The sequence below is a fragment of the Donghicola mangrovi genome (genome assembly GCF_013377535.1).
Taxonomy (GTDB): Bacteria; Pseudomonadota; Alphaproteobacteria; order Rhodobacterales; family Rhodobacteraceae; genus Donghicola; species Donghicola mangrovi.
Window position 1 is genome coordinate 442,640 of the sequence record NZ_JABCJE010000001.1, and the last position, 451,653, is coordinate 894,292.

Annotated in this window: 439 protein-coding genes and 3 tRNA genes (1 of these 442 running past the window's edge); 217 read left to right on the plus strand and 225 right to left on the minus strand. The window is 61.0% G+C overall.

What is annotated here, in order from left to right:
* Positions 1-119, plus strand: partial view of a YybH family protein gene (locus HJ536_RS20815; protein ID WP_228028629.1) — the 3' portion only. It extends 229 nt beyond the left edge of the window; 119 of the gene's 348 nt are visible here — the last part of the coding sequence; its start codon lies beyond the left edge, outside the window; it ends in the stop codon at positions 117-119.
* Here the strand turns inward: HJ536_RS20815 and dxs are convergent.
* The 5 genes from dxs to HJ536_RS02370 all read right to left on the minus strand — a co-directional run bounded on the left by dxs (position 116) and on the right by HJ536_RS02370 (position 4,508).
* Positions 116-2,041, minus strand: a complete 1,926-nt coding sequence (gene dxs / locus HJ536_RS02350) for a 1-deoxy-D-xylulose-5-phosphate synthase (RefSeq protein WP_177156525.1) — start codon at positions 2,039-2,041, stop codon at positions 116-118. The two genes, HJ536_RS20815 and dxs, sit on opposite strands and share 4 nt — an antisense overlap.
* A gap of 25 nt (positions 2,042-2,066) precedes the next feature.
* On the minus strand, positions 2,067-2,942 hold the full coding sequence (locus tag HJ536_RS02355; protein WP_177156526.1) for a polyprenyl synthetase family protein: 876 nt from the start codon (positions 2,940-2,942) through the stop codon (positions 2,067-2,069).
* A 6-nt stretch (positions 2,943-2,948) separates the two neighbouring features.
* The gene (locus tag HJ536_RS02360) at positions 2,949-3,194 is read right to left on the minus strand and encodes an exodeoxyribonuclease VII small subunit (protein WP_176852619.1); all 246 of its coding nucleotides are present in this window, start codon (positions 3,192-3,194) and stop codon (positions 2,949-2,951) included.
* Positions 3,195-3,297: 103 nt separating this feature from the next.
* Positions 3,298-3,999 (minus strand): response regulator, encoded by a 702-nt coding sequence (locus HJ536_RS02365; protein ID WP_176852618.1) that lies wholly within the window; start codon positions 3,997-3,999, stop codon positions 3,298-3,300.
* Entirely contained in the window at positions 3,996-4,508 is a 513-nt protein-coding gene (locus tag HJ536_RS02370; RefSeq protein ID WP_176852617.1) for a MarR family winged helix-turn-helix transcriptional regulator, read from the minus strand. The genes HJ536_RS02365 and HJ536_RS02370 overlap by 4 nt, the downstream gene beginning before the upstream one ends.
* Before the next feature lie 165 nt (positions 4,509-4,673).
* Here HJ536_RS02370 and HJ536_RS02375 point away from each other — a divergent pair, with 165 nt between their 5' ends.
* From HJ536_RS02375 to mnmH, 3 genes are all read left to right on the plus strand, one after another.
* On the plus strand, positions 4,674-5,543 hold the full coding sequence (locus HJ536_RS02375; protein WP_177156527.1) for a branched-chain amino acid aminotransferase: 870 nt from the start codon (positions 4,674-4,676) through the stop codon (positions 5,541-5,543).
* A gap of 91 nt (positions 5,544-5,634) precedes the next feature.
* Entirely contained in the window at positions 5,635-6,039 is a 405-nt protein-coding gene (locus HJ536_RS02380; protein ID WP_177156528.1) for a VOC family protein, read from the plus strand.
* A 46-nt stretch (positions 6,040-6,085) separates the two neighbouring features.
* The gene (mnmH, locus tag HJ536_RS02385) at positions 6,086-7,138 is read left to right on the plus strand and encodes a tRNA 2-selenouridine(34) synthase MnmH (RefSeq protein ID WP_177156529.1); all 1,053 of its coding nucleotides are present in this window, start codon (positions 6,086-6,088) and stop codon (positions 7,136-7,138) included.
* Here the strand turns inward: mnmH and selD are convergent.
* The 11 genes from selD to HJ536_RS02440 all read right to left on the minus strand — a co-directional run bounded on the left by selD (position 7,125) and on the right by HJ536_RS02440 (position 23,560).
* A complete protein-coding gene (gene selD, locus HJ536_RS02390) occupies positions 7,125-9,275 on the minus strand; it encodes a selenide, water dikinase SelD (RefSeq protein ID WP_338082398.1) in 2,151 nt (716 codons plus the stop codon). The genes mnmH and selD overlap by 14 nt on opposite strands.
* 3 nt (positions 9,276-9,278) lie before the next feature.
* The gene (locus HJ536_RS02395) at positions 9,279-9,662 is read right to left on the minus strand and encodes a Na+/H+ antiporter subunit G (protein WP_265575590.1); all 384 of its coding nucleotides are present in this window, start codon (positions 9,660-9,662) and stop codon (positions 9,279-9,281) included.
* Positions 9,663-9,674: 12 nt separating this feature from the next.
* Positions 9,675-9,944: a K+/H+ antiporter subunit F gene (locus tag HJ536_RS02400; RefSeq protein ID WP_176853131.1), complete on the minus strand. Its 270-nt coding sequence runs from the start codon at positions 9,942-9,944 to the stop codon at positions 9,675-9,677.
* Positions 9,944-10,435: a Na+/H+ antiporter subunit E gene (locus HJ536_RS02405; RefSeq protein WP_176852613.1), complete on the minus strand. Its 492-nt coding sequence runs from the start codon at positions 10,433-10,435 to the stop codon at positions 9,944-9,946. Before HJ536_RS02405 ends, HJ536_RS02400 begins: the two co-directional genes overlap by 1 nt.
* Positions 10,435-12,084, minus strand: coding sequence for a monovalent cation/H+ antiporter subunit D (locus HJ536_RS02410; protein ID WP_177156530.1), 1,650 nt, complete (start codon positions 12,082-12,084; stop codon positions 10,435-10,437). The genes HJ536_RS02405 and HJ536_RS02410 overlap by 1 nt, the downstream gene beginning before the upstream one ends.
* A complete protein-coding gene (locus HJ536_RS02415; protein WP_176853130.1) occupies positions 12,081-12,431 on the minus strand; it encodes a Na+/H+ antiporter subunit C in 351 nt (116 codons plus the stop codon). The genes HJ536_RS02410 and HJ536_RS02415 overlap by 4 nt, the downstream gene beginning before the upstream one ends.
* 8 nt (positions 12,432-12,439) lie before the next feature.
* Positions 12,440-15,295, minus strand: coding sequence for a monovalent cation/H+ antiporter subunit A (locus HJ536_RS02420; protein ID WP_177156531.1), 2,856 nt, complete (start codon positions 15,293-15,295; stop codon positions 12,440-12,442).
* 128 nt (positions 15,296-15,423) lie between these two features.
* The gene (locus tag HJ536_RS02425) at positions 15,424-19,482 is read right to left on the minus strand and encodes a translocation/assembly module TamB domain-containing protein (RefSeq protein WP_177156532.1); all 4,059 of its coding nucleotides are present in this window, start codon (positions 19,480-19,482) and stop codon (positions 15,424-15,426) included.
* Complete coding sequence (locus tag HJ536_RS02430; protein ID WP_177156533.1) at positions 19,479-21,257, minus strand: autotransporter assembly complex protein TamA; 1,779 nt, start codon at positions 21,255-21,257, stop codon at positions 19,479-19,481. The genes HJ536_RS02425 and HJ536_RS02430 overlap by 4 nt, the downstream gene beginning before the upstream one ends.
* 252 nt (positions 21,258-21,509) lie before the next feature.
* Positions 21,510-22,130 carry a response regulator transcription factor gene (locus HJ536_RS02435; RefSeq protein ID WP_177156534.1) on the minus strand — a complete coding sequence of 207 codons (621 nt, stop codon included), beginning with the start codon at positions 22,128-22,130 and terminating at the stop codon, positions 21,510-21,512.
* Positions 22,131-22,630: 500 nt separating this feature from the next.
* Entirely contained in the window at positions 22,631-23,560 is a 930-nt protein-coding gene (locus HJ536_RS02440) for a DMT family transporter (RefSeq protein ID WP_177156535.1), read from the minus strand.
* A gap of 290 nt (positions 23,561-23,850) precedes the next feature.
* On the opposite strand from HJ536_RS02440, the gene HJ536_RS02445 reads away from it, so the two are divergent.
* The gene (locus HJ536_RS02445) at positions 23,851-24,447 is read left to right on the plus strand and encodes an outer membrane protein (protein WP_177156536.1); all 597 of its coding nucleotides are present in this window, start codon (positions 23,851-23,853) and stop codon (positions 24,445-24,447) included.
* 121 nt (positions 24,448-24,568) lie between these two features.
* Here the strand turns inward: HJ536_RS02445 and msrA are convergent, their stop codons facing one another.
* From msrA to HJ536_RS02480, 7 genes are all read right to left on the minus strand, one after another.
* Complete coding sequence (gene msrA, locus HJ536_RS02450; RefSeq protein ID WP_177156537.1) at positions 24,569-25,075, minus strand: peptide-methionine (S)-S-oxide reductase MsrA; 507 nt, start codon at positions 25,073-25,075, stop codon at positions 24,569-24,571.
* Positions 25,076-25,080: 5 nt separating this feature from the next.
* Complete coding sequence (msrB, locus tag HJ536_RS02455) at positions 25,081-25,527, minus strand: peptide-methionine (R)-S-oxide reductase MsrB (protein ID WP_177156538.1); 447 nt, start codon at positions 25,525-25,527, stop codon at positions 25,081-25,083.
* Positions 25,528-25,649: 122 nt separating this feature from the next.
* On the minus strand, positions 25,650-26,681 hold the full coding sequence (gene queG, locus HJ536_RS02460; protein ID WP_177156539.1) for a tRNA epoxyqueuosine(34) reductase QueG: 1,032 nt from the start codon (positions 26,679-26,681) through the stop codon (positions 25,650-25,652).
* Positions 26,682-26,737: 56 nt separating this feature from the next.
* Positions 26,738-27,403: an FtsZ-binding protein FzlA gene (gene fzlA / locus HJ536_RS02465; protein ID WP_176852602.1), complete on the minus strand. Its 666-nt coding sequence runs from the start codon at positions 27,401-27,403 to the stop codon at positions 26,738-26,740.
* A 56-nt stretch (positions 27,404-27,459) separates the two neighbouring features.
* Positions 27,460-28,191, minus strand: coding sequence for a monofunctional biosynthetic peptidoglycan transglycosylase (mtgA, locus tag HJ536_RS02470; RefSeq protein ID WP_176852601.1), 732 nt, complete (start codon positions 28,189-28,191; stop codon positions 27,460-27,462).
* A 124-nt stretch (positions 28,192-28,315) separates the two neighbouring features.
* On the minus strand, positions 28,316-32,851 hold the full coding sequence (gene gltB / locus HJ536_RS02475; RefSeq protein WP_177156540.1) for a glutamate synthase large subunit: 4,536 nt from the start codon (positions 32,849-32,851) through the stop codon (positions 28,316-28,318).
* Positions 32,852-32,972: 121 nt separating this feature from the next.
* Complete coding sequence (locus HJ536_RS02480; RefSeq protein ID WP_176852599.1) at positions 32,973-34,406, minus strand: NAD(P)-dependent oxidoreductase; 1,434 nt, start codon at positions 34,404-34,406, stop codon at positions 32,973-32,975.
* 229 nt (positions 34,407-34,635) lie between these two features.
* Here HJ536_RS02480 and HJ536_RS02485 point away from each other — a divergent pair, with 229 nt between their 5' ends.
* On the plus strand, positions 34,636-35,454 hold the full coding sequence (locus HJ536_RS02485; RefSeq protein ID WP_176852598.1) for an undecaprenyl-diphosphate phosphatase: 819 nt from the start codon (positions 34,636-34,638) through the stop codon (positions 35,452-35,454).
* Between the two features lie 56 nt (positions 35,455-35,510).
* Here the strand turns inward: HJ536_RS02485 and HJ536_RS02490 are convergent, their stop codons facing one another.
* Positions 35,511-36,488, minus strand: a complete 978-nt coding sequence (locus HJ536_RS02490; protein WP_177156541.1) for a complex I NDUFA9 subunit family protein — start codon at positions 36,486-36,488, stop codon at positions 35,511-35,513.
* A gap of 147 nt (positions 36,489-36,635) precedes the next feature.
* Here HJ536_RS02490 and HJ536_RS02495 point away from each other — a divergent pair.
* From HJ536_RS02495 to HJ536_RS02525, 7 genes are all read left to right on the plus strand, one after another.
* Positions 36,636-36,722, plus strand: a tRNA-Leu gene (locus HJ536_RS02495).
* A gap of 31 nt (positions 36,723-36,753) precedes the next feature.
* Entirely contained in the window at positions 36,754-37,365 is a 612-nt protein-coding gene (locus HJ536_RS02500; protein ID WP_176852596.1) for a ribonuclease D, read from the plus strand.
* Positions 37,366-37,389: 24 nt separating this feature from the next.
* Complete coding sequence (lptC, locus tag HJ536_RS02505; protein WP_176852595.1) at positions 37,390-38,016, plus strand: LPS export ABC transporter periplasmic protein LptC; 627 nt, start codon at positions 37,390-37,392, stop codon at positions 38,014-38,016.
* Positions 38,016-38,519: an LptA/OstA family protein gene (locus tag HJ536_RS02510; RefSeq protein ID WP_176852594.1), complete on the plus strand. Its 504-nt coding sequence runs from the start codon at positions 38,016-38,018 to the stop codon at positions 38,517-38,519. Before lptC ends, HJ536_RS02510 begins: the two co-directional genes overlap by 1 nt.
* Positions 38,516-39,277 carry an LPS export ABC transporter ATP-binding protein gene (lptB, locus tag HJ536_RS02515; RefSeq protein WP_176852593.1) on the plus strand — a complete coding sequence of 254 codons (762 nt, stop codon included), beginning with the start codon at positions 38,516-38,518 and terminating at the stop codon, positions 39,275-39,277. The genes HJ536_RS02510 and lptB overlap by 4 nt, the downstream gene beginning before the upstream one ends.
* A gap of 222 nt (positions 39,278-39,499) precedes the next feature.
* Positions 39,500-40,081 carry a ribosome hibernation-promoting factor, HPF/YfiA family gene (gene hpf / locus HJ536_RS02520; RefSeq protein ID WP_176852592.1) on the plus strand — a complete coding sequence of 194 codons (582 nt, stop codon included), beginning with the start codon at positions 39,500-39,502 and terminating at the stop codon, positions 40,079-40,081.
* 31 nt (positions 40,082-40,112) lie between these two features.
* Positions 40,113-40,577 (plus strand): PTS sugar transporter subunit IIA, encoded by a 465-nt coding sequence (locus tag HJ536_RS02525; protein WP_177156542.1) that lies wholly within the window; start codon positions 40,113-40,115, stop codon positions 40,575-40,577.
* Here the strand turns inward: HJ536_RS02525 and HJ536_RS02530 are convergent.
* From HJ536_RS02530 to cysQ, 8 genes are all read right to left on the minus strand, one after another.
* The gene (locus HJ536_RS02530) at positions 40,565-42,007 is read right to left on the minus strand and encodes a nodulation protein NodH (protein WP_177156543.1); all 1,443 of its coding nucleotides are present in this window, start codon (positions 42,005-42,007) and stop codon (positions 40,565-40,567) included. The two genes, HJ536_RS02525 and HJ536_RS02530, sit on opposite strands and share 13 nt — an antisense overlap.
* Before the next feature lie 6 nt (positions 42,008-42,013).
* The gene (locus tag HJ536_RS02535) at positions 42,014-43,714 is read right to left on the minus strand and encodes a DUF5927 domain-containing protein (RefSeq protein ID WP_177156544.1); all 1,701 of its coding nucleotides are present in this window, start codon (positions 43,712-43,714) and stop codon (positions 42,014-42,016) included.
* A complete protein-coding gene (locus HJ536_RS02540) occupies positions 43,711-44,721 on the minus strand; it encodes a glycosyltransferase family 2 protein (protein ID WP_228028329.1) in 1,011 nt (336 codons plus the stop codon). The genes HJ536_RS02535 and HJ536_RS02540 overlap by 4 nt, the downstream gene beginning before the upstream one ends.
* Positions 44,722-44,755: 34 nt before the next feature.
* Positions 44,756-45,961 carry a glycosyltransferase family 4 protein gene (locus tag HJ536_RS02545; protein ID WP_177156824.1) on the minus strand — a complete coding sequence of 402 codons (1,206 nt, stop codon included), beginning with the start codon at positions 45,959-45,961 and terminating at the stop codon, positions 44,756-44,758.
* A complete protein-coding gene (galE, locus tag HJ536_RS02550) occupies positions 45,921-46,904 on the minus strand; it encodes a UDP-glucose 4-epimerase GalE (protein WP_177156545.1) in 984 nt (327 codons plus the stop codon). The genes HJ536_RS02545 and galE overlap by 41 nt, the downstream gene beginning before the upstream one ends.
* 13 nt (positions 46,905-46,917) lie before the next feature.
* Complete coding sequence (gene galU / locus HJ536_RS02555; RefSeq protein ID WP_177156546.1) at positions 46,918-47,811, minus strand: UTP--glucose-1-phosphate uridylyltransferase GalU; 894 nt, start codon at positions 47,809-47,811, stop codon at positions 46,918-46,920.
* A 95-nt stretch (positions 47,812-47,906) separates the two neighbouring features.
* Complete coding sequence (locus tag HJ536_RS02560) at positions 47,907-49,154, minus strand: glycosyltransferase family 2 protein (protein ID WP_177156547.1); 1,248 nt, start codon at positions 49,152-49,154, stop codon at positions 47,907-47,909.
* A 3-nt stretch (positions 49,155-49,157) separates the two neighbouring features.
* Positions 49,158-49,952, minus strand: a complete 795-nt coding sequence (gene cysQ, locus HJ536_RS02565; protein WP_177156548.1) for a 3'(2'),5'-bisphosphate nucleotidase CysQ — start codon at positions 49,950-49,952, stop codon at positions 49,158-49,160.
* Between the two features lie 123 nt (positions 49,953-50,075).
* On the opposite strand from cysQ, the gene HJ536_RS02570 reads away from it, so the two are divergent.
* The gene (locus tag HJ536_RS02570) at positions 50,076-50,900 is read left to right on the plus strand and encodes an ABC transporter permease (RefSeq protein ID WP_176852584.1); all 825 of its coding nucleotides are present in this window, start codon (positions 50,076-50,078) and stop codon (positions 50,898-50,900) included.
* Here the strand turns inward: HJ536_RS02570 and HJ536_RS02575 are convergent.
* The gene (locus HJ536_RS02575) at positions 50,897-51,508 is read right to left on the minus strand and encodes an alpha-ketoglutarate-dependent dioxygenase AlkB family protein (RefSeq protein ID WP_177156549.1); all 612 of its coding nucleotides are present in this window, start codon (positions 51,506-51,508) and stop codon (positions 50,897-50,899) included. The two genes, HJ536_RS02570 and HJ536_RS02575, sit on opposite strands and share 4 nt — an antisense overlap.
* 188 nt (positions 51,509-51,696) lie before the next feature.
* Here HJ536_RS02575 and dnaK point away from each other — a divergent pair, with 188 nt between their 5' ends.
* From dnaK to radC, 3 genes are all read left to right on the plus strand, one after another.
* Complete coding sequence (gene dnaK, locus HJ536_RS02580) at positions 51,697-53,613, plus strand: molecular chaperone DnaK (RefSeq protein WP_177156550.1); 1,917 nt, start codon at positions 51,697-51,699, stop codon at positions 53,611-53,613.
* A gap of 76 nt (positions 53,614-53,689) precedes the next feature.
* The gene (gene dnaJ / locus HJ536_RS02585; protein WP_176852581.1) at positions 53,690-54,835 is read left to right on the plus strand and encodes a molecular chaperone DnaJ; all 1,146 of its coding nucleotides are present in this window, start codon (positions 53,690-53,692) and stop codon (positions 54,833-54,835) included.
* Between the two features lie 83 nt (positions 54,836-54,918).
* Positions 54,919-55,671 (plus strand): RadC family protein, encoded by a 753-nt coding sequence (gene radC, locus HJ536_RS02590; protein ID WP_177156551.1) that lies wholly within the window; start codon positions 54,919-54,921, stop codon positions 55,669-55,671.
* Here the strand turns inward: radC and HJ536_RS02595 are convergent.
* From HJ536_RS02595 to secA, 3 genes are all read right to left on the minus strand, one after another.
* A complete protein-coding gene (locus tag HJ536_RS02595; RefSeq protein ID WP_177156552.1) occupies positions 55,643-57,223 on the minus strand; it encodes a phosphate ABC transporter substrate-binding/OmpA family protein in 1,581 nt (526 codons plus the stop codon). The two genes, radC and HJ536_RS02595, sit on opposite strands and share 29 nt — an antisense overlap.
* Positions 57,224-57,243: 20 nt before the next feature.
* Positions 57,244-58,182: a translocase gene (locus HJ536_RS02600; RefSeq protein ID WP_177156553.1), complete on the minus strand. Its 939-nt coding sequence runs from the start codon at positions 58,180-58,182 to the stop codon at positions 57,244-57,246.
* A gap of 194 nt (positions 58,183-58,376) precedes the next feature.
* The gene (gene secA, locus HJ536_RS02605; protein ID WP_176852577.1) at positions 58,377-61,076 is read right to left on the minus strand and encodes a preprotein translocase subunit SecA; all 2,700 of its coding nucleotides are present in this window, start codon (positions 61,074-61,076) and stop codon (positions 58,377-58,379) included.
* Positions 61,077-61,248: 172 nt separating this feature from the next.
* Between secA and HJ536_RS02610 the strand changes: the two genes are divergently transcribed.
* From HJ536_RS02610 to HJ536_RS21075, 4 genes are all read left to right on the plus strand, one after another.
* Positions 61,249-62,094 carry a peptidylprolyl isomerase gene (locus HJ536_RS02610; RefSeq protein ID WP_176852576.1) on the plus strand — a complete coding sequence of 282 codons (846 nt, stop codon included), beginning with the start codon at positions 61,249-61,251 and terminating at the stop codon, positions 62,092-62,094.
* Positions 62,095-63,321, plus strand: coding sequence for a bifunctional glutamate N-acetyltransferase/amino-acid acetyltransferase ArgJ (gene argJ, locus HJ536_RS02615; protein WP_177156554.1), 1,227 nt, complete (start codon positions 62,095-62,097; stop codon positions 63,319-63,321).
* Complete coding sequence (locus HJ536_RS02620) at positions 63,318-63,722, plus strand: NUDIX domain-containing protein (protein WP_177156555.1); 405 nt, start codon at positions 63,318-63,320, stop codon at positions 63,720-63,722. The genes argJ and HJ536_RS02620 overlap by 4 nt, the downstream gene beginning before the upstream one ends.
* A gap of 194 nt (positions 63,723-63,916) precedes the next feature.
* Entirely contained in the window at positions 63,917-64,048 is a 132-nt protein-coding gene (locus tag HJ536_RS21075; RefSeq protein ID WP_265575591.1) for a hypothetical protein, read from the plus strand.
* A 128-nt stretch (positions 64,049-64,176) separates the two neighbouring features.
* On the opposite strand, the gene infB is transcribed toward HJ536_RS21075, so the two are convergent.
* The 6 genes from infB to pip all read right to left on the minus strand — a co-directional run bounded on the left by infB (position 64,177) and on the right by pip (position 71,792).
* A complete protein-coding gene (gene infB, locus HJ536_RS02625; protein WP_177156556.1) occupies positions 64,177-66,756 on the minus strand; it encodes a translation initiation factor IF-2 in 2,580 nt (859 codons plus the stop codon).
* Positions 66,757-66,759: 3 nt separating this feature from the next.
* Entirely contained in the window at positions 66,760-67,380 is a 621-nt protein-coding gene (locus HJ536_RS02630; protein WP_177156557.1) for an RNA-binding protein, read from the minus strand.
* 26 nt (positions 67,381-67,406) lie between these two features.
* On the minus strand, positions 67,407-69,023 hold the full coding sequence (nusA, locus tag HJ536_RS02635; protein WP_176852571.1) for a transcription termination factor NusA: 1,617 nt from the start codon (positions 69,021-69,023) through the stop codon (positions 67,407-67,409).
* A 1-nt stretch (position 69,024) separates the two neighbouring features.
* Positions 69,025-69,609, minus strand: a complete 585-nt coding sequence (gene rimP / locus HJ536_RS02640) for a ribosome maturation factor RimP (protein ID WP_176852570.1) — start codon at positions 69,607-69,609, stop codon at positions 69,025-69,027.
* A gap of 135 nt (positions 69,610-69,744) precedes the next feature.
* Positions 69,745-70,755 (minus strand): SDR family NAD(P)-dependent oxidoreductase, encoded by a 1,011-nt coding sequence (locus HJ536_RS02645; protein ID WP_177156558.1) that lies wholly within the window; start codon positions 70,753-70,755, stop codon positions 69,745-69,747.
* Between the two features lie 56 nt (positions 70,756-70,811).
* Complete coding sequence (gene pip / locus HJ536_RS02650; RefSeq protein WP_194245637.1) at positions 70,812-71,792, minus strand: prolyl aminopeptidase; 981 nt, start codon at positions 71,790-71,792, stop codon at positions 70,812-70,814.
* Positions 71,793-71,863: 71 nt separating this feature from the next.
* Here pip and ubiG point away from each other — a divergent pair, with 71 nt between their 5' ends.
* Positions 71,864-72,610 (plus strand): bifunctional 2-polyprenyl-6-hydroxyphenol methylase/3-demethylubiquinol 3-O-methyltransferase UbiG, encoded by a 747-nt coding sequence (gene ubiG / locus HJ536_RS02655; protein WP_177156559.1) that lies wholly within the window; start codon positions 71,864-71,866, stop codon positions 72,608-72,610.
* 44 nt (positions 72,611-72,654) lie between these two features.
* Here the strand turns inward: ubiG and HJ536_RS02660 are convergent, their stop codons facing one another.
* Genes HJ536_RS02660 through HJ536_RS02675 form a run of 4 tightly spaced genes read right to left on the minus strand, consistent with a single transcriptional unit; the run spans position 72,655 to position 74,987 of the window.
* Complete coding sequence (locus HJ536_RS02660) at positions 72,655-73,101, minus strand: MarR family winged helix-turn-helix transcriptional regulator (protein ID WP_176852567.1); 447 nt, start codon at positions 73,099-73,101, stop codon at positions 72,655-72,657.
* Positions 73,088-73,954, minus strand: a complete 867-nt coding sequence (locus tag HJ536_RS02665) for a carbon-nitrogen hydrolase family protein (protein WP_177156560.1) — start codon at positions 73,952-73,954, stop codon at positions 73,088-73,090. The genes HJ536_RS02660 and HJ536_RS02665 overlap by 14 nt, the downstream gene beginning before the upstream one ends.
* Positions 73,954-74,211, minus strand: a complete 258-nt coding sequence (grxC, locus tag HJ536_RS02670) for a glutaredoxin 3 (RefSeq protein WP_176852565.1) — start codon at positions 74,209-74,211, stop codon at positions 73,954-73,956. Before grxC ends, HJ536_RS02665 begins: the two co-directional genes overlap by 1 nt.
* A gap of 32 nt (positions 74,212-74,243) precedes the next feature.
* The gene (locus HJ536_RS02675; protein WP_177156561.1) at positions 74,244-74,987 is read right to left on the minus strand and encodes a ComF family protein; all 744 of its coding nucleotides are present in this window, start codon (positions 74,985-74,987) and stop codon (positions 74,244-74,246) included.
* Here HJ536_RS02675 and HJ536_RS02680 point away from each other — a divergent pair, their 5' ends adjacent.
* Positions 74,988-75,809 (plus strand): methyltransferase domain-containing protein, encoded by an 822-nt coding sequence (locus tag HJ536_RS02680; protein WP_177156562.1) that lies wholly within the window; start codon positions 74,988-74,990, stop codon positions 75,807-75,809.
* A 61-nt stretch (positions 75,810-75,870) separates the two neighbouring features.
* Entirely contained in the window at positions 75,871-76,920 is a 1,050-nt protein-coding gene (hemH, locus tag HJ536_RS02685; RefSeq protein ID WP_177156563.1) for a ferrochelatase, read from the plus strand.
* A 144-nt stretch (positions 76,921-77,064) separates the two neighbouring features.
* On the opposite strand, the gene HJ536_RS02690 is transcribed toward hemH, so the two are convergent.
* On the minus strand, positions 77,065-77,250 hold the full coding sequence (locus HJ536_RS02690) for a hypothetical protein (RefSeq protein ID WP_176852561.1): 186 nt from the start codon (positions 77,248-77,250) through the stop codon (positions 77,065-77,067).
* A 149-nt stretch (positions 77,251-77,399) separates the two neighbouring features.
* On the minus strand, positions 77,400-78,017 hold the full coding sequence (locus HJ536_RS02695; RefSeq protein ID WP_176852560.1) for a L,D-transpeptidase: 618 nt from the start codon (positions 78,015-78,017) through the stop codon (positions 77,400-77,402).
* Between the two features lie 164 nt (positions 78,018-78,181).
* Here HJ536_RS02695 and dalA point away from each other — a divergent pair, with 164 nt between their 5' ends.
* The gene (gene dalA, locus HJ536_RS02700; RefSeq protein ID WP_176852559.1) at positions 78,182-78,721 is read left to right on the plus strand and encodes a divisome-associated lipoprotein DalA; all 540 of its coding nucleotides are present in this window, start codon (positions 78,182-78,184) and stop codon (positions 78,719-78,721) included.
* A gap of 18 nt (positions 78,722-78,739) precedes the next feature.
* Here dalA and HJ536_RS02705 read toward each other — a convergent pair whose 3' ends face one another.
* The 7 genes from HJ536_RS02705 to HJ536_RS02735 all read right to left on the minus strand — a co-directional run bounded on the left by HJ536_RS02705 (position 78,740) and on the right by HJ536_RS02735 (position 85,019).
* Positions 78,740-79,237: a L,D-transpeptidase family protein gene (locus HJ536_RS02705; protein WP_177156564.1), complete on the minus strand. Its 498-nt coding sequence runs from the start codon at positions 79,235-79,237 to the stop codon at positions 78,740-78,742.
* Positions 79,238-79,315: 78 nt separating this feature from the next.
* Entirely contained in the window at positions 79,316-80,095 is a 780-nt protein-coding gene (locus tag HJ536_RS02710) for an ion transporter (protein WP_176852557.1), read from the minus strand.
* Positions 80,096-80,113: 18 nt separating this feature from the next.
* Complete coding sequence (locus HJ536_RS02715) at positions 80,114-81,340, minus strand: class I SAM-dependent RNA methyltransferase (protein ID WP_177156565.1); 1,227 nt, start codon at positions 81,338-81,340, stop codon at positions 80,114-80,116.
* 75 nt (positions 81,341-81,415) lie between these two features.
* Entirely contained in the window at positions 81,416-82,141 is a 726-nt protein-coding gene (locus HJ536_RS02720; protein ID WP_177156566.1) for a gamma-glutamyl-gamma-aminobutyrate hydrolase family protein, read from the minus strand.
* Positions 82,138-83,112: an amidoligase family protein gene (locus HJ536_RS02725; protein ID WP_177156567.1), complete on the minus strand. Its 975-nt coding sequence runs from the start codon at positions 83,110-83,112 to the stop codon at positions 82,138-82,140. The genes HJ536_RS02720 and HJ536_RS02725 overlap by 4 nt, the downstream gene beginning before the upstream one ends.
* Positions 83,113-83,184: 72 nt before the next feature.
* Positions 83,185-84,372: a dual-specificity RNA methyltransferase RlmN gene (rlmN, locus tag HJ536_RS02730; RefSeq protein ID WP_176852553.1), complete on the minus strand. Its 1,188-nt coding sequence runs from the start codon at positions 84,370-84,372 to the stop codon at positions 83,185-83,187.
* A gap of 116 nt (positions 84,373-84,488) precedes the next feature.
* A complete protein-coding gene (locus HJ536_RS02735) occupies positions 84,489-85,019 on the minus strand; it encodes an invasion associated locus B family protein (protein WP_176852552.1) in 531 nt (176 codons plus the stop codon).
* Positions 85,020-85,192: 173 nt separating this feature from the next.
* Here HJ536_RS02735 and HJ536_RS02740 point away from each other — a divergent pair, with 173 nt between their 5' ends.
* Entirely contained in the window at positions 85,193-86,188 is a 996-nt protein-coding gene (locus HJ536_RS02740; RefSeq protein ID WP_177156568.1) for an asparaginase, read from the plus strand.
* A 155-nt stretch (positions 86,189-86,343) separates the two neighbouring features.
* On the opposite strand, the gene hemC is transcribed toward HJ536_RS02740, so the two are convergent.
* Positions 86,344-87,303, minus strand: coding sequence for a hydroxymethylbilane synthase (hemC, locus tag HJ536_RS02745; protein ID WP_177156569.1), 960 nt, complete (start codon positions 87,301-87,303; stop codon positions 86,344-86,346).
* A 122-nt stretch (positions 87,304-87,425) separates the two neighbouring features.
* Here hemC and hemE point away from each other — a divergent pair, with 122 nt between their 5' ends.
* Genes hemE through nagA form a run of 3 tightly spaced genes read left to right on the plus strand, consistent with a single transcriptional unit; the run spans position 87,426 to position 90,407 of the window.
* Positions 87,426-88,460, plus strand: coding sequence for a uroporphyrinogen decarboxylase (gene hemE, locus HJ536_RS02750; protein ID WP_177156570.1), 1,035 nt, complete (start codon positions 87,426-87,428; stop codon positions 88,458-88,460).
* A 4-nt stretch (positions 88,461-88,464) separates the two neighbouring features.
* The gene (locus HJ536_RS02755; protein WP_177156571.1) at positions 88,465-89,301 is read left to right on the plus strand and encodes a glucosamine kinase nucleotide-binding domain-containing protein; all 837 of its coding nucleotides are present in this window, start codon (positions 88,465-88,467) and stop codon (positions 89,299-89,301) included.
* Complete coding sequence (gene nagA / locus HJ536_RS02760; protein ID WP_177156572.1) at positions 89,298-90,407, plus strand: N-acetylglucosamine-6-phosphate deacetylase; 1,110 nt, start codon at positions 89,298-89,300, stop codon at positions 90,405-90,407. Before HJ536_RS02755 ends, nagA begins: the two co-directional genes overlap by 4 nt.
* 64 nt (positions 90,408-90,471) lie before the next feature.
* On the opposite strand, the gene HJ536_RS02765 is transcribed toward nagA, so the two are convergent.
* Both HJ536_RS02765 and hemF read right to left on the minus strand, forming a co-directional pair.
* On the minus strand, positions 90,472-90,858 hold the full coding sequence (locus tag HJ536_RS02765) for a carboxymuconolactone decarboxylase family protein (protein ID WP_176852546.1): 387 nt from the start codon (positions 90,856-90,858) through the stop codon (positions 90,472-90,474).
* 98 nt (positions 90,859-90,956) lie between these two features.
* A complete protein-coding gene (gene hemF, locus HJ536_RS02770) occupies positions 90,957-91,847 on the minus strand; it encodes an oxygen-dependent coproporphyrinogen oxidase (RefSeq protein WP_177156573.1) in 891 nt (296 codons plus the stop codon).
* Between the two features lie 160 nt (positions 91,848-92,007).
* On the opposite strand from hemF, the gene HJ536_RS02775 reads away from it, so the two are divergent.
* The 3 genes from HJ536_RS02775 to HJ536_RS02785 all read left to right on the plus strand — a co-directional run bounded on the left by HJ536_RS02775 (position 92,008) and on the right by HJ536_RS02785 (position 93,528).
* Positions 92,008-92,658, plus strand: a complete 651-nt coding sequence (locus HJ536_RS02775; protein WP_177156574.1) for a DUF3047 domain-containing protein — start codon at positions 92,008-92,010, stop codon at positions 92,656-92,658.
* Positions 92,659-92,847: 189 nt separating this feature from the next.
* Positions 92,848-93,081 (plus strand): DUF2798 domain-containing protein, encoded by a 234-nt coding sequence (locus HJ536_RS02780; RefSeq protein WP_176852543.1) that lies wholly within the window; start codon positions 92,848-92,850, stop codon positions 93,079-93,081.
* A 78-nt stretch (positions 93,082-93,159) separates the two neighbouring features.
* Positions 93,160-93,528: a hypothetical protein gene (locus HJ536_RS02785; RefSeq protein WP_177156575.1), complete on the plus strand. Its 369-nt coding sequence runs from the start codon at positions 93,160-93,162 to the stop codon at positions 93,526-93,528.
* 15 nt (positions 93,529-93,543) lie between these two features.
* Here HJ536_RS02785 and HJ536_RS02790 read toward each other — a convergent pair whose 3' ends face one another.
* The 3 genes from HJ536_RS02790 to clpS are packed head-to-tail and all read right to left on the minus strand — an operon-like array spanning position 93,544 to position 95,702.
* Positions 93,544-94,353, minus strand: coding sequence for an SDR family NAD(P)-dependent oxidoreductase (locus HJ536_RS02790; RefSeq protein WP_177156576.1), 810 nt, complete (start codon positions 94,351-94,353; stop codon positions 93,544-93,546).
* Positions 94,354-94,383: 30 nt separating this feature from the next.
* The gene (locus HJ536_RS02795) at positions 94,384-95,364 is read right to left on the minus strand and encodes a class I SAM-dependent methyltransferase (RefSeq protein ID WP_177156577.1); all 981 of its coding nucleotides are present in this window, start codon (positions 95,362-95,364) and stop codon (positions 94,384-94,386) included.
* 20 nt (positions 95,365-95,384) lie between these two features.
* Complete coding sequence (clpS, locus tag HJ536_RS02800; RefSeq protein WP_420811078.1) at positions 95,385-95,702, minus strand: ATP-dependent Clp protease adapter ClpS; 318 nt, start codon at positions 95,700-95,702, stop codon at positions 95,385-95,387.
* Positions 95,703-95,810: 108 nt separating this feature from the next.
* Here clpS and HJ536_RS02805 point away from each other — a divergent pair, with 108 nt between their 5' ends.
* From HJ536_RS02805 to HJ536_RS21190, 3 genes are all read left to right on the plus strand, one after another.
* A complete protein-coding gene (locus tag HJ536_RS02805) occupies positions 95,811-96,512 on the plus strand; it encodes an HAD family hydrolase (RefSeq protein WP_177156578.1) in 702 nt (233 codons plus the stop codon).
* A gap of 207 nt (positions 96,513-96,719) precedes the next feature.
* Positions 96,720-98,198: a D-alanyl-D-alanine carboxypeptidase family protein gene (locus tag HJ536_RS02810; RefSeq protein WP_420811074.1), complete on the plus strand. Its 1,479-nt coding sequence runs from the start codon at positions 96,720-96,722 to the stop codon at positions 98,196-98,198.
* A gap of 119 nt (positions 98,199-98,317) precedes the next feature.
* Entirely contained in the window at positions 98,318-100,561 is a 2,244-nt protein-coding gene (locus tag HJ536_RS21190; RefSeq protein ID WP_338082399.1) for a glycosyltransferase family 2 protein, read from the plus strand.
* Here HJ536_RS21190 and HJ536_RS02820 read toward each other — a convergent pair.
* The 11 genes from HJ536_RS02820 to ccoN form a co-directional block, all read right to left on the minus strand.
* Entirely contained in the window at positions 100,558-101,454 is an 897-nt protein-coding gene (locus tag HJ536_RS02820) for a hypothetical protein (protein ID WP_176852537.1), read from the minus strand. The two genes, HJ536_RS21190 and HJ536_RS02820, sit on opposite strands and share 4 nt — an antisense overlap.
* A 10-nt stretch (positions 101,455-101,464) precedes the next feature.
* On the minus strand, positions 101,465-103,033 hold the full coding sequence (locus HJ536_RS20820; RefSeq protein ID WP_228028611.1) for a class I SAM-dependent methyltransferase: 1,569 nt from the start codon (positions 103,031-103,033) through the stop codon (positions 101,465-101,467).
* A gap of 166 nt (positions 103,034-103,199) precedes the next feature.
* Positions 103,200-103,358, minus strand: a complete 159-nt coding sequence (gene ccoS / locus HJ536_RS02830) for a cbb3-type cytochrome oxidase assembly protein CcoS (protein WP_176852536.1) — start codon at positions 103,356-103,358, stop codon at positions 103,200-103,202.
* A gap of 4 nt (positions 103,359-103,362) precedes the next feature.
* Entirely contained in the window at positions 103,363-105,555 is a 2,193-nt protein-coding gene (locus tag HJ536_RS02835; protein ID WP_177156579.1) for a heavy metal translocating P-type ATPase, read from the minus strand.
* A gap of 5 nt (positions 105,556-105,560) precedes the next feature.
* On the minus strand, positions 105,561-106,034 hold the full coding sequence (locus HJ536_RS02840; RefSeq protein ID WP_176852534.1) for a FixH family protein: 474 nt from the start codon (positions 106,032-106,034) through the stop codon (positions 105,561-105,563).
* On the minus strand, positions 106,034-107,467 hold the full coding sequence (gene ccoG / locus HJ536_RS02845; protein WP_338082400.1) for a cytochrome c oxidase accessory protein CcoG: 1,434 nt from the start codon (positions 107,465-107,467) through the stop codon (positions 106,034-106,036). Before ccoG ends, HJ536_RS02840 begins: the two co-directional genes overlap by 1 nt.
* Before the next feature lie 101 nt (positions 107,468-107,568).
* Entirely contained in the window at positions 107,569-108,444 is an 876-nt protein-coding gene (locus HJ536_RS02850; protein ID WP_338082401.1) for a LysR family transcriptional regulator, read from the minus strand.
* Positions 108,445-108,892: 448 nt separating this feature from the next.
* Positions 108,893-109,756 (minus strand): cytochrome-c oxidase, cbb3-type subunit III, encoded by an 864-nt coding sequence (ccoP, locus tag HJ536_RS02855; RefSeq protein ID WP_176852531.1) that lies wholly within the window; start codon positions 109,754-109,756, stop codon positions 108,893-108,895.
* Entirely contained in the window at positions 109,753-109,941 is a 189-nt protein-coding gene (locus HJ536_RS02860; RefSeq protein WP_176852530.1) for a cbb3-type cytochrome c oxidase subunit 3, read from the minus strand. The genes ccoP and HJ536_RS02860 overlap by 4 nt, the downstream gene beginning before the upstream one ends.
* A gap of 11 nt (positions 109,942-109,952) precedes the next feature.
* Entirely contained in the window at positions 109,953-110,678 is a 726-nt protein-coding gene (ccoO, locus tag HJ536_RS02865; RefSeq protein ID WP_176852529.1) for a cytochrome-c oxidase, cbb3-type subunit II, read from the minus strand.
* Between the two features lie 14 nt (positions 110,679-110,692).
* Complete coding sequence (gene ccoN / locus HJ536_RS02870; protein ID WP_177156582.1) at positions 110,693-112,297, minus strand: cytochrome-c oxidase, cbb3-type subunit I; 1,605 nt, start codon at positions 112,295-112,297, stop codon at positions 110,693-110,695.
* A gap of 210 nt (positions 112,298-112,507) precedes the next feature.
* Between ccoN and HJ536_RS02875 the strand changes: the two genes are divergently transcribed.
* On the plus strand, positions 112,508-113,347 hold the full coding sequence (locus HJ536_RS02875; protein WP_177156583.1) for a universal stress protein: 840 nt from the start codon (positions 112,508-112,510) through the stop codon (positions 113,345-113,347).
* A gap of 78 nt (positions 113,348-113,425) precedes the next feature.
* Here the strand turns inward: HJ536_RS02875 and fnrL are convergent, their stop codons facing one another.
* Positions 113,426-114,172 carry a transcriptional regulator FnrL gene (fnrL, locus tag HJ536_RS02880; RefSeq protein ID WP_177156584.1) on the minus strand — a complete coding sequence of 249 codons (747 nt, stop codon included), beginning with the start codon at positions 114,170-114,172 and terminating at the stop codon, positions 113,426-113,428.
* Between the two features lie 60 nt (positions 114,173-114,232).
* Here fnrL and hemN point away from each other — a divergent pair, with 60 nt between their 5' ends.
* A complete protein-coding gene (gene hemN / locus HJ536_RS02885) occupies positions 114,233-115,588 on the plus strand; it encodes an oxygen-independent coproporphyrinogen III oxidase (RefSeq protein ID WP_177156585.1) in 1,356 nt (451 codons plus the stop codon).
* Between the two features lie 62 nt (positions 115,589-115,650).
* Here hemN and HJ536_RS02890 read toward each other — a convergent pair whose 3' ends face one another.
* Together HJ536_RS02890 and HJ536_RS02895 are read right to left on the minus strand one after the other, a co-directional pair.
* On the minus strand, positions 115,651-116,262 hold the full coding sequence (locus tag HJ536_RS02890) for an enoyl-CoA hydratase/isomerase family protein (RefSeq protein ID WP_176852524.1): 612 nt from the start codon (positions 116,260-116,262) through the stop codon (positions 115,651-115,653).
* A complete protein-coding gene (locus HJ536_RS02895) occupies positions 116,259-117,011 on the minus strand; it encodes an SDR family oxidoreductase (protein ID WP_177156586.1) in 753 nt (250 codons plus the stop codon). The genes HJ536_RS02890 and HJ536_RS02895 overlap by 4 nt, the downstream gene beginning before the upstream one ends.
* A gap of 126 nt (positions 117,012-117,137) precedes the next feature.
* On the opposite strand from HJ536_RS02895, the gene HJ536_RS02900 reads away from it, so the two are divergent.
* The 8 genes from HJ536_RS02900 (at position 117,138) to HJ536_RS02935 (ending at position 128,038) form a co-directional block, all read left to right on the plus strand.
* Complete coding sequence (locus HJ536_RS02900; RefSeq protein WP_177156587.1) at positions 117,138-118,640, plus strand: hypothetical protein; 1,503 nt, start codon at positions 117,138-117,140, stop codon at positions 118,638-118,640.
* Between the two features lie 100 nt (positions 118,641-118,740).
* Positions 118,741-120,087 carry a TldD/PmbA family protein gene (locus HJ536_RS02905; protein WP_177156588.1) on the plus strand — a complete coding sequence of 449 codons (1,347 nt, stop codon included), beginning with the start codon at positions 118,741-118,743 and terminating at the stop codon, positions 120,085-120,087.
* Positions 120,074-120,850: a 3'(2'),5'-bisphosphate nucleotidase CysQ gene (locus tag HJ536_RS02910; protein WP_177156589.1), complete on the plus strand. Its 777-nt coding sequence runs from the start codon at positions 120,074-120,076 to the stop codon at positions 120,848-120,850. Before HJ536_RS02905 ends, HJ536_RS02910 begins: the two co-directional genes overlap by 14 nt.
* A 106-nt stretch (positions 120,851-120,956) precedes the next feature.
* On the plus strand, positions 120,957-122,171 hold the full coding sequence (locus tag HJ536_RS02915) for a 3-deoxy-D-manno-octulosonic acid transferase (protein ID WP_177156590.1): 1,215 nt from the start codon (positions 120,957-120,959) through the stop codon (positions 122,169-122,171).
* Positions 122,172-122,174: 3 nt separating this feature from the next.
* Complete coding sequence (gene lpxK, locus HJ536_RS02920) at positions 122,175-123,176, plus strand: tetraacyldisaccharide 4'-kinase (RefSeq protein WP_177156591.1); 1,002 nt, start codon at positions 122,175-122,177, stop codon at positions 123,174-123,176.
* A gap of 173 nt (positions 123,177-123,349) precedes the next feature.
* The gene (gene polA, locus HJ536_RS02925; protein WP_177156592.1) at positions 123,350-126,157 is read left to right on the plus strand and encodes a DNA polymerase I; all 2,808 of its coding nucleotides are present in this window, start codon (positions 123,350-123,352) and stop codon (positions 126,155-126,157) included.
* A 163-nt stretch (positions 126,158-126,320) separates the two neighbouring features.
* Complete coding sequence (locus HJ536_RS02930) at positions 126,321-127,019, plus strand: alpha/beta hydrolase (RefSeq protein WP_176852496.1); 699 nt, start codon at positions 126,321-126,323, stop codon at positions 127,017-127,019.
* 89 nt (positions 127,020-127,108) lie between these two features.
* Entirely contained in the window at positions 127,109-128,038 is a 930-nt protein-coding gene (locus tag HJ536_RS02935; RefSeq protein ID WP_177156593.1) for a cation diffusion facilitator family transporter, read from the plus strand.
* On the opposite strand, the gene HJ536_RS02940 is transcribed toward HJ536_RS02935, so the two are convergent.
* Positions 128,035-128,271, minus strand: coding sequence for a DUF2798 domain-containing protein (locus tag HJ536_RS02940; protein WP_176852498.1), 237 nt, complete (start codon positions 128,269-128,271; stop codon positions 128,035-128,037). The two genes, HJ536_RS02935 and HJ536_RS02940, sit on opposite strands and share 4 nt — an antisense overlap.
* A 91-nt stretch (positions 128,272-128,362) precedes the next feature.
* The gene (locus tag HJ536_RS02945; RefSeq protein ID WP_177156594.1) at positions 128,363-128,938 is read right to left on the minus strand and encodes a DUF1285 domain-containing protein; all 576 of its coding nucleotides are present in this window, start codon (positions 128,936-128,938) and stop codon (positions 128,363-128,365) included.
* A gap of 82 nt (positions 128,939-129,020) precedes the next feature.
* Between HJ536_RS02945 and HJ536_RS02950 the strand changes: the two genes are divergently transcribed.
* The 4 genes from HJ536_RS02950 to HJ536_RS02965 are packed head-to-tail and all read left to right on the plus strand — an operon-like array spanning position 129,021 to position 135,686.
* Positions 129,021-130,028 carry an AAA family ATPase gene (locus HJ536_RS02950; RefSeq protein ID WP_176852500.1) on the plus strand — a complete coding sequence of 336 codons (1,008 nt, stop codon included), beginning with the start codon at positions 129,021-129,023 and terminating at the stop codon, positions 130,026-130,028.
* A complete protein-coding gene (locus HJ536_RS02955; RefSeq protein ID WP_177156595.1) occupies positions 130,025-130,894 on the plus strand; it encodes a DUF58 domain-containing protein in 870 nt (289 codons plus the stop codon). The genes HJ536_RS02950 and HJ536_RS02955 overlap by 4 nt, the downstream gene beginning before the upstream one ends.
* On the plus strand, positions 130,894-133,638 hold the full coding sequence (locus HJ536_RS02960) for a DUF4159 domain-containing protein (RefSeq protein WP_177156596.1): 2,745 nt from the start codon (positions 130,894-130,896) through the stop codon (positions 133,636-133,638). Before HJ536_RS02955 ends, HJ536_RS02960 begins: the two co-directional genes overlap by 1 nt.
* Positions 133,635-135,686 carry a hypothetical protein gene (locus HJ536_RS02965; RefSeq protein WP_177156597.1) on the plus strand — a complete coding sequence of 684 codons (2,052 nt, stop codon included), beginning with the start codon at positions 133,635-133,637 and terminating at the stop codon, positions 135,684-135,686. Before HJ536_RS02960 ends, HJ536_RS02965 begins: the two co-directional genes overlap by 4 nt.
* A 6-nt stretch (positions 135,687-135,692) precedes the next feature.
* On the opposite strand, the gene HJ536_RS02970 is transcribed toward HJ536_RS02965, so the two are convergent.
* Positions 135,693-136,058, minus strand: a complete 366-nt coding sequence (locus HJ536_RS02970; protein ID WP_228028612.1) for a hypothetical protein — start codon at positions 136,056-136,058, stop codon at positions 135,693-135,695.
* Positions 136,059-136,093: 35 nt separating this feature from the next.
* On the minus strand, positions 136,094-136,813 hold the full coding sequence (locus HJ536_RS02975) for a DUF599 domain-containing protein (protein ID WP_176852504.1): 720 nt from the start codon (positions 136,811-136,813) through the stop codon (positions 136,094-136,096).
* Between the two features lie 93 nt (positions 136,814-136,906).
* Between HJ536_RS02975 and HJ536_RS02980 the strand changes: the two genes are divergently transcribed.
* The 5 genes from HJ536_RS02980 (at position 136,907) to HJ536_RS03000 (ending at position 142,343) form a co-directional block, all read left to right on the plus strand.
* Positions 136,907-138,355, plus strand: a complete 1,449-nt coding sequence (locus HJ536_RS02980) for an FAD-linked oxidase C-terminal domain-containing protein (RefSeq protein WP_177156598.1) — start codon at positions 136,907-136,909, stop codon at positions 138,353-138,355.
* 84 nt (positions 138,356-138,439) lie between these two features.
* Positions 138,440-139,552 carry an FAD-binding protein gene (locus HJ536_RS02985; RefSeq protein WP_177156599.1) on the plus strand — a complete coding sequence of 371 codons (1,113 nt, stop codon included), beginning with the start codon at positions 138,440-138,442 and terminating at the stop codon, positions 139,550-139,552.
* The gene (gene glcF / locus HJ536_RS02990) at positions 139,552-140,868 is read left to right on the plus strand and encodes a glycolate oxidase subunit GlcF (protein WP_177156600.1); all 1,317 of its coding nucleotides are present in this window, start codon (positions 139,552-139,554) and stop codon (positions 140,866-140,868) included. The genes HJ536_RS02985 and glcF overlap by 1 nt, the downstream gene beginning before the upstream one ends.
* A gap of 72 nt (positions 140,869-140,940) precedes the next feature.
* Complete coding sequence (locus tag HJ536_RS02995) at positions 140,941-141,750, plus strand: trypsin-like serine peptidase (protein ID WP_420811079.1); 810 nt, start codon at positions 140,941-140,943, stop codon at positions 141,748-141,750.
* 128 nt (positions 141,751-141,878) lie between these two features.
* Entirely contained in the window at positions 141,879-142,343 is a 465-nt protein-coding gene (locus HJ536_RS03000) for an Hsp20 family protein (protein WP_176852509.1), read from the plus strand.
* A 57-nt stretch (positions 142,344-142,400) separates the two neighbouring features.
* On the opposite strand, the gene HJ536_RS03005 is transcribed toward HJ536_RS03000, so the two are convergent.
* Positions 142,401-143,369, minus strand: a complete 969-nt coding sequence (locus HJ536_RS03005; RefSeq protein ID WP_177156601.1) for an NAD(P)-dependent alcohol dehydrogenase — start codon at positions 143,367-143,369, stop codon at positions 142,401-142,403.
* 97 nt (positions 143,370-143,466) lie between these two features.
* Here HJ536_RS03005 and HJ536_RS03010 point away from each other — a divergent pair, with 97 nt between their 5' ends.
* A complete protein-coding gene (locus HJ536_RS03010) occupies positions 143,467-144,363 on the plus strand; it encodes a LysR family transcriptional regulator (protein ID WP_177156602.1) in 897 nt (298 codons plus the stop codon).
* Here HJ536_RS03010 and HJ536_RS03015 read toward each other — a convergent pair.
* On the minus strand, positions 144,360-145,829 hold the full coding sequence (locus HJ536_RS03015; protein ID WP_177156603.1) for an NAD-dependent succinate-semialdehyde dehydrogenase: 1,470 nt from the start codon (positions 145,827-145,829) through the stop codon (positions 144,360-144,362). The two genes, HJ536_RS03010 and HJ536_RS03015, sit on opposite strands and share 4 nt — an antisense overlap.
* 92 nt (positions 145,830-145,921) lie before the next feature.
* Here HJ536_RS03015 and HJ536_RS03020 point away from each other — a divergent pair, with 92 nt between their 5' ends.
* Positions 145,922-146,698 (plus strand): alpha/beta hydrolase, encoded by a 777-nt coding sequence (locus HJ536_RS03020; RefSeq protein WP_177156604.1) that lies wholly within the window; start codon positions 145,922-145,924, stop codon positions 146,696-146,698.
* A gap of 3 nt (positions 146,699-146,701) precedes the next feature.
* Here the strand turns inward: HJ536_RS03020 and HJ536_RS03025 are convergent, their stop codons facing one another.
* From HJ536_RS03025 to HJ536_RS03040, 4 genes are all read right to left on the minus strand, one after another.
* Positions 146,702-147,460 (minus strand): HTD2 family dehydratase, encoded by a 759-nt coding sequence (locus HJ536_RS03025; protein WP_177156830.1) that lies wholly within the window; start codon positions 147,458-147,460, stop codon positions 146,702-146,704.
* Between the two features lie 22 nt (positions 147,461-147,482).
* Positions 147,483-148,028: an NADPH-dependent FMN reductase gene (locus tag HJ536_RS03030; protein WP_177156605.1), complete on the minus strand. Its 546-nt coding sequence runs from the start codon at positions 148,026-148,028 to the stop codon at positions 147,483-147,485.
* Between the two features lie 167 nt (positions 148,029-148,195).
* Complete coding sequence (locus HJ536_RS03035) at positions 148,196-148,876, minus strand: YiaD family glycine zipper/OmpA-like lipoprotein (protein ID WP_176852515.1); 681 nt, start codon at positions 148,874-148,876, stop codon at positions 148,196-148,198.
* A gap of 114 nt (positions 148,877-148,990) precedes the next feature.
* Positions 148,991-149,797, minus strand: coding sequence for a methylated-DNA--[protein]-cysteine S-methyltransferase (locus HJ536_RS03040; RefSeq protein WP_177156831.1), 807 nt, complete (start codon positions 149,795-149,797; stop codon positions 148,991-148,993).
* 128 nt (positions 149,798-149,925) lie between these two features.
* On the opposite strand from HJ536_RS03040, the gene nth reads away from it, so the two are divergent.
* Both nth and HJ536_RS03050 read left to right on the plus strand, forming a co-directional pair.
* Positions 149,926-150,570 (plus strand): endonuclease III, encoded by a 645-nt coding sequence (gene nth, locus HJ536_RS03045; protein WP_176852516.1) that lies wholly within the window; start codon positions 149,926-149,928, stop codon positions 150,568-150,570.
* Positions 150,571-150,587: 17 nt separating this feature from the next.
* Positions 150,588-151,577, plus strand: coding sequence for a PfkB family carbohydrate kinase (locus HJ536_RS03050; RefSeq protein WP_177156606.1), 990 nt, complete (start codon positions 150,588-150,590; stop codon positions 151,575-151,577).
* Positions 151,578-151,660: 83 nt separating this feature from the next.
* Here the strand turns inward: HJ536_RS03050 and HJ536_RS03055 are convergent, their stop codons facing one another.
* Complete coding sequence (locus tag HJ536_RS03055; protein WP_177156607.1) at positions 151,661-152,311, minus strand: DUF1523 family protein; 651 nt, start codon at positions 152,309-152,311, stop codon at positions 151,661-151,663.
* A 66-nt stretch (positions 152,312-152,377) separates the two neighbouring features.
* Positions 152,378-153,583: a M24 family metallopeptidase gene (locus HJ536_RS03060; protein WP_177156608.1), complete on the minus strand. Its 1,206-nt coding sequence runs from the start codon at positions 153,581-153,583 to the stop codon at positions 152,378-152,380.
* A 178-nt stretch (positions 153,584-153,761) separates the two neighbouring features.
* On the opposite strand from HJ536_RS03060, the gene HJ536_RS03065 reads away from it, so the two are divergent.
* Complete coding sequence (locus HJ536_RS03065; protein ID WP_177156609.1) at positions 153,762-154,748, plus strand: P1 family peptidase; 987 nt, start codon at positions 153,762-153,764, stop codon at positions 154,746-154,748.
* Between the two features lie 42 nt (positions 154,749-154,790).
* On the opposite strand, the gene HJ536_RS03070 is transcribed toward HJ536_RS03065, so the two are convergent.
* A complete protein-coding gene (locus tag HJ536_RS03070; RefSeq protein WP_177156610.1) occupies positions 154,791-155,831 on the minus strand; it encodes an NAD(P)/FAD-dependent oxidoreductase in 1,041 nt (346 codons plus the stop codon).
* A 54-nt stretch (positions 155,832-155,885) separates the two neighbouring features.
* Between HJ536_RS03070 and mnmC2 the strand changes: the two genes are divergently transcribed.
* Both mnmC2 and HJ536_RS03080 read left to right on the plus strand, forming a co-directional pair.
* On the plus strand, positions 155,886-156,563 hold the full coding sequence (mnmC2, locus tag HJ536_RS03075; RefSeq protein WP_177156611.1) for a tRNA (5-methylaminomethyl-2-thiouridine)(34)-methyltransferase MnmC2: 678 nt from the start codon (positions 155,886-155,888) through the stop codon (positions 156,561-156,563).
* The gene (locus HJ536_RS03080; RefSeq protein ID WP_177156612.1) at positions 156,560-157,435 is read left to right on the plus strand and encodes a DMT family transporter; all 876 of its coding nucleotides are present in this window, start codon (positions 156,560-156,562) and stop codon (positions 157,433-157,435) included. The genes mnmC2 and HJ536_RS03080 overlap by 4 nt, the downstream gene beginning before the upstream one ends.
* Positions 157,436-157,512: 77 nt before the next feature.
* Here the strand turns inward: HJ536_RS03080 and HJ536_RS03085 are convergent, their stop codons facing one another.
* A complete protein-coding gene (locus tag HJ536_RS03085; RefSeq protein ID WP_177156613.1) occupies positions 157,513-159,462 on the minus strand; it encodes a lytic transglycosylase domain-containing protein in 1,950 nt (649 codons plus the stop codon).
* Between the two features lie 148 nt (positions 159,463-159,610).
* Here HJ536_RS03085 and dapA point away from each other — a divergent pair, with 148 nt between their 5' ends.
* On the plus strand, positions 159,611-160,483 hold the full coding sequence (gene dapA / locus HJ536_RS03090; protein ID WP_176852487.1) for a 4-hydroxy-tetrahydrodipicolinate synthase: 873 nt from the start codon (positions 159,611-159,613) through the stop codon (positions 160,481-160,483).
* On the opposite strand, the gene HJ536_RS03095 is transcribed toward dapA, so the two are convergent.
* Positions 160,480-161,043 carry an rRNA large subunit pseudouridine synthase E gene (locus HJ536_RS03095; RefSeq protein WP_176852486.1) on the minus strand — a complete coding sequence of 188 codons (564 nt, stop codon included), beginning with the start codon at positions 161,041-161,043 and terminating at the stop codon, positions 160,480-160,482. The two genes, dapA and HJ536_RS03095, sit on opposite strands and share 4 nt — an antisense overlap.
* Positions 161,044-161,166: 123 nt before the next feature.
* Here HJ536_RS03095 and smpB point away from each other — a divergent pair, with 123 nt between their 5' ends.
* The 4 genes from smpB (at position 161,167) to HJ536_RS03115 (ending at position 164,390) form a co-directional block, all read left to right on the plus strand.
* Entirely contained in the window at positions 161,167-161,649 is a 483-nt protein-coding gene (smpB, locus tag HJ536_RS03100) for an SsrA-binding protein SmpB (protein WP_176852485.1), read from the plus strand.
* Positions 161,650-161,790: 141 nt separating this feature from the next.
* Positions 161,791-162,642 (plus strand): 3-mercaptopyruvate sulfurtransferase, encoded by an 852-nt coding sequence (gene sseA / locus HJ536_RS03105; RefSeq protein ID WP_177156614.1) that lies wholly within the window; start codon positions 161,791-161,793, stop codon positions 162,640-162,642.
* Positions 162,642-163,826 carry an amino acid aminotransferase gene (locus HJ536_RS03110; RefSeq protein ID WP_177156615.1) on the plus strand — a complete coding sequence of 395 codons (1,185 nt, stop codon included), beginning with the start codon at positions 162,642-162,644 and terminating at the stop codon, positions 163,824-163,826. Before sseA ends, HJ536_RS03110 begins: the two co-directional genes overlap by 1 nt.
* Before the next feature lie 189 nt (positions 163,827-164,015).
* Positions 164,016-164,390 (plus strand): rhodanese-like domain-containing protein, encoded by a 375-nt coding sequence (locus tag HJ536_RS03115; protein WP_176852483.1) that lies wholly within the window; start codon positions 164,016-164,018, stop codon positions 164,388-164,390.
* Positions 164,391-164,453: 63 nt separating this feature from the next.
* Here HJ536_RS03115 and HJ536_RS03120 read toward each other — a convergent pair whose 3' ends face one another.
* Positions 164,454-165,791 carry an ammonium transporter gene (locus HJ536_RS03120; RefSeq protein WP_177156616.1) on the minus strand — a complete coding sequence of 446 codons (1,338 nt, stop codon included), beginning with the start codon at positions 165,789-165,791 and terminating at the stop codon, positions 164,454-164,456.
* A 30-nt stretch (positions 165,792-165,821) separates the two neighbouring features.
* A complete protein-coding gene (locus tag HJ536_RS03125; protein ID WP_176852481.1) occupies positions 165,822-166,160 on the minus strand; it encodes a P-II family nitrogen regulator in 339 nt (112 codons plus the stop codon).
* A gap of 250 nt (positions 166,161-166,410) precedes the next feature.
* On the opposite strand from HJ536_RS03125, the gene HJ536_RS03130 reads away from it, so the two are divergent.
* A complete protein-coding gene (locus HJ536_RS03130) occupies positions 166,411-168,582 on the plus strand; it encodes a transglycosylase domain-containing protein (protein WP_177156617.1) in 2,172 nt (723 codons plus the stop codon).
* Here the strand turns inward: HJ536_RS03130 and HJ536_RS03135 are convergent.
* Genes HJ536_RS03135 through HJ536_RS03145 form a run of 3 tightly spaced genes read right to left on the minus strand, consistent with a single transcriptional unit; the run spans position 168,579 to position 170,501 of the window.
* Positions 168,579-169,130: a hypothetical protein gene (locus HJ536_RS03135; protein ID WP_177156618.1), complete on the minus strand. Its 552-nt coding sequence runs from the start codon at positions 169,128-169,130 to the stop codon at positions 168,579-168,581. The genes HJ536_RS03130 and HJ536_RS03135 overlap by 4 nt on opposite strands.
* Positions 169,130-169,732: an MlaC/ttg2D family ABC transporter substrate-binding protein gene (locus tag HJ536_RS03140; protein WP_177156619.1), complete on the minus strand. Its 603-nt coding sequence runs from the start codon at positions 169,730-169,732 to the stop codon at positions 169,130-169,132. The genes HJ536_RS03135 and HJ536_RS03140 overlap by 1 nt, the downstream gene beginning before the upstream one ends.
* A complete protein-coding gene (locus HJ536_RS03145; RefSeq protein ID WP_338082402.1) occupies positions 169,722-170,501 on the minus strand; it encodes an MlaA family lipoprotein in 780 nt (259 codons plus the stop codon). Before HJ536_RS03145 ends, HJ536_RS03140 begins: the two co-directional genes overlap by 11 nt.
* 159 nt (positions 170,502-170,660) lie before the next feature.
* Between HJ536_RS03145 and HJ536_RS03150 the strand changes: the two genes are divergently transcribed.
* The 6 genes from HJ536_RS03150 to HJ536_RS03175 all read left to right on the plus strand — a co-directional run bounded on the left by HJ536_RS03150 (position 170,661) and on the right by HJ536_RS03175 (position 176,483).
* Positions 170,661-172,394 carry a type I secretion system permease/ATPase gene (locus tag HJ536_RS03150; protein WP_176852476.1) on the plus strand — a complete coding sequence of 578 codons (1,734 nt, stop codon included), beginning with the start codon at positions 170,661-170,663 and terminating at the stop codon, positions 172,392-172,394.
* Complete coding sequence (locus HJ536_RS03155) at positions 172,391-173,689, plus strand: HlyD family type I secretion periplasmic adaptor subunit (RefSeq protein WP_177156621.1); 1,299 nt, start codon at positions 172,391-172,393, stop codon at positions 173,687-173,689. Before HJ536_RS03150 ends, HJ536_RS03155 begins: the two co-directional genes overlap by 4 nt.
* A gap of 66 nt (positions 173,690-173,755) precedes the next feature.
* Positions 173,756-174,220: a RidA family protein gene (locus HJ536_RS03160; protein WP_177156622.1), complete on the plus strand. Its 465-nt coding sequence runs from the start codon at positions 173,756-173,758 to the stop codon at positions 174,218-174,220.
* A complete protein-coding gene (locus HJ536_RS03165) occupies positions 174,217-174,969 on the plus strand; it encodes a glycerophosphodiester phosphodiesterase family protein (RefSeq protein ID WP_176852473.1) in 753 nt (250 codons plus the stop codon). Before HJ536_RS03160 ends, HJ536_RS03165 begins: the two co-directional genes overlap by 4 nt.
* A gap of 45 nt (positions 174,970-175,014) precedes the next feature.
* A complete protein-coding gene (locus HJ536_RS03170) occupies positions 175,015-176,199 on the plus strand; it encodes a GNAT family N-acetyltransferase (protein WP_177156623.1) in 1,185 nt (394 codons plus the stop codon).
* On the plus strand, positions 176,196-176,483 hold the full coding sequence (locus HJ536_RS03175) for a 4a-hydroxytetrahydrobiopterin dehydratase (RefSeq protein ID WP_177156624.1): 288 nt from the start codon (positions 176,196-176,198) through the stop codon (positions 176,481-176,483). The genes HJ536_RS03170 and HJ536_RS03175 overlap by 4 nt, the downstream gene beginning before the upstream one ends.
* Here HJ536_RS03175 and HJ536_RS03180 read toward each other — a convergent pair.
* The 6 genes from HJ536_RS03180 to HJ536_RS03205 form a co-directional block, all read right to left on the minus strand.
* Positions 176,480-177,289 (minus strand): alpha/beta fold hydrolase, encoded by an 810-nt coding sequence (locus HJ536_RS03180; RefSeq protein WP_177156625.1) that lies wholly within the window; start codon positions 177,287-177,289, stop codon positions 176,480-176,482. The two genes, HJ536_RS03175 and HJ536_RS03180, sit on opposite strands and share 4 nt — an antisense overlap.
* A 68-nt stretch (positions 177,290-177,357) precedes the next feature.
* Entirely contained in the window at positions 177,358-178,656 is a 1,299-nt protein-coding gene (locus HJ536_RS03185; RefSeq protein WP_177156626.1) for an NAD(P)/FAD-dependent oxidoreductase, read from the minus strand.
* Positions 178,656-179,471: an ABC transporter permease gene (locus HJ536_RS03190; protein WP_176852468.1), complete on the minus strand. Its 816-nt coding sequence runs from the start codon at positions 179,469-179,471 to the stop codon at positions 178,656-178,658. Before HJ536_RS03190 ends, HJ536_RS03185 begins: the two co-directional genes overlap by 1 nt.
* Positions 179,468-180,358 carry an ABC transporter permease subunit gene (locus tag HJ536_RS03195; protein WP_177156627.1) on the minus strand — a complete coding sequence of 297 codons (891 nt, stop codon included), beginning with the start codon at positions 180,356-180,358 and terminating at the stop codon, positions 179,468-179,470. The genes HJ536_RS03190 and HJ536_RS03195 overlap by 4 nt, the downstream gene beginning before the upstream one ends.
* A gap of 3 nt (positions 180,359-180,361) precedes the next feature.
* Positions 180,362-181,498 carry an ABC transporter ATP-binding protein gene (locus tag HJ536_RS03200; protein ID WP_176852466.1) on the minus strand — a complete coding sequence of 379 codons (1,137 nt, stop codon included), beginning with the start codon at positions 181,496-181,498 and terminating at the stop codon, positions 180,362-180,364.
* A 74-nt stretch (positions 181,499-181,572) separates the two neighbouring features.
* Positions 181,573-182,658: a polyamine ABC transporter substrate-binding protein gene (locus tag HJ536_RS03205; RefSeq protein ID WP_176852465.1), complete on the minus strand. Its 1,086-nt coding sequence runs from the start codon at positions 182,656-182,658 to the stop codon at positions 181,573-181,575.
* A 230-nt stretch (positions 182,659-182,888) separates the two neighbouring features.
* Between HJ536_RS03205 and HJ536_RS03210 the strand changes: the two genes are divergently transcribed.
* Positions 182,889-183,500: a GntR family transcriptional regulator gene (locus tag HJ536_RS03210; protein WP_338082406.1), complete on the plus strand. Its 612-nt coding sequence runs from the start codon at positions 182,889-182,891 to the stop codon at positions 183,498-183,500.
* 81 nt (positions 183,501-183,581) lie between these two features.
* Positions 183,582-184,973, plus strand: a complete 1,392-nt coding sequence (locus tag HJ536_RS03215; RefSeq protein WP_177156628.1) for an aspartate aminotransferase family protein — start codon at positions 183,582-183,584, stop codon at positions 184,971-184,973.
* Between the two features lie 51 nt (positions 184,974-185,024).
* Here HJ536_RS03215 and HJ536_RS03220 read toward each other — a convergent pair whose 3' ends face one another.
* From HJ536_RS03220 to hslO, 4 genes are read right to left on the minus strand one after another with little or no spacing between them, the layout of a single operon-like run.
* The gene (locus HJ536_RS03220) at positions 185,025-186,863 is read right to left on the minus strand and encodes an ABC transporter ATP-binding protein (protein WP_177156629.1); all 1,839 of its coding nucleotides are present in this window, start codon (positions 186,861-186,863) and stop codon (positions 185,025-185,027) included.
* Positions 186,864-186,923: 60 nt separating this feature from the next.
* Positions 186,924-188,075, minus strand: coding sequence for a CCA tRNA nucleotidyltransferase (locus HJ536_RS03225; protein WP_177156630.1), 1,152 nt, complete (start codon positions 188,073-188,075; stop codon positions 186,924-186,926).
* A complete protein-coding gene (locus HJ536_RS03230; protein WP_177156631.1) occupies positions 188,072-188,674 on the minus strand; it encodes a CoA pyrophosphatase in 603 nt (200 codons plus the stop codon). The genes HJ536_RS03225 and HJ536_RS03230 overlap by 4 nt, the downstream gene beginning before the upstream one ends.
* On the minus strand, positions 188,658-189,668 hold the full coding sequence (gene hslO / locus HJ536_RS03235; RefSeq protein WP_176852459.1) for an Hsp33 family molecular chaperone HslO: 1,011 nt from the start codon (positions 189,666-189,668) through the stop codon (positions 188,658-188,660). Before hslO ends, HJ536_RS03230 begins: the two co-directional genes overlap by 17 nt.
* 120 nt (positions 189,669-189,788) lie before the next feature.
* Here hslO and HJ536_RS03240 point away from each other — a divergent pair, with 120 nt between their 5' ends.
* A complete protein-coding gene (locus HJ536_RS03240) occupies positions 189,789-190,229 on the plus strand; it encodes an NUDIX hydrolase (protein ID WP_177156632.1) in 441 nt (146 codons plus the stop codon).
* Here HJ536_RS03240 and HJ536_RS03245 read toward each other — a convergent pair.
* A complete protein-coding gene (locus HJ536_RS03245; protein ID WP_338082403.1) occupies positions 190,155-191,489 on the minus strand; it encodes a PP2C family protein-serine/threonine phosphatase in 1,335 nt (444 codons plus the stop codon). The genes HJ536_RS03240 and HJ536_RS03245 overlap by 75 nt on opposite strands.
* A 147-nt stretch (positions 191,490-191,636) precedes the next feature.
* On the opposite strand from HJ536_RS03245, the gene HJ536_RS03250 reads away from it, so the two are divergent.
* On the plus strand, positions 191,637-191,969 hold the full coding sequence (locus HJ536_RS03250) for an Hpt domain-containing protein (RefSeq protein ID WP_176852457.1): 333 nt from the start codon (positions 191,637-191,639) through the stop codon (positions 191,967-191,969).
* On the opposite strand, the gene ilvA is transcribed toward HJ536_RS03250, so the two are convergent.
* Both ilvA and HJ536_RS03260 read right to left on the minus strand, forming a co-directional pair.
* Positions 191,970-193,208, minus strand: a complete 1,239-nt coding sequence (gene ilvA, locus HJ536_RS03255) for a threonine ammonia-lyase IlvA (RefSeq protein WP_176852456.1) — start codon at positions 193,206-193,208, stop codon at positions 191,970-191,972.
* 45 nt (positions 193,209-193,253) lie between these two features.
* Entirely contained in the window at positions 193,254-193,997 is a 744-nt protein-coding gene (locus HJ536_RS03260; RefSeq protein WP_177156633.1) for a hypothetical protein, read from the minus strand.
* Positions 193,998-194,180: 183 nt separating this feature from the next.
* On the opposite strand from HJ536_RS03260, the gene HJ536_RS03265 reads away from it, so the two are divergent.
* A complete protein-coding gene (locus tag HJ536_RS03265) occupies positions 194,181-195,407 on the plus strand; it encodes an argininosuccinate synthase (protein WP_176852454.1) in 1,227 nt (408 codons plus the stop codon).
* Positions 195,408-195,490: 83 nt separating this feature from the next.
* On the plus strand, positions 195,491-195,781 hold the full coding sequence (locus HJ536_RS03270; RefSeq protein ID WP_176852453.1) for an SCP2 sterol-binding domain-containing protein: 291 nt from the start codon (positions 195,491-195,493) through the stop codon (positions 195,779-195,781).
* 74 nt (positions 195,782-195,855) lie between these two features.
* Here the strand turns inward: HJ536_RS03270 and HJ536_RS03275 are convergent, their stop codons facing one another.
* The 5 genes from HJ536_RS03275 to HJ536_RS03295 form a co-directional block, all read right to left on the minus strand.
* A complete protein-coding gene (locus HJ536_RS03275) occupies positions 195,856-196,272 on the minus strand; it encodes a DUF7282 domain-containing protein (RefSeq protein WP_177156634.1) in 417 nt (138 codons plus the stop codon).
* 100 nt (positions 196,273-196,372) lie between these two features.
* Positions 196,373-197,089, minus strand: a complete 717-nt coding sequence (locus tag HJ536_RS03280) for a sulfotransferase-like domain-containing protein (RefSeq protein WP_177156635.1) — start codon at positions 197,087-197,089, stop codon at positions 196,373-196,375.
* Positions 197,086-198,003 (minus strand): D-amino acid aminotransferase, encoded by a 918-nt coding sequence (locus HJ536_RS03285; protein ID WP_177156636.1) that lies wholly within the window; start codon positions 198,001-198,003, stop codon positions 197,086-197,088. Before HJ536_RS03285 ends, HJ536_RS03280 begins: the two co-directional genes overlap by 4 nt.
* A gap of 134 nt (positions 198,004-198,137) precedes the next feature.
* On the minus strand, positions 198,138-199,013 hold the full coding sequence (locus tag HJ536_RS03290) for a ribokinase (protein ID WP_177156637.1): 876 nt from the start codon (positions 199,011-199,013) through the stop codon (positions 198,138-198,140).
* Positions 199,014-199,096: 83 nt separating this feature from the next.
* On the minus strand, positions 199,097-201,352 hold the full coding sequence (locus tag HJ536_RS03295) for an NADP-dependent malic enzyme (protein WP_176852448.1): 2,256 nt from the start codon (positions 201,350-201,352) through the stop codon (positions 199,097-199,099).
* Between the two features lie 287 nt (positions 201,353-201,639).
* On the opposite strand from HJ536_RS03295, the gene mutS reads away from it, so the two are divergent.
* Positions 201,640-204,282: a DNA mismatch repair protein MutS gene (gene mutS / locus HJ536_RS03300; protein ID WP_177156638.1), complete on the plus strand. Its 2,643-nt coding sequence runs from the start codon at positions 201,640-201,642 to the stop codon at positions 204,280-204,282.
* A 37-nt stretch (positions 204,283-204,319) separates the two neighbouring features.
* Here the strand turns inward: mutS and HJ536_RS03305 are convergent, their stop codons facing one another.
* Positions 204,320-204,901 carry a nucleotide exchange factor GrpE gene (locus HJ536_RS03305; protein ID WP_176852446.1) on the minus strand — a complete coding sequence of 194 codons (582 nt, stop codon included), beginning with the start codon at positions 204,899-204,901 and terminating at the stop codon, positions 204,320-204,322.
* Positions 204,902-204,904: 3 nt separating this feature from the next.
* Positions 204,905-205,975 carry a heat-inducible transcriptional repressor HrcA gene (gene hrcA / locus HJ536_RS03310; protein ID WP_176852445.1) on the minus strand — a complete coding sequence of 357 codons (1,071 nt, stop codon included), beginning with the start codon at positions 205,973-205,975 and terminating at the stop codon, positions 204,905-204,907.
* Positions 205,976-206,087: 112 nt separating this feature from the next.
* Between hrcA and rph the strand changes: the two genes are divergently transcribed.
* From rph to HJ536_RS03330, 4 genes are read left to right on the plus strand one after another with little or no spacing between them, the layout of a single operon-like run.
* Entirely contained in the window at positions 206,088-206,801 is a 714-nt protein-coding gene (gene rph / locus HJ536_RS03315) for a ribonuclease PH (RefSeq protein ID WP_177156639.1), read from the plus strand.
* Positions 206,798-207,409 carry an RdgB/HAM1 family non-canonical purine NTP pyrophosphatase gene (gene rdgB / locus HJ536_RS03320; protein ID WP_177156640.1) on the plus strand — a complete coding sequence of 204 codons (612 nt, stop codon included), beginning with the start codon at positions 206,798-206,800 and terminating at the stop codon, positions 207,407-207,409. The genes rph and rdgB overlap by 4 nt, the downstream gene beginning before the upstream one ends.
* On the plus strand, positions 207,402-208,559 hold the full coding sequence (gene hemW / locus HJ536_RS03325; protein WP_228028613.1) for a radical SAM family heme chaperone HemW: 1,158 nt from the start codon (positions 207,402-207,404) through the stop codon (positions 208,557-208,559). The genes rdgB and hemW overlap by 8 nt, the downstream gene beginning before the upstream one ends.
* 3 nt (positions 208,560-208,562) lie before the next feature.
* On the plus strand, positions 208,563-208,916 hold the full coding sequence (locus HJ536_RS03330; protein WP_177156642.1) for a YbaN family protein: 354 nt from the start codon (positions 208,563-208,565) through the stop codon (positions 208,914-208,916).
* A gap of 4 nt (positions 208,917-208,920) precedes the next feature.
* Here HJ536_RS03330 and HJ536_RS03335 read toward each other — a convergent pair whose 3' ends face one another.
* The 7 genes from HJ536_RS03335 to HJ536_RS03365 form a co-directional block, all read right to left on the minus strand.
* Complete coding sequence (locus HJ536_RS03335) at positions 208,921-209,829, minus strand: ParB/RepB/Spo0J family partition protein (protein WP_177156643.1); 909 nt, start codon at positions 209,827-209,829, stop codon at positions 208,921-208,923.
* 18 nt (positions 209,830-209,847) lie between these two features.
* Positions 209,848-210,651 carry a ParA family protein gene (locus HJ536_RS03340; protein WP_228028349.1) on the minus strand — a complete coding sequence of 268 codons (804 nt, stop codon included), beginning with the start codon at positions 210,649-210,651 and terminating at the stop codon, positions 209,848-209,850.
* 1 nt (position 210,652) lies between these two features.
* Positions 210,653-211,267 (minus strand): 16S rRNA (guanine(527)-N(7))-methyltransferase RsmG, encoded by a 615-nt coding sequence (gene rsmG, locus HJ536_RS03345; RefSeq protein WP_177156644.1) that lies wholly within the window; start codon positions 211,265-211,267, stop codon positions 210,653-210,655.
* Entirely contained in the window at positions 211,264-213,135 is a 1,872-nt protein-coding gene (gene mnmG / locus HJ536_RS03350; protein ID WP_177156645.1) for a tRNA uridine-5-carboxymethylaminomethyl(34) synthesis enzyme MnmG, read from the minus strand. Before mnmG ends, rsmG begins: the two co-directional genes overlap by 4 nt.
* A gap of 11 nt (positions 213,136-213,146) precedes the next feature.
* The gene (gene mnmE, locus HJ536_RS03355) at positions 213,147-214,433 is read right to left on the minus strand and encodes a tRNA uridine-5-carboxymethylaminomethyl(34) synthesis GTPase MnmE (protein ID WP_177156646.1); all 1,287 of its coding nucleotides are present in this window, start codon (positions 214,431-214,433) and stop codon (positions 213,147-213,149) included.
* 9 nt (positions 214,434-214,442) lie between these two features.
* On the minus strand, positions 214,443-215,714 hold the full coding sequence (gene rho, locus HJ536_RS03360; protein ID WP_177156647.1) for a transcription termination factor Rho: 1,272 nt from the start codon (positions 215,712-215,714) through the stop codon (positions 214,443-214,445).
* A 126-nt stretch (positions 215,715-215,840) separates the two neighbouring features.
* On the minus strand, positions 215,841-216,290 hold the full coding sequence (locus HJ536_RS03365) for a CopD family protein (protein WP_177156648.1): 450 nt from the start codon (positions 216,288-216,290) through the stop codon (positions 215,841-215,843).
* 397 nt (positions 216,291-216,687) lie between these two features.
* Between HJ536_RS03365 and HJ536_RS03370 the strand changes: the two genes are divergently transcribed.
* From HJ536_RS03370 to dnaQ, 4 genes are read left to right on the plus strand one after another with little or no spacing between them, the layout of a single operon-like run.
* Positions 216,688-217,287, plus strand: coding sequence for a Maf family protein (locus HJ536_RS03370; protein ID WP_177156649.1), 600 nt, complete (start codon positions 216,688-216,690; stop codon positions 217,285-217,287).
* Entirely contained in the window at positions 217,284-218,117 is an 834-nt protein-coding gene (locus HJ536_RS03375; protein WP_176852433.1) for a shikimate dehydrogenase, read from the plus strand. Before HJ536_RS03370 ends, HJ536_RS03375 begins: the two co-directional genes overlap by 4 nt.
* The gene (gene coaE, locus HJ536_RS03380; RefSeq protein WP_177156650.1) at positions 218,114-218,704 is read left to right on the plus strand and encodes a dephospho-CoA kinase; all 591 of its coding nucleotides are present in this window, start codon (positions 218,114-218,116) and stop codon (positions 218,702-218,704) included. The genes HJ536_RS03375 and coaE overlap by 4 nt, the downstream gene beginning before the upstream one ends.
* On the plus strand, positions 218,697-219,434 hold the full coding sequence (gene dnaQ / locus HJ536_RS03385) for a DNA polymerase III subunit epsilon (protein WP_177156651.1): 738 nt from the start codon (positions 218,697-218,699) through the stop codon (positions 219,432-219,434). Before coaE ends, dnaQ begins: the two co-directional genes overlap by 8 nt.
* Before the next feature lie 7 nt (positions 219,435-219,441).
* Here dnaQ and secB read toward each other — a convergent pair whose 3' ends face one another.
* Together secB and HJ536_RS03395 are read right to left on the minus strand one after the other, a co-directional pair.
* Entirely contained in the window at positions 219,442-219,936 is a 495-nt protein-coding gene (gene secB / locus HJ536_RS03390) for a protein-export chaperone SecB (protein ID WP_176852430.1), read from the minus strand.
* Between the two features lie 58 nt (positions 219,937-219,994).
* Complete coding sequence (locus tag HJ536_RS03395) at positions 219,995-220,483, minus strand: FxsA family protein (RefSeq protein ID WP_177156652.1); 489 nt, start codon at positions 220,481-220,483, stop codon at positions 219,995-219,997.
* Positions 220,484-220,599: 116 nt separating this feature from the next.
* Between HJ536_RS03395 and HJ536_RS03400 the strand changes: the two genes are divergently transcribed.
* Genes HJ536_RS03400 through HJ536_RS03410 form a run of 3 tightly spaced genes read left to right on the plus strand, consistent with a single transcriptional unit; the run spans position 220,600 to position 222,928 of the window.
* Positions 220,600-221,268 (plus strand): Tim44/TimA family putative adaptor protein, encoded by a 669-nt coding sequence (locus HJ536_RS03400; RefSeq protein WP_176852428.1) that lies wholly within the window; start codon positions 220,600-220,602, stop codon positions 221,266-221,268.
* A complete protein-coding gene (gene mltA / locus HJ536_RS03405; protein ID WP_176852427.1) occupies positions 221,265-222,305 on the plus strand; it encodes a murein transglycosylase A in 1,041 nt (346 codons plus the stop codon). Before HJ536_RS03400 ends, mltA begins: the two co-directional genes overlap by 4 nt.
* Complete coding sequence (locus tag HJ536_RS03410; RefSeq protein WP_177156653.1) at positions 222,302-222,928, plus strand: Smr/MutS family protein; 627 nt, start codon at positions 222,302-222,304, stop codon at positions 222,926-222,928. Before mltA ends, HJ536_RS03410 begins: the two co-directional genes overlap by 4 nt.
* Position 222,929: 1 nt before the next feature.
* On the opposite strand, the gene hslU is transcribed toward HJ536_RS03410, so the two are convergent.
* The 10 genes from hslU to regB all read right to left on the minus strand — a co-directional run bounded on the left by hslU (position 222,930) and on the right by regB (position 236,181).
* Entirely contained in the window at positions 222,930-224,237 is a 1,308-nt protein-coding gene (gene hslU, locus HJ536_RS03415) for an ATP-dependent protease ATPase subunit HslU (protein WP_177156654.1), read from the minus strand.
* Positions 224,238-224,309: 72 nt separating this feature from the next.
* Positions 224,310-224,870 carry an ATP-dependent protease subunit HslV gene (gene hslV / locus HJ536_RS03420; RefSeq protein ID WP_176852424.1) on the minus strand — a complete coding sequence of 187 codons (561 nt, stop codon included), beginning with the start codon at positions 224,868-224,870 and terminating at the stop codon, positions 224,310-224,312.
* A 75-nt stretch (positions 224,871-224,945) separates the two neighbouring features.
* Positions 224,946-225,266 carry a thioredoxin gene (gene trxA, locus HJ536_RS03425; RefSeq protein WP_176852423.1) on the minus strand — a complete coding sequence of 107 codons (321 nt, stop codon included), beginning with the start codon at positions 225,264-225,266 and terminating at the stop codon, positions 224,946-224,948.
* Between the two features lie 57 nt (positions 225,267-225,323).
* Positions 225,324-228,689 carry a double-strand break repair helicase AddA gene (gene addA / locus HJ536_RS03430; protein ID WP_177156655.1) on the minus strand — a complete coding sequence of 1,122 codons (3,366 nt, stop codon included), beginning with the start codon at positions 228,687-228,689 and terminating at the stop codon, positions 225,324-225,326.
* On the minus strand, positions 228,686-231,643 hold the full coding sequence (gene addB / locus HJ536_RS03435; RefSeq protein ID WP_228028614.1) for a double-strand break repair protein AddB: 2,958 nt from the start codon (positions 231,641-231,643) through the stop codon (positions 228,686-228,688). Before addB ends, addA begins: the two co-directional genes overlap by 4 nt.
* Entirely contained in the window at positions 231,630-232,319 is a 690-nt protein-coding gene (locus HJ536_RS03440; protein WP_177156656.1) for a nucleotidyltransferase family protein, read from the minus strand. The genes addB and HJ536_RS03440 overlap by 14 nt, the downstream gene beginning before the upstream one ends.
* Complete coding sequence (locus tag HJ536_RS03445; RefSeq protein WP_338082404.1) at positions 232,316-233,260, minus strand: aminoglycoside phosphotransferase family protein; 945 nt, start codon at positions 233,258-233,260, stop codon at positions 232,316-232,318. Before HJ536_RS03445 ends, HJ536_RS03440 begins: the two co-directional genes overlap by 4 nt.
* Positions 233,257-233,718 (minus strand): tRNA (adenosine(37)-N6)-threonylcarbamoyltransferase complex ATPase subunit type 1 TsaE, encoded by a 462-nt coding sequence (gene tsaE, locus HJ536_RS03450; protein WP_177156658.1) that lies wholly within the window; start codon positions 233,716-233,718, stop codon positions 233,257-233,259. The genes HJ536_RS03445 and tsaE overlap by 4 nt, the downstream gene beginning before the upstream one ends.
* Positions 233,702-234,721 carry a PAS-domain containing protein gene (locus HJ536_RS03455; protein ID WP_177156659.1) on the minus strand — a complete coding sequence of 340 codons (1,020 nt, stop codon included), beginning with the start codon at positions 234,719-234,721 and terminating at the stop codon, positions 233,702-233,704. The genes tsaE and HJ536_RS03455 overlap by 17 nt, the downstream gene beginning before the upstream one ends.
* A 71-nt stretch (positions 234,722-234,792) precedes the next feature.
* Complete coding sequence (regB, locus tag HJ536_RS03460; RefSeq protein WP_176852417.1) at positions 234,793-236,181, minus strand: sensor histidine kinase RegB; 1,389 nt, start codon at positions 236,179-236,181, stop codon at positions 234,793-234,795.
* Positions 236,182-236,272: 91 nt separating this feature from the next.
* Between regB and HJ536_RS03465 the strand changes: the two genes are divergently transcribed.
* Complete coding sequence (locus tag HJ536_RS03465; protein WP_177156660.1) at positions 236,273-236,899, plus strand: SCO family protein; 627 nt, start codon at positions 236,273-236,275, stop codon at positions 236,897-236,899.
* A 77-nt stretch (positions 236,900-236,976) separates the two neighbouring features.
* On the plus strand, positions 236,977-237,528 hold the full coding sequence (locus HJ536_RS03470) for an ActR/PrrA/RegA family redox response regulator transcription factor (protein ID WP_176852415.1): 552 nt from the start codon (positions 236,977-236,979) through the stop codon (positions 237,526-237,528).
* Here the strand turns inward: HJ536_RS03470 and HJ536_RS03475 are convergent.
* The gene (locus HJ536_RS03475; protein ID WP_177156661.1) at positions 237,521-238,114 is read right to left on the minus strand and encodes an HD domain-containing protein; all 594 of its coding nucleotides are present in this window, start codon (positions 238,112-238,114) and stop codon (positions 237,521-237,523) included. The genes HJ536_RS03470 and HJ536_RS03475 overlap by 8 nt on opposite strands.
* A gap of 575 nt (positions 238,115-238,689) precedes the next feature.
* Between HJ536_RS03475 and ahcY the strand changes: the two genes are divergently transcribed.
* The 4 genes from ahcY to HJ536_RS03495 all read left to right on the plus strand — a co-directional run bounded on the left by ahcY (position 238,690) and on the right by HJ536_RS03495 (position 242,020).
* Positions 238,690-240,078: an adenosylhomocysteinase gene (gene ahcY / locus HJ536_RS03480; RefSeq protein ID WP_177156662.1), complete on the plus strand. Its 1,389-nt coding sequence runs from the start codon at positions 238,690-238,692 to the stop codon at positions 240,076-240,078.
* A gap of 147 nt (positions 240,079-240,225) precedes the next feature.
* Complete coding sequence (locus HJ536_RS03485; RefSeq protein WP_177156663.1) at positions 240,226-240,789, plus strand: PRC-barrel domain-containing protein; 564 nt, start codon at positions 240,226-240,228, stop codon at positions 240,787-240,789.
* A gap of 165 nt (positions 240,790-240,954) precedes the next feature.
* Complete coding sequence (locus tag HJ536_RS03490; protein ID WP_177156664.1) at positions 240,955-241,296, plus strand: DUF2853 family protein; 342 nt, start codon at positions 240,955-240,957, stop codon at positions 241,294-241,296.
* A gap of 64 nt (positions 241,297-241,360) precedes the next feature.
* The gene (locus HJ536_RS03495) at positions 241,361-242,020 is read left to right on the plus strand and encodes a hypothetical protein (protein ID WP_177156665.1); all 660 of its coding nucleotides are present in this window, start codon (positions 241,361-241,363) and stop codon (positions 242,018-242,020) included.
* 156 nt (positions 242,021-242,176) lie between these two features.
* On the opposite strand, the gene HJ536_RS03500 is transcribed toward HJ536_RS03495, so the two are convergent.
* The 5 genes from HJ536_RS03500 to tsaD are packed head-to-tail and all read right to left on the minus strand — an operon-like array spanning position 242,177 to position 245,335.
* Positions 242,177-242,572: a DUF1761 domain-containing protein gene (locus HJ536_RS03500; RefSeq protein WP_177156666.1), complete on the minus strand. Its 396-nt coding sequence runs from the start codon at positions 242,570-242,572 to the stop codon at positions 242,177-242,179.
* 27 nt (positions 242,573-242,599) lie between these two features.
* Entirely contained in the window at positions 242,600-243,022 is a 423-nt protein-coding gene (locus HJ536_RS03505) for an EVE domain-containing protein (protein WP_177156667.1), read from the minus strand.
* On the minus strand, positions 243,022-243,294 hold the full coding sequence (locus HJ536_RS03510) for a YciI family protein (RefSeq protein ID WP_177156668.1): 273 nt from the start codon (positions 243,292-243,294) through the stop codon (positions 243,022-243,024). The genes HJ536_RS03505 and HJ536_RS03510 overlap by 1 nt, the downstream gene beginning before the upstream one ends.
* Positions 243,294-244,250: an NAD(P)H-dependent glycerol-3-phosphate dehydrogenase gene (locus HJ536_RS03515; RefSeq protein WP_177156669.1), complete on the minus strand. Its 957-nt coding sequence runs from the start codon at positions 244,248-244,250 to the stop codon at positions 243,294-243,296. Before HJ536_RS03515 ends, HJ536_RS03510 begins: the two co-directional genes overlap by 1 nt.
* Positions 244,247-245,335 (minus strand): tRNA (adenosine(37)-N6)-threonylcarbamoyltransferase complex transferase subunit TsaD, encoded by a 1,089-nt coding sequence (tsaD, locus tag HJ536_RS03520; RefSeq protein WP_177156670.1) that lies wholly within the window; start codon positions 245,333-245,335, stop codon positions 244,247-244,249. Before tsaD ends, HJ536_RS03515 begins: the two co-directional genes overlap by 4 nt.
* A 73-nt stretch (positions 245,336-245,408) precedes the next feature.
* Between tsaD and HJ536_RS03525 the strand changes: the two genes are divergently transcribed.
* The 9 genes from HJ536_RS03525 (at position 245,409) to HJ536_RS03565 (ending at position 255,129) form a co-directional block, all read left to right on the plus strand.
* Positions 245,409-246,149, plus strand: coding sequence for a uroporphyrinogen-III synthase (locus HJ536_RS03525; protein ID WP_177156671.1), 741 nt, complete (start codon positions 245,409-245,411; stop codon positions 246,147-246,149).
* A 57-nt stretch (positions 246,150-246,206) separates the two neighbouring features.
* Positions 246,207-247,601: a COG4223 family protein gene (locus HJ536_RS03530; RefSeq protein WP_177156672.1), complete on the plus strand. Its 1,395-nt coding sequence runs from the start codon at positions 246,207-246,209 to the stop codon at positions 247,599-247,601.
* A 10-nt stretch (positions 247,602-247,611) separates the two neighbouring features.
* A complete protein-coding gene (locus HJ536_RS03535) occupies positions 247,612-249,105 on the plus strand; it encodes a heme biosynthesis protein HemY (RefSeq protein ID WP_177156673.1) in 1,494 nt (497 codons plus the stop codon).
* Between the two features lie 66 nt (positions 249,106-249,171).
* Positions 249,172-249,247, plus strand: a tRNA-Thr gene (locus tag HJ536_RS03540).
* A 320-nt stretch (positions 249,248-249,567) separates the two neighbouring features.
* Entirely contained in the window at positions 249,568-250,383 is an 816-nt protein-coding gene (locus HJ536_RS03545) for an OmpA/MotB family protein (RefSeq protein ID WP_177156674.1), read from the plus strand.
* Positions 250,384-250,432: 49 nt separating this feature from the next.
* Positions 250,433-251,728, plus strand: coding sequence for a flagellar hook protein FlgE (locus tag HJ536_RS03550; protein WP_176852401.1), 1,296 nt, complete (start codon positions 250,433-250,435; stop codon positions 251,726-251,728).
* A 10-nt stretch (positions 251,729-251,738) separates the two neighbouring features.
* The gene (flgK, locus tag HJ536_RS03555; RefSeq protein WP_177156675.1) at positions 251,739-253,061 is read left to right on the plus strand and encodes a flagellar hook-associated protein FlgK; all 1,323 of its coding nucleotides are present in this window, start codon (positions 251,739-251,741) and stop codon (positions 253,059-253,061) included.
* Positions 253,061-254,029: a hypothetical protein gene (locus tag HJ536_RS03560; protein ID WP_177156676.1), complete on the plus strand. Its 969-nt coding sequence runs from the start codon at positions 253,061-253,063 to the stop codon at positions 254,027-254,029. Before flgK ends, HJ536_RS03560 begins: the two co-directional genes overlap by 1 nt.
* A complete protein-coding gene (locus tag HJ536_RS03565; RefSeq protein WP_194245639.1) occupies positions 254,029-255,129 on the plus strand; it encodes a flagellar basal body P-ring protein FlgI in 1,101 nt (366 codons plus the stop codon). Before HJ536_RS03560 ends, HJ536_RS03565 begins: the two co-directional genes overlap by 1 nt.
* 12 nt (positions 255,130-255,141) lie before the next feature.
* On the opposite strand, the gene HJ536_RS03570 is transcribed toward HJ536_RS03565, so the two are convergent.
* Genes HJ536_RS03570 through fliF form a run of 4 tightly spaced genes read right to left on the minus strand, consistent with a single transcriptional unit; the run spans position 255,142 to position 258,288 of the window.
* Positions 255,142-255,882: a flagellar type III secretion system pore protein FliP gene (locus tag HJ536_RS03570; RefSeq protein WP_177156678.1), complete on the minus strand. Its 741-nt coding sequence runs from the start codon at positions 255,880-255,882 to the stop codon at positions 255,142-255,144.
* A complete protein-coding gene (locus tag HJ536_RS03575; RefSeq protein ID WP_176852396.1) occupies positions 255,872-256,126 on the minus strand; it encodes a FliM/FliN family flagellar motor switch protein in 255 nt (84 codons plus the stop codon). Before HJ536_RS03575 ends, HJ536_RS03570 begins: the two co-directional genes overlap by 11 nt.
* A gap of 3 nt (positions 256,127-256,129) precedes the next feature.
* Positions 256,130-256,723: a FliH/SctL family protein gene (locus HJ536_RS03580; RefSeq protein WP_177156679.1), complete on the minus strand. Its 594-nt coding sequence runs from the start codon at positions 256,721-256,723 to the stop codon at positions 256,130-256,132.
* Positions 256,720-258,288 carry a flagellar basal-body MS-ring/collar protein FliF gene (gene fliF / locus HJ536_RS03585; protein ID WP_177156680.1) on the minus strand — a complete coding sequence of 523 codons (1,569 nt, stop codon included), beginning with the start codon at positions 258,286-258,288 and terminating at the stop codon, positions 256,720-256,722. The genes HJ536_RS03580 and fliF overlap by 4 nt, the downstream gene beginning before the upstream one ends.
* Before the next feature lie 112 nt (positions 258,289-258,400).
* Between fliF and HJ536_RS03590 the strand changes: the two genes are divergently transcribed.
* The 9 genes from HJ536_RS03590 to HJ536_RS03630 are packed head-to-tail and all read left to right on the plus strand — an operon-like array spanning position 258,401 to position 265,744.
* Positions 258,401-258,874, plus strand: a complete 474-nt coding sequence (locus tag HJ536_RS03590; RefSeq protein ID WP_177156681.1) for a flagellar basal body-associated FliL family protein — start codon at positions 258,401-258,403, stop codon at positions 258,872-258,874.
* Positions 258,875-258,884: 10 nt separating this feature from the next.
* Entirely contained in the window at positions 258,885-259,226 is a 342-nt protein-coding gene (locus HJ536_RS03595) for a methyl-accepting chemotaxis domain-containing protein (protein WP_176852392.1), read from the plus strand.
* A complete protein-coding gene (locus tag HJ536_RS03600) occupies positions 259,226-259,849 on the plus strand; it encodes a MotE family protein (protein ID WP_177156682.1) in 624 nt (207 codons plus the stop codon). The genes HJ536_RS03595 and HJ536_RS03600 overlap by 1 nt, the downstream gene beginning before the upstream one ends.
* A 2-nt stretch (positions 259,850-259,851) precedes the next feature.
* Complete coding sequence (gene motA, locus HJ536_RS03605; protein WP_176852390.1) at positions 259,852-260,706, plus strand: flagellar motor stator protein MotA; 855 nt, start codon at positions 259,852-259,854, stop codon at positions 260,704-260,706.
* A complete protein-coding gene (locus HJ536_RS03610; protein ID WP_177156683.1) occupies positions 260,696-261,625 on the plus strand; it encodes a hypothetical protein in 930 nt (309 codons plus the stop codon). The genes motA and HJ536_RS03610 overlap by 11 nt, the downstream gene beginning before the upstream one ends.
* Positions 261,622-263,676 (plus strand): FHIPEP family type III secretion protein, encoded by a 2,055-nt coding sequence (locus tag HJ536_RS03615; protein WP_177156684.1) that lies wholly within the window; start codon positions 261,622-261,624, stop codon positions 263,674-263,676. Before HJ536_RS03610 ends, HJ536_RS03615 begins: the two co-directional genes overlap by 4 nt.
* Positions 263,669-264,346: a flagellar biosynthetic protein FliR gene (locus HJ536_RS03620; protein WP_177156685.1), complete on the plus strand. Its 678-nt coding sequence runs from the start codon at positions 263,669-263,671 to the stop codon at positions 264,344-264,346. The genes HJ536_RS03615 and HJ536_RS03620 overlap by 8 nt, the downstream gene beginning before the upstream one ends.
* Positions 264,347-264,350: 4 nt before the next feature.
* The gene (locus tag HJ536_RS03625; RefSeq protein WP_177156686.1) at positions 264,351-265,418 is read left to right on the plus strand and encodes an EscU/YscU/HrcU family type III secretion system export apparatus switch protein; all 1,068 of its coding nucleotides are present in this window, start codon (positions 264,351-264,353) and stop codon (positions 265,416-265,418) included.
* Complete coding sequence (locus HJ536_RS03630) at positions 265,415-265,744, plus strand: hypothetical protein (protein WP_177156687.1); 330 nt, start codon at positions 265,415-265,417, stop codon at positions 265,742-265,744. Before HJ536_RS03625 ends, HJ536_RS03630 begins: the two co-directional genes overlap by 4 nt.
* Here the strand turns inward: HJ536_RS03630 and HJ536_RS03635 are convergent.
* The 9 genes from HJ536_RS03635 to HJ536_RS03675 are packed head-to-tail and all read right to left on the minus strand — an operon-like array spanning position 265,741 to position 270,251.
* Positions 265,741-266,217, minus strand: coding sequence for a flagellar basal body-associated FliL family protein (locus HJ536_RS03635; protein WP_177156688.1), 477 nt, complete (start codon positions 266,215-266,217; stop codon positions 265,741-265,743). The genes HJ536_RS03630 and HJ536_RS03635 overlap by 4 nt on opposite strands.
* 9 nt (positions 266,218-266,226) lie before the next feature.
* Complete coding sequence (gene flgH / locus HJ536_RS03640; RefSeq protein WP_177156689.1) at positions 266,227-266,970, minus strand: flagellar basal body L-ring protein FlgH; 744 nt, start codon at positions 266,968-266,970, stop codon at positions 266,227-266,229.
* Positions 266,970-267,395, minus strand: a complete 426-nt coding sequence (gene flgA / locus HJ536_RS03645) for a flagellar basal body P-ring formation chaperone FlgA (protein WP_177156690.1) — start codon at positions 267,393-267,395, stop codon at positions 266,970-266,972. Before flgA ends, flgH begins: the two co-directional genes overlap by 1 nt.
* On the minus strand, positions 267,395-268,180 hold the full coding sequence (flgG, locus tag HJ536_RS03650; protein ID WP_177156691.1) for a flagellar basal-body rod protein FlgG: 786 nt from the start codon (positions 268,178-268,180) through the stop codon (positions 267,395-267,397). Before flgG ends, flgA begins: the two co-directional genes overlap by 1 nt.
* Positions 268,181-268,192: 12 nt before the next feature.
* Positions 268,193-268,906 carry a flagellar hook-basal body complex protein gene (locus tag HJ536_RS03655; RefSeq protein ID WP_177156692.1) on the minus strand — a complete coding sequence of 238 codons (714 nt, stop codon included), beginning with the start codon at positions 268,904-268,906 and terminating at the stop codon, positions 268,193-268,195.
* Positions 268,906-269,178: a flagellar biosynthetic protein FliQ gene (locus HJ536_RS03660; RefSeq protein ID WP_176853116.1), complete on the minus strand. Its 273-nt coding sequence runs from the start codon at positions 269,176-269,178 to the stop codon at positions 268,906-268,908. The genes HJ536_RS03655 and HJ536_RS03660 overlap by 1 nt, the downstream gene beginning before the upstream one ends.
* Positions 269,175-269,462 (minus strand): flagellar hook-basal body complex protein FliE, encoded by a 288-nt coding sequence (fliE, locus tag HJ536_RS03665; RefSeq protein WP_176852379.1) that lies wholly within the window; start codon positions 269,460-269,462, stop codon positions 269,175-269,177. The genes HJ536_RS03660 and fliE overlap by 4 nt, the downstream gene beginning before the upstream one ends.
* 18 nt (positions 269,463-269,480) lie before the next feature.
* Positions 269,481-269,873, minus strand: a complete 393-nt coding sequence (flgC, locus tag HJ536_RS03670; protein ID WP_177156693.1) for a flagellar basal body rod protein FlgC — start codon at positions 269,871-269,873, stop codon at positions 269,481-269,483.
* A 9-nt stretch (positions 269,874-269,882) separates the two neighbouring features.
* Positions 269,883-270,251, minus strand: a complete 369-nt coding sequence (locus HJ536_RS03675; protein ID WP_177156694.1) for a flagellar basal body protein — start codon at positions 270,249-270,251, stop codon at positions 269,883-269,885.
* An 87-nt stretch (positions 270,252-270,338) separates the two neighbouring features.
* Between HJ536_RS03675 and HJ536_RS03680 the strand changes: the two genes are divergently transcribed.
* The gene (locus tag HJ536_RS03680) at positions 270,339-271,655 is read left to right on the plus strand and encodes a FliI/YscN family ATPase (protein ID WP_177156695.1); all 1,317 of its coding nucleotides are present in this window, start codon (positions 270,339-270,341) and stop codon (positions 271,653-271,655) included.
* On the opposite strand, the gene HJ536_RS03685 is transcribed toward HJ536_RS03680, so the two are convergent.
* From HJ536_RS03685 to HJ536_RS03705, 5 genes are all read right to left on the minus strand, one after another.
* Entirely contained in the window at positions 271,652-272,437 is a 786-nt protein-coding gene (locus tag HJ536_RS03685; RefSeq protein WP_177156696.1) for a DUF1217 domain-containing protein, read from the minus strand. The genes HJ536_RS03680 and HJ536_RS03685 overlap by 4 nt on opposite strands.
* Positions 272,434-272,838 (minus strand): flagellar biosynthesis repressor FlbT, encoded by a 405-nt coding sequence (gene flbT / locus HJ536_RS03690; protein WP_176852375.1) that lies wholly within the window; start codon positions 272,836-272,838, stop codon positions 272,434-272,436. The genes HJ536_RS03685 and flbT overlap by 4 nt, the downstream gene beginning before the upstream one ends.
* Entirely contained in the window at positions 272,835-273,197 is a 363-nt protein-coding gene (gene flaF, locus HJ536_RS03695; RefSeq protein ID WP_177156697.1) for a flagellar biosynthesis regulator FlaF, read from the minus strand. The genes flbT and flaF overlap by 4 nt, the downstream gene beginning before the upstream one ends.
* 70 nt (positions 273,198-273,267) lie before the next feature.
* Positions 273,268-274,617 (minus strand): flagellin, encoded by a 1,350-nt coding sequence (locus HJ536_RS03700; RefSeq protein WP_176852373.1) that lies wholly within the window; start codon positions 274,615-274,617, stop codon positions 273,268-273,270.
* Positions 274,618-274,801: 184 nt separating this feature from the next.
* Positions 274,802-275,122 carry a hypothetical protein gene (locus HJ536_RS03705; protein ID WP_177156698.1) on the minus strand — a complete coding sequence of 107 codons (321 nt, stop codon included), beginning with the start codon at positions 275,120-275,122 and terminating at the stop codon, positions 274,802-274,804.
* Positions 275,123-275,482: 360 nt separating this feature from the next.
* On the opposite strand from HJ536_RS03705, the gene HJ536_RS03710 reads away from it, so the two are divergent.
* Together HJ536_RS03710 and HJ536_RS03715 are read left to right on the plus strand one after the other, a co-directional pair.
* Positions 275,483-276,835, plus strand: a complete 1,353-nt coding sequence (locus tag HJ536_RS03710) for a hypothetical protein (RefSeq protein WP_177156699.1) — start codon at positions 275,483-275,485, stop codon at positions 276,833-276,835.
* Between the two features lie 3 nt (positions 276,836-276,838).
* Complete coding sequence (locus HJ536_RS03715; RefSeq protein WP_177156700.1) at positions 276,839-277,495, plus strand: flagellar hook capping FlgD N-terminal domain-containing protein; 657 nt, start codon at positions 276,839-276,841, stop codon at positions 277,493-277,495.
* Here HJ536_RS03715 and ubiB read toward each other — a convergent pair.
* On the minus strand, positions 277,492-279,024 hold the full coding sequence (gene ubiB, locus HJ536_RS03720; protein ID WP_177156701.1) for a 2-polyprenylphenol 6-hydroxylase: 1,533 nt from the start codon (positions 279,022-279,024) through the stop codon (positions 277,492-277,494). The two genes, HJ536_RS03715 and ubiB, sit on opposite strands and share 4 nt — an antisense overlap.
* 3 nt (positions 279,025-279,027) lie before the next feature.
* Positions 279,028-279,783, minus strand: a complete 756-nt coding sequence (gene ubiE, locus HJ536_RS03725; protein WP_176852367.1) for a bifunctional demethylmenaquinone methyltransferase/2-methoxy-6-polyprenyl-1,4-benzoquinol methylase UbiE — start codon at positions 279,781-279,783, stop codon at positions 279,028-279,030.
* Positions 279,784-279,870: 87 nt separating this feature from the next.
* Between ubiE and mutM the strand changes: the two genes are divergently transcribed.
* The 9 genes from mutM (at position 279,871) to gyrB (ending at position 289,732) form a co-directional block, all read left to right on the plus strand.
* A complete protein-coding gene (gene mutM, locus HJ536_RS03730) occupies positions 279,871-280,722 on the plus strand; it encodes a bifunctional DNA-formamidopyrimidine glycosylase/DNA-(apurinic or apyrimidinic site) lyase (protein ID WP_177156702.1) in 852 nt (283 codons plus the stop codon).
* A 63-nt stretch (positions 280,723-280,785) separates the two neighbouring features.
* A complete protein-coding gene (locus HJ536_RS03735) occupies positions 280,786-281,562 on the plus strand; it encodes an enoyl-CoA hydratase (RefSeq protein ID WP_177156703.1) in 777 nt (258 codons plus the stop codon).
* A 111-nt stretch (positions 281,563-281,673) separates the two neighbouring features.
* Positions 281,674-281,937 carry a 30S ribosomal protein S20 gene (rpsT, locus tag HJ536_RS03740; protein ID WP_176852364.1) on the plus strand — a complete coding sequence of 88 codons (264 nt, stop codon included), beginning with the start codon at positions 281,674-281,676 and terminating at the stop codon, positions 281,935-281,937.
* Between the two features lie 466 nt (positions 281,938-282,403).
* Complete coding sequence (dnaA, locus tag HJ536_RS03745) at positions 282,404-283,780, plus strand: chromosomal replication initiator protein DnaA (RefSeq protein ID WP_176852363.1); 1,377 nt, start codon at positions 282,404-282,406, stop codon at positions 283,778-283,780.
* Between the two features lie 113 nt (positions 283,781-283,893).
* Positions 283,894-285,012 (plus strand): DNA polymerase III subunit beta, encoded by a 1,119-nt coding sequence (gene dnaN, locus HJ536_RS03750; RefSeq protein ID WP_176852362.1) that lies wholly within the window; start codon positions 283,894-283,896, stop codon positions 285,010-285,012.
* Between the two features lie 90 nt (positions 285,013-285,102).
* Positions 285,103-286,206 (plus strand): DNA replication/repair protein RecF, encoded by a 1,104-nt coding sequence (recF, locus tag HJ536_RS03755; RefSeq protein ID WP_177156704.1) that lies wholly within the window; start codon positions 285,103-285,105, stop codon positions 286,204-286,206.
* Positions 286,203-286,619, plus strand: coding sequence for a VOC family protein (locus HJ536_RS03760; RefSeq protein WP_177156705.1), 417 nt, complete (start codon positions 286,203-286,205; stop codon positions 286,617-286,619). The genes recF and HJ536_RS03760 overlap by 4 nt, the downstream gene beginning before the upstream one ends.
* A complete protein-coding gene (locus tag HJ536_RS03765; RefSeq protein WP_176852359.1) occupies positions 286,616-287,236 on the plus strand; it encodes a LysE family translocator in 621 nt (206 codons plus the stop codon). Before HJ536_RS03760 ends, HJ536_RS03765 begins: the two co-directional genes overlap by 4 nt.
* 78 nt (positions 287,237-287,314) lie before the next feature.
* On the plus strand, positions 287,315-289,732 hold the full coding sequence (gene gyrB, locus HJ536_RS03770; protein ID WP_177156706.1) for a DNA topoisomerase (ATP-hydrolyzing) subunit B: 2,418 nt from the start codon (positions 287,315-287,317) through the stop codon (positions 289,730-289,732).
* 38 nt (positions 289,733-289,770) lie between these two features.
* Here the strand turns inward: gyrB and HJ536_RS03775 are convergent, their stop codons facing one another.
* Positions 289,771-290,514, minus strand: coding sequence for a hypothetical protein (locus HJ536_RS03775; protein WP_177156707.1), 744 nt, complete (start codon positions 290,512-290,514; stop codon positions 289,771-289,773).
* Between the two features lie 367 nt (positions 290,515-290,881).
* Here HJ536_RS03775 and ilvD point away from each other — a divergent pair, with 367 nt between their 5' ends.
* Entirely contained in the window at positions 290,882-292,720 is a 1,839-nt protein-coding gene (gene ilvD / locus HJ536_RS03780) for a dihydroxy-acid dehydratase (RefSeq protein WP_177156708.1), read from the plus strand.
* A 111-nt stretch (positions 292,721-292,831) separates the two neighbouring features.
* Here the strand turns inward: ilvD and HJ536_RS03785 are convergent, their stop codons facing one another.
* Positions 292,832-293,512 carry a hypothetical protein gene (locus tag HJ536_RS03785; RefSeq protein ID WP_177156709.1) on the minus strand — a complete coding sequence of 227 codons (681 nt, stop codon included), beginning with the start codon at positions 293,510-293,512 and terminating at the stop codon, positions 292,832-292,834.
* 492 nt (positions 293,513-294,004) lie between these two features.
* On the opposite strand from HJ536_RS03785, the gene HJ536_RS03790 reads away from it, so the two are divergent.
* Positions 294,005-294,853 carry an endonuclease/exonuclease/phosphatase family protein gene (locus tag HJ536_RS03790; RefSeq protein ID WP_177156710.1) on the plus strand — a complete coding sequence of 283 codons (849 nt, stop codon included), beginning with the start codon at positions 294,005-294,007 and terminating at the stop codon, positions 294,851-294,853.
* Here the strand turns inward: HJ536_RS03790 and HJ536_RS03795 are convergent.
* A complete protein-coding gene (locus HJ536_RS03795) occupies positions 294,850-295,626 on the minus strand; it encodes an IclR family transcriptional regulator (RefSeq protein ID WP_177156711.1) in 777 nt (258 codons plus the stop codon). The two genes, HJ536_RS03790 and HJ536_RS03795, sit on opposite strands and share 4 nt — an antisense overlap.
* 99 nt (positions 295,627-295,725) lie before the next feature.
* On the opposite strand from HJ536_RS03795, the gene HJ536_RS03800 reads away from it, so the two are divergent.
* From HJ536_RS03800 to HJ536_RS03815, 4 genes are all read left to right on the plus strand, one after another.
* A complete protein-coding gene (locus HJ536_RS03800; RefSeq protein WP_177156712.1) occupies positions 295,726-297,855 on the plus strand; it encodes a malate synthase G in 2,130 nt (709 codons plus the stop codon).
* Between the two features lie 12 nt (positions 297,856-297,867).
* On the plus strand, positions 297,868-298,284 hold the full coding sequence (locus tag HJ536_RS03805; protein ID WP_176852351.1) for a GlcG/HbpS family heme-binding protein: 417 nt from the start codon (positions 297,868-297,870) through the stop codon (positions 298,282-298,284).
* 415 nt (positions 298,285-298,699) lie between these two features.
* Positions 298,700-300,523, plus strand: coding sequence for a M10 family metallopeptidase C-terminal domain-containing protein (locus tag HJ536_RS03810; RefSeq protein ID WP_177156713.1), 1,824 nt, complete (start codon positions 298,700-298,702; stop codon positions 300,521-300,523).
* A gap of 102 nt (positions 300,524-300,625) precedes the next feature.
* On the plus strand, positions 300,626-301,726 hold the full coding sequence (locus tag HJ536_RS03815; RefSeq protein ID WP_177156714.1) for a hypothetical protein: 1,101 nt from the start codon (positions 300,626-300,628) through the stop codon (positions 301,724-301,726).
* On the opposite strand, the gene HJ536_RS03820 is transcribed toward HJ536_RS03815, so the two are convergent.
* Positions 301,723-302,544, minus strand: coding sequence for an NAD-dependent epimerase/dehydratase family protein (locus tag HJ536_RS03820; RefSeq protein WP_177156715.1), 822 nt, complete (start codon positions 302,542-302,544; stop codon positions 301,723-301,725). The genes HJ536_RS03815 and HJ536_RS03820 overlap by 4 nt on opposite strands.
* 163 nt (positions 302,545-302,707) lie before the next feature.
* Here HJ536_RS03820 and HJ536_RS03825 point away from each other — a divergent pair, with 163 nt between their 5' ends.
* Positions 302,708-303,817 carry a polysaccharide biosynthesis/export family protein gene (locus tag HJ536_RS03825; RefSeq protein WP_176852347.1) on the plus strand — a complete coding sequence of 370 codons (1,110 nt, stop codon included), beginning with the start codon at positions 302,708-302,710 and terminating at the stop codon, positions 303,815-303,817.
* A 158-nt stretch (positions 303,818-303,975) separates the two neighbouring features.
* Positions 303,976-305,049: a DUF2793 domain-containing protein gene (locus tag HJ536_RS03830; protein WP_177156716.1), complete on the plus strand. Its 1,074-nt coding sequence runs from the start codon at positions 303,976-303,978 to the stop codon at positions 305,047-305,049.
* Positions 305,050-305,081: 32 nt separating this feature from the next.
* Here the strand turns inward: HJ536_RS03830 and HJ536_RS03835 are convergent, their stop codons facing one another.
* Together HJ536_RS03835 and HJ536_RS03840 are read right to left on the minus strand one after the other, a co-directional pair.
* A complete protein-coding gene (locus HJ536_RS03835) occupies positions 305,082-306,965 on the minus strand; it encodes a polysaccharide biosynthesis protein (protein ID WP_228028617.1) in 1,884 nt (627 codons plus the stop codon).
* A gap of 154 nt (positions 306,966-307,119) precedes the next feature.
* Positions 307,120-307,719 carry a sugar transferase gene (locus tag HJ536_RS03840; RefSeq protein WP_177156717.1) on the minus strand — a complete coding sequence of 200 codons (600 nt, stop codon included), beginning with the start codon at positions 307,717-307,719 and terminating at the stop codon, positions 307,120-307,122.
* 218 nt (positions 307,720-307,937) lie between these two features.
* Between HJ536_RS03840 and HJ536_RS03845 the strand changes: the two genes are divergently transcribed.
* A complete protein-coding gene (locus tag HJ536_RS03845) occupies positions 307,938-308,207 on the plus strand; it encodes a hypothetical protein (protein ID WP_177156718.1) in 270 nt (89 codons plus the stop codon).
* Positions 308,208-308,284: 77 nt separating this feature from the next.
* On the opposite strand, the gene HJ536_RS03850 is transcribed toward HJ536_RS03845, so the two are convergent.
* A complete protein-coding gene (locus HJ536_RS03850; protein WP_177156719.1) occupies positions 308,285-308,953 on the minus strand; it encodes a YjbF family lipoprotein in 669 nt (222 codons plus the stop codon).
* Positions 308,950-311,103 carry a YjbH domain-containing protein gene (locus HJ536_RS03855; protein ID WP_177156720.1) on the minus strand — a complete coding sequence of 718 codons (2,154 nt, stop codon included), beginning with the start codon at positions 311,101-311,103 and terminating at the stop codon, positions 308,950-308,952. Before HJ536_RS03855 ends, HJ536_RS03850 begins: the two co-directional genes overlap by 4 nt.
* A 216-nt stretch (positions 311,104-311,319) precedes the next feature.
* Here HJ536_RS03855 and HJ536_RS03860 point away from each other — a divergent pair, with 216 nt between their 5' ends.
* The 4 genes from HJ536_RS03860 to HJ536_RS03875 are packed head-to-tail and all read left to right on the plus strand — an operon-like array spanning position 311,320 to position 314,457.
* Complete coding sequence (locus HJ536_RS03860; protein WP_177156721.1) at positions 311,320-312,276, plus strand: KpsF/GutQ family sugar-phosphate isomerase; 957 nt, start codon at positions 311,320-311,322, stop codon at positions 312,274-312,276.
* Positions 312,273-313,073: a 3-deoxy-manno-octulosonate cytidylyltransferase gene (locus tag HJ536_RS03865; protein ID WP_177156722.1), complete on the plus strand. Its 801-nt coding sequence runs from the start codon at positions 312,273-312,275 to the stop codon at positions 313,071-313,073. The genes HJ536_RS03860 and HJ536_RS03865 overlap by 4 nt, the downstream gene beginning before the upstream one ends.
* A complete protein-coding gene (gene kdsA / locus HJ536_RS03870; protein WP_177156723.1) occupies positions 313,070-313,888 on the plus strand; it encodes a 3-deoxy-8-phosphooctulonate synthase in 819 nt (272 codons plus the stop codon). Before HJ536_RS03865 ends, kdsA begins: the two co-directional genes overlap by 4 nt.
* Before the next feature lie 8 nt (positions 313,889-313,896).
* A complete protein-coding gene (locus HJ536_RS03875; RefSeq protein WP_177156724.1) occupies positions 313,897-314,457 on the plus strand; it encodes a sulfotransferase family 2 domain-containing protein in 561 nt (186 codons plus the stop codon).
* A gap of 65 nt (positions 314,458-314,522) precedes the next feature.
* Here HJ536_RS03875 and HJ536_RS03880 read toward each other — a convergent pair whose 3' ends face one another.
* From HJ536_RS03880 to HJ536_RS03905, 6 genes are read right to left on the minus strand one after another with little or no spacing between them, the layout of a single operon-like run.
* Entirely contained in the window at positions 314,523-315,452 is a 930-nt protein-coding gene (locus HJ536_RS03880; protein WP_177156725.1) for a 2-hydroxyacid dehydrogenase, read from the minus strand.
* Between the two features lie 6 nt (positions 315,453-315,458).
* Complete coding sequence (rodA, locus tag HJ536_RS03885) at positions 315,459-316,598, minus strand: rod shape-determining protein RodA (RefSeq protein WP_176852336.1); 1,140 nt, start codon at positions 316,596-316,598, stop codon at positions 315,459-315,461.
* Entirely contained in the window at positions 316,595-318,520 is a 1,926-nt protein-coding gene (gene mrdA, locus HJ536_RS03890; protein WP_177156726.1) for a penicillin-binding protein 2, read from the minus strand. Before mrdA ends, rodA begins: the two co-directional genes overlap by 4 nt.
* On the minus strand, positions 318,517-319,056 hold the full coding sequence (locus tag HJ536_RS03895) for a rod shape-determining protein MreD (protein WP_176852334.1): 540 nt from the start codon (positions 319,054-319,056) through the stop codon (positions 318,517-318,519). Before HJ536_RS03895 ends, mrdA begins: the two co-directional genes overlap by 4 nt.
* Positions 319,046-320,011 (minus strand): rod shape-determining protein MreC, encoded by a 966-nt coding sequence (mreC, locus tag HJ536_RS03900; protein ID WP_176852333.1) that lies wholly within the window; start codon positions 320,009-320,011, stop codon positions 319,046-319,048. The genes HJ536_RS03895 and mreC overlap by 11 nt, the downstream gene beginning before the upstream one ends.
* 37 nt (positions 320,012-320,048) lie before the next feature.
* Positions 320,049-321,095 carry a rod shape-determining protein gene (locus HJ536_RS03905; protein WP_176852332.1) on the minus strand — a complete coding sequence of 349 codons (1,047 nt, stop codon included), beginning with the start codon at positions 321,093-321,095 and terminating at the stop codon, positions 320,049-320,051.
* Positions 321,096-321,253: 158 nt separating this feature from the next.
* Between HJ536_RS03905 and HJ536_RS03910 the strand changes: the two genes are divergently transcribed.
* Positions 321,254-322,039 carry a 23S rRNA (adenine(2030)-N(6))-methyltransferase RlmJ gene (locus tag HJ536_RS03910; protein ID WP_177156727.1) on the plus strand — a complete coding sequence of 262 codons (786 nt, stop codon included), beginning with the start codon at positions 321,254-321,256 and terminating at the stop codon, positions 322,037-322,039.
* 257 nt (positions 322,040-322,296) lie between these two features.
* Here HJ536_RS03910 and HJ536_RS03915 read toward each other — a convergent pair whose 3' ends face one another.
* On the minus strand, positions 322,297-323,859 hold the full coding sequence (locus HJ536_RS03915) for a 2-isopropylmalate synthase (RefSeq protein WP_177156728.1): 1,563 nt from the start codon (positions 323,857-323,859) through the stop codon (positions 322,297-322,299).
* Between the two features lie 352 nt (positions 323,860-324,211).
* Between HJ536_RS03915 and HJ536_RS03920 the strand changes: the two genes are divergently transcribed.
* Together HJ536_RS03920 and HJ536_RS03925 are read left to right on the plus strand one after the other, a co-directional pair.
* The gene (locus HJ536_RS03920; protein WP_177156729.1) at positions 324,212-324,877 is read left to right on the plus strand and encodes an SDR family NAD(P)-dependent oxidoreductase; all 666 of its coding nucleotides are present in this window, start codon (positions 324,212-324,214) and stop codon (positions 324,875-324,877) included.
* Positions 324,874-326,406 carry a cryptochrome/photolyase family protein gene (locus HJ536_RS03925; protein WP_338082405.1) on the plus strand — a complete coding sequence of 511 codons (1,533 nt, stop codon included), beginning with the start codon at positions 324,874-324,876 and terminating at the stop codon, positions 326,404-326,406. The genes HJ536_RS03920 and HJ536_RS03925 overlap by 4 nt, the downstream gene beginning before the upstream one ends.
* Positions 326,407-326,415: 9 nt before the next feature.
* Here HJ536_RS03925 and HJ536_RS03930 read toward each other — a convergent pair whose 3' ends face one another.
* Positions 326,416-327,954 (minus strand): MORN repeat-containing protein, encoded by a 1,539-nt coding sequence (locus HJ536_RS03930; RefSeq protein WP_177156730.1) that lies wholly within the window; start codon positions 327,952-327,954, stop codon positions 326,416-326,418.
* A gap of 166 nt (positions 327,955-328,120) precedes the next feature.
* Between HJ536_RS03930 and HJ536_RS03935 the strand changes: the two genes are divergently transcribed.
* Entirely contained in the window at positions 328,121-329,779 is a 1,659-nt protein-coding gene (locus tag HJ536_RS03935) for an NAD+ synthase (RefSeq protein WP_177156731.1), read from the plus strand.
* A 157-nt stretch (positions 329,780-329,936) separates the two neighbouring features.
* A complete protein-coding gene (locus HJ536_RS03940) occupies positions 329,937-330,488 on the plus strand; it encodes a prolyl hydroxylase family protein (RefSeq protein ID WP_177156732.1) in 552 nt (183 codons plus the stop codon).
* An 85-nt stretch (positions 330,489-330,573) separates the two neighbouring features.
* Here HJ536_RS03940 and serB read toward each other — a convergent pair whose 3' ends face one another.
* Positions 330,574-331,449, minus strand: a complete 876-nt coding sequence (serB, locus tag HJ536_RS03945) for a phosphoserine phosphatase SerB (RefSeq protein ID WP_177156733.1) — start codon at positions 331,447-331,449, stop codon at positions 330,574-330,576.
* A 160-nt stretch (positions 331,450-331,609) separates the two neighbouring features.
* Between serB and HJ536_RS03950 the strand changes: the two genes are divergently transcribed.
* The 3 genes from HJ536_RS03950 to HJ536_RS03960 all read left to right on the plus strand — a co-directional run bounded on the left by HJ536_RS03950 (position 331,610) and on the right by HJ536_RS03960 (position 335,242).
* Positions 331,610-332,755: a phosphoserine transaminase gene (locus HJ536_RS03950; RefSeq protein ID WP_176852323.1), complete on the plus strand. Its 1,146-nt coding sequence runs from the start codon at positions 331,610-331,612 to the stop codon at positions 332,753-332,755.
* 72 nt (positions 332,756-332,827) lie between these two features.
* Positions 332,828-334,423, plus strand: a complete 1,596-nt coding sequence (serA, locus tag HJ536_RS03955; RefSeq protein ID WP_176852322.1) for a phosphoglycerate dehydrogenase — start codon at positions 332,828-332,830, stop codon at positions 334,421-334,423.
* A 75-nt stretch (positions 334,424-334,498) separates the two neighbouring features.
* Complete coding sequence (locus HJ536_RS03960) at positions 334,499-335,242, plus strand: metallophosphoesterase (protein WP_177156734.1); 744 nt, start codon at positions 334,499-334,501, stop codon at positions 335,240-335,242.
* Positions 335,243-335,487: 245 nt separating this feature from the next.
* Here the strand turns inward: HJ536_RS03960 and tdh are convergent, their stop codons facing one another.
* From tdh to HJ536_RS03975, 3 genes are all read right to left on the minus strand, one after another.
* On the minus strand, positions 335,488-336,531 hold the full coding sequence (gene tdh, locus HJ536_RS03965) for an L-threonine 3-dehydrogenase (RefSeq protein ID WP_177156735.1): 1,044 nt from the start codon (positions 336,529-336,531) through the stop codon (positions 335,488-335,490).
* Complete coding sequence (locus HJ536_RS03970; RefSeq protein ID WP_177156736.1) at positions 336,528-337,715, minus strand: glycine C-acetyltransferase; 1,188 nt, start codon at positions 337,713-337,715, stop codon at positions 336,528-336,530. Before HJ536_RS03970 ends, tdh begins: the two co-directional genes overlap by 4 nt.
* A 117-nt stretch (positions 337,716-337,832) precedes the next feature.
* Entirely contained in the window at positions 337,833-338,411 is a 579-nt protein-coding gene (locus HJ536_RS03975; RefSeq protein ID WP_177156737.1) for a helix-turn-helix domain-containing protein, read from the minus strand.
* A 150-nt stretch (positions 338,412-338,561) separates the two neighbouring features.
* Between HJ536_RS03975 and HJ536_RS03980 the strand changes: the two genes are divergently transcribed.
* On the plus strand, positions 338,562-339,734 hold the full coding sequence (locus HJ536_RS03980; RefSeq protein ID WP_177156738.1) for an acetyl-CoA C-acyltransferase family protein: 1,173 nt from the start codon (positions 338,562-338,564) through the stop codon (positions 339,732-339,734).
* Between the two features lie 72 nt (positions 339,735-339,806).
* Positions 339,807-342,356 (plus strand): response regulator, encoded by a 2,550-nt coding sequence (locus HJ536_RS03985; RefSeq protein WP_177156739.1) that lies wholly within the window; start codon positions 339,807-339,809, stop codon positions 342,354-342,356.
* On the opposite strand, the gene yaaA is transcribed toward HJ536_RS03985, so the two are convergent.
* The 3 genes from yaaA to HJ536_RS04000 form a co-directional block, all read right to left on the minus strand.
* Complete coding sequence (gene yaaA, locus HJ536_RS03990) at positions 342,302-343,057, minus strand: peroxide stress protein YaaA (protein ID WP_177156740.1); 756 nt, start codon at positions 343,055-343,057, stop codon at positions 342,302-342,304. The two genes, HJ536_RS03985 and yaaA, sit on opposite strands and share 55 nt — an antisense overlap.
* A 28-nt stretch (positions 343,058-343,085) precedes the next feature.
* Positions 343,086-345,125, minus strand: coding sequence for a DNA helicase RecQ (gene recQ / locus HJ536_RS03995; RefSeq protein WP_177156741.1), 2,040 nt, complete (start codon positions 345,123-345,125; stop codon positions 343,086-343,088).
* Between the two features lie 84 nt (positions 345,126-345,209).
* On the minus strand, positions 345,210-345,497 hold the full coding sequence (locus tag HJ536_RS04000; protein ID WP_177156742.1) for a YggT family protein: 288 nt from the start codon (positions 345,495-345,497) through the stop codon (positions 345,210-345,212).
* 138 nt (positions 345,498-345,635) lie between these two features.
* Here HJ536_RS04000 and HJ536_RS04005 point away from each other — a divergent pair, with 138 nt between their 5' ends.
* The 5 genes from HJ536_RS04005 (at position 345,636) to arfB (ending at position 349,957) form a co-directional block, all read left to right on the plus strand.
* The gene (locus HJ536_RS04005) at positions 345,636-346,172 is read left to right on the plus strand and encodes an acyl-CoA thioesterase (RefSeq protein WP_177156743.1); all 537 of its coding nucleotides are present in this window, start codon (positions 345,636-345,638) and stop codon (positions 346,170-346,172) included.
* 56 nt (positions 346,173-346,228) lie between these two features.
* Positions 346,229-347,581: an MFS transporter gene (locus HJ536_RS04010; protein ID WP_177156744.1), complete on the plus strand. Its 1,353-nt coding sequence runs from the start codon at positions 346,229-346,231 to the stop codon at positions 347,579-347,581.
* 62 nt (positions 347,582-347,643) lie between these two features.
* A complete protein-coding gene (gene mepA / locus HJ536_RS04015) occupies positions 347,644-348,498 on the plus strand; it encodes a penicillin-insensitive murein endopeptidase (protein WP_420811080.1) in 855 nt (284 codons plus the stop codon).
* A 117-nt stretch (positions 348,499-348,615) separates the two neighbouring features.
* The gene (locus HJ536_RS04020) at positions 348,616-349,242 is read left to right on the plus strand and encodes a queuosine precursor transporter (protein ID WP_177156746.1); all 627 of its coding nucleotides are present in this window, start codon (positions 348,616-348,618) and stop codon (positions 349,240-349,242) included.
* 301 nt (positions 349,243-349,543) lie between these two features.
* Positions 349,544-349,957: an alternative ribosome rescue aminoacyl-tRNA hydrolase ArfB gene (arfB, locus tag HJ536_RS04025; RefSeq protein ID WP_176852308.1), complete on the plus strand. Its 414-nt coding sequence runs from the start codon at positions 349,544-349,546 to the stop codon at positions 349,955-349,957.
* 6 nt (positions 349,958-349,963) lie between these two features.
* Here the strand turns inward: arfB and HJ536_RS04030 are convergent, their stop codons facing one another.
* The 4 genes from HJ536_RS04030 to pncA form a co-directional block, all read right to left on the minus strand.
* The gene (locus HJ536_RS04030; protein ID WP_177156747.1) at positions 349,964-350,896 is read right to left on the minus strand and encodes a hypothetical protein; all 933 of its coding nucleotides are present in this window, start codon (positions 350,894-350,896) and stop codon (positions 349,964-349,966) included.
* Positions 350,893-352,182, minus strand: coding sequence for a nicotinate phosphoribosyltransferase (pncB, locus tag HJ536_RS04035; protein ID WP_177156748.1), 1,290 nt, complete (start codon positions 352,180-352,182; stop codon positions 350,893-350,895). The genes HJ536_RS04030 and pncB overlap by 4 nt, the downstream gene beginning before the upstream one ends.
* 59 nt (positions 352,183-352,241) lie before the next feature.
* Positions 352,242-354,473 (minus strand): hybrid sensor histidine kinase/response regulator, encoded by a 2,232-nt coding sequence (locus HJ536_RS04040; protein WP_177156749.1) that lies wholly within the window; start codon positions 354,471-354,473, stop codon positions 352,242-352,244.
* A 70-nt stretch (positions 354,474-354,543) separates the two neighbouring features.
* Positions 354,544-355,152 carry a bifunctional nicotinamidase/pyrazinamidase gene (gene pncA / locus HJ536_RS04045; protein ID WP_177156750.1) on the minus strand — a complete coding sequence of 203 codons (609 nt, stop codon included), beginning with the start codon at positions 355,150-355,152 and terminating at the stop codon, positions 354,544-354,546.
* A gap of 102 nt (positions 355,153-355,254) precedes the next feature.
* Between pncA and trhO the strand changes: the two genes are divergently transcribed.
* The 3 genes from trhO to HJ536_RS04060 all read left to right on the plus strand — a co-directional run bounded on the left by trhO (position 355,255) and on the right by HJ536_RS04060 (position 357,888).
* A complete protein-coding gene (gene trhO, locus HJ536_RS04050; protein WP_177156751.1) occupies positions 355,255-356,172 on the plus strand; it encodes an oxygen-dependent tRNA uridine(34) hydroxylase TrhO in 918 nt (305 codons plus the stop codon).
* A 74-nt stretch (positions 356,173-356,246) separates the two neighbouring features.
* Entirely contained in the window at positions 356,247-356,588 is a 342-nt protein-coding gene (locus HJ536_RS04055) for a DMT family protein (protein ID WP_176852301.1), read from the plus strand.
* Positions 356,589-356,730: 142 nt separating this feature from the next.
* Positions 356,731-357,888 carry a TIGR03862 family flavoprotein gene (locus HJ536_RS04060; protein ID WP_194245640.1) on the plus strand — a complete coding sequence of 386 codons (1,158 nt, stop codon included), beginning with the start codon at positions 356,731-356,733 and terminating at the stop codon, positions 357,886-357,888.
* Here HJ536_RS04060 and holA read toward each other — a convergent pair whose 3' ends face one another.
* Genes holA through leuS form a run of 3 tightly spaced genes read right to left on the minus strand, consistent with a single transcriptional unit; the run spans position 357,889 to position 361,980 of the window.
* On the minus strand, positions 357,889-358,917 hold the full coding sequence (gene holA, locus HJ536_RS04065; RefSeq protein WP_177156752.1) for a DNA polymerase III subunit delta: 1,029 nt from the start codon (positions 358,915-358,917) through the stop codon (positions 357,889-357,891).
* Positions 358,914-359,414, minus strand: coding sequence for an LPS assembly lipoprotein LptE (lptE, locus tag HJ536_RS04070; RefSeq protein WP_177156753.1), 501 nt, complete (start codon positions 359,412-359,414; stop codon positions 358,914-358,916). Before lptE ends, holA begins: the two co-directional genes overlap by 4 nt.
* Positions 359,401-361,980, minus strand: a complete 2,580-nt coding sequence (gene leuS, locus HJ536_RS04075; RefSeq protein WP_177156754.1) for a leucine--tRNA ligase — start codon at positions 361,978-361,980, stop codon at positions 359,401-359,403. The genes lptE and leuS overlap by 14 nt, the downstream gene beginning before the upstream one ends.
* Positions 361,981-362,136: 156 nt before the next feature.
* Between leuS and HJ536_RS04080 the strand changes: the two genes are divergently transcribed.
* Positions 362,137-363,393: a glycosyltransferase gene (locus HJ536_RS04080; RefSeq protein ID WP_177156755.1), complete on the plus strand. Its 1,257-nt coding sequence runs from the start codon at positions 362,137-362,139 to the stop codon at positions 363,391-363,393.
* Positions 363,394-363,462: 69 nt separating this feature from the next.
* On the opposite strand, the gene HJ536_RS04085 is transcribed toward HJ536_RS04080, so the two are convergent.
* The gene (locus HJ536_RS04085; protein ID WP_228028618.1) at positions 363,463-363,945 is read right to left on the minus strand and encodes a DUF3576 domain-containing protein; all 483 of its coding nucleotides are present in this window, start codon (positions 363,943-363,945) and stop codon (positions 363,463-363,465) included.
* Positions 363,946-364,220: 275 nt separating this feature from the next.
* Between HJ536_RS04085 and HJ536_RS04090 the strand changes: the two genes are divergently transcribed.
* From HJ536_RS04090 to HJ536_RS04105, 4 genes are all read left to right on the plus strand, one after another.
* Positions 364,221-365,186 (plus strand): porin, encoded by a 966-nt coding sequence (locus tag HJ536_RS04090; RefSeq protein ID WP_177156757.1) that lies wholly within the window; start codon positions 364,221-364,223, stop codon positions 365,184-365,186.
* A 120-nt stretch (positions 365,187-365,306) separates the two neighbouring features.
* The gene (locus tag HJ536_RS04095) at positions 365,307-366,794 is read left to right on the plus strand and encodes a tetratricopeptide repeat-containing sulfotransferase family protein (protein ID WP_177156758.1); all 1,488 of its coding nucleotides are present in this window, start codon (positions 365,307-365,309) and stop codon (positions 366,792-366,794) included.
* Positions 366,775-367,428 carry a YggS family pyridoxal phosphate-dependent enzyme gene (locus HJ536_RS04100; protein WP_177156759.1) on the plus strand — a complete coding sequence of 218 codons (654 nt, stop codon included), beginning with the start codon at positions 366,775-366,777 and terminating at the stop codon, positions 367,426-367,428. Before HJ536_RS04095 ends, HJ536_RS04100 begins: the two co-directional genes overlap by 20 nt.
* A gap of 60 nt (positions 367,429-367,488) precedes the next feature.
* Positions 367,489-367,884, plus strand: coding sequence for a hypothetical protein (locus tag HJ536_RS04105; protein ID WP_177156760.1), 396 nt, complete (start codon positions 367,489-367,491; stop codon positions 367,882-367,884).
* On the opposite strand, the gene HJ536_RS04110 is transcribed toward HJ536_RS04105, so the two are convergent.
* Entirely contained in the window at positions 367,885-368,379 is a 495-nt protein-coding gene (locus HJ536_RS04110; RefSeq protein WP_177156761.1) for a L,D-transpeptidase family protein, read from the minus strand.
* The gene (gene ribA, locus HJ536_RS04115; protein WP_177156762.1) at positions 368,376-369,464 is read right to left on the minus strand and encodes a GTP cyclohydrolase II; all 1,089 of its coding nucleotides are present in this window, start codon (positions 369,462-369,464) and stop codon (positions 368,376-368,378) included. Before ribA ends, HJ536_RS04110 begins: the two co-directional genes overlap by 4 nt.
* A 167-nt stretch (positions 369,465-369,631) precedes the next feature.
* Between ribA and HJ536_RS04120 the strand changes: the two genes are divergently transcribed.
* The 5 genes from HJ536_RS04120 (at position 369,632) to HJ536_RS04140 (ending at position 373,139) form a co-directional block, all read left to right on the plus strand.
* Positions 369,632-370,318, plus strand: a complete 687-nt coding sequence (locus tag HJ536_RS04120; RefSeq protein WP_176852290.1) for a response regulator transcription factor — start codon at positions 369,632-369,634, stop codon at positions 370,316-370,318.
* 209 nt (positions 370,319-370,527) lie between these two features.
* Positions 370,528-371,316 carry an exodeoxyribonuclease III gene (locus tag HJ536_RS04125; protein ID WP_177156763.1) on the plus strand — a complete coding sequence of 263 codons (789 nt, stop codon included), beginning with the start codon at positions 370,528-370,530 and terminating at the stop codon, positions 371,314-371,316.
* A gap of 55 nt (positions 371,317-371,371) precedes the next feature.
* Positions 371,372-372,286 (plus strand): thioredoxin, encoded by a 915-nt coding sequence (trxA, locus tag HJ536_RS04130; RefSeq protein WP_177156764.1) that lies wholly within the window; start codon positions 371,372-371,374, stop codon positions 372,284-372,286.
* A gap of 26 nt (positions 372,287-372,312) precedes the next feature.
* The gene (locus tag HJ536_RS04135; protein ID WP_176852287.1) at positions 372,313-372,960 is read left to right on the plus strand and encodes an LON peptidase substrate-binding domain-containing protein; all 648 of its coding nucleotides are present in this window, start codon (positions 372,313-372,315) and stop codon (positions 372,958-372,960) included.
* Complete coding sequence (locus tag HJ536_RS04140; protein ID WP_177156765.1) at positions 372,957-373,139, plus strand: Trm112 family protein; 183 nt, start codon at positions 372,957-372,959, stop codon at positions 373,137-373,139. The genes HJ536_RS04135 and HJ536_RS04140 overlap by 4 nt, the downstream gene beginning before the upstream one ends.
* 18 nt (positions 373,140-373,157) lie before the next feature.
* Here HJ536_RS04140 and HJ536_RS04145 read toward each other — a convergent pair whose 3' ends face one another.
* A complete protein-coding gene (locus HJ536_RS04145) occupies positions 373,158-374,384 on the minus strand; it encodes an FAD-dependent monooxygenase (protein ID WP_177156766.1) in 1,227 nt (408 codons plus the stop codon).
* Positions 374,385-374,470: 86 nt separating this feature from the next.
* On the opposite strand from HJ536_RS04145, the gene HJ536_RS04150 reads away from it, so the two are divergent.
* The 4 genes from HJ536_RS04150 (at position 374,471) to HJ536_RS04165 (ending at position 380,910) form a co-directional block, all read left to right on the plus strand.
* On the plus strand, positions 374,471-375,802 hold the full coding sequence (locus HJ536_RS04150; protein WP_177156767.1) for an amidase: 1,332 nt from the start codon (positions 374,471-374,473) through the stop codon (positions 375,800-375,802).
* 116 nt (positions 375,803-375,918) lie between these two features.
* On the plus strand, positions 375,919-377,112 hold the full coding sequence (locus HJ536_RS04155; RefSeq protein ID WP_177156768.1) for an aminotransferase class I/II-fold pyridoxal phosphate-dependent enzyme: 1,194 nt from the start codon (positions 375,919-375,921) through the stop codon (positions 377,110-377,112).
* A 15-nt stretch (positions 377,113-377,127) separates the two neighbouring features.
* Complete coding sequence (locus tag HJ536_RS04160) at positions 377,128-380,220, plus strand: DNA translocase FtsK (RefSeq protein WP_177156769.1); 3,093 nt, start codon at positions 377,128-377,130, stop codon at positions 380,218-380,220.
* Positions 380,221-380,298: 78 nt separating this feature from the next.
* The gene (locus HJ536_RS04165; RefSeq protein WP_177156770.1) at positions 380,299-380,910 is read left to right on the plus strand and encodes a LolA family protein; all 612 of its coding nucleotides are present in this window, start codon (positions 380,299-380,301) and stop codon (positions 380,908-380,910) included.
* Between the two features lie 22 nt (positions 380,911-380,932).
* Here the strand turns inward: HJ536_RS04165 and HJ536_RS04170 are convergent, their stop codons facing one another.
* Complete coding sequence (locus HJ536_RS04170; RefSeq protein ID WP_176852280.1) at positions 380,933-381,520, minus strand: transglycosylase SLT domain-containing protein; 588 nt, start codon at positions 381,518-381,520, stop codon at positions 380,933-380,935.
* Between the two features lie 203 nt (positions 381,521-381,723).
* Between HJ536_RS04170 and hspQ the strand changes: the two genes are divergently transcribed.
* Positions 381,724-382,050 (plus strand): heat shock protein HspQ, encoded by a 327-nt coding sequence (hspQ, locus tag HJ536_RS04175; RefSeq protein WP_177156771.1) that lies wholly within the window; start codon positions 381,724-381,726, stop codon positions 382,048-382,050.
* 42 nt (positions 382,051-382,092) lie between these two features.
* Here hspQ and HJ536_RS04180 read toward each other — a convergent pair whose 3' ends face one another.
* From HJ536_RS04180 to HJ536_RS04190, 3 genes are all read right to left on the minus strand, one after another.
* The gene (locus tag HJ536_RS04180; protein WP_177156772.1) at positions 382,093-383,670 is read right to left on the minus strand and encodes a gamma-glutamyltransferase family protein; all 1,578 of its coding nucleotides are present in this window, start codon (positions 383,668-383,670) and stop codon (positions 382,093-382,095) included.
* A gap of 61 nt (positions 383,671-383,731) precedes the next feature.
* Positions 383,732-384,151, minus strand: coding sequence for an ATP-binding protein (locus HJ536_RS04185; protein WP_176852277.1), 420 nt, complete (start codon positions 384,149-384,151; stop codon positions 383,732-383,734).
* On the minus strand, positions 384,141-384,479 hold the full coding sequence (locus HJ536_RS04190) for an STAS domain-containing protein (RefSeq protein ID WP_176852276.1): 339 nt from the start codon (positions 384,477-384,479) through the stop codon (positions 384,141-384,143). The genes HJ536_RS04185 and HJ536_RS04190 overlap by 11 nt, the downstream gene beginning before the upstream one ends.
* A gap of 194 nt (positions 384,480-384,673) precedes the next feature.
* On the opposite strand from HJ536_RS04190, the gene HJ536_RS04195 reads away from it, so the two are divergent.
* Together HJ536_RS04195 and HJ536_RS04200 are read left to right on the plus strand one after the other, a co-directional pair.
* Entirely contained in the window at positions 384,674-385,129 is a 456-nt protein-coding gene (locus tag HJ536_RS04195; protein WP_176852275.1) for a GAF domain-containing protein, read from the plus strand.
* Positions 385,129-385,776: an RluA family pseudouridine synthase gene (locus HJ536_RS04200; RefSeq protein ID WP_177156773.1), complete on the plus strand. Its 648-nt coding sequence runs from the start codon at positions 385,129-385,131 to the stop codon at positions 385,774-385,776. Before HJ536_RS04195 ends, HJ536_RS04200 begins: the two co-directional genes overlap by 1 nt.
* On the opposite strand, the gene HJ536_RS04205 is transcribed toward HJ536_RS04200, so the two are convergent.
* Positions 385,777-386,820: a serine/threonine protein kinase gene (locus tag HJ536_RS04205; RefSeq protein ID WP_228028619.1), complete on the minus strand. Its 1,044-nt coding sequence runs from the start codon at positions 386,818-386,820 to the stop codon at positions 385,777-385,779. It abuts the gene before it with no gap.
* 42 nt (positions 386,821-386,862) lie between these two features.
* The gene (locus HJ536_RS04210; protein WP_177156775.1) at positions 386,863-388,290 is read right to left on the minus strand and encodes an aldehyde dehydrogenase family protein; all 1,428 of its coding nucleotides are present in this window, start codon (positions 388,288-388,290) and stop codon (positions 386,863-386,865) included.
* A 133-nt stretch (positions 388,291-388,423) separates the two neighbouring features.
* On the opposite strand from HJ536_RS04210, the gene HJ536_RS04215 reads away from it, so the two are divergent.
* Positions 388,424-389,071 (plus strand): peroxiredoxin, encoded by a 648-nt coding sequence (locus tag HJ536_RS04215; protein WP_176852271.1) that lies wholly within the window; start codon positions 388,424-388,426, stop codon positions 389,069-389,071.
* Between the two features lie 118 nt (positions 389,072-389,189).
* Here the strand turns inward: HJ536_RS04215 and pnp are convergent, their stop codons facing one another.
* Positions 389,190-391,322 (minus strand): polyribonucleotide nucleotidyltransferase, encoded by a 2,133-nt coding sequence (gene pnp / locus HJ536_RS04220; protein ID WP_177156776.1) that lies wholly within the window; start codon positions 391,320-391,322, stop codon positions 389,190-389,192.
* Positions 391,323-391,797: 475 nt separating this feature from the next.
* Between pnp and HJ536_RS04225 the strand changes: the two genes are divergently transcribed.
* Entirely contained in the window at positions 391,798-392,223 is a 426-nt protein-coding gene (locus HJ536_RS04225; protein WP_177156777.1) for a DUF6985 domain-containing protein, read from the plus strand.
* Positions 392,224-392,278: 55 nt separating this feature from the next.
* Here HJ536_RS04225 and urtE read toward each other — a convergent pair whose 3' ends face one another.
* The 5 genes from urtE to urtA form a co-directional block, all read right to left on the minus strand.
* Positions 392,279-392,974 carry an urea ABC transporter ATP-binding subunit UrtE gene (gene urtE / locus HJ536_RS04230; RefSeq protein ID WP_177156778.1) on the minus strand — a complete coding sequence of 232 codons (696 nt, stop codon included), beginning with the start codon at positions 392,972-392,974 and terminating at the stop codon, positions 392,279-392,281.
* Positions 392,975-392,977: 3 nt separating this feature from the next.
* The gene (urtD, locus tag HJ536_RS04235) at positions 392,978-393,715 is read right to left on the minus strand and encodes an urea ABC transporter ATP-binding protein UrtD (protein ID WP_176852267.1); all 738 of its coding nucleotides are present in this window, start codon (positions 393,713-393,715) and stop codon (positions 392,978-392,980) included.
* Positions 393,712-394,881: an ABC transporter permease subunit gene (locus HJ536_RS04240; protein WP_177156779.1), complete on the minus strand. Its 1,170-nt coding sequence runs from the start codon at positions 394,879-394,881 to the stop codon at positions 393,712-393,714. Before HJ536_RS04240 ends, urtD begins: the two co-directional genes overlap by 4 nt.
* 4 nt (positions 394,882-394,885) lie before the next feature.
* Entirely contained in the window at positions 394,886-396,829 is a 1,944-nt protein-coding gene (gene urtB / locus HJ536_RS04245) for an urea ABC transporter permease subunit UrtB (RefSeq protein ID WP_177156780.1), read from the minus strand.
* A gap of 70 nt (positions 396,830-396,899) precedes the next feature.
* Positions 396,900-398,192, minus strand: coding sequence for an urea ABC transporter substrate-binding protein (gene urtA, locus HJ536_RS04250; protein WP_176853110.1), 1,293 nt, complete (start codon positions 398,190-398,192; stop codon positions 396,900-396,902).
* A 431-nt stretch (positions 398,193-398,623) separates the two neighbouring features.
* Here urtA and HJ536_RS04255 point away from each other — a divergent pair, with 431 nt between their 5' ends.
* Genes HJ536_RS04255 through ureG form a run of 9 tightly spaced genes read left to right on the plus strand, consistent with a single transcriptional unit; the run spans position 398,624 to position 403,934 of the window.
* Complete coding sequence (locus HJ536_RS04255) at positions 398,624-399,397, plus strand: urease accessory protein UreD (RefSeq protein ID WP_228028620.1); 774 nt, start codon at positions 398,624-398,626, stop codon at positions 399,395-399,397.
* A 1-nt stretch (position 399,398) separates the two neighbouring features.
* Positions 399,399-399,701, plus strand: a complete 303-nt coding sequence (locus HJ536_RS04260) for an urease subunit gamma (protein ID WP_176852264.1) — start codon at positions 399,399-399,401, stop codon at positions 399,699-399,701.
* Positions 399,702-399,741: 40 nt separating this feature from the next.
* A complete protein-coding gene (locus HJ536_RS04265) occupies positions 399,742-399,906 on the plus strand; it encodes a hypothetical protein (protein WP_176852263.1) in 165 nt (54 codons plus the stop codon).
* Positions 399,903-400,208, plus strand: coding sequence for an urease subunit beta (locus tag HJ536_RS04270; protein WP_177156781.1), 306 nt, complete (start codon positions 399,903-399,905; stop codon positions 400,206-400,208). Before HJ536_RS04265 ends, HJ536_RS04270 begins: the two co-directional genes overlap by 4 nt.
* Positions 400,208-400,528, plus strand: coding sequence for an antifreeze protein (locus HJ536_RS04275; protein WP_228028315.1), 321 nt, complete (start codon positions 400,208-400,210; stop codon positions 400,526-400,528). The genes HJ536_RS04270 and HJ536_RS04275 overlap by 1 nt, the downstream gene beginning before the upstream one ends.
* A gap of 9 nt (positions 400,529-400,537) precedes the next feature.
* Positions 400,538-402,262, plus strand: a complete 1,725-nt coding sequence (gene ureC / locus HJ536_RS04280) for an urease subunit alpha (RefSeq protein ID WP_177156782.1) — start codon at positions 400,538-400,540, stop codon at positions 402,260-402,262.
* A 4-nt stretch (positions 402,263-402,266) separates the two neighbouring features.
* Positions 402,267-402,707, plus strand: a complete 441-nt coding sequence (locus tag HJ536_RS04285; protein ID WP_176852260.1) for an urease accessory protein UreE — start codon at positions 402,267-402,269, stop codon at positions 402,705-402,707.
* Complete coding sequence (locus HJ536_RS04290) at positions 402,673-403,326, plus strand: urease accessory protein UreF (protein WP_228028621.1); 654 nt, start codon at positions 402,673-402,675, stop codon at positions 403,324-403,326. Before HJ536_RS04285 ends, HJ536_RS04290 begins: the two co-directional genes overlap by 35 nt.
* Complete coding sequence (gene ureG / locus HJ536_RS04295) at positions 403,323-403,934, plus strand: urease accessory protein UreG (protein ID WP_176852259.1); 612 nt, start codon at positions 403,323-403,325, stop codon at positions 403,932-403,934. The genes HJ536_RS04290 and ureG overlap by 4 nt, the downstream gene beginning before the upstream one ends.
* Before the next feature lie 63 nt (positions 403,935-403,997).
* On the opposite strand, the gene rpsO is transcribed toward ureG, so the two are convergent.
* The 4 genes from rpsO to HJ536_RS04315 form a co-directional block, all read right to left on the minus strand.
* Entirely contained in the window at positions 403,998-404,267 is a 270-nt protein-coding gene (rpsO, locus tag HJ536_RS04300; RefSeq protein ID WP_176852258.1) for a 30S ribosomal protein S15, read from the minus strand.
* A gap of 126 nt (positions 404,268-404,393) precedes the next feature.
* Positions 404,394-405,335: a calcium-binding protein gene (locus HJ536_RS04305; protein ID WP_177156783.1), complete on the minus strand. Its 942-nt coding sequence runs from the start codon at positions 405,333-405,335 to the stop codon at positions 404,394-404,396.
* 83 nt (positions 405,336-405,418) lie between these two features.
* Entirely contained in the window at positions 405,419-405,691 is a 273-nt protein-coding gene (locus HJ536_RS04310) for a DUF5665 domain-containing protein (RefSeq protein WP_176852256.1), read from the minus strand.
* Entirely contained in the window at positions 405,684-406,199 is a 516-nt protein-coding gene (locus HJ536_RS04315; RefSeq protein ID WP_176852255.1) for a DUF1643 domain-containing protein, read from the minus strand. The genes HJ536_RS04310 and HJ536_RS04315 overlap by 8 nt, the downstream gene beginning before the upstream one ends.
* A 170-nt stretch (positions 406,200-406,369) precedes the next feature.
* Here HJ536_RS04315 and HJ536_RS04320 point away from each other — a divergent pair, with 170 nt between their 5' ends.
* Entirely contained in the window at positions 406,370-407,803 is a 1,434-nt protein-coding gene (locus HJ536_RS04320) for a calcium-binding protein (RefSeq protein WP_177156784.1), read from the plus strand.
* Positions 407,804-407,806: 3 nt separating this feature from the next.
* On the opposite strand, the gene truB is transcribed toward HJ536_RS04320, so the two are convergent.
* The 3 genes from truB to rbfA are packed head-to-tail and all read right to left on the minus strand — an operon-like array spanning position 407,807 to position 409,912.
* Positions 407,807-408,718 carry a tRNA pseudouridine(55) synthase TruB gene (gene truB / locus HJ536_RS04325; protein WP_176852253.1) on the minus strand — a complete coding sequence of 304 codons (912 nt, stop codon included), beginning with the start codon at positions 408,716-408,718 and terminating at the stop codon, positions 407,807-407,809.
* 55 nt (positions 408,719-408,773) lie between these two features.
* A complete protein-coding gene (locus HJ536_RS04330) occupies positions 408,774-409,517 on the minus strand; it encodes a phosphodiester glycosidase family protein (RefSeq protein WP_177156785.1) in 744 nt (247 codons plus the stop codon).
* The gene (gene rbfA, locus HJ536_RS04335) at positions 409,517-409,912 is read right to left on the minus strand and encodes a 30S ribosome-binding factor RbfA (protein ID WP_176852251.1); all 396 of its coding nucleotides are present in this window, start codon (positions 409,910-409,912) and stop codon (positions 409,517-409,519) included. Before rbfA ends, HJ536_RS04330 begins: the two co-directional genes overlap by 1 nt.
* 103 nt (positions 409,913-410,015) lie before the next feature.
* On the opposite strand from rbfA, the gene dapB reads away from it, so the two are divergent.
* Both dapB and HJ536_RS04345 read left to right on the plus strand, forming a co-directional pair.
* Entirely contained in the window at positions 410,016-410,825 is an 810-nt protein-coding gene (gene dapB / locus HJ536_RS04340) for a 4-hydroxy-tetrahydrodipicolinate reductase (protein ID WP_177156786.1), read from the plus strand.
* Positions 410,826-410,913: 88 nt separating this feature from the next.
* Positions 410,914-411,270, plus strand: coding sequence for a dihydrodipicolinate reductase (locus HJ536_RS04345; protein WP_176852249.1), 357 nt, complete (start codon positions 410,914-410,916; stop codon positions 411,268-411,270).
* A gap of 6 nt (positions 411,271-411,276) precedes the next feature.
* Here HJ536_RS04345 and HJ536_RS04350 read toward each other — a convergent pair whose 3' ends face one another.
* Positions 411,277-411,456 carry a DUF1674 domain-containing protein gene (locus tag HJ536_RS04350; RefSeq protein ID WP_176852248.1) on the minus strand — a complete coding sequence of 60 codons (180 nt, stop codon included), beginning with the start codon at positions 411,454-411,456 and terminating at the stop codon, positions 411,277-411,279.
* Positions 411,457-411,526: 70 nt separating this feature from the next.
* On the opposite strand from HJ536_RS04350, the gene HJ536_RS04355 reads away from it, so the two are divergent.
* The 10 genes from HJ536_RS04355 (at position 411,527) to HJ536_RS04400 (ending at position 423,749) form a co-directional block, all read left to right on the plus strand.
* On the plus strand, positions 411,527-412,801 hold the full coding sequence (locus tag HJ536_RS04355; protein ID WP_176852247.1) for an RsmB/NOP family class I SAM-dependent RNA methyltransferase: 1,275 nt from the start codon (positions 411,527-411,529) through the stop codon (positions 412,799-412,801).
* 81 nt (positions 412,802-412,882) lie between these two features.
* Entirely contained in the window at positions 412,883-414,628 is a 1,746-nt protein-coding gene (locus HJ536_RS04360; protein ID WP_177156787.1) for a heparinase II/III family protein, read from the plus strand.
* 27 nt (positions 414,629-414,655) lie between these two features.
* Entirely contained in the window at positions 414,656-416,245 is a 1,590-nt protein-coding gene (gene purH, locus HJ536_RS04365; protein ID WP_176852245.1) for a bifunctional phosphoribosylaminoimidazolecarboxamide formyltransferase/IMP cyclohydrolase, read from the plus strand.
* A 10-nt stretch (positions 416,246-416,255) separates the two neighbouring features.
* Positions 416,256-416,747 carry a signal peptidase II gene (gene lspA / locus HJ536_RS04370; RefSeq protein WP_176852244.1) on the plus strand — a complete coding sequence of 164 codons (492 nt, stop codon included), beginning with the start codon at positions 416,256-416,258 and terminating at the stop codon, positions 416,745-416,747.
* A 55-nt stretch (positions 416,748-416,802) separates the two neighbouring features.
* Positions 416,803-417,279, plus strand: a complete 477-nt coding sequence (locus HJ536_RS04375) for a DUF3035 domain-containing protein (RefSeq protein WP_177156788.1) — start codon at positions 416,803-416,805, stop codon at positions 417,277-417,279.
* A gap of 73 nt (positions 417,280-417,352) precedes the next feature.
* Entirely contained in the window at positions 417,353-418,708 is a 1,356-nt protein-coding gene (locus tag HJ536_RS04380) for a M16 family metallopeptidase (RefSeq protein WP_177156789.1), read from the plus strand.
* Between the two features lie 3 nt (positions 418,709-418,711).
* Positions 418,712-420,010 (plus strand): M16 family metallopeptidase, encoded by a 1,299-nt coding sequence (locus tag HJ536_RS04385; RefSeq protein ID WP_177156790.1) that lies wholly within the window; start codon positions 418,712-418,714, stop codon positions 420,008-420,010.
* Between the two features lie 43 nt (positions 420,011-420,053).
* Positions 420,054-421,964: a DNA mismatch repair endonuclease MutL gene (mutL, locus tag HJ536_RS04390; protein ID WP_177156791.1), complete on the plus strand. Its 1,911-nt coding sequence runs from the start codon at positions 420,054-420,056 to the stop codon at positions 421,962-421,964.
* Positions 421,961-423,124 carry a DNA recombination protein RmuC gene (locus HJ536_RS04395; protein ID WP_177156792.1) on the plus strand — a complete coding sequence of 388 codons (1,164 nt, stop codon included), beginning with the start codon at positions 421,961-421,963 and terminating at the stop codon, positions 423,122-423,124. The genes mutL and HJ536_RS04395 overlap by 4 nt, the downstream gene beginning before the upstream one ends.
* A 136-nt stretch (positions 423,125-423,260) precedes the next feature.
* Positions 423,261-423,749: a transglycosylase SLT domain-containing protein gene (locus tag HJ536_RS04400; protein ID WP_420811075.1), complete on the plus strand. Its 489-nt coding sequence runs from the start codon at positions 423,261-423,263 to the stop codon at positions 423,747-423,749.
* A gap of 66 nt (positions 423,750-423,815) precedes the next feature.
* On the opposite strand, the gene HJ536_RS04405 is transcribed toward HJ536_RS04400, so the two are convergent.
* Together HJ536_RS04405 and HJ536_RS04410 are read right to left on the minus strand one after the other, a co-directional pair.
* Complete coding sequence (locus tag HJ536_RS04405) at positions 423,816-424,460, minus strand: ChrR family anti-sigma-E factor (RefSeq protein WP_177156793.1); 645 nt, start codon at positions 424,458-424,460, stop codon at positions 423,816-423,818.
* Between the two features lie 8 nt (positions 424,461-424,468).
* The gene (locus tag HJ536_RS04410) at positions 424,469-425,017 is read right to left on the minus strand and encodes a sigma-70 family RNA polymerase sigma factor (RefSeq protein ID WP_276529460.1); all 549 of its coding nucleotides are present in this window, start codon (positions 425,015-425,017) and stop codon (positions 424,469-424,471) included.
* 210 nt (positions 425,018-425,227) lie between these two features.
* Between HJ536_RS04410 and HJ536_RS04415 the strand changes: the two genes are divergently transcribed.
* The 5 genes from HJ536_RS04415 to HJ536_RS04435 all read left to right on the plus strand — a co-directional run bounded on the left by HJ536_RS04415 (position 425,228) and on the right by HJ536_RS04435 (position 429,083).
* Positions 425,228-426,529 (plus strand): NAD(P)/FAD-dependent oxidoreductase, encoded by a 1,302-nt coding sequence (locus tag HJ536_RS04415; RefSeq protein WP_177156794.1) that lies wholly within the window; start codon positions 425,228-425,230, stop codon positions 426,527-426,529.
* Positions 426,526-427,281: a DUF1365 domain-containing protein gene (locus HJ536_RS04420; RefSeq protein ID WP_177156795.1), complete on the plus strand. Its 756-nt coding sequence runs from the start codon at positions 426,526-426,528 to the stop codon at positions 427,279-427,281. The genes HJ536_RS04415 and HJ536_RS04420 overlap by 4 nt, the downstream gene beginning before the upstream one ends.
* Positions 427,282-427,326: 45 nt before the next feature.
* Positions 427,327-427,887, plus strand: a complete 561-nt coding sequence (locus HJ536_RS04425) for a DUF3833 family protein (RefSeq protein WP_420811081.1) — start codon at positions 427,327-427,329, stop codon at positions 427,885-427,887.
* Positions 427,884-428,615 carry an SDR family NAD(P)-dependent oxidoreductase gene (locus HJ536_RS04430; protein ID WP_177156796.1) on the plus strand — a complete coding sequence of 244 codons (732 nt, stop codon included), beginning with the start codon at positions 427,884-427,886 and terminating at the stop codon, positions 428,613-428,615. The genes HJ536_RS04425 and HJ536_RS04430 overlap by 4 nt, the downstream gene beginning before the upstream one ends.
* Positions 428,616-428,756: 141 nt before the next feature.
* Positions 428,757-429,083, plus strand: a complete 327-nt coding sequence (locus HJ536_RS04435; protein WP_228028622.1) for a DUF3775 domain-containing protein — start codon at positions 428,757-428,759, stop codon at positions 429,081-429,083.
* Between the two features lie 24 nt (positions 429,084-429,107).
* Here HJ536_RS04435 and HJ536_RS04440 read toward each other — a convergent pair whose 3' ends face one another.
* The 4 genes from HJ536_RS04440 to HJ536_RS04455 all read right to left on the minus strand — a co-directional run bounded on the left by HJ536_RS04440 (position 429,108) and on the right by HJ536_RS04455 (position 433,523).
* Positions 429,108-430,163 carry a saccharopine dehydrogenase gene (locus HJ536_RS04440; RefSeq protein ID WP_177156798.1) on the minus strand — a complete coding sequence of 352 codons (1,056 nt, stop codon included), beginning with the start codon at positions 430,161-430,163 and terminating at the stop codon, positions 429,108-429,110.
* Positions 430,164-430,182: 19 nt separating this feature from the next.
* Complete coding sequence (locus HJ536_RS04445) at positions 430,183-430,836, minus strand: histidine phosphatase family protein (RefSeq protein ID WP_177156799.1); 654 nt, start codon at positions 430,834-430,836, stop codon at positions 430,183-430,185.
* A 69-nt stretch (positions 430,837-430,905) separates the two neighbouring features.
* Positions 430,906-431,607, minus strand: a complete 702-nt coding sequence (locus HJ536_RS04450) for a response regulator transcription factor (protein ID WP_176852230.1) — start codon at positions 431,605-431,607, stop codon at positions 430,906-430,908.
* On the minus strand, positions 431,604-433,523 hold the full coding sequence (locus tag HJ536_RS04455; protein WP_177156800.1) for a hybrid sensor histidine kinase/response regulator: 1,920 nt from the start codon (positions 433,521-433,523) through the stop codon (positions 431,604-431,606). Before HJ536_RS04455 ends, HJ536_RS04450 begins: the two co-directional genes overlap by 4 nt.
* A gap of 199 nt (positions 433,524-433,722) precedes the next feature.
* Here HJ536_RS04455 and HJ536_RS04460 point away from each other — a divergent pair, with 199 nt between their 5' ends.
* The 8 genes from HJ536_RS04460 to HJ536_RS04495 all read left to right on the plus strand — a co-directional run bounded on the left by HJ536_RS04460 (position 433,723) and on the right by HJ536_RS04495 (position 442,408).
* Positions 433,723-435,690, plus strand: coding sequence for an AMP-binding protein (locus HJ536_RS04460; RefSeq protein WP_177156801.1), 1,968 nt, complete (start codon positions 433,723-433,725; stop codon positions 435,688-435,690).
* 76 nt (positions 435,691-435,766) lie between these two features.
* Positions 435,767-436,579: an ABC transporter ATP-binding protein gene (locus HJ536_RS04465; RefSeq protein ID WP_194245642.1), complete on the plus strand. Its 813-nt coding sequence runs from the start codon at positions 435,767-435,769 to the stop codon at positions 436,577-436,579.
* Positions 436,580-436,591: 12 nt separating this feature from the next.
* Entirely contained in the window at positions 436,592-437,551 is a 960-nt protein-coding gene (locus tag HJ536_RS04470; RefSeq protein WP_176852226.1) for a branched-chain amino acid ABC transporter permease, read from the plus strand.
* Positions 437,552-437,554: 3 nt separating this feature from the next.
* Positions 437,555-437,800 carry a hypothetical protein gene (locus HJ536_RS04475; RefSeq protein WP_176852225.1) on the plus strand — a complete coding sequence of 82 codons (246 nt, stop codon included), beginning with the start codon at positions 437,555-437,557 and terminating at the stop codon, positions 437,798-437,800.
* A gap of 30 nt (positions 437,801-437,830) precedes the next feature.
* Positions 437,831-438,907 (plus strand): branched-chain amino acid ABC transporter permease, encoded by a 1,077-nt coding sequence (locus tag HJ536_RS04480; protein WP_176852224.1) that lies wholly within the window; start codon positions 437,831-437,833, stop codon positions 438,905-438,907.
* Between the two features lie 83 nt (positions 438,908-438,990).
* Positions 438,991-440,283, plus strand: a complete 1,293-nt coding sequence (locus tag HJ536_RS04485; protein ID WP_176852223.1) for an ABC transporter substrate-binding protein — start codon at positions 438,991-438,993, stop codon at positions 440,281-440,283.
* 71 nt (positions 440,284-440,354) lie between these two features.
* The gene (locus tag HJ536_RS04490) at positions 440,355-441,179 is read left to right on the plus strand and encodes an ABC transporter ATP-binding protein (RefSeq protein ID WP_177156803.1); all 825 of its coding nucleotides are present in this window, start codon (positions 440,355-440,357) and stop codon (positions 441,177-441,179) included.
* 14 nt (positions 441,180-441,193) lie between these two features.
* A complete protein-coding gene (locus tag HJ536_RS04495) occupies positions 441,194-442,408 on the plus strand; it encodes a phenylacetate--CoA ligase family protein (protein ID WP_177156804.1) in 1,215 nt (404 codons plus the stop codon).
* A gap of 142 nt (positions 442,409-442,550) precedes the next feature.
* Here the strand turns inward: HJ536_RS04495 and ykgO are convergent, their stop codons facing one another.
* Positions 442,551-442,676 carry a type B 50S ribosomal protein L36 gene (gene ykgO / locus HJ536_RS04500; RefSeq protein WP_176852220.1) on the minus strand — a complete coding sequence of 42 codons (126 nt, stop codon included), beginning with the start codon at positions 442,674-442,676 and terminating at the stop codon, positions 442,551-442,553.
* Positions 442,677-442,745: 69 nt separating this feature from the next.
* Positions 442,746-442,820: transfer RNA gene (locus HJ536_RS04505), tRNA-Val, on the minus strand.
* Between the two features lie 140 nt (positions 442,821-442,960).
* Here HJ536_RS04505 and HJ536_RS04510 point away from each other — a divergent pair.
* The gene (locus HJ536_RS04510; protein ID WP_177156805.1) at positions 442,961-443,824 is read left to right on the plus strand and encodes an N-formylglutamate amidohydrolase; all 864 of its coding nucleotides are present in this window, start codon (positions 442,961-442,963) and stop codon (positions 443,822-443,824) included.
* Here the strand turns inward: HJ536_RS04510 and HJ536_RS04515 are convergent, their stop codons facing one another.
* Together HJ536_RS04515 and pyrF are read right to left on the minus strand one after the other, a co-directional pair.
* Entirely contained in the window at positions 443,825-445,078 is a 1,254-nt protein-coding gene (locus HJ536_RS04515; protein WP_177156806.1) for a DNA polymerase IV, read from the minus strand. It abuts the gene before it with no gap.
* A gap of 115 nt (positions 445,079-445,193) precedes the next feature.
* Positions 445,194-445,907 carry an orotidine-5'-phosphate decarboxylase gene (gene pyrF, locus HJ536_RS04520; protein WP_176852217.1) on the minus strand — a complete coding sequence of 238 codons (714 nt, stop codon included), beginning with the start codon at positions 445,905-445,907 and terminating at the stop codon, positions 445,194-445,196.
* 180 nt (positions 445,908-446,087) lie between these two features.
* Between pyrF and clpB the strand changes: the two genes are divergently transcribed.
* Positions 446,088-448,706: an ATP-dependent chaperone ClpB gene (gene clpB / locus HJ536_RS04525; protein WP_177156807.1), complete on the plus strand. Its 2,619-nt coding sequence runs from the start codon at positions 446,088-446,090 to the stop codon at positions 448,704-448,706.
* A gap of 48 nt (positions 448,707-448,754) precedes the next feature.
* Here the strand turns inward: clpB and HJ536_RS04530 are convergent, their stop codons facing one another.
* Positions 448,755-449,195 (minus strand): DUF302 domain-containing protein, encoded by a 441-nt coding sequence (locus tag HJ536_RS04530; protein WP_177156808.1) that lies wholly within the window; start codon positions 449,193-449,195, stop codon positions 448,755-448,757.
* A gap of 177 nt (positions 449,196-449,372) precedes the next feature.
* On the opposite strand from HJ536_RS04530, the gene msrP reads away from it, so the two are divergent.
* The 3 genes from msrP to HJ536_RS04545 are packed head-to-tail and all read left to right on the plus strand — an operon-like array spanning position 449,373 to position 451,515.
* Positions 449,373-450,272, plus strand: coding sequence for a protein-methionine-sulfoxide reductase catalytic subunit MsrP (gene msrP / locus HJ536_RS04535; RefSeq protein WP_177156809.1), 900 nt, complete (start codon positions 449,373-449,375; stop codon positions 450,270-450,272).
* Positions 450,272-450,865 carry a protein-methionine-sulfoxide reductase heme-binding subunit MsrQ gene (msrQ, locus tag HJ536_RS04540; RefSeq protein ID WP_177156810.1) on the plus strand — a complete coding sequence of 198 codons (594 nt, stop codon included), beginning with the start codon at positions 450,272-450,274 and terminating at the stop codon, positions 450,863-450,865. Before msrP ends, msrQ begins: the two co-directional genes overlap by 1 nt.
* Before the next feature lie 59 nt (positions 450,866-450,924).
* Positions 450,925-451,515, plus strand: a complete 591-nt coding sequence (locus HJ536_RS04545; protein WP_177156811.1) for a VPLPA-CTERM sorting domain-containing protein — start codon at positions 450,925-450,927, stop codon at positions 451,513-451,515.
* The last annotated feature ends 138 nt before the right edge of the window (positions 451,516-451,653 follow it).

Genomic DNA, 451,653 nt, shown 5'->3' on the forward strand with positions numbered 1-451,653 from the left:
CCCTGCGCTATGCCTCTGCCCCGAAACCGGGCGTGCGTAGCACGTTCTGTCTGAAGATGGACAAAGGGTCGTGGCGGGCGTTTCACGTCCACCACTCGATTGATCCGAACGAAGCTTAGGCCCGCTTGCCCAGTGCTTCGATGCCCATAACGCCGAGCACTTTGGCCTCGATATCCTCGGCGTTCAGGCCGGCGACTGCGTACATATCGCGGGGGCTGGCCTGATCGATAAAGATGTCCGGCAGAACCATGCTGCGGAACTTGAAGCCGCGGTCGAACACGCCTTCCTCGGCCAACAGATGCGAGACGTGGCTGGCGAAGCCGCCGATGGACCCTTCTTCGACGGTGATCATCGCGTCATGGGTTTCCACCAGCTTCAGGATCAGGTCGCGGTCCAGCGGCTTGGCGAAACGGGCGTCGGCCACGGTGGGGGTGATCCCCCGCGCCTCGAGCGCCTCGCAGGCCTGCAGGACTTCTTGCAGACGGGTGCCAAAGGACAGGATCGCAACGCCCTTGCCCTCTTTGATCATGCGGCCTTTGCCGATTTCCAAGGGAATGCCGCGTTCGGGCATCTCGACGCCGGTGCCCTCGCCACGGGGATAGCGGAAGCTGATCGGGCCCTGATCATAGGCGGTCGCGGTGGCAACCATGTGGACCAGTTCCGCCTCGTCCGCCGCCGCCATGACGACGAAATCGGGCAGGTTGGCCAGAAACGCGGTATCGAATGCGCCCGCATGGGTAGAGCCATCGGCCCCCACCAAACCGGCGCGGTCGATGGCGAAACGCACGGGCAGGCGCTGGATCGCCACGTCATGCACCACTTGGTCGTAACCGCGCTGCAAGAACGTCGAATAAAGCGCGCAGAACGGACGCAGGCCGCCTGCCGCCAGACCGGCGGCAAAGGTCACCGCGTGCTGTTCGGCGATACCTACGTCGAAGCAGCGGCTGGGGTAACGGTCCTGAAACTGCTTCAGGCCGGTGCCATCGGGCATCGCGGCGGTCACGGCGCACACCTTGGTATCGCGGGCCGCCTCGTCCAGCAGCGCCTTCGAGAACACGCCAGTATAGCTGGGGGCGTTCGAGGGCGCCTTATGCTGTTTTCCGGTGATCACGTCGAACTTGTTCACACCGTGGCCCTTGTCGGCGGCCGCCTCGGCGGGGGCGTAGCCTTTGCCCTTCTGGGTCAGCACGTGGATCAGCACGGGGCCGGTCGCGCGCTCTTTGAGCGTGCGCAGGACAGGCAGCAGTTGGTCCATGTCGTGCCCGTCAATCGGGCCGATGTAGTTGAAACCCAACGCCTCGAACAAGGTGCCGCCGGTGGCCATGCCCTTCAGCATGTCCTTGGCGCGCTTGGCCCCCTCGCGGAAGGGTTCGGGCAAGAAACTGACCGCGCCCTTCGCCACCTCTTTGAGGTCATGCAGGGGGCGCTCGGCATAGAGCTTGGACAAATAGGACGACAGCGCGCCAACCGGCGGGGCGATCGACATCTCGTTGTCGTTCAGAATGACGAACAGGCGCTTTTTCAGGTGACCGGCGTTGTTCATCGCCTCATAGGCCATGCCCGCGCTCATCGAGCCGTCGCCAATCACGGCAACCGCGTCCCCCAGCCCTTCGTCACAAGAGCCCCCCAGATCACGGGCCACGCTGAACCCCAGCGCCGCGCTGATCGAGGTGCTGGAATGCGCCGCGCCGAACGGGTCATAGGGGCTTTCGCTGCGTTTGGTGAAGCCGGACAGGCCGTCCTTTTGGCGCAAGGTGCGGATGCGGTCGCGGCGGCCGGTCAGGATCTTGTGGGGATAGCACTGGTGGCTCACGTCCCAGATGATCTTGTCCTTGGGCGCGTCAAAGACCGCGTGCAAAGCGACAGTCAGTTCCACCACACCAAGGCCCGCGCCAAGGTGGCCACCGGTCTCGGACACGGCGCTGATGGTCTCGGCCCGCACTTCGCGCGCCAGCTGTTTGAGCTGCGCATCGGAAAGGCCCTGCATATCCGCAGGGGTGTGGACCTGATCCAGCAACGGGGTCTCGGGACGGTTCGACATGTGGCGGCGCCTCCTTGGGGGCGTTTCAGCTTTCGCGCGAGATAACGAAACGGGCGGCTTCCCGCAAGCTCTCGGCCCCATTTCCATAGGGAGATAGAGCGTCGCAGGCCTGTGTCACCAGATCAGCGGCACGGGTTCGCGCCCCGTCCAGACCCAGCAAAGATACGAATGTGGCTTTGCCAGCCTCGGCGTCCTTTTGCAGGCGCTTGCCGGCTTTGGCCTCGTCTCCGGTTTCATCCAGAATGTCATCGGCGATCTGGAAGGCAAGCCCCAGCGCCTTGGCATAGGTGGACAGCGGAGTCACATCGGCCTGCGCCAGACGTGCGCCAGCCTCGGCCGACCACTGGATCAGGGCACCGGTTTTGCCATCTTGCAGCTTGGTGATCTGCTCTAGCGTCAGCGGGGTTTCAGCGGTCTCGGCGGCGATATCAAGCGCCTGCCCATAGACCATCCCCTGCGCGCCAGAGGCCCGCGCCAAGGTCAGGCACAGATCGGCCCGCACATCGCCAGAGCCCACCGCAGGGTCAGCACACAACTCGAACGCCAGCGTTTGCAGGGCATCACCGGCCAGAACGGCGGTCGCCTCGTCCCACTTGATGTGAACTGTGGGCTGGCCACGGCGCAGGTCGTCGTCGTCCATGCAGGGCAGATCGTCATGGACCAGCGAATAGGCGTGCAGCGCCTCGATCGCGCAGGCGGGTAGGATCGCACGGGCGGGGTCCACATCGTGGAGACGCGCGCCCTCTAGCACCAGAAACCCGCGCAGACGCTTGCCGCCATTCAGGACAGCGTGCGCCATCGCGTGGTGCACAGGCTCGGTTCCCAGACCGGCAAAGATGCGGTCAAATTCGGACTGGATCGCGGATTTCGCCCGCGCCTGCCCTTCCAGAAAGTGCTGCATGGGGGATCAGAGGCCTTCGACAGGCTTCAGACCTGCGGGGTTGCCCTCGCCGTCCAGAGTGATTTGCGCGACCTTTTCCTCGGCGGCTTTCAGCTTGGCTTCGCAATGCTTTTTCAGCTCGGCGCCGCGCTGGTACAGGGCGATGGACTCTTCCAAAGGAACCTGACCGTTTTCCAGCTGGCCCACGACCTTTTCGAGTTCGGTCATGGCTGCTTCGAAGCTGAGTTCGCTTACCGGAGTGTCGTTCGTCATCGGGAGGCCCCTGCAAATATTCCGTTCAGACTGCCGCAATCTGCGACAGCCTATGTAAAATCATATTCCCTGAAATGGGTCGAGTCCCACGCCCTGTCCAGAGTTAATCCGGCGCAAGCATGTATCCGGCGCCCCGCACGGTCTGCAAATAGCGCGGCTGCTTGGGGTCTTCTTCCAGCTTGCGGCGCAGGCGGGTGATCTGGACGTCCACGGCGCGTTCCTGCGCTTGGCCTTTGTCGCGGCCCAATTCCTCGACCAGCTTGGTGCGGGTCAATGCCTCGCCGGGTTGGGCGGCAAAGATGCGCATCAGCTGCGCTTCGGTCGCGGTCAGGCGGATGGGGGCATCGCCCTGCCACATTTCGCCGCGGTCGATGTCATAGCGGATGGGCCCCAGTTGCAGCAGCTTGGGCGCGGCATCGGTTTCCACAGGCTCGGGCATCCGGCGCAGAATGGCGTTCATGCGCAAGAGCAGCTCTTTGGGCTCGAACGGTTTGGGCAAGTAGTCATCAGCGCCCGCCTCAAGGCCCGCGATCCGGTCCTCGGTCTCGCCCTTGGCGGTCAGCAGCAGGATCGGCGTCATGCGGGTGTCGCGCAGCGAACGGGTAAAGCTGACGCCGTCTTCGCCGGGCATCATCACGTCCATTACGATCAGGTCGAAATCCAGACCGGCCAGAATGCGACGCGCATGGGCGGCGTCGCGGGCGGTGGTCACCAGAAACCCGTTCCGGGCCAGAAACTTCTGTAGCAAACCACGAATACGCTCGTCATCATCGACAATCAGGATGTGGGGCGCTGGTTCGCTCATGTATTCTCCTCCCGCAGCGACAGGTATTGGCGTCGCATGTCGGGATCCATCATAGCCTCTAGTACGGTGCGAAAGCCAGCCACTGCTTCGGGACCCGCCGCACGGTACGCTGCGCGCATGCGCGCACGCTGCGCATCGGACAAACGTTGCTCCAGCGCCTCGCCCTCGGGGGTCAGGAACAGGTGGCGTTCGCGCTTGTCCTTCTCGCCGACACGCGACTCAACCAGACCGTCCGCGATCAATGTCCGCAGCACGCGGTTCAGCGATTGCTTGGTCACGCCGAGGGTGTTCAACAGATTGTTAACAGTGGTCCCGGGGCTACGGTTAATAAAGTGGATGGCACGGTGGTGTGCCCGTCCATACTCCATCCCGCCCAAAATCCGGTCGGGGTCTGCCGTAAACCCGCGATAAGCAAAGAACATTGCCTCGATGCCCTTGCGCAGTTGTTCATCGGTCAGGAACAGAAGGCTTTCGCCACTGTGTAAACCGGGATGTCCTCGCTCTTCCATCGGGGGCCCTCGCGTTAGCTTTCCATACTTCGTTTTTAAGTCAGCCTTGTTGACATTCCAAGAGCAGACTGTTAGCGAATCCTCGAATTTGCGCAACTTTATGTCCGCACCGGACCTGACTAGCGCAATTTTCGCAAATTTCGTGCTGAGAGAAGGATGCCGACGATGGCTGGCGCATATGACGATCGTGACGGAAAAATCTGGCTGGACGGCCAGCTTGTGGAATGGCGCGATGCCAAGGTCCACATTCTGACCCATGCTCTGCACTATGCCTCCTCGGTGTTCGAGGGCGAGCGTTGCTACAACGGCAAAATCTTCAAGTCGGTCGAGCATTCCGAGCGTCTGATCAAATCGGGCGAACTGCTGGACATGAAGATCCCCTACTCGGTTGAAGAAATCGAAGCAGCGAAAACCGCTGTTCTCGAGGCCAACGGCCTGACCGACGCCTACGTTCGCGTGATCGCATGGCGCGGCGCTGGCGAAGACATGGGTGTCGCCTCGGCGAAGAACCCCGTTCGCATGGCCGTTGCTGCGTGGACCTGGGGCGCCTACTACGGCGACGCCAAGATGAAGGGCGCCAAGCTCGACATCGCTAAGTGGAAACGTCCCTCGCCCGAGACTATCCCCACCGCTGCCAAGGCGGCCGGCCTCTACATGATCTGCACCATGTCCAAGCACGCTGCCGAAGCCAAAGGCTGCTCGGACGCGCTGTTCATGGACTACCGCGGTTATGTTGCCGAAGCGACCGGCGCGAACATCTTCTTCGTCAAGGACGGCGAAGTGCACACGCCCATCCCGGACGCGATCCTGAACGGCATCACCCGTCAGACCGTGATCGAGATGCTCAAAGCCAAAGGCATCACCGTCCACGAACGCCGCATTATGCCCGAAGAACTGGCCGATTTCGAACAGTGCTGGCTGACCGGCACCGCCGCCGAAGTGACCCCCGTTGGTCAGATCGGTGACTACACCTTTACCGTCGGCGACATCACCCGCGAGATCGCAGAAGAGTACGAAGCTCTGGTGCGTAGCTGATCGGTCATGGCCCCACGGCCATGACAGCGCCCGCCAAGCCTGCCCCTGCGGCAGAGCGCGGCGGGCGCTTTCCGTTTCAAGAGGTGCCACCATGTCCCAACGCCTAGCCCACATCGCCCTCGTGGTCCGCGACTATGACGAAGCCATCGCCTTCTACTGCGACACCCTCGGCTTTGATCTGATCGAAGACACCTACCAGCCCGAACAGGACAAACGCTGGGTGGTGGTGCGCCCGAAAGGGGATGGCAACGCCTCGATCGTGCTGGCGCGCGCCTCGAAACCCGAACAAGAGCCCTTTATCGGCAATCAGGCCGGTGGCCGCGTGTTCCTTTTCCTGCAAACCGATGATTTCTGGCGCGATTACAACGCCTACCGCGAAAAGGGCGTGACCTTTGTCCGCGATCCGCTGGAGGCCCCCTATGGTACAGTCGCGGTGTTCAAGGATCTTTACGGCACTCTTTGGGATCTGGTGCAGTTCACTGACGGACGCCCCTGACATTTGCCCCTAGCCCCTGCGGCGAAAACCGCTAGATTGCACCGCCATGAAGCTGACCCTGAACGCCCTCACCGACCTGCGCGACCTGCCGTTTGACACCATCATCGACGCCCGCGCCCCTGCCGAATTCGCCGAGGATCACCTGCCCGGCGCGATCAACCTGCCCGTCCTTGATGACGAGGAGCGGGCCAAGGTCGGCACGATTTACAAGCAGGTCAGCCCGTTTGACGCCCGCAAGATCGGTGGCGCGCTGGTCGCGAAAAACGTCGCCCGCCACCTCGAGGAAACGCTGCACGACCGCCAAGGCGGCTGGCGTCCTCTGGTTTACTGCTGGCGTGGCGGTCAGCGCTCTGGCTCTTTCGCGACCATTCTGGCGCAGGTCGGCTGGCGCGTTGGCCTGATCGACGGCGGGTACAAAAGCTATCGCCGCATCATCGTCAAAAGCATGCACGACGAGCCGATCCCCCACAAATTCATCCTGATCGACGGCCCCACCGGCACCGCCAAGACCGACCTTCTGGCCCACTTGAAGTCCGCCGGTGCGCAGGTCATCGACCTCGAGGGCATCTATGCCCACCGCGGCTCCTTGCTTGGCGCCGTCAGCCGCCCGCAACCCAGCCAGAAAATGGCCGAGGGCGATCTGGCCATGCAGCTGGCCCATCTCGACCCCGCAAAGCCCGTCTATGTCGAGGCCGAGTCCAGCAAGATCGGCAACCGCTTGGTGCCTCCGTCGGTCTGGAACGCCATGTGCGCCGCGCCCCGCATCCGCGTGAATGCCAGCATTCCGGCCCGCGCCGAATACCTGACCCGCGCCTATGCCGACCTGATCGACGACCCCGAAGCCTTGATCGAACGTATGGAGCCCCTGCGCAAACTCCAGAGCCGCGAGCTGGTGGATCACTGGATCGAGCTGGCCAAAGTTGGCGCCTTCAGCACGCTGGCCGCCGAGTTGATGGAACTGCACTACGACAGCCGCTACGAGAAATCTGCCAGCCGATATGACTACACCCTGCTTGGGGAAATCGACCTCGGGGATCGCATCGACGAGGCCGCGCTGACCCGCGCCGCCGAGCAATGTCTGGGGTTCAGCGCAGGGTAATCCGCGCCGGCCCCGCCACACATTCCCCGATCACCGCAGGCTGCGCGCCAGCCTGCTGCAACGCTGCCATCAGCGCCGGAACATCGGCCTGAGGCACCGCGGCAAGGAACCCGCCTGCCGTCTGCGGATCGTACAGAATTTCAGCCTCGGGCGGGATGAGCCCATCAATCGGTGCAGCGGTCCGGTTCAGATCATGCAGGCTGGACTTCTGCCCCCGCGCCAACAACTCCCGCGCGCCCGCATAGGCTGGCACGGCATCCAAGTCGATGACCGCGCCGCATCCGCTGGCCTCCAGCATTTCCCCCAGATGCCCGCCAAGGCCAAAGCCCGTCACATCGGTCAAAGCATTCACACCGCGCAGCGCCTCAGCCTCGGCCATGCGCGGCTCGACCTGTGCCGCAAGCAAGGCCGCCACATCGCGCCCATCCGCCGCCAATTGCATCTCGGCCGCCATGATCACCCCGGACCCAAGGGGCCGCGTCAGGATCAGCGCGTCACCTAACCGAGCCCCCGCCTTGGTCCGCGCAGGGCCGTCCAGAATGCCGGTCAGCGTCAGCCCCAGCGACAGCTCTGCCCCCAGCGTCGTATGCCCGCCCGCCAACGCCGCGCCGCATTCGGCCAGCGCACCGGTAATGCCCTCCATCACCTCGGCCAGTCGGCGTTCCTGCAGGCGCGGCGACATGCGCGGCAGCGTCAGGTTCACCAAGGCCGTCTGGGGCCGCGCGCCCATGGCAAAGATATCACCCAAGGCGTGGATCGTCGTGATGCGGGCGAACACCTTGGGGTCCTCCCAGAAGGCGCGCAGGTGGTCGGTGGTGATGACCTGTGTCACCTCGCCCATCCGCACGATCGCCGCGTCATCCCCCGGCCCCGTCACCAGATCGGGATGGCTGGTCGGAGTTACATTGGCCAAAGCCGCACGCAGCGGTCCGGCGGCCACCTTGGCGCCGCAGCCACCACACAGGGGCTTGCCGCCGCCCAATTCCTCTCGCACGCCATCCGCCACGTTAGCCGGCAAATCAGGGCCCGCCATCGGCTTCAGATCGCGGAACATGTTCATGAATTTCTGGTCGATGTGGTCTTTCCATTGCCACATCAGCGCGCCCTTGGGGTCGAGACCGCCCTTGTCCGCCAAGGCCCGCTTGTCCCCCAGCGACACCAGCTTCAGGAAGGTCTTTTGCGGACGGAAAGGTTTCACCTGCCCCGCCCCCAAAGCCGCCCGCAGGTTGTTCAGCAGCACAGGCGCGGCGCGGACCGCGTAGACGCCCGCCTTGGGACGGGGGCTCGGGTCCTGATGGCAGCAGTCGCCGCATGCAAAGACATTGGGATCGCTGGTCCGCAGCGCCTCGTCCACGCGGATGAACCCGTCCTTCAGCGCCAGCCCCGTCCCTGCCAACCAGTCATGAGGCCGCGCGCCCGCAGCGCCCACGGTCATCGCGGCGCTGACCTGCACACCGTTCGACAGCAGCACAGCATCGGAGCGAACCTCAGCAACTTCGGTTTGTTCGTGCACGGTAACGTTCCAACGGGCCAGTTCCGACCGCAGGATACGCTCGTGGCGGGGGGATTGTTCGGCCAGCAGGGCTTGGCGCTCGATGATCGACACTTGGCCACGCCCGCCCAAGGCATGGGCCATCGCCATGGCCAACTCGACGCCAGCCAAACCGCCGCCGATCACAGCCACATCACCGCCGCCAGCCGCCAGAAACTTCGCCCACTCAGCCGAATAACGGCCCAGAGGTTTCGCCGCCACGCCATGTTCCGCAAACCCCGCCAAAGCAGGCATGTCCGACGTGATCCCCACATCGACAGACGCCACGTCATAGGGCACAGCGCCATAGCCTTCGACGGTCACGACCTGCGCGGCCAAGTCCATCGCCGCAGCCCGCCCCATGATCAGCCGCGCGCCTGCGAACCGCGCCAGACGTACCAGATCAATGTCCAGATCGGCCCGCGCGTAATGACCCGCGATATGGCCGGGCAGCATGCCGGTATAGGGCGCCGCCGCCTGCGGGTCGATCACCGTCAGCCGGACGCCCGGCAGCGGGTTCATCCCCCACATCCGCAGCACCAAGGCATGGGCATGACCCCCGCCAACAAAAACCAGATCGCGGGTGTCAGGCAGCGATGTCAGCAAGGATCAGCCCTCTTGGGTTTTCTCCGGCTCGGGGCTCCATTCGGGACGCTCCAAGACGGCCCAGTTTGTATCGCCATTGGGTTCGGGCAGAGTTTCCTCGTGCGCGTGGCGGTGCAAATAGGCCTTGGAAATGAAGTTGGCGGTAATAGGCGCGGTAATGAACAGGAACAGCGTGATCAGCAGCTCGTGCAGGGACCCTTCGGCCTCGAATGCGAACGAGTAGATCATCGAGGCGATCAGCACACCGCCCACCCCCAGCGTGGTCGCTTTGGTCGGGGCGTGCAGGCGGGCCATCGGGTGATCCAGCTTGATCAGGCCATAGTTACCCACCAGACCGAACACCCCGCCGATAACCAGAAAGGCCGCGATGATGATTTCCATAACCATATCCAGTGCCCCTTATTCGATGATGTTGCCGCGCAGCATAAAGCGCGCATAAGCCACGGTGCCCACGAAACCCAGCATCGCCACGACCATCGCCGCCTCGAAGAAGATTTCGGTGCCCTGCTGCATCCCCTGAAGGGCCAGAATGGCGATGGTGTTGATCACCATCGTATCCAGCGCCAGCACGCGATCGCCCACTCCGGGGGCAAAGATCACGCGGTACAGCGTCAGCAGCAGACCAAGGCCGAAGCAGATAAAGGCAAAGTCCAGAGCGTACGAAATGATCATTCGAAAATCTCCTTCAGACGGGCCTCGTAGCGGGCTTTGATGTCGTCGCGAACGGCGTCCGGATCGGGCGCGTCCAGACAGTGGATCAGCAGCGCATGACCTTGGGCCGACACGTCAGCGGTCAGTGTACCGGGGGTCATGGTGATGGTGCCGGCCAGAACGGTGATCGCCTCGGGCGTTTTCAGATCCAGAGGAACAGTGATCCACGCGGGGCTGCGATCCTTGTTGGATTTGAACAGAACGATCAGGGCAACGTCGATGTTCGACTTGATGATGTCATAGATGACAATCATTACATAGGCCGCGATCTTGACCGGATGCTTCAACACCGGACGGTCCGGCCAATAAGGCGCGGTGACCGCCGGAATGATGATCCCCAAAATCAGGCCCAGAATGAACACACCCGGACCTGCGGTGTTATCGAGCAGCATCCAGACCAGCGTCAGCAAGGCGGTCAGATAGGGATGCGGGAACAGACGTTTCAGCATCAGTGAGCCTCCCCTTCAGTGGCCTTGGCAGGATGTTCAGTACCGTGGGCGCCGCCTTCGGTGTCCAGAAGACCCTCGTTGGTATCAGCGCCCTCGGTGCCTTCTTTTTCGTGGCTGGAGTCATGCGCCATGCTCTCGCTGGTCGCGTTGTTCAGCACGGCCGAGACATAGGCCTCGGAGTCGTAAAGCTGGGACGCGGTCACGATGGCAAAGCGGTGCATGGGGCCCGCCAGAACGGTCAGCGCCACAACACCGGCCATCAGCGCACCGATCGCCACAAAGGCCAGCGGCTGCTTGGGGTGATCGAACGCGGGCGCGTCAGTCTCGGGCAGGCCGTAACCCTTCCAGAAGACCAGCGAACCGGCGCGGCCAAAGCCCATGATCGCAATCAGCGACGTGATCAGAACAGCAGCCCAGATCCACCATTGGCCGGTCGCCGCATCAAGGATCAGCAGTTTACCAAGGAAACCCGACAGCGGCGGCATCCCCGCCATCGCAATCGCGGCGGCAAAGTAGAAGGCCGACACCAGACCGTTCTGCGGCATGGGACGATCTGCACGGATCGCGTCCTGCCACTGCGGACGGCGCGAAACCACGAGATCAACGATCAGGAACAGCGCAGCGGTCGCAAGGGTCGAGTGTACCACATAGTACACCGCCGCAGCCGATGCCTCGGGGGTAAAGAGCGCGATGGCGATCAGCAGGGTGCCAACCGAACCGATCGCGGCAAAGGCCACCATCTTGGACAGCGTCTTGGCCCCCAGAATGCCGATCATGCCCACCGCCAGCGACAAAACGATCACCGGCATCAGCCAGACATCATAGCTGCCTGCAATCGCGGGCGCGTCCTGCGGGAAAACCAGCGTGAACATGCGCAGGATGGCATAGGCACCAACCTTGGTCATGATCGCGAACAGCGCGGCCACGGGCGCGGGGCCTGCGGCATAGCTCTCGGGCAGCCAGAAATGCAGCGGCAGGATCGCCGCTTTGACCGCGAACACCATCAGCATCATCACCGCGCCGACGCGCAGAAGGGACGCATGTTCGGGGTCCATCGCAGCAACCCGCGCGCCCATATCTGCCATGTTCAGCGTGCCGGTGACGTTATAGAGCGTCCCCAGAGCGAACAGAAACAGGGTCGAGCCCAAGAGGTTGTAGATCACATACTGGGTGCCCGCCTGCAAACGGCGCGTGCCGCCGCCAAAGGTCATCAGACCATAGCTTGCGATCAGCAGGATCTCGAAGAACACGAACATGTTGAACGCGTCCCCCGTCAGGAAGGCGCCAAGCACACCCATCAGCTGGAACTGGAACAGCGCGTGGAAATGCTTGCCCCGTTTGTCCCAGTCGGACCCGATGGCGTACAGCATCACGCACATAGCCAGCACAGCAGTCAGCAGCACCATCAGCGCCGACAGACGGTCCAGCATCAGCACGATCCCGAACGGCGCGGGCCAGGCCCCCAGCTCGTAAACCCATATGTCGCCGGTGTTGGCGTGCACAAACAGACCGATCGCGTTGATCAGCAGGAGCGACAAACCAACCAGCGAGAACACCCGCTGCAGCGCCACCTGATGGCGGACGGCCAGAACAATGAATGCGCCGAGAAGGGTCGGCAGCAGGATCGGCGTAATGATCCAGTGGCTCATGCCCGGTCCTCCGATGCGTCTTCTTGCAAGTCGATTTTGTCATGCCCGCCGGACAGATACGCGGCCAAGGCCAGCATCAGAACCACAGCGGTCATACCGAAACCGATCACGATGGCGGTCAGAACCAGCGCCTGAGGCACCGGATCGGTATAGGTCACATGGGCCTCGTGGCCCTGCAGGATCGGGGGCGCGCCCACCACCAGTCGGCCCGTGGCGAACAGATAGGTGTTCACCGCATAGGACAGGAAAGAGGTCCCCAGAATGACCGGAAAGGTCCGCAGCCGCAGGATCAGATAGACCCCCGCTGCGGTCAGAACACCAATGGCGCTTGCGACAAGGAATTCGATGGTCATGGTTAGTGATCCTCGTTCTTGGGCTGGCGCGACGGGTTGATGTCCATCGGGTATTCATCCGGCACGTCACCGCGGCGATAGGCCAGACGCGACAGGCTTTCCAAGGTCAGCATGACCGCGCCCACAACCGCCAGGAACACCCCGAGGTCAAAGCCCATCGCCGTCGCCAGCTCGAACTTTTGCAGCGGAGGGAACTGGAAGTAGCCAAAGTCGCTGGTCAGGAATGGCATGTTGTTAAAGAACGCGCCGATACCGGTGATTCCTGCGGCCATCACACCGCAAGCAATGCTGGCGTGATAGGGGAAGCGCTGGCGTTTATCGGCCCAGTCATAGCCCGACGCCATGTACTGCATCAGCAGCGCAATCGCGACGATCAGACCCGCGACAAAGCCGCCGCCCGGATCGTTGTGTCCGCGCAGGTAGATGTAGACACCCACCATCAGCGCGATCGGCAGCAGCAGACGGGTCGCGACAACCATCATCATCGGGTGCTCGTCGCCCGCGATGGGATGATTGGGCTTACGCTCCAGCAGTTTCTGGCGGACTTTGGAGCCCAAGAGCCCTTCGGTGACGCCATAGATGATCAGGGCCGCGATCCCCAGCACGGTGATCTCGCCAAAAGTATCGAAGCCTCGGAAGTCTACGAGGATCACGTTCACCACGTTGTTGCCGCCCGCCAGATCGTGGCTCTGCGCCAGATGGTATTCGGCAATCGAGGGCATCGCGAAATCGGTCAGCATGATCACATAGGACAGCGCCGCCACGGCCCCACCCACAAACACCGCGATCAGGATGTCACGGACGTGACGGCCATTGCCGCTGTCCTTGGGGGTGAATTCGGGCAGGAAATTCAGCGCCAGCAGCAGCAGAACGATGGTCACAACCTCGACCGACAGCTGGGTCAGAGCAAGGTCGGGCGCGGACAGGTAGTTGAACGACAGCGACACCACTACGCCGATGATCCCCAGCACCACCAGCGCCAGCAGGCGATGACGGTGATAATAGACCGTGACGCCGGTCGCCGCGATCAGAGCAAACCACGCGATGATCGGGATGATATCCGCCTGCATGGGTTCACGCGGCAGGGTCACACCTGCGCCACCGCTAAAGGCATGCCACGACGCCAGCACGGTAAACAGAAAGAAGATCGCCGCATAGCGGGTCAGCTTGCCGTCGTGCAGGGTGTCGGTGATCCAGTTGGCCAGCTTGGTCGCCGCATCGATGATCGCGTCAAAGATGACCTTGGCATCGGGACGGGGCACCGCGTGCCACAGGCCATGCGCCGGACGGTACAGCGCCAGCAGCACAAGGCCACCCAGCACCGCCACACCCGACATATACAGGGCCGGCGTCACACCATGCCACAGCGCCAGATGGACGTGCGGATGCGCGTGGTTCCCCAGAACCGAAGCCGCGGTGGTCTGAACGATACCGCCGACCAGACCTTGGCTGAAGAGACCAATCAGCACGACCAGAACCGCCAGCAGCGCGGGCGACAGCCACATTCCGAACGGCGGATCGTGGGGGTGATGCGGGTAATCATGACGCTCGGCGCCGAACCAGGTGTGCAGCAGCAGACGGAACGAATACGCGACCGAGAACAGCGCGCCCAAAGTGGCCAGCGCCGGGATCAACCAAGCGTTATCCCCCAGCTGCGCGTGGGCCGCAGCCTCGAGCATCATTTCCTTGGACAAGAAGCCGTTGAAGGGCGGGATACCGGCCATCGACAACGACGCCACCGCCGTAATCACGAACGTGATCGGCATCAGATGACGCAAGCCGCCAAGGCGGGTGATGTCCCGCGTATGCGCCTCGTGATCCACAATGCCCGCAGTCATAAAGAGCGAGGCCTTGAACGAGGCGTGGTTGATGATGTGGAACACCGCGCCAATCGCCGCCGCCTCGGTGCTAAAGCCCAGAAGCATGGTGATCAGGCCCAGATGGCTGACGGTCGAGTAGGCCAGCAGCCCCTTCAGATCGTTCTGGAAGATACCGATCAGCGCCCCCAGAACCATCGTGATCAGACCCGCCAGAGTGACGATCCAGAACCATTCCGTGGTGCCCGACATCACCGGATACAGGCGCGCCATCAGGAACAGGCCCGCTTTCACCATCGTGGCCGAGTGCAGATAAGCCGACACAGGGGTCGGCGCAGCCATCGCGCGCGGCAGCCAGAAGTGGAACGGGAACTGCGCCGACTTGGTGAACGCACCCAAGAGGATCAGCAACAGCGCCGGAACATAGAGCGGGTCCGCTTGGATCAGGTCGCGCTTTTCCAGCAGTTCGGTCAGCTCGTAGGTGCCCGCGATGTGCCCCAGCAGCAGCATACCACCGATCAGGCCCAGACCGCCCATGCCGGTCACGGTCAGCGCCATACGCGCGCCCTGACGACCCTCGGGCAGGTGTTTCCAGTAGCCGATCAGCAGGAACGACGACAGCGAGGTCAGCTCCCAGAACACCAGCAACATCAGGATGTTATCCGACAGGACAATACCCACCATCGCGCCTTGGAACAGCAGAAGGTAGGTATAGAAGTTCCCCATCGGGTCCTTCGAAGACAGGTAGAACCGGGCGTACAGGATGATCAGACACCCGATACCCAGGATCAGCGTCCCGAAAAGCAGCCCCAGACCATCAAGGTAGAAACTGGCGTTAAGACCAAGCGCAGGCATCCACTCGACCGAGGCCGTGATCACTTCGCCGCGCAGTACGGCGGGGGCGTGAACCAGCAGACCAATCAGAGCGGAAAGCGAAATGATACCCGTCCAGGTGGAGCAGGTATTGCGCCCCGCCTGGATCATCAGGCCGGGCAGCAGTGCGCCAATGAAGGGTAGAGCAGCGATCAGAAAGAGTGACACCGGGGCTGGACCCTCAATTAGTTGCAGTTAGCGGTTTGGTTATCAGGCTACCCGCCTGTCTTCAATCATAACGGAAACTATTAGGACGCTCATGCACGTCAAATTTGCTAATGACACTACACCAAAGGTTAATAATCACGCTCGAAGAAGATACCCAGACTGCTCTGACCTTCGTCATTGACCCCGCCTCGCGCGGTGACCGACGGGCTGATGTCAATGTTCAGATTCAACTCGGTTTTTCCGGCCGCCCCTACGGTCACGTCCGTATAGACACTGTCCGAGATATACTTGCCCGCGCGCAGAGCGGCGTTGCCCTGATCGTCGGTCGTGACGTCCAGATCATCCAGATCGAACCCTTGGCGCAACTTGGACACGATGCCTTCGCCGCCTTTGCCGGCCAGCACCGCCACCGCATTCGCCAGTTGCAGCGCCTGAAAGGCCGACAGACGGCTCATATCGCGGCCGAACAGCAGTTGGGCCAGCACTTCGTCCTCGGGCAACTCGGGCGAGGAGCTGAACGTCACCTCGGGCGACATCGCGTCCCCTTCGACGATGATATAGGTCAGCACGTCGCCTTGCTGGGTTTCCACAACCAGCCGGATCACGGGGACCAGCGCCCCCTCCATGCTGATATACCCTTCGTCAAAATCGAACCGCTGCCCCAGCAGCAACAGGCGCCCGCGCACCAGATCGAAGCGCCCGATGGGAATAATGTCCGCCGTAGTGCCCCGCAGGCGGATCTGACCGCCCAATTCCGCGTCCAAGCCGCGACCGCGTACGAAAATCCGCGCAGGGGCCCGAATGGTCAGGTCCAGCGGGATCGCCACGCCAGAGCTTTCATTCGCCGCCTCGGGTTCCGCCGTCGCGGACAGGCCCGCCCGATCAAGGGTCTGCAACACCTTGGCCGCCGCGCCCTGATGGGTGATGTCGGGGATGGCCCCCGCCGAACCAGCGCCCGTTTCGGGGATGCGCAGTTCGGCTTCGGACAGGACAATCTCGCCCTTCAAACGCCCGCCATTCAGTGCAGGCCCGTTGAAATTCAAGCTCCCGCCAAGGGTCGCCTCATACAGCCCCGGATCGTTCAGCGTCAGGTCGGTGATCACCACATCGGCGTTCACATCGAACGCGCCCGTCAGGCCAACCGTCCCCGTCACGCTGATATCGCCCCCTTGGGAGCCACTGGCCCGCATATCCAGACGCACCTGATTGCCGCCAATCGTGGCCGTCCCGCCAATCGCGTTCAGACTGATCCCCGACGACGGCTCCGAGAACATGCCATCCGACAGCGTGACCGTCCCGCTCACCGCGTCCAGACCCGCAGGCCCGCGCACCGCCAGATCGAACCGCGCATCGCCGGACACCTGCCGCGGCGCAATCATCGGGTTCGCCAGCGTCAGCGGCACATCCCCCGTCGCCGTCAGGTTCAGCGTCCCATTCGCGGCAATCGAGCCGCCAACATTCGCCGTCATCCCCGCAGGGCCGGTCAGCGCCGCATCCACCGTCGTCATCTCGGCATCCCCGCCCACCTTGGCCGTGATCGTCACGGGCCCCGACAGCTCGGCCACGAGGCGACCCACCTCGGGCACCCGCGCCTCGGCCTGCAGGGACTTGCCGGTGTCCGAAACGGAGCCACTCGCGCTCAGGCTCAGGTTCCCGCCGTTCAGCGCCAGCCTTTCTAGCGTCAGCGTCGCGCCATCGCGCAGCACATGGGTGTCCAAACTGAACTGCCCGCCAAGCACCCCATTGATATGGGGGTCCCCCAGATCAATTCCGCTGCCATTGCCGGTGATCACCAGATCAGCCGTTGTGGCCGACACGGTGCCCGTAACATCCAGCTGCGCCTTGCCGCCCAAATCCCGTCCCGCAAGGGCCGAGAACCGCGCCGCATTCCCCACATTCGCCGTCAGGTCCACCGTGGCGACCTGAGTGTCCACGTCCACCGACACAGTGCCATTGGCCCCGTAATCCGCCCCTTGAACCCGCAGCGGATCCAGAACCAAGGGCGCGCCATCGGTGTACTCAAACGTGGTCTGAACCGTCACATCCTGACCCAAAGCTTGCGCCAGCGCCGCGCCGGCAGGCTTCGCCCCAGCCAAAGCCGCCTCGACAGACCCGCGCAGGGCCTCGATCACGCCGCCCTCCCCTTGGGAGTAGCTGCCCGCGCCCTTGATCAAGGCCTCGGCCACCGCGCCTTGGGGGTGCTTCACGCCGGTCAGGTCCGTATTCACCGACCAGCGGCCATTGCCTGCGCTCAGGTCAATCCGCCCGCCAGACATCGCCAACTGGTCCTGCCCCAGCGGGATCACCAGCCCTTCGGGGCCGCTCAGGACACCATTGACCGACAGCTGCCGCAAGGTTGCCCCCGCCAGCGCAATCTGCCCGTCCAAGGCCGCACGGCCCGCGCCGCCCTGACCCAACAGGCTGAAATCCTTGACAAAGGTGTTGAACTCGAAATTCGTCTCGGCGCTGCCGATGGTGCCGTTCGCCTGCACCCGCGCGCCGCCGGTATTCATCAGCAGCTCGTCCACGGTCACGCCGGTTTCATCCCGCCGCGCAACCACAGACACGGTGCCATCGCCGCCAATCAGCCCGTCGATCATCTGCTGACCGATCTGAAGCCCTTTGGTATCGCCGCTGACCCGCAGGTCAAACGCACCGGACAGGGGCACCACCTGCCCCGCCACCGCAAACTCGGCCGCCCCGTTCAGATCCATCCCCGACAGATCGCGCGCCTTGGCCAGATCGTCGGCCACAACCTTCAGGTCCAGCTTGGTGTCGTACCCGCTTTCCAGCCCGTCGATGGTGGCCGAGCCATTGGCCGTAAAGGCCAGCGCCTTGATCGCCAATTCGCTCAGGTCCAAGGGCTGGCCATCAACCGCGTGCAGCGTCACGCCGCCAGTCACCACGGGGCCCAGCAAACCTTGCAGCGCAGCGTCCGCCATCTGCATCCCAGCGGTGTCGAAATCGAACCGCGCCGTCACGTTCTGGGGATTATCGCCATCCGCCGGAACGATCTGTCCGCGTCCCTTCAGGGTCGCCTCGGGCAAGGTCACCGCCGCCTGCACCAGATCGCGCAGCACAATCTGCCCCTGCCAATCGGGGGCGGTCGCCGCATCATGCCCGATGTCGATGGTCACACTGCCCACGGTCACATCGGTCGCCAGCGTCAGCGGCTGCCCATCCGGCGCCCGCAGTTCCCCTTGCAGATCAATGCTTTGGGGCAGACCAGACGGCGAAATCACCGCACTGCCCTGCAGGTTCGCAGCCCGCGCATCCACCGTCAGATTCTCCAGCGTCAGGGTGCCGTCATCGGCCTTGGCCGCCGAGGCCACAAGCCGCGCGTCATCCCCCAGCAGCGCATGATAGGTCGGCTCGACCAAGGGCCGCAGATCGCCCCCCAGATCAACGTCCAGCGCCTGCCCGCGCAACGTCACCTGCCCGCCCAGACGCAAGGCATTGTCCGTCCGCAGCGCCACATCCACAGTCAGATCATCCGCAGGCCCCTGCCCTTCGATCTTCAGATCAACGCTGGGGCTGCGCGGAATGCCCGACAGTTTCGACACGATCCCGCCCGCATCCTCGGTCGCGGCGACCAGAATAGCGGCGGTGTTCGCGTTCGGGTCATAGGCCAGATCGACCTTGAAATCCCCCTTGGGCCCGTCAGTCCGCTGCGCCTCGAGCGCGACAGTCCCGGCCCCGTTCGCCAACTGGGCAGAGCCGCTCAGGCTCAGGACCGCGTCCTGACCGATCACATCCGCCCCAAGCGAAGCCTTGGCGACCTCCAGCTTTTCGACATTCACGGACACCGGCAGGTCCGGCAGCGTAAACGCCGTCGCCTCGGGCGCAGGCACGTCCACCGCGTTCGACACAGGCTTGCGCGGCATCGAGATGCTGTCGGCGGACAGCTCGTTCACCTCGATCCGGCCCCGCAGCAGGGCGGCGCGGCTCCAGTCCAGGGCCAGCCCTTGGGCGTCCAGCCAGACCCCCTGATCATCGGCAATCGTCAGGCGGTCGATCGTGGCGCGCGAACTCAGCGCGCCCGAGAACCCCTCGATCCGGACCTCGCGGCCCGCACCGGACAAGGTGTCCTGAAGCAAACGCTCCAGATACCCCTGACCGTCCTCATCCTGCGCCCATGCCGCCAGAGGCAGCATCAGCATGACCAAAGCCGCGAAGATCCGTTTCAAAACGCCTGTCCGATCCCGATATAGATTTCCAATGCGCCGCCGGGGTTATCCCCTGTGATCGGCGTGGCCAGATCCAGCCGCAAGGGGCCAATGGGCGTGTCATACCGCACCCCCAGACCCGCACCCGCGTGATCCGCGCCTTCGGTGTCCCAGCCAGCCTCGGCCCCGATGAACCCGTAGTCCACAAAACCCACGGCGCTGATCGCATCGGTGATGCCCTGCCGCAGTTCCAGACTGGCCCCCATAAAGGTGGCCCCGCCGCCGTTGCCATAACCCAGCGACTGGTATTTCTGGCCGCGCACGGTCCCGCCGCCACCGGAATAGAACTGGAAGTCCGCAGGCACTTCTTCGACCTTGGCCCCTTCGATCCAGCCCAGTTGGCCGCGCAGGGCGAACACAGTCTTATCCCCCGCGCTGACATAGGTGCGCGCGTCCAAAGTGCTGCGAATACCCTCGGGCGTGTCGTTCAGACCCCAGAACGGCATGACCTCGCCGCTCAGGTAATAGCCGCCCGTGGCCGAGGCCCCGCCCTTGCGCTTGTCATAGGTGGCCGAAACGGGGAACAACAGCTGGCTATAGCTGGTCTCGCCGTCCGCATCGTCGATCGTGGCACGGCGGAAGGCCAAGCCGTACTGCACCGTCAGATCATCACTGGCCTGACGGACGATACCGATGTCGGTGCGGAACTGGTCGCTCAGGTATTCGGGTTCGTCCAGACGCTCTAGCGTGGACTGGATGAACAGCGTGTTGCGCGGGTCAAAGGTGGCCGGACGTTCGAAACGGGCGGACAGGTTCAGGTCCTCGCCGCCGGTGGTGCCACCGATCCCCGCAACCTCGGCGTCAAAGCGCAGCTTCTCGGCCCCGCCCAGAATGTTCCGGTGCATCCAGAAGGTCGACAGCGTCAGCCCCTCGTCCGAGATCAGCTCGGCGCCGAAGCCGAAACGGCGCGGCTTGGCCTCGACCACGTTCACTGCGAAATCAAGGTATTCGCCGCCGCGGATCTCGTCGGATTCTCGCATGGTGACAGACCGGAACGCGCCGGTATTGCGCAGACGGTTCGCTGCCGCCGCCAGATCATCTGGGTTATACACCTGATCACGGGGCAGCCCTGCGATGGCGCGGATACGCTCTTCGCGGACGTTCTTGTTATTCTCGACCGTCAGACGGCCGAATTTCAGCTCCGGCCCCGGGGTCAGCCCCAAGGAAACATCCAGCTTGCGCGCCGGATGGTCCGCGGTGATCTGCTGTCCTGTCAGTTCGGCCTTGGCGTGACCCTGATTGCGCCACGCATCCACCGCGTCCTGACCGGCAGTGCGGATCACATCCAGCCGCGCATCCTGACCCACGGCATAGCCGTCTGGGGGAACGGTCCCCTCGGGCAGCGGGCCGATATCCGCGCGGCCGAACGTGAATTTCGGGCCGGTTTCGACCTTGATCCGCGCTTTGGAAAATTGATCCGGCAAACGGAAAGGGTTCAGCTGTGTGGCCTCTTGTCCGTCCAGTTGGACGCTGACCGTCGGCCCATAGTAGCCCTCTTCGTACAGGACACCCACAATGGTGTTATATTCCGCCAAAGCAGCAGCGGCATAATCCTGTGCGGTCGCGTCCTCGGTCTCATCAGCAGCATACAGCCGCGACGCCGTCTTCAGACGCTCTTTCAGTGCATCATCCCCGCCCTTGACGGAGAGATCGATATCAATCGCGGGCAACGCCGCCGAAGTCATGAGCCCCAGCAATGCCGCGGCCGAAAGTCCTGAACGAATAAGTCTTTGCATCGCCCCACACCTAGCGCCTGGGGGCAGACTAGGCCAACAAAAACCGGTTTGCACCAGATGTTCACGGCAATGGCGGTTTCCCGCTAACGCCCCGAACGGGCCAGATGTTCAGAAACTTGCCCCTCGGGCCCCGACATGACGCAGCACCGTTGCTGCCTCAGGGCCAGAGGGAATGTTAATGCGTCCCGCAGGGGCCTGTCACAGACCAGTGCGTCTGGGTGTATGATCCTCGATAACCCAACGCACCGGTCCTCAGAACAGACCGGACTCTTTGGCGACCAAGGCAGCCTGAGTACGGTTGTGAACGCCGATTTTGCGGTACAGGGTTTTGACGTGCAGCTTCACGGTGGGCTCGCGGACATCCAGATTGCGGGCAATCTCTTTGTTCGACAGACCGCCGCTCAGGCCTTCGAGAACCTGCATTTCACGGCGCGACAGTTGCGAGGCCAGCGGGTGATCGCTCAGATCGCTGCTGTCATCGTGCGACATGAATTCCAGCGGGGCGTACTGTTCACCCATCGCCATGAAGCGGACCGCGTTCACAACGCTGCGGGCCGACAGGGTCTTGGGCAGGAAGCCTGCTGCATTTGCGGCCAGGGCCTGCTCGGCCACATCGCGGCTCGCTACACCCGAGATCAGGGCAACGCGCTGGCCGCCGTTCATCTCTTTGACCTTTTTCAGGCCTTCCAGACCGTTCATGCCGGGCATGTTGAAATCCAGCAGGATCAGATCGAAGGGCGCTTCGTTTTCGATCTTCTCGACAGCGCCGTGCAGATCTTCGGCGGTGCGGGTTTCAATATTCCCTTCTTGCTTCAGGTACAGCTCCAGAGTGTCCCGCAGCAGTTCGTGATCGTCGGCAATCAGAATTCGCATTTGTGTGTTCCCTATGTGTGAGCCGGATTTGTCGCGCTTTGCATTTGTCATGCGATTTTAGTTACGAGCGAGACGCGGCCGGAGTTTCGAAAAAAACAGGAACCATGAACTATCAACCGATAGACCCACTATGACATAAAAAGTTGCCAGAAGGAACGTCCTCGGCCCATTTCGGGCAAGCTGGAATACCCTACCGTTAGCACCAGAACTTACCACTTTGGGGATAACCCACACCCTTGGAAACGTTCGTTCGGGTCTATCCAATCACCTGTTTTTGAAGGGATTTATAAATATGCAGAATTTATGCTGGTTTTTTCAGCCTTCAATAAATCACTTGGGATTACGTATTAAGCAAAGCTCATTTTGCATAGGCGCAAGGCCGATGCCTAGCCGAAATAATAATTCGAATAGCCAAATTGGAATCGTTCTCGAGTTAGAATGGATTTATCCTAAAGGTGATTTTTAATACCTAGGCATCTGATTCACCTAATACTTCCGTATCAACCCTGAGGCGTCATGCCCGATCGCGCCTTCCCGCGTTTCAGTCCCAGACTGTGTTCGCGCCAAATCAGCAGCCCACCGGCGAGAATCACTACAGCCGCGCCCGCCAGCATTTGCAGGGTCGGAACCTCGGCAAACAAGAAGTACCCCATCCCCAGCGCAATGATCATCGAGCTATAGTCGAACGGCGCCACCAGCGACGCCCCCGCGAACCGGTAGGCCGAGGTCATCAGGATCTGCCCCATCCCCCCGAACAGGCCCGCCCCGATCAGCAGCATCAGCGCGGTGGGGCCCGGCATCACCCAGCCAAAGGGCGCCGTCAGCAGCGACAGCACCGTCGTGGTCACCGTGAACCAAAAGACAATGGCACTGGGATTGTCGATCTCGACCAGACGGCGGATCTGCACTTGGGCCAAGGCCCGCGCCACCGCCGATCCCAGCACCAGCACCGCACCCAAGGTCGCGCCCGCCTCGGCCGTTTCCAGCGTCAGGCGGGGCCACAGCACGATCAGCACCCCGATCAGGCCCAACAGCACCATTGTTATACGGAACGGCCCCACCCGCTCGCCCAGCAGCAGCGCGGCGAACATCACCGTCAGCAGCGGCGCAACGAACCCGATGGCTGTCACCTCGGGCAAGGGCAGCAGCCCCAGCGCCAGAAAGTTCATTCCCATCGCCGACGCCCCGATGAATCCGCGCAGCACGTGGCCCAGCGGGCTCTTGACGCTCAGGCCGGTTTTCAGGGCCCCGCGCAGGAACAGCCAACCAAACAGCACCGGCATCGCAAAAGCCGAGCGGAAAAACACAGCCTCGCCAGTGGGGACATCGTCCGCTGTGGCCTTGACCATCGCGGCCATGGACATGAACACGACGACAGAACAGAGCTTCAGAGCGATCGCCTTGAACGGCTGGTATGTTTCGTAGGGCATAGTTCGGCAGTGCGCCTGTTCTGTTGATGCGTCAAGTATTTAGCCATGTCCTGCGGACAATCACGCTATTACTTTTGCGCTCAGGGGTTGTGCAGAAATGGAATGACGCCCCACCCCGCTGACATATCTCCGCCGCCCCAAACAGCAGGTTCCCGCCGAAGCCGGTCACTTAATCGCGTTCGATAAGTGAATTTCCTGTGATTGAACAATGCCTTAGCCTGCACCAACTATCCCCCAACGCCGACGAACGGCGTCTTTGTGATTTTGAAATAACAGGAAAGGTTGAGATCATGGCTATCAAAACCGTTGCACTGACATCGCTTATTGCCCTTGGGGCCGCCCCCGCATTTGCAGGCTCGCTGACCCCTCCGCCCGCAGAGCCGCCCGTGTTCGTGGCCACCCCCGAACCCGTCGCGATGAAAGGCGACTGGACCGGCTTTTACGGCGGTGTGCAGCTTGGCGGTGGCAAAGTCACCACCGATGACGGCTCCGACCTAGAGGGTCAGGGCGGCCTTGGCGGTGTGCACCTGGGCTATGACTATGACTTTGGCGATTATGTGCTGGGTGCCGGCGTGGAATATGACGCAGGCGAGGTCGAGCTGGATAACAGCAACGAGGCCCTGCACGATGTGACCCGCCTGAAACTGCGTGCCGGTTATGACATGGGCCAAGGTCTGCCCTACATCACCGCCGGTGCGGCCGCCGCGAACTTCAAGGACGCTGGCTATAACGAAGGCACCTTTGTCGGCCTCGGCTATGAACACAAGGTGACCGACAACGTGACCGTCGGCGGCGAGGTGTTGCGACACCAGTTCTCCGACATCAACGATACGAATGTTGACGCAGATGCAACCACCGCTCAGGTCCGCGCGTCCTACCGCTTTTAACGAGTACCCGGGTAGTAGTATCCCCAGTTGACCCAAGTAACGAGTAGGCCCCCCGCTTCACCGCGGGGGGCTTTCGTTTTGGCCCCAACAAAAAACCGGCCACCCGGGGCCGGTTTTCCGTTTATTCCGCCGCGCGCTTGGGCAGCACCCATCCGGGCCGGGCAAAGTGGCAGGTATATCCGTCGGGCTTGCGCTCCAGATAGTCCTGATGCTCGGGCTCGGCCTCCCAGAAATCGCCGACAGGCTCGACCTCGGTAACCACCTTGCCGGGCCACAGCCCGCTGGCGTCCACATCTGCGATCGTGTCCAAAGCCACCTCTTTCTGCGCGTCATCCACATAATAGATGGCGCTGCGATAGCTCATCCCCAGATCGTTGCCCTGCCGGTTCGGCGTGCTCGGGTCGTGGATCTGAAAGAAAAACTCCAGCAGCTGGCGATAGCTGATCACCGCCGGATCAAACAGGATCTCGATCCCTTCGGCGTGGGTGCCGTGGTTGCGGTATGTCGCATTGGGCACGTCCCCACCGGTATAACCAACGCGGGTCGCCGCCACCCCGGGCAGCTTGCGGATTAGATCCTGCATGCCCCAAAAGCATCCCCCCGCCAGAACAGCGCGTTCCTGACCCATCTCTTTTACTCCTTCTCGACCAAGGGCACGTAATCACCGTACCCCTCGGCCTCCATATCCTCGAGCGCCACGAACCGCAGCGCCGCCGAGTTGATGCAATAGCGTAGCCCACCCTGATCGCGCGGACCATCATCGAACACATGCCCCAAGTGGCTGTCCCCATAGGTCGAGCGCACCTCGGTCCGGATCATGCCATGGGTGGTGTCGCGCAGTTCCTGAATGAACTCGTCGCTGACGGGGCGGGTGAAACTGGGCCACCCACAGCCCGATTCATACTTGGCCGAGGACACGAACAGCGGCTCCCCGCTGACGATATCCACATAGAGGCCCTTTTTCTTGTTCCCCAGCAGGCTGCCTGTGCCGGGCCGCTCGGTGCCGCTCTCTTGCGTCACGTAATAGGCTTCGGGCTCCAGTGCGGCGATCACATCGGGGTCGCGGGAATACTTGGACACCAGACCTCTCCTCTTTGGTTGATGGACCATATGTGGGGCACAAAGGGTCGCAGGCAAACCCTCTGACATATTGATGACAGAGCAGTGAGGCCTCTGGCGTCCGCACAAAAAGCCGGATAGAATCAGTCTAGTTGTAAGGCAGCCCACCGCGCTGCATCGGCCACGCCCTCATCGGGGTCGGTTAACAGCGCGGTGGCCACTTCTTTCAGCGACGCATCCCCCGAATTCCCGACAGCATACAGCACATTCCGCACGAACCGGTCGCGCCCGATCCGTTTGATCGGACTACCGCTAAACCGCTCGCGGAACGCGGCATCGTCCAGCGCAGCCAGCTCCCGCAATTCCGGCGCCACAGTCCCCTCTCGGGCCGCATAGCGCATGTCACTTGCCGCCACAGCGAACTTGTTCCAAGGGCACGCGGCTAAACAGTCATCGCAGCCATAAATCCGGTTACCCATCCGCCCGCGCAAATCCTCGGCTACGGGCCCCTTATGCTCGATCGTCAGATAGGAAATGCACCGCCGCGCATCCATCTGATAGGGCGCAATAAACGCCTCTGTCGGGCAGGCCCGCAAACACCGGTCACAGCGCCCGCAATGATCGACCTCGGCCCCATCCACCGGCAAATCGAGTGTCGTAAACACCGACCCGATAAAGAACCAGTTCCCCATCTGCCGACTGACCAAGTTCGTGTGCTTGCCCTGCCAGCCCAAACCTGCCGCCTGCCCCAAAGGCTTCTCCGGCACTGGCGCGGTGTCCACAAACACCTTCACCTCGCCGCCGCCTTCGGCAATCAGCCAGCGGGCCAAGCGCTTCAGCCGCTTCTTCACCAGATCGTGGTAATCCTTGCCCCGCGCATACACGGAAATCGCCCCGCGATCAGGCATCCCCACTACGTCCATCGGGTTCTCGTCGGGGGTATAGCTCTCTCCCAGCACGATCACCGACCGCGCCTCGGGCCACAGCGCAGCAGGGTCCCCGCGCCACGACATCCGCTCTTCCATCCAGCCCATCTGGCCATGAAAGCCCGCCGCCACAAACGCCTCCAACCGCGCCGGAACCTCCGGCACGTCCCAAGGGCGACACACCCGAACCTCGGAAAACCCCTCGGCCCGCGCCTGCGCCACCAATCGGGCTTTCAACGCGTCAGTCATTCATCTTGGTCCAAATACCCCGGGGGTGCGGGGGCTGGCCCCCGCGGCACTACGGATCAGAAATCCAGATCGGTATAATGGGGCGGCGGCGGGAATCCCGGGATCTGATCCGCCAGAATACTGCGGAACGCGGGGCGCGACTTGATCTTGGCGTACCAGTCCTTGACCACATCGCTGCGGTTCCAGTCCACGTCGCTGATATAGTCCAGCGCGCTCAGATGCGCCGCCGCGGTGAAATCGGCCACCGTCATGCGGTCGCCAGCCAACCAGCGCCGGTGATCCAAGAGCCAAGCCATATAGTCCAGATGATACTTGATCTTCTGGGCCCCCAGCTTCACCGCCTTACTGTCGGGATAGCCGGTCTTCATCATCTTCTTGTTCACCCGCTCGTACAGCAGGTTCTGCGTGACTTCCGAATGGAACTTGTCGTCGAACCAGCTGACCAGACGGCGCACTTCATAGCGCCCTTCCGGCGAATAGGGCATGAGCGGCGGATCGGGGTACACCTCTTCGATGTACTCGCAGATCGCCATGCTCTCGGACAGGATCTTGCCGTTCAGGCGCAGCACCGGCACCTTGCCCGCGGGGTTACGGCGCAGGAAATCGGTGTCCATTTCCCAGTACCGCTCCTCGACCAGCTCGACCTCGATCCGTTTTTCGGCCAGCACCAGCCGGACCTTGCGGCAGAACGGCGACAGAGGAACGTGATAGAGGCGATTCATGGCGTCCTTCGCGATAGTTTGGATTTATCTTTCAATGCCCGTCCCTTGGAGTGTTTTCAATCCTCGAAACAGGCAGCCCTGCCATCTCTTGCGATAGTCGCGGCCCCATCCGCAATTTGCGTCGCCCTTCGGCTTACAAATTTGCTGGGGTTGGCGGCATCCCGCTCTTTGGGGTCGGGCAGCAGCGCCGCCAGCAAAGCCGCCTCGCGGGGCGTCAGTTCGGCAGGGGTCGTCCCGAAGTAGTTGCGCGCCGCCGCTTCGACACCGAAAATGCCTTCATCGAACTCGGCCACGTTCAGATAGACCTCGACGATGCGCCGCTTGCTCCACGCCGCCTCGACCAAGGGGGTCAGCAAAGCCTCCAGCGCCTTGCGGACCCAGCTGCGATCCTGCCACAGGTAGACGTTCTTGACCACCTGCTGGCTCAGGGTCGAGGCCCCCCGCGTCCCGCCATCCTCGATGGCCACACGGATCGCCGACATATCAAAGCCCCAGTGCGTGCAGAAATTCGCGTCCTCGGCTGCCACGACAGACCGCGCCATCACCGGCGCGATATCCTCCATCGGGGTCCAGACCCGCTGGATTTCCCCCAAACGCCGCGCTTCGGACCGCATATACAGCCCCTGAGGCACCGGCAGGAACGACGGCAGCAGAATCGCCAGCACAAACAGCCCGACCACGCCGAAAATCACACGGCGCACCCACGTACGCCGGTCCACGCGGAACCATCCTGCGGTGCTGCGCGTGCTCTTTTTCTTGCGGGTGGTCTTTTTGCTGCTCTTGGCCATGCATTTCAGTACGCCCCGAATTCCTCGGGGGTCAAGGCCACCTTTTGCCTCCTTCCGCGCGCAAAAGAAAAACCCCGCCAGATTGCTCCGGCGGGGTTTGAATTCAGGTCGTAACCCGTCAGGATTACTCGGCGGGGATCGCCTCGGCTTCGTCAGCGGCCAGCGGGAATGCCATCTTGTTCAGCATTTCCTTGGGGCAGACTTGCAGGAACTTGGGCAGGTTCTCTTCCCAGTTCTGCAGGATCTCGCCTGCTTTGCGGCTGCCCGTCTCAGCGTAGTGACGCTCGACCAGGTCCTTCAGCTGCGCAACCCAGTGCGGATGGCTCGGAGCGCAGGTCACCAGCGTCTCGAGGTTCATCCAGTCGTGGGCTTCGCCATCGGGGTTCCACAGATAGGCCATACCGCCGGTCATACCCGCGCCAAAGTTCGCGCCGATCGAGCCGAGGATAACCGCCACACCGCCGGTCATGTATTCACAACCGTTCGAGCCACAGCCCTCGATCACCACTTTCGCACCCGAGTTACGGACAGCGAAACGCTCGCCTGCGCGGCCAGCCGCGAACAGGTAGCCGTCGGTCGCACCGTACAGAACGGTGTTGCCGATGATGGTGTTGTCAGCCGCGACCAGCGGGCTTTCCATCGGGGGACGGACCACAACGGTGCCGCCCGACAGACCCTTACCGACATAGTCGTTCGCATCGCCCGACACTTCGATCTTCAGACCCGGCGCTGCAAAGGCACCCAGCGACTGGCCAGCCGAACCGCGCAGTTTCACGGTCAGGTGGTCGGCCTGCAGGCTGTTACGCATGCCAAAGCGACGTACGATGTGGCTCGAGGTGCGGGTGCCGACGGTACGGTGCGTGTTCTGCACCGCATAGCTCAGCTGCATCTTCTCGCCATCCTCAAGGAAGCGTGCCGCGTCCTTGACGATTTCCGCATCCAGAGTGTCCGGCACAACGTTGCGCGGACGGCTGCGGTCGTACTCGATCTTCTCGGAACCATCTACGGTGATCAGCAGCGGGTTCAGGTCCAGATCATCCAGGTGTGCAGCACCACGGCTGACCTGGCTCAGCAGGTCGGCGCGGCCGATCACGTCGTCCAGCGAACGGGCACCGATGGATGCCAGAATCTCGCGGACTTCCTGAGCGTAGAAGGTGATCAGGTTGACCACTTTGTCCGCGTTGCCGGTGAACTTCTTGCGCAGCGACTCGTCCTGAGTACAGACGCCGACCGGGCAGGTGTTCGACTGGCACTGACGCACCATGATACAGCCCATCGCGATCAGAGCAGCAGTACCGATGCCGAATTCCTCGGCACCCATCATCGCTGCCATGACGATGTCACGGCCGGTGCGCAGACCACCGTCGGTCCGCAGGGTGACGCGCGAACGCAGCTTGTTCATCGCCAGAACCTGATGCGCTTCGGTCAGACCCATTTCCCACGGCAGACCTGCATACTTGATCGAGGTCGCAGGCGACGCGCCGGTACCACCGTTGTGGCCCGAGATCAGGATGATGTCCGCCTTCGCCTTGGCAACGCCAGCGGCGATGGTGCCAACGCCCGACGACGCAACCAGCTTCACGGTGACCTTACAACGCGGGTTGATCTGCTTGAGGTCGTAGATCAGCTGCGCAAGGTCCTCGATCGAGTAGATGTCGTGGTGCGGCGGCGGCGAAATCAGGGTCACACCCTTGGTCGAGTGGCGCAGACGGGCGATCAGGTCGGTGACCTTCATGCCGGGCAGCTGACCACCTTCACCGGGCTTCGCGCCCTGTGCGACTTTGATCTCCAGCTCTTCGCACTGGTTCAGGTATTCGGCGGTTACACCGAAACGGCCCGAAGCCACCTGCTTGATCTTGGCCGACGGGTTGTCGCCGTTGGGCTCGGGGTGGAAGTGTGCGGGATCTTCGCCGCCTTCACCCGAATCCGACTTCGCGCCGATACGGTTCATTGCCACGTTCAGGGTCTTGTGCGCCTCGGGCGACAGAGCGCCCAGCGACATACCGGGGGTGACGAAACGCTTACGGATCGAGGTGATCGATTCCACCTCTTCCAGCGGGATCGCTTTGCCCAGCGCCTTGATGTCCAGCAGATCACGCAGGTGAATCGGCGGGTTCGCCTTCATCAGCGCCGAGTACTGCTTCCACAGCTCGTACGAGCCACGGTCACAAGCCGACTGCAGCAGGTGCATGTTGTTTGCACCCCAAGCGTGGGTCTCGCCCTGGCGACGTGCCTTGTAGAAACCACCGATCGGCAGCACATCGCGGTTCGACTTGAAGCCAGCTGCGTGCACTTCTTCGGTTTTCTTCTGGATGCCGACGATGCCGATACCCGAGATGCGGCTCATCAGACCGGGGAAGTACTCGGCGCACATGGCGCGCGACAGACCCACAGCCTCGAAGTTCAGACCACCGCGATAGGACGAGATCACCGAGATACCCATCTTTGCCATGATCTTCAGCAGACCCTGGTCGATGGCTTCGCGGTAGCGGGCGACGTTCTCGGTCAGGCTGCCTTCCAGCAGGCCACGCTCGATACGGTCGGCCAGCGAATCTTCGGCCAGATAGGGGTTAACGGTGGTCGCACCACAACCCACCAGCACAGCAAAGTAGTGCGGGTCCACACACTCGGCCGAACGCACGTTCAGCGAGCAGAAGGTCCGCAGGCCCTTGCGGGTCAGGTGGCTGTGAACAGCACTGGTTGCCAGAATCATCGGCATACCAACGCGGTCCGCGTCCAGTTTGTGGTCGGTCAGAACGATGTGGCCAGCGCCCGAACGCACAGCGTCTTCGGCCTCGGCGCGGATACGCTCCAGACCTTTGCGCAGAGCGTCTGCACCGGGTTCGAAGGTACAGTCGATCTCGGCCAGATCAGCGTTGAAGTGGTTCTTCAGCTCGTTGAACTGGGCATTGCCGATGAACGGGCTGTCCAGAACCAGAATTTCGGTCTGCGCGCTGGACTCGTCCAGAACGTTCTTCAGGTTACCGAAACGGGTCTTCAGCGACATCACGCGGAATTCGCGCAGAGAGTCGATCGGCGGGTTGGTCACCTGGCTGAAGTTCTGGCGGAAGTAGTGGCTCAGCGGACGGTACTTGGCCGACAGAACTGCCGACGGGGTATCGTCGCCCATCGAGGCCAGCGCCTCTTTGCCATCCTCGGCCATCGGAGCCAGGATTTGTTCCAGTTCTTCCAGGGTGAAGCCGGCAGCGATCTGACGCTTGCGCAGCTCTGCGCCTTCGAACAGCGGGGTTTCGGTGATCTGACCCAGAGCTTCGTCCAGATCGTTGATCTTGCCGACCCACTCGCCAAAGGGCTGGCTGGCCGCCAGAGCGTCCTTGATCTCTACGTCGTGATAGAGCTTGCCCTCTTTCATATCGACGCCGATCAGCTGACCCGGGCCCAGTGCGCCCTTCTCGACAACGGTCGCTTCTTCGGTGGGAACCATGCCTGCTTCGGAACCCGCGATCAGCAGGCCGTCGCCGGTCACGACATAGCGCATCGGGCGCAGACCGTTACGGTCCAGACCGCCGCAAACCCAACGACCGTCGGTCATTGCCAGCGCAGCGGGGCCATCCCAGGGCTCCATCACGGCGTTGCAGTACGCGTACATATCGCGCCACGATTCGGGCAGCTCGACCGCCTGCTTGGACCACGATTCGGGGACCAGCATGGTTTTCGCCATGGGGGCGTTGCGGCCCGCGCGCACCAGAACCTCGAACACCGCGTCCAGGGCTGCCGAGTCCGACGCACCGGTTGCGATGATCGGCTTGATGTCCTCGGCCATGTCACCAAAGGTCGACGAAGCCATACGGATCTCGTGGCTCTTCATCCAGTTGGTGTTGCCCTTGATGGTGTTGATCTCGCCGTTGTGCGCCAGCATGCGGAACGGCTGCGCCAGCCACCACTGCGGGAAGGTGTTGGTCGAGTAACGCTGGTGGTAGATCGCAAAGGACGATTCAAAACGCTCGTCCATCAGGTCGGGGTAGAACACTGCAACCTGCTCGGCCAGCATCATGCCTTTGTAGATGATCGAACGGCAGGACAGCGACGCGATGTACAGACCGTTCACGTGCGCGCCAGCGGCCGCTTTCTCGATACGGCGACGGATGACGTACAGCTCGCGCTCAAAGGTCTCTTCGTCGACGCCTTTGGAGTTCGAGATCAGGATCTGCTCGATCTCGGGGCGGGTCGCGTTGGCTTTCTCACCCAGGCACTCGACGTCCACGGGAACGTGGCGCCAGCCGTAGATGCCATAGCCCATGCGCAGAACTTCGGTTTCCACGATGGTCCGGCAGGTTTCCTGCGCGCCAAAGTCGGTGCGCGGCAGGAACACCTGACCAACGGCCAGCAGTTGATCTTTCTTGGGCTCGTGGCCGGTACGGCGGATCTGCTCGTAGAAGAACGGAACGGGGATCTGCACGTGAATGCCTGCGCCGTCGCCGGTCTTGCCGTCGGCGTCAACAGCACCACGGTGCCAGATCGCTTTCAGAGCGGTGATACCGGCCTCGACAACCTTGCGGCTGGGCTGACCGTCGATGCTGACGACCAGACCAACGCCACAGGACGAATGCTCGTCCTCTTCGCGGTAGAGGCTGTTCTGGTCCATCCACTTGCGCTTTTCTTCCTCGGCGCGGACCCAGTTTTCGTCAAACTTTTGCATTGTTTTAACCCTTCCTTCGCTGGTGGGTCAGGGCTGTTGCCCTAATCAAATTCACTGGCTTGGCGGGGGCGGCGAAACGTACTGACGTGTGCCATACCCCAACCATATGTGGGCCAGACCCTTATTCGGCGGCGACGGCTGCCTTGGCGTTGAACTTCTCGATGATGGCTTGCGCGGTGTCGCGGCCATCACGGATTGCCCAAACCACCAGCGACGCGCCACGGACGATATCGCCAACGGCGTACACATCATCGAGGCTGGTCTGACCGGTGCCGAACTTGGCCTTGACGGTGCCCCAACGGGTCACTTCCAGACCGTCGGTGCCCCACAGTTTCGGCAGGTCTTCGGGCTCGAAGCCCAGCGCCTTGATCACCAGTTCTGCGGGTTCGTCGAAGTCTGCGCCTTCGATCACTTCGGGGCTCTGACGGCCCGACGCATCGGGGGCACCCAGACGCATTTGCTGGACCTTCACCGACGAAACGGGCTCGCCTGCGAATGCTTTGGGGGCTGCCAGCCATACGAACTGTGCGCCTTCTTCCTCGGCGTTCTGCACTTCGCGCTGCGAGCCGGGCATGTTCGCACGGTCACGACGATAGAGACATTTGACCGACTTGGCGCCCTGACGGATCGCGGTACGCACGCAGTCCATCGCGGTGTCGCCACCACCGATAACAACCACGTTCTTGCCCTCGGCGTTCAGAGTGCCATCAAGCAGCTCTGCCACTTCGTCACCGAACGAGGCCTTGTTCGAGGCGGTCAGATAGTCGATCGCGCGGACGATACCGGCTGCACCGGCACCGGGGCCTTGCAGATCACGGGTTTTGTACACGCCGGTCGCGATGATGGTTGCATCATGCTGCGCGCGGATTTCTTCGAACGACAGGTCTACGCCCACGTTGCAGTTCATAACGAAACGCACACCGCTGTCTTCCAGCAGCTTGTTGCGGCGCATCACAACGTCTTTCTCCAGCTTGAAGCCGGGGATGCCGTAGGTCAGCAGGCCGCCTGCGCGGTCGTAACGGTCATAGATGGTGATCTGGAAACCGGCACGACGCAGCATGTCGGCCGCTGCCAGACCGCCGGGGCCTGCACCGATGATGCCGATGCTTTCAGCGCGCTCTTCTACGGGAACGATGGGCTGAACCCAGCCGTTTTCCCACGCGGTGTCGGTGATGTACTTTTCGACCGCGCCGATGGTGACGGTGCCGTGGCCCGACTGTTCGATCACGCAGTTGCCTTCGCACAGACGGTCCTGCGGGCAGATACGGCCGCAGATCTCGGGGAAGGTGTTGGTGGCCTGGCTGATTGCATACGCCTCTTCCAGACGGCCGGTTGCGGTCATGCGCAGCCAGTCGGGAATGTTGTTATGCAGCGGGCAGTGGTTCTGACAGTAGGGGACACCACACTGGCTGCAACGGCTGGCCTGCTCGTCCGCTTTGGCGGCAGCGAACTCGGCATAAATCTCGTTGAAGTCCTGTTTGCGGTCTTCTGCAGTACGCTTGGTCGGCATGTCGCGTTCGACTTGAACGAACTTGAGCATGGGTTGCTTCGCCATGGTGGTCAGCTCCCTAGAGGTTTCATGTGTTGACGGCGTCATAAATCAGTCTTGGAGAGATGAAAAGTCAGAAGCGTTGACCTAAATTTCGATTTTTCGGATTTAAGGCAGCAAAACAGACCTATCTGACGCATTTTTTAGGTCCGAACCGGACTTATGTAAGGATTAGCCAAAGGAATCGGCAATCTCTATGGTGCGCCACAGTAGAATCCTACAACACGGGCAGACCATGACCCTATTTCATTTATTCCTAGTAGCCGTTGTCCAAGGGATTACGGAGTTTTTGCCAATTTCTTCATCAGGTCACCTGATCCTGTTGCCTGCCCTGACCGGCATGGAAGATCAGGGCCAAATCATTGATGTTTCTGTACATTTCGGGACGCTATTTGCGGTGGTCCTGTATTTCTGGTCCGACGTGCGCGCGGGCCTTGCCGGCCTGCCGAACGTTCTGCGCGGCCGGATCGAAACCGACGGCGACCGCCTGTGCCTGTCGCTGATCATCGCAACGATCCCCGTTATTTTGCTGGGACTTGCCTTGAAAGTCACCGGTCTGGACGAGGCGATGCGCTCGGTCAAAGTGATCGCGTGGACCATGCTGATCTTCGGTATCGTCCTCTATTGGGCCGACCAGCACGGCGCCGAAGTCAAAAAGACCGAGGACTGGGGCGTAAAAGATGCCATCAAGCTGGGGCTTTGGCAGGCAATTGCCCTAATTCCGGGCACTTCGCGGTCGGGCATCACAATTACTGGCGCCCGCTTCATGGGCTACAACCGCTCTGACGCGGCCAAAGTATCGATGCTGATGTCGATCCCGACGATTCTGGCCTCTGCCATTCTGCTCGGGGCCGAGGTTATCTCGACCGGCAACGCCGAAGCGGCCCATGATGGCGCGATCGCGGCGGGTCTGGCCTTTGTATCGGCGCTCGCGGCACTCAGCCTGATGATGCGTTTGCTGCGCAGTGTCAGCTACACACCTTATGTCATCTACCGCTTTGTCTTTGGCATCGGCCTGTTGGTCTGGGCCTACTTTGGCAATCCGGTGATCTGACCAAATAAAAAAGGGGCCTTTCGGGGCCCCTTTCCATTTCTGCTATCCTGATCGGATCAGCCGCGCAGGTTCTTGGCCGAAGCCTTGATCGCGTCATACTGGCCCGAGGGACGGAACTTCCACAGATAGCTGGGCAGAACCGCGTGATAGTTGGTGGGGACGATGCCGAACGCTTCGAAACCGGCGGCCCCTTCGGACACCACGTTGTCGGACTTCAGGTTCTGCACCTGATCCTTGGTCAGTACGCCGTTGGTGAACAGGCCCAGAGTCAGACCCTGCACCATGTCTAGAACGCCGCCCATGATCGACGCCGCAAAGAAGGGCACGTTCAGGATCAGCTTGCGGCGGTGAATCACGGCCAGAGTGTCCTGCATCAGTTCGCGGAAGGTGCGGACATCGGGGCCACCCAGCTCGTAGATGCCAGCGGGGGCATCGCCATTCACGGCCTTCACCGCAGCGGCGGCCACGTCATCTACATAGACGGGCTGGAATTTGGTGTTTGCACCGACGACCGGCAGGATCGGGCCCATCATACCGGCAAAGCGGTTAAAGAAGCCGTCTTCGTTCCCGAAGATGATCGAAGGACGCAGGATCACAGCGCCGGGCACGTGGGCCAGAACAGCAGCTTCGCCAGCGGCTTTGGTACGGGCGTATTCGCTGGGGCTATTCGCATCGGCACCAAGCGCCGAGATCTGCACCATACGGGTGATGCCAGCAGCGGCGGCGGCGCGGGCAACGCGCTCTGCGCCAGCGGCCTGAACGGCCTCAAAGCGGTTCTTGCCGGTTTCGGCCAGAATGCCGACGCAGTTCACGACAGCATCCGCGCCTGCAACCGCAGCCTGTACGCTTGCGTCGTCACGGATGTTGCAAAGAACGGGCTCTACCTGACCGACGACACCATAGGTGCGCACAAAGCCAGCTTCGTTCGGGCGACGTACGGCCACGCGTACACGGTATCCCTGCTGAGCCAAACGACGGGCGACATAGCGCCCGACAAAACCTGATCCGCCAAAAATGGTGACGAGCTGCGCCATTATCATAGCCTCCGGCCAATATTCGTTGGGGTGATTACTAACGCCGCGCAGGGGGCCAAACAAGCGCATTCAAACAAAATGCATTTTTCCCGAAAAAAGCTGTTGACGCCCCCCTCGGTAAACCTTAGAAGCCCCCCTACGACACCTGCCCAGGTGGCGGAATTGGTAGACGCGCTAGCTTCAGGTGCTAGTGTCTGTAAGGACGTGGAGGTTCGAGTCCTCTCCTGGGCACCATTTCCTCCTAGTTTAACGACTGGAGGCCTCGGTGACAACCTTTCTGTACAAGAATGATTTGCCGGACGGTTTGGACCTAGGTCCAGCCGTGGCAATCGACTGCGAGACGATGGGCCTCATCGCTCATCGCGATCGCCTTTGCGTTGTGCAATTGTCTGCCGGAGACGGTCACGCCCACTTGGTCCAAATCGCCAAAGGCCAAACCGAAGCACCCAACCTGTGCCGCATCCTGACTGATCCGAATGTCCTGAAGCTGTTCCACTATGGACGGTTCGACATTGCGTCGATGTACAACGCCTTTGGCGCACTGGCCGCGCCTGTGTACTGCACCAAGATCGCCAGCAAACTGGTCCGCACCTATACGGACCGCCACGGGCTGAAGAACCTGATTCAGGAACTTCTGACCACCGATATCTCCAAGAACCAGCAGTCCAGCGATTGGGGCGCACCGGAATTAACCAAGGCACAACAAGACTATGCGGCCTCGGACGTTCTGTATCTGCACCGCCTGAAAAAGGAGCTGGACCGGATGCTCGTGCGCGAAGGCCGCATGGAGATCGCGCAAAAATGTTTTGATTTCCTGCCCACCCGCGCGCAACTAGACCTCGCGGGCTGGCCCGAGGTCGATATTTTCTCGCACTGATTACGAATTCTAAAGACGGTTACTATGATGGCAGGCGGGCAGCGCAACACCTACTCGGTCATCGTCGCTTGGGCCAAAATCATTTTGCCCGTGGTGGCGCTGGGACTTCTGTCGACCGTCTTTCTGTTCTCGCGCCAGATCGACCCCGAAGCCGCAATTCCCTTTGCCGAAGTGGACCTCGAGGCGCGCCTTCGCGAGCAGCGCCTGAGCAATCCGAACTACGCCTCGACCACCGAAGACGGCTCTGCCCTGACCATCGTGGCAGAATCAGCCAGCCCTATGGTGGGCGGCGATGGCGGTACGGCGACCAATATTGTGGCACGTCTGTCGCGCACGGACGGAACGGTCATCGACCTGACCTCTGATTCGGGAACGATTCGCGGATCAGAGAGCCTGACCCTGACCGGCAATGTGCAGATCGACACCTCGGACGGGTACAATATCCGCTCCGAAGAGATGACATCGGCAATGAACCGCACAGATATCACTAGCCCCGGTCCGGTAACGGGCACTGGGCCCTTCGGCGATTTGCAAGCCGGACGGATGCACCTTACGGTGCCCGAAAATCAGGATGGAATCCTTGCGGTTTTCGAAGGTGGGGTTCGCCTGATATATAATGGCACATCCCAAGGTTCAGAGGAGCAAAAATAATGTTTCGCAAGGTAATTGCCCTGTGTGTGATGCTGCCTCTGCCCGCATTCGCCCAAGGAATGCAGACCGCGTTCGGCGCATCCGACCAGAACACCGACGCCCCGATCGAGGTTGTCGCAGATTCGCTCGAGGTGAATGACACCGCGAACACAGCGGTTTTCGTCGGCAACGTCGAGATTGTGCAGGACAAAATGCGCATGACCGCACCCCGCGTCGAGGTCACCTACCGCGAGGATGACGCCAGCACCCCCGAGATCGAGGAAGGCATCGCCAAAGTCTATGCGACCGGCGGCGTGACCATGACCTCTGGCGGCGATGCGGCCGAGGGCGAAACTGCCGAATATAACGTGGACAGCGACTATGTGCTGCTCAGCGGGAATGTCCTGCTGACCCAAGGGCGCAACGTCCTGTCGGGCAACGAGGCCAAGATCAATCTGGCGGACAACACCGCGCAGATGACCGGCCGCGTTCGCACCATCATCAATCCGGGCTCCAAGAAATGACGCCCCAACCCGAACTGACCGTGGCCCAAGGCTCTGCCGGCCTGCAAATCCGCAACCTACGCAAAAGCTACAAAAAGCGCGTGGTGATCCGTGACGTGAGCATGGACCTGCACCGCGGCGAGGTTGTGGCCCTGCTGGGTCCGAACGGTTCGGGGAAAACCACCAGCTTCTATGCCATCGCGGGCCTTGTCTCCCCCGAGGGTGGCCGCGTGACCATCGACGGGAACGAAGTGACCCGCCTGCCCATGTATCGCCGCGCCAAACTGGGCATCGGCTACTTGCCGCAGGAAATGTCGATCTTTCGCGGCCTGAGTGTCGAGGACAACATCGCCGCGATTCTGGAAATCTCGGAGGCTGATCCCCACACCCGCCGAGAACGACTCGAAGAGCTGCTGAGCGACTTTTCCATCGAACATCTGCGCCGCGCCCCTGCACTGGCCCTGTCAGGCGGGGAACGCCGCCGTGTGGAAATCGCACGCTGTCTGGCGGCCAACCCCAAGTATCTGTTACTCGACGAACCGTTTGCGGGCGTTGACCCGATTTCGGTCGGGGATATCCGTCATCTGGTGCACGACCTGAAAAAACGCGGCATCGGCGTGCTGATTACGGACCACAACGTCCGTGAAACGCTGGAAATCGTTGATCGCGCGTACATTCTTCATGATGGGCGCGTTCTGATGTCCGGCACCCCCGACCAGGTCGTCAAAGACGAAAATGTTCGCCGCGTTTACCTGGGCCGCGATTTCCGCATCAGCTAGGCTTCGCCAATTCAAAAAATCTTTTGCTAGAAACGATTGACAGCCCCCCTCGGACTGTCACCAAATGGTCATATGAGCCAGACCTGTCGCCATATTAGGTCAATCCACAATAGCCTACCCGAGCACTCGGGACAGGGATGGGTCGCTCAATATCCCCACGCAACTGTACGGACCATGCACCCCGCCCGGGGGGTCCGTCCTTGCACATAGAAGGAAAAGACCATGCGGTATCAAATCACCGGAAAACAGATCGACGTCGGCGAAGCGCTGTCCACTCACGTCAAAGATCGACTGGGTGAGGTACTGGACAAGTACTCGCAACGCCCGACGGATGCGCAGGTCACTTTCTCCAAGTCGGGGCACGAATTCGTCTGCGAATGCACCGTGCACCTTTCGACTGGGTTGAATGCTGCCGCCCGAGCCCATGGCACTGAAATCTACGCAACTTTCGAGGAATGTGCAGAGAAGATGGACAAACAGCTGCGCCGCTACAAGCGCCGCCTGAAGGACCATCACAAGGATAGAACAAGCCCTGTTGAAACTTTCGAGGCTTCCTCGTATATCCTCGCCGCAGATACGCAGGACGATGAGGCCGCCGAGCCTGAATCCCTGCAGCCCATTATCGTCGCCGAGATGGAGACGAAAGTTCCCTCGCTCTCGGTCGGCGAGGCGGTAATGCAGATGGAACTGGCTGGCTCTCAGATGCTGGTCTTCCGTAACGAGAAACACGGTGGCGTAAACGTTGTACATCGCCGGGATGACGGGAATATCGGCTGGATCGATCCCCGCAGCACCGGTCAATAACGCACCGCAGCCTTAGGCAAAAGCGAACCCAATGCAGATTTCTGATATCCTCTCGCCGCAAGCGGTTAAGACCATTGTTGGCAGTTCGAGTAAGAAGCGTTTGTTCCAGGATATCGGCGATCTGGCCGAAGCCGCATTGGGCATCCCCAGCGCCCGCGCCGTCGAGGCGCTGGTGGAACGCGAAAGTCTGGGACCAACCGGTGTGGGACATGGCGTTGCCCTGCCCCACGCCCGCCTGTCAGAGATCGAGCGTGTTCAGGGCATTTTCCTGCGCCTCGATAGGCCGGTCGAATTCGGGTCGGTCGATCGCAAGCCCGTTGATCTGGTTTTCGCCCTGTTCGCCCCCGAGGACGCAGGCGTCGAACACCTGAAAGCGCTGGCAGTCGTGTCCCGCACCCTGAAGGATCAAGCGGTCCGCACCAAGCTGCGCGCCAACAGTGACGCGCTGACCCTGCATGCTGTTCTGACCGAAGATCAGACCACTCAGGCGGCCTGATACCGTTTCTTCCAGGGGCCATAGCCCAACATCATATAGTCGCGCGTGTAAGCTTCCTTGCACGCGTTTTCTATGTCCGCGTCATAGATGTCGGCCAGCGACACGGGGCATTCGGGTTCATAGATCGCTGGCACGGCGGGCGCCTTGCGCCCCAACTGGTCGCACAACTGCCCAAGGCCCATTTCCAACTGCTCTTCGCGAATGATTAGGTCGGGCAGATTGAACTCCGCAAACCCTTGGATCATCTGGCTCTGCGACGCCCAACCGGGATCGACACGAACGCTGGTCTGCCCCGCCAGATTGCCCTTGAGCCATTCCAGGAACGCCAGAAACGCCGCCCGGTGGGACGCCACGTCATAGGATTCTCCCGGTCCGTTTTTCGGCAGGGGCAGCTTATAGCGCTTGCGCAAAACCTCTCGGATTTCGCCGAATGAACCTGGGCCGCTGGACAGAATGCGTTCACAGAACACGCGGTGGGCTCGGGTCAGCGGGTGCGTCACCACGGTAAAGGCACGGTGCCCACGGTTCACACGCTTCCATTTGCGCAGGGGTTTCTGGGTAAAATCGCGCTGTAACGCATCGGCGCCCACGCCATCCAACGCACCCAGCCATCCGCAAATCGCATCCTCGACCCCCGCGCGCAGAGGTAGGTACATAACGGGCGCCTCAGCCGCCGCGATGTAGTTAGGGACCATCGCATTCCTGCGCGGCTCAAAATTCGGGGTGCGGGTCAGGTCAAAGCGATCCAGACGAGCCAGCGCCCCTTCCATCTCTTCGAAATTGGCGACCTTTTCGGACAGAGGCTCGGGGTTCTGCTTCTTCAGCTGTTTGTCCAACTCCGGCAGGCGCGCCTCTACCCCAAGGAACGCAGCCAAGCCGTTCATCACATCCAGATCCTGAAGATCCTCGTACGCGACATAAAACGCAGTCTGTCCCGTGGTCTGCAACGCCCGCAAAACCTGCTTTTGAAAGGCCTGCAGCGTCTCGATATGGTTGATGAATTCGTCCCCATTGAACACCGCCTGCCCGTCGCGGCGGTTTTTGGCATCGGTCAGCTTCCACTGGCCGGTGGCCTGCGCGATCTTCCACGAGACATAGCTTTCCACCGGATTGCGGGTCAGTACGATCTTGGCGCAGCGCGGATCGGCCAACAGGCCGTCGATCACGCGCGGGTCATGGTCGTGGAAATAACGGAACCCGTTCAGCCCCTCTGCTCCGCGCACGCGGTCGATCAGCACCGTCGGATCAGCCTCTCGCTGCTGCTGCGATACCCCCAGAACGTTATCCACGTTGGGATATCCGATGAAGAACGGGTTGAATGCCTCACCGTGGCAGGTCACGCCATCCAGCGCATTCAGGTTTGCCTCGAGAAAGTTGCTGCCTGTCCGCATTTCGGCAAGCACAACAAACAGATCGAATTTAGACGGCATCAGAAATTACTTCACCAAATAGGGTTTACGCGGTTTGCGCGGCTTCTCCCGCTCTTCGAGTGTGTTCGGAAAATCGCCGGTAAGATAGGGGTGCATCCCCTGATTTTTCAAATTCTGCAGGAATTGAGCAAAGCCCGTCAGGTTCACCATCTTGGGCGCCTCGGTCAGGCGGCGCTTATCGGTCTGGCCGATTTCTGTAATGATGGCTTGCAGGGGCTCCATCGGGGCTTCGACAAATTCGGCAAGGCTCCAGATATGGATGCGGGCCTTGGCATAGGGGGACCGCAGCACGTCCAAATGGCGGCTTTCACGGCGCTGCAATTCGGCCGCAGCCCGCCGGATTTCTGAGAAATCGAGGTTCGAGCGGAACAATGGCACCGCCCAAGCGCCCGTAATCACCGAAATCTGCGCGTTCGGATCTTTGGCGATGTCCCACTCGATATTCTGGATATGATCTGCGGGGCCCACCTGAAAACACTGGCGCTCGCCGCGCGTGTTCCAGATCAGGTTGGTCAGAAAGGCGCGCGGGTTCCGGTCGCGCAGCGCGGCGCTGTCGGTGAGCGCGCCATTAATCACCTCGACCTCACCCTCGTAATGCACGCGATCTGGGGCAAAAAGATGCCCGTGGACCCGCGCACCCGACAAACGGGCGAGCCAACTTTCGAAATCCTCGAACAGTTCAGCGAACCCTTCGAACACCGAATATTCCGAGGCCGTAAAGCCGTTTTCCCAGTCAGGGTTGGGATAGCGGCTCTGCATATAGAGGCCGCGACGACCTTGGGTCCGGCGCTCGACCGCCTTGGCAAAGATGCGGTCGATCTTGCCAGGGTTCGGCTCGGTCCGGTTCATCGCGTCTTGCTGCGGGGTCAGAAACGCGTTGTAGAGCCGGTCCGCAAAGGGCCAGATTTTCCGCGCGACAAAGCAGTCCGACCGCCGCAGCAACTGCAGGTGATCGTCGTAAAAGATGTGCGGTTTCCCTTGGAAGTCGAATTTCGACAGGGTCAGGGAGCGGCTCTGGATATCCCGCGAATACAGGCGCACCAGCGTTTGGAAGTAGGACTCGTCAGGAATCCACACTTGCCGGAAGAAGCGTTCGTAAATCCCGCGGCGCGGGTCCTGCAAAATGGCGGTCAGGGTCTGGCGCGTCAGGCACCACCACTGACTGCCCATATGCGGGATCAACCCGTCGGGCATTTCGCGCTGTAACCGCAGGCGGCGCTGCACATCGACGGCCAAGTCGAACAGGCGGCGATGTTTCTTCCACGCAAATGGGAAGCGCAGGGTAAACCGCTCATGATCGAGCCCGCCGATGGTCCAAGGCACATCCGCCAGCGTCGCCGATTCGATGAAATCTGTGTTCGGGCGATCGGCCAAGTACTGCACCAACTCCTCGACTGGACGCAGAGGCAGACAGGATCCCGACGCCAGATAGACATGACGCACACCAGCGAAATCGCGCAGCATCACTTCGGCGGCGGATTGAGAAGCAGCGACCAGACCCCATGTCCCCCACTCGCATTTATGGCGGGTGCTGAAGCGAATGTTGGACAGGTCGGACAGGCCCTTGATCAGCATGTCATAGCGGGACTTCGACATCCGCGCGTCCGCATGGATCACGACCGGCACACCATGAACGGCCCAGTGGCGGGCCACTTGTTCGACCCGATCCAAGGCGTTGTGCACCAGCAAAATCACCCCCAGCGTCATGCCCAGTTCCCCTTGGACATGAGGCCCAGAATCTCGAGCTGGCGCCAGTTGATGTATTTCTCGGACCAAGTGCACCACAGATCGGGGCTAACCTGCCCCTTTTCGGCGTACATCCTGTATTCACGGCTGGCCGCGTAATGCTGGCCGCGCTGCAGTTCCTCTTCGGCTTTGTGCGTGAAGGTGTCGAGGAATTTGGTATGCAGCAGAACGCCCGACGATTTCTCGCCGCCCCATTCATCATAAACCAGGTTCAGGCCGCGCGGCAGCAGCGAGTGGGTCGAACTGATATAGGCATACCGGTCCTCCCATTTCACCAATGGGATCTTGTTCAATGCTGGCGCATGGTCCGGCGCATCCGCAAAGAACACCCGCGCCCGCGGCCCGCCCTGAATCCAGAGGTTCCCGTATGCATGGTTGCGCTCGATCGTGTAGTTGCCGCTGTCGAACCACATCGCGATTTCCAGCGGGTCCTGACCGGTGCGATAGGGCTGCTCGCCAATCGGGCCCTTGGGGTACATGTCCAGCAGCATCGCGCCAAAGGACTTGATCGACGACGCATCCAGCCAGTCCGTCAGCGCACGCAGCGGGCGGGTGTCACAGAACGGGTAAACCAGAAATTCATCTGGATCGACGGTCAGGCACCAATGCCCGTTCCCGTATTTCATCAGCAGCCAGTTGATCCAGTCCATGCCAAAGCGCGACCGCTTGTAGCTGTCATTCGTGCGCCAGACCGAGCAATCCGGTTGCTCGGCCAGATAATCGGCGGATCCGTCGGTGCTGTCATTGTCCACGAAAAGGAAATGGTTGATCCCCATGTCCCTGTAGTAGCTGAGGAAGAATGGCAGGCGCTTCGCCTCGTTCCGCAGGGTGCAGAACACCAAGAGATCGGCCTCGCGGATGTAAGCGGTGCGATTGACCAAGGGCGACAGCTCACGGCTTTTGCGCATGGCACGGTAGCGCCAGCGCTTGCGTTCCAGCCGAAGCTTGTATGATTGGATGGCGCCCAATCGATCCCCTCAGTCAGCCGGCGAGCGCCGACCCCTAGATCACGCGCAGCACCAACTCAAAATGTGCCTCCCATGTTGGAGGCTTCCACAACTTTGCTTCAGAACTCGGGGCATTCCTAGTGGAATGCGCATTTCTGTAAGCATTCATAACAGTCTGATACCAAAGCTTAGCATCACCCGAAGGTGCGTAAACGGGTATATTTCCTAGAAATTCTCGATAAATCGGTAGGTCGTTACATACAATAGGCGTAATGTGACGCGCCGCTTCTGCGGGCGGCAGGCCGAACCCCTCTGCATGACTGGGGAAAAGCAGCGCAGTCGCCCCACGCAGCAGTTCCGAAATCGCGCCATCGCTAAGGCCGGAGAGTTCCCTGATCGGCGCATCCGGCCCCAATGCATCCAGGCGATCAAACACGGCCTGATTGTTCCATCCCCGCCCCCCGCAAATCAGCAGGGGCGGCGTATCGGGACCCAACTCGGCTGCCAGATTGCCCCACAAATCCAGTAACAGATCATGCCCCTTGCGCGGCTCGATGGTCCCGACCGTTACGAAGTATGGTCCCTTGGGCGACAAACCTCTGGGCAAGTCCTGAGGGGCCGGATCAGCAAAATCTATCCCCAAATGCGCAACAATACCTTCGGGCAGAGCACCCGAAAAGTTGCGCCTGACATCCTGTTCTGTCTGATAGGAATTGTAGATCAGCAGGTCGGCCTGACCACAAGCCCGCGCTAGAAATCCTGCGAAACGTTCAGGTGCGCCAGCCGCCTGATACTGGGGGAAATCCAGCGGAATGGTGTCGTGGATCAACACTGCAATGCGCGCATCAGGCACTGTGCGGACCGCCCGCACCACGCGCGCCGTCAGATTGCTGTGCCCTGTGTTCACGTAAACGGTTCCGTGTGGCAGATGCCGGCGCAGCGCAAAACCCAGAAAAACCTTCGGCACCCGAGAAATTGCCCGCGCCCTAAGATCACTCAGAATATTTTCACTAAGATTGCCGTTCGCTGACTCATCGCGCAAAAAGGTCATGCCTTCGCGCCCCACCAGGATATATCCCAGCCGCGTCCGAATCAGCCCAAAGCAGGGCACATCGCTGTTCAGGAAAGCGCATAGATAGGCACGTTCGACCCGATCGACTCCGGTCAGAGTGCGACCTGAGCGGCTGGTCAGCCGCGTCAGGTCCAGAAGGCGTGCTGCCTTATTTGTCGTAGTGGCCCGTTTGGTGCCAGCGCCATGCATCGCCAATCATCTGCTCCAGCGTCGAAAGCTTGGGCTCCCACCCTAGCTCATCCAACGCGCGTTTGGAGCCGGAAACAAGCTTCACACAGTCACCGGGGCGACGGGGCCCCTCTTCGTAGGGAACTTCGCGGTTGGTCACCGAGCGCGAGTGATCGATCACTTCGCGAACCGAGAAACCCGAACCGGTGCCAAGGTTGAACACACGGCTTCCCTTGCCATCCAGCAGCCACTTCACACCCAGAACGTGGGCGTTCACCAGATCAATGACGTGCACATAGTCGCGCACACAGGTGCCATCGGGGGTGTCGTAGTCGGTGCCGTGAATGGTGAGCGCAGGGCGTTTGCCCGCGATTGCATCCAGCATAACGGGGATCAGGTGAGTCTCGGGCTGGTGGAATTCACCAACCTCGGCCTCTGGGTCCGCACCAGCCACGTTGAAATAGCGGAAGATCACCGATTTCAGACCATAAGCTGCGTCAAAGTTCGCGAGGATATCCTCAATCGCGCGCTTGGACGCCCCGTACGAGTTGATCGGATACTGCGCGCAATCCTCATCCAGCATCACGCCGTCCTGCTCGCCATAGGTGGCGCAGGTCGAGCTGAAAACAAAGTTCAGGCAGCCCGCAGCGACGGCAGCTTCGATCAGGGTCAACGAGCCCTGAACGTTGTTGCGCCAGTACATGCCCGGATCCTTCATGCTTTCGCCGACCTGACTAAAGGCGGCAAAGTGCATAACGGCCACAGGTTTGTATTTCGCGAAGACCTCATCCACGCGGGCACGGTCCAACAGGTCACCCTTTTCCAAGGGGCCGAATTTTACCGCGTCTTCCCAACCGGTCGAGATATTATCAAATGTCACAGGCGTAAAACCGGCCTGTTTCAATACTTTGCAGGCGTGCGAGCCGATATAGCCCGCACCACCTGTTACAATAACATTGCTCACGTCAGCGATCCGCTTACTGGGCAGCCTTGCGGGCAGACATCACGTCCTCGAGGTAATGCTCGAGGTCATCACGCAGGTCGGCACGTGCCAGACCAAATGCAACGGTCGCCTGCAGGAAGCCCGATTTCGAGCCACAGTCGTAACGCTCACCCTTGAAGCGGTATCCGTAGACGTTGTCGCTATCGATGATTTCCTTGGCGATCGCGTCGGTCAGCTGCAGTTCACCACCAGCGCCGGCTTCCATGGTATCGATGTTTTCCAGAACCTTCGGGCTCAGAATGTAGCGGCCGATAACAGCAAGGTTCGAGGGCGCATCTTCGGTCTTGGGCTTTTCAACCATGCCTTTGACCGACACGAGGTTGCCCATGTCTTCCTTGATATCCAGAACACCGTACGACGAAATGCGGCTCTTGGGCACTTCCATCGCAGCAACCATGTTGCCGCCGGTTTCATTGTAGGCTTCGACCATCTGCTGAAGGCAGGGCTTATCCGCCTGGATCACGTCATCGGGCAGCAGAACGGCAAAGGGCTCGTTCCCCAGCAGACGACGGGCGCACCATACAGCGTGGCCCAGACCAAGCGCCTGGTTCTGACGGACGTATGCGATCGCGCCGCTGTCCATGTTGGTGCTGTCCAGAATTTCCAGAAGTTCGGTTTTGTTCTTCGACTTCAGGTTCATCTCCAGCTCGGGCGCGCGGTCGAAGTAATCTTCGAGGGCGCTCTTGCCGCGCGAAGTCACAAAGATGAATTCCTCGATGCCAGCGGCGCGTGCCTCGTCGATCGCGTATTGGATCAGCGGGCGGTCAACCAGTGTCATGATCTCTTTGGGAACCGACTTCGTGGCTGGCAGAAAGCGGGTTCCCAGACCTGCGACGGGGAAAACGGCTTTGGTAACTTTGTTGCTCATGTAATGTGGCCTTCCGTTTGTCGAAAGAAGCTCGACTTTCAATCTTTATAGCAGCGCTGCATTGCAGCTCAAATATCTAACACAATAAGTTGAGCCTAGGTTCCAGTGTTGTCGGGTTCAAGCCAGAATTCCCGCAATAGACGCCGCTTTTCAGCATCAATTCGCGCAGAAAATGTAGAAAGCCTGAAATTAGGCTGGGATCGCAGGCTTTTGCCCCAAATCCCCCCGTATTGCACCCAGAAACCTCGTTCATCATAGTAACATTGATGATACAGGGCCGATGGTGAAAGCTCTATGACAATCGGGATTTCACCTTCAGAAGCGGCCTGCTTTCCGCGCATCAGCAGCCCTTTGCGCTCAAAAATCCGCCCACAAATGACCTGAACCGGCGAATAGAGCGATTCGACCAGCGGCCAGAACGGACTCTTGGCCTTTTCGAGGATCGTGCGGGACGAACCAGACCTTTTACGGCCATCCGAAATTCCGTCAGATAGGGTTACGTTCAGAAACGAAACCTCCTCCGGACCAAGTAAACCATTTTGCAAAAGATGTAATAATCTATGCAATTGGCCGCCTCTGAAATGCTGCATTGCGGCATTTCGTCCTGACTGGTCCATGTAGGTTTCAACAAACAGCGCCTGACTTGCCCCGATCTCATAGAGCGTCTTCGGCACCCGCGCTTCTGTCCGTCGGCGACTCGGGGCAAAGGCATGGTGAACGCGGGCCATCGGCACGACCGCAACCTGCACCGCCTTTTGGGCCATGCGCATATTCAGATCGCCCTCGTCCAGATAAAACCGGTAGCGCGGATCAAATCCACCCAGCCGACGCAGCATGTCGCGCCGGAACGCCATATTCGTGCCGACGGTTTTGATCACCCTATCCGGCGTCGAGGTGAAAACCGAAATTGTATCCTCGGGCACCTCCAAGGGATGACTGACACCGGCGGCATCAATCGTCTCGGCTTTCCACTGATAGGATATGCCATTGCGGCCAAGGGTAAACCCTGTCGCCGCCTCAACCTCGGGCCGCTGAAAGGCCTGCAAAATCAGGAACAGCCATGCCGGTTCCGGCACCGCATCATCATCAATAAAGGCGACGACATCACCCGCCGCCTCGTTGATGCCCTTGTTGCGGGCGACCGAGATATTCTCGTCGTTCATGCGGACCAGCTTGACCCGATCCGCCCATCCCAAGCCGGTCAGATACTGGATGGCTGGATCGCTGGTGACGACCACAACCTCCATCCGGACCTTTTGCTGTTGGGACAGCGCCATCAGACAGCGCGCCAGCAAGGCCTCTCGGCCCTGACTGACGACAACGACGCTGGCTGATGGCTCCATATCTTAGGCCTTCAGTTCGACCGCAGGGGCGTAGGCGATGAAGAAGGGGTTGGCGAAACCTTCTTTGCCGTATTTCAGGGGCTCGTGGGTTTCGAACACCACAACCTTGCCACCTGCGCCATGCAGAACGGCCTGACCCGCGGCGGTGTCCCACTCCATAGTGCGGCCGAGTCGTGGGTAGAGGTCCGCCTCGCCAGTCGCAACCAGACAGAACTTCAGCGAGCTGCCCGCGCTCTTGGAATCAGCGACGCTGTATTTGTTGATGTAGTCGTCGGTTGCCTGATCGCGGTGAGATTTCGAGGCCACCACCATCAACGCGGTGTTGTCAGATTGCGCGACCGACAGAGGCTTGGTTTCGCCGACGGTGTCCTTGGCAAAGGGGCCCATTTCTTCGACGGTGGTGCCATCAGCAAGGGTAAAGAACATGCGGTCACGGGCAGGTGCATAGACCACACCGCGGGTCGGAATGCCGTTCTCGACCAGCGCGATGTTCACGGTGAAGTCCCCGCGACGGTTGATAAATTCCTTGGTGCCATCCAGCGGATCAACGATCAGGAAGGTGTCGACGTTCAGGTTGTGGCTGTCCGATTGTTCTTCGGTGACCAGGGCCACATCGGGGAATGCCGCGCGCAACCCGGCCGAGATCAGAGCATCCGCCGCTTCGTCAGCTGCAGTTACAGGGCTTTCGTCGCTTTTGGACTTCACTTCGAAATCGTCGGAATTGTAAATCTCCATGATCTTGTCCCCTGCCTCGAGGGCAAGTTTGCGCAGAACAGAGGTCAATTGTGCGTAATCCATAGAGATATTTCCTTTAATCAGATGGCAGAGTTGTTCAATGTCAGGCATTCTCTTATCCTGCTTGGAAAGGGAGCATCAAGAATTCCCTGCTAACCCATCGCGCATCATTTGAAAGACTGCGGCATGTACGAGCACACGCAAAGACAACCAAGCTTCCTGCGCAAGGCTCTGTCCATGGCAGATGTCATTTACCACACCGCGGTGCGGGATGTGCGCAAGACCCACAGCAATGCCCTGTTCGCCATTCTGGTGAACATGCTGCAGTTGGTGATCATGGTCGCGTCGTTCTACCTGTTCTTTGTGATCTTGGGCATTCGGCGCTCGGCCATTCGCGGGGATTTCCTGCTGTACATGATGTCAGGGATTTTCCTGTTCATGTGTCATATCAAGGCTGTCGGCGCCGTGTCTGGGTCCGAAGGGCCCGCGTCCCCGATGATGAAGCACGCGCCGATGTCGACGATGATCTCGATCCTCGCGTCGCTTCTGGCCGCCCTGTATGTGCAGGTGACGTCGCTGGTGACCGTGCTGTTCCTCTACCACGTGATCGTCAACCCGATCGAGATTTACGACCCCGTCGGCGCGATGGCGATGCTGCTGCTGGCGTTCTTTACCGGTGCGGCCGTGGGCATGTGTATTGTGGCACTCAAGCCGTGGGCCCCGCAGTTCGCTTCGGTGCTCACGCAGATCTACCAGCGGGCCAACATGATCGCCTCGGGCAAGATGTTCGTGGCCAACAGCCTGCCGACCTTTATGCTCAAGATGTTCGACTGGAATCCCCTGTTCCACTGCATCGATCAGGCGCGCGGGTTCATCTTTATCAACTATAATCCGCACAACAGCTCGATCACCTATCCGATCGCTGTGGGGATGGTTTTGCTGGTCATCGGCTTGATGGGCGAATTCTTTACCCGCAAACACGCCTCGGCCAGCTGGAGCGCGCGCCGCTAGGTCACGACCCTGAGCGTAAGGTTAATGCGGCCTCCGCTCGGCATGAGGCTGCTGGACCCTGCCCTGATCTTATCGACCCCGTGATAGGCCAGCCTGCCAGCCCCACCCAGCTCCGCGATATCGCCAGAGGACAGCCAGATAGATCGGGTCGGATCGGACCGCTCTGGCCCGCCGACCCTGAACCGCGCGTCATCCCCCAGAGAGATTGACAAAACGGGTTGGGTCAGGTCGGCCTCGTCGTTGTCTTGATGAAGGCCCATTTTGGCGTCCGGCGCGTACCAATTCACCAGACAACACTCGGGGGCGCGGTCGGATTTCGAGTATTTATTCCAAAGAAGAAGCAGCGAAGCTGGGATGGGCGGCCAAGGCGTGCCGCTCGGATGGTGGCGCTGGTATCTGTAGCCGCTGCGATCCGTGACCCAGCCGAAATCCCCCGCGGCGCTCATGCGGACAGACATCGGTTTACCGGACGGCGTGACATGGCGGACCAGCGGCGCGGCACGCAGGATGGCGCGAACATCCTCGAGCAAGGAAACCTGCGCAGAACGGTCCAACGCACCCTGATAGACACGCACGCCGTTCAGATCGATTTCCTGCGGAAGTGTCATTCTTTGGGCAGCCTTATTCCCTTGAGATAAATTTGTCACACAAAGCCCTTGCGCAATGCTTGCAGGGTGAGAACTGGCTACTTATATACGCCGAGAACCGGAGTGGGCGAGCCTGCTCCTGACATCGGACAAGGGTGCCAAAACGGGCCTGCGTCTGGAACATCGCCTAAGTTATGAGGGATACACACATGTCGAAAGTCATCGGGATCGACCTGGGGACCACCAACAGCTGCGTCGCAATCATGGACGGCCAGCAGCCCCGCGTTATCGAAAACTCCGAGGGTGCACGCACCACCCCGTCGATCGTCGCCTTCGCCGAAGAAGAGCGTCTGGTCGGCCAGCCTGCAAAGCGTCAGGCTGTTACCAACCCCGACAACACCATTTTCGCGGTAAAGCGTCTGATCGGCCGCCGGTTTGACGACGCCGATATCGCCAAGGACAAGAAGAACCTGCCCTACAACGTCGTGAACGGCGGTCAGGGCGACGCATGGGTCGAGGCCCGTGGCGAAAAGTTCAGCCCTGCGCAAATCTCGGCTCTGATCCTGAAGAAAATGAAGGAAACCGCCGAAGCCTATCTGGGTGACGAGGTTACCAAAGCCGTTATCACCGTTCCGGCATACTTCAACGACGCTCAGCGTCAGGCCACCAAGGACGCCGGCAAAATCGCCGGTCTCGAAGTCCTGCGCATCATCAACGAACCGACTGCGGCTGCTCTGGCCTATGGTCTGGACAAGAAAGACACCAAAACCATCGCGGTTTATGACCTTGGCGGCGGTACTTTCGACGTGACCATTCTGGAGATCGACGACGGCCTGTTCGAAGTCAAATCGACCAACGGCGACACCTTCCTGGGTGGCGAAGACTTCGACATGCGCATCGTGACCTACCTTGCGGACGAGTTCAAAAAAGAACACGGCGTCGATCTGACCAAAGACAAAATGGCTCTGCAGCGTCTGAAAGAAGCCGCTGAAAAAGCCAAGATCGAACTGTCCAGCGCCTCGCAGACCGACATCAACCAGCCCTTCATCTCGATGGGTTCGAACGGCCAGCCCCTGCACATGGTCATGAAACTGACCCGCGCCAAGCTGGAATCGCTGGTTGGCGATCTGGTCAAAGGCTCGCTGAAGCCCTGTGCCGCAGCTCTGAAAGACGCTGGCCTGACCGTGAACGACATCGACGAAGTTGTTCTGGTTGGTGGTCAGACCCGTATGCCCAAGGTGATCGAAGAGGTTACCAAGTTCTTTGGCAAAGAGCCGAACAAGGGTGTGAACCCTGACGAGGTTGTTGCCATGGGCGCGGCCATTCAGGCCGGTGTTCTGCAAGGCGACGTCAAAGACGTGGTTCTGCTGGACGTGACCCCGCTGTCGCTGGGTATCGAAACCCTTGGCGGCGTGTTCACCCGTCTGATCGACCGCAACACCACGATCCCGACCAAGAAGTCGCAGATCTTCTCGACCGCTGAGGACAACCAGTCGGCCGTGACCATCCGCGTCTTCCAGGGCGAGCGTGAAATGGCTCAGGACAACAAGATGCTGGGTCAGTTCAACCTCGAGGACATCCCGCCCGCACCGCGCGGTCTGCCCCAGATCGAAGTGACCTTCGACATCGACGCCAACGGTATCGTGTCGGTTGGCGCATCGGACAAAGGTACCGGCCGCGAGCAGAAGATCACCATCCAAGCTTCGGGCGGTCTGGACGACGCAGAGATCGAACGCATGGTCAAGGAAGCCGAGGAAAACGCCGAGGCTGACAAGAAGCGCCGTGAACTGGTCGATGCGAAGAACCAGGCAGAGAGCCTTGTGCACTCGACCGAGAAATCGCTCGAAGAGCATGGCGACAAGGTCGATCCCTCGACCGTCGAAGCGATCGAACTGGCTGTGGCTGCTCTGAAGGACGAGCTCGAGAAGGGCGATGTCAACAAGATCAAGTCTGGCATCCAGAACGTGACCGAAGCGTCCATGCGTCTGGGTGAGGCCATCTACAAGGCCAGCCAGAAGGGCGATGACGAGCCTGCCGATTTCGATCAGGACACCGGCAACGCCTCGGACGACGACGGTATCGTTGACGCCGACTTCGAAGACCTTGGCAGCGACAAGCGTTCGTAAGGTCTGAAGTTACGGAACCTCTGGGGCCGGTCCGCTGACGGGCCGGCCTTGCACGTTCCAGAAAGGGGAAATTCCCATGGCGAAACGAGATTACTACGAAGTTCTCGGGGTCTCGAAAGGCGCGACGGCGGAAGAGCTGAAGAAAGCCTACCGCACGAAGGCCAAAGAGCTGCACCCCGACCGCAACTCGGACAACCCGAACGCCGAAGCCCAGTTCAAAGAGGTCAACGAGGCCTATGACTGCCTGAAAGACGCCGACAAGAAAGCTGCCTATGACCGCTTTGGTCACGCGGCCTTCGATGGCGGCATGGGCGGTGGGCCGCGTGGCGGCGGATACCAGGGTCAAGGCGACTTTGCGTCAGCCTTCTCGGACGTGTTCGACGATCTGTTTGGCGATTTCATGGGCGGACGTGGCGGCGGTGGCCGCTCGCGGGCGGCTCGTGGGGCGGACCTGCGCTATAACCTGCGCGTCACGCTTGAAGAGGCGTACAAGGGGATCGCGAAAACCATCAACGTGCCCTCTTCGGTGCAGTGCGACGGGTGTAACGGATCGGGCGCCGAGGGCGGCGCGGAACCGACCGCCTGTCCGACCTGTTCGGGCATGGGCAAAGTGCGTGCGCAGCAGGGCTTCTTCACCGTTGAGCGGACCTGTCCGACCTGCGGCGGCCTTGGTCAGATCATCAAGAACCCCTGTAAGAAATGCGGTGGTTCGGGTCGGACCGAGCGGGAACGCTCATTGTCGGTCAACATTCCGTCTGGCGTCGAAACCGGCACCCGCATTCGCCTTGCTGGCGAAGGCGAGGCTGGTATGCGCGGTGGACCTGCGGGCGATCTGTACATCTTTATCGATGTCAAAGAGCACCCGATCTTCCAGCGCGACGGCGTGAACCTGCATTGCCGCGTGCCCGTATCGATGACCGCTGCCGCTTTGGGCGGTGACATCGAGGTTCCGACGATCGACGGCGGCCGCAGCCGCGTGAAGATCCCGTCGGGCAGCCAATCGGGCCGTCAGATGCGTCTGCGTGGCAAGGGCATGCCCCCGCTGCGCGGCTCGGGTCATGGCGATATGTTCATCGAACTAGCGGTCGAAACACCAGTCAACTTGACCTCCAAGCAGAAAGAGCTTCTGCGCGAATTCGAAAAGATGTCCGAGGATAACAACCCGGAATCCAAAAGCTTTTTCGGATCCGTCAAAGACTTCTGGGACAGCATGAAAGGCTGACCAGTCTGACGCCCGCCTATCTCAGGCGGGCGTTTTGATTTGGCGTAACGGTTTCTTAACCGTTCGCACCTCAGGCTGGCACCATGAGCCAGCAAAACGCTTTCCACGAATCCATGTCGTTGTTCGGTCGGGATGAGGTTGTCACGCCTCTGGACACCTGTCAGCCCTCGTATCTACGCGATCACCGCCAACGCCTGCGGCAGCGGTTTTTGACGGGTGGGGCTCAGGCAATGCCTGACTATGAACTGCTGGAATTGGTGCTGTTTCGCGCCATTCCCCGGCAGGACGTGAAGCCCTTGGCAAGGCAACTTCTGGACAAGTTCGGGGACTTCAACCACGTGATTTCTGCGCCTTTGGATCACCTCAAAGAGGTCAAAGGGGTGGGGGACGCCGTCGTGCTGGAACTGAAGATTGTTGAGGCCGCAGCCCATCGCTTGGCCCAATCTCGGGTCATCCAGCGGCCCGTTCTAAGCGGATGGCAGGCGTTGATCGCCTACTGCCACACGACCATGGCCCACCGCGAAACCGAGCAATTCCGCGTTCTATTCCTGGACCGGAAAAACGTGTTGATCGCGGACGAAGAGCAAGCCCGCGGCACAGTGGACCACGTTCCCGTCTATCCGCGAGAGGTGATGAAGCGCGCGCTCCAACTGAATGCAAGCGCGATCATTCTGGTGCACAACCACCCGTCGGGGGACCCCTCCCCCAGTGAGGCCGACCTGAGGATGACCGAACAAATTGATCGCAGCGCCCAGGTTCTGGGCCTAACGCTGCACGATCACATCATCATCGGTAAAAGTTGCGAACTTAGTTTCCGATCCGAGGGGTATCTGTGAGGCCGATCGCAGGCTTCACCCAAACCTCGACCCTCCGGTTCGCATCGCGCCCCCAATCACTGTCATCGCAGGCCATGGGCATGGCCTCTCCGTAGCCTACAGTCCCTAGTGTCGCCTGACCTGCGCCGCCCTCTGCAGCCGCTAGAACGGCCTCAAGAACCACAGCGGCCCTTTCCTGAGACAGGGCCTTGTTCGCGCCAGCCACCCCTTGGCCATCACTGAACCCCACGAACAGCAGATTTTTCCCGTCGTAATCACCACGCGACAGGGCGGCCGCCAACAGTTCCACGTTTGATCGCGACTGAGCATCCAACTGCGAAGACCCGGCCTCGAACCGGAAGGATGTGGTCAGCCTTTGTCTGGGCTGCAACTCGTCAACGACGGCCTTCAAGTCCGCCAGCGACACCTCGGTGCCCGCGTGGCGGATCGCATTCATCAACCGATCCCCTTGGGTATCAAGGCCATAGGCCTCGGGCGCCTGATCGATATAACCCGCCGCGCGAACCAATGATTGCGCCTCATCCGAGGCAAGGTAAGCCACCAGATCGCGGCCGATCTTCGGCAACCTACGCGCAGGACGGTACAAGATCAGCGGCGCGTTCAGAGGGTAATCCTCGGCCTTCACCGCCTTGGCATCGGGCCGCAGAGCAAAACCGCAGCTTCCCTGAATGGCCAAATGATTTGCCCCATTAGCCCCCGTCAACGCGGTCAGCCCCAACGCAAAGGGGTCATTGGCGACCGCAGCCGCCAATGCCTCTGCCGAGTCATGGAACACGGGCCGAGCCTTTGTCTTGGTTAAATCCACGCCAAACTGCGCCGCAATCGTCTGACCAAAACCGGTCTGTAGCGACGGCAGATGCAAGGTGATCGCGGCCTCTGGCCCATCGACTTGGGACCAATCGGTGATGGTCCCGCTCAGGATCGCCCGGATTTGGCCGAGGGACAGGCGCGACACCGGCAAAGACGGCGCGGCAATGGGGACAACCGCGTCCAGCCCAATCACCATGGCTTGGCGCCCATGCGCCAGATCACCGATGCCAGCAGACTTGGCCAGAGCGCGCTCTTGCCGGGTGACGGGACGCGACGCCAGCACCATATCCGCCGCCCCATCCAGCAGAGCCGCAAAGCCGGCATCCGTTGTGCTGGCGGCCATGTGGAACACGGCAACGGCGCGCTGGGTGTCAGATTCGGTCAGGGTAATGGCGTCGGGCTCTTGGGTCAGGGTCCAGCCATTGCGCTCGGCGAAGCCGGTGAGCAGCGCCAGCCACAGGCCCTGAGCGATCTGCTGCGATCCTGCGACAGTCAATTCCGCGACATAGTCCGTCAGGTTCGGGCAGGCAGGCCCTTCGCACAACACACCAGAGCCATCGACGGTCAGCTCGCCATATGCCGTATCGATTCGATAGTAGCGCCCATCAAATCCAAGGAAGGTGCCATCAAGCCGAATCGCTTTGTCGTGAGACAGCAGCGATATGTCTTGTGCCGTTACGGATGACGCGACCAATAAAAACAGATGTGCGGCGATGATCGCCGCACGTCTAAAAACCAGCATGGATGGGATCCGCCTGACAGTTACCTCGAGGCAATCTTCAGGTCATCTAACACATTTTGCAACACCAGAAGCTCTCCTACAGCGTCGCATTCCGGTACTGAAATCAGAACATCCTGAACGCGCACTCGATCAGACCCGTTGGTCTGCAAAATCTGGGCATTCACGTCTTTAGCGCAGTTGGCGGTGGTGACCGCGGCCTCAACGCTCAGCAGCACATCACCTGCCTTTTCCGAGGTAAGCGAGGGGTAGGTGTAGACCTCTGCCAGACGGGCGTGGGGCAGGTTCGGGTTCCCCAGCTGGACCAGCATACCGCCGGTGCCCGTGGCCGCAGTATTCGTGCTGCGAGCCGCGTTGCGCCATACGTGACCGGGGCCGGTATAGTCCGCCGAGAACTCGCGCGCGTGCAGTTCAAGGTCCGACTGGCCCTGCCACTGCACAACGGCGCGGTCATAAAAAATAAAGCTGCTGACGTCTGTTGCGGCCACAGCCACGTCATTTCCACCGAAATCGGCCATGAACAGCGCGTTCTCGGCCAGGGCAGGAATATCCAGCTTCAGCATACCGCGATCGTCGGTTGCCTCGGTGAACATCAGGCCGTTGTGGTGGATCGTGACGGGGGCGCTGACCTGACAGGGCGCGCTGATCGAAACCGACACCATCGCGGCGGCCGCAGGCTCGGCGGTCATTTTGATTTCGCATTCCGAAGTCGGCTGCGCCATCACCCTCGAGGATTTCACCATCGGTTCAGGCTGCGAAGACAGCTCGGTCACGTCGTGGATCACCTCGAGTGGGATCGCCGCCAGATGCACGTATTCTGGATCGATGGGCAGATTGGGCGTATCGTGGCCCGACGCAGCGGATGCCATTTTGATAGGGCCATACTGCATTGCCCCGCCGATACCCAGCGCAACAGCCCCAAGTGCGGCTGCAAACATGTAACGCGAAGTCGAACCCTTCATGTCATTTCCCCGATGCGTCTAACTGCTCTCACCACCATATAATGCGGGTCAAACTGGGCAGAGATATGGCTGAATAGCGGAGTCTCTTCGGCCCGTTTGTGTAAATCCAAGTTTGATATTGAACACAATAGCATAAAAAAGCCCGGCGCACCACATTAGGTACGCCGGGCAAACTCTTTTGCTGTCAGGGAAAATCAGAAGCTGCCGTGGCAGTGCTTGAATTTCTCGCCCGAGCCGCAGGGACAGGGGTCATTGCGCCCCGGATTGCCCCATGTGGTTTGATCGGTTTCGTCGAATCCCTGAACCAAGGGGGTCGGCGCCGCAGATTCGGGGGCCTCGGCGGCCTCGACAGAGGCATCAAGGGCCGCGCGCTGGGATTGCATCTGCGCCAGAAGCTGCTCCTGCTGTTCTTTGGTCAGGGGCTGGATGCGCGACAGGGTCTTGGTGACCTCGAGGCGCAGGGATTCCAGTAGGCCTTCGAACAGTTGGAACGCCTCGGTCTTGTATTCGTTCAGCGGATCACGCTGCGCATACCCGCGGAAGCCCACGACCGAGCGCAGATGCTCCAGCGTCAGCAGGTGCTCGCGCCATTTGGTGTCGATGGTCTGCAGCAGGATTTGCTTTTCGATCTGACGCATCGCCTCGGGACCGAAATGCGCGGCCTTGCTGGCCATGTATTCGTCACTGGCGTTCTGGATGCGCTCTTCGATGTCCTCGTTATCGACACCCTCTTCGTCAGCCCAAGCCACAACGGGCAGGTCCTGATTGAGGTTCTCGATCAGAGCGGCTTGCAGACCTTCGGTGTTCCACTGGTCGGCATAGCTGCGCGGGGGCATGTACTCTTCGACCAGATCTTCGATGACCTGATAGCGCATGTCCTGAACGATCTCGGACAGGTCCTGCGCCTCCATGATTTCACGGCGCTGCGAGAAGATCACCTTCCGCTGGTCGTTCATCACGTCGTCGAATTTCAGCAGCTGCTTACGGATGTCAAAGTTGCGACCTTCGACCTTGGCCTGAGCGCGCTCCAGCGACTTATTCACCCAAGGGTGCACGATCGCCTCGCCCTCTTTCATACCAAGGGTCGACAGAACTTTGTCCAGACGCTCGGAGCCGAAGATGCGCATCAGGTCGTCTTCCAGCGACAGGAAGAACGACGAACGGCCCGGGTCCCCCTGACGGCCCGAACGACCGCGTAGCTGGTTGTCGATGCGGCGGCTTTCGTGACGCTCGGTGGCCAGAACAAACAGACCACCAGCGGCCTTCACGGCCTCTTCGTCGGCCTTGTGGCTTTCTTCGATCTGGGTGCGAATCTGGTCGGGATCGGCATCAGGGTTGGCCTCGATGGCCTCCATGATCTTCATCTCGACGTTGCCACCCAGTTTGATGTCGGTACCACGGCCGGCCATGTTGGTCGCGATGGTCACGGCACCCAGTTTACCGGCGTCGGCCACGATCTGCGCTTCCTGCTCGTGCTGGCGCGCGTTCAGAACGTTGTGTTTGATGCCCGCTTGCTGGAGCATCATCGACAGCATTTCCGACTTCTCGATCGAGGTGGTGCCAACCAGAACCGGCTGTCCGGTCACGCTGGCCTTTTTGATCTCTTCGACGATGGCTTCGTACTTTTCGCGGGCGGTGCGGTAGACCGCGTCGTCCTCGTCAATACGGGCCACGGGGCGGTTGGTCGGAACCTCGACCACACCCAGCTTGTAGATCTCCATGAATTCTTCGGCCTCGGTCAGCGCGGTACCGGTCATGCCGCCGAGTTTGTCATAGAGACGGAAGTAGTTCTGGAAGGTCACGCTGGCCAAGGTGACGTTCTCGGGCTGGATTTTGCAGCCTTCCTTCGCCTCGATCGCCTGATGCAGACCGTCCGACAGACGGCGACCTGCCATCATACGGCCAGTAAATTCGTCGATCAGGACCACTTCGCCGTTGCGGACGATATAGTCCTTGTCCTTGGCGAACAGCTTGTGGGCGCGCAGGCCCTGGTTCACGTGGTGGACGATGGTGGTGCTTTCGGGATCGTACAGGGTCTGACCTTCGGGCAGGAGGCCCATCTGGTGCAGACGCTGCTCGAGGAATTCGTTGCCCTCGTCGGTGTAGGTGACGTTGCGGGTCTTTTCGTCGATGGTGTAGTGATCCTCGGTCAGTTCGGGGATCACGGCATCCAACGCCTGATACAGCTCGCTGCGGTCCTGAGCGGGGCCCGAGATGATCAGCGGGGTCCGCGCTTCGTCCACAAGAATCGAGTCAACTTCGTCGACGATCGCAAAGTAGTGGTCGCGCTGTGCCATCTGGCTCAGCTCGGACTTCATGTTGTCGCGCAGATAGTCGAACCCAAGCTCGTTGTTGGTCGCGTAAGTGATGTCGCAGGCATAGGCCTCGCGCTTTTCGGGCTCGGGCTGCTGCGGGTAGACGACGCCGGTGGTCATCCCCAGAGCCGCGAAAACCTTGCTCATCCAGCTGGCGTCGCGGCGGGCGAGATAGTCGTTGACCGTCACAACGTGGACGCCGCGGCCCGTCAGCGCGTTCAGATAGGCCGGGAAAGTCGCAACCAGCGTCTTACCTTCGCCTGTCTTCATCTCGGCAATGTTACCCTGATGCAGGAAAATCCCGCCCATGAGCTGCACATCGTGGGCCCACAGACCCAGAGCACGGCGCGCTGCCTCGCGGCAGGTCGCGAACGCTTCGGGCAGGATATCGTCAAGGCTTTCGCCGCCCGCGACGCGCTCTTTGAGGCTCGCGGTTTTCTCGATCAGCTGCGCATCGCTGAGCGCCTGATATTCGTCGGCCAGGGCGTTGATCTGGTTAATAACCGGACGCGTTGCCTTGATCTTTCGGTCGTTCGGGGTGCCAAAGACTTTTTTGGCCAGAGTTCCGATACCGAGCATACTTTCCCCGCTTCCTAACGTTTTCGTGCGAGGCATTCGCTTGCTGCGCAGGGACCTTGTCCCTAAAACAATGGCGCGGCAGCTAAAATAAAGCCCCAAGGCGATGTAAGTGGCTGCACCCACAGTGTCAACGTTGCGCACATGCGCAGGTAACCCGAAGGACCCTATTTTCATGCGTTCACTTAAAACTCTGTCCGCCGCCGTCTTGATGATGGGCATCGGCCTTTCTGCCGTTGCTCAGGATGCCCCGAGCGCGGACACCGTTGTGGCAACCGTCAACGGCAAAGAGATTACGCTGGGTCATTTGCTGGTCGCGCGCACCGCGCTGCCCCAGCAATATCAACAGCTGCCAAACGACGTGCTGTTCAACGGCCTGCTTGATCAGGTGATCCAGCAGCAGGTTCTGGCAGATTCGCTGGAAACCGCGCCCAAGCGTCTGGCCATCGCGATCGAGAACGAAACCCGCGGCCTGAAGGCTGCCGAGGTGATTGATGGCGTGGCCACCAGCGCGGTTGACGATGCCAAGCTGCAAGCTGCCTATGACGCCCGCTACGCCAACGCCGAAGGCGAAACCGAGTACAACGCGAACCACATTCTGGTCGAAACCGAAGAAGCGGCCAAAGCCATCGTCGACGAGATCAACGGCGGCGCGGACTTCGAAACCGTGGCCAAAGAAAAATCGACCGGTCCCTCGGGCCCCAACGGCGGCGCTTTGGGTTGGTTCAGCAAGGGCATGATGGTCCCCGAGTTTGAAACCGCCGTCATGGACATGAAAGCGGGCGACATTTCGGCCCCCGTCCAGACCCAGTTCGGCTGGCACGTGATCAAGCTGAACGAAACCCGCGAGAAGGCCGCGCCGACCCTCGACGAAGTTCGTGAAGAGCTGACCAACGAAATTCAGACCGCTGCCATCGAAGAGCATATTGAAGCTCTGACCGATAAAGCGGATGTTGACCGCAAAGCCAGCGAGGGCATCGACCCCGCAGTGATCAACCAACTGGACCTTCTGGAGCAATAAATGGCCAAATACGCCCGTTCGCCTCTGGCCCCCGAGGCATTTCCCGAGCTGCCCGTTATCAAGGGCGCACGCTTTGCGAGCCACGCAGCGGGCGTAAAATACCAGGGCCGGACCGATGTGATGATGGTCCAACTGGACCCCGGTACCAGCATTGCGGGTGTGTTCACCCGCTCGCTGACCCGCTCTGCTCCGGTTCTGGATTGCCAGGCAAAAATCGGCGGCGCCACAGATGCTGGCGCTGTCATTCTGGTCAACGCGGGCAACTCGAACGCGTTCACCGGCAAAGCTGGCGTCGCCTCGGTCGAGGCTGTGACCTCGGCCGTTGCCGACATCATGGAAACACCCGCGGCACGTGTCTTCACCTCCTCGACCGGTGTGATCGGCGAGCCGATGAAGCACGAGCGCATTATCGCCGCTCTGGAAACCCTGAAGGGCAAGCTGGACGAGAACGGTATCTCTGACGCGGCTCACGCGATCATGACCACCGATACCTTCCCCAAGGGCGCCTGCGCGACCATCGACGTGGACGGTCAGACGGTGAACATTGCAGGTATCGCCAAGGGCTCGGGTATGATCGCCCCGGATATGGCGACCATGCTGGTCTACATCTTTACCGATGCCAAGATCGAGCAATCGGACCTGCAGGACCTGGTCAGCGCCTTCACCGACTCGACCTTCAACTGCATCACCGTGGACAGCGACACCTCGACCTCTGACACGCTGCTGATGGCTGCTACAGGCGCCTCTGGCGTGACCGTCAGCCACGACACCAAGGCGTTCCGTGACGCCCTCCACGACGTCATGCTCGACCTGTCCCATCAGGTCGTCCGCGACGGTGAAGGGGCCCACAAGTTCGTCACCATCAACGTGACCGGCGCCCGCAACAACGCCCAAGCCAAGACCCATGCGATGGCCATCGCGAACTCTCCGCTGGTGAAAACCGCCATCGCGGGCGAGGATCCGAACTGGGGCCGCGTTGTCATGGCGATCGGCAAATCCGGCGCCGAGGCGGATCGCGACCTGCTCTCCATCAGCTTTGGCGACATTGTTGTGGCCAAGGACGGCTGGGTCAGCCCCGACTACCGCGAGGAACAGGGCGCAGCGATCATGAAAGAGCCGGAGATCACCATTAACGTTGATCTGGGCCTGTCGGACGGCAAAGCCACCGTCTGGACCTGTGACCTGACCCACACCTACATCGAAATCAACGCGGACTACCGCTCGTGACCAAGAAGATCGTTCTGGTCTCTGCAGTCGCGCTCATCGATCCCGATGGGCGCGTTCTGCTTGCGCAGCGCCCCGAAGGCAAATCGCAGGCCGGTCTGTGGGAATTCCCCGGTGGCAAGGTCGAGCCGGGCGAATCGCCCGAGGATGCATTGGTGCGTGAACTGCACGAAGAGCTGGGGATTCAGACCTGGAACAGCTGTCTGGCCCCCCTCACTTTTGCGTCACACGCCTATGAGGACTTCCATTTGCTGATGCCGCTTTTTGCCTGTCGTAAGTGGGAGGGCATCCCGAGCCCCCGCGAAGGGCAGACACTTGCGTGGGCACTTGCAAAAGATTTGCGCGATTACCCGATGCCACCGGCCGATATCCCGCTGATTCCGATCCTGCGCGACTGGCTTTGAGCCGTATTTAAGCAGACGCCTATCAAACTGGCCCTCTGTTCGGGGCCAGATTTTCCGGAAAAGTAGTCAAAAGTATAGTCAAGGTTTATCCTTATTTTTTCACCTAATAGGCGTAATCATGAAGATTTTATGATGCTTTTTGGTGCAGAGCCGCTTATATTGTTTCTAGGCAATGTCTGGCGGAGGATGATGACATGCTGCGCACTATCACTCTGGGAACGTCTGTTTCCATCCAAGGACTCTATGTACGCGATCTGGCCGATGGCCGTATTCTCGTACGCGTGGACAACCGCGAAATCGCTGGCCGTCCCGCAACCTCGAACTAAAAAGACTTACCACCACTCACTACTGTAAAGAGACCCTTCGGGGTCTCTTTTCTTTTGTCTGATCCGCATCGGCACAAAAGAAAAGCGGCCCCGAAGGGCCGCCCTGAATTCTGCAATCCGGATAAGGATTAGAGGCTGCGCTCGACTTCTTCGCGCTCGAAGATTTCGATGACGTCGCCTGCGCGGATATCGTCGTAGTTTTCGAACGCCATACCGCATTCCTGACCCGAGATAACCTCTTTGACTTCGTCCTTGAATCGCTTGAGGGTCTTGAGCGTACCTTCGTGGATAACCACGTTGTCACGCAGCAGACGCACGCCAGCCGAACGACGGGCAACGCCCTCGGTGACCAGACAGCCTGCAACTTTGCCAACGCCGGTAACCTTGAAGACTTCGCGGATCTCGGCGTAACCGATGAACTTTTCGCGGATTTCTGCGGACAGCAGGCCTGAGGCCGCTGCTTTCACGTCGTCCACGAGGTCGTAGATCACGCTGTAGTAGCGGATTTCCACGCCCTTCTGGTTCGCAGTGTTACGAGCCGATGCGTTCGCACGAACGTTGAAGCCGATGACCGGTGCGCCGCTGGCTTCTGCCAGCGAAATATCGGTCTCGGTGATCGCGCCAACGCCCGAGTGCAGCACGCGTACGCGCACTTCGTCGTTGCCGATTTTTTCCATCGCCTGAACGATCGCTTCGGCCGAACCTTGCACGTCCGCTTTGACCAGGATCGGCAGTTCGGACACGTTCTGGTCCGCCTTGGCCTTGGCCATCAGCTGCTCCAGAGTGGTCGCGGCGCCTGCGGCAGCGCGCTTCTCTTTGGCGGCGTTAGCACGGTATTCCGCGATCTCGCGCGCCTGAGCTTCGGTTTCCACCACGTTAAGAACGTCGCCAGCCTCGGGAGTGCCGTTCAAACCCAGCACCTCGACGGGAACCGACGGAGCAGCTTCGTCAACACGGTCGCCTTTGTCGTTGATCAGCGCGCGGACTTTACCCCACTGCTCACCTACAACGAAGATGTCGCCACGCTTCAGAGTACCCTTCTGGATCAGAACGGTCGCAACGGGGCCGCGGCCAACGTCCAACTGAGCTTCGATCACGGCACCTTCGGCGGCGCGGTCGGGGTTCGCTTTCAGTTCCAGAATTTCCGCCTGCAGCGCGATTGCCTCCAGCAGAGTGTCCAGACCTTTGCCAGTCTTGGCCGAAACTTCGACGTCCTGCACTTCGCCCGACATCGCTTCGACGACAACTTCGTGCTGCAGCAGCTCGGTGCGGACCTTCATCGGGTCTGCGTCGGGCTTGTCGCACTTGTTGATCGCAACGATCATCGGAACGCCGGCTGCTTTGGCGTGGTTAATCGCTTCGATGGTCTGGGGCATGACCGAGTCATCCGCCGCAACCACCAGAACAACGATGTCCGTCACCTGAGCACCGCGCGAACGCATCGAGGTAAACGCAGCGTGGCCAGGAGTGTCGAGGAACGACAGAACCGCGCCGCTGTCGGTAGTCACCTGATACGCACCGATGTGCTGGGTGATGCCGCCAGCTTCGCCAGAGGTGACGTTGGTCTTGCGGATCGCGTCCAGCAGCGAGGTCTTACCATGGTCAACGTGGCCCATGATGGTGATGACCGGCGGACGGGACTGAAGATCGTCTTCCTTGTCCTCGACCGAGGTGATCACGTCTTCAACGTCTGCATCCGAAACGCGGACCACTTTGTGGCCGAATTCTTCGATGATCAGTTCCGCGGTGTCTGCGTCGATGGTCTGGTTCTGAGTAACCATCATGCCCATTTTCATGAGCTCTTTGACCACGTCAGCAACGCGCTCGGCCATACGGTTCGCCAGTTCCGACACCACGATGGTTTCGGGCAGCTGAACGTCACGGACGATCTTTTCGCGTTCCTGGTTGCCCATCGCCTTCTGGCGCAGACGTTCCTGCTTACGCTTCATCGAGGCCAGCGACTTCTGACGGCCACCTTCACCACCCGTCAGGGCCTGGTTCAGGGTCAGCTTGCCAGAGCGACGTGCGTCATTGCGGGCACCTTTGCCACGGGCACGACCATCGTCCTCGCCGCTGCGAGTAACTTCTTTCTTGCGCGAAGCGATCGGCGCGGCCTTCGGACCACCGCGGCGGTCGTCCTCGGCGGGTGCCGGAGCGGCAGCAGCAGCGGCCGCAGGTGCCGAAGCAGCAGCGGATTCAGCGCGCTTGGCAGCGGCGGCAGCTTTCTTGGCTTCGGCAGCAGCAGAAGCAGCAGCTTTCTTGGCTTCTTCCTCAGCCTTGCGTGCAGCCTCTTCTTCTTCGGCCTTGCGCTTGGCGGCTTCTTCGCGCTCACGCTCTTCGCGTTCTTTGGCTTCGATCTCGGCGCGGCGACGCTCACGCTCTTCGGCGCGGCGCTGCTCTTCTTCTTCGCGGGCCTTCTGTTCGTCGGCTTCGCGAGCCTTGGCGGCCTGCAGAGCCTTCAGACGACGCTCCATCTCCGCATCGGTAATACCGGCGGGACGTTTGGAAGGATCACCGAGTTTGGGGTTTGCACCAGCAGCTTTGCCAGCGCCCGGCTTGGGCGTGACAACGCGCTTGCGCTTGGTTTCCACAACCACGTTCTTGGTGCGACCGTGGCTGAAACTCTGCTTCACATTGCCGGAACGACCACCCGCTCCGCCACCGCGAACTCCCAGAGGTTTCTTGCCGTCGTTGTTATTGTCGCTCATCTATTACCCTTCCCGGCGGCCCATTCCGCCGTCTTGCGCGCGCAGGCCTTTCAATCGTGTGGCTTCCTCTACAACACGGTTGCTGAGTCCGCCATACCCAAGCGCACTATGAATCACGGTTTCCCGACCAAAGGCTGCACCCAGTTCGTCTGCGGTCAGCCACCCAATGTATTTGCCCCGGTGCGGGGTCGAGAGCTTGGATTTCCCTCGAGTTGAACCGTCGCAGGCCTGGATCAGGACATACGCATCCTCTTTATCGAGGACGTCCTTCACCTTTTCATAGCCAGCGACTGCCAGTCCGCTTTTGCGGGCCAGCGAAAGCAGGTCGATCACCCGTCGCGTGATCTGCTGTTCCACCATGTCTGCCATTCCTTCAGGAACAGTGACTTTGGTTTTCGCAGCGCGGCTGAACAGGCCCTTGGAGATGGCCTTGTCCAACGCCTCGCGGGTCGAACTGACCCAGATCCCGCGGCCGGGCAATTTACCCAACACATCCGGTACGATCTGGTTGTCCGGTCCGACCACGAAACGGATCATCGTTTCGACAGTCCCAACCTCGCCTGTGGCGATGCACTTGCGTTCGGGACCGTTCTCTCGGTCGTAGTCTGCACCACCACGGGTCATTCAGGGTCACTCCAAGCGGCAGAGGATTACTCCTCTGCTTCGCCCTCTTCGGTTTCGTCTTCTTCTGCGGCTTCGCCAACCAGCTCTTCGGGATCAACCCAACCCAGCATGACCCGAGCGGTCATGACCAGATCCTGAGCTTCGGCCAGCGAAAGGTCGAATTTTTCAAGGATGCCGTCATCCTTCACGCGCTGACCGTCCTGGGTGGTCCAGCCACCGGCCAGTTCCCAGTCTGCACAGGTCGCAAAGTCCTCGAGGGTCAGAACGCCCTCTTTCGCCAGCGCTTCCACCATTTGGGGGCTCAGGCCGTCGAATTCAATAAGGTCCTCGCCAACACCCATTTCGCGGGCTGCGTCCAGCGCCTTGGCGTTCTGCGCATCCAGATAGTCGCGGGCACGGGCCTGCAGCTCTTCGGCGGTGCTTTCATCCACGCCGTCGATGACCAGCAGTTCGTCAACCTCGACATAGGCAACTTCTTCGAGGTTCGCGAAGCCTTCGGAGACCAGCAGCTGAGCGAAGAATTCGTCCAGATCCAGAGTGTCCATGAACAGGCGGGTGCGCTCTTCGAACTCTTTCTGGCGGCGGGCCGAGTCGTCGCTCTCGGTGATGATGTCGATGTCCAGAGCGGTCAGCTGCGACGCCAGACGCACGTTCTGACCGCGGCGGCCGATGGCCAGCGACAGCTGCTCGTCGGGAACAACAACTTCGATGCGCTCTGCATCTTCGTCCAGAACCACTTTGGACACTTCGGCGGGCTGAAGCGCGTTCACCAGGAAGGTGGGCGTATCTTCGTTCCACGGAATGATGTCGATCTTCTCGCCCTGCAGTTCGTTCACAACGGCCTGCACGCGGCTACCGCGCATACCAACGCAGGCACCGACGGGGTCGATCGAGCTATCGTTGCTGACAACCGCGATTTTCGCGCGCGAACCGGGATCACGGGCAACCGCTTTGATCTCGATGATGCCGTCATAGATTTCGGGCACTTCCATCTTGAAGAGCTCGGCCATGAACTCGGGCGCGGTGCGCGACAAGAAGATCTGCGGACCACGGGCTTCGCGGCGCACGTCCTTGATGAAGCAGCGCACGCGATCGTTCGGGCGATAGCTCTCGCGGCCGATCTTTTCGTTGCGGCGCAGAACTGCTTCGCCACGGCCGATATCGACGATGACGTTGCCGTATTCTTCGCGCTTGACGGTACCGTTGATGATGGTGCCCTTGCGGTCGATGAATTCGTTGTATTGACGATCACGCTCTGCTTCGCGGACCTTCTGCAGGATAACCTGCTTGGCCGACTGCGCTGCGATACGGCCCAGTTCTACGGGCGGAATCTCGTCAACGATCTCGTCGCCGACCTGAGGGTTCGCCATGTATTGCTTGGCCTGCGCGACGGTCAGCTCTGCCTGATAGTTCTCGAGCTCTTCGTCTTCGACTACGGTGCGGATACGGGTAAAGGTGGCACGACCGGTCTTGCGGTCGATCTTCACGCGGATGTCCATCTCGCTGCCGTAGCGCGACTTGGCTGCGCGAGCCAGCGACTCTTCCATCGCCTCGACGACCAGACCGGGGTCGATCATCTTTTCGCGGGCCACGGCCTCGGCAGTTTGCAGCAGTTCCAGCTGGTTTGCGGACGTGATTGCCATCTCAGTTCTCCTCGGAGCCGGACTCGGCTGTCTCTTCTTCGATCAGGTCAAATTCGTTTTCGTCGACGACACCGGCGGCCTTGCGGGCGCGCAGCATGTCGCGGATCAGGTCGTCAGTCAGCACCAGCTTTGCATCGCTGAGCCATTCGAACTTCAGGCCGATGGTGCCCTCGGTAATGGTAATCAGAACCTCGCCATCCTCGACACCCGCCAAGGTGCCCTTGAAGCGGCGGCGGCCATCGATCAGCTCGCTGGTTTCGACCTTGGCCTCGTAGCCTTCGAAGTTCTCGAAGTCTTTCAGGCGGGTCAGCGGGCGGTCGATACCGGGGCTCGACACTTCCAGAGTGTAGGCGTCGGTGATCGGGTCTTCGACGTCCATCACAGCGGACACAGCGGTCGAGATATCGGCGCAATCGTCGACTTCGATGCCGCCCTCGGGCTTGTCAGCCATAATTTGCAGATGCGGTGTGTTACCGCCTTGCAGACGGATGCGCACCAGTTCGAACCCCAAATCCTCGATTACGGGTCCGACGATTTCCGCCAGACGCCGGTCAATGGCGGTCTTTGCAATCAGATCGTTGGTCATATCAGAGTGCCTCCGGGCACAAAAAAACGGGCGTGCGGCCCGTTGATGTTTCCCGGTGGAACGTTGTCTCCAACGCGCCGCTGTTAAGCGCCATATACGCCCCCTCACCAATAAAAGCAAGGGGGCGGCTGATTCTTACGTGTAGAACTCGCGATACCACTCGACGAAACGCTTAACCCCTTCTTTCACCGGAGTGCTGGGGGCATAGCTCGTCAGGCTGCTAAGCAGGGTGGTATCGGCCCAAGTGGCAGGCACGTCACCCGCCTGCATCGGCATGAAATTCTTTTTCGCTTCAACGCCCAAGGCATCCTCGAGCGCGGTGATAAAGTCCATCAGCTGCACCGGCGAGGCATTCCCGATATTGACCACGCGCCAAGGGGCAACGGGGCTCAGGCTGTCATGCTCGGCGATGTCGGCTTCGGAGGCGGGACGCTGCGGAACCGCGTCGATCAGCAAGCGAATCCCCTGCACCAGATCGTCGATATACGAGAAGTCCCGCATCATTTTGCCGTGGTTATAAATGTCGATCGGATCGCCGTTCAGCATCGCTTTGGTGAACTTGAACAGCGCCATGTCGGGGCGGCCCCACGGACCGTAGACGGTAAAGAACCGAAACATGGTGATCGGCATGTCGTAGAGGTGGGCATAGGAATGGGCCATCACCTCGTTCGCCTTCTTGGTCGCGGCATAGAAGGACATCTGGTGGTCGGCCTTCACGGTCTCTACGTACGGCATCTTGGAATTTGCGCCGTAGGCCGAACTGGTGGACGCCATCAGAAGGTGCTGACAGGGGGTCGCGCGGACAGCCTCGAGCAAGTTGAAGACACCAATCAGGTTGGCCTCAACATAGCTCTGGGGGTTATCGATCGAATAGCGCACACCGGCCTGACCGGCGAGGTGGACAATCACGTCCGGCTTCTCGTCCCCGATTAGGGTGCGCAGCGCGTTCGGCGTTTCCAGCTTTTCGCGGACGGGGGTGAAGGTGGGCGACTGCTTGAGGATCTGCTCGCGGCCCTCTTTCAGTGCGACGTCGTAGTAGTCGTTATGGCTGTCAAAGCCGATAACCTCGAAACCCTCTTGCAAGAGCCTCTGGCTGAGGTGAAACCCGATAAACCCTGCGGAACCTGTGACCAGCGCCTTTTTCATGCGGCCCTCCTGAACAAACTGTTTCCCTGCCTGCGCCATTGGGACCGCTGTGTCAATCAACTCAGGGCGTCGCGCAGCCTCATGCTATGCAACATGTCCATAACCCGTACAAGTTCAGAGGAAATTCCCGGTTCTGACAGGGCGTGACCCGCCGTAGGGATCATCCGCAGATCGCAGTAGCCGTCGGGCCAAGCCTCTTGCAGCTTCCACGCGGCGGCGGGCGGACAGATCATGTCAAAGCGCCCTTGAACGATGGTCCCGCGAATGCCCTTGAGCTTGGGCATGTCCCGCAGGATCTGGCCGTCGACCTCAAGAAAGCCGCCGTTGATGAAGTAGTGGTTCTCGAGCCGCGCAAAGACGCGGGCGTATTCCGGCGGCGTGTCGTAATAGCTGGGACCGTTCGAACTGACCGAGGCCAGTGCGTTTTCCCACGAGGTCCACTCGCGCGCGAACCGGATCAGTTCGGGGGTGTCGGTGCCGAACAGGCGTTTGTGGTAGGCTTGGATCAGGTCGCCGCGCTCGTCCTCAGGGACGATATCGACGAACCGCTTCCAGACATCGGGCCAGAACCGCCCTGCCCCGCCGCCGTAAAACCAATCCAGCTCGGTCTGGGTCATCAGGAAGACGCCCCGCAGCACCAGATGCATCGCCCGTTCGGGATGGGCCTGCGCGTAGATCAGCGAAAGAGTCGCACCCCAGCTGCCCCCGAAAACGATCCATTTGTCGATTCCCAAGGTCTCGCGGATCAGCTCAATATCGGCCACCAGATGCCACGTGGTGTTCGCCTCGACCGAGGCCGCAGGACGTGACCGACCACACCCGCGCTGGTCAAACAGCACCACACGGTAAACCTCGGGATTGAAATAGCGACGCATGGACGGGCTGCACCCGCCACCCGGCCCACCGTGTAAAACAAGGACCGGAATGCCATTGGGGTTGCCGCACTGCTCGACATAGACCGTGTGGCCATCGCCCACATCCAGCATCCGCTGGTCAAAGGGAGCAAGGCTTGGATATAGGAACTGAGCTGCGCGCATTTGGGCCAAGAATTTTCTGTCTATAGGTCTATATGAGGCGTAGAGGCCCAGAAGACCACAGGGAGATCAGAATGCAAGCGCAGCAAACCACCGTTGATGCAAACGAAGTCGCTAAATTCGAGGCGATGGCAGCAGAATGGTGGGACCCGAATGGCAAGTTCAAACCTCTGCACATGCTGAACCCCTGCCGGTTGGAATACATCACCAGCCAGATCGCGGGCGAGTTCGGGCTGGACCGGTCGGTTGCCAAACCGTTCGAAGGGCTGCGTCTGCTGGATATCGGTTGCGGGGGCGGCTTGCTGTCGGAACCCATGGCGCGTCTGGGGGCAACCGTGGTGGGCGCTGATGCGGCAGAACGGAACCTGCCCGTAGCCCGCATTCACGCCGAGCAGTCGGGGCTGGAAATCGACTATCGCCACACCACCGCCGAAGCGATGGCCGCCGCGGGCGAGCAATTCGATGTGGTTCTGAACATGGAAGTTGTCGAGCATGTGGCCGACCCTCAGGCCTATCTGGATGCCTGCCAGCAACTGCTGAAACCGGGTGGGCTGATGATCTGCTCGACGATAAACCGGAACGCCAAAAGCTTTGCCATGGCGATTGTCGGCGCGGAATATGTGATGCGCTGGCTGCCCAAGGGCACCCACGAGTGGAACAAGTTCATCACGCCGGACGAACTCTGCGCGCTGATTTCCAAGGCAGGCCTGACCCCCGTGGACCGCACCGGATTTGTGTTCAACCCGATTACCTGGGGATGGAGCCTGTCCTCGCGCGATCTGAGTGTGAACTACGTGACCGCCAGCACCAAACCCTCGTGATCGTGGCGCGGGCTGGATTTTGAGTACTTAGAGCAAAAAGAAACCTACTGGTTTTCTTCGAGACGAAGCCGGAGTTCGCGCAAGGTCGGTAGGGCCGCGCGGACTTTTTCGTCGCCGAGGGCGCTGACGACTTCTTGGATCATCGGGGTGATCGCTTCGAGCGCGAGGTCGCGGGCGCGTTTGCCGGCGGGGCTGATGGCGACCATCTTGCGGCGGGCGTCGTCCCAGTCGGGGCGGATGTGCACATAGCCGGCCCATTCCAGACGGTTCAGCGTGTTGGTCATTGCGCCGCGGGTCACGTGAAAGGATTTCGCCAGTTGCGCGGGGGTGCGTTCTTCGCCCGAAAAAGCGAGGTGGTTCAGGACCGAGAAGTGCGAAATCTCCATCCCTTTGGGCAGCACTTTGGACAGGCGGTTGCGGGCCAGCTGGTCTACGGTCAGGATTTCGCTGAACAGGGTCACTGCCAGCGCGCTGTTTTTATCGATCGCCATCCGGTCTTTCGCGTTTACTCAAAAAAGGACCGCTATAGGGGCGGTCGTGGTCAAGGGCAGAAATGCGCGTCCGGCTATCTGCCACTTCTTCGAGGTCCAGATCAACATAGGTGATGGTTGGTATATCCTGCGCCGATGCGGCAATTCGGCCCCAAGGATCAATCGCAAGGCTGTATCCATAGGTCGAACGAGGCTTTTCGGTCCTTATTTTGTGGGCTCCGCATTGGGCCGGGGCCAGCACCCAGGCTCCGCATTCGATGGACCGCGCCCGCAGCAAAGTTTCCCAATGGGCCGCACCGGTGACTGGCGAAAACGCCGCCGGAACCGTGATGATCTGTGCGCCAGCCTTGGCCAGATCGCGAAACAGGTGAGGGAAGCGAACATCGTAGCAGATGGTCATGCCTACGGTGCCAAAGGGGGTTTCGGCCAGAACAGCGCGATCCCCGGGACGGTAGCCTGCAGATTCCCGATAGCTTTCGGTGTCAGAAACCTGCACGTCGAACATGTGGATTTTGTCATACTGCGCGGCGATCGCGCCCGTTGGATCGATCAGGAAAGACCGGTTGGCAAAGCGGCCGTCCGGATCGTGGGTTTTCAGCGACAAGGACCCGATCAGCAGCCAAATCCCGTGTTGCGCCGCTGCTTCGCGCAGGCCAGCCAGCGTCGGATCGTCGTCCTGATGGCGCAACACCCGCAATTGGTGATCGCGAGAGGTGGAAACACAATTGCTGACCTCGGGGGTCAGGACAAATCCGGCGCCGCCTTGAACAGCCTCGGCGATCCGGTCCTGCAACATCGACAGGTTCTCTGCCGGATCGTCAGAGGACGTGATCTGAAGCAGCGCCGCCCGCATCACTCGGCCAACAGCGCGTCAAGCTTGCCCGCGCGGTCCAGCGCGTACAGGTCATCGCAGCCGCCCACATGGGTTTCGCCGATGAAAATCTGGGGCACGGTGTGGCGGCCATGGGCACGATCCATCATCTCGGGTCGGCGGTCGGGCTGCTCGTACAGGTCGATCTCGGTATAGGCCGCGCCCTTCTGGTTCAGCAGGCGCTTGGCCGCGTGGCAGAACCCACAGAGCGGCGATGTGTAGATTTCGATGGGCTTCATGACACGTTCCTTTTGTGGAATTTGTTACGCATTTAGGGCGTCTGTGCAACGCGTGCGAGGGTTACGACAGAAACTTCGCGCACCTGTGACGCCAAGAGCGCCTCTGTGCAGGCGCCAAGCGTCGCGCCAGAGGTCATCACATCGTCCACCAGCAGAACGTGCCGACCGGCGATCCTGTCCGCCCTTTGGGAGTGCACCGTGATGGCGCCGCGCAAGGCCTCGAACCGTTCGGCGCGCCCCAGCCCATCCAGCGATTCGTGCCGACCGTGCCGCGTCAGAGCATCCGGCACACACACCAGATGGCGGTGCCGCGCCAGACCCTGCGCCAGAAGCGCCGCCTGATTGTAGCGCCTGCGGAACATTCGCCGCCAGTGCAGTGGGACAGGCACCACAACCGTATCGGGCTGGATCATCGCTCGGGCTGCCATGCCCATCAGGGGGGCCATTCCGCGGGCAATATCCGTGCGGTCGCCATGCTTCATCGCCAGCACCAGTTTGCGCCCCAAGCCCTCATACATCAGCGCCGCACGCCCTTGCGACCAAGGCGGCGGGCTGGCCAGACAGGTATCACAATGCTCGCCAAAGCCCGCAGCCCCCGCCAGAGGCACCCCGCAGCCATCGCAGACCAGCCCGCCGATCACATGCACCTCGCGGCGGCACGGCCCGCACAGGGCAAAGTCCGCCCCCACCGTTTCACCGCACCCCAGACATCGGGGCGGATAGATCACCCGAAGCGCCGTTTGTATTGTCGCCAGCGCCACATTAGAAGTTTGCATATGTCGAACCCCAGATCTCTCATCGACGGGCCGGCGCGTCAGCGCCAACTGGCCCGCGCCGCCAAAAACCCGCTGCTTTTCCTGCAAGAAGCCGCTGCAGATGACCTTCAGGATCGGCTTATGCTGGTTAACAGGTCGTTTCAGGACAGTGTCGTGGTCAGCGACTGGCCTCAACTATGGGCGGACCGCCTGCCCGAAGCCCGCGTCATCGCCCCCACGCCCACGCTGGATGTGCAGGAAAACAGCGTCGATCTGGCGATCCACGCCCTGAACCTGCACTGGACCGAAGACCCCGTGGGCCAACTGATCCAGCTGCGCCGCGCCCTGCGCCCCGACGGGTTGCTGATTGCGTCGCTGTTCGGTGGCCAGACCCTGACCGAACTGCGCATGGCCATGAGCGAGGCCGAATCGCGCGTCACTGGCGGCCTGTCCCCCCGCGTGCTGCCGATGGGGGATATCCGCGACCTTGGCGGGCTGCTGCAGCGCGCAGGCTTTGCCCTGCCGGTCAGCGACACCTTCCGCATCAAAGTCCGCTACGACAACGCCATCGCCCTGATGCGCGAGCTGCGGATGATGGGCGAAGGGAATGCTCTGAACGACCGCCTGCGCCAGCCCACCCGCCGCGCCGTCCTGTTCGAAGCCGCACGCATCTATGCCGAAAACTTTGCCGATGCCGACGGGCGCATCCCCGCGACCTTCGAGTTCTGCATCCTGACCGGTTGGGCCCCCGCCGACAGCCAACCCCAGCCCTTGCGGCCCGGCAGTGCGGCCGCCCGTCTGGCCGACGCCCTGAACACCACAGAAACGAAGCTCGACGATTGACCACGGGGGCATCCCCCTTATCTCCAACCGCAAAGAAATAACAAACGATTGGAACGACGCCATGCTGGACGCCAAATGCCCCGCCCATGCCCCCGCTGATCACCCCAAAGTGCCTCAGCCCAAAGTCGGCATCCTGCTGGCCAACCTCGGCACGCCGGATGGCACCGACTACTGGTCCATGCGCCGCTACCTGAACGAATTCCTGTCGGACCGCCGCGTAATCGACTACTCGCCGCTGTTCTGGCAGCCCCTGCTGCAACTGGTGATCCTGTCCACCCGCCCCAAGAAATCCGGCGCGGCCTACGCCTCGATCTGGAACAACGAGGCAAACGAATCCCCCCTCATGACCATCACCAAGGACCAAACAGCCGCCATCAAAGCGGACCTCGAGGCCCAGTATGGCGACAACGTCATGGTCGAGTTCTGCATGCGCTACGGCAACCCCTCGACCAACTCTGTCGTCCGCAAGATGGTCGAGGCCGGCTGCACCAAAATCCTGTTCTTCCCGCTCTACCCTCAATACGCAGGCGCCACCTCGGCCACGGCGAACGACCAGTTCTTCCGCGCCCTGATGAAGGAAAAATGGCAGCCCACCGCCCGCGTCGTGGACCCCTATTTCGCGCACCCCCTCTATATCGAGGCTCTGGCCCAATCCATCGAGGCCGCCTACGCCAAACTGGACAAAAAGCCTGACGTGTTGGTCTGCTCCTACCACGGCCTACCGAAGCGCTATCTGGTCAAAGAAGGCGACCCCTATCACTGCCAATGCCAGAAAACGACGCGCCTCCTGAAAGAGCGCCTTGGTTGGGCCGACACCGAAATCACCACAACCTTCCAATCGCGCTTCGGCCCCGAAGAGTGGCTCCAGCCCTACACGGTAGAAGAGGTCGCGCGTCTGGCCGAAGCTGGCAAAACCAACATCGCCGTATGTGCGCCTGCCTTCTCGGCGGACTGCATCGAAACTCTGGAAGAAATCAACGAAGAGATCCGCGAATCGTTCGAACACGCGGGCGGGCATGACTTTACCTACATCCCCTGCCTGAACGACGATCCGGCACATATCCGCGCCCTAACCGCGATCATCCGCGAAAACCTCGGGGGCTGGCTCTAAGCCCCCTTCTTCTTCGGTAAAATACTCTGGGGAGTGAATTGGGGCCCCGCCCCAAGAGAGGGGCAAAGCCCCTCTACCCTATCCGGAAAATGAAAAAGGCGGTGGTTGCCCACCGCCTTTTCCTTTGTACTGATTAGCTCGAAATTACTTCGAAGCTGCGGCAACCAGAACGGCAACCAGGATCAGCGGAACAATCAGACCTGCCGACGACGACGAGGTGGTTGCTTCTTCCACGACCACGGGAGCTTCGATTACGGGCTCTGCCAGCGAACCAGCGAAAGCAGTCGAAGCGGATGCTGCCAGAGCGGCGGCCAGAACGAGTTTCTTCATAGTATCCTCCAGTATAAGCTTGCCACTGCGGTTTATTGAGGACAGCGACAAGCACCCAAGACTTACCTCGTAGGAATTTTCTAACCAGCTATCATTGGCAAATGCAAACTTAACTTGTGGGAGGATTCAATGAGTTCCCTACGATGTCGTCAAATTAGCAACACTTGGGTTCCAACCTTGGTCAATTCGTACAACTGCGCGATGTGTTCGTTGTACAAACCGATGCATCCGTTGGACGACCGGCGGCCAATCTTACGAGTGTCGTGGGTCCCGTGGATTCGGTAGAACTGCCAGCTCAGGTACAAAGCGTGGGTTCCCAGAGGGTTATCCGGACCTGCGGGGATGAAATCCGGCCATTCGGGGTTCCGTTCTTTCATCGCGGGGGTCGGCGACCAAGTGGGGCCATCGACCTTGCGGATAATCTCGGTGCGGCCGCGGCGGGTCAGGTCATCGGTCAGCGGAACACTGGTCGGGAACAGCTTGTAGACGCTCTGGTCTTCCGACCAGAAATGCAGCGCCCGGCTATCGATATCGACCAGAATCGCGCCGTTGGTGGTGTTGCTGAAATAGGGGCGCCAATCCAGCGTACGGAAGCTGGAAATGTTGCGACGAACACCCTGTTCGATGGACCCTTCCAGCTCGAACGTGTTGTTCATCTGCGACCCGCTTTGCGCCAAAGCAGGTGCGGCCAATGCGGCAACGCCACCGGCGATCCCGCTCGCCAGAAAACCGCGGCGGGAGAGACCCGTCACCTTACGATCAGCCATGTGTTCCTCCGGATGATCTGAAATCCACAAATTTGCTTATATCTATGGTGGAAATGCCGCAGTCGCAAATCAAACCGCAGTAAACTCCAAGAGATTAACGAACTGTGGGTTTGAAACCGCATACCCCTTTGGGTAAGGCATGGGGAAACAAACGAGGGGCCCGCATGTTCCGCCTACTACCTATTCTACTCAGTTTCCTGGTCGCTCTGTCGGCTTGTGCTCCGGCACCGGCTCCCGCCAGACTTGGCCCTGATGGCAAACCGCTGCCCCGCATGTATCGAATCAGCTCCGCTGACGAGGCACGCATCCAGTACGGCATCCTCGACTCGGTGAACGCGCTGCGCGCTGCCGCCCACGAGGCCCCGGTTGTTCTGGACCCCCGCCTGAACGCAGCAGCGGCGACCCATTCGCGTGACATGGCGGTCCAGAACCGTCCGTGGCACTTCGGCTCTGACGGTTCTTCGCCGATCGACCGTGTTCGCCGCGTTGGCTACGGCGGACACCTTGTGGGTGAGCTGATCTCTGAAACCTACGAGACCGAGACCGAAACCCTGGCCGCATGGGCCGAGGATCCGGTGACTCGCAAGGTTCTGATGTCCAAAGACGCCACCGAAATCGGCTTTGCCTGGTTCCAGGAGAACAACGGCAAGATCTGGTGGACCATGGAGCTTGGCGCTCCGGCACGTTTCTCGGACCCGAGCTAATCGGGTCCGACGCTTCCTTTAGGGATAGATCGAGATCGGGGTGCCATCGCGAACCATCGCGTAAATCATCTCGATCTCTTTGTCCGTGACCGCGATGCAGCCAGCGGTCCAGTCATCCCCCCAGCTGCGATAGGGTGCGGGACGCCCGTGAATAAAGATGTCACCGCCCGGCCTCTTCCCCTGTGACAACGCAAATTCCACATCCTGTTCATTGGGATAGCTGACCCCCAGTGACAGATGGAACTTGCTGTTCGGGTTGCGGCGGTTGATCTGATAGAGGCCCTCGGGGGTTTTGCCGTCGCCCTCGAACTGCTTGTGGCCCACGGGGTTACCACCCAAGTGGATGTCATAGGCCGTCAGCACCTTGTCGAAGTGCATCAGATACATTTTGCGCTGGCCCTTATAGACCAGAATCTGGGTGACGGCCGGCCCGCGATAGGTCTTGAACTTGCCACTGCTACAGGCGGCCACACCCACCAAAAGCAAGACGCACAGCGCCAGCTTTAAAAAACGCATTTCACACTACCCTTATGTGTCTCAATGCAACGGGCCATACATGATTCATGCCAAAGGGCACAGTGGGCCAGACCCGACTCAGGGTTTTTGTGAACGCATCTCGTCGAGTTTGCGATCAATGGCATCCAGACGGGCCAAAACCTCTTCTCGGTGGTCGTCGGTTGCGCGAACCTTATCCTCGGAATGGGCGTCTTGCATCGAGTTCACGATCAGACCCACCAGCAGGTTCACCACGGCAAAGGTGGTCAGCAGAATGAACGGGACAAAGAACACCCACGCATAGGGGTAGACCTCCATCACGGGGCGGACGATGCCCATGGACCAGCTTTCCAGCGTCATGATCTGGAACAGCGAATAGGCGCTGCGCCCCATCGTCCCGAACCACTGGGGGAAGCTTTCTCCGAACACGGTCGTGGCAATCACGGACCCGATGTAGAACAGGATCGCCATCAGGAAAAAGACGCTGCCCATGCCCGGCAGCGCGCGGACCAACCCTTCGACCACGCGGCGCAGGCGCGGAAAGACCGAGATCACGCGCAGCACCCGCAGGATACGCAGCGCCCGCAGGGCCGACACAGAATGACCGCCCGGCACCATGGCGCACCCGACAATCACCGCGTCAAAGATATTCCAGCCGTTCCGGAAAAACCGTCCGCCATGGGCATAGAGCTTGGCCAGAAGCTCGATGATAAAGATCGACAGGCACACCCCGTCGATCAATCGGATCAGCCAGCCAAAATGGGACATGACGGTTTCAGATGTCTCTAGCCCCAGCACCAAGGCGTTGACCAGAATCACGACTACGATCCCGTTGCGCACCGAAGGGCGCTGCAACCAGACGGCCAGAGTATCTTTCATCCGTATGTCCTGTTTTTGTTAGCCTTTCTCGGGTCGATCGAACCGAGCCGCTAGTTCCACATGGGAAGACCAACGGAACTGGTCAACGACCTGCACCCAATTCAGGCGATATCCTGCCTTAACCAGAACGGCCGCATCGCGGGCGAATGTAACGGGATTGCAGCTGACATAGGCAATAACGGGGATTTTGGTCTGCGCGATCTCGGCCACCTGCGCCTGAGCGCCCGCACGCGGGGGGTCCAGCACCACGGCGTCCAGCTTTTGCATGTCCGAGGCGATGACAGGGTTGCGGAACAGATCGCGTACCTCGGCCTTCATCTTTTTCAGGCCCTTGGCGTTGCGCCAGCCCAAATCCAGCGCCTTGATCATCTCGGGCACGCCCTCCAGCGCCCATACCTCGGCTTTGCGAGCCAGGGGCAGGCTGAACGTCCCGCAACCGGCAAAGAAGTCCGCAACGTGGTCAGCGTCGCCCACAGCCTCTAGGACGGCGGCACGCAGGGTATCCTCGCCATGGCGGGTGGCCTGCAGGAACGAACCCGCGGGCGGGACAACGGTGATGCCATCAAAGTCCTGCGCGGGGGGGTGACGCAGGGCAACAGTCTCATCCTCCCACGCGAGGCGCGACAGGCCCAAGCGTTCGGCCAGAGGGCCCAGTTCCATGCGCAGCTTGTCGTCCAGCGTTTTGCCACCGGTGACGGACACATCCAGCTTGTTCAGGGTCAGGGTGATGGTGACGCTCAACTCGCCCTTGCGGCTGCCACCGACCTTGACCAGCTCGGTCACGATCGACCGTGCGTCCAACAGCGCGGGGTCCAGCAGGGTGCAGCCGTCGATTTCCACGATCTGGTCAGATTCGCGCACGTGGAAGCCGACCTGAGCCCCCGATTTCGTGCGGCGTGCTGAAAACACAGCGCGGCGGCGGGATGCGGGCGGGCTTGTTTCGATGCTGCGAATGGGGGCGTCCAGCCCGTGGGCCTTGAGCGCGGTTTCCACCACGCCGACCTTCCACTGGGCCACGAATGCATCGCTGGCGTGCTGCAAACTGCACCCTCCGCAACGCTTGAAGCGTGGACAGGGCGCCTTGACGCGATCCGCGCTGGGTTCGACGATGCGGGCGTTTTCCAGATGCTCGCCGTTCAGATCGCCTTCGACGCGCTCTCCGGGCAGGGTTAGGGGCACGTAGACGGGACCGGCGGCGATACCGTCCCCATGAAGTCCCAGTCGTTCGATCACAATCTCGGTCACGGGCGCGCTCCTTTTTGGCTGGCTGTTTGGCAGGCAACTACCTGCTTCGACAGCCAAGGCCAAGCGCGTTCCCGTCTATGCGGGGTCCAAGCGCGCGTGAACGTCCACCGCGCGCAACTGACGCAGATCCTTGCGATAGGCCCGCGCAGCCATGACGAGTGACCGAAAGATCCGGCGCTGACGCCGCGCATAGATCAGATGCTCGGGGTGCCACTGAACCCCGAGGGCAAAGGGTTCGCGCACGCTCTCGATCGCTTGGATCATTCCGCCGGTGTCACGGGCGGCCACGCGCAGGCCTCGGCCTAGACGGTCCACCGCTTGGGTATGCAAGGAATTCACGGTCATCGGCTGCAGGCCCGCAATGCGGGACAGACGGGTGTTGTCGTCGATCCAGATTTCCTTGCGCGGCAGGATGGTGCGGATTTTCCGACTGCTCCGGTACACGCCATAGGCATCCTGGTGCAGGGTGCCGCCACGGGCCACGTTGATCATCTGGCTGCCACGGCAAATCCCCAGAACCGGCATCCCGCGATCATGGGTTTCCTCGACAAGGCCACGCTCTAGCGCGTCGCGTTCAGGGTCCAGACGGGCCGAGGCGACGATCTGGCCACCGTAGATATCGGGCGAAATGTCGTCGCCCCCGCCAATGATCACGCCATCCACGGCGTCCAGATCGGCAGGACGGCCCGCGCCCCAGCGCACAGCCTTGCCCCCCGCGAACCAGACGTTCAGGGCGACCAAAGGAAAGATGCGCCAGCCAGAGCGATTAGAAGTGGTCACAGCAATCACAGGGCGTGTCATCCTGCCCCCCGTGCCAATCCATAATCTGCCAGAATGTCACCACAACGCTCGGCCCAGGGCTGACGCGACAGAGTGATCATACCGTGGCTGTCCAGCCAAGCATCGGCCAGTTCCTCGACGATCTGGGGGCGGCTGGCGATCTGTTCGACCAGCAGCCAGCGATCCCACTCATCCGCCAGCGACCACGATTCCTCGTCCAGGCGGCTGTCGGGCAGGCGGAAGTGATAGGTCGGGCGGCCGTTGATCTCGGAAACCTTGTCGGCGCCGATGGCCTCTTCCAATTCGGTGGGCCACAGGGCTTTCATCACAGGCAGCATATCAAGGCCGCGGTTCCGGTCCGCGCAATGGCGGGTGTAAGTTTCAACCAGCGATTTGGCTGACGGTTCGACCCCAAGCAGGATCAGCTCTTCGACCAGCGCGGTGGGATAGGGATCGGTCCAAGGCAACACCGTGCGCGACGGATCAATGGGCAGCGCAACGCGCATCCAGTCCTCGATCAGCGCATAGGCCAGAAGGGGGCGCAGCACGTCGGCGGGGGAATGCCCTTCAACCTCGATGTTCAGGTGAACGCCAAAGCCGTAGTACCAACCGTCGCCGCTGCCCTTGGCCCCTGCATCGCGCAGGGCGTTCAGCGCGCGGTCCAGCACCGGCAACTGATCAAAAGCCAAGGGGTCGGTGACCAGCTCAACAGGGATCACTTCGCGGCCCAGTTTCAGGCCCACGTCACGCAGCACGGACTTCTCGGCAGTGCGGTAAACGGTATCCAGATAGACTTGTATGTCGCCAATCTCGGAGCCGCGCACCAGCCAGTCGTTATCGACCGTGCATTCCGCCGAACCACCAAGGGTTTCGACCAGCACTTTGGCTGCCTGCTCTTCGGTCAGATCAGCAAATTCAACTTCGACACCGATGTGTCGTTCCGCACCTTGGACAGTCACAGGCGCGGGCAGTTTTTGGAATTGTAATGTCATGTTTCGCCCTCGCATATCGGGAAACCCAACATGCGAAGGACCGAATTCGTTCCATGACAGTCTGTCGCAGCCTTAGCCTGCGCGGGTTTCAGCCTCGATCTGAGCGCGGGACTTGCGTTCACGCTCGGTCGCGGACTTCAGCTGACCGCAGGCGGCCATGATATCCTCGCCGCGGGGGGTGCGGATGGGGCTGGCGTAACCGGCCTTGTAAATGATGTCGGCGAATGCCTCGATCCGCTCCCAATCGGAACGCTGATAGGGGGAGCCGGGCCACTCGTTGAACGGGATCAGGTTGATCTTGGCAGGGATGCCCTTGATCAGTTTGACCAGACGGCGCGCATCCGCATCGGTGTCGTTCACGTCCTTGAGCATCACGTATTCAAAGGTGATCCGCTCGGAGTTCGACAGCTTGGGATAGGCGCGCAGAGCGTCCAGGAGTTCCTTGATATTCCAACGCTTGTTGATCGGAACCAGCTTGTCGCGGGTCTCGTCCTCGGTCGCGTGGAAGCTGACGGCCAGCATACAGCCGATCTCTTCGGCGCATTTGGCGATCTCGGGGACAACGCCACTGGTGGACAGGGTGATGCGGCGGCGCGACAGGCTGATGCCTTCGCCATCCATGGCGATCTTCATCGCGTTCCGCACGTTGTCAAAGTTATAGAGGGGCTCGCCCATGCCCATCAGAACCACGTTCGACAACAGACGCGGGCCGTTGTCGCCGGTGCCCACACCGGGTTCGGGCCATTCGCCAAGGTCATCGCGCGCCATCATGATCTGACCGACGATCTCGCCTGCGGTCAGGTTGCGCACCAGTTTCTGCGTGCCGGTGTGGCAGAACGAACAGGTCAGGGTACAGCCTACCTGAGAGCTGACACACAGCGTGCCGCGATCGGTTTCGGGGATGTACACCACCTCGACCTCGTGGCCGCCTGCAATGCGCACCAGATACTTGCGGGTGCCATCCATCGACACCTGCTTGCTGACCATCTCGGGGATTTCGATGACAAAGCTGTCCTCGAGCTGCTGACGGTACCCTTTGGCAAGGTTGGTCATCAGGCCGAAATCGCGCACGCCCCACTGATAGACCCACTGCCAGATCTGGTTCACACGCATTTTCGCCTGTTTTTCAGGGGTCCCCATCGCCAGAAGCGCATCACGCAGCTGGTCGCGGGTCAGGCCAACGATGTTGGTCTTGCCGCCCTCGGGCAGCTTGCGGGGAATGGTCAGAACGTCTTGGGTGATCGGTGCAGTGGCCGTCATTGCGCTAATCCTTTGGGCTGAGGGCGCCTTTTAGCGGATTCGTTACGAAAACACAAAAGGAACCGAACACGCCTGTGTCCGGCCCCTGTCATAGCAGTTATGCGCTGCGGCAAACCTTACTGTTTGCAGCGGGTCGCAGCGTCGTCCACAGCGGCTGTAAAACCGGTGAGCGAGAAAGTGTCCTTGGTCTGGGTGCCACGGCCCGAGATGCCGGTGACCACAGCGTTGGCGCCGCGCTTCATGGCGCCGACCAGCTTGTCGTCCTCGGCCTGGCTGGACAGCCACGCCCATTCACCCTGAACAAACATTTCGAACTTCGATCCGCCCACGTCCACAGTCACGGTGGAGCCGTCGCGGAACGGATAGCCACCGGTGAAAGCCACCTGCTGGCGCACGTTCTGCGAGGGACGGAAGAATACCATCAACTGGATTTCACCACGGGTCGCGTTCACTTCGCGGCCATCGCGGGTATTCACGGTTTCCTTGGGAATCGAAACAGCCCAACACTCGGTCGGGTTCTCGCCCATGAAAACGTTCCAGTCCTCTTTTACGGCAACCTGATTGTTCGAAACCTGCTGCGCCATCGCGCCGGTAGCACACACAGCAAATAGCGCCCCGACAACACCACGCGCAAAGAATGATTTCATACGTCCAGCCTCCAAGCTGACTAGCCTCTTACCTTCGGTCTATCCCACACAGAAAGCGGAATCTTTCCACGAGGATACCGTTTGCATCTCGACGCCGGGACTGTAGCTTAAAACATCCTAAAGGATAAAGCCCCCACGGCGGCTTTCCGCCGTCACCAAACGGAGTCGTGAAAATGAACAATCCGGTGCCCTTAGCCGAGCTGTGGCGCGGTGATATTCTGGAAAGCACCCATTTCGGCCATGCGGTGATCTGCGACGGCGCGGGCCAGATCGTTCAGGCATGGGGCGATCCCGATGCCATCATCTATCCTCGCAGCTCGGCCAAGATGATTCAGGCCCTGCCCCTGATCGAATCCGGGGCGGCCGATGCGGTTGGATTGGGGACCGAGCAACTGGCTTTGGCCTGCGCCTCCCACCAAGGGGAACACCAGCACACCGACCGCGTGGCGGCATGGCTGGACGCGATCGGCATGGGGGAATCGGACCTGCGCTGCGGGGTGCAGGTGCCCAACGATCCAATCGTGCGCCGCGAACTCCGTGAAACCGGCACCTGCGCGTGCCAGCTGCATAACAACTGCTCGGGCAAACACACCGGCTTCCTGACCCTGAACCGCCATCTCGGCGGGCACAACGAATATGTCGAAGCTGACCACCCCGTCCAGCTGGCCTGTCGCGATGCGTTCGAAGGCGTTACAGGCATGGAAAGTCCCGGTTACGGGATCGACGGATGCTCTGCCCCGAACTTCGCAACCTCGGTCCACGGGTTGGCGCGGGCGATGGGCAACTTTGCCTCGGCCCACACCCGCAGCGACACGCGCAGTCGCGCTCAGGCCCGCCTGACCGACGCAATGATCGCCCACCCGAACCTGATCGCTGGAACGGGCCGCGCCTGCACCGAACTCATGGGCGCCATGAAGGGCCGCGCTGCAATCAAAACCGGCGCCGAAGCGGTCTTCGTCGCAATCCTGCCGGAACAGCAACTGGGCATCGCGCTCAAGGTGATCGACGGAGGCACCCGCGGATCGGAATGCGCGATCACAGCGCTTCTGGTGAAACTAGGATTGCTAGAGGCCGATCACCCAGCGGTCCTGAACCGCATGAACAAAGTCCAAAAGAACTGGCGCGTGCTGGAAACGGGCATTCTCCGCCCCGCAGCGGACCTGCTTTAGGGCAAAGCGCCCCTGTGCTTCTTCTTGCGAAAAATACTCCCCCGCCGGAGACGTTCCGTCCTGGACGCCAAAGCCTCCGGCGGGGGTATTTGAACCAAAATGAAGGCTGCGGTCACAAAGAAAACTGCGTGCGGCCTTGGCCGCACACCGCTGGATTACGTCTTGAAGTCAAAGAAGCCTTCGCCAGCCCGGGATAGCAGACGGGCGGCGATATCGGCACCCAGTTTGGCGGCCTCAGCGGCGGGGGCGCTGCCTTCTTCGGTCAGGCTTTCCGAACCATCCGGGCGCAGGATTTCGGCGCGCAGGTGAACGGTGCCGTCTTTCAGCTCCGCGAGGCCAGCAATCGGGGTCTCGCACGAGCCATCCAAGGCGGCCAGAAGCGTGCGTTCTGCCGCCATCAGCACGGCCGTGTCCGCGTGGTGGATTGCGGCCAACAGGTGGGCGGCCATCTGGTCGTCTTCGCGGCGTTCGATGCAGATGGTGCCTTGGGCAATCGCGGGCAGCATGTCATCGGTCGAGATCGGCGCGGTTGCGACTTCGGTCATCCCCAAACGGTTCAGGCCCGCCATCGCCAGGAAAGTGCAATCGGCCACGCCTTCGGACAGCTTCTTCAGGCGGGTCTGCACGTTGCCGCGGAATTCGACGACCTTCAGGTCGGGGCGCTTGTGCAGCAGCTGCGCGCGGCGGCGCAGGCTGGAGGTGCCCACAACGGCACCGGCGGGCAGCTCTGCGATATTGGCCACGGTGGGTGACACGAACGCGTCACGGTGGTCTTCACGGGGCAGGAAGCAATCCACGATCAGGCCAGCGGGCTGCTCGACCGGCATGTCCTTGGTCGAGTGGACGGCGATGTCGATGCCGCCGGACAGCATGGCTTCTTCGATCTCTTTGGTAAACAGGCCCTTGTTGCCGATCTCTTTCAGCGGGCGGTCCGCGTCGATCATGGCGCGGTTGTCACCGGTGGTTTTGATCACCACCACCTCGAATGCCTCTTCGGGCAGATCAAAGGCCGCCATCAGTCGGGCGCGGGTTTCATAGGCTTGCGCCAGCGCGAGCGGGCTGCCTCGGGTGCCGATTTTCAGCGGCTGATCGGGAGAAGGAAGCATCTGTGTCATGGCGCAATCGATAGACTGCCCTTGATACCCAAAGCAAGCGCGATACGTCGCGCCCTGCCCCCGAGACCTTGACACAGGGTCGCAGAACATGGACCAACCGTTCAAAGAGATCAGAGGACATCATGGCCGAAACGAAACTGCTGCTGCGTGCCCTGTCGGGCGAGACCCTGCCCACACCGCCGATCTGGATGATGCGCCAAGCGGGCCGTTACCTGCCCGAATACCGCGCCACCCGTGCCGAAGCAGGCGATTTCCTGTCCCTGTGCTATAACAGCGATCTGGCGACCGAAGTGACCCTGCAGCCCATCCGCCGCTATGGTTTCGACGCTGCGATCCTGTTCGCCGACATTCTGCTGATCCCCGATGCGCTTGGCGCTGATCTGTGGTTCGTGACCGGCGAAGGCCCGCGTCTGTCCACCATCACAACCGAAGAAGATTTCGCAAAGCTTAAAGGCGCGGACGACATTCACGACCATCTGGCCCCCGTGTACCAGACCGTCAGCAATCTGGCCTCGGCTCTGCCCGAAGAGGTTGCGCTGATCGGTTTCGCTGGCGCCCCCTGGACCGTGGCGACCTATATGATCGCAGGCCGCGGCACCCCCGATCAGGGCCCTGCACACAAGCTGATGCAGGAAAATAACCCTCTGTTCGAGGCGCTGATCGACCGTCTGACGGAGTCCACCATCGAATACCTGTCGGCCCAGATCCGCGCTGGTGCCGAATGCGTCAAGCTGTTCGACAGCTGGGCCGGTTCGCTGAAAAGCGAGGCTTTTACCAAATACGCCGTTGCCCCCGCCAAGAAAATCATCAGCGAAATCAAGGACCGTCACCCCGGTGTGCCCGTCATCGCCTTCCCGCGTGAGGCGGGCGAAGGTTACGTCGGTTTCGCCAAGGAAACCGGTGCGAACTGCGTGGCACTGGACAACTCGGTCACGCCGGAATGGGCGACCGAGCATGTGCAGGTCGATAGCTGCGTGCAGGGCAACCTTGCGTCCTCGCACATGGTGACCGGTGGTCAGGCGCTGGTGGACGAAACCCGCCACATCGTGCAGGCGTTCAAGAACGGCCCGCACATCTTTAACCTTGGGCACGGGATCACACCGGATGCGAACCCCGACAACGTCCAGCTGATGATCGACACCGTTCGCGAAGGCTAAGGCTTTGAGCGCGCCGATCCTGATTGCAGTGGACGGCGGAGGCACCGGTTCGCGCTATGCCATGCGGCGTGGCGCGGACGTGGTTCAGGTCGCGGGTGGCCCCGCCAATGTGACCAGCGACTTTGATGGCGCTATTACTAACCTGCTGGCAGGTCTTGGGAAACTGGGCCTGTCTGATGCGGAACTGGCGCAGGCGCGCATCTGCATGGGGCTGGCGGGCGTTCTGGATGACCGCGATGCCGCGCGGGTGGCGCAGGCCATCGCCCTGCCCCGTTTGCGCGTCGTGGACGACCGCGCGATTGCGCTGCGGGGGGCTTTTCTGACAACCGGACATGGGGCTGTGGCGGGGATCGGCACGGGCTCTTACGTGGGCGTACTGGCCGGTGGTCAGGCGCGGTTTGCGGGCGGCTGGGGATTGGCCTTGGGCGACGAGGCCAGCGGTGCGTGGCTGGGGCGCGAGGCGTTGAAGGCTGCCTTGGCGGCGACCGAAGGCGGGCTTCGCTCTGGTTTGACCGAGACCCTGTTGGCGGACGGTCCTGCGGCGATCATGCGGATGGCGGCGGGGGCGTCTGCCAATGCCTTTGGTCAGCTGGCCCCCGATGTGGTGATTGCGGCACAGGCCGGAGATTTCGTGGCGATTAACCTGCTTCGGGCAGGTGCGGCCTATCTTGAGGCCAGCTTGCGCCGTTTAGGATGGAACAAGGCCACTCCGCTGGTGCTGACCGGTGGGCTGGGGCCTGTGTATTTGGACTATCTGCCAGCCGAAATGCAGGCAGTTTTGCAGGAACCCGAGGGCAGCGCGTTGGACGGTGCCTTCCTCTATGCGGCTGAGATTACATGATTTTATCTGGCGCACGAATTTTCGACGGTGTGAAACTGCGCGAAGGGGCAAGCCTTGCCTTCCACAACGGCCGGATCGCTGGCCTGACCGAGAAAACCGGCACCAATCTGGGGGGCGGCATCCTGTGCCCCGGCTATGTGGACATTCAGGTGAACGGCGGCGGCGGCGCCATGTTCAACGAAGCCCCTACGGTCGAGACCCTGCGCCTGATGGCCGAAGCCCATGGCCGTTTGGGGGCGACCTCTATCCTGCCGACGCTGATCACCGCCCCGATCGAGACGTTTCAGGCCGCTGTCAACGCCATTGCCCAAGCCCGCACCAATGGGGTCAAAGGGATCGTCGGTTTGCACTTGGAGGGGCCGCACCTGACCCGCGCCGGAGCGCATTCCGAGGCCCTGCTGCGGCCCATGACCGACATCGACGTGGACCTGTACTGTCACGCCGCGCGGGTGGTCGGATGCCTGAAGATCACGCTGGCCCCCGAAGTGGTTTCTGACAGCCAAATCAGCAAGTTACACCAGTCTGGCGTGATCGTGGCCTTGGGTCATACCAATGCCGGATACGACCGTTGCCGCGTGGCCGCCAAGGCGGGGGCGACGGTTGTCACGCACCTCTTCAACGCCATGACCGGCCTGCATCACCGCGAGCCCGGATGTGTGGGCGCCGCGCTGGCCGATCCGCGTCTGTCGGCGGGCCTGATCGCGGACACAGAGCATGTCCACGCGGGCCTTTTGGGGATGGTCTGGCGGGCCAAGGCGGGCACCGACCGGCTGTTTCTGGTCAGTGATGCAATGGCCGTTGCGGGCACCGACCAGACCGATTTTATCCTGAACGGGCGGAAGGTTAGCCGATCAAAGGGACGGTTGACCTTGGCCGACGGGACGCTGGCGGGGGCCGATCTGAACCTCTCGGCGGCGGTGCGGAATATGGCAGCTGCGGGGGTGCCCTTGGCCGAAGCTTTGGCGATGGCCACGCGCATTCCGGCGGACATCATAGGGCGCGACGATCTGGGCCGGATCGAGATGGGCGGACCCGCCGATCTGATCCACCTGAGCGACGATTTGCACCTGCTGGGGGTCTGGCGGGGCGGCGAGAAAATCGCCTGAAACCCCGCATATGGCAGGCGTATGGGGGACGTATGGCTTGCGTCATGACGTGCCGACGCCGGAATTACGCCTGCTGCTTGCTCTCTTCGAACACTTCGAGCGCGGCGTTCAGGGCGTTGATCGCCGCCGGAAACCCGCCATAGAGGGACATCTGCCAGATGACCTCGGCGATCTCTTTTTCGGTTAACCCCGCCTTGAGGCCCCCCGCGATATTCACCTTGAGCTGGGGTCGGGTCTGACCGCCCAAAGCCGTCAGCGCCGCGATGGTCGCGATGTAGCGATCACGCAGGGGCAGACCGGGGCGGGCGTATTGGCGACCATAGGCGAAATCCACCACGCCCTCGGCCATGCCGGGCAGCAGATGCCCATAACGGGCGTCCAAGGCCGCCTCCATCCCCGGGTTCAACTGTTCGGACAGGGCGCGGCCGGTGTCGGTGGTGTCTTGGGTCATGAAAAATGCCTGTGATTTAAATAAAACGGTCCCGCATAGGGATGCAGGACCGTGTGTGACAGGCGGCGCCCGTCAAAGGCAAGTCTGGGATGCGGGTATCAGACCCACTTGGCCATGGGCGGCAGGCTCATGAGGACCGCGTTCGCGTCGTGGCCGGTTTCCAGACCGAACTTGGTGCCACGGTCGTAAACCAGATTGTATTCCGCATAGAGGCCGCGGTGGATCAGCTGGGTATCCTTGTCCGCGTCGGTCCATTCGGTATCGCGGCGCTTTTCCACCAGCGGGACATAGGCGGGCAGGAAGGCGCGGCCGATGTCTTGGGTCAGGGTGAAGTCAGCCTCCCAATCGCCGCTGCACTGGTCGTCCATAAAGATGCCGCCAACACCGCGCGCGCGCTTGCGGTGCGGGACGTAGAAATATTCGTCCGCCCACTCCTTGAGCTTGGGGTACCAGTCGGCCCCGTGCGGGTCGAGGTGCGCCTTTTGCGTGTCGTGGAAGTGCTGGGTGTCCTCGGCGTATTCGATGCAGGGGTTCAGGTCGGAGCCGCCGCCGAACCACCACGCATGGGGGGTCCAGAACATACGGGTGTTCATGTGCACCGCCGGGGCGTGGGGGTTCTGCATGTGGGCGACCAGCGAAATGCCCGAAGCCCAGAAACGCGGGTCCTCTTTCATGCCGGGGATGCCTTTGCGGGCGGCCATGGCCATTTGGGCGCGTTCGCCAAGGGTGCCGTAGACGGTCGAGATGTTGACGCCGACCTTCTCGAACACGCGGCCGCCGCGCATTACGGACATCAGGCCGCCGCCTGCGTCCGAACCATCATCGGCAGTGCGCGAGGTCGGGGTCACTTCGAAACGGCCGGCAGGGCGGTCGGAGTGGGGGCCGGTGTAGCTGTCCTCGAGTCCCTCGAAGGCGGCGACGATCTGGTCGCGCAGGTCCTTGAACCACGCGGCTGCGCGTTCGCGTTCGGTGACGAGTTCTTCGGTCATGGGCCCCTCCGTTCAATGGTGGGCACAGGGCTAGCAGGTGGACGGGGAACTGACCAGAGGGACGCGGTGCGGCCCTTTACGCAATTGTGATAGAACCATTGCGAGACAAGCAAAAAACCCCGCGTATATTGGCAATATGAACAGATTCTTTGGTCCATTTTTGTCTGCTGTATTGTGCTGTGCCGCAACCTTCTCGGGGGCGACGGTTCCTTTTGATGGCCGCTGGGAAGAATTGCGGTTCTCTCTGTTTGCCTCGAACGAATTTCTGCAACGGGGCAGTGCGGTGGATGTGGCCTCGGACGGGACGGTTTCGCTGCTGTGGCGCAAGGTGCCGGGGTATGACCGAGACACGATCCGTGCCAACTGGACGTGGGAGGTGACGGAATCGGTCCCCCCGACGGATCTGACCGTGAAGGGCGGCGATGACCGGAACCTGTCGCTGTATTTCGTTTTCATGCCCGTTGATCTGGTGGCCGAGGCTGAAAAGCAGGACATCCGCTGGATGCTGAAGCAGACCGCCGTGCGGGTGCTGATGTACACGTGGGGCGGGCTCGAGCGCGAGAAGGGCCATATCACCGCCAATCCCTATATGAACAATCAGGGGGCCACGTTCCATGTGCGCCCTGCGGGGACGGGCAAGTTTGACGAGGCGGTCGATCTGCGCGCCGATTATGCGCGGGCGTTTGGCGGCGATGCGGGGGCCTTGGTCGGGGTGGCCATTTCGGCGGACAGCGATGACACCAAGACCCATGTGCGCGCGACCCTGTCGGATTTGGTTCTGACCGGACCTGACACCAGCCCCACGAATTGACAGAATGCTGCGCTGCGGCTAAAGCTGCGGGGCCGAAAAATGTATGGCCGGTTCGGTTATCCCGGTCACTGCTCATCCGCAGGATTTAGTCGGGGCGCGCCCCGAACCCACGGCATCCAACCCAAACTGTTTTGGGGGATGCCTTTCGTTTATGTTTCCGGCTCCCCCTCTTGACCGCAAGAGGCTGCAATGCACACCAAGAAAGTTATCATCGTCGCGCAACTGTTCATCTCGGGGATGATGGCGCTGTTCATGTCCGGCGTCATGAGCGTCATCCACATGGGATTCACCGCCCAGTGGTTTGCCCAATGGGGGCCGAACTTCCTGACCGCGTGGCCGATCGCCTTTGTGGCCAGCATGGTTGTGGGGCCGATCGGCTTTGCCATGGCGCGGATCGTGCTGCGGGTCGAAGACGCGGTCTGAGCGACCTCTTGCCGGTGTGATTTGCGCGGTAGGCGTGTGGACGGTTATACAGACACCCGAGTTCCTTGGAGGCCCGTTATGATCCGTTACACCCTGCCGCTGCTGCTGGTTCTGGCCGCCTGCGCCACCCCGCGCGAGAAGTGCATCATCAATTCGGCCAAGGATCTAAGGATGCTGGACGCCCTGATTGCGGAACAGCAGCAGGTGGTGAACCGCGGCTTCCGCGTCGAGGAAGAGCTGGTGGCGAATAACAGCGTGCGGTTCTGTGCGGGCGGTGGGCGCGTGGTGTCTATGCAGCTGTGCAACAACCAGAGCCTGAAAACCCGCGAACGTCCCGTTGCCGTGGATATCCCGACCGAACAGCGCAAGTTGCAGCAACTGCTGTCGCGCCGCGATGCGCTGGCCAGTCAGACGGCGCGGGCACAAGCGATGTGCCCGGCGCAGTAATTTAAGAGCCGTGATTTAGTGGGCGGGGGCCGCCACGGTGTCCAGCAGGGTGCGCCCGCCATCCACAGTCACGATCTGACCGGTCATAAAGCTGGCCGCGTCAGAGGCGAGGAAATGCACGGCCTCGGCCACTTCGGACGGGCTGGCGATACGGCCCATGGGGGTGTGCGCCTCGATGTCCGCGCGGTAGTCGCGATGATCCTTCAGCGTGTCCTTGAGCGAGCAGCTCATGACACTGCCAAAGGCCACGGCGTTCACACGGATGCGGTGCTTGGCCAGCGCCACCGCCAAAGAGCGGGTCATCTGGTCCGCCGCCGCTGCTGCGACCGAAAAGGCCATCAGATCAGGGTGCGTGCGGGTTGCCAGAATGGACGACAGGTTGATGATGGTCCCGATAGAGTTATCCTCCTCGGTGTCATCCTCGGCCTGTTTGATGAAACGCTTGGCGATCATCTGGCTCATACGCAGGCTGGTGACCATGTTCTGCTGGAGCAGTTGCTCGACCGCGTCATCCTCGGCGCAGAGGGGGTCCGAGGTCAGGACCTGACGCGAGGCGTTTACCAGAATATCCACGCGGTCAAAGGCGTCGATGGTGGCGGACAAGAGGTTCGCCTGTGTCAGACGCTCGCGCAGGTCACCGGCAAAGAAGCGGACGTTTTCCTCTTTCTTGGCCAGATCGCCGATCTCGGCCTTGAGCTGCGTTTCGTCCATGTCAGCGAACATGACGTTCGCCCCTTGGTTGGCGAAGTGACGGCCGATTGACAGACCGATCCCGTTGGCCGCGCCGGTCACAATGGCGGTCTTGCCTGCGATCGAAAAACCCATAGCTAGAAACCCTTTGCTGGAACGGCAGGATTAACGGCGGCGCGGACGCGCGGCCTCGAGCACTTTGAAAGAACCGTCCCCGCCGATTTCCGAAACCTCGTTAAAGAAATCCGACAGAGTCGATTCATAGGGAAGGTGCCGATTTGCGACCAGCCAAAGTTTGCCGGTCTGGGACAGCATCCCGTGGGCTGCGCGGATAAACGCCTGTCCGATGGTGGGATCAGCGTCGCGGCTGGTGTGGAACGGCGGGTTCATGACCACGGCGTCCATGATCTCGGGGTGGTGCCAGCGGGTCACGTCGGCCCAGTGGAAGCGCACGCGGTCATCGCTGATGGTCTGGCGGGCGCAATCGAGGGCGTTCGCCTCGGCCTCGACCAGATGCAGGCTTTCGAGGCCGTCACGGTCCAGAATGTTCGCCGAGATATAGCCCCAACCGGCCCCAAGGTCCGCCACGCGGCGGCCCAGTTTCTGCGGCAGGGTCTGGACCAGCAGCTTGGAGGCGCGGTCCATTTTGTCAGCCGAGAACACACCGGGGGCGGTCAGGTAACCGTCGGCGTTCTTGGACGGCAGTTTGCGCCAGTCGGCAAAGGCGTCCGATGCGGCGCACCAGAAGATCTTGCCATGGGCCTTGGAGATCGGGCCCGAGACGGGGGTGCGCTTGCGCATGTCCTTGAGCACGGATTCGATGCCGTCGGTTTTGGTCCCGTCGATCACCACAGTCCCGTTCGGGGTCGCGGCCATGGCGCGGGCGATCAGGTCGCGGGCCTCGTCCTTGGCGCGGGGCAGACAGACGATCGACAGCGCGTAGGGGCCGGTTTCCTGCGTCACCACCGTGTAGCCGCGGGCGGCCAGCATGGTGTGATCGGGGGCAAAGCTCTGGATCGCCTCGACGCGGGTGCGGGGCAGTGGATCAAGCGGCGTGTCGGCACGGGGGCGGAATACCGCAATAGCGCCTTCTGCCGGCAGGGTAAGACCTGCCTCGAGCGCCAGAGAGAGTCTGATGTTTTCCATAAGCGGCAGGGCGTCGCGCCCTACTCCTTTTCCATGGTGCACTGGAGGGGGTGCTCGTGGCGGCGGGCAAAGTCCATCACCTGCGCCACCTTGGTCTCGGCGACCTCGTGGCTGAAGACGCCCACGACGGCGACACCCTTTTTGTGCACGGTCAGCATAATTTCGAAAGCCTGGGAATGGTTCATGCCAAAGAACCGCTCGAGAACGTGGACCACGAACTCCATCGGCGTGTAGTCGTCATTCAGCAGAAGAACCTTGTACATCGGCGGTCTCTGCGTCTTGCGACGGGTTTGAAGGATGACGGCTCCGTCGCCTTCATTTTGATTATCTTCTGACATCGTCCAAGGGAACTGGGTCATGGAGATGATATCATCCCTTCCGTGGCCTCTGACCGCCTTATATAGCTGGTAGTGAAAGATATTAAAGCCCCAAAGGTCGATTTGAATATGGCACATCCGGTTACCACCCTTGCTTTTGACGCCGACGATACCCTTTGGCACAACGAACGACACTTCCGCATGAGCGAGGAACGGTTCGCCGAACTGCTAAAGGATTACGCCGAACAGGACCATCTGGCCGAACGTCTACTGGCGTCCGAAAAGAAAAACGTCGGTCACTACGGATTCGGCGTGAAGGGGTTCGTGTTGTCGATGATCGAGACCGCGATCGAAGTCACCGACGAGCGCGTCCCTGCGTCGGTGATCAAAGAGCTGATCGCCTGCGGGCAAGAGTTGCTAACCTATCCGATCGAACTGATGCCCGGCGCGGGTGATGTGGTTGCGCAAATGGCCGGTCAGTACAAGCTGATCGTGGTAACCAAGGGCGATCTGTTGGACCAAGAACGCAAGCTGGCGCAATCCGGTTTGGGCGAGCTGTTCGACGGTGTCGAAATCGTCAGTGACAAAACGCCGGACATTTACCGCAGGCTATTTGTAAAATGGTCTAACGGTTCAGAGGGCGCGATGATGATCGGAAACTCGATGAAGTCCGATGTGATTCCCGCCATCGAGGCAGGGGCATGGGGTGTCTATGTACCGTCCGAGATTACTTGGGCTTTGGAACACGCCGATGCGCCTAAAGAATCCGCGAAATTCCGTGAGATTCCATCACTTGTTGAGCTTCCGGCGCTGCTGGAATCTCTGGCCTGATTCCACCAGAATCGCCGTTTGATACACACCCAAGGGGGCAAAACTTATCCACAGGGACTATATCTTGTGGGCAAAAGGATGCCGAACAACGAACAATTCGACGCCACAATTTAGAGAGTCAGACTTTATCACACGCTTACGCTGTGTTAGCCTTTCCCCAATAAAACAAAATGACTGATCGGAAAATCCGGCGGTTTGAGGCAGAACATGGCTAGAGCAGTTAAGGCACCCACACATGTGCAATGGGCCCGCTATGGGCTCGCGGTTGTTGCACTTGCATGGTTGATGGTGGTCCTTCCACTTACGGCAATGGCGGCGCCCTATGCGGCGCTCGTGATGGATGCCCGTACAGGTGAGGTGATCCACCAGGAAAACGCGGACGCACGTCTGCACCCCGCATCGCTGACCAAGATGATGACGCTATACATCGCCTTCGAGGCGATCGAGCATGGCGAGATCGGCATTGACGATCTGGTCACCATCTCGGCCAACGCTGCGAAAGAACCCCCTTCGAAATTGGGAATGAAGGCGGGCCAGAAGGTCCGTCTGCGCTATCTGATCCGCGCCGCTGCGGTGAAGTCGGCCAACGACGCCGCCACCGCGATCGGCGAGGCGATTGGCGGCTCCGAAGCGGCCTTTGCGGCCCGTATGAACCGCACCGCCAAGGCGCTGGGGATGCGGAACTCGACCTTCAAGAACGCGCACGGCCTGACCACGGCGGGGCACCTGAGCTCGGCCCGTGATATGACCATTCTGGGCCGTCACCTGCTGTTCGATTACCCTGCGTATTATTCGCTGTTCTCGCGCACCACGGTCGATGCGGGCGGCAAGACGCTGTACCATACCAACCGCCGCTTCCTGAACGATTACCCCGGCGCGGACGGGATCAAGACCGGCTACACCGTTGCCGCGGGCTTTAACCTGACGGCATCGGCTGTGCGCGGTCAGGAACGCATTCTGGTGACCGTGTTCGGTGGCACCTCGACCGCAGCGCGCAACAAGCGCGTGGCCGAACTGATGGATATGGGCTTCAAAAAGGCCCCTGCCCGCGTTGCTGTGACCCGCACCTCGCGTCCCGCCTATCAGGGCAACGCTGGCATTAGCGCGGGCCGCGCCGTGGCCGCTGCCGAGCCTGCGGCTGTGCCCGCCCCTGCCCCCAAGCGCATCATTGCGATGAAGAACAGCCTGCGTCCGCAGCCCCGTCCCCTGCCCGCCGATCCGGTGCAGATGGCTGGCCTGCAAAACGACATCGCCGCCGCCCTGGCGCTGGCCGCAAACGACGAGTTGGCCGAAGGAGATGCCGAGGAACCGGCCCCCGGAACGCTGGCCCCCAAGGCGCGCTCTTTGCCGGTTGCGGTGGATGCGGGGCCTGCGGTGGCCGCAAGCCTTGCGGCGGTCGCTCCGGTCAAACCGGCGGCACCACGGGTTGTGTCGCGCAATTCCAACGATCCCCGCGAATGGGGTATCAATGTGGGACGCTATGGCAACCGCCACCTGGCCGAACGCGCGCTGGTCACGACCGCACTCAAGGAGATCGAGACGCTGCAGGGCGCCGATCGCATGGTTGTGGTCCGCTCTACCGGGTATGACGCGAACTTCATGGGGCTGACGCGGGACACCGCGGATCTGGCCTGTAGGCGCCTTCAGGCGCGCAATATGAACTGTTTCATGGTGGGGCCCTCTTAAGGGCCCTTTCCTTTTTCCGGGGTATGCGCAAACACTGAAGCCGTTCTGGCACCAGACTTTTTGTCTGGCGCCTATTGTTTTGTTGTGTGAAATTGTTTGAAGCCTGAACGGAGATGCCGGTGCAATTCGAACGCCGATTTATCCGCACTCGATCCCTGCCCGAGAGAGTTGCGACCGAAGACGCCCCCCGCGCAATGTGTTGCCTGCCCGAGAATGGCCTGATCAAGGCGTATCTGCAGCCGATGCTGCTGGCGGGGCGCGATCCCAAGTCCCTGCTGAAGGGCGACGTGCAGATCGGGGGGTTTGGGGACAACATGATCATCCGCTATGCGCCCGAGGCCTCGGACGGATTGCAGATGAATGACCCCGAGCCCGAGCTGTTCGCAGGCAAGCGTGTGGCTTTGGCGATCCGGAATGACGAACGGGCCAGCGTGATCCGCGACTGGCTGGAGGGGCTGGTCACCCATCACGGGCTGGAGGCCGCGCTGATTCTGGACCGCGCGATGCCCGGCAAGGCCGAGGCGGATGCGAATGCGATCGAAACCGCGCTGCGGGGATCGAAGGTGCTAAAGGGCGTCACGGTGGTGATGCTGTCGGCGGATGTGCCCTTGGGCCACCCCGAACTGGGCCACGAAGCGCACCCGATGAACGCCCCCGACGCCCCCGGCAAGGACCGGATGGAGCACCCCGAGGCTGACCCTTGGCATTCTCCGATCCTGTTCGGCGCGTTCTATGAAATGGCGCGGGACATGTATCTGGCTCAGGCGCGGTCGGTGCTGACGCTGGACCCCTTGGACCTGCTGCCTGCGCCTGCGGCGGGGCATAAGACGGTGTTCGAAACGGCCGAAGCCGCCCCCGGCAAGTATGTGCAGCTGGTGGGGCACCGCGCCTATCCTTGGGCCATCCGGCCCAATGCGATGCCTGAATTCGCCGACCATATCTGTGTGCGCTTTGACGAGGGCGCGGGTCATGGCCGCTGGTGCTATGCCCCTGTGGCGGGCGATCAGACCGTCTGGCGCTGGCGCCGCGTGGTCGGGGTCAAGGCCCTGCCCGAGATCACCCGATTCTACCGCTGCATGGCCCTGCGCTATGGCGAGGAGACTGAGGGCGGCCAACAGGTGTCGCGCTTGGTGCCCAAGTCCAGTCTGGTGGAAAGCGATCTGCTCCTGTCGATCGCCGAGGCTGCGGGTCACAAGCCGCGCCGCCTGCCCGATGCCAAAACCCGCAAGGATACCCAGCGCCGTAACGACGTGGCCATCGTCACGACGATGAAGAACGAAGGGCCGTTCATTCTGGAGTGGCTGGCCTATCACCGTGTGATCGGGGTCGAGAAATTCCTCGTCTTTACAAACGATTGTACGGACGGGACGGATACTTTCTTTGATTTACTCCAGTGCAAGGGGATCGTGGAGCACCGCGAGAACCCCTTCCGCGAGATGGATCTGAAGCCACAGCACGCCGCCTTGGCCGCCGCCGAGAAAGAGCCGATCATGCAGAACGCCGCGTGGTGCATCTGCATGGACGTGGACGAATACATCAATATCCATGTGGGCGACGGCACGCTGAAGGCTCTGTTCGATGCGGTGCCTGATGCGAACATGATCAGCCTGACGTGGCGGCTCTATGGCAATGCGGATGTGCATGAATTCGACCCGCGCCCGATCATCGGCCAGTTCGACCGCTGCGCGCCCGAGATGTCGCGCAAGCCGCACCAAGCGTGGGGCTTCAAAACGCTGTTCCGCAACATCGGCCTGTTCAAGAAATTCGGCGTGCACCGGCCCAAAGGGCTGAAGCCGCAGCTGGTGGACCAGATCAACTGGGTCAACGGCTCTGGCCAGCCGATGCCCGAGAAAGAGTACCGGACGGCGTGGCGCTCCACGACCGATACGGTGGGCTATAACATGGTGTCGCTGAACCACTATGCAGTTCGGTCCGCCGAAAGCTTCTTGGTCAAGCGTGACCGCGGGCGGGTGAACCACGTGGACCGCGATCAGGGTCTGGCCTACTGGTTCCGGATGAACAACAACCTCGAGGAAAACCGCGGGATCATGCGGATGCTGCCCTTGGTCGAGGCCGAGATGGCCCGCCTGCTGGAAGACCCCGAGATTCGCGCCGCCCACGAGCATTGCATCGCCGAGCATCGCGCCCATATCGACCGCCTGATGGCGACCGAGAACTACAAGAAGTTCTATGGCGACATTACGGGCGAGCGGATGCAGCGCCTGAGCCGGATGCACCTGCATTTCGGGTCAGCGGTGTTCCACGCCGGCCCCGACTGCATTCCCGATGATGTGGTGTTTACGGACCAGCCTGCGGACTTCTTCTTTACGGTTGAAGAGGCCGAAGGAGAGCAGGAGTTCTAGAGCCCCTGCCCCGCCGCCTGTTCCAGCAAGTGCTTCTGCAGGCGGCGTAATTTCCAGTTATCCTTGACGCTGCGGGCGTGGGCGACGCCGGACAGGGCCAGCTTCATGTGGCCCCGTTCGACCGCGTGCTCGATCAGGCGGATGGTGTAGGGAATCGCGTTCCGGCGGTGACGGAGCAGCTCGTAGAACCGCTTGGGGGTCATGGTGCCTTCGACCATCTCGGTCGCGACGGGTTTCAGGATTTCCATCCGCTTCAGGGTCGGCGGGACTTTGTGGGTCAGGTGGTGAAAGCCCAGGACATGGCAATTCGGCAGGGTCAGGCGATCGATGTGGGCCTTATCCTCGGGGACCAGCGGGTCGTAGACCAGATATGCCTTGCCTGCAGCCGCCAACCCTTCGGCGGCGTCCAGATAGGGGCCGGTGGTCCAATCGGCGTGACGCATCGCGCGGTCATAGCGGTTTTCGAAGGGGGCCAGTTCCTTGGACAGGGTGGATTGAGGGCTGAAGGCCACCACGGTGCACCCCGGCGCTAGACTGGCAAAGGCGCAAGCCCCGTAGGCCCCCATGCTGGACCCATACATGCTGACCTGCGGATAGCTGGCAAAGACGCCGCAATCGCGCATCCCGTTCAGAATGGCGAACAGCGCGGGGTCGCGGAACCAATCGGTGCGTTTGCACATGACGCCGACCATGCCCCAACCGCGCTTGTGCACCATGTCAAAGGCCCACGGCTTGCGATCGCCCTCTTCGCGGTTCCAGGACATGTTGTCGAAGCCGACGACCAGACGCTCTTGCCCCGGGATGTGCACGACCACGTGGTTCGGGGTCTCGTGGAATTCGCCCCGCCCTTCGGCGGCGAGGCGTTGCATCAGGGAAAAGTCGTAGCTGGCCATCGTCCGGCCCCTAGCGTTTCTGGACGATCAGCAGGTTGTTGCGCTTGGCCTTCATATAGAAGGCCGGCATCATCACCGCGCCCGACATATCCACGCGCAGATCGTTCAGCGCCTTTTCGATATCGGGGTCGTTGTGGCGGAAAATGCCGTTCTTGTTATAGCCCTCGAACAGGTCGGCGGTCTTGGGCCATTCGTCGGATTCCCATTTCGCAGGCTGGTCGCGCAGACCCTCGATCACATAGAGGCCGCCGGATTTCAGCTTTGGGAACAGCTCGATAAAGCTGGTCTGCTGGTGTTTGGACGCATGGCTGGCATCGTCGATGATAAAGTCGAAGGTCCCCAGATCCTCGGCCACTTCGGCCAGTTCATCGGGGTCGTCCAGATCACACTGCATGAAGCTGAAGCGGTTGTCCTTGAACCAGCTGAAGTCCGAGATATCGATGCCAGTCACGTGACCTTCGGGGAAGTATTCCAGCCACATTTTGACCGACGGCAGATCGTCGGTCTGACGGTCCACTTCGCCGCCCTTCTCGGGGCCGCCGTTTTGCAGACCCAGTTCCAAGAGGTTCACCGGCTTGTCCCGATAGGGCAGCATGAACATCTGGTAGAATTCGGTGTGACGGTATTTGTTGCCACCCTTGTCCGAGCCGTATTTGTCCGCCAGATCGGTCAGGTTCACGTTGCCGCGGCCCGCACGATCTGCCGCGCGAACGGGGATCAGCGGGGCGACTTCGCCGTCGCTGGTGGGCTTGGCCTTGCGGATGATCGGGGCCTTGGTCGGGTCGATGTCGTGCTTTTTCAGCAGCTGGCCGATCAGGCTTTTGGGATGGGGGTAGCCGCCATCATCGGCCAGACGCGCCCGCATCCGGCGCCCATAGAGGTGCACCGAGTAGGTGTTTTCAGTGATGTAGGGCGAGGTGTCAAAGTTGCGCTTCAGCATGAAGCGGCGGTCTTTGAAGGTAAAGGGATAGAGCCCCTCTTGCGGGAGGGCAAAGCGCGCCTCGCCGGTGACGTGCAGGAAATGGGTCACCGCGTGCGGGCCCCAGACGCCCCAAGGCTGTTCGCTGGAATGCACAGGCTCGCCCGCGTCGCGCTTGGCGATCAGCTCGGCCTCGTATTCCGGCCCGTAGTAGGAGGGGATGGCGAATTCGTCGCTGGTGAACTCCAGCAGGGCATTCAGGGTGTCGCTGTCATGGGGCAGGCCCAGAACACCGCCGTTGATGTGGTGCTTGGATTCCCAGCCATAGAAGTGCCCGTTCGGGGTTTCGAACGGCTTCATGCAATAGGCATCCGTGTCGGCCCAGATGGTATTGCGCATCTTTTTCAGCATCTTGTAGCGGAACAGGTCCGAATGCAGCGCGGGGCTGCCGGTACGCTCGTGCTGAAGGAAGTTGGTCTGGGGCAGAACCTCGTTGGCGTCGGCCAGTTCGATTCCGTCGGGGACGTTCTGAAGGGGGCCGTAGTGGTACAGAACGGTCTCATGGCCCGCATCCACAAAGGATTTCAGGCACAGCTGCTCAAGATAGCTAAGCGGTCCTTCCATCCAGAGAGCAGCGATCGTGTACTTTTGTTTAGCCATCAGAAACCCGTGTTTGCAGCTTCGCCGCCCTGCGGCGCGGTCAGATGCAGGTTACTGGCGAAATGCGGGTTTTTTCCAGTACTACTTGGGCTAATCGTTTGAAAAATTTGGGTCCCTTTTGTGTCGTTTGCGGAAACAAACGGGACCTCATGCATGTTTTGATGGCTTACGGCTTGGGCTTGTCGTCCCAGTCGCTGCTGAGGATGCGCTGGCTGTCGCCATCGGGGTCATCGTACTGGCTGGAGCGCAAAGTATAGACGAATCCCACGAGGCCAAGCCCCCCGAGCAGAAGCGAAATCGGGATCAGAAAAGTCAGAACCTGCATGGTGTTACCTCAGACGCAGCGCGTTCAGCGAAACGATAATCGAACTGCTGGACATGGCCAGCGCGGCGATCAGGGGCGTGGTCAGCCCGGCAATCGCCAAGGGGATCGCAACAAGGTTGTAGCCGGTGGCGATCTGGAAATTCTCGCGGATGCGGCGGGTCGCTTTTCGGGCAGTGACCAAGGATTCAGCAACCGGTGTCAGATCGCGGCCCAACAGCACGATGTCCGAGGCCACGCGGGCCGCATCCAGCGCGGTGGCGGGGGAAATCGAGACATCGGCAGCGGCCAGCGCGGCGGTGTCGTTCAGGCCATCGCCGACCATCAGCACATGTGCGCCGCCTTCGGACAGGGATTCGATGTAGTGAAGCTTGGTCTCGGGCAGGCAGTTGGCCTGATATTCGCGGATGCCAAGGCGGGCGGCCAGATCGGCCACGGGGGCGGCGCTGTCACCAGACAGAAGGATCACGCGCTTACCGGCAGCCTTCAGCGCCGCGATGGTGTCTGCCGCACCGGCGCGCAGATCATCGACAAAGCCGAACTGCACAGGGGCCGCATCGCCAATCGCCAGCCAAGCCGAGGTGATCTCGACCGCGGGGGCCCCCAGCCAATCGCCGCGACCGAGGCGGACGGTCTGGCCGCGCCAGATCCCTTGGGTGCCGTGACCGGGGATTTCGGTGATCTCGGTGACGGTCGCGGGCTTTACTCCGGCGGCGCGGGCGGCGGTGGTGATGGCGCGGGACAGGGGGTGATCCGAGCCTTCGGCGAGCGCCAAGGCAACCTCCAGATCGCTGCGGGAATGGTCGCCTAGGTTGGACAGAACGGGGGTGCCCTCGGTCAACGTGCCGGTTTTGTCGAACACGACGGTGTCCACATTGGCCAGACGTTCCAGCGCGGTTTCATGCTTGATCAGCATCCCCTTGCGGAACAGGCGGCCCGATGCGGCGGTGGTCACGGCGGGCACAGCCAGACCCAGCGCACAGGGGCAAGTGATGATCAGAACCGCCGCCGCGATGTTCAGGGACATGCGGACATCGTGGCTATAGATCAGCCAGCCCAGAAAGCTGAGCGCCGACAGGGCGTGGACACCGGGCGCATAGAGTTTCGCCGCACGATCCGCCAGCGAGGTATAGCGCGAACGGCCCGATTCAGCGATCGCCACCAGATCGGCCATGCGGTGCAAGGAAGTGTCTTGGCCCACGGCATTGGCGCGGACGGTCAGGGGGCCGGTCAGGTTGACCTCGCCCGCGCTGATCAGGGTGCCAACGGCGGCGGCAACTGGAACGGTCTCGCCGGTCAGCAGGGAGCGGTCCAGTTCGGACGCGCCTGCGATGACTTCGCCATCCACGGGGCAGCGCGATCCGGGGCGGACAAGGATCAGATCCCCGATGCGCAGCTCGGCGGCGGGAACGGTGATTTCCTGTCCGTCCTCAAGACGGATGGCGCGGGGAACCTCCAGCGCGGCCAGTTCCTCGGCGGCGGAGCGGGCAACGGCGCGGGTGCGGTGGTCCAGATAACGGCCCGCCAGCAGAAAGAAGGTCAGGGTCAGCGCCGCGTCGAAATAGGCATGGCTGCCCGACAGCGCGGTTTCCCAGACGGACATGACCACGGCCAGCAGGATCGCCAAAGAGATCGGCACGTCCATGTTCAGGCGTTTCGCGGACAGGGCGCTGTAGGCGCTGCGGAAAAACGGCTGACCAGAGAACGCGATGGCCGGCAGAGTGATCGCCGCCGAAATCCAGTGGAACATGTCGCGGGTCGCGTCCGCTGCGCCGGCCCAGACGGATACCGAGAGCAGCATCACGTTCATCGAAGCAAAGCCCGCAACGGCCAAACGCATCAGCAGTTCGCGGCCCGCTTTGTCGGTGGCGGTGGCCTGAATTGTGGCCACGTCCAGCTCGTGCGCCTCATAGCCGGTGGCCTCCATCAGGCGGACCAGATCGGCGGGATCAACGGTAGCATCCGCCGCGATGTTGGCGCGCTTCAGGGTCAGGTTCACGCGGGCTTCTTTGACACCGGGATAGGCGTTCAGGGCTTGCTCGACCGTGCTGATGCAGGCCGCGCAGTGGATCGTAGGCAAGGACAGGGCAATGCGAGCCTCCTTCAGGGCTTCGGCGCGGGCGGCGATCGCCTCGGCCGAGGGGGCGGCCACGCAAGCGGGGCACGCAGAAGGAGACTGGGTTCGTATTGCCGCTGTCATTTGGGTCAGCCTTTGACGTGCAGCACGATGCGCTGCTGGAACAGGGTTCCGTTCTCGGCCCGCGCCTTGAGGCGCAGGTTCCAGTTGCCCGGCGCCAGATCAACGGGCGCGGACAGGTCGGTGCCGGTAAAGGCAAAGACGGGGGTGCGGTCATCCTTGGCCTCGGTGGCGCGGCCAAGGATCGCCTCTTCGATGGCGGGGTTCACGGGGTTCCCCTGCGGATCACGGATCGACAGGATCAGATTGCCCCGTTCCACCCGCGCCGTCACGTCCCAACCAAGGGCCAACTGCGCCTTGCGATCGGCGTCAAAGGTCTGGCTGGCGACGTAGGAGTTGGCGGTTTCGAGGCCCGGAAATGTATGGATCGCTTTATACGCCATCAGAACATTCACGGTAATAATCACACTGAAGGCCGCCACAAATCCGGCAAACACGTGCCAGCCCTTGATGCGGAACTCCTGTTTCGCTGCGTGCGCCATCAGTTTTCCTTTCCGTTAAAGACGGTTTCTTTGGTGACTTGCTCGGCGGCTTTGGGGTCCTCGACCGTGATGTACAGGTCAGTCCGCTCGGCCTCGGCGGCGTCGGTGCCCGGCGCGGCGATGACGTAGACACGCTGCAGCTTGGTGCTGTCAGAGGGCACATCGGTCACGTTGCCGTCGTAGCCTTCGAGTTTAACCTCGAACACGTCCGAAGGCGCAACCGTCACGACAAACCCGCGATCTTCGCCATGTTTATTGCGCAGACGCACGTCATAGGTGTTGCGGATCGAGCCATCGGACAGAACCACAAAGGTGGGATTACGAACGGGGGCCACGGTCATGTCGATGGCCTGACGGGTCAGCAGGGCAACAATCAGGCCCACACCCACCAGCGACCACAGGGTGGTGTAGAGAATCACGCGCGGACGGAAGACGTGCTTCATGATCGGGCGGGGCTGGTTGCCCGCACGCTCCAGCGTTTCGTCAGAAAGAGCGATATAGTCGATCAGGCCGCGCGGCTTGCCGATTTTGGCCATCATGTCATCGCAGGCATCGATACAAAGTGCACAAGTGATACATTCCATCTGCTGGCCGTTGCGGATGTCGATGCCCATGGGGCAGACGTTCACACACGCCATACAGTCAATGCAGTCACCGGCGGGTGCTTCGTCCTCGGTCTTGCGCAGTTTGCCGCGGGGCTCGCCGCGCCAGTCGCGGTAAGCAACGGTGATGGTGTCTTCGTCCATCATGGCCGCCTGAATACGGGGCCACGGGCAGGCGTAGATGCAGATCTGTTCGCGCATGAAACCACCGAACACAAAGGTGGTCATGGTCAGAATACCCATGGTGACATAGGCCACAGGGTGCGCGCGGAAGTGCACCAGATCATTCAGCAGGGTCGGCGCATCGGTGAAATAGAACACCCAAGCCCCGCCTGTCGCCAAACCGATCAGGAACCACAGCACCCATTTGGTGATGCGCAGACGGGCCTTGTGCATGTCCAGTTTCTTCTGGCGATGCAGGCGCAGGCGGGCGTTCCGGTCCCCTTCGACCCAGCGTTCAACAAGGATAAAGAGGTCGGTCCAGACGGTCTGCGGGCAAGTATAGCCGCACCACACACGCCCCAGCGCAGAGGTGAACAGGAACAGGCCAAGGCCCGCCATGATCAGAAGACCGGCGATGAAGTAGAACTCGTGCGGCCATATCTCGATGAAAAAGAAGAAAAAACGGCGGTTCGCCAGATCCACCAGAACGGCTTGGTCGGGCAGGTTCGGACCCCGATCCCAGCGCAGCCAAGGTGTGATGTAGTAGATGCCCAAAGTGATCGCCATGATCACCCACTTCAGATTCCGGAACTTGCCGCTGACACGTCGTGGAAAAATGGGTTCTCGGGCAGCGTAAAGTTGTTCGGGCTGATGATCGGCTGTGCTCACGGAATCGCTCCGGTATGGAAAAAGGGCATTTGCTGTTGCCCTTTTTGCAGGAGCGCGCCAGTCGGGCTTTGACACAGGTCAAACCCGACTCTGTGCCATAGCTATTGCGACAATTGGCCCTTGAGCCACTGCGCGAAAGTCGACAGCGCTTTGCGCTGCACACCCGGACGGGTGACAATGTAGTAACCCAGTGCATCATTCGAATCTTCGAACAATACGTTGAGCTTACCGTCCGCAAGAGCACGGCGCACCATAGCACGACTGACCAGCGCGATCCCTTCGCCGTCCAGCAGAGCGTCCATGAGCTGAGCACTGGGCAGATGGGTCACGGCGGGGCCTTTGGCCGCAGAGATACCGTGGCTATCCAGCCAGACACCGGTTTCGTTCGAACCCGATTCCTGCAACCATTTCTGGTCCATCAGGTCTGCGGGGCCGGACACTTGGCGATCGCCGACCAGGCTTGGTGCACCAACCAAGACCAGATCGGAGGGCAGCAGCAGATGTGCCTCGAGGGCGGGCCATACACCAGCGCCGTAGCGCACTGCCATGTCGATGCCTGCGGGACGCAGGTCAACGATCTCCGAGGTGGGGTTCAGCAGAACCTCGATCTCGGGATGCTGCTGGCGGAACGTGTCCAGTCGCGGCATCAGCCAGTTGATGGTGAACAGCGGAGCGGCTGCAACCTGAAGGGGACGGGTCTCGTCGCCGTCGGTCATCTCTTCGACCTTTTGGTAGATCGTTTCGAGAGCCGGTAGCAGGACCTGAGCAAGCTGCGTGCCTTCGGGAGTCAGCATGACCCCGCGACCCTGACGTGCGACGAGAGGCGTCCCCAAATGCCCCTCGAGCTGCCGGATCTGCTGGCTGATTGCAGCGTGCGTAACGTTCAAAAGTGCCCCTGCTCGAGAGACACTCCCCGACTGCGCTAAGGCAGCAAATGCCCGGAGTGCGGGCAGAGAAGGCATGCGAAGCCAATCCATATATTAATCTCGACTAACAATTTTACAAACGCAGCGTGAAAAAAACACACTCATACAAGTTTAATATGACCATTACACAGTTACTCAAGCAGCAAAACAGGGGAAATTTCCATTTTTCCTACTCGAACGTATATAATTGGGGTGCAAATAATTGCAAAAACGTACGAAACACCTCAACACCCTTAACAGTTGTACACGTATAGGGTGAACAGTGCGACCCCAATTAAGACATTTGCCGTAATTTTTCCGCAGTTTCGCCCGCAAACAAGGCGGGTTTCCCTTACAGATAAGGCGATTTGTGTTTTGGGAAATAGGTCGCGCTGGCAGACAGGACATAATTTCGTGTCTGGAAAAAGTGCGTCGACGTTCCAGGAAACGCGCGAACAGGACGGAACGTCGACGCAAACCCCGCAGGAAATAAACGGGGTATTCGGGTGGTCAGGGGCGGTTATTCACCGCCACCCAGACCGTGTACGTAGGTGGCAACTGCCGCGATTTCGGCGTCCGACAGACGGGCGTTCCAGTTGGGCATGACGCCATAACGAGCCTTGGTCACGGTGGTGATCAGGGTGTCGTAGTCGCCGCCATAGAGCCAGATCGCGTCGGTCAGGTTGGGTGCACCCTGGGTGCGGTCACCGGTGCCGGTTTCGCCGTGGCAGGTTGCGCAGTTGTCCGCAAAGACGACCGAGCCTTCTTCAACCAGCGCGGGATCGTTCGGCTCGCCGCTCAGGGACATGACGTAGTTCACCACCTGACGGATCTGCTCTTTTTCCAGCAGTTCGTCGGTGCCGAATGCCGGCATCTGGCTGAAGCGGGCATCAGCGTCGGTCTCGTTGCGGATACCGTGGGTGATGGTGGTGTGGATGTCCTCGATGGAACCACCCCACAGCCAATCGTCGTCCAGCAGGTTCGGATAGCCTTTGGCACCCGAAGCCCCCGAGCCGTGACACTGGGCACACCAGGTCCGGAACACAGCCGCACCAGCGTTGCTGGCATAGCTCTGCAGTTCGGGGTTGGCGCTGATCTGGGTCAGGTCAGCAGAGGCCAGCTGTTCGTTGATCGAAGCGTTTGCTTCTTCGACGGCGGCGATCTCGGCGGCGACGTTCTGACGGGTCGAGAAGCCCAGCACACCGGGGGTTGCACCGCTCAGCAGAGGCCATGCCGGATAGGCGATGGTGTACAGAACGCCCCAGAAGATACAGGCGTAGAAGGTCCACAGCCACCAGCGGGGAAGAGGGTTGTTGAACTCTTCGATACCGTCCCAGCTGTGACCGGTCGTTTCGACCTCTTTCTTTTCAGGTTTCTTGCTCATGTCCGAGCCTCCTCGTGGTCAGTTGCCGGGCGATCTTCGTGGCGGAAAATGCTTTCCGCCGTGTTGCGGTATTCCTTGGATGAACCGGGACGGAACACCCACAGAATAGCCGCGACGAAGAACCCGAAGAGGAATGCAAGCATCCAGCTGTCTGCGAAGATGCGGGTAATGGTATACATATCCATCACATCACCTCTTAGCGGCTGGCGTCCGGGGTAAAGGTCGAGAAGTCGACCAGAGTCCCCAGCATTTGCAGGTAGGCAACCAGAGCGTCCATTTCCGAAATACCGGGCTGCGCGTCGAAGTTACGAACCTGGGCACCAGGGTAACGTTCGAGCAGACCGTCAGTGTCGCCCCAAGGGTCGATCTGCACGGTAAAGTCGGCTTCGGCGTTTTCGATCATTTCCTCGGTGTAGGGCACACCAACGAGCTGGTGAGTTTCCATCAGGTCTTTGATGTGGCTCGGCTCGATCAGCTTTTTCTTGAGGAATGCGTATTTCGGCATGACCGATTCAGGAACAACCGATTGCGGGTTGCTCAGGTGATCCACGTGCCACTCGTCCGAGTAACGGCCACCCACGCGCGCCAGATCGGGTCCGGTACGCTTGGAGCCCCACTGGAACGGGTGGTCGTACATCGACTCCGCCGCCAGCGAGTAGTGACCGTAACGCTCGACCTCGTCGCGCATCGGGCGGATCATCTGGCTGTGACAGACGTAGCAGCCCTCGCGGATGTAGACTTCGCGGCCCTGTAGCTCCAGCGGAGAGTAGGGGCGGACGCCCTCTACTTCTTCGATGGTGTTTTCAAGCCAGAACAGAGGCGCGATTTCCACGATACCACCGATGGTGACGACCAAGAAGGCGAACACGAACAGCAGAGATGCGTTGGTCTCGAGGATTTTGTGCTTGTCGAGAATTCCCATAGTCCGGGTCCTCCTTATTCAGCGGGGACAGCAGCGGTTGCTTCGGCTTTCGCCGGCGCTTTCGCCACGGTCATCCAGAGGTTGTAGCACATGATGATTGCACCGGTCAGGAACATCACACCACCAAGGCCACGGGCGACGTACATCGGGAACTTCGCGCCAACGGTGTCGGCAAAGCTGTTCACGAGGAAACCGTTCGCATCAACTTCGCGCCACATCAGGCCTTCCATGATGCCGGTCACCCACATGGATGCCGCGTACAGAATGATGCCGATGGTGGCGAGCCAGAAGTGCCAGCTGACCAGGGTCAGGCTGTACAGGCGTTCTTTGTTCCACAGCTTGGGCACCAGGAAGTACAGCGCACCAAAGGTGATCATGCCGTTCCAGCCCAGAGCGCCGGAGTGAACGTGACCGATGGTCCAGTCAGTGTAGTGCGACAGCGAGTTCACGGCGCGGATCGACATCATCGGGCCTTCGAAGGTCGACATGCCGTAGAAACCAACCGAGATCACCATCATACGGATCACGGGGTCGGTGCGCAGTTTGTCCCAAGCACCCGACAGGGTCATCAGACCGTTGATCATACCACCCCACGAAGGCATCCACAGGATGATCGAGAACACCATGCCCAGGGTCGAGGCCCAGTCAGGCAGCGCGGTGTAGTGCAGGTGGTGCGGACCGGCCCAGATGTACAGGAAGATCAGCGCCCAGAAGTGGATGATCGACAGTTTGTAGCTGTAGACGGGACGTTCTGCTTGCTTGGGGATGAAGTAGTACATCATGCCCAGGAAGCCCGCGGTCAGGAAGAAGCCCACAGCGTTGTGGCCGTACCACCACTGGGTCATCGCGTCCTGAACACCCGAGAAAAGCTGAACCGACTTCGAGCCCCAGATGCTGACCGGGATCGACAGGTTGTTCACCACGTGCAGCATCGCAACGGTGACGATGAAGCTCAGGAAGAACCAGTTCGCAACGTAGATGTGCTTTTCTTTGCGTTTGAAGATCGTGCCAAGGAAGACAATCAGGTAAACGACCCAGACGATGGTCAGCCACCAGTCCACGTACCATTCGGGCTCAGCGTATTCCTTGGACTGGGTTGCGCCCAGCAGGTAGCCGGTCGCGGCCAGAATGATGAACAGGTTATAGCCCCAGAACACGAACCATGCCGCGTTGCCGCCGAACAGTCGGGTCGCCGAGGTGCGCTGTACGATGTAGAACGATGTTGCGATCAGCGCGTTGCCGCCGAATGCAAAAATCACCGCACTGGTGTGCAGCGGACGAAGACGGCCAAAGTTGGCGTAGCCTTCTGCCCAATCAAAGTTCAGGGCCGGGAAGGCCAGCTGAAATGCAATAAAGGTCCCTGCGAGGAAACCGACAACGCCCCAGAAGGCGGTGGCGATTACGCCATAGCGAACAACTTCGTCCATGTACCCGGTTTCAACGACAAGTTTTTTACCAGGTTCATCAGTGTTGCGCAGGGTCCAGAGAAACAGGCCACCGGCCACGATCATAATGATGATGGCGTGTACCATGTAGGCCAGATCGCGTGCGTAGTTGGCGGCGATTGCTGCGAACAGCGTCACGACCCCCAGCACGGCTAGCTTGAGATAATTTATCATACCACGTCCCTTCGTCTTCCCTCGAATCCGGATCACTCCGGACACACGGGTTCCATTGACTGGGCCCATATGGCGTGTCCGGGCCTCACAATTCCTTGATCTGAGTCAAGACCGCCGGTCGCAGGTCATTCGGATTGTTGATGCATCTCAAAGTAGAGGTCCGCGAGTCGCGGTAGCGTTCACACCAGATGTCCAACTCAGGAGGACGAGATGGCTTACAAAACACTATTCACCGCTGTGACTGACCCTGCCGCTGCTGCGGCCCCTCTGGCGATGGCCAAGGCACTCTGCCGTGCGTGGGATGCGCATCTGGATGTCCTGACCATGGGAATCGACCGGACCCAGACCGGATATTACTATGCAGGTGCCAACGCGATGGTCCTGCAAGAGACCCTGCAACGCGCCCAACGCGAAGCCACGGATCTGGAAACCGAGATTCGCGAAGAGTTCAAAGCCGAGGATGTTCTGTGGAATGTCGAATCGGCTGTGGCCGCTATCGCCGATCTGGGGCGCCATGTGGCGGGCCGTGCGCGCTTTGCCGATCTGGCCGTGATGGCGCAGCCCTATGGCGAAGGCGCCGGTGTCGAACTGGAGCCCGTTCTGGAAGCGGCGCTGTTTGATGGCGACACCTCGGTGCTGATGGTGCCCGCAGGCTATGAACCCAAGACCGAGTTCAAGCGCATCGTCATCGGCTGGAACGAAAGCAAAGAAGCCCTGAACGCGGTGCGCCGCGCCCTGCCCTTGCTGAAGAAGGCAGAGTTCGTGTCCATCGCGATCATCAACCCGCCGACCCACGGCCCCGAGCGTTCGGACCCCGGCGGACGCCTGTCCGAGTTCCTGTCGCGCCACGGCGTGCATGTGGAAATCTCGGTTCTGGCGAAAACCATGCCCCGCATTTCCGACGTTCTGGCCCGCCACGCCGAAGACATCAGCGCCGATATGGTGGTGATGGGCGCCTATGGCCACTCGCGCTTCCGCGAAGCCATTCTGGGTGGCGCAACCCGCGGCATTCTGGAGAACGCCAAGCTGCCGATCTTCTTGTCGCACTAATCGGGGAGCCAATCCCTGAAAACGGAAAAAGGCGCGGACCCATTGCCGCGCCTTTTTTCATTGTCCGTTACAGATGGCTCAGGCCAGCATCCCACCGTCCGAATCGTCGCCCGCCTCTTCCAGCAGGCGGCCCATGTCGGGGATGGTGACGTGACGCTTGCCTTCCAGCTCGATCACGCCGTCACGCTTCAGGGCGCTGATCTGGCGGCTCACGGTTTCCAGCGTCAGACCCAGATAGTCGGCCATCGCTTCGCGGGTCAGGGGCAGGTCGAACACCAGACGCCCTTGGGTCGATGCCATTTTCAGCGTGGCATCGCGGCGCGCGATAATCGCCAAGAGCGAAGCAATCTTTTCCCGCGCGGTCTTGCGACCCAGCACCAGCATCCATTCGCGGGCGGCATCCAGTTCGTCCAAGGTCATTTCCAAGAGACGCTCCGCGATATGCGGGGTCTTGGCCATCATCGCCTCGAACGGTTTGCGGCGGAAGCAGCACATCACCATGTCGGTCACGGCCACCACATCATAGGCCGCGCGATCGCGCCCCGGTCGGCCCACAAAATCGCTGGGCAGCAACAGACCCACCATCTGGGTCCGGCCGTCTTCCATCGTTTGGGTCAGGGTCGAAATGCCCGAAACCACCGAACCGACAAAGTCCATCTGGTCACCGGACCAGATCACGGTCTGGCCGGCCTCGTAGCTGCGGTAGTACTTGATTTGCTCAAGCACCTCGAGCTCGTCGGTTTCGCACCGCGCGCAGACGGCACGATGACGGATCGGGCACCCATCGCAATTATGGGCATCGAATTTTAAAGTATCGTTCAACATCTTGTTCGCGCTTGATCTGGGTCAAGGATGACCCGCAAAGTCATCTTTAACGGTAGGCCCATGGATACGAAAACACAATTCGCCAAATTGGGTCTGTTTGACGCAAAAGTCCCGCGTTACACCAGCTACCCCACCGCACCGCACTTTTCGAACGACGTCACGCCGACCGATTTCGAAGGGTGGGTGAAGGCTATTCCGGCCGGGAACAGTATATCGCTGTATATCCATGTGCCCTTCTGCCGTAGGCTCTGCTGGTTCTGTGCGTGCCGCACTCAGGGCACCCAGAGCGACGATCCGGTACGTGTCTATCTACAGACACTCAAGGCAGAAATTGCATCACTTGGTCAAATTCTACCTAAGGGCGTCACTCTGTCGCGTCTGCACTGGGGGGGCGGCACGCCCACCCTGCTGGCACCCGGCATGATGACCGAACTGGCGCAGGCGATCGCGGATATTGCCCCGTTTGCAACGGATTACGAATTCTCGGTCGAGATCGACCCGAACGAGATCGACGAAGCGCGTCTTGATGCGCTGGCCGCTGCGGGGATGAACCGTGCCTCGATCGGGGTTCAGGATTTCGACGACGACATCCAGAAAACCATCGGCCGTATCCAGAGCTTTGACATCACCAAGAAGGCTGTTGAGATGATCCGCGCCCGCGGCATCACCAGCCTGAACGCGGACATCCTGTACGGCCTGCCGCACCAGACCAAGGAGCGGATCACCGAATCCGTCCAGAAGCTGCTGTCGCTGTCGCCGGACCGCGTGGCCCTGTACGGCTATGCCCACGTTCCGTGGATGGCGAAACGCCAGCAGATGATTCCGTCGGATGCGCTGCCGACCCCTCAGGAACGTCTGGACCTGTTCGAGACCGCGACCCAGCTGTTCATGTGGGACGGGTACACCGAGATCGGCATCGACCACTTTGCACTAAAGGGTGACGGGCTGGATGTGGCCCTGCGCACCGGCAAGCTGCGCCGCAACTTCCAAGGGTACACCGACGACACGGCGGACGTGCTGATCGGCTTGGGCGCGTCGTCGATTTCGCGCTTCCCGCAGGGGTACGCCCAGAACGCCTCGTCGACCTCGGCCTACACGGCGGCGGTGCGGGCGGGTGAATTTGCCACCGCGCGCGGCCACACCTTCAAGGGCGAGGATCTGCTGCGGTCCCGCATCATCGAGATGTTGATGTGCACTTTCGGCATCGACGGGGCAGAGTTGCAGCGCGATTTCGGCCTGTCGGACGCCGCTCTGATGGCGCACTACCGCGAGGTGACCGAGAAATTCGAAGGCATGATCGAAACCGTTGGATGCCAGCTGTCGATCAAGCCCGAGGCCCGCGCCATGACCCGCATCATCGCGCGCCACTTCGACACCTATGACCTCAGCAAAGCTGGCCACAGCTCTGCGATCTAAAGGCACCTGTTTCGTTGCCTAGGCCCGAGGGTTCTCTTCCCCCCTCGGGCTTTTTTTGTGCCTTAGCGGCGGCAGAGTTCCTTGATCCCCATGGCGATCTCGGGTTTCGCGGCAAGGGTATCCTGCACCCACGCCTGCGCCTCGGCCATCAGGGCATCGGGTTCGACCAAGCGGTCCACCAGCCCAAAGGTCAGAGCCTCGGTCGCGGTGATCTTTTGGCCGCCCATCAGGATCAGCTTGGTACGCGCGGGGCCGATCAGTTGGGACATGCGCACGGGGTCACTGGGCTGGGGCATAAAGCCCAGCTTCATCACGGGGTAAAAGAACTTGGCGGTCGGTACGGCCAGACGCAGATCGCAGGCCAGAACCATGCCCATCGCGCCCCCCGCCAGCGTGCCGTTCAGCGCCGCAACGGTCAGCCCCTGCACTGCAGCCACCGCCGAGGACAGACGTTCCCACACCGTATCCACCGCCAGCCCTGCGCGGGCCTCGTCCAGATCGGCACCGGCGCTGAACACTTTGCCCTCGCCGGTCAGGATCACGGCGCGGGCGTCCTTGGCGGCCTCAAAGGTATCGGCAAGGGTTCCCAGCATCTCGCGGGTCAGGGAGTTCGCCTTGTCGGGGCGGTTGATGCGGATGGTCCAAAGGTCCCCGTCGCGGGTCACGTCAATCATAGCAGTCCTACTTGTTCGCGGATGTTCTGGTCCCGCAGCGAAATCTCGTCACCGAGCCACGGATCGGCCTCGGGGCTGCACATCCAGACCAAGGCCTTGGCGGGCCATGCGGGCGGGATATGCTCGGACCAGTCAAGCTGACTGACGGGGTTGATACCACTGGCCTTGATGTCGCGCTGCATGTCTGTGGCCACAGTGCCCGGCGACAGGCCAATGGCACGGATGCCGTTCGCGCGTTCCTCTAGGTCCAGCGAACGGGTCAGCATCTGCGCCCCCGCCTTAGAGGTGCAATAGGCGCTCCACCCCTCGACCGGACGCGAGGCCGCGCCGGAACTGACGGTCAGGATGGTGCCGCCGCCCTGCGCCTTCATCACGGGCAGGGCGGCGTGCATTCCGTTGAAGACGCCCTTGATATTCACGTCGATCAGATGGCCCCACGCATCGGGGTCGCAGTCCTGCAAATGGCCGATGGGGTCGATCACGCCGGCGTTGCCCACCAGCACATCCAGACGGCCAAATGTTTTGACTGCAGCCTCGATCGCGGCCTGAACCTCCCAGTACCGACTGACATCACAGGGCACCGCCAAGGCCTGTCGACCGATCTCTCCGGCCAGCTCTGCTACCGCATCACCATTTCGTGCGGCCAGCACCACATTGGCACCAACAGCGGCGAATTCACGGGCCGCTGCCGCACCGATCCCGCGGCTTGCACCCGTAATAAAAACGCATTTTCCGGCAAATTCCGACATGAATCCCTCCTGCATTCTTTGAACATTCGTAATGAACGCCTAGGTAGAGGTCCAGATTTTCGGCCTTGACGATTTTGCGAGACAGGCACGAAGCTGCGCCCAAACGATTATTTTGAAAGGTACGTTATGACGAACCGTATTGTGCTAGGTGCTTCTGTTGCGTGGGGCGCTCTGGCGACCGCAGCAGCCGCCGACGTTACCCCCCAGCAGGTTTGGGACAACTGGGTTCAGACCCTGACCGCGAATAACAGCGAATACACCACCGCAAGCGAAACGATGGACGGCAAGGCGCTGACTATCACCGATCTGAAGATCACGCAGGCCCATGACAGCGGCTCGGCGGTGTTTACCATCCCGCAGATCGTTCTAACCGGCAATGCGGACGGCACCGTCAGCGTCGCAACCTCGCCCGAGTATGACGGGCAGGTCACCTTTACCGAAGAAGGCAAGACAACCGACATGGACCTGTACATCCGTCAGGTCGGTGCGGACATGCTGATCAGCGGCTCGCCCGAGCATCTAAGCACGGCCTACACCTCGGACGCGGTGTCTGTTGGTCTGGACGAACTGAAGCTGGACGGTAAGGCCATTCAGGACGCCGTAGTTGACCTGACCATGAACGGCCTCAAGGGCGAAACCATCGAGCAAGAGGGCGCGCGCGACTCAGCTTATTCGATGCAGAACATGACCCTTGATGTGTCGATGGTGGACCCTGAATCCAAGGACAGCGTAAAGGTTGATGCCCTGTTCAACGGGATCGAACTCGCGACCGAACTGCGCGGCGACGAAGCCGCGATGGGCGATTTCCACGCCATGGCGATGGCCGGTGCGACCGCCAAGTTCAACATGTCCTCGGCCGACAGCCGCATGAACGTGACCGGCCAGTCCGAGAACAATCCCTTTGCCGTGGCGCTGACCGCAGGTGCCAGCAGCGTGACGTCGGACGTATCCAAGGACGGTCTGGCCTACAGCAACTCGAACCAGAACCTGCACGCCACCATTGAAACCGCCGCTTTCCCCGCGCCGATCGAGCTGGACATGGCCGAGCAGAGCAGCAACCTGACCGCCCCGATCCTGCCGGGCGAGGCCCCCGCGCCGGTTGCGGCAGGTGTGGCGCTGCGTGATTTCACCATGTCGGACCAGCTGTGGGATATCTTCGACCCCGCCAAGGTTCTGCCCCGCATCCCCGCCACCATCGCGCTGGGCCTAGAAGGCGACGCGATCCTGAAGGCGCCGCTGTTCGATCCGTCCAAAGCCGATGAAATCGCCCAGATGTTCGAGACCGGCAATCCGCCCGCCACTCTGGACAACCTGCGCCTGACCGAACTGCAGATCACTGCGGCTGGTGCGACCATCACGGGCAAGGGCCAGATGAAGTTCGACAACACCGATCTGCAGACCTTTAACGGCTTCCCCCGCCCCGAAGGCGAGGTGTCCCTGCGCGCAGTTGGCCTGAACAGCCTGCTGGATAACCTTGGCAAGATGGGCATCCTGCCGCCCGAACAGCTGATGGGTCCGCGCATGATGCTGTCGATGTTCACCGTTGTGGAATCCGAAGACACCCTGACCTCGAAGATCGAGATCAAGGGCGGTGGCCAGATTCTGGCAAACGGTCAGCGTATCCGCTAATCCGCATTTCCTGCGATCACGCCCCCGTTTCCGGCGGGGGCGAACCTTGCAAGCGGGCGTGCCTCAGGCTACCTCAGAAACCTGAGTTCGGAGGTATCCCATGACGCAACGGCTAGAATCCCTCACCCAACAGCTGCTCGAGGCAGCCAAACGGGCTGGCGCAGACAGCGCCGACGCGATGGCCATTTATGGCAGTTCGACTGAAATCGACGTGCGTCAGGGCAAGCTGGAACAGGCAGAACGGTCCGAAGGGATCGACATCGGCCTGCGCGTGATGATCGGCAAACGTCAGGCCAACGTCTCGGCGTCCGACACCAGCACCGCCACCATCGAAACACTGGCCGCCCGCGCTGTCGCGATGGCCAACGAGGCCCCCGAGGACCCCTATGTCGGGTTGGCCGAACCCCGCCAATATGCCCGCGACTGGGATCTGGACGCGCTGGAGCTGTCCGACCCAACCCAAGAACCCACCGCCGCCGAACTGCAAGAGGACGCTCGCCGCGCCGAGGCTGCCGCAATGGCCCAGTCCGGTGTCACGCAGGTCCAGTCCGCCGGTGCCAGCTATGGCGCGCGCAATATCTGGATCGCGACCAGCAACGGGTTCTCTGGCGGCTATGGCCGCACGGGCCGCAGCCTGTCATGCGTTGCCATCGCCGGCGAAGGCCTGAAGATGGAGCGCGACTATGACGGGGACTCGCGGACTTTCCAGTCCGACCTGCGCTCGCCCGAAGAAATCGGTGCCACCGCAGGCCAGCGCGCTGTCGAACGCATGGATGCCCGCAAGCCCCCGACCGGCGCCTATCCGGTGATCTATGACGAACGCATTTCCTCGGGGTTGATCGGGCACCTGCTGTCGGCAGTGAACGGCTCGATGATTGCCCGTGGCTCCAGCTTCTTGCGCGATGATCTGGGCCGTCAGGTTCTGCCCAAGGCCCTGTCCATCACCGAAAACGCCCTGCGCCCCCGCCTGACCGGCTCGCGCCCCTTTGACGGAGAGGGGCTGCCCACCGCCCCCCGCACCATCGTTGAGGACGGCATCCTGATGGGCTGGACGCTGGATCTGGCAACGGGCCGCAAACTGGGCATGCCCTCGACCGGCAGCGCGGGCCGCAGCACGGGCTCGGCCCCGTCGCCGGTTGTGTCGAACGTGGCCCTGACCCAAGGCGACAAATCCCGCGAGGAGCTGATCCGCGACATGGGCACGGGCCTGTTGGTCACGTCCTTGATCGGCAGCAGCATCAACGCGACCACGGGCGACTATTCCCGCGGGGCGGCCGGCTTCTGGGTGGAAAACGGCGAAATCACCTATGCGGTGAACGAATGCACGCTGGCGGGCAACCTGCGCGACATGCTGATGCAGATGACCCCCGCGAACGACGCCCGCGCCTATCTCAGCCGCGTGGTCCCGTCGCTCTTGGTCGAAGGGTTGACCATTGCAGGCGCCTGAGGCCGATCTGGCCTTGTTGATCGAGGCGGCAGAGGCAGCGGGCGAGATCGCCCTGCGCCACTTTCGCAACGATCCCGAGGTCTGGCACAAACCGGATGATGCGGGCCCCGTGACCGAGGCCGATCTGGAAGTGGACGCCTATTTGCGCGCCACACTGACGGCCGCACGCCCCGACTATGGCTGGCTGTCCGAAGAGACCGAGGACGATCCCGCCCGCCTGAACGCCGAGCGTGTGTTCATCGTGGACCCCATCGACGGCACGCGCGCCTATATCGAGGGGCAGGATTCCTGGTCCCACTCGCTGGCGATCGCCGAGAATGGCCGCGTCACCGCCGGTCTGGTATTCCTGCCGGTCAAGGGCGTCAGCTATTCCGCCGTTCTGGGCCAAGGTGCCTTTCGCAATGGCGCGGCGCTGACCACTTCGGGGCGCGATCATCTGGCCGGGGCCGACATTCTGGCCACCCGCCCGAACATGGAGCCTCAGCACTGGCGCGTGCTGCCCCAGATCGCACGGCATCATCGGCCCAGTCTGGCCTACCGGTTCTGTCTGGTGGCCGAGGGGCGCTATGACGCGATGCTGACCCTGCGCGATGCGTGGGAATGGGACATCGCGGCGGGCAGCCTGATTGCCGCCGAATCCGGCGCGGTGGTCACGGATCGTTTGAACCAGCCCTTACAGTTCAACATGCCCGATCCGGCCAGCAACGGCGTGATCACAGCCAACCCCCTGTTACATCAAGAAATCTACCGATCGCTCAGATAACTCGGGCGGGGCGTTGCCACCCCCGATTAGCGCGGCTTGCCCCCCTGCCCGAAACACGTATGCTGCATACGTTTAATCCACCGTTTCGGTTAATTCAGACCCGCTTATGTATCGCCAACTTGCCCTTTCCGTCGCCGTCGGGCTGAAGCCCGGACGCCGCGTCGACGCGCAAACCCTGTGGGCTCCGCGCCCCGAGGGGCTGCTCTTGTGGCTGCATGCGGGCAGTGCCCCCGATCTGGCGGCCCTGTGCCATCTGATCCAGCGGCTCGAGCAACTGGAACCGATGCCCGAGATCCTGATGACCATGCAAGAGGGGCTCAGTTGCCCCTGCGCCATGCCCGATCATGTGCTGGTCCAGCCGATTCCGCAGGACAACATCGCGCAGACGACCGCCTTTGTTCAGCACTTCAAACCGGATTTCGGGCTGTACTGCGGGGCCCCCCTGCGCGCGGGCCTTTTGTGGGCGATGGAGCGGCAGAAAGTGCCGCTGATCCTGACCAACGCCCGCGCCGCAGATATCGACCCGCCCGGTTTTCGCCTGAACCGCCCCGCCCATCAGGCGCTGGCGCTGTGCTTCCAGCATATCATTTGCCGCGACCAAAGCTCGGCCCGCCGGATCAACCGCCTGCGTCCGGGTCTGTCCCCTGCCCTGCCCCTTGGGCGGCTAGAGGAAGGCGGCCTCACCCCCGAAGCCAACCCGCGCATCGTGGATCACCTGCGCCCGCAGCTGACCGGCCGCCCCGTCTGGCTGGCCGCCCACACCCGCGCGGGCGAAGAGCCCATGGTCGCCGAAGCGCAGCGCCAGATGGGCCGCTATTCCCACCGCTTGCTCTGCGTGATCGCCCCGAGCGAACCTGAGCGCGGCGTCGCTTTGGCAGACGGGCTGATGCAACAAGGCTGGCGCATCGCCCGCCGCAGCACCAACGACCCCATCACCGAGGACGTGCAGATCGTCGTCGTGGACGTTCCCGACGAAATGGGTGTGTGGTACCGTCTCGCGCCCATCACCTTTGTCGGCAGTTCGCTGGTGTCGGGCTATGGCGGGCAGGACCCGTTCGCCCCGGCCACCTTGGGCTCGGCGCTGCTCTATGGCCCCAACGTGGGCGGCTATCTGGACAGCTACAGCCGCCTTGTGAACGCTGGCGGCGCCCGCATCGTCAAGGACGCCAGTTCCTTGGCCCAAGGCCTGCAACTGCTCTTGGCGCCCGACAAAGCCGCGGCACAGGCGCACGCCGCATGGGAAGTGACCTCGCGCGGGGCCGAGGTGACTGATAAGGTGCTGGAAATCTTGCAAGAGCAACTCGACGACAAGGCATTCTGACCGATGCAAGCACCGGATTTCTGGTACACCTCGCCCGATCACCCCGACTGGCGTGCGCGCCTTTTGGCTCCTTTGGGCGCGGTCTATGCCAGCGCCACCGCCCGCCGTCTGGCCAAAGGTCCGTGGACCCGCGCCGACGTGCCGGTGATTTGCATCGGCAACCTGAACGCGGGCGGCACGGGCAAAACCCCCACCACCATCGCCATCGCCCAACGCCTGATCGAAGCGGGCCACAAACCCCACGCCGTCAGCCGCGGCTACGGCGGCACGGTGACCACCCCAACCACAGTAAACGAACGCACTCACTCAACCAAAGAGGTCGGGGACGAGCCCCTGCTGATGGCGGCCTTCATGCCTGTCCACGTTGCCCCCGACCGCGCGGCGGGCGCGACCTTGGCCGTTCAAGCGGGCGCGGATGTGATCCTGCTGGATGACGGTTTCCAGAACCCGTCCCTTCACAAGGACATCTCGATCGTCGTGGTGGATGCGGACAAAGGCTTTGGCAACGGCCGCTGCCTGCCCGCTGGCCCCCTGCGCGAACCGGTCCCCACAGGCCTGACCCGCGCCGACCTGACCCTCTCCATCGGCACGCCCGAGGCCCAAGCCCGCTTTGCCGCCGAGTGGTCCGCGCATATCCCAACGCCGCACCTGACCGGCCAACTCAAGCCCCTGCGCACCGGCATGGACTGGTCCCTGATGCCGCTTCTGGCCTTCGCAGGCATCGGCCACCCCGAGAAATTCTTTGCCACCCTGCGCAGCCTTGGCGCCCCCCTGGTCCGCGCCGAAGCCCTGTCGGACCACCAAGAACTAACCCCCGCCCTGATGCAGCGCCTCGAATCCGACGCCCGCGCCGCCGGCGCCCAACTGGTCACCACCGAAAAGGACGCCGTCCGCCTGCCCGACAGCTTCCGCCGCAAAGTCCTGACCCTCCCCGTCCGCCTAGAAATCGCCGACTGGAGCGCACTCGACACGCGCCTGAACGCCTTGGGCCTGAAAACGCCCTAAGCCTTCAGCTTGGTCCAAATACCCCCGCCGGAGGCCGCGCCGCACCTGACGCGTAGCCTTGGCGGGGAACCTCGCCGACCTTCACGCATCTTTAACCCGCGCACAGGCATCCATGCTGGAAGCCAATCGCCAGTCGTGGCATTACCTTGGCCAACAGGAACAAGGAGCGCGACATGGGCACGAAATTCGGCAAGGGCTGTCATCTGCATCTCATCGACGGATCGGCCTTTATCTTCCGCGCCTATCACGCGCTGCCCCCTCTGACGCGCAAATCCGATGGCCTGCCGATCGGGGCGGTCAGCGGCTTTTGCAACATGCTCCAGCGCTATGTCGAAGGGAACAGCGGCCCTGACGCGCCGACGCACCTCGCCGTGATTTTCGACAAGGGCAGCCACACGTTCCGCAACGACATGTACGACCTCTACAAGGCCAACCGCGAGGCTATGCCAGAGGACATGCGCCCCCAGATCCCCCTGACCCGAGAGGCCACCCGCGCCTTCAACATCGCCTGCGAAGAGATGGAAGGCTACGAGGCCGACGACATCATCGCGACCCTGTGCTGTCAGGCACGCGAGGCCGGTGGCCGCGTGACCATCGTGTCCTCGGACAAGGACCTGATGCAGCTGGTCGGTGACGGCATCGTCATGTTCGACGCCATGAAGAACAAGGTTATCGACCGCGAAGGCGTCGAAGAGAAATTCGGTGTCGGTCCCGAGCGCGTGGTGGACGTGCAGGCCTTGGCCGGGGACAGCGTGGATAACGTGCCCGGCGCGCCCGGCATCGGGATCAAGACTGCCGCGCTGCTGATCAACGAATTCGGCAGCCTCGAGGAACTGCTCGACCGCGCAGAAGAGATCAAGCAGCCCAAACGCCGCCAGACCCTGATCGAAAAGCGCGACCAGATCGAGCTGTCCAAGAAGCTGGTGCAGCTGGATTGTGCGACCCCGCTGGAGTTCACCCTAGACGATCTGGAAATCCGCGAGCCCGAGCCCGAGGTTCTGCTGGGCTTCTTGGCCAAGATGGAATTCCGCACCCTGACCAAGCGGATCGCCGACGCGCTGGACGCCCCCGCCCCCGTGATCGAGGACAAGGCCCCCGCTGCCACCGCAGCCCCCGAATCCGCGCCCGAAGAGGACGTGCCCTTTGACGCGGACAGCTATACCTGCGTCAGCGATCCCGCAGTGCTGGAGCAGTGGATCGCCACCGCCCGCGCCCAAGGTTATGTGGCAGTCGACACCGAAACCACCGCCTTGGACGAGATGGTCGCTGATCTGGTCGGCGTGTCTCTGGCCACGGCGGCTGGCAAGGCCTGCTATATCCCCGTGGGCCATACCTCGGGCGATGGGGACCTGTTCGGCGGCTCGGAAAAGGCTGCGGGCCAGATGGATTTCGACACCTGCCTTAAACTGCTGAAACCGCTGCTCGAAGACCCGTCGGTTCTGAAAATCTTTCAGAACGCCAAGTACGACATGAAGATTTTCCAGAACTACGGCATCACGGTGCAGGGCATCGATGACACGATGCTGATGTCCTATGCGCTATATTCGGGCCTGCATGGCCACGGGATGGACGCGCTGTCGGAACGCTATCTGGGCCATAACCCGATCCCGATCAAAGAGCTGATCGGCAGCGGTAAATCCATGATCACCTTCGACAAGGTCGAGGTCGAGAAAGCTGTCCGCTATGCCGCCGAGGACGCGGACATCACCCTGCGCCTCTGGCAGAAGTTCAAGCCGCAGTTGCCTGTATCCAAAGTCACTCGAGTATACGAAGGGCTGGAGCGCCCGCTGGTGCCCGTCTTGGCCCAGATGGAGCGTCATGGCGTGTTGGTGGACCGCGACACCCTGAGCCGGATGTCCAACGCCTTTGCCCAGAAGATGGCGCAGCTCGAGGAAGAGATCCACGAACTCGCGGGCGAGAAATTCAATGTGGGTAGCCCCAAGCAGCTTGGCGAGATCATGTTCGACAAGCTGGGTTATGCGGGCGGCACCAAGGGGAAAACCGGCGCATATGCCACCGGCGCGGATATTCTGGAAGACCTGTCCACCGAACACGAACTGCCCGGCCGCGTGCTGGACTGGCGTCAGGTGTCTAAGCTGAAATCGACCTATACCGACGCCCTGCAGGACCACATCAACCGCGACACGGGGCGGGTGCACACCAGCTATGTCCAGTGCGGGGCGGCAACGGGGCGTCTGTCCTCGACCGATCCGAACCTGCAGAACATCCCGATCCGCACCGAAGAGGGCCGCCGCATCCGCGAGGCATTCATCGCGCCCGAGGGCAAGGTTCTGGTCGCGCTCGACTATAGCCAGATCGAACTGCGCATTCTGGCGCATGTGGCGGGGATCGAGAGCCTGAAACAAGCCTTCCGCGAGGGGCAGGACATTCACGCCGCCACCGCGTCCGAGATGTTCGGCGTGCCGCTGGACGAGATGACCTCGGAGGTGCGTCGTCAGGCCAAGGCGATCAACTTTGGCGTCATCTACGGGATTTCCGGTTTCGGTCTGGCCCGCAACCTGCGCATTCCGCGAGCCGAGGCGCAGGGCTTTATCGACCGGTATTTCGAGCGTTTCCCCGGCATCAAGGACTACATGGATACCACGGTGAAATTCGCGCAGTCGAACCTGTTCGTCGAAACCCTGTTCGGCCGCAAGATCCACACGCCCGAGATTGCTGCCAAAGGCCCCCGTGCAGGATTCGCGAAACGCGCCGCGATCAACGCTCCGATTCAGGGAACGGCAGCGGATATCATCCGCCGCGCCATGATCCGGATGCCCGAAGCCATTGCGGATTTGCCCGCCAAAATGTTGCTACAGGTACACGATGAACTGCTGTTCGAAGTCGACGAAAACGCGGCGGATCAGCTGATTCAAACTGCAAAATCCGTCATGGAGGGCGCAGCGATGCCGGTTATCCAACTGGATGTGCCGCTTATAGTTGATGCAGGTCGTGGAAACAGTTGGGCGGAAGCCCACTGATTCTCAAAAATCTTGGAACCAAAGCGGTCCGGATGTGTTATCCTTTGGCATACTTCCAAGGATTCACATTTTGTCCGCCCCAAAAACTTTTGAGTTTATTCACCGTGGTTTAACCATCCGGTCCAGTTTTTATCAGACCCCGGCACCCGTTGATTATGTCGTGATGAACCACGGCTTCTCCAGCAACCGCTACGGGACGGGTCGACTGCTGGTCCAGATGGCGCGCGCCCTGCATCAGGACGGCTATTCGGTGCTGGCCTTTGACCGCTTGGGTCATGGCGAAAGCGATGGGGATTTTTCCGATATCACCGCCTCGGACGAGGTGCGGCAGCTGGAAACCGTGATCGAAACCATCAAGCGCCGGATTATGCGTCCGGTGCATGTGATCGGCCATTCGCTGGGGGGCATGGCCGCTGCCGTTCTGGCAGGCGAGCGACCCGACCTGATCAAATCGCTGTCCCTGTGGGCCCCCGCCGCCACCTTTGTCGAGGATATCGCGGACGGGCACATCATGGGCGATCCCTTGCCCGAGATGACCGACGACACGCTGTTCGACTTTGACGGTCAGGGTGTCGGCCCCGGCTTCGTGCGGGATGCGCTGACCTTTGATCCCTACAAGGGGATTGATCGGTTCAAGGGGCCGGTGTTCCTGCATCACGCGGTGGACGATCCGATTATCCCGATGCGCAGCACGGAAAAGTATGCGTCGATCTGGGGCAATCAGACCACGGTCCACAAATACGATGCTGGCGGTCACGGCTGGACCAAGCTTGGCCCGCGCAAGTCGCTGCTGGCGCGGACGCTCGCGGATATCGAGAGCGCATCGTTCCTGACCCGCTCGGGTTTGCGGGCGGCTTCCTGACCTGCGGCGATTTTTTCGAAATCAGCTCTTGAAGCTCTAGTGGCTAGAGCAATTACCTTGGGTCCATAGCAGCACGAAAGAGGCATCCTATGGGCCATTCGCACGACCATCACGGGCACCATCATCACCACCACCATATCGACCCGGAGGCCGGCGACCGTCAGGTTGCCTTTGCCGTGGCGATCAACCTGCTGCTGACTGTGGCGCAGATCATCGGCGGCGTGGTCTCGGGCTCAATCGCGCTGATTGCGGACGCGGTGCACAATTTCAGCGATGCGATTTCTTTGGTGATCGCGTTCTTCGCCCGCAAGATCGCCCGCCGCCCCGCAGATGCCCGCATGACCTTTGGCTACGGACGGGCCGAGATGGTGGCGGCCTTGGTCAACTACACCACCCTGATCGTCATCAGCCTCTACTTGGCGTGGGAGGGGATCGCCCGCCTGATCGACCCGCCCGCCATTCAGGGCTGGACCGTGGTGATCGTGGCAGGCATCGCGCTGGTCATCGATCTTGCGACCGCACTGCTGACCCTGCGCCTGTCCAAGGAAAGTGCCAATATCCGCGCCGCCTTTATTCACAACCTGTCGGATGCATTGGGGTCTCTGGCGGTGATCGTCGGGGGGACTCTGGTGATCCTGTATGACTGGAGGCTGGTGGACCCGATTATCACGCTGATGATTGCGGGCTACATCCTGTATCTGGCCGCGACCGAGATCGGGCCGGTCATCCGCAACCTGATGCTGGCCAGCCCTGACGGCCACGATGCCGAAGACCTGCTAGAGCATATCCAAGAGGAAGAGGGCGTTGCCGCCGCCCATCATCTGCACCTCTGGCAGATGACCGAACACGAGGCCGCGCTACAGGTGCATCTGGTGGTATCCGATCCCGATTGGCCCGCTGCGATGGACATCCGCAACCGCGTCCGCGCCATGCTGGTGGCCAAGGGGATCAGCCACGTCACCCTAGAGATCGAGCGCGCGTCCGCGGCTTGCCCCAACGCGCCCCTGATCGGGCATTAAACTGCGTCGGGCGACCGGACCACTGCGGCCACCATGCGGCGGGCCACAGGGGCCACCACCAGCACCGCCGGAAAGGCAAAGGCCCAGCTGGACGCCCACGCGCCCATCCACTCGGCGCCAAAGTTCGGCACAAAACCCAGCGCGCGGAACGTCGCGATACCGGACACGAGGCACGACATCATACCGGACAGAAACAGGCTGAACAGATAAGGGGCAAAGCGCGGGTGGATCATGGGGGACCTGCCTTGGTTCGGATAGCGGAATGCGCAGAATACCGCGCCGCCGCCCTTTGTGAAGCCGCACGCCCGCACAGACGGGCCTGCGTTATTCCAGTTCTTCGGACGGAATAATCGGGAAAAACTGCCCGCCCGACATCACGCCAAACCAGCGGACCTCTTCGTGATGACGATGCTGGCCCAGATCAATCATCCGGTAAAAGCTTTTCCGGTCGATCAGCGCCTCTAGTTCATCGCGCACGTGGACATAGGGGGACGGCTCGCCGGTTTCGGCATCGCGCACCACGCGGATGGGGTGATCCACGCCCGCCTGTGTCTGATCGCCAACGTTGGTCGTGAAAGTCAGAGTTTGATCGTCCCCTTCGCCAGAGACCTCGAAATCAATGGCGACAAAGGGCGCGTCCTCGACCACGATCCCGACCTTCTCGACGGGGGTGACCAGATAATACTTGCCGTCTTCGCGCTTCAGGATGGTGGAAAACAGTCGGACCAAGGGCGCACGGCCAATCGGCGTGCCTTCATGGAACCACGTGCCATCGCGGGCGATCCTCATGTCAATGTCCCCGCAAAAGGGCGGGTTCCACTTGTGGATCGGAGGCAGGCCCCCTTTGGACGCGGCCTGAACGGCGGCGGCGATGTAGTCTGCCGAAGGCTTCACGTTCATTTGTCCTTTAGTTCTCTTTTGCCATTTCAGGATCATGCGATACCCTTATCACTATAGCATTCCAAATCGCAGGAGCCACACCATGACCGAAACCGCCGATCTGGTGTCTGAAATCGAAACTTTCGAGGAAAAACTGGCTCTTGCCCGCGAGTCGATCACCAAACGGTTTATCGGTCAGACGCGCGTCGTGGATCTGACCCTGACCGCGCTGCTGTGCGGGGGGCATGGTCTGCTGATCGGTCTGCCCGGTTTGGGCAAGACCCGTCTGGTCGAAACCCTGAGCACCGTGATGGGTCTGGACGGCAAGCGTGTGCAGTTCACCCCCGACCTGATGCCCGCCGATATCCTTGGCTCCGAAGTGCTGGAAACCGATGCGGATGGCCGCCGCGCGTTCCGCTTCCTCGAGGGGCCTGTGTTCTGCCAGCTCTTGATGGCGGACGAGATCAACCGCGCCAGCCCGCGCACCCAGTCGGCGCTGCTGCAGGCGATGCAGGAACGCTCGGTCTCGGTGGGTGGGGAAACCCGCGCGCTGCCTGCGCCTTTCCACGTTTTGGCAACCCAAAACCCGATCGAGCAAGAGGGCACCTATCCTTTGCCCGAAGCGCAACTTGACCGTTTCCTCGTGCAGATCGACGTGCGCTATCCCGACCGCGAGACGGAAAAGGCGATCCTTTTGGCCACCACCGGCGCCGAAGAGGCTGAGGCCACTCAGGTCTTTACCGCTGCCGAACTGCTCGCGGCACAGATGCTGCTGCGCAAAATGCCCGTGGGCGACAGCGTGGTCGAGATGATCCTTGATCTGGTGCGCGCCTTCCGCCCCGAGGACCCCTCGGCCCTGCCCGAAGTGGTGGCCGATGTGTCGTGGGGCCCCGGTCCCCGTGCCGCGCAGGCCCTGATGCTGGCCGTCCGCGCCGAGGCGATGCTGAACGGCCGCCTTGCCCCGAACGCCGAGGATGTGGCCGCGATGGCTGCGCCCGTGCTGCGTCACCGCATGAACCTGACCTTTGCCGCCCGCGCCCGTGGGCAGCGGCTGGATGATGTGATCGCCCGCGGCGTTGCCCGCATCACCGGACAAGAGGCCGCTGCGTGACCGAAGCCCCCCACCTGCGCAGCCGTGCCGAAGGTCTGGCCTCTGCGTATCCGCCGCTTCTTGCCAGCGCCGAGCGTTTGGCCGCGAACGTCCAGTTGGGCGATCACGGGCGGCGTCGGTCCGGTTCGGGGGATGCCTTCTGGCAATATCGCCCGCTGCAAACCGGCGATGATGCGCGCCTGATCGACTGGCGCAGGTCCGCACGGGGGGATGAACAATTCATCAAGCAGCGCGAATGGCAGGTGGCCCAGTCGGCGCTGCTGTGGGTGGATCAGGCGTCCTCGATGAACTTTGCCAGCAGTGACAAGGTCACGACCAAGGCCGAACGCGCTCGCTTGATCGGCATGGCCACCGCGATCCTGTTGGTGCGTGGCGGGGAACGGGTGGCTTTGGGCGCTGTGCTGCCCCCTCGGCGCGGGAATGGCCAGCTAGAGCGTATCGCGACCGCGCTGGTACAGGACCGCCCCGACGATTACGGCATCCCCGATTTGTCCCCGATGGTGCCGAACAGCCGCGCGCTGATCATTTCCGACTTTCTCGGGGATTTGGGGCCGCTCAAACATGTGCTGACTCGCGCCGCTGGCCGCGGCATTCGCGGGGCGCTGATGCAAGTCCTTGATCCCGCCGAAGAGGAATTCCCCTTCCGTGGCCGCACCGTGTTCGAGAGCATGACGGGCAGTGTCCGCCATGAAACCCTGCGCGCGGATACCCTACGCGACCGGTATCTGGAACGGTTGGCCGAGCGAAAGGCCGAACTGGCCGATCTGGCGCTGAACACCGGCTGGCTGGTCGGCCATCACCACACGTCGGAGCCCGCCCAAAGCGCGCTTCTTTGGGTCTATCAGGCCGTACAAGGAGCCCGCTGATGACGGTTTTCGGGGCATTGGGATTTACCGCGCCGTGGCTTCTGGTGGGCCTGCTGGCCCTTCCGGTTCTGTGGTTCCTGCTGCGGGCCGTGCCGCCCGCGCCTGTGCGCCGCAAGTTCCCCGCCGTCTCCCTGCTGCTGGGGCTCAAAGACGACGAACACCAGAGCGACAAGACCCCTTGGTGGCTGCTGCTGCTGCGCCTGTTGGCCGTGGCGGCGGTGATCATCGGTCTGGCGGGGCCTGTTCTGAACCCCGATGCGCGGCAGTCGGGCCGTGGTCCGCTGCTGGTGCTGATGGATGCCACATGGGCCAGCGCCCCCGATTGGCGCGGCCGCATGGCGCGGCTGGAACCCATGATCGCCGAGGCTGGCCGCAATGGCCGTCCCGTCGCCGTCATGGCCCTGACCGCGCCTTCCCCCGCGACCTTTGCCGATGCCTCTGTGGCGATCGAAGGGCTGCCCGGCCTGAGCCCCGCCCCGTGGGACCCGCGTTTTGATGCTGCCTTGCCCGAGGGGGATTTTGAAACGTGGTGGCTGAGTGACGGGCTGGACTATGCGGGCAGAGAGGGGCTGGCTGACCGCCTGCGGGACCACGGCCCCCTGACCGTGTTCGACACCGGCACCAACCCGACCGCCCTGCGCCCCGCCGCGTTTCAGGACGGAGAGATCGCCCTGACCGCCCTGCGCCTGCGGCCCGCCCCGTCGGAAACCCTGACGATCTCGGCTCTTGGCCCTGATCCGGCGGGGATCGAGCGGGTTCTGGCCACCGGAGAGGTCAGCTTCGAAGACGGCCAGACCGAGGCCTCGACCACGCTGGACCTGCCCGCCGAATTGCGCGCCCGCATCAACAGGTTCTCGCTGGATGGGGCGCGCAGTGCAGGCGGCGTGACCTTGGCCGACGACCGCTTGCAACGGCGCGAGGTTGCTCTGATCGACGGCGGCCGCAGCCGCGAGGCGATCGACCTGTTGTCCCCCCTGCATTACCTGCATCAGGCGCTGGAACCGACCGCCGACCTGCTAGAGGGCGGATTGGATGACATTCTGCCCGCCAACCCCGACGTGATCATTCTGGCCGACGTCGCCCGCCTTGCCCCCAAAGAGGAAAAGGCCCTGCTGGACTGGGTCGAAAAGGGTGGCCAACTGGTGCGCTTTGCCGGTCCGCGCCTAGCCGCCAGTGATGTTTCACGTGAAGCCGAGGACCCCTTGATGCCCGTCCGCCTGCGGGCCGGTGGCCGCACCGTTGGCGGTGCCATGAGCTGGGGTGACCCCAAAACGCTGGCCCCCTTTGCCGAGGATAGCCCCTTTGCCGGCCTGCCCACGCCCGATGATGTTCAGGTGACCTCTCAGGTCGTGGCGCAGCCCGATCCAACGCTGGCCGACCGCGTGATCGCGAGCCTGAGCGACGGCACACCGCTGGTCACGCGCAAGGCGGCTGGTGCGGGGCAAATCGTGTTGTTCCACGTGACCGCCAATGCGGAATGGAGCAACCTGCCGCTATCGGGCCTCTTCGTTCAAATGCTGGAGCGTCTGTCGATTTCGTCGGTCACCGCCCGCCCCACCGCCGAGCAACTGGAGGGCACCACGTGGCAACCCGCTCAAGTGTTGGACGGGTTCGGGCGGCTTGGCTCTGGGGATGCGTTGCCCGGTGTGGCGGGGCCGCTCCTGTTCACCGCGCCCTTAGGGCCGGACCTGCGCCCCGGCCTTTATGAAACCGAGGATCGCCGCCTGTCCCGCAACCTGATCGAAGAAGAAACCACCCTGACGCCCGCCGTTTGGCCAGCGAACGTATCGGTGACCCCGCTGGTCGCGCCGGATGCGCAGCCCTTGGGCGGGTTCCTGTTGTCGCTGGCGGCGCTGCTGCTTGCGCTCGATCTGCTGGCCTCGCTTGCTGTCGGGGGCCGTTTGCGCGGTGCCGCTGCGGCACTGGCGGTGCTGATGTTGGCCTCTGTGCCGCATGAAACACGTGCGCAGGACGCGGATACACCCGTCCCCTCGGAAGAGTTGATGGCAGCGGACGAAGTCACGCTGGCCAATGTCCTGACCGGCGACAAAGCCTTGGACGATCTGGCCTACGCCGCGATGAAGGGCCTGTCGCAGACCCTGTTCGAGCGGACCTCGGTTGAACCTAACGCCCCGCGCTCTGTGGATCTGGAGCAGGACGAACTGGCCTTCTACCCGCTGCTGTACTGGCCGATCAGCGCCAATCAACAGCGCCCCTCGGACGAGGCCTATGTGAAGCTGAACCAGTATCTGCGCGGCGGCGGAATGATCCTGTTTGACACCCGCGATGCGGACACAGCCCGCCTTGGCGCGAACTCGCCCGAGGGGCGCAAGCTGCGCGAATTGGCCGAGCCTTTGGACGTGCCGCCGCTGGAGCCTATCCCAGCGGACCACGTGCTGACCCGCGCCTTCTACCTGCTCCAAGACTTCCCCGGTCGCTATAACAGCCGCGATGTCTGGGTCGAGGCCGCCCCCGAAGACGCCGAGCAGATCGAGGGGATGCCCTTTCGCGACCTGAACGACGGGGTCACGCCGGTGATTTTCGGCGGCAACGACTGGGCCAGTGCGTGGGCGATGGATGATCGGGGCTATGCCCTGCGCACCGTTGGGCGCGGCTACACCGGCGAGCGTCAGCGCGAGATGGCGTTCCGCTTCGGCGTGAACCTTGTGATGCATGTGCTGACGGGCAACTACAAATCGGATCAGGTCCACGTGCCTGCGCTGCTGGACAGGTTGGGCCAATGAACTACGAAATCGCCTTTGCGCCGCTGGTGCCGATGTGGGTCGTCTATGGGGCGGCGTTTCTGGCCGTTGCGGTGATGGTGCTGGCGCGGGTGCGGCGGCTGTCGGGTTGGTTCCTGCGGGGGCTGGCGCTGGCGGTAATTGCCGTGGCCCTGTCCGGCCCCGCCCTGCAAGAAGAGACCCGCACGCCGATGACCGACATCGTCCTGCTGGTCGAGGATCGCAGCGCCAGCCAACGCCTGTCCGACCGCGCCGACCAAACCGCCGAGGCCGCCGAAGCGCTGGCCATCCGTCTGGCTGAACGCCCCAATACCGAGGTCCGCCGGATTACCGTGGGCGACGGGCAGGATAACGCGGGCACCCAGCTGATGACCGCCCTAGCCGACGCCATCGCCGAGGAACCCAAGGCCCGCATCGCCGGTGCCATTCTGCTGTCCGACGGGCGCTTGCATGACTTGGCTGCCCTACCAGACTTGCCCGCGCCCTTGCATCTGATGCTGACGGGGCGGGACACGGATTGGGACCGCCGCCTGATCGTCAGCAACGCCCCCGCCTTTGCCATTCTGGACGAGGAAATCACCCTTACCCTGCGGGTCGAAGATCAGGGCGCCGTCCCCGCTGGCATCGGCCCCGCTCAGCTGTCGGTTTCGGTGGATGGGCGTGCGCCCCAGACCGTGATGGTGCCGATCGGGCAGGACATGGAATTGCCGCTGAAGCTGCCTCATGCGGGGCGGAACGTCATCGAATTCAAGGTCGCCACCGCCGAGGGCGAGCTGACCGACCGCAACAACAGCGCCCTTGTCCAGATGAACGGCGTGCGGGACCGCTTGTCGGTGCTGCTGGTGTCTGGCGTACCCCATGCGGGCGAACGCACGTGGCGCAACCTGCTGAAGTCCGACAGCTCGGTCGATCTGGTCCACTTCACCATCCTGCGCCCACCGGAAAAGCAGGACGGCGTGCCTGTGACCGAGCTGTCGCTGATCGCCTTTCCCACGCGTGAGCTGTTTCTGGAAAAGATCAACGATTTCGACCTGATCATCTTTGACCGCTACAAACGGCGGGGCATCCTGCCCGCGCTCTATTTGGATAACGTCCGGAACTATGTCGAGAATGGCGGCGCTGTGCTGGTGTCTGCGGGACCGGATTATGCCAACGTGGACAGCCTTTATCGTTCGCCGCTTGGGGTGGTGTTGCCCGGTGAACCGACAGCGCGCGTGATAGAAGAGGCGTTCCGCCCTCATGTCACCGAACTGGGCCAGCGCCATCCCGTGACCGAGGGCCTTGCCCCCCTAGAGGGGGAACCCGACTGGGGCCGCTGGCTGCGTCAGGTGGACGTGGACCCCAAGGATTCCGACGTGGTCATGACCGGGGCCGATGACAAACCCTTGCTGCTGCTGAACCGTGTGGGCGAAGGGCGCGTGGCGCTGCTGGCCTCGGATCAGGCGTGGCTCTGGAGCCGCGGCTTCGAAGGGGGCGGTCCCCAGATGGAACTGCTGCGCCGCTTGGCCCACTGGATGATGGGCGAGCCGGAACTGGAAGAAGAGGCCCTGACCGCCACCGCGACCGGCCAACAGATCCGCGTGATCCGCCGTTCCTTGGCCGGTGATGTGGGGGCGGTGACGATCACTGCACCCGACGGCACCGAAACCGAACTGCCCCTGACCGAGGTGTCCCCCGGCCATTACGAGGCGCTGTTCGACGGGCCGGAGATGGGTCTCTATCGTCTGAAAGAGGGCGAGCACGAGACGGTCATCGGCCTTGGCCCCGCCGCCCCGCGTGAATTCGAGGAAACCATCGCCAGCGGTGATCTGCTGGAGCCTGTTCTGGCCTCGACCGGAGGTGGTGTCTGGAAGGTGACCGACGGCATCCCCGCCATCCGCGAGGTGAACGCGGGTCGCCCCGCAATCGGGCGCGGCTGGATCGGCATCACCCCCCGCGACGCGACCGAGGCCCGCGATATCAGCCGCGTGCCGTTGCTGCCCGCTTGGGCGGTGCTTCTGGTGCTGTCGGTGCTGATTATCGGTGCCTGGATGAGAGAGGGGCGGAACTGACCGCCCCTATTTCAGCTTCAGCATAAAGCGGTCCTTGGACCAGCCATCGCGCCGACAATGGGCGCGGATAAAGACTTTGCGAATGCCATCAGGGACCGAAACGCCAGACAGGGACCGTGTCAGGGGCTGTTCTTCGGGATGGGGGTGCAGCAGGGTGCGGCGCTCTATTTCGGTGCCGTCGCGGGTCTCGATCGACCAGAAATCAACGAAATGGTCCCAACCTGTGTCGCTGTGGGACACGGTCACCTCGATCCGCCATCCCAAGCCCTCTTTCTGGGCGGTGGCAGACAGGATCTGAGGCTCATCGGCCTTGGTCTGGCCAGCCAGTAGAATCGCGATGAACAGGGCTGGGAAAACCGATTTGCATCTCATGCCAGTATGTTAGCACGAGAAAATCGTCACGGGTGTCACAAGCCCGTGGGGGGCGGCATCCCGTCGTTCTGCTCCATCAGGACAGAGCGCGACCGGGACGTGAACTCGCGCCGCCACAGCACGCTGACGGTGAAGGCCGTGGCAATGAACAGCGCCCAAGGGCCCGCCAGCCAAGCCGTGGAACACAGGGCGAAATAGACCGACCGAAGGCCACGGTTGAACGCCCGCGCGGCCGAGATGTTCAGCGATGCGGCCTTGGTTGCGCGGGGCATGGCGTAGGGGCTGTTGCCGTCATTCGGGACGCTGGCCATGAGCACCGCGCAGTAGCCAAACAGGCGGTTGGACCACACAAACTTGAGGAACGCGTTGGTCAGAAAGACCATGGTGAGCAGCAGCTTGAATTCCCAGACTACGGCGGGTGAGTCGTCCAGCCTCAGGTCGCGGGCGACGCCGACCAACTGCTCGGAATTGCCGATGGCCGCGAACCCGCCGCCCAAGGCGATCATGCTGGCTGACGCGAAAAAGCTGGTGGCCTGACGCAGCCCGCTCAGGACTTGGGCGTCGAAAATGCGGGGGTTCCGATCGACCATCTGGCGCATCCATTCGCGCCGGTATTCGGCCATAAGCACCGACACGGACGGGGTTTTCCCCGGATTTTCGATGCGCCAACCGATGCCGATCCAGCAGATCAGCAGCAACGCAACGGCGGCGTAATCAACGGTGGCAAAATAGCTGAGGCGGTCCATCCAAATCATGGCTGAAATCTAAACTGACCAGCTGCGGGTTGCCAGATGGAAAAATTGGTTATATTTTTTGACCAGTATCGCAAGGTCCCGGAGGAGCCCGCTATGGAAATGCCAGCCCCGAACCCCGCCATTGTGGCGAAGAAGGCGGAATTGGTCAGAAGACTGACCGAGGTTCTGCCCGAAACCGCCGTGATCCATGACGAGGCCGAGACCCGCGCCTATGAATGCGATGCGCTCACAGCTTACCGATGCCCGCCCTTGGCGGCCGTGCTGCCTTCGACCACCCAAGAGGTTTCGGACGTGCTGCGCATTTGTCACCAAATGGGCGTGCCTGTGGTGCCGCGCGGATCGGGGACGTCTTTGGCAGGGGGTGCGTTGCCGACGGCGGATTCGGTGATCCTTGGGGTGGCGCGGATGAATGCAGTGCTGGAGACGGATTACGACAACCGTTTTATCCGCGTGCAGACTGGCCGCACGAACCTGAGCGTCACCGGCGCGGTCGAGGCGGATGGCTTCTTTTACGCGCCTGACCCGTCCTCTCAGTTGGCCTGCGCCATTGCGGGGAACATCGCGATGAACTCTGGCGGGGCGCACTGCCTGAAGTATGGCGTGACCACGAATAACCTGATGGGCGTGACCATGGTGCTGATGGACGGCACCATCACCGAGATCGGCGGCGCGCATCTGGACGCAGCGGGCTTGGACCTGCTGGGGGTGATTTGCGGGTCCGAAGGGCAGCTTGGCGTCGTGACCGAGGCGACCCTGCGCATTCTGGCGAAACCCGAGGGGGCGCTGCCGGTGCTGATGGGCTTTGACACTAACGAGGGCGCGGGCGCCTGTGTGTCGGACATTATCAAGGCGGGCGTTCTGCCCGTGGCCATCGAATTCATGGACCGCCCGTGCATCGAGGCCTGCGAGGCCTTTGCCAAGGCCGGCTATCCCATGTGCGAGGCGCTTCTGATCATCGAGGTCGAAGGCAGCCCCGAAGAGATCCGTCACCAACTGAGTCTGATCAAAGAGATCGCCGCCGCCCACAACCCCGTGGACTACCGCGAGGCGGCGGACGCGGACGAAGCCTATCGCATCTGGCTGGGGCGCAAGTCAGCGTTCGGCGCGATGGGTCAGATCAACGACTATATGTGCTTGGACGGGACGATCCCTGTGTCGGCGCTGCCCGAAGTGCTGCGCCGGATTGGCGAACTGTCCAAGCACTATGGCTTGGGCGTGGCGAACGTGTTCCACGCAGGCGACGGCAATATGCATCCCTTGATCCTGTATAACGCGAACCAGCCCGGCCAGTTGGAGCTGTGCGAGGCCTTTGGCGCCGACATTTTGCGTCTGTGCGTCGAGGTAGGCGGCTGTCTGACTGGCGAGCATGGGGTCGGCATCGAGAAGCGCGATCTGATGGTGGACCAGTTCGCCCCCGTCGATCTGGAGGCTCAGATGGCGGTGAAGGACGTCTTTGATCCGGCGTGGCTGTTGAACCCTGCCAAGGTGTTCCCGCTGGCGTCGTCCGAAGCGCGCCGCGCTGTGAAAATCGCTGCCGAGTGAATGGAAGCCGGGTGAGGGGGCTGTCTGCCCCCTCTTGGGCCTGAGGCCCAATTCACCCCCGAGAGTATTTGGAACAAGAAGAATATGCGACCTGAGACAGAGGCCGAGCTGGCCGGACTGATTGCGGGGCGGGATGCGCCCTTGTGGATTCGCGGTGGCGGGACTGCCGGTGTGGTGCCTGATGCGGCAGACGTGCTGGAGACCAGCGGGTTGGCGGGGATTTCGCTGTACGAGCCCGGAGCGTTGACTTTGGTGGTGAAGGCGGGGACGCCTTTGGCCGAGGTTGAGGGTGTTCTGGCGGCTGAGGGGCAGCGGTTGGCGTTTGAACCTGCGGATTTGCGTGGGGTTCTGGGGGCCTCGGGCGAGCCGACGATTGGTGCTGTGGCGGCGATGAACGTGAGCGGGCCGCGCCGGATTCAGGCGGGGGCCTGCCGCGATTTCATGCTGGGGGTCCGGTATGTGGATGGTCTGGGGACCATCGTGAAGAATGGCGGGCGGGTGATGAAGAACGTCACCGGCTATGATCTGGTCAAGCTGATGTCGGGGGCCTGCGGGACTTTGGGCGTGTTGACCGAGGTATCGATGAAGGTGCTGCCGATGCCAGAGGCGCAGGGCTGCGTGATGGTGGATGGCTTGGCGCCCGATGCGGCCGTTCAGGCGATGTCGGCGGCGCTGGGGTCGCCCTATGACGTGACGGGGGCGGCGCATTTGCCTGTGGGCGTGGATGGTGCGCCGGTGACGATGGTGCGGGTCGAAGGGTTTGGTGCTCAGGTCGACTACCGGACCGGCAAGCTGCGCGATCTGCTGGGGCGGTTCGGTAACGTGCGGGTCGAGACGGAGGCAGAGCGTGTGGCCGCCGGTTGGCGCTATGTCCGTGATCTGGAGGGGTTTGTCGGGGTCGAGGGTGACCTGTGGCGGATCTCGGTCAAGCCGTCGGATGGGCCTGCGGTGCTGGCAGGTCTGAACGCCGTAAAGGCACAGATGGATTGGGGCGGTGGTCTGATCTGGGCTGTGGTGCCTGCGGGGACCGATGTGCGGGCGCGGATGAGTGTGGCTGGTCACGCGACGCTCGTGCGCGGGACGGGGCAGCCCCGGTTCCATCCGGAAACCCCTGTAAATGCGCAGCTCGCAGCGGGCTTGCGTGCGAAATTCGATCCCAAGGGGATGTTCAACCCCGGCCTGATGGGAGCCAACTGATGCAGACCTTTTTCACCGAACAGCAGCTAAAGGACCCCGGCACCAAGCGTGCCAACGAGGTGCTGCGTACCTGCGTCCATTGCGGGTTCTGTACCGCCACGTGTCCCACCTATCAGGTGCTAGGGGACGAGCTGGACAGCCCCCGGGGCCGCATCTACCTGATCAAGGATATGCTGGAGAACAACCGCGTGCCGGACGAAAAGACCGTGCGCCACGTGGACCGATGCCTGAGCTGTCTGGCCTGTATGACCACCTGTCCGTCGGGCGTGCACTACATGCATCTGGTGGATCATGCCCGCGCATATATTGAACAGAATTACACACGGCCGTGGCACGACCGCGCGCTGCGTTGGACCTTGGCGCAGATTCTGCCTTACCCCTCGCGATTCCGGTTTGCGCTTTGGCTGGCCAAGCTGGGGCGCCCCTTCAAAGGGCTGGTGCCTGACCCGCGCCTGAAGGCCATGCTGGAGATGGCACCCAAGCACGTGCCGCCCGTAAGCCGGAATGATTCTCCGCAGACCTTTGCTGCGGCGGAACCCAAGCGGATGCGTGTGGCTCTGATGACAGGTTGTGCCCAGAAGGCGCTGAATACCGACATCAATGATTCATCTATCCGCCTACTTCGTCGTCTGGGGTGCGAAGTGGTTATTGCAAAGGGTGCAGGGTGTTGCGGGGCACTGACGCATCACATGGGGCGTGAAAACGACAGCCATGATGCGGCAGCGGCAAACATCCGCGCATGGATGAGCGAAATCGAGCGCGGCGGACTGGACGCCATCGTCATAAATACTAGTGGCTGTGGCACCACCGTCAAAGATTATTGGCACATGTTCAGAAACAGTGACCTGTCCGCGGCGGCCGAAAAGGTGTCCGGATTGGCTATGGATATCAGCGAGTTGCTGGTCAAACTTGACCTGCCCGAAGGGGCGGACAAGGGCTTGCGGGTTGCGTATCATGCGGCCTGTTCGTTGCAGCATGGACAAAAAGTCAAAACCGCTCCGAAAGATTTGCTGAAAAAGGTTGGTTTTCAGGTGGTTGAGCCCGCCGACAGCCACCTGTGCTGCGGGAGCGCCGGCACCTACAACCTGATGCAGCCCGAAATTTCCGGTAAGCTCAAGGAACGCAAGGTCAAGACGCTCGAGGCAAAGCAGCCTGACGTTATCGCTGCTGGCAATATCGGATGCATGATGCAGATCGGGTCCGGAACGGACGTTCCTATTGTTCACACAGTCGAACTTCTGGATTGGGCAACCGGCGGCCCCAAGCCCCGCGCGCTTGGCGGAACGCGCCCCGGAGAAGTCCCGATTTTGGTTTAACCCGCCCAACTTTTGCCTCATCCTGAGACTAGTGCAAAGGGTGAGTGTAAGAGGAGATTGGGTTTGCGCACCTTGCTTGCAGCAATCGCTCTGTGTTTCGGAGTAACCGGCGCTATCGCGGAGGAGTCCGAGCTGCGCCGTCTGGACACAGGCGTGGACAGCCGCGGCTGGGAGGGCGTGGGCCGTCTCGATATTGGTGGCAAGGGCTTCTGCACGGGGGCCCTTGTGGCGCCTGATCTGGTGCTGACTGCCGCGCACTGCCTCTTTGACAAGGAATCCGGCGAGCGGGTCAATCTGGACCAGATCGAGTTTCTGGCCGGGTGGCGCAATGGCCGCGCGCTGGCCTATCGCGGCGTGCGCCGTGCGGTGACCCACCCGTCCTACCGCTATGACCGGACCGAAGGGCCCGAGCGCGTGCGTCTGGATCTGGCGCTGCTGGAACTGGTCCAGCCGATCCGCAACACCCAAGTGACCCCGTTCCCGACCGCCCCGCTGCCCCATCGCGGCGCTGAGGTGGGCGTTGTGTCCTATGCCTATGACCGGGCCGAGGCGCCTTCGCTGCAAGAAATCTGCAACGTGCTGTCCGTCCAAGAAGGCGTGATGGTTCTGTCCTGTCAGGTGGATTTCGGGTCCTCTGGCGCGCCGATTTTCCAGATGACCCCCTATGGCGCGAAAATCGTGTCGGTCGTCGCCGCCAAGGCCGAGGTGAACGGCCAGCCCGTTGCACTGGGTTCGGACCTGTCGTCGGCCTATCGCGAACTGCGGGCCGAGCTGGAAATGGACAACGTGCGCAACACCATGGGCCCCAACGGCCCCCGCCATATCATCGTGGGCGAGAACAAGCACACCACCGATACGGGCGCCAAGTTCATTCGCCCCTGACCCTCTTGAAAGCAGCATAAGAGCTTCCCAGATATTGTTGTGTGGATGCCCATGAAGGGGTCCATGCCCACCCTGCCTGTCCATGTCGGAAGGCACAGCACAACAGTTATCGCTTTACGGAGGATGACATGCGAAATTTTGATCTGGCCCCCCTGTATCGGGCCACTGTCGGTTTTGACCAAATTGCGGACCTGATGGATCGGGTTCTGGCCAATGACGCCCCGCAGCCGACCTACCCCCCTTATAACATCGAAAAGACCGCCAATGATGCCTACCGCATCTCGATCGCCGTCGCCGGTTTCGCCGCCGAGGATCTGAGCGTCGAGGTCAAGGAAAAGGCGCTGGTCGTTTCTGCCCGCAAAGCCGAGGACGAAGCGCAGCGCACCTATCTGCATCGTGGCATCGCAACCCGCGCGTTCGAGCGCCGCTTCCATCTGGCGGACCATGTCCGCGTGACCGGGGCAACCCACGCCGATGGTATGCTGCACATCGACCTCAAGCGGGAAATCCCCGAGGCGCTGAAACCGCGCCGCATCGAAATTGCTTCGGCCCACCCAAGCGCCGAAGTGATCGAAGGTCGCGCAGACGCGTAACCTTGCTCCAGTGTGAATGTGACGGGGGCTCGGCATCTTGCCGGGCCCTTTGCCGTTTCAGGCCATCGACAGAACCACCGTCCCCCGTGCGTGGCGGGTTTGGACGCGGCTGTGGGCTTCGAACACGTCGATCATGTCATAGACGCGGTCCACCACGGGGCGCAGCTCTCCTTCGGCGATCATGCGGTTCAGGGCCTGAAGGTCCGAGGCTTTGACGCTGTTGACGTGGATCTTGATACGCTGACCTTGGATGTTCTTGTTGGTCAGGACTTGCCAGATTTCACGGACGCCGAAATTCAGCGGCACATAGAGGCCGCGCTTGCGCAGCGCCTTCTTGGCCTTGTCGAACGAACTGGCCCCGACACAGTCGAACACCACATCATACAGCTGCTTGCCGTTCAGCGCGTCGGTCCGGCGATAGTTGATGAACTCGTCCGCCCCCAACTCTTTGGCCAGCTCCTCGCTGGTGCCGCCGCAGACCGCTGTGACGTGGCCGCCCATCGCCTTGGCGATCTGGGTGGCATAGGCCCCGACGCCGCCTGTGGCCCCGATCACCAAAATTTTCTGGCCTTTGCGCAGCTTGATCACATCGCGCAAGAAGACCAGCGCGCACAGCCCGCCAAAGGGCACCGCCGCCGCCGCCGAATAGTCCAGATCGTCGGGCATCGGGGCCAGGGCGCGCCCCTCGTGGATGGTCAGATATTCCGCATGACCGCCGCCGCCGCAAAAGCCATAGACCTTTTGCCCGACCTTGTACTGATCGACTTCGGAGCCCACCTCGGTAACCTCTCCGGCAAAGGTCATCCCCAGCACGGGGTTGCGCGGCCGCACCAGACCGAACATCATTCGACCCAGAATCCACAGGCCCCCCGGAAATGCCGAGGCCCGCAGACGCCAGTCCGCAGTGGTCACCGCGCTGGCATGAACCCGCACCTGAACCTGTTCAGCGCGGGGTTTCGGGGTCGGTCGTTGCACCAAGCGCAATACGTCCGGCGCCCCGTAAGAAAAGTACGAGACTGTCTTCATCTGAAATGTCCTGGGTAATCAGTTCTTCAATCGAAATTAACCAGAATCGCTCCATAGAAAAATTATCGAAAATCCGAAAGGACATATACAGATTCGCATGGACTGGACGCGTGTAAAATTTGACTGGAACCACGCTCGGGCGTTTCTGGTCACCGCAGAAGAGGGCTCTTTGTCCGCCGCCGCGCGGGCTTTGGGCATGACGCAACCGACTTTGGGCCGTCAGGTGGCCGCGCTAGAGGATGAATTGGGCATTGCCCTGTTCGATCGCGTGGGCCGCGGGCTGGAGCTGACAGAATCAGGGGCCAGCCTTTTGGCCCATGTTCGCGCGATGGCCGAGGCCGCTGGCAGCCTGTCCCTGACCGCCACGGGCAAATCGCAGGCCATCGACGGGGTGATCCGCATCGCCGCCAGTGAGATTTACGCAGCCTTTCTGCTGCCGCCAATCCTGCCCCTGATCCGCGAAAAGGCTCCCGACCTGACGGTCGAGATTGTGGCCAGCAACGATATCTCGGACCTGCAACGCCGAGAGGCCGACATCGCCCTGCGCAATGCGCCGCCCGAGGGGGACACCCTGATCGCCCGCAAAATCGCCGAGGATACGGGGTATTTCTTTGCCACCGATGACTATGCGGAAAAGGTCGGCGACCTGACCGAAGAGGTGCAGCTGAAGCAGGCGCTGTTTATCGGGATGGCGAACAACGACCGCCTGATCGCGGGGCTTCAGGCCATGGGTCTGCCCGTGACAGACCGGAACTTTCCGTTCCACACGGACAACCATCTGGTCCACTGGGAACTGGCGAAGCAAGGCGTCGGGATCGGGATGGTTCCGGAATGGCTGGGGGATTCAACGCGCGGCATGGCACGGGTGACCTGCGGGCTGGACCCGATTTCCTATCCGGTCTGGCTGGTCGCTCACAAAGAGCTACAGACCAGCCGCAAGGTACGGCTGGTCTTTGATCTGTTGGCGGCAGAGGTGCCGCGGATGCTGGGTTAGACCGACAGGCAGACGTATTTCAGCTCGAGGTATTCCTCGATGCCGTGGTGGCTGCCTTCGCGGCCCAGACCCGACTGTTTCACGCCGCCAAAGGGCGCTTGCTCGGTCGAGATGATGCCGGTGTTCACGCCGACGATGCCATATTCCAGCGCCTCGGAGACCTTGTGCACGCGGCTCAGGTCCTTGGCGTAGAAATACGCGGCGAGGCCAAAGATGGTGTCGTTCGCCATCTCGATCACTTCGTCGGTGTCTTTGAAGCGGAACAGCGGTGCGAAGGGGCCAAAGGTTTCCTCTTTGGAGACCTTCATCGCTTGGGTCACGCCGGTCACGATGGTTGGCTCATAGAAGGTGCCACCCTTTTCATGGGGTTTGCCGCCAAGGATCACAGTCGCGCCTTTGGACAGAGCGTCCTGCAGGTGGTCTTCGACCTTTTCGACAGCTTTCTCGGTGATCAACGGGCCCAGATCGGTGCCATCCTCGAGGCCGTTGCCGACCTTCATCGCGGCAACCTTGGCGCGCAGCTTCTCGGCAAAGGCGTCGTACACGCCGTCCTGCACATAGATGCGGTTCGCGCAGACGCAGGTCTGGCCGTTGTTGCGGAACTTGCAGGCGATGGCGCCCTCGACCGCGGCATCCAAATCGGCGTCATCAAACACGATGAACGGCGCGTTGCCACCCAGCTCCATGCTGCACTTCATGACCTGATCGGCGGCCTGACGCAGCAGGATACGGCCCACGCCGGTCGAACCGGTAAAGGTCAGCTTGCGCACGGAGGGGTTCTCGCAGAATTCTTGACCGATGCCGGCCGCGTCGGACGAGGGCAGGATCGACAGGATGCCTTTGGGCAGGCCCGCACGGTCCGCCAGCACGGCCAAGGCCAGCGCCGACAGCGGGGTTTCGGACGCAGGACGCGCCACGAACGAACAGCCCGCCGCAATCGCGGGGCCACATTTGCGGGTGATCATCGCGTTGGGGAAGTTCCAAGGCGTGATCGAGCCAACCACACCGATGGGCTGCTTCAGAACGTGAATGCGCTTGTCCGGCTGGTGACCGGGGATGATCTCGCCAAGGATACGCTTGGCCTCTTCGGCGTAGAACTCGATGAAGCTGGCACCATAGCTGATCTCGCCGCGCGCTTCCGACAGGGGTTTGCCCTGCTCGGCGGTCATGATCTTGGCCAGGTCTTCCTGATTTTCCATCATCAGGTTGAACCACTTGCGCATCAGGTTCGAGCGTTCTTTGGCGGTGCGGGTCGCCCATGCCTTTTGCGCGATGCGGGCCACGGCTATCGCCTCGGCGGCCTGCTCGCGGGTGACGTCAGCGACTTTGGCGATCACTTCACCGGTGGCGGGGTTGGTCACATCGAATGTCCCGCCCGCGCCGTCGACCCAGTCACCTGCCACATAGGCTTGGGTGGCGATCAACGAGGGATCGGCCAAGAGTTCGGACAGGGGTTTGTTGGTCATTCGGGCCTCCATGGGCAGTCGGTTTGAATTTTTCCACTGGCATAGGGAAAGCAGGCCTCGTTAAGCTTGTCCAGCGAACAGGAGCGTCATGCATGAACTTCGACCGTGCCTACGAGAATTCAGCGTTTATCGCGGGGGGCAGTTCCTATCCCGCAATGTGGACAGCACAGGCCGAGGCCTTTCGGATTTCCCATTCTGCATTGTCCCGCATTGATTGTCCCTATGGGGATGGAACGCGGCAGAAGTACGATCTGTTCCTGCCAGAGGGGCCGATCGAGGGGACGCTGATCTTTGTCCACGGCGGTTATTGGAAGGCGTTCGACAAATCCACGTGGTCCCATTTGGCCGCTGGCGCGGTGGCGCGGGGCTGGCAGGTGGCGATGCCCGGATACACCCTGTGCCCCGAGGCGCGGATCACCGACATCGCCCGAGAGATCGCGGATGCCGTCACTACTATCGTGGCCCAGACCAAGGGTCCCGTGGTTCTGACCGGTCACAGTGCGGGCGGGCATCTGGTGGCGCGGATTGTGTGCGGGCTGCTGGACAAATCCGTGATGCACCGCATCCGTCGGGTTGTGCCGATCTCGCCGGTGTCGGACTTGAAGCCGCTGATGCAGACCTCGATGAACGACATTCTGCAAATCGACCTGACCGAGGCGAACGCCGAGAGCCCCTGTTATCTGCCCGCGCCCTCTGTGCCGGTGACGGTGTGGGTCGGCGGGGCCGAGCGTCCCGCCTTTATCGAGCAAGCCGCCAAGCTGGCGCGTGTCTGGGAATGCGATCTGGAGATCGCCGAGGGCCGCAACCATTTTGACGTGATCGAGGCCCTTGACCGGAATGGCAAGCTGCTTGGGTTCCTGCTGTCCTGACCCTCAGGCCAAGGCAGTTGCCTGCATACATTGCCGCCCGTCCGCGCCGCGCACCCACATGGCGCCGTCCTGCCCCATGCAAAAGCCCAGCGTTTCATCATGAAGCGCAGGCGCTGTGGCACGGAAATCAAACCGGCTGAGCGAGCCCAGTTCGCGCTGGGCCAGCAGCATCAACATCTGCGCCAGAAGCGGGCCATGCGCGACAAGGCCGTTATACCCTTCGACCTGACGGGCGTAGTCCAGATCATAGTGAATGCGGTGCCCGTTAAAGGTCAGTGCCGAATAGCGGAAGAGGTCGGTCGTGGAAAAGCTACGTTCCAGCAGAACAGTGCCGTCGGTCGGCGCGGTCGGCGGCACGGGCTGCACCGCATCTGGCGCAGGGTCCTGCCGATAGACGATATCCTGCAATTCCGTGACGCACAGGATGCCGCGCTGGCGGATTTCGTGCCGGATCGTGACAAAGCCCAAGGGGCCGGTGCGTCCCTCCTTGTGGACGGCCTGATCGACGGTCGAGGTCTTCTCGGCCGCAACACCCGCCATCAGGGGCGCGCGGAACTCCAGCTGTCCACCGGCCCACATGCGGCGGGGCAGCCCCATGTTGGGCATGATCCCTTGACCCACGCGCGGATGCCCGTCGCGTCCCAGACCCGCCGTGCCGATCGGGTCCCAAAAATAGATCTGGTGAAAGAACGGCGGCAAAGCGCCCTCGGGCGCGTCGGTTCCCAATGTCACCGCCAGCGCGTTGGCGCGGGCGGGGTCCATTGAGTCGGTCAGGGTCAGGGCGTCAGCCAAGGGCCAGTTCCTTTTTCAGGCGGTCGGTCAGCCCTGTCAGCATTTCCACTGTGGTTTCGTTTTTCAAGCGGCCTTCGTCGTCAAACGCGTCATGCGCCATGGCGACGGTCAGCAGCGGGCCGGGAATGATGCGGGCCTGATGCGGAACCAGACAGGTGCGGACCATCAACTGACCGGATTCGCCGCCGGTCCGGCCCATATTGGCGGACAATACGATCACGGGCTTGTCCACCAGCGGGTTCGATTTTGTGCGGCTGATCCAGTCCAGCGCGTTCTTCAGCACGCCGGTGATGCCCTTGTTATACTCGGGCGAGGAGATGATCACGGCGTCCGCCTGTTCGATCTGGTCGATCAGGTGCTGGACAGCGGGGGGCAGGCCCGAAGCCTTTTCCAGATCACCGTCATAAAGGGGCAGGTTCAGGTCAGCCTCGGCGTACGACGCGGGGCCGAAAACGCGCACGGCCTCCTTCAGCAGCATACGGTTATAAGAGCCCTGACGCAGGGATCCGGAAATACCAAGAAGTTTGTAATCGGACATGACAACTCTCCGCAAAAATGAACGTTTGTCATAGAGTTAGGGCGTCTTTGTCGGCGTACCAGTGCCATTCCCGCGCAGCCTTCGCGCCCCAGTGCACAGGGTCGGCGGGAACGAAAAACGCCCGGCGCGGATGGCCGGGCGTTCGAATACAAATTGATCTGTCGGGATCAGTTGTAGGGCGTGATGATGATTTCCACACGGCGGTTCTGCGCGCGGCCCTCGGGGGTAAGGTTGGTCGCGATGGGCGCATCCTCGCCACGGCCGATGGTGCTGACGCGGTTGTAGGCAACGCCGTTCTGGAACAGCACGTCTGCAACAGCCGAAGCGCGGCGCTGCGACAGGTCCTGGTTGTAGCCTGCGTCACCCACGTTGTCGGTGTGGCCGATGACCTGCACGCGCGAGTCGGGATAGGTGTTCAGGTTGCTGGCCAGAGCGGCCAGATCGCCGCGCAGTGCGCCGCTGACGGCGGTGCTGTCGGTCGCGAACAGGATGCTCTGCGGCATGGTCACAACCAGACGGTCGCCGGTGTTGGTCACGTCGATGGCGCTGTTGCTCATGCTGGCGCGCAGTTCTGCGGCCTGCTTGTCCAGATGGTTGCCGACCAGTGCGCCTGCACCGGCACCCAGAGCCGCACCGATCACGGCGCCGCGGATTTTGTCCTGACGGTCATCGCCGCCGGTGATTGCACCGGCCAGACCACCGATCGCTGCACCCGCCAGAGCGCCGGTCTTGGCGCGGGCGTTCGGGTCCTGATAGGTGCTGCCGCTGTTCATGTAGGCGGGGTCGGTACATGCCGACAGGCCCATCAGAGCAGTCAGACCGGAAATCATGATGAAACGTTTATTCATGGCATTGCCTCTTTCGTCTCGGGCAATCCTGCCCTTTTGAACAATCTATAGACTAATGAGGAAGTGACAGGAAAGTTTCATGAGGGGGTTTCCATACCCCTCGGATCGTCACTTTTACGCTAGATTTGCGTCAACGCGCGCGGACTCGTAAGCCAGCATCGCCCGTTTCACCGGAAGACCCCAGTGATAGCCCCCCAGCTCTCCATTTTTGCGCAGGGCGCGGTGACACGGGATCAGGTAGCTGACCGGATTTCGGCCCACCGCCGTGCCCACGGCGCGCACCGCTTTGGGCGATCCGACTCGGGTGGCGATCTGGGAGTAGGTGGTCACGTGCCCCTCGGGGATGTTCAGCAGGGCCTCCCAGACCTTGATCTGAAAGGGGGCGCCGATCAGGTGCAACTGCGTCTCGCCCCGCCCCACGATGGCCGCCGCGAACAGGGGGCCAACCCGTTCCCCCTGTTGCACAAATTCAGCCCTCGGCCAGCGCCGCGCCAGATCGTCGAACGCCACATCGCGGCCCATCTCGGACGCAAAGGCCAGCCCGCAAATCCCGCGATCCGTCCCCATCACCAGCGCGGGGCCAAAGGGGCTGTCGAACCAGTCCCACTCGATCACCAGCCCTTCGCCGCCGCGGGCAAAGTCACCGGGGCTCATGGCCTCCCACCGGACAAACAGGTCGTGCAGGCGGCTGGAGCCGGACAGCCCGACCCCATCAGCCACGGCCAAAGTCGTCATCCGTTCGGCCAGCATCCGCTTGGCCTGACCCAGCTGTAAGTACTGCTGATAACGTTTTGGTGAGATCCCGACCCAAGCCGAGAAGAGCCGCTGGAAATGCGCGGGGCTCATATCCATCCGGCCCGCCAGATCGTCCAGCGAAAGGGGCGCGTCGGCACCGTCGATCAGGTCGATGGCGCGGCGCATGGTGTCGAAGTGATAAGAGCTTTCCACTGCCGTTTTCCTCTGCTCGTGCTAGACCTTTTGTGACATGAATTTGCGCGGGCAATCGACCCGAATGTTGCGCATTCGTCAAACTCGGGGCATGAGGAAGCATGGCCAAACAACTCGATTACATGACCATGCGCGAGATATTCTCGCGCTTTCAGGCAGCCGAAGCCGAGCCCAAGGGCGAACTGAACCACGTCAACGCTTACACGTTGGTCGTGGCTGTTGCTCTGTCTGCGCAGGCCACGGACGCTGGCGTGAACAAAGCGACGGCCAAGCTGTTCGAAGTGGCCGACACCCCGCAAAAGATGCTGGATTTGGGCGAAGAGGCCCTGATCGACCATATCAAGACCATCGGCCTGTTCCGCAACAAGGCCAAGAACGTCATCAAACTCAGCCAGATTCTGGTCGACCAATACGGCGGCGAGGTTCCCAATTCCCGTGCGGCCCTAGAAAGCCTGCCGGGCGTGGGCCGCAAGACCGCCAACGTGGTGTTGAACATGTGGTGGCACTATCCGGCGCAGGCGGTGGACACGCACATCTTTCGCCTCGGCAATCGCAGTGGCATCGCTCCGGGCAAGGATGTGGTCGCCGTGGAACGCGCGATCGAGGATAACGTGCCCGTCGATTTCCAGCAGCACGCCCATCACTGGATGATCCTGCATGGCCGCTACGTCTGCGTGGCGCGCAAACCCAAATGTGGCAACTGCATCATCCGAGACCTCTGCCAATTCGAGGACAAGGTCCTCTGACCCAAAGGAACTGACCCGTGAAAAAATACCAGATTGTCGGCATCGGCAACGCAATCGTCGATGTGCTGACCCAGTCCGACGACACCTTCCTCGAGATGATGGACATCGAAAAGGGCATCATGACCCTGGTCGAGCGCGAGCGCGCCGAACTGCTGTATGCCTCGATGAAAGAGCGCACTCAGGCACCGGGCGGCTCGGTCGCGAACACCATCGCGGGTGCGGGCAAACTGGGCCTGCGGGCGGCGTTTATCGGCCGCGTGCGGGATGATGCCTTGGGCCGGTTCTATGCCCAAGAGATGGAAGTCGGCGGCACCGATTTTGTGAACGCGCCGGTCGAAGGGGGCGAGCTGCCCACCTCGCGCAGCATGATCTTTGTCTCGCCCGATGGTGAGCGGTCGATGAACACCTATCTCGGCATCTCCGCCGAAGTGGGCCCCGAGGACGTGGACGAAGCTGTGGTTTCGGACACTGAAATCCTGTTCCTCGAAGGGTACCTGTTTGACAAGCCCAAGGGCAAAGAAGCCTTCCAACGCGCTGCCAAGCTGTGCCAAGAGGCCGGCGGCAAAGCGGGCATCGCGATCTCCGACCCCTTCTGCGTGAACCGCCACCGCGAGGATTTCCAGCGCCTGATCGGCGAGTTGGACTTTGTGATCGGCAACGAGGCCGAGATCAAAGCCCTGTACGAGGACGAGGATCTGGACACTGCTCTGGCCCGCGTCGCGGCCAAGAACCCGCTGGTGGTCTGCACCCGCTCGGGCGACGGCGTCAGCATCCTGCAGGGCGGCACCCGCGTGGACGTTCCGGTGGAAAAAGTCACCCCCGTCGACGCAACCGGCGCTGGCGACCAGTTCGCAGCTGGCTTCTTGTTCGGGATGGCGACTGGGGCGACTCTGGCAACCTCGGGCCGTATGGGCTGCATCGCCGCCCGCGAAGTCATCGGCCACATGGGCCCGCGCCCCAAAGCCGACATGCGCGCCCTGTTCCGCCGCGAGGGCGTTCTGAACTAATTACCGATCAGAGGTATTTCCGCCGGAGCGGCACGTTAATGTGCCAAAGCCTCCGGCGGGGGTATTTTTACCAAGCTGAAGGCTTAGGCGCCCTTGCCGCGCCACCAGCGGCGGAGGCGGGCGGGGAGGCCGCTCGAGTAGGTGTCGATCGCGCGCATGTGGTCTTCGTCATTGTCGAGGACCGGGTCGATGCGGCGGGACTTGAAGTGTTTCCAGCGGCTGCGGATCGACAGCACCAGAACGGCCAGAATGATCAGAACGATGATCGTCGTCCACGGGATGATGCGGACATCGGGGCCCTCGACCGCCTTGAGGCTGACCGCGTTCGGGTAGATCGAGATGAACTCGTTGCGCCAGCCGTAGTGGCGGATCGCGACCCAAGTGGGATTCGCTTCGTGGCTTTTCGAGATCAGGTCACTGGCGCGGGCTTGCAGGTTCGCGGTGTCGAACTTGAAGTAGGGCGGCCAGCCCCAGCCGGTATCCTCGTTTCGGAAGATGACCGGTTTGCCGTCTGTATCGAAGGTCTGGATGAAGAACACATCGCGCGAGGCAGAGGCCGCCTGCTGCTCGGTCTCCGGGGAGGCCCAGAAATACTGGTTCAGATTGGTGAAGTCCTGACGCTTTTCGTAGGTGTCGGTGATCCGCACAATATCGGTCTGCGGAAGGGTGTAGTGCAGGAAGGCCGCCACTACTGCCCAGAAAAGAATGGTAATCGTCCAACGAATGTAGGCCATAGCCGAGCCTTTCGGAAATGTCTTTGGCGCCACCCTGCAAGGAGGGGGCGCCAAAGTCCAGTGGGCTTAGCCCACCACGTTCGTCGCAGGGCCGTAGGGATAGCCCGTGATGTTTTCCGCGCCATCTTCGGTGATGACCAGAATATCGTGTTCGCGGTAGCCGCCAGCGCCCGGTTGGTTCTGCGGAATGGTCAGCATCGGCTCCATGCTGATAACCATGCCGGGTTCCAGCACCGTCTCGATGTCTTCGCGCAATTCCAGACCGGCCTCGCGCCCGTAGTAGTGGGACAAGACGCCAAAGGAATGCCCGTAGCCAAAGGTCCGGTATTGCAGCAGGTCCCGCTCGGCGAAGAAGGCGTTGATCTTGTTGGTGATGTCGGCGCAGCTCGAGCCTGGCTTCAACAGGGACATCCCGTATTCGTGGGCAGCGACGTTGGCCTCCCAGATCTTCAGGCTGGCGGGGTCGACCTCTTGGACAAAGAGGGTGCGTTCCAGCGCCGTGTAATAGCCCGAGATCATCGGGAACGTGTTCAGGGACAGGATATCACCGCGCTCTAGTACGCGGGCGGTGACGGGGTTGTGCGCGCCATCGGTGTTGATCCCCGACTGGAACCACACCCAAGTGTCCCGATATTCCGCATCGGGGAAGCGTTTGGCGATCTCCAGTTCCATCGCGTCACGGCCCGCCATGGCGATGTCGATCTCGCGCAGACCAGCCTTGATGGCATCGCGTATGGCAAAGCCGCCCACGTCGGCCACTTGGGCCCCATGACGGATCAGATCAATCTCGGCCGCGGATTTGTGGAACCGTTGGCGCATCACATGGGCCGCAATCGGCACTGTGCTCGACGGCGCCAGAAAGCTGTTCAGCTTCTCCATCCCTTGCAGGGTCAGGTGATCCTCTTCGTAGCCGACAATGCGCCCCTGCCCCGCCACATGGACAATGGTGCGCCAGTAGTTGTCGCGCTGCCAGTCGGTGTAGGTGATGTTGTCGCCATGACAGCGGCGCCACGGTTGGCCCGCGTCGATCCCAGCGGTGATGGTGACGCTTTGGTCCGCAGTCACCACCAGTCCATAGGGGCGACCGAACGAGCAGTAGAGAAACCCGGAATAATAGGCGATCGAGTGCATCGAGGTGAACACAGCCACCTCGACCCCTTGGTCCGCCATGATCCGGCGCAGGCCAGCCAGACGGGCCTCATATTCTTCGGGGGCAAAGGGCAGCTTGACCCGTTCGCCATTGTGAAAGCGGTAATTTTCGGGACGGTCCAATTCAGACCTCCTTTTCAGCAAAAGAAGGTCCCGGCGTACAGGACGGACAGGCGCTGTTTGTGGGGCGACGCCATCGCCCCGCGCATGTCGCCACACTGCCAGAAATCCAGCGTCTGGCAAGCACCGAAACGACACAAATCCCTAGCAGTTTGATGCGAATTGGGGGAACCTAACGGACATGAAAACAGGTGCTCGAAATCTGATCACGGACGTGGCGGGCCTCAGGGTCGGCAACGCCGAGGATCACCGGATCAAAAGCGGCGTCACGGTGCTGCTGTCGGACCGTCCGTTCACAGCGGGCGTCCATGTCATGGGCGGCGCCCCCGGCACCCGAGAGACCGATCTGCTGGCCCCCGACAAGACCGTCCAACAGGTCGACGCGCTGGTGCTGTCAGGCGGGTCGGCCTTTGGTCTGGACGCGGCCACGGGTGTGACAGACGGCCTGCGCGCCATGGGCAGGGGCTTTGCCGTGGGCGATCAGCGGGTCCCCATCGTTCCCGCTGCCATTCTGTTCGACCTACTGAATGGCGGGGACAAGGGCTGGGACCGCAGCCCCTATTACGACATCGGCCACGCAGCCTTGGCCAACGCGGCCACAGACTTCGCCTTGGGCACCACAGGCGCAGGTACCGGCTCAACCACCGCCACGTTCAAAGGCGGGCTTGGGTCGGCCTCTTGCGTGCTGCCCTCGGGCCATACGGTGGGCGCAATCGTCGCCGTAAATGCGCTGGGGTCCGCCACGATGAACGATCAGGGCCAGTTCTGGGCCGCCCCGTTCGAGCAAGGCAATGAGTTCGGCAACCTCGGCTTTGGCACCCCGACCGGCGGCCTACCTCCGACCAAGCTTTCCAGCCACAACACCACCATCGCGATCGTCGCCACCGACGCCGACCTGACCCAAGCGCAATGCACCCGCATGGCCACCGCCGCCCACGACGGCATGGCCCGCGCGCTTGTTCCCAGCCACACCCCGATGGACGGCGACCTGATCTTTGCGGCCAGCACCAACGCCAAACCCCTGATCAATCCGGTCGAGGATACGCTCTGGCTCGGCCACGCAGCGGCCACCTGCCTTGCCCGGGCCATCGCGCGCGGGGTCTATCTGGCCACCGCCAGCCCCACCGATACCCTTCCGACGTGGTCAGACACCTTTACCAGCGCCTGACCCTTCATCTTGGTAAAAATACCCAATGGCGCGGCATCCGCCTCAGAGGTTGTCCCCAACACGGAAGCCCGCAGGGATGCCATCGCGCCCCTCCAGCACCAGATCGGCCATAACGCGGGCCACACCCGCCGCCATCCCGAACCCGATCTTGAAGCCTCCGTTCGCCACAAACTGCCCCGCCGCATCAGGCAAGGCCCCCAGCATCGGCGCGCGGCTCTTGGCACGGGGGCGTACACCGGCCCAACGCTGGATCACCTCGGCCCCCTCCAATTCCGGCAGCGCCAGACGAGCCCGCGCAATCACATCATCCAGCTGCTGATCCACCGTATCAGGGGCATCAAACTCCCGCTCGCTGGTCGAGCCGATGGCAACCGTCCCGTTCGCATGGGGAATGATGTGCAAGCTATCCGCATACAGCTGCGGCATCTCGCGCCGGTCCAAGGCAAACACCGCCGCCTGCCCTTTCACGCCGTTGCCGACAGTCTTGCCGAACCGCTCGGACAGATCCTTCAGACCCCACCAGCCGGTGGCATGAACCACAGCGCCCTCTTCGGGGCCTTTGGTCACAACCTCGCCGCCCTTAGCCGTGATCGCAGCGACCAAGGCATCGCAGGCCTGACGCGGATGCATCCGCCCGCTCAGGGTGTCATGGATCAGAAAGCCCGTCGCACTGCGGGGCGCCCAGCCCGCGGCATCGCCCTCGGGGATCACGCGCCACTCGGCCTGCCCCTCCCACAAGGTGGCCGCCGACACCTCACGCGCCCGCGCCAGTTCCAAGGCCCGCTCGTCCGCAATCGGCTGCAACCGGCCTGACCGCGCATAGCCTGCGCTCTTGCCGCCAGCCTCTTCGACGCCCGCCCAGAACTCGGCCGCGGCCAGCAACGAACGAAACTGGAAATCCTTTTTTGCATTCCAGTTCTCTGGCGTATGAGGTGCCAAAGCCCCTACAACACCGCCAGAGCTTCCTGCCCCCGGCCCAAAGGGGTCGATCACCCGCACTTTGGCCCCGCGTCGCACGCATTCCCAAGCGATCGCCAGACCGAATGCCCCTGCCCCGTACACTGTCATTTCGGCCATTGCCAAAACCCCGCCTTGCCGCATATTCCGCCATCTGCCCCCTCGCTAAAGGATTTTTCCATGCAGAGCCAGAATGCCGCCGAGCTAGACTGGCGCGACGGCACTGTTCCGGTGTCCCGCCAGTTCGACGACCCCTATTTCAGCATCGAAAACGGGATGGCTGAAACGGCCTATGTCTTTCTTCAGGGCAATCGCCTGCCCGACCGGTTCCGCCCCGATTTCCATATCGCAGAACTGGGCTTTGGCACCGGTCTGAACCTGCTCATGGCGCTCTCCGCATGGCGCCGGTCCGGCCAGACGGGCCGCCTGCATTTCACCACGTTCGAGGCCTACCCCATGGCCCAGCCCGACATGCTGCGCGCCCTCGCCGCCTTTCCCGAAGTCATGCCTCTGGCCACTGAACTGGCCGATCATCTGGGGTCCGAACGGTTCGAAACCGATGACCTCAACTTTACCATGATGCGCGGAGACGCCCGCGACACCCTGCCCGCGTGGCAAGGCCAAGCGGACGCATGGTTCCTTGACGGTTTCTCACCCGCCAAGAACCCCGAACTGTGGGAAGCCTCGCTGATTACCGCCGTCGCCCAACATACAGCCCTCGGCGGCACCGCTGCCACCTACACCGCAGCGGGCTTTGTCCGCCGCAACCTGACCGAAGCCGGCTTCACCGTGGAACGCATCCCCGGTTACGGCCGCAAACGCCACATGACCATCGCCCACATTCCGGACGCCCGATGACACAGCAGAACACCCGCCTCGGCATTGGCCTGATGGTGCTGACCACCTTTATCTTTGCGCTACAGGACGGCCTCTCGCGCCATTTGGCGGAACACTACAGCGTCTTCATGGTCGTCATGATCCGCTACTGGTTCTTCGCGGCTTTCGTGATGACCATCGCCTCGCGCAAAGCAGGCGGCCTGCGTGCAGCCGCCGCCACCAGCCAGCCGATCATCCAGTCCTTTCGCGGTTTCCTTCTGGCGGCCGAAATCTGCGTCATGGTCACCGGCTTCGTCTACCTCGGCCTTGTCGAAAGCCACGCGGTCTTTGCCACCTACCCGCTTCTGGTCGCCGCCCTATCCGGCCCCGTCTTGGGCGAGGCCGTCGGCTGGCGCCGCTGGATGGCAATCGGCGTGGGCTTCATCGGCGTTCTGATCATCCTCGAACCCGGCTTTGGCGTCTTCTCGCCCTACGCGCTGATCCCTCTGGCCGCCGCGCTGATGTTCGCCCTCTACGGTCTGCTGACCCGCTATGTGGCACGGCGTGACAGCTCTGCCACCAGCTTCTTCTGGACCGGCGTCACCGGCGCCATCGCCATGACCGCCGTGGGCATCTGGCACTGGGAACCCATGGCGTCCAAGGACTGGATCTGGATGATCACCCTGTGCCTGACCGGCGCCGCGGGCCACTTCACCCTGATCAAATGCTACGAAGTCGCCGAGGCCAGCTCGGTCCAACCCTTCGCCTACCTGCAACTGGCCTTCGCCTCGACCCTCGGCATCTTCGTCTTTGGCGAAACGATCCGACCGAACGTCGCCGTCGGCGTAGCGATCATCCTCTCCGCGGGCCTCTTCACCCTCTGGCGCGCCCACGTGAAATCCAAACAGACCTAACGGCCCTTCATCTTGGCCCAAATACCCAATCTTAAAAAAGGCAGCGAGCGGCCCGATCAGGGCCGCTCTCCGTTTCTCTACCGCTTGAGTTCCTGACTGAACGGCACCGGCAAAGGGTCCTTGCCCAGCCTCGCGCGATACACCGGAAGGCTCTCGGTCACGCGCATGATGTAGTTCCGCGTCTCGTTAAAGGGGATCATCTCGACCCAGTCCACCGGATCAATGGCCCCCGTACGCGGGTCGCCGAACTGTTCGATCCACCGCGCAGGGCGACCGGGACCAGCGTTATAGCCCGCCGCCATGAACATCGGGTTCCCCCCGAACTCCCGCGCCAGCTTTACCAGATAAGCCGACCCGAGGGTCGCGTTATACACCGGCTCGGCCAACAGCGCGCGCTCGCGATATGGGACGCCTTTGACCTTGGCCATGGCCTCGGCGGTTTTGGGCATCAACTGCATCAGGCCACGGGCTCCGACGGGGCTCACGACCCACGGATCAAACTCGCTCTCGCGGCGGGCGATGGACAGGGCCCACTCAGTCTTGATGTCCAAGGGCTCGTTCATGATCGGATGCAGCGCGTAATAGGCGCGGGGCAGCACGATCCCCTTGGACGCGGCCTCTTTGCCGACCATCACGGCCAAGTGGGGCTCGTTCAGCTCCAGCATCGCATCGCCAAGGGCCACCAGATCGGGTTCTGTCAGGGTTTCGGACAGCTGCACAACGAACCGCTCGGCCACGGACCGGTCGTTCGTCTGGATCAGCATCACCGCCGCCTCGAACAGCGAGGTCCGCACAAAGGACGCCTGCCGCCAATCCGACCGCGGCATCCCGCCAGCCAAGGATTTGTCGAAGGGCATCCCCGCCTTTTCCGCCGCCAATAGGCCGTAGAAGCTGGTCTGCTGCGTCCCCGCACTCTGATAGGCCATCTGCGCGGCAGTCGTATCACCCAGGTCATCGTAAGCGCGGCCAATCCAGTAACCGGCCCGCCCCTTGGAGATCGGGCTATCCACGTTCACGGCCAGCGATTTAAAATGGGCCAAGGCCCGCGCTGGATCGTTCAGGAACCGCAGCGCGATGTAGCCCGCCAGCCACTCCAGATCGACCCAGTCCGAGCCGCTGGTCAGGTGGTGTTCCGCCGCCAAACGGTAGGCGACAGCGGGCACACCTTCGCGCATTTCGCGGCGCACCAGAATGCGGCGCATACCGGCCCATTCCTGGGGCTTGCCCAGCAGTTCGGGCCGCGCGCTGCGTTCCAGCAACAGGTCGCGGGCGCTGTCGGTGTAATTCTTGTCGATTCGCCATTGGAATCGGTCGTGCGCCATGCCCGGATCGCCGCCCAAACGGTTGGGCACCGCATTGATCAGCGCGTTCACGTCGCCCTTGTCCGTCTGCAGCGCAATCCGCGCCGCAGCCAGCGCGCGCCAGTCGGCCGAGACCAAAGCCATCATCCGGCCCGCCTCGGCATAGTCGTGGCCCCACAGCAGCATGTCCATCCGCGCGGTGTGGTACTGGGACAGCACCCCCGAATAGCGCGCCATAAAGGCGTCATGCTCGGTCTGATCCATGTCCAGCGACAGCCACGCCCGCACCAGAACCGCATCCGCCGAAGCGCGGTCTCCGGCGGCGGTCAGCGCCTCGGCATAGGCCAGCGCGCCCGCGCCGGTCTGGGGCGCATTGCCCTGAAAGAATTGCAAAATCTGGTTGGCGCTGGCTTGGCTTGCGATGGTTTTCTCGGACCGTTTTTTCAGCAGCGCAATGCCCGGCCAATCGGCGCGACGGGCCAGAAAATCCATGATCTGGTCAACGGTGCCTTCGCCTTCGCGCAGGTAGTGCCACATCACGATGTCGGTCGCGACTTGGCTGTCCTGCCGCGCAAGGGTCAGCGCCTGAGGCCAGTTCTCAGCCCGAACAGCATCCATCGCCCCGTCCAGAGGACGCGGGGCGGCCCCCTGACCAAAGACAATAGACGGTGCCATTACCGCGCAGAACACTGCGCCGTACCACCAGCGGTTCGATTTTTCTGTCATGCTGCTCAGCCATTTTTTTGCATCAGGGTACCAGTGATTACACGGTTCGCAATTCACAAACTTGGCAAGGCCCCGCCGCCTTGGTATGGGGCGCTGCACAGATGCGGCCCAGAGGGGGCTTAGCACACTAATTCTAAAGGAGCGTGTCATGTTCAAAGGATCTATTCCTGCCCTGGTCACGCCGTTCAAGAACGGCGAGCTGGATCTGGAGACCTTGAAGAAACTTGTCGACTGGCACGTTGACCAAGGCAGCCACGGTCTGGTTCCCGTTGGAACCACTGGCGAAAGCCCGACCCTGAGCCACGAAGAGCACGAGACCGTCATCGAAGAGGTTGTCAAAGCAGCCGCAGGCCGCATCCCCGTGATCGCAGGCGCCGGCAGCAACAACACCCGCGAAGGCATCCGTCTGGTGCAGCACGCCGAATCGGTTGGCGCGAACGCTGTTCTGGTTGTCACCCCCTACTATAACAAGCCCACTCAGGCCGGTCTGATCGCGCATTACACCGCCCTGCACGAGGCCTGTGCCCTGCCGATCGTGATCTACAACATCCCCGGCCGCTCGGTCATCGACATGACCCCCGCGACTATGGGTGAACTGGCCAAGCTGCCCCGCATCATCGGCGTCAAAGACGCAACCGGCGACATCAGCCGCGTCAGCAAGCAGCGCATGAGCTGTGGCGCAGACTTCTGCCAGCTGTCCGGCGAAGACGCGACTGCTCTGGGCTTCAACGCTCATGGCGGTGTTGGCTGCATCTCGGTCACCGCGAACGTCGCGCCCAAGCTGTGCGCCGAGTTCCAAGAGGCCACTCTGGCCGGTGATTTCGCCAAGGCGCTGGAATATCAGGACAAACTGATGCCCCTGCACGAGGCGATCTTTATCGAGCCCGGCGTTGCCGGTGCGAAATACGCGATGTCCAAGCTGGGTGTCTGCAGCGACGAAGTCCGCCTGCCCCTGCTGCCCCTGACCGATGCCACCCGCGCGAAAATCGACGCGGCCATGGCACACGCCGGTCTGATCTAACGCTTCTGCGGCTTCGCCTCGCGCCATTGGCCCGGGGCGAGCCCGTCTAGCGCCCAATCCCCAATTCTAGCTCTGATCAGCCGCAGTGTGGGATGCCCCACTGCGGCTGTCATGCGTCTGACCTGACGGTTTTTGCCTTCGCTGATGGTCAGGGCGATCCACGTGTCGGGAATGGACTTGCGGACACGAATCGGCGGGGTGCGTTCCCACAGACCCTCGGGCTCATCCATGCGTTCGCACTGGGCAGGGCGGGTCAGGCCGTCCTTTAGCTGAACGCCAGCACGCAGGGCGGCGATGGCAGCGTCATCTGGCGTGCCCTCGACCTGAACCCAGTAGGTTTTCGCCATCTTGTTCTTGGGGTCACTGATCCGCGCTTGCAGCTTGCCATTGTCGGTCAGCAGCAGCAGCCCTTCGCTGTCGCGATCCAAACGGCCCGCGGGATAGACCCCCGGCACCTTGATGAAATCGGACAAAGTCGCCCGCGGCCCGTCCGCGTTTCCGCGGTCCGTGAACTGGGTCAGAACGTCGTAGGGTTTGTTGAACAGGATCAGTCGGGTCATGCCAATCGCCTACAGCGGACGGAACACCCATGCAACGCTTCTTGGATTTCGCGCGTTAGCCCCCATATGGGCAGTCTGCGGACGGTGGACAGCCCCCGAATACCCCTGTAATCAATCGCGACCATGGCCAAAAAACCTGCAAAATCCGACCCGAACTACAAAATCATCGCCGAAAACCGGCGTGCCCGCTTCGATTATGCGATCGAAAGCGATCTGGAGTGTGGCGTTCTGCTGCTTGGGTCCGAGGTGAAATCCCTGCGTCAGGGCGGCTCTAACATCGCCGAGAGCTATGCCAGCGTCGAGGATGGGGAACTGTGGCTGATCAACAGCTACATCGCCCCCTACGAGCAGGCCAAGACCTGGGGCCACGAAGAGCGCCGCAAGCGCAAGCTGCTGGTCTCTCGCAAGGAAATGTCCGACCTGTGGAACCTGACCCAGCGCAAAGGCATGACGCTGGTCCCGCTGGTGATGTATTTCAACCATCGTGGCATCGCCAAGATCAAGATCGGCATCGCCAAGGGTAAAAAGAACGTGGACAAACGCGCCACCGAGGCCAAGCGCGATTGGGACCGTCAGAAGAGCCGCCTGCTGAAACAGGGCCTCTGACACATTCGCTCTCGCGAAACTGAGGAAAAACGGGGGCTTTTCGGTCCCCGTTGCACCCTTCCGTGCTTGCAGCAACCCCCTCTACCGCGTTACAGAACTGCGTATTTTACACGATCGCTGTCATCTGAGGGAGGGTGAGGTATGGACAACCCCAAAGTGCTCGTCTCGACCGAGTGGCTGGAGGCGCATCTGCGCGATCCCGACCTGCGTGTCATCGACGCTTCTTGGTATCTGCCCGATGCGGGCCGCGACCCCAAAGCCGAATACGACGCCCGTCACATCCCGAACGCGCGCTTCTTTGACATCGACGAAATCAGCGATCACCGCTCGGATCTGCCGCATATGGCTCCGCCCGTGGAAAAGTTCATGTCGCGTCTGCGGGCGATGGGCGTGGGCGATGGCCATCAGGTGGTTGTCTATGACGGCGCTGGCCTGTTCTCGGCGGCGCGCGTGTGGTGGCTGTTCCGCCTGATGGGCAAGATGGACGTGGCCGTTCTGGACGGCGGTCTGCCGAAATGGATTGCCGAGGGCCGCGAAACCGAAGACCTGCCGCCGATCTTGCGCGACCGCCACATGACCGTGACGCGCCAGAACCAGATGTACAAAGACGTGACCGAAGTGTCGTCGGCGTCGAAGCTTGGGGACTGGGTCATCGTTGATGCCCGCGCCCCCGAACGTTTCCGCGGCGAAGCGGCAGAGCCCCGTCCGGGCCTGCGCTCTGGCCACATCCCCAATGCCCGCAACGTCTTTTTCAAGGACGTGCAGAACGCCGACGGCACCATGAAGTCGCCCGAGGCGTTGAAAACCGTGTTCGAACAGGCAGGCGTGGACCTCTCCAAGCCTGTCATCACCAGCTGCGGTTCGGGTGTGACCGCAGCCGTCCTTAACCTCGCTCTCGAGCATATGGGCAAGACCGACCATGCCCTGTACGACGGCTCGTGGGCGGAATGGGGCGCATTTCCCACCCTTCCAATTGCCACCGGAGAGGCATGATGTTTTCCAACCTGAAACCCCAACCCGCAGATAAAATTCTGGCGCTGATGGCAGCGTATCGCGAGGACCCTCGCGACCAGAAGATCGACCTTGGCGTCGGCGTCTACAAAAACGCCGAGGGCGTCACCCCCGTGATGCGCGCAATCAAGACCGCCGAGAAACAGCTGTGGGAGGTTGAGACAACCAAATCCTATACCGGTCTGGCCGGTGATCCCGCGTTCGCTGACGCGATGATCAAGCTGGTTCTGGACGGCGTTGTGGCCCGTGACCGTATCGCGGCTGTTGCCACCCCCGGCGGCACCGGCGCGGTCCGTCAGGCGTTCGAGTGCATCCGCATGGCGAACCCCGAAGCCCGCGTGTTCGTCTCCAACCCCACTTGGCCGAACCACCTGAGCATCCTGAAGTTCCTGAGCATGCCCACCGTCGAGTACCGCTATTTCGACAGCGAAACCGGTGGCGTTGATTTCGACGGCCTGATGGAAGACCTGAACCAGCTGAAGGCTGGCGACGTTGTTCTGCTGCACGGCTGCTGCCACAACCCGACCGGCGCGAACCTGACTCTGGACCAGTTCCAAGCTGTCGTGGACAAGATGAACGAAGTCGGCGCTGTTCCGATGATCGACATCGCGTATCAAGGCTTTGGTGACGGTCTAGACGAAGACGCCGCCGCAACCCGTCTGGTCGCGAAAAGCTGCCCCGAGGTTCTGATCGCCGCAAGCTGCTCGAAGAACTTCGGCATCTACCGCGAGCGTACCGGCCTGCTGATGGCGATTTCGGAAAACGCATCGCTGACCCCCGTGACCCAAGGCAACCTGGCGTTCCTGAACCGTCAGAACTTCAGCTTCCCGCCGGATCACGGTGCGCGTCTGGTCACCATGATCCTGACCGACGACGCTCTGCGCGCCGAATGGCAGACCGAACTGGAAGAAGTACGCCTGTCGATGCTGGGTCTGCGCGAGCAGCTGGCCTCTGAACTGCGTCGCCTGTCGAACTCTGACCGTTTCGATTTCGTGGCCCGTCACCGCGGCATGTTCTCGCGTCTGGGCCTGTCGCCCGAGCTGGTCGAGAAAGTCCGCGCCGAGCACGGCATCTACATGGTTGGCGACTCGCGTATCAACATCGCGGGCCTGAACGCGCAGACCGTTCCGGTTCTGGCCGACGCCATCATCAAGGTCGGCGCATAATTTAGAGGGTCCCCCTTGTAAGGTCATCGCATTCCATTATGTGAATGCGTGACCCATGCAGGAGGCCCCCATGCGCAAACCCGTCGCAAATTCACCAAAGGCCGGCTGCCGTTATGGCGCCGGCCTTTGGCTTTGCTAGGGTTCGGGCAGGGAGCACTGGAATCCCCTCTGATCAACAGGACACGACTGATGAAAACCGAAACCGTAGGCACTGGCACCCTTGAAACCTGGACTGTGGACGAAGTGCAGGCCGCCTTTGACGCGAACGAGATCGTGCTGATCGACGTGCGCACCCCTCAGGAATACATGTTCGAACATGTGGACGGCGCGCTGCTGTTCCCCATGTCGTTCTTCAAGGCGCACAAGCTGCCCTCGCAGGACGGCAAGCGGATCGTGTTCCATTGTGGCTCGGGGATGCGCAGCGAACGTGTGGCGCGGGCTGCACTGGCCGCGGGCATTCACACCGTCGCCCACATGGAGGGCGGCTTTGGCGCGTGGAAGGCCGCGGGCAAGCCCTATATGGGCACCGACATGGCCACCGGCGCGCCCCAGTACAAAGAGTAACCGCACAAACGAAATCGGGCGCCACTGGGGCGCCCGATCTGTTTTCCGATGTGTCGAAGCGGATTAGAGCTTCGAGAATTCGGGGTAGGCTTCCATGCCGAGCTCGGCTTTGTCCAGACCGTTGATCTCGTCTTCTTCGCTGACGCGCAGGCCCATGACCAGGTTCAGGATGAACCAGACGATGCCCGAGACAACTACGGTGAACACGCCGACGACCAGGATACCGTACAGCTGGGTTGCGATGCTTGCGTCACCATTGGTGAAGACAACCGCGATGGTGCCCCAGATGCCGCAAACCAGGTGAACCGGGATCGCGCCAACAACGTCGTCGAACTTCAGCTTGTCCAGCAGCGGAACAACGAAGACTACCAGAGCGCCGCCAACTGCACCGATCAGGGTCGCTGCGCCGATGGTGGGGGTCAGGGGTTCTGCGGTGATCGATACCAGACCAGCCAGTGCGCCGTTCAGGATCATGGTCAGGTCGGGCTTCTTGTACAGAGCCTGGGTCAGGATCATTGCGACAACCGAACCGCCAGCAGCTGCTGCGTTGGTGTTCACGAAGATGCGGCTTACGTCTGCAACGTCACCAACAGTGCCCATGGCCAGCTGCGACGCGCCGTTGAAGCCGAACCAACCCAGCCACAGGATGAACGTACCCAGGGTCGCCAGGGTCAGGTTCGAACCGGGCATCGGGACAACGCGGCCGTCTTTGGTGTATTTGCCGATACGGGGGCCAAGGATAAGGCAACCGGTCAGAGCGGCCCAGCCACCTACAGAGTGAACAACGGTCGAACCTGCGAAGTCCAGGAAGCCTGCTTCGTCAAGGAAACCGCCGCCCCATTTCCACGATGCCTGCAGCGGGTAGATGAAGGCGGTCAGGATCAGGGTGAAGATCAGGAAGGGCCACAGCTTGATACGCTCGGCCAGAGTGCCCGAAACGATCGAAGCGGTGGTTGCGCAGAACATCAGCTGGAAGAAGAAGTCCGAGCCGGTCGAAGCATAGCTGTAGTCGTCAGCTGCATCGGCGGTCACGCCAACGGCTTCCAGAACGGCGGGGCTCCAGACGCCCGACAGCACGCCTTCGACGGCCCAGGTGCCCAGCGGGTACATCAGGTTGTAACCGATCAGGTAGTAGAAGATCGCGGCCATCGAGAACAGAACCACGTTCTTGGTCAGCTGCATGGTCACGTTTTTCGAACGGACGAGGCCTGCTTCGAGCATTGCAAAGCCCGCGGCCATCCAGAACACCAAGAAGCCACCGATCAGGAACAGCAGCGAGTTGAAGATGAAGACGGTGTCGGTGCTGGCATTCACGCCGGCAACGGGGCCTTCCTGCGCCAGACCGAGGCTGGGCAGCGCGAGCAGCGCGGCGGCCAACGGAAGAGATTTGGAGAGTTTCATTTCAGTATTGGTCCCTAGTTACGCGCTAAATTACAGGGCGTCTTCGTTGGTTTCGCCGGTACGGACACGCAGTGCCGCTTGCAGGTCGAGAACGAAGATTTTGCCGTCGCCGATTTTGTCGGTCTTGGCGGTTTTCTGGATGGTGTCGACAACCTGATCTGCCATCGAGGCGGTGCAAGCGATCTCAAGCTTGATCTTCGGCACGAAGTTCACGGCGTATTCCGCGCCGCGGTAGATCTCGGTGTGACCCGACTGCGAGCCGAAACCTTTGATCTCGGTTACCATCATGCCGCGAACGCCGATGGAGGTTAGGGCTTCGCGAACCTCCTCAAGCTTGAACGGTTTGATTGTTGCAATGATGTATTTCACCTTGGTCCCCTTTAATTGGCAGAGTGTGCTGCGGGTTGCAGAGGCAGAAAACGCGGGAATCCGCCGGTTCAACAAGCCAAGGGTAGGGAATCCGCGACCAGAAATACGGCAATGTGCATTAAATTTGGGCATTTTTAGAATATTGCACACAAATCGGGCACTTTAAGAACGATCAAACCTGCTTGATGGCCTCTACAACGCACTCGTTTGGGGATAAGTTGCAGCACAAAGTAAGCAACGAGCAGACTCCATGGTAAATCGTACTCCCGGTGGCGGCAGGCTGGTCGCAGACAGACGTAGCCGACCGGAACCGCCTAAAAAGCAGCCCGCACCACAAAAACCGAAGACGCCCAAGGCCAAGAAGCCGCGCCGTCCGGCCAAGCGTGGACTGATCTCGGGGCTGCTGTTCGGGTTCTTTGGCCTGATCTGGCGCATCATCTGGGGATTCGGCTGGCGCATCGGCATGATCGGCGCGCTGATCATCGGGGCGGGAGTGCTCTATATCTATTCGACGCTGCCGCCCGTGGCGGATCTGGTGGACGGCCGAGCGCGGGGTTCTGTGACCCTGCTGGACCGGAACGGATCAGTCTTTGCGTGGCGCGGCGACCAGTTCGGCGGGATGGTGACGGCGGAAAACGTGTCCCCCTACCTGAAGAACGCCATCGTCGCGACCGAAGACCGCCGATTCTACATGCACCCCGGTGTGGACCCGATCGGTGTGGCCAGCGCGGTAAAGATCAACCTCAGCGAAGGGCGCGGCCCTCTGTCGGGGAACGGTGGCTCGACGATCACCCAGCAGACCGCGAAACTGCTGTGCCTTGGCGTGCCCTATGATCCCAACAGCGGCATGACCGAAACCCAGTACGAAGAGGACTGCCGCCAGACCACCTTGTGGCGCAAGATCAAGGAAGCCATCTACGCGATGGCGATGGAGGTTAAGTACTCCAAGAACGAAATCCTGACGATCTATATGAACCGCGCCTTCCTCGGGGCAGGGACCCGTGGGTTTGAGGCCGCCTCTCAGCGCTATTTCGGGAAATCGGCCGCGACCGTGACCCCCGCAGAATCGGCCATGCTGGCGGGCCTGCTCAAGGCACCGACCCGTTATGCGCCGACCAACAACCTTGAACGGGCGCAGCAGCGCGCGAACATCATCGTCGGCCTGATGGAGGAGCAGGGCTACCTGACCCCGTCGCAGGCCAGCACAGCCGTCAGCAGCCCCGCCCAACTGTCCGAAGCCGCCGAGGCCAAGGCTGGCGGTTACTTTGCGGACTGGGTGATGTCGGATGGTCCAGAATTCTTTACCCGCGAAACGACCGAGGACGTGATCATCAAGACCACGCTTGACCAGCGTATCCAGCTGGCGGCCGAAGACGCGATGAAGACGATCTTTGAGACCAAGGTCAGCGAAACGTCCAAAGCGCAGGCCGCGATCATCGTCATGAGTGCGGACGGTGCCGTGCGCGCGATGGTCGGTGGCCGAAAGACCAAGGTCAGCGGCGTGTTCAACCGCGCCACCTCGGCCAAGCGTCAGACCGGTTCGGCGTTCAAACCCTTTGTCTACGCAACCGCGCTGGAGCTGGGGCATCACTGGAACTCGACCGTGGTGGACGAACCCTACACGATCGACATCCCGGGGTCCGGCCCGTGGAGCCCCGAGAACTATGACCACAAGCATTATGGCCGCGTGACGCTGGAATATGCGCTGGCCCATTCGCTGAACGTCCCCGCCGTTAAGGTATCCGAGGCTGTGGGCCGAGAAAACGTGCGCAAAGTCGCGTCGGATTTCGGCATCAACAGCAACCTCGCCGAAGGGCCCGCGCTGGCGCTGGGTGCCTCCGAGGCCACGCTGATCGAGGTGACCGGGGCCTATGCGGGCATCCTGAACGGCGGATCGTCCGTGAAACCTTATGGCCTGACCGAACTGCGCCTGTTGGGCGATGACGCGCCCCTGATGGGCACCGAGGGCGGCATCGGCGAACGTGTGATCAGCGAAGCTGCGGCGCAGGAACTCATTTATATGATGTCCAAGGTCGTCAGCGAAGGCACCGGCACCCGCGCGCGCTTAAAGGACCGCGAGGCGGCTGGCAAAACCGGCACCACTTCGGCGGCACGGGATGCGTGGTTCGTGGGCTTTACGGCGGATTATGTGGCTGGCGTCTGGATGGGGTACGACGACAACACCCCGCTCAAGGGCGTGACTGGTGGTGGCTTGCCCGCTGAAATCTGGCACGAAACCATGGTTCGCGTGCACGAAGGCGTCCCCGCCAAACCGCTGCCCATGCTGCGCCCCGCGCCCGAACCGGTCGCACAGCGCCAGCCGGATCTGCCGAGCCGGGGCAACGTGCCCCAACAGCAGACCAATCCGGTGGACGGCGTTCTACGGGATGTTCTGAATTCGCTGTTCGGCGCGGGGAATTAACCCGCGTCGGCCTCGGTGGCAGCCTCGGTCTTGGTATCCGGGGCATCGCCATCGGCCGCATCACTGGCAGGAACGATCACGGTGACGGGGGCTTCCTCTGTCACCGTTTCTGTTTCAGCAGGAGCGTCGGGGGTGGTTTCGCTGGCCTCTTGCACCTTGGCATCGGCGGGCAAGGATTCGGCCACGGGGTTCGGCGCATCCGAATCGGGGCAGGCATCGTATTTGAACGCGTACCCGTCCCAAACCATGATAATGCCGCCGTCTGCCGCGTGCACCAGCATGGCACGGGCCGACCAGTCGCCACGCTGCCCCGTACACTGCATGGTGTACAGAACAGCCTTCATTTCATTGACGTTCACCGGTTCCGTCATCTCGCAGGTCGAATCGACCCCGTGGAACGTGCTGCCCGAGATTTGCAACGCACCGCCATCGACCCCGACCAGAGAACAGTCGGAGTCAGCGGCCTGTTTGTAAATTCCTTCGAACTCTGCGGCAGCAGCGGTCGAGGCCAAACACGCGGCCACGACCAGAGGAACCGGCAACCGCATTAGCCCGCCTTTTGCAGGTCTGCGATCAGGCTGTCGATCTTGCCGCCGCGCTTGTCCAGCATGGCACCGATTTCTTCGCGCTCGGTCAGAAGCAGGTTCACGCCTTCGATGAACATGTTGAAGAACAGGTCCTTGCCAGATTTGTCCGACACCAGGAAGGTCACGTCGAACGGTGCCGAACCGGGCAGGTAGGCCAGAGTTTTCACTTCGAAGAAGCTTTTCACCGCTTTCGCGCTCTGAACCTCGAGGCGGCCACCGATGAATTCGCGGAACCGCTTGCCGTACTTGCGCGCGATGTAGCCGGTGAAGGCCGTGGTAAAGGACTTCATCTGTGCCGCGCTCGCGTCACGGGCCGCCACACCCAACGCATAGCGGGCAATGGTCGGAACGTCCGAGTAACGGATAAAGATGGTTTCGAAATCCTTGATCATACCGGCCTCGGATTTACCCGAGTCGATCACCTTGTTGATTTCGGCGACCACGGTGTTGATCAGTTTGGTTGCACCGGCCTCGGTCAAGGCCAGTGCGGGCAATGCGGGCAGAAACGCCAGTGCCGAAGCGCCGGCCAGCATGGCCCGACGCGAGAGGGGATTATTCAGCATATGGGTCCTCGTAAGGATCAAAGAGTGTGGAGCTATCGTCCGAACCACCGGACGACTGCCCCAGTTCGAATCTTCTGTTCTGTAGATAGAGCAAACGCGTCTGCGAGTAACTGTCAGCGCTTTCATAAAGAGTTGAACTGATCGTCTCGTCATAGCGGTAGCGATCGTCCAGCTTTTCTGCCACCGACAGGCCGCGGCGCGCTGCGGTATAGGTCAGCGGGGTCAGGACGGACACAGGGTTGATCACTGCATCCACGGCCTTGCCGGTCAGATCGCGGGTGGTCGACGGGCCCATCAGCGGCACCTCAAGATAGGCACCTTCTTTGGCGCCCCAGACATGCAGGGTTTCGCCGAAATCGGTGTCCATCTGGGTCAGGCCCATTTTCGAGGCAGGGTCCAGCAGACCGCCCAAACCGTAGGTCGAGTTGATCACGAAACGGAAGCTGTTGTTCAGCACCAACTCGCCATCGCCCTGCAGGATGCCGTTCAGCACCATCGAGGGCAACGTCAGGTTGTCCGCAACGTTTGACACCCCGATCCGCACGGGGTTCGGAACCGCCTTGCCATAGGCCATCGAAACAGGACGCACGACCGCAGTATCCAGCCCCTTGGACATGTTGTGGATCTTGCGGTTGGTCTTCTCGTAAGGGTCGTTCACCATTTCGCCGGGTTTCGGAGAGGTGCACGCCCCAGTGATCCCTAACGCAATCACTGCGCATAGAGTGGCGGCACGTTTCGAGACGGTTGCGGTAGGCTTGCGAGTCTGCACGGGTCTTCCTGTCGATAAAGGTCGCGCCATGAACTACGGATTAATTCTAAAATGCCCAGTGCGACCTTGGCGTTTGTTCTTCAATTGTGCTTTAACGATTACGGTTTCTAGTGCCGTATGGCACACTTTGTCACTTTTCTAACTAGCGGTTTTCATACCATGGCACAGCCAAGACCCGCATCCGGTCGCGATGAATTGATCAGGACGCGACGAGAATTCCGCCCACTGTTCTGGGCAGTGGGTATTTTTAGCTTTTTCGCAAACATTCTTATGCTGACCGGTCCAATGTACATGCTTCTGGTGTACGATCGGGTTCTCGGCAGCCGGTCCGAGGCAACTTTGCTTGCCCTGACCCTGCTGGTTGTCTTTCTTTTCGTGATGATGGGCGTGCTGGACGTCGTGCGCGGGCGTATTATGGCCCGCATCGGCGCCAAGTTCCAAAACCGTCTCGAACGCCGCGTCTATGACGCCAGCCTGCGCCGCGCCGCGTTGGACCCCAATGCCAGCAATGCCCAAACCGGTCTGCGCGATCTGGAGTCAGTGCAGCGGATGCTGGCCTCGCCAGGTTTGATGGCCATTTTCGACCTACCGTGGACGCCGTTCTTTCTGGCCAGCATCATGGTTTTCCACTTTTCGCTTGGGGTTTTGGCGCTGGGGGGCGGAGCGATCCTTGTGGTTCTGGCCCTGACCAACCAGCAAATGGCCCGCCGTCCCCTGCTGAAAAGCATGGAGACCAGCCAGCGCGCCGAACTGATGGGCGACCAGCTGCGCAACGAGGCCGAGATGCTGCAAGCCCTTGGCATGCGCGGCTCCAGCTTCAACCGCTGGATCAAAACCCGGAGCGAGGCGCTGGAGCAATCCGTTGCGGCCAACGACATCTCTGGCACCTTCTCTTCGGCGACCAAGACATTCCGTCTGCTGCTTCAGTCCGCGATGCTGGGTCTGGGGGCCTATCTGGTGCTGCTGGGGCACATGACCGGCGGTTCGATGATCGCGGGTTCGATCCTGATGGGCCGCGCCTTGGCCCCGATCGAGATGGCAATTGGCCAGTGGCCCGTCGTGCAGCGCGGCCTGAAAGGTTGGACCAACTTGGCAGAGCTTCTGTCCACCGTCCCGCCCGAGGCACCGCGCACCCCGCTGCCGCGCCCCAAGGCTGTGCTGTCCGTGAACCAGCTGACCATCATCCCGCCGGGCGAAAAGCAAGCCGCGCTGCGCATGGTCAGCTTTGACCTGCTGCCCGGTCAGGCGGTTGGTGTTGTGGGCCCCTCGGGGGCAGGGAAATCGACGCTGGCCCGTGCCCTGACCGGCATCTGGCGCCCCGCAGGCGGCAAGGTGCGTCTGGATGGCGCGTCGCTGGACCAGTACGATCCCGATGTTTTGGGTCAACTGATCGGCTATTTGCCCCAGCGCGTGACCCTGTTTGACGGCACCATCACCGAAAACATCGCGCGCCTGTCCGAAACGCCCGACCCCGAGCAGGTGGTTCTGGCCGCGAAACGCGCTGCCGCCCACGACATGATCCTGAAGTTGCCCGATGGCTATGACACCCGCGTCAGCCAGCTGGGGGGCCGCCTGTCCGGTGGTCAGATCCAGCGCATCGGTCTGGCCCGCGCCCTGTACGGTGATCCGGTCATTCTGGTGCTGGACGAGCCGAACTCGAACCTCGACAACGAAGGGTCCGAGGCCGTGAACGCCGCCATCCGCCGCATGAAGGCTGAGGGCAAAGCGGCCCTGATCATGGCCCACCGTCCCGCAGCGATTCAGGAATGCGACCTGATCCTGATGCTAGAGGGTGGCGGTCGCCGTGAATTCGGCCCCAAAGACGAAGTTCTGCGTAAAATTCTGCAAAACCATAGGGATGTCGCTGCGGCCCGCCCCGGAGGTGTGTCATGAGCAATTCCTTTTCCGCCCGTATCCCCGTGACCGTGGGGGCCATCGCGCTGGCTATTCTGGTGGGTGGTTTCGGCGGTTGGGCCACGATGGCCGAGCTGTCTGGCGCCGTCGTCGCCAGTGGCCGGATCGAGGTCGACCAGAACCGTCAGATCGTGCAGCACCCCGATGGGGGTGTGGTCTCTGAAATCGCCGTGGACGAAGGTGATCTGGTCCAGCAAGGCGACTTGCTGATCCGTCTGGACCCCACGATGCTGCAGTCCGAACTGTCGATCATCGAAGGCCAGCTGTTCGAGGTGATGGCCCGCCGTGGCCGCCTCGAGGCCGAGCAGAGCCAAGCCGAAGAGATCGAATTCGACGCGCTTCTGCTAGAGCAGGGCGCGATGCAGCCCGATGTGCAGGAACTGATCGATGGCCAGCAAAACCTGTTCGTCGCGCGCAAAGTGTCCGTCGCGAACGAGGTCGAGGCGCTGAAAAAACGCCGCCTGCAAACCGAAGAGCAACTGGTTGGCATCTCGGCCCAGATCAAAGCGATCGACGATCAGGTGGAACTGCTGAACTCGGAACTCTCTAGTCAGAAGCGCCTGCTGGATCAGGGCCTGGCCCAAGCCGCGCGGGTGATGTCCCTGCAACGGGAATCGGCCAGCTTGATGGGTGATCGCGGCGAGTTGGTCGCCGCCCAAGCCCAGTCCGAGGGTCGAATCACCGAGATCGACATCGAAATCCTGAAACTCGACAGCCGCCAGCGCGAAGAGGCCATCAGCCAGCTGCGCGACATCGGCGCGAACGAGTTGCGTCTCAAGGAACAGCGCCGCTCGATTCTGGAACAGTTGTCGCGTCTGGACATCCGTGCGCCGGTTTCAGGTGTGGTTTACGGCCTGACCATCTTTGCCGAGCGCGCGGTGATCCGTCCGGCGGATCCGCTGCTCTATCTGATCCCGCAGGATCGCCCGCTGGTGATCACGGCGCAGGTGCCGACCATCCACATCGACAAACTGTTGCTGGGGCAGGACGTGACGCTGCGCTTTGCCGCACTTGATCAGCGGACCACCCCCGAATTGTTCGGCAAAGTTGTGAAAATCTCGGCCGACGCGTTCGAGGACCAGCAGACCCGCGCCAGCTACTATCGTACTGAAATCGTTCTGAAAGATGGCGAGTTGGAACGTCTGCCCGCGGGTACAACCCTGATCCCCGGCATGCCGGTCGAGGCGTTTATCCGCACGGCAGATCGCACTCCGCTTGCCTATTTGACCAAACCTTTGACGGACTATTTCGCAAAAGCGTTCAGAGAAGGATAATCGGGACTTTACCCCATGGTGCGATCCCCGCTAGCGTCCGCCCGAAAGACATAGAAGGATCGCACCATGTCCGGAAAAATCGACAGCCGCCTGAGCGAACTCGGGATCACCCTGCCTGATGCACCCGCGCCGGCGGCCAACTATGTGCCGTTCGTTCAGGTGGGCGATCTGGTCCATATCTCGGGTCAGATCAGCAGCGATGAAAATGGCCTGATCACCGGTAAACTGGGCGCAGACCTGGACACCGCAGCCGGTGCAGCCGCCGCGCGTCGCTGTGCTCTCAGCCTGCTGGCTCAGGCCAAAGCAGCCTGTGGCGGCGATCTGGACCGCGTTGTGCGTCTGGTCAAACTGGTGGGCTTCGTGAACTCGACCGCCGATTTCACCGAGCAGCCCAAGGTCGTCAACGGCGCGTCGGACCTGATGGTCGAAGTGCTGGGTGAGGCCGGTCGTCATGCCCGTTCCGCCGTCTCCGCCGCCAGCCTTCCTTTGGGCGTTGCCGTCGAAATCGAAGCGATTTTCCAGATCCAATGATCCTTCTTCACCCGCTCTATCTGGAGCGGCCCATCGCTCATCGTGCGCTGCACGGCATGGGACGCCCGGAAAATAGCATCGAGGCGATCGAGGTCGCTTGCGACGCCAACTACGGCATCGAGATCGACCTTCAGCTCAGCTCTGATGGCGTCGCGATGGTGTTTCACGACTACGATCTCCGGCGCTTGTCGGCGGGGATCGGGGCGGTACGCCAGCACACCGCCGTCGAACTGCACCGCACCCGCCTCAAGGGCGCGTCTAGCGGCATTCCCACCCTGACCGAGGTTCTGGATCGTGTGGACGGCCGCGTGCCCCTGCTGATCGAGCTAAAGGACCAGGATGGTGGCCTTGGCCCCAACATCGGTGCCCTCGAAGAAGCGACCGCCAAGGCGCTAGAGGGCTATACCGGCCTGACCGCGCTGATGTCGTTCAACCCGCATTCGGTCATCCGTATGCGCGAGCTGTGCCCCAACATTCCGCGTGGCCTGACCACCTGTGCCTTTACCAAAGAGGATTGGCCGCTGGTCCGCGAGGAACGCTTGGCCGAACTGCGCCCGATCGCGGATATCGAGGCTGCGGATGCCAGCTTTATCAGCCATGATCGCAAGGACTTGGACAACCCGCGCGTGGCGGAACTGAAGGCTCAGGGCCTCAACATCCTGACCTGGACGATCCACAATGCCACCGAAGAAGCCGAAGCACGCCGCGTCGCGGAAAATGTGACCTTCGAACATTATCTCCCCGCTTGATCCGTCGGGTGGGCGACCCACCTAATGGCCTGCGGGGGTGACTGAATGAGCGAAACGATCGAAATCCGGATGCTGGAATCCCTCGGCCAGATTTCCGAGGCCGAGTGGGATGCCTGCGCCTGTCCTGAAACCGTGGATGGCGGACGGCCCTATGATCCGTTTACCACGTGGCGGTTCCTGCACGCGCTAGAGGCCAGCGGATCGGTGGGCCCGCGCACCGGCTGGGACCCGCGCTATCTGGCGGCCTATCTGGGGGATCTGCTGATCGGGGTCGCGCCGCTCTACGCCAAGGGGCACAGTCAGGGCGAGTATATCTTTGACCACAACTGGGCCCATGCCTACGAACGGGCGGGGGGCCGCTATTACCCCAAGCTGCAAATCGCGGTGCCGTTCACGCCTGCGACGGGCCGCCGGTTCCTGTGCAAACCCGATTTTCAGGACACCGCGCAGTCGGCCCTGATGCAAGGTGCCATCCAGATCGCCGAGCAAAACGGCCTGTCCGGTGTCCACGCGACCTTCTGCACCGAGGACGAGATTGAGACAGGCGCAGCCCTTGGCTTGATGCCCCGCAAGAGCCAGCAGTATCATTGGCAGAACGATGGCTATGCCAGCTTTGATGCCTTTCTGGCCGACCTGTCCTCGCGCAAACGCAAGAATATCCGCAAGGAACGCGAGCGGGCGCAGGCCTTTGGCGGCGACATTCAGGTGCTGACCGGCGATGCCATCCGCCCCGAGCATTGGGACAGCTTCTGGCGCTTCTACCAAGACACCGGATCACGCAAATGGGGCAGTCCCTATTTGACCCGCGCGTTTTTCAACATCGCGCAAGACACGCTGCGTAATGACATGGTGCTGGTTCTGGCCACACGGGATGGGCGCGATGTGGCGGGGGCGCTGAACTTTGTTGGCCGCGACACGATCTATGGCCGCTACTGGGGCTGCACTGAGGATCATCCCTGCCTGCATTTCGAGCTGTGCTATTATCAGGCGATCGACTGGGCCATCCGTCACGGGCTGGATCGGGTCGAGGCGGGCGCTCAGGGCGATCACAAGCTGGCACGGGGCTACATGCCGACGGTCACGCATTCCTTGCACTGGCTGACCGATCCGGGTCTGGCGCGGGCCGTTCAGCAATTCCTGATCGCCGAAGCCGCCGCCGTGGACGAAGAAATCGATGTGCTGACGGACTATGGCCCGTTCCGCAAAATCGACATGGAGGAACAGCAATGACCGATCTACTGACCGCCGAGGAACTGGACACCGCCATGGCTGAACTGGCGCCCTTGGGCTGGACTGTTGCGGAGGACGGCAAAGCGCTGTCCCGCCAGTTCAAATTCGCGGACTTCCCGACGGCTTTGGGATGGATGGTCCGGATGGGCGTTCACGCGGAAAAGCTGAACCACCATCCCGACTGGACCAACGTCTACAACCGTGTCGACGTGCGCCTGAGCACCCATGACGCGGGTGGGCTGACGGCGCTGGACGTGAAACTGGCGCGGAAGATGTCGGCCTAATCCACGCTCTCGGCAAAGCGCGTTAGCGCATGGGCAAAGGCTGCGGGCTCTTCCAGATGTGGGCTATGGCCGCTGTCCGAAAATCCCAGCGCGCGGGCCTGCGGGGCGCGGTCCAGCATCCAGCGGCGCACTTCGCGCGGGTAGATTCGGCTGTGCATCCCGTAGCAGATCAACCAAGGCAGGCGCAGCTGCGGGATAGTAGCCCGCTCATCGGTCTTCATCATCGAGCCCCACATCGCCTGCATCATGCCGGGGTTCTGCGCGTTGATCAGGGCGCGGGCGGCCTGCTGGGACATGGATTGGTCAGGCGATTCCTCGCTGAACATTCCGCGGGCGATGGCGGCGGCGCGGGTGTCCCAGTCGGACGCATGGGCCGGATCAGCCGCATCCCGACGGGTTTGCCGCAAGAGGCCAAAGGTCCAATCAGGGCTGTTCGCGATCTTGGGCGACATATCCACGGTCACCAGACCGGAAATCCGGTCCTGACCATAGCGCGACAGGTATCGCCACGCGATCAGCGCCCCCATGGACCAGCCCACCAGAATGGCACCGTTCAGCTTCTGCGCCTCGATCAGATCACGCAGGGCCTCGGCACTGCGGGGGATATTCGCGGTGATATGACGGCTTTTGCCATGACCGGGCAGGTCGGGCACAACGCAGCGAAACCGCTGCCCCAGACGATCGGCCTGATCATCAAAGACCGAGCCATCCATGGTCCACCCATGAAGCAGAATGACTGGCCGGCCCGCGCCGGTATCTCTGAAGAATGGAGTAAACACGAAGGTATCGGCCCGAATGGTCTGCATAAACTTTTGGACGAACCTATCAACCTCAGACAGATAGGCCAGTTAGAATTGCAGAATTTGGGCGATAATCAGAGCGCGTCGGTCAGGCTGTATCCCAGATAGGCTAAACGCAGCAAAGAGCGCCGGTATTGGCCCAGCGGGAACCGTGTTGGCGTGCGGCCCGTGAATTCGGGCAGGGGGTGGGCGTTCGTGCCTGCGATCCGCCCCGCAATCGATGCTCCGGCATAGCTGCCCATCGCGACACCGTTGCCGTGCCAGCCCATCGCGGCGTGCACGCCGGGCATATCCGGCACCTCTCCGGCAAAGGGGACGAGCGCGGGCATCAGGCACACCAGACCGGACCACGTATGCGTCGCCTCGACATGGTGCCACGCCGGGAACATCTGTTCGAAATGGGTGCGCAGGCGGCGGCGGGTGACGGCTTCGGCGCGGGCAGTGCAGGTGACGCCCCCGCGCATCCCGAACAGGAACCGTCCGTTCGGCATCAGGCGGAAGTAATGCAGCAAGGTCCGCGTGTCATAGGCCATCAGGTCGCTGGTCCACCCTTGCGCCTGCTGTTCGTCGGGCTTCAGAGGGCGTGTGACCATCACCGAGGACAGCGCGGGCAGATAGCGCGCCGCCATCCAGTCGGGCAAGTCATCGCTGGTATAGCCGTTGGTGGCGATCAGGACTTGGTCCGCTTCGACCCAACCATCAGGCGTCACGGCGTGCCAGCGCTGGCGGCCGCGTTTCAACTGGGTCATCGGGCTGTGGCCATAGATATTCACGCCGATGGACGCCGCATGACGGGCCAGCCCCTCTAGGTACCGGCGGGGGTTCAGGCCAAAGCCGACGCGGGTGTGCAGGCCACCGTGAAATTGCGGACCGTTGATCCCCATCGCGGCCAATCCGGCGCGGTCGACAGTCTCGCCGGACCGCTGGAGGCGCTTCATCGCGTGACGGGAATGGGCCAGCACGATCTCACCATCCGAATGCTGCTCGACATCCAGCGACAGGGAGGAAACGCGGCGGGCGACCAGATTGATCGCCTGAATCTGCGCGGTATCCCAGTCGTCCAGCGCGCCTTGACCATAGCGGCGGGCAATCGCGGCGTCGCTGGCCTTGGCCCCACCCATACAGCAGAAGCCCCCGTTGCGCCCCGAAGCCCCCCAACCGGGCCATTCCGCATCCAGAACGATGACAGAGGCCCCACCAGCCGCAAGCTCAATCGCCGCGTTCAGGCCGGTAAAGCCTGCGCCGATGATCGCGACATCCGCCTGATGGGTGCCCTGTAGAACGGGCCAGCGCCGTGCGGTGACGGTGCTGTCCCAGTAGCAATCGCTGCGCCCTTCGTCGGAATAGGCGAAGTCCTCGTAGATGCGGCGCATCAGGTCCGCTCGGCAGCGCGGGCGTCAGCCTCGGCGCGGGCGATGTTGCGTTTGCTGATGATCGACGCGGTAATCACCCCGATGGCCACGATGCTGATCATTATGGTCGACAGGGCGTTAATCTCGGGCGAGACGCCCAGACGGACCGAGCTGAAGATCTTGATCGGCAGGGTGGTGGCCGACGGACCGGCGGTAAAGCTGGCGATCACCAGATCGTCCAGAGACAGGGTAAAGGCCAAGAGCCACCCCGATACCACCGCAGGCATGATGATCGGCAGGGTCACCAGACGGAACGCCTGAAACGGGGTACAGCCCAGATCCAGCGCCGCCTCTTCGAGCGATTTGTCAAAGCTGACTAGACGCGAGCTGACCACCACCGACACGTAGCACATGGCAAAGGTGGTGTGCGCCAGAACGATGGTGACCACGCCGCGATCCAGACCGATGCCGATGAACAGCAGCAGCAGGGACAGGCCGGTGATGACTTCGGGCATCACGAGCGGCGCATAGATCATGCCGGAAAACAGCGTCCGGCCAAAGAACCGCCCGCCGCGCACCATCACATGGGCCGCCATCGTGCCCAGCACCGTCGCGAGGGTCGAGCTGATCACTGCCACCCGCAGGGTCACCCACGCGGCATCCAGAAACGCCTCGTTCTGCATCAGCTCGCCGTACCATTTGGTCGAGAAGCCCGCCCAAACCGTCACCAGTTTGGATTCGTTGAACGAATAGATCACGAGGATCAGCATCGGCAGATAGAGGAACGCGAACCCCAGCGTCAGAGAGGTCAGGTTGAACCAGCTGAAACGTTTCATCCTTCGGCCTCCCGCTGCTTTTGCTCGTTGCGTTGGAACAGGATGATCGGGATCACCAGGATCGCCAGCAGGACCACAGCCACGGCCGAGGCCACGGGCCAGTCGCGGTTGTTAAAGAACTCTTCCCACAGGACTTTGCCGATCATCAGGGTGTCGGAACCGCCCAACAGGGACGGGATCACGAACTCGCCGATTGACGGGATGAAGACCAGAAAACAGCCCGCGATGATGCCGGATTTCGACAGCGGAAAGGTCACCAGCCAGAACGCCTGAAGGCGCGAACAGCCCAGATCTTCGGCTGCCTCGAGCAGGCTTTCGTCCATCTTTTCCAGCGCCGCATAGATCGGCAGGATCATGAACGGCAGGTAGGTGTAGACGATCCCGATATAGACGGCCTTGGTCGTGTTCATGATGATCAGCGGCTCGGAAATGATGCCGGCCCACAGCAGGAACTGGTTCAGGAAACCTTCGGTCGACAGGATGCCCATCCACGAATAAACGCGGATCAGAAAGCTGGTCCAGAACGGCAGGATCACCAGCATCATCAGGGTCGGGCGCCATTCGGACGGCGCGCGGGCCATGCCGTAAGCCACCGGATAACCGACACACAGGGTGAGCAGGGTGGCCACCACAGCGATTTTCAGCGAACTCAGGTAGGCCTTCCAATAAAGGTCATCCTCGGTCAGGAAAACAAAGTTCTCTAGATCAAGCTGGCTGAAGAAATCCTTGAGCCCCTCCCATCCCGCGCCGGGGTCCAGCTGCGGCAGGTAAGGCGGGATCGACAGGTTCAGGTCCGACAGCGAAATCTTTAGCACGATCAGGAAGGGGACCAGAAACAGCCCCAAGAGCCAAAGATACGGCAGCGCTATGACAAGGTAGCGGCGCATGGATCAATCCTCCAGCACGGAGCCGCCGGTGGTCGTCCAGCTGACCCAAACCTGATCTTCCCAAGTGTACGGACGGCGCGAGATGCGGCGGGTGTTGGCCATCTGCGATTTGATGACCTGACCGTTCGGCAGCTGCACGTGATAGGTCGACAGGTTCCCCAGATAGGCGATGTCCAAGATCTTGCCCTGCGCGACGTTCACGGCATCCTCGGGGCGGTCGGGGCTGATCGTCACCTTCTCGGGACGGATCGCATAGAACACCTTCTGGCCCGCGGTGATGTTGCGCTGGGTCTTGGCGGTGATGGGCTGCTGCCCCTCGGCCCACTCGATGGTGACTTGGCCATCGGACACTGCAGTCGAGCGCCCCTCGATCAGGTTCACGTCACCGATAAAGTCCGCCACATAGGCGTTCTCGGGGAATTCGTAGATGCGGTCAGGAGTGGCGATCTGCATGACCTTGCCTTCGTCCATCACGGCGATGCGGCTGGCGACGGTCATGGCCTCTTCCTGATCGTGGGTCACGATCACAAAGGTGGTGCCGGTCTTTTCCTGAATGTCCATCAACTCGAACTGCGTGTCTTCGCGCAGTTTGGCATCCAGTGCGCCCAGAGGTTCGTCCAGCAGCAGCAGCTTGGGCTGCTTGGCCAGCGAACGGGCAAGGGCGACGCGCTGACGCTGGCCGCCGGAAATCTGGTGGGGTTTGCGTTTGGCAAACTTCTGCAGGCGGACCATGCGCAGCATCTCTTCGACGCGGTTGGCGATCTCGTCCTTGGATTTACCGTCCCGGCGCAGGCCGAACGCGATGTTTTCATAGACCGACAGGTGCGGGAACAGCGCATAGCTCTGGAACATCATGTTCACAGGCCGCTGGTTCGGCGCGATTGGCCCCATGTCCTGTCCGCCGATATAGATTTTGCCTTCGGTCGGGGTTTCAAAGCCCGCAAGCATCCGCATCATCGTGGTTTTGCCACAGCCCGACGGCCCCAGAAGCGCAAAGAACTCGCGTTCGTAGATGTCCAGTGTCAGGTTGTCGATCGCGGTAAAGTCACCGAAACGCTTGGTCACATTCTCGAACCGGATCAGCGGCTTGGCATTGGGATCATCCCAAGGGGCAAAAATCGGAGCACCGTTGGCGGGCATGAAAAACCTCGACGAATAGTCGGAAAAACAGAGCAGGGCGCACGGCAAAACCGCACGCCCTGATTGGAATAAGATCAGTTACCCGATTTGACCTTGGTCCACATGCGGGTCACGGTCCGCTGCAGCTTGGGGTCGTAGGGCGAGAAGGTGTAAAGGTTCGCCAGAGTCGCCTCGTCGGGATAGATGGCGGTGTCGCCGATCACGTCCTCGACCAGGAACTCCTGCGACGCTTTGTTGCCGTTGGCGTAGTAAACATAGTTCGACGCCGCCGCCATGTTGTGCGCGTCCATGATGAAGTTCAGGAACTTGTGCGCGCCATCGGGGTTCGGAGCATCCGCGGGGATCGCCATCTGGTCGAACCACATCAGAGCGCCTTCTTTGGGGGCGTTGTAGGCGATTTCGACACCGTTGTCGGCCTCGGCGGCACGGTCACGGGCCTGCAGAACGTCACCCGACCAGCCAAAGGCCACGCAGATGTCGCCGTTCGCCAGCGCGTTGATGTATTCCGACGAGTCGAACTTGGTGATGTAGGGACGCACGGCCATCAGCACGTCTTCGGCCTTGGCGATCACTTCGGGGTCTTTGCTGTCGGGGTCTTCGCCCAGATACTTCAGAACGCCGGGGATGACTTCGACGGGCGCATCCAGCATGTAGACGCCGCACGAACCCAGTTTCTCCATGTTGGCGGGGTCCAGGATCAGCGCGAGGCTGTCGATGGGCGCATCTTCACCCAGAGCCTCTTTGACCTTGCCCACGTTCACACCGATGCCGGTGGTGCCCCACATGTAGTTGATCGAGTATTCGTTGCCGGGGTCGTACTGTGCGGTGCGCTCAGAGATCACGTCCCACATGTTGGCCAGGTTCGGCAGCTTGGACTTGTCCAGCTTCTGGAAGGCACCCGCCGCGATCTGGCGCTGCAGGAAGCTACCGGTGGGAACAACGACGTCATAGCCCGAACCGCCTGCCAGCATCTTGGTCTCGAGCACTTCGTTGCTGTCGAACACGTCGTAAACCAGATCAAGGCCGGTCTCTTCTTCGAACTTGGCCAGCAGCTCTTCGTCGATATAGTCGGACCAGTTGTAGACGCGCACCTCTTCGGCAAAGGCCGAAGCCGCGGTCATCGCGAGCACTGCAGTTGCGGTCGCAAGTTTGAATGTCATGGTTGTCTCCTGTTGGGTAGGTGACGCTTTTCGCGCCTTACACAGAATTTGATCAAGTTTTACCCCATGTGGCAACGTTTCATTATTCCCACGTGTCCAGTAAACTCATAAGGCTGGTTACGACGCAAGCGGCGCTATACAAATTGGGAGGCGATTAAAAATTGGGCAATGTTGATCAAGCGGGAAGTAAAACGGCCTCCGTACCGGCACATGAAATCGCATATCGAACATTGCGCCACAAAATACTTTTTGGTGAGCTGGCCCCGGGTCAACCTGTGACCATTTTGGGCCTGACCGAACAGCTGGGTGCCGGCATGACCCCTGTTCGCGAAGCCATTCGTCGCCTGATTGCCGAAGGCGCGCTTGATTTTCAGGGCAATCGCCGCGTGTGCGTGCCCCGCTTGACCCGTCAATCCGTAGAAGAGCTGGTTTTCGCCCGCCTCGCGCTGGAGCCCCGCTTGGCCGAGCTGGCGTGCGCCCGTGCAGACCAGTCTGCGCGCGATGAATTAATGGGCATCGACCAACAGCTGGACAAGGCCATGCAGGGTGGCGACATCTCGGGCTACCTCATGGGGAACTACAAATTCCATCACCGGCTCTACGATCTGGCGAACGCACCGATTCTGGCGTCTATGGCCGATAGTATGTGGCTGCGCTTTGGTCCGTCGCTGCGGGTTGTGTGCGGGCGCTATGGCACGGTTAACCTGCCGGACAACCATAAAATTCTGCTCGCCGCGATGCAGGAGGGCGACGCAAGCGCAACTGCCCAAGCGATGCGCGCCGATATCGAACAGGGCATGAATCAGCTGGCTGACAGCCTCGGGTCCCCTGATTCGATTTGACAGTCGATAATTTGATCATATTCTTGACCTAAAGGCGTCAGTCGGCGCCGCTATCCCTTTCTCCCAAGGACGAGGATGACCATGGTCGAGATCTCCAACCACATGCCCACCGCCGAACTTCAGGCGCTGGATGCAGCCCACCACATGCACCCCTTTTCGACCCAGTCGGGTTTCCTGAAAAAGGGCGCCCGCGTCATTACCCGCGCCGAGGGCGTGCACCTGTGGGATTCCGAGGGCGAGAAAATTCTGGACGCGATGGCGGGCCTTTGGTGCGTCAACATCGGCTACGGCCGCGAAGAACTGGCCCAAGCCGCCTATCGCCAGATGAAGGAACTGCCCTACTACAATACCTTCTTCCAGACGACCCACGTGCCGGTCATCGCGCTGTCGAACCGCTTGGCCGAGCTGGCCCCCGGTGATCTGAACCACGTGTTCTATGCCGGCTCGGGCTCCGAAGCGAACGACACCAACCTGCGTATGGTCCGCTTCTATTGGGCGCAAAAGGGCAAGCCCGAGAAGAACATCATCATCAGCCGCAAGAACGCCTATCACGGCTCGACCCTAGGGGCGATGTCGCTGGGTGGCATGAGCGGGATGCACGCCCAAGGCGGCGTTGTTCAAAACGTCCATCACATCGACCAGCCCAACTGGTGGTCCGAAGGCGGCGACATGTCCCCCGAGGATTTCGGTCTGGAACGCGCACAACAGCTGGAAAAAGCGATTCTGGAACTGGGTGAGAACCGCGTTGCCGCCTTTATCGCCGAGCCGATCCAGGGCGCGGGCGGGGTGATCGTGCCCCCCTCGACCTATTGGCCCGAGATCAAGCGCATCTGTGACAAATACGAGATCCTGCTGATCGCCGACGAAGTGATCTGTGGCTTTGGCCGCACCGGCAACTGGTTCGGCAGCGAAACCGTTGGCATCCAGCCCCACATCATGACCATCGCCAAGGGTCTGTCCTCGGGCTATGCGCCCATCGGCGGCTCGATCGTCTGTGACGAGGTGGCCGAGGTCGTCGGTGGAGACGAATTCAACCACGGCTATACCTATGCAGGCCATCCGGTCAGCTGTGCGGTTGCCTTGGAAAACCTGCGCATTCTGGACGAAGAGCGCATTATCGCCACCGCCCGTGACGAAATCGCCCCCTATCTGAAGGAAAAGTTCGAGTCCCTGACCGAGCACCCCATGGTTGGCGAGGCCAAGATCGTGGGTCACATGGGCTCTATCGCGCTGACCCCGAACAAGGCCACCCGCGCCAAATTCGCCGCCGAGGCTGGCACCGTTGGCTATCTGGTGCGCGAGCGTTGCTTTGCCAACAACCTGATCATGCGTCACGTGGGCGACCGGATGATCATCTCTCCGCCGCTGATTTTTACCAAAGAAAACGTCGATACCCTGATCGAACGCGCGTGGAAGTCGCTGGACGAAGGCATGGCCAACGCCAAAGCCCAAGGCGTTTTCACCGCCGCCTGAATTGCTCCACGTGAAACAATTTGCGCCAAGGCTCCGCGGCTTTGGCGTTTTTCATTCGGCCACATCCAGCCCTAGGAACCCGCCGGACTGACGGCTCCAGAGACGGGCATAGGTGCCGCCCTGCCCCAGAAGCTGCTCGTGCGTGCCGGTTTCGATGATCCGCCCCTGATCCAGCACCACAATCCGGTCCATCTGCGCGATGGTGGACAGACGGTGGGCAATCGCGATCACGGTCTTGCCACCCATCAAAATGTCCAAACTGTCCTGAATGGCGGCCTCAACCTCGCTGTCCAATGCGCTGGTTGCTTCGTCCAGTACCAGAACGGCGGCATCTTTCAGGATCACACGGGCCAAGGCGATGCGCTGCCGCTGCCCGCCCGACAATTTCACCCCCCGCTCGCCCACATGAGCGTCGTATCCGGTGCGGCCTTCGGCATCCTGTAGGGTCAGGATGAAATCATGGGCCTCGGCACGGCGGGCAGCCTCGATCATCTGGTCTTCGGTGGCGTCGGGCCGCCCATAGAGGATGTTATCCCGCACCGAGCGGTGCATCAGGCTGCTGTCCTGCGTCACCATACCGATCTGGCGGCGCAAACTGTCCTGCGTGACGGTCGCGATATCCTGCCCGTCGATCAGAATGCGGCCCTGCTCGATGTCATAGAACCGCAAGAGCAGCTTGATCAGAGTCGTTTTGCCGGCGCCAGAGCGGCCCACAATCCCGACTTTCTCGCCCGACCCGATGATCAGGGAAACATGGTCCAGACCGCCCTGCCCCTTGCCGTAATGGTGACTCAGGTCCTGAACCTCGATCCGGCCATCCGTCAGGCGCAACTCAGGCGCACCATCGGCATCCCGCAATGCGATGGGTTGAGCAATCGTCTCCAACCCCTCGTCCACGACGCCGAGCTGTTGAAAGAAACTACTGATCGCCCACATGATCCAACCGGTCATCGCGTTCAGGCGCAGGGTCAGCGCCGTTGCCGCCGCCACGATCCCCACGGTGGCCGACCCCGTGGTCCATAGATACAGCGCCCAGCCAACCACCCCCAGGATCAACAGCCCGTTCAGCACCACCAGCACCACATCCATGATAGTATAGAGCCGCATTTCACGGAAAAACGCCTTGCGACCGTCCTCTATCACCTCTTTGGCGTAGGTCAGTTCCTGATCCTGATGAGCGAACAGCTTGACCGACTGGATGTTCGTGTAGGTGTCCACCACCCTGCCCGAGATTTGCGTGCGCATGTCGGCAGCGGCCTTGGACGCAGGAGCCACGCGCCGCATCACCCAGCGCACCAGCAGCAGATAGAGCCCGATCCACACCAAAAGCGGCAGCACCAACCGCACGTCACTATCGGCCAGAACAACGGCTGCACCCACAACATAGGCTAATGCAAACGCAATCGCATCAAAGATCTGGAACACAGCCTCGCCCGCCGCAGGAGGCGCCTGCATGATCCGGCCCGCGATCCGGCCTGCGAAATCGTTCTCGAACCAGCCGACGGACTGGCGCAGGACGTGCTTGTGCGCCCGCCAGCGAAAGGCCGTGCCATAGTTCGGCAGGATCGCGTTATTCAGCAGCGCCACGTCCAGCATCTGGAACAGGGGCCTCAGGATCAGGATGAACAGACCGACCCCAACGATTTCCAGCCAGTGGTTGGCCCAGAACGTCGCCGGATCGCCCGACAGCAGGTCCACCAGCCGCCCCATGTAGTAGATCAGCCATATTTCGACCACAGCGACCGTGATCGCGGCGGCCAGAGTCCAGGCGAATACCTTGCGAAACGGCACCGACAGCCACCACAAATAGTCCCGGACCCGCCGAGGGGGCTGATCGGGCTCCTCGTAGGGCGCATAGGGATTCACGAGGTTTTCGAAAAACCGGAACATGGGTCACCGCCTTGCTGCTGTGCGAGGATGTAGCGCCCGTTCGTGAAAAGGGGATGTCGGCTAGTCGGGGCTATTCAAGAGGTCGTCGCGTGTGGGCGCAAAATGATCCTCGATCCAGCGCTTTTCAAGCTGGCGCAAGCGCAGGCCCAATTGTGCGCCGCTATAGTGCGGCATCAGATCGGCGGCTTTGACGGGGAATTTGGCGGTTGCACCCAACGCAACCTCGGCGTCGTCTGTCATGGGGACCCCCATCAGCGCCGCCCGCAGGATCATGGCCCGCAGCCCTTGGGTCGCCCCCATCCGGTAGCCGATTTCGTGCGCAGGCGCGCCCTCGATCGCAGCAGTGCGCAGGTCGGTCAGGGATTTCGCATCGGCCTTGGACAGGCGCAGGCGGGTTGGGGCATCGCAATCGCCCAACGTCGCCAGCCGGAGCATAGCGTCAGGCTCCAGCCCCGCTTCGACCTCCAGATGAACGCAAGGGGCCAGCGCAGTGTGATCCGCCCCCGGCAGCACCTGCATCAGCACGCCCGATTGCGCCATCGCCGCCACTGCACGAGAGGGGTCCACGGCACGCAGCAACTTGCACATCTCGGCCCCGAGACGCTCGGCGGCCAGTGTTTCGATCCCATCAGACAGCTCGGCGCAGGCCGCCAGACCATCGGCGTCGATCCCCAGAGCAGGGTTCCCGTACCACGCGGTAAAGCGGAAGAAGCGCAGGATGCGCAGGTAATCCTCACGGATGCGCTGGTGGGGATCGCCGATGAAGCGCACATGACGCGCCTCTAGATCGGGCAGCCCGCCCAGAGGGTCGGCCACATCACCATTCCGGTCCGCATATAGGGCGTTCATCGTGAAATCGCGGCGGGCGGCGTCCTCTTCCATCCGGTCGGAAAAGGCCACGACAGCGTGACGCCCATCGGTTTCCACATCACGGCGAAAGGTGGTGACTTCGTGCCCGATGCCGCCCGAAACGACTGTAATTGTTCCGTGGTCGATGCCTGTGGGGACAGGTTTCAGACCCGCCGCTGTGGCCAACTCCATCACGGTTTCAGGCCGCGCGTTGGTGCAAATGTCGATGTCATCTACCGGCGCGTAGATCAGGGCGTTGCGCACGCAGCCCCCGACGAACCAAGCCTGATAGCCTGCCTCCACCAACATGGCGCAGACCGCTTGGGTCGCAGGACGGGTGATCCAAGCGCCGGCTGCCTTCATCCCATCCGCTCCGCCAAACCGCGCAGAACACGGGCCGTCGCGCCCCAGATGTAGTAGGGCCCGTAGGGCACCGCAAAATATCTGCGATAAGAACCGCGCCAGCGCCGCCCTTGGATCATGAACAGTGCGGGATCGGTGACGTGGGCGAAGGGCACGTGAAACACCTCGGCGACTTCTCCGGCCTCGGGGCGCGGGGTGAAGCCTTGATGCAGCAGGCCAACGATCGGGGTCATCGCGAAACCCGTGACGGTTTCATGGGGCGGCAGCGCGCCCAGAACCTCTAGGTGATCCGAGGGCAGGCCGATCTCTTCGCGGGCCTCGCGCAGGGCAGTGGCGACCAGGTCGGTGTCTGTGTCGTCCTTTTTGCCGCCGGGGGCCGCGATCTGGCCAGGGTGATGCTTCAACGCCGACGACCGTTTCGTCAGCCACAGGCGCCCGCCATCCACTGTGGGCTCGAACGCCAGAAGAACCGCAGCGGGGCGCAGTTTACGCCCCTCGGGCAGAACCACATCCGGGTTCAGGTCAAAGTCCGACGACGGCGCGGCCGGTTTGGCCAGCGCCGCCATCAGGGTGTTTTTCAGATCAGCCTTGCTGCTCATCAGAGCCGCCTTGGGCCTGAGTCGCCTCGATCCCCACGGTCGCAGGGTCCAGATCGTAATGCGCCCCACAGAACTGGCAGTCGGCAGTGATCCGGCCTTCGTCATTCAGCATGTGGGTCAGGTCCTTGGCCGAGTAGATCGACAGGGTCTGACGCACGCGATCTTCGGAGCAGGTGCAGCCGAATTTCACGGTTTGCGAGTCGAACACACGCGGGCCTTCTTCGTGGAACAGGCGGATCAGCAGGTCGGTCGGCGAAACGGTGGGGCCAATCAGCTCCATCTCCTCGACGGTATCGAGCAGGATGTTCGCGCGGTTCCAGTTCTCCTCGTCATCGCCATGCACCAAGTCAGCGGCGGTCAGCATGCCGCCCTCACCCGAGCCACCTTCGCCGCTGGCAAAGGGCGACGCCTTGGGCATGTGCTGCAGCATCACACCCCCCGCACGCCAATGCTCGCCGCGATCCGGCTCGATCGAGCGGCCGAAGTTCACCGAGAAACGGGTCGGCAGCTGCTCGGACTGGGCAAAGTACCCTTCGGCGGCGGCAGACAGAGAGGTCCGGTTCAGCGGCGCAATCCCCTGATAGGGCTGCATATTCGGGCCCTGGTCGATCAGCACGGCAAAGTAGCCCTTGCCCACATGCTCGATCGGGGTCTTGGACGCGTCGATCCGGTCCGCATCATAGCTGGCATAGGCACGAATGCGGGCGGGCTCGCCCTCTTCGGTGGGGCCGTAGTAGTCGGTCGCGATCATGCGCACAGGGCCGTCCGACTGCACCTGCAGGGACAGTTTCCAGCGCAGCTTGATGGTCTGGCCGATCAATGCGGTCAGACACGCCATCTCTGCCACCAGCGCCTCGACCGCGGGGGGATAGTTGTGCTGTTTCAGAATGCCATCCAGAACGCCGTCCAAACGGGCAACTCGGCCACGAACGTCGGCATTGTCCAGTTGGAACGGCAATACCGTGTCGTCCCATGCGATCTTGTTTGCAATCATCTCGGGGTATCCTTACGCGCTTGGGGGGATGGCATACCGCGCCCATATAAGGGCTACAAGTGTGCGTCCAAGGGGTAAACTGCCCCGACGCCCACGATTTGCAAAACACACGGACCCGAAATGTACAGATTTGGCGAACCACGTGAACACGGAATCCGATATATCCGCCGCCCCGGAGCCTATGCGGTTCTTGTGCGCGATGGCCAGATTTTGCTGACCTATCAGGCAGAGCCCCTGCCCGAATTCCAGTTGCCCGGCGGCGGGATCGACGCAGGCGAAAGCCCCATCAGCGCCCTGCACCGCGAGGTTTACGAAGAAACAGGCTGGACCATTTCCACCCCGCGCAAAATCGGCACCTACAAGCGGTTCTGCTATATGCCCGATTACGATCTGAACGCCGAGAAGATCTGCTCGATCTACGTGGCGCGTCCGATCCGCCGACTGGGCCCCCCGACCGAAGCGGGCCATACCGCGATCTGGGTCCCCCTAGCCGCTGCCGCTGATCTGGTGACCAACACCGGCGACCGCGCCTATGTCCTGCGGGTTCTGAGCGATCTGTGATCCGGCCACCTGCCAGAGGATGGCGGATATGTCATCCTCGAACTCTTCGGTGCCGGAATGGGCCGACAGGTGCCACATCAGCGCATCCAGAGCCGTATTCGCGGGATGGGCTGCCAGATCGCCCAGCAACGCTCCGGTCTGCTGATCGCCCAGCATTTCGCCGCTGCGGTCGGTGCTCTCCGAGATGCCGTCGGACAGGATCCACAAGCGATCCCCGGGTGTGAGCGTTGTCTCGACCGTTTCGTATTGGGCGCCGCTGATCAGACCCACAGGCATCCCGCCCTGCCCCAGAAATTCGACCTGACCACCGGCCCGCAGGACGATGGGATGGGGGTGCCCCGCCTGACACAGGCTGAGCCTGCCAGTCCGCAGATGCAGCTTGGCCAGCACCATCGTGGCGTAATGATCCGTCCGGATTTCGTTCAGCAACCGCTCGTTCAGACGCGCCACCGCCTGATCCAGCGGGCACACCTGATAACCCTGAGCGGTCTTCTGGAACGCCACGTTCGATCCCAGATGACCGGGCGACAAATAGGCCGCCAAGCGCGCCGTCATCAGCGCGCTGCTGATCCCGTGGCCCGACACATCAATGGCGTACATCAGCACTTCGTCAGGGCCAGCAGGCACAAACCCCACCAGATCGCCCCCCACATGCCCCGAAGGCCGCAGCATCAGCGCGATCTGCCCTGCCCCGAAGTCACGGAACCGCTCTGGCACAAGGGATTGCTGCAGCTGCCGCGCCTCGGTCAGTTCCTGTTCCTGCGCCTGATAAAGGGCCTGTAGTTCGGTTAGCGCCGCGCCAAGTTGGGCGTTCTTGTCCCGCAGCTGCGACTGCATGGTCAGGATGCGAGCACCGGCCTGAAGGCGGGACTCCAGTTCCTCGATGTTCACGGGTTTGTTCAGGAAATCGTCTGCCCCGCAGTTCAGCCCCTCGGCCACGGCGCCTTGTTCGTTGCGAGATGTCAGAAGGACGAAATAGCCATAGTGATCCCCCTGCATCCGCCGGTATTGGCGGCAGAATTCCAGCCCGTCCATCCCCGGCATCATCCAGTCGCTCAGGATGAAATCAAACGGCGACTCGGCACACAGCCGCAGGGCCGCGCTGCCACAATCGGCCTCGGTCACGTGGTAGCCGCGTTTGGTCAGCATGGCGCGCAGGATGCGCCGCTGCAGCGCGCTGTCATCCACAACCAGAATATTGAACGGACGGCCCATGCCGCCAACCGTCGCCCCATCAGGGCCAGAGTCAGGTCTCATCATACTTGTCCCGTTTCCCACAGGACACAGCAGTCGCAGAGCCAAATTAATCAGAGGTAAAACGTAAAATACGGCCTATTCGAGCCGAATATTTACTTGAAAGTAACGGCGTGTGCGCCACTTTCCCAAGGAAACAACAGGATTGCATGAATGATCGACTGGAACCGTATCAGGGAACTCCGTGACGAAATCGGAGCCGAGGATTTTGCCGAGGTTGCCGAAATGTTCGTCTCCGAAGTCGATTCGTCGATCGACGCGCTGCGCGGTGGTCCCGACATGGGCACGTTGGCCGAGGATCTGCATTTCCTGAAGGGCAGCGCGCTGAACCTTGGCTTTGCCGAACTGTCCAACCAGTGCCAACAAGGCGAGACGGCCGCGCGTGGCGGCCATCCCGAAACCGTTGATGTCCAAAGCATTGTGGCGGTCTATGACGCCTCGCGGCAGGAATTCCTGAACAGTGCTCTGGTCAAGGGCGCTGCCTGATCAGATCAGGAACTGCGCCAGAAGGTCGTCGTTGGTGATGTCGGTATAGACGAAACCAGCGGCGTCCAGTTTGGCAAAGAACCCCGCGAAATTCTGGGCATCATCTGTCTCGATCCCGATCAGGACCGAGCCGAAGTTGCGCGCGGATTTCTTCAGGTACTCAAAACGCGCAATGTCGTCCTTGGGACCAAGAAGGTTCAGGAATTCCTTTAGCGCACCGGGGCGCTGGGGCATCCGCAGGATGAAGTACTTTTTGACGCCCGAATACCGCTGCGCCCGTTCCTTGACCTCGGGCAGACGCTCGAAATCGAAGTTCCCGCCCGAAGCTACGCACACCACGGTTTTCCCGCGAATCTGGTCGCGAATGTCGTTCAGCGCGTCGATCGACAAGGCCCCTGCGGGTTCCAGCACGATGCCCTCAACGTTCAACATATCAAGGATGGTGACGCAAATCCGATCCTCGGGAGAGGCGAAAACGCGACTCACCGGCAGGTCCCGCAGAATCGCGAAAGGTTGCGCGCCGATCTGCGCCACGGCAGCGCCGTCCACAAAACTGTCCACACGTTTCAGCTTCATAGGGCGACCGGCCTTGAGCGCCTCGGACAGGCTCATCCCGCCAAGGGGTTCGACCAGCGAATACTCGGTCGCGTCACGAAAATAGCTGTAGACGCCCGACGACAGACCACCCCCGCCAACAGGCAGGACGATATGATCAGGGGCGCGGCCCAGCTCTGCCTCGATCTCGACGGCGACGCTGGCTTGGCCTTCGATCACGTCGGCATCGTCAAAGGGCGACAGAAAGTGCGCGCCAGCCTCGGCGCAATAGGCCTGCGCGGCGGCCAGAGTATCGTCAAAATAGTCCCCGACCAGCCGGATTTCGACGGCGCTGCCGCCAAAGGTGCGGGTCTTCATGATTTTCTGCTGGGGCGTGGTCACAGGCATGTAGATCACGCCTTTGACCCCGAAATGTTTACACATATAAGCCACGCCCTGCGCGTGGTTGCCCGCGCTGGCACAGACGAACACGTTACTGTCGGGGCTGGCGGCCAGAACCTTGCGCATGGAGTTCAGCGCGCCGCGGATCTTGTAGCTGCGGACGGGGCTTAGATCCTCGCGCTTGAGCCAGATATCGGCCCCGTAACGCTTGGACAGGTATTCATTGCGCAGCAAGGGTGTTGCGGGGAACACCTCGCGCATGGCGGCTTCGGCGGCTTGGGCCAGGGTGCGAAAATCGGTCATGCCGATATCAGTGGCTCAACCGCCGATCCCGCGCAAGAGCGCCCGTTACACGAGCGGGCGTTCCTGAACAAAGTGACCGTAGAAAGTGGTCAGCAGGCTGGCGGTAACGATGGTCGCGAACCAATTCACCACGATTTGACCTACAAAACCAATCACCGGCGAAATCGTCATCAAGATGTTGGAGGCAATCTGAAGACCAACCATAAGCCCAAACTGCAACAGAACGATCAGCAGGATCGCTCCAGAGAGGCCGCGCGTCTGGTGCCATGCCTCGGACATCTTCATCTTTTCGCCGATCGCGGCAGCAGGCAGCATCGGGCTGAGCCGGAAAAAGGCGATCCCGGCCCCCACAGCTAAAAGGATGATGAAGATCGTCAACAGCGGCATCGCACCGCCCAAGGCGAACATCAAAATCCACCCAATCACCATGGAAACCAGCGCAATTACCAGCGTGATAAGGATCGAAATACCGAGATAGCTGGCGACCGCACCGCCGTGCCATTTGGGGAACCAACCTTCAGGCATTTCCTCTAGCAGGACGTAGCGATGCCAAGCCACCGCGATCCAGATGCTCAGGATCACGTATCCGGCAGTTACCGCGATCATCGACAGCCCGATGGCAGGAGACATCATCATACCGTCGGGACCAATGTGCCCCTTGGCTGCACCGCCAAGCGAAATCTCGAAAATCGCCAGAACTGCATAAAGAAGCCCCGAGATTTGTATCGCCTGTCGCCAGTTGCGCAGCACCATCCCCACTGCGTGTCGGAAAATCATCCAGCCAGTCATTTAAAACACCTTGATAAGAAACCCGATTGTTTCTTGGATTGCGTGAATTCCACCATGGGTCAACAACCGCGCGCACGATTTCAGCGCCGGTGTTAGACCAAAACACAGGATTCCTGCGGCTCAACTTGCCCCCGCACGCAAAAACCGTTATCGGCGGCGTGTCCGATTAAAGGGGAATACTTCATGTCCGCGCCCAAAAAAGTCGTCCTGGCCTATTCCGGTGGCCTTGATACCTCGATCATCCTGAAATGGCTCCAGACCGAATACGGTTGCGAAGTCGTGACCTTTACCGCTGACCTTGGTCAGGGCGAAGAGTTGGACCCCGCCCGTAAGAAGGCAGAGCTGCTGGGCATCAAGCCCGAGAACATCTACATCGAGGACGTCCGCGAAGAGTTCGTGCGCGACTTCGTATTCCCCATGTTCCGCGCCAACGCCCTGTACGAAGGCCTGTACCTGCTGGGTACCTCGATCGCCCGTCCGCTGATCTCGAAGCGACTGGTCGAAATCGCCGCCGAGACCGGTGCCGATGCTGTCGCACACGGCGCAACCGGCAAAGGCAACGACCAGGTTCGTTTCGAACTGGCGGCCTATGCGCTGAACCCCGAAATCAAGGTGATCGCGCCCTGGCGTGAATGGGACCTGACCAGCCGCACCAAGCTGCTGCAGTTCGCCGAAGAGAACCAGATTCCGATCGCCAAGGACAAGCGCGGCGAAGCGCCCTTCTCGGTGGACGCGAACCTGCTGCACACCTCCTCCGAAGGCAAGGTTCTGGAGAACCCCGCCGACGAGGCACCCGATTACGTCTACCAGCGCACCGTGAACCCCGAGGATGCGCCCGACACCCCCGAATACCTGGAAATCGGTTTCGAAAAGGGTGACGCGGTCAGCATCAACGGCGAAGCGATGAGCCCCGCCACCATCCTGACCAAGCTGAACGAATACGGCCGCAAGCACGGCGTTGGCCGCCTGGATCTGGTGGAAAACCGTTTCGTTGGCATGAAGTCGCGCGGCGTCTACGAGACCCCCGGCGGCACCATCCTACTGGAAGCACACCGCGGTATCGAGCAGATCACTCTGGACAGCGGCGCAGGCCACCTGAAGGATTCGATCATGCCCCGCTATGCAGAGCTGATCTACAACGGCTTCTGGTACAGCCCCGAGCGTGAAATGCTGCAGGCCCTGATCGACGAAAGCCAGAAGTTCGTCACCGGCACCGTCCGCGTGAAACTGTACAAAGGCAGCGTTCGCACCGTGGCCCGCTGGTCGGACTACAGCCTGTACTCCGAAGCGCACGTGACCTTCGAAGAGGACGCAGGTGCCTATGACCAGAAAGACGCAGCAGGCTTCATCCGCCTGAACGCACTGCGCCTGAAGCTGCTGGCAACCCGCAACCGCCGCGTCAAAGGCTGATTTCGGGACGCACCGTCATTGTTGATCTGGCCCGCCTTGGCGGGCCATTTCTATTTCTGAACTACCGAGTTTAGAGGTTACCCATGAGCACCACGCTCCAAGACATCGCCAACCGCGTTGCCCCCGTTCTGGCCACCAGCACCAACGACAAAAGCCTGAAGATCGACTGCGGGTCCGACGGGATCATGGTTCTGGACCGCACCGAAGTCGCGATGGAAGACCGCCCCGCCGACTGCACCATCAAAATCTCGCTCGAGAATCTGAAAAAGCTGCTGAAGGGCGAGCTGAACCCCATGACCGGCGTCATGATGGGCAAGCTGAAGGTCAGCGGCAATCCCACCGCCGCGATGGAACTGGCCAAGTTCCTGCGCTGAACGCGCCCCACAACCCACACAAAAAAGGGGCCACCAACGCTTGGCGGACCCAGTTCCTGTTTTGAGTGGTGTTTTTATTCCGCAGTAATGACGGTCATCACCAGTTTGTCGTCCACCTTGATCGGGCCGTCCTCTTTGGTGCCGAGGGTGTATTCGAATTCGCCAGCCTTCATGCCGCCTTCCTCGCCGTGGACCATCAGCATCAGCATTTCGCCGGATTTGACCTCTTCGGTCAGGGTGGCGGCGACATTCATGTTCTCGCCTTCCATCAGCGCGGCGTGACCGACCACGGGGCCGGGCTTCATCTCTGCGTCGGTACGGTGCACCACCAGCCAGCCGTCTGCGGGCGCCATCACGCGGGCTGCGGTAACCGAACCACCGGCGACCGACTGGTTCTCGGCCTCGACCGCGGGGGCCATTCCATGCGCTGCCGCAAAGGCAGAGATTGCAGTGATAGCGGCGGTTGCGGCGGCAATAATAAAGGTCTTCAAGTAACGTCCTCCCGGATTAGGCAGCACCTTTTGCCGCCCTTGTGATAGGAGGTACGCACCGAAGGCGTGGATCGGATGCACTTTACCCGATCACGCCGCATCACGTAACAGCGAGTAGCTTTTCCCGCATCGCCAGATAGTGGGGCATCGCCCCATCAACGAGATGTTGCAATTCCTGCGGCACATCGGGCATCGGCCCTTCGGCCCCAGCGAAACCGGTCGAGCTATGAACCGACCCGTACCAATGGGCCGCCCAAACGCCGTCATCGGGATGCGCGCCCTTGGGCCAGCTCAGCATGGCGGGGTCGAACTCTAGCCCGATTGCATCACACAGGGCCCGCAGAGCGGCCTCCGGCGCCTGCCGGATGTCCGCGCTGTCGATGACTACGGGGGCGATCCCTTGGGCTGTCAGGGCCTGATACAGCTCGTGCTGCTGGACGAACCCGATGTCGGCCAGCGTGGGTTGGTCAAACTTGGCCGAGAAGCTGGCCACCACTCGCGCCGGATGCCGTAACAGAAAGACGTTTGTGCACTGATGGATGAAATCCCGCGGCACCCCGTCGATCATGTGCTGCGCCATGTGCTTGTGATAGACGTGGGGGCGCTCTGTGGGGCCCAAGAGGCCCTGAACGACCTGATCCGGGTCTATGGGCTGGCTGGCGATCACCTCGTCCCGCATGGGGTGCTGAAGGCCCGTCATGGCCAGATAGGCGGCATAGAACGGCTCGTCCACCGCCGTGAAATCCTGACGGTGTCCAAAGCTGTACATCATCGCGGTGGACAGGTTGCGCGGACCGGACCAGACGGCGAGCCTCATTTCGCGGTCTCCGCCGCGATCAGTTCTTTGTAGAGGCCACGGATGCGCTCGGTCATCGGCCCCATTTGGCCCGAGCCGATCTGGCGGCCGTCGATGCTGCCCACGGGGGTCTGCGCGCCGAATGTGCCGGTCAGGAAGGCCTCGTCTGCGCCATAGGTGTCCACGAGGCTGTAGTTGCGCTCGAATACGGGGATGCCCGCCTGTTTGCAGACCTGAATGACTTTGCGGCGGGTGATGCCGTTCATGCAGTAGTCGCCGGTGCTGGTCCAAACTTCGCCCTTACGGACGATAAAGAAGTTGCAGGCGTTGGTGGTGTTCACAAAGCCATGGACGTCCAGCATCAGCGCCTCGTCCGCGCCGGCCTTTTCGGCGGCGATGCAGGCAAGGATGCAGTTCAGTTTGCTGTGGCTGTTCAGCTTGGGGTCCTGCGTCATGGGCAGGCCGCGCTGATGCGGCACGGTTGCCAGCCGGATCGGGCGCGGGATCGAGGGCTTGGAATGCTCCATGATGATGGCGATCGTCGGCCCTTGGCGGGACAGGGACGGATGCTGGAAGGGGCGCGTTTTGACCCCGCGCGTCACCATCAGGCGGGCATGGGCATCCGTATACATGTCATTGGCAAGTCTGGTCTTTTCCAGAGCCGAAAACAGCTGGTCCCGCGTCATTCCGATGTCCAGATCGATGGCGAGGGCAGCCTCGAACAGACGGTCAAAGTGCTCTTCGGCAAAGGCCCAGCGACCGTCATAAAGGCGCAGCCCCTCCCACACGCCGTCCCCCAGCATGAAGCCGCTGTCATAGACACTGACCAGCGCCTCGGCCTTGGGTTTCAGGGCGCCGTTTACATAGATCAGGATGTCTTCGTTGCGGGCGTCCTCTTGGGACTGGTGGGTCGAGACGTGGTCGGTGTCGGTCATGATGGGCCTCTTGGATCTGGAGTGCAGATTGGTCGGGCACAGGGCTGGAGGCAAGCGCGGAGCCGTGAGTATTTTCAGCAAAAAGAAGCACCTGCCGGTTTTCAAGGCGGCAGATGTTTCACGTGGCAGAGGCGTCAGTCCCTGTCGAATTGGGCGTCCTGAACGTCTTTGAGGTCGGGGATCACGTCGGCGGTGCCAAGGCGGCCCACCATCAGCGCGGCGGCGCGTTGGGCCAGATCGATGGCTTGGGGGATGGCGAGACCCCGATCGAGGCCTGCAAGGACGTAGCCCGTGAAAGTGTCGCCTGCGCCGGTGGTGTCCACGACTTGGGCGGGATAGCTGGCAAAGTCGATGCGGCTGTTGTTGTGGTGCCACGTGCAGCCCTTGGACCCTTTGGTGACGATGATGTCGGCGACGGGCAGATCGGTCAGGCGGGTGTTCATCTCGGTTTCGAGCTGCTGTGCCTCGATCTCGTTCAGGACCAGAAGGTCGGCCATGGGGGCGATTTTGGCGGCATCTGCGGCCACGAAAGGCGCAGCGGCATAGGCGACCCGCATACCGACCTGTTTGGCCAGCGTGGCGGCGGTTTCCAGACCGTTGGTTTCGCTCTGCATCAGCAGCCAGTCTTGGGGGCCACCCTCGCAAATGGCGCTGCCGATCATCTGTTCGGTGATGGCGTGGTTCGCACCGGACAGGATCAGGATGCTGTTCTCGCCCTGCGGATCGACCGAGATGATGGCGTGGCCCGTGGGTTCGTCCGTGATGGTGATGTGGCGCGTGTCGACGCCATATTCCAGCAGGCGTTCCACCGCCCATTTGCCATCCTGACCAACCGCGCCGATGTGAAACACACGCCCTGCAGCGCGGGCGCAAGCCACGGACATATTGGCCCCTTTGCCCCCCAACCCGCGGGTCAGGCCAGTGGCCGCCAGCGTTTCCCCCGGCTGGGGCAGGTGCGGCACCTGATAGGTGAAGTCCGCGTTGATCGAGCCGAGGTTGAAGATGGTCATGGGTCACCCTTTGCTGTGGTTCAGACAGCATAAAACGCCCGCGAGGGGCGTTTTACAATGGGCTTGCCAATGTTGGGCGGGCCTTAGCCGACCTTGCACGCGGCCAGCAGGGCCATGTTCAGGATGTCGGTCTCGGTCATGTTGGTCGAGCAGATCTGGATCGACTTGTCCACGCCGGTCAGGATCGGGCCGATGACGGTTGCGCCGCCCATTTCCTGCATCAGCTTGACCGAGATGCTGGCCGAGTGACGCGCCGGAACGACCAGAATGTTGGCCGGACCCGATAGACGGCTGAAGGGGTATGCCTCGGCCGATTTGGGGTTCAGGGCCACGTCGACGGTCATTTCACCTTCGAATTCGAAGTCGACGCCGCGCGCCTCGAGCACATCGGGGGCCAAGGCCATCTTCTGCGCGCGCTCAGACCGTGGGTAGCCAAAGGTCGAGAAGCTGACGAAGGCCACGCGGGGTTCCAGACCCAGGTGACGGGCAACGCCTGCGGCACGTTCCGCGATGTCGGCCAGGTCGTTCGCTTCGGGCCATTCGTGGACCAGAGTGTCGCCGATCAGCACGATCTTGCCCTTGCGCAGCAGGGCGGTGATGCCTGCGGCACCGTGCGCTGCGTCCGCGTCGAACACGTGGTTGATCAGTTCCAGAACGTGCGCCGATTTACGGGTCGCACCGGTGACCAGACCATCGCCGTGACCGTGCGCCAGCATCAGCGCCGAGAACACGTGACGGTCGCGGGCGGCCAGACGGTGGATGTCGTGACGGTCCAGACCTTTGCGCTGCAGGCGCTGGTACAGGAATTCCTTGTAGGTCTCGAGGTGGCGGGTGTTCGCCGCGTTCACGATCTCCAGCTCGCGGACCGCATCGCCAAGGCCAGCGGTTTCCAGCTTTTCGCGGACGTCAGCTTCGCGGCCAACGACCAAGGCTTTGCCCAGACCCGAACGCTGGTACTGCACGGCGGCGCGCAGAACGCGAACATCGTCGCCTTCGGCGAAGATCATGCGGGCTTGGGCCGCTTTGGCGCGCGCATGGATGCCGCGCAGGATGCTGGCGGTGGGGTCCATGCGGGTTTTCAGCGACAGCTCGTAGGCTTCCATGTCGATGATGGGGCGGCGGGCCGCGCCGGTGTCCATGCCAGCCTTCGCGACTGCGGGCGGGATGCGGTAGATCAGGCGAGGGTCGAACGGGGTCGGGATGATGTAGTCACGGCCAAAGGACAGGTTGCGGCCATAGGCCAGCGCCACTTCGTCCGGCACATCTTCGCGGGCCAGTTCTGCAAGAGCGTTCGCACAGGCGATCTTCATCTCGTCGTTGATGGCGCGGGCGTTGATGTCCAGCGCGCCGCGGAACAGGTAGGGGAAGCCCAGAACGTTGTTCACCTGGTTCGGATAGTCGCTGCGGCCGGTGGCCACGATTGCGTCAACGCGGACCTCGTGGGCCTCTTCGGGGGTGATTTCCGGATCGGGGTTCGCCATCGCAAAGATCACGGGATTGTCCGCCATCGCGGCAACCATGTCGGGGGTCACAGCGCCCTTGACCGACACGCCAAGGAACACGTCCGCGCCAACCATGGCTTCTTCCAGAGTGCGCAGGTCGGTTTTCACCGCGTGGGCCGACTTCCACTGGTTCATGCCCTCGGTGCGGCCCTGATAGATCACGCCCTTGGTGTCACAGACGATGCAGTTGTCGTGACGCGCGCCCATGGATTTCAGCAGTTCAATACAGGCGATGCCAGCGGCACCCGCGCCGTTCAGAACGATCTTCACATCCTCAATCTTTTTGCCGCTGATGTGCAGGGCGTTGATCAGGCCAGCGGCACAGATCACGGCGGTGCCGTGCTGGTCGTCGTGGAAGACGGGGATGTCCATCTCCTCTTTCAGGCGCTGCTCGATGATAAAGCATTCGGGCGCCTTGATATCTTCGAGGTTGATACCGCCAAAGGTCGGGCCCATCAGTTTCACGGCATTGATGATCGCCTCGGGGTCTTCGGTGTCCAGCTCGATGTCGATCGAGTTCACGTCGGCAAAGCGTTTGAACAGAACCGACTTGCCTTCCATCACGGGCTTCGAGGCCAGCGCACCAAGGTTGCCCAGACCCAGAACTGCCGTCCCGTTCGAGATCACCGCCACAAGGTTGCCCTTGGTGGTGTAATCATAGGCGGTCTCGGGGTTGGCTGCGATTTCCTCACAGGGAACCGCAACGCCGGGCGAATAGGCCAGCGACAGGTCGCGCTGGGTGGTCATGGGTACGGTCGCAGTCACCTCGAACTTGCCGGGGGTGGGGTTCAGGTGAAAGGCCAGAGCCTCTTCGCGGGTGACTTTGTTTTTCGACATACTCAAGTTCCTCAGGATGGAGCGCCTCGGTCCCTAACGCCTTGTTCTGTTAGCCTCAACAGTGGCGACAGATGGTTGCGCTAACGTAGGCGGATTCCGTTCAATCGATTTGCGATTTCGCAGCTTGAGGCAGGATATGCAACACAAAATTACTCAAAATATCTTCACAACGTAATTTAGTTACCCGATTGGTTCGTTCTGCGAAATGGCGCTGATTTGCCTTTTGGCGCGGGGCCTGACACGGTATCCCCCTTTGGAACGGGACATTCAGAAATACCAGAGGCAGCATGACGACAACCGGCGTAACGCCGATGATGGCGCAGTACCTAGAGATCAAAGAGGCCCATCCGGGGTCCTTGCTCTTTTACCGCATGGGCGATTTCTACGAGCTGTTCTTTGACGACGCCGTGGCCGCGTCCGAGGCCTTGGACATCGCGCTGACCAAACGTGGCAAGCATGACGGCGACGACATTCCCATGTGCGGCGTCCCTGTTCACGCGGCCGAAGGGTACCTGCTGACCCTGATCCGCAAAGGCTTCCGCGTTGCCGTTTGCGAGCAGATGGAAGACCCCGCCGAGGCCAAGAAGCGCGGCGCGAAATCCGTGGTGAAGCGCGGCGTGGTGCGTCTGGTCACCCCCGGCACTTTGACCGAGGATTCCCTGTTAGAGGCCCGCCGCCACAACTATCTGGCTGCCCTGACCGAGGTACGTGGCGAGGTAGCCTTGGCCTACTCCGACATCTCGACCGGCGAGTTGCGCGTGGTGTCCCTGCCCGAGGTTCGCATTGGGCCGGAACTGGCGCGCCTGATGCCGCGCGAGGTTCTACTGTGCGACGCCAAGGAACAGGATTGGGCCGAACTGATCGAGGACAACGGCGCTGCGTTGACGCCCTTGGGTCGGGCCGCGTTTGACAGCACCGCCGCTGAGGGGCGCCTGTGCAAGCTGTATAAGGTCGACACGCTGGATGCCTTTGGCACCTTTACTCGTGCCGAACTGTCCGCCTTGGGCGCGATTGTCGAGTATCTTGACATCACGCAGAAAGGCACTCTGCCCCTGCTGCGCGCGCCTGTGCGAGAGGCTCAGGACCGCGTGGTGCAGATCGACGCCTCGACCCGCCGCAATCTGGAACTGACTCGCAGTCTGTCTGGCGGCCGTCAGGGATCGCTGCTTTCGGTCGTGGACCGCACTGTCACCGCTGGTGGTGGCCGCCTGCTGGAACGCCGCCTGTCCGCCCCGTCCCGCGTGCTGGACGAAGTGCTGCGCCGCCAAGAGGCTGTGGCCTATGCCGTGGATCACTCCGGCACTGCCAACCAGTGGCGCGACAGCCTGCGCCGCGTACCCGATCTGGATCGCGCCCTGTCCCGCCTGTCCCTTGACCGTGGTGGCCCGCGCGACCTGACCGCCGTGCGCAACGCCATCACCCAGTCGCTGCAACTGGCCGATACCTTGGCACAGTTGGAGTTGCCCGCACTTCTGTCCCAGCTGACCGTCGATCTGGCCCAACAAGAAGAGCTGCTGGATCTGCTGGATCAAGCACTGATCGCCGAGCCGCCCTTGCTGGCCCGCGATGGCGGTTTCATCGCTGCCGGGTTCCACGCGGAACTGGACGAAGCGCGCACCCTGCGGGACGAAGGGCGCGGTGTCGTCGCTGGCCTGCAAGCCCAGTATGCCGAAGAGACCGGCATCAACAGCCTGAAGGTCAAACACAACAACGTCCTTGGCTACTTCATCGAATGCACCGCAACCCACGGTGAAAAGATGCTGGGGATGAGCGAGCGGTTCATCCACCGTCAGACCACCGCGAACGCCCTGCGCTTTACCACGGTCGAACTGTCTGATCTGGAGACCCGCATCCTGAACGCCGGTGGCCGTGCGTTGGAGATTGAGAAGCGCCTGTTCGAAACCCTGCGCCAAGCCATTCTGGAACAGGCCGCCCCGCTGGGGTCCATGGCCCGTTCCTTGGCCGAGTTGGACCTGACCACCGCCCTTGCCGATTTGGCCCGCAGCGAAGATTGGTGCCGTCCACTGATCGATGACAGCCGGACCTTCCGCATCGAAGCGGGTCGCCATCCCGTTGTCGAGGCCGCGCTGAAGGGGGACGGTGATCCCTTTGTCGCGAACGACTGTGAGCTGTCCCCGCGCGATGGCGCTGCCATCTGGCTGCTGACCGGTCCGAACATGGCGGGTAAGTCGACCTTCCTGCGGCAGAACGCACTGATCGCGCTGCTGGCACAAATGGGCGGGTTCGTCCCTGCGCATGCAGCGCATATCGGTCTGGTCAGCCAGATCTTCAGCCGTGTGGGTGCGTCCGACGATCTGGCCCGTGGGCGTTCGACCTTTATGGTCGAGATGGTCGAGACGGCAGCGATCCTGAACCAGGCCGACGATCGGGCGCTCGTGATCCTGGACGAGATCGGGCGCGGCACCGCGACCTATGACGGTTTGTCGATTGCTTGGGCCACGATGGAGCACCTGCATGACGTGAACCGCTGCCGTGCCCTGTTCGCGACCCACTATCACGAAATGACCGCCCTGACCGAGAAACTGGACGGCGTGGAAAACGCGACCGTCAGCGTCAAGGAATGGGAAGGCGAAGTCATCTTCCTGCACGAAGTCAAACGTGGCGCAGCGGATCGGTCCTATGGTGTGCAGGTCGCCCGTCTGGCTGGCCTGCCCGCCAGCGTGGTGGAACGTGCCCGCGTTGTGCTGGAGGCTCTGGAAGAAGGCGAGCGCCAAGGTGGCGGCACCAAGCAGAAGGCCCTGATCGACGACCTGCCCCTGTTCGCAGCGATCCCGCCCGCACCGCCGCCCGCCGCGAAACCGGCCCCGTCACCGGCGCTCGAGATGCTGGATAAAATCCACCCCGACGAGCTGACCCCGAGAGAGGCGCTTCAGCTGCTCTACGAACTCAAAGAAAAGGCCCGCCAGTAACGGCGGGCCTTTTGGCATTCCAACGGTGCGCTGAAAATCAGGCGGGGTTCGACGACACGCCAACCTGAGCCGCGCGCAGCAGACGCTCGTGCAGCATGAAGCCAACGGCGCTGACCTGAATGATCTCGCCCTTCTTGGTGTTCGGCACGGGGGCCTCGAACATCGCTTCGTGGACGTTCGCATCGAACTGGTCGCCGACCGACGGCTCGACCACGATCAGACCATGCTTCGAGAACACGCTGTTCAGTTCACGCAGGGTCAGCTCGACGCCTTCGATCAGGATCGCGTTGTCCTCTTTCGAGGTTTCCTCAGCGGCCTTCAAGGCGCGCTGCAGGTTGTCGTAGACCCCGATCAGGTCGCGGGCCAGACGGGTGCTGCCGTACTTCTCGGCGTCACGACGATCTTTGTCGGCGCGCTTGCGGGCGTTCTCGGCCTCGGCCAGGGCGCGGACATAGCGATCCTTGTATTCGTCACGCTCGGCTTTCAGCGCATCCAGCGCCTCGCCTTTGGCTGCTTCGGCATCGATGTCGATCAGCTCTTCGTTTTCGTCCTCGCCGTAAAGCTCTTCTTCCAGAGCTTCTACATCATCAAGGAAGTCATCGTTCTTAGGCTCAGCCATTCCTTACCTCTCAGTCCGGTCAGAGATCATGCGCCCTACCAGCTGCGCTGTGTAGTCCACAAGGGGCACGATCCGACCATAGTTCAAACGCGTGGGTCCAATGACCCCGACCGCGCCAATAATCTTTCGGTCAGCGTTCATATAAGGAGAGACGACCAGAGAGGAACCCGAAAGTGAAAAAAGTCTGTTCTCTGATCCAATAAAAATTCGCACGCCTTCGCCTTCGTCGGTCAGCTGCAGGAAATCCGCAATGTCGCGCTTGCGTTCAAGGTCGTCGAACAGCACGCGGATGCGTTCCAGTGTCTCGGCGTCGCCGCCTTCTTCCAGCAGATTCGACCGGCCTCGGACGATCAGACGCTCGGGTCCGTCGCCTTCTTCGCTCCAGACGGCCAGACCGGATTCGACCATGGCGTGGGCCAACGTGTCGATCTCTTGCCTCCGCTCGGTGATCTGGACGCGGACGTCGCGGCGCAGTTCGGTCAGGGTCTTGCCCTCGGCCAAGGCGTTCAGGAAGTTTGCGGCCTCGCGCATGCTGCTGGGGGTCTGCCCCATGGGCGGGGTAAAGACCCGGTTTTCGACATGCCCGTCCCCGAAGACCAGAACCACCAAGGCACGCTCGGCGGACAGGGACACGAATTCGATGTGCTTGATCGGGGCCTCGTGTTTAGGGGCCAGCACCAGACTGGCGCCCTTGGTCACGCCAGACAGAGCCGCGCCCACACGGTCCAGCATGGTGCCCACGTCATCGCTGTTCCCGCCAAGGGTCGCGCTGATCATGTCGCGGTCCTGATCTGTGGGCGCCGTCACTTCGAGCAGGCCATCCACGAACATGCGCAGACCCATCTGGGTCGGCACCCTGCCCGCGCTGGCATGAGGGCTGCCGATCAGCCCCATATACTCCAGATCCTGCATCACGTTGCGAATGGTGGCCGCGCTGACCTTTTCGCTCATGGTGCGGGTCAGGGTCCGGCTGCCCACGGGGTCGCCGCTTTCCAGATAGCCTTCGACCACGCGGCGGAATACCTCGCGCGAGCGGTCGTTCAGTTCACCCAGTAGCTTTCTTCCGTCGTGCATTCGCAATCTCCTTATCCCGCACTAAAATTCGACTGGAGGAAATCGTCAATCGGGGTTGCCACCCTAACCGGCGCGGGCGTATGCCCGAAGCAACAATTACAGGGGAATTATTATGCGACCTTCTGGACGTGACCTAAGCGAGATGCGCGAAATTTCAATCGAAACCAACGTGACCAAGCACGCCGAAGGGTCCTGCCTGATCAAGATCGGCGACACCCACGTGCTGTGCACCGCGACCCTCGAAGAGCGCGTCCCGCCGTTCATCAAAGGCTCGGGTCTGGGTTGGGTGACTGCCGAATACGGCATGCTGCCCCGCTCGACCAGCTCGCGGATGCGCCGCGAGTCGACCATGGGCAAGCAAGGTGGCCGCACCGTCGAAATCCAGCGCCTGATCGGCCGCAGCCTGCGCGCCGGTGTGGACCGCGTCGCGATGGGCGAGCGTCAGTTCACCGTCGACTGTGACGTGATCCAAGCCGACGGCGGTACTCGCTGCGCCTCGATCACCGGCGGTTGGGTCGCTCTGCGTCTGGCCGTCAACAAGCTGATGAAGGCTGGCGACATCAAGACCGATCCGCTGATCTCTCCGGTCGCGGCGGTCAGCTGTGGCATCTATGCGGGTCAGGCTGTGCTCGACCTCGACTACCCCGAGGACTCGGCGGCGGGCGTTGACGGCAACTTCGTCATGCTTGGCAACGGCCAGATGATCGAGACCCAGATGTCGGCCGAAGGCGCGACCTACTCTCGGGCACAGATGAACCAACTGCTCGACCTCGCGGACAAAGGCATCGCCGAGCTGGTCGCAGCCCAAGAGGCCGCCTGCGCATGACCCGTAAATTCGACGGCGACACGATCCTGTTCGCGACCCACAACGCCGGTAAGCTGGAGGAGATGCGGGCCCTGCTCGCTCCCTTCAACATCACCGTCGTCGGGGCCAAGGAAAAGGGTCTGCCCGAACCCGAAGAGACCGGCACCACCTTTGTCGAGAATGCCCGCATCAAGGCCCACGCCGCCGCCAAGGCGACCGGCCTGCCCGCCCTGTCCGACGACAGCGGGATCGCAGTGGATGCTCTGGACGGTGCCCCCGGTGTTTATACCGCCGACTGGTCCGAGACCCCGAATGGTCGCGACTTCGTAATGGCGATGACCAAGACCTACAACCTGCTCGAAGAGAAGAACGCCGCCGAACCCCGCACCTGCCGCTTCTGCTGCACGTTGGTTCTGGCATGGCCCGATGGCCATGACGAGGTCTTCGAAGGCAAGGTCGAGGGTCGCTTTGTCTGGCCCATGCGCGGCGCCGAAGGTCATGGCTATGACCCGATCTTTATGCCCGAAGGCTACGACATCACTCTTGGCGAGATGGATCCCGCCGAGAAGAACCGCATCAGCCACCGCGCCGATGCGTTTACTAAGTTCGTGGACGCCTGCTTTGGCTGAGGACTGGCGCAACGGGGGATTTGGCCTCTACATTCACTGGCCGTTCTGTATGGCCAAATGCCCCTACTGCGATTTCAACAGCCACGTCTCTCGGTCCATCGACCAGAAGGCGTGGCTGGACGCCTACCTGAAGGAACTGGATCGCAACGCAGCCCGCACCCCTGATCGCGTGTTGAAATCCGTGTTCTTTGGCGGCGGCACCCCCAGCCTGATGGAGCCAGAGACCGTTGCCGCGATCCTGAATCGGGTCGGTCAACTCTGGACCCCCGCCAACGACCAAGAGATCACACTAGAGGCCAACCCGACCTCCGTCGAAGCTGGCCGTTTTCAAGCCTATGCCGAGGCTGGCGTTAACCGTGTTTCGATGGGTCTACAGAGCCTGCGGGACGACGACCTGCGCCGCCTTGGCCGGATGCACACCGTGGCCGAGGGTCGCCGCGCCTTCGAGATCGCCAAGGATTGCTTTGGTCGCGTCAGCTTTGACCTGATCTACGCGCGCCAAGACCAGACCGTCCCCGAATGGAAGGCCGAGCTGCGCGAGGCATTGGCATTGGCCGCCGACCACCTCTCTCTTTACCAGTTAACCATCGAGGCTGGCACCGCCTTCGGCGATCGCTACGAACGTGGCACCCTGCGCGGTCTGCCCGAAGATGACGACGCCGCCGAGATGTACGAAGTCACCCAAGAGATCTGCGCCGAGTTCGGCATGTATGACTACGAGGTCTCGAACTACGCCAAGCCCGGTGCCGAAAGCCGTCACAACCAGATCTACTGGCACTACGGTGACTATGTCGGGATCGGCCCCGGCGCCCATGGCCGCGTCACAATGAACGGCATTCGCCATGCCACTGACACGTGGAAGCAGCCCCAGAAATGGCTGGATGCCGTGGCCGCTGGCACCGGCGAAAATCTGGTCGAAGCCGTCTCCCCCACCGAGCAAGCGAACGAGTATTTGATGATGGGTCTGCGCCTGACCGAGGGCATCGACTTGGAGCGATTTAACCAAATTGGGGGCCGCGCTCTCAATCCGCGCACGTTGAAAGAATTGCAGGACATGGGGATGATTGAGCTGGAATCGCCCTATCTTAAAGCTACGCGCGCAGGCCGACTGGTCTTGAACGCGGTAATTGCTGAACTGCTTTTGGATTAAGACATGCGCTCACTCTGGTTCATCCTTGGCGTCCTCAGCATGGGGCTTGGCCTGATCGGGGTCGTTCTACCCTTGCTGCCGACGGTACCCTTCATGCTGCTCGCAGCCTTCTGCTTTGCCCGCTCGTCAGAGCGGATGCACGGTTGGCTGGTGAACCACCGTGTCTTTGGTCCCGCGATCGAGGATTGGAACCGCAGTGGCGCCATAAGCAAAACGGGTAAACGCGCCGCGACGGTCTCCATCGCGGTCGTTTTCTCGATCTCGGTTTTCATGGGATTGCGGCCAATGATCCTGGGCATTCAGGCCGTAACGCTAGGGGCGGTTCTGACGTTTATCTGGACCCGCCCCAGCTATTAACCAGTTATTCAGTCGCGCTCAGGCGGCGGCAGATGTCATCCAACTGATCTAGATTGTTGTAGCTGATAACGATCTTACCCTGTTCGGTGCCCTCTTTATGCTCGACGGCAACCTTCATTCCAAGCGCAGCAGACAGATCCCCTTCAAGGGCTTTGGTGTCCGCATCCTTATCATCTTTGGGGCGCGATGCAGACTTCGCCTTGGGCGCGGCCTCACCCTGAGCGGCCTTCTTCACTAGTCGCTCGGTATCCCGTACAGACAAACCGCGCGACACAATCTGCTTTGCCAATTCAGAAGCGTGGTCGCTGGTGATCAGCGCACGGGCGTGACCGGTGCTAAGACGGCCATCAGCCAAATGCTCAATCACGTCATCGGGCAGCTGAAGCAAACGCATGGAGTTCGCGATATAGCTCCGGCTTTTCCCAAGAGCTTCTGCAAGTCGCTCCTGGGTATGACCGAATTTCTCCATCAACTGCTTGTAGCCTGCAGCCTCATCCACCGGGTTCAGATCGGCCCGCTGGATGTTTTCGATGATCGCGACTTCCAGAACTTCGGTGTCGTCGAACTCGCGGATCAGAACGGGCAGCTCATGCAGTTGCGCCATCTGCGAGGCGCGCCAGCGGCGTTCACCCGCGACGATCTCGTACTTCAGGCTATCGCGCGGGCTCACGCGCACGATCAGGGGTTGGATCACCCCTTTTTCCTTAATGGAACGGCAGAGATCTTCTAGATCTTCGCTCTCGAAACGGCGGCGCGGCTGGTCCGGATTGGGCTCGATCTTCTCGATCGGGACCAACATATCCGGCCGGCGCGGCGCTGTCGTTCCTGCATCCGTCGCCACATCCTGCTGAACATCAGCCATCAGCGCCGACAACCCACGACCCAAACCTCGTTTCAACGGTTTGCGTTCCATTCCTGCCCTCTTCTGTTTTTATTCTGCAGCCACCTGAGCGGACTTCTGTACCAGTTCTTTGGCCAGAGCGCGATAGGCAACTGCACCGCGAGATTGCGGATCATAGTACAGAACCGGTAGTGCAAAGGAAGGTGCTTCGCTGACCCGAACGTTCCGAGGGATCTTGGTTTTGAACACCAGATCGCCAAGGTTTTCCCGCGCGTCAGCCTCGACTTGCTGAGAGAGGTTGTTCCGGCCATCGAACATGGTCAGCACGATCCCTTCGATCCGTAGGTCAGGGTTCGCCGCTTTGCGCACATCACGAATGGTCAGCATCAGCTGGCTGAGGCCCTCGAGTGCAAAGAATTCGCTCTGCAGCGGGACCAGAACCGAGTCAGATGCGACCATCGCATTGACCGTCAGCAAGTTTAGCGAGGGCGGGCAATCGATCAAGATATAGTCGAAATCGATCTCGGCCATCAAAGCAGTACGCAAAGCATTCCGCAGAAGGTAGCTGCGCTTCTCGTTAGAAATAAGCTCAATATCGGCCGAAGCCAGATCAGTGGTCGCCGGAATGAGGAAGATGTTTTCGAATTGCGTCGGACGGATGACCTGCGTTGGCAGGACTTCCTCGAGCAAGAGTTCATACGCCGTGAAGTCGCGATCCTCTGCATGCACACCTAACCCAGTCGAAGCGTTGCCCTGCGGGTCGATATCGACGACCAGAACGCGTTTTCCCATATCGGCCAGAGCGGCGCTCAGGTTAATGGCGGTGGTCGTTTTACCCACCCCACCCTTCTGGTTTGTGACAGCGATGATTTTAGTGCCGTTCGACGTCATCATGTCAGCCACGCGCAATCCCTCCGATGCTCAGAATGACCGAATTCAATTCTACGACGCTTTTATGCGCTTGCAGAGAGAAAGACCACGAGCGTTGTGCTTCTTCGACCTCTTGTTGCCAAGTTGCGCCTTTTGGAAACAAAGCCTGCCCTTCTGCTTTCATGTGTATGGTTGCAAAGCCTAACAATTGATCGAGAGACGCCAAAGCGCGAGCAGACAGAATATCTGCGTTGATCGGATCCACTTCTTCTATTCTCTTCGAGTGAACCTGCGCAGCAACACCTGTCTCTCTGGCGACCGTGCGCAGAAATGCGGCTTTGCGCTGATCACTCTCAACCAAAACTACCTTCCCTGACTGATTTAGCTCTGCGGCAAGAATTGCGATAACCATTCCGGGGAATCCACCACCGCTGCCCAGGTCACACCATATCTTCCAGTTTGGGTCTGCAAGCCCATATATCTGGGCTGAGTCGACAAAATGGCGCGATTTCGCATCCCTGATCGTAGAGGGAGAGACCAAATTTATGGCCCTGTTCCACTTTTTCAGGAGCTCTTCGTAGATATTTAGGCGATCCAATGTTTCACGTGAAACATCGAGCTTAGCAATTTCACCGATCATGACCCAGTCATCGCCCTTTTCTTCTGGCGAATTTTTGCCAGGATTAGGGTGAGGGCGGCAGGTGTCATCCCCTCAACGCGACCAGCCTGACCAAGGGTCGCAGGACGTGCCGAGATGAGCTTCGTTTTCAGCTCATTAGAAAGACCTTCGAGGATTGAAAAGTCAAAATCCTCGGGGATAGCCTGCCCTTCATCACGACGAAGTGCTTCAGCATCTTTTTCCTGCCGAGCGATATACTTAGCGTAGAGACCATCACATTCAAGCTGGCGACGAATCTCGGGCTCAATGTCGTTAAGCCCTTCGTCAAGAGCGAGCAAATTTTCGAACGCGAAATCAGGGAACGCGAGCAGATCGTAGGCGGAACGCCGAGCGCCATCCTGGTTCACCTTTATGCCGCTTTCATTCAATTCTCGGGGGGTGAAGGTCATTGCCTCCAGACGTTCTCGCCCGGCCTCAAGCTTTTCCATCTTTGTCTCAAAAGCCGCTTTTCGATCTTCAGAAATACAGCCGAGTTCAAGTCCCATCGGGGTCAGACGCTGATCTGCGTTATCTGCTCGCAGGGACAAACGGAATTCCGCCCGAGATGTGAACATCCGATAGGGTTCGGTCACGCCACGCGTGGTCAGATCATCGACCATCACACCGATATAGCTCGAAGAACGGCTAAAGATCGCAGGATCCCTGCCCTGCGTCGCAAGAGCAGCGTTCAACCCAGCGACCATGCCTTGCGCTGCGGCTTCCTCATATCCCGTTGTGCCGTTGATTTGACCAGCGAGATAAAGACCCGAATGTTCGCGCAATTCTAGGGTTTGACGCAACGCTCTGGGATCGACGTAATCGTATTCAATTGCGTAACCCGGCTGGATAATACGAACGTCCTCAAGTCCATAGATCGACCGAATATAGGCTTCCTGCACATCTACAGGCAGAGAAGTCGAGATGCCGTTCGGATAAACGGTATCGTCGTCCAACCCCTCAGGCTCAAGAAAGACTTGGTGCGAGTTCTTGTCTGAAAAACGCACGATTTTGTCTTCGATAGATGGGCAATAGCGGGGACCTACACCCTCGATATGGCCGCCATACATCGCTGAACGATCAAGATTTTTCCTTATGATTTCATGCGTTTGTTCATTCGTATGCGTGATTCCACATGATACTTGGCGAACGAACGGCGCCTTGGACATGAAGGAAAACAACGTCGGATCATCATCACCGGGCTGCGTTTCCAGAAGATCCCACTTAATCGTTTTACCATCCAGCCGCGCAGGCGTACCTGTTTTCAATCTGCCCATCGGAAGGCCAAAACTATGTAACCTATCCGCCAAAGGAACGGACGGTCGGTCGCCCATGCGTCCACCAGGTTTGGAAACGTCCCCAATATGGATGAGCCCATTCAAAAACGTCCCGGTCGTCAAAACAACTGCGCCGCAGGATATCTGGGAACCGTCACCTAATATGACGCCCGATACCATACCTTCGGTCTGGATTAGATCGGAGACCTCCGCTTCGATGATGTTCAGGTTAGGCGTAGCTTCGAGCAGAGCCAGCATCGTCTCGCGATAGATTTTGCGATCTGCCTGCGCTCGGGGCCCCTGCACTGCTGGACCTTTGCGCCGGTTCAGCAAGCGGAACTGGATTCCGGCCCGGTCAGCGACATGGGCCATGACGCCACCCATCGCGTCGATCTCGCGGACCAAGTGTCCTTTACCCAAGCCACCGATTGCCGGGTTGCAGGACATGACGCCGATTGTGTCGCGGCGCAGGGTGACCAAAGCCGTTCTCGCGCCCATCCTCGCAGCAGCATGAGCTGCATCGGCGCCCGCGTGACCGCCGCCGATCACAACAACGTCGAAGTCAGATTGTTTCACGTGAAACACTCCTATTTACCCAAGCAGAAGCTTGCGAAGATTTCGTCGAGGATAACCTCAACGTCGATTCGTCCCAACAGCATGTCCAGAGCACGAGCAGCCGTCCGAATTTCCTCTGCAACCAGCTCATACCGCTCTGACCCGTAGGCAACCTGTTCATCAGCAACCATCAAAGCATCCGAGGCGATTCGCAAAGCTGTGCGATGGCGCTCTTTGCTGGCCAGATTCACCTTTTGCATGCGATTCGACAGGAACTCGTACACCGAATCCAGCATCTCGGAGACTCCGAGCCCAGAAACACCAGATATTGGATTCGGAGCTGCATTTCGTGAGTCGCCTTTGGCGGAATACACCAAGTCACCGTCAACAGGTTCAAGAGGAAGCTCATCCCCCTCTTGCATCAGAAAAATCCGAAGATCGGCGTTTTTGGCGCGCTTCAGCGCACGCTCAATACCGATTCCCTCAATTTCATCGACAGTTTCGCGCAGGCCAGCGGTATCCAGCAACGTCACCGGCAGACCCTTCAGGTCCATCCGCACCTCGATCACATCGCGGGTCGTCCCAGCGATGTCAGAGGTGATCGCCGCATCGCGCTTGGCCACGTAGTTCAGCAAAGTGGACTTGCCCGCGTTTGGGGCGCCAACAATCGCGACCTCGAAACCCAGATGCAGGCGCTCTGCGACCTCGGAGCCGGCGATCTCTTTCAGCAGATCACGGCGCACACTGGCTAACAGGTGCTTAACCTCTGGGGTTACATCTTCAGGGACATCTTCGTCCGCGAAATCGATGGTCGCTTCCAGCAAGGCCGCAGCACGGATGATCTGGGACCGCCAAAGCTCCGCTTGCTCGCCGAGCCCGCCCGAAAACACGCGCATTGCCTGTTGGCGTTGCGCTTCTGTCTCGGCTTCGATCAGATCGGCCAAGCCCTCGACCTGCGCCAGATCGAGCCGCTCATTCTCTAGCGCGCGGCGTGTGAACTCTCCGGGCTCTGCGTGGCGCAGCCCGTTGACCTCGGACAGCTCAGAAAGAACGCGGCGCACGATCGCGGGGCTGCCGTGCAGATGGATTTCGACCACATCCTCGCCGGTAAAGCTGGCCGGACCCGCAAAACAGATCAGCATCGCCTCGTCGATCAAGGCCCCTGCCCTGTCGCGCACCATACGAACGCCGGTTTTGCGCGGCTCCGGCAAGGAACCCGCAAGAACAGAGGCCGCGGCAAATGCCTGCGGCCCCGAAATCCGGATCACTGCGACCCCGGCTTTGCCTTGAGCAGTCGCCAGGGCAAAGATCGTGTGCATTCCGCCCTCTTAGGTGTTCATCGAGTCGAAGAACTCGGAGTTTGTCTTGGTTTGCTTCAGCTTGGAAATCAAGAATTCGATACCGTCCGTGGTCCCCATCGGGTTCAGGATGCGGCGCAGAACGAACGTCTTGGCCAGATCGACCTTGTCGACCAGCAGATCCTCTTTGCGGGTACCCGATTTGAGGATGTCCATCGCCGGGAACACGCGCTTGTCCGCAACTTTGCGGTCCAGAACGATTTCGCTGTTACCGGTGCCTTTGAATTCTTCGAAGATCACTTCGTCCATGCGGCTGCCAGTGTCGATCAGCGCGGTCGCGATGATGGTCAGCGAGCCACCCTCTTCGACGTTACGTGCGGCACCGAAGAAACGCTTGGGGCGTTGCAGAGCGTTTGCGTCCACACCACCGGTCAGAACCTTGCCCGACGACGGAACAACGGTGTTGTACGCGCGGCCCAGACGAGTGATCGAGTCCAGCAGGATCACAACATCGCGCTTATGCTCGACAAGACGCTTCGCTTTTTCGATAACCATCTCGGCAACGGCCACGTGACGGGTCGCAGGTTCGTCGAAAGTCGAGGAAATGACCTCGCCCTTCACGCTACGCTGCATGTCGGTGACTTCTTCGGGACGCTCGTCGATCAGCAGAACGATCAGATAGCACTCGGGGTGGTTCTTTTCGATGCTGTGGGCGATGTTTTGCAGCAGAACGGTCTTACCGGTACGCGGCGGTGCAACGATCAGCGAACGCTGACCCTTACCGATGGGCGCGACCAAGTCGATGATGCGTGCGGAACGGTCTTTGATGGTGGGATCTTCGATCTCCATCTTCAGACGTTCATCGGGATACAGCGGCGTCAGGTTGTCGAAGCTGACTTTGTGACGCGCGCTTTCGGGGTCCTGGAAGTTCACCTGCTCGACCGCGGTTAGCGCAAAGTAACGCTCGGTCTCGTTCGGGTGCTTGATCACGCCTTCAACGGTGTCACCGGTGCGCAGCGAATACTGGCGGATCATGTCGGGCGACACATAGATGTCGTCTGGACCCGGCAGGTAGTTCGCTTCGGGCGAACGAAGGAAGCCGAAGCCATCCTGCAGAACCTCAAGCACGCCTTCGCCGCCGATCACCCAACCATCTTCTGCATGCTCTTTAAGAAGCGAGAACATCATCTCGCCCTTGCGCATGTTCGATGCGTTTTCGATTTCCCATTCCTCGGCCATCGCCAACAGAGCTTTGGGGCTCTTGGCTTTGAGTTCGGACAGGTTCAGACGTTCATCGGTCATAGGCATACCCTTTGCCGCCCAACGATGGGCTAAGGTCAAAGTTATTTTCTTACACAGGAAAACCCCGACCAGGACTGGCCGTTGATCGCGACATAGGGGGGATTCCCTTCTGAGTCAATGAATCGCTTAGAACTTCACGATTACCGAGAAGACGATCACTAGCATCAGAAGCGTCGGAACCTCGTTCATCATGCGATAGGTCTTGCCGTTTCGCGTGTTCGAAGCGTTCCAGAAATCCTTGCGGCGGTATCCCAGCCAATGATGGAACCAGGTCATCCCGATCACGCCGGCCGCTTTGGTCCATGGCCAGATCGACGTCCAATCCACGATCCCCGGCGTGAACACGAGGCACAGACCAAACAGCCAGCTCGAGATCATCGCGGGGTTCATGATGAACTTGAAGAGCTTCCGTTCCATCGTAGTGAACAGCTCATGGGTGGTTCCGTCCTGTCCGACTTGCTCGGAGTGATAAACGAACAGCCTCGGTAGATAGAACAGCCCTGCCATCCACGACATGACGGACACCACGTGAAGCGATTTTGTCCAAGGATATGCACTGGCGAGAAGATCGAGCATGGGTCCGTCCCTTTCTGAATGACACTCTTAAATAAAATATAAGAATTAAAAGGAAGATGATTTTGAAGAGTCGTCCGAGTCTGTGGATTGTTTGCTTTCCCACGTGGTTTTGCACAGTGAACAAGAATCCTTAACAGGGTGGGGACGACTCGCAAAACCTCAATAAAACAGCAGGATTCCTTGAGTGAATCTTCGCGTTTTACGGGTGCGGGACTCTGGGGATAAGTCTAGGGAAAGTTGGTTATCCACAGAGTCAGTTTTATCCTTTTCCGTGGGGGTAAAAAGAATATGAGTCAGACTCATAAACCCCGAAACTATCGACAGGCCCCTTTTGGGGTATTATCGGTCCACGAACCCGTACAGGGATTACACGGCAGACTCTCACAAGGTTATCCACATGCAGGATCGGATCATCCTCGCGTCAGGATCGGAAATCCGCGCGCAGCTTCTTCGCAATGCAGGACTGGAGGTTGAAATCATCCCCGCCCGCGTCGACGAGGAGGCCATCCGCACCGCGCTCGAGATGGAAGAGGCCAAGCCCCGCGATGTGGCCGACGCTCTGGCCGAGGCCAAGGCCCGCAAGATCAGCGCCAAGCATCCGGACGCGATCGTTCTGGGCTGCGATCAGGTACTGGCCATGGGCAACACCATCTATTCCAAGCCCGCCACCCCCGAGATCGCCCGCGCACAACTGACCGAGCTGCGTGGCCAGCCCCACCAGCTGCTGTCCGCAGCGGTCATCTATCAGGGGGCAGAGCCCAAGTGGCGCCACGTCGGTGTGGCCCGCCTGCGGATGCACAGCTTCTCTGACGCCTATCTGGACGCCTATCTGGCGCGGAACTGGGACAGCATCCGTCACTCGGTCGGGGGCTACAAACTCGAGGAAGAGGGTGTGCGACTCTTTTCCAGCGTTCAGGGCGATTACTTTACCATTTTGGGTTTGCCGCTGGTCGAGCTTCTGGCGTATCTCGGTGTGACAGGGAGCATCGCATCATGAGTAAGCATTCGATACCTTTGGCCGGCGTCATCGGTTATCCTGTGGCCCATAGCCTGTCACCGCGTCTGCACGGCCACTGGCTGCAGCGGTACGGCATCAAGGGCCACTATGTCCCCCTAGAGGTACATCCCGACGATCTGGTCGAGGTTTTGGGCGCCATGGGCCGTATGGGCTTTGTCGGGGCCAACGTGACCATCCCTCACAAGGAAACCGTTCTGCGTCTGGCAGATCAGGTCACCGACCGCGCCACCCTGATCGGGGCAGCCAACACGCTGACCTTCCGCTCGGACGGCACCATTTTCGCGGACAACACCGACGGCTACGGCTTTATCGAGAACCTGCGCCAGCGTGCGCGCGGCTGGGACCCTCGTGGCGGCCCTGCGGCGGTCATTGGCGCAGGTGGGGCGGCTCGGGCGGTGATCGTGTCCCTGCTTGATGCAGGCGTGCCAGAGATCCGTCTGACGAACCGCACGCGCCTGCGCGCCGATCAGCTGAAGTCCGAATTTGGTGCCCGTATCGTGGTCTACGACTGGGTGCATATGAACGCGATGCTGGATGGCGCAGCGACCTTGGTGAACACCACCTCTCAGGGGATGGAGGGGCAGACCCCCCTCAAGATCAACCTCGAGGAGCTGCCCAAGACCGCGCTGGTCACGGACATCGTCTATACGCCCCTTCGCACGCCCCTGCTGGCTGCGGCCGAGGATGCGGGCTTCCAGACCGTAGACGGGCTGGGGATGCTGCTGCATCAGGCTGTGCCGGGCTTCCAGCGTTGGTTCGGCCAGCGCCCCGAGGTGGACGAAGACCTGCGGAACGTGGTTCTGGGATGACCTACCACTTGGGCCTGACCGGTTCGATCGGCACAGGCAAAAGCTCGACGGCGCAGATCTTTGCTGATCTGGGCTGCGCCGTCTGGGACGCTGATGCCGCCGTTCACCGGATTTACGGGGTGGGTGGCAGCGCGGTTGGCCCCATTGGGGCCGCGTTCCCGAATGCGGTCGTGGATGGCGCAGTCTCGCGCCCTGCCCTGCGCGCGCATTTGTCCGAACATCCAAATGATTTCAATGTGTTGAATGGGATTGTCCATCCCTTGGTAGCCGCTGACCGTGATGCGTTCCGCGCTACCTGTCCCAGTGACATCGCCGTCTATGACATCCCGCTTTTGTTCGAAAACGGAACCGAAGGGGCGCTGGATGCAGTCTGCGTGACCTCGATCGACGCGGACACCCAGCGGCAGCGTGTACTGGCGCGGGGCACCATGTCCGAAGAGCAGTTCGAGCAGATCAAATCCCGTCAGATGCCCGACGCTGAAAAACGGGCCCGCGCGGATTATGTGATTATCACTGACACACCCGAAAATGCGCGCTTACAAGTCGAGGCAATAGTCGCCAAAATCAGAGGAGAATCCCATGCGTGAGATCGTTCTCGATACGGAAACGACGGGCTTTGACCCCGAAAAGGGGGACCGGATCGTCGAGATCGGTGCGGTTGAGCTGATCAACCACATGCCCACCGGCCGGACCTATCACCAGTACATCAACCCCGAACGCGGTATGCCCGACGAGGCGTTCGGCGTGCACGGCATCGGCCCCGACTTGCTGTCCAGCCCCCGCCCGCCCAAGGACGGTGAGGTCACGCTAAAAGACAAGCCGGTGTTCAAGAAGGTCGGGCAGGCGTTTCTGGATTTCATCGGCTCGGATTCCAAGCTTGTGATCCATAACGCCGCGTTCGACATGAAATTCCTGAACGCTGAACTGCGCTGGATGAACCTGCCGATGATCTCCTATGATCGCGCGTTCGATACGCTGGCCTTGGCGCGCAAGAAATTCCCCGGTTCTCCGGCCACGCTGGACGCGCTGTGCCGCCGCTTCGGGATCGACAACTCGAACCGGACCCTGCACGGGGCGCTGCTCGACTCCGAAATTTTGGCAGAGGTGTATCTGGAGCTTCTGGGGGGCCGTCAGCCGGACTTCGGGCTGGCCGATACCTATGTGGGCTCTGGCGGCACTGCCGGCGGCGAGGAATGGCGTCCGCGCCCGCGTCCCAATCCGCTGCCCTCGCGGATCACAGAACAAGAAGCCGCCGCCCATTCTGCCTTTATCGACAAATTGGGCGACGGCGCGCTTTGGAAAAAGCTTAGCAGCTAGGCCGCGATCAGGCGTCGGCCTTCTGGGCTGCCTGCGCCTGCATCTGCGCCAGTTGCTGGCGGTACAGAGCTACGAAATCGATGTTCTCGAGGTTCAGCGGAGGGAAGCTGCCGTCGCGGGTCACATCGCTGATGATGCGGCGCACGAAGGGGAACAGCTGGCGCGGGCACTCGATCAGCAGGAACGGGTGCATCTGATCCTCGGGGATGCCTTCGATGTGGAACACACCGGCATATTCCAGCTCGACAAAGAACAGCGGCGAGCCGCTTTCTTTGGTTTTCGCGCCGACCTTGGTCTTCATGATGACTTCGAACTGGTGATCTGCCGGGCGCTTTTTCACGTCCAGACCAACGTTCACGGAAACCTCGGGGGTGGTGTCGCCCGAAGCGCCCTTTTGCGCCAGAATGTTTTCAAAGGACAGGTCGCGCACGTATTGCGCCAGAATGTGGACCTTCATTTGGGGGGCTGCGTTCGGTGCGCCTGCCTCAAGGTTATCGGTCATTGAAATGTCTCCCTAGGACTTTATTCGCTAACGGACTTATCATTCACGAGGCCAATGCTCAATGGCGGGTCCAGCCCGAAGGCCCATGTTCATTGGTATTTGAGGGCCGCGCATTCGGCTGATTTTCGTCAAGAACCTCGTAATCCACCACGATGGTCTGCGACTGGAAGCCGCCGCGCGATTGGCCGCGGGCGCGTTGGTCCTGCATTTTCGCTTTGATCTGGTTGAACACCACCGAGCGTACGCCGGGGATCAGCAGCAAGATGCCCATCGTGTCGGTAAAGAAGCCCGGCGTCAGCAGCAGAGCCCCCGCAAACAGGATCATCGCGCCGCTTGCCAGATGCTCGGACGGGTCCTCCATCCGGTTGATAGAGCTTTGTAAATCGCGCAGGACGCCGCGGCCCTCGGACTTGACCATGTAGGTGCCGATCATGGCGGTCAGCAGCACAATTGCCAGCGTTGGCCATAGCCCGATCAGACCTCCGACCTGGATGAACAGGCCGATCTCGATGATCGGAACCAGCACGAACGCCAGAAATAACCACATTGTTAGAACCTTTCCGGTAATTGATCTTGGGTGGGTCGGTGGACTTGACCCTGTGTGTGACATACATAGGTGCTGATACGGGATCATGCTACGGTCCCCGTAAAGACGAGGAACTGATGGAATCTCCGATCGTGCAGCTTTTGGTCCTTGCTGGTATTGCCGTTTTTCTGATCCTTCGGCTCAGAAGCGTGCTGGGTACCCGTGAGGGATTTGAAAAACCGCCCCTCCCGAGGACCGAACAACCCGTTCCTGCCGCCAACTCGAAACATAACTTCGAGGTTATAGATGGCGGTCCCGACCGCGACATCGTGGACCACGTCCCCGAGGCCAGCCCCGCCGCTGCCGCCTTGGCCGAGATGAAGCGTGTTGAGCCCTCTTTCTCGGTGACCGAGTTCCTGTCGGGTGCCCGTGCGGCCTATGAAATGATCCTGATGGGTTTCGAGCGCGGCGATTTGAACGAAATCCGCCCCTTCCTGTCCGAGGAAGTCGCCGAAAGCTTTGCCAGCGTCATCGACCAACGCGCTGACGAAGGGCTGAGCATCGACGCCACCTTTGTTGGCATCCGCGAGCTGCAACTGATCGACGCCGCCTATGACCCTGCAACGCAGGAAGGCGAGGTTACCGTGCGTTTCGTGGCCGATCTGACCTGGCAGGTGCGTGATGCCAATGACGTTGTCATCGACGGCGACGCCAGCCAGATCAAACGCCAGAAGGACGCATGGACCTTTGCCCGCCGTATGGGCACCGACGATCCCAACTGGCAGCTGGTGGCGACTGGCGAATGATCCGCAAGGCTCTGGCCGTTCTGCTGGCGCTGTGTCCATTATGGGCTGCGCCAGCACACAGCGAGGAACCTGTGACGCGACTGCTCGAATTTTCAGATCTGGATGGATGGGCCGAGGATGATCATGCCGCGGCCCTTGATGCTTTTCTGAACACCTGCGCCGATATTGAGGCGCCAGACTGGATCAGTCTGTGCTCGGTGGCCCGCGATCATCGTGCCGCACCCCGCGCCTTTTTCGAGATGTTCTTCCGCCCCGTGATGGTCGAGGACGGTAATGACGCCCTTTTCACCGGCTATTACGAGCCTGAACTGGATGGCTCGCGCGTGCCCTCGGGGCGCTACCGTTACCCCCTTTACCGGATGCCGACCGAGGCCAAGCAGATCAACCCATGGCTCACCCGCCGCCAGATCGAAGAGGGCGGTTTCCTGAATGGCCGCGGTCTGGAACTGGCTTGGGTCGATGATCCGGTCGAAGCATTTTTCCTGCAAGTCCAAGGCTCTGGCCGTATCCGCCTGCCTGATGGCAGCGCGATGCGCGTGGGCTACGCGGGCAAGAACGGCCATACCTATCGCTCTATCGGGCAGGAGTTGGTCCGTCGCGGCGTCTTCAACATGCATCAGGTGTCTGCCCAAACCATCCGCGACTGGGTGCGCCGGAACCCTGCGGCGGGGCGCGAACTGTTGTGGCACAACCCGTCCTTTGTCTTTTTCCGCGAAGTCAGCAAGGTGCCCGCGAACAAGGGCCCCTTGGGGGCCATGAACAGGTCCCTGACCGACCTGCGCAGCATTGCGGTGGACCCGGCTTATGTGACCCTTGGCTCGCCTGTCTGGGTCGAAAAGGATGGCCACCTGCCCCTGCGCCGCCTGATGATCGCGCAGGACACCGGTTCCGCGATCAAGGGCGCGCAACGTGCTGACGTTTTCATGGGCACCGGTGACCGCGCTGGCGAACTGGCCGGCACGATGAAGGACCCCGGCCGAATGGTCGTCCTGATGCCTATCCAGCGCGCCTACGCCAGCCTCGCGGAGGAGCTATGACCCGCCGCCGCCGGAAACTGAGCGAAGAGGAACGTGATCTGTGGGATCAGGTGCGCCGCACCGCTGACCCAATGCATCCCGAACGCAAACCCATCGTGGACGAGGCTGAGTGGCTGCCCGAGCCCGTGCGCAAGACCCCCAAGGTCCCGCTCGAGGATGTGCCGACCCCGCCCCAGCTGGAGCATTTCACGATCGGGATGAAGGCCAAGAAGGGCAAGCACAAGCTGGGCCAGAACCTGACCCCCGCGATCGAGGATGAGGTCGCAGGCGCGCCTCTGAACATGCACAAGAAAACCCACACGCAGATGAAGCGCGGCAAGCTGGTGCCGGACGCGCGGATCGACCTGCACGGGATGACCTTGGCGCAGGCGCATCCTGCGCTCGTGGCCTTTGTGATGCGCAACCACGCGGCGGGGCATCGTCTGGTTCTGGTGATTACCGGCAAGGGCAAGGTCAAGGAAACCGACAGCCCCATCCCCGAGCGTACCGGCGCACTGCGCCATCAGGTGCCGATGTGGCTGCAAATGAGCCCGATATCCCACATGGTCCTACAGGTGAGACAAGCGCACCTCCGCCACGGGGGCGGAGGTGCATATTACGTGTATCTGCGGCGGGCGCGCTGATTTACAGAACGTAGCGGCTCAGGTCGGCAGAACCGGCCAGCTCGCCCACGTATTTCCGGACATAGTCGGCGTTGATCGTGATCAGCTGCGAACCCAGATCGGGCGCGACAAAGGACAGCTCCTCGAACACGCGTTCCATCACGGTGTACAGACGACGGGCACCGATGTTTTCGACGCTGCGGTTCACCTCGGCGGCGATGCGGGCGATCTCGGCTATGCCGTCTTTGCTGAACTCGATGGTGACGCCTTCGGTCTTCATCAAGGCGGCGTACTGACGGGTCAACGCGTTGTCGGTCTCGGTCAGGATGCGGACGAAATCGGCCTCGGTCAGAGCCTTCAGTTCCACACGGATCGGCAGACGGCCCTGTAGTTCGGGCAGCATGTCCGACGGTTTCGCGATGTGGAACGCACCCGAGGCGATGAACAGGATGTGGTCCGTACGCACAGCGCCGTATTTGGTGCTGACGGTGGTCCCTTCGATCAAGGGCAGCAGGTCGCGCTGCACCCCTTCGCGGCTGACATCGCCGCCGCGAGCCTCGCTACGGGCGCAGACTTTGTCGATCTCGTCGATGAAAACGATGCCGTTCTGCTCGACCGACTCCAGCGCAGCGCGCTTGAGTTGTTCATCGTCTAGCAGCTTGTCGGCCTCTTCGCCCATCAGCAGCTCATAGCTTTCGGCGACGGTGACGGTCTTGCGAACCTTGCGCTGGAACGCTTTGCCGAACATCTCGCCTAGGTTCATCATGCCCATCTGGCTGCCGGGCTGGCCGGGGATGTCCATCATCCCGCCAAAGGGGCTAGAGGTGTCGTCCACCTCGATGGTGATTTCCTTGTCGTCCAGCTCGCCTGCGCGGAGCTTCTTGCGGAACATCTCTTTGGTGCTCTCGCGGGCGTCTTCACCGGCGATGGCGGCCAGAACGCGGTCCTCGGCGGCTTGGATGGCGCGGGATTTCACGTCTTCGCGCATGTATTCGCGGGTAGTGATCATCGCGGCGTCCATCAGATCGCGGATGATCTGTTCCACGTCGCGGCCCACATAGCCGACCTCGGTGAACTTGGTCGCCTCGACCTTGATAAAGGGCGCGCGGGCCAGTTTCGCCAGACGGCGGCTGATCTCGGTTTTACCGACGCCGGTGGGCCCGATCATGAGGATGTTCTTGGGGTACACCTCGTCCTGCAGGGCGGCAGGCAGATGCTGGCGCCGCCAACGGGACCGCAAGGCGACCGCGACGGCCCGCTTGGCTTCGGCTTGTCCGATGATGAACCGGTCCAGCTCGCTGACAATCTCGCGCGGGGTAAGGTCGGTCATAGGGGTCTCCTGGTATTCGGTGTCGGGCCAGACATAGGTGCTGGCCCACGGTGGGAAAAGGGGCGGATCCCCTTAACCCTTCAGGGTTTCGATGGTCAGGTTGCCGTTGGTAAAGACGCAGATATCGGCAGCAATCGCCATTGCGCGCTCGGCGACCTCTTGGGCGGACAAATCGGGGTTGTGGGACAGACCGCGCGCCGCGGACAGGGCGAACATCCCGCCCGACCCGATGGCCGCAATGTCATGCTCGGGCTCCAGAACGTCGCCTGCGCCGGTGATGACCAGTAGCTCTTTGCCATCGCTGACGATCAGCATGGCTTCCAGTTTTTGCAGGTACTTGTCGGTGCGCCAATCCTTGGCCAGTTCCACGCTGGCGCGGGCCAGCTGGCCGGGGGTGGCTTCGAGCTTTTTCTCCAGACGCTCGAGCAGAGTAAACGCATCAGCGGTCGAGCCTGCGAAACCCACGATCACGTCATATCCGCCGGGGGACAGGCGGCGCACCTTGCGGGCGGTGCCCTTGATCACGGTGTTGCCAAGGCTCACCTGACCGTCGCCCGCGATGCAGACTTCGCCGCCGCGGCGCACGCCGATGATGGTGGTGCCATGCCAGCCGGGGAATTCGTTATCAGCCATGAAATCTACCTCGTGTCGCATAAGAAAAAGGGCGCCCTGTGCCGGACGCCCCTATAAATTCCGGTGATCCTCAGATCAGATCGACTCGTTGATCCAAGCCTGCAGAGCCGCCTTGGGGGCTGCGCCTGCGCGGTTCGAAACAACTTCGCCGTCCTTAAAGATGAACAGCGCGGGGATGCCGCGAACACCCAGCTGCGCCGCCATGCCCGAGTTCGAGTCAACGTCGACTTTGACGACTTTGATCTTGCCTTCCATTTCGGTCGACAGCTCTTCCAGAACGGGGCCGATCATCTTGCAGGGGCCACACCATTCTGCCCAGAAATCCACAACAACGGGGATGTCGGACTGCTTGACTTCGGCGTCAAAGGTTTCGTCGGTGACGGCTACGGTGGCCATGTCTGTAACTCCTACGGAATGCGGTTGAGCGGAACGTAAGTGCGCGGGGTCGGGGCGTCAAGCGACCCCGACCCTATTCAACGCATCACGAAGTATAGTGTCCGGTATCGGCATAAGCACAGAACCTGCCGTCCACAGCACTGAAACGCGGATCGCGTGATCAGGGTAAATCTGCCGTAACCCTTCGGAATAAGCTGCCATTTGGCGCAGGATTGCCTCTGGCGTTTGGTCGGGCGACGGGGGGATTGTGCGATGGGTTTTGAAGTCGATGACCTCGATGTTTCTGTCTGTCACGATCAGGCGATCCACGATCCCGTGCAGGGTCTGGCCATTGATTTGAGCAGTCAGAGCAACCTCTGCCAACGTTTCAGCCGCAAAGATGTAGGCCAGATCAGGGTCTGACAGCACGCTAATGGCCTCGCCCTCGGCCATCGCGGCCAATGCGCCGTCCATGCCGGTGGTCAGGCGCTCGGTGATCTCTTCCCAGCGGTCACGAGGGTGTTCCGGCAGCACCTCAAGCAGTTGGTGCACCATGCTGCCATAGGTCTTGGCGGTTTCCTCGTCCTGACCTTCGCCGCGCAGGGCCTTGGCCCCGCCAAGATCCGACCCGATCAAGGGGCGCGGCGGGATCACGGGCGCGTCTGGCACCAAGTGGATGTACTGCGGCAGCTCTACCACGGGTTTCACGGGCAGGGGCACCTCGATCTGCGGCAGGCTGGTCCAATCCCCGTGCTCCAGCCGCAGGCCCGGCCCGGGCCCCAGATCAAAGCTGTGGGTTTTCGCGCCCATATCCTGCATCGCCTTCTCGCAGACGGCGTACCAGCTGTCGGGCCATTTACCCTTGTCCTTGGCGCCCGCAACGATCAGCCACTTCTCGGCCCGCGTCATCGCCACGTAGAGCAGGCGGTAATTCTCGTCCGCGGTGCGTTCCACGGACGCTTTGCTCAGGTCTGCCATCTGGTGCGTCCGCGTCTGGGCGTTCCCGCCCCACGCATAGGCCCCGCCCATATCCAGCAGGCGCGGCGCATCCGGCGGTTTGCGCTTGCCGGTGTCAGGCAGGATCACGATCGGCGCCTCAAGGCCCTTGGACCCGTGCACGGTCATCACGCGAATTTCGTCGTTCGCGTCGTCGATCTGGCGCTTGATGGTCAGGTCTTCGGTCTGCATCCACGTCAAGAAGCCGGTCAGGTCGGGAACATTCTGCTCCTCGTACTTGAGGGCTTGGGACAGCAGCGCATTGATGCCGTCCTCTGCCTCGGCCCCAAGGCGGGACAGCAGGTTATGGCGGCCGTTGTGGTAGGTCAGGATGCGTTCGATCAGATCGAACGGACGCAGGAAGTCGGATTTGTCCCGTAGGTCCTTCAGAACGGCAGCGGTCGGGTCATCCAGACTGCGCCCTCGCAGATCCTCATAAAGGAAGCTGTTTAGGCGGCGGTGATGCGCCAGCGTGTAGAGTTCCTGCTCGGTCCAGCCGAACAGCGGCGAGCGTAGCGCCGTCGCCAGCGCCAGATCATCCTCTGGCAGTGCCAAAAACGCCAGCAAGGCCCCCAGATCGCGCACCGCCAATTCCGCGCCGACCTTCAGGCGGTCGGCCCCTGCGATGGGCAGCCCCTCGACCTTGCACGCGCGGATGAGTTCCGAGAACAGCGCCCCTGCCCGCTTCTGCACAAGGATCAGAAAGTCACCGGGCCGCACGGGGCGCAGACCGGTGGTGCCTTTGGCCTCGTCAGGCAGCAGAACCTTGTCATCCACCATCCGGCGGATTTCGCGGGCCACGTCGCGGGCCAGCAGGATTTCAGGCGAAGACGCGCTGGTCCGATCCACCGGATCGTACCAAGGGGTGTCGTCCTCTTTGTCCTTGTCCGCCTCGTAGAACGGCCACAGATCGACCCGCCCGGGCAGCGCGGATTTAAAGGCGCGGTGAGTGGCGTCCTGACCGACCTGCTTGGACAGCGGCCCCTTGAACACCTGATCGACCGAGCCCAGAACAGCGACCGAGGACCGGAAGCTGTATTCCAACTCTAGTGATTGGAACAGGGCGCCGACGGTCTCTAGCTTGTGGCGGAACTCCTCTTGCATCCGGTCGAATGCCTCGGGGTCCGCCCCTTGGAAGCTGTAGATCGACTGCTTCTTGTCGCCCACGACGAAAATGGTGCGCTCCACGTCGGACCGCGCGCCTTCGCCGCTGGTGAATTCCTGCGCGAGGGCCTCGATCACCGCCCATTGCTGGGGGCTGGTGTCCTGCGCTTCGTCGACCAGAATGTGGTCGATCCCACCATCAAGGCGGTACAGAACCCACTGCGCCACCGCAGGATCAGTTAACAGCAAGCGCGCCTTGCGGATCAGGTCGTCGAAGTCCAAAGCGCCCCGCAACTGCTTGGCGCTCTCGTATCGGCGCAGGAAGTCCGCGGCGAAGTCATGCAGGATCAGGCTCTTGCGGGCAGCCAGCAGGGACAGGCGGCGGGCGCGGGTATCCTCGATCCGCAGCATCAGTGCGTTCAGGCGGTCCATCAGATGCGCGGCGGGGCCAGTGCGCAGACCCTTGGTCGGGAAGGCGTCGATCTTGGCGCTGAAGGGCTCCTTGGCCCCTGCGCCGGTCAGCAGCACGTTCTCCAGCACGTCAAAGGCATCGATGTTGTCCACGTGAAACCCGTGCAGCTTGGCGCCTGCCTTGCTGTCATTCGCGCCGGACCCCAGCAGCAGCGGAACCAGTTCTGCGATCAGCTCTGTCTCGCCACCGATAAAGGCGTCGGCGCGCAGGTCAGCCTCGGTATACCCCTCGGGCAGGTCAAAGGTCTGCCAGATCGCCTCGCGCCCCGGATGGTCGCGCAGGCGGTCCAGATGGCTGACGACGTTCGCCGTGAAGCCCCCGAGCATACTCTCGTCCAGATGGTCGGCGACGCGGGCCAAGAGGTCAGGCACCTGTTCTGACATCTGCTCCAGCACGTCGATACGCAGGATTTCAGAGCCGCGTTCTTCCATCTCGGCGAAACCGGGACTGACGCCGGCCTCCAACGGGAAACGCCGCAAGAGCCCCCCGCAGAACGAGTGGATCGTCTGGATTTTCAACCCGCCCGGCGTCTCGATCGCGCGGGCGAACAGGGTGCGGGCATGGGCCAATCGTTCGGCGTTGATCTCTCCCGCCTCCCCCAATTCTTCGAGCTGCTTTTGCAGGGCGGCGGCGTCCAGCATCGCCCATTCCCCCAGACGCTTGAACAGGCGGTTCTGCATCTCGGAGGCGGCGGCCTTGGTATAGGTCAGACAAAGGATGTGCTGCGGCTCGACCCCTGTCAGCAGCAGGCGTGCCACGCGGTCGGTCAGCACGCGGGTTTTGCCCGACCCTGCGTTCGCGGCCAGCCACGTGGAATAGTGCGGGTTCGCGGCCTGCACCTGACGGGCGGTTGCGTCGTTCATCGCGGTCATTCCAGCACCTCGGGGTTGGCGTCGTCGGTCGGCTCCCATTCGCCGTAGCGGGCCAGATGGTCGAAATCGCCCTCGAAATTCTCGTTCTTCACGGCGCGGCGGGACGTGTATCCCTTGTCCGCATCACGATAGGACGACAGCAGGCTGAAAAATTCGCCTTTGATCTTGTCCGTGGGCTCGGCTTCCAGCGGGGCGGCGGTCTCTTCCATGTCGCGCAGCGAGATGTAGGTGGCCGAGGCGACCTCGGCGGGGTCGATGCCTGTAAATGCGCCCTCTTCGGCCATCATCGCCATCAACAGGAGTTGCTTGTCGAAATAGGTCTGTTCTTTTTCCGCGGGGGCGCCGCCGGTTTTATAGTCGAACAGGTGCAGGCGTCCCTTGTCGTCTTTGTCGATGCGGTCGGCCTTGGCGATCAGGGTAAAGTCCCCGACCCCCAGCGTCAGCCCGCCGCCGACCTCTCGGCCAAGGGTTTCCAGATAGGTCTGGCGATGGGCCTCGGCCTGCACGAACCAGTTCGCGAATTTCTCGATCCGGCCGCGATAGAATGTGCGCGTGACAGTCCATGGCACCTCTTCCTCCAGCACGTCCTCGGCGATGTTCATGAGGCGTTCTTTATCCTCGGCCGATCCGGTCACGGGGCCGGATTTCGTGAACAATTCCAGAACGCGGTGCAGAACGGTGCCGCGCAGGCGGGCATCCGGGTCACGTCCCAACGGATCAAGGCGGCGCAGCTTCAACACATGCTTGGCGTAGATCGCGTAAGGGTCGCGGATCAGGGTCTGGATCTCGGTCACAGACAGTTGGCGCGGGCGGGCCTCAATGGGCGGACAGGGGCTGGGGCGCGTCGCACGGGGGGCCGATCCCGGCGTCTCCATTGCCTCGGCCAGTTGGACCCAGCGTTGGCCACGGGTGCGCATGTCGGCCAAGGCCTCTCGTCCACCATTCTCGGGCAGACCGGACATCAGGTTCGTCAGACGGTTCAACCAGCGCGAAGGCACGGTCTGGGCGTCATCCGAGCGGATCGCACGGCTGATCACTACGTTCGGCAGGGTGATCGCCTGCTGGAAGTCGTGGGCCGCCAGACCGATCTGCCGTTCGGGCAGGTTCAGCCCCACCCGCGCCCGCATCGCGCGGTTCAGCCACGGGTCAGGTTTCGGCGCACTGGGCCAAGTGCCTTCGTTCAGGCCGGCCAGGATCATCACATCGGCCTGCTCGACCCGCACGTCGCGGGTGCCAAGGATGCCCAGCATGGGGTGGCCCGTGTCGCGGTCGCGGATTTCGTTGCCGGACAGGACCCCGTGCAGCAGGCCCACATAGTCAAAGGCCGTGATGTCGCCGCCCACATGGGCTTCGCGCCGGAATTCGTCGATCATCGGCTTGGTCACGCGGCCCGCCGCATTGCGCCACAGGGTCGAGGTTTCGCCCTCTGGGCCTGCGACGATGCAGATGGTGCGTTCGATGTGATCCTCGACATATTGCTGTAGGGGGGCCTCGCCGAAATCAGGGATGGTCAGGAGCGTATCAATGATCCACTCGGCCCACGTTTCAGTGCCCGCCTCGCCCTTGTAGCGGTCCACGATCCATTTGCGCAGCCAATCGGCGTCGGGATAGGCCACGCCCTTGCGGCGGATTTCCAGCTCCATGTCGCGGGTCCGGCGCAGGTGGTTGCCGCGGGGGTCTTCCTCTTGCAGGTGGCCAGAGTGCGTCAGGGGGTGTTTCAGCACCCGCAGCAGAGCATCCGCGCCCACTCGGGTGCCGTACAGCTCTGCCACCTGCCGCAGGATACGGCCGGGCGGGGCCAAGGTCGCCAGATCGCCTTTGGAGTCGTCAGGGGTCAGGTTCCAGCGGTCCAGCGCGGCCTTTACCATGCGGTTCAGCACCGGATCGGGACTGACCAAGGCAGCGGTGCGCCCCTGTTCAATCGTTTCGCGCATGACCAGAGCGATCGCGTTAGCCTCGGTTCGGGGATCGGGTGCCTCTAGCAGGGTCAGCCCATCAGCAGCGAGGGTCAGGTCGGGCAGGCGCGGCCCCTCGGCCAGCCACGCATCGGTAACGGGCGCGGGTCGCAGGGCCAGCGACACCAGCTTGTTCCGCGCATCATTGGCGGGGGTGGCGGCGTCCCACAGGGGAATCTGCGTGTGATCCACCCCAAGCAGGTTCATCACGTTGCGGAAGCGGTATTGGGGGTGATCCTCGGCGGTCAGGACATCGCCCATCGTGTCCCAGACAGGACCGGGAAGGTCATAGTCGAAACCAGGCAGCACGATCGCCCCTTGGGGCAGCGCCGCGACGATCTTCATGAACTCCGACGTCGCCCCACGAGAGCCTGTCGAGCCCGCGATGATCACCGGATGCTGGGGGACGTTGTCCTGCCAGTAAGCCTCTAGCGCGGTCACGATCATCCGCTGACGCCCCAGCCGGTCGGGCTGTGTGGCGCTGTTCTCTAGAAATTGCTCGACGATCCGGACAAAGGCCAAGGCCCGCTGCCAGTGGCCGGACTGGTCCGTCACGTCCAGATCATGCAGCTTCTGGGGATCGCACCCTTCGGACTGCATTTCGTCCATCAGCGCCGCCAGTGAATCCGCCAGCGAAAACAGCGCGGTTCTGGGCGCGATTTCGGGCGCGCTGACCAGCAGTTGGCGGATCAGGGTCACCAGTTCCAGCCGTTTGCGCAGGGTTGGCACGGCAGGGGGCATTGGGTTCGGACCGGGCAGATCGGCCAGCTCTCCGATCAAGCGGATGCGGGGCAGCAGGCGCGATCCGTGCTGGTCGAAAATCTCGGTCATGCGGCGGCGCATGCGGGCGGTGTTCACATACACCTCGACCCGCGCCTGTTCGTGGGGCGGCAGGTGATCGAGGCGGGCGATCAGCCCCTTGGTAAACGCTGCGGTGAAATCCACGCCCATCGGCAGGGCGAACAGGCGCGGTCCAGAGGTCGGTTCAAACAGAGCCATGGGCGTTCAGCATTTCTTCGGCAAGGGTGATGCCTGCGGGATGCCCCACATCGCACCAATGCCCGTCATAGGGCAGAATAAACAGGCGCTGCTGGTCGATCATCCGCGACCACAGCACATTGAGGGAAAAGGCTTTTTCCTGAATATCGTGCAGTCCGGCGGTCTTGATAATCTGCACGCCGCTGTAAACCAGACCGGGGCCGCGCCGCGCAGGACCGTCGTTGTCCGAGACGAAATCCCCCGCGCCTTTGTGGCCCAAGGCGTTCTCTTTGGGCAGGCACAGCAGCAGCGCGTCCATGCGGGCGGGGTCCCATGCAGCCTGAAGCATGGTTAACGGATTGGGGCCTGCCCACACCGCGTCCGTGTTCAGGGTCATCACCGCGTCACTATCCAGCAAAGGCAGCGCGTTTAGCAGCCCGCCTCCGGTTTCCAGAATGTCCGGTTCGTGGCTGATCGCGATGTCACGGTCTGCCAGATAATCTGTGATCTTCTGGCCCAAATAGTGGGTGTTCACCACGGTGCGCGCGCCGCCAGCCTGCGCAACCAGATCAAGCGCGTGATCCAGTAGGGGCTTGTCTGCGACGGGGACCAGCGGCTTGGGGCGCGACTTGGTTAACTCTCCCATGCGGGTGCCGAAACCGGCCGCAAACAGCATCACGGGATGGCGCAGGGTCATGCGGTGGCCTCCAGCCAAGGGGTCAGGACGCGGGCGATGTCCGACAGGTGGGGGTGCTGGAGGTTGCGCTCCAGATTGGCGCGGACACGGGGGGCAAAGGCCAGATAGCGCGCTTTGCCATCGCGCGCGTTCAGGCGGGCGAAAATGCCAAGGATGCGCAGCGCGCGGGCCGTGCCATAGAGCGCGTAGGCCGCGTAAAAATCGGTGCTGTCATGGTCGGTTTCGGCCATGTAGCGGAACGTCATGTCCTGCTCGATCTGGGGGTCCACATCGCGGCGGGCGTCCTGCAGCAGCGACACCAGATCATAAGCCGGATGGGCCTGCATCGCGTCCTGGAAATCGAGAAGGCCAGCGGCGGCCAGCCCGGTTTCAGAGCGCAGCATCAGGTTTTCCGCATGGTAATCGCGCAGCATGGTTACGCGCTGCTGCCGGTCAAAGGGGCGAGCGGCGGTAATCAGCGCTTGCCGCAGGGGCTCTTTTAACGCGGGATCAGGCAAGGGTTGATCCGGCAGTGCCCAGTCGAAAAACAGCATCGCTTGGTCTGCCATCGTCTTGCCGTCATAGACGGGCAGCCCTGCCATCGCAGGAATGCGCGACAGATGGATCAGAACATCGGTGGCCAGTTGGTAAAGGCGCGGTGCGGCGGTGGGATCGGCGTCAGCGATATCGGCGAAACGCTGGTCTCCGAAATCTTGGATCAGCAGCAGCCCTTGGTCCGGCTGTCCAGCATAGATCGTGGGCGCAGCCAAACCGTTCAGCCGCAGATATCGCGCGATTTTTTGAAACGCGGGCGTGCTGCCGTCGTCGGGCGCCTGCATCAAGATCGCGCTACGGCCATGGTCGGTCAGCCGCGCGTAATGACGGGCCGAGGCATCGCCGGTCATCGGGGTGCGCGCGGCATTCTGCCAGCCCGCGATCGTTAGGAATTCGGTTGGGGTCACAGGGCCACCCCTTCGATTTTCGGGGTCCATGCGGGGTCTGACCACGTCAGACGCGCGGTGCGGGTGTCATCGCCAGAGGTCTCTAGCGTCATCGACAGGGCCGAAGCGGGCAGCAGATCCCCCAGCCGATCAGGCCATTCGATCAGGCAAATCGCAGCCTCGAATGCTTCGTCCAGACCTAGTTCGATCGCCTCGTCGGGGTGACCCAAGCGGTAGAGATCGCTGTGCCAAATCTCGCAGTCGGGGCCGTCATAGACCTGAACAATGGTAAATGTGGGCGAAGGGATGTCCTCTGGTTCCGGCAACAGCGCCTGAATCAGAGAGCGGGCAAAGTGGGTCTTGCCGGCGCCAATCGGCCCCTCAAGCAAGATGATATCCCCCGCATTCAGGAGCGGAGCGAGCGTTTCTGCGAAACGCGTGGTGTCCTCGGGACTGCGGAGTTCAAATAGCTGTTCCATCGGTTGCGAAGATGGACCGAGTGCTGTCCACCTGCAACCTGCTGTGCGCAGTTTCAAACAGAGAATTGTCGGGGGCCTGCTGATGAAACCGCAGCATCGTTCCGCCGCCCGTCACCGGGTTCACGCGCACAGAATAGCTGTCCCCGTCGTGGAACGCGGTGTCAAAGCTCCATTCATTGCGGTTTTCCAGTTGTTCGGAATAGGCGGCAAGCTTGTTCCATTGGGGTGTCGCGGTGGTGTCCAGCTGCCATTGACCGATCGCATCGCGCAGGCGGCCGATTTTGCGGGTCTCGTGGTTGCCCCAACGCTCTTTGAACGCGCGGTTCGAGAATGACAGATGCCCGGTGCCCGAGAAGACGCAGAGCGGCTCGTCGATGCTGTTCAGGATCGATTCATTCTGGCGCACGCGGGCGCGGATGCCGCGAGTGGCGCTGAGTTCGTTCGAGATATCCTCGATCATCAGGGACATGCTGCCATTGCGGAAGGCTTGAGCCGTCACGCGGTAGGTCAGGCCCGAGGACAGGCTCCATAATTCCTCGATCATGTCGACGGAATTGGTGCCGAGTTGCGCAAATTGGTCCCGCCATTTTCCATAGTCACGCGGTTCGGGCAGGATGCCCTGAACACGGAGCTGGTCAAAGAAGTCGAACAGTCGGGGACGGCGGCTCAGGATTTCAAGGGGAAGCGAGGACAGGTCCATCAGCGCCGGATTATAGAGGATCAGGCGGCTGTCCTTGTCGAATATGGCGATGCCAACCGAAAGCTGCGCAAAGGTCTTGGTCAAGGTCTGAATAAGGCCCGTCCCCAGATCAGCGCCCTGCCCGAGGCCCGCCTGCAGGGCGGATAAATCATCCGCATTCTGCCCGTCGGTTGCATGGTCCGATTTGGCATCAGCGTGATCGCTGCCTTGGGTGGCAATCAGAATGGCGAGGGCGGCCAAAGCGCCTGCCAGAATGGATGAGGCCACAAGAACTAGAATAAGATGCGGTGGCAAAGGTGGCATTGAAATTCCCCTTACGAGATGAATACACGTTAAAGGGGAAAATCGTTAGTGCAACTATCTAGTTGCGAAAATTATTGGAATCGCGGGTTTTCAACCCCAATTTTTGCAAATTCGTTACGAGAAGCCTCAAGATTTGCCCGTGGAAGGATCACTTCGACGATCGCACCACATTGTTCCACCCCAATCGATTCGGGGTCCAAGGGGTCGGAGCCGTTAGCAAAAGTCAACTCTGCGCCTAAACGTTCTAGTAACGTTTTGGCGATGAAAAGGCCCAAACCCATGCCCTCGTATTCGGGGCGCTGGCTGATATCGCGCTCGGCGCGGCGGCGGCGGACAAAGGGATCGCCAATCCGGCCGATGATGCTGACGGGGTAGCCTTGGCCGTCGTCGATGATGCGGACGGTGATGGTGTTTTCGGTCCAGCGGGCCTCGATCCATACCTTGGAGCGCGAGAAGTCCACAGCGTTCTGCACCAGATTGCGGATGCCGTGGATCAGTTCGGGGCGGCGCAGGATGGCGGGGGCATCCTCTTCGCCCTCGGGGGGCCAGTCGAAGATCAGGCTGGAGCCACGGTCGCGGTGGGGCTCGGCGGCCTCTTCCAGAACGGTGGTCAGGGGAGCCTGGCGCAGGTGCAGGTCGTCTTTGCCCGCGCGGCCCATGGACCGCAGGATATCGCGGCAGCGGTCGGCCTGTTCGCGGATCAAAAGAGCGTCCTCTTGCAGGTCGGGACGGTCGTCCAGCTCTTCGGCCAGCTCGGCGCTGGTCAGCTTGATCGTCGCCAAGGGGGTGCCCAGTTCGTGGGCCGCCGCAGCCACCACGCCGCCAAGGTCGGTCAGCTTCTGTTCACGCGCCAAGGCCATCTGGGTGGCCTGCAAGGCATCGGACATGGTGTGCATCTCGGACGTCACGCGCCGCGCATACAGGCCCAGAAACATCACCCCGATCACAATCGCGACCCACGTGCCAAAGACAAACAGGTCGGGCACGCGCAGAACCTCGCCCTCCTGCGTGTGGAGCAGAATGTGGTATTTCGCCAGAAAGGTCACAACGACCACCGCAGTGACCCCCAGCAGCAGGAACGACCGCAGCCCCATCACCGCCGAGGACACCGTCACCGGCCCAAGGATCAGCAGCGCAAAGGGGTTGTGCAGTCCGCCCGTCAGGTACAGCAGGAACCCCAACTGCAGGATGTCGAACAGCACCATCAGGAAATTCTCGGTCTCTGACAGGCGCTTGTTCTGGGGAAACACGAACAAAGAGATCAGGTTGCCGATCACCGATACGCCGACAGCCATAAAACACAAGCCGATCTCCAGCTGTAGGCCGTACATCCATTGGGCGACGATAATCGCCCCCAGCTGCCCTCCTATCGCGAGCCATCGCAGCAGGATCATGGTACGAAGACGGACAAAGTGGTTACGACCACCGAAACCGGTCGGGAACAGGCTGGTATCTGCCATGGCGATGCCTAAATGGGTTGCGACAAGGTAAACCATTGTTACGGGCCGCAGGTTTTGGGATCAACGGCACGTTTTGATAAAGGAGACGGGTATGCAGAAAGCATTGGCAATCGGGGCCGCGGCCGCAGTGGTGGCAGTGGTCGGAGGTACAGCGGCTTTCGTGCTGACCCGCGGCAACGCCGACGACAAATTCGCAGAGTGCCGGACCAGCGCGGTCGCTGGCGGAGCCGGGCAGATCGGCGGCCCCTTTGAACTGGTCGATGAAAACGGCAAGACGGTCACGGATCAGGATGTGATCCAGCGCCCGTCCCTGCTGTATTTCGGCTATACCTTCTGCCCCGACGTTTGCCCCTTTGACACGGTGCGGAACGCGGACGCCGTCGATATTCTGAAAGAGCGCGGGTATGATGTGCAGCCGGTCTTTATCTCGATCGACCCGGCGCGGGATACGCCCGAGGTGGTCAAGGACTTCACCGCCAATATCCACCCTGACATGCTGGGTCTGACCGGCAGCGCCGAGCAGGTCAAAGCGGCCAGCCAAGCCTACCGCACCTATTACAAGAAGAACGACGCCGAAGATCCCGAATGGTACCTGATGGATCACTCGACCTTCAGCTATCTGGTTCTGCCGCAGGATGGTTTCGTCGAATTCTATCGCCGCGACCTGAGTCCCGAACAGATGGCCGACGGAATGCAGTGTTTTCTAGACGCTATGTAGTCGCTGCGAAGGTTTGACGCATACACACCTACAGCATACAAACAAATAAAGGCCTGTAATTGGGTGGGGAGGTTACAATGGCAGAAGCGCAGCTGGATCTCGGTGAAGACAAGACACTGCTCTTGGTTGACGATGACGAGCCGTTCCTGAAACGACTGGCCAAGGCGATGGAAAAACGCGGGTTTCTGGTGGAAACGGCGGACTCTGTCGCGGGGGGCAAGGCCGTGGCAACCGCGCGTCCTCCGGCCTATGCGGTGGTTGATTTGCGGCTCGAAGACGGAAATGGCCTCGATGTGGTTGAAACCCTGCGTGACAAGCGCCCGGACTCTCGCATCGTGGTTCTGACGGGGTATGGGGCCATCGCGACCGCAGTTGCTGCGGTGAAAATCGGGGCGACCGACTATTTGTCGAAACCTGCGGATGCGACCGACATCACCAACGCCCTGCTCGCCACGAATGACGAACTGCCGCCGCCGCCGGAAAACCCGATGAGCGCGGATCGCGTCCGGTGGGAGCATATCCAGCGCGTTTACGAGCTGTGCGACCGCAACGTGTCGGAAACCGCGCGCCGTTTGAACATGCACCGCCGTACCTTGCAGCGCATTCTGGCGAAGCGGTCGCCTAAATAAGCGCCAACAGCTCCGCGTGTCGCGCGGTGTAATCCGCGCGCACCTGAACCGGCGGGCGCAGGTCGATGCTGATCTGGTCCAGCACGTCGGACGCGGGGCGACCGAACAGCTTGTTCGCCTCGGCCTCTTGGAACCCCGCGATTTTCACCGCCTCGAGCCATGCGCTGACTTTGTCGGCGCGCTTGATCGCGGCCTTCACCGTCTTTGGCAGAATGGCTGGCAGGCCGAACCGGATGTGGATCGCGGCCGTTAACCGTGCGTCCAGTTCGGAATAGGACGGCCCCACAGCAGCTTTCACCGGCGAGATCATGTCCCCGATGACGTATTCCGGCGCGTCGTGCAGTAGCGCTGCCAACTGCCATTTCGCGGGGGTTTTGGGGTTTTGCAGGGTATAAATCCGCTCCACCAACAAGGAATGCTCGGCAACCGAATAGGCATAATCCCCGATCGTCTGCCCGTTCCACCGCGCGACAAAGGCCAGCCCGTGGGCGATGTCCTCGACCTCGATATCCATGGGGGTGGGGTCCAGCAGGTCCAAGCGGCGACCTGATAGCATCCTTTGCCAGGCTCTGGGTGGCTGGGGCATGTGCGCTCCTGTGGTGGTTTCGAAATGAATAGGGGCACAGAAGGCAAAAGAAAATGGCGCGGTGCTGCCGAGCCGCGCCATGAGTAGAAAACAAACACTCGTTAACTTAGTCGGGATGGTCGTAATCTGAACCGGCCCTGACCCGCGGTATCAATTTGCTATTCGTGTGCGGGCAAAAATTTCCCGCAAGAACGATCAACCAGATCCGAGACAACACTCGAAAAACGCAAAGGGACTCATAAAAAATTGGTGGATTAGTACTTGGGGGTAACCAATTCACCGATTTCCGGATCTGAATGAACAGTGCATGGGGGTGCAACTGTTTCGCAAATTGGTAGAATAAAGCTGGCAGCCTCCGTATTCTGTAAAACCGTTTTTTGGGTGATAGGGTATACTAAAACAACAACTAAACGTATTTCCGATGCAGATCACGATGCTTCACATCGCACCTACACTTTAGGATATTGTTTCCAAAAATGGAACAGTAAAAATGCAGTTTTTCATGTGCATTGTCGGTATGGGCTACGGGTGCTATCTGCACGGCCAAAGACGTTAGATCGAAGGAGACGCCACCCATGGCTAACGACTACATCGTCAAGGACATTTCGCTGGCCGACTTCGGTCGCAAAGAACTCGACATCGCAGAAACCGAAATGCCGGGCCTGATGGCTCTGCGCGAAGAATACGGTGCCAGCCAGCCCCTGAAGGGCGCGCGCATCGTCGGTTCGCTGCACATGACCATCCAGACCGCAGTTCTGATTGAAACGCTGGCAGCCTTGGGCGCGGACGTCCGTTGGGCGTCGTGCAACATCTTCTCGACCCAGGATCACGCGGCAGCGGCCATCGCCAAAGCGGGCATCCCCGTTTTCGCGATCAAAGGTCAGACCCTTGAAGAGCATTGGGACTACCTCGACAAGTCGTTCATGTTCGAAGACGGCCCGAACATGATCCTCGACGATGGCGGTGATGCGACCCTCTATGTTCTGCTTGGCGCCCGCGCCGAAGCAGGCGAGGACATCATCCCCGTCCCCTCGTCCGAGGAAGAAGAAGTCATCAAAGCGCAGATCAAAAAGCGCATGGCACAGAGCCCCGGTTGGTTCACCAAAGTGCGCGACCAGATCAAAGGCGTGTCCGAGGAAACCACCACCGGCGTGAACCGTCTGTACCAACTGGTGCGCGACGGCCAACTGCCCTTCCCTGCTATCAACGTGAATGACTCGGTCACCAAATCGAAGTTCGACAACAAGTACGGCTGCAAAGAGTCGCTGGTTGACGGCATCCGCCGCGCGACCGACGTGATGATGGCCGGCAAAGTGGCTGTGGTCTGTGGCTATGGCGACGTGGGCAAAGGCTCGGCGGCATCGCTGCGCGGCGCGGGTGCCCGTGTTAAGGTTACCGAAGTAGACCCGATCTGCGCGCTTCAGGCGGCAATGGACGGCTTCGAGGTTGTCCTGCTTGAGGATGTCGTGGCCTCGGCTGACATCTTCATCACCACCACCGGCAACAAAGACGTCATCCGCATCGAGCACATGCGCGAGATGAAGAACATGGCGATCGTTGGCAACATCGGTCACTTCGACAACGAAATTCAGGTTGCCAACCTGCGGAACCACAAGTGGACCAACATCAAAGAACAGGTGGACATGATCGAGATGCCGAGCGGCAACAAGATCATCCTGCTGTCCGAGGGTCGTCTCTTGAACCTTGGCAACGCGACCGGTCACCCCTCTTTCGTGATGTCGGCGTCGTTCACCAACCAGGTTCTGGCCCAGATCGAGCTGTGGACCAAAGGCGGCGAGTACGACAACAAGGTCTACATCCTGCCCAAGCATCTGGATGAAAAGGTGGCGCGTCTGCACCTCGACCGTATCGGCGTGAAGCTGACCACCCTGAACAAGGATCAGGCGGATTACATCGGCGTGACCCCCGAAGGCCCCTTCAAGCCCGAACATTACCGTTACTAACCGGTCCTCGGCGGGAACCCGCACGGGCCGCCCCCGAGAAAACAGCGATTTACCGCCATTTTGAGCGGCACAGGACCCCGGTGGAAACTTCCTCCGGGGTTTTTTGGTTGTCCGGTCACACCATGCATATGGAGAAGGAGTTAGATTATGACCTTTAAAGCAATGATGATGACCGCCGCTGCAACCGCCCTGATGACCGGTGCTGCAATTGCCGAAACCGCCTCGACCGAGATGAAGTCGCAGACCGAAATCGACGGTCAGGTGATGATGGAGCAGCCTGCTGACCAGAACACCGCGATCGGCACCACCACCGATATGGGCGTTCAGGCCGATGCTACCCCCATGACCCCGATGGGTTCGGACACCGAGATGGCGCTGGCCCAGAAAACTGTCGGCGACGTCATCGGCATGGAGGTCGAGTCGATCAACGGTGATGATGTCGGCGAGATCGACTATGTGATCGCTGGCGATACCGGTGTAGAGGCCGTGATTGGTATCGGTGGTTTCCTGGGTCTGGGTGAGTACACCGTTGCTCTGCCCCTGAGCGATTTCACCGTGACCGAGGACGAGAAGCTGGTTCTGGCAAGCGACGCCGAAGCCCTGAAACAGCTGCCCCAGATTGACGAGAGCGGACTGGAAAGCCTGCCCGACGATATGGTGATTGCGGACGCTATGGTCGGCACCCAGACCATCACCCCCGATAATTCGTAATCTCCGCTTTGCGGAAAGCAGGGGCGTGCCATCCGGTGCGCCCCTCTTCGTATGGTTAACCCTACGTTTACCCTTTTTTTCTTGTCGGAAAGGCAATCACGCTCTTACGGTTCCCGTGCAACCATGAAGCGAAGGCGTTCTGTTCGCCTGACGGGGAGAGTGAGAATGGGAAAGCGTGACGATTTGATTGCCAAGTATGCCGATGACCTAAAGGCCAAATGCGGCATGGAGCCGGATATGGACCTGCTGACCAAGGTCACCATCGGGTGCGGCCCTTCGATTTACAATGCAGATGCATCGACCGTTGCCGCCAGCCAAGAGGCAGAGCTGGAGACGGTCAAAAAGAACTTCCTGATCAAGAAACTGGGCCTGTCTGACGGCCCCGAGCTGATGGATGCGATCCAGTCGGCGGTAGAGACCTATGGCCGCTCCGAGCGCAACAAATACCGCGCGGTCATGTATTACCTACTTGTCAAACATTTCGGAAAAGAAGCGATTTACGGCTGATTTCTCAGGGCTTTAAACTCTTGGAGCGGGCCAATTCGGGGGCCGCTCCTTGCCGTTTGGTCCAATGAATTTCCGCAAGAACCCTTATCTCACCGCGTGTCTGGCTTCGCCGTTATTCTTCCTGCTCGGTTGGGGGCTCGCTCTGTGGTCTGGGCATCGCGGTGATCCTGCTTTGGCGGCCGCAGGAATATTGGCCTTTTTGATGTGTCTGGCGATGTCGCGGGGCGCAGACTGGAGCATTGATCTGCCCAAGGGTTTCTCGATCCACAGGGTGATTTATGGCGCCGGAAAAGGCGTCTGGCTCGCGGCTTTTCTGTGTGTTTTCGATCTGCTTGATGGAATGGCGCGTCCTGAGCTCACAGTAAAATGGCTCTTCGTATTTGTTGTTTTCGGAACGATCCAAGGCGTGTTCGCGCGCCCTGCGACACCAGAGGTGGCCGCGTTGTACGAGGGGCCGAACGCGCTTGACCCCTCAAAAGGGTGGCGGCGGGTTTGGGCGATGGCTTATCCGGTTCTTGCTCCGGCGTTTTGTGTTTTTATTCTGATGACGAATAACGACGTGCTATTAACGGCCATCATGATCGTTGTGCCGATTAGCTGGTTGCCAACGTTCAAGGAAAGACGCGACCAGCCTCAGAAACACAGTGCCGAGTGGTACGCGAAGTATGGCCTGACGTTAATGGCCGGGCTGCTTATGGGGTGGATGTTCGGATTGGATCTGTAATCGACTAAAATGCCCCGTTCTATTCATTTGCGATGGGGGCAGCGTACGGTCTATTCATATCTCAACAGGGCTAGAATGGCCGAACCGATCCATCGCGTGTGTGGGAGCATGTGGGGAAAGGGGTTCGGCCACAGGCTGGCCGGACCCCGCTTCGAATTAGAACAGGGTCAGAATTGCGCCGATCAGGGCAGATCCAATCACTGCATAGCCGCCGTCAATGATGGTCAGCTTGAACGGGCGCATCGCATAGGCGTTGTTGATCATGATCCACGGGGCGATGAAAAACAGCCCGATGCCAAGGCCTGACACCAGCCCCGCGCCAACGGTCGTCACGCCAGAGGACGCAAAGATGTGGCGCATCATGCCCGCGACCAGCAGCATCGCCAGCGCCGACAGGGCAAAGGGCATCATGCTGCCGTTCCCCTTGGGTTTACCGTTTTCATCCATGGGAAAGCCGACAGCAGCCAGCCAGTGCTTGGACAGTGTCATGTAATAAACGGCGCCAAACACCCAGGCGGCGGCCGCAGCAATAAGAACAGATAAAATGCCCATATCGGGTCTCCTGATCGCGTGATGCGGTCAGGCTACCTCGAATCCCCCCAAGGCACAGAGGATTTTCCATTCGTCGTCGGTGACGGGCTGCACCGACAGGCGGGACTGTTTCACCAGCGCCATTTTCGCCAGACGCTCGTCCGCTTTGACCTGATCCAAGGTGACAGGGCGGGCCAAGGGGCCAACGGCCTTGATATTCACGCAGTCCCAGCGTGGATCATCGGTGGTGCTGTCGGGATGGCTCTCGGTGATCACCTCGACCACCCCGACAATCGCTTTGTCCTTTTGCGAGTGGTAGAAGAACCCGAGGTCCCCTACCTTCATCTCGCGCATGAAGTTCCGCGCTTGGTAGTTGCGCACGCCGTTCCACTCCTCGCCCGCGTCCCCTTTGGCGACCTGCATGGCCCAGGACCAGGCGTCAGGCTCGGATTTGAACAGCCAGTAGCGCATCAGCCGATGACCTTTTTCCACGCGATGATTTCGACGGACTCGAACAGATCAGCAGCTTTGTAGGGGTCGCCTGCGGCCCAAGCCTGCGCTGCGTCCATGTCCTCGACGTCCAGAATGACCAGCGATCCGCACATCTCGCCTGCGGCATCCAGCAGAGGGCCGGCTTGGGCGACGACGCCGGTGTCTTTGATGTAGGCAAGGTGCGCGTCGCGGTTGGCTTTGCGAACCTCGAGGGCGTCGGCTTTGTCACGGGCGGTCAGGGCAAACAGCATCAGATTTCCTCTTTCAATGGGCGGGACAGCAGCTTTTGCATGCCCTGCGATACATCTAGACGGCCTTCGACCAGCGCCGCAACCACCGAGGTGATCGGCATGTCGATGCCTTTGTCATTGGCCAGACGTGCCAAGGCGCGGGCGGTCGCGGCGCCTTCGACGGTGATGGTCGGGTCATAGTCCGCACCCTGCCCCAGCGCGAAGCCATAGGCATAGTTGCGGCTGGTCGGCGAGGTGCAGGTCAGCGTCAGATCGCCAAGCCCGCACAGACCCATCAGCGTTTCGGGAACCGCGCCAAGAGGGCTGGCGATCCGCATCATTTCGGTGAATCCGCGGGTGATCAGGGCTGCGCGGGCAGATTCCCCAAGGCCCGCACCCATCACAGCCCCCGCCGCGATGGCGATAACATTTTTCAGCGCGCCCCCCAGTTCCGCGCCGACAGGGTCAGTGCTGCGATAGAGGCGGATGGTTGGCGTGGTCAGCGTTTCCTGCAGTTCTTCGCCAAGGATCGGGTTCTTGCATGCCAGCGTCAGCGCGGTCGGCAGCCCCCGTGCGATATCCACGGCAAAGCTGGGGCCGGTCAGAATGGCAGGAGACCGCGTGACTTCGGCTAGAATGGCGGTCGGGCCGCGCAGGCTGGTCAGGTCGACGCCTTTGGAACACGCGACCAGAGCTTTGCCCCGCAGAAGGTCCGCATTCTCGGCGACAAAGGCGGCGGTGGACTGCATCGGGACGGCCATGAGGATCGTGTCGGCGGCGCAGGCGGCGGCCAGATCGCTGGTGACGGTCAGGCCATCGGGCAGGTGAATGCCCTTGAGCCGCGTGGCGTTTTCGCGGGTTTCTTGCATGGCGGCGGCGGCCTCGGCATCGCGGGCCCACAGGGTAACACCGCGCTCGGCCAGAGTAATCGCCAAGGCGGTGCCGAACGCCCCTGCCCCCAGAACCGAAACGCTCATGCTTTGGCTCCCTTTTTGCCGCTGCCGATCATGGGCGCGGATTTCTTGTCCAAAGGCCAGCGCGGGCGGGCTTGCAGGGTCATGTCGTCGGTCTCGCCCAAAGCGAACCGTTCCAAGCCCGCATAGGCGATCATCGCGCCGTTGTCGGTGCACAGTTTCAGCGGTGGCGCGGTGAAGCCTGCGCCTGCCTCTTCGGCGACCGTGGTCAGCGCCGCTCGGATGGCTTGGTTCGCGGCGACCCCGCCTGCGACGGCGATCATGGGCTGGCTGGGGTTCAGCTCCATGTAGACCCGCAGAGCGCGGCGGGTTTTCTCGGCCAGAACGGCGGTGACGGCCTCTTGGAAGCCAGCGCAGAGATCGGCTTGGTCTTGGGCGGTCAGGGTGTTGTCGGTCATCACCTCGTCCCGCGCGCGCAGGACTGCGGTTTTCAGACCCGAATAAGACATGTCGCAGCCCTCGCGGTCCAAGAGCGGACGGGGGAAGCGGAACCGTTTCGGATCGCCATCACGCGCCCGTGCCTCGACCGAGGGGCCACCGGGTTGGGGCAGCGCCAGCAGGCGGGCGACTTTGTCAAAGGCCTCGCCGGGGGCGTCGTCGATGGTGCCGCCAACGCGGATAAATTCGTCCGGCCCGCGTACGATCAGGAATTGGCAGTGCCCGCCCGAGACCAGCAGCATCATATAGGGATAAGTCAGCCCATCGGTCAAACGCGGGGTCAACGCGTGGCCCGCCAGATGGTTCACCCCGACCAAGGGCTTGCCCAAAGCGGCCGCGATCCCCTTGGCGCACATGACGCCGGACAGCACGCCGCCGATCAAGCCGGGGCCCGCAGTGACGGCGATTGCGTCAACCTCGGACAGGGAGACCATTGCCTCGGACAGGGCCTGTTTGACGGCCAGATCGACCTTTTCGGCATGGGCGCGGGCGGCAATCTCGGGAACGACGCCGCCAAAGGCCGCGTGCAGTTCCGCCTGCCCCATCACGATGTTGGACAACACGCGCGCATTCCCCGCCGTGCCGCGCACGATGGCGGCGCCGGTATCGTCACAGCTGCTCTCGATTCCAAGGATCGTCAGGTCGGACATCTGTCTCTTTCATTGCAGGGCCGTTTGTCACGGGGTAGCACTGGGGCAAAGACCTTACAATGCCACGAGCCTCATGGACCGTCCCGTAGCCAAGATCCTGATCACGCGCCCACGCGAAGGGTCCGAACGTTTCGCACTGGAGTTGGCGCAGGCTATGCCCTGCCCGATGCCAGTGCTGATCTCTCCGGTGATGGAAATTGCGCCTCTGCCCGACCTGCTGCCGCTGGACCATGTAAAGGGATTGATCGTGACCTCGCAGAACGGGGTCGATGTGCTGGTGCAGAAAACCGATCGCCGCGATCTGCCTGTCTATGCAGTTGGGGCCCGCACCACCGCCACCGCCAAAGAGGCCGGCTTCAAGGCCCGCCAGATGGGCGAGGACGCCGAAGAACTGGTCGAGGCGATCCTGCGGCTGGGGCCCAAAACGCCGCTCTTGCACCTGCGGGGCGAGGTTGCCCGCGGGGATGTCGCACAGCGGTTATCGACTCATGGCATCCTGACACGGGAAAAAGTGGTTTATGCCCAAACGCCGTGCAACCTGACTCCAGAGGCAATTTCGCTGCTCGAGGGAACTTCGCCGGTGGTGTTGCCGTTGTTTTCTGCGCGTAGTGCCAGACTGTTAGCGCAACAAGTCAGCGGTGGGGCCCCGCGTTATGTTGTCGCGATGAGTTGGGCTGTCGCATCGGAATTGCCTCATGGATGGGCAAAAACCATTATTATTGCGTCAAGGCCGGATAGTCCTGCTATGGCAGACGGGGTTGCTAGCCTATTTGACGGGGACGGATTTATTGTGACCCCTGAAATTAGGGGATAAGTTGCGGCGACGATATGGCGCCAAAGTCATTATATTTTAAGGGGGGTTGATACGACCATGGACAATAAACCAGCCAAGCCGGAAGAGACGCCTGAGGCGTTGACCGAAACCGGAGAAACCGGCGCAGTGGTAGAGTCCGAAGGGTCGGAAGAGACGACCCCCGAAGCGGAAGTCGTGAAAGCCGACGAGACTTCGGTCGAAGACACCGCTGAAAAAGCGGATGACACCGAGGCCGATCCGGTAACCACTTCCGAAGCCGAAGCCGAAGCCGAAGCCGAAGCCGAAGCCGAAGCCGAAGCCGAAGCCGAAGCCGAAGCCGAAGCCGAAAAGACTGAGGACGGGATCGAAGACGCCGTTATCGTCGAGACCGAAGAAGTCATCGAAGAAGTCGACGAGGAAGCTCCTGCTGCCGCGCCTGCCCCTGAAAAAGAGGTGGTCCGCGAGACTGTGGTCGAGCGCAAGGGCGGCTTCTTTCCGATGCTGCTTGGGGGTGTTGCCGCCGCAGCGATTGGTTTTGGCGTGACCACCTATATGTATCAGGTCGGGCCCTTCGCCGCTGGCGCTGCTGCGAACGACTTCGATACCCTGCTTCAGGACGAAATCGCTAAGCGCACCGCCTCCGAGCAGGCCATGACCGCCCGCATCGAAGAACTGGCCCAAGCCGTTCCCGCGCTGCCCGCCGAGGTTGAGGGTCTGGGGGATCGCCTGACCGGTATTGAGGGCACTCTGGGTTCGCTCGACAGCCGCCTGTCGGCTGCCACCGAAACCTTGACCGCGCTCGAAACCCGCCTGAACGACATGGAGCAGCGCCCCGTCGAGATCGCCAGCGAAACCGCTGTCGCGAACTTCGAGGCCGAAGTGAATCGCCTGCGGGACGAGGTCGCCACCCAGCGCTCCGAAATCGAGACCATGGCCAAGGAAGCCGTCGAGGCCGAAGCTGCTGCTGAGGAAACCTCGCGTCAGGCTCTGGCCCGCGCGGCGCTGACCCGTGTGCAGTCGGCACTTGATGCTGGCACCACCTTTGAACCGGCTCTGGCGGATCTGCGCGCGAACACTGATGCGGACATCGCGGCCACCCTGGCAGATGCGTCGATCAATGGTGTCCCCAGCCTGACCCAGCTGATCGAGACCTATCCCGACTACGCCCGCGAGGCGCTAAAGGACTCGCGCGCTGAAAACGCCGATGGCGGTGCAGCGGATCGCGTTGGGGCCTTCCTGTTGAACCAGCTTGGTGCCCGCTCGCTGGAGCCCAAAGAAGGTGACACCAGTGACGCCGTCCTGAGCCGTGCCGAAAGCGCGCTCAAGGATGGTCGCCTGACCGATGCCCTGGCAGAGCTGGACGCCCTGCCCGACGCGGCCAAGCCCGCTATGGCCCCGTGGATCGAACTGGCGCGCCAGCGTCAGGATGCTCTTGCAGCGGCCGAGTCGCTTGCACAAACCCTGAATAACTGAGGCTCGCCCAATGCTCTGGTCGCTCGCAAAAATCATTCTGTTTGTTCTGATTGTCTCGGCTCTGACCCTTGGCGCTGGTTACCTGATGGAGGCCTCTGGCGGCATCCAGGTCGCCTTCGGTGGGATGGAGTTCAATCTGGGCCCGCTCCAGTCGGTGATCGCAGGCATCCTGCTGATCTTCGCTGTGTGGGTCCTGCTCAAGCTGCTGACCCTGCTGGTCGCGGTGCTGCGCTTTATCAACGGGGATGAAACCGCCATCACCCGTTATTTCAGTCGCAACCGCGAACGCAAAGGGTTCAAGGCGCTGTCCGACGGCATGCTGGCCCTGGCCTCTGGCGAGGGGAAAGAGGCCATGAACAAGGCCCACCAAGCGGACAAGTACCTGAACCGTCCCGAACTGACCAACCTGATCACCGCCCAAGCGGCCGAGATGATCGGCGACACCAAAACCGCCGAGAAGGTCTACAAGGAACTGCTCAAGGACAACCGCACCCGTTTCGTCGGTGTGCGCGGTCTGCTGAAGCAGCGCCTGTCCGAGGGTAACAACGACGTCGCACTCAAGCTGGCCGAAACCGCATTCGCGCTGAAGCCCAAGCACGAGGAAACACAGGACGTTCTGCTGCGCCTGCAGGCTGAACATCAGGACTGGAAAGGGGCGCGTCAGACCCTTGCTACCAAGCTGAAGACCGGCACCCTGCCCCGCGACGTTCACAAGCGCCGCGATGCCGTGCTGGCTCTGTCCGAAGCCAAGGATCTGATCGCCGATGACACCTCGATCGAGGCCCGTGAAGAGGCGATCGAAGCCAACCGTCTGTCCCCCGACCTGATCCCCGCCGCCTGCATGGCCGCGCGTGGTTACGTCGCCAAGGGCAAGAAAAAGTACGCCGTGCGCGTGCTGAAAAAGGCTTGGGAAGTCTCGCCTCACCCCGATCTGGCCGCCGCCTTTGCCGAGATCGAGCCTGACGAGACCCCGCAGCAGCGACTGAAGCGTTTCGGCACCCTTCTGGGTAAGAACACCGACAACGCCGAAGCCAAGCAGCTGCTGGCCGAGCTGCACATCGCCGCCGAGGATTTCCCCGCCGCGCGCCGTGCGCTGGGTGATCTGGCTCAGGACATGCCCAACACCCGCACCCTGACCCTGATGGCCGCGATCGAGCGTGGCGAAGGCGCCGAGGATGCCGTGGTCCGTGGCTGGCTGGCCCGTGCGGTCACCGCGCCCCGCGGTCCGTCGTGGATTTGTGACAACTGTAACCACATCCACAACGAATGGGTTCCGATCTGTGAGCATTGTAAGGGCTTTGATACGCTGGCATGGCGCCAGCCCCCCGCACAACTGCTGGCAACCACTGGTCTGAACGCGGAAATGCTGCCCTTGATCGTTGGCGCGCCGGACAAGCCCTCAGAGAACACGATCGTCCCCGTGACCGAGCCTGTGCCCACCGCAGAGGACATCGAAGAGGCCGAAGTGATCGAGGCCGAGACCACCAAAGAGACTTCAAAATAAGTCTTTTCCCTGAGGTGCGCGGGTGATAAAGCGCACCTCACGCCGGATCTGGAGCCAGATCCGCACGCCGCAGTAGCTCAGCTGGTAGAGCACGTCATTCGTAATGATGGGGTCGGGGGTTCGAGTCCCTTCTGCGGCACCACTTTTCCGAAAAATTCGAAGTATACCGATCAGGGGATTTCGTGCCTGTTGCGACTGGCCGCCTTGATGGTTTCGACTCACCCGACGACTGAGTGCAACAGGCACTTATTGGGTACCACTTCTTGACCTTTTTTCAGAGTCATTTTTGGGGTTGATTTGTGAAACTTTTGAAAACATCCAATACGCTGAAAAGTATGAATGCATTACTGACCTAATTTTGAGCGAGGCACCTGTTTACCAACTGTTCGGGTTCTCTGCGGGAATTAAGATTCTGATAATACCTCCGACCTATCCCTGAACGTGGTGGGAAAGGTGGTAGACATGGCAGCGAATGCAAACGCGCCAGTCATCATCAAAAGAAAGAAAGTCATCGCCGGTGGTGGGCACCATGGCGGCGCATGGAAGGTGGCCTATGCCGACTTCGTGACCGCTATGATGGCGTTCTTTTTGTTGATGTGGCTGCTCAACGCGACAACAGAACAGCAACGTAAGGGGCTGGCGGATTATTTCACGCCGGACATACCCGTCGCCCGGATTTCCGGGGGCGGTAAGGGTAATTTTGGCGGCGAAAGTCTGCAATCCGAGGAAACTCTGGCGCTGGAGGGCAGGGGTGCGACTTCACTGAACCCGACAGAAGAGAATAAGGCGCGCGGTGCCATTCTGGAGCTGGAACTGAAGCTGGAAGAGGCTTTGGAAGAGAGTTCCGCCGACCCGTCTCATCGGATTTACGAGTTCCGTATGACCGACGAAGGCCCGGCGCTTGAACTGGAAGAGGGGCCCGAATCGATGCTTTTCCTGACCGGAACAGCAGAGCCGACAGCGGATTTCAGACACTTCCTTAAGGCAGTTTCTGCCACGGCGCAGGAAACGGATCATGACTTTATGGTGGCGGGCCACATGTCCTCGAATCCCTTGGTTCTGCGGGATAATCCCACGTGGCGCTTGTCACTGGACCGGGCGGATAAGGTACGGGAATTGCTGGAAAAGGGTGGCCTTCATCGAGACCGGATCAAGCGTGTGACGGGATTTGGGGACCAGCGGCTAAAGTACCCTGATGCGCCGATGGCCTTGGGCAACAACCGGATCGAGATCATCATTCTGCAAAAACCGGCACGGGTTCCGTTAGGCAGCCATTAAGCCTGCGTCCGTATGCATGGGGCATGACCGCCAAACTCAGGGGTGCCCCATGACTATTTCCTCGTCACTGAATGCCGGTGTGGCCGGACTTGCCGCGAATGCGGGAAGGCTTGCGACCATTTCGGACAACATCGCGAACGCGTCGACCTACGGCTATAAAAAGGCCGAGGCCGATTTCCATTCCATGGTCGTTGGGGGCGCTGGCGGGGAATATTCAGCAGGCGGGGTCCGCATCACCACGGCGCGGCGGATTGGCGAGTCGGGCTCTTTGGTCACGACCGAGAATTCGACCGACTTGGCAGTGCGTGGCCGTGGTTTTCTGCCAGTGACCCAGCATTCGGGGATCGAAACCGGCAACGAAGAGATGCTGTTGACGACAACAGGGTCCTTCCGGACAGATTCCGAAGGGTACCTGACCACTGGCTCCGGACTGGTTCTGCTTGGCTGGCCAGCTTTGCCCGATGGGTCCTTCCCGACCTATGCGCGTGATACGGCGGATGCCTTGGTTCCAGTGCAGATCAACGTGAACCAACTGTCGGGCGAGCCGACAACTCAAGTCAGTCTGGGGGTAAACCTTCCGGCCAGTGAAACGGCGTCTGACGCAGCCGGTGCGATGCAGGAATTGTCGATCGAATATTTCGACAACTTGGGCACGTCACAGAGCCTCGACATCACATTCTCGCCGACCATTCCGACCAGCGGATCCAGCAATGAGTGGACCATGACCATCATGGATGGGGCAACCGGCGGCACCGTCATTGGGGAATACACTCTGACCTTTGACGACTCGCGCGCATCGGGCGGTACTCTGGCATCTGTCGCGGCATTGACCGGGGGCACTTATGATGGCGCGACCGGCAAGTTCACCGTCAATGTCGAAGGTGGACCGATCGAATTCGACATCGGCTCTTTGGGCAGCGCGTCAGGTATGACCCAGCTGTCCGACGATTTCGCGCCGTTGTCGATCAGCAAGGACGGTTACGAGATCGGCAACGTCACCTCTGTAGAGGTTGACGAAAACGGCACCGTCCATGCCCTCTATGACACCGGCATCACCCGCGCTATCTACAAAATTCCGTTGGTGGATTTGCCCAATCCCGATGGTCTGATTGCTCTGGACAGCCAGACCTATTCGCCCTCGCCAGATAGCGGCAGCTTCTTCCTCTGGGATGCGGGTGACGGACCGACTGGCGACATCATCAGCTACGCGCTCGAGGAATCCAACGTGGATGTCGCGGGCGAGCTGACCGACCTGATCCAGACCCAGCGCGCCTATTCGTCGAATGCGAAGATCATCCAAACGGTCGACGAAATGCTTCAAGAGACCACCAACATCAAACGCTAAGGGGGTCTGAATGTCTCTGACGAGTGCAATTTCCAATGCGCTGTCGGGTTTGGGCGCGTCGTCTCTGGCGGCAGAGATCGTGTCTTCGAACCTGTCCAACGCGACGAACGAAACCTATGCCAAGCGCGAGATCACGCAGGTCTCGAATATCAATGGCGGCGTCAAAGTTACCGGAATCCTTCGGCAGCGCGACGCGGCGTTACAGTCGTCGGTAAACAGTCAGGCGGCCAATTTTGCCGCAGCGAACACGCGCACTCTGGCCTTTGCCGGGGTGGACGCTGCTGTCGGAACCGTCGGGGAAGATGGCAGCCTGACCAGCACGCTGGATGCGCTGCAATCCGCGCTGATTTCCGCCTCGGCCGCGCCCGAAAGCGATCTGCGGCTGCAACAAGTGCTATACGCAGCGGGTGATTTGGCGACCGGTATGAACAATGTCGAAGAGGCGATTCAGGCCGAGCGATTGTCGGCAGACCAGTCCATCGCCACCGATATCGATGTCGCGAATGAGGCCCTGAGCCAGATCGAAAAGCTGAACAAGCAGATCGTTACTCTGTCGGCCAATGGTCGCAGCACCGCGACACTTCTGGATCGCCGGGACGCCGCGGTCGCGACCCTGTCCGAGATCATTCCCGTTCGGATGCTTGAGCGTGACAGCGGAGCTATCGCCTTGGTCAGCCGCGGCGGGCAGGTTCTGCTGGATGGCAAGGCTGTGACGCTGGAGTTTACGGCCGCTCAGGGAATGGACGCCGAAATGAGCCTTGCTGGTGGTGCGCTTTCGGGCGTTTCGATCGCGGGCAAGGATGGCAGCGATATTAGCGATCGCTTGGTTGGTGGTCGGCTCGAGGCCGCGTTCGAGGTGCGCGACAGCCTGATGCCAACGGCCAGCGAAGAACTGGATGCTCTGCGGCAGCAGCTTCTGTCTGACACAAGCTTCGACGGGGCGGGCCTGTTTACCGAAACGAATGGCAAATTGTCGGTTAACTCGCAGCTCGAGGCAGAGCCCTGGCGTCTGCGGGATGGCTTTGCGGCGGCCGGCCAAGGCTATGCGGGCAACACTGGTTACCTTGATACCCTGACACAGGGGCTGTCCGATCTGTCGGGTGTTTTCGGTGACTATGTCACGGGCCAATCGGGCCAACTGCTGCGCGCGGAAATGAGCCAAAGCGCCGCGAGTGCAAGCTATGCGGCGATGTCCGAGGCGGTCGCCGCAGAGGGCGTGGACAGTGATGCGGAACTCCAAACTCTTTTGATAATTGAGAAAATCTACACGGCGAATGCGCGGGTGATCTCGGTCGTGGACGAGATGATGGACACATTGATGAGGATGACGTGATGATCTCGGCAAGTGGTGATCTGGCACAATATCTGGCCCTGCGTCGGGCGAATACCCAAGTCAGTAGTGGTTTTGAAACGGCGGCAGCAACAGTTGCCGAGGGCAAGATTCAGAACCTGAGAGAGACTTTCCAATCGGATTTCAGACCATTGAATGCCGTCCAGAATACGCTGACGCGGATTGGGGCTTACCAAGAGGCCGGTACTCAGGCGGCCTTCTTTCTGGAGCAACAGCAAGCTGCATTGGGGGCAGTTGGGGATCTGGCCACAGCGCTGTCCCAAGATATGGTTGCCGCCCAAGAGTCCGCGGCCACCGGAACCCTTGATACGATTTCGGCAAGCGCCCGGTCTGCGTTCGAGCAGACGGTCGGAACGCTGAACGGGGCTGCAGGTGGGCGTCATCTGTTTTCTGGTGCGGCGGTCGATACGGCTCCGCTGCCGGATGGCTCAGCTATGTTGCAGACCCTGTCGACCGAGATTGCAGGCATGTCTCACGCGGATGCGGCCGCGCATATCCAGACATTCTTTACTGATCCTGCGGGGGGATATGCGGCGTCCTTTGCCGGGGCCGAGAGTGAGGGGGTCAGCTTTACCATAGGCGATCAGCAGAGTGCTTCAGCGGATCTGACCGCGATGTCCCCGGCGTTGCGTCAGGCATTGGCGGCGATGGCAACGGGGGCTCTAATCGCAGATGCTGATGTGGTCGGGGAGGCCGGCGTTGCCCTGTTAACCAGTGCCCAAGGTATCGCTGACGCGCGCGGGACGATCGGGGTAACTCAGGAACGGATCGAGACGTTTCAGGCGCGGAACAGCGCAATGGCGACCTCGATGGAACTGCGTCTGACAGAGATGACCACGCCGGACATGTACGACGCCGCCAGCGAACTGGAGCAATACGAACAGGCGTTAGAGCGGCTGTATCTGGTGACCTCCCGAATGGCGTCGATGAACTTTGCGGAGTTCATGTGATGCGTCGGATACTGGTAGCCCTGATGATGATCCTGGTTGCCGAGGCGGCAATCGCCTCGCCGATCCGGCTGAAAGATCTGGTCGAGTTTGATGGCGTACGGGGCAACGATTTGGTGGGCTATGGCCTTGTCGTTGGCCTGAACGGGACGGGTGACGGGTTCCGCAATGCGCCGTTTACCGAAGAAATGCTGGGAACCATGCTGGAAAGGCTTGGGGTTAACGTCACGGGCGAGCAGCTTCGGCCTCAGAACGTGGCAGGCGTGTTTGTGACGGCCAGTCTGCCGCCGTTTGCGCGGGCGGGGACGCAGATCGACGTGACGGTTTCTGCGATCGGGGATGCCAAAAGCCTGCTTGGGGGGACGCTGGTTATGACCCCTCTGAATGCCGCCGATGGGGATATTTACGCCGTTGCCCAAGGCACGATTATCGCCGCAGGTGCCGTCGCAAGCGGCCAAGCGGCCGAAGTTGTTCAGGGGGTGCCGACCTCGGGGACTATTCCCGCCGGAGCCAGAGTGGAGCGCGAAGTTGCGTTCGAGCTTGGGTCGCTGGATCGTTTGAGGCTTGCCCTGCGCGAGCCTGATTTTACGACGGCAGCGCGGATCGAGCGGGCTGTTAATGGTAAATTCGGACGCGCGGTTGCGCGGATGACGGATTCCGGTACCGTTGAGCTGGACGTTCCTGCGACACGGGCGTCCTCGCCGGCACATGCTATCGGTGCCATTGAGAACCTGTTGATCGAGCCAGAGCGCCGCGCGCGCGTCGTGATTGATCAAAGATCTGGGACCATCGTCATGGGCGATGACGTGCGGATTGCGCGTGTGGCGGTGGCTCAGGGGAACCTGACATTGCGGGTCAGCGAAGAGCCTGTCGTCTCGCAACCGAACCCGTTTTCGGACGGTGAGACGATTGTTTTGCCGCGCACAACCGCCTCGATCGAAGAGGGGCAGGGCGTGGGGTTGGCAGAGGTGCGTGGGGGAACGTCGTTGTCGCAAGTAATCGGGGGGCTGAATGCCTTGGGCGTCTCGCCCCGCGACATGATCGACATTCTGAAAAGCATCAAGGCGGCTGGCGCCCTGTATGCAGAATTGGTTGTGAAATAGGGGGCATGGGCCTTAGCCCATGTACCCCGTTACCAGGCCTTCGGCCAAAAGGGACCACCCATTGCTGACCACGAAGAACCCGAGTTTAAAGGGAAGCGACACCACCGATGGCGGCACCATCATCATCCCCATCGACATCAGGATCGCTGAAACGATCAGATCGATGATCAAGAACGGCAGATAGACCACGAAGCCGACCTGAAACGCCAAGGTGAGTTCCGACAGAATAAAGCTCGGCACCAGCAGCGAGAACGGCGCGTTCTCCAGCGTCAAATCGGCGGTATTCATTCCGCGCGTTTCGGCTAGCCGATATAGTCCCTCCACATCAATCCGCGGTGTGATGAACCCGCGAAGGGGGCCTTGGGTGCGCTCGTAGGCCAGTTCTATGTTGATTTGTCCCGCATTAAGGGGCTTCAGCGCATTTTCCCAGATATCCAGAAAGACCGGCTCCATGACGAAGTAAGTCAGGAAGAGCGCGATGGTGATAAGCAGAATATTCGGCGGTGATTGCTGCAGCCCCAAGCCGGATCGCACCACCACAAGCACCGTAAGCATAAACGGAAAACAGGTCACCATCATCATGCCGGCCGGGACCAAGGTGATCGCGGTCACAGAGGCGATCACCTGAATGACACGCTGGCTCAGACCGTCGTCCATGGTCATCCCGCCGATGTCGACCCCTTGGGCGTGCGCAGCCGTGCCGATGCCAAAGACGGAGGCGGCCAGCAGTAGGGCAATCAGATTACGCTTCATTTTCGAAACTCTTGACCGAGGTCAGGCGGACCGACAGGGAGCGACGGGTGCCGTCGTCAACTTCTTCGAGAATACCGTGGGCGATCACACGCTCGCCGATCATGATCTCGACCGGATCGTCGATCTTTTGCTCGAGCGTCAGCACCGCGTTCGGGGCCAGTTCCAGAAGTTCCCCCAGAGAGGGACGCGCGCGTCCGACGCAGACATGAACCTCGATGGGAAGCGCGGAAAAGCGGTTGGTCATGGTTTATCCCTCTGTACCAGTCGCCCCGATGGTCTGCGGAGCGTTGAAAAAATCGGAAACAAGGCGGCTGATCTGGTCCTGAACCGCGTCCAGATCGATGATTTTCGTCGTATCGCCAAAACGGATCTCGGCGCGGCCGGTGCCCAGAGATTGGTCTTCGATCACCGTTAGATCTGGCCAGTTGCTCGGGTCCAACAGGTGGTCGACATCGCTGGCCATGCCTTCGGGAACGGCGAGTTTGATCGCGTTGGATAGGGAGTCAGAGGCCATGGCCTCTAGCGTTTCGACGACCATCGGGGCCAAGGCGGGTCGCAGTGCATTCGGAAGGATTGCGGTTAGAACGCCTTCGATCAGGGGACGTAATTCCCGCAGGGTTTGCTGCTGCATTTCGGTGCGGGCGAACGCGAAATCTTTCAGGCTTTCGGCGACTTTGGCGCGGTGATCGGCCTGTTCATCCTTGTTCGCTTTGACCGCATCGGCCCAACCTGCGTTGTACCCTTCTTCGAAGGAATCAAGGTTAAGGCCGGTTGCTTGCTCGGGAATATCCTCAATCACGGGCGATGGACCGAAATCCATAAGCAGCGATCCGATACTCATGTTTCCTGCTCCTTCTCGTCCTCAAGCCAGTTGCGCAGAATCGTCATGGTTTCGTCTTTTCTGGCATCAATCAGAGCCCGCATTCGCGTCACGGGATCATCAGAGGCCTCCATCGAGGGTCCGCCGATATCCGTAGACAGGGGTTGAAAACCCAGGCCATCGTCGATTTCCCCGTCAAGCGGCGCCATCCCGAAGCCCCCCATGGGAAGTTCGGCCAACTGCGGCAGCTCGATCGGTTCGGGTTTGCGCAGCAGTGGGCGCAGGACAAACAGGCCCAGAACCAGCGCCACGAGTGCCAGAATGCCCATGCGGATCACCGAATTTGCGGATGGCGCAGAGGCCGCCAGCCAACCGGGGGCAGGAGTCGCGGCAGCGGTTTCGGCCCCCACAAAGGCCATAGACTGAACGGTGATCTCGTCACCGCGCCCTTCGTCAAATCCGACGATATCCTCGACCAAGGCGGTCAGGGCGGTCATTTCATCGGTGTCACGGGGGACGATTGCGCCGTCCTCTCCGGCAACGCCGTTAACCAAAACCGCAACGGTCAGACGTTTGATCGCGCCGGGGGTGCGCAGGACTTCGCGGCGGGTTTCCGAGACTTCGTAATTCACCCGCTCGACTGTTTCGTTCGAGTTTTCCGACGAATCCCCACCGTTCGCGCCCGCATTTTCAGGTAAATCCGACGCGACGGTCATGCCTGCCTCGGAATTGCGTGCAGTGGCCGAGTTTTCTTGGGTTTCACTGCTGATCGCGACGCGGCTGTCAGGATCCACCAGCCGTTCGACAATCGATTCGCGTTCCGTGACGCGCTCGATACTGACCTCGACCACGGCGTTACCGGCCCCGACGCGGGCCTCTAGCATCCGCTCGACCCGGGCGGCCATACGCTCGGCGGCGGTGCCGTCCTCGGTCACGAAATCCTCGTCTGATTTGGCCGAGATCAGCTTGCCACGTTCATCAATAATGGCTACGTTTTCGGGCTCTAGTCCGGTCACAGCAGAGGCGACCAGAAACTGCAAAGCCTTGGCATGCGAGGCGCTGATCACCGCGCCGCCCTGCAATTTCAAAGAGACGGAGGCACTGGCAGCGGCGCTGCGGCGGAACGGCGACTTGTCTTCTTGCGAGATGTGGACGCGGGCCGACCGGATCTGGGGACTGGCCTGAATGGTGCGGGCCAATTCACCTTCTTTTGCACGCAAATACGTGGCGTTGAACATCTGGGTGGTCGTCCCAAATCCGTTCAGATCATCCAGCAGCTCATAACCCGACACGCCCGAATCCGGCAGGCCCTGACTGGCCAAGGACAGCCGCAGCGAGTCGCGCTGGGTCTCATCCACGAAAATGCTGGTCCCCTGAATGCGATAGGGGACGTTCTGGCTGTCCAGACTCTGGGTGATTTCACCGGCGCTGGCCGGATCAAGACCCCCATAAAGCAGCACCATACTGGGCCGACTCACGAAAAAAACGAGGGAAAGGATTGCGGCAAAAGTCCCGATCGTAGCCGCCACGACCATGATCTGCTTTCGACTGTCAAAGCTGTTCCACATTGTAATGAATTGCTGCACATGCACCTCCGGAGCGCCGACTTCTGCCTGACAAATTCCGTTTTGAGGGATCACGCTTAACAATCGGTTAGCTTCTGCCGCCCATAACTGTTTTCCGTAGCAGGAGATGGCGATGAGCGATCAAACAGCAGAAACAGAAGCGAAAAAGGGCGGCTCGGGGCTGGTTCTGGGGCTGATTCTGGCAGTGATTGGTGCGGCTGGGGGATATGCGGCCGTCGGGCTGGATCTGCTGGGCTTGCGTCACGTTCCAGAGGTCGCCGCGGACCATGGATATGTCGCGCCGGCCGCGGGTGTGTTCCTCGAGATTCCCCAGATCATCGTGATGAATGGCCCGTTTCTGTCGGGTCGGCATCTTCGGTTTCGCGGCAGCCTAGAGGTGCGTCCCGAAGATGCGGAGCAAGTGCAGATTCTGATGCCTCGCGTTGTCGACGCCCTGCAAAATTTCCTGCGGTCGGTGAAGGCCGAGTACTTCGACTATCCCGACGCGATCGACCAGTTCCGCGATCACATGCGCCTGCGCGTCATTGACGTGATCGGCGAGGCGCCACTGATCGACCTTCTGATCCTGGAACTTGTCCCTAACTAAGGAACTCGACATGGAATTTGTCATTGATGCACTTCTTGGGGCCGGTGCGCTTGGGGCCTCGATCTATTGCATGGTGCTCTCGCGCCGTTTGCGGCAGTTCAACAACTTGGAAAACGGGGTGGGCGGCGCCGTGGCGGTGCTGTCCGCGCAGGTCGATGATCTGACCAAGACGCTCGACAACGCGAAGGGAACTGCGGATGCCTCTAACAAGTCATTGGAAACACTGACAGAGCGTGCCGAGACCGTCGCCAAGAAGCTGGAGCTGATGGTTGCCTCTATGCACGACATGGAGGAGTCGAAACCCGCGCCAGAACCGATCTTTTCCCATCGTATGATGAAGCGGGGTGCGTGATGGCCAAGGCCCGCAAATCCGGTAGCCTGATCGCGATTGCCGCGTTGTTCGCGACGGGCGGGTTCCTGAAAATCGGCATGTCGGCCACTCAGGCGGTGGCTTTGGTCCCCGAAATGGCGATCGGGCACAAGGAAGATGCCTTTGTCGATTACCGCGAAGAGGAGCTGAAAGATCTGTTCGCGGCGCTGGCAAAGCGCGAGGCTTTTAACGATGCGCGCAGCAAACAGCTTGACGCGAAAGAGCGCGAGATCGACGCGAAACTCGCCACCCTGGAGGTCAAGAGGGTCGAGGCGCAGGCCTTGATCGCCGAACTTCAAGAAGAGAACGAGCGGCTGCGCCGAACCATGGGGCAGGGGGAAACCGCCTCGGCCGATGATCTGGAGCAGTTAACCAAGGTTTACGAGGCGATGAAGCCCAAGGACGCGGCGAACCTGTTTGCAGAGATGGATATGGAGTTTGCCGCCGGTTTCTTGGGCCGGATGAAGCCTCAGGCCGCTGCGGCGGTCATGGGAAACCTGCCCTCGGCCAAAGCCTATGCGGTGAGCGCCATTCTGGCCGGTCGAAACGCGAGTTGGGCCAAAGAACATCTGCCCGACCATTCGCCCCGAAGCGTGGAGGATTAAGCATGATTGGTGTCGTCGGGATCGCGGTCACGTTCATCATGGTATTCGGGGGCTACTTGTTGGCGGGCGGCAAGATGTCGATCATCATGAAGTCCCTCCCGTTCGAATTCATGATGATTGGTGGGTCGGCAGCTGGCGCGTTCCTGCTGAGTAACGACCTGCACACGGTGAAGCACACCATCGGGGACGTCACCAAGGTCTTCAAAGGTGCGAAATGGACCAAGCAGGATTACTGCGATCTCCTTTGCCTGCTGTACGCGCTGATCAAGATCAGCCGCAAAAGCCCTGTTGACTTGGAAGGTCATATCGAAGACCCGGAGAATTCCTCGATCTTTGTGCCTTATCCCAGAATTTTGCAGGACAAAGAGGCGGTTTCCTTGATCTGCGATACCTTTCGCGCGGGAAGCCTGAACTATGACGATCCTCATCAGGTCGAAGAGATGCTTGGTAAACGCATCGAGGAGCATGCCAGTAGTCAGTCCCATTCCGGTCATGCGTTGCAGAACGTGGCAGATGCTTTGCCTGCGCTAGGGATTGTGGCCGCGGTTCTGGGTGTGATCAAAACGATGGCCTCCATCGACCAGCCGCCCGAAGTGCTGGGGGGGCTGATCGGCGGCGCGCTTGTCGGGACGTTCTTGGGCGTGTTTCTGGCCTACGGGATCGTGGGGCCGTTTTCGGCAAAGGTGACGGCTGCAACCGAAACCGAAGAGAAATTTTACACGGTCGTACGTGACGTGCTTGTGGCAGATCTCTTTGGTCACACGCCGAACCTTTGTATCGAAGTGGGTCGGCAGAGCGTGCCGTCTTCCTATAGACCCAGCTTCAACGAGGTCGAGGAGGGGCTCAATGCAGCTTAACCTTGTTGCCTTGGTGATTGGAGTGTGCGGGCTGGCAATGCCAGCAGCAGCTCAGTCGATCCTGGCGGGTGAGCATGAAGGCTTTACGCGGCTTGCTGTCCGTCAGTTGGGTGATATCGACCCGCGGGTGTCTCTGGAGGATGGGCGGCTTCAGATATTTGGCGCAGCGCCTGTTTCGCAGACCGATCTGAAGGACGCATTGAACAAGATCGGCACCAGTCGCATCGGCAGCATAAATGCGAACGATAACGAAATCGCGGTAGCCCTGAACTGCGCTTGCGGAACGGAAACGTTCACCCATCAAGGTTACTACGTCATCGATATTTTGGAAAAAGCATCCGAGGAAGTGGCATTTCCGTTGGTGCCGCACGCCGTTCAAAATACGGAATGGGGGTCTTTTCCTGCGACCTTGTCCGCAAAGTGCCTTCCCGGCACGTGGTGCGAGGAATTTTTGTCAGAGAGTTCGACCAAGACCACGGAACCCCAGAAGCTCTGTCGTTTCGAAAACTACGTAATTGATTACGCTGCTCTCTCTGCATCCGGTGCCTCGGAAGCTACTGAACTTAATCGCTATTTTGATCGCGGATGGGTGGACGAAGCACGTCTCGCGTTGAGAGAGGCTTCTGCCGCAGAAGAGTGGTTCATCATGGGCGGCGCAGAGGCAGAAGCAGGGTCGTGCTTTGAAATGGGCCCCTTGGAGCAAGCGGAGGCTCTGGAGTGGCGTTCGAAAGCCGACCAGCAATCAGACACTTGGTTAACCGAGAAAACGGCACCCATACAGATACCCGAACCGGTTACACATCCCGAGGCGGTTCAACCAATTTCTAAGCCCGAAGCCATTGCTCGGACGCCTGCTGACCAGACCCTTCAGGATCGGGTTCAAGCGCTTCTTGACAGCTATCGAGAGGCTGCGCAATGAGGGTTATCGACTCCAGCATCATACTAGCGACTTTTGCGGCACTGGCATTTGTTTCGCTATTAATGCCCATGCCCTCTGTGCTTTTGGATCTAGGGATGGCGATTTCATTCTCGCTAGCGATCCTGATCCTGTCTCTGGTTTTGCTAACCCCGAGCGCATCCGAATTTATCGCTTTCCCCCAATTTATCCTAATTTCTCTGATTTTTAGGGTCTATATCAACATTGCCTCGACCAAACTGATCCTAACCGCGGGCGAATACGGCGAGAAGGTTGCGGGGCAGACCCTATACGGTTTCGCGTCGTTCGTGATGGGCGAAGGCTTGCACATCGGGATCGTGGTGTTCGTCATCTTCACCCTCTTGAATTTTCTGGTGCTTTCCAAGGGCTCTTCCCGAATGGCCGAAGTGTCCGCGCGCTTTTCGCTGGACGCGATGCCGGGCAAGCAAATGGCCATCGACGCCGACCTGGCTTCGGGCGCGATCACCCACGAAGATGCGTCGCAACGGCGTGATAGCCTGTCCAAGGAAAGCTCCTTTTACGGAGCCCTCGATGGTGTGGCGAAATTCGTAAAGGGCGATGCCGTTCTGGGCCTGTTGCTGACCGCCATTAACCTGATTATCGGGGTCGGATTTGGGGTGTTGACCTATGGCATGGCCTTGGGCGAGTCCCTGAAGCTTTACGCATTTCTGACGATTGGTGATGGTTTCGTCTCGCAAATTCCTTCTTTGATTATTTCGTTTGCGACAGGCTTGTTGCTGGCCAAAGGGCCGGATCGCAAGCCAACCTCAAACGCGATTGCTCATCAAATTCGGTCTCGGAAAGAGGTCCTGTTGGCTGTTTCGATGGTGTGCGCGGCTCTGGCTTTGGTCCCTGGCCTGCCGACCATTCCGTTTCTCTTCGTGTCGGGCTCTGCCGCTGCGATGTGGTTTTACGCGTCCCAAGACATCGAGCCTGAATTGGAAACTTCCAACGAGCAGGACGCAGAAATCCACGTCGATAAAATCGAAGATCTGCTTGAGGCCGATGATATCCTGATCAAGGTTTCAGGAACGATTTCGCGCTCTTTGCTTCGGGCGGATTCTGGTATCGAACAGCGCATCCGGCCCCTACGAATGCACATCGCCGAGAAGTTCGGGCTACTCATCCCTCAGGTGCGCATCGCCGAAGACAGTGTACTGCGGGACAACATTTACGAAATTCACCTTCACGGCGCCAAAGTCGCTTGGGGGGAATTGCAAGGGAATGACGTCCTGGTCCTGCTAGACCAAGCTGACGGGCGCGAGGGCACTCGCGATCCCGTCTATGGAGCTCCCGCGAAATGGTATCCCTCTTTGGAAAAAGAAGAGCTGGCACTTTCAGGATTTACCGTTCTGACAGGCGAAGAGGTTTTGCTCACGCATCTGATGGATGTGGCGACGAATAATCTGGACACCCTGATGACTGCCAAGACGCTGAAGCAGACCTTGAACTCTCTGGTGCGACAGTCGGATCCTGTGAAAGCAGAGGGCATCAAGCTATGCCTCAGCGATGCTATTCCCGACAAAATTCCCAACGAATATCTGCTGGATATTCTCAAAGGTTTGTTGTCCGAAGGGATTTCTATCCGCGGATTCAGCACAATTCTGGACGCAGCGGTCGAGGCAAAATCCAGCGGTTTCCGAGGGGAAAATGCGGTCGAATTCGTACGACAGAGGATCAACCTTCAGGTGCTGGACGCCGCCTTTGATGGAGCCCATGACACCCAAGCCATCACTCTTGATCCTAGGTGGGAAGACCTGTTTTCGCAAAGCGAAGTTGGAGCCACCGGTCAGCCAAGCTTTGTCGCTATCCAGCCCGAGGAGTTAAAGCGACTGTCGGCGCGCCTTTTCGAAGCGGCAAGCCGCTCAACAAGGTCCGGCTTGAGCGTTGTATTGGTGGTGAGCGCAAAGCGCAGACGCTATCTGCGGTCTGTTCTGGATGCATCTCAAATAAAACTACCCGTTGTGTCATTCGAGGAACTTGGATCGGGAGCGAATATCAAGTTCAAAGATGTAATTCCCTTCGATGCCTGAGCTGCAACTAGCGACCTTTTTTACGATTTTTCTCAAGGCTGGAGGGTTTATCGCCTTCGCCCCGATCGTGAATGACCTCAAAATCCCAGTAGTGGTAAAAACGGTATTGGCCTTGGGCTATACAATCATTTTGTATCCAGAGACGCCGGATCTCATTGAACTCGATCTGCTTGAAGTTATAAGAGGCGTGACTTTCGGATGCCTATTGGGTCTGTGCGCTAGGTTGCCAATTTTCATCCTGCACATGGCGATATCTGCATTTGGTCAATCCTACAGTCTATCCCAGTATTTAAATACGAGTCAGGACATAGCGGCAGGTGTTCTTGGGGAAATCTATAAGTGGTGCGTTTGCGGGGTGCTTGCTTCTAGTGGCGCGATTTGGGTCGGACTGGTTGGCCTTCAGATGTCTCCCAATATTGATCTTAAATCGATTTTCGATTTGATTGACTGGTTGACGGAAGTTGCATTGCAAGTTGTCGCACCCTTTCTTTTGTTTTCGGTCATATTTAACCTGATCAGTGGCTTCGTGAATAGGGCTATGCCGCAACTGATGGTGATGTTGGTTTTTGCGCCGCTATCTGTCTTTCTGGCGGTTCTTTTTAATATGGAATTCTTGAAGCCAATCGTTGTGGTTTGGGTGGATGGCCTCCTAAAGCTGTTCGAGGTATGATGCTTTGTCGGAGAAGGACGAAAAGAAGCACGACGCGAGCACTCAAAAACTGGCAAGACTTCGAAAGGAAGGTAGATTGCCCGACTCTCCGGAGTTACTTTCCTCTATCGCTCTGCTCTTCTTTATTTTGGCCCTTCTGTTTTTCTCCGATGAGATGGCCGAAAGCGTTTCAAGGATATTGAGGGATGCTTTTCAGTTTTTCAGCAACCCTCCGGATAAAGGGCTAAGTAGCGCCTTTTTCGAAGCTTTCATGGCTATTGCACTTATACTCTTGGCTCCAATCTTTGTAACACTGTTTGCGGCTTTGAGAATGAAAGGCTTGAATTTTCAGTTCGACAACATCCACTTTAAATTTTCCAAGCTAAATCCAGTTCAAAATTTCTCGCAGAAATTTGGCGCAAAAGGCTTGCGTCAGTTTTTGGTCTCGTTTTCTAAGGCTGTGGCAGTCGGATGTTTGGGATTGCACTTTGGGCGCGATTTATTTCAGAGTACCTATAAATCGTTGCAAGATAGCCTGGCGCTACAGATGATCTCTGGCGTCCACGTGATGAACTCAGTTCTAGTCGTTATGGCAATATGCTTCCTTGTTTTTGGTGGACTAGACTATGTTTTAAAGAGAAATTCGTTTTTAAAAGAAAACATGATGACCGATAGAGAGGTCAAGGACGAGCATAAAGACAATGAGGGTAGCCCCGAAATTAAACAAAAGCGGCGACAAAAGGCCTATGAAATTGGTTCCTCCCGTATGATGCAAGACGCTGGAACAGCTGATGTCTTGATTGTTAACCCTATACACGTGGCAGTTGCGCTTCGATGGTCCCGGAAAAAGGGAACTGCACCGGTTTGTGTGGCAAAGGGGCAAGATTTGGTTGCGCTTCGTATTAAAGAGATCGCGATGGAAAATGGGGTCCCTATTCACGAAGATATTCCGACAGCTCGCGCCTTGAATTCAGTTTGCGGTGTTGGCGAAGAGGTTCCACCAGATCTTTATGCCGCTGTTGCAATCGCAATCAGATTTGCGGACAGTCTGCGCGAGAAGGCCCGAAAATGCCCATTTGGAGCAGTGCAGTGACACCGGATGAAAAGACCTTGATTGATCTGGCTCAGATGATTGCCGACCGAGAAATCGCTGAAGTTGCAAAGCGAGTCGAAGAAACGCGCTTCTTTGCTAATAAGATCGCCGAATTGCGCTCTGTTAACATGCTGGCGCCGCAAGACGCCTCTCCTCAGATGCAGGTCATGGGGCAGGCGTGGGGGGAGTGGCGCCGCCGAGAGATTGCCTCGCTTAACCTGAACTTGGCTAAGGCAACTTTGTTCGAAGATGCCGCGAAAAATAAAGCGCGACGCGCCTTGGGACGACGCATCGCGCTGGAGGATATTTTTGGTAAACAGGGTTAGGCGGCCTGACGGACCAGATCCGTAATTAAGACTCCTTGAACACCGCCGCCCATGATGTCCTGAGCCGATTGCAAAAGGTATTTGCGTAGAACGGCCATTTTGTCTTCGCTGTAATACCGGCCAGAAAAGCCCCCGTGACTGGAGTGGTCAAAGAGCACTTTCATGATGCCGTCGCGCAAGCGCGGCTCCAGATCGAAGACGGATTGGCTCTTTTCTTCGGTCACTTCCAGGCTCAGGCTCATAATGACAAGCGCGCTTTCCCCGTCATCTTCGATAACGGGAATGATGAACTGGTTGCTGAGTTTCACTATTTTTGTGGGCTCAGTGTGATTGTCCAGCATTTCGATCGCTGTCTCGCCTTCGGTGGCGTGTGCTAGTGGTAAATGCGAGGGATCAAGCGGCACCAAATATCCTGCGCCAGCGCCGGCACCGGCACCGAGAACCGCCAACATAACTGGTATAAGAATTTTCATGGTGCCCTCTTAAAATGGCAGAATAATATCAGTGACTTGCTGTCCATAACGTGGTTGCTGGACATCTGTGATCTGACCACGCCCACCATATGAAATCCGCGCCGAAGCGATCTTGTCGTAGGTGATTTCGTTCCCGCGAGAGATATCCTCGGGGCGGACAAAGCCCTCGACCAGCAACTCGCGCAGTTCGAAATTCACCCGTACTTCTTGCTGCCCCTCGATGATTAGAACGCCGTTGGGCATGACGTTCGTCACGGTTGCAGCAATACGCAGGGTCAGTTTTTCGTTGCGACGAACGGATCCTTTGCCCGCACTCTCGCCAGAGGAGCTGAGCGAGACAGCGTCGGCCAAACTCGCGCCCTCGGGCAGATCTGATTGCACCCGCTGCGGCACGCCGAAAAGAGAGGGGATCGACAAATTCTCGGACCCATCCCGCGACCTCTGGGTCGAGTTGGAGATTTCCGCCTTGTCATCAATTTCGATGACGACGGTCAGAATGTCACCCCGCTTTTCCGCACGCCGATCACCTAGCAGAGATTTCTGACCAGCATCCCAAAGAGAGGCCTCATCCCCGTTGCGTTGTGGCGCAGCCGTATAAAGAGGAATGCCCGGACTTAGCATCGCGGCATGCTCGGGATTTTCGGTTTCCACTGGGGAAAAAGTCGGCGGCCGTCCCAAGTGATCGAGGCGGTTGCAGCCAGCGAGCATCAGGGTGCTGGAGAGGATGATACTAAATACGTGATGTTTTGACATCAGTTACTACCAGATACAGATATTGAGGCATCGGGCTGGACCGCGCCTTGGACGATAGTTCGCGACGACAGGTTCATGACGCGCACTAGATCGCCCGCTGCGCCGCGCTCTAACACGCGCCCTTCGGCCGAGATTGTCAGCGCCCCCAGTTCGTAAATCAGGGTGGTCAGTTGGTTTCGCTCGACCAAAGCAGGCGCGGTTAGGGCGGACAGGAACAACGGATGCCCGCTGTAGATCGTTGCGCGGGCCTCTTTGCCGATAACCTCGGTGATGTTGGTCGCGGCACCGGGCGTGGTGTCTGCGGCAAACGCGATGTCGCTTTCCGTAATGACCGTCCGCGCAGGAAGGGTGCGGCTGGCGACGATCGTTTCCGCGCCTGCCGGTGCCCCCAAGAGTAAGCCGGTTAACAGCAGCAGGACCCGCATCATCGCACCTGAGTGGTTGCGCCAAGCATCTGGTCTGCCGCGGAAATGACCTTGGAATTCAGTTCATACCCGCGCTGCGCTTCGATCAACGCGGTGATTTCGCGTACCGGATCGACCGAGCTGTCTTCCAGATATCCCTGACGCAGGGTGCCTAGCCCTTCTTCCCCGGGGTTCGCGTTGTAGGCGGCGCCAGAGGCTTCGGTTTCACGGAACAGGTTCGAGCCAAGCGCCTCGAGTCCGCGTGGGTTGGCAAAGTTGGACAGGGCGATCTGACCCAGCAGCTGCCCTTCGGCGCTGTCGGCAAAGTAACCGTACACTTCGCCATCGGCGTTAATGCTGATGCTTTGGGTGTCGATGGGGATCGAAATATCGGGGTTTAATGCAAAGCCATCCGAGGTCACCAGCAGCCCGTCAGCCGAACGTTTCAAGGCACCATCGCGGGTGTAGGCGGCCTCGCCCGAGGGGAGGCTGACCTCAAAATACCCGCCGCCTTCAATCGCCAGATCCAGATCGCCGCCGGTTTCGGACAGGGCGCCTTGGGACAGGTTAACCGTGACCGAAGATGGCCGCACACCCAAACCCAGCTGAATGCCGGTGGGCACAACGCTGCCGTCGCTGGCGTTGATGCTGCCCGCGCGGGTGACCTGCTGGTAGTGCAGGTCCGAGAATTCGGCGCGACGGGCGTTATAGCCAGTGGTGCTCATATTGGCGAGGTTGTTGGAAATCACCTCGACCCGTGTCTGTTGGGCGCTCATGCCGGTGGCGGCGATGGTAAGGGCTCGCATTTGGTTAATCCTTTATCGGGTGAGGGTGTCGATGGCGGTGCGCATGCGCTCGTCTTCGGACCGCAAGAAGCTTTGGCCCATCTCGTAGGCGCGTTGGACTTCGACCATCCGTGCCATCTGGCGGATCGGATCGACGTTCGATTCCTCGAGGTAACCTTGGCGGAGGGCACCGTCCGTGGTGGGCAGGGCACCATCGGGCGCGACAAACACCGCTCCGGCGGACCGGCTCAGGTTGCTCGGATTTTCGGGGCTGACCACGCCGATCCGCGCCAACGGCTGGCCATCCGCAGAGAGCGTACCGTCAGGGGCGATCGCGATTTCGCGCGCGTCGGGGGGCACCTGAACTGGTGTCCCGCCCAAGTCCATCAGCGCATATCCATCGGGGCTGCGAAGGGTGCCAAAGGCATCCGGCACGAAATGGCCCGCTCGGGTCAAAAGGGGCTGGCCGTTGTCATCGACCTGAAAATACCCCTCGCCGTCGATGGCCAGATCGAATTGCCCGCCGGTTTCGAACAGAGCGCCTTGGGCATTCGACACCAGCCGGCCGTGTGCACGTGTCATGGACAGGCCCCCGTCGGCGGCATCGGGCGCCAGATATTCGGAAAACAGAACCCCTTGTTCGCGGTAGCCGGTGGTCTGCGCATTCGCAATATTCTGAGCGATAACAGACATTTCCTGGATCAACCCGCGCTGGCGGGACAAAGGGGCAAGGGATGACGCATCCATCAGTGGTACCTCGCGACAATCGGGATAATTTCGTTCTGGAACAGGTTCACGAGGCTCGAGGTCATGAAATCCATGCTCATCCAGAAGGTGATGACGATGGCCAGAACCTTGGGAACAAAGGTTAACGTCATCTCCTGGATGGAGGTCAGCGCCTGTAGCAGGCCGACCACCAGACCCGTGATCAATGCAACCGCCAGAATTGGCAGGGACACCTGAACAGCCGTCCAGAGCCCTAGCCGCATCATGTCAAAGATGACCGTTTCGGACATCAGATCGGCATGCGCAGGATTTCCTGATAGGCCTGCACAACCTTGTCGCGGACGGTTACCACGGTTTCGACGGCCAGCTCGGTTTGGGCGATGGCCTGAACCAAGGCGGCGTTGTCGGCCTTGCCGGTCATGGCGCTGATGGCGGTTTCTTCGGTCGCTTTCAGGGTGTCGGCAAAGCTTTGAACTTTGTTGATCACCTGATCGGGGAGGTCCGTGTCGGGCGCGGGTTTCAGGATTTCTTTGGCCGCGCTGAACTTCTGGCTGGCGAAGACAGAGTTAATATCCATGACTTTATCCTTCTGGATTTACTTGCGAAGCAGGTCGAGCAAGCTGGTCGACATCTCTCGCGCTTGTTGGAACATTTTGAGGTTGGCCTCGTAGGCGCGCTGTGCGGCCCGTGCATCGGCAAGTTCGATCACCAGATCCACGTTCGAGCCGCGATAATGGCCGGTCGAATCTGCCAGCGGGTGCGCCGGATCATAGATTTCCTGCACTGGCGACTGGTCGAGGATGACGCGGCCCGACTGCGGTCCCTGGGCCTCGGACAAGGTAAACCCTTGCGTTTTCACCGACAGCAGCTTGCGCTGATATCCGGGCGTGTCGGCATGGGCGATGTTCTCGGACACGTGACGCAGGCGCTGGCTTTGGAGGCGCAGACCGTCTGATGAGATCGACATGGATTGGGTCAGATCAGGCATCTAGCGCGCTCACATCTTGCCAAGGCTGGAGCGTAAAATCCCCAACGTCGATCGGTAGATGCCAACAGCGCGCTGATGATCGCCTTCGATCTGTGCGCTGGTCAGAAGCTCTGATTCCAGATCGACCGGAGCTTTGGTGTCGAGCGTCCGCGCGCCCTGGCTCGGCAACGTGGTAAAGCTGCTGAGATGTCCCTGACGCGAGCTGCGCATCGCCATTTCACGGGGCGCTCGGTCCGAGATGTCGAAATTCTTCAAGGTTTTCGCGGTATATCCCGGCGTTTCCGCGTTCGAGATATTGAGCGCTGTAACTTTCTGTTGCGCGGTGGCGTGGGAGATCATTCCCGAGGCCACTCTGAAAATGCCGATATTTTCAAACATCGGGGCTTCTCCCTCGATTAGCTTCAATCAAGGGTTAACCGCGATTCCTTTAGAAACGGTTTGCATAAACCTGTTCGGGGATTTCGGATGACAAACCTTGCGATTTTGGGAAACCAGCTTGGCGCCTTGCAGGCGGTCAAGGAATGCGGTCGGATTTCTGCAGTAAAATCTGGCGTTTTGCGAGTGAGCGGGCTGATCCATCGCGCCCGACTTGGGGATGTTTTGGGGATTCGGACCGCAGAGCAGACCTTTGACGCAGAGGTGATCGGCCTGGAAGAAACCGAACTGCTCGCGCTGCCAGAGCGGTCTCCGGCGGGATGCGCGATTGGTGATTCGGTCGAATACAAAGGGGCCCGGCGCATTGCCCCTGATGCCAGTTGGTTGGGGCGGATCATTGATCCATGGGGGCGGCCTTTGGACGGGCGACCGCTGGCAAGTGGGCGGTCTCCGATGGCGCTCGACCAATCTCCGCCTCCAGCAGCGCATCGCCGTGGTTTGGGTGAACGGATGCCGACTGGCTTGAATGTATTTGATACCGTACTGCCGTTGGTCAGAGGCCAGCGCATCGGCATTTTCGCAGGCTCTGGCGTTGGTAAATCCCACCTTCTGGGGCAACTGGCAGGCGGGGTGGGCGCAGATGTACGGGTGATAGCCCTGATCGGCGAACGGGGCAGAGAGTTGGGAGCGTTTGTGAAAGACGTTCTAGGACCAGAGGTTCTGGCCAAAAGTGTCGTCGTCGCCGCAACCTCAGATCAGTCCCCGCTTTTGCGGCTCGGTTGTCTGCCAGCGGCCACTTGTGTGGCCGAGTATTTCCGGGATCAGGGGCAGCAAGTGTTGCTTTTGGCGGACTCGATCACGCGTTTCGCCGAAGCTTATCGAGAAATCGCAGTGGCGGGCGGCGAGGCTCCTGCTTTGCGCGACTATCCCGCCAGCATGACCCCAGCGCTGATGCGCTTGGCCGAACGCGCCGGTCCAGGCCAAGGCGATCAAGGCGATATCACCGCGCTTATGACTGTCTTGGTTGCTGGCAGTGACATGGAGGAACCAATTGCCGACCTAGTGCGCGGTACTCTGGACGGGCACGTCATTTTGGATCGTCGCATTGCGGAGCGGGGCCGTTATCCGGCAATTGATGTGCTGAAGTCGGTTTCACGTAGCCTGCCGGATGCCGCGAGCCTGATTGAAAACCGCTTGATTTCGGAATTGCGCGCGGCCTTGGGCGAATATGCCCGTGCGGAACCGATGATCCGCGCAGGTCTGCACAGTCCGGGTGCGGATCCCATGTTGGATCGGGCAATTCGCCTGTGGCCTAGATTGGATGCCTTTGTTGCGGAAAGAAACTCTATGGGGCCAGAGGCAGCATTTCGAAAGCTTGCGGATATCCTCACGCAGCCCCGGCGTTAACCGCTAAGCAGTGTCAAAGCCAAAGCGCCGGGACTGGACGTGTCGAAGCTGTCGACGGAGGCTCTGATCAGATACCTTTCAATCAGTTTGTCTCGATGTTCGGAGTCGGTCAGGCCGTCAATGTCGATCCCCATTTGGCGGCTAAGCTTCTCTTCGTAAATCTCGACCTGCCGATCAAGATCAAGTTGTGTGACACCATCTGGCAGACCCAGCGCGCCCTGAACCAACTCCAGAAGGGGTTCGTTTCCGATGATGCTCAGCCATTTAATGCGACTTGTGTCATCGGACGATGCTATTTCTTCCAGCATCCGATCTGCATTCAGCGCAATCCGAAGGCTTTCATCCTGATCTCCGACCGAGACTTCGAAACTGGCGCTTTTGAATTGGCTCAGAATCTCGTCGGCAAAGCCGGAGAGCTTTGTTCTGGGTGTCGTGCGATCCCCGAAGCCAAAGGCCTTGGAAAAGTCCTGATAACGCTGGTCCGACAGTTTGTTTGCCAATGCGGTGCTGTCTGTGGTGCCTTCTTCCAGAACCTTTTGGATAAAGAATTTGGAGTCTATATCGGAAGACAACCCGAAAGCCCCCAATGCAACCTCAAGAAGCTCCCTGTCATTCACCAGTTGCGCAGGCGTATCAATTGAGCCGATGCGTTCTTTGAATGCAGTTTGGAGGCGTTGCGACATCGGAGTTTGGGCAATTAAATACTCTTGCTGGTCCCGCGTGCGCTGCAAAAAACGGTAACCTGCCAGCCCATCCATCGGAACCAAAGCGCTAATGCTCATGGTGCCTCGTACGCCAACAGGCGATCCTCCCGCGGGACCAACTGTTTTAACGCTTTCATGCAGTTGTAGAAGTGATCCCCGATGACGGCCTCGGTGGCTTTGTTCAGTTGAACGCGGCTATCCGGATCGGTCAAAATTTGACTAAGGCTCTCGATTCCATTGAGCAGCTGGCGCTTGGCTTCTTTCGGATCGGCGTCCCCGATGATGGCAAGCTGCGCGATATAGGCGACGCGGCGCACGGGTGAGGTCACTTCGTTGGGATGAAGCGCGTCCTTCATTCGCAAGACCTTGGCATCCTGAGTCAGAATGCTGACACGCGTGCGTCGGTCGCCATTTTCGATAATGGTTCCGTTGATCAGCACTCGTTCGCGCGGCTGGAGTTTCAGGATCAGGCCCGTCATTTCTGTGCTCCGAGCCCGCGCATGATGTTGGTATTTACCTCGATCAGGCCCGCCAAGAGCGAGGGATCCTTGATCGCAAGGCTGCTTTGTTTGATGGCGAAGGCGGCAAGAGACAGTAGGTCAGCTCTGAGTGTGGGCTGTAGCTTGTTGCCATTGCCGGCCAGATCTGTTGCCAGAATGGTCCAGAGTTGGCGGTTTTCGTGCAGCGCTTTTGCGCGCTCACTTACCTGGGATTTGCCGCTCTCGGCAGCAAGCTTCAGGCCTCGGGTAACCTTGGCAAAGGCTTTGTACTCAATATCTCTGGGGGATTGGATGCCACGATCCATCGCGCCATACGCAAGGCGCGCTTTTTCAGCCAACACAGCATGAACCTCGAATTTGTGGGAGTGGAAGGTGGCACGGGGTGTTTACCCCCGTGCCTGTGCTCTATTAGCGGAACAGAGTCATCAGAGTCGACGGCGCCTGGTTGGCGATCGACAGCGCTTGGACACCGAGCTGCTGCTGGGTCTGCAGAGCCTTCAGGCGGGCAGAGGCCTCTTCCATATCGGCGTCCACGAGCGAACCGATCCCGTTGTTAAAGCTATCGACGAGTTTCGACATGAAGTTGCTTTGGATCTCGAGACGCTTCTCGGTGGTACCCAGTTGAGCCTGTGCATCAACGGTCTTTTGAATGTAGGTCTCGATGCGCGACAGAGCCGACGAAGCACCGCTTGCGGTCGAGACATCAAGGGTATCCAGACCGGCCAGACCGCCCGACGCGCGGGTAATCTGGTAATAACCGTTGATGGTCTGCTCGGAGTTGTTGTTGATAGTCAGCGAGCCAGTGCTGTCATTGGTATCCAGAGTGAACTGGTCCTGATCGATCCCTGCTTCAATCAGAGCCGAACGCAGGCCCGAAGCGATATCCTCGGTGCGGTCGCCGACGCCGATGGTGTAGGTCGCCACAGTATTACCTAGGGTCAGCGAGACTTTGTCGCCAGCAACTAGGCCAGCTTCAGCGGTACCGGCGGTCAGGTTAACATCGCCCGCTGCTAGCGCAACGCCGCCCCCAACAGTGCCGTTCGAAGCCAGAAGTTCGAAATCACCGATCACGAACTGCGCGCTTGCGCCCGAGGCCTGCGACAGACCAAAGCCGTTTGCGCCACTGATGGTCGAGATGGTCGCTTGATCAGGACCGAGGTCTGCCTCTGTGTAGGTGGCCGCAGTGGTCAGGTTCGTTGCCGGGTTGGTGCCAGCAGAAAGGTCCGTGCCGCTCTTGGTCGACAGGTTGGTCAGCGAAGGATCATAGCTGATTTTGCCCGAGGTTACCGAGCCGTCTGCGTTACGATTCAGCGACGAGAGAACGCTGAAACCGCCATTGCCATCATTACTACCGTCCAGAATATTCAGGCCGTTGAACTGAGCCGAATCAACGATTCCGGTGATTTGTTCGACCAGCGACTGGACTTCGGAGTTCAGCTTATTGCGGTCGACGTTATCTTCGTTTGCCGAAACGATTTTGGTCTTTACCTCGTTCAGCAATTCACCGATTTCCTCGGCTGCGCTCGAAGCGACCGCAACGGTCGATTGTCCCAGAGACAGGGATTCCGAAACAGCCTCGAACCCGGCGACATCGGCTTCCATTACTTTCGAAATTGCGAAAACCGAAGCATTGTCCTTTGCCGACGAAACCGACATGCCGGTCGAAATTTCGCTCTGAACTTGGTTCAGGTCGTTATTGATCGATTTGAGGGTTTGCAGTGCTACGGTTGCGCTGGTGTTGGTCAGGATACTGGACATGTTTTTTCCTAATACTTAAGGCACTTAATTGCCATTTTTCGATGTGCCCTGTTGGGCAGTCCCATGTCATTCTGACAGTTGCGGCGATAACGCCGCGCCATCTCTCGATGCAATTGCAGTTCTGGGGTGCAACTCCTAATAAGCGGTGAAAGTGTTTGGCGTTGTCTGTCGATATTTAATCAAATCAACCGCTAATGATCTTTCTGGGCGATCCTATGAACACATCCCGCCTTTGCCCGTTTGGCCTGTAGCAGGAAAAATGCGAGCCAAGGTTGCAAATATCGCGATGTGCTAGTTGCGCTGATCTTAGGCCTATTTTAGCTGAGTTGATAATCTTGGCAGTTCGCTCTGCGCGGCGTGATATATCCTTCAAGTCTTTTGTGCTGTATGCGGAGGCTTCGATCTCTATGGAATGGAGTTCGTCTATGATGCCCTGTAAGTCCGAAAATCTTCTAGACATAATTGCGGCATCAATTTTATTAAATTTTTCAAGAATACTACTCATTGAGCGCCCTCCGCCTTTAAAAGTTTTGAGAGAATGCAATCGGTCAGATTGAGGCCACCTGCAGTGGTGATCGCTTGGGCTTGCTGTTCAATGAGAAAGCTCGAAAACTGGGTCTCGCCGACACCTCCGTCTGTGGTGCCTCCCTGCGAGTGAAGGCCGGCAGCCCTGAGCATTTCTGCTGTGAAGCATGCTTCAAGCTTTTGGGCGGTAGATCGCAGTTCCTCTATTCGAGGGACTGATAGGTTACTCGGGTGCGAAATTTTCACGGATACATCCTCACTTTTAAAAGAGAATGTTCTGTTCTGGTAAAGAAGTCGTAACTTCAGAGAGGTATCCGATAGGCCTTGTCAGGAGTCCTAGATGATCCCCCCAGTTCTACAGTCCGCTTTGTTTCGTCAGACTTGCGACCTTTCTGGAAGTTTGCGCATTGATGAGGAATGCAGTTTTTTCCAGGATCTAATGCTCGAACTCGATGATTCTGCTCAAGATAGTCAGAACGTAGAGTTGTCTGATGATGTCGATCTTGTCGGCGAGGACATTTTTCCTTCAGGAATGAATGGATCAAGGTGGTGTCCGGAGGGTGCACTAGCATTGCGACAAGAGCAAATCAAAATCTCTCACCTTGTGTCGGATCAGGATGAAGAAGGTGAAGTTGCTGTGGGACTTGAAACGAGAAATTTTAATTTTAATAAAAAATATGAAAGCTTTGAAAATTTCGTTCCTGAAGATATCGACGATTTTAAGTATATTGACCCTTCTTGTAAGAGTGGGGAGTTTCTACGCCCAGTTCAAAATAAGATTGCTACAATTCAATATGAAGAAAAATGGGAAAATGAATATATCCCCATCCATTTATATACAAGGTCAGATTCTGATCGAGAGACCGAAGATAACGAGCAGAACCTAAATCCACTCATCTACTCCAGTGACTTTTCGCAAGGAGAGCGTAAACTTTTTGTCTCTAAGGATGGCTCTTTATCTAGCATACATCGCGATGAAATTTTTTCTACTGAAGAACTGTTGCGTCCTGAAAATGACATGTCGGAAGCGGGAACCATAGGGCGCTATCCCGATGTGGGTGTTGAAAAAAACCATGATCGGGATTGGGAAATTTCTCCTCGACCAATTTCTGAGTTCTATGAGAAAGATATTCAGGTACCAAGAGATGCCGCTTCAATCCTTCTTTCTGCGCATTCTGTGGGAAGTGGCCTGAATGACGTCACAAAAGGATATAATTCTCATTCGAGTATGGAAAATCCCGTATCGCTAACAGGTGCAATGCCTGCCCGGAGTGTACATCTGCACTTTGATCAAGTTCAAGAAATAGTAAAGGTTGGTGTGTCTTCTAAAGTTGAGAGTGCCATTGAGGTTGAACTCCAACCACATGATCTCGGACGTATGAAATTGGTTTTTCAGCGGGATACCGAAGGCATGGCGGTCACAATTGAAGCCGATAATTCTGAGACTATTGATCAGATCAAAAGGCTACTTGATCAATTTAACAACGAAGCAAAACTGACAATGGAATCACCTATACGGTTTCGCTTTGAAACTGGCGCATTCTCGTCTGCTGGAAGGGATACGCACTCTAATCCGCGGCCGTCCTACACAAATAAGGCGAGGCTCTCCGAGGGAAGTTTAATGGAAAGTGAAGATCACGCTGCACCTATGCAACACTCGAAAATCTTAGGTCAGATCGATATTAGGGCATAATTTATGGCGGTCAGTAGCGTTTCAAGCAGTATGGCGTCGCAGGCTGCGAGCAGTTCGTCGACCAAGGCTGCGAGTGTACTTTCCTCGGATTTCGAGACGTTTTTGAAAATGATGACGGTTCAGATGCAGAATCAGGACCCATTGAATCCGGTTGAATCGACTGATTTCGCGGTACAACTCGCGACCTTCTCACAGGTTGAACAGCAGGTTTTGACGAACCAGTATTTGGAAAGCCTTAGCTCTACTTCAGGTTCCTCTGGATTGGCTGCTCAGGCTCAGTTGCTCGGTCGATCGGTACTGAGCAGCGCAGCGACCGATTACAGCGGCGGTACCATCGAAATTAGTCCCGAATATCCCGGAGCAGCAGATCAGCATATTCTAGTTATTCGTGACGCAAATGGCACCGAAGTTGGCAGACGCGAACTAAGTGGCGCACCGGAAACGATTCTCTGGTCTGGTGCCACAGACGCGGGAGAAACTCTGGATCAGGGCAGCTATAGCTTTTCTATCGAAAGCTATTCAGATGGCGCTCTTAGCGCGACGAGCAGCGCACGCACTTGGACCGAAGTTACCCAAGTGCGGATTGGTGACGCTGGCGCCGAACTGACCTTGGCCAGCGGTGCCACCGTTTATGAGACAGAAGTGGATGCCATTCGCTAGTGAACGTTGGACAAGGCCCAAGCTGCCGCCATGAGGCAGGCACCCAATGCACCGCCGATAGCTAGGTCCCTAGAGCGGTTCCGTGGCGCAACCTGCGGTTTGGGATTGGACTGCGCGACGAGCGCAGCCTCTACCAACGCTGGCAAGCGCGGGCCGAATCGACCAAGAACTTTGGCGGTTTTCGCCAGATCACGCGCCACTGCTCGGGGACCGAGGTTGGTCTTGATATAGTCCTCGACCACAGGGCGGGCGACTTCCCAAATGTTGATATGGGGATCAAGGGAACGAGCAACGCCTTCGACCACAACCATCGTGCGTTGAAGCAGAATCAGTTCCGTGCGGGTTTCCATGCCGAAGCGCTCGGTAACCTCGAACAGGTAGGCTAGCAGCTTGGCCATCGAGATTCGGGTCGCGTCCATGCCGAAAATCGGTTCGCCAACAGCACGAAGGGCACGGGCGAACTCTTCGACCTCGCGATCTGCGGGGACGTATCCGGCTTCGAAATGAACCTCGGCGACCCGGCGGTAATCCTTGCGGATAAAACCGTACAGAATCTCGGCGTAGACGCGGCGGGTGTACTCATCAATGTGCCCCATGATTCCGAAATCATAGGCGATGATGTCCCCGTTCGGCGCGACCTTGAGGTTGCCGTGGTGCATGTCTGCGTGGAAATAGCCATCGCGCAGGGCATGATTCAGGAACAACTGAAGGACTCGCGCGCCCAAAACCTGTCGGTCGTGGCCAGCTGCATCGATGGCTGCGGTATCCCCGAGCGATACGCCCTCGGCCCAACCCATGGTCATCACGCGGCGGCCCGAATATGCCCATTTGACCTGCGGCAGTGTGAAACCTGCGTCGTTTTTCGTGTTGTCCGCAAATTCGGAAGCCGCGCTCGATTCGAGGCGCAGGTCCAATTCGCCCATCACGACTCCTTCGAAGTGGGCAACCACGTCGGTGGGGCGCAAACGGCGCGAAGACGGGGAGAGGAATTCGATGACTTTGGCAGCGAAATAAAAGGCGTCGATGTCGCGGCGGAAGGCGCGTTCGACATTCGGGCGCAGGACTTTGACAGCGACCTCTTCGCCGGTATCAGCCAGACGCGCCTTGTGAACCTGCGCGATCGAGGCCGCTGCGAGGGGCTCGCTGAACTCCGAATAAATCTCTTCGACGGGCTGACCCAGTTCCTCGAACACCATCTTTTTGGCGATTTCGGTGGGGAAGGGCGGTAGTTTGTCCTGCAAAACGCGCAGCTGTACAGCCACTTCGGCGCCGACCACGTCAGGACGAGTCGACAGAATCTGGCCGAATTTGATGTAGGCCGGCCCCAAAGCATTCAGCGCACGGGGTGCGGGGGGCATGGAGGGATCGCCCTCTTCCCCCAGCCAACGGAAGGGCCACGCCAGCGCACGCAGCACAACGCGCAGCGCATTGGGCGCATCCATTTCATCAAGGATGAACCCCATGGCGCCGGTACGTTCCAGCGTCGCACCGGTGCGGATCAGGCGGATGATGTTATGAGGGCCGCGCATGAATCAGATCTTCCAGCCCGAATGCAGGGCCGCGATGCCCAAGGACAGGTTTCGGTACTTGGCATTCGCAAAGCCAGCGGTCTTCACCATACCAAGGAATGTGTCTTGGTCGGGGAATTTGCGGATCGACTCTACCAGATATTGATAGCTGTCAAAATCGTTGGCGATCACCTGGCCCATCCGGGGAATCACGTTGAAGGAGTAACGGTCATAGACCCACTGCATCATGTCGTTCGGGATCTGGCTGAACTCCAGCACCATTAGGCGGCCGCCGGGTTTCAGCACGCGGTAGGCTTCGTTCAGGGCGACCTGCGGGCGAGTCACGTTTCGGATGCCGAAGCTGATCGTGTAGACGTCAAAGGTGTTATCCTCGAACGGCAGCTTCATCGCGTCACCGACGACCCAGTTCAACGAATCCGACATCGCTTCGGCGTCAGCGCGCTTGCGGCCTTCGACCAGCATGGGTTCGGTCAGGTCCAGAACGGTGGCATGGGCGTTGCCAGCGCGCTTCAGATAGCGGAACGAGATGTCGCCAGTGCCGCCAGCCACGTCCAGCAGGCGCGTGTTCGGGCGCGGCGCCAGCCAATCCATCATCGCATCCTTCCAGACGCGGTGGATGCCCATGCTCATGACGTCGTTCATGATGTCATATTTGGACGCGACCGAATTAAAGACGCCCTGCACACGTCCTGCCTTTTCGCTTTCGCGTACGGTTTGGAAGCCGAAATGGGTGGTGCCTTGGGTGTCTTCAGTACTCATGGGTCTTGATCGTCCTTGTTACTGCCCCTTCTTATAGGGCGCTGCGGGGGCGATACAATGCGGCCCCTGCCAAGAAGGAGCGACTCAATGCCCGAATTACCCGAAGTCGAGACAGTCCGTCGCGGGCTGGAGCCTGTGATGACCGGTGCCGTGATTGCCCGTGCACAGGTGAACCGGCCCGATTTGCGCTGGCCTTTGCCTGAAAACATGGCGGATCGGTTAACGGGACAGCGCGTTTTGGGGCTGCGGCGGCGGTCGAAATACATCCTCTGTGATCTGGATGGCGGGGAGACCTTGCTGATTCATTTGGGCATGTCGGGGCGGATGCTGATATCGGGCGCGCAGGTGGGGGCCTTTGCCCACCCGCATCCGGCGCCGGAAAAGCATGATCACGTGGTCTTGGACATGGAGGGCGGGGCACGCATCACCTTTAACGATGCGCGGCGGTTCGGGGCGATGGATCTGGCAGCCACCGCAGGCGTGGATGCCCATAAATGGCTGGCCGGTTTGGGGCCTGAACCCCTTGGCAATGCGTTCTCCGAGGATCATTTGGTAGAGCGATTCAGGGGGCGCAAGATGCCTGTCAAATCGGCCCTTTTGGACCAGAAAATCGTTGCTGGACTGGGGAATATCTATGTCTGCGAAACCCTGTTCAGGGCAGGTATCCACCCCGCGCGTCAGGCCGGCGCCATTTCGGAACGTCGCGTCAGATCCATGGTCCCGATCATCCGCCAAGTGCTCGAAGAGGCGATCGCCGCAGGGGGCTCTTCTCTGAAGGATTTTAGGCAAGCGGACGGCGAACTGGGGTATTTTCAACACAATTTCGATGTCTATGGTCGAGAGGGGATGACCTGTAAAACAACGGGATGCGAAGCTGAAATCAGACGAATCGTGCAGTCGGGGCGGTCCAGCTTCTACTGTCCGACGTGTCAAAGATAACTTGATCGGACGGCTCACACTGGTAAGGAATCGTCCTGATCGAAGTAACACGGGACGAGGTTAATGGCCTTTGAAACGATCATCGTCGATATCGACGATCATGTGGCACTGATCACCCTGAACCGGCCCGAGGCGCTGAATGCGCTGAACAGCCAGCTTCTGGGGGAACTCGCCAAGGCTCTGTCCGAGGCGGATCAGAACGACAAGGTGCGCTGCATCGTCATTACCGGATCGGAAAAGGCTTTTGCCGCCGGTGCGGACATCAAGGAAATGTCCGAGATGTCTTTTGTGGACATGTATATGTCCGATTTCTTTGGAACCGAGGGCGACAAGATCACCAAGACGCGCAAGCCGGTGATCGCTGCGGTTTCCGGCTATGCCCTTGGTGGCGGCTGCGAGTTGGCAATGATGTGCGATTTCATTATCGCCGCAGATAACGCCAAGTTCGGTCAGCCCGAGATCAATCTGGGTGTGATCGCCGGAATCGGTGGCACCCAGCGCCTGACACGGGCCGTGGGCAAGGCCAAGTCGATGGATATGCATCTGACCGGCCGCTTCATGGAAGCCGAAGAGGCGGAGCGCTCGGGGCTGGTCAGCCGCGTCGTTCCCGCCAAGAAGCTGAAAGAAGAGGCCCTGAGCGCCGCCAGCAAGATCGCCGAGAAATCGATGGTCAGCGTTATGGCGGCCAAAGAGGCGGTCAATCGCAGCTTTGAAACCACTCTGACCGAGGGAATCCAGTTCGAACGCCGCCTGTTCAATGGCCTGTTCGCGACCGAAGACCAGAAGGAAGGCATGGCTGCATTCCTGGAAAAACGCGAGCCGCAGTTCCGCGACCGCTAAGAAAACATGGCTTCGGGGCATTTTTCCACAGATGCCCCGTTGACTCAGAGCCGAGTCGCCCATAATAGAGCGCTCTCATAAGAATTCATCCTAAGCACAGGACCGAGACACATGGCAAATTCGCCTCAATCCAAAAAGCGCGCCCGCCAGAGCGAACGGCGCTATGCCGTTAACAAGGCCCGCCGCTCGCGGATCCGGACCTACCTGCGCAAGGTCGAAGAGGCCATCGCATCGGGCGATCAGCAGGCAGCAATCGCTGCTCTGCGCGACGCTCAGCCCGAACTGATGCGCGGTGTGACCAAGGGCCTGGTGCACAAAAACACCGCAGCGCGTAAAATGTCGCGTCTGTCGGCCCGGGTCAAAGCGATCGCATAAGCAATTCGGTCAGAAAGTCTGACTGACAAAAAGGCACCACGCAAGTGGTGCCTTTTTTCTTTGTTTTTCAAGGGTTTCGCCGATTCTAGGGATTCTTTTTGTGAATCTGAGCGTCAAGAGCGAAGATCAGTTGCCGCCCTGTAAGCCCAGTTGGTAAGTTGTTCCAGCGAGTCACATCGCACCTGGGGGTCACAGGCAGGCGTCTTTTACCAAAGATGCGAACGTTGAAACCGCTCCGTCAAAAGGAGTGGAATCGACAACGTTTGCCGTGTCCCCTTGGCCAAGACTAACTGAGTTGGTGTTTTATACCCGGGAAACGTGTGTGTTCCGGAATCCTTAAGTGTTGCCAGGTGGCATCCCCTTAAGAACGCTGGCTTTTATTTAAAGTTTGCCTGTAGGCGCAGGCAAGCGGTGTGCGTGTCAAAAGAGATCGTCGAGTTAGACGGCAGAACCTGGAGCGGGAAGAATGACGCAAGAACAGTGGGGCCAGATCCGTCAGGATCTTCGGCAAGTTTTGGGACAGAACAACTTTACTGCCTGGATTGAGCCCCTTCAGTTCCACAGCCTGCAAGATGGCATTGCGACCTTTAATGTGCCCACAAACTTTATGGGCAATTACCTAACACAAAATTACTCTGATACGATTTTGTCGTCGATGAACTCGGCCGGCGTTGCTGTGCGCCGTATCCAGTTCGTTGTCGCGTCGCGTCAGCAGGCCAAAGTGCAATCCGCTCCTGCGGCCCGTGCCAGTGCCGCAAATACCCCCGAGTCGCCCGCGGCCGAGCGCAGCACCGACATGGATCTGCCGGGCGCCCCGCTGGATTCGCGCTATACCTTCGACCGTTTCGTCGTCGGCAAGCCGAACGAGCTGGCTCATGCTGCCGCGCGCCGCGTTGCCGAAGGTGGCCCTGTCAGCTTTAACCCGCTGTTCCTCTATGGCGGCGTGGGCTTGGGTAAAACGCACCTGATGCACGCGATTGCGTGGGATCTGCACCTGAAATCCCCGCATCTGAACGTAGTTTATCTGTCCGCAGAGCAGTTCATGTACCGCTTTGTTCAGGCGCTGCGTGATCGCAAGATGATGGACTTCAAAGAATTGTTCCGCAGCGTTGACGTGCTGATGGTCGATGACGTCCAGTTCATCGCCGGCAAGGATTCGACTCAGGAAGAATTCTTTCACACCTTCAACGCGCTGGTGGACCAGAACAAACAGATCATCATTTCGGCCGACCGCGCGCCGGGTGAGATCAAGGATCTAGAAGATCGAATCAAAAGCCGTCTGCAGTGCGGTCTGGTCGTGGACCTGCACCCGACCGACTATGAACTGCGTCTGGGGATTCTGCAGTCCAAGGTGGATGCCTACAAACTCCAATACCCGGAGCTGCAGATCGCGCCCGGCGTTCTGGAATTCCTGGCGCACCGCATTTCGACCAACGTGCGTGTGCTCGAGGGCGCTCTGACCCGCCTGTTCGCCTTTGCGTCGCTGGTGGGCCGCGAGATCACTCTGGAGCTCACTCAGGACTGTTTGGCGGACGTTCTGCGCGCCAGCGATCGCAAGATCACGGTCGAGGAAATCCAGCGCAAGGTTGCCGAGCATTTCAACATCCGCCTCAGCGATATGATCGGCCCCAAGCGTGTGCGCAGCTTTGCGCGTCCCCGTCAGGTGGCGATGTATCTGTGCAAGCAGCTGACAACCCGTTCGCTGCCCGAGATCGGCCGCCGCTTTGGTGGACGTGACCACACCACCGTTATGCACGGTGTCCGCAAGATCGAGGAACTGAAGGTCAAAGACCATCAGATGGCCGAAGATCTGGAGCTTTTGCGCCGCTCTTTAGAGGCGTAATCGCCGCAAACCCTTGACGGGCCGCTCATTCCCTTGGAGAAATCTCATAAAAGGGTTGAGCGGCTTGCCATTTAGGGTACCTTACCGCTCCCGACAACGACAGGAGCGAGGGAATGAAATTCAGCATCGAACGCGGTGTCCTGGTCAAAGCAGTGGCTCAGGCGCAATCGGTTGTCGAACGCCGCAACACGATCCCGATCCTCGCGAACGTCTTGATCGAGGCGTCGGGCGAAACGGTTTCGTTCCGTGCCACCGATCTGGATATCGAGGTCGTGGACAAGGCGCTGGCGCAGGTCGAACAGGCCGGATCGACCACCGTATCCGCCGTCACTCTGCACGAGATCGTCCGCAAATTGCCCGATGGCGCGCTGGTCACCTTGACCGATGACGCGGGCAAGGGCCGTCTGACCGTTGAGGCAGGTCGTTCCATGTTCTCGCTGGCGACTTTGCCCAAAGAGGACTTCCCCGTGATGGCGTCCTCGGAATACCAGACGACATTCAAGGCGCCCGCGCCGGTGCTGCGACGCCTGTTTGATAAGTCCAAATTCGCGATTTCGACCGAAGAGACCCGTTATTATCTGAACGGCGTCTACATGCATGTTGCGGATGGCGAAGAGGGCCGCGTGCTGCGCTGCGTGGCGACTGATGGTCACCGTCTAGCCCGTATTGATGCGCCGCTGCCCGCAGAGGCCGAATCCATGCCCGGCGTGATCGTGCCGCGCAAAACTGTGGGCGAATTGCGCAAACTTCTGGATGACGATGAGGCCGAGATCACCGTTTCGGTATCCGAGACCAAGGTGCGCTTTGCGACTCCGACCATCACGCTGACCTCCAAGGTCATCGACGGCACCTTCCCCGACTACAGCCGCGTGATTCCCATGGGCAACACCCGCCGCATGGAAGTGGACGCGGGTGACTTTGCCAAGGCAGTGGACCGTGTGGCCACCGTCAGCAGCGAGCGTTCGCGTGCGGTGAAGCTGGCGCTTGAGGAAGACAAGCTGGTTCTGTCCGTCAACGCCCCCGATAGCGGCGCGGCCGAAGAAGAACTGGTTGTGGCCTACGCGGATGAACGGCTCGAAATCGGGTTTAACGCCAAATACCTGCTGGAAATTGCCAGCCAGGTGGACCGCGAAAACGCCGTGTTCATGTTCAACTCGTCCGGCGATCCGACCCTGATGCGCGAGGGGAATGATACCTCGGCGATCTATGTCGTGATGCCGATGCGCGTCTGACCCAGTTGAGCGAGGCCCTTCGGGGCCTCGCGCTGTATTTTCCGGGCCGCTGGCCCGGCGGTGCCTCCGGCGGGGGTATTTAGGGCCAGGATGAAAGGTCTTTTTCTAAGTCATTTGCGGATGTCTCACTTTCGCTCGCATCGGCGGGCGGAGCTGTTTTGTGATGGGCGGCCGGTGGCTTTGTACGGGTCCAATGGGGCTGGAAAGACCAATATTCTTGAGGCGGTTTCCCTGTTTTCCCCCGGGCGCGGGATGCGTAGGGCCAGTGCCGAGGAGATGGCGCGGCGGCCCGAGTCGCTGGGGTGGAAGCTGGTGGGTGCGATCGAGCATGGCGCAGACCGGCATGAGGCCGAGATTTGGTCGGAAAATGGTGCCGCCCGTCAGCTGAAGTTGAATGACAAGGCGGCGACTCAGTTGGCTTTGGGGCAGATCGCGCGGGTGCTGTGGTTGGTGCCTTCGATGGATCGGCTGTGGATTGAGGGGGCCGAGGGGCGCAGGCGGTTTCTGGACCGGATGGTTATGAGCTTTTTCCCCGCTCATGCGGAGGCATCGCTGATCTATGAAAAGGCGATGCGGGAACGGAATCGCTTGCTGAAGGATCAGAAGCGCGACGCCTATTGGTATGGCGCGCTGGAGGCCCAGATGGCGCAGGCGGGCGCGCAGATCATGGAGCACCGGCGGTTGGCGCTGGCCTTGGTTTCTGCGGCGCAGAGGGAGGCCGAGACGGCCTTTCCCGTGGCCGATCTGGAGTTGGTCGAATCCGAGCCGATCGAGGCCGAAGGGTTGGCGCAGGCCTTTGCGGACAGTCGTGGGCGGGATTTGATGGCGGGGCGGACGCTGATAGGGCCCCACCGGACCGATCTGGAGGGCGTTTATGCGGCCAAAAGCGTGCCTGCCAAGGACTGCTCGACTGGAGAGCAGAAAGCGCTTTTGATTTCTTTGATACTGGCGAATGCGCGGGCGTTGGCGCAGGATTTCGGCGCGCCGCCGATTTTGCTGCTGGACGAGGTTTCCGCCCATCTGGACGCAAACCGGCGGGCCGCTCTGTATGACGAGGTGTGTGCCCTTGGCGCGCAGGCGTGGATGACCGGCACGGGGCCGGAATTGTTCGAGGAATTCAAAGAGCGGGCCCAGTATTTCGAGGTCAGCGAAGAGGTCGGCATCAGCCGTGTCGAGGAAAGGTTTTTGGGATGAAGGCGAACAGAGTGACCTTGGTGACCTTGGGGGTCGCTGATCTGGCGCGCGCTCGGGGCTATTACGAGGCGCTGGGGTGGGAGGTCGAGACCGCGCAGGAGGGCGTGTGTTTCTTTGACCTTGGGGGCACGAAGCTGGGTCTTTATGACAAGGCTGCACTGGCCGAGGATCTGGGGCGTTCGCCCGCAGACTTGGGCACTGGCGCCATGACCTTGGCCCAGAATTTCGCGACTGAGGCGGATGTGGATGCCGCTTATGACGCGGCGCTTGCCGCGGGCGCGACCCCGTGCAAGGCGCCGGAAAAGGTATTCTGGGGCGGGTATTCGGGCACTTTGGCCGACCCCGACGGGCACATCTGGGAATACGCGATGAACCCGTTCTGGAAACTTGATGAAGAAGGCAAGCTTGTATGAGTCTCTCGCCCTTTGACCTGCTGCTGTATGCAGGGGCGCTGTTTATTCTGTTTCTGACGCCGGGGCCGGTGTGGGTGGCCATGGTGGCGCGGGCGCTGTCTGGCGGCTTCAATGCCGCATGGCCGTTGGCATTGGGCGTGGTGATCGGGGACGTGCTGTGGCCGCTTCTGGCGATCCTTGGGGTGGCGTGGGTGGTGCAGACCTATGACGGAGTGCTGATTGCGCTGCGCTATATCGCGTCTGTCGTGTTCATCCTGATGGGCGTTGGTCTGATCCGCAAAGCTGACACCTTGCTTAGCGCGGACAGCCGCCTGACCCGGCCAGGTGCGTGGGCCGGTTTTGTGGCCGGTTTGGCCGCCATTCTGGGCAACCCTAAGGCAATTCTGTTTTACATGGGGATGCTGCCGGGCTTCTTTGACCTGAGCGGCGTGACCCCTATCGATATTGTAGCTGTATGTGCCATTTCCGCCTTGGTTCCGCTGATCGGAAACCTGATTTTGGCGGCGTTTGTCGGACGCGCGCGGCGCCTGCTGCAAAGCCCCGAAGCCTTGAAAAAGACCAACCAGATCGCGGGTGGACTGCTGATTCTGGTGGGCTGCGTGATTCCGCTGCTCTAGCGCAATATGTTGGTCATTTGCGTGACAATCCGCGCAAGAACTTGTAAAAGCTAGGACAAAGAACAAGGGGAACCCTGCATGTCCGATACCGCATCGCGTCCTGAAGAATACGGCGCCGATTCTATCAAAGTTCTCAAGGGCTTGGAGGCTGTCCGCAAGCGTCCCGGTATGTACATCGGCGACACCGACGATGGCAGCGGTCTGCACCACATGGTGTACGAGGTCGTGGACAACGGTATCGACGAGGCTTTGGCTGGTCACGCAACCATGGTGCGCGTGAAAATCCACGCTGACAGCTCTGTCTCGGTGCGGGACAACGGCCGTGGGATTCCGGTCGATCTGCACCCCGAAGAAGGCGTAAGCGCGGCCGAGGTTATCATGACCCAGCTGCACGCGGGCGGTAAGTTCGATAGCAACTCTTACAAAGTCTCCGGCGGTCTGCACGGCGTGGGCGTTTCGGTTGTGAACGCTCTGTCCGACTGGCTGGAACTGCGCATCTGGCGCAACGGCAAAGAGCACTACGCCAAATTCGTGCGCGGCGAGACTGCCGAGCATCTGCGCGTTGTCGGCGATGCCGAAGGCGAACGTGGCACCGAGGTGCGGTTCCTGGCCTCGACCGACACGTTCTCGAACCTCGAATACATCTTCAAGACGCTGGAAACCCGTCTGCGGGAACTGGCGTTCCTGAACTCTGGCGTGCGCATTATCCTCGAGGACGAGCGCCCCGCCGAGCCCCTGAAGACCGAGCTGTTCTACGAAGGCGGCGTGCGTGAGTTCGTCAAATATCTCGACCGCAGCAAGACCCCGATGATCGCCGAGCCGATTTTTATGTCCGGTGAAAAGGACGGCATCGGCGTCGAAGTCGCTATGTGGTGGAACGACAGCTACAACGAGATGGTTCTACCGTTCACCAACAACATTCCCCAGCGCGATGGCGGCACCCACATGGCGGGCTTCCGTGGCGCGCTGACCCGCACGATCAACAACTACGCGCAGACCTCTGGCATCGCCAAGAAAGAGAAGGTTACCTTCTCTGGCGACGATGCCCGCGAAGGTCTGACCGCCGTGCTGTCGGTCAAAGTGCCGGACCCCAAGTTCAGCTCGCAGACCAAGGACAAGCTGGTTAGCTCCGAAGTGCGCCCCGCTGTCGAGAGTTTGATGAACGAAAAGCTGGCCGAGTGGTTCGAGGAAAACCCGAGCATCGCCAAGCAGGTCGTCGGCAAGATCATTGAGGCCGCTTTGGCCCGTGAAGCCGCGCGCAAGGCCCGCGAACTGACCCGCCGCAAGACCGCGATGGACGTGAACTTCCTTGCTGGCAAGCTGAAGGATTGCTCGGAAAAAGATCCGGCGAAAACCGAACTTTTCCTCGTCGAGGGTGACTCCGCAGGAGGTTCGGCGCAGACCGGTCGTGACCGTGGGACGCAGGCGATCCTGCCGCTGAAGGGTAAAATCCTGAACGTCGAGCGCGCGCGTTTCGACCGTATGCTCGGCAGTCAGGAAATTGGTAACCTTGTGATGGCGCTTGGCACCGGCATTGGCCGCGACGAGTTCAACATCGACAAGCTGCGGTATCACAAGATCGTCATCATGACCGATGCGGACGTTGACGGCGCGCACATCCGGACGCTGCTGCTGACGTTCTTCTACCGTCAGATGCCCCAGCTGATCGAAGGCGGCTTCCTGTATATCGCTCAGCCGCCGCTGTACAAAGTTTCTCGTGGTAAGTCAGAGGTTTACCTCAAGGACCAGTCCGCGATGGAAGAGTACCTGATCGCCCAAGGCGTCGAAGGTGCCGTGCTGCGCATGGGCTCGGGCGAAGAGATCGTTGGTCAGGATTTGATCCGCGTGGTCGAAGAGGCTCGCAGCGTGAAGCGCATTCTGGATGCCTTCCCCACCCATTATCCCCGCCACATTCTGGAGCAGGCGGCGATCTCCGGGGCGTTCGTTCCAGGTGCCGTGGACGCCGATCTGCAGGGCATGTGTGACACCGTTGCCGCCCGTCTGGACATGATCGCGCTGGAATACGAGCGCGGCTGGCAGGGTCGTCCGACTCAGGACCGCGGTATGCGCCTGAGCCGTATTCTGCGCGGCGTCGAAGAGGCCCGGACGCTGGATGGCCCCGTTCTGCGCTCGGGCGAGGCGCGCCGTGTCGGCTCGCTGACCCAGTCGCTGCAGGATGTTTACGGTAAACCGGCCAAGCTGCTGCGCAAGGACCGCAGCCAGAACATCTATGGCCCGCTGGACCTGCTGCATGCCATCCTGTCCGAGGGCGAAAAGGGTCTGTCACTTCAGCGTTATAAGGGCTTGGGCGAGATGAACCCAGAGCAGTTGTGGGAAACCACTTTGGATCCGAATGCGCGGACCCTGCTGCAGGTGAAGATCGACGATGTGGCAGAGGCCGACGATCTGTTTACCAAGCTGATGGGAGATGTGGTGGAGCCGCGCCGCGAATTCATCCAGCAGAACGCCCTAAGCGTGGAAAACCTGGACTTCTAAAATCAAAGGGCGACGCGGTGCAGCGTCGCCCTTTTTCGTTACATGCCGCACTTTGCCAGTTCTATGGCGTACTGCTCGGGGGTGTCGATGGACTGGTCCCGACGCTGCGCTGCTCTCGCAATCGGGCCATGTAGTTTCGCAACTGCCAGCTTTGCATTTCTTTCGAGTCTCTCTTTATTCGAGACTTCGTTTTTACCGTTTGGCAGATAAGAGTAGGTCTTGCCTGATAGAAGTAATTTCAGATTACTTTTTAAAGTCGATTTCAGTTTCTTTTCGTAGTCCGCGTGGTGCGAAACGTGCTGCATTTCATGTGCCGTCACCACGCGTTTCAAACAGGCGTGCCGCGTTACAGCCGGAGCAAGCCATACCGCAGGAGCCTCGTTTCCGATCTCGACGGTGATGGATTTGATCCGGATACAGGACCCGCTGGCGTCACTGTGCTTTTGCCAAGTCACGCTGGTATAGGTATCCCGATCGAAGTGGGTCAGACCCAGGATGCCGCCTGCGCGCAGGGCGGATTTTGCCCCAACAGGCGGATTTTTAACAATTTCTGCTTTGGTTGAGGCGCCGGTTACGATGAGCTTTGGCGCTTTGGAGCATTGGTGCTGCAGGGATGAACTGGGCTGAATGCCAGCCGTGGCGGGGGCGGCAACCAGTGATGCCGCGCCGATCAGGGCACAGGCAAACAGGTGTCTGGTAGACCCGATTTTGTAGGGGGTGATCTTCTGAAGAAGTCGAGAAACAGTGCAATCATAAGGAACCATGAATTTTTTCAAATCCATTCTGGTTTCCTCGGAGTTTTGGTATTTTGAATTTACGGTTTGGTGGAGTTTCTTGTAATTGTTACTCGTAAAAGTAGTGTATATTTCCTAAACGAAGGGCAATAGGGGAAAGTTTCAACCGTAAACTATATGAATGCGACTTTTCAAAAATGTCGTGTACACATCCTTCTTATTGCAATTGATTGCCCGTCTTATCAAGGGCGACACAGGAAACATTCTGTCGCCATCGCTGCGTTGCGGCACATTTTCGGAAAGTGGAAAGCGCCAAAATCGCAGGAAATTGCCCGCTCTGGCGTGCGCCTGTGGTTGATTTTTCCGTCTGCGGGGTGCAGGTGTCTGTGCGATAGCCAGACTGAAAGCGAAAGACATGCCCGCATATCGTTCTCGTACAACCACCCACGGCCGTAACATGGCAGGGGCCCGTGGCCTCTGGCGCGCCACCGGCGTGAAAAACTCCGACTTCGGCAAGCCGATCATCGCGATCGTTAACAGCTTTACCCAGTTCGTGCCCGGCCACGTCCACCTCAAGGATCTGGGCCAGTTGGTTGCGCGCGAAGTCGAAGCGGCCGGCGGTATCGCCAAAGAGTTCAACACCATTGCGGTCGATGACGGCATCGCGATGGGCCATGACGGCATGCTGTATTCGCTGCCCTCGCGCGAACTGATTGCGGACAGCACCGAATACATGGTGAACGCGCACTGCGCCGACGCGATGGTCTGCATCTCGAACTGTGACAAGATCACCCCCGGTATGTTGATGGCCGCCATGCGCCTGAACATTCCCGCGATTTTTGTTTCGGGTGGCCCGATGGAAGCAGGCAAGGTCACGCTGGACGACGGTCGCACCATTGCGTTGGACCTCGTGGATGCGATGGTTGCCGCGGCGGACGACAAAGTCTCGGACACCGATCTGGCCAAGATCGAAGAAGCCGCTTGCCCGACCTGTGGCTCGTGCTCGGGTATGTTCACCGCGAACTCGATGAACTGTCTGACCGAAGCTCTGGGCCTGTCGCTGCCCGGCAACGGCTCGACCCTCGCGACCCACTCGGCGCGCAAGGGCCTGTTCCTTGAGGCCGGTCGCCGCATCGTCGAGATCACCAAGCGTTACTACGACGAGAACGACACCAGCGTTCTGCCCCGCAACATCGCCACCAAAGCCGCGTTCGAGAACGCAATGGCGCTGGATATCGCGATGGGCGGCTCGACCAACACCGTTCTGCACATCCTCGCTGCTGCGATTGAGGGCGGCGTGGACTTCACCATGGACGACATCGACGCCCTGTCGCGTCGCGTGCCCTGCCTCTGCAAGGTCGCGCCGAACAAAGCGGACGTCCACATGGAAGACGTGCACCGCGCAGGCGGCATCATCGGTATTCTGGGTGAACTGGCCCGTGGCGGCCTGATCGACCGCAGCTGTTCGACTGTGCACGCGCCGACCCTTGGCGATGCGATTGATCAGTGGGACATCGCCGTGTCGCAGAACAACGCAGCGCGCGAACTGTTCCTTGCCGCACCCGGTGGCGTTCCGACCCAGACCGCGTTCAGCCAGAGCAGCACTTGGCCCGATCTGGACACCGACCGTACCGGTGGCGTGATCCGCTCGGTCGAAACTCCGTTCTCCAAGGACGGTGGTCTGGCAGTTCTGAAGGGCAACATCGCGCTGGACGGCTGCATCGTGAAAACCGCAGGCGTCGACGAGTCGATCCTGAAGTTCACCGGCCCCGCCAAAGTGTTCGAGAGCCAGGATGCTGCCGTCTACGGCATTCTGAACAACAAGGTTCAGGCCGGCGAAGTCGTGGTTATCCGCTACGAAGGCCCCAAGGGCGGCCCCGGCATGCAGGAAATGCTGTATCCGACCAGCTACCTGAAATCCAAAGGCCTTGGTAAGGCCTGTGCGCTGATCACCGACGGCCGCTTCTCGGGTGGTACTTCGGGTCTGTCGATCGGCCATGCTTCGCCCGAAGCGGCGGCTGGCGGTACCATCGGTCTGGTCCGTGATGGCGATATCATCGAGATCGACATCCCGAACCGCACCATCAATCTGGCCGTGGACGAAGCAGAGCTGGCCGCGCGCCGCACCGCTCAGGACGCCGCAGGCTGGAAACCGGTCGAGCAGCGCAAGCGTCAGGTGTCTCAGGCGCTGAAGGTATACGCTGCGTTTGCTTCGTCGGCAGACAAAGGCGCGGTCCGCGTGCTGCCGGAATAATCCGGCCCCGACCCCCAGAACAAAAGGAAGCCCCGTCCATTGTGGCGGGGCTTCTAGTTTAGGCTTCGGTTGATAGAACGAGGTTAGTCTGAAGCCTCTGGTCTTTCGCTCTTAGCGGCAGGCCGCATATTCACGGCGGTAGTTGCTGTCGGTGTCCATGTGGCGGTCTTTGGCGTCCGCGACCGCATCGAACTGGCTGTTGACCTGCTGCAGAACGGCCATGGTGCGCTGCATCAGGGCATCCTTGGCGGCACGAGGGTCAGCGTTCGCCTTGACCAGCATGCCGGTGTTGCCCTTCAGGCGGGTGGCCAGATTGCGGCGCAGGTCGTTGCTGAACTCACGGACATAGACGTTGTGGTTGTCCACGTGCTCCAGCTCGTGGCGCAGGGTGGTTTTGTAGTCGCAGCTGTTGCGGCGGATGCTGGGGTTGATCCAGACCTTGGGGGCGATCGAGCCGGTGGTGACCTGAATGGTCTTGATCCGCAGGCAGGTGCCCGAGGCGGTGTTCAGCATTTCCCACTGGAAGTTGGCTTTGAACGAACGCTTCAGTTCGGTCAGGCCCTGAACGCGCCAGCCAGCCTTCATTTTCTTGGCCAGGCTTGCGGGCTTGGCGGTGCTCATGATGGGCTGGGGCAGATTTTCAACAACCTGAACCAAGGGCGCCTGATTGCACAGGTTTGCGATCTGCTTGGCCGAGGGGGGCTTTGCCGCAAACGCCGGGGTCGCTACAAACGAAAACACAGCTAACGCGATGGCAGCTTTGGTTTTGAATGTCTTGATGCAGTCCAGCATAGCATTCCCCTTTTCGATGTCGTGTGTCAGGGCCGCGCCCAAGGTTGAGATCATCCGATGCGTGTGCTTGTTCGCTCGGTATGTCCCAATATTGCGGGGTTTTTGCGCGGAATGCCTGCCCGCCAATGGGCGGATTTTAAGAGTATTCGACTATAGGGAGAGACCTGAGTGGGACCGGATACGCCCCGTTGTTGGTTAAACACCAGCGAAGGAAGTGTAACCAATCCAGAGGTGATAAAACTCACCCCAAAGGTTGCATCACCTAGGATGTATCGCCTTCGCAAAAGGGATATCGCCGCCGTAAAAGGGTCATGTCGGCGACAGGGGATAGGATGAACGGCACCCCTGCGAAAATGTGGAGGGGCCGGTGGGGAACCCTATCCCTCTGGGCTGGTTAACCCTCCGAAGGTTCCGACACAGAGGGGCGCACCCGGTATGATCCCGACTTTTGTTTTTATTATTTGTATTTTGATCCTCGGTTTTGTGGCGGTCATGGCATCGCATTGGCTGCATTCCACCCGACACCCGATTCCCCCGCAGCCGCATCGGTCGATCCGCGTGGCCACCTACAACGTCCACTATATCAAGCTGCAGGAAGACGGGCGCTGGTCGGTCGAGGATTGGCATCGCCGCAAAGAGCCCTTGAACACCGCCTTTCGCGCCATCGCGCCGGACATCATCACCTTTCAGGAGATGGAGAGCTTTGCCGCCGAGAATGGCGACGAGGTGAACCTAGCCCGCGATTATCTGGCCGAGCGCAATCCCGAATACGAGGTCGCGGCCAAGGGCGACTGGCAGCACTGCCCTATGACCCAGCCGGTGTTCTATCGCCGTGACCGGTTCGATCTGCTGGAAGAAGGGTCGTTTGCTTTCCCCGAGACCTACAAGCGGATGCGTCACACCTGCGAGGTGGGCGGCTACCCCTATTTCGCGTCGTGGGTCAGGCTGAGAGAGGTCAGCAGCGGCAAGACCCTGCGCGTGGTGAACATGCACCTTGATTACTGCAACCTGAAGAACCGCCGCCGCTCGGCCGAGTTGATCTGCCAGAACATCGAGCCGTGGCTGGCCGCGTCAGAGCATGTGGTGCTGATGGGGGACTTCAATTCGTGCGACGGGATGCGCCCTCTACGGGTGCTGGCCAAACGCGGGCTGAAGATCCCGAAAATTCCGGGCTCGACCTTCCACTTCAATCGCGGGCTGCATCTGTTTGCTGCGATCGACCACATGGGATTTTCGCGGAATGTCGATCTGGCGACCAAGCCTGTGGTTGTGCGGGACCAGTTCCTTGGGGAATATCCGTCGGACCACTATCCGGTGCTGGCGGACCTGTACCTGACCTAAACCGGAGGTGTCCCGCCAAGTCGCAAGGTCAGTTCATTCGCGGCCTTGCGCACCTGTGCCCCGATGGTGTCCAGCCGCGCATCCGTCAGGCGCGCCGCCAGTCCGCTGACGCTGATGGCGCAGACGGCCTCTCCTTGGGGGGACCAGACCTCGGCGGCGACGCAGCGCAGACCGGTGACGTGCTCTTCGTCGTCCAGCGCGTAGCCCCGTTGGCGGGTTAGCTGGATATCCTCGAACACGGCGTCCATGTTGCGCAGGCTTTTCGTGGTCATTGGCGGCAGGCCCGCCTGATCGGCCAGCGCGGCAATCGCGTCATCGGACCAAGTGGCCACGATCGCCTTGCCCATACCACTACAGAACACAGGCACCTGACCGCCGGGGTTCGAAATGGCGCGCATGATCTCGCGACTCTCGACCTGACTGATGGTGACCAGCTGCTTGTCGTCGAGAATCCCAAGGTTCGCCGTCTCGCGGGTGACATCCCTCAGGCGCTTCAGGAAGGGCAGGGCAGGCGCCACGAAGTTCCGGCGCCGCCCGAACGCAGAGCCCACGGCAAACGCCTCTCGGCCCACGTGCCACAGGGTGGTTTCGGGCTCGAACTGGGCAAAGCCGTGCTGCTCTAGCGTGGTCAGCAAGCGGTGCGCGGTGGACACCGCCAGCCCCGTGCTGCGCGCCAGATCGGACACTCGCAGGCCGTCATCGGATCGGGCCAGTTCCTGCAGCAGGGTCAGTGCGCGACTGACGGACTGAACGCCATCCTTGGGGTTTTTCATTTTCGGCCTCCCGTTTTCCACATTGTGAAAAACCTTTTTCCATTTGTCACGCTGTACGAAAGGTTGGACTATCTGTTTCTCCAGAAATTGGAGGATGCCATGACCAACTATGTCGAACGCCACGGTCTGCAAGTCGCCGCCCCCCTTGCGGCGCTGATCGAAGAGCAGGTGCTGTTGAATGTTACGCCCGAAGTGTTCTGGTCGGGCTATGCGCAGATGCTGCGCGACTTGATGCCCAAGAACGCCGCCCTGCTGGCCAAGCGTGACGACCTGCAAGCGCAGATCGACGCGTGGCACAAGGCGCGTCAGGGCAAGCCGCTGGACGGGGCCGAATACCAGTCCTTCCTGCGGGAAATCGGCTATCTGGTGGACGAGCCCGCGCCGTTCCAGATGGAAACCACGAACGTTGACCCCGAGATCGCGACCATCGCTGGCCCCCAGTTGGTGGTTCCGGTGATGAACGCCCGCTTTGCCTTGAACGCGGCGAACGCACGCTGGGGTTCGCTGTACGACGCTCTGTATGGCACTGACGCGATCCCCGGTCAGGCCACGGGCAAGGGCTATGACGCCGAACGCGGTGCTCAGGTTATCGCGTGGGCCCGTGCCCATCTGGACAAGGCCGCGCCGCTGGCGAACGGGTCTTGGGCGGATGTTCAGGCGCTTGAGGTTCGCGATGCCGCGCTGGTGGTAACCGTTGGCGGGGCCGAGACTGCGCTGGCAGACCCCTCGCAATTCGCGGGCTATACCGAGCGTGGAAACGTCTTCCTGCGCCAGAACGGCCTGCTGATCGAGGTTGTGATCGACCCGAACTCGACCATCGGCAAGGACGATCCCGCAGGCATCTCCGACATCCGTCTGGAAAGCGCGCTGACCGCCATTCAGGACTGCGAGGATTCGGTTGCCGCCGTGGACGCCGAGGACAAGTGCGTCGTCTACGCGAACTGGTTGGGCCTGATGAAGGGCGATCTGGCCGAGAGCTTTGAAAAGGGCGGCAAGCAGCTGACCCGCACCCTGAACCCTGACGTCACCTACCTGACCCCCGAGGGCAAACCCGCCATCCACCCCGGCCGCGCCCTGCTGCTGGTCCGCAACGTGGGTCACCTGATGACCACCGACGCGGTTCTGCTGGACGGTCAGGAAACCCCCGAGGGCATGCTGGACGCCGCAGTGACAGTGGCCGCCGCAATGCATGATCTGGCGAAATCGGTGAACAACAACTCGCGCAGCGGGTCGGTCTATGTCGTGAAGCCCAAGATGCACGGCCCCGAGGAAGTGGCATTCGCCAACGAACTCTATGGCCGCGTCGAGGATATCCTTGGCCTGCCCCGCAACACCGTGAAACTGGGTGTGATGGACGAAGAGCGCCGCACCTCGGCGAACCTTCTGGCGTGTATCAAAGAGGTCAAAGAGCGCTGCGTGTTCATCAACACCGGCTTCCTTGACCGCACTGGCGACGAGATCCACACCTCGATGTATGCGGGTCCTGTGATCCCCAAAGGCGAGATGAAGGATGCTGCATGGCTGTCCGCCTATGAGGCTGGCAACGTCGATGCGGGTCTGACCGCTGGCATGGACGGCAAGGGCCAGATCGGCAAAGGCATGTGGGCCAAGCCCGATGCCATGGCCGAGATGCTGGAGGTCAAGATCGGTCACCCCAAAGCTGGCGCCAACACCGCTTGGGTTCCCAGCCCCACCGCAGCGACCCTGCACGCGACCCATTACCATCAGGTGAATGTTGCCTCGCTTCAGGAGCAGCTGAAGGGCCGCGAGAAAGCCAGCCGTGACGCGCTGCTGACCCCGCCGCTGATGATCGGTCGCAACCTGTCGGACGCCGAAGTGACCCGCGAGCTGGACAACTCTTGCCAGTCCATTCTGGGTTATGTGGTGCGCTGGGTTGATCTGGGGGTCGGTTGCTCCAAGGTGCCGGACATCAACGATGTGGGCCTGATGGAAGACCGCGCGACCCTGCGGATCAGTTCCCAGTATTTGGCGAACTGGCTGATGCACGGCATCTGCTCGGAACTCGAGGTGCTGGATTCGCTGAAGCGCATGGCGCTGAAAGTGGACGCGCAGAACGCCAGCGACCCTGCCTATACCGCGATGGCGCCGTCCTATGACGGTCCTGCGTTCCAGGCAGCCTGTGATCTGGTGTTCAAGGGCGCCGAGCAGCCTTCGGGCTATACCGAACCGCTTCTGCATGCTGCGCGCCGCGTGGCCAAGGCAGCCTGAGGAGATAGGACTATGATGACTGTACAACGTCTGGATCTGGCAGACGCAACCGTGATGCTGGCCGGTGCCCGCGCCAAAGCTGTCGAGATCGGCGTGCCCATGTGCATCGCGATCACCGATGACGGGGGCAACCTGATCGCCTTCGAGCGTATGGACGGCGGCAAGGTCACCAGCATCACCATCGCGATCGACAAAAGCTTCACCGCCTCGGGGGCCAAGAAAGCGACTCACGAATACGGCGCGATCAGCCAGCCCGAGGGCCCGACCCACGGCATCAACAGCGCCATTGGCGGCCGCCTGATGGTGGTCGGTGGTGGTCTGCCGGTGATGGCGAACGGCGCTTGTGTGGGGGGAATCGGTGTCAGTTCCGGCACCCCTGCGCAGGACATGCAGGTGGCTCAGGCGGGAATCGACGCACTGGGTCTCTGAAACTCTCTGACCTGAAAATACCTAAAATTGGCGGCTCTCCCCTGTGGAGGGCCGTTTTTCGTTTCAGGGTCCTGAAAGGGCCATTTGCCACAATTTCCACAATTTTTCGGCAAATATTGTAAATTTGCATTAACAATCATGCATACCTGCGGCGAGGTATTTCACCCGTTATGGGTGAGTTTTATTCCCCTTTTGACAAAGGAAAAATCGCGAAAGGATGGCCTGTATCCATCCACCGTACCCATGTGGTCATATGGTGTATGAAGCCGCGAAAGGGCTGCCACAATTGGAGAATGAGTTTAGACAAATGGGGTGGGATGACCCGAATGAAACCCTGAAATAGCCTTTAAAACAAGGCGGATGACATTGGAAGGTCTCAGAAAAGGCGTAACCTTTGGTGAAGTAAGTTCGGTGAGTGCAGCTTCTATTTTTGCGGAAGTTCAACCAGACCGAGGACGCCATGTGCACTATCTGCGAAGAACTGAGACCCCAAGCGAGCGACTGTGATTTCCAGTCGACATCTGAAACGGTATCCGAGACCGATACTGTAAGCTATTCGACGGGTGCCTCGAGTTCCGGGGCAAGCCTGAGCGAGGGTACTCTGGATGAATTGGCGGCCTACCTGATCGAGGGGTACTGGTCTGGTACCGGCTCGTCCTCGCGGTCTTTTGCGTCGGGTTCATCCACGGTGATCACTGTTGATCTCAGCGAGCTGACCAGCGACGGCCAGCAGCTGGCGCGCTGGGCTTTCCAGATGTGGGAGATGGTCGCGGACATCCAGTTCGAAGAGGTGACCTCGGGCACCGCGGATATCACCTTCTCGGACGATTACTCGGGTGCTTACTGCAACACGACCTATTCCGGCGATACGATCACCAGTGCGTTCGTGAACGTCTCGAAAAGCTGGCTGAATTCCTATGGCAGTTCGCTCGACAGCTATTCCTTCAGCACCTACGTCCATGAAATCGGGCACGCCTTGGGACTGGGGCATATGGGCGATTACAACGGTTATGCCTCATATGCCGACGACGCCGTCTTCGCGAATGACAGCTACCAGATTTCGGTCATGTCCTATTTCAGCCAGACCGAGAACCCGACTGTGGACGCGGACTATGCCGATCCGGTGACGGCGATGATGGCGGATATTCTGGCGATCCAGACGATCTACGGCGCGGCGGGGTCCAGCTCTGCCACCGCGGGGGACACGGTTTACGGCGTCGGCACCACGCTGGACAACATCTTTGGCTACCTGCTGGAGTCGGCGATCACCAGCCAACGGTCCGAGGATTATACCGGCGATGCGGTAGCCGTGACGCTCTATGACTACTCGGGCGAGGACACGCTGGATTTCAGCTCTCTGAGCACCGCCGACAGCATCGACCTGCGCGAGGAAAGCTTCTCTGATCTTGGCGGGCAGGACGGGGTGATGGGCATCGCCCGCGGCACGGTGATCGAGAACGCCTATTCCGGCGGCGGCAATGACAGCCTGTATGGCAACGGCGTTGGCAACCTGCTGAACGCAGGCACGGGCAACGACACGGCCTACGGGTATTCGGGCAATGACACGCTCGAGGGCGAAGATGGCAACGATCGCCTTTTCGGTGGCAGCGGGGCGGATTCGATCTCTGGCGGGGACGGGAACGACTATCTGGCCGGAAACAGCCAGCGCGATCTACTCGAGGGCGGGGACGGCAGCGATACGCTGATCAGCGGCTCGGGCTGGGACACCGCCTATGGCGGCGCAGGTAACGACACGCTGTCCGGCAACGGCGGGCGAGATCGCCTGTATGGCGGCGAGGATGCGGACCTGCTCAAGGGCGGCCGCGGCGGCGACAAGCAGTACGGCGGCACCGGCGACGACCGGCTCTATGGCAACGGCGGCAATGACAGGCTCTATGGGAACGAAGGCGATGACACCCTGTCGGGTGGCAATGGCCGTGACGTTCTGGAGGGCGGTGCGGGCGACGACTTCCTGCGCGGCGGCCTTCATGCGGATACCTTCGTGTTCAACGCCGGAGACGGTGACGACACGATTGCCGACTTCTCGGGAACTCAGGGCGATGTCCTGCAATTCTCGGCGGATCTCTGGGATGACGGCGCCGACGCCGGTTTCGATCTGAACCTGCACCTGAGTGTCGCGTCTGGCGACACCGTCATCACCTTTGACACAGGCGACAGCGTTGTGCTGCTCAATGTGACCGATCTGGCGATGGTGGTTGCCAATTCGGAACTCATCTAACGGACTGGAATTCGGGGGCTTCAGCGGCTAGGGACAGCCGGAGGCCCCCGCAATTACGGCGGGCCGCGTTACGACGGACAGCCCGGGGGGTTAGGCGCGCCGATGCAATTTGTTCTGTTTATTGGTCCCCACAAGGTGGGTTCGAGCCAGCTTCAGGATTTCCTGTACCGCAACTACGTGCGGCTGATCCAATCGGGCATCCTCTATCCCATGATCGAGGCCGAGGGGCTGTCCTTCATGGTCTCCAAGGCCATCATCGGCGACATCGACGACATCCCCCTGCCCGTAAATGCGCGCGAGGCGCACAACGCCTTTGCCTACAAGATGATCTCGGAGGTGGATGAAACCCGTTTCGTCCCCGCCAAGCATTCTGGCCTGCCGCGCACCCGCCAGATGTTCCGCGCCATCAAAAAGCAGATTGAATTCGTCCAGCCAGAGGTCGTCATTCTGGCGTCCGAGGTTTTCTCGACCTTTGGCGTGGTCAGCCCGCGCCTGATCCAGACCCTGCTCGACGAATTCCCCGAGGCCTCGTTCCGCATCATCGCGAACCTGCGGCGGGTGGATAACTACTTGTCCAGCTGGCACGGCGAACGGCTGAAGGCGGGTGAGCGGCTGCATCCTTTGGGGCGCGGCGCGATGCAGGAATACTTCGAGACAACCCATTTCGATTACCGCCTGATCCTGGAGCCGTGGGTCAGCATGATGCCCGATGCCGATTTCATCCTGCGGGACTTTTCGGCGGTGCGTACGGCCGGCGGCACGATCGAGGATTTCAAAGAGCAGTCCTGCCTGAACTTCCCCGACAGCCTGATCACGCCCGCGCCGCTGAACCCGTCGATGCACCGCGCGGTTCAGGAAATCGTCCGCCGCGGGAATGCGCAACTGATGCCCGAAGTCGCCCTGAATCTGCGCAACTTCCTCGAGGATGTGACGCCCCAGTTGGGTCTGCCCAAGTCCTCGGAGATCGAGATGTACGGCCCCGACCTGCGCGAGGAAATGTTCGACCGGTTCGAGGATGTGCACGACTATCTGGGGGATCTGACGGGGCAGGCGCAGTTCTTCTCGAACATCGACAACATGCTCCGGTGCCGCCCCATCCGCGAACTGGACGCCGTGGCGGACGCGCTGCCGAAAATCCGCGCCCAAGCCCGCCAGTTGTCCGACCCGGACGCCCGCGCCTTTATCGAGGGGTTCGCGCTCTAGTCCGCGTGAAGCTGCCAGTCCCGATACAGCGCCTCGGCAGAGGTGGCGCGGGGCTGGGGGAGACCGCTGGCCCGAAGGCGGTCGGTGGCGATGGTGGCGCTTGGCAGGGCACCTGCGGGGGCATCCTGCCATTCAAAGGCACGTCCGGCCGCATTCATAATGGCGTCCATCGGCAGATCAACGGGCGAAGCGATGTTCATCACATCGGGGCATTGGTCCAGCGGGCACGTCACGAGCGCCGCGATAATGCGGGCCAAATCCGCAATCCCGATAAAGCTGCGCACAGGGCCTGAGCCGTCGGCGAACCGGTCCAGAACGACGGGCGCATCACCGGCCAAACTGCGCGAAATGGCATCGGCCCCGATCACATTGGCCACCCGCAGGATCACCGGCTTGGGCGCGTGAATGCCGCGCAACATCTCTTCCATCTCGGCCTTGGCGGTGCCGTAGGGGTTCGCGGGGGTGGGGGCCTGATCCTCGGCGGCGTTCTGGCATTGGCGGCCATAGACGGACTGCGTGGACAGGTGGATCACCCGATCCGCTCCTGTCGCTGCGGCCAAGTCCTGCGCCGCCTGTGCCAGATCCAGATTGACCCGCGTTTCCTCTAGCGTCCCGAAACACACACCCCACAGGCCCACGACAGCCCGCGCCCGCGAAACCACTGGCGGTTGCCCTGCATCCCACGCCTGCCAGTCCGGACCCGCTTGCCGCGCCACGGCGACATAGTCGAAATCCGGCGCCTCATGCCGCCAAGCGCGCAGGACGCGGCGCCCGACTTGACCGTTCGCGCCTGTCACGATGACCGGATGTTCTGACATGTGGCCTGTCCCTGCTTTTCTATGTCCGCACCATCGGCAAGAAGATGCGTGTTTTCCGTGTTCTGTACGCATCTTTCTAGCGCCGACGCGAAAGCTTGTCTTGGACCTGTGGGGAAAAAATGGCATCAACGGCGCAATTGACTGAATGCGTTAGGGTACTCGAATGTTGCGCCTAGTTCTGAGCCTTGTGGTTGTGTCGTCGCTTGCGGCGTGTGGTATCCCGCGCGGAGCGGCCCTGAAGTCCGAGGTTTTGCGTGGCTCCAGCAGCCAGAACGCCGCCTACGACGTGGTCGAACTGAACCGCGCCAGCCTTGCGATGGTCGAGAAATGGCCCTCCACCGGAGCGAGCCTGCAGCACGGTTGGGTTGGTGGCAGCACCGGCTCGCCGACCTATGTGATCCGTCCGGGCGATCTGCTGTCGTTGAGCATCTGGGACAGTCAGGAAAACTCGTTGCTGACTGGTGCGAACGAAAAACAGGCCCGTGTGAACGATGTGCGCGTGTCGAATTCTGGCAGCGTCTTCCTGCCCTATGTGGGGAACGTTCAGGTCGGTGGCCTGTCGATCGAAGCGGCCCGTGACGACATCGCCAACCAGATGGAAAGCATTGCGCCTTCGGTGCAGGTGCTGCTGTCTGCGCAGCCTGGCCGGAATAACCTTGCGCGTATCGTGGATGGCGTCGCCCGTCCCGGAGCCTACCCGCTGGTTGATCGCAGCTATTCGGTCCTGAACATGATCGCGGATGCGGGCGGGATTCAGGATAACATCCAGAACCCCGTTGTGCGCCTGATCCGTGGGGGTCAAACCTATGAGGTTTTCGCCAATGACCTGACCGAGGATGGCCGTCTGGATGCCGTTCTGCGCGGCGGAGACAAGGTGACGATCGCGGATATGCCCCAGAACGTGACGGTTATGGGCTCGGCTGGCCGCGAGACGCTCGTGCCGCTGAAGAATCCGCCGGTGACTGCGCTACAGGCGATCAGCCTTGCCGGTGGTCTGAACGACAGCCGCGCCGATCTGAAGGGCGTTCTGGTGCTGCGCCAGTACAAGCATGACGCGGTCCGTCTGGACACCCACGGCCCTGACAAGGACATGGTGATCTTTGCGTTGGACCTGACCAAGGCCGAGGGTCTGTTCGCCGCCCAACAGTTCGAAGTGAACCCCGACGACATCATCTACGCGTCCGAGGCGCCGCTGGTGCTGATCTCGAACTTCCTGAGCGTGTTCCGCTTGGGTGGGGCCAGCTATACTCAGGCACAGAATCTGGTGAACTGATCGCCGCTTGATTGCACTGAATTCGGGGCCGGTTTCCATTGGGGACCGGCCCTTTTGCTTGGCTGGTTAACAGGGGGTTAGGGCTGCGTTTCCCATCGTGAAGCTGTGTTTACCCGCATGCGGCTCTGCTGCGGGCAAAGCAATCACGGAGAATCCCCATGACCAGCGCATCCCCGCGGCTCGATCTGCCCCTGTTGCAGCCCTCGCAGGCGCAAAAGCACGTCACCCATAACGAGGCTCTACTGCGCCTTGATGGAGCGGTGCAGATGGTATTGCAGAGCCTGTCGCAATCGGCACCGCCCGAGGCCCCCGCAATCGGAGCCTGCTACTTCACCGCGGATGCTGCGACTGGCGATTGGTCACCGTACCCGCGCATGGTTGCGGCCTACACCGCCAGTGGTTGGATTTATCTGCAGCCGGCCGAAGGCTGGCTCGCGTGGGATGCGTCTGGTGGGCGCTGCGTGGTTTACCAAGAAGATGAGTGGACCGACCTTCCGCAGCAGCTTCAGAACCTGCCCTATCTGGGGATCGGGTCCAGCGCGGATGATACTAATCGTCTGACCGTGTCCTCGGACGCCAGCCTCTTTAACCATGCCGGAGGGGGGCATCAGATCAAGGTGAACAAGTCCGCAACCGGCCAGACTGCCAGCCTGCTGTTCCAGTCGAACTGGTCTGGCCGCGCGGAAATGGGCTTGTGCGGTGACGATGCGCTGCACCTGAAGGTCTCGGATGGCGGCACATGGCATGATGCGGTGGTCATTGATCCCTCAACCGGCCACATCTCGGGCGAGGCAATCCAGAGCAGCTCGACGGATGTCACCTCGGGCCGCTTGATGCGCGCTGATTATGGATACTGTCGTGGGAACGCGGTTGGGGCGGTCTCTATGGCGGATGGCCTACCCTCGGGCGCGTTGATCCAGCGGATCGAAGGGACCAATTCGGTGGCTCTGCGGTTTGCGGATGGCAGCCAGATTTGCTCGGGCCATGTCACGGTTTCTGGCGCGGCCGCTGCGTACGGCGCAGTATTCGAATCTGACGGCGTTGCGTTTCCCTTCCCTGCCGCATTCACCGAAGCTCCGACGATCAGCATGTCTGCGCAAGGTGTTGGCGGGATTTGGGCGGCAAATGCCTCTGCCGCGACTGCTACTCAGGCCGATGTCATGGCGATGAGCGCAGTCAGCACCGCCGAAAATATCCAGATCAATGTGATCGCTGTTGGTCGCTGGATTTAAACAAAAAGGCCCGGAAATCTCCGGGCCTTTTTTTATGAAATCAGCTGTGCGGTCGATTCGATCTTGAACGGCTCACGCGGCATGGACCATTTGAAGGCCGCCTCTCTGGCGGCTTCATCGTCACCGGCTTCAATCGCCAGGCGCAGATCGTTTAGCGCAGAGGCGACTTCGATTTCGGACAGCTTACCTTCGCGGGCCCGCAGGATTTTCGGGTGCGGCGTGGTCAGCATATCCTGACCGATCAGCAGTTCCTCGTGCAATTTCTCGCCCGGGCGCAGGCCGATGTAGCGAATCTCGATATCACCATCTTTGTTGTCGCAATCGCGCACGCTGTAACCGGCAGCTTCGATCATCTGACGAGCAACTTGTGCGATGCGCACGGGCTTGCCCATATCCAGCACAAACACGTCCCCCCCGCGGGTAAACGACGCGGCCAGCAGCACCAGACGCGACGCCTCGGGGATGGTCATGAAATAGCGGGTCACCTCTGGGTGCGTCACCGTCACAGGGCCGCCGAGGGAAATCTGCTCCTCGAACAGCGGAATGATCGAGCCCGACGAGCCCAAAACGTTCCCGAACCGCACCATGGAAAAGCGCGTGTCGCCGCCACGGGTCGCCAAGTCCTGAATGACCAGCTCTGCCAGACGCTTCGATGCGCCCATCACGTTCGAAGGGCGAACGGCCTTGTCGGTCGAGACCAGAATGAACTTCTCGACCCCGACACTGCGGGCGGCCTCGGCGGTAATTTTCGTGCCGAAAACGTTGTTCCACAGGCCCGCAATGGCGTTGTTTTCCACCATAGGCACATGTTTGTAGGCGGCAGCGTGCAGAACAACCTGCACCTTTTTTGCCCGCATGATCCGCTCGATTGCCTTGCGGTCGGTCACCGACATCAGGATCGGAACCAGCTTGAGCTTGCGGTTCAGGGCGGTCAGTTCCTTGGTGATCGCATAGAGCGCGTATTCACTGTGATCGACCAGAATCAGTTTGCGCGGCTGGCAGTCAATGATCTGACGGCAGAGCTCCGACCCGATCGAGCCGCCCGCGCCGGTGATCATGACAACCTTGCCTTCGTAGCTTTCGGCGGCCTGCGGGATCTGATCCTCGAGGCGGGCGCGGTTCAGCACGGCGTTTGCGTCAAACCGGGGTTCGCCGGATTGCGAGGTCAGGTTCACCATGTCTGCGAAAGAGGGCAGCAGGCGGGTCTGGCAGCCCATCTCGGTCAAGCGGCGGGCGATTTGGCGCTGGCGGGGCAGGCTGACCGAGGGCATAGCCAGAATCACGCGATCGACCATTTTCTGCTCGACCAGAGACTTGATCTTGATCGGGGAATGCACGCGCAGACCCGAGATATTCAAGCTCTGCAAAGTGGGGTTGTCGTCGACGAACCCGACGGTTTCTACCGAGCGATCGGTTTTCAGCGCGGCGGCCAGCTGCTGTCCGGTTTGGCCCGCACCGTAAATCAGGATGCGCAGGCGTTTGTCCCCACGGCGATAGACCGCCAACAGGATTTGGCGGATCAGAGCGCGTGCGCCGACGCTAAGCCCGCCGTGAAAGGCCGCCATCGCGATCCATAGCCGCGGCAATACCTCTACGCCGATGATACCGGTCAGCACCGCGCCGACGCTTGCAATGATCAGGGCGGCCAATGAACTGAGCCCCGCGCAGGCCATGTCATAGCTGTTCAGTCGCACCTTATGCAGGCCCAGCGCCAGAGACGCCAGCATCGATGTCACGGCGATTGTTCCGAAGAGAATGACGCTCAGCCACGGGGTTATCACACCGACAAACTGCTCCAGCCCGACCAGATGGAAGGCGAGTAGTAATGATACCGGGGCTATCACGACATCCAGCCCGAGCATAAGCATCGTCTTGCGCGCGCGGCTGGTCCGCATAAGAAGATTGTACAGTATCATTCAACTTATCCGATTATCGGAGTGTGCGCAAAAAGCGCTCATATGCAAATCTGCAAAGGTACGGGGTATTTACCAGTCCGGTATACTAGATTGTTTTGCCGACGACTACCGCGATGCTTCTCACTATGAGTCAGATTCGGCACGCATTTGGCGGCTATTTGCGCAAAGCCGTCTTTTTGATGAGCCAACAGTCCATACAAAGATTACGTTTTTCCTGATAAATCAGATCCAGTTTTGCCTTTCTGGGAACACAGCGTTCCGAATAAACTTTGTCTGTTTCTTCGGCAGTGCCACACTGCGAAAGCAAAAGTTCTTCATGTTTATGAAAGAAAATTGTCGCCATGCCGGTGATTCCCGGACGGCTGCGCAGCACATTTTTGTAAAGCTCGGGGAATCTCTCGACGTACAGCCTGAGAGGTGGGCGCGGTCCGACAAAGCTGATGTCACCCCTTAAAACGTTAAAAATTTGAGGGAGTTCGTCCAGCCTGTACTTGCGCAGAAAACGGCCCATCGGGGAAATCCGGTCGTTTTTGTCGCCCCCCGAAACGCCCGAGTCCTGAGCAACAACGCGCATTGTTCTGAACTTGAACAAGGTGAATCCGGTAAGGTGATCCCGCATCCTCTCGGATTTATAAAACACGGGGGCGCCGTCTGTAGCGACAATCAGCAAAGAAATCAGGGCGATTGCGGGAATCAGGAAGGGCAGAAGCAGAATCGATAGGGTCAGGTCGAAAACCCGTTTGGACAGGGTCATTTGTATATGTTTCCGTTACAATTCATCGGCGGGTTCATGCTGAAAACACCAGTAAAAAGCGTTGTTGCACGATTCCAGATCGAAATTGCAACACATGGGTTGCTCTACAGGTTTAACGGGCAAAACAGGCTGGAAAAACGTATCGAGCTATGTCATGGCTAAGTCTGGGCCTGTTTGCGTGTGATGTGAACGGGAATTCACGCTTTGGAGATAGCAATATGAAAAAGTTTATCACTCTGACTGCTGCATTCGCACTGGCTGCATCGACCTCGACCGCAGTTCTGGCGCAGACTGAGGCTGGCGCTTCGGGTGTTGGTGGTGCTCAGGCAGGCATGACCAACGTTGTTTTCGCAGCAAACGGCGCGATCATCGCAGCAACCGTCGCTGGCGTTGTTCTGACCGGTCTTGCTCTGCGCAACTACCTGGCATCGCTGGACAAAGAAAACGACAACGGTTCGAACTCGACCACCACTTCGACCACCAACTAATCTGGTCAAAGTGGCCTAGAGCCATGAAGCGCGGCGGTTTTGCCGCGCTTTTCTTTATTTCTGGGGTCTGGTTCGCGCTAGTAGCGCAGATACTCGATCGAGATGTAGCCGTTCGCCTCGTTCAGCCATTGGTCGGATTTGGCAAGGCGATCGGTCCCTTCGACAAATTCATAGATATTCCGGAACGCGTCGCCGGGCGTGGTGCAGTTTTCCTTCATCCGGTCGGGACCGCTAAAGCCGAGGCGACAGTCAAAGGTCGTGGCAACCTCGTGCCCCTCGCCGTCCAGAGTGCGCATCACCCGCTGATAATCCCCCTCTTGGCGGTTCGCGAGCATTTGCGGCAGCGGGCCATTCTCTGATGACATTAGATCATTGCCCAAGCGGCGGGTTTCGGCCAGCACGCCCCCTTCGAGGGTAATCGTCGCTCCGCTGCTGGAGGCGAAGACGCGATAGGGGCCGACCTCTCCGTTCAGGGCCAGAATATCCAGTGTCCCTTGGCGTTGCTGGCTGAATAGCAGAACGGGGCCCGAGACTTGTTCGATCAGCGCGGGTGCGATCTCTCTGACTTGCTCCGGGGTGAGCCCTTGTGCGGCAGCCTCGCCTTGGCCGGTGATCTTGTTTTTCAGTGAGTTGAAGACGCTGGCGACAATCTCTGCGCGGTCTTCTTGCCGTCTATTGGTGCCGCAGGCCGCCAGAACGCCAAGCCCGAGCATGGCGAAAAGTGTAACACGCACAGGCCGTTTCATCGCCAGAACCTTCCGTATTCGTTATCGAGCGAGGTGCGGTGATATTCCTGCACCTGTCCGTAGAGGCGATCCCGCACCCCGAGCTTTGCACCACCGTTACGCTGCAGCGGGCGGATCACTTCGGAGAAGCTGGTGCGAGAGGGTTTTCCGCTCGCAAAGCCCAGAGGCATGGTGAACATGATCCCTTTGTCGAAGCTGCCTTCGCCGAAATCCTCGGCCGAGATGTTTGTTTTGGTGGCAAAGCCGCCGATCACCCAACCGTTGTCAAAGGTGCGCTGCAACAGCAGTGTCGCGCCGCGGTCCTCGGCCAGATACTGGCCCACGTCCAGCTCGGCAAAGTACCCGTTGCCAAAGTCATAATAGGCCGAGACGTGGCCTGTCGTGGCCTCGTAATCGCGGAAGCCGAACAGGCGGTCGAAGTCGCGCTGCTTCACGTGCGCCACCTCGACACCCAAGGCGAGCGGGCTGTTCACGGGCTTCCACAGAACTTCGCCGGAAACGCCGCCGTACATGTTTTCCAGATAGCCGACGCCCGCGCGGACATAGATGTTCTTCAGCGGGTGCCCCAGATAATAGAGACCCAGCGACTCAATCCCGAACGGATCGTCAAAGAACAGCGGCCCCAGTGTCCGGACAGGGGGCACGACGCCGCCCCAATCGGGTCCGGATTCGCGCAGATCCCCCACAAGGCGGTAGGTTGCAGATCCGGCGATCTTGAAGTTCTTGTTCAGCTGCAAGGCGCTGCGCAGGCGCAGGCCAAAGTCCGCACGGAACGGACGATGCACGTCAAAGTATCCCGGCTGCATGTAGGGCGAGAACCCCCACGAGAAATCAGGGAACTGGTCTTTGTCGAACGGCGGCACGTGGCCAGCCGCATCCGACAGCACCATCTGGTCGTGAATGGCTTTGCTGGTGTTGAACTGCAGGTTCTCCAGATCGGTGCGCTTGAACGTGATCCGAGAGGTCGCGATGCCGTTCACCACGGGAATGATGTGGAACGTCTCGATCGAGTAGGGCAGCTGGTTCGCCATCGCCCGTGCGGCGCGGCCAATCGCTTGCGGTTCGTAGTCAAAGCGCGCGTTCTTCAGAAGCAAGGTGGCTTCGTGCGCCGAAACCTCGAGCCCCGCCATCTGCAGATCGTCGTAGTCCAGACCGTTCTGGATGTTCTTGCGGATGGTCTTTTCAACGCCTTCGGTCTCGGTCCAGCCCAGTAGGTCAGCCTCGCCGGGGGCGCGTTTACGGATCGGCAGGGGGGCCTCTTCGATACCGGTGTTCATGCCGGGATGTTTGGGGTTGATCGTAAAGGTCGCCTGAACCCCGAACTTGTCCCCGTTCAGGAAATAGGCGCTGATCTGGCTGTCACGGCCAAGGTCATAGCCCAAGGACAGGTTGATCGGCGTGCGGTTCTTGAAGAAACCGGCATCCTCTTCGGCGTCGAAGGCATCGCTGGAATATTCGGCAACCAGACGCCACTTGTCATTGATCGCCCAATTCATGCCCGCAAAGGGTGCAACATCCCCGCGGAAATAGTTGCTGAAGTTAAAGTTGCCCCCCGTCCCCGAGAACTGGTAGGCCCGACGCCCCAACTCGGAAATCAAGCGTGACGGGCGGTCCCCGATGGTGGTCACGGGATTATAGCTGCCTAAACGGCCGAAACCGATCCCGCCGGTCAGCGAAAATCCGGGGCTGATGGTTTTCGAGGCGACCACGTATTCGCCGGAATACAGACCCGTCCCCGCAAAGTCCTGCAGACCGATCGCGACGGACGGCAGATAGCGGCCTTCGTCCAGTATGCGGTAACGCACGTCAAAGCTGCGGTCGAAATAGGTGTCCTGCCCCTGATAGGGGTTAATGTCCCCGTTCACACCGGCAAAGCGGAAGGTGGCGCTGATACGGTCGGTGAACTGGAAGGTCAGCGCCGCAGTGGCCGTTCCGTCCATGTAGGTAAAGGTCGAGGCCGCCTCGGCGTCCGGTGCGGCATAGGCATCGGGCAGGGTAATCAGGCCCGGCGTCCCCCAGATGGTATAGTTGGTTTCCGATGACCCGTCGCCCGCATGGGCGCTTGCACCGATCAGGCATCCGACCGTGGCAATGGTGCCCATCAGATGCTGGCGCAGGGGCCGACCGCTTTTCCGCTTTGAAATGTTCACCAACTTGGACCGCCTATCACCGTTCAGACCTGTCTTTGGCGTCCCGATCCGGTACCGCCGCAGCGTCGCGACCCTAGCGCGAGTTGCGCGCGCCGTCCAACCGAAGTTTCCTGACGGCCCCCTCGCGAAGCGCCCCTGATGCGGGAAAAGCATTTTGCTGGCTGTGAATAACTGTTATCGGGTTGGCCTCAGACGATATCGGGATAGACAGGCAAAATGACAGAGAACGAGATCTCGCAATACGCGCAGGATGTCCTGAAAGCAGAGTTACATGCGCTCTCTCTGATGGCGGATGCGCCTCCTGCCCAAATCCCCGCTGTTGTGCGCCTGATCCAAGGGATCACCGGCCGCGTGATCGTGTCCGGCATGGGTAAATCCGGCCATGTGGGCGCGAAAATGGCAGCAACCTTTGCCAGTACCGGCACCCCCGCGCAGTTCGTTCACCCCGGAGAGGCCAGCCACGGCGATCTGGGTATGATCACCAAGAACGACGTGGTGATCCTGATCTCGAACTCGGGCGAGACCAAGGAACTGGCCGACATCATCGCCCATACCCGCCGCTTCGGGATCAAGATGGTCGCGATCACCAAGAACGCGGACAGCACCTTGGCGCAGCAGTCGGACTACCTTCTGCAACTGCCCAATGCCCCCGAAGCCTGTGCAATCGGCATGGCGCCGACCACCTCGACCACGCTGACGATGGCGCTCGGGGATGCGGTCGCGGTCGCCCTGATGCGCATCCGTGGTTTCGAGAAAGAGAATTTTCTGGCGTTCCACCCCGGTGGGAGCCTTGGCGCGCAGCTTCTGCCCGTCGCTGCCCTGATGCACAAAGGGGACGAGCTGCCTCTGGTGGACGAAGACACCACCATGGGCGACGCGCTGGTCCAGATGTCGGCCAAGGGCCTTGGCATCGTCGCGTTGACCGAGAACGGCAAGCTGAACGGCATCATCACCGACGGCGACTTGCGCCGCAATCTGAACGGGTTGATGGAAAAAACCGCCGGTCAGGTCGCCACCCGTGGCCCCCGCACGATCCGCGAGACCGCCCTCGCGTCAGAGGCGCTGGGGATCATGAACGACAAGAAAATCACGACCCTCTGCGTTACCTCGGAAGAGGGCGTTTTGCAGGGCATTATCCATATCCACGACTGTCTGCGCGCAGGTGTTGCATGAGCACTGTTATCCTGATCCCCGCCCGTTACGCCTCGACCCGCTATCCGGGAAAACCGCTGGTGCTGCTGCATGGCGCGACCGGCGTGGCAAAGTCCCTGATTCAACGCTCGTGGGAGGTGGCCAAGGCGACACCCGGCGTCGATGCGGTCTATGTTTGCACCGATGACGACCGTATCGCCAACGCCGCTAAAGCGTTTGGCGCGGATGTCCTGATGACCTCGGGATTCGCGAAAAACGGCACCGAGCGCTGCGCCGAAGCGGTCGCCCAACTGCCCGAAGACACCGATCTGGTGGTCAACCTGCAGGGTGACGCGCCCCTGACCCCCGTCTGGTTCCTGACCGCCCTGATCGACGCGATGAAGGCCGACCCCGAACTGCCCGTCGCCACCCCCGTCCTGCGCTGCGACGCCGAGACCCTGAATAACTTCCGCGAAGACCGCCGCGCCCGCCGCGTGGGCGGCACCACCGCCGTGTTCAACACCCTCGGCCACGCGCTCTACTTCTCCAAAGAGGTCGTGCCCTACACTGGGGACGAGCCCGCAACCGGCGACAACACCCCCGTGTTCCACCATGTGGGCGTCTACGCCTACCGTCCGGCCGCGCTGAAATCCTATATGTCGTGGCCCGAAGGCACGCTGGAAAAGCTCGAAGGACTGGAACAGCTGCGCTTCCTCGAAAACGGTCAATCCGTCGCCTGCGTGCAGGTCGAAGGCCGTGGCCGCGTGTTCTGGGAACTGAACAACCCCGTCGATGTGGAACGCATTGAATCTGTGCTGAAAAAGGAAGGCACCGAATGAAAACCGTCACCGTCCGCGACATCAAGATCGCACAGAACCTGCCCTTCGTCCTGATCGCCGGCCCCTGCCAACTGGAAAGCCTAGACCACGCGCGCATGATGGCAAACGGCATCGCCGAAGCCTGCGCCGCCTCGGGCATCCAGTGGGTCTTCAAGGCCAGCTATGACAAAGCCAACCGCAGCTCCCTGTCCGGTGAACGCGGCCTTGGCATGGAAAAGGGCCTCGAGGTTCTGAACACCATCTCCGAAGAATTCGGCGTCCCCACCATCACCGACGTCCACGAACCGTGGCACTGCGCCAAAGCGGCCGAGGTCTGCGACATCCTGCAAATCCCTGCCTTTCTGTGCCGCCAGACCGACCTGCTGCTGGCCGCTGGCGAAACCGGCAAAGCCCTGAACGTGAAAAAGGGCCAATTCCTTGCCCCTTGGGACATGGGCAATGCGGTGAAAAAGATCGAAAGCACCGGCAACGAGAACATCATGCTCTGCGAGCGCGGCACCACGTTCGGCTATGGCCAGCTGGTGTCCGACATGCGCGCCCTGCCGATCATGGCTGAAACCGGATACCCGACCGTGTTCGACGCAACCCATTCGGTCCAGATGCCGGGCTCCAAGGGCACCTCGACCGGCGGTCAGCGCGAGTTCGTCGAGCCTCTGGCGCGCGCGGCTCTGGCTGTCGGCACCGCTGCGGTCTTTATCGAAACCCATCAGGACCCGGACAACGCCCCCTCGGACGGCCCCAACATGGTCCCGCTGAACGAAATGACAGCCCTCCTGAAACGCCTCAAGGCCTATGACGCCCTGACCAAAGGCTGATCCGGCGCATGGCCAACTTCCGGCTGCACGACCCGGATTGCGTCATGATCCACATCCACAAGACCGGCGGAACCACCATCCGCCGGCACCTGTGGCAAGGCCGCTTTTCCGGCCGTGCCTTTGGGGAAACGCGCCCCGAATGGCAGGGTCTCTACACCTTTGCCTTCGTGCGCCACCCGCTGGACCGCTTCGTCTCGGCCTACTCCTATTTCAGCCAGCAGCGCGGGTTTGATGGTACGATCGAAGATTTCGCCGAAATCACCCTGAATACCACGATCGACCACACCGGCACCCGCAGTTCCAAGGCCGAGATTATCCGCCACCACACCATCCAGCAGACCCACCGGTTCTACTGCCTGAACTCCGCCGACGATCTCTACCGGTTCGAGGATTTCGACAACGAAATCGCTCGTCTCGCTGTAAAAACCGGCCTGAAATACAAGAAAATCCCCCACGCCAACCGCAGCGAACACGGCCTCTGGCAGGACCACATCACCGGCCCGCTTCTCGACCAACTCTGCGCCTTCTACGCTCGGGACTTCGCCGAACTCGGCTACCCCGCGCCCTGATCTTCATCTTGGTAAAAATACTCCGGGGGTGAATTGGCCAACGGCCAAGAGGGGGCAGCGCCCCCTTAGTACCCAGCCGCCCGATCCACCACGAACAACAAGGGCTCCCCGGCTTCGGCTCGCCGGATGTTCTCGGCAATCACTTCGGACGCGGTATCCGCCCGCGTTTCGGACGCGATGTGCGGCGTCACAGTCACGTTCGGATGCGCCCAAAAGGGATGCTCGGCGGGCAAAGGCTCGACCCGAAACACATCCAGCGTTGCATGGCCAACTTGGCCGCTATCCAACGCCGCCAGCAGAGCGTCGTCATCAATCAACGGACCACGGCCAGGGTTAATCAACTTGGCGCCGTGCGCCAGAACGCCCAAAGCCTCCGCATCCAGAACGTTCTCGGTATCTGGCGTGTCGGGCAGCAGCAGGACCACAATTTCGGCGCCGCGCAACGCCTCTAGCAGCCCGTCCGCGCTGGAAAAACACGACACACCTGCAACCTGACGCTGACTGCGCGACCAACCGCGGACCTGAAATCCGAACCGCACCAGCATCTCGGCGCAGGTCCGGCCCAATTCCCCCAGACCCAGCACCGTCACCTTGCGATCCTGTGCCAAAGGCGGCGGGCTGTGACGCCACACGCCGTCCTGAACCAGAATGTGCTGATCCATCCCCAAGTGATATCGCAGCACATGGCCGGTCACGAACTCGACCATACCCTTCTTCAATCCGGGGTCCACCATGCGGGCCAGCGACATCGTCAACGACTGATTCCCCACAATCTTTTCCACACCCGCCCACAGACTCAGAACCGCCTTGCACCGCTTAAAAGGCGAGAAATCCTGCAATGCCTTGTGGGGGGCGTAAACGATGTAATCCACATCCTCGGGCGCGTGATCCATGGACAGATCTGCGTCCAGTCCCGCAGCGGCCAAAGCCCGACCCAGCGGCGCCTCGTATTCATCCCAATAGGCGGGCGGCGCAGCGAGCAGGACGTTGATCATCGGGACTTACCTCTGTTTGTGGACGTGGGCACTCTGGACCAGACCAAAGGCGACCAGCAACACCAACATCGCCGATCCGCCGTAACTGACCAGCGGCAAGGGCACACCCACAACGGGAGCCAACCCCATCACCATCGACATGTTCACCGCAAAGAACAGAAAGAACGTCATCGCGATCCCCAGCGTCAGCAAGGACGAGAACCGGTCGCGGTTACTCAGCGCGGTCGCGATGCAGAAGGCGATGATCAAGGCATAGATCGTCAGCAGGGAAATTCCGCCGATGAACCCGAACTCTTCGGCCAGCGTAGTAAAGATAAAGTCGGTGTGTTTTTCGGGCAGAAAGTTCAGGCGGGTCTGGGTGCCCTGCATATACCCTTTGCCCGTCCAGCCACCGGACCCCAGCGCGATTTTGGACTGGGTGATGTGATAGCCCGCGCCCAAAGGGTCGCTTTCAGGGTTCAAGAAGGTGTCGATCCGGCGGAACTGGTAGTCCTTGATCAACTGCCACGCGGTGCCGCGGCTTTGGAACACGGCGGCCACCATGCCGACGCCCGCAGTAATCACCACCCCGAAATAGGCCCAGTGCACACCGGCCATGAACATCACTGCCCCGCCGCCGATCATCAGCAGCAGCGCCGTCCCGAGGTCGGGCTGCTTCAGGACCAATGCCACGGGAATCATGATCAGCATTACGGGGATGAACACCCACAGCGGTCGAGAGGTTTTGTTCACCGGCAGCCAGTCGTAATAGGCGGCCAGCAGCATCACCACGGTGATCTTGGTCAGCTCGGATGGTTGCAGGCGCATGAACCCTATGTCGATCCAGCGCTGCGCGCCCATGCCGACCACCCCGAACAGCTCCACCACCAGCAGCAGCAGAACCGACAGCCCGTACGCCACCGCCGAGATGTTGCGCCAGAACCAGATCGGGACCATCGCGATCACCAGCATGGCGAACATCCCCATGCCAAAGCGGATCATCTGGGCCCAGGCAAACGGCCGCAGCGAACCACCGGTCACCGAGTACAGCATCAAAAATCCTGCACTGGCAGCCGCCGTGATCAGCAGGATCAACGGCCAGTTCAGATAGAGGATCTTGCGCGCGCCCGTGGGCACATATTTGACGTTATACTCGAGATAGCTCATGCGCGTATGTTGCCTTCGGCAGTCTTGGCCTGCATCAGTTCTTCGATTTTCTTGCGCTCTTCCATGATCTTGTCCCGATCAGCCGAGGGGTAAGCCTCGGGCGGGGGCGGGCCGCCAAACAGGGCCTCGAGCGCGATGTCACGGGCAATCGGGGCCGCCGTAGCCGAGCCACCGCCGCCATGTTCCACCACAACCGCGACGGCCACTTTGGGACGCTCATAGGGGGCAAAGCAGACAAACAGCGCGTGGTCGCGTTCGCGCCACGGCACTTCGTCGTTGCGGACAACGCGGTTGCTGACCTGCGCGGTGCCGGTCTTGCCTGCCATGCGCTTGGTCTCGTCCTCGATCCGCGATTTATAGGCGGTGCCGCGACGGTTGTTGACCACGGCGAACATGCCGCGACGGACCTGACGCAGGTAATCCTCGTTGATGCCAAGGCTCTCGCCGCCCTGTTCGGGGGTGGGCTTGCCGTCGATCGACTTGATCAGGCGGGGGGTGACGCTGCGCCCCGTGGCGATGCGGGCCGACATGACCGCCAGTTGCAACGGGGTGCTCAGGACATAGCCCTGACCGATGCTGGCGTTCACCGTGTCACCGATCAGCCAATCCTCTCCGCGGGCCTCAAGCTTCCATTGTTTGTCGGGGGTCAGGCCAGCGGCCACGGCGGACATCGGGATGTCGAACCGTTCCCCCAGACCCAGCTTGCGGGCGGTTTCGGCGATCTTCTCGATGCCGACCTTCAGCGCGAGGTCATAATAATAGACGTCACAGCTGTGCCGCAGTGACGAAATCAGGTCCATCGATCCGTGACCCGAACGCTTCCAGCAGTGAAAGCGGCGCCCGCCGACCTCGAAATGGCCGGGGCAATAGGCAGTGTCGTTCGAGGTGATCACGCCCGCGTCCAGACCCGCCAGCGCCGTCACCATTTTGAAGGTCGAGCCGGGCGGATAGGCATCCTGCACCGTTTTCGACGCCAACGGCCGGTGGTCGTTGTCCCGCAGGATCGAGTAGTCCGACACCGAAATCCCGCGCACAAACAGGTTGGGGTCGAAACTGGGGGCCGAGCCGATGCCCAGAATGTCGCCGGTATCGCAATCCAGCACCACGGCGCTGGCGGATTCGTGGCCAAGACGGGCCTGGATGTAACTTTGCAGCTTGTGGTCGATGGTCAGCTGGACGTTTGCGCCCGCGATCCCTTCGCGGCGTTCCAGTTCGCGCATGACGCGGCCAGCGGCGTTGACCTCTTCTTGCTTGGTGCCGGCAGAGCCGCGCAGCATGTCCTCAAGCTTGGCCTCGACCCCGATCTTGCCGATCTGGAAGCGGGGGATGCGCAGCAGCTGGTCAGGCTCTTCGATCTTGGACAGGTCATAGTCGGACACGGGGCCCACATAGCCCACCACATGCGCAAAATCCCCGGCCAAGGGGTATTTGCGGGACAAGCCGACCTCGGGCGTGATGCCGGGCAGGGCGGGGGCGTTGACGGCGACCTTGGAAATCTCTTCCCAACTGACGCGGTCGGCGATGGTCACGGGCAAGAAGGGGGCGGTGCGCATCCGCTCCATCTCGGTGCGGGCGCGGTTCAGATCGTCGGATTCCAGATGGATGATCTTGGACAGACGATCCAGAACCTCTTCGACATTGCCCGCATCCTCGGGGACGATGACGATCCGGTAGCTGGGTTCGTTGGTCGCGATCGGGGTGCCTTCGCGGTCCATAATCAGGCCACGGGCAGGGGGCAGCAGACGGACCTTGATCCGGTTCTCTTCGGCCAGCAGACGGAATTCTTCGGCCTGATTGACCTGCATGTGCCGCATCCGCGCGGCCAGCAGCGCGACAAAGCCCATCTGCATGCCGCCCACAATCAACCCGCGCCGCGTAATGCGCCGGTGGCTGGTCGTGGTGTCCCGTTCACTGCGTCTCATCGTTTGTGTCCCAAGGAATCGACCTCGCCGGGGGCGGCTCTGCGCAGGCCGAACAGGGTGTTCAGCGCCAGAACCACCAGCGGGTAGGCTGCGATTGTGACAACGATCTGGGTCAAGGTTAGCCCCAGAGGTTCGTTGGGCACCACAAATAATGTCTGTACGATCCGGTACAACAGCTTGGACATCACAAATGCCAGACCGACCACGCCCCACTCGAGCGGGAAGGGCGCATCACGCAATCCTTCCTCGCGTCTGCGCAGAAAATCGCTGAGGCCCACGGTGATGGCAGCCCACAAACCGGGCGGGCGCTGGAACAGCAGGTCGCCCATCAGCGCCACCATCGCGATCAGCACCATCGGCACCGAATCGGGGCGGCGCAGCATCCACGCCATGGTCACGCAGATCAACAGGTCCGGTCCGGCCCATGCGGTGGGCAGCGAATCCAGCGGCAGCAGGCGGCAAAAGGTCAGCGCTGCCGCGATCACCAGATACCCAAGGGTCAGAACCCAGCGGCCCGGAAATTCGCTATCCGCCATTGCCGGTCGCCTCGGGCTCGGGCTGAAGGACGCCGGTGTCCAGCGCGTCCACGGGGACACCCAGATCAACCGCGTCGGGGAAAGTGTCGTCGGCGCTCAGGGGGGCGACAAGACCACCGTGGCTGCCGATATCCTCGGCCGGTTGGCTGCGCAGAACCTTGAGGAACTTCAGTCGCTCATAGTCGGCGGCCAGACGCACGCGCAAACGCCCGTTCCGGTCTTGGGCCACCTGACCCACCAGCAACCCTGCCGGAAACACCCCCCCATCGCCCGAGGACACAACGCGGTCACCGGGGCGTACCAGATCGGGGTTCTCGATAAACTCGAGCGGCGGAGCGGGGCTGTTGTCGCCCACGATCATCGCGCGCTGGCCCGAAGGCTGCACACTGACCGGAACGCGGCTGTTGGTGTCGGTCAGCAGGATCACGCGGCTGGTGCGTTCGCCCACGCCAGCGATCCGCCCCACAAGGCCGATCCCGTCCATCGTCGCCCAACCGTCCACGATCCCGTCACGGGTGCCGACATTCAGCAGCACCGACTGACGGAAAGGAGACCCGCTGTCCGCCAACACCTCGCCCGAGATTTTGGTCAGCGCGGGGTCCAGACGCATGTTGTTCAGGTCCAGAAGGCGGGCGTTTTCCTGCTCCAGCTGAAGGGCGGCTTCTTTCCACGCCTTCATCTGCTGCAGTTCGCGGCGCAGTTCGGTGTTCTGTTCGGTCAGCCGTCGATAGCTTTGCAGATCGCGGAACAGTTCCACCGTCGCGGTCACAGGGGCCATCGCCCAATCCATGCTCGGCACAACGCGGTCAATCACCGCCATGCGGAAACGCTCCACACGGGGCGAGTCGATCCGCCAAACCAGAAAAATCGCAGACAGCAAAAGTATAAGCACCGCCAAGCCGAGCCTGCGTAGCGGTGCGTAATAATCTTCGCCGTTATTGCCGTGCTTTGCCAAAGTTTACTCCAGCACGCGGCCGCCGAGACGGCTCATATCAGCTGTCGTAGTCGATGACGTGACGCAGCTGCTTTTCGTATTCCAGCGCCTTGCCGGTGCCCAAGGCAACACAGTTCAGGCTGTCATCCGCAACGCTGATCGCCAGACCGGTTGCTTCGCGCAGGGCCAGATCCAGTTCACCCAGCAGCGCGCCGCCACCGGTCAGCATCACGCCGCGGTCCACGATGTCCGCCGCCAGATCCGGCGGGGTCGCTTCGAGAGCGGTCATCACGGCTTCGCAGATCGACTGAACGGGTTCGCTCAGGGCTTCGGCAACTTGGCCTTGGCTGATCTCGATCTCTTTGGGCACACCGTTCAGCAAGTCGCGGCCACGAATCAGCATACATGCGCCGCGGCCATCGTCGGGCATACGTGCTGTACCGATGCTGGTCTTGATGCGCTCTGCGGTGGCTTCACCGATCAAGAGGTTATGCTGGCGGCGCAGGTAGTTAATGATCGCCTCGTCCATACGGTCACCACCAACGCGGACCGAACGTGCGTAAACGATGTCACCCAGCGACAGAACCGCCACCTCGGTGGTACCACCGCCGATGTCGACAACCATGTTGCCGGTGGGGTCAGTGATGGGCATGCCTGCACCGATCGCGGCCGCGATCGGCTCTGCGATCAGACCGGCGCGGCGGGCACCTGCTGACAGAACAGACTGACGGATCGCGCGCTTTTCAACGGGGGTTGCGCCGTGGGGTACGCAAACGATGATCTTCGGCTTCGAGAAGGTCGAGCGCTTGTGCACCTTGCGGATGAAGTGCTTGATCATCTCTTCGGCAACGTCAAAGTCCGCGATGACACCTTCGCGCATCGGGCGGATGGCCTCGATGCTGCCGGGGGTACGACCCAGCATCAGCTTTGCATCTTCGCCAACGGCCAGCACTTTTTTGGTGCCGTCTTTGACGTGATAGGCCACCACAGAGGGCTCCGACAGGATGATACCGCGGCCTTTGACGTAGACCAAGGTGTTGGCGGTCCCAAGGTCGATCGCCATGTCAGATGAAAATACGCCCTGCAAACTTCCAAGGAACGCCATAGTGGAGGCCTCACATTAATAAATTAGATGCCCGCGACTCCGCATGGGGCAGGCGATGCCCTTATAGGGTCGCAATTCGCTGCGGAAAAGGGGCCAGAATAGTCAAATCAGCACCATTCCGCCTTTCCAATGTCCTCCCTGCACGGGTAAGAGGCGCTATGCTGTCCTATCAACACATCTACCACGCCGGAAATGCCGCAGATCTGCAAAAGCATATGCTTCTTGCGGCGGTCCTGTCGTACCTGACCCAAAAGGACAAACCCCTCTCGTATCTCGAGACTCACTCGGGGCGGGGCCTCTATATGCTGGACGCCCCCGAGGCGGTCAAAACCGGCGAGGCCGAGGCAGGCATCACCGCCGCCCTGTCCCGCGCGGCCATCCCCGCAGACCACCCCTATGCGCAGGCAGTGTCGGCCATCCGCGCAGAGCATGGCCCGACAGCCTATCCCGGATCGCCGATGATCGCGGCGCATCTGCTGCGCCCTATGGACAGCATTCACCTGGCCGAACTGCACCCGCGCGAGCATGATGCCTTGCGCACCGCCATGCGCGGCACCGGCGCCAAGGTCTACAAACAAGACGGGTTCGAACTGGCCCAAGCCATGTGCCCCCCGACCCCGCGCCGCGGCCTGTGCCTGATCGACCCGAGCTACGAGGTCAAAGAGGACTACGCCCGCATCCCACGCGAAATAGCGAACCTGCACCGCAAGTGGAACGTGGGCATCATCGCCCTGTGGTACCCGATCCTGACCTCGGGCGCTCACAAACCCATGCTGACTGCGCTAAAGTCCCAGAACCTGCCCGACGCCCTGATCCACGAGGTCCACTTCCCCCCCGTGCGCGAAGGGCACCGGATGATCGGCTCGGGCATGTATGTCGTGAACGCCCCGTGGGGTACCACCGACGCGATCAAGCAGATCGATAGGCTGTTCCCGAAACGCTAGAGCGGCAATTGCGCTGGCGAAACCGCTCGATCGTTCGGGCCCACTCAGCAGCGGCAACATCCCCACAAAATACCTGCCACTCCCCAAGTCGGCACCGCATCTGGCGGCCCTCTGCATGGCGTTCTAGCGCGCGGCCCTGATCTTCATCTTGGCAAAAATACCCACGTCGCAACGCCAGCCTCACATCCCGCCAGCCATCAAAAGAAAAAGGGCCAGCCAAACGGCTAGCCCCCAATTCTCACGCTAAAAGACCCGGATCAGATGGTGTCTTTGTAGCTCACTTCCTTGGTGTCCTTGCCCGATTTCTCGCGGCGGACCAGCAGGCGGTTCACCGCGCTGACATAGGCCTTGGCCGAGGCAACCACGGTGTCGGTATCCGCAGCCTGACCGGTCACAACGCGGCCGTCCTCTTCGAGGCGGACGGTCACGGTGGCCTGTGCGTCGGTACCTTCGGTGACTGCGTGCACTTGGTACAGCTGCAGACGGGCGCCGTGCGGGAAGATCGCCTTGACCGCGTTAAAGGTCGCGTCCACGGGGCCGTCGCCTTTTGCGGTGTGCTGGATGTCTTTGCCGTCAACGGTCAGGATCAGGTCGGCAGACTGGGGCGCTTCGGTGCCGCAGATCACGCGCAGGAACTTGACGCTCAGGCGGTTGCTCTCGGGTGCGGCACCCGATTGGGCCAGCGCGACGATATCGTCGTCGTAGACCTCTTTCTTGCGGTCAGCGAGCTCTTTGAAGCGGACGAAGATGTCCATCAGCTCGTTGTCGGCAACGTCGTAGCCAAGGTCGTTCAGCTTGGCGCGCAGCGCGGCGCGGCCCGAGTGTTTGCCCAGCGGCAGCGAGGTGCCGGCCAGACCCACATCGGCGGGGCGCATGATCTCGAACGTTTCGGCGTTTTTCAGCATACCGTCCTGGTGGATGCCGCTCTCGTGGGCAAAGGCGTTCTTGCCGACGATGGCCTTGTTGTACTGGACGTTAAAGCCCGAGGCCGACGCCACACGGCGCGAGATGTTCATGATCTTGGTGGTGTCGATGCCGGTGGTGAACGGCATGATGTCGTGACGGACCTTCAGCGCCATTACAACTTCTTCGAGCGCGGTGTTACCGGCGCGTTCACCCAGACCGTTGATGGTGCATTCAATCTGACGCGCGCCACCTTCGACAGCGGCCAGCGCGTTCGCAGTCGCCATGCCAAGGTCGTTGTGGCAGTGGGTCGCAAAGATCACGTCATCGGCGCCGGGGACGGTTTCGATCAGGCGGCGGATCAGGTCCGCGCTCTCACGCGGGGCGGTGTAGCCCACGGTGTCGGGGATGTTGATGGTGGTCGCGCCGGCTTTGATGGCGATCTCGATCACACGGCAGAGATAGTCCCACTCGGTGCGGGTCGCGTCCATGGGGGACCACTGCACGTCATCCACCAGATTGCGGGCGTGGGTCACAGTCTCGTGGATGCGCTCGGCCATCTCATCCATGGTCAGGTTGGGGATGGCGCGGTGCAGCGGCGAGGTGCCGATAAAGGTGTGGATGCGCGGCTTGGCGGCGTGACGCACGGCCTCGGCGCAGCGGTCGATGTCTTTGAAGTTCGCGCGGGCAAGGCCACAGATGGTGGCGTTCTTGCTGCGCTGCGCGATTTCCGAAACGGCGCGGAAGTCGCCTTCGGACGCGATCGGGAAACCGGCCTCGATGATGTCGACGCCCATCTGATCCAGAAGCTCGGCAATCTCCAGCTTCTCGTCGTGGGTCATGGTCGCGCCGGGGCTTTGCTCGCCGTCACGAAGGGTGGTGTCGAAAATTTTGACGCGGTTGGTCGCAGTGGTCATAGGAATCTCGCTTCAATTCTCCGGGGTGCCCGGGGGCTGTTCAATGGGAAACAGGGGCGCGATAGATGACTCCTCTGAGCGGACGCGCCCATTGGGCACGCTCAGAGGCGAGTTAGGAGAAGTAGGGACAGGGCCAGTGCCGAAGCACAGCCTGCAGGAGCGTTAGACGCGTTATGTCCCAAAGTCATCATGGGCGGCATCTATACATGCCAGCGACCGGATGAAAAGCGGGAAATGTTGATGGCGCGTGTTGGGGCACTAGGTGCGTCTGTTGAACGGCGGCTCCGTTGGATCGGGCGCGCCATTGAGTATTTTCGGCAAAGAAGAAGCATGAAGGTCTGGGAGGGGCGGCATGGCGCGGGCGTTGGTGATCGGAGCCTCGGGGGGAATCGGGTCGGCCTTGGTGAGGGAGCTAGGGGCGCGCGGCTATGACGTGACGGGGCTGTCGCGGTCGGCGGACGGGCTGGATGTGACGGATGAGGCTTCGGTCGTTGCAGCGTTTGCGCGACTGGAGGGGCTGTTTGACGTGGTGGTTTGTGCGACGGGGGCCTTGGAGGTGGATGGGGCTGCGCCGGAGAAGTCTGTGCGGCAGCTGGATGCCAAGGCGATGGCGGATCAGTTTGCGGTGAACTGCATCGGGCCTGCGATTATGATGCGCGAGGCGGTGCGGCTGCTGCCCAAGGAAGAGCGGTCGGTGATGGCGGTTCTGTCCGCGCGGGTTGGTAGCATCGGGGACAACCGCTTGGGTGGGTGGCACAGCTATCGTGCGGCCAAGGCGGCGGTGAACCAGATCGTGCGCGGCGTGGCGATCGAGTTGGGGCGCAGTCATCCCGGCTGTATATGCGTGTCCCTGCATCCCGGCACTGTGGCCACCGAGTTTACCCGCAAATATCTGGGACGGCATCCAGCTGTGCCTGCCGATGAGGCCGCTTTGCATTTGGTGGATGTGATCGAGGGGCTGACACCGGATCAGTCCGGCGGGTTTTATGACTATGCAGCCAAGGAGATCCCGTGGTGAGTGACAAGCGGCGTCTGATACTGGTTCTGGGGGATCAACTGTCGATGGACCTGTCTGCCTTGCGAGAGGGGGATAAGGACCGCGATGTGGTTGTGATGGCCGAGGTTGCTGACGAGGCGACCTATGTGAAGCATCACCCCAAAAAGATCGCGTTCCTGTTCGCCGCCATGCGCAAGTTCGCGCGGGCGCTGGAGGAGGATGGCTGGCAGGTCGCGTATCGGCGGCTCGATCAGGACGGCAGTGACAGCATCTGCGGAGAGCTCTTGCGCAGGGCCGAAGAGTTTGACGCCCACGAAGTGCTGGCGACCGAACCCGGTGAGTTCCGATTGATCGAGGCATTGGAAAACTGCCCCGTGCCGGTTCACATGTTCGGGGATGACCGGTTTCTGGCCTCTCATGCCGAGTTCGAGGATTGGGCGGAGGGGCGCAAAGCCCTGCGGATGGAGTATTTCTATCGCGAGATGCGGCGCAAGACGGGGCTCTTGATGGACGGTGATGATCCGGCCGGGGGCAAGTGGAATTTCGACCACGAGAACCGCAAACCTGCGCCCGACGAGGTGACCCACAAGGGACCTCTGCGTTTTGACCCTGACGAGGAGGTGCAGGAGGTTCTGGACTTGGTCGGTGCGCGGTTCGGCAAACATTTCGGATCGCTCGACGGGTTCTTCTTTGCCACCACGCGGGAGCAGGCGCTGGAGGCGATGACGGATTTCATGAAGAACGCCTTGGCGCGGTTCGGAGATTATCAGGACGCCATGCTGACCGATCAGCGGTGGCTCTATCATTCGATCCTGTCGCCCTACATCAACGCGGGGCTGCTGAACCCGCTCGAGGTTTGTCAGGCCGCCGAGGCCGAGTACAAGGCGGGCCGCGCGCCCATCAACGCGGTCGAGGGGTTCATCCGGCAGATCATCGGCTGGCGGGAATATGTGCGGGGCATCTACTTCCTGAAGGGGCCGGACTACATGGCCAATAACGCGCTAGGGCACGGGCGCAAGCTGCCAGCGTTCTATTGGGGGGCCGAGACGCGTATGAAATGCGTGGAATGCGCGGTGACCTCCACGCAGCAAGAGGCCTATGCCCACCACATTCAACGCCTAATGATCACAGGAAATTTCGCGCTGCTGGCGGGGGTCGATCCCGCCGAGGTTCATGAGTGGTATCTGGCGGTGTATGCGGACGCCTATGAATGGGTCGAAGCCCCGAACACCATCGGGATGAGCCAGTTTGCGGATGGCGGGGTGCTGGGGTCAAAGCCCTATGTCAGCTCGGGCAGCTACATCAACCGGATGTCGGATCACTGCAAATCCTGCCACTACACCGTCAGCAAAAAGACGGGGCAGGGGGCGTGCCCATTTAACCTGCTCTACTGGCATTTTCTGGATCGCCACCGCGAACGGTTCGAGAAGAACCCGCGGATGGGGAACATGTACCGGACGTGGGACAAGATGGACGCGGATCACCGCGAGACCGTGCTGCAAGAGGCCGACAGCCTCTTGCGTAGTATGGATCAGGGGGGCGTCGTCTGACGCCAGCCCTTATTCGGTTTTGGGTGCTTCTTCGGTGGGGGCTTCCGTGGCCGGAGCCTCGGCAGGGGCGGCATCTGCTGCGGGGGCTGCGGCCTCGTCCGGAACGGCGGGGGCGTCGGTTGCCCCCTCGGCCGGTGCGGCAGCTGCGTCATCGGTCACCAGCGCGCCGTTGTCCCACTGGCCTTCGGTCTGCTGACCGGTGGTATAGCGCATGATGCCATAGCCCTGACGCTTGCCCTCGAGGAACTCGCCCTCGTAGACGTCGCCGTTGGCATAGGTCGCCTTGCCGGTTCCGCTGATCTCGCCGTTCTGCCACTGGCCTTCGTATTTGAAGCCGTCGGTCATGGTGATCGTCCCGTTGCCCTGACGTTTGCCAGCCACAAAATCACCGTCATAGACTGTGCCGTCTGCATAGGTCGCCACGCCGCGGCCCTGACGTTCGCCATCCACCCACGACCCGTCATAGCGATACCCGTCAGGCATGGTCAGCACGCCCTTGCCATCGTTGCGGGCGTTCTTGAAGCCGCCCTCATAGACCAGACCGTTGGTATAGGTGATTTTGCCCTGCCCCTCGATCACTCCCGCCTGCCAGTCGCCGGTATAGCTGTTGCCGTCGGGATAGGTGATGGTGCCGGTGCCGTTGGGCAGGCCCTTCGATACGTCGCCGTCATAGATCGAGCCGTCGGGGTAGGTCATCTTGCCCTTTCCCTCGATCTCGCCGTTGGTCCAGTTGCCGGTATAGGTGTACTTGTCCGCGCCGCGGAAGGTGCCCTGACCGTGGCGCTGGTCATCCTGAAACGCGCCTTCGTAGGTGTCGCCGCTGGCATAGGTGACCTTGCCCTGACCCTGACGTTTGCCATCGACCAGTTCGCCTTCGTAGACGTCGCCATTGGCCAGCGTCAGCTTGCCCGAGCCGTTGATCTGCCCGTTGGACCATGTCCCCTCATAGATCAGGCCGTCCGACATGGTCAGAGTGCCCTGACCCGCGCGGGTGCCGTCCTTGATCTCGCCTTCATAGACCGCGCCATCGGGATAGGTGATGGTGCCGCGCCCTTCTTTGACGCCGTTCACCCAATCGCCTTCGTAGACATAGCCGCCGGGGCTTTCCATACGGCCCGAGCCGTGGTGCATCGCCTTGAGGAACCCGCCCTCATAGCGCACGCCGGTGGCATAGTTGGCAACGCCCTGACCGCTGATCTCGCCCTCGACCCACTCACCCTCATAGGTGCCGCCGTCCGCAAAGGTGATCTTGCCGATCCCGTGGGGTTTGCCCTTGGCGAAATCGCCGACATAGACCGACCCGTTGGGGAAATGTGCCTCGCCTTTGCCGCGGATCTCGCCGGCGACCCAATCGCCGGTATAGGTGAATCCGTTGGGCAGACGATAGGTGCCGGTTCCGTCCTGAAGCCCGTCCTTGAACGTGCCTTCATAGATGCCACCATCGTCATATTGCTTGGTGATCACCTCGCCCGCGTCTTGTGCCAGAGCCGATCCGCCCAACATCACGGCAAACGCAGTGGTCGCCACAAAGCTTTTGAAATCGCGCATCTTTCCCTCCTGATACGGGGAAGTTCCCATTAATCAACTCGATATGGACCCTAATTCACCCCCCGACTTCGGGCAATGGAATTCGCGCCCTCTCTTTCCCTCGGCCCCTATTCTGATAAAGCGAAGGGGACGCGACCCCTGCACCTGACCGCACGAGGCAAACGACATGACCCAGACCTTTCGCCTGACGATGGCCCAGCTGAACCCCGTGATGGGGGACCTGACCGCAAACGCCAACCGCGTGCGCGAGGTATGGGCCGAGGCCAAGGCAGCCGGTTCGGACTATGTGGTATGCCCCGAGATGTTCCTTTTGGGCTACAACCCGCAGGATCTGGTGATGAAGCCTGCCCTGCAAACCGCCTGCATGGAGCATCTGCAAGCGCTGGCTGCTGACTGTGCCGATGGTCCCGCGATTGGCATTGGTGCGCCGGTGATGGTCGGCCCGAACCTGCACAATGGGTACTTTGTCCTGCACGGCGGCAAGATCAGCGCCCAACTGCTGAAGCACCACCTGCCGAACTACAACGTCTTTGACGAAGTGCGGACCTTCAAATCCGGCGACATGAACGGCCCTTATGTGCTGAACGGCGTCCGCATTGGCACCCCGATCTGCGAGGATGCGTGGTATGAGGACGTTGCCGAAACGCTGGCCGAAACCGGTGCCGAGTTTCTGGTGGTCCCCAACGGTTCGCCCTATCGCCGCGACAAGTACGACACGCGCTTGACCCACATGGTGTCCCGAGTGATCGAGAATGACATGCCGCTGGTCTATGTGAATATGGTCGGCGGTCAGGACGATCAGGCGTTCGATGGCGGCTCCTTCGTGCTGAACCGTGGCGGCAAACTGGCCGCGTTGCTGCCTGTCTTCGAAGAGGCTATCGCCCACATCACCCTGAACCGCACCGATGACGGCTGGGAGGCCGAGCAGGCTCCGCTGGCCGACCATCCCGACGCATGGGAACAGGACTACCACGCAATGGTCGTCACCTTGCGCGATTACCTTGGCAAGTCCGGTTTCAAGAAGGTGCTCTTGGGCCTGTCCGGCGGCATCGACTCGGCCTTGGTCGCGATGGTCGCCGTGGATGCGATTGGCGCGGACAACGTGCGCTGCATCATGCTGCCGTCCGAATACACCTCCGAACACTCGCTCGAGGACGCCAAAGAGATCGCCGAAAACCTTGGCGTGAAATACCATACCGTCCCGATCACGCCCGCCCGCGATGCCTTTACTGCAACGCTGACCCCCATGTTTGAAGGCATGCCCCAAGACGTGACCGAGGAAAACATCCAGTCCCGTATTCGCGGCACAATCCTGATGGCGCTGTCCAACAAGTTCGGGGAAATGCTGCTGACAACCGGCAACAAATCGGAAATGGCCACCGGCTACTGCACGATCTACGGCGACATGAACGGCGGCTACAACCCGATCAAGGACATGTACAAAACCCGCGTGTTCGAGACCTGCCGCTGGCGCAACGCCCACCATCGCCCGTGGATGAAGGGCCCCGAAGGCGAGGTCTGCCCGCCCCGCATCATCACCAAGCCCCCCAGCGCCGAGCTCCGTCCCGACCAAAAGGACGAGGACAGCCTGCCCCCCTACGACGTGCTGGACGCGATCCTGACCGCGCTGGTCGATCACGAAGAGTCGGTGGATGATCTGGTCTCGCGCGGGTACGACCGCGACACCTGCAAGCGGATCGAACATCTGCTCTACATTAACGAGTGGAAGCGCTACCAAGCGGCCCCCGGCACGCGCCTGACCAACAAGGCGTTCTGGATGGACCGCCGCTATCCCATCGTGAACCGCTTCCGCACGGGCCGGTAACCCTGAAATTCCCGAATCCGCTGGGGTAAAACCGCAATCGCGGCCCCTGCGGATTTTGATGTCGGTTTCATGCTGCGGTGTCGAAATCTGGCAAGACGACTCGCGGCCTGATGCCTAACGGGACGGTTCCGACTACAACTTTTACGGACTGTTCCCCATGATCACTGTGCAGCAGGTACCGGAGGCCTTTAGCGCCGCCGAATGCGACCGCATCGTCGAAATCACCAATGCAGCCATCCCCAGTGACGCCAAGCTGGTCCGCGACCAGCGCGACCACAACTATCGCCGCGCCGAACTGGTCTGGCTGGACGAACAGCCGGACACTGAATGGGTGATGGACCGCATCCTGCAACTGGTGCGCGTGGCCAACCGTGATGTCTTTGACTTCGACGTCACCGAATTCGCCGAAAGCGCCCAAGTCGCCACCTACCGCGCCAGCGCGGGTGGGCACTTTGACTGGCACTCGGACATCGGCGAAGGCCGCATCGCCAGCCGCCGCAAACTGACCATGGTGGTCCAACTCTCGGAGCCCGACGCCTATCAGGGCGGCGCGTTAGAGCTTATGACCGGCCGCGACCACATCACCGCCAACACGGCCCGCGGCACCGCGACCCTGTTCCCCAGCTTCATGATGCACCGCGTCAGCCCCGTCACCGAAGGCACCCGCCAGAGCCTCACGATCTGGAGCCACGGAACACCTTTCCGCTAACCCAAAACAAAAGGGGCCACACCGGCCCCTTCATCTTGGTAAAAATACCCTCGCCGAAGGCTGCGCGGCGTTAGCCGCGCCCCCGTTATCCGACGAATTCGGTCTTCGCGTAGCCCTGAATGTACAGCAGCGCGCTCAGGTCACCGTTGTTGATGCGGATATCGCATTGCGCCGCGACCGAAGGCTTGGCGTGCAGCGCCACACCGGCCCCCGCCAGCCCCAGCATCCCCAGATCGTTTGCACCGTCACCCACGGCAATCACGTCCGCCTCGGTCAGACCCAGACGTGCGCTGATCTCTTCCAGCGCCTGAACCTTGGCTTCGCGGCCCAGAATCGGGCGACCCACCTCTCCGGTCAGTTCGCCATCCGCCGCGATCAGGGTATTCGCGCGGTTCTCGTCAAAGCCCAGTTCAGCCGCCACTTTGGCGGTAAACGCAGTGAACCCACCCGACACTAGCGCGCAGTAGCCGCCGTTCGCCTTCATGGTGGCCAGCAGCTCGCGGCCGCCGGGCATAAAGGTGATGCGCTCGGCCAGAACCTTGTCGATCACGCTCTCGGGCAGGCCTTTCAGCAGGCCCACGCGCTCGGTCAGGGCGCCTTCGAAGTCCAGCTCGCCGTTCATGGCGCGGGCTGTGATGTCTTTGACGCGCTCGCCCACACCAGCCTCGTCGGCCAGCTCGTCGATGCATTCCTGCTGGATCATGGTGCTGTCCATGTCGGCCAGCAGCATTTTCTTTTTGCGACCCTCGGCGGGCTGGATCACCAGGTCCACGCCTTGCTTCTGCAGGTCTTCCCAGACGTCCCAACGGTTGTCGGGAATCACATCCAGAGAAAACTCGGCGGCGACATCGGGGCAAAGCCACTGGATATCGCCCCCGCCCCACGCATTACGCAGAGAATCAACAAGCACGGTTTCCAGCACGGGATTCGCCGGATTGGTCATAAGGGTTGCCACATACATGGGGGTAAGTTTCCTATAGGGAACAAACGTAGTCGTTTTTGATGTCTCAAGCGGCGCTATAGCGACAAAATGGCTATTGTGAAACCCCGCGAAGGGCCGTATCTGCGTCGGCGGGACACCTCTCCCCAACGAGAGGCGCTTATCTGGAAGGATACCAGCAATGGCTATCGCACAACCGACCTCGCGGCCCGCAAACCCGCGTTTCTCCTCTGGCCCCTGCGCCAAAATCCCCAACTTCTCGCTGGATATGCTGTCGGACGCCGCACTGGGCCGTTCGCACCGCGCCGCCGTCGGCAAAGAAAAGCTGAAGGCCGCCATCGAGGAAACCCGTGAAATTCTGGGTGTACCTGCTGACTACCGTATCGGTATCGTTCCGGCATCGGACACCGGCGCTGTGGAAATGGCCCTGTGGTCGCTTCTGGGTGCACGCAAAGTCACCATGCTGGCATGGGAAAGCTTTGGTTCGGGCTGGGTCACCGACGTTGTCAAACAGCTGAAACTCGACGCCGAAGTGCGCACCGCCGACTACGGCCTGCTGCCCGATCTGGCGACCGTCGATTTCAACACCGACGTTGTTTTCACCTGGAACGGTACCACCGCTGGCGTCCGCGTTCCGAACGCTGACTGGATTGCCGCCGACCGCGAAGGTCTGACCATCTGCGACGCCACCTCGGCCGCATTTGCTCAGAACCTGGATTGGGCCAAGCTCGACGTCACCACCTTCTCTTGGCAGAAGGTCATGGGCGGCGAAGGCGCACACGGCATCATCATCCTGTCGCCCCGCGCCGTCGAGCGTCTGGAATCCTACACCCCCGCATGGCCCCTGCCGAAAATCTTCCGCATGACCAAAGGCGGCAAGGTGATCGAAGGTATCTTTGTTGGTGAAACCATCAACACCCCGTCGATGCTGGCCGTCGAGGATTACCTGGTCGCCCTGAAGTGGGCCAAGGAAATCGGTGGTCTGACCGCTCTGCAGGCGCGCGCTGATGCGAACGCTCAGGCGATCTTCGACTTCTGCGACCAGAAAGACTGGATCGCGAACCTGGCCGAAGTTGCGGAAACCCGCTCGAACACCTCGGTCTGCCTGAAGTTCACCGACGACCGCATCAAGGACGGCGCAGTTTTCGCCAAAGCCGTTGCGAAGCGTCTGGAAAAAGAAGGCATCGCGCTGGACATCGGCGCCTACCGTGATGCCCCCGCCGGTCTGCGGATCTGGTGTGGCGCCACCGTCGAGACCGCAGATGTTGCGGCTCTGCTGCCCTGGCTGGAATGGGCCTTCGAAGCTGAAATCGAAGCGCAAGCCTAAGCGATCCAATACGGGGGCGCTCTGACGCCCCCGACCCATCCCCCGAATTCCCAGATTCAAAGGACCAGTCTCATGGCCCCCAAAGTTCTCGTATCCGACAGCCTGTCCGAAACCGCAGTTCAGATCTTCCGTGATCGTGGCATCGAAGTCGACTTCATGCCCAAGCTCGGCAAAGACAAAGACGCTCTGGCCGAAATCATCGGCAACTACGATGGTCTGGCGATCCGCTCGGCTACCAAAGTGACCGCAGCCCTGCTGGAAAAAGCCACCAACCTTAAGGTCGTTGGCCGCGCAGGTATCGGCACCGACAACGTCGACAAAGAAGCTGCTTCGAAGCACGGCGTGATCGTCATGAACACCCCCTTCGGCAACATGATCACCACCGCCGAGCACGCCATCGCGATGATGTTCGCTGTTGCGCGCCAGCTGCCCGAGGCGTCGGAATCGACCCACGCTGGCAAGTGGGAAAAGAACCGCTTTATGGGCGTCGAGCTGACCGGCAAGACCCTTGGCGTGATCGGCGCAGGCAACATCGGTGGCATCGTTTGTGACCGTGCCCGCGGCCTGAAAATGAAAGTCATCGCGTTCGACCCCTTCCTGTCGGAAGAGAAGGCCGAGAAGATGCAGGTCGAGAAAGTCGAGCTGGAAGAGCTGCTGAAGCGTTCGGACTTCATTACTCTGCACGTTCCGCTGACCGACGGCACCCGCAACATCCTGTCGCGTGAAAACCTGGCGAAAACCAAGCCCGGCGTGCGCATCATCAACTGTGCCCGCGGCGGTCTGGTTGACGAAGAAGCACTGGCAGAACTGCTGAAGTCGGGCCACGTTGCTGGCGCAGGCTTTGACGTGTTCGCCGTAGAGCCCGCGACCGAGAACGTTCTGTTCAACCTGCCCAACGTTGTATGCACCCCCCACCTGGGCGCATCGACCACCGAAGCACAGGAAAACGTCGCCCTGCAGGTTGCAGAGCAGATGTCGAACTACCTGCTGACCGGTGCCGTTGAAAACGCGCTGAACATGCCCTCGATCACTGCCGAAGAAGCCAAGATCATGGGCCCCTGGATCAAGCTGGCAGGCCACGAAGGCGCGTTCATCGGCCAGATGACCGAAGAAGCGATCACCGCGATCAACGTTCTGTACGATGGCGTTGCTGCCGACATGAACACCGACGCGCTGACCTCGGCTGTTGTGGCTGGCATCATGCAGGCGACCAACCCTGACGTGAACATGGTTTCCGCACCCGTCATCGCCAAAGAGCGCGGCGTGCAGATCTCGACCACCACTCAGGACAAGTCGGGCGCATTCGAAGGCTACATCAAAGTGACCGTCGTCACCGAGAAGCGCGAGCGTTCGATCGCAGGCACCGTATTCTCTGACGGCAAGCCCCGCTTCATCCAGATCAAGGGCATCAACATCGACGCAGAAATCGGTGAAAACATGCTCTACACCACCAACGAGGACGTTCCCGGCATCATCGGTACCCTCGGCGGCGTGCTGGGTGAAAACGGCGTGAACATCGCGAACTTCACCCTGGGCCGCAAGGCAGCAGGTTCGGAAGCGATCGCTGTTCTGTACGTTGACGCCCCCATCGAAGAGACCGTCGTTTCGGCTCTGAAAGCGACCGGCAAGTTCAAGCAGGTCAAGCCGCTTCACTTCGACGTCAAGTAATCAGCTTTTCGCTGTGCTAGAGATCAGGCCTGTCGCAGTAATGCGGCAGGCTTTTTATTATTTTCAGGAGGCGACATGCGCAGTTACGCAATCGGGGACATCCACGGACATCTGGATAAACTGCAAGCCGTCCACCGCCTGATCGAGGCTGACCGCGCCCTCACCGGTGACCATGACGCGCCGGTGGTGCATCTGGGGGATTTCGCCGACCGTGGGCCCGATGTGCGCGGTGTTATTGATTACGTGCGGGACGGGGTGCAGGCGGGGCAACCTTGGGTCAATATTCTGGGTAACCACGACCGGATGATGTGGTACTTCTTGCAGCCGGTCGAGCAGCCAGATCCCCTGCGCAATGACCTGCACTGGCTGATGCTGGACATCAACATTGGCGGCCGCAAGACGCTGGCCTCTTACGGGGTGGATGTGTCGGACGACCGTCCGGTGTGGGAAATCCATGCCGAGGGCCGCGCCAAAGTCCCGGCCGAGGATTTGCACTTCATCACCCAGCTCAAGGAATACCACTGGCAGGGGGACCACTATTTCGTGCACGCTGGGGTGCGCCCGAACGTGCCGCTGGACAAGCAGGCGCAGGATGATCTGGTCTGGATCAGGGGCGATTTTCACGATCACAAAGACCCCTTCGGCCCGCTGATCATTCACGGCCACACGGTGATCGACAACGTGACCCACTATGGCAACCGCCTGAACGTGGACACAGGCGCGGCCTATGGCGGCCCGATTTCTGCGGTCGTGATCGAAGGTCGCGATGTTTGGCAGCTTACCGAAGATGGCCGCGTTCCAGTCGCCGTTCAGCAATAAAAAAAGGGGAGAGGCTTCGCAACTCTCCCCTTTGAACTAAAACAAAGGTCTTCGACTTCAAGGCGCCCTTTGGGGAGCGCGCCCCGCATAGCGGGAATTGCCACCATGCCGCGGAAATCGCAGACCTAGGTTTCTGGCAGAGCGGGTTGGATCAAATCCACTCGTTGCACAAACACCTAAGTAACGGGAAAGTTCCCGACAAAAAACACAGCCCGCTGCATTTCTGCGATTGCGAAAAGGGGGCGTCAGGTCCAGTCCAGAACAATTTTGCCGGACTTGCCCGAGCGCATGATCTCGAATGCTTCGGCGTAGTCGTTTTTGTTGAACCGGTGGGTGATGACACGGCTCACGTCGAGGCCGTTTTGCAGCATGGCAATCATCTTGTACCAGGTCTCGAAAATCTCGCGGCCATAGACGCCTTTGATGGTGATGGCCTTGAAGACGATGCGCGACCAATCCACGGGGCTCTTGCCCGGCGGTATCCCCAGCAGAGCGATCCGCCCGCCCATCACCAGCGCCTCGACCATCTGATCAAGCGCCTGCTGGCTGCCGGACATCTCTAGTCCCACGTCGAACCCCTGCTTCATCTTGAGGCGGGCGATGACGTCTTTCAGGTCTTCTTGGGCGACGTTCACGGGGGTCACATCCGCGACCTGACCAGCGAGGGCCAAGCGGTCGGGGTTCACATCCGTAATCACCACATGACGCGCACCTGCGTGGCGGGCAACGGCAGCGGCCATGATCCCAATGGGGCCTGCGCCGGTGATCAGCACGTCCTCGCCCAACAGATCAAAGCTCAGCGCCGTGTGAACCGCGTTCCCCAGCGGGTCGAGGATCGCGCCGATATCATCGCTGATCTCGTCGGGCAGGGGCACCACGTTGAACGCAGGCAGACGCAGGTATTCGGCAAACGCCCCCTGTTCATTCACCCCGATTCCCCGCGTTTCGGGGTCCAGATGGAACCGGCCCGCGCGGCTCTGGCGGCTGGTTTTGCCGATCAGGTGGCCTTCGCCACTGCACCGTTGGCCAATGGATAGCCCTTCGACATTGCGGCCCATATCCACGATTTCACCGGCGAATTCGTGGCCGGTGACCAGCGGGACGGGAACGGTCTTCTGCGCCCACTCGTCCCAGTTCCAGATGTGAATGTCAGTCCCGCAGATGCCGGTTTTCTTGACGCGGATCAGCACATCGTCGGGGCCAATCTCGGGCACGGGGCGCTGTTCCTGCCAAAGGCCGACAGCGGGCTGCGCCTTGACCAGCGCGCTCATGGTGTTGGGGCGGGTCATGCGATCACTCCGATCTTGCGGCCAGCGTTGGCAAAGGCGTTAAGGCCGAAATCCAGATCCTCTCGGGTCAGGGAGGCATTCATCTGGGTGCGGATGCGGGCTTGGCCCTTGGGGACAACGGGGAAGAAGAAGCCGGAGACATAGACACCCTGTTCGAACAGAGCGTTCGCCATGTCTTGGGCCTTTTGCGCCTCACCCAGCATGACGGGGATGATGGGGTGCTCACCGGGCAGCAGGTCAAAGCCCAGATCGGTCAGCCCCGCCCGCCAGTATTTTGCGTTCTCGAACAGTTGCGCACGCAGAGCGTCGCCCTGCTCCACAAGGTCCAGCGCCTTGATCCCGGCGGCCACCACCGACGGCGGCAGCGCGTTCGAGAACAGATAGGGCCGCGCGCGCTGGCGCAGCAGGTCGATCACGGGTTGGGGGCCAGCGATATAGCCGCCCAAAGCGCCACCCAAGGCCTTGCCCAAGGTGCCGGTCAGGATGTCCACATCGACACCTTGGTGTGCTGCGGTTCCTGCGCCTTTGGGACCCATGAAGCCGGTCGAGTGGCAGTCATCCACCATGGTGATCGCGCCGTACTGCGCGGCCAAGTGGGTGATCTGCGGCAGGTTCGCCAGATAGCCGTCCATGCTAAATACGCCGTCCGTGGCGATCATGATGTGGCGCGCGCCAGCCTCTCGGGCTTCGATCAGCTTGGCCTCCAGATCCGCCATGTCGGAATTGGCGTAGCGGTAGCGCCGCGCTTTGCACAGGCGGATGCCGTCAATGATCGAGGCATGGTTCAGCGCGTCCGAGATAATGGCATCCTCGGGCCCCAGCAGGGGTTCGAACAGTGCGCCATTCGCGTCGAAACAGGCGGCGAACAGGATCGCATCGTCCTTCCCCAGGAACTCGGCCAGTCGCTGCTCCAACTCGCGGTGCAGGTCCTGAGTGCCGCAAATAAACCGGACCGAAGCCATGCCGTACCCATGATCGTCCATCGCGCCTTTGGCTGCGGCGATCAGGTCGGGGTGGTCCGCTAGCCCAAGATAGTTGTTCGCGCAGAGGTTCAGAAGTTCGCGCCCGCCAACAGTCACGCGGCCCGCTTGGGGCGAAGTGATCAGGCGTTCGCGCTTCATCAAACCCTCTGCTTCGATCTCGTGCAGGGTCTGTTTGATCTGGTTCAGAAATGCCGTGGACATGAATCGCCTCCGAATGAATTTCGGAGACGGTAGCATGGCGGATGAAATTCCAAAATACTGGATTTCCAATTTCGGGGAAAATTTCCGTGATTTCGGAATTTCATGTCTGTGGGCTGATCAGGCGTCCTGCACGACCAGGAAAACCTGTGCGGGGCCAGCCTCGGCGCTGATGGTGTGGGGCTGGTCCACGGGGTAGCGCGCCGTATCACCGGGACCGAGCAATTCGACCTGCTGGCCTGCCTTGATCCGCACGTTGCCCGTGATCACCGTCAGATGCTCTCGGGCGCCGCGTTTGTGGGGGGCGCTGTCCAGAATGCCGTTTTCCTTGAATCGAATGTCATAGACCTCGTGCCGGCCGACTTCCTCTGGCGGGGACAGGATCCGGATTGAGCATCCCTGACCCGCATTGGCGATCAGCGGCACGTGGGCGTTGCGCAGAACCTCGATCCCTGCGGGTTCGTCCACGCCCTCAAGCAGCCCCGCGAAATCCACCTGCAAGGCGCGGGTCAGGTTCCACAGAGTCGCGATGGTGGGGCTGGATTCCCCACGCTCGATCTGGCTGACCATGCTGCGGGACACGCCCGACAGTTTCGCCACAGCGTCCAGCGACAGTCCTTTGTCCCGACGCGCGGTGCGCAGGCGGGTGGGCAGCAGGGACAGGACTTCGGTTTCGGGGGTGGAGGAATTATCCGTCATAGCGGAACTAAGCCTTTGCGCGTGCGGCAAGTCAAGTCGCCGGAAAGGCCCCCCGTGACGCTGCGACATAAAAATCATGACCCCACGTTTTAATGACAGGCCAAAGGGCGCGGCGTTAGGCTGTCCGCAACCAGAGGGGAGGAGCAACCCATGACAGGTATCGTAATTTTGGGCGGTGCGCGCACCGCGATTGGCACCTTTGGCGGCAGTCTGGCCGCGATTGAACCGGCGGCCTTGGGCACCATCACAGCCAAAGCCGCGATGGAGCGGGCGGGCGTTGCCCCCGAGCAGATTGGCCATGTCGTCTATGGCCACATCATCAACACCCAGCCCCGCGATATGTACCTGTCGCGCGTGGCCGCGATGGACGCTGGCATTCCCGACACCGTGCCCGCGATGAACGTGAACCGGCTCTGTGGTTCGGGCGTGCAGGCGATTATTTCGTCGGCGCAATCGTTGATGCTGGGGGATGCCGAATTCGCTCTGGCTGGCGGGGCCGAGAGCATGAGCCGCTCGCCCTATATCGTGCCGGGGGCGCGGTGGGGCGTGAAGATGGGCGATATGCAGGCGCAGGACATGATGCTGGGGGCGCTGAACTGCCCCTTTGGCACCGGCCACATGGGTATTACCGCCGAGAATGTCGCCTCCGAGCATAACGTCAGCCGAGAGGATCAGGACGCCTTTGCCGTGGAAAGCCAGCGGCGCACGGCTGCGGCGATCGAGGCGGGCCATTTCGCCGATCAGATCGTGCCGGTCGAGGTGATGCGCAAGCGCGATCTGGTGCCCTTTGTCACCGACGAACACCCCAAAGCGACCACCTTGGAAACGCTCGCCGGTCTGCGTCCCGCGTTCCAGAAGGGCGGCACTGTCACCGCCGGGAACGCGAGCGGCCTGAACGATGGCGCGGCGTCTCTGGTCCTGGCCCGCGAGGATGCGGCGGAGAAGGCGGGCCTGACGCCCCGCGCCCGCATCATCGGTTACGCCCACGCAGGTGTCCGGCCAGAGGTCATGGGCATCGGCCCCGTGCCCGCCGTTCAGGCGCTGTTGGCGAAAACCGGACTGACCGTGGACGACTTCGACGTGATTGAATCGAACGAAGCCTTCGCCGCGCAGGCCATCGCCGTGAACCGCGCCTTGGGACTGGACCCCGCCAAGGTGAACCCCAACGGCGGCGCCATCGCGATGGGCCATCCCGTGGGCGCGACCGGCGCGATCATCACCGTCAAAGCCATGTACGAGCTAGAGCGGATCGGCGGCAAACGCGCCCTGATCACCATGTGCATCGGCGGCGGCCAAGGCATCGCGCTGGCCATCGAGCGCTAAACCGCCCGAATTTTAAGGGCCTATTCACCCTGTTCCGTCAGGTTGCCTGCATACGGAACAGGGAATCGTCCTATGGATCTGGCCTCCAGACTGGCTCAGGAGCGGCGCGCGCGGCTCGCTGCGGAACGCTTGCTCGAGATGAAGCAGGAAGAACTGAGTGCGGCCAATCGCAAGCTTGGCCGTCACGCAGAGGCTTTGTCCGCCGACCTTGCCGAAACCCGCCAAGAGGTCGAAACCATCCGCAAAGACCACAGCCGCGTTCTGATCGACCTTGGGGTCGCGATGACCAAGGCCGAGGTCGCCGAAATGCGCCTGTGGCAGGCGCTCGAGGCGGTGCAGGACGGCTTTGCCCTGTTTGATGAAAATGCCCGCCTAATCTTGGCGAACCGCGCCTATCTGAACATCTTTGACGGTCTGTCCGACATCCAGGAAGGGGTCAGTTACACCAGCATTATCCATGCTTTGGCCTTCGAAGGGACGGTGGATTTGCAGGGTGAAACGGCCTCGGACTGGTGTCAGCGGATGATCCAGCGTTGGCAAACCCCGACGCCAGAACCCGAGGTTCTGCGCCTCTGGAATGGTCAGTTCATCAAGCTGGTCGATCAGCGCACCCCCCAAGGCGGGATGGTGACACTGGGGATCAACGTGACCGATCTGATGCGCTTGTGGGCCGCTGTGCATTCCGTGCCGGACGGATTTATTCTGTATGATCAAGATGATCGCCTGATCACCTGCAACGATACTTTCCGCGAATACTACGCCGACACCGCGCCCGCGCTGATCCCCGGTGCGAATTTCGAGGATATCTTGCGCTTTGGTCTGGACCGCGGCCAATACGCCGAGGCTTTGGGCCACGAGGAGGAATGGCTGGAACGCCGTCTGTCCCGTCACCGCCTTGGCACCGAGCACGAACAGCAAATGAGCGACGGTCGCTGGCTGCGCATTCTGGAGCATATGACCCCCGACGGCGGCCGCGTGGGCCTGCGCGTGGACATCACCCAGACCAAACGGACCCAAGCCGAACTCAAAGACGCCAAGGTCCGCGCCGAGGCCGCATCGCGGGCGAAGTCCAGCTTCCTTGCAAACATGAGCCACGAAATCCGCACGCCGATGAACGGTGTCATGGGGATGGCCGATTTGCTGGGGGACACCGATCTGGATGAAGAGCAGCGCCTTTACGTGGATACGATCCGCAATTCGGCCGAGGCTCTGCTGGTCATCATTAACGACGTTCTCGATTATTCCAAGATCGAGGCGGGCAAGATGGCCCTGCACAACACCCCCTTCGATCTGGAGCGGTGCATCCACGAAATCCTCATGCTCCTCCAGCCCAAAGCGCGGGAAAAGGGTCTGTCGCTGCTGCTGGATTACGACCTTTTCATGCCCACGCGGTTCATCGGTGATCCGGGGCGCATCCGGCAGATATTAACCAACCTCATCGGAAATGCGGTGAAATTCACGGAAACGGGTCATGTTCTGGTTCGCGTCACCGGTCATAAATCGGATGGAGCGGCCAACGTCCACGTGCTGATCGAAGACACCGGCATCGGCATCGCCCCTGACATGATTGAGCACATTTTTGGCGAGTTCAATCAGGTCGAGGATGACCGGAACCGCAAATTCGAGGGCACTGGCTTGGGGCTGGCCATCACCCGCCGCCTGATCGACCTGATGCGAGGGGACCTCTGGTGCGAATCCGAACCGGACAAGGGCACTTGCTTCGGGTTCCGCGTGCCCCTTCCCGAAGAGGGCAATTCTGCCCCTCCCCCCGCCGTCGGCCAACGCATCCGCCGCGCCCTGATCGCGGATGATCAGTCGACGAACTTGACCATTCTGGAAAAGCAGCTGTCCCTCATGGGGATTGAGGTTACGGCGGTCCACGATGGCCCCGCGGTTTTGGCCGTTCTGCAGGATGATCCCCGCTATGACGTGCTGCTGACCGATCACCATATGCCGGGGATGGATGGGCTGGAGCTGGCTCAGGCGCTCACGGACCAAGGGATTGGCCTACCGATGGTGCTGCTGTCCTCGAACCCCGGGGCGGCGGCGAACGACCCATCCAAGCACCTGTTCAAACGCATCCTGCAAAAGCCGATCCCGAGGGACTTCCTGTACACCACGCTGCAGGATCTTGCCGAAACGGCGCCCGAACCGGTGGTCGAGGTGAAGCCTGCGGAACCCTCCGCAGACATGCCCCTGCGGGTTCTTGCGGCCGAGGATAACAAGACCAACCAACTGGTTTTCAGCAAGATGGTTAAGGGTGCGGGGATCGACCTGACCTTTGCCAATAACGGGGCCGAGGCGGTGGATCTGTTCCCAAAAATCCGCCCCGATTTGGTGTTCATGGATATCTCGATGCCCGGCATGGACGGCAAAGAGGCCACCCGCCGGATCCGCACAGAAGAAGCCGCACAAAACTGGCCCCGCACCCCCGTGATCGCCATGACGGCCCATGCCTTGCCCGAGGATAAGGCAGAAATGCTAGAGGCCGGGGCGGACCAGTATCTCACAAAACCCCTGCGCAAAGCAGAGGTTCTGGAGCAGATTGAACTGCGGAAACAAGAGCTTCAGACGGCGGGGCGCACGAAGACCAGTTTGTCGCCCTCGCTCAGGTCGGGCTGATAAGCATAGCCCCCAAGGTCAAAATCCTTCAGCGCCTCCGGATCGGTCAGCCGGTTTTCCATCATAAAGCGCGCCATCGAGCCACGGGCCTTTTTGGCGTAGAAGCTGACGATCTTGGGCGTGCCGTTCTTTTCTTCCATGAACACGGGGGAGATGACCCGCAGGTTCAAGGCCTTCTGGTCCACGGCGCCAAAGTATTCCTGACTGGCGCAATTAACCAAGATATCGGTTTTCGCGGCCTGACCTTGGGCATTCAATGCCTCGGACAACCGCGGACCCCAATAGTCATAGAGGTTCTTGCCGCGCGGGTTTTTCAGGCGGCTTCCCATTTCCAGACGGTAGGGTTCAATCGCATCGCGGGGACGCAACACCCCGTAAAGGCCGGACAAAATCCGCAAATGGTCGTCGGCCCAACGCATCGCGTCTTCGTCCAGCGTCTTGGCCTCGAGCCCCTGATAGGTGTCGCCGGCAAAGGCATAGACGGCGGCCTTGCGATCCTGTTCACCAAAATTGGCGAAACGCTCTTCGTTCAGTTTTCCCAGGGCATCGCTAATATGCATCAGCTTCGACAGATCGGCAGCAGTCAGTTCGCGGGCCACTCCGGCCAATTCAACGGCGCTCTCCCAGAAATCGGGGGTGGTTGTGGTGCCGTCGCGGGGCTCCATGTCCATCTTTTTGGCGGGCGAAAGGACTGCCAGCATGTCTGTCTCCTTAGTCTTTCGCTCGGATTTAGCCCGCCTCCCGCAGGACGTCCAGAAACGCCTCGCCAAATCGTTCGGCGCGGCGATCCCCGAGCAGGCGCACCATCGTCTGGGTGTCGCGCGGCCGCAGTTCGGCGATCTTGGCAAGTTGCGACGAAGAGCAACTGAGCGGCTTGTCCATTCCGTCAGCCCCGCGCAGCAGTTCCGCCTGAACCTCGAGCAGCGCATCGTAAAGGTTCGCGGCGTTCCGGCCCGCCAATTTGCGGCGGCTGGGGTGCAGGGCGGCGGCCTCGCCGTTAATCACGTGCAGGAAATCCGAGCCATATCGCTCCAGCTTCTTCGCGCCCACACCTGAAATCCGCGCCATGTCGTCGAGGTTCGCGGGGCGGCGCTCTGCCATCTCGATCAGGGTCTTGTCGTTGAAGATGACATAGGCGGGAACACTGGCGGCTTCGGCCAAGGCGCGGCGCTTGGCCTTCAGCGCAGATAGCAAGGGCATATCTTCTTCGGACACCATCATCTTGATGGCAGGGCGGCGAGACGAGACAGATATTGTGTCGCGGCGCAGGGTAATGGATTGCTCACCCTTCAGGATCGGGATCGCAGGATCGGTCATGCGCAGGGCGCCGTGGCGTTCGGGATCGGGGCGGACCAGATCGTGGCCCATCATCTGGCGGAACACGGCTTGCCAGCCTCGGCGGTCGAATTCCTTGCCCACGCCAAAGGTCGGTAGGCCGTCGTGCCCACGGTCGCGCACTTTGTCGGTGGCGTTGCCGGTCAGGATGTCGATCAGGTGGCCAGAGCCGAAATATTCACCGGTGCGCAGGATGGCGGACAGGGCTTTGCGGACGGCTTCGGTGCCGTCGAATGTCTCGGGCGGCTGATCGCAGAGGTCGCAATTCCCGCAGGGTTCGCTGGTTTCGCCGAAATAGGACAGCAGGGATTGGCGGCGGCAGGTGACGGCTTCGGCAAGACCTAGCAGGGAGTTCAGGCGCGCGTGGTCGGCTGCGCGGCGTTCGGGGGGCGCGAGCCCTTCGTCGATCTGGTTGCGGCGCAGGCGTATGTCGTCGGGGCCGAATAGTGTTAGGGTTTCGGCGGGGGCGCCGTCACGGCCGGCGCGACCGATTTCCTGATAGTATGCTTCGATGGACTTGGGCAGGTCCGCGTGGGCGACCCAGCGGATGTCCGGTTTGTCGATGCCCATCCCGAACGCGACGGTGGCGACGACAATCAGCCCGTCCTCTTGTTGAAAGCGGCGTTCCACGTCGCGGCGGTCGTCGGGGTCCATGCCACCGTGATAGTGGCAGGACAGGTGGCCTTCGTCCCGCAAAGCTTTGGACAGGCCCTCGGTTTTGGCACGGGTGCCGCAGTAGATGATGCCGGAACGGCCACGCCGTGCGGCAGCATAGGACAGGATCTGGTTGCGCGGGTTTTCCTTGGCAGCAAAGGCCAAGTGGATGTTCGGGCGGTCAAAGCCGCGCAGAAACGATGTCGGTTGGACGCCGCCGAACAGCTTTTGAACGATTTCGTCTTGGGTTTCGGCGTCTGCGGTGGCGGTGAACGCGGCCAGAGGCACGTTCAGAGCCTGCCGCAGTTCGCCGATGCGCAAGTAATCGGGTCGGAAATCGTGGCCCCATTGGCTGACGCAGTGGGCCTCGTCTACCGCGATCAGGCTGGTGCCGACGTTGCGCAGCAGTCGCTCCGTCCCCATCGAAGCCAGACGTTCGGGAGCCATATAGAGCAGCTTGATCTCGCCGCGGTGCAGAGCATCCATGACGGCTTCGTTTTCCTCGGGCGTGTTGCCCGAGGTCAGGGCGCCTGCGCCAACACCCGCCTCTCGCAGCCCCCTCACCTGATCGCGCATCAGGGCGATCAGCGGGGAAATCACGACCGTGACGCCTTCGCGCACCAAGGCGGGCAACTGGAAGCACAGGGATTTACCCCCGCCCGTGGGCATGATGGCCAGCACGTTCTGCCCGCCGGTGACGGCTTCGACGATTTCTTGCTGTCCGGGGCGAAAGGCATCGAATCCGAATACCTGCCGCAACAGATCATGTGCGTGCTGCATGGGGTGTCTACTGGGATACTGCTCGAGGTGGGCGCGACTGTCCCACACCAAGACTCGGCAGGCAAGGGGCCGAAGCCCCAAGATTTAGAGGAACAGCGCGATATTGTTCTGCAGAATGATCCGGATCGCGATCAGGATGATGAAGGCGACCAGCGGGGCCAGATCCAGACCCGGGGTCGCAGGCAGAATGCGGCGGATGGGGGCATAGATCGGCTCTAGCAGGCGGTTCAGACCGTCCCAGATTTGACGGACCAAGGGCTGGTACAGGTTCAGCACCTGGAAACTGATCAGCCAGCTCATGACGATATGGGCGATCATGACGAACCACACCACGTCAAGGATCAGCATGAGGATCTGGTAAAGCGAAGTCATCGGCGCACCCTGTTCATTTCCGTTCCAAAATAGGTAGGCGACCAAAGCCCCAAGAGCAAGACCACCGCATGACGCAACGTCCCGCGTTGACCCCACGCCAGCAGCCGCCATGCTGCAACGCGGAAGCGGAGGAGCCCCATGTACCCATTCATACGTCTAGCCTACGGCATCCTAAGAGAGCGTAAAAAACCTGCCATCGGGATCACCGATACGATGGAAACGACGCATATCTGCTGGCCTTGGGACATCGACATCTGGATGGAGCTGAACAACGGCCGGTCTTTGTCGATCTACGATCTGGCGCGGATTCCTTTGGCGATGCGGACCCCTTTGTGGAAGGCGCTTCGGGAACAGGGCTGGCTGATGACTATGGCGGGGGTGTCGGTGCGCTGGCGTCGCCGTGTGCGCATGTTCGACAAGATCACGATCCGCAGTCGGGGCGTCTGTTGGGACGATAAATTCCTGTATATCGAGCAAACTATGTGGAAGTCCGACGGCGAATGCGCCAGCCATGTGCTGTATCGCACAGCCGTAACTGACAAAAACGGTATTGTCCGACCGGACAGAGTTTGCGAGGCCATGGGTATCCCGACCCAGAGTCCGCCCATTCCCGATTGGGTCAATGCCTGGATTGAGGCCGAAGCGCAACGACCTTGGCCGCCTATGCAAGATTGACTTGCGTCGGTGACACCGAAGTTGTTCTTTCAAAAGCAACAATAAGGGTGTGACTTATGACGGTTGGTAATGTGCGCAAACGCATCTGGGGTTGGTACTTTTTTGACTGGGCCAGCCAGCCCTTTGCGACCCTGTTGATCACCTTTATTTTCGGGCCGTACATAAAAGAAATACTAAAGGATGGCGCGCAGGCCCAAGCCGTTTGGGGCTTTGGCGTGGGCGCCGCCGGGATCGCGATTGCCATCCTTGCACCGATTCTCGGGGCGATGGCGGATACCACCGGAAATCGGGGTCGCTGGATCTGGGGCTTCTCGGTGATGTACGTGCTGGGGTCCTATGGCCTGTGGTACGCGCATCCTGATCACTTCAATCTGGCGCTGGTGATGACCAGCTTTGCCGTCGGCATGATCGGGATGGAGTTCGCGACGATCTTCACCAACTCGATGCTGCCTGATCTGGGCCCTCGCGAAGAGGTGGGCAAGATTTCCGGCAACGGTTGGGCCTTTGGCTATGTGGGCGGGCTGCTGGCGCTGATCATCATGCTGGCGTTCTTTGCCGACAGTCCGGTGACGGGAAAGACGTTCATCGGCCTTGATCCGGTGTTCGGTCTGGATGCCGCCACCCGAGAAGGGACGCGTGCCGTGGGGCCGCTGACCGCCATCTGGTACGTGGTGTTCATGATCCCGTTCTTTCTGTTCGTCCGTGATCCCAAGGCGAAAAAGGCCCCCAAAGGCGCCATCCGCGCCGCGCTGAACGATCTGGGCCGCACCCTGAAGGGCCTGCCCCAGCACCCGTCCCTGAGCGCGTATCTGGCGTCCTCAATGCTGTATCGAGACGCGCTGAACGGGATGTACGTGTTCGGCGGCATCTATGCGGCGGGCGTTCTGGGCTGGAGCGTGCAGCAAACCGGCATTTTCGGGTTGGTCTCGATCATCTTTGGGGCGCTGTTTGCGTGGCTTGGCGGCAAGATGGACATGCGGTTCGGGCCGCGTCCGGTGATTGTCGGCTCCATTCTGGCGCTGGTTGCTGTGTCGTTCCTGACGGTGATGATTTCCCGAGATGCAGTGCTGTTCATGCCTGTGGCCGAAGGGTCCAAGCTGCCCGATCTCGCGTTCATGTTTGTGGGCGCGGTGATCGGTGCGGCGGGCGGTATCCTGCAATCGGCCAGCCGCACGATGCTGGTCCGTCAGGCCAACCCCGCCCGCATGACCGAGGCGTTCGGCCTCTATGCGCTGGCGGGCAAGGCGACCAGCTTTATCGCGCCTTTGTCGATTGGTATTGCCACTCACATAACGGGTAGCCAGCAAATCGGGGTCAGCCCTCTGATTGTGCTTTTTCTGGCGGGTCTCTTCCTGATACGCTTTGTCGCGAAAGACGGAGATCCCCAAGCATGGTCAAACGCCTCGTAAAATTCGTTCTGGTTCTGACGCTGGCCGCTTGCGGCGGTGCGCCCAAGCCGCCCTCGGCTGAAATGAGGGCGCAATCTGTGGCCTTTATGAACGGCCCCGCCGAAGGGGTTGATGTGAACCAGCTGGCCAAACAGGCGTTCGGCGCCGAGAAGGTCGCCTCTGGTGCACCCATCGCGCCGTTCGGGTCCTATGCCAAGGGCTGCGTGTCGGGGGCAGAGCAACTGCCCGAAACCGGCCCCACATGGCAGGCGATGCGCCTGTCGCGGAACCGGAACTGGGGCCACCCTGAGCTGGTGGATTTCATCAAGACCCTCAGTGCCAAGGCCGCCCGCATGCCCGGTTGGAACGGCATCTATGTGGGCGACATGTCCCAGCCCCGTGGCGGCCCGATGACCAGCGGTCACGCCAGCCACCAAATGGGTCTGGACGCGGATATCTGGATGCTGCCCGCAACCCGCCTGAACCTGACAGCGGCAGAGCGGGAAAGCATTTCCTCGATTTCCCTGCGCAAGAATGACGGGGCCTACACCAACAGCAACTGGACCCAGCAGCATCACGACCTGATCAAGGCCGCCGCCCAAGACCCGCGCACCGCCCGGATCTTTGTCTTCCCCGGGGCCAAGGTCGCCATGTGCAAGGCCGAAAAGGGCGATCGCAGCTGGCTGCGCAAAGTGCGTCCTTGGTGGGGTCATCACTACCATTTCCATGTGCGCCTGACCTGTCCGGCCGGAGCCGTGGGCTGCGTGAACCAAGACCCGCCCCCCGCAGGCGATGGCTGTGACGAGGCGCAGACCTGGGTGAACAACATCCTGAACCCGCCGCCGCCGAACCCGAACGCGCCCAAACCCCAGCCCAAACGGGAACTGCGCGTGGCTGATCTGCCCGGCCAGTGTGCCGCCATCCTCTCGCCCCGTTAACGCGCCGTTAACCAAAGGAGAACTTGCCATAAGGGGTCGATTCCCCTTATGCGCGGTCCGTTCGCCCCATCGTGGGCGCGAGTTGCCGTCACCTTCGACAAAAAACGGACCGACATCATGAACCGTATCCTACCTGGCGTGATCGCCATGGCAGCCGTTGTGGTTGCCTCGAATATCCTCGTTCAATTCCTGATCCTCGATGGTCTGCTGACCTGGGGGGCGTTCACCTATCCTGTGGCGTTTCTGGTCACCGACCTGATGAACCGTTTCTACGGCGCGGCTGCGGCGCGCAAAGTGGTTCTGGCCGGCTTTGTCACGGGCATCATCTGCTCGCTGATTGGAAGTCAGGTTATGCTAGAGTTCGGTCCCGCCGTGCCCTTGCGGATTGGTGTGGCGTCGGGGATCGCGTTCCTGATCGCGCAGATGCTGGATATCAGCGTGTTCGACCGTCTGCGCCGTGGGATCTGGTGGAAAGCGCCGCTGGCCTCGACCGTCGTGGGGTCGATCGTGGACACTGCCTTGTTTTTCAGCATCGCTTTTTCGGGGTCGATCAGCTTTGGGGCTGAGGCCGATTCTGCGACCGCTTGGGCGTTGGATTCTATGCCTTTTATGACCTTTGGGGCGGATCAGCCGCTGTGGGTGTCTTTGGCCGTTGCTGACTGGATGGTCAAATTTGCCGTCGCTTTGATCGCTCTCGTCCCGTTTCGGATGATTACCGGAAAGTTGAACGCGACTATCCAATAATTCTTTTTGACTTCACAACAAACTGTGCCACCCTTCTTGTTAGGAGCAACATATTGAAAGGAGGTGGTCCAGTGTCGAGAAAGGTATTGGAGCGAGGTGTCGGGACAATTGGGGGATTTTTCGTCTGAGGCAGCCCTTGGGCGCTAGATCACCCTAGTTGGCGACGGCCTAACCGGCCCGCCTCCTGGACTTTCGGAGGGCCCCCGTAGCTTCTGCGGCGGCCCTTTTCCTTTGTCGTTTGCCATGTCTGGTTTCCGTATGGCAAACGTATGGCTCGCGTCATGACACGAAGGGATGCCCCGTGCTGAGGGTTAACGATTTCATAACCATTCAGGACTGGGAACTGACCGAGCAGTTCTCGCGCAGTTCCGGCCCCGGCGGGCAGAACGTGAACAAGGTGTCAACGGCGGTCGAACTGCGGTTCGAGGCCGAGCGCAGCCCCAACCTGCCGGACCCCGTCAAACGCCGATTGAAGAAACTGGCAGGCCGCCGCTGGACACTGGACGGGGCGCTGATCCTGCGGGTCGAAGACACCCGTTCCCAAGCGCGCAACCGCGAGATCGCGCGCGAACGGTTAACAGACCTGATCGTCAAATCCCTCGAGGCCCCCAAACGCCGCATCCCCACCAAGCCCACCAAAGGCTCTGTCCGCCGCCGCCTCGAAGAGAAGAAGCAGCGGGGGGAGGTTAAGGCGCTTAGGGGGAAGGTGGAGTGATCAAAATTAATTTGGCAGTTCAATAAGCCCGCTATACCGAGAAATAGAGTACTCTTTACGTGCTACCTCACTGATCTGCTCCGGTGGTTTGCCTAGTAGACGCTTGGGAGAGGCTCTGCTGACGAGTACATTTATCATTTCGTTGGCTTCAGTTCTCAGCGCAGCGTCGTCTTTCAAGATTGCCGCCTGCAACTTGAAAAAAGCGATCGTTTCGTAAGGTTCCCACCATGGAAAATTTTCACTCGCTAATTCTTTTGAGAGAGATTTTTCTAAGATGAATTGCAAGGTCTCTTCAAAGTCGATTTGCAGAAGTTCTGCGGGTAGCTTCTCTGAGATCACCATTTCAGCAGCCAATGAGTAATAAAAACTATTGTAAGCCTGAACGTAGGCACTGATTGTTGACGACTGCTGAAGGCCTATTTCACGGACATTCTTCGGCATACGATCAAATTTATTCAGTCCATTCTCAACTGTACTTCGTGCAAGTTTAATCTTGGCGAGTGCTTCTTTACGTTCCTCGTCTGAAGTGGGAGTTTCAGATTCGAGAATTTTTCGTAAAGTAGTTTCATAACTGAGGTAAAGGGCGAAGCTGTATTCAGTGAACGCAATAAGCACAGTTCTAGCTTCAAACGCATCAAACATGCTGTCGATATTCGATTTCATGCTTATTTGAAGGTCTTGGCGAATAAAGCCATACAAAGCACTTCCTGCTATCAGAACTAAACCGAGAATGCCTACAACAGCACCTAAGAGTTGTGTGAAATAGTCATTAAGAAATTGACCGCGTAAAGACTGCCAGATCTGGATGTAAGCCGGATTGTCGTAGTCTGGTACAATTGTCGCAATTGCAGTTGAACCAATTGCAAATGCTAGAAAAAGAATAGCAGCTAGGACAAGCAATCCGCAGGCGATCAGTATTCCTGTTTTCGAAGAAATCATACCACAACCTCTCTTCTAATCTGCTCCCCAACCCCGAACACGCGCTTGTATCGCTCGATTTCGGCCGAGGGGCCCATCGCTTTTTCGGGGTTGTCCGAGAGTTTGACCGTCGGGCGGCCGTTGGCGCTGACGGCTTTGCACACCAATGAGAACGGGGCGAGGGCGTCGTCCGGCGCCAGCCCCCGGAAGTCGTTGGTCAGGAGTGTGCCCCAGCCAAAGCTGACGCGGACGCGGCCGGCGAATTGGGCGGACAGGGCCTCGATCTGGTCCACGTCGAGGCCGTCCGAGAAGATCACCAGTTTCCGGGTGGGGTCCTCGCCCCGCTCCTGCCACCAGCGGATGGCGGTTTCGGCGCCCGAGGCGGGGTCTCCGCTGTCGATGCGGATGCCGGTCCAGCCTGCCAGCCAGTCGGGGGCGCGTTTGAGGAAGCCTGACGTGCCGTAGGTGTCGGGCAGGATGATGCGCAGGTTGCCGTCGTGTTCCTCGTGCCAGTCGGCCAGCACCTGATAGGGGGCCTGCGCCAGTTCGGCGTCGGTTTCGGCCAGCGCGGCGTAGACCATGGGCAGTTCGTGGGCGTTGGTGCCGATGGCCTCGATGTCGCGGCGCATGGCGATCAGGCAGTTGGAGGTGCCGATGAAACGGGGGCCCAGACCCTCCATCATGGCTTGGACGCACCAGTCCTGCCAGAGGTGCGAGTGGCGGCGGCGGGTGCCGAAGTCGGCGATTTTCAGGTCGGGGATGCGGCGCAGGTGTTCCAGTTTTTCCCAGAGTTTGGTCATGGCGCGGGCGTAGAGGACCTGCAGTTCGAACTTGCCCATGCGGTTCAGGACGGCGCGGCCGCGGAGTTCCATCAAGACGGCGAGGGCGGGGATTTCCCAGAGCATGACCTCGGGCCAGGAGCCTTCGAAGGTCAGTTCGTACTGGCCGTTGATTTTCTCGAGGTGGTAGGGGGGGAGGCGCAGGTTCTCGAACCATTCCATGAAGTCGGGGCGGAACATCTGGCGCTTGCCGTAGAACATGTTGCCGCGCAGCCATGTGGATTCCCCGCGGGACAGGGACAGGCTGCGGATGTGGTCCAGCTGTTCGCGCAGCTCGCCTTCGTCGATCAGTTCGGCAAGGCGGACTTTGTCAGAGCGGTTGATGAGGCTGAATTCGACGCGGGTGTCCGGTTTGTTGCGGAACACCGATTGGCACATCAGAAGTTTGTAGAAATCCGTGTCGATCAGAGACCGGACGATGGGGTCGATCTGCCACTTGTGGTTATAGACGCGGGTTGCGATGTCCATGCTGCGGGCCCCTTCCGGTCGCGGTAACAGGACAGGTGTACGCTAGGGGCCCGTTGGTATCAAAGCTGTTTTTCGGTCTCGTGCGGTTCCAGAAGGACCTTGTTCAGAAGCTCCAGCAGTTCGGCCTTGCGGACGGGTTTGGTCAGGAAGTCGTCCATGCCAGCGTCAATGCAGCGGTCGCGGTCGTCCTTTTGGGCGTTGGCGGTGAGCGCGATGATATAGGGCTGCTGGCCCCCAAGGGCGCGGATCTGGCGGGTGGCCTCTAGCCCGTCGATGTTGGGCATCTGCATGTCCATCAGGATCAGGCCGGGACGGGAGGCGGCAAAGGTTTCCACGGCCTCTTGGCCGTCCTCGGCAAAGAGGAGGGTCGCGCCGCAGCTATCCAGAAACTTCTTCATCAGCATCCGGTTGGTGGCGTTATCCTCGGCGACCATGATGGTGTGGCCGGTCAGGGTGGGCACAGGGGCCGCTGCGGGGGCAGGGGCGGGCTGCTGGGCGTCGGGGCGTTTGACGGCGCAGGGGACGGGCAGGAACAGGCTGAAGCACGATCCCTGACCCTCGTGCGAGACGACGGTCAGATCGCCGCCCATCTCGCGGGCCAATTGCCGCGAGATCGCCAGCCCCAGACCGGTGCCGCCGAATTCCACCGAGGTCGTATCCTCGGCCTGCGCGTAATAGCCAAAGAGGCGGCGCATCCCGTCCTCGGAGATACCGATGCCGCTGTCGGTGACATCCACCGCAAAGCGGCAGGTGTTGGCGATGCGGTTGGTCTGAAGGGACACGGTGACGCCGCCCTCGCGGGTGAACTTGATGGCGTTGTCGATCAGGTTCACCAGAATCTGGCGGATGCGCCCTTCGTCGGCAAAGATCAGGGGCATGTCGTCGGGCAGGTCCAGCGTCAGAGACAGACCTTTGGCCTGCGCGCGGGGGCGCATAAGGCCATCAAGCTTGGCAAAGAAATCGGAGACCGAGAAAACGGTCGGAATGATCTTGAGCTTGCCAGCCTCGAGCTTGGACAGGTCGAGGATGTCGTTGACGATCCGCAAGAGCGACTGAGCGGAGTCCTGAAGCGCGGCGACGTATTCGGTGGACTCGGGGTCCAGATGTTTCTCGGCCAAGAGGTCGGTCAGGCCCACGATGGCATTCATGGGCGTGCGGATTTCATGGCTGGTGGTGGCCAGAAACTGGGTCTTGGCGGCTTCGCTGCGCTCGGCCTTGCGCTTGGCTTGGGCCAGCTCTGCCTCGGCGATTTTGGCGGTGGTGATGTCACGCTCGATCGCGACCATGCCGCCCGGACTGGTGGGGCTGGCGGGCAGGGGCACGAGGTTGGTTTCCACCCAGAAGGGATCGCCGCCCTTGGTGTAGTTCTGGATCTGGACGCGCAGAGAGGACCCGGTGGCGGCGGCATGCTCGATGCGGGCCACAGTCTCGGACGAGGTCAGAGGGCCGTTCAGCAGCGATCCGGCCCGGCGGCCGTATGCCTCGTTCAAGGTGTAGCCAGTCAGCTTTTCAAAGGCCTCGTTGACCCATGTGATGCGGCCCATGGTGTCGAAGACGATGACGGAGTCGTTGGCGTTCTCGGCCACGGCGGCCAGCTGGCTGAGGTGCAGTTCGTTGCGGACGAGGCGCTGGTTGGCCTCGGTCAGGGACTGGTTGGCCTCTTGCGCGGTGGAGCGGTCGTTTTCCTGTTTGCGGAAGCTGACATCGGCAAAGTCGATGATCCGGTAGCCCACATAGACCAGCAACAGGACGCCCGCGGTTTCGTAGACCAGAATGGGCGAGCCCCAGAAATAGAGCCAGCGCATGGCCAGAATGCAGCACAGCGCGATGCCATAGATCGACAGGCGGGCATAGGTGGCCTTGGTGTTGAAGAACATGATCATCCCGGCATTCATCGCGGCCGCGAAGAGGTAGGTGATCAGGAACATGTCCACGGTTTCATATGGGCGTATGACCGCCGCAGCGATGACGACCGCCGAGAAAACGATGGACTGGAAGAAGGCGGTGATGATGCTGAAGCGGATCTCGGGCTCTAGCGCGCCGCCGCGTTCGATGCGTTTGACCGATTGGCCCAGCGAGATGGAGTCCAGCGCCTCGCCGATGCAGACGGCGATCGCGGCCACGGCGGCATAGGGCCATGAATAGGGGGCGAACAGCACCAGCGCCCCGAAGGCCCCAACAACCACGCGCAACGACAACAGGTCCGCGCGGCCACGGGCATAGCCTCGGAATTTGCCTGCGCCAGCGGGCAGGACGGGGGGAGTGGTGCGCGACGCGCCGGATGCGGTCATCTATTCCAAGTCTTTCACAGTATGGACCTGACAACCAAAGCACTAGAACAAGGGGCGAGCGTCGATCCTGTTAGCTCACGACCTTAACAGAGTTACGTGTCAGTTCTGATATGGCGCTTTGGAAAGATCCTTCCAGATCAATCGCTCGGCACGCAGGCAGATAAACTGTAACATCGAAACCCAGACGGGCCGCATCGAGTGCGGAGTAGGCTACGCAAAAGTCAGTTGCGAGTCCGGCTAACATGACCTTTTGCACATTCCGTGTGCGCAGGTAACCCTCAAGGCCGGTCGGGGTGGTGCGGTCATTCTCGAAAAACGCGGAGTAGCTGTCGATCTGCGGGCGGAAACCCTTGCGGATGATCAGGTCAGCGGGGTCCGTGTTCAGGTCAGGGTGAAAGGCGGCGCCTTGGGTCCCTTGGATGCAGTGGTCGGGCCACAGGACCTGCGTGCCATAGGGCATTTCGGTCGTGCTGAACGGTGCCGCGCCATCGTGCTGGCTGGCAAAGGACGCGTGGTCGGCGGGGTGCCAATCCTGCGTAAACACGCGCACGCCGTAATCGGGCAGCATGTCGTTGATCAGGGGCACGACCTCTTCTCCTGCGGGAACGGCAAGGGCCCCGCCAGTGCAGAAGTCGTTCTGAACGTCGATCACGATCAGCGCGGTATCAGGATATTGCATATCGTTTTGTCATCCCCTTTGATTTTCACGCTAGGACGCGTTCGGTGTCGCGTCAATCATCCCACTTGATACGACGGACACAGGGGAATAAGTGCACAGGCCATGTATTATATCGCTGCTCTCTATCAATTCACCCGTTTCGACGATCCTGCTGCCATTCAGGGGCCCTTGAAGGCTGTCTGTGATGCGGGGGATGTCAAAGGCTCGCTCTTGATCGCGCGCGAGGGGATCAACGGCACCATCGCCGGTCCGCGGGCCGGTCTGGACGCTGTGCTGGCCCATATCCGCAGCCTGCCCGGTTGCGCGGGGCTGGAGTGGAAAGAGGCCACCGCCGAGAAGGCGCCCTTTCCCCGCATGAAGGTGCGCCTGAAGAAAGAGATCGTGACCATGGGGCAGCCCGATGTGGACCCCACGGCCCACGTTGGCAACTACGTCGAGCCCGCCGAATGGAACGAGTTGATCCGCAGCCCCGATGTGGTGACCATCGACACCCGCAACGATTACGAGGTGGCGATCGGCACGTTCGAGGGCGCGATTGACCCGATGACCAAGACGTTCCGCGAATTCCCCCAGTGGTGGGAGGAAAACAAGGACCGCTTCCACAACAAGCGCGTGGCAATGTTCTGCACCGGCGGGATCCGCTGCGAGAAGTCGACGAACTTCCTCTTGGGTCAGGGTGTGCCAGAGGTGTACCACCTGAAGGGCGGCATTCTGCGCTACCTTGAGGAGATGCCCGAGGAAGAGAGCACGTGGCAGGGGGAATGCTTTGTGTTCGACGGGCGAGTGTCTGTGGGTCACGGGCTGAAAGAAGGCCCGCACGAGCTGTGCCACGCCTGCCGCCGCCCGATCCTGCCCGAGGATAAAGAGCGGGCCGAGTATGAGGCCGGTGTGAGCTGCCATCAGTGCGTAGGTGAAACCTCTGACGCCGACAAGGCGCGGTTCCGCGAGCGGCAGAAGCAGATGGCCCTGGCCCGTGAACGGGGCGAGACCCATCTGGGAACCCTGACGCTGGACGATTGAACTGGCTGGCAGCTTGGGCGTATTGGGGCGCGGCGGATGGTTCTGCCGCGCTTTTACTTTTTGGACTGTGACTGATGACTTACGCCCTGCCTGTGCTGCTGCTGATTGCCTCGAACGTGTTTATGACGGTGGCGTGGTACGGGCACCTGAAGTACCCCACCGCGCCGATCATTCCGGTGATCCTGATCAGCTGGGGCATTGCCTTGATCGAGTATTTTCTGGCGGTTCCGGCGAACCGGATCGGCCATGCGGTCTATTCCACGGCGCAGCTGAAGACCATTCAGGAGGTGATCTCCTTGGCGGTGTTCGCGGGGTTCTCGGTTCTGGTGCTGAAAGAGAGCCTGACGCTGAACCATCTGGTCGGGTTCGGGCTGATCGGGGTAGGGGCGTTCGTGATTTTCCGCGGGCCTTTCTGAAGCGTGGTTGGGGGCGCTGCCCCCTCTTGGCCTTTGGCCAATTCACCCCCGGGGTATTTGGACCAAGCTGAAGGTGGGCTTGTGTCAGGGGCCTGCGGGTGGGTAATCATGGCTGGATTTCTGGAATAAGCGAGGGGCTGGCATGGTCGAGGTTGTGGATGCGCTGGTGATCGGTGCGGGTCCGGCTGGGCTGATGGCAGCGGAGATGCTGGGCGCAGAGGGGCGGCGGGTTGTCGTGCTGGAGGCCAAGCCGAGCGTGGCGCGCAAGTTCCTGATGGCCGGTAAATCGGGGCTGAACATCACCAAGGACGAGGATTTCGGGGCGTTTGTGGCCGCCTATGGGGCGGGGGTGGAGCCTTTGGTTCCGGCGTTGCGCGATTTCGGGCCGGTGGAGGTGATGGGCTGGGCCGAGGATCTGGGCGTGCCGTTGTTTGTGGGCAGTTCGGGGCGGGTGTTTCCTAAGGTGATGAAGGCTTCGCCTTTGCTCAGGGCTTGGTTGCGGCGGCTGGAAGGCTACGGCGTTGAGGTTCGGGTGCGGCATCGTTGGGCCGGTTGGGATGGCGATGACGTGTTGGTCGATGGGCCTGAGGGGCGTGTTGTTATTCGGGCTGGCGTGACTGTGCTGGCGTGCGGCGGGGCGAGCTGGGCGCGGCTGGGTTCGGACGGTTCTTGGACGGAGCATGTGGGGGATGTGGCCCCGTTCCAGCCTGCGAACATGGGGTTTCTGGTCGATTGGTCCGAGCATATGGCCAAGCATTTCGGCGAGCCGGTAAAGGATGTCGCCCTGATCGCCGGAGATCAGGTGGAGCGCGGGGAATTCGTTGTATCGGCCCGTGGGGTCGAGGGTGGCGGGATTTACGCGGTGTCGCGGGCGGTGCGTGAGGGGGCTGAATTGCGCGTCGATCTGCTGCCGCATGTGTCGGTGGATGAAGTGCGCAAGCGTTTGGCGCGGGGCAAGGCGAAGGATTCGCTCGCCAACCGGCTGCGCAAGGGGCTGTCGATGCCTGCGGTGAAGGTGGCCTTGGTGCAGGAATTCGCGCGGCCCTTGCCCGATGATCTGGCGCCGGTGCTGAAGGGGTTGCCTTTGGCGTTGGTGGGGCCGCGTCCCTTGGACGAGGCGATTTCGGTGGCGGGTGGGCTGCGGTTCAGTGCGCTGGACAGCAATCTGATGCTGCGGGACCGGCCCGGCGTGTTTGCTTGCGGAGAGATGCTGGATTGGGAGGCCCCGACGGGCGGCTATCTGCTGACCGCGTGTCTGGCCAGTGGGCGCTGGGCGGGCTTGGCCGCCGCGCGATATTAACTAGCGGGTGTTCCCCAGCATCGTCAGGCGCAGGAGCGTCCGTTCAACCACGGCCATGTCGGGGGCGGTTTGGCCCGCAGAGCGCAGTTGCAAGTCCGTGTCCACCAGCATCCCGATGGCCATTTCCAGCTTTTGCACGCGCCAACGGCCGGCCTGACGCTCCAGCTTGGAGCGGCGGGGGCCGAAGACGGGTGGGCGCAGGGCGCCGATGCCCGCAGACACGCCGCCGGGGGCCGAGGACACCGCGTGCAGCGTTTTGAAATGCCGCAGGGCAAAGATCATCAGCTCGGTCGGCTTGGTGCCTTGGGCCTCGAGCCGCCGCATGACGGGGCCGAGTTTTTGCTGCTGGCCCTCGGCGACGATATCGAGCACGTCATCAATCGCGGCCTCGGTCGAGGCGGGGGCGCAGGCGGTGATATCGGCGGCCGTCAGGGGCGAGGTGTCGCCATATTTGTACAGGGACAGCTTCTGCACGGTTTGCCGGAAATCGCCGGGTTCCAGCGTTTGGGCTAGGGCAACCAACCCGTCCATCGCATCGCGGTCGGGGATCGCCAGACCGGATTCGCGCACGATGCCTTCGATTTCATCGCGGCCCGGAGGGTCGTTGTAGATGCCAAGGGCATAGGCCTGCGGGTGGCTTTCGAACACTTTGCGCAGGGCGGATTTGGCGGTCAGTTGGCCAGCGGTCACGACCAGAACCGCATCACCCGGGCGCCAGCCGTTCAGGGCGGCGTCGATGGGCTTGGCGCAGGTGTCTGTCGCGTCCTCGACGAACACGCAGCGTTGACCGGGGAAAAACCCCTGTTCTTTCAAAGCGTCGAACAGCAGGGCGCCGTCTTTGCGCACGTCGGCCCCTTGGATGCGGTTCAGGCGCATTTCGCCTTCGCCCTCGGGGCCAATGAGATTTGCGATGATCTGGATGCGCCGGTCGGCAACACGCATGGCGTCCGCGCCGAACAGCAGAATCCCCGGCCGCGACGGGTCGGGGCGCGCGATGTAACCAAGGGAATCGCGCGGCGACAGCTTCATTTCAGGCGCGTGGCCTCGGCGGTCAGGCGGGCGACGGTCAGGTCGGCCAGCTGGGTCATCAGACGTTCCATCGCATCGGTCTGCGCGGCTTGGGTCGCCACGGTCGAGCCGGTCGCGGAATAGCCGGTAAAGGCGGTCACGGTGCCGTGGGCCAGCGCGCCGTCGCTGCCGGTGCGGCGCACGGAATAGGTGGCCTTGCCCGCCAGCATATAGCGGCTGGTGGTCTGGTCCGAGGTGATGCCCATCGCCTTGCGCTCGATATCGAGGGTGTAGTCCAGCTCCAGATCACCGGTGGTGGTCAGGCCGATACGCTCCTCGAAGCGGCGGACAAACAGATAGTCCGTCCGCGTCTTGGGTTCGCGCGCCCGCAGGCGCCCGAACAGCGACTGCGCCGCCCCGCCCGGCGCGAGAGAGGGCTTCAGCCCGCAACCCGCCAAGGCGAGGGAAAGAGCCGCGCCAACAACAAAGGAGCGGCGGGTCAGGTTAAACGACGACATTGACGATCCGTCCCGGCACAACGATCAGTTTCTTGGGTGCAGCGCCGTCCAGCGCTTTGACCACAGCTTCGTGTGCCAGAACCAGCTTTTCAACCTCTTCCTTGGGCAGATCTTTGGCAACGACCAGTTCGCCTTTGCGCTTGCCGTTGATCTGGATGGGAAGGGTCACAGTGTCCTCGACCAGCATGGCGGCATCCGCCACGGGCCAAGCCGCCTGAGCGATCAGACCTTCGCCCCCCAGCATCGACCAGATTTCCTCGGCCAGGTGCGGGGTCATGGGCGACATCAGCTGCGCTAGGGTCTTGGCAGCGGCACGCTTTGCCTCGCCGCCTGCCTTGGATTTGGACAGGGTGTTGGTGAAACCGTACAGCTTCGCGATCGAGGCGTTGAAGCCAAAGCTTTCGACACCGGCGGTCACGTCGTGGATGGCCTTGTGCATCTCGCGCAGCAGGGCTTCGTCCTGATCGGTCGCGGGGGTCTGGTCCTCGGCGGCTTCGGCGGCAATGCGCCAGACGCGGCCAAGGTGCTTGTATGTGGCTTCGGCGCCAGCGGCGGTCCATTCCACGTCACGCTCGGGCGGGCTGTCGGACAGCATGAACCAACGGGCGGTGTCCGCGCCAAAGGTCTCGATGATCGCCAGCGGGTCCACGACGTTGTTCTTGGACTTCGACATCTTGGCCGAGGGCACAACCTCGACCTCGGCACCGCCGTCTTTCAGCACAACCTTGCCGCCAACGGTCTCGACCTCTTCGGGGTAGTGATAGACGGGGCGGCCATCGGCGCCGGTGGTCTTGTAGATCGCGTGGGTCACCATGCCTTGGGTGAACAGGGCGTTGAACGGCTCTTTCGACTTCTCCGGCAGGTGGCCGGTGATGTTCATCGCACGGGCAAAGAAGCGCGAATACAGCAGGTGCAGAATCGCGTGCTCGATGCCGCCGATGTACTGGTCGACGTTCATCCAGTATTCCGCCTCGCTCGCATCGGTGGGCGTGGTCGCGCGGGGCGCGGTAAAGCGGGCAAAGTACCACGAGCTGTCCACAAAGGTGTCCATGGTGTCGGTCTCGCGGCGCGCAGGCGCACCACAGGACGGACATTCACAGTTGCGCCAAGTGGGGTGACGGTCCAGCGGGTTGCCGGGCACGTCAAAGGTCACGTCGTCGGGCAACTGAACGGGCAGGTTCTCTTTCTTCTCGGGGACAACACCGCACGCCTCGCAGTGCACCACGGGAATCGGGCAGCCCCAGTAGCGCTGACGGGATAGACCCCAGTCGCGCAGACGGAACTTGGTCACGCCGTGGCCAACCCCTTGCGATTCGCAGAAATCGACGGCCGCATCGACAGCCTCTTCGCCGGTCTGAACCTCGGCGCCGCAGAACCCGCGGACATAGCGGACCTTCTCCGACTTCATCGGAACGAATGCGCTTTCACCTTTGTAAAAATACTCATCGGCACTGTCAGCGGCCACATCTTCGGGCACGAAAACAGGGGCGATGGGCAGGTCATACTTGGTGGCGAATTCGAAATCGCGCTGGTCGTGGGCGGGGCAGCCGAAAATCGCGCCGGTGCCGTAATCCATCAGGATGAAGTTCGCGATATAGATCGGCAGTTCCCACGAGGTGTCGAAGGGATGGCGCACGGTCAGGCCGGTGTTGAAGCCACGCTTCTCGGCTTTTTCCAGTTCTTCTTCGCTGGTGCCCATGCGGCGGCATTCCTCGCAGAAGGCGGCCAGTTCGGCGTTGTCCTCGGCCAGATGCTTGGCCAGCGGGTGGTCGGGCGAAATGCCCATAAAGCTGGCACCCAGCAGGGTGTCGGGACGGGTGGTGTAGACCTCGATGCGGTCGAACCCGTCGGGCGCGTCCACGGTCGAGAAGGCAAACTGCAGACCGCGCGACTTGCCGATCCAGTTGGCCTGCATGGTTTTCACCTTGGCGGGCCAGTTATCCAGCGTGTCCAGCGCGCTCAGCAGCTCGTCCGAGTATTCGCTGATCTTGAAGAACCACTGGGTCAGTTCGCGGCGCTCGACCAAGGCACCCGAACGCCAGCCGCGGCCGTTTTCCACCTGTTCGTTCGCCAGAACGGTCATGTCGACCGGGTCCCAGTTCACGACGGCGTTCTTGCGGTAAACAAGGCCCGCTTCCAGCATATCAAGGAACAGCGCCTGCTGCTGGCCATAGTATTCGGGGTCACAGGTGGCGAACATGCGCGACCAGTCCAGACCAAAGCCCAGAGGCTTCATCTGGTTTACCATGGTGTCGATGTTGCTGTAGGTCCAATCCTTGGGGTGGCCATTCGACGCCATCGCCGCGTTTTCCGCAGGCATCCCGAAGGCGTCAAAGCCCATGGGGTGCAGAACATTGTGGCCGGTCGACAGCTTGTAGCGGGCGATCACGTCACCCATGGTGTAGTTGCGCACGTGGCCCATGTGGATGCGCCCCGACGGATAGGGAAACATCTCGAGCACATAGTACTTGGGCTTGTCCGCGCTGCGCTGCGCGGTAAAGACACCGGCCTCTTCCCAGGCCTTTTGCCACTTGGCTTCGATCTCGTTAGCGGAATAGCGCGACATCTCGTGGTCCCCGATCATGCATTACTTGCGCGGGGTGATAGGCTTGTGCGGCCTTTTGGTCCAGAGGGAGGCAGCTTTTTTACTGATTTACCGTTGTTTTCAAGTATGGCATCTGGCTATCAGTGATTGCGGCAAAATTGTGTTAGTGTACTTGGAATGGACCTTTTATTTATTCACAACAACTTCCCCGGACAGTTCAAGCATCTGGCCCCCGCCTTGGCGGCAAAAGGGCACCGTGTGCTGGCGCTGACCCCGCGTGTGGATCGCCCCACGAAATGGGAAGGTGTGCAGATCGTTCCTTACCAGATTGTCGCCCCCAAGGCGCAGCAGGTCCATTCGTGGCTGCTGGACATGGACACCAAGCTTCACCGTGCCGAGGGCGCCTATCGCGCCGCGGTCGAGCTGAAGAAGCAGGGCTTTAACCCCGCAGCAGTGATTGCGCATCCCGGTTGGGGCGAATCCCTGTTCATGAAGGATGTGTGGCCGAACGCGCGACTCGGTCTGTTCTGCGAGCTGTATTATCAGGCGTCTGACGGCGGTCTGGGATTCGATCCCGAATTCCCCGCCCGCGAGAATGCGACAGAGCCGCTGCGCATCCGCATGAAAAACCTGAACAACCGTCTTCACCACGAGGTGATGGATGCGGGCATCTGCCCGACGCGGTTCCAGCTGTCGACCTATCCCGACGCGCTGAAAACCAAGATCACCATTTCCCACGATGGAATCGATACGGACGCCATTCGTCCGAATCCCGAGGCACGACTCGAGATCGCCGGTCTGTCCCTGACCAAAGAGGACGAGGTGATCACCTTTGTGAACCGCAACCTCGAGCCCTATCGCGGATACCACATCTTTATGCGTGCCCTGCCCGAGCTGCTGAAGCGCCGTCCCAATGCGCAGGTTCTGATCGTGGGCGGGGACAGTGTTAGCTATGGTGCCGCTCCGCCGCGCGGGAAAACGTGGAAGCAGATCTTTATCGAGGAAGTGCGCGGCCAGATCCCCGATGCGGATTGGGCGCGGGTGCATTTTCTGGGCAAGATTCCCTATGACAAGTTCCTGACCATGCTTCAGGTGACCAGTGCCCACGTTTACCTGACCTATCCCTTCGTTCTGTCGTGGTCGATGATCGAGGCGATGGCTAGTGAGGCGCCAATCATCGCGAACGACGTCGCCCCTGTGAAAGAAGTGATTACGGACGGGCACAATGGCCTATTGGTCGATTTCTTTGACGGTGAGGGAATCGTGAATCAGGTCTGCCGCGTGCTCGAGGATTCGGAGCTGGCGGCGCGTCTGGGCAAAAACGCCCGCGATCTGGCTGTGGCCAAGTATGATCTGAAAACTGTCTGCCTGCCGTGCCAGCTGAACTGGATCGAAAATCTGATCGCCCGTCCGCGGACCGAGCCACACGATTGATATCTGGTCTGCGCCGGAAACAACAAAGGGGCCCGCGGGCCCCTTTTCTTTTGCCGTGATGGCAGGGGCTTAGAGCCCCAGTTCGGCTACGCGCAGCTGGCGGGCGCGGGTGAGAATCGCATCCTCGACCGCGCGCTGGGTGTCGATGCTGACCGGACCGCCCTGCGATTGCAGCGAGACATTCAACGAACGGGCGTCGAGCGCGCTGTCGGTCACATAGATCGTGGCGCGGTACGCGCGGCCACCGCCCGGAGGGGTGCCGTACCCGGTCGAGATCACGCCGGTGAAGGGGTCAATCGTCTCGATCGGCAGGAAATTCAGCACTTCGAGCGATGCGTTCCAGAGGAATCGGTTAACCTCGCCAACCTCTTTGCGGTCGGGCTTGATGAACATATTGAAGATGCTCGACCGTTTGGTCTCTACGCCCTGTTCCTGAAAGAACTCGTCGCGCGCATCGGTGGCGGATTTCTGGGAGGCGAACTTCCCGCACCCGGTCAGGGTGGTGCCCATTGCAAGGCTAATGAGGACAATTTTGGCCATCGCGCGGGTCATGCGGGCTCTCCTAGGCATTCGAAAAGTCACCTAAGCTGCTTAGCGGTCCTGATCCCCCGCGACAAGGCGGGTTTTGACCCTTTATATAAGAGAGACCGCCGAAAGTGTATGGAAATGCCCCGTAAAACCGCTTGTGGCAAATGAGCATCACTTAACTGTTTGTTGCCCCATGCAGACATCGTTGGCTTGCAACAAGGGGGGGGAAGGGTGCATTCAAACTTCATCAAAACCGGTACACCGGATTGGTACGTGCCTTACGACACATGAGGGAAAAAATGAAAAACGTTCTTTTCGCGACCACCGCGCTGATCGCAACCGCTGGCTTCGCGTCGGCAGAAGTAAGCCTGTCGGGTTCGGCAGAAATGGGTATCTTCGGCGGCGACCAGGGTATTGCTGGCTACACTGCAAATGGCGACACCATTCAAAACCGCGCTGACCAGTTCCACACCGACATCGACGTGACCTTCACCCTGTCGGGCGAGTCGGACAACGGCATCACCTTCGGTGCAACCATCGACCTCGACGAAGAAGGCGGTTTCGCTGCTACCAACGGTGGCCCCGAAGCAGTATTCATCTCGGGCGACTTCGGCACCCTGACCATGGGCGACACCGACGGCGCGCTGGACAAAGCTGTTCAGGAAACCGACATCATCGGTGACATCGCTGACGCATCGACCACTCACTCGGTCAAAGGCTTCGGCGGCTTCGACGGTCGTCTGGACGGTCAAGTTGCACGCTACGACTACTCGGTTGCAGGCTTCGGTCTGTCGGTTTCGGCTGAAACCGCTGACAACGGCGTTGCACGTTCGACCTGGGGCTTCGGCTCGACCTACACCGTTGCACTGGGCGGTTCGGACCTGAAACTGGGTGCCGGCTACCAGGGCGGCGAAGACTTCGAAGCATGGGGTCTGTCGGCTGACACCACTCTGGGCGGTGTTCGTCTGGTTGCCAACTACGGCGAAGAAATCACCAACACCATCGGTGCTCTGGACGTAGTTGCAGCACGCTACAACGTTGCAGCAGTTTACACCATGGACGCACTGTCGCTGGGCGCTAACTACGGTGAAGTTCACACCGATGGCGTTTCGACCGACAAAGGCTTCGGTCTGGCAGCCAACTACGATCTGGGCGGCGGTCTGGTTCTGCAAGCTGGCTACGGCGAGCAAGTTGTTGACCTCGTAGGCGTATCGGGCGACGACGTAGTGAACAGCTACTCGCTGGGTCTGGCAATGTCGTTCTAAGATCATCTGATCTTGAATGCGGAAGAGCGGGCTTTTGCCCGCTCTTTTCTTTTGTGCAGCGTCTTTTTTTCTGCATGTGCAAAGGCTATTTCGAGCAGATGTTGCGTAAAGGAATAGTTTATGGCCAAGCCCTCGCCCGCCCAAATCAAGGCTGCCCTGCAGCAAGCGATCAAGCTGCGTCAGACCGGCCAGTTTTCCCAGTCTTTCCAGTTGCTTCAGCAGGTGACGACCGTCGCCCCCCGTTTGGCTGAAGCACATTACCACATGGCGCTGGCCGCCATTGACCTGCACCTGCCGCGCACAGCCGTCAAATCGCTGGCGACCGCAGATCGGCTCAAGCCGAAAACTCCCGAAATTCTGTACACCCTCTGCGAGGCCCAGATGGCCTGCTATCGCCACGAGGATGGACTAAAGACCCTGCGCCGTCTGCGTCAGCTGATGCCCAAGCGTCGCTCGATCATGCTCAAAGAGGCGATGATCCGGATGCAGCTTGGCGAATTCGATTCGTCGAACGAGGTGATCAGCCAGCTGATCGACGGAAACCCCGCCTATGGGGAAAACTACCGCAGCTATGTGCAGCCCCGCCGGATCAAAGAAGATGACCCGATCATCCCCAAGATGCTGGCGGCTTATGAGCGGGACGACCTGACCACGGAGTCGCGCTATCACCTGTGTTACGCCTTGGCCAAGGCCTATGGCGACTTGCGGCAGGATGATAAAGTTTTCAAATACTTGAACGAGGCGAATAGTCTTCAGCGGTCCGCGGACACCCCGAACATGGACGGCGCCGCCGAAGAGGTGGACCGTCTGATCGAGGCGCAGAAAGACGCCGTTATCCCCCCCGCCGTCGAGGGCGAGGATCGCCCCGTTCCGATCTATGTCTGCGGGATGCCGCGGTCGGGCACCACGCTGGTCGAACGCATTCTGGGCCGCCATTCCGAGGTGTCCAGCGCCGAAGAACTGGCGATTGGCAGCAAACTGGCGCGGGCGGCCTTGGGCGGCACCACCAAAGTGCCGGGCCAATTGGGGAACGTGCCGCAGGGTACCTTGGACGCGGTGGCACGCCGGTTGCGGGCCGCGATGGCCGAGTCTGCTGACGGGGACACCAAATATGTCACCGACAAATCCATCATGACCTTCCTGACCATGCCCGCACTGGCGCTGGCGCTGCCGGACGCGCGGTTTGTGGTGGTGCGCCGTGATCCGCGCGACGTGGCGCTGTCGATCTACCGGAACCACTTTGCCGAGGGGACGCACAAATACTCGATGGATTTGGGGGACATTGCCAAGCAGGTCGTCCTGTTCGAGAAATGCGTTGAGGCCTTCCGCGAGCAGATGGGCGACCGCATGATCGAGGTCCAGTACGAAGATTTGGTCGAGGACCCCGATACCCAGATCCCGCGTCTGGTGAAGGGTGTGAATCTGCCGTGGCAGGAGGCGTGCTTGCATCCCGAAGAGGGCGAGGGCGCTGTGCGGACTTTGAGCCTTGGACAGGTGCGCGTGCCGGTTTACAAGTCGGCCAAAGGCGGCTGGCGTCGCTTTGCCGACGACATGAAACCCTTCATCGAGACTTACGAGGCCCTGAGCAATGTCCCTCTCCGAGATTAAGCAACGACTGTCCAAAGCCTGCGCCACCTATGGCCGCAATGAGTCGGACGTCACCCTGATCGCGGTGTCCAAGGTGCAGCCGAACGAGCGCGTCGAAGAGGTCCTGAAAGAGGGGCATCGCGTGTTCGGGGAAAACAAGGTGCAGGAAGCGGCGGGCAAATGGCCCATGTTCCGCGAGACCTATGACGGGATCGAACTGCATCTGATCGGCCCCCTGCAAAGCAACAAGGCCCGTCAGGCGATGGAACTGGCGCAGTCGATCCACACCGTGGACCGTCCGAAAATCGCCATCACGATCGCCCGTCTGGCGCAGGAAATGGGGCAGTGCCCAGAGCTGTTCATTCAGGTGAACACCGGTGAAGAGCCCCAGAAAGCGGGCATCAGCCCCGCCGAGGCGGACGCGTTCATTAAGGAATGCCGCGACATGGATCTGCCGGTGCGCGGGCTGATGTGCATCCCGCCGGTCGAAGAAGAGGCCAGCCTGCACTTTGCCCTGCTGCGGAAAATCGCAGAGCGGAACGGGCTGACCGGCCTGTCGATGGGCATGAGCGATGACTTTGAAAAGGCCATCAGTTTCGGCGCAACCCATGTGCGTGTGGGCTCTGCGATCTTTGGGGCGCGGCACTACGAGTAATGTGACTTGCCCCTGTGCGTGCCAGATGTTCGACTGGCGGCATTGGAATTGGAGTAAGTAATGCGTTTTCGTTTTTTGGTTCTGGCGGCAATTCTGGCTGCGCCGACCGTGGCTTCGGCCGAGATGTCTGTGACCTTTGACTGGGGGAAAATCCCACGCTGTACGACGGGGCGGCCCAACGTGGTGGACAGCCCCCAGTTCGTGCTGAAGGACGTGCCAGAGGGGACTACCCACCTGCTGTTCCGGATGATCGACCGCGATGACACGTGGGCTGATCACGGGCAGAAGAAGCTGAAGCTGAACGCGACGGGGGATGTGACCATTCCGGCGGGCAGCTTCAAATATCTCAGCCCTTGCCCCAAGGGCGCGATCCACACCTATGAATGGCACGTGACCGCGTTCAAAGGCATGAAGCCCGTGATCACTGCTTGGCGTCAGGGCAATTACCCTAACTGATCAGCGGACGATCAGCCGCGTCTCGTATGCGATGCGGCTTGCGATCCAGCGCAGGTCTTGCGGATGGAAGGCCACGCATCCGGCGGTCGGATATCCGGGCCGCCGCCACTGGTGGATAAAGATGGCGCTGCCTTTGCCACGTTCGGCATAGGGCCAGTTCCAGTCGGTGATCAGCACCAGATCGTACAGAGGATCGGCGCGGCGCAGCTTTTCGTGGCTGTGCGGATAGGGCGCGCGGACCATCAGGTTGTAGTCCTGATCCCCCGCATCATCGGACCACAGATCGCGCGGGCCAATGGGCAGGGCCCAGTCGGCAGGGCGGGCCATGCGGTCGGGGCGATAGAGCATCCCGACAATGCGGTGGATGCCGCGCGGGGTGGCGCCGTCGCCCTCGCGTTTGCTGCTGGTGATGCCGCCGCGCCCGATGGTGCAGGGGAAATGGCGGTTCAGGAAACGGACGCCCGTGGGCGTGACCACCAGATCGCGGCTGTTCATAGCAGGTGACCCGACTTTTTCGCTTTGGTCGCGAGGTAGGCCTTGTTCTGCGGGGTCTGGCCCAGAATCAAGGGGACACGCTCGGCAACCTTGATCCCCATCTTCTCCATCATCGCGATTTTGCGGGGGTTGTTGGTCATCAGGCGGACCGAGTCGAAGCCCAGTTTGCGCAGGATCGCCGCTCCGATGCGGAAGTCGCGTTCGTCATCCTCGAACCCCAGACGGTGGTTCGCCTCGACAGTGTCGTAGCCCTGATCTTGAAGGGCATAGGCGCGCATCTTGTTGGCCAGACCGATGCCGCGACCCTCTTGGTTCAGGTACAGCAGGACACCCGCGCCTTGGGCGCCCATCTGGTTCAGGGCGCCGTTCAGCTGCGGGCCACAGTCGCATTTCAGGCTGCCCAGAACGTCGCCGGTAAAGCAGGCCGAATGCAGGCGGGCCAAGACGGGCTCGTCGCGGGAGGGGTTGCCGATCTCGATCGCGTAATGCTCTTCGTTGCCGTCCTCGGGGCGGTAGATGTGCAGGCGTCCGGCTTCGGAGGCGACCATGGGCAGGCGCGCAGCGGCAACGGGGTGCAAGGACGCCTCGGCGGCGATGGCGGGCCCTGCAAGGGGCGCGTCGATCAGGGTCAGGCGGTATTGGGCGGCGAAGGTCTCGGGGTTTTCCAGCGGGACCACCAGCGCGGCAGGCAGCAGGTGCGCGGTTTTCACCAGTTGGATCGCCAAGCGGTGCAGGCTGGCGTCGCCGCCACGGGCAATCTGGAACGGCCCCTTCATCGGCACGTCCATGTCGTGCTTGGGATCAGCCATGGCGCGCACCCACCACAGATCGGCGTCTGCGGGCACGGTGATGCGGGCCAGATCGCCGTCATAGGGCACGGCCTTCAGCGTTTCGGCGCGGCGAGAGGTCAGGACGATGACCGGAGCCTGCCCCAAACTGCGCAGATCGGCCATGCGATCGGCCGACAGGCTTTCGGCGGCCATGACCAGCAGGGCGCTGTCGCCGCGCAGCACAATGGGGACGCCCATGCGCAAATCGCCACGGGCGCGGGCCAGATCCTCGGTGATGTCAGGGGCGAAGGCCATTGTTACCGCTCCTCATCTTGCGTTGCAGGGTTCTGTAACTGTTTGAGCCGGAAATTGAAATAAATCCCTGCGCACCGACACATGGGCGTGAGCGCACTGCCACAAACCTTGTCGTGAAGGTGCGTGAGGCGCATCTGTTTGGAAACGGAAGACAACGGAGAATTCAAATGTCGCAACTGCGTAAGATCCTGCTGGTAGACGACGACGAGGACCTTCGCGAGGCGCTGAGCGAGCAGCTCGTCATGACCGAAGACTTTGACGTATTCGAGGCCGGCAATGGTGTCGAAGCCATGGAGCGCGTCAAGGACGGTCTGTACGATCTGGTGATTCTCGATGTGGGTCTGCCCGACACCGATGGCCGCGAATTGTGTCGCCGCATGCGCAAGCAGGGCGTGAAAAGCCCGATTTTGATGCTGACCGGCCACGATAGTGATGCAGATACGATCTTGGGCCTGGATGCAGGCGCAAACGATTACGTGACCAAGCCGTTCAAATTCCCGGTGCTTCTGGCCCGGATTCGCGCGCAGCTGCGCCAGCATGAACAGAGCGAGGATGCCGTTTTTGTTGTTGGCCCGTATACGTTTAAGCCCTCGATGAAGATGCTGATCACCGCTGATGAAAAGAAGATCCGTCTGACCGAGAAAGAGACCAACATTCTAAAGTTTCTGCACCGCTCGCCCGATGGGGTGGTTGCCAGAGACGTGCTCTTGCATGAAGTATGGGGATACAACGCAGGCGTGACCACGCACACGTTGGAGACGCACATTTACCGGCTTCGCCAAAAAATCGAACCGGATCCGTCGAACGCCCGCCTTCTTGTCACCGAATCCGGCGGCTATCGTCTGAATGCCTAAGCTTTGCGCCAGATCAATGTTTGGCACGGCATATGCAGGCATCCCTGAATTGAAGACCCCGCGCATATCCGGGTTATGATGTGCTTACCTCCCTGTTGGACTTGGCCCGGGCTTCGTGCCCGGGTCTTTTTTATTTCGGGGGTTCGGCTTTCGGTTCGCGGGGGCGGCGGCTATACCGTCGGGGACAAAAGCGAAACACAGGGGGCGACATGACCTTTTCTCTGGCGACGTGGAACATCAACTCGGTCCGGCTGCGGTCCGGTCTGGTCGAGCGTCTGATGACCGAGGATGCCCCTGACGTGCTGTGCCTGCAGGAATGCAAGAGCCCCGTCGATCTGATCCCCATGGAGGCGTTCCATGCGCTGGGGTACCACCACATGATCGCCCGCGGTCAAAAGGGGTACAACGGCGTTGCGATCCTGTCCAAGCAGCCCATCGAAGAGGTGTGCAGCTTTGACTTTGCCGGTCTGGGCCATGCGCGCCACATCGCGGGACGGCTGGAGAACGGCGTGACGGTACATAACTTCTACGTTCCGGCGGGGGGCGACATTCCCGACCGCGAAAAGAACGAGAAATTTGGCCAGAAGCTGGATTACCTGACCGAGATGCGCGACTGGTGGCACGCCAATGCGCCAGAAAAAGCGATCATGGTGGGCGATTTGAACATCGCCCCGCGCGAGGATGACGTCTGGAGCCACAAGCAGCTTCTGAAGATCGTCAGCCACACTCCGATCGAGGTCGAGCATCTGGCGCAGGCGCAGGACGCGGGCAACTGGGTCGATATCACCCGTCAGGACATCCCCGAGGGGCAGATTTACAGCTGGTGGTCCTATCGCGCCAAGGACTGGTCGGGCGCGGACAAAGGCCGCCGTCTGGACCACATCTGGGCCACCAAGGACATTGCGAATGCAGGCCACTCCAGCCGTATCCGCCGCGACGTGCGGGGCTGGGAGCAACCCAGTGACCACGCGCCTGTTTTTGCAAGCTTTGACCTTTGATATTCATATTTGTGCCCTCATATATGGGGCAACAGACCACTAAGGGAATTTGACGATGTTCGAATTGGGACAAGGCACCGCCGCCCCCGCCGACGATCTGATCATGGACGTGAGCGAAGCCGACTTCATGGAAAAGGTCGTTCAGGCCAGCATGACGACCCCCGTTATCGTGGATTTCTGGGCCCCGTGGTGCGGCCCGTGCAAGTCGCTGGGGCCGATGCTGGAAGACGCCGTGAAGGCCGCCAAGGGCGCGGTCAAGATGGCCAAGGTGAACGTGGACGAGAACCAGATGATCGCGGGCCAGCTGCGCGTGCAGTCGATCCCGACCGTCTATGCGTTCTGGCAGGGTCAGCCGGTTGACGGCTTCCAAGGCGCTGTCCCCGGTTCCGAGATCAAGGCGTTCATCGAGCGTCTGGTGCAGACCTCGGGCGGGGATGCCAGCGGCGGTCTGGATGACGCGATCGCGGCTGCCGAAGAAATGATGGAAGCCGGTGCCCATGAGGATGCCGCGCAGGTGTTCGCCGCCGTTCTGGAAGAAGAGCCCAACCACGCCAAGGCCTATGCGGGTCTGGTGCGCGCGCATATCGCGCTGGGTGATCTGGATCAGGCCGAGGCGATCCTGAACGGTGCCCCTGCCGAGATTTCGAAATCGGTCGAGCTGGAGGCCGCCCACGCGCAGCTGGAACTGGCCAAACAGGCCGCGAATGCTGGTCCCGTGGCCGAACTGCGCGCTCAGGTCGAGGCTGATCCGGCGAACCTGCAAGCGCGGTTCGATCTGGCGGGCGCCCTGCTGGCCAACGGCGATGCCGAAGGCGCGGTGAACGAACTGCTGGAACTGTTCCGCAAGGACCGCGAGTGGAATGACGGTGCCGCCAAGGCGCAACTCTTCACCATTTTCGAGGCGCTAAAGCCCAACGATCCGGTCGTCCTGAACGGTCGCCGGAAATTGAGCTCGATGATATTTGCCTGATCGCAGTTGGGGCCTAGGTCATGCGTATGCTGTCATCATCTGATCTGCCCGAAACAATTGCCATTTTCCCGCTACCGGGGGCGCTGCTACTGCCGCGTGCCCGGTTGCCCTTGCATATCTTCGAGCCGCGCTATCTTGCGATGATCGAGGATTGCATGAAAACCTCTCAGCGCCTGATCGGGATGATCCAGCCCGAACGGGGGCCTTCTGGCGGTGCGTCCGGTCTGTGTACGATCGGCTGCGCGGGCCGCCTGACCCAGTTCTCGGAGACCGAGGACGGGCGCTACATGGTCACCCTGTCCGGCGTGTCGCGGTTCCGCATGACCCGCGAGATTGACGGGTTCACCCCCTATCGCCGCTGCGAAGTGGACTGGAGCGGGTTTGAACGTGATCTGGGCAAGCCCGAGGTTGATCCCGATTTCAACCGCGAGCCGTTCATGGATGCGCTCGTGCGCTATTTCGCATCGCAGGATCTGGCGACCGATTGGGACAGCCTTGGCGAGGCGGACGACGAAATGCTGGTGAACGCGCTGTCGATGCTGTGCCCGTTTTCGCCCGAGGACAAGCAGGCCCTGCTCGAAGCCCCTTCATTGACCACGCGGCGCGAGACGCTCATAACGCTGATCGAATACGCCCTGCACAGTGGCAAGGATACCGGAGACTTTCTGCAATGACCCAAGCGCCCGTTTTTGATCGCCGTATGCTAGAGGCTCTGATCTGCCCGCTGACTCACACGACGCTGGAATACGATGCCGAGGCGCAGGAACTGATCTCGAAATCGGCGCAACTGGCGTTCCCGATCCGTGACGGTATCCCGATTATGCTGCCGGACGAGGCCCGCCGCATCGACTGATACGGCGGTTTTCACCGGTTACAGACGTTCGCCGCGGAGTAGACGCGGCACATCTCCGGTCAGGCCCGCAGCCTCGCGGATAAACGTCCGGCGCAGGCGGGGCAGGGCATTCACGACCCCCATCCCCAAGTCGCGACCGATCCGCAGCAGCGGGTTGTCGTTCGAGAAAAGCTTGTTGAACGCGTCCATGGCCAAGGCCATCGAAGTCGCGTCGAACCGGCGCCATTCCTGATAGCGGTCCAGAACAAAGGGGCTGGCGATATCCTCGCCCCGGCGCTGCGCGTCGATCAAGACCTCGGCCAAGGCACCCACGTCTTTGAGACCCGCATTCAGACCTTGCCCCGCGATGGGGTGAACGCCATGCGCGGCATCCCCGATCAGCGCCACACGCTCGGCGACAAAGCTGTTCGCGATTGTGATGTTCAGCGGATAAGTGAACCGTTTGCCCGCCAGTCTTATTTCGCCAAGGAAATCGCCGAAGCGGGGGCGTAAGACTTCGATATAGCTGGCGTCGTCCAGAGCATTAATCGCGGCGGCCTGATCGGTGCGCTCGCTCCAGACGATGGAGCTGACGTTGCCCTTCAGCGGCAGGATGGCCAGCGGACCGGGGGGCATAAAGAACTGATGCGCAATGCCGTTGTGGGCCAGTTCGTGCTCGATCGCGCAGACCAGAGCGGTCTGGTTATAGTCCCACCCGCTGCGCTTGATCCCTGCGCGGGCCTGCACGCCGCTACGGCGGCCATCGGCGCCGACCAGCAAGCGGGTGCGCAGGGTGTCGCCATTGTCCAGCGTGACGGTGACTCCGGTGCTGTCCACCGCCTGATCCGTTGCGGCGCGGCCGGAAATCTGTGTGATGTTCGGCTCGGCCGCCATCGCGGCCAGCAGGACGGGGCGCAAGTGGCGATCCTCGACCATATAGCCCATGGGGCCTTCTTCGATTTCGGCGTGGTCGAAATGCATCCAGAACGGGGCGGGGCCTTCTCCAGCGCGGCCGTCGGTGACCTTGATCTCCAGCATGGGTTGGGCTTTGTCCGCCAGATCACCCCACAGGCCAAGCGCCCTCAGCAGCCGGTGGCTGGCCAGCGACAGCGCATAAGAACGCCCGTCAAAGCCGCCATCCGCGCGCGTTTCGGCGGGCAGGGCGTCGATGATGGTTACCGTCAGGCCCTGTTGGGCCAGTGCAAGCGCCAAGGATGGGCCAGCCAGCCCACCGCCGACGATCAGGATGTCACTCGTCTGGGTCATGCCTTGCAATATGCTCTGCCCGTCGGGATTGTCCACGGCATAGCGCAGGGATAGGGTCCATCTGCGGCAAATAGACGGAGGCAGCAATGCAGGACTGGTTGACCCAAAGCGCAGCGGACCAAGGGCGCGCAATCGGCGCAGGCAAACTGGACCCTGTGGCCCTGACCGAAGCCTATCTAGCGGCGATCCGCGCCCACGAATTCGGCGACCGGATCTATGCCCGCCTGACCCCCGAACGCGCCGTGGCCGAGGCGGAGGCCGCCGCGATCCGCGCGAAAAACGGCGTGCGGCGCGGGATTCTGGACGGTGTGCCGATCAGCTGGAAGGACCTATTCGACAGCGCAGGCGTCGCAACCGAGGCAGGCAGCGCCCTGCTGGCGGGGCGGGTGCCGGAAGCGGATGCTCTGGTCTTGGCCGAGGCGACCTTGCAAGGCGCGGTTTGTCTGGGCAAAACCCACATGACGGAACTAGCGTTCTCGGGGCTTGGGCTGAACCCTGTCACCGCCAGCCCGCCCAACGTGAATGACGCCGCCTGTGTGTCCGGTGGTTCGTCGTCCGGCGCGGCGGCCTCGGTGGCTTGGGGCTTAGCGGCTGCGGGGATTGGCTCGGACACGGGCGGGTCCGTGCGCGTGCCGTCGTGCTGGAACGATTTGGTGGGGCTAAAGACGACCTCTGGCCTGATCCCGCTGAAGGGGGTCGTGCCCTTGGCTGCGAAGTTCGACACCATCGGCCCGCTGGCCCGCACGGTAGAGGACGCGGCGATCCTGTTCGCCATGCTGACAGGTGGCAAGGCCCCGGATTTGGGCGGCAGCACCCTTTCGGGCCGCCGGTTTGCGGTGCTGCGGACGGTGGCCTTGGACGGGCTTCAGGATGCACCTGCGCGGGGCTTCCAGACCGCGCTGCGCAAGCTAGAGGCCGCGGGCGCCATTCTGACCGAAATCGACGCCCCCGAAGTGGCCGAGATGATGGCGCTGGCCGGCGTGATCTACACCCCCGAGACCTATGGCACGTGGGGCGAACTGATCGAAAGTGCCCCCGACAAGATGTATCCCCCCGTGCTGGAGCGGTTCCGCAGTGGGCGCGACCATTCGGGGCACGCCTATGTCGCGGCGTGGCATAAACTGGATGCGCTGCGCATCCGGTATGCGGAACGGGTCGCGGGTTATGACGCGGTGCTGGTGCCGACCGTGGCCAGCCTGCCGCCGCGCATCGACGCGGTGTCGGCGGATGCGGCGCTGTTTACCTCGGAAAACCTGCTGGCGCTGCGCAACACCCGCATCGGGAACCTGACCGGCGGGGCCGCGCTGACCCTGCCCACGGGCGTTCCCGGCACGGGGATCAGCCTGATGGGGCCGGCGCTCAGCGAACGGCGTCTGCTGCATCTGGGGGCGGCAGCCGAAGCCGCCCTTCGCGCCTGAAAAGTCACACATACGAATGGGTCGAAGCCTGAACTGGACGTGAAGGCTCGGCTTAGCTATTCTTGCCACAAAACAAAGGGCCAAATGGCCCTGATAAGAGGCAAATAGCAGGACCCATGACAAACGACCCGTTCCCCGAGCGGTTTGCGTCGCTTCCCCCGTATGCGTTCCCTCGTCTGCGAGCGCTGCTGGATCACCACAAGGCTGGTGGCGACGTAATCCACATGACCATTGGCGAGCCGAAACACGCCTTTCCCGCTTGGGTGGGCGAGGTCATCGCGGCCAATGTGGACGGGTTCAACAAGTACCCCCCGAACGAAGGCACGCCCGAACTGCGCGGGGCTATCGCGGGCTGGGTTCATCGCAGATATGGTGTCGAGATTGATCCCGAGACCCAGATTTTGCCTCTGAACGGCACGCGCGAGGGTCTGTATAACGTCGGCATGGCCCTGTGCCCCGAGCAGAAAAACGGCCAGCGCCCCACGGTTCTGATGCCTAATCCGTTCTATCAGGTCTACATGATCTCCTCGATCAGTGCGGGGGCCGAGCCTGTGTTCGTGCCCGCCACCGCCGAGACCGGCCACCTGCCCGATTTCGCCAGCCTGCCCGCCAATGTGCTGGACCGTGCGGCGATGCTGTACATCTGTTCGCCCGCGAATCCCCAAGGCGCGGTGGCGTCGGAATCATACTGGCGCGACCTGATTGCCTTGGCCGAGAAGCACGACATCCGCATTCTGGCGGACGAGTGCTATTCCGAGATTTACCGCGACACCCCGCCGACCGGCGCGCTGGAAGTGGCCGCCAAGATGGGTGCGCACCCCGAACGCGTGGTGATTTTCCATTCGCTGTCCAAGCGGTCCAACCTGCCGGGTCTGCGGTCGGGCTTTGCCGTGGGCGGGCCAGAGTGCATCAAGCACATGAAGCAGCTGCGGAACTATTCCGGTGCGCCGCTGCCCCTGCCGATCCAGCGCGTGTCCGAGCGCGTCTGGGCCGACGAGGACCACGTGATCGAGAACCGCCGCCTGTATCGCGAGAAGTTCGAGATTGCCGACGAAATTCTGGGGAACACGCCGGGCTACATGTCGCCCGAGGCGGGGTTCTTTCTGTGGTTGCGCGTGCCCAATGGCGAAGAAGCAGCCCTGAAACTGTGGAAAGAGACCGGTGTGCGCGTGCTGCCGGGGCGCTATCTGAGCCGCCCCGACGACAACGGCGTCAGCCCCGGCGACGAATATATCCGGGTGGCTCTGGTCGCTTCGGCAGATGAGGTGCGCCGCGGCCTGACCGCGATCAAGGCGTGTCTGTACGACTAAAAAGGCGGAGGAACGATGGCATATCAGACTAGGCAACGTGATCCTCTGCTGGACAGCTCGACCCAGGAGATCATCGAAAAACGGGGCAAGGAACTGTTCGGCATGGCGCTGTTGGCGCTGGGCTTGGCAGGGGCGGCCATGAGCCTGACCTATACGCCGTCGGACCCGTCGTTCCTGTCGGCGACCGACGCGCCGGTCCAGAACATGCTGGGCCGCACGGGGGCCTCGATCGCGGCGCCGGTGTTCATGATCATCGGTTGGGGCGCGCTGGCCTTTGTCGCGCTGCTGATCGGATGGGGCCTGCGGTTTGTGCTGCATCGCGGGGCGGATCGCGCCGTGTCGCGCCTGATGATGGCGCCCGTGTGGGTCGTGCTGTGTGCGATGTATGCCTCTTCGCTGTCGCCCTCCGAAGCGTGGACGCAGGACAGCGGTCTGGGAGGCCACCTTGGCGATATGCTGATGGGGATGATGCTGGCGATCGCGCCGATCAACACCGGCATTGCGCTGAAAATCGTGTCGCTGATCCTAGGGCCGGCGGTGCTGGCGCTTGCGGCGACGGTTCTGGGCTTTACCAAGGACGAGCTGAAGCGCGGCGGCACCTTCCTGTGGCACGGTCTGATCCATACCTATGACGGGTTCATGCGCCTCTTGGGCCGTGGGGCCGGTGGCGCTGTGGCCCAAGCCCGCGCCATGAGCGCGCGCCGCAGCACAGCCAGCGACTATGCCGTTGTCGAAGAGGAATACGCGCCCGAACGCACCAGCCGTGTGATCCGCCGCGATGCCTATGAAGAAGACAACGACTTTGTCATCGACGACGAAGAGCCCGAGACCCAAGGCGGTCTGCGCGGCCTGATGCCCGGCCTGCTGAAACGCAAGGGCCCCGTTGCGATGCCCGAACCCGAGCTGGTGGAAAACCACGGCCCCGATCACGAGGTCGAAGCCCCCGCCGAAGAGCGTGTGCGCGCCCGTATCACCAGCGTTGTCCGTGCCCGTGCCCGCCACGACCAGCACGAGGACACCCCGCTGACCAAGGGTCGTGGCCGCCGTCCCGATCCGTTGATTCTGGACACCAGCCAGCCCTCGCGCCGCCGTGGCGAGCCGCCGCTGACCGCCCGCGCCGAACCCGCTATGACCGTGCCGATGCACGTGACTTCGGAGGCGACTGTGCAATACGCCAAGGCCCACATGGACCCTGTCGTCGCCGAAATGCCCGAGTCGCCGGTTGCCGTGGCAACCGAAGCAGCCGCTATGGGCATGGAAAATCTGGCCGGTATCCAGATCGCGCTACATGACGGGTCTGAACGGATCAACCTGCCGCTGGCCCCCGCGCCGGAGCCCGAGCAGGCGCAGGCCTATGCCGCCGAAGCCGACTATGACGACGGCATGGAAGTTGACGAATACCGCGACGATTATCAGGAAGACTACGCTGCGGATGATTACGCGCAGGATGACTATGGTCAGGACGATTACGGTCAGGACAGCTATGCGGCGCAGGCCGCCCCTGTCACGCCGCGTCCCCAGACCGTGATTCCCGCCCGCAGTTCCTATGAGCCGCGCAGCGTTGTGCCGATCTACCACTCGCCCGAGGACGAATACGAGCTGCCCCCGCTGGATCTGCTGACCCGTCCCGACAGCGTGGAGCGCTACACCCTGTCCAACGACGCGCTCGAAGAGAACGCGCGGATGCTGGAAAATGTGCTGGATGACTACGGTATCAAAGGCGAAATCGTCAGTGTTCGCCCTGGTCCTGTTGTCACCATGTATGAATTGGAGCCTGCGCCCGGCCTCAAGGCCAGCCGTGTGATCGGCTTGGCGGACGATATTGCGCGCTCGATGTCGGCCCTGTCGGCCCGTGTCTCCACCGTGCCCGGCCGCAGCGTCATCGGGATCGAACTGCCGAACGAAAAGCGCGAGATGGTCGTCTTCCGCGAGATCCTGTCGAGCCGCGCGTTCGACGATCACAAGCTGAAGCTGCCCTTGGCACTGGGCAAGGACATCGGCGGTGATCCGATTGTCGCGAACCTGGCCAAGATGCCTCACCTCCTGATCGCGGGCACCACGGGTTCAGGTAAGTCGGTGGCGATCAACACCATGATCCTGTCGCTGCTGTACCGTCTGACGCCGGACGAATGCCGCCTGATCATGATCGACCCCAAGATGCTGGAACTGTCGGTCTATGACGGCATCCCGCACTTGCTGTCGCCCGTTGTGACCGACCCGAAAAAGGCTGTCGTCGCCCTGAAATGGGTCGTTGCCGAGATGGAAGAGCGTTACCGCAAGATGTCCAAGATGGGCGTGCGGAACATCGACGGCTACAATGGTCGAGTAAAGGATGCCCTGTCCAAGGGCGAGATGTTCAGCCGTACGGTCCAGACCGGCTTTGACGAGGAAACCGGCGATCCGGTCTTCGAGACCGAGGAATTCGCACCCGAGGCGATGCCCTATATCGTCGTGATCGTCGACGAGATGGCCGACCTGATGATGGTCGCGGGCAAAGAGATCGAAGCCTGCATCCAGCGTCTGGCACAGATGGCCCGTGCGTCCGGTATCCACCTGATCATGGCGACCCAGCGTCCGTCGGTGGACGTGATCACCGGTACGATCAAGGCGAACTTCCCGACCCGTATTTCCTTCCAGGTGACGTCAAAGATCGACAGCCGCACCATTCTGGGGGAGCAGGGCGCCGAGCAGCTCTTGGGTATGGGTGACATGCTGTACATGGCCGGTGGTGGCCGTATCCAGCGTTGCCACGGTCCCTTTGTCAGCGACGAGGAAGTCGAGGAAATCGTCAACCACCTCAAGGCATATGGCCCGCCCGCCTATGTCAGCGGTGTGCAGTCCGGCCCCGACGCAGAGCGGGAATCGGAACTGGATGCGGTTCTTGGCCTGAACACCGGCGGCAACACGGGGGGCGAGGATGCCCTATACGACCAAGCCGTCCAGATCGTGATCAAGGACCGCAAGTGCTCGACCAGCTACATCCAGCGCAAACTGGGCATCGGCTATAACAAGGCCGCGCGTCTGGTCGAACAGATGGAAGAGAACTCGCTGGTCAGCCCCGCCAACCACGTGGGCAAGCGCGAAATTCTGGTCCCCGAGCAAGACTAGAAATGTGACAGGCAACTTACTGCCTTGTGAAAACGTTGGGGGCTGTATGAAACACATACAGCCCTTATTTATTGAGACATGAAAAGACGCACCTTTGTCATTGCGCCCCTCGTTGGTGCCCTGCTGAGCATCGCTGCGCCCGCGTTTGCGGCGCCGATCTCTTTGAACCGCCTGTCGGCCTATCTGAATGACCTTCAGACGGTGAAGGGCGACTTTACCCAAGTGAATGCGGACGGCAGCATCGATACGGGGACGATCTATATCCGTCGCCCCGGTCGCGCGCGGTTCGAATACAACAAGCCCAACAATGCGCTGGTGATGGCTGGCGGCAGTCAGGTGGCGGTGTTCGACCCCGTTTCCCCCGAAAGCGCGAACATCTACCCGCTGAACCGCACCCCGCTGAGCATCATTCTGGCGCGGAACGTCAATTTGGGTCAGGCCAAGATGGTTGTGGATCACCGTCAGGTGGACAACACCACCGTGGTCAAGGCGCAGGACCCCGCCCATCCCGAATACGGGAATATCCAGCTGGTGTTCACGGACAATCCTGTCCAGCTGCGTCAGTGGATCATCACGGACGACAGCGGCAACCAGACGACGATGATTCTGGGGGATACGAAAACAGGCATGAGCCTGAGCAACGAGCTGTTCAACATCCAGCACGAGCAGGGCAAGCGGCAGTACCGCTAACCCCTATTGTGGCGGCCGTCGCTTAGTAGCGGCGGCACGCGATCAGTTGGGCCTGATAGGTCTGGGCACGTTCCGCCACGCGGGTCGCCACGTTCATCAACCACGCTTTGGACCGGTAGCTGCCACGGGCAAAGCCGCTGTGGCCCTCGTGATAGGCCAGATACTGGTTGCGGGCGTCATACATGGGGATGCCGTTTTTCTGCACGGTCTTGGTCATGTACCAACCCATGAAATCGGTCGCATCCTCGATGTCGTCGCGGCGGGCACGGCGGTTGCGCGTTTCCTTCTGGTACTGCTCCCACGTGCCATCCAGCGCCTGCGAATACCCGTAGGCCGAGCTGACCCGACCCATGGGAATCACACCAAGCGCATAGCTGCGCGGGGTCTTGGCATTGCCGATAAATTTGCTCTCCTGATGGATCATCGCCATCAGAACGGGAACGGGTGCGCCGTATTTCCGCTCGGCCCGCTGCATTGCCTTCAGGTAGTGAGGGCGTTCGCGGACGATCGCGCAGGCATTGTCCAGTTCACGCGGAGCACGGTGATCGCCACCGCCACCGCAGGATGCCAGCAGCAGAATTAACATCAGGGCGCGGAAGGGTCTGCTCATGTGCCTCTCTCGCATTTTATTTATCCACAGTATAAGCAATCCGACAGGTAACGGCAAATCACACTGTGCAAGAAACCGCCTTTGCCCCATTGAAAGATCGGTACACATGACCATCTAGTGGGGTCTTGAAAAATTACAGTCCATGTGCCGGAATCACCGGTGGCCCCTTGCAGGCTTGGGATGAGACAGATAGGGCCGCAGTCATGCAGACGTTTCGCGCAAAATACCATCTGGGGCAGGTCGTCCGCCATCGAAAGCACCCGTTTCGCGGGGTGATCTTTGATGTCGATCCCGAATTCTCAAATACCGAGGAATGGTACGAATCCATCCCCGAGGACACCCGCCCCGATCGGGACCAGCCCTACTACCACCTCTTTGCCGAGAACGAGACCACCTACTACGTGGCCTATGTGTCCGAGCAGAATCTGGTCGTGGATGATTCCGGTGAACCCGTGGACCATCCCGACATCGCTGAGATGTTCGGCCCCTATTCCGACGGGTTTTACCCGCTGCATGTCCAGCTGAACTGAACCCGTTCGCCCCGCCACCTGATCCGGTCGCGGGGCTTTGTTTTAGTAGCCCAGCGCGCAGCCGTCCTTGCGCGGGTCCGATCCGGCCTCAAGCAGGCCATCGCTGCGCAGAATGATCGCCTGTCCGCCCCCCAGCGGGGTTTCTGGGACGACGACATTATGCCCACGGCTTGCCAGATCATCACGCACTGCATCGGAATAGCCGCGTTCGACCTGCATGGTCTGCCCGTCCGCAAAGCTGCGCGGCGCATCAATGGCCGCCTGCACATCCAGCCCGAAGTCATGGATGTTGGTGATCAGGCGCGCGTGCCCGTTGGGCTGATAGGCCCCGCCCATCACGCCAAAGGGCATCAAAACCCGCCCGTTTTCGCGCAACATGCCGGGGATGATGGTGTGCAGCGGGCGCTTGCCGGGGGCAAGCTCGTTGGGGTGCCCTTCGGTCAAGGTGAAGCCCGCCCCACGGTTCTGGAACAGCACACCGAACCTGTCGCTGGCAAGGCCAGACCCGAACCCGTGGAAGATCGAATAGATCAGCGAAACGGCCATCCGGTCGCGGTCCACGACGGTGATATAGATCGTGTCTTTGTGGATCGCCTCGGCGCTGGCGGCAGGCATTGGCAGGGCGGTCTGCATGTCGATCAGGCCCGCCAGCTGCGCGGCGGTGTCCAGCGACAGCATATGCTCTAGCCGCGCACAATGGTCGGGGTCGGCGATCACTCGGTTGCGGGTGTCATAGGCCAGCTTGGCGGCCTCGGCCTCCAGATGGGCGCGGTCGGCGCTGAGCAGGCCCATCGACGGCAGGTCAAACTGGGACAGGATGTTGAGCATCAGCATCGCAGTGGCCCCGTGGCCGTTCGGCGGATGCTCCAGCAGTTCGATGCCCTGATAGCTGCTGCTGATCGGGGTGGTGTAATCGGCCCGCGCATCGGCGAAATCGTCCAAGGTATGAACCCCGCCCGCAGCGCGCAGTGTGTCGACCATATCCACGGCCACTTCGCCGGTATAGAACCCGTCGCGGCCCTGATCGGCGACGCGGCGCAGGACTTCGGCCTGACCGGGGGCGCGGAACAGCTGACCGACCCGCGGGGCCTCTCCGTCGATCAAGTAGTGGCGGCGGCCGGACTCGGACAGGCGCGGTGCGCTCTTGGCCAAGTCAAAGGCGACGCGGGGGGCGATTGGGATACCCTCATCTGCGTAGCGGATTGCGGGGGCCAGAATTTCCGACAGGCTCATGCGGCCCCAGTCGGCGTTCAGGCGGCAAAAAGCATCCATCGCGGTGGGGACGGTCACGGGGTCCGCCCCTTCGGTCGGGACAGTGGTCAGACCACGATCCCGCAGGGCGGCGGCGCTGGCGGCGGCTGGCGCACGACCGGACCCGTTCATGGCGCGGACTTCCTCGGACCCGGCGGGCTTGAACAGGACAAAACAGTCCCCGCCGATACCGGTCATTTGCGGCTCTGCGATCCCCAGCAGAACAGCGGCCGAAATCGCTGCATCCATCGCGTTCCCGCCAGCTTGCAGAATGCTAACGGCGGTCTGAGCGGCCAAGGGGTGCGACGTTGCGCACATCCCGTTGGCGGCGATCACCATGGAGCGGCCCGGTTGATGAAAATCCCGCATGTTACCTCCCTGCGTTTGCAGAAAGATTATCGCGCCGTGGCAATAAGCCAAGGCACCAACGTCAGATTTCCACCCTTTGGAAAACCATTGTCAGTTCATTCGCGCCCTGCACACGCTCGTAATGCAGACCGTCACAACAGGCGTGGATCAGGCTCCAACCCCAGCCACCCTCGGGCAGGGTTTCGGGGGCGGGCATGTCGCCGATGGGCACGGCTCCGTCCGGCATAGCGAGGCCACGGTCTGACAGGGCGACCGAAACCCCCTCGGGCAGAAGTTCCAGATCCAGCAGGATGCGGCCATCGGGGTTGTCGGCATAGGCGTGTTCGACGATGTTGTTCATCGCCTCGGCTACGGCCAGTTCCACGCGCGGGTCGGCAGGGACGGCCCAATCCGACAGGCGCCTCGTCATCTCTTGCAGGGTGTGGCGGACCGCCAAAGCGGTCGCCTCGCAGCTGAAGCGTGCGCAGTGTTTAGTTGCCATCCGGTACGACCGCCTTGTCCAGAGCCTCGTGAATAACGAACACGCGGTCCATGCGGGTCAGGCGCAGCACGCGGGCCACGTCGGGCTGCAAGGACGCCAGATCCAGCCGCGCCCCCTGCGGCATCTGCTTGAGCGAGGCGACAATCGCCCCAAGTCCGCTGGAATCAATAAACGTCACCTGCCCCAGGTCCAGAACGGCCCGATGAGGCAGTTCCGATGTCAGGTCGCGCATCTGGTCCTTGAACTGGATCGCAGCGGCGGAATCGATCCGGTTCGCTGCCACGTGGATCACGCGCAAACCGGGATAGTCGGTGTTTGTCAGCTCCAAATTGCCCTCCATGGGTGGTTCCACGGCCACGCTAGGGGCCTTTCCTTAATCAATTCGGTATGCTGACAGGCCCTTTTAGTTTCGATTTGAAACAAACGGCCCACAGAGGCCGGAAATCCTGCGGCGGGTGGCGATTCCCCGCGAACCCCTGTATCCAAGGCCGACTTTTGACATCGACCCCACCCGAGGCCCCTATGCGCGTCGACTACGAGACTCTGGCGAAAAACATTGCGGCTTTGGCCCATGGCGAAACCGACACGGTGGCGCTGATGGCCACGCTGGCCTGTGAAATCCACCATGCGGATGACCGCTTTGACTGGACGGGGTTTTACCGCGTGACCGAGCCCGAGGTTCTGAAAATCGGCCCCTATCAAGGTGGGCATGGCTGTCTGGTGATTCCGTTTTCGCGCGGTGTCTGCGGGGCCGCAGCCCGCACCCAAGAGACTCAGCTGGTGCCCGATGTCGACGCATTCCCCGGCCATATCGCGTGCGCCAGCACCACACGGTCAGAGATCGTGCTGCCCGTGTTCAACGCGGCGGGCGAGGTGATCGGCGTGCTGGATATCGACAGCAACCAGCCCGATGCCTTTGACCAGACGGATGCGGACCAACTGGCTGCGATCCTGAGCGCCACCTTCGGGCAGCTATAATGAGCAGCGATTACAATCCGCCCAAGGACCCGCTGAATATCCTGCACGAGGATGCCCATATCATCGTCGTGGATAAACCCAGCGGCCTGCTGTCTGTCCCCGGTCGGGGCGAGCATCTGGCCGACTGCCTGATGAGCCGCGTTCAGGCGGCCTTTCCCACCGCCTTGCTGGTGCATCGGCTGGATCGGGATACGTCGGGCGTGATGGTGTTCGCGCAGAACGCTGCCGCGCAAAAGAACCTTGGTCAGCAGTTCGAGAACCGCCAGACCAAGAAGACCTATATCGCGCGCGTTTGGGGCTATGTGGATGGCGATGAGGGCACGATTGATCTGCCCTTGATTGTGGACTGGCCCAACCGCCCCAAGCAGATCGTGGACTTCGAGAACGGCAAGCCTGCGGTCACCGACTGGAAAGTGGCCAAGCGCGGCGACCGTGAAACGCGGATGCGTCTGATGCCGCGCACGGGCCGCAGCCACCAGCTGCGCGTTCACATGCAGTCGCTGGGGCATCCGATTCTTGGGGACCCGTTCTATTCCGACGGCGAGGCCCGCGAATTCCCGCGCCTGATGCTGCATTCCGAGGAATTGCGCCTGAAGCACCCCGAGGATGGCCGCGGGATGCGTTTCAGGGCCAAGGCGCCTTTCTGATCACTGACCGCGCAGCTGGCGGTCGGTCAGGTTCAGACGTTCGTTCACGATGGGGCGCAGGGTGTCGGCAAGGGCCGGATCGCGCTCCATCAATTCTTGCAGCTCGTCGGCGCGGTTCATCGCCACCAGCTGCAGGATGTCACTGCGTACGGTGCCGTCCAGTTCGCGCGGCAGGCTCATGACGGCTTGCAGATGCTCGACCCGTTTTTCGGGGATGAAGCTGCGCAGGATCGCTTGATCCAGATCCGTTTCCACAAAGCCATAAAGGCCAACACCACGCGCAGGCAGGGCAAAGGTCGCAAAGGCCACGTCCTGAACGCGGGGATGGGACATCAGCTCTTCGCGCAGGGCGGGGCCTTCGTTGGCGACGCGGTTTTCGGTGCCTTCGCCGTCTGACCAGTTCATCAGCTTGCGGGTGACGAAGTTATAGAGGGGCTTCGCCGTCGCCATCCAGACGCGCGAGGGCAAAGCGCGCCGCTCCAGCATCTTCTTTTCGGCGGGGGTCAGCAGGGCCTTGGCGTATTTGCGCTTCTGCTTGAGCAGGTGGCGCAGGTCCTCATAAGCCATGATGCGGTGCAGACGCCCGCGGTTCTGGTGCACTGAGGCCAACTGAAAATCGATCACGCTGGCGCGCCCGTCCGGCGTCATCAGCCAGTTCTGGGGTTTCGCCAGATCGTTATGGGTGACGCCCCGCTTGCGCATTTCCCGCAGCAGACGCTTGGCGTCCTTGTACCACGCCGCATCCTTGGGTTTGGCCAGCTGTAGGGGGGTGCCGTGGCTCCAAGTGCGCAGGATGCCTTCGCGGTCCACGCGGATCAGCTGGGGGGTGCCCTCGATGCCGGCCACAGCCTTCAGGCCGCGGATTTCCTTGCGGGCCAGTGCCCACCCGATCCAGCGGGACCATAGCGGCAGGGAGCCAAGGCGGCGCATGACCAGCTTTTCGCTCGGGTCGCTGGCGGCATAGCCAGAGACGGTTTCCGAGAAGGGGTCACGCTTGTGTACAGTTTCCTGCACAAACTGGGTATCGGCGGGCAAGGTTTTCATGCCCGCCTGAGTATTCCGAAGGCGCGGATCGCGCAACATCCGTTAGTCGACGTAGGCGGTAATCACCTTCACTTCGCAGAAATCCTCTAGGCCATAGTGACCGCCCTCGCGCCCGTTGCCCGAGGCTTTGACCCCGCCAAAGGGCGACCCCTTGGCGATGCCGCGACCGTTGGTCTGGATCATGCCTGCGTGCAGACGGCGCGCCACGCGCATCCGTTTTGCGTCGTCCTGAGACTGGACATAGTGGGTCAGGCCATAGGGCGAGTCGTTGGCGATTGCGATGGCTTCTTCCTCGGTGTCGAAGGGGATGATCGACAGCACGGGGCCAAAGATTTCCTGCTGCGCGATGGTCATGTCGTTGGTCACGTCCGCAAATACGGTCGGACGCACGAAATACCCACGGTTCAGACCTGCGGGGCGGCCGGTGCCACCGGCGGCCAGACGGGCGCCTTCGTCGATGCCTTTCTGGATCAGGTCCTGAATTTTGTTGAACTGCAATTCGCTGACCACGGGGCCAATGTGAGTGCCGTGCTCGTGCGCAGACGCCACGCCACGGGTTTCCGCAGCCTTCACCGCATCCTCGACCGCCGCGTCATAGCGCGAGCGTTCCACCAGCATACGGGTCGGCGCGTTGCACGACTGGCCCGAGTTGTTGAAGCAGTGCATCGCGCCACGGGTCACGGCATTCGCGTCCGCGTCCGCAAAGACGATGTTCGCGCCCTTGCCCCCCAGTTCGAGGCTCACGCGCTTTAGCGTATCGGCGGCGGCTTTGCTGATCGCGATGCCCGCGCGGGTCGAGCCGGTAAAGCTGATCATCGCCACGTCAGGATGGGTAGACAGCTGGCTGCCCACACCGGGCCCGTCACCGTTCACAAGGTTGAAGACGCCAGCGGGAACGCCCGCCTCGTGCAGCATCTCGGCGAACAGCAGGCCCGACAGGGGCGCGATTTCCGAGGGCTTCAGCACCATGGTGCAGCCAACCGCCAGCGCGGGGATCACCTTGAGGCAGATCTGGTTCATCGGCCAGTTCCACGGTGTGATCAGGCCGACCACGCCGATGGGGTCCAGCACGTGCATCTCGGTCGGGGTAAAGCGGCGTTCAAACTCGAAATGCTCCAGCGCCTCGAGGAAGCCCTCGGTGTGCCAGCTGCCCGCGCCAACCTGCTCTTCGAGCGACCAATCCAGGGGGGCGCCCATCTCGGTGGTCATGGCATCTGCCATTTCCTGCGCCCGGCTATTGTAAATTTCGAGGAATTTTTTGATCACATTTGCGCGTTCATCCAGCGGTAGGGCCGACCAGCTGGGGAACGCGGCCTTGGCTGCGGCAACTGCGGCATCGGTATCCGCCTGACTTCCTAAAGAGATAACGGCCGCAACCTCTTCGGTAGACGGGTCGATCACGTCGAAATCATTGGCCTGTGCCGGAGTGACCCACTGACCGTTGATGTAGAACTCGCGTTTTTTGATCATAATTTTTCTCCTTAGAGTTAGCGGCAATGTGTCATCCATGAACCGTTCTGGCAAGAGAGGGGGTGACGCAGCGCAGGTAAATTCCTAGGTAAGAGGCCAACAGCAATTTCCATGACCTAAGGAGGGTTTTCTCATGGGCCTGCGTATTAACGATGTTATCCCGAACCTGACCGTCAAAACCGATCAGGGCGAGTTCGCCCTGCACGACTGGGTTGGCGATTCGTGGGCGATCCTGTTCTCGCACCCCAAAGACTTTACCCCCGTCTGCACCACCGAGTTCGGCGCTGTCTCGCAGCTGGCCGACGAATGGGAAAAGCGCGGCGTCAAAGTGATCGGCCTGTCGGTCGATGGCGTCGAAGAGCACAAGCAGTGGAAGGGCGACATCGAGTCGTTCTCGGGCGCGAAAGCCACTTTCCCGATCATCGCGGACATCGATCTGGAAGTGTCCAAGGCGTTCGACATGCTGCCCGCAGACGCTTACATGCCCGATGGCCGCACTGCGGCTGACTCGGCGTCGGTGCGTTCGGTGTTCATCATCGCGCCCAACAAGAAGCTGCAGCTGTCGATGACCTACCCCATGTCGGTCGGCCGTAACTTTGCCGAGGTTCTGCGCGCCGTTGACGCCCTGCAGAAAACCTATGGCGTGCCGCTGGCGACCCCCGCGAACTGGACCGAAGGTCAGGACGTGATTATCGCCCTGTCGCTGAACGACGAGCAGGCCAAAGAAAAGTACGGCGAATTCGACAAGAAGCTGCCCTACCTGCGCACTGCCAAAGTCTGATCCGGTCAGACGGAATTCAGGGGCCTCGCAGCGATGCGGGGCCCTTTTTCTATGGGCAAGCCCCAACGAAAAAGGCCCCGCATTTCTGCGGGGCCCTCTAATCTGTCAGAAGCGCTGATTATTCAGCTTCGGCTTCTGCAACGATCTCTTCGCCAGTTTCCTGGTTCACGTCGCGCATTGCCAGACGGACCTTACCGCGGTCATCAAAGCCCAGCAGCTTGACCCAAACTTCCTGACCTTCTTTGACGACGTCCGAAGGATGGTTCACGCGGCGTGCTTCCAGCTGGGACACGTGGACCAGACCATCGCGCTTGCCGAAGAAGTTCACGAAGGCGCCGAAATCGACGATCTTCACGACCTTGCCTTTGTAGATCTTGCCAACTTCGGGCTCTGCCACGATCGAGTAGATCATGTCGTAGGCCTTCTGGATGGCTTCGCCGTTCGACGATGCGATCTTGATCACGCCGTCGTCGTTGATGTCGACTTTTGCGCCCGACACTTCGACGATTTCACGGATGACCTTGCCGCCCGAACCGATCACTTCACGGATCTTGTCGGTGGGGATCTGCATGGTTTCGATGCGCGGTGCGTGGACCGAGAATTCGCCAGCCGAGGTCAGCGCCTTGGCCATCTCACCCAGGATGTGCAGACGGCCGTCTTTGGCCTGAGCCAGTGCCTGCTTCATGATCTCGGCGGTGATGCCTGCAACCTTGATGTCCATCTGCAGCGAGGTGATGCCGTTTTCGGTACCTGCTACTTTGAAGTCCATGTCGCCAAGGTGGTCTTCGTCACCCAGAATGTCGGTCAGAACCGCAAAGCGGCCATCGTCTTCCAGGATCAGACCCATCGCAACGCCAGCAACCGGAGCGGTCAGCGGAACGCCTGCGTCCATCATCGACAGCGAGCCACCACAGACCGACGCCATCGAGGACGAGCCGTTCGATTCGGTGATCTCCGACACGACGCGGATGGTGTAGGGGAAGTCGGTTGCCGCGGGCAGAACAGCCTGCAGCGCGCGCCATGCCAGCTTGCCGTGGCCGATTTCGCGGCGACCGGGCGAACCAACGCGGCCCACTTCACCAACCGAGTAGGGAGGGAAGTTGTAGTGCAGCAGGAAGTTCGAACGCGAGTTGCCGTGCAGGGCGTCGATGATCTGCTCGTCGTCGCCGGTGCCCAGAGTGGTGACAACCAGACCCTGGGTTTCGCCGCGGGTGAACAGAGCCGAGCCGTGGGTACGGGGCAGGATGCCAACTTCGGACGAGATCGCGCGAACGTCGGTGGTCGAGCGGCCGTCGATACGTGCGCCGCCGTTGATGACGTCGCCGCGCAGGATCGAGCTTTCCAGTTTCTTGAAGGCCGAGCCGAGGTTGATGTCGGCCAGTTCTTCTTCGGTCAGGGTCGCTTTGACAGCTTCGCGGGCAGCGGCAACAGCGTTAACGCGGTCCTGCTTGTCCTTGATCGCGAAGGCGGCGCGCATCTGCTCTTCACCAGCGGCTTTAACCTTGGCGTACAGATCGCTGTAGTCGGGCGCGACAAAGTTGAAGGGCTCTTTCGCGCAATCTTCGGCCAGGCTGATGATCAGGTCGATAACCGGCTTGATCGCGTCGTGGCCGAACTGGACGGCACCCAGCATTTCTTCTTCGGTCAGCTCGTAAGCTTCGGATTCCACCATCATCACGGCGTCTTTGGTACCGGCGATAACCAGGTCCAGACGCTGCTCGGGGTTCGAGCGCAGGTGATCCATATCCTCGACCGAGGGGTTCAGGACGTACTGGCCGTTCGAGAAGCCAACGCGTGCGCCAGCGATCGGACCCATGAAGGGAACGCCCGAAATGGTCAGAGCGGCCGAAGCAGCGATCATTGCAACGACGTCGGGGTCGTTAACCAGATCGTGGCTCAGCACGGTGCACATCACCAGAACTTCGTGCTTGAAGCCCGAGACGAACAGCGGGCGGATCGGACGGTCGATCAGACGCGCGGTCAGGGTCTCTTTTTCCGAGGGACGCGCTTCGCGCTTGAAGAAGCCGCCGGGGATTTTGCCAGCTGCGTAGTATTTTTCCTGATAATGCACAGTCAGGGGGAAGAAGTCCTGACCCGGCTTTGCCTCTTTGGCGAAGGTCACGTTCGCCATAACCGAGGTCTCACCCAGGGTGGCGATCACGGTACCGTCTGCCTGGCGGGCAACCTTACCGGTTTCCAGAGTGAGGGTTTCGTCGCCCCACTGCATAGATTTTTTGAATTCGTTGAACATCTGCATATCCTAGCTGGGAGCTCTTCCAAGCCCTCTTGGGGCTCCCGTTTGCATGGCGGCCCCATTGCCGCCGACCTCAATCATCTTTCACTTTCACAGTGCGGAGGTCTGCGCACCACGTCTCAGATTGCGCCGCCATACACGAAATCGCTGCTTGGGGAAAGAGATCGTTTCACGGGCGCTTTCGGTGGGTCGCCATCTGATATTGTCAGAAAGTGTGGGTAAATTGACCAAAAGAATGGGTTCAACAATCCGACGTTTAATTTTAATTAACACTTTAAGCCGAGAAAAATGCTAAAGTCAGAGAATCTGGAGGTTCATCGCAACTTTCAGTGAGGCTAGCCCGTCTACGGGTAACGAGTATAAAAATATAATAGAGTAAAAAATTATGGGTCAGACGGCACTTCGGGAAATCCCGGGCGGATACGATTTTTCGCCCGTATGCTATCCGCCAGCAGTTGTGGCGGTTTCCTTTTTGAATAACGCGCTGTTGCCGGTCGATATGTCCGGTGACGAGATGTTCACCCTGAAGGCTGCGAATGCACTGAAACGGCTGCGTCTCGACTGCCCCGAGACGGCAGAGCGTATCCGTAAGCTGCTGTGGCTGGCGGCCTGCGAAAGCCATGCCCAGAACCTCGAGATGTTCCCGACCCTGCAGGATCAGGTGGATAGCGAGGCGCGCTTTGCGGGCAAACGCCCCGGTCAGATCGCGCCCACTGGCCCCAAGGATATCATGGCTGCGGTTACCTTTACCGGCGTGCACGTGATCAACTCGACCAGTGCGGACGGTCAGGCGCGTCTGTTGATTGGTGTGATGGGCGAATGCAGCTGGGATGCCGAATATGGCGTTGCGGTTCTGTTCGACGATGCCGGTCGTCTGGTGTCCGCTGGCGGGGCCTGATCTTAGGCCGACCCCGAAATGACAAAGCGCGCCAGACCGGCGCGCTTTTTGTTTTTCAGACCGAGACCAGATCCAGCACCTGCTGACGGGTCGTGTTTGATTTCCGCTCCGACAGAATGACTTCGCCGCGGCGCAGGGCCACGAACTGGTCGGCCAGATCCCACGCAAAGTCGAAGTACTGTTCCACCAGCACGATGGCCATCTGCCCTTGGGTCCGCAGGTGTTTGATCACCTCGCCGATGTGCTGGATGATGTTGGGCTGGATGCCCTCGGTCGGTTCGTCCAGCAGCAAGAGTTTCGGCTTGGTGATCAGCGCGCGGGCGATCGCCAACTGCTGTTGCTGGCCGCCGGACAGGTCGCCCCCACGGCGGGCTGTCATCTGTTTCAGCACGGGGAACAGCTCGTAGATTTCGTCGGGGATGACGTGCTGGTCCTTGGGCAGGCAAGCGAAACCGATTTCCAGATTTTCCTTCACCGTCAGCAAGGGAAAGATGTCGCGCCCCTGAGGGACAATCGCGACGCCCTTTTGCGCCAGAAGATGCGCGGGCAGCACGGGCAGGTCCTCTCCGTCCAGGGCGACGGCGCCGCCGGACCGGGGATGGGTGCCCGAGATGGCTTTGATCAGGCTGGTCTTGCCCACGCCGTTCGGTCCCATGACACAGGTGATTTCGCCGGTCTGGGCGGTCATCGAGATGCCGTTCAGGATTTTGCTGTGCCCGTAGTGCAGGGTCAGATCGTTCACATTCAGCATTCTTTAACGTCCCAGATATACGTCGATGACTTCCTGGTTCGAAGTCACGTGGTCCAAGCTGCCCTCGGCCAGAACAGAGCCTTCGTGCAGCACGGTGACCTTGCAGTTCAGGCGGCGGATGAACTCCATATCGTGCTCGACCACGACGACGGCGCGGGTTTTCGCGGCCTCAACCAGCAGGTTGGTAGTGTGCTCGCGCTCCGAGGGGGTCATGCCCGCCGCGGGTTCGTCCACCAGCAGCAGCTTGGGGTCCTGCGCCAGCAGCATCCCGATCTCCAGCCACTGCTTCTGACCGTGGCTGAGTTCCCCTGACTGACGATTGAATTCGCCAAGCAGACCGATTTCGTCGGCCAACTGTTCCAGACGGGCAATATCGGCGGCGGGGCGGTATTTCAGCACGTCCCAGACCGAGCGGCGTCGTTTTAGCGCCATCATCAGATTGTCGCAGACGCTCTGGTCCTCGAACACGGTCGGCTTCTGGAATTTGCGGCAGACCCCTTGTTGGGCGATCTTGGCCTCGGACATCCCGAGAAGGGAAATCGAGCGATCCCCCCAGATGACGCGGCCTTCGTCAGGCTTGGTCTTACCGGTGATGATGTCCATGAACGTGGTTTTGCCCGCGCCGTTGGGGCCGATCACCGCCCGCATCTCGGCCTTGCCGATCTGGAAGGACAGGTTGTTGATCGCCTTGAACCCGTCAAAACTGACCGAGACGCCGGAGACTTCGAGAAGGGTGCTCATTTCTGCACCTCCTTGCATTTCAGCAGGTCAAACAGACCGCCGATGCCTTTGGGGGCGTAAAGTGTGACCAGAACAAAGCTGATCCCCAGCAGCACCTGCCACCAGTCCACCCAAGAGATGGTGTAGAACCCAAGCGGAATGTCAGGGGCCTGACCGCCGGTAAACCAAGTGGACAAGAGGCTGACAAACGCCGCACCGATCACCGCGCCGTACAGACGACCACGGCCACCGATCGCGACCCAAACGGCCAAGTAGATCGAGGCAATCGGCATGATCTCGGCAGGGTTAATGATGCCCGCTTGCGGGTAGTACAGGGCGCCCGCCACAGCGGCCACAATCGCGGTCACGGTGAACAGGAACAGCTTGTAATGCTCGACCTCATAGCCAAGGAACCGGACGCGCTGTTCGTTGTCGCGGATGCCTTTGACGACCATGCCGAACTTACCGGTCAGCATCATGGTAAAGAACAGATAGCCAAGGCCCAAAGCCGCCGCAGAGGCCCACAGGAACCACATCGAAATCTCGGACTGGGGGGCAGTGACGTGGGGCAGGTTCTGCAGGCCCGACAGGCCGTTGTTGCCGCGCAAACCGCTGTCGTTCTGGAAGAGGTACAGCGCAAGCGCCAAGGTCATCGCTTGGGTCAGGATCGACAGGTAAACGCCCGTGACGCGGCTGCGGAAGGCCAGCCAGCCAAAGACCAGCGCCAGAAGGCCGGGAACGGCCACGACGAGGATCAGCTGCAGGGTCAGGCTGTGCGCAAAGCTCCAGATCAAGGGGAAGTCCGCGCTGCCCACCACACCGAAAATCTGGGTGGCGATGGCGTCGCTGATCTCGGTCTCGGTCGGGGGGATGACTTGGTTTTCAAGGCTGCGCAGAACGACCTCTTGGGTGCGTTCGTACATCAGCCACATGCCAACCATATAGCCCCCAAGACCAAAGAACGCGAAGTGCCCAAGGCTCAGGATGCCCGCATAGCCCCAGACCACGTCCATCGCGATGGCGACCAGACACAGGCACAGGGTCTTGCCCAAGGTTTTCACGAAACTGGTCGAGATGAACGCGGTGCCATAGGCCTCGGACATGATGGTCACGCCAAGGGTGAACAGCGCCAACAGGGCCAGAAAAATCAGCAGGGTCGGGTGGTTTTTGATGAAAGACTTGCCCATGGGATCAATCTCCTGCGGCGCGGCCCTTGAGGGCGACGATGCCACGGGGGCGGAACTGGATGAAGATGATGATGAAGATGATCATGAAGGTCTGGGCCGCCAATGTGTTGGACGGGTTCAGCCATTCGATCCCCTTTTGCAGCGTGCCGATCATGGCAGCGCCCGCAAGGGTGCCCCAGATGTTGCCGACGCCGCCGACCACGACGGTCATGAAGCTTTGGACGATGTAGTCGTTGCCAAGCTCAGAGGTGACTTTGGCAAAGAGGCCGATCGCGACGCCGGCGATACCAGCGATGCCGGAGCCAAGGCCAAAGGTCAGCATGTTCACCTTGTCAGGGTTGATGCCCATCGAGGACGCCATACGCGGGTTCTGGGTGACGGCGCGGGTTTCCAGACCCAGACGGGTTTTCTTCATGATGAACAGGAACAGGCACAAGAAGCCGACCGCCAGTACAAAGATCGCGATACGGATAAAGCTGATCGACACAACGTCGTTCAGAACCCACGCGCCGTCCAGCCAACCGGGGGCGGTCAGGGGGCGGGCTTGGGTGCCAAAGATGTTCTTGGCCAGCTGCTGCAGCGCGATCGAGATACCAAAGGTCGCCAGCAGGGTTTCCAAGGGGCGGTGATAGAGCTTGCGGATCACCAGACGCTCCATCGCGACACCGGCGGCGAAGGTAATGATGAACGCCAAAGGCAGCGCCACAACCAGCGACAGGGTGTGGTTCGGGATGAACTGCTGCACCACATAGCCGGTGTAGGCGCCCATCATGATGAATTCGCCGTGGGCCATGTTGATCACGCCCATCACACCAAAGGTAATGGCCAGACCGATCGCCGCGAGGAAGTAGATCGACGCAAGTGACAGCGCATCAAGGCCAAGATCCATCGCCTGGTTCATCGAAACGTTCAGATCAATCGCCTTGAGCGAGGCTTTGGCCGCGTTGGTCACGTCCGAGTTCGGCTCGTTATAGGCGTCGTAGATAACGTGGGTGCGCAGGGCCTCGCGGAATTCGTCGTCGGTGACAAAGGGGGGCACGGTGCCAGCCTCGGCCAGCGCGGTATAGGCGCGGATGCGGGCCTCGAGGTCGGTCAGATTGGCCACAGGAACGCCGCCGACGGTGCCATCGGTGATGTTGGCGGCCAAGGCATCCTTCAGCGCGGTCGGGGACACGCGGGGACGGGCGAAACCGGCATCGACCAGAACGGCATAGGCCTGCTCTTCGGTCAGGTCTTTGCCAAGGCGCATGATCTTGGCGACGTTCTCGCCTGCGGGGATCTGGTCGGTGACTTTGCGGGTGGTCGCCAGCAGTGGGTTCAGGGCTGCGCGGACCTCGAGGTTCAGGTCGCCGGAAACGCCTTGGATGGCAGCCACGCGATCGCCGACGGTTTCGGCAAAGGTGATCGACAGCAGCTTGACCAGACGTTCCTTGCGGGCGCGAATGGCTCCGTTTTCTTCGGTCTCGATCGAGGCCTGCAGCGGGGCCAGATGATCAGCCTCGGGGCGGCGGGCGATCGAATCCAGCGATTGGAGGCGGCGGGTCTCGTCAGGGTCGGACAGTTGGAACTGTACCAGCGCGCTGCTGATCAGCTTGCGCACACCGGCGTTGGGTTTCAGCTGTTCGGCGGCGGATTTCTCGACGGGGGCCAAAGCCTCGCCCGTGTCGACATCGGTCAACGTCAGTTCTGCACCCGCGGCCTTGCCGATAAAGAACAGCCCGTCCGCATCACGCTGCCAGAGGTTCTTGGCCTCCCATGCCTGAAGCATGGATTGGGCTTGGGGTAGCCCACTGCTGGCGATGTCGTTGATGGCGGGGCCAATGGATGTGCGGGAGGGTTTTTCGATCAGCGCGCGGTGCTGCTGCAGGATGTCCTGCAACGGGCCCTCGGCTTGACCGGCCGTGGCCCACGCCAAGACGGCGAGGCACGCAAAGAACAGTCGTTTCATTTAAGAGCCGCCGGAATATTGAAGGGGCATTGGGGTCAGAGGGGGCACGAGGCCCCCTCTGGAGTGGATATTAGTAGTTCGATTTGATCTGAACGCAGGTCTTGGTCTCGGTGTTGTACATACCGCAGTCCAGGTTTTTCCAATCCGATTCCAGAACCGCCGAAGCAGGCAGGAAGTCGGTCCATGCGTCGCCGGGAACCGGCTCGGTCTGGCTGATGATGTCGAACTGGCCGTCTGCGCGGATTTCACCGATCAGAACGGGCTTCGACAGGTGGTGGTTGGTGCCCATGACAGCGGTGCCGCCGGTCAGGTTCGGGAACTCTTGGCCCCACATATGCTCGCGCACTGCGTCAACATCGGTGGTGCCTGCTTCGGTCACTGCGTTCACCCACATGTTGAAGCCGATGTAGTGGGCTTCCATCGGGTCGTTGGTCACGCGCTTGTCGTCGCCGATGTAGGCGTGCCACTGCTTGATGAACTCTGCGTTGGCAGGGGTGTCAGCCGACATGAAGTAGTTCCACGCCGCCAGGTGACCAACGAGGTTCGAGGTGTCCAGACCCGACAGCTCTTCTTCGCCGACCGAGAACGCAACGACGGGGATGTCGTCAGCCGAAACGCCAGCCGCTGCCAGTTCTTTGTAGAAGCCGATGTTTGCGTCGCCGTTGATGGTCGAGATCACGCCAACCTGCTTGCCGTCTGCACCCAGTGCAACAACGTCAGCCACGATCTTGGACCAGTCCGAGTGACCAAAGGGGGTGTAGTTCACAAAGATGTCCTCGGCGGCGATGCCTTTGGACTTCAGGTAGGATTCCAGAATGTTGTTGGTGGTGCGGGGGTAAACGTAGTCGGTCCCCAGCAGGGCGAACTTCTCGACACCCAGTTCGTCCAGGAAGTAGTCAACCGCAGGGATCGCCTGCTGGTTCGGAGCAGCACCGGTGTAGAACACGTTCTTCGACGATTCTTCGCCTTCGTACTGGACGGGGTAGAACAGCAGGCCGTTCAGCTCTTCGATCACGGGCAGAACCGACTTACGCGACACCGAGGTCCAGTTGCCGAAGATGACGTCTACGTTGTGGACGGTCAGCAGCTCGCGTGCTTTTTCTGCGAACAGCGGCCAGTCGGACGCGGGGTCAACGACAACGGCTTCCAGTTCGCAGCCCAGCAGGCCGCCTTTTTCGTTCTGGGTTTTCACCAGCATTTCCATGGTGTCTTTCAGAGTGGTCTCCGAGATAGCCATGGTGCCCGACAGCGAGTGCAGGACGCCAACCTTGATGGGGCCGTCCTTGGGGCAGTCCGCCGCGAACGCGGGCGAAGCGACAGTGGTTGCCAGAAGAGCGATGCGCAGGGCGGATTTGACGTTCATCATACCATTTTCTCCTGCAGAGCACGGCGTGTCGGCCTTGTTTACTGTGGCCGGTTCCCTTAGCGATGCCCTGCAACTGTTGTTGCACTAAGTGTGGCGGTCGGTTGATTGCAGTCGTTGGCCGCCACACACCCTGTGAGGATGTCCCCACCTGTTGGTGACGGAATTGGTTGCCCCTTGGTCGCTCAAAGGAAAGTGTTCGCTCTCGATCTCGTGACCTGCTGCATGAATATGATGAATTATTGTGCGAAAGTTTGAATGTTCGCCCAATAATTGAACTGAAATGATTGGGCCGATGCCGATTTGACGTGCAAATCTGGCAACCCACCCGTCAAACTGCCTATCCAGAGAGCAAGTTGTTTTTAACGGTGGGCCCCGACATTACCTGTCTAGATCACATATCGACCAAGCAGCCGCGATCGCATGGGACATTGCTGATTACTTCCAAAACCTTGGGGGACGGGCGATGTGGGCTGGGCGTGCTGCGTCAGCAGGGATCGGCCAAGTTCCTGTCCGTCTCGCGCCGTGATGCGGTCGAGGGTGTGGTGATCAACACCTCTGGCGGGATCACCGGCGGCGACACCCTGCGAATCGAGGGCCAAGCGGGCGAGGGCGCTGTTTTACGCCTGACCACGCAGGCGGCCGAACGCATCTACAGCAGCAATGATCAAAGCTCCGGCACCGTTTCGACCCACCTGACTGCGGCCCCAAACGCGCGATTGGACTGGCTGCCCCAAGAGACCATCCTGTTCGACAACGCCTACCTGCGCCGCAGCCTTGAGGCGTCGATCACCAGCACCAGCCGCTTTCTAATGGTCGAGCCGGTGATCTTTGGCCGACTGGCGATGGGCGAAACCGTGCGTCAGGGGCAATTGTCAGATCGGATTACCATTCGCCGCGATGGGCGCATTTTGTTTCGTGATGCAACTATGTTGCGCGGAGACATCAGTGCCCAACTTGATCGCCCCGGAGTAGGGAACCGTGCCCGCGCGATGGCGTTCGTGCTGTACGCTTCCCCAGATGCCGAGGCTTATCTTGACCGGATTCGTACCCTTTTGCCCCCGACTGCCGGAGCATCGCTTGTCACGACTGGTGCGCTTGTGATGCGGTTTCTTGCCCCCGACGGATTTGGCCTGCGTCAGGCCCTGTTGCCCGTTCTGGATTTGCTGACGGGCAACGACCTTCCACGTTCATGGAGACTATAGAATGAACCTCACGCCTCGCGAAAAAGACAAGCTGCTGGTGGCAATGGCCGCCGAGGTCGCGCGCAAGCGTCTGGCCCGTGGTGTTAAACTGAACCACCCCGAAGCCATCGCCCTGATCACCGACGCCGTGGTCGAAGGCGCGCGCGACGGCCGCTCGGTCGCCGATCTGATGCAGGCAGGCGCCGAAGTCATCACCCGTGAGCAGTGCATGGAAGGCATCCCCGAGATGATCCACGAAGTGCAAGTCGAGGCGACCTTCCCCGACGGGACCAAGTTGGTCACCGTTCACAACCCTATTCGCTAACCCCTCCTTCCCCTCCCTTCCTGATCAGAGGACATTTGAAATGAAGCACATTCTCGCCCCCTTGGCCGTTCTTCTGACTGCATCCGCCGCGCAGGCCCATAACGGGCTGCACATGCACCCCCATGGCAGCGAAAGCTGGCTGCCCGTCACTGTGGCGCTGGCCGTCATGGGTGTGGCCGCTGCAGCATGGAAGGTCAGCAAATGATCCCCGGAGAGATATTCCCCGCAGATGGGGACCTGACCCTGAACGCCGACCGCGAAGCGATCACCCTGATGGTTGCCAACACCGGCGACCGCCCTGTGCAAGTTGGCAGCCACTACCACTTTGCCGAAACCAACCCCGCGCTGGATTTCGACCGTGATGCCGCGCGCGGCATGCGTCTGAACATCGCCGCAGGCACCGCCGTGCGGTTCGAGCCCGGCCAGCGCCGCGAAGTGCAGCTGATCCCCGTGTCTGGCGCCCGCAAAATCTATGGGTTCAACCAGCAAATCATGGGGGATCTGTGATGCTTGCGCCTTGGGTTGATCCGTTCCGCATGCTGCGGGCCCAGCTTTACGTCGCCTCGATGGCGATGGAAGCGTCCAGCGTCATTTTCATGCGCGTGATGGGGATGAACGGCCTGTGGTCCGTTCCCAGCACCGAAAACACCCGCATGGTGACCGAAAAGCAGACCGCCTTTCTGAAGTCCGGCCAAAAGGCGTTCGACGCCGTGATGTCGGGCAAGCCCCTTGATGCTGTGGTCATGGCCGCTGCCAAGCCCCTGCGCAGCAAGACCTCTGCCAACCAAAAACGTCTGACCCGCCTCGGACCCCGCCGGACTTTCTAGGAGTTACCCATGCCCGCAAAAATCAAACGCTCCGATTACGCAGCGATGTATGGTCCGACCACCGGCGACCGTTTGCGTCTGGCGGACACCGACCTGATCATCGAGGTCGAGCGCGATCTGACCAACGAGGCCGCCGGTGTCTACGGCGAAGAGGTCAAATTCGGTGGCGGTAAGGTCATCCGCGACGGGATGGGCCAAGCCCAGACCACCCGCGCCGAAGGGGCCGTCGATACCGTGATCACCAACGCGCTGATCGTGGACTGGACCGGCATCTACAAGGCCGACGTCGGTCTGCGCGACGGCCGCATCCACAAGATCGGCAAGGCGGGCAACCCCGACACCCAGCCCGGCGTAAACATCGTCGTCGGGCCGGGCACCGAAGCCATCGCAGGCGAAGGCCGCATCCTGACCGCTGGCGGGTTCGACAGCCACATCCACTACATTTGCCCCCAGCAGATCGAGGACGCGCTGCACTCTGGCCTGACCACCATGCTTGGCGGCGGCACGGGTCCCGCGCACGGCACGCTGGCAACCACCTGTACCCCCGGCCCTTGGCACATTGGCCGGATGCTGCAATCGGCGGATGCGTTCCCGATGAACCTTGCCTTTGCGGGCAAGGGCAACGCCTCGCTCCCCGCAGCATTGGAAGAGCAGATCAAGGCGGGCGCTTGCGCGCTGAAACTGCACGAAGACTGGGGCACCACCCCCGGCGCGATCGACTGCTGCCTTGGCGTGGCGGACGCGATGGACGTTCAGGTCATGATCCACACGGACACCCTGAACGAATCCGGCTTCGTCGAGCACACCGTCAAAGCCATGAAAGGCCGAACCATCCACGCCTTCCACACCGAAGGCGCGGGCGGCGGTCACGCCCCTGACATCATCAAAATCTGCGGCGAAGAGCACGTGCTGCCCTCGTCTACCAACCCGACCCGCCCCTTCACCGTGAACACGCTCGAGGAACACCTCGACATGCTCATGGTCTGTCACCACCTTGATAAGTCGATCCCCGAAGACATCGCCTTTGCCGAAAGCCGGATCCGCCGCGAAACCATCGCCGCCGAGGATATCCTGCACGACATGGGCGCGTTCTCGATCATCGCGTCCGACAGTCAGGCCATGGGCCGCGTCGGCGAAGTGCTGATCCGCACATGGCAAACCGCCGACAAGATGAAGAAGCAGCGCGGTCGTCTGCCCGAGGAAACCGGCGACAACGACAACTTCCGCGTCCGCCGCTATATCGCCAAGTACACCATCAACCCGGCGATTGCCCACGGCATCAGTCACCAGATTGGCAGCATCGAAGAAGGCAAGCGCGCCGACCTCGTGCTGTGGAACCCCGCGTTCTTTGGCGTAAAGCCCGAGATGGTTTTGATCGGTGGCAGCATCGCGATGGCCCAGATGGGCGATCCCAACGCCTCGATCCCGACGCCGCAGCCGGTCTATTCGCGCCCGATGTTCGGGGCCTATGGCCGTGCGGTCGAAAACTCTGCCGTGATCTTCGTGTCCGAGGCCGCGCAGGCGGACGACATCGGCAAGAAGTTGGGGATCTTCAAGCAGACCGTCGCGGTGCAAAACACCCGCGGCATCGGCAAAAGCGATCTGAAGCTGAACACCGCCCTGCCCAAGGTCGAGGTGAACCCCGAAACCTACGAAGTCCGCGCGGACGGCGAACTGCTAACCTGTCAGCCCGCCGAAACCCTGCCGATGGCCCAACGTTACTTCCTGTTCTAAGATCATGATCGTCGCAAACCACTACCATAACCACACCCACGGCACCCCCGCGGCCCGCATTTCCCTGACCTACGAGGCCCGCTTCCTGCGCCGCCGCGTGCTGGTCACGGATGATGGTCTCGAGTTCCTGCTGGACCTCGAACAGACCACCTCTCTGGATCACGGCGGCGCCCTGATCCTCGAGGATGGTCGCGAGATCGAGGTGATCGCTGCCCCCGAAACCCTACTGCAGGTGCGCGGGGACCATCTGGTGCGGCTAGCTTGGCACATCGGCAACCGCCACACGCCCTGCCAGATCGAAGAGGATCGCTTGCTGATCCAGCCCGATCACGTGATCCGCGATATGCTGGGGAAACTGGGGGCCGATGTGGCCGAAGTCACCGAACCCTTTACCCCCGAAGGCGGGGCCTATGGACACGGGCGCACCCATTCCCATGCGCACTGACGCCACGATCCTGCTGGCCCAATGGCTGTCGCCCGCCTTTCCGGTGGGCGCGTTCGCCTATTCCAGCGGACTCGAGGCAGCTGTAGCGGGAGGGCTGATCGTCGACGAATTACAGGACTGGCTGGCGGATTTTCTGGTCCACGGCACGGGGCGGTCGGACGCGATCCTGATCCGCGCCTCTGCCGAAACCGATGATCCCGCCGAGGTGGATGAAACCGCCCGCGCCTTTTGCGCCAGCCGCGAACGGTTGCTAGAAACCGAATCCATCGGCCGCGCGTTCTGCCTGCAACTGGCGAATGTCTGGGATTTGCCGGTGGCGAACCTGACCTATCCGGTCGCCTTAGGGCAGGGGCTGCGAGCGTTGGACCTGCCGGTTGATCTGGCGATCCAGATGTACCTGCATGCCTATGTCTCCAACATGATCGCTGCGGCGCAACGCCTGATGCCCTTGGGTCACACGAACGGCCAGCGCATTCTGACGGCCCTGACCCCGCTCTGCGCCGAAGTGGCCGAAGACACCAAGGGGCTGGGGTGCGATGACATCACCAGCCAATGCTTTGCCGCTGACATCGCGGCCATGCAGCACGAAGTACTAAGTCCAAGGATTTTCCGAACATGAGCAAACGGAATGGCCCCCTGCGGGTCGGGATCGGTGGTCCTGTCGGCGCTGGCAAGACCAGCCTGACCGCCGCCCTGTCCAAGCGCCTGAAAGACACGCATTCGATCGGTGTCATTACCAACGACATCTACACCCAAGAGGATGCCGAGGCCCTGATGCGCATGCAGATCCTGCCGCAGGACCGCATCATCGGTGTGGAGACCGGTGGTTGTCCGCACACGGCGATCCGCGAGGATGCTTCGATCAACCTTGCCGCCGTGGCGGAGATGCAGGAACGCCATCCCGATGTGGAAATCGTACTGATCGAGAGCGGCGGGGATAACCTGTCGGCGACCTTCAGCCCCGAGCTGGCGGACGTGACCATCTATGTGATCGACGTTGCCGCGGGCGAAGAAATCCCGCGCAAAGGTGGCCCCGCCATCACGCGCTCGGACATTCTGGTGATCAACAAGACCGATCTGGCACCCTATGTCGGCGCCTCGCTCGAGGTGATGGATCGCGATGCCACCCGTGTGCGCGCTGGCCGCCCCTTTGTCTTTACCGCGATCCGTCAGGATCAAGGGGTCGAGCAGGTGGTCGAACTGCTGTCGCAAATCGGCGGCTTCTGACACCTGAAACGAAAAAGGGCCGCCCGAAAGGCGACCCTTTTAGAAACCTGTACAGGTCCCTGATTAGCGGCGGATGCCCAGACGCTGGATCAGGTTGGTGTAACGAGCTTCTTCTTTGCCCTTCAGGTAGTCCAGCAGCTTACGGCGCTGAGCAACCAGCTTCAGAAGGCCACGACGCGAGTGGTTGTCCTTCTTGTGGGTTTTGAAGTGCTCGGTCAGGGTGTTGATACGCGAGGTCAGGATCGCAACCTGAACTTCGGGCGAACCGGTGTCGCCTTCTTTGGTTGCGAATTCTTTGAGAACGCGTGCTTTTTCTTCAACAGTGATCGACATCGGGGTCTCCTGTCTATCTAAGGGTTATGGCACAGGCCGGGATGTCGTCCAGCGAGGCCCTTGGAGAAATCCGCGATTGCGGATGCGCGCTGTTACGTGATTCTGTCAGAAAAATAAAGCCTCTTGTCAGGCAAAGGCCTGAATTCCGATGCTTGCAGCCTCTCGTGCGCCAAGCAGGACGATATCGTCAAGGTTCACGTCATCCCCATCGATCCGCGCCACGATCTGCCCGTCAACACGCAGGTTCAGCAGGCCGTCGTCGTCGCGGTCGTCATCTAGGGTCAGTTCGGGCTCTCCGTCCTGAGTGCTGTCGTCATAGAGGACAAAGACGTCGTCCTGATCGGGATCGTAATCCTGAATGATCGCGGGCTCGGTCGAGGGATCGATCTCGGGGGACAGCATCAGGGCATAGGTGTCCTCGCCTTCGCCCCCATGGAAATAGTCGCCCATCGCGCCGATCAGGGTGTCATCCCCAAGGCCACCGTTCAGGAAATCGGTATCGTCGTCCTGATCGACGATCAGGTCATTGCCTTGGCCGCCAAACAGGGCATCACTGCCCGCGCCACCGGACACAAGGTCATCGCCAAGGCCGCCACACAGGCTGTCATCGCCATCATCCCCGTACAGCCAGTCGTCATCGGGGCCACCGACCAGATCGTCGTCCCCTTCGCCGCCGTACAGAGTGTCAGAGCCCGCCATCCCCGCCATGTCGTCACAATCGGCACCACCGGTCAGGGTGTCCTGCCCATAGCCGCCATCCAGCGTATCCGCGCCGCTGCCACCATAGAGCAGGTCATTTCCCGTCTCGCCGGTCAGGCTGTCATCGCCAGCACCGCCGCTCAGGTCATCATCGCCGCTGCCACCGGCCAACTGGTCGGACGCGTCATCCCCGGTCAGGATGTCGTCCCCTTCGTCCCCTTGCAGGATGTCCCCCGTTGGGGAGGCTTCGTTCAGGGTGTCTTCGGCGTCTTCTTCGGGTTCGGCGTCGGTTTCGGTATCTACCTGATCCGCGCCGGGGAATACTGTGAACGCCCCGACCATCAGGGCGCTAAACAAGCTGGCCAGCATCAACATTTTCGGCCTCCTTCACAACAACCGTGTCGAAAGTAAGGCTGAACTCTCTGAAATCGCAGCGTATTCTGGAAAAGGGGTTAACGCTCGGTGTCGGGAAGCTCGTGCATAATCTCGCGGGCGATCTGAGCTGCGTAGTCCCCGATCAGGGGCACAAATTCGATTTTCGACAGCCAAAACCCTACGAACGAAACAAGAATCGTCGCGCCAAGCACCGAGCCAAGCCCAAAGGAAATCCCGCGCAGCAGCTGGAACAGCATCATTTTATGGTAACTGTCGTGGGCGCGCAGGAACTTGTGATTGTTCAGTTTGGCGATCTCGGCGGTCAGTTTCTGGATGTCAGAATCACTCATGGGCGCTCCATAGGACGGGCTGAACGTTGTAACCGATGTATAGCGGGTGCTTGGGGTGACCGGCTTTGCTGAGGCCCAGATGGTGCAGCGGACGGCCGGTTTCGCGCAGCAAGGCCTCGACCGCGGCCCCGCGCGACAGATGCTCGCCGTGGGTGCCCCAAGCGCAGACGATGGTGTCCGCGTTCAGGGCGCCATTCCGGATCGCCTCGTCATTCAGGGGGCCGACGGGATCAGTGGCGGCGCGCATGGCTTTGGGGTCGGTGTCGCGCCACGCAAAGATGTTCGTAACCTCGAAGCTGCCGAAACCCAGCGTCCGCGCCCGACGCTCGCAGCGTTCGACCGTGGGGTCGTTCTGCACTTCGGTCGCGGTCGAGGGGTTGAGCATCACGAACAACGCTCGCTTGCCCGCCGGATCCCACGTCCGGATCAGGCTATAGCGATAGCGTTCGCAGTCGGAATATGTCGCCACAGAGGGGGCGTCGTCCTTGATATGGGTGCGCGTCAGCATAGGTTCTGTGTGCAAGGAAACAGCAGCCGTTTGCAACCGCGATATGGCGCCTGTTCTGGTGTGCGGAAACATTCCGTTAATCAGATTCTTTGCATTTGCCCCCTAAAATCAAGGCGTCTCGGGTCGTTCTGCTGTGTTGGACAGACTCATGTCCGACTACGGAGCCCTTGATGGACCTTTGGATGTTGCTTGGACTAGGCGGTGCCATATCGAGCCTTGTGTTCGGTTGGGATCGCGGATTCGGTGCTCTTTCCCAGCAGTTGATGGGAGAGACCAATGCCGATTCCGCGCCTACTGATCCTCAGTCCGAAGAGCTGCCCTCGGAAGGGCCCCAGTATCTGGACAGTCTGATTGATTTCGGCGGCACCAGCGGCGATGACGAGGTTTACGTCACCGCTGTGGATGAACGTGCCGACGACTGGGAATATGACGAACGCACCGATCTGGAGCACCTGCTGACCGGTGAAGACCAGATGGCGTGGTTCTACTCGGGCGAGGATCATTCCGACCCCGAGGCAGGCCACAACACCGGCGCGGACTGCGAAGACATCCTGTACATCGACACCGGCGCGGGGAACGACCTGATCGAGGTTTGGGGCCATGCCGCGACCGAAGTGGTCACCGGCACCGGCGCGGATACGGTCAAGGTCTGCGCCGACGCAGGCTATACCGTGGTTCATGTCGAGGACGACGACACCGCGATCCTGTGCGATGACTGGACGGGCTATGTGATCGGGACGGGCAGCGCCTCGGTCTATGGGGGCGACGGGGTGGACGTGATCCGCATGACCGGCGACTCGACGGGTTCGAACGTGCAAGCGGGCGGCGGTGACGACGATCTGATCACGGGCGGTGGCGGCATTCTGAACGGGAACGAAGGCAGCGACACGCTGGTCGCGAACGGGGACAACGCGATCCTGCGCGGCGGCACGGGCGATGACACCATCACCTCGCACGGGGCCAATACCGTGATCGGCGGCGAAGGCGATGACACGCTGGTGCTTGGGCACGGGTTCGTCAGCCGGACGTACTCTGGCGATGATGGCGGCTTTGACAGCTATACCCGCATTGATGATGTGGCGCTGGGTGGCAACGGCGCGGCGGATACCGTGCACGGGGACGCGGGCGCTGACATCATCAGCTATATCGACGGGGGAGATGTGGTGACTGGCGGCGGCGGTGTGGATACCTTTACCGCGATTGCCGATGACGAAGCCTCTGTAATCACCGACTTCCATCCGGGCAAAGAGACCCTGACCCTGTATGAAACCGGCGGCACCATGATCACCCATGGCTCTGGTACGCTGACCGGTGAACTGGACCAGTCCGAGCTCGACGCGCTGATGCAAGGCGACGAGAGCTATCACCTCGATGGCCGCATTTCGGTGGATTACGATCAGGACGCCAACGAGACCACGATCCGCATCGACGGGGACGCGGCGGTGGTTCTACAGAACACCAGTTGGGTGACGGTTGGCTATACCAACGGCGGCGACGATACCGTCTACGGTCTGGATGGCGCGCCGTTGGCCGAAGGGCTGCGGGCGAACGTCCTTGTGTCCGTTCACCCCAATGTCACCCAGATTTCCCAGCTGTTCGGCTAGGGCTTAGTCCAGATTGAACACCCGCACGGGATGCAGGTTGCCAGCCTTGAAGGTGCCGACAGCTAGGGCTTTGCCTTCGTAGCTGGCCCAGATTTCTTCGCCGTATTCGATGCCCGACGCGATCACCATGCCGGGGTTGCCGTTCTTCAGGCGCACGGCGCCTTCGGGGGTGGCCATCACTTGGGGCATGTCATCAAGACCAGCCTCGACCGGCAGCAAGAAGTCGTCCAGCTCGGGGGTGCGGGCTTTCTCTTCGATCTGCTCCAGCGTCACGCCGTCCTCGGCCGCGTCAAAGGGTCCGGACCAGATGCGGCGCAGCTTCTGGACGTGGCCGTAGCAGCCCAGCTTTTCCCCCAGATCGCGGGCGATCGAGCGGACATAGCCGCCCTTGCCGCAGGTCATCTCCAGAACCACGTGGTCGGCGTCGGGACGATCCACCAGCAGCAGTTCTTCGACGAACAGGGGGCGGGCGGTCAGTTCCACATCCTCGCCGTCGCGGGCCAGTTTGTAGGCGCGCTGGCCGTCCACTTTGACTGCGCTGAATTTCGGGGGCACCTGCATGATATCGCCGACAAAGCCGAACAGGGCTTCTTTGATCTCTTCGTCAGTGGGGCGGTTCGGCGAGGTGGCGATCACTTCGCCCTCTTCGTCGTCGGTGTTGGTCGCCGCGCCAAGGGTCACGGTGAACTCGTACGCCTTCATCGCGTCGGTGATGTAGGGAACGGTTTTGGTCGCTTCGCCCAAGGCCACGGCCAGAACGCCGGTCGCATCGGGATCAAGGGTGCCCGCATGGCCCGCCTTGTTGGCGTTAAAGGCCCATTTGACCTTGTTCACCACCGCGGTCGAGGTCATGCCCGCCGGTTTGTCGATCACCAGCCAGCCCGAAATATCGCGACCTTTTTTCTTGCGTCCCATAGCGTCCCCATATGTCTGCCAAGGTCGGCGGACCTACCCCAGCCTATCTGGTTGGTCAATCGTTCTCGGGTTCCACGGTGCCCACAATCGGCCCCATCGGAAAGCCCCCGTCGTGGCGGCGCAATTCAGGCGCGTAGAGCCGCGAGATATTCCCGTCAAAGTACAGGGCGTTCGGTGTTTTCAGCTCGTCCCGGAACAGGCTGGCGAACTCGTGGAAGGTGACCGTGTTGTTCGAGATGACGAAATACGCGGTCTTGCCGTCGGCGCTGGTGCCAACGCCGTTGCGGATATAGCGCGAATCCGAATCCTTGAGGAAACGGGGGTGCAGCTGGCCATCAATCACCAGCATCGGGCCGGATTGGGTGGCGTCGCGGCACTCGGGCTTTTGTTCGGCGTAGCGCAGGGTTTCATAGACCTGCGCGCTGCCGTCGTTCAGGCACAGCACCCCGTTGGGCAGCATCCCGAAATTGCCGGGCCCTGCGTTGGGGATCACGCGCATTTGCTCGACCCCGCCCTCGCGGTAGTGGCCCACGGGCTTGCGGTCGGGGTGGTACATGCCGGCATTCATGGCAAAGCCCAAGCGCTTGCCTTGGGTGCCCAAGGCATTGTCCAGCCGCCGGAACTGGCCCCAGATCTGGCCCTCGTCGTCGTTCAGGAACAGGCGCAGGTCTTCGGTCGTCAGATCGACGGTGCAAACCGTGTAACGGTTGTCCAGATAGGTCTGGTCATGACAGTCGGCGGCCTGCGCGGTCATGGCGCTGCCGGTCAGGAAAACAGCCGTTAGCAGCGCCAGACGCATCAGTCCTCCAGATCGCGGCGGACGTCGTCCTGATCGAACAGGCGGCGAGTCTCGTCGAGCTGGTCAAAGGTCTCGTCCAACCGGAAGCGCAGGTCGGGCGTGTATTTCAGGTTGGTGACCTTGCCGATCATGCGGCGCAACTCGTTGCGGTTGCGGGCCAGCAGTTCGACCACCTGTTCGCTGCCCTGTCCGCCCAAGGGCATGACATAAGCCGTCGCGATCTTCAGATCGGGCGACGTGCGAACCTCGCCCACGCTGATGGACAGGCGGTTCAGATCGGGATCGTGGATATCGCCCCGTTGCAGCACCTCGGACAGGGTGCGGCGGATGAGTTCGCCCACGCGCAACTGTCGCTGCGAAGGTCCGGGGCCGTCGTGGAATTTGTTCTTAGCCATACTGCGCATCTAATCCTTTGCCAGCGCCGTGCCAAGCAGCCTTTGCCAAAGCGCCAACTCTCGGCTAGTCACACCTGCATCATATCAGAAAAGGACGCGCGTTATGTCGGAAAGCATCGGTATTGTCATCACAGGCGCATCGGGCCGTATGGGGCAGATGCTGGTCAAAACCGTCACCGAGCGCGACGGCGTACATGTGGCGGGCGTTGTGGAACGTCCCGGCCATGACTGGGTCGGCCGCGACTTGGGCGTTCTGATGGGCGGCACCGAAAGCGGTGTGATCGTGTCCGACGATCCTGCGGCGGCTTTTACGGGTGCACAGGCGGTGATCGACTTTACCGCGCCTAGCGCCACGATTTCCTTTGCGAAAACGGCGGCAGCGGCGGGTGTGGCGCACATCATCGGCACCACCGGTTTCACCGAAGAAGATCTGGTTGCACTGGCCGAGGCCGGTCAGGGCGGCGTCACCATCCGCGCGGGCAACATGAGCCTTGGTGTGAACCTGCTGGTGCAGCTGACCAAAAAGGTCGCCGCCGCACTGGACGAGGATTACGACATCGAAGTCATCGAGGCCCACCACCGCCGCAAGGTCGATGCTCCCTCGGGCACCGCGCTGATGCTGGGTGAGGCCGCCGCGGAAGGCCGCGGTGTCGCGCTGAAAGATGTCGAGGATCGCGCCCGTGACGGCATCACCGGAGCCCGTGAGCGTGGCGCCATCGGCTTTAGTGTGATTCGCGGTGGCGACATTGTGGGCGAGCATGACGTGATGTTCGCCGCCGATGGCGAGCGGATCACCCTGCGGCACGTGGCCTCGGATCGCGGTGTGTTCGCGCGCGGTGCGGTCAAGGCCGCGCTCTGGGCACAGGGGAAAGACGCCGGCGATTATGATATGCTGGACGTACTGGGGCTGTGAGTCGCCCGTTCACCCAATGGTGAACCCGATGTGAAAACCAAAGCGGCCTCTGAAGCGTTTTCCCTGTGACAGGTGAACGGAGGCCGCGATGACCTATAGAACCGCACTAACTGCATTGGCCCTCTGCGCTGTGGCGTCGGGGGCGTCCGCCGAATTACAGGTGGTCAAAGACCAGTCGGATTTCCTGAAACTGGTTCAGGGTCGGGATCTGACTCGGATGGGAATTACCCTGCAAGTCACTGAAAACGGGGAAATCACGGGCCGCGCCTTTGGGAAAAAGGTGTCGGGCGCGTGGAAATGGCAGGACAGCTTTTTCTGCCGGAGCCTCTATTGGGGCAGTCAGAATATGGGCGATAACTGCCAGCAAGTCGCGCTGGATGGCGACGACATCCGCTTTACGTCGGACCGCGGCGCAGGGCGCCACGCCAACTTCGATCTGAAATAGGGGCGGTCAGAAATCGACCGCGATCCCTTTCTTTTCCCAGTCGCCATAGCGCACGGGTTCGGGGCCATCGCGGCCACCCAGCTCGGGGGGCAGGTCCAGACCGGCTGCCTGTTTGCGGCGTTCTTCGGCCTCGGCCAAAGCCCGCAGGGCGGCGGGCGGCAGGTCGCGCTTTTGCTCTTCGCTCATCTTGGTTCCTTTCCGGCTATTGTCTTGATATACGCAGCATCTGCCCACGGGCAAGATGACGGAGTGTTTCATGGACAAGAGCGGCCTAGCCCCGCGCCGTACGGCGCTGTACCTGTTGGATCAGATCACCGGCGAAGGACGCCTGATGGCCGAGATGGTCGCAGGTGGCGTGCTGGAACGTCTGGCCCCCGAAGAGCGCGCCCGCGCCCAAGGTCTGGTCATGGACACCCTGCGCGGGATGGAGCGCGCGGACCGCATGTTGCAAAAGCACCTGCGCAAGGAGCCCTCGCTGACCGTCAAGAACGCGCTGCGCCTTGGGGTCATCGAAATCTGCGCCCGCCGCGAGGCAGGACATGGGGTCGTGAACTCTTATGTCGAGCTGATCTCGCGGGATAAACGGAACAACCTGCTCAAGGGGCTGGTGAACGCGGTTCTGCGCAAGTTCACTGGCGATGGCCCCGATGCGTGGGACAAGCTGCGCACCCCCCGTATGCCCAAGTGGCTGCGTGACCCCTTGGCCGAGGCATGGGGCGCCAAAGCGATCAGCGACATGGAAACCGCCCATTTCGCAGGGGCTCCGCTGGACCTGACGCCCAAGGGTGACGCCGCCGAACTGGCGGAACGTCTGGGGGGCGAACTGCTGCCTACCGGTTCGGTCCGTCTGCGCGATCCGGGGCAGGTGACCGCTCTGGCAGGGTACGAGGCGGGCGATTGGTGGGTACAAGACGCTGCCGCTGCGCTGCCCGCCAAAATCCTGAACGCCCAAGCCGGTGAAACCGTGCTGGACCTGTGCTCTGCCCCCGGTGGCAAGACCCTGCAGATGGCGAATGCCGGTGCCAACGTCACTGCGCTCGATATCAACGAAGACCGTCTGAAGCGCGTGCACGAGAACCTTGAGCGCTGCGGTCTGACCGCGACCGTCGTTCAGGGCGACGCGCTAGAGCACGAGGGCAAGTACGACGCGATCCTGCTGGACGCGCCCTGTTCGGCCACCGGCACCATCCGCCGCCACCCCGATCTGCCCTACGCCAAGGACGGCAGCGGCTTCTTTGCGCTGATCGAGCTGCAAGAGGTCATGCTGGACCGCGCCCTGAGCCTGCTGAAGCCCGGTGGCCGTCTGATCTATTGCACCTGTTCGCTGCTGCCCGACGAAGGCGAAGTCCAGATCGAAGAGTTGCTGGCCCGTAATCCAAACGTTCAGGTTGATACTGCCGCGACCGATCTGCCGTGGGTCGAGGACGCATGGCGTTCCCCCGAAGGCGGTCTGCGTCTGCGCCCCGATTTCTGGGCCGACAAGGGCGGTATGGATGGATTTTACATGGCTTGCCTGCGCTTGACTGCGTGACTTTACAGCCTGCCGGATGTAGACTTTCAGTCAAAATCAGGGACGCCGAAACGGCGCCCGCTTTGGCAGGCAGGCTAACATATGGCAGATCACCTCAGTTTGCAGGAACGGCGCACGCGCACGGTTAACCACATTCACGCCAGACTGGCGGGATTCGGGGCAACCGCGCGCGGCTTCACCAGCAGCCCCGAGCCGCGCACCATCGGGTCGCTGTCGCGGGGTCGCCAACTGCTGGCGGGGAACTTCCTGTTCGCGGGCCGCTTGGTCGAGGCGCCCGGCACCTCGATCTGGAAAATTCGTATGCCCACCGGCCGCTTTGCCATGGAGGTTCATGGCTGCGCATGGCTGGATGATCTGGCCTCGGTCGGGACCCCCGCCGCGCGGGAGGCCGCGCAGAAATGGGTGATGGAGTGGATCGCCCTTTATGGCGCTGGCAAAGGCGAGGGCTGGTCCCCCGATCTGACCGGTCGCCGTGTGATCCGCTGGATCAACCACGCCCTGATGATCCTGCGCGGGGCCGAACCCGCGACATCCCGTAAGTTTTACACCGCCCTCGCGCGGCAAACCACGTTCCTGTCCCGCCGCTGGCGTGCCGCTGGTGCGGGCCTGCCCCGGACCGAGGCGCTGGCCGGTCTGGTCTATGCCGGCCTCGCGCTGGAAGGTATGGAGAAGCTGGTCAAACCCGCCGCCGAGGCGTTGGGTCGTCACTGCGACAGCCACGTGGATGCCTCTGGCGGCATCGCCTCTCGCAACCCCGAGGAGTTGCTCGAGGTGTTCAATCTGCTGGCGTGGGTGCGTGTGGCGCTGCTGGAATCGGATATGCCCGTGCCCCAGTCCATTCTGGATGCCTTGGAGCGAATCGCGCCGACCCTACGGGCGCTGCGCCATGCGGACGGTGATCTGGCACGCTTTCATGGCGGAGGTCGCGGGGCCGAGGGACGCTTGGACCGCGCTTTGGCGAATGCGCGGATCAAACCGCGCGAGAAAACCGGCCTTGCGATGGGCTACGCTCGTCTGTCTGCGGGCCGGACCAGTGTGATCATTGATGCGGGCGCGCCGGATACGGGCGCGACAGGCTTTGCCGCCCATGCCTCGACTTTGGCGTTCGAGCTGACCTCGGGGCGCAGGCCGCTGGTGGTGAACTGTGGATCGGGCCGTGACTTTGGCCCCGACTGGCGCAGGGCAGGGCGGGCGACCCCGTCCCACTCGACGCTGGGGATCAGCGGGCTGTCGTCCGCGCAATTGGGGCCGGAAACATGGCGCGGGGGTATACTGCGCGAATATCTGGTGAATGCACCCGACGATGTGCGCGCACACGTCACCCGTTCCCCCGAAGGGATGCAGTTCGAAGGCGGGCACAACGGCTATGTCGCCAGCCACGGCCTGACCCACGCCCGCATGATGGACCTCAGCTTTGACGGTCGCGCCGTGGTGGGCGAGGATCTGCTGGCCACCATCGACCCCAAATCGCGCCGCACCTTTGACAGTGCGCTGGATGACACCGCCCTGACCGGCGTGCCGTTCAATATCCGCTTCCACCTGCACCCAGAGGTCGAGCCGACCCTCGATATGGGCGGAACTGCCGTGTCCCTTACACTCAGAAGTGGTGAGGTTTGGGTTTTCCGCCACGATGGCGTGGGTGAGCTTGCATTACAGCCCAGTGTTTATCTGGAAAAAGGTCGAATTAGGCCCCGAACCGCGAAACAGATCGTTTTATCTGCCCGCGCGATGGATTATGCGACGCGCATCCGCTGGTCTTTTGCCAAAGCACAGGATAGCGAAGGCGCGATCCGTGATCTCGCCCCTGCCACGGCCGAGACCGACTGACCGAACGCGACCTTAGGAGACCCCTCGATGCAAGACCTCGCACCCATGCGCCGTGCGCTCATTTCCGTATCCGATAAAACCGGCCTCGTTGATCTGGGCAAAGCATTGGCCGCACGCGGCGTCGAGCTGCTGTCCACCGGCGGCACCGCCAAGGCCCTGCGCGATGCAGGTCTGGAAGTGAAAGACGTATCGGAAATCACCAATTTCCCCGAAATGATGGACGGCCGCGTCAAGACCCTGCACCCGATGGTGCACGGCGGTCTGCTGGCCCTGCGCGACAACGACACCCACGTTCAGGCGATGGAAGAGCACGGCATCGTCGCGATCGACCTGCTGGTCGTGAACCTCTATCCCTTCGAGGCCGCTCTGGCCCGCGGTGCCGACTACGAAGAGATGATCGAGAACATCGACATCGGCGGCCCCGCCATGATCCGCGCCTCTGCGAAAAACCACGGCTTTACCACCACCATCGTTGACGTCGAAGACTACGACGCCCTGCTGGCAGAGCTGGAAGCTAACGAAGGCCAGACCACCTATGGCTTCCGTCAGAAGATGGCGCAGAACGCCTATGCCCGCACCGCGGCCTATGACGCGGCTGTGTCGAACTGGATGGCTGGCGCTGCTGGTGTGGAAACCCCGCGCCGCCGTGCCTTTGCGGGTCAGATCAAGCAGACCCTGCGTTACGGCGAAAACCCCCACCAGTCTGCAGCGTTCTACGTGGATGGCGCAGACCGCCCCGGCGTGTCGAACTTTGTCCAGCATCAGGGCAAAGAGCTGTCGTACAACAACATCAACGACACCGACGCGGCCTTCGAACTGGTTTCGGAATTCCTGCCCAAGGACGGTCCCGCCTGTGCGATCATCAAGCACGCCAACCCCTGCGGTGTGGCCCGCGGCGAGACCCTGATCGAAGCCTATCAGCGCGCGTTCGACTGTGACCGGACCAGCGCGTTCGGCGGCATCATCGCTCTGAACCAGGTTCTGGACGGTGCAACCGCCGAGAAAATCTCGGAAATCTTCACCGAGGTCGTGATTGCCCCCGGCGCCGACGACGAAGCCAAGGAAATCTTCGCGAAAAAGAAAAACCTACGCCTGCTGACCACCACCGGTCTGGCCGATGCAGGTTCCGCCGGTCTGGCGTTCAAGCAAGTGTCCGGCGGCATTCTGGTTCAGGACCGCGACAATGGCATGATGACTCTGGAACAGCTGAAAGTGGTGACCAAGGTTGCTCCCACCCAGCAAGAGCTCGAAGACCTGCTGTTCGCGTGGAAAGTCGCCAAGCACGTCAAGTCGAACGCCATCGTCTATGCGAAAAACGGCGCGACCGTTGGCATCGGCGCAGGCCAGATGAGCCGTGTGGACTCGACCCGCATCGCTGCTCGCAAGAGCCAGGATATGGCCGAAGTTCTGGGCCTCAAGGAACCGACCGTGATGGGATCGGTTGTAGCTTCGGACGCGTTCTTCCCGTTCCCCGATGGCCTGCTGACCGCTGCCGAAGCTGGCGCGACCGCAGTGATCCAGCCCGGTGGCTCGATGCGCGACGACGAAGTGATCAAAGCTGCGGACGAGGCAGGTCTGGCCATGGTGTTCACCGGCCAGCGCCACTTCCGCCACTAAGGACGACGGCATGACCCGCGCGGTAGCACAACTTTTCTGGCCTGCTTTCTGGGTGTTTCTGGCTGATCAGGCCAGCAAGTACATCGTGGTACACATGATGGACCTGCGCACCTTGGGCCAGATCGAGGTGCTGCCGCCGCTTCTGCAGTTCCACATGGCGTGGAACCGCGGGATCAACTTCGGGCTGTTTACGTCCGACGGGTCTGCGGGCCGCTGGATTCTGATCGCGCTGGCGCTGATTATCAGTGCCGCCGTTGTGTTCTGGACCCTGCGCGCCAAGCCCGGTCGTTGGGCCACCCTGTCCGCCGGTGTTCTGGTGGGCGGGGCGCTTGCAAACGTGGTGGACCGCGTCCTGTACGGTGCGGTCGCCGATTTTCTGAATATGTCCTGCTGTGGGATCAACAATCCCTATGCGTTCAACATTGCTGATATTGCTATTTTTGCTGGGGCTGTCGGTCTGGTTCTGTTCGAGCCGTCCAAAGCACGGAAAAAGGGTGCGTGACGCCGCCCCTATCTGCTGTTAAGCGTGAAGCAAAGAAGCGGAGGTCTAAGTAGGCATGAAGCGTGTCGTGCTCGTCATCGCAGCGTTGGCCCTTGGGGCTTGCGACAACGGAAATCCCGATCGCCTGTCGCGCGGACCGGACGAATTTGCCATTGTTCCGGTTAAGCCGTTGGAAATGCCCGCAACAGCGGAATTGCCCGTGCCCACCACAGGCAGCGCAAACCGCGTTGATTTGAACCCGCTGGCCGATGGTGTGGCCGCGCTGGGTGGTCATCGGGGCACTCTGACCGGTCAGATTCCTGCCGCCGATGGTGTGCTGGTGAATTACGCCTCGCGCGCTGGTGTGTCTTCGGACATCCGCACGGTTCTGGCCGCAGAAGACAAGATCTTTATCAAGCGCCGCCGCCGTCTGTTGGGCCCCGAGCTGCCCTATGACGAAATGCGCCTTGATCCCTATCTGCTGATCGACGGCTATCGTGCCCGTGGCTACCGCGTTCCGACGCCTCCGCCGCTGACCGACGAACAGCAATAAATCACAGTCCCGTCAGGCCTCTTGAATACCGGCCCCTATCGCGTAGCTTCCTTTAAAAATGCTGGGAGCTACGATGAGAGCCATCCTCAAACCAATGGGCCTGACTTTGGTGCTGTATGCGACAACCGCATCCGCCCAAGCCGAGGACGTGACGACCTTTACCCTCGATAACGGCATGGATGTGGTGGTGATCGAGGATCACCGCTCTCAGGCCCTGACGAACATGGTGTGGTATCGCACCGGTGCCGCGGACGAACCCGCTGGCAAATCCGGCATCGCCCATTTCCTCGAGCACTTGATGTTCAAGGGCACCGACAAGATGGCCGCAGGCGAGTTTTCCGCCACCGTCGCCGCCAATGGCGGGACCGACAACGCCTTTACCAGCAAGGATTACACCGCCTACTACCAGCAGGTGGCCGCTGACCGTCTGGACCTGATGCTCAAGATGGAGGCCGACCGCATGGTCAACCTCCAGATGACCGAGCAAGACGTTGCGACCGAGCGGGACGTGATCCTCGAGGAACGGAACATGCGGATCGAGAACAGCCCCCAAGCGCTGTTCAGCGAACAGGCGGACGCCGCGCAATATCTGAACCACCCCTACGGCATCCCCGTGATCGGCTGGCGCCACGAGATGGAGCAGCTGAACCAGCAGGACGCGCTGACCTTCTATCATCAGTACTATGCGCCCAATAACGCGATTCTGGTGGTTGCAGGCGATGTAGAGCCTGACCAGGTGCGCGAACTGGCAAACCAGTATTTCGGCCCCATCGCCCCCAACCCCGATCTGAAGCCCCGCGTGCGCCCTCAGGAGCCGCCGCAACTGGCCGAGCGTCGCTTGAATTTCAGCGATCCGCGGATCAGCCAGCCCTATCTTGTGCGCAGCTATCTGGCGCCCGAGCGTAACTCTGGCGATCAGCGTCAGGCTGCGGCTTTGACCTTGTTGGCCAGCCTGCTGGGTGGGGACAGCACGACTTCCTATCTGGCGACCAAGTTGCAGTTCGACACCCAGACGGCGGTCTATACCTCGGCCAGCTATTCGGGGATGTCGCTGGATAAAACCGAATTCAACCTGATCGTCGTGCCCGCCCAAGGCGTTGAGTTGGCCGATGCCGAAAAGGCCATGGATCAGGCCGTGGCCGATTTCATCGCCGCCGGTCCCGACCCCGAGGATCTGGAGCGGATCAAGACCCAGTTCCGGGCCTCTGAAATTTACGCGATGGATAGCACCAATTCCCGTGCCAACCGATATGGCGCTGCCTTGGCCATCGGACTGACGGTGCAGGACGTGCAGGATTGGGTGCCGACGGTTCTGGATATCAGCGCCGATGAAATCATCGCCGCCGCCAAAACCGTTCTGGATCGCCGCGCCTCGGTGACGGGCTTTGTCACCCCCAGCGAACCCGTAACCACAGGGACCGAGGGCTAAGTCATGAAGAAACTACTCGCGATCTTTTTGCTGGCGGTGTCCGGCGTGCAGGCGGCTGCGGCCGTGGAAATTCAGGATGTCACCAGCCCCGGCGGCATCAAAGCTTGGCTGGTCGAGGAACACTCGATCCCGTTCGTCTCGCTGGAACTGCGGTTCAAGGGCGGCGGCAATCTGGATCTAGACGGCAAGCGCGGCGCAACCAATCTGATGACCGGCCTTCTCGAAGAGGGAACGGGCGATCTGGACTCCCGTGCCTTTGCCAAGGCTCGGGATTCGCTGGCGGCCTCGTTCGGGTTCGATGTGGGGGCCGACACGGTTTCGGTGTCCGCGCGGTTCCTGACCGAGACGCAGGATCAAGCCATGGGCTTGCTGCATCAGGCGCTGGTCGCCCCGAACTTTGACGAAGCCTCGCTCGAGCGCGTGCGCCAGCAGGTTCTGACCGGCATCCGCAGCAGCCAGACCGACCCCAACGACATCGCAGGCCGTGAATTCGCGCTGCAAGTTTACGGCGACCACCCCTATGCCACCCCCTATGAGGGCACGGCCGAGAGCGTGACTGCCCTGACCCGCGACGACATCGTCACCGCGCACAAAAACGCGCTGGCGCTGGATCGCGTCTATGTCTCTGCCGTGGGCGATATTACGGCTGAACAGCTGGGTACCCTGCTGGACAAACTGCTGGCGGGCTTGCCCGAAACCGGCGCCCCCGCACCCGGCCCCGCGACCCTGACCTTTGACGGCAAAACCACCGTCAAACCGTTCGAGACCCCGCAGTCCGTAGCCCTGTTCGCCCAACCGGGGATGGAGCGGGACGACCCCGATTATTTCGCGGCCTATATCCTGAACCAGATCCTTGGCGGGTCGGGTTTTGACAGCCGCCTGATGACCGAAGTGCGGGAAAAGCGCGGCCTGACCTATGGCATCGGCACCTATCTGATCCCCCGCGACTATGCGGAGCTGTGGTTGGGGCAGGTTGCCTCGGCCAACGACAAGGTGGCGGATGCGATCAGCGTGGTGCGCGATGAGTGGTCCAAACTGGCCAAAGATGGCGTCACCCAAGAGGAACTGGATCAGGCGAAAACCTATCTGACCGGTGCCTATCCCCTGCGGTTCGACAGCAACGCAGCGATCGCCGACATTCTGGTGGGCATGCAGATGGATGACCTGCCGATCTCTTACGTCGAGACCCGCAATGACAACGTGAACGCCGTCACGCTAGAGCAAATCAACCGCGTCGCGGCAGAGCTGCTGAAGCCTGACGAGCTGACTTTCATGGTTGTCGGCCAGCCTGCGGGCCTGTGATCTGCGCTAGAGATTCGTAAGACCACGTGCTAAGTCTTGGGGTATGACAATGAGCAGCCCCAAGATATCCACAGACCAGCCTCTTCGCCCTGTGATCCGCCAGTTGGATAGCGGCGCGATCAACCGCATCGCGGCTGGCGAGGTGGTCGAACGTCCGGCCTCTGCGGTCAAGGAACTGGTCGAGAATGCCGTAGACGCCGGTGCCCGCCGGATTGAGGTGTGCGTTGCCGATGGCGGCAAGACCTTGATCCGTGTCACCGATGACGGCTGCGGGATGTCCGCCGAAGATCTGCCGCTGGCGATGTCCCGCCACGCGACCAGCAAGATCGACGGGTCCGACCTGCTCAACATCCACACCTTCGGTTTTCGGGGCGAGGCGTTGCCTTCGCTTGGCGCGGTCGGGCGGCTGACCATCACCTCCCGCCCCGTGGGCGAGGATGCCGCGCAAATCACCGTCGCGGGCGGCGATATGGGGCCGGTGAAGCCCGCCGCCTTGTCCGGCGGCACAGTGGTGGAACTGCGCGATCTGTTCTACGCCACCCCCGCGCGCCTGAAGTTCATGCGCAGCGACCGCGCCGAATCCCAAGCCATCAGCGATGTGGTGAAACGTCTGGCGATGGCCGAGCCGTCGATCGGCTTCACTCTGCGTGACGTGACCGGCGGCGGCGCGGGCCGCGTGGTGTTTCGCAGTGACCCTGAAACCGGCGATCTGTTCGATGCCCTGCGCGGGCGCCTGTCCGGCGTCTTGGGCGGGGAGTTCACGGAAAACGCCCTCGCCATTGATGCAGAGCGCGAGGGGGTTCGCCTGACCGGATATGCGGCTTTGCCGACCTATTCGCGCGGCGCGGCGGTGTCCCAGTACCTGTTCGTGAACGGCCGCCCCGTGCGGGACAAGCAACTGATCGGGGCTCTGCGCGCCGCTTACATGGATTTCCTGTCCCGCGACCGGCACCCCGCGGCGGTGCTGTTCGTCGATTGTGATCCGCAAAAGGTCGACGTGAACGTCCACCCCGCCAAATCCGAGGTCCGCTTCCGCGATCCCGGTCTGGTGCGCGGCCTGATCGTATCGGCCCTGCGTCACGCCTTGGCCGAGGCGGGGCACCGCGCGTCAACGACCGTGGCGGGCGCGACCCTTGGGGCGATGCGGGCCGAACCTGTCGCCACCCCGCGCCCCTTCCAATACCAGATGGACCGCCCTTCGGCGGCGGCCCGCAGTGCCAGCTATTACGGGCAGGCCCCGATGATGCAGCCCGCGCCGCCTGCGCCCGCGCGGGACACAGGGTTCGCCGAATTCTCGACCGCCTATAGCGGGCGGGTCGTCGATATCCCCCAAGCCGCCCCCACCCCCGAGGCCCCCGCGCCCGATCCGGTGCACTTGCCGCTTGGCGTGGCGCGCGGCCAAGTCCACGAGAATTACATCATCGCGCAGACCCGCGACGGGATGGTGATTGTGGACCAGCACGCCGCCCACGAACGCTTGGTTTACGAAAAACTGAAAAAGCAGATGGCCGAGAATGGCGTCGCCGCCCAAGCCCTGCTGATTCCCGAGGTGATCGACCTGTCCGAATCGGACAGCGCCCGTCTGCTGGAGCACGCCGATGATCTGGCGCGCATGGGCCTGAGCATCGAATCGTTCGGCGCGGGCGCCGTGGCCGTCCGCGAAACCCCCGCAATTCTGGGGAATGTGGACGCCAAAGCCATGGTCCTCGATATTCTGGACGAGCTGACGGATCAGGGCGAATCCCTGTCCCTCCAAGCGCGGCTCGAGGCGATTCTGTCCCGCGTGGCCTGCCATGGCTCCATCCGCTCGGGCCGCCGTATGCGGGCCGAGGAGATGGACGCCCTTCTGCGCGAGATGGAAGCGACCCCCCATTCCGGCCAGTGCAACCACGGCCGACCCACCTATGTGGAGCTGAAACTCTCTGACATCGAAAGGCTGTTCGGGCGCACATGACCGACGATACCGCTGTTTCCCTGACCCTTCAGAACCCCTTGGTTCTGGGTGCCCTGATCCTGTCGGGGCTGGTGCTGATCATGCTGTTCGTGGTGATGAAAACCGCTGGCAAATCCGCCCAGATGATGGAGCCGATCGCCCGCCAGATGTGGGCGCTGGACCAGCGGGTGCAGTCCTTGTCCGACGGTCAGCAGCAGTTGGCCGGTGGCCTGAACCACGTGTCCGAAGCGCAGGCCGCCAGCCAGAAGCACATGCTGCAACTGATGGAGCAGCGCTTGGCCCATGTGACCGAGCAGATGAATGTGAACCTGCATGGATCGGCCCAGCGGACGGCGAAATCCCTTGGCGAGTTGCAGCAGCGGCTGGTTGCCATTGATAAGGCGCAGGAAAACATCACCAAACTGTCGGGCGATGTCCTGAGCCTTCAGGACATCCTGTCGAACAAACAGACCCGCGGGGCCTTTGGGGAAATCCAGCTGAACGACATCGTGGGCAAGGCGCTGCCCTCCGACAGCTTTACCTTGCAACACACTTTGTCGAACGGGCGGCGTGCGGACTGTCTGATCCATCTGCCCAACCCACCGGGCCCGATCGTGATCGACAGCAAGTTCCCGCTAGAGGCCTATGAAGCCCTGCGCAAAGCCGACAGTCAGGCGCTGCTGAACGAGGCCGCGCGGATGCTGCGCCAGTCGGTGCGCAACCACATAAAGGCGATTTCCGAGAAATACATCATCGAAGGCGAGACTGCCGACGGCGCGATCATGTTCCTGCCGTCCGAGGCCGTCTACGCCGAACTTCATGCGAATTTTCCGGAACTTGTGCGTGAGGGTTTCGAAAAACGGGTCTGGATCGTGTCCCCGACCACCTGCATGGCGACCCTGAACACCATGCGCGCGATCCTGAAAGACGCCCGCATGCGCGAGCAGGCCGGAGCCATCCGCAAGGAGCTGAGCGCCCTATATAATGACGTGGACCGCCTTGGATCGCGGGTCGAGAACCTGGATCGCCACTTCCATCAGGCTGCAAAAGATATTTCCGAAATCAAGATTAGTGCCGAAAAGGCAGGCAAACGGGCCCGTCGACTCGATAATTTCGATTTTGAGGAACTTGCGCCAGAAACCGCCGATCAGTTAGCTCTGGATACGCGGAAAACCGTCTGAAATCCGCCGATCACTCTCCCGTGAGGCGAAAATGGGGTGACAGGGCCCACAAATCTGTGTTTCCTCGCCGCAATTACGCCTCAGACGTGCTTTAGCGCGCACTGGCCATCTTGGGACGACAGTGAAAGTGACACGAATGATGAAGCGCACCTTAATGTGTGTGGCCGTTGGCCTTGTACTCCTGACCAGTGCTTGCAGCCAGGCAGGTAAACCGGACCCGGCAATCAAGCCTCTCGCCTTTGCTGATTACGCCGCCCCTTTGTACCCGAACGAGACTCCTGAACTGCGCTCTCTGATTATGAAGTACGCCGAGGAGTATAAAGTTCCCCCGACCCTGATCCAAAAAGTGGTGATCCGCGAAAGCCGCCACCGTCCCGCAGCAAAGAACGGCCCCTACTATGGCCTGATGCAGATCCTTCCCGCGACCGCCCGCAGCATGGGCTTTGACGGTGACGCGAAGGACCTCCTCGATGCGGATACGAACCTCAAGTACGCGGTGAAGTACCTGAAAGGGGCCTATGTCGTGGCAGAGGGCAACGAGCAGGAAGCCATCATGCATTACGCACGGGGCTACTATTACGCCGCAAAATCCAAAGGTTTGCTGAAAGAAGCAGGGCTGCGATAAGCAGCCCTTTTTTCTTTGTTCGTACTAGTACTCTGGTGGGTTTGAGGGGGCGGGTGGGCCGCCCCCTTAGATCCTAAGGAACGGTTGCGCCAGACGCGGCAACAGGCTGCGGAAGCGCAGCGGCGCATCGGTCGCCGCCAGACAGATACAGTCTTCTCCGATATCGGCGACGGGCGTGTGGTACAGGTCTTCGTTCGCGACTTCGATATCACCGGGGCCAAAGCGATCGGTTTCGTCCTGAAACGCCCCTTGCAGCACCAGCGTCAGTTCAGTCCCGCGGTGGCCGTGATCCGGCACCGCACATCCTGCCGGAATGTACAGCAGACGCGCCGTGGCATTCGGGGCGGTGGGGATGATCGCCTGCTTCACGCCCATCCCGATCGAACGCCAGCGCACAGCCTCCAGGTCGCCACCGATGAAGTCCTGAACCGGCGCGGGCAGCACGCCCTTGGTCCGTTTGCGAGGGGCGGAAACTGTGGGGGCGCTTTCGATCAGGCGCAGGGTTGCCGCAAAGCTGTCGTCGGACAGGTCCAGCGTATCCAGATCGTCCATCAACGCGCCGCCAGTCGCATCAAAGCTTTCGGCAGCCGCGCGGCATTCGTCGCACATGGACAGGTGGGCCGCGACGGTCAGGTCGAACGCCTCTGGCAGGGTGCCAGCGGAATAGGCCATCAGCAGGGCGTCATTCAGGTGGTGCTTAATCTTTGTCATCGTCACGGTCACTTCAACTGATGGCGCAAGCGATCCAGCGCCAACCTGATTCTGGATTTGATCGTCCCAAGGGGCAGACCCGTCTCTTCGGCGATTTCCGTGTGCGAGAGGTCGCCAAAGTAGGCTTTCTCCACCAGATGCCGCTGTTTTTCGGGCAAGGCGCGGATCGCCTCGGCCAGTCGCTTTGTTTCTTGCTGCAGAACCACGGCGTCTTCGGCCAGCGGCTCTTCTTCGGGGCCCCAGAACAGGTCTTCGGGTTCAGGGCGCCGCCGTTTGCGCAGCATGTCGATCTTGCGGTTCCGCGCGATCGTAAAGATCCACGTGGATACCGACGCCCGCGATGGGTCGAACATTCCGGCCTTGGTCCAGACGGTGGCCATCACCTCTTGGGTGCATTCCTCGGCCATCTGGAGGTCAGCGCCGGATTTGACCAGAAACGCCTTAACCCGTGGTGCAAAATGGGCGAACACCTCTTTGAAGGCGGCCTGATCCTGCGCGCGGATACGGTGGATATGGTCTGTCCAGTCCAGTGCGGTCTGATGCTGTAGGTCGGGCAATCGGTTAGTTCCGGTGCGAGTTGAGCGGTCGTCACGCCCATTAACACGCCGGATCGGGCGTGCTGGCAACCGGTTTTCCGAAAGGTCCAGATCCAACATCATCATGCACCATCTACGCAGGGGCCAAGAAACCGGATCACTTCGGCGATTATTTTTCATCCAATGGGGCAGAGGCGTCGTAACACACTATGAAAACAACGGAGATTTCTGATGCCCTTCGAACAGACCAGCCCCGTCGGCCGTAAAATCGCAGTAATCGGCGGGGGAATTTCCGGCATGGGCGCGGCCTATGAGCTGGCAAATGACCATCACGTCGTCCTGTTCGAAGAGGAAAACCGCCTTGGCGGACATGCCCGCACGCGGATGGCGGGCAAGAACGGGGATCAGCCGGTCGACACGGGCTTTATCGTGTTCAACCACGTGAACTATCCCAACATAGTGCGCCTGTTCGAGAAGCTGGACGTGCCCACCGTCGAAAGCAACATGAGCTTTGGGGCCTCGATCAACGGGGGGGAACTGGAATACGGGTTTTCCACGCTGAATGCGCTGTTCGGGCAGAGACGCAATTTGTTCAGCCCGAAATACTGGGGCATGGTGCGGGATGTGCTGCGGTTCAATGCGCAGGCCTCGGATGCGGCTGACCAACTGGCGGGCGCCTCGATTGGCGAGCTGCTGGATCACCTGAAACTGGGGGACTGGTTCCGCCGATATTATCTGGCCCCGCTCTCGGGCGCGATTTGGTCCACCCCCACGGACAAGATCATGGATTTTCCGGCCCACGCGTTCATCTCGTTCTTCAAGAACCACGCGCTGCTCAGTCACACGGGCCAGCACCAGTGGTACACGGTCAAGGGCGGCTCGATCCAGTATGTGACCCGCCTGCAAACGGCCCTGACCCGCAAAGGCGTGGACCTGCGCCTTGGTGCGCCGATCGAGGGCGTGATGCGCACCCCTTACGGCCCCAAAATCCGCACCAAAGGCGGCGAGTGGGAGCAGTTCGATGAAGTGGTCTTTGCCACCCATTCCGACATTTCCCTGCGCCTGCTGTCCGACCCGTCCGAGGCTGAACACGCAGCCTTGTCCGCGATCCGCTATCAGCCGAACGACGTGATCCTGCATGCTGACACCAGCGTGATGCCCAAGCGCCGCAGCTGCTGGGCCTCTTGGGTCTATACCGAGGACAAGGACACCCCCAGCGACCGCATCGACCTGACCTACTGGATGAACAACCTGCAGCCGATCCCTCAGGATGACCCGCATTTCGTGACCCTGAACACCCGCCGCACCATCCGGCAGGAGCTGATTTATGATCAGGTGACCCTGTGGCATCCCGTCTATGACAACGCTGCCCTTGCGGGGCAGGAGCAGGTTCGCCAGATGAACGGCACCAACAACACTTGGTTCTGTGGCGCGTGGATGAAGAACGGTTTCCACGAGGATGGCCTGTCCAGCGGTCTGGACGTGGCTGAGGGGATGCGCAGCCGCCTTAGCCAACCGGTTGCAGCGGAATGAACCACATCGACCACATTCAGGGGCACACGTGGCACGGGCGCAAAGGCGGGATCGACAACGCCTTTCGCTATGGCGTGGACTACGTGCTGCTGGACCCCGAGGCAGAGCCCAAAACCCCCTCGCTGTTTTCGCGGCGGGGATGGAACCTGTTCTCGCTGAGTGACCGCGATCACGGCGGCCCCCCGAAACAGGGGCAAGGGCCGTCTTGGGTGCGGCAGGTGCTGGCCGATCACGGGCTGGATGTGCAGGGGGAAATCCTGCTGCTGACCCAACCGCGCGTGCTGGGGCATGTGTTCAACCCCGTCAGTTTCTGGCTGTGCCACGATCCGGCAGGTGTTCTGCGCGTGGTCATCGCCGAGGTTACGAACACCTTTGGTCAGCGCCACAGCTACCTGTGCCACCACGATGATCTGTCGCCCATCACGGCGCAGGATCAACTGACCGCGCGCAAGATTTTTCACGTCTCGCCCTTTCAGCCGATCGCGGGGGAATACCGTTTCCGCTTTGATTTCCGCGATGACCGGATCGGCATCTGGATCGACCTGACCCATGCCGAGGGCGGCCTGACCGCCACCCTGACCGGCAAGCGCCAGCCGCTGACCAACCGGTCCATGCTGCAAGCGGCGTTCCGGCGGCCCTTTGGGGCGCGGCGCGTTGTGGTGCTGATCTTCTGGCAGGCGTTGAAGCTGAAATTGAAGCGCGCGCTGTACCGGCCCGCACCCGCGGCGCCCGATACCGAAGTCAGCCGCTAATTGTCTAATCGGGGTCCGTTCGGGCCCGCAATGATGGAGCCTTTCGTGAACGGTTTGCTCTGGTGTCTTATCGGATTTGTGGTCTGTGCCCTGCTGGTTTGGGCGAAAATCCGTTTCACATCGTTTCGGGCGCAGGACAGCGCCGATTATGACGGCCCGCTGCGGTTCGACATCCGTCAGGCCTTGGCCGGACCAATGCTGTGCGAGGGCGTGATCTATGGCCCCACGGGGCGCGTAGCCTCTCGGTTTTGTGCGCAGATGGAGGGGGCGTGGGACGGGAACAAAGGCACGCTTCGGGAATTCTTTCGCTATGACAGTGGCTCCACGCAGGATCGCGAATGGCGGCTGGAGGTGGCCGGTGACGGCTCTATCCGCGCCGAGGCGGACGATCTGGTGGGCACGGGATTGGGCCAGCAGCGCGGTGATGCGGTGCGCCTGAGGTACCGGATCCGCCTGATGCCCGACGCAGGGGGCCACGTTCTGGATGTAACGGACTGGATGTATCTGGCCCCCAACGGGGTCATCGTGAACCGCAGCCAGTTCAGGAAATTCGGGATCAAGGTCGGCGAGTTGGTCGCCACCATGCGTCCCAAGGGGGTTGAGTGACCGAGTGGAATGGCAAGAAATATTGGCTGATTGGCGCTAGCGAGGGGCTGGGGCGGGCTTTGGCCCTTCAACTCAGCCGCGCGGGGGTAGAGGTCTATGCCAGCGCCCGATCCGAGGATCGTCTGAACGATCTGGTCGATGAACTGCCCGCCAAGGCGCACGCCGTTCCCTGCGATGTCAGCGATCTGGACAGCATCCGCGCTGCGGCCGAAACGGTCGGGGATGTGGATGGTGTGATCTATCTGGCCGGAGTGTACTGGCCCATGAAACCCGCCGAAATCGACCCTGAAAAGATGGCCACAATGGGCGACATCAACCTGAACGGCGCGATGCGTGTGGTGGGCGTGATGGTGCCGAAATTCGTGGCCCGTGGTAGCGGCCATCTGGTGCTGACGGGTAGTCTGTCGGGCTTTCGCGGTTTGCCCGGTGCGGTGGGGTACGGGGCCTCCAAGGCGGGGGTCATGTCGCTGGCCGAAACCCTGCACGCGGACCTGCGCAAGACCGGCGTTCGGGTCCAACTGGTCAATCCCGGTTTCATCCGCACCCGCCTGACCGACAAAAACGACTTTTCCATGCCGTTTCTGATGGAGCCAGAAGACGCGGCAACAGAAATATTTGAACACATGAATTCGGCGCGCTTTGCCCGCAGCTTTCCAAGGGTATTTTCGTGGATGTTCCGCATCGCGAACCTGCTGCCGGACTGGGCCTACTTTCGCATCGTGGGCTGACCAAAGAGTGTTGCCCTAGATCAAGGACAACGCCGCACTTCAAAATACATGCTTGAGACAGGCCTTATAGGGAAACGAGCCATGTTACAGATATCATCGTCAAAAGTTGCTCAGATCATCCTGCTTGCGCACGAGTTGCGCATGAACTCAGGAGAGCTGGAAATGCTGACCGAGGATCTGTCCGAAGACGAACACGAGACAATGGGCCGCTTGGACGACGAAGAAATCCGGTCCTTTATCGACGATCTGAACGAAGAAGAGCAGACCGATCTCATCGCCTTGGCTTGGATCGGGCGCGACACCTTTGGGCCCGATGAGCTGGACGAAGCCCGCGCCACAGTCGAGACCGAGATCACCCGTTCCGCGGCGGATTACCTGCTGGGGATGCCCAATCTGTCGGAATATCTGGAAAGTGGACTGGATGCGTTCGGCATCTCGGCCAACGACGAAGAAGACGACATTATGTGATAAAGGGGGCCGAGGCCCCCTTTTTCATGCGTTCTGCAGATGCTTGCGATAGGTCGCCAAGGCGCGGCCCCAAATACCTGAGAACGGGTCCTCTAGCGTCATCAGGGTGGGTAGCAGCTGACCCGAGAAATCCTGAGAGCTTTCGAGCGGCAGCATCGAAGGTAGGTTGTCGATCGCGGTCACGTCCAGCGCGGGCGCGTCGTGCACGCGGGTGGCCGGTTCGTCCCAAGTGGTTGCCTTGGTGTACAAGGGCACCGGGTTGAAATCGCTGTCCGGATCGCAGGCAATATCCCCGATGACCGACAGCTTGCGCTCGGCTTCCTTGGCCGAGGCAGGGACGAACACGGGGGTCGAGGGGCCTGCCAGAATGCAGTTCAGGAACACATCATGCTCCAGAATCTGCGGGAAGGGGCCACCGCTCGCGGTTTCCTTCATGTCCCATTTCGTGACGTCGACACCCAGTTCGGCACACAGATCGCTGGCGCCAGTGCCCACGCGGCCAAGCGCACCGATGACGATGGCATTGGGACGGGGCAGATCGGTGCGGTCCAGTTCCTGTTGCAACATGGCGCACATGGTTTTGGCGTTGGCATAGCCCTGCATCGGCGGGCAGATGCCGCCCGATTTCTGCGCGGCCCAAGCCCGCAGCGCCACAGCCGCCCCCGCGTAACCGGCCCAATAGCCGAACGCAGCCACGCGGCGGCCCTGTTCATTCACCAGATATTCCAGATCGAACAGCGCCCCGCCGCCCGCCTTGAACCGTTTCAACAGGCGCAGACCGGCCGACTGCCCTTTGTAGGCGTGGCCGAACATGATGTGGCGGTGGATCAGGGGGGTGTCCTCTTCGGGCAGCTCCTTGAGGCCAAAGATGAACGCGTCCTTGGGGGCGTCGGGCCAGCTGCCCTCGGGGGCGATCTCGGCACCGGCCTTGCGGTACGAAGAGATCGGGATGATGCGCTGGCTGCTTTCCTCGACCGTGACCCGATATCCGGCGGCGATCATTTCGGCCACGCCTTCGGGGGTGATGCCGACGCGCTGTTCGTTCGGGCGGCTTTCGGTGCGGACCCAGAGGTGAGTCATCAGGGCTTCCTTCGGTAAATCAGACATGGGTTTTGGCGTGCTGACGATCCGGGTGATCCAGGTGCGGCGTTGCGCCGAACTGGGTCAGGTACAGATCATCGCCGCGCAATTCGAACTTGTGAACGGACGTATGGGTGACGCTCAGGAACATCTTCACCTTGGCCGCGGTTTCCAGCCCCAAGGCAATCGCTGTCAGGGTCGAAATCACTCCGGTCGAGGTGACCAGCAGGCACCGTTCCCCGCAAGAGGCGGCGGCGTGCAGCGCGCCAAAGATGCGGTCGTGGAACGCGGCATAGCTTTCGATGTCGGGGTGGATGCCGCCATTGCGCCAGACATCCAGAACCTGCGGCACGTGGGAGGCGAATTCGGGGGCGCAGGTCGGGATCGGAATGCCGTGAGTGTTCTTCAGGGACTCGGCCAGACCGAAATAATCCAGCTCGTTCAGACGCGGATCGGTGTCATGGGGCAGGGCGCTGCGGTTCAGCCCTTGGGCGGTTTCAATCTGGCGGCGCATCGCCCCCGAGATGATGCGATCATAGGGCGAGACGGTTTGCAGATGCTCCCCCAGCCACGCGGCCTGCTGGTGACCCAGTTCGGACAGACGGTCATAGTTGGCCTCGTCCTGTGCTCCGCTGTTGGCCTGCCCGTGGCGCACCAGTGTAATCTCGGTCATCCGCTTATCCCTGTTCCGCGTTCGTTCCGCACTTGGTGCTTAGCTTGGGGGACGGGCAGGTCGCAAGTGTTATCGCCAACTCACATCGCCAAGAAAGATATAGCCCGCCCCGTAGATCGTTTTGATCAGGCGGGGGTTCTTTGGGTCTTCTTGCAGCTTGGTGCGTAGGCGCGAGATGCGGACATCCATCGCGCGGTCAAAGCTTTCACCCGCTGCGCCGCCCAATGTTTCCTGCATATAGGCGCGGGTGATCAGGCGCTTGGGGCTTTCCAGAAACAGCCGCAGAACCGCCCCTTCGGCATGGCTGAACGGGGTTTCGGCGCCGGTCGCATCCACCAGGGTGAAGCGATCGAAATGGGCGGTCCAGCCTTCGAATTGGGCAGTGTCGCCATTGGATTTGGTCGCCTTGCCCTTGCGCAGGCGGGCGCGGATGCGGGCGACGACCTCGGACGGGTCAAAGGGTTTGATGATGTAGTCATCGGCCCCCAGTTCCAGCCCCGTGATCCGGTCCTGCACCTGCGCGCGCCCCGAGATGATGATCACCGTCGCCCCCTGCTCCAGCGCCAGTCGGTGTACCAGCGACAGCCCGTCCCGATCCGGCAGCGACAGGTCCACCAGACACAGATCGGGCTGACAGGATTTCAGAGCGGCCTCGAATTCTGTCGCGCGGCCAAAGGACATGGTGCGGAAACCGGCCTCTTGCAGAGTATCGGCGAGCAGCTGCCGGATCTCGGGTTCATCGTCCAGAATAGTGACGAGGGGCTCGGTCATGCGGTGACCTCCGACCCAAGGGCAGCGGCCAGATCGCGGGCCTCAAAGGGTTTGTGCAGGACGATGCCGCTGGCGCGGGCTGCGGCGTGATGGGGGTGGGTTTCGGGCAAGGACGTCATCAATACAATCTTGGCAGGGTGGTTGGTGGCGGACAGGGCGGCGCGCAGGTCCAGCCCTGTGCCTTCGCCGGTCAGGGAAATGTCCGAGACGACATAGGCGATGTCGGGCAGGTCGCGGGCCAGCGCCAAGGCTTCGTCGACCGAAGTCGCCTCAATCACGGAATGGCTCTGGCTGGTTAGCATATCGCGGACGGTGGCGCGGATGTCGTCGCTGTCCTCGACTAGCAGGACCAGCGCGGGCGGCACGGACAAGGGCGCGGCGCGCAGGGGCAGGCGGATGGTGACGCGGGCCCCTTGGGACGTGTTGCCAAGGGTCATCGTGCCGCCCGCCGTTTTGGTCATGTCATAGACCATGGGCAGCCCAAGGCCCGATCCTTCGCCGCCTTTGGTGGTAAAGAACGGATCAAGCGCGTGTTTCAGCGCCGTTTCGGAAAATCCGGGGCCGGTGTCGCCGACGGACAGCTCCAGCCACGTGTCGCCGATGGTTCTCAGACGCAGGGTGATCTGCCCCTTGGCGCCGCAGGCATCGCGGGCGTTCAGCACAAGGTTCAGCGCCGCGTCCTGCAATAACCCCGAGTCCAGCATAAGCGGCGTATGGGGCAGTTCCGTTTCGACCTTCAGGTAGACGCCGTAGGGCAGGGTGGACCGCGCCAAGGTGATCAGGTCCTTGGTAAAGGCATCCATGTCCACCGCGTGCAGCCGCAACTCGCGCCCCGCCGTAATCCCCGCGATCTTGTCCAAAAGCCGCCCGCCACGGTTTGCCGCATTAATCGTGGCGCTGATCAGATCGCCCGCGTCTGCGGGCAGGGACATACGGGCCAACTTGCCCTGCATCCCCAGAATGATCGTCAGCAGGTTCGAGAAATCGTGCGCCAGACCGCTGGTCAGTTGTGCGGCCATCTCGCGTTTCTTGGTCTGTTGCAGGGTGGCGCGGGCCTGCGTTTCCTCGGTCACGTCCAGCGACAGGATGTTTACGCCGGAAATCTGGCCGGTGCTGAAATCGGGGGTAAAGGCCGCGCGGATACGGCGCGATGTGGGGGCGTCGGTGAACTCGATCACTGCGGATTCGCCGGACAGAGCCCGCTGGACAGATGGCAGAACCTTGGGAAAGGATTCGCCCAACGCCTCGGTCATGGTCATGCCAAGGATGTCTTTGCGCCGTCCCGGCATCACCCACGACAGCTGCCGGTTGGAATAGGTATAGCGCAGGTCCAGATCGACGCGGGCGATGTGGGCGGGCATCATCTCGGTGGTCAGGCGGATGCGGGCCTCGGCCTCGTTCGCGCGGGCCTTGGCCTGTTCCAGCGCGGCGTTCGTGGCGGCCAGTTCGCGGTTCGCGCCCGACAGTTCTTCGGCATAGGCCAGCACCTTATCGCTCAGTTCCTCGGAACGCGCGCGCAGCAGGGCCTCTTGGCGTTTGATTTGGGTGATGTCGGTGTAGACCGTCACCCAGCCCCCCTCGGGCAAAGGGTTCCCTTCGACGCTGATCACGCGGCCATTGGCGCGGGTGCGCTCCATGTAATGGGGGGCAAAGGTGCGGGCTTGCTCCAGTCGGGCGGCAACATAATCGTCGATGTCGTCAATCTCGCCATACTCGCCCCGTTCGGCCAGATAACGGATCACCGTCTCGAAATCGGCCCCCGGAGTGACCAAGGCATCAGGCAGGTTAAAGATTTCCTGCATCCTGCGGTTCGCCACGACCAGCCGCAGGTCGGAATCAAAGATCGACAGCGCCTGCTGGATCAGGTCCAGACCGGCTGTGGTCATGGCGTGAATGGCATTGCTGCTTTGGGTCATGGCTCCTCCGACGGCTATTAGCCGCTATCGATTGATGAGGTGCAAGGCGGCGCAGGGCCTTGTTACAATTCGTTAGGTTTCAGAAATTTTCAGGAAAAAGTTGACCGACAAGCTCAGAGCATGACCCAATAGGGCCAAGAGTCGCTTCGGTGACTTGTCCGGAGGGGAGACCGGACAAAGGGAGGAAAATAACGTGACAATGACGCATACTGCGTCCGGCGCGCTGGAAAGCTTTCCAGCGCTACTGGAGCGTAATGCCCGCATGTTCGGCACCAAGCCGGCCTATCGCGAGAAAGAGTACGGCATCTGGCAAAGCTGGACCTGGGCCGAGACCGCTGCGGAAATTGAATCGCTGGCCTTGGGGCTGATCAATCTGGGCGTCGCACAGGGCGACCACATCGCCATTATCGGGCGCAACCGTCCCTATCTGTACTGGTCGATGGTGGCCGCGCAAGCCGTGGGGGCCATTCCGGTGCCGCTGTATCAGGACGCCAACGCCGAAGAGATGGCCTATGTGCTGGATCATTGCGGGGCGCGCTTCGTGATCGCCGGTGATCAGGAGCAGGTCGATAAAGTCATCGAGATTCAGGAAAACCTGCATCAGTTCGAGCACATGATCTATCTCGATCCCAAGGGGATGCGGAAATACGATCACACCCGTCTGCACCAGTACAGCCACATTCAGGAACAGGGCCACGCCGCCCGCGACGAGCTGACGCCGGAACTGGAGCGTCGCCGCAGCATCCTGAACTACGACAGCACCTGCGTGATGCTGTATACCTCGGGGACGACGGGCAAGCCCAAGGGCGTCGTGCTGTCCAACCAGAACATGATCGAAACCGCCAAGAACAGCGCCGAGTTCGACCACCTGAAGGCGGGTGATCAGGTGCTCGCCTATCTGCCGATGGCGTGGGTGGGCGACTTCATCTTCTCGATCGGGCAGGCGTACTGGACCGGCTTCTGCGTGAACTGCCCCGAGAGCCCCGAGACGATGATGACCGATCTGCGGGAAATCGGGCCAAGCTACTATTTCGCCCCGCCGCGGATTTTCGAGACCCAGCTGACCCAGACGATGATCCGCATGGAGGACGCAGGGCCGACCAAGAAGAAGATCTTTGACCACTTCATGGCCCACGCTCGCAAGGTCGGTCCGGCCATTCTGGACGGCAAATCCGTCAGCGCGATGGACCGGCTGAAATATGCTTTGGGCGAGTTCATGGTGTATGGCCCGCTGAAAAACATGCTGGGCTTTGGCCGCGTGCGCGTGGGCTATACCGCAGGCGAGGCGATCGGGCCCGAGATTTTCGACTTCTACCGCTCGCTCGGGATCAACCTGAAGCAGCTCTATGGTCAGACCGAAGCCAGCGTGTTCATCACCCAGCAGCCTGATGGCGAGGTGCGTTCGGATACGGTGGGCGTGCCTTCGCCCGGTGTCGAGGTCCGCATCGCCGAGAATGGCGAGGTGTTCTATCGCAGCCCCGGTACGTTCGTGGAGTACTACAAGAACCCCGAAAGCACCCGCGATACCAAGGATGCCGAGGGTTGGGTGGCCACTGGGGACGCTGGTTTCTTTGAACCTTCTACCGGCCATCTGCGGATCATCGACCGTGCCAAGGACGTGGGCCAGATGGCTGATGGCAGCCTGTTCGCGCCCAAGTATGTCGAGAACAAACTGAAGTTCTTTCCCAATATCCTTGAGGCCGTGGTGTTCGGTGCCGATCGGGATCGTTGCACAGCGTTCATCAACATCGACCTGACGGCGGTGGGCAACTGGGCCGAGCGGAACAACATCGCCTATGCCTCCTATCAGGAACTGGCGGGGCATCCGCAGGTGCTGGCGACCATCCAAAGCCACGTCGAAGAGGTGAACCGTAGCGTCGCGCAGGACGAGATGCTGTCGGGCTGCCAAATCCACCGTTTCCTTGTGCTGCACAAGGAACTGGATGCGGACGACGGTGAACTGACCCGCACCCGCAAAGTGCGCCGCAAGATCATCGCCGAGAAGTTCGCTGATCTGGTCGGGGCGCTCTATGACGGATCGCCGTCGATCTACACCGAGACCGAGGTCACTTATGAGGACGGCCGCAAGGGCCAGATCCGCGCGACGCTGGAACTTCGTGATGCGGCTGTTGTGCCGGTCGCGCCCCAGAGGGTGGCTGCGGAATGAGCCGGTGGATCAGTCAGCATGAGTATTTTCAGCAAAAAGAAGGGATGGACCTGTGTTTGAAGGAGCGGACGCAGTGATGGACGCGAGCGCAGGATACGTGACCGAGGACGGTCGCCAGATCGGCGGCGTCTTGATGGAAATGAAGAATATCACCCTGCGGTTTGGCGGTGTGGTGGCGATCAAGGACATCAGCTTTGACATCCGCGAGGGCGAGATCCGCGCGATCATCGGGCCGAACGGGGCGGGCAAGTCTTCGATGTTGAACATCATTTCGGGGTTCTACACCCCGAGTGAGGGGGCCGTCTGGTACAAGGGCGCGCCGCGTCCGCCGATGCGCCCTTATGAAGTGGCGCGGATGGGTGTTGCGCGGACCTTTCAGAACATCGCCTTGTTCGAGGGGATGACCGTTCTGGACAACGTGATGACCGGCCGGTTGACCAAGATGAACGCTGGGATTGCGTCTCAGGCCCTGTGGTGGGGCAAGGCGCGCGCCGAAGAGGTCGCGAACCGCGAGAAGGTCGAAGAGATCATCGACTTCTTGGAAATCCAGTCGATCCGCAAAACGCCGGTGGGCCGCTTACCCTATGGCCTGAAAAAGCGGGTGGAGCTGGCGCGGGCTTTGGCGGCAGAGCCGTCGATCCTTCTGCTGGACGAGCCTATGGCAGGCATGAACGTCGAAGAGAAAGAGGACATGAGCCGCTTTATCCTCGATGTGAATGACGAATTCGGGACCACTATTGCGCTGATCGAGCACGACATGGGCGTGGTGATGGACCTGAGCGACCGCGTGGTCGTGATGGATTACGGCAAGAAGATTGGCGACGGCACCCCTGACGAGGTGCGCAACAATCAGGACGTGATCGACGCCTATCTTGGCGTGCAGCACTAAGGGGACAGGGTAATGGATTTTCTCAATAGCATTCTGGTGAAGCCCTTTGCCGACATGTTCGAGGCACCGGATTTTCTGATGCAGGTTCTGTGGGAAGGGCTGGTGTCCGGCATCCTCTATGCGCTGATCGCGCTGGGGTTTGTGCTGATCTTCCGCTCGAGCCGTATCTTCAACTTTGCCCAAGGGATCATGGTGGTGTTTGCCGCCCTGACACTGGTGGGGTTCCACCAGATGGGCGTTCCGGCATGGATCTCTGTGGTCCTGTCTCTCGGGGTGATGTTCGTGCTGGCTGTCAGCATCGAGCGGATTGTCCTCCGTCCGCTGGTGGGTCAGCCGGACATCATCCTGTTCATGGCGACCATCGGGATCACGCTGTTCCTGATCGGCTTTGGCGAGCTGATTTTCGGCGGTGAGAACAAGATGATGATCACCGAAGAACTGGGCATTCCCACGGGCGAGTTCATCTTTGAGCCTTTTGGCGGCTTCTTGCTGCTAGAGCAAAAAGACGTGACGGCTGTGGCTGTGGCTGCCATTCTGGTGGTGGCGCTGCTGATGTTCCTGAACAAAACCCGCATGGGCCGCGCCATCCGCGCGCTGGGGGATGACCACCAGGCCGCGCTGTCTGTGGGCATCAGCCTTCAGACGATCTGGGTTCTGGTTTGGTTCATCGCCGGTATCATTGCGCTGGTTACTGGCATTGCGTGGGGCGCGCGGGCTGGCGTCAGCTTTGCGCTCGAGGTGATCGCCTACAAGGCGCTGCCGGTTCTGATGCTGGGTGGTCTGGAATCGATCACCGGCGCGATTATCGGAGGCCTGATGATCGGCCTTCTGGAAAAACTGTTCGAGATTTATTGGGGCCAGCCGCTGCTGGGTGGGAACACCGAGACATGGTTCGCCTTTGTTCTGGCACTCTTTGTTCTGCTGTTCCGTCCGCAGGGGCTGTTCGGCGAACGCATCATCGAAAGGGTCTGAAAAATGCCGAAGCTTATCGCAATTCTGAATGTTGTGGCGTGGTGCGGGTTCTGGGCCTTTGGCTATCTCGCGCTGACCGAGAATACCGGCCATAGCGACCGGCTGGTGACGGCGGTTCTGCTGGCGGCCGCGGGGGGCGCGATCGGATTGTGGGCCCATCTGTGGCTGGTCCGTCATTCCGAGGTCACCGGCAAGGCCAAGCCGCCGAAATGGGCGGTCAAGGAAGACACTGTGGAATCCGCGGTCTGATCCCCGGCATAGAACCAAGAAAGAGAACCGATGCTCTATCGTACGTCTGGTCAGTTCAAGACCAGCTATGTCGCCGACATGGCTTTGTTTCCGGTCCGTCAGGACGCCGTGCTGCTGGCGATCATTCTGGCCTTTGCTTGGGTGATCCTGCCGCTGACCGCCAGTGAATTTGCCTTTCAGACCCTGTTGATCCCGATCCTGATCTATTCGCTGGCAGCGATGGGCCTGAATATCCTGACCGGCTATGCGGGGCAGCTGAGCCTTGGGACCGCCGCGTTCATGGGGGTCGGGGCCTATGCCTGCTACAAGCTGGTGACGATCATGCCGTGGATGAACCCCGTGGTGGCGATCCTACTGTCGGGCGTGTTCTCGGCGGGGGTGGGCGTGATGTTCGGCATCCCCAGCCTGCGGATCAAAGGCTTCTATCTGGCGATTGCCACGCTGGCGGCCCAGTTCTTTTTGGTGTGGCTGTTTGAAAAGTGGGGCTGGCTCTACAATTACAACGCCTCGGGCGCGATTCAGGTGCCGAACCTCGAGATGTTCGGCGTGACCGTTGCTGGTCCGACCGCCAGCAGCCACGTGCAGTATTATGTGGTTCTGGCGATCGTCAGCCTGATGACCATGCTGTGCATCAACCTGACCCGCGGCACGCTAGGCCGGACGTGGAAGGCGACCCGCGACATGGACATCGCCGCCGAACTGATTGGCATCAACCTGATGAAGTCCAAGCTGACCGCCTTTGCCATCAGCAGCTACATCGTGGGGGTGGCGGGCGCGCTCTTCGTCTTTATGTGGCGCGGCGCGGCAGAGCCGAACCTGTTCGACATCCCGCTGTCGTTCCGCATCCTGTTCATTGCGATCATCGGCGGTCTGGGCTCTGTCTTGGGCAACTATCTTGGGGCGATCCTGATTGTCGGCCTGCCTGTGATCCTGAACACCCTGCCCGAGACCTTTGGCCTGCCTATCAGCTCGGCCACGGTCGAGCACCTGAACGTCATGATCGTCGGCGCACTGATCGTGTTTTTCCTAATCATCGAACCGCACGGCTTGGCCCGCCTTTGGGCGCTGATCCGTGAAAAGCTCGTGATCTGGCCGTTCCCGCACTGACGCGGGACGACCCAACCATTGGTGCGCTCTTTGAGGAGGGAGCGTGCCGAATTCCATCCACGTGATCCAAGGGAGGAGACCGGATGAAACTGTGGAAGCAACTGGCAGCCGCAACAGCGCTGACCGTAATCGCAGGCGGAGCTATGGCCGAGGGCCTGTATGCCCCGAACATGGCCTACCGCACCGGCCCGTTCGCAGCGCTGGGTATCCCGCTGATGAACGGTCAGGCCGACTACATGACCATGCTGAACGAGCGCGATGGCGGCGTCGGCGGTGTCAAAGTGGACTTCGAAGAATGCGAGACCGGCTATTCGACCGAAAAGGGCGTCGAATGCTATGAAAAGACCAAGGGCAACGCCATCGTGACCCAGCCTTGGTCCACCGGCATCACCCTGCAGGTTCTGCCCAAGACCAACGTGGACGAGATCCCGATCCTGGCGCCCGGCTATGGCTTTAGCCCCATGTCCGAAGGCGGCACGTTCCAGTGGGCCTATAACCCGCCCGCATCCTATTGGGACGGCGCCTACATGATCCTGTCGCACATCGCGGGCGGTGACATGGCAAGCCTCAAGGGCAAGAAGATCGCGTTCCTGCATCTGGACCACCCCTTTGGCAAAGAGCCTCTGCCGCTGCTGGAACAGCTGGCTGCCGAGCATGGCTTTGAACTGGTCGCGATCCCCGTTGGTCTGAAAGAAATGCAGAACCAGTCGGCTCAGTGGCTGCAAATCCGCCGCGAGCGTCCCGACAACGTGATCATGTGGGGCTGGGGCGCGATGAACAGCGCCGCCATTCAGGAAGCCGTCAAAACCAAGTACCCCATGGAGCAGTTCTATGGCGTCTGGTGGGCTGGCCACGACCCCGATCTGGCAGCCGTGGGTGACAAGGGCAAAGGCTACAAGTCGATCAGCTGGTCGATGCCGCAGCCCGACAGCGCTCTGATGGCGGACATCAAGAAATACGTCATCGACACCGGCAAGACCCAGACCACCGAAGACCAGCTGAACAGCGTTTTCTATCAGCGCGGTCTCGTCATGTCGATGATGCTGGCCGAAGCGATCAAGGTCGCCCAAGAGCACACCGGCAGCGCGGAAATCGGTCCCAAGGACCTGCGCTGGGGTCTCGAGAACCTGAATATCACCGACGAGAAGCTGGCAGAGCTGGGAATGGCTGGCATGGTTCCGGCGTTCTCGACCGCGTGTAACAACCACACCGGTCACTCGGGCGCGTGGATCCTCGAGTGGGATGGCGCAAAGTTCAATCAAGCCAGCGATCTGCTGCAAGCGGACCAGTCGGTCATCGAGCCCTTGGCCAAGGCAAAGGCAGCCGAATACGCCGATGCGAACGCTCCGTGGCCTGTGACCACCTGCGGCGGCTGATCTGAACCTGCTCCGGCGGCGCTGGCCGCTGCCGGAGCACCTTCTGAGTATTTTTCCAAAGAAGAAGAGCCATGCTGGACGCGGGACGAACCCAAGAGACCTTGCTCGAGGTCAACAATATCGAGGTGATCTACAACCACGTCATCCTTGTGCTGAAGGGCGTGAGCCTGTCGGTTCCAAAGGGCGGCATCACGGCATTGCTCGGGGGCAATGGCGCGGGCAAAACCACGACGCTGAAGGCCATTTCGAACCTGCTGCATTCCGAGCGCGGCGAAGTGACCAAAGGCTCGGTGATGTACAAAGGCGAGCGCGTGCAGGATCTGGACCCCGCGGCGCTGGTGAAAAAGGGTGTGATTCAGGTGATGGAAGGCCGTCACTGTTTCCAGCACCTGACCGTCGAGGAAAACTTGATGACCGGCGCCTATACGCGCCATGACGGTCGCGGCGCGGTCGATGCGGATTTGCAGATGGTCTATGACTATTTCCCGCGCCTGAAAGAGCGCCGCAAATCGCAGGCCGGTTATACTTCGGGCGGTGAGCAGCAGATGGTCGCGATTGGCCGTGCGCTGATGTCCCGCCCCGAATGCATTTTGTTGGACGAACCCAGCATGGGTCTGGCCCCGCAGCTGGTCGAGCAGATCTTCGAGATTGTGAAATCGGTGAACGAGAACGAAGGGGTGTCCTTCCTCTTGGCCGAACAGAACACCAACGTGGCGCTGCGCTATGCGCACCACGGCTACATCCTGGAATCGGGCCGCGTTGTGATGGACGGCACCGCCGCCGATCTGCGCGAGAACCCCGACGTCAAAGAATTCTATCTGGGCATGTCCGACGAGGGCCGCAAAAGCTTTCGCGATGTGCGCAGCTACCGCCGCCGCAAGCGTTGGTTGAGCTAAGGGAGGCGCCGCTCATGACCTATTTTGACCAGCTTGAAACGCGCAGCGCCGATGAACGGCTTGCTGCGCAGATGGACGGACTGCGGGCCCAGTTGCGCGCGGTGCAGGGGCTGCGGGGGTATCGCGACTCCTTGGCCTTTATCGACCCGTCCGAGATCGGAGACCTGAGCGATCTGGCCCTGCTGCCCGTGCTGCGCAAGTCCGAGATCGGCGAGGCACAGGGGCGCGTGTCCCCGTTGGGCGGGTTCACGGTCAAACCGGCTTCGGGCTTTGCGCATATCTTCCAGTCGCCCGGCCCGATTTATGAACCCGGTGAAGTCAGCCATGACTGGTGGCGCATGGGCCGGTTCCTGCACGCTGCGGGAATCGGGCAGGGGGATATCGTCCAGAACTGCTTTGGCTATCATCTGACGCCGGCGGGGATGATCTTTGAGAACGGCGCGCGGGCTGTTGGCGCGGCGGTTCTGCCTGCGGGCGTTGGCCAGACCGAGTTGCAGGTGCGCGCAGCCGCGGATGTGGGGACGACGGCCTATGCCGGTACGCCCGACTACCTGAAGGTGATTCTGGACAAGGCCGAGGAGATGGGCGTTGCCCTGAAAATCAAGAAGGCCGCTGTGGGTGGTGGCGCCTTGTTCCCCAGCCTGCGTCAGGAATACGCCGATCGCGGAATTGCCTGCCTGCAGTGCTATGCCACCGCCGATCTGGGAAACATCGCCTACGAAAGCCCCGCGATGGAAGGGATGATCGTGGACGAAGGCGTGATCGTCGAGATTGTCCGCCCCGGCACCGGCATCCCCGTTGCCGAAGGCGAGGTGGGCGAGGTGATCGTGACCACCTTGAACCCGGACTACCCGCTGATCCGCTTTGCCACGGGTGATCTGAGCGCCGTCATGACCGGCACCAGCCCCTGCGGCCGCACCAACATGCGGATCAAGGGTTGGATGGGCCGTGCGGACCAGACGACCAAGATCAAAGGCATGTTCGTCCGCCCCGAGCAGGTCGCCCAACTGGTGGCCAAGCACCCCGAAGTCACCAAGGCCCGAGTCATCGCCCTGCGTGAGGGCGAGATGGACGTCATGCGCGTCCAGATCGAAGGGGGCACGGATGCGGCCGCCTACGAGGGCTCTGTGGCCGAGGTGCTGAAGCTGAAGGGAATCGTGGAATGCGTGCCCGTCGGCAGCCTGCCCAATGATGGCAAAGTGATCGACGACCAGCGCAACTACGGCTGATTCCCGATCCACGAGAATCGGAAAAGGCGACCTCTGCAAAGAGTGTCGCCTTTTTTATGTGCGGTCTGCCGGAAAACTGCCGGAGAGAGACCAAGAAAAAAGCCGCCCCAGAAGGACGGCTTATCTGCTGCTCAGGTAGCGCTTAGCCCTGACGGGCTTTGAAGCGGCGCTGCGTCTTGTTGATGACGTAGACGCGGCCCTTACGGCGCACGACACGGCAATCGCGGTGACGCTGCTTGAGCGAGCGGAGCGAGTTCTTGATTTTCATCGTGTCTCTCCTTGTCGCGGCGCGCGTGCGCCTGTTAGCAGTTGGCCCAAAATGGACCGGTGAATTAGATGGTGCGAACGACTGGGATCGAACCAGTGACCCCTACGATGTCAACGTAGTGCTCTACCGCTGAGCTACGCTCGCAACCTTCCACTTGGCTTTCAAACTCTTGCGAGCCGGTCCGCTTCGTGTCGGTTCGCGCTCTATAAAAGGAGTCGTCGGGGTGTTCAAGGCCTTTTGACAAGGTTTCTTTTCGGTCTAGGATTTGTTTCGAGGGAGACGCCATGGACCAACGGATATTCGACCTGATTTGCCCTGATCGGCAAACCACTGCAGTAATCTTTGCGTCTCCGCACAGCGGAAACGAATATCCCGATGATCTGATGGGGCGCACAATCCTTGATTCCCACGCGATCCGGTCGTCCGAAGACGCTTTTGTCCACGATCTGTTTGCGGCAGCCCCCCAATTCGGGGCTCCGATTCTGTCGGCGCGATTCCCGCGGGCCTATCTGGACCTGAATCGCGGACGGGACGAGCTGGACCCCGCGCTGATCGACGGGGTGCGCCGCCGCTATCATTCTCCGCGAATCGCGTCGGGGCTGGGGGTTGTGCCCCGAGTTGTCTCGAACGGCCGCGCCATTTATCGGGGCAAGCTGACCCAGGCCGAGGCCGAATCCCGAATCGAGCGGTGCTGGGTGCCCTATCACCGCACGCTGCGGGACCTGATGGACAAAACCAGCGACCAGTTCGGGCAGGCCATTCTGGTGGACTGCCATTCCATGCCGCACGAAGCCGTCGACAGTCTGGTGCGCAGCGAAGCTTCGCGGCCCCATGTGGTGATCGGGGATCGCTTTGGCGCCTCTGCTGACACGGCCATCGTCCAGCGGATCGAGGCGCTGTTCCGCGCCGAGGGGCTGACCGTCGCCCGCAACAGCCCCTTTGCGGGGGCCTACACGGTGCAGCACTACGGCCGCCCCGGCCGCGGGCACCACGCCATCCAGATCGAGATCGATCGCTCTCTTTATATGAACGAGGCCGCGATCCTGCCGCACGAAGGCTATGAGGCCTTCCGCGCCCTGATCACCCGAGTCATCGCGGGCATCGCCGATATCGCGCGCCCCACGGTCAACCGGATGGCGGCCGAGTAATCAGCGCAGCGCGCGCCCTTTGATGATGGCATCAGCGCCGAACTTCTGCCGGATCGCGTCCGTGGCCCTTTCGGCGCGGGCGCGCTTTTCCGCATCGGGGTCCAGCAGATCGCCGGACCGGTCCGCACCGGATTCGTCCAAAAGATCCCCCAAGCCCACGCCGATCAGCCGGAAGGGCCCCTGATCCACCGCGTGATCCAGCAATCCCCGCGCCGCCCGATACAGCTTGTCCGCATATTGGGTCGGGTCGGTCAGGGTCACACGGCGCGTCAGCAGCCGGAAATCCGCCCGCTTCAGCTTGAGCGTTACGGTTCGACCCGCGATCCCCTTGGCCTTGGCGCGGCCGGACACCTTCTCGGCCATGCGCCACAGATGCCCGTCCAGCAGATCAATGTCGCTGATATCCTCGTCAAAGGTGGTCTCATTGCTCACGGATTTCAGTCCGCGATCCGGCTTCACCTCTCGGGTGTCTTGTCCCCGTGCCAGATGGAACAGCCGCAAGCCCATACTGCCGAACCGCGCCACCAACTCAGCCTCGTCCCAACGCAAGAGGTCACTGATGGTCCGGATACCTGCCCGATCCAAAGCCTCCTTGGTGGCGCCGCCGACCCCCCAGATGATGCTGACATCCTTGTCGCGCAGGAAATCGCTGGTCTCTGCCCGCCCGATCACGGCAAACCCGTTGGGCTTGTCCACCTCCGAGGCGATCTTGGCCAGAAACTTGTTATGGGACAGCCCGATCGATCCGGTGATCCCCAACTCGTCTTTCATCCCGCGGACCAGCCGCGCCAGCAGCACCGCAGGTGGCGCCCCATGCAGCCGCGCCGTCCCCCGCAAATCCATAAACGCCTCGTCCAATGACAAAGGCTCCACCGCAGGCGTCAACTCCTCCATCCGCGCGCGGATGATGCGGGACACCTCGGCATAGACCTCCATCCGCGGCTTGATCACCACCGCATCTGGACACAGCTCCAACGCCTTGAACATCGGCATCGCCGAGCGCACCCCGCGGATCCGCGCCACATAGCAGGCGGTCGACACCACCCCGCGCCGCCCCCCACCGATAATCACCGGCTTGGCAGCCAGTTCGGGCCGGTCCCGCTTTTCCACACTCGCATAGAACGCATCGCAGTCCATGTGGGCGATCCCCAGATCCCACAACTCGTCATGCGCAACCACGCGGGGGCTGCGGCACTTGGGGCATCGCGCCCCGCTCTCGAACTCATGCAAACAATTGCGACACAGTGCAGGCATCGGACCCCACCTCCGGCAGCAAATATAAGAGAGGCGGACGCCTAATGGCACCCGCCTCCTTCATCTTGGCAAAAATACCCAACCGGCCGCAGGCCGTGGCGCGTCAGCGCCAAACTCAGGCGTTCGGAGCCGCCGCGGCGCGCATCTCTGCCACCACGTCCAAAGCTGCCTGACGCGGATCAGCCGCGCGCCAGATCGGACGGCCGCAGACGATGTGGTCCACGCCGCTTTCCACGGCCATGGCGGGGGTCGCGATACGCTTCTGGTCATCGGTGGCACTGCCCGCAGGGCGCACGCCGGGGGTGACGATCAGGCGGCCAGCGGATTCCGGCAGGGCACGGATGCGCGCCGCTTCGTTGGGCGAACAGATGATGCCGTCCGCGCCAGCGTCAAAGGCACGGCCCGCGCGCTCGACCACCAGATCGTCGATGGCGCCGTCCTTGATCAGCGCGCCGTCCAGATCACCCCGATCCAGCGAGGTCAGGATCGTCACACCCAGAATTTTCATGTTGCTGCCAGCCGCGCCCTCTTTGGCGGCCTTCACCACATAGGGGTCGCCGTGAACGGTCAGGAAATCCAGATTGAACTGCGCCAGCCCGCGCACCGCGTTCTCGACGGTCTGGCCGATGTCGAACAGCTTCATATCCAGAAAGATCTTCTTGCCGTGCTCGTCCTTCAGCTCGTTGGCCAGCGCAAGGCCACCACCGGTCAGCATCCCCAGTCCGATTTTATAGAAACTGACAGCATCCCCGAGGGTTTCGGCAACTTTCAGTCCTTCGATTGCGTTCGGCACGTCTAGTGCGACGATGAGGCGGTCATCGGCGATCATGGCAGAGTCTCCTGTAGGTGGATTTCGCCCTTGATGCGCCGTGAAAATCCGGGGGTCAAGGGTGTCTGACCCCTTGAAACCCATGCGTGTGGTCTCCATCTTTTTCCCAGAGGCCCACAACATGATGTGCCGCTTAGCGGGCATCGCCGTAATCGGGCGCTTATATAGAGGAGAACTGCCATGAACCTTGAAAAGTTCACGGAGCGGTCGCGTGGTTTCCTTCAGGCCGCGCAGACGATTGCCATGCGCGAGGGGCACCAGCAACTGACCCCCGAGCACCTGCTGAAGGCTCTGATGGATGACGACCAGGGCTTGGCCGCCAACTTGATCAACCGTTCCGGTGGTCAGGCGAACCAAGTGCGTCAGGCCGTCGATCTGGCCGTGGCCAAGCTGCCCAAAGTCAGCGGCGACGCTGGTCAGACCTATATGGCTCAGACCACCGCCAAAGTGCTGGCCGAAGCAGAAACCATCGCCAAGAAAGCCGGTGACAGTTTTGTCCCCGTCGAACGTATCCTGATGGCGCTGGCCTTGGTGCAGACCAAAGCCAAGGACGCCCTTGATGCGGGCAAGGTGACCGCTCAGAAGCTGAACGAAGCCATTAACGACATTCGCAAAGGACGCACCGCAGACAGCGCGTCGGCCGAAGAGGGTTATGACGCCCTGAAGAAATACGCGGCCGATCTGACCCAGCGCGCAGCCGACGGCAAAATCGACCCGATCATTGGCCGGGACGAGGAAATCCGCCGTGCGATGCAAGTTCTGTCTCGTCGGACCAAGAACAACCCTGTTCTGATCGGTGAACCGGGCGTGGGTAAAACCGCGATTGCCGAGGGCCTTGCCCTGCGGATCGTGAACGGTGACGTGCCTGAATCCCTGCGCAACAAGAAGCTGCTTGCGCTGGACATGGGCGCGCTGATCGCCGGTGCGAAATACCGCGGTGAATTCGAAGAGCGTCTGAAAGCCGTCCTGAACGAGGTGACCTCTGCCGCTGGCGAGATCATCCTGTTCATCGACGAGATGCACGTTCTGGTCGGTGCGGGGAAAACCGACGGCGCGATGGATGCGGCCAACCTGATCAAGCCTGCGCTGGCTCGGGGTGAACTGCACTGCGTCGGCGCAACCACGCTGGACGAGTACCGCAAGTACATCGAAAAGGATGCGGCTCTGGCCCGCCGGTTCCAGCCCTTGGTGGTCGAGGAACCCACGGTCGAAGATACCATCAGTATCCTGCGCGGCATCAAAGAGAAGTACGAGCTGCACCACGGTGTGCGGATCAGCGACTCGGCCCTTGTGGCGGCGGCAACCCTGTCGCACCGCTACATCACGGACCGCTTCCTGCCGGACAAGGCCATCGACCTGATGGACGAAGCCGCCAGCCGTCTGCGCATGGCTGTGGACAGCAAGCCCGAGGAACTGGACGCCATCGACCGCGAGATCCTGCAAAAGCAGATCGAAGCTGAAGCGCTGAAGAAAGAGGATGACGATGCCTCGCGCGACCGCCTCGAGAAGTTGGAAAAGGAACTGGCCGACCTGCAAGACCGCAGTGCCGAACTGACCGCCCGTTGGCAGGCAGAGCGCGACAAGCTGGCTGGTGCCCGTGACCTGAAAGAAAAGCTGGACCGTGCCCGCGCCGAACTGGAGCAGGCCAAACGCGAAGGCAATCTGGCCCGTGCCGGCGAGCTGTCTTATGGCGTCATCCCTCAGCTGGAAAAACAGCTGGGAGAGGCCGAGACCGCAGAAGCCGACGGTGTCATGGTCGAAGAGGCTGTGCGCCCCGAGCAGATCGCTCAGGTCGTGGAGCGTTGGACGGGTATCCCGACCACCAAGATGCTGGAAGGCGAGCGTGAAAAGTTGCTCAAGATGGAAGAGGAGCTGGGACGCCGCGTTATCGGTCAGCGTCAGGCGGTCAAGGCCGTGTCGAACGCTGTGCGCCGTGCCCGCGCCGGTCTGAACGACGAGAACCGCCCGCTGGGTAGCTTCTTGTTCCTCGGGCCGACGGGTGTGGGTAAGACCGAGCTGACCAAGGCTCTGGCCGAGTACCTCTTTGACGACGACAACGCGATGGTTCGCATCGACATGTCCGAGTTCATGGAGAAACACGCGGTCAGCCGTCTGATCGGTGCCCCTCCGGGCTATGTCGGCTATGATGAGGGTGGTGTTCTGACCGAAGCTGTCCGTCGCCGTCCCTATCAGGTGGTCCTGTTCGACGAGGTCGAGAAGGCACACCCCGATGTCTTTAACGTGCTGCTGCAGGTTCTGGACGATGGCGTGCTGACCGATGGCCAAGGCCGGACGGTGGACTTCAAGCAGACGTTGATCATTCTGACGTCGAATCTTGGGGCCCACGCGCTGAGCACTCTGCCCGATGGCGCGGATGCCGCTGATGCGAAGCGTGACGTGATGGATGCGGTGCGGGCACACTTCCGCCCCGAGTTCCTGAACCGTCTGGACGAGACGATCATCTTTGACCGTCTGGGCCGTGCGGACATGGACGGCATCGTCACCATCCAGCTGCGTCGTCTCGAGAAACGTCTGGCTGCACGCAAGATCTCGCTGCAACTGGACGAGGGCGCGCGCAAGTGGCTGGCCGACGAAGGCTACGATCCGGTGTTCGGTGCCCGCCCGCTGAAGCGCGTGATCCAGCGTGCGCTGCAAGATCCGCTGGCCGAGATGATCCTTGGCGGCGAGGTGCGCGACGACAGCGTGGTTGTGGTCAGTGCCGGTGCCGATGGTCTGCTGATCGGCGATCGCGTCGGGGCCAGCAATCGGCCCAAGCCGGATGATGCGGTCGTCCACTAAGCGCTAGAAAAACGAAGGCCCCGACGATGTGTCGGGGCCTTTGTCGTTTCACTCCATCCCGATGGCGGCGCGGGCGATGCCGTCCAGCAGGGACTGGACCTCTTGCATCGGCCCCTCGGGATAGGGGCGGAAGCCGATGATCGTTTCGTCCGGTTTGTCCGCCAGCACGGCGACAAAGATGTCATAGGGGCAGTACATCACATTCATGGGGTCTGCCTCCATCACGCTGCGGGACACGCTGGCCGAGCAAAAGCTATACACGTCAGCGGCCTGAAACAGCACCACATCCGATCCGACATCCGCGCGGGTGCGCTCTAGCATTTCGCCGGTATGGCTGATGTGGTCCACCACCAGCCCCGCGTCGATGATCGCGCTTTCCAGCCCAAAGGTGACATCCTCGAAGCTTTGGTCCGTGGTATATGTCACAGGCTCTTCGGCGGCGCAGGCCGAGGCGGCCGCAATCAGGGCGGCAGTCATCAGGTGTTTCATGGGTCTCCTCCCCCGCGCGAACAAATTCGCGTTCGTGAATAACTTGGCACGGGGCAGGGCGCGCTGGCAATCGGGTGCGACAACGTTTCAATGCCCTTACGACAGTGTGAAAACCTGTTTTTTGGTCCAAAGCGGCTGCGGTGCTATGTCTGTCCCAACATTCCCGAGGAGATCCCCATGGCCAACCGCTGGCGCAACACCCTGACGACCGCTGACGTGACCCCCGAAGCGATGTTCCTGAACCGCCGCCAAGTGATGGCGGGCGCGGCTGCGATGGGGCTGGGGCTGACCGCGGCCCCCTTGCGCGCGGCAACAGGGCTGGAGCCGAACTCCTATGAGGATATCACCAGCTACAACAACTATTATGAATTCGGCACCGGCAAAGAGGACCCCGCCCGCAACGCCGGCCAGCTGACCACGGACCCGTGGACCATCAAGATCGACGGTCTGGTGGAAAAGCCCGGCGATTATGTCCTGTCCGATCTGATCCCTCAGATGACGACCGAGGAGCGCATCTACCGTTTCCGCTGCGTCGAGGCCTGGTCGATGGTGGTGCCGTGGAACGGGTTCGAGCTGGCCGATCTGCTGGATCTGGTCGGGGTAAAGCCCGAAGCTCAGTACGTGGCCTTTGAAACCCTCTACCGTCCCGAAGAAATGCCGGGCACCCGTTTCCCCGTGCTGGACTGGCCCTACCGCGAGGGCCTGCGTCTGGACGAGGCGCGCCATCCCCTGACCCTGCTGGCCACCGGAATTTACGGTAAACCCATGCCGAACCAGAACGGCGCCCCGATCCGCTTGGTGGTGCCGTGGAAATATGGCTTCAAGTACATCAAGTCGATCACCCGCATTACCCTGACCGACAAGCAGCCCAAAACCAGTTGGAACATGGCGAACGCGCGGGAATACGGCTTTTATAGCAACGTGAACCCTCAGGTGGATCACCCCCGCTGGTCCCAAGCCACCGAACGCCGCATCGGCGGGGGCCTTTTCGCCCGCCGCGAGCCGACCCTGATGTTCAACGGCTATGACGAAGTCGCGTCCCTTTACGAAGCGATGGATCTGCGAAAGAACTTCTGATGATCCAACAGATCAACAGCCGCGTCCGGCAGATCCCCAATTGGGCTCTGTACCTTCTGGGTGCGGTCCCTGTGGTGTGGCTCTATGTCCAAGGGTTCCAGAATGCGCTTGGCCCCGATCCGGTGGATGCGATCGAGCATCGCTTGGGGCTGTGGGCGTTGTGGTTGCTGATTGCGGGGCTGTGCATCTCGCCGATTCAGAGGAACACCCCCTTGCGGCTGCTGAAACTGCGCCGCCCGATCGGGGTGTTGGCGTTCATGTATGTGCTGGTGCACTTCCTGACTTGGCTGGTGCTGGACGTGCAAATCCCCTCGCAAATTTGGGCGGATATCGTGAAGCGTCCCTATGTGACGGTGGGGATGGTGGCGATGCTGCTGCTGTTGCCGCTGGCGCTGACCTCGAACGACTGGTCGATCCGCAAGCTTGGCAGCAAGTGGCGGCAGCTGCATTGGCTGGTCTATCCCGCCGTTATTCTGGCCGCCATCCACATGATCCTGCAGGCCAAAGGGTTCCAGTTGGAGCCGATGATCTATCTGGTGGTCGTGCTGGTGCTGGTCGGGGTCCGGCGCACGCCACTATATCTCCGCCGGTAAGGGAATATTAAAAAGCCCCGTCGTAGAACGCTTGCGTCATGTAACTGGGGGCGCAAGTCATGAGAGTTCTAGTTTTGGCCGCAGCGTTGCTGGCCTTTTGCCAAACCGCGATGGCATCGACGGTTAATTTTTCTTCGTCAGCGTTTTCGTCTGATAAGATGACGACCACGGTCACCGTTGATGGCGTGGGCCTGACATTTTGGGGTTCGTCCTATCTGGGGGATAAATTCTTTCCCGCGACGGGTCTGAAATTCGGCTACCAGCAAATGCATGCGCTTCAGGCTGTGGCGACCGAGGCCATTCAAATTCTGTCTGTAAACGGCAAGTCGGCCAAACTGTCCGCATCGGGTCACCTGCTGCCGTTCTCTATCCTCGTCGAAAACGAGGTTGTCCGCGATGGGCTGGAGTTCCCGCTCTATTCCTATGGCACGCTGGATGTGACCGATTCCGGGATCATCATTTCCAAGGGAACACGCTTCACGCTGGACGTGGATTTCGCGAGCAACAACATCGGCGCCGAGACAATCCTCTATAACATGGTGTTCGAGGCCTACACCCCGCCGCCAATCCCGCTGCCCGCAAGCGGCCTCCTGTTGCTGACAGGGCTGCTAGGGGCGGGCCTATGGGGACGTCGAGGGAAACTGGCCTGATATAGGCATGCGTGAGAGGGGAGAGCGGTGCTCTCCCCTTTTGTTATTGCTTCGAAATTGGGTGTTTTCGGTGGTGTCCAAACTTTTTTCGGCTTTCTGTCATTTTTCTCTGTTTTTGGGGTTGCGACTCCCCCCGGC

What these genes read in the sequence shown, in the direction of transcription:
- ubiB (WP_177156701.1), bottom strand. Translation starts at nt 279,024, where the DNA reads ATGCGCGGCCCTCATAACATCATCCGCCTGATCCGCACCGGTGCGACG.
- leuS (WP_177156754.1), bottom strand. Translation starts at nt 361,980, where the DNA reads ATGTCGCGCTATTCCGCTAACGAGATCGAAGCCAAGTGGCAAAAGGCC.
- HJ536_RS04005 (WP_177156743.1), top strand. Translation starts at nt 345,636, where the DNA reads ATGTACCCATTCATACGTCTAGCCTACGGCATCCTAAGAGAGCGTAAA.
- HJ536_RS03865 (WP_177156722.1), top strand. Translation starts at nt 312,273, where the DNA reads ATGAGCACTGTTATCCTGATCCCCGCCCGTTACGCCTCGACCCGCTAT.
- ilvA (WP_176852456.1), bottom strand. Translation starts at nt 193,208, where the DNA reads ATGACCGATTTTCGCACCCTGGCCCAAGCCGCCGAAGCCGCCATGCGC.
- HJ536_RS02510 (WP_176852594.1), top strand. Translation starts at nt 38,016, where the DNA reads ATGTTTCGCAAGGTAATTGCCCTGTGTGTGATGCTGCCTCTGCCCGCA.
- HJ536_RS04120 (WP_176852290.1), top strand. Translation starts at nt 369,632, where the DNA reads ATGTCGCAACTGCGTAAGATCCTGCTGGTAGACGACGACGAGGACCTT.
- mepA (WP_420811080.1), top strand. Translation starts at nt 347,644, where the DNA reads ATGAGGGCGCAATCTGTGGCCTTTATGAACGGCCCCGCCGAAGGGGTT.
- hslU (WP_177156654.1), bottom strand. Translation starts at nt 224,237, where the DNA reads ATGACCGACCTTACCCCGCGCGAGATTGTCAGCGAGCTGGACCGGTTC.
- dnaQ (WP_177156651.1), top strand. Translation starts at nt 218,697, where the DNA reads ATGCGTGAGATCGTTCTCGATACGGAAACGACGGGCTTTGACCCCGAA.
- regB (WP_176852417.1), bottom strand. Translation starts at nt 236,181, where the DNA reads ATGGCAGATACCAGCCTGTTCCCGACCGGTTTCGGTGGTCGTAACCAC.
- recF (WP_177156704.1), top strand. Translation starts at nt 285,103, where the DNA reads ATGAAAGGTCTTTTTCTAAGTCATTTGCGGATGTCTCACTTTCGCTCG.
- HJ536_RS04360 (WP_177156787.1), top strand. Translation starts at nt 412,883, where the DNA reads ATGGCAGATCACCTCAGTTTGCAGGAACGGCGCACGCGCACGGTTAAC.
- nth (WP_176852516.1), top strand. Translation starts at nt 149,926, where the DNA reads ATGGCCAAACAACTCGATTACATGACCATGCGCGAGATATTCTCGCGC.
- HJ536_RS02900 (WP_177156587.1), top strand. Translation starts at nt 117,138, where the DNA reads ATGACGAACCGTATTGTGCTAGGTGCTTCTGTTGCGTGGGGCGCTCTG.
- HJ536_RS03795 (WP_177156711.1), bottom strand. Translation starts at nt 295,626, where the DNA reads ATGAAAAACCCCAAGGATGGCGTTCAGTCCGTCAGTCGCGCACTGACC.
- mnmE (WP_177156646.1), bottom strand. Translation starts at nt 214,433, where the DNA reads ATGCACACGATCTTTGCCCTGGCGACTGCTCAAGGCAAAGCCGGGGTC.
- urtA (WP_176853110.1), bottom strand. Translation starts at nt 398,192, where the DNA reads ATGAACGTCAAATCCGCCCTGCGCATCGCTCTTCTGGCAACCACTGTC.
- HJ536_RS02965 (WP_177156597.1), top strand. Translation starts at nt 133,635, where the DNA reads ATGAACTACGAAATCGCCTTTGCGCCGCTGGTGCCGATGTGGGTCGTC.
- ureG (WP_176852259.1), top strand. Translation starts at nt 403,323, where the DNA reads ATGAGCAAACGGAATGGCCCCCTGCGGGTCGGGATCGGTGGTCCTGTC.
- ribA (WP_177156762.1), bottom strand. Translation starts at nt 369,464, where the DNA reads ATGGCCTTCGCCCCTGACATCACCGAGGATCTGGCCCGCGCCCGTGGC.
- HJ536_RS03850 (WP_177156719.1), bottom strand. Translation starts at nt 308,953, where the DNA reads ATGAAACGGCCTGTGCGTGTTACACTTTTCGCCATGCTCGGGCTTGGC.
- HJ536_RS04355 (WP_176852247.1), top strand. Translation starts at nt 411,527, where the DNA reads ATGGACAAGAGCGGCCTAGCCCCGCGCCGTACGGCGCTGTACCTGTTG.
- HJ536_RS03685 (WP_177156696.1), bottom strand. Translation starts at nt 272,437, where the DNA reads ATGAGCATTAGCGCTTTGGTTCCGATGGATGGGCTGGCAGGTTACCGT.
- HJ536_RS03470 (WP_176852415.1), top strand. Translation starts at nt 236,977, where the DNA reads ATGGCAGAAGCGCAGCTGGATCTCGGTGAAGACAAGACACTGCTCTTG.
- secB (WP_176852430.1), bottom strand. Translation starts at nt 219,936, where the DNA reads ATGACCGATAACCTTGAGGCAGGCGCACCGAACGCAGCCCCCCAAATG.
- HJ536_RS03200 (WP_176852466.1), bottom strand. Translation starts at nt 181,498, where the DNA reads ATGCCCGCCAACGGTGCTCCGATTTTTGCCCCTTGGGATGATCCCAAT.
- hslO (WP_176852459.1), bottom strand. Translation starts at nt 189,668, where the DNA reads ATGATTGCAAACAAGATCGCATGGGACGACACGGTATTGCCGTTCCAA.
- msrQ (WP_177156810.1), top strand. Translation starts at nt 450,272, where the DNA reads ATGATCCAACAGATCAACAGCCGCGTCCGGCAGATCCCCAATTGGGCT.
- HJ536_RS03465 (WP_177156660.1), top strand. Translation starts at nt 236,273, where the DNA reads ATGCAGAAAGCATTGGCAATCGGGGCCGCGGCCGCAGTGGTGGCAGTG.
- recQ (WP_177156741.1), bottom strand. Translation starts at nt 345,125, where the DNA reads ATGCAGCACGCACATGATCTGTTGCGGCAGGTATTCGGATTCGATGCC.
- HJ536_RS04545 (WP_177156811.1), top strand. Translation starts at nt 450,925, where the DNA reads ATGAGAGTTCTAGTTTTGGCCGCAGCGTTGCTGGCCTTTTGCCAAACC.
- HJ536_RS03055 (WP_177156607.1), bottom strand. Translation starts at nt 152,311, where the DNA reads ATGGCCTACATTCGTTGGACGATTACCATTCTTTTCTGGGCAGTAGTG.
- HJ536_RS03775 (WP_177156707.1), bottom strand. Translation starts at nt 290,514, where the DNA reads ATGGATTTGAAAAAATTCATGGTTCCTTATGATTGCACTGTTTCTCGA.
- HJ536_RS04125 (WP_177156763.1), top strand. Translation starts at nt 370,528, where the DNA reads ATGACCTTTTCTCTGGCGACGTGGAACATCAACTCGGTCCGGCTGCGG.
- HJ536_RS04145 (WP_177156766.1), bottom strand. Translation starts at nt 374,384, where the DNA reads ATGACCCAGACGAGTGACATCCTGATCGTCGGCGGTGGGCTGGCTGGC.
- mltA (WP_176852427.1), top strand. Translation starts at nt 221,265, where the DNA reads ATGATCCGCAAGGCTCTGGCCGTTCTGCTGGCGCTGTGTCCATTATGG.
- HJ536_RS02380 (WP_177156528.1), top strand. Translation starts at nt 5,635, where the DNA reads ATGTCCCAACGCCTAGCCCACATCGCCCTCGTGGTCCGCGACTATGAC.
- ahcY (WP_177156662.1), top strand. Translation starts at nt 238,690, where the DNA reads ATGGCTAACGACTACATCGTCAAGGACATTTCGCTGGCCGACTTCGGT.
- HJ536_RS02535 (WP_177156544.1), bottom strand. Translation starts at nt 43,714, where the DNA reads ATGACGCTGGGGGTGATTTTGCTGGTGCACAACGCCTTGGATCGGGTC.
- HJ536_RS03330 (WP_177156642.1), top strand. Translation starts at nt 208,563, where the DNA reads ATGCGCTCACTCTGGTTCATCCTTGGCGTCCTCAGCATGGGGCTTGGC.
- HJ536_RS03515 (WP_177156669.1), bottom strand. Translation starts at nt 244,250, where the DNA reads ATGAGCGTTTCGGTTCTGGGGGCAGGGGCGTTCGGCACCGCCTTGGCG.
- HJ536_RS03975 (WP_177156737.1), bottom strand. Translation starts at nt 338,411, where the DNA reads ATGACGGATAATTCCTCCACCCCCGAAACCGAAGTCCTGTCCCTGCTG.
- tdh (WP_177156735.1), bottom strand. Translation starts at nt 336,531, where the DNA reads ATGACCCGCCCCAACACCATGAGCGCGCTGGTCAAGGCGCAGCCCGCT.
- HJ536_RS03940 (WP_177156732.1), top strand. Translation starts at nt 329,937, where the DNA reads ATGATCACTGTGCAGCAGGTACCGGAGGCCTTTAGCGCCGCCGAATGC.
- HJ536_RS03005 (WP_177156601.1), bottom strand. Translation starts at nt 143,369, where the DNA reads ATGAAGACAGTCTCGTACTTTTCTTACGGGGCGCCGGACGTATTGCGC.
- fzlA (WP_176852602.1), bottom strand. Translation starts at nt 27,403, where the DNA reads ATGAATCGCCTCTATCACGTTCCTCTGTCGCCGTTCTGCCGCAAGGTC.
- HJ536_RS03700 (WP_176852373.1), bottom strand. Translation starts at nt 274,617, where the DNA reads ATGTCCAGTATCCTGACCAACACCAGCGCAACCGTAGCACTGCAAACC.
- HJ536_RS02570 (WP_176852584.1), top strand. Translation starts at nt 50,076, where the DNA reads ATGTACGAGCACACGCAAAGACAACCAAGCTTCCTGCGCAAGGCTCTG.
- HJ536_RS03825 (WP_176852347.1), top strand. Translation starts at nt 302,708, where the DNA reads ATGTTGCGCCTAGTTCTGAGCCTTGTGGTTGTGTCGTCGCTTGCGGCG.
- rdgB (WP_177156640.1), top strand. Translation starts at nt 206,798, where the DNA reads ATGACCCGTAAATTCGACGGCGACACGATCCTGTTCGCGACCCACAAC.
- HJ536_RS03475 (WP_177156661.1), bottom strand. Translation starts at nt 238,114, where the DNA reads ATGCCCCAGCCACCCAGAGCCTGGCAAAGGATGCTATCAGGTCGCCGC.
- HJ536_RS04385 (WP_177156790.1), top strand. Translation starts at nt 418,712, where the DNA reads ATGAAGAAACTACTCGCGATCTTTTTGCTGGCGGTGTCCGGCGTGCAG.
- HJ536_RS03265 (WP_176852454.1), top strand. Translation starts at nt 194,181, where the DNA reads ATGTCCGCGCCCAAAAAAGTCGTCCTGGCCTATTCCGGTGGCCTTGAT.
- HJ536_RS02645 (WP_177156558.1), bottom strand. Translation starts at nt 70,755, where the DNA reads ATGAAAAAGGCGCTGGTCACAGGTTCCGCAGGGTTTATCGGGTTTCAC.
- HJ536_RS03935 (WP_177156731.1), top strand. Translation starts at nt 328,121, where the DNA reads ATGACCCAGACCTTTCGCCTGACGATGGCCCAGCTGAACCCCGTGATG.
- HJ536_RS03875 (WP_177156724.1), top strand. Translation starts at nt 313,897, where the DNA reads ATGGCCAACTTCCGGCTGCACGACCCGGATTGCGTCATGATCCACATC.
- HJ536_RS03560 (WP_177156676.1), top strand. Translation starts at nt 253,061, where the DNA reads ATGATCTCGGCAAGTGGTGATCTGGCACAATATCTGGCCCTGCGTCGG.
- HJ536_RS04510 (WP_177156805.1), top strand. Translation starts at nt 442,961, where the DNA reads ATGGACCAACGGATATTCGACCTGATTTGCCCTGATCGGCAAACCACT.
- galU (WP_177156546.1), bottom strand. Translation starts at nt 47,811, where the DNA reads ATGAGCAACAAAGTTACCAAAGCCGTTTTCCCCGTCGCAGGTCTGGGA.
- HJ536_RS03620 (WP_177156685.1), top strand. Translation starts at nt 263,669, where the DNA reads ATGCCTGAGCTGCAACTAGCGACCTTTTTTACGATTTTTCTCAAGGCT.
- HJ536_RS03545 (WP_177156674.1), top strand. Translation starts at nt 249,568, where the DNA reads ATGGCAGCGAATGCAAACGCGCCAGTCATCATCAAAAGAAAGAAAGTC.
- HJ536_RS03030 (WP_177156605.1), bottom strand. Translation starts at nt 148,028, where the DNA reads ATGTCCGATTACAAACTTCTTGGTATTTCCGGATCCCTGCGTCAGGGC.
- rimP (WP_176852570.1), bottom strand. Translation starts at nt 69,609, where the DNA reads ATGACCAACGATCTGATTGCAAAGACCGCCATTGACCGGCGTCTGGCG.
- hslV (WP_176852424.1), bottom strand. Translation starts at nt 224,870, where the DNA reads ATGGCTGATAACGAATTCCCCGGCTGGCATGGCACCACCATCATCGGC.
- ccoS (WP_176852536.1), bottom strand. Translation starts at nt 103,358, where the DNA reads ATGCAGGTTCTGACTTTTCTGATCCCGATTTCGCTTCTGCTCGGGGGG.
- kdsA (WP_177156723.1), top strand. Translation starts at nt 313,070, where the DNA reads ATGAAAACCGTCACCGTCCGCGACATCAAGATCGCACAGAACCTGCCC.
- HJ536_RS02665 (WP_177156560.1), bottom strand. Translation starts at nt 73,954, where the DNA reads ATGCGGGCGGCGCTGCTTCAGATCACGTCCTCTGACGATCCGGCAGAG.
- fnrL (WP_177156584.1), bottom strand. Translation starts at nt 114,172, where the DNA reads ATGTTGAACGATACTTTAAAATTCGATGCCCATAATTGCGATGGGTGC.
- HJ536_RS02875 (WP_177156583.1), top strand. Translation starts at nt 112,508, where the DNA reads ATGGCTTACAAAACACTATTCACCGCTGTGACTGACCCTGCCGCTGCT.
- lptE (WP_177156753.1), bottom strand. Translation starts at nt 359,414, where the DNA reads ATGTCGTCGTTTAACCTGACCCGCCGCTCCTTTGTTGTTGGCGCGGCT.
- ykgO (WP_176852220.1), bottom strand. Translation starts at nt 442,676, where the DNA reads ATGAAAATCAAGAACTCGCTCCGCTCGCTCAAGCAGCGTCACCGCGAT.
- HJ536_RS03120 (WP_177156616.1), bottom strand. Translation starts at nt 165,791, where the DNA reads ATGAAACTCTCCAAATCTCTTCCGTTGGCCGCCGCGCTGCTCGCGCTG.
- HJ536_RS04285 (WP_176852260.1), top strand. Translation starts at nt 402,267, where the DNA reads ATGATCGTCGCAAACCACTACCATAACCACACCCACGGCACCCCCGCG.
- msrP (WP_177156809.1), top strand. Translation starts at nt 449,373, where the DNA reads ATGGCCAACCGCTGGCGCAACACCCTGACGACCGCTGACGTGACCCCC.
- clpS (WP_420811078.1), bottom strand. Translation starts at nt 95,702, where the DNA reads ATGTCAGAAGATAATCAAAATGAAGGCGACGGAGCCGTCATCCTTCAA.
- rho (WP_177156647.1), bottom strand. Translation starts at nt 215,714, where the DNA reads ATGACCGATGAACGTCTGAACCTGTCCGAACTCAAAGCCAAGAGCCCC.
- tsaD (WP_177156670.1), bottom strand. Translation starts at nt 245,335, where the DNA reads ATGTCCGACCTGACGATCCTTGGAATCGAGAGCAGCTGTGACGATACC.
- HJ536_RS02860 (WP_176852530.1), bottom strand. Translation starts at nt 109,941, where the DNA reads ATGGATATGTATACCATTACCCGCATCTTCGCAGACAGCTGGATGCTT.
- pncB (WP_177156748.1), bottom strand. Translation starts at nt 352,182, where the DNA reads ATGGACATCGCAACCCGCGTCTATAACCACAAGTGGCAGATCGACCCC.
- HJ536_RS02970 (WP_228028612.1), bottom strand. Translation starts at nt 136,058, where the DNA reads ATGAGATGCAAATCGGTTTTCCCAGCCCTGTTCATCGCGATTCTACTG.
- HJ536_RS02735 (WP_176852552.1), bottom strand. Translation starts at nt 85,019, where the DNA reads ATGAAATCATTCTTTGCGCGTGGTGTTGTCGGGGCGCTATTTGCTGTG.
- HJ536_RS03525 (WP_177156671.1), top strand. Translation starts at nt 245,409, where the DNA reads ATGGACCGTCCCGTAGCCAAGATCCTGATCACGCGCCCACGCGAAGGG.
- hemN (WP_177156585.1), top strand. Translation starts at nt 114,233, where the DNA reads ATGGATACGAAAACACAATTCGCCAAATTGGGTCTGTTTGACGCAAAA.
- HJ536_RS03155 (WP_177156621.1), top strand. Translation starts at nt 172,391, where the DNA reads ATGAGCAATTCCTTTTCCGCCCGTATCCCCGTGACCGTGGGGGCCATC.
- HJ536_RS03010 (WP_177156602.1), top strand. Translation starts at nt 143,467, where the DNA reads ATGGACTGGACGCGTGTAAAATTTGACTGGAACCACGCTCGGGCGTTT.
- HJ536_RS03085 (WP_177156613.1), bottom strand. Translation starts at nt 159,462, where the DNA reads ATGACAGAAAAATCGAACCGCTGGTGGTACGGCGCAGTGTTCTGCGCG.
- HJ536_RS02375 (WP_177156527.1), top strand. Translation starts at nt 4,674, where the DNA reads ATGGCTGGCGCATATGACGATCGTGACGGAAAAATCTGGCTGGACGGC.
- HJ536_RS04155 (WP_177156768.1), top strand. Translation starts at nt 375,919, where the DNA reads ATGACAAACGACCCGTTCCCCGAGCGGTTTGCGTCGCTTCCCCCGTAT.
- HJ536_RS03440 (WP_177156656.1), bottom strand. Translation starts at nt 232,319, where the DNA reads ATGACCCTGCGCCATCCCGTGATGCTGTTTGCGGCCGGTTTCGGCACC.
- HJ536_RS03150 (WP_176852476.1), top strand. Translation starts at nt 170,661, where the DNA reads ATGGCACAGCCAAGACCCGCATCCGGTCGCGATGAATTGATCAGGACG.
- HJ536_RS03565 (WP_194245639.1), top strand. Translation starts at nt 254,029, where the DNA reads ATGCGTCGGATACTGGTAGCCCTGATGATGATCCTGGTTGCCGAGGCG.
- HJ536_RS03245 (WP_338082403.1), bottom strand. Translation starts at nt 191,489, where the DNA reads ATGATGAGACCTGACTCTGGCCCTGATGGGGCGACGGTTGGCGGCATG.
- mrdA (WP_177156726.1), bottom strand. Translation starts at nt 318,520, where the DNA reads ATGAGACGCAGTGAACGGGACACCACGACCAGCCACCGGCGCATTACG.
- HJ536_RS03805 (WP_176852351.1), top strand. Translation starts at nt 297,868, where the DNA reads ATGATGACTGTACAACGTCTGGATCTGGCAGACGCAACCGTGATGCTG.
- HJ536_RS03820 (WP_177156715.1), bottom strand. Translation starts at nt 302,544, where the DNA reads ATGTCAGAACATCCGGTCATCGTGACAGGCGCGAACGGTCAAGTCGGG.
- HJ536_RS03530 (WP_177156672.1), top strand. Translation starts at nt 246,207, where the DNA reads ATGGACAATAAACCAGCCAAGCCGGAAGAGACGCCTGAGGCGTTGACC.
- HJ536_RS02905 (WP_177156588.1), top strand. Translation starts at nt 118,741, where the DNA reads ATGACGCAACGGCTAGAATCCCTCACCCAACAGCTGCTCGAGGCAGCC.
- HJ536_RS04275 (WP_228028315.1), top strand. Translation starts at nt 400,208, where the DNA reads ATGCTTGCGCCTTGGGTTGATCCGTTCCGCATGCTGCGGGCCCAGCTT.
- HJ536_RS03765 (WP_176852359.1), top strand. Translation starts at nt 286,616, where the DNA reads ATGAGTCTCTCGCCCTTTGACCTGCTGCTGTATGCAGGGGCGCTGTTT.
- HJ536_RS02575 (WP_177156549.1), bottom strand. Translation starts at nt 51,508, where the DNA reads ATGACACTTCCGCAGGAAATCGATCTGAACGGCGTGCGTGTCTATCAG.
- lptC (WP_176852595.1), top strand. Translation starts at nt 37,390, where the DNA reads ATGATGGCAGGCGGGCAGCGCAACACCTACTCGGTCATCGTCGCTTGG.
- HJ536_RS04110 (WP_177156761.1), bottom strand. Translation starts at nt 368,379, where the DNA reads ATGAACAGCCGCGATCTGGTGGTCACGCCCACGGGCGTCCGTTTCCTG.
- HJ536_RS03215 (WP_177156628.1), top strand. Translation starts at nt 183,582, where the DNA reads ATGGTCGAGATCTCCAACCACATGCCCACCGCCGAACTTCAGGCGCTG.
- HJ536_RS03295 (WP_176852448.1), bottom strand. Translation starts at nt 201,352, where the DNA reads ATGTCGAAAAACAAAGTCACCCGCGAAGAGGCTCTGGCCTTTCACCTG.
- HJ536_RS03240 (WP_177156632.1), top strand. Translation starts at nt 189,789, where the DNA reads ATGTACAGATTTGGCGAACCACGTGAACACGGAATCCGATATATCCGC.
- HJ536_RS04490 (WP_177156803.1), top strand. Translation starts at nt 440,355, where the DNA reads ATGCTGGACGCGGGACGAACCCAAGAGACCTTGCTCGAGGTCAACAAT.
- HJ536_RS03130 (WP_177156617.1), top strand. Translation starts at nt 166,411, where the DNA reads ATGGTAAATCGTACTCCCGGTGGCGGCAGGCTGGTCGCAGACAGACGT.
- HJ536_RS03860 (WP_177156721.1), top strand. Translation starts at nt 311,320, where the DNA reads ATGACAGAGAACGAGATCTCGCAATACGCGCAGGATGTCCTGAAAGCA.
- HJ536_RS02795 (WP_177156577.1), bottom strand. Translation starts at nt 95,364, where the DNA reads ATGGAAAACATCAGACTCTCTCTGGCGCTCGAGGCAGGTCTTACCCTG.
- pip (WP_194245637.1), bottom strand. Translation starts at nt 71,792, where the DNA reads ATGCGCGCAGCTCAGTTCCTATATCCAAGCCTTGCTCCCTTTGACCAG.
- HJ536_RS03580 (WP_177156679.1), bottom strand. Translation starts at nt 256,723, where the DNA reads ATGAGTATCGGATCGCTGCTTATGGATTTCGGTCCATCGCCCGTGATT.
- purH (WP_176852245.1), top strand. Translation starts at nt 414,656, where the DNA reads ATGCAAGACCTCGCACCCATGCGCCGTGCGCTCATTTCCGTATCCGAT.
- HJ536_RS04040 (WP_177156749.1), bottom strand. Translation starts at nt 354,473, where the DNA reads ATGACCGCATCCGGCGCGTCGCGCACCACTCCCCCCGTCCTGCCCGCT.
- HJ536_RS02490 (WP_177156541.1), bottom strand. Translation starts at nt 36,488, where the DNA reads ATGGCGCAGCTCGTCACCATTTTTGGCGGATCAGGTTTTGTCGGGCGC.
- tsaE (WP_177156658.1), bottom strand. Translation starts at nt 233,718, where the DNA reads ATGGAACAGCTATTTGAACTCCGCAGTCCCGAGGACACCACGCGTTTC.
- HJ536_RS04480 (WP_176852224.1), top strand. Translation starts at nt 437,831, where the DNA reads ATGCTCTATCGTACGTCTGGTCAGTTCAAGACCAGCTATGTCGCCGAC.
- HJ536_RS04060 (WP_194245640.1), top strand. Translation starts at nt 356,731, where the DNA reads ATGGTCGAGGTTGTGGATGCGCTGGTGATCGGTGCGGGTCCGGCTGGG.
- addB (WP_228028614.1), bottom strand. Translation starts at nt 231,643, where the DNA reads ATGGCTCTGTTTGAACCGACCTCTGGACCGCGCCTGTTCGCCCTGCCG.
- HJ536_RS02915 (WP_177156590.1), top strand. Translation starts at nt 120,957, where the DNA reads ATGTATCGCCAACTTGCCCTTTCCGTCGCCGTCGGGCTGAAGCCCGGA.
- HJ536_RS02395 (WP_265575590.1), bottom strand. Translation starts at nt 9,662, where the DNA reads ATGGTTATGGAAATCATCATCGCGGCCTTTCTGGTTATCGGCGGGGTG.
- HJ536_RS04460 (WP_177156801.1), top strand. Translation starts at nt 433,723, where the DNA reads ATGACGCATACTGCGTCCGGCGCGCTGGAAAGCTTTCCAGCGCTACTG.
- queG (WP_177156539.1), bottom strand. Translation starts at nt 26,681, where the DNA reads ATGACTGACGCGTTGAAAGCCCGATTGGTGGCGCAGGCGCGGGCCGAG.
- HJ536_RS03280 (WP_177156635.1), bottom strand. Translation starts at nt 197,089, where the DNA reads ATGAGGCTCGCCGTCTGGTCCGGTCCGCGCAACCTGTCCACCGCGATG.
- HJ536_RS02810 (WP_420811074.1), top strand. Translation starts at nt 96,720, where the DNA reads ATGGCTAGAGCAGTTAAGGCACCCACACATGTGCAATGGGCCCGCTAT.
- HJ536_RS02610 (WP_176852576.1), top strand. Translation starts at nt 61,249, where the DNA reads ATGCGTTCACTTAAAACTCTGTCCGCCGCCGTCTTGATGATGGGCATC.
- HJ536_RS03500 (WP_177156666.1), bottom strand. Translation starts at nt 242,572, where the DNA reads ATGGGCATTTTATCTGTTCTTATTGCTGCGGCCGCCGCCTGGGTGTTT.
- HJ536_RS02850 (WP_338082401.1), bottom strand. Translation starts at nt 108,444, where the DNA reads ATGGATTGGCTTCGCATGCCTTCTCTGCCCGCACTCCGGGCATTTGCT.
- dnaK (WP_177156550.1), top strand. Translation starts at nt 51,697, where the DNA reads ATGTCGAAAGTCATCGGGATCGACCTGGGGACCACCAACAGCTGCGTC.
- HJ536_RS03285 (WP_177156636.1), bottom strand. Translation starts at nt 198,003, where the DNA reads ATGACCGACACCGACCACGTCTCGACCCACCAGTCCCAAGAGGACGCC.
- HJ536_RS02600 (WP_177156553.1), bottom strand. Translation starts at nt 58,182, where the DNA reads ATGAAGGGTTCGACTTCGCGTTACATGTTTGCAGCCGCACTTGGGGCT.
- HJ536_RS04515 (WP_177156806.1), bottom strand. Translation starts at nt 445,078, where the DNA reads ATGCCTGCACTGTGTCGCAATTGTTTGCATGAGTTCGAGAGCGGGGCG.
- HJ536_RS04415 (WP_177156794.1), top strand. Translation starts at nt 425,228, where the DNA reads ATGCCCTTCGAACAGACCAGCCCCGTCGGCCGTAAAATCGCAGTAATC.
- infB (WP_177156556.1), bottom strand. Translation starts at nt 66,756, where the DNA reads ATGAGCGACAATAACAACGACGGCAAGAAACCTCTGGGAGTTCGCGGT.
- HJ536_RS03910 (WP_177156727.1), top strand. Translation starts at nt 321,254, where the DNA reads ATGCTGTCCTATCAACACATCTACCACGCCGGAAATGCCGCAGATCTG.
- HJ536_RS02545 (WP_177156824.1), bottom strand. Translation starts at nt 45,961, where the DNA reads ATGCATGGCGCTGGCACCAAACGGGCCACTACGACAAATAAGGCAGCA.
- hemC (WP_177156569.1), bottom strand. Translation starts at nt 87,303, where the DNA reads ATGACACAGATGCTTCCTTCTCCCGATCAGCCGCTGAAAATCGGCACC.
- HJ536_RS03370 (WP_177156649.1), top strand. Translation starts at nt 216,688, where the DNA reads ATGCAGGATCGGATCATCCTCGCGTCAGGATCGGAAATCCGCGCGCAG.
- HJ536_RS04210 (WP_177156775.1), bottom strand. Translation starts at nt 388,290, where the DNA reads ATGATCAAAAAACGCGAGTTCTACATCAACGGTCAGTGGGTCACTCCG.
- HJ536_RS03655 (WP_177156692.1), bottom strand. Translation starts at nt 268,906, where the DNA reads ATGGATGCGTCATCCCTTGCCCCTTTGTCCCGCCAGCGCGGGTTGATC.
- HJ536_RS03960 (WP_177156734.1), top strand. Translation starts at nt 334,499, where the DNA reads ATGCGCAGTTACGCAATCGGGGACATCCACGGACATCTGGATAAACTG.
- HJ536_RS03135 (WP_177156618.1), bottom strand. Translation starts at nt 169,130, where the DNA reads ATGCGGTTGCCGGTTCCTCTGGTCGTGGCCGCGTGTTTGGCCTCGACC.
- HJ536_RS03225 (WP_177156630.1), bottom strand. Translation starts at nt 188,075, where the DNA reads ATGAAGGCAGCCGGCGCTTGGATCACCCGTCCTGCGACCCAAGCGGTC.
- HJ536_RS02710 (WP_176852557.1), bottom strand. Translation starts at nt 80,095, where the DNA reads ATGAAAGATACTCTGGCCGTCTGGTTGCAGCGCCCTTCGGTGCGCAAC.
- HJ536_RS02690 (WP_176852561.1), bottom strand. Translation starts at nt 77,250, where the DNA reads ATGAAGAAACTCGTTCTGGCCGCCGCTCTGGCAGCATCCGCTTCGACT.
- HJ536_RS02630 (WP_177156557.1), bottom strand. Translation starts at nt 67,380, where the DNA reads ATGACCCGTGGTGGTGCAGACTACGACCGAGAGAACGGTCCCGAACGC.
- motA (WP_176852390.1), top strand. Translation starts at nt 259,852, where the DNA reads ATGATTGGTGTCGTCGGGATCGCGGTCACGTTCATCATGGTATTCGGG.
- HJ536_RS03905 (WP_176852332.1), bottom strand. Translation starts at nt 321,095, where the DNA reads ATGGCGTTCCTTGGAAGTTTGCAGGGCGTATTTTCATCTGACATGGCG.
- HJ536_RS02780 (WP_176852543.1), top strand. Translation starts at nt 92,848, where the DNA reads ATGCACACCAAGAAAGTTATCATCGTCGCGCAACTGTTCATCTCGGGG.
- HJ536_RS04160 (WP_177156769.1), top strand. Translation starts at nt 377,128, where the DNA reads ATGGCATATCAGACTAGGCAACGTGATCCTCTGCTGGACAGCTCGACC.
- hemF (WP_177156573.1), bottom strand. Translation starts at nt 91,847, where the DNA reads ATGACCGAAGAACTCGTCACCGAACGCGAACGCGCAGCCGCGTGGTTC.
- HJ536_RS02595 (WP_177156552.1), bottom strand. Translation starts at nt 57,223, where the DNA reads ATGCTGGTTTTTAGACGTGCGGCGATCATCGCCGCACATCTGTTTTTA.
- HJ536_RS04265 (WP_176852263.1), top strand. Translation starts at nt 399,742, where the DNA reads ATGAAGCACATTCTCGCCCCCTTGGCCGTTCTTCTGACTGCATCCGCC.
- lpxK (WP_177156591.1), top strand. Translation starts at nt 122,175, where the DNA reads ATGCAAGCACCGGATTTCTGGTACACCTCGCCCGATCACCCCGACTGG.
- HJ536_RS04450 (WP_176852230.1), bottom strand. Translation starts at nt 431,607, where the DNA reads ATGACCGAGCCCCTCGTCACTATTCTGGACGATGAACCCGAGATCCGG.
- HJ536_RS03710 (WP_177156699.1), top strand. Translation starts at nt 275,483, where the DNA reads ATGATCCCCCCAGTTCTACAGTCCGCTTTGTTTCGTCAGACTTGCGAC.
- HJ536_RS03365 (WP_177156648.1), bottom strand. Translation starts at nt 216,290, where the DNA reads ATGCTCGATCTTCTCGCCAGTGCATATCCTTGGACAAAATCGCTTCAC.
- HJ536_RS03165 (WP_176852473.1), top strand. Translation starts at nt 174,217, where the DNA reads ATGATCCTTCTTCACCCGCTCTATCTGGAGCGGCCCATCGCTCATCGT.
- nusA (WP_176852571.1), bottom strand. Translation starts at nt 69,023, where the DNA reads ATGGCAATCACGTCCGCAAACCAGCTGGAACTGCTGCAAACTGCCGAG.
- HJ536_RS02360 (WP_176852619.1), bottom strand. Translation starts at nt 3,194, where the DNA reads ATGACGAACGACACTCCGGTAAGCGAACTCAGCTTCGAAGCAGCCATG.
- mnmH (WP_177156529.1), top strand. Translation starts at nt 6,086, where the DNA reads ATGAAGCTGACCCTGAACGCCCTCACCGACCTGCGCGACCTGCCGTTT.
- HJ536_RS03065 (WP_177156609.1), top strand. Translation starts at nt 153,762, where the DNA reads ATGAAAACAGGTGCTCGAAATCTGATCACGGACGTGGCGGGCCTCAGG.
- HJ536_RS02785 (WP_177156575.1), top strand. Translation starts at nt 93,160, where the DNA reads ATGATCCGTTACACCCTGCCGCTGCTGCTGGTTCTGGCCGCCTGCGCC.
- HJ536_RS04205 (WP_228028619.1), bottom strand. Translation starts at nt 386,820, where the DNA reads ATGAAAACCTTGCCCGCCGATACCCAGTTTGTGCAGGAAACTGTACAC.
- HJ536_RS04445 (WP_177156799.1), bottom strand. Translation starts at nt 430,836, where the DNA reads ATGACCGAGATTACACTGGTGCGCCACGGGCAGGCCAACAGCGGAGCA.
- HJ536_RS04185 (WP_176852277.1), bottom strand. Translation starts at nt 384,151, where the DNA reads ATGGCAACTAAACACTGCGCACGCTTCAGCTGCGAGGCGACCGCTTTG.
- sseA (WP_177156614.1), top strand. Translation starts at nt 161,791, where the DNA reads ATGGACAACCCCAAAGTGCTCGTCTCGACCGAGTGGCTGGAGGCGCAT.
- HJ536_RS03410 (WP_177156653.1), top strand. Translation starts at nt 222,302, where the DNA reads ATGACCCGCCGCCGCCGGAAACTGAGCGAAGAGGAACGTGATCTGTGG.
- HJ536_RS02560 (WP_177156547.1), bottom strand. Translation starts at nt 49,154, where the DNA reads ATGGAGCCATCAGCCAGCGTCGTTGTCGTCAGTCAGGGCCGAGAGGCC.
- HJ536_RS03880 (WP_177156725.1), bottom strand. Translation starts at nt 315,452, where the DNA reads ATGATCAACGTCCTGCTCGCTGCGCCGCCCGCCTATTGGGATGAATAC.
- HJ536_RS03160 (WP_177156622.1), top strand. Translation starts at nt 173,756, where the DNA reads ATGTCCGGAAAAATCGACAGCCGCCTGAGCGAACTCGGGATCACCCTG.
- HJ536_RS03705 (WP_177156698.1), bottom strand. Translation starts at nt 275,122, where the DNA reads ATGAGTAGTATTCTTGAAAAATTTAATAAAATTGATGCCGCAATTATG.
- gltB (WP_177156540.1), bottom strand. Translation starts at nt 32,851, where the DNA reads ATGCAAAAGTTTGACGAAAACTGGGTCCGCGCCGAGGAAGAAAAGCGC.
- pyrF (WP_176852217.1), bottom strand. Translation starts at nt 445,907, where the DNA reads ATGATCGCCGATGACCGCCTCATCGTCGCACTAGACGTGCCGAACGCA.
- mnmC2 (WP_177156611.1), top strand. Translation starts at nt 155,886, where the DNA reads ATGCAGAGCCAGAATGCCGCCGAGCTAGACTGGCGCGACGGCACTGTT.
- dapB (WP_177156786.1), top strand. Translation starts at nt 410,016, where the DNA reads ATGTCGGAAAGCATCGGTATTGTCATCACAGGCGCATCGGGCCGTATG.
- HJ536_RS03015 (WP_177156603.1), bottom strand. Translation starts at nt 145,829, where the DNA reads ATGACCAACAAACCCCTGTCCGAACTCTTGGCCGATCCCTCGTTGATC.
- HJ536_RS04170 (WP_176852280.1), bottom strand. Translation starts at nt 381,520, where the DNA reads ATGAGCAGACCCTTCCGCGCCCTGATGTTAATTCTGCTGCTGGCATCC.
- radC (WP_177156551.1), top strand. Translation starts at nt 54,919, where the DNA reads ATGAGCCAGCAAAACGCTTTCCACGAATCCATGTCGTTGTTCGGTCGG.
- HJ536_RS02820 (WP_176852537.1), bottom strand. Translation starts at nt 101,454, where the DNA reads ATGGCCAGCTACGACTTTTCCCTGATGCAACGCCTCGCCGCCGAAGGG.
- HJ536_RS04395 (WP_177156792.1), top strand. Translation starts at nt 421,961, where the DNA reads ATGACCGACGATACCGCTGTTTCCCTGACCCTTCAGAACCCCTTGGTT.
- HJ536_RS04180 (WP_177156772.1), bottom strand. Translation starts at nt 383,670, where the DNA reads ATGCGGGATTTTCATCAACCGGGCCGCTCCATGGTGATCGCCGCCAAC.
- HJ536_RS04200 (WP_177156773.1), top strand. Translation starts at nt 385,129, where the DNA reads ATGAGCAGCGATTACAATCCGCCCAAGGACCCGCTGAATATCCTGCAC.
- HJ536_RS02525 (WP_177156542.1), top strand. Translation starts at nt 40,113, where the DNA reads ATGCAGATTTCTGATATCCTCTCGCCGCAAGCGGTTAAGACCATTGTT.
- HJ536_RS03395 (WP_177156652.1), bottom strand. Translation starts at nt 220,483, where the DNA reads ATGTGGTTATTTCTGGCGTTCGTGCTGGTTCCGATCATCGAGATCGGC.
- flgA (WP_177156690.1), bottom strand. Translation starts at nt 267,395, where the DNA reads ATGCGGGTCCTGCTGCTGTTAACCGGCTTACTCTTGGGGGCACCGGCA.
- rpsT (WP_176852364.1), top strand. Translation starts at nt 281,674, where the DNA reads ATGGCAAATTCGCCTCAATCCAAAAAGCGCGCCCGCCAGAGCGAACGG.
- HJ536_RS03115 (WP_176852483.1), top strand. Translation starts at nt 164,016, where the DNA reads ATGAAAACCGAAACCGTAGGCACTGGCACCCTTGAAACCTGGACTGTG.
- HJ536_RS03535 (WP_177156673.1), top strand. Translation starts at nt 247,612, where the DNA reads ATGCTCTGGTCGCTCGCAAAAATCATTCTGTTTGTTCTGATTGTCTCG.
- HJ536_RS02805 (WP_177156578.1), top strand. Translation starts at nt 95,811, where the DNA reads ATGGCACATCCGGTTACCACCCTTGCTTTTGACGCCGACGATACCCTT.
- HJ536_RS02740 (WP_177156568.1), top strand. Translation starts at nt 85,193, where the DNA reads ATGAACAATCCGGTGCCCTTAGCCGAGCTGTGGCGCGGTGATATTCTG.
- HJ536_RS03680 (WP_177156695.1), top strand. Translation starts at nt 270,339, where the DNA reads ATGACAAACCTTGCGATTTTGGGAAACCAGCTTGGCGCCTTGCAGGCG.
- HJ536_RS03845 (WP_177156718.1), top strand. Translation starts at nt 307,938, where the DNA reads ATGAAAAAGTTTATCACTCTGACTGCTGCATTCGCACTGGCTGCATCG.
- HJ536_RS03375 (WP_176852433.1), top strand. Translation starts at nt 217,284, where the DNA reads ATGAGTAAGCATTCGATACCTTTGGCCGGCGTCATCGGTTATCCTGTG.
- HJ536_RS02530 (WP_177156543.1), bottom strand. Translation starts at nt 42,007, where the DNA reads ATGCCGTCTAAATTCGATCTGTTTGTTGTGCTTGCCGAAATGCGGACA.
- HJ536_RS04440 (WP_177156798.1), bottom strand. Translation starts at nt 430,163, where the DNA reads ATGACTCACCTCTGGGTCCGCACCGAAAGCCGCCCGAACGAACAGCGC.
- serA (WP_176852322.1), top strand. Translation starts at nt 332,828, where the DNA reads ATGGCCCCCAAAGTTCTCGTATCCGACAGCCTGTCCGAAACCGCAGTT.
- ccoP (WP_176852531.1), bottom strand. Translation starts at nt 109,756, where the DNA reads ATGAGCAAGAAACCTGAAAAGAAAGAGGTCGAAACGACCGGTCACAGC.
- HJ536_RS03815 (WP_177156714.1), top strand. Translation starts at nt 300,626, where the DNA reads ATGCAATTTGTTCTGTTTATTGGTCCCCACAAGGTGGGTTCGAGCCAG.
- HJ536_RS03110 (WP_177156615.1), top strand. Translation starts at nt 162,642, where the DNA reads ATGTTTTCCAACCTGAAACCCCAACCCGCAGATAAAATTCTGGCGCTG.
- pnp (WP_177156776.1), bottom strand. Translation starts at nt 391,322, where the DNA reads ATGTTCAACGAATTCAAAAAATCTATGCAGTGGGGCGACGAAACCCTC.
- HJ536_RS04470 (WP_176852226.1), top strand. Translation starts at nt 436,592, where the DNA reads ATGGATTTTCTCAATAGCATTCTGGTGAAGCCCTTTGCCGACATGTTC.
- dapA (WP_176852487.1), top strand. Translation starts at nt 159,611, where the DNA reads ATGTTCAAAGGATCTATTCCTGCCCTGGTCACGCCGTTCAAGAACGGC.
- HJ536_RS04380 (WP_177156789.1), top strand. Translation starts at nt 417,353, where the DNA reads ATGAGAGCCATCCTCAAACCAATGGGCCTGACTTTGGTGCTGTATGCG.
- HJ536_RS04010 (WP_177156744.1), top strand. Translation starts at nt 346,229, where the DNA reads ATGACGGTTGGTAATGTGCGCAAACGCATCTGGGGTTGGTACTTTTTT.
- HJ536_RS04030 (WP_177156747.1), bottom strand. Translation starts at nt 350,896, where the DNA reads ATGATTTCTTCGAAAACAGGAATACTGATCGCCTGCGGATTGCTTGTC.
- HJ536_RS03180 (WP_177156625.1), bottom strand. Translation starts at nt 177,289, where the DNA reads ATGCAGACCATTCGGGCCGATACCTTCGTGTTTACTCCATTCTTCAGA.
- HJ536_RS03830 (WP_177156716.1), top strand. Translation starts at nt 303,976, where the DNA reads ATGACCAGCGCATCCCCGCGGCTCGATCTGCCCCTGTTGCAGCCCTCG.
- polA (WP_177156592.1), top strand. Translation starts at nt 123,350, where the DNA reads ATGGGCACGAAATTCGGCAAGGGCTGTCATCTGCATCTCATCGACGGA.
- mutS (WP_177156638.1), top strand. Translation starts at nt 201,640, where the DNA reads ATGACGACAACCGGCGTAACGCCGATGATGGCGCAGTACCTAGAGATC.
- HJ536_RS02945 (WP_177156594.1), bottom strand. Translation starts at nt 128,938, where the DNA reads ATGAACGTGAAGCCTTCGGCAGACTACATCGCCGCCGCCGTTCAGGCC.
- HJ536_RS03290 (WP_177156637.1), bottom strand. Translation starts at nt 199,013, where the DNA reads ATGACCATCTTCAACCTCGGCTCGATCAACGCGGACTTCACCTATCAG.
- HJ536_RS03760 (WP_177156705.1), top strand. Translation starts at nt 286,203, where the DNA reads ATGAAGGCGAACAGAGTGACCTTGGTGACCTTGGGGGTCGCTGATCTG.
- HJ536_RS03510 (WP_177156668.1), bottom strand. Translation starts at nt 243,294, where the DNA reads ATGCTGTTTGCCCTGACCGCCCGTGACAAAGCCGACGCCCTCGAGGTT.
- HJ536_RS03035 (WP_176852515.1), bottom strand. Translation starts at nt 148,876, where the DNA reads ATGAATAAACGTTTCATCATGATTTCCGGTCTGACTGCTCTGATGGGC.
- HJ536_RS03675 (WP_177156694.1), bottom strand. Translation starts at nt 270,251, where the DNA reads ATGTTTGAAAATATCGGCATTTTCAGAGTGGCCTCGGGAATGATCTCC.
- HJ536_RS02445 (WP_177156536.1), top strand. Translation starts at nt 23,851, where the DNA reads ATGGCTATCAAAACCGTTGCACTGACATCGCTTATTGCCCTTGGGGCC.
- flgG (WP_177156691.1), bottom strand. Translation starts at nt 268,180, where the DNA reads ATGCGAGCCCTTACCATCGCCGCCACCGGCATGAGCGCCCAACAGACA.
- HJ536_RS02835 (WP_177156579.1), bottom strand. Translation starts at nt 105,555, where the DNA reads ATGACAGCGGCAATACGAACCCAGTCTCCTTCTGCGTGCCCCGCTTGC.
- HJ536_RS03485 (WP_177156663.1), top strand. Translation starts at nt 240,226, where the DNA reads ATGACCTTTAAAGCAATGATGATGACCGCCGCTGCAACCGCCCTGATG.
- urtB (WP_177156780.1), bottom strand. Translation starts at nt 396,829, where the DNA reads ATGAAACGACTGTTCTTTGCGTGCCTCGCCGTCTTGGCGTGGGCCACG.
- hpf (WP_176852592.1), top strand. Translation starts at nt 39,500, where the DNA reads ATGCGGTATCAAATCACCGGAAAACAGATCGACGTCGGCGAAGCGCTG.
- HJ536_RS02660 (WP_176852567.1), bottom strand. Translation starts at nt 73,101, where the DNA reads ATGGCGATCGATAAAAACAGCGCGCTGGCAGTGACCCTGTTCAGCGAA.
- HJ536_RS03040 (WP_177156831.1), bottom strand. Translation starts at nt 149,797, where the DNA reads ATGCGCCGCGCCATCGACCTGATCGACGGTGCCGACGCGCCCCTTTCG.
- cysQ (WP_177156548.1), bottom strand. Translation starts at nt 49,952, where the DNA reads ATGGATTACGCACAATTGACCTCTGTTCTGCGCAAACTTGCCCTCGAG.
- HJ536_RS03220 (WP_177156629.1), bottom strand. Translation starts at nt 186,863, where the DNA reads ATGTTCCGGTTTTTCGAAAACCTCGTGAATCCCTATGCGCCCTACGAG.
- HJ536_RS02960 (WP_177156596.1), top strand. Translation starts at nt 130,894, where the DNA reads ATGACGGTTTTCGGGGCATTGGGATTTACCGCGCCGTGGCTTCTGGTG.
- flgK (WP_177156675.1), top strand. Translation starts at nt 251,739, where the DNA reads ATGTCTCTGACGAGTGCAATTTCCAATGCGCTGTCGGGTTTGGGCGCG.
- pncA (WP_177156750.1), bottom strand. Translation starts at nt 355,152, where the DNA reads ATGCAATATCCTGATACCGCGCTGATCGTGATCGACGTTCAGAACGAC.
- HJ536_RS02765 (WP_176852546.1), bottom strand. Translation starts at nt 90,858, where the DNA reads ATGACCCAAGACACCACCGACACCGGCCGCGCCCTGTCCGAACAGTTG.
- rodA (WP_176852336.1), bottom strand. Translation starts at nt 316,598, where the DNA reads ATGAGCTATCTCGAGTATAACGTCAAATATGTGCCCACGGGCGCGCGC.
- HJ536_RS03175 (WP_177156624.1), top strand. Translation starts at nt 176,196, where the DNA reads ATGACCGATCTACTGACCGCCGAGGAACTGGACACCGCCATGGCTGAA.
- HJ536_RS03785 (WP_177156709.1), bottom strand. Translation starts at nt 293,512, where the DNA reads ATGCTGGACTGCATCAAGACATTCAAAACCAAAGCTGCCATCGCGTTA.
- HJ536_RS04095 (WP_177156758.1), top strand. Translation starts at nt 365,307, where the DNA reads ATGGCCAAGCCCTCGCCCGCCCAAATCAAGGCTGCCCTGCAGCAAGCG.
- nagA (WP_177156572.1), top strand. Translation starts at nt 89,298, where the DNA reads ATGATTTTATCTGGCGCACGAATTTTCGACGGTGTGAAACTGCGCGAA.
- HJ536_RS02705 (WP_177156564.1), bottom strand. Translation starts at nt 79,237, where the DNA reads ATGCGTTTTTTAAAGCTGGCGCTGTGCGTCTTGCTTTTGGTGGGTGTG.
- HJ536_RS03635 (WP_177156688.1), bottom strand. Translation starts at nt 266,217, where the DNA reads ATGAAAATTCTTATACCAGTTATGTTGGCGGTTCTCGGTGCCGGTGCC.
- HJ536_RS03305 (WP_176852446.1), bottom strand. Translation starts at nt 204,901, where the DNA reads ATGGCTGAGCCTAAGAACGATGACTTCCTTGATGATGTAGAAGCTCTG.
- serB (WP_177156733.1), bottom strand. Translation starts at nt 331,449, where the DNA reads ATGTATGTGGCAACCCTTATGACCAATCCGGCGAATCCCGTGCTGGAA.
- HJ536_RS04310 (WP_176852256.1), bottom strand. Translation starts at nt 405,691, where the DNA reads ATGAGTGATTCTGACATCCAGAAACTGACCGCCGAGATCGCCAAACTG.
- hemH (WP_177156563.1), top strand. Translation starts at nt 75,871, where the DNA reads ATGCTGGACGCCAAATGCCCCGCCCATGCCCCCGCTGATCACCCCAAA.
- HJ536_RS02720 (WP_177156566.1), bottom strand. Translation starts at nt 82,141, where the DNA reads ATGACACGCCCTGTGATTGCTGTGACCACTTCTAATCGCTCTGGCTGG.
- HJ536_RS04400 (WP_420811075.1), top strand. Translation starts at nt 423,261, where the DNA reads ATGATGAAGCGCACCTTAATGTGTGTGGCCGTTGGCCTTGTACTCCTG.
- HJ536_RS02435 (WP_177156534.1), bottom strand. Translation starts at nt 22,130, where the DNA reads ATGCGAATTCTGATTGCCGACGATCACGAACTGCTGCGGGACACTCTG.
- HJ536_RS04435 (WP_228028622.1), top strand. Translation starts at nt 428,757, where the DNA reads ATGAACTCAGGAGAGCTGGAAATGCTGACCGAGGATCTGTCCGAAGAC.
- rbfA (WP_176852251.1), bottom strand. Translation starts at nt 409,912, where the DNA reads ATGGCTAAGAACAAATTCCACGACGGCCCCGGACCTTCGCAGCGACAG.
- HJ536_RS02365 (WP_176852618.1), bottom strand. Translation starts at nt 3,999, where the DNA reads ATGAGCGAACCAGCGCCCCACATCCTGATTGTCGATGATGACGAGCGT.
- HJ536_RS03020 (WP_177156604.1), top strand. Translation starts at nt 145,922, where the DNA reads ATGAACTTCGACCGTGCCTACGAGAATTCAGCGTTTATCGCGGGGGGC.
- HJ536_RS02790 (WP_177156576.1), bottom strand. Translation starts at nt 94,353, where the DNA reads ATGGGTTTTTCGATCGCAGGCAAGACCGCCATTGTGACCGGCGCGGCC.
- HJ536_RS04305 (WP_177156783.1), bottom strand. Translation starts at nt 405,335, where the DNA reads ATGCTGGCCAGCTTGTTTAGCGCCCTGATGGTCGGGGCGTTCACAGTA.
- HJ536_RS03920 (WP_177156729.1), top strand. Translation starts at nt 324,212, where the DNA reads ATGGCGCGGGCGTTGGTGATCGGAGCCTCGGGGGGAATCGGGTCGGCC.
- rlmN (WP_176852553.1), bottom strand. Translation starts at nt 84,372, where the DNA reads ATGACGGCCACTGCACCGATCACCCAAGACGTTCTGACCATTCCCCGC.
- HJ536_RS03550 (WP_176852401.1), top strand. Translation starts at nt 250,433, where the DNA reads ATGACTATTTCCTCGTCACTGAATGCCGGTGTGGCCGGACTTGCCGCG.
- HJ536_RS03575 (WP_176852396.1), bottom strand. Translation starts at nt 256,126, where the DNA reads ATGACCAACCGCTTTTCCGCGCTTCCCATCGAGGTTCATGTCTGCGTC.
- mutM (WP_177156702.1), top strand. Translation starts at nt 279,871, where the DNA reads ATGCCCGAATTACCCGAAGTCGAGACAGTCCGTCGCGGGCTGGAGCCT.
- truB (WP_176852253.1), bottom strand. Translation starts at nt 408,718, where the DNA reads ATGGGACGCAAGAAAAAAGGTCGCGATATTTCGGGCTGGCTGGTGATC.
- HJ536_RS03835 (WP_228028617.1), bottom strand. Translation starts at nt 306,965, where the DNA reads ATGATACTGTACAATCTTCTTATGCGGACCAGCCGCGCGCGCAAGACG.
- HJ536_RS03915 (WP_177156728.1), bottom strand. Translation starts at nt 323,859, where the DNA reads ATGACCACTGCGACCAACCGCGTCAAAATTTTCGACACCACCCTTCGT.
- HJ536_RS03980 (WP_177156738.1), top strand. Translation starts at nt 338,562, where the DNA reads ATGACAGGTATCGTAATTTTGGGCGGTGCGCGCACCGCGATTGGCACC.
- dnaN (WP_176852362.1), top strand. Translation starts at nt 283,894, where the DNA reads ATGAAATTCAGCATCGAACGCGGTGTCCTGGTCAAAGCAGTGGCTCAG.
- ilvD (WP_177156708.1), top strand. Translation starts at nt 290,882, where the DNA reads ATGCCCGCATATCGTTCTCGTACAACCACCCACGGCCGTAACATGGCA.
- yaaA (WP_177156740.1), bottom strand. Translation starts at nt 343,057, where the DNA reads ATGCTGGCAGTCCTTTCGCCCGCCAAAAAGATGGACATGGAGCCCCGC.
- mtgA (WP_176852601.1), bottom strand. Translation starts at nt 28,191, where the DNA reads ATGGCCAAGAGCAGCAAAAAGACCACCCGCAAGAAAAAGAGCACGCGC.
- HJ536_RS02680 (WP_177156562.1), top strand. Translation starts at nt 74,988, where the DNA reads ATGTCGAACCCCAGATCTCTCATCGACGGGCCGGCGCGTCAGCGCCAA.
- HJ536_RS02480 (WP_176852599.1), bottom strand. Translation starts at nt 34,406, where the DNA reads ATGGCGAAGCAACCCATGCTCAAGTTCGTTCAAGTCGAACGCGACATG.
- HJ536_RS03495 (WP_177156665.1), top strand. Translation starts at nt 241,361, where the DNA reads ATGAATTTCCGCAAGAACCCTTATCTCACCGCGTGTCTGGCTTCGCCG.
- HJ536_RS02695 (WP_176852560.1), bottom strand. Translation starts at nt 78,017, where the DNA reads ATGGCTGATCGTAAGGTGACGGGTCTCTCCCGCCGCGGTTTTCTGGCG.
- HJ536_RS04135 (WP_176852287.1), top strand. Translation starts at nt 372,313, where the DNA reads ATGCTGTCATCATCTGATCTGCCCGAAACAATTGCCATTTTCCCGCTA.
- HJ536_RS03895 (WP_176852334.1), bottom strand. Translation starts at nt 319,056, where the DNA reads ATGGCGGATAGCGAATTTCCGGGCCGCTGGGTTCTGACCCTTGGGTAT.
- HJ536_RS02430 (WP_177156533.1), bottom strand. Translation starts at nt 21,257, where the DNA reads ATGCAAAGACTTATTCGTTCAGGACTTTCGGCCGCGGCATTGCTGGGG.
- urtE (WP_177156778.1), bottom strand. Translation starts at nt 392,974, where the DNA reads ATGCTGAATGTGAACGATCTGACCCTGCACTACGGGCACAGCAAAATC.
- HJ536_RS03715 (WP_177156700.1), top strand. Translation starts at nt 276,839, where the DNA reads ATGGCGGTCAGTAGCGTTTCAAGCAGTATGGCGTCGCAGGCTGCGAGC.
- flgH (WP_177156689.1), bottom strand. Translation starts at nt 266,970, where the DNA reads ATGTCAAAACATCACGTATTTAGTATCATCCTCTCCAGCACCCTGATG.
- hemE (WP_177156570.1), top strand. Translation starts at nt 87,426, where the DNA reads ATGGCCGAAACGAAACTGCTGCTGCGTGCCCTGTCGGGCGAGACCCTG.
- HJ536_RS04270 (WP_177156781.1), top strand. Translation starts at nt 399,903, where the DNA reads ATGATCCCCGGAGAGATATTCCCCGCAGATGGGGACCTGACCCTGAAC.
- trxA (WP_177156764.1), top strand. Translation starts at nt 371,372, where the DNA reads ATGTTCGAATTGGGACAAGGCACCGCCGCCCCCGCCGACGATCTGATC.
- HJ536_RS03595 (WP_176852392.1), top strand. Translation starts at nt 258,885, where the DNA reads ATGGAATTTGTCATTGATGCACTTCTTGGGGCCGGTGCGCTTGGGGCC.
- HJ536_RS03790 (WP_177156710.1), top strand. Translation starts at nt 294,005, where the DNA reads ATGGCATCGCATTGGCTGCATTCCACCCGACACCCGATTCCCCCGCAG.
- HJ536_RS02985 (WP_177156599.1), top strand. Translation starts at nt 138,440, where the DNA reads ATGCGACCTGAGACAGAGGCCGAGCTGGCCGGACTGATTGCGGGGCGG.
- dxs (WP_177156525.1), bottom strand. Translation starts at nt 2,041, where the DNA reads ATGTCGAACCGTCCCGAGACCCCGTTGCTGGATCAGGTCCACACCCCT.
- argJ (WP_177156554.1), top strand. Translation starts at nt 62,095, where the DNA reads ATGGCCAAATACGCCCGTTCGCCTCTGGCCCCCGAGGCATTTCCCGAG.
- HJ536_RS04055 (WP_176852301.1), top strand. Translation starts at nt 356,247, where the DNA reads ATGACTTACGCCCTGCCTGTGCTGCTGCTGATTGCCTCGAACGTGTTT.
- HJ536_RS03340 (WP_228028349.1), bottom strand. Translation starts at nt 210,651, where the DNA reads ATGATGACGTCGAACGGCACTAAAATCATCGCTGTCACAAACCAGAAG.
- HJ536_RS04140 (WP_177156765.1), top strand. Translation starts at nt 372,957, where the DNA reads ATGACCCAAGCGCCCGTTTTTGATCGCCGTATGCTAGAGGCTCTGATC.
- HJ536_RS04420 (WP_177156795.1), top strand. Translation starts at nt 426,526, where the DNA reads ATGAACCACATCGACCACATTCAGGGGCACACGTGGCACGGGCGCAAA.
- HJ536_RS03335 (WP_177156643.1), bottom strand. Translation starts at nt 209,829, where the DNA reads ATGGAACGCAAACCGTTGAAACGAGGTTTGGGTCGTGGGTTGTCGGCG.
- HJ536_RS02410 (WP_177156530.1), bottom strand. Translation starts at nt 12,084, where the DNA reads ATGAGCCACTGGATCATTACGCCGATCCTGCTGCCGACCCTTCTCGGC.
- dnaJ (WP_176852581.1), top strand. Translation starts at nt 53,690, where the DNA reads ATGGCGAAACGAGATTACTACGAAGTTCTCGGGGTCTCGAAAGGCGCG.
- HJ536_RS04020 (WP_177156746.1), top strand. Translation starts at nt 348,616, where the DNA reads ATGAACCGTATCCTACCTGGCGTGATCGCCATGGCAGCCGTTGTGGTT.
- HJ536_RS04350 (WP_176852248.1), bottom strand. Translation starts at nt 411,456, where the DNA reads ATGAGCGAAGAGCAAAAGCGCGACCTGCCGCCCGCCGCCCTGCGGGCT.
- HJ536_RS02930 (WP_176852496.1), top strand. Translation starts at nt 126,321, where the DNA reads ATGAACCACGGCTTCTCCAGCAACCGCTACGGGACGGGTCGACTGCTG.
- HJ536_RS03190 (WP_176852468.1), bottom strand. Translation starts at nt 179,471, where the DNA reads ATGAAACGTTTCAGCTGGTTCAACCTGACCTCTCTGACGCTGGGGTTC.
- HJ536_RS04290 (WP_228028621.1), top strand. Translation starts at nt 402,673, where the DNA reads ATGGACACGGGCGCACCCATTCCCATGCGCACTGACGCCACGATCCTG.
- HJ536_RS04085 (WP_228028618.1), bottom strand. Translation starts at nt 363,945, where the DNA reads ATGACCCGCGCGATGGCCAAAATTGTCCTCATTAGCCTTGCAATGGGC.
- HJ536_RS03260 (WP_177156633.1), bottom strand. Translation starts at nt 193,997, where the DNA reads ATGACTGGCTGGATGATTTTCCGACACGCAGTGGGGATGGTGCTGCGC.
- HJ536_RS04165 (WP_177156770.1), top strand. Translation starts at nt 380,299, where the DNA reads ATGAAAAGACGCACCTTTGTCATTGCGCCCCTCGTTGGTGCCCTGCTG.
- HJ536_RS02840 (WP_176852534.1), bottom strand. Translation starts at nt 106,034, where the DNA reads ATGGCGCACGCAGCGAAACAGGAGTTCCGCATCAAGGGCTGGCACGTG.
- rpsO (WP_176852258.1), bottom strand. Translation starts at nt 404,267, where the DNA reads ATGTCGATCACTGTTGAAGAAAAAGCACGCGTTCTCAAAGAATTCGCA.
- HJ536_RS03800 (WP_177156712.1), top strand. Translation starts at nt 295,726, where the DNA reads ATGACCAACTATGTCGAACGCCACGGTCTGCAAGTCGCCGCCCCCCTT.
- HJ536_RS02895 (WP_177156586.1), bottom strand. Translation starts at nt 117,011, where the DNA reads ATGTCGGAATTTGCCGGAAAATGCGTTTTTATTACGGGTGCAAGCCGC.
- HJ536_RS04475 (WP_176852225.1), top strand. Translation starts at nt 437,555, where the DNA reads ATGCCGAAGCTTATCGCAATTCTGAATGTTGTGGCGTGGTGCGGGTTC.
- HJ536_RS03205 (WP_176852465.1), bottom strand. Translation starts at nt 182,658, where the DNA reads ATGACATTCAAACTTGCGACCGCAACTGCAGTGCTCGCGATGACCGCG.
- flgC (WP_177156693.1), bottom strand. Translation starts at nt 269,873, where the DNA reads ATGCCTGATCTGACCCAATCCATGTCGATCTCATCAGACGGTCTGCGC.
- trhO (WP_177156751.1), top strand. Translation starts at nt 355,255, where the DNA reads ATGTATTATATCGCTGCTCTCTATCAATTCACCCGTTTCGACGATCCT.
- HJ536_RS02890 (WP_176852524.1), bottom strand. Translation starts at nt 116,262, where the DNA reads ATGATTGACGTGACCCGCGACGGGGACCTTTGGACCATCCGCATCAAC.
- HJ536_RS02370 (WP_176852617.1), bottom strand. Translation starts at nt 4,508, where the DNA reads ATGGAAGAGCGAGGACATCCCGGTTTACACAGTGGCGAAAGCCTTCTG.
- HJ536_RS03600 (WP_177156682.1), top strand. Translation starts at nt 259,226, where the DNA reads ATGGCCAAGGCCCGCAAATCCGGTAGCCTGATCGCGATTGCCGCGTTG.
- rsmG (WP_177156644.1), bottom strand. Translation starts at nt 211,267, where the DNA reads ATGATCGGTGAAATTGCTAAGCTCGATGTTTCACGTGAAACATTGGAT.
- mutL (WP_177156791.1), top strand. Translation starts at nt 420,054, where the DNA reads ATGACAATGAGCAGCCCCAAGATATCCACAGACCAGCCTCTTCGCCCT.
- HJ536_RS04240 (WP_177156779.1), bottom strand. Translation starts at nt 394,881, where the DNA reads ATGGGCAAGTCTTTCATCAAAAACCACCCGACCCTGCTGATTTTTCTG.
- ubiG (WP_177156559.1), top strand. Translation starts at nt 71,864, where the DNA reads ATGCAAGCGCAGCAAACCACCGTTGATGCAAACGAAGTCGCTAAATTC.
- hrcA (WP_176852445.1), bottom strand. Translation starts at nt 205,975, where the DNA reads ATGCACGACGGAAGAAAGCTACTGGGTGAACTGAACGACCGCTCGCGC.
- HJ536_RS02980 (WP_177156598.1), top strand. Translation starts at nt 136,907, where the DNA reads ATGGAAATGCCAGCCCCGAACCCCGCCATTGTGGCGAAGAAGGCGGAA.
- hspQ (WP_177156771.1), top strand. Translation starts at nt 381,724, where the DNA reads ATGCAGACGTTTCGCGCAAAATACCATCTGGGGCAGGTCGTCCGCCAT.
- urtD (WP_176852267.1), bottom strand. Translation starts at nt 393,715, where the DNA reads ATGAGCACCCTTCTCGAAGTCTCCGGCGTCTCGGTCAGTTTTGACGGG.
- HJ536_RS03930 (WP_177156730.1), bottom strand. Translation starts at nt 327,954, where the DNA reads ATGCGCGATTTCAAAAGCTTTGTGGCGACCACTGCGTTTGCCGTGATG.
- HJ536_RS04260 (WP_176852264.1), top strand. Translation starts at nt 399,399, where the DNA reads ATGAACCTCACGCCTCGCGAAAAAGACAAGCTGCTGGTGGCAATGGCC.
- holA (WP_177156752.1), bottom strand. Translation starts at nt 358,917, where the DNA reads ATGAAGCTGTCGCCGCGCGATTCCCTTGGTTACATCGCGCGCCCCGAC.
- HJ536_RS02440 (WP_177156535.1), bottom strand. Translation starts at nt 23,560, where the DNA reads ATGCCCTACGAAACATACCAGCCGTTCAAGGCGATCGCTCTGAAGCTC.
- HJ536_RS04215 (WP_176852271.1), top strand. Translation starts at nt 388,424, where the DNA reads ATGGGCCTGCGTATTAACGATGTTATCCCGAACCTGACCGTCAAAACC.
- gyrB (WP_177156706.1), top strand. Translation starts at nt 287,315, where the DNA reads ATGTCCGATACCGCATCGCGTCCTGAAGAATACGGCGCCGATTCTATC.
- HJ536_RS03840 (WP_177156717.1), bottom strand. Translation starts at nt 307,719, where the DNA reads ATGACCCTGTCCAAACGGGTTTTCGACCTGACCCTATCGATTCTGCTT.
- HJ536_RS02725 (WP_177156567.1), bottom strand. Translation starts at nt 83,112, where the DNA reads ATGACATTACAATTCCAAAAACTGCCCGCGCCTGTGACTGTCCAAGGT.
- HJ536_RS04150 (WP_177156767.1), top strand. Translation starts at nt 374,471, where the DNA reads ATGCAGGACTGGTTGACCCAAAGCGCAGCGGACCAAGGGCGCGCAATC.
- HJ536_RS02975 (WP_176852504.1), bottom strand. Translation starts at nt 136,813, where the DNA reads ATGATTTGGATGGACCGCCTCAGCTATTTTGCCACCGTTGATTACGCC.
- smpB (WP_176852485.1), top strand. Translation starts at nt 161,167, where the DNA reads ATGGCCAAAAAACCTGCAAAATCCGACCCGAACTACAAAATCATCGCC.
- HJ536_RS21075 (WP_265575591.1), top strand. Translation starts at nt 63,917, where the DNA reads ATGCTGCGCACTATCACTCTGGGAACGTCTGTTTCCATCCAAGGACTC.
- addA (WP_177156655.1), bottom strand. Translation starts at nt 228,689, where the DNA reads ATGACCGCGATGAACGACGCAACCGCCCGTCAGGTGCAGGCCGCGAAC.
- HJ536_RS03000 (WP_176852509.1), top strand. Translation starts at nt 141,879, where the DNA reads ATGCGAAATTTTGATCTGGCCCCCCTGTATCGGGCCACTGTCGGTTTT.
- ccoO (WP_176852529.1), bottom strand. Translation starts at nt 110,678, where the DNA reads ATGGGAATTCTCGACAAGCACAAAATCCTCGAGACCAACGCATCTCTG.
- secA (WP_176852577.1), bottom strand. Translation starts at nt 61,076, where the DNA reads ATGCTCGGTATCGGAACTCTGGCCAAAAAAGTCTTTGGCACCCCGAAC.
- HJ536_RS03505 (WP_177156667.1), bottom strand. Translation starts at nt 243,022, where the DNA reads ATGCGCTACTGGCTGTTCAAATCCGAGCCTGACGCCTGGTCCTGGGCC.
- HJ536_RS04530 (WP_177156808.1), bottom strand. Translation starts at nt 449,195, where the DNA reads ATGAAACACCTGATGACTGCCGCCCTGATTGCGGCCGCCTCGGCCTGC.
- HJ536_RS02405 (WP_176852613.1), bottom strand. Translation starts at nt 10,435, where the DNA reads ATGCTGAAACGTCTGTTCCCGCATCCCTATCTGACCGCCTTGCTGACG.
- ureC (WP_177156782.1), top strand. Translation starts at nt 400,538, where the DNA reads ATGCCCGCAAAAATCAAACGCTCCGATTACGCAGCGATGTATGGTCCG.
- HJ536_RS03025 (WP_177156830.1), bottom strand. Translation starts at nt 147,460, where the DNA reads ATGGACCCCGCCCGCGCCAACGCGCTGGCGGTGACATTGGGAACCGAC.
- grxC (WP_176852565.1), bottom strand. Translation starts at nt 74,211, where the DNA reads ATGAAGCCCATCGAAATCTACACATCGCCGCTCTGTGGGTTCTGCCAC.
- rph (WP_177156639.1), top strand. Translation starts at nt 206,088, where the DNA reads ATGCGACCTTCTGGACGTGACCTAAGCGAGATGCGCGAAATTTCAATC.
- HJ536_RS02940 (WP_176852498.1), bottom strand. Translation starts at nt 128,271, where the DNA reads ATGATCCACCCGCGCTTTGCCCCTTATCTGTTCAGCCTGTTTCTGTCC.
- ccoN (WP_177156582.1), bottom strand. Translation starts at nt 112,297, where the DNA reads ATGATAAATTATCTCAAGCTAGCCGTGCTGGGGGTCGTGACGCTGTTC.
- HJ536_RS04090 (WP_177156757.1), top strand. Translation starts at nt 364,221, where the DNA reads ATGAAAAACGTTCTTTTCGCGACCACCGCGCTGATCGCAACCGCTGGC.
- HJ536_RS03970 (WP_177156736.1), bottom strand. Translation starts at nt 337,715, where the DNA reads ATGTCCACGGCATTTCTGAACCAGATCAAACAGACCCTGCACGAGATC.
- HJ536_RS03140 (WP_177156619.1), bottom strand. Translation starts at nt 169,732, where the DNA reads ATGCTGAATAATCCCCTCTCGCGTCGGGCCATGCTGGCCGGCGCTTCG.
- HJ536_RS04330 (WP_177156785.1), bottom strand. Translation starts at nt 409,517, where the DNA reads ATGCGTCTGGCGCTGCTAACGGCTGTTTTCCTGACCGGCAGCGCCATG.
- HJ536_RS03950 (WP_176852323.1), top strand. Translation starts at nt 331,610, where the DNA reads ATGGCTATCGCACAACCGACCTCGCGGCCCGCAAACCCGCGTTTCTCC.
- lspA (WP_176852244.1), top strand. Translation starts at nt 416,256, where the DNA reads ATGACCCGCGCGGTAGCACAACTTTTCTGGCCTGCTTTCTGGGTGTTT.
- HJ536_RS03610 (WP_177156683.1), top strand. Translation starts at nt 260,696, where the DNA reads ATGCAGCTTAACCTTGTTGCCTTGGTGATTGGAGTGTGCGGGCTGGCA.
- HJ536_RS03615 (WP_177156684.1), top strand. Translation starts at nt 261,622, where the DNA reads ATGAGGGTTATCGACTCCAGCATCATACTAGCGACTTTTGCGGCACTG.
- HJ536_RS03570 (WP_177156678.1), bottom strand. Translation starts at nt 255,882, where the DNA reads ATGAAGCGTAATCTGATTGCCCTACTGCTGGCCGCCTCCGTCTTTGGC.
- HJ536_RS04485 (WP_176852223.1), top strand. Translation starts at nt 438,991, where the DNA reads ATGAAACTGTGGAAGCAACTGGCAGCCGCAACAGCGCTGACCGTAATC.
- HJ536_RS03270 (WP_176852453.1), top strand. Translation starts at nt 195,491, where the DNA reads ATGAGCACCACGCTCCAAGACATCGCCAACCGCGTTGCCCCCGTTCTG.
- HJ536_RS03230 (WP_177156631.1), bottom strand. Translation starts at nt 188,674, where the DNA reads ATGAGCAGCAAGGCTGATCTGAAAAACACCCTGATGGCGGCGCTGGCC.
- HJ536_RS04105 (WP_177156760.1), top strand. Translation starts at nt 367,489, where the DNA reads ATGCGTTTTCGTTTTTTGGTTCTGGCGGCAATTCTGGCTGCGCCGACC.
- HJ536_RS04455 (WP_177156800.1), bottom strand. Translation starts at nt 433,523, where the DNA reads ATGACCCAAAGCAGCAATGCCATTCACGCCATGACCACAGCCGGTCTG.
- HJ536_RS03400 (WP_176852428.1), top strand. Translation starts at nt 220,600, where the DNA reads ATGGAATCTCCGATCGTGCAGCTTTTGGTCCTTGCTGGTATTGCCGTT.
- HJ536_RS04405 (WP_177156793.1), bottom strand. Translation starts at nt 424,460, where the DNA reads ATGACAAAGATTAAGCACCACCTGAATGACGCCCTGCTGATGGCCTAT.
- ubiE (WP_176852367.1), bottom strand. Translation starts at nt 279,783, where the DNA reads ATGAGTACTGAAGACACCCAAGGCACCACCCATTTCGGCTTCCAAACC.
- dalA (WP_176852559.1), top strand. Translation starts at nt 78,182, where the DNA reads ATGTTCCGCCTACTACCTATTCTACTCAGTTTCCTGGTCGCTCTGTCG.
- coaE (WP_177156650.1), top strand. Translation starts at nt 218,114, where the DNA reads ATGACCTACCACTTGGGCCTGACCGGTTCGATCGGCACAGGCAAAAGC.
- trxA (WP_176852423.1), bottom strand. Translation starts at nt 225,266, where the DNA reads ATGGCCACCGTAGCCGTCACCGACGAAACCTTTGACGCCGAAGTCAAG.
- HJ536_RS04495 (WP_177156804.1), top strand. Translation starts at nt 441,194, where the DNA reads ATGACCTATTTTGACCAGCTTGAAACGCGCAGCGCCGATGAACGGCTT.
- clpB (WP_177156807.1), top strand. Translation starts at nt 446,088, where the DNA reads ATGAACCTTGAAAAGTTCACGGAGCGGTCGCGTGGTTTCCTTCAGGCC.
- fliE (WP_176852379.1), bottom strand. Translation starts at nt 269,462, where the DNA reads ATGGATATTAACTCTGTCTTCGCCAGCCAGAAGTTCAGCGCGGCCAAA.
- HJ536_RS04000 (WP_177156742.1), bottom strand. Translation starts at nt 345,497, where the DNA reads ATGACTTCGCTTTACCAGATCCTCATGCTGATCCTTGACGTGGTGTGG.
- HJ536_RS03490 (WP_177156664.1), top strand. Translation starts at nt 240,955, where the DNA reads ATGGGAAAGCGTGACGATTTGATTGCCAAGTATGCCGATGACCTAAAG.
- HJ536_RS04320 (WP_177156784.1), top strand. Translation starts at nt 406,370, where the DNA reads ATGGACCTTTGGATGTTGCTTGGACTAGGCGGTGCCATATCGAGCCTT.
- HJ536_RS04465 (WP_194245642.1), top strand. Translation starts at nt 435,767, where the DNA reads ATGGACGCGAGCGCAGGATACGTGACCGAGGACGGTCGCCAGATCGGC.
- HJ536_RS03455 (WP_177156659.1), bottom strand. Translation starts at nt 234,721, where the DNA reads ATGCCACCTTTGCCACCGCATCTTATTCTAGTTCTTGTGGCCTCATCC.
- HJ536_RS04100 (WP_177156759.1), top strand. Translation starts at nt 366,775, where the DNA reads ATGTCCCTCTCCGAGATTAAGCAACGACTGTCCAAAGCCTGCGCCACC.
- HJ536_RS04375 (WP_177156788.1), top strand. Translation starts at nt 416,803, where the DNA reads ATGAAGCGTGTCGTGCTCGTCATCGCAGCGTTGGCCCTTGGGGCTTGC.
- HJ536_RS04080 (WP_177156755.1), top strand. Translation starts at nt 362,137, where the DNA reads ATGGACCTTTTATTTATTCACAACAACTTCCCCGGACAGTTCAAGCAT.
- HJ536_RS02935 (WP_177156593.1), top strand. Translation starts at nt 127,109, where the DNA reads ATGGGCCATTCGCACGACCATCACGGGCACCATCATCACCACCACCAT.
- flbT (WP_176852375.1), bottom strand. Translation starts at nt 272,838, where the DNA reads ATGACGGGCCTGATCCTGAAACTCCAGCCGCGCGAACGAGTGCTGATC.
- HJ536_RS04195 (WP_176852275.1), top strand. Translation starts at nt 384,674, where the DNA reads ATGCGCGTCGACTACGAGACTCTGGCGAAAAACATTGCGGCTTTGGCC.
- HJ536_RS04345 (WP_176852249.1), top strand. Translation starts at nt 410,914, where the DNA reads ATGACCTATAGAACCGCACTAACTGCATTGGCCCTCTGCGCTGTGGCG.
- HJ536_RS03170 (WP_177156623.1), top strand. Translation starts at nt 175,015, where the DNA reads ATGAGCGAAACGATCGAAATCCGGATGCTGGAATCCCTCGGCCAGATT.
- HJ536_RS03735 (WP_177156703.1), top strand. Translation starts at nt 280,786, where the DNA reads ATGGCCTTTGAAACGATCATCGTCGATATCGACGATCATGTGGCACTG.
- HJ536_RS02950 (WP_176852500.1), top strand. Translation starts at nt 129,021, where the DNA reads ATGACCGAAACCGCCGATCTGGTGTCTGAAATCGAAACTTTCGAGGAA.
- HJ536_RS02355 (WP_177156526.1), bottom strand. Translation starts at nt 2,942, where the DNA reads ATGCAGCACTTTCTGGAAGGGCAGGCGCGGGCGAAATCCGCGATCCAG.
- lptB (WP_176852593.1), top strand. Translation starts at nt 38,516, where the DNA reads ATGACGCCCCAACCCGAACTGACCGTGGCCCAAGGCTCTGCCGGCCTG.
- HJ536_RS20820 (WP_228028611.1), bottom strand. Translation starts at nt 103,033, where the DNA reads ATGGCTAAACAAAAGTACACGATCGCTGCTCTCTGGATGGAAGGACCG.
- HJ536_RS04315 (WP_176852255.1), bottom strand. Translation starts at nt 406,199, where the DNA reads ATGCTGACGCGCACCCATATCAAGGACGACGCCCCCTCTGTGGCGACA.
- dnaA (WP_176852363.1), top strand. Translation starts at nt 282,404, where the DNA reads ATGACGCAAGAACAGTGGGGCCAGATCCGTCAGGATCTTCGGCAAGTT.
- HJ536_RS02485 (WP_176852598.1), top strand. Translation starts at nt 34,636, where the DNA reads ATGACCCTATTTCATTTATTCCTAGTAGCCGTTGTCCAAGGGATTACG.
- HJ536_RS03250 (WP_176852457.1), top strand. Translation starts at nt 191,637, where the DNA reads ATGATCGACTGGAACCGTATCAGGGAACTCCGTGACGAAATCGGAGCC.
- HJ536_RS02675 (WP_177156561.1), bottom strand. Translation starts at nt 74,987, where the DNA reads ATGCAAACTTCTAATGTGGCGCTGGCGACAATACAAACGGCGCTTCGG.
- HJ536_RS03195 (WP_177156627.1), bottom strand. Translation starts at nt 180,358, where the DNA reads ATGCGCCGCTACCTTGTCATAGCGCTGCCGTATCTTTGGCTCTTGGGG.
- msrA (WP_177156537.1), bottom strand. Translation starts at nt 25,075, where the DNA reads ATGGGTCAGGAACGCGCTGTTCTGGCGGGGGGATGCTTTTGGGGCATG.
- HJ536_RS03080 (WP_177156612.1), top strand. Translation starts at nt 156,560, where the DNA reads ATGACACAGCAGAACACCCGCCTCGGCATTGGCCTGATGGTGCTGACC.
- HJ536_RS03590 (WP_177156681.1), top strand. Translation starts at nt 258,401, where the DNA reads ATGAGCGATCAAACAGCAGAAACAGAAGCGAAAAAGGGCGGCTCGGGG.
- HJ536_RS03095 (WP_176852486.1), bottom strand. Translation starts at nt 161,043, where the DNA reads ATGACCCGACTGATCCTGTTCAACAAACCCTACGACGTTCTGACCCAG.
- glcF (WP_177156600.1), top strand. Translation starts at nt 139,552, where the DNA reads ATGCAGACCTTTTTCACCGAACAGCAGCTAAAGGACCCCGGCACCAAG.
- HJ536_RS03985 (WP_177156739.1), top strand. Translation starts at nt 339,807, where the DNA reads ATGGATCTGGCCTCCAGACTGGCTCAGGAGCGGCGCGCGCGGCTCGCT.
- HJ536_RS03185 (WP_177156626.1), bottom strand. Translation starts at nt 178,656, where the DNA reads ATGCGCCGCATCTACGAGGACTTCGCCTATTCCGACGAAGGGCGCAGC.